The organism is Gemmatimonas phototrophica, assembly GCF_000695095.2.
In the GTDB taxonomy this organism is placed as follows: Bacteria; Gemmatimonadota; Gemmatimonadetes; order Gemmatimonadales; family Gemmatimonadaceae; genus Gemmatimonas; species Gemmatimonas phototrophica.
Map to the genome: position 1 here is coordinate 2,416,219 of NZ_CP011454.1, position 461,373 is coordinate 2,877,591.

Here is a 461,373-nt window from a genome sequence, read left to right on the forward strand (position 1 = left end):
ATCCTCGACCGTGATATCCGTGTCCTCGACGATGTCGTGAAGCAAGCCACAGGCAACCGTGGTGGTGTCCAGCTGGAGGTCCGCCAGAATGCGCGCCACCTCCACACAGTGGGAGACGTACGGTTCCCCCGAGTGGCGGACCTGACCGGCGTGCGCCACATCGGAAAACTTGTAGGCGCGCACGAGCAGATCGTGGTCGAGCCGATCATAGGCGCCATCGGCGCCCGGCCCGAACCCCGGAATCATGTCGTGCAGCGCAATCGTCGTCACAACAGTCCTGCCTCCGCAAAGCTTACGTATCGTCCGCGGCCCACAATCACGTGATCATGCACCGGTATGTCCAGCAATCGCCCCGCAGCCACCAACTGCTCCGTCACCGCCCGATCCTCCGCACTGGGCGTGGGATCACCACTCGGGTGGTTATGAACCAGTATCACTGCCGCTGCTCGTTCGGCAATAGCCTCCCGAAACACCTCGCGTGGATGCACCAGTGAGGAGTTGAGAAGCCCCCGCGTAACCAGCACATCCCGTTCCAGGCGATGCTGCGCATCAAGGATAGCGACATGGAACTCCTCCACCGGCGCATCCTGCAGTCGCGGTGCATAGACCGCGGCAACATCGCGCGGGCTGCGCAGCGGCTGTCCCGCCTCCCGTGCTTCCCCGGCCATCCGCCGCCCAAGCTCAAGTGCCGCCTGTACGGCCGCCGCCCGCGCCTGTCCAACCCCTTGCACCCGCGTCAGCGTCGCCATGGGCATTGAGGCAAGCCGTCCCAGCGACCCACCACTCTGCTCAAAAATCACCTGCGCACAGGCAAGCGCCGACACCCCTCGGTTTCCCGACCCCAGCAGCGTCGCCAGCAGTTCCGCAGTACTCAGCGCTTGCGCACCGAGCATCCGCAGTCGCTCCCTCGGCCTTTCAGCAGATGGAAGCTCTTTGATCTTAAGACGAGGTTGGGTGGACTGGCTAGTCGTGAACGACACCGTGGGCTCCCGTGGCAGAAGAAATCGCGACGCATCGCGAAGGGAACAGCCACTCTACCGTGCTTCGCCGCCCAGCACGGTACCGCGCCAACGCGCATCGGCTCATGACAACGCGGGACGCCACCTGTCTATCTTTGCTGCTATGGCCGCTACCCCTTCCAACCCGCCGCGCGACGCCACCACGCGCGTCACGTTCGACCCAGACACAGACACCGACTGGGCGGCCCTGCGCACGCTGGGGCATCGCATGCTGGATGACCTCATCGATGCCCAGCAGGCGCTACCCCATACGCCCGTCTGGCGCCCTCTCCCACCGGCCAAACGTCCCCTCTTTCAGAAGGACGGGCCGGAGCACGGTGTGGGGGCCGCTGCGGCCTATGAACTATTCCGCACCCACATCCTCCCCTACGGACTCGGCAATTGGCACCCCCGCTTCTTTGGCTGGGTGCAAGGCAATGGGACTCCGCTGGCGATGCTGGCCGATATGCTCGCATCGGGCATGAACCCTCATATGGGCGGGTTCAACCATGCGCCCGCCATGGTGGAGCGACAGGTCATTGCCTGGTTTGCTGAGTGGTTTGGCATGGAGGGAGCGAGCGGATTGTTTGTGACTGGCGGGACCATGGCCAACGTGCACGCGCTTGCTTGTGCACGAGTGACCATCGCCCACCTTCGTGGGCACGACGTGCGCAGTGAGGGCGTGCAGTCCTGGCCAGGTGAGCAGGCGCAAGCGCCACTGGTGTTCTATGGGTCCCGGGAAACCCATGGGTGGGCGCAAAAGGCGGCGGAATGGCTTGGGCTTGGCGTTCGCGCTTTTCGCCAGGTGCCGGTGCGTCCTGACTTCACGATGCAGCATGAGCTGTTGAAGGACATGATTGCGGCCGACCGTGCGGCGGGGCTCATGCCGTTCTGCGTCATTGGCACGGCTGGTACGGTGAACACCGGGGCCACCGACGACCTGAACGCGTTGGCCGATCTGTGTGCCAACGAAGCGCTCTGGTTTCATGTCGACGGCGCATTTGGTGCCCTGGCCGCGCTCTCTCCTCTTGTCCGCGAGCAAGTGGCCGGCATGGAACGGGCCGATTCATTGGCGTTCGATCTCCATAAGTGGGGGTCGATGCCCTTTGAGTGCGCCTGCGTGCTGGTTCGGGACGCCGCCGCTCATCACGCCGCGTTCCACAATAGTGCCAGCTATCTCACGCCGAGCGATCGTGGCCCAACTGCGGGCGGCATGTATTTCAACGAACGCGGCTTGGATCTGACCCGAGGGTTCAAGGCCCTCAAGGTGTGGATGCAGCTGCAGGCAGATGGCGTTGACAAGCTGGGGCGCATCATCGCGCAGAATGTCCACCAAGTGCGTGCGCTGGTCTCACAGATTGATGCGCATCCTGAACTGGAACGGCTGGCGCCTGCTCCACTCAATATCGTCTGCTTCCGGTATCGGCCAATCATTCACGGCAGCGCGTCTCTCTCTTCGGATCGCCTCGATGCACTCAACCGCGAGTTGCTTTCGCGGTTGCAGGAACGGGGGATCGCGATGCCCTCGAGCACGATTGTCGACGGCCAATTCGCCATTCGCGTCGCACATGTGAACCATCGCAGTACCATTGACGACATGACGGCGCTCGTGGGCGACATCGTGGAGTTGGGTCGTGAGGTCCACGGCGCGCAAACCGCTGCGCCGTAAACGATGTGGCCGTTGTCGCCACCCGCACAACGCAACGAGGGGCGACCAATGCTGGTCGCCCCTCGTTCCTTGTATTGCAGATCGGATTAGCGTCCGCCGGGGGGACGCGGCTTCGCGGTGCGACCGCCACCGTCCGATCCGCCGCCCGAGGAGCTTCCCGCGCCACCACCCGTACCGCCGGAGCTGGCCGGTGGCGTATACGTTGCCCCACCAGTGCCAGCGCCTGACCCTGCATACGGGTCTGCCCGGGTATACCCGCCACCGTTCACCGCACGCCCTCGGACCGTGGGAACCCCACCGCCACTTCCGGTGCCTGGGTTCGGGATAATCATCACCGGCCCACCACCGTAAAAGACACCGTTACCCCAACCATTTCCCCAGCCGTTGCCCCACGGTGAAAACTGATTGAAGCCGTAGTTCATTCCCCAATTCCCGCCGTAGGGGCTGTTGAACCCCCATCCCCACGGATCGAACATGCCAAACCGATAGCCGAGCCCCCACGCGCCCATACCGCCAGGGCCGTAACAGAAATCATCCATCAAGGCGCATCGGGATTGCACACCGCGCTGACGCAGACCGTTGCGTGACGCGACGATGTCGGGGCCAAGTCCTGCCCCTTGCGGTGTGACCACTGAGGGGCCGAGTTGGAAGCGCTCCGGATTGGCCAACGCCACCATCACATCAATAACGCGTGACGGGACACCACGATCCGCCAGCCGAATGAGCGTCTTGCCATCGAGGGCAAACTGCTGTCCGAGCTCGGCGAGCCACGCCTCTGCCAAACTCGCCGGCACGTTGGTCGCGACACTGACCACCGCGTCCGTGCTGATCGGTGCTCCCGTAGACAGTCGCAGTGCTCGGGTAGAGCGCAGGGTGCCCGCCGACAAACCGGCGGGCAGAGCGCTATCCCCTTCAAAGCGGAAGCGCGACACGGTGGTCGCCTCGTTCTTGCCAACGGCGAGATGCTGAAACTGCACCCACTGCCCCGCCGGATTCATGGACATCATCCCAGTTTCCACGCGCTTGACGCCGCGGGAACAGGTCAGTTCAGCCCGGAGGATCAATCGGGTGTCATCCGCGGCCCACATGGCGGTTTCGTCGCCCTCACATTCATCGACCTTTCGGGCGTACGTCGAGCCAGGCACCGGTACGGTCATGCGCGACATGAGTGAATCGCGATGGAAGAGCACGATGTCCACCGTGCCTCGCGTTGTACTGCTGGGAACGACACACGCGCGGGTTGGCTGCTTGTCGCCGTCGAGTTCTTCGAGGCCGACGCCTCCGTCCATCGTGCGCCAGCAACCGATCCACGGCTGAAAACGGGGATCGATTCGACTACCACTCTGGGCCGAGGCGGCCGACGCCGGCGCCATCAGTAGGGCCAAGGTGGTGGCTGGCCCGACGATCCATCGGAGTGCGTGTGAGCGAGACATGACGGTTGCTCCGAAAAGGGAACGCACAGCTGTGAGCGACATGAGATTGGGTCTCAGAAACGGAACTGAAAGCCAGTCGTGAGACCGACGCCTGAGATGGCCGTTTTGTCAAAGCCGGTATAGTCGCCTTGCATTGGCGCCTGTGAGTGATCGTACCGCAGTTCCGTATTGAGCGCTACCGCTGGCAGCAGCGACCAGGTGAAGCCGGTGGCGGCGTAACCCAGCGGGGCCCATCCTTTCGCCTCCAGCTTGGCGCGGAAGACGTTGAGATTCACGGACTGGAAGTCGACGAATTCCCCTTCCTGCTGGAACTTGTACCACATGGCGCCACCACCGGCGGCGACATACGGCACCAGCTTTGCCGGCACCCAGGCGAGACGGCCGACGGCGCGTCCTGCGGGCACGATGTTGTAGCGAACCCCAAGGCTGAGTGGTACACGACGGAGCCGGGTTGCCTGCTCGATAGGGAGATCATCCCCACCGATGAAATTGCGGTATTCGGACTCCGCGCGACGCCCAGCCGTGGCCGCGGAGAGCTGCAATTCCACCCGTTGGGTGATTGGCACACCGATATCGGCGCCAACATTGAGCGCCGTATAGTCGTTGGGACTCAGCGTGAGTTCTTTGGCGGCGAACGCAAAGACGCCGTTTGAGGCACTTGGACGGGCGGCGCCGATTCGCAGACTGAGGGAAGCCTTGGGGCGCCCCAGCAGATAGTCTCTACTGGCCGGCTGGGCAGGCATAGAGACCGGGCTTGCTGCCAAAGCGGAGAGGAGCAGTGCCGCTCCTGCCGCGGTGCGTCGAATTGCCATAGCGGAGTCTCCTTCGGGATCCGGGAAGAAGATACCCGCTAACCCGAGCAATGGTCCGGTGCCTGGCGCGGGTCCTACCCTGCCAGTGGTACTGACGACGAGGAGGCACGACTGCGGCCTCTCCCAATTCCGCTCCGCTCGTCCGCGCCAGGCCCGGTGGCCCATGCCAGCGATGCGGAGCGACGGTACGGAGAGGGTGTCATCACGCTGTCAGTTCAATCGGTGGAATGATATGGCGATTGAGCTTGCAGTTGGATGAACGCAGCCCCAAGGGGTTGCGAGCAGTTAGAAAACGCTGTTTGACAATCGAAGATAAGATCGATGGATGTGCGGGGCGGTCTCAATGACCTGCGGCTGATCAGGGCTGCAGCGAGAGATCAACCTGAATTCATTAAGTGATTCCGAGCGATCGCCTTTGGGCGGATCGCGAGGAAGAGCCTATCAAAAGGCTCCAAGAGGTAAAACTATTGGAGAGTTTGATCCTGGCTCAGGACGAACGCTGGCGGCGTGCTTAACACATGCAAGTCACGGGGGCCCGCAAGGGTAACCGGCGAACGGGTGCGTAACACGTGAGCAATCTGCCGTACTCTGGGGGATAGCCGGCCCAACGGCCGGGTAATACCGCATACGCTTGTCGAGTGGCATCGCTTGACAAGGAAACCTCCGGGGGAGTACGAGGAGCTCGCGGCCTATCAGCTAGTTGGTGGGGTAACGGCCTACCAAGGCATTGACGGGTAGCTGGTCTGAGAGGATGGCCAGCCACATTGGGACTGAGATACGGCCCAGACTCCTACGGGAGGCAGCAGTGGGGAATATTGCGCAATGGCCGCAAGGCTGACGCAGCGACGCCGCGTGGGGGATGAAGCATTTCGGTGTGTAAACCCCTGTTGCTCGGGACGAACAAGCCTTTTCGAGGGCTCTGACGGTACCGAGTGAGGAAGCACCGGCTAACTCCGTGCCAGCAGCCGCGGTAATACGGAGGGTGCGAGCGTTGTCCGGAATCACTGGGCGTAAAGGGCGCGTAGGTGGTCTGCTAAGCGTGCGGTGAAAGCCTGGGGCTCAACCCCAGGTCTGCCGTGCGAACTGGTGGACTTGAGCACTGTAGAGGCAGGTGGAATTCCGGGTGTAGCGGTGGAATGCGTAGAGATCCGGAAGAACACCGGTGGCGAAGGCGGCCTGCTGGGCAGTAGCTGACACTGAGGCGCGACAGCGTGGGGAGCAAACAGGATTAGATACCCTGGTAGTCCACGCCGTAAACGATGGGGACTAGGTGCTTGGGGGAGCGACCCCTCGAGTGCCGGCGCTAACGCATTAAGTCCCCCGCCTGGGGAGTACGGCCGCAAGGCTGAAACTCAAAGGAATTGACGGGGGCCCGCACAAGCGGTGGAGCATGTGGTTTAATTCGACGCAACGCGAAGAACCTTACCCAGGCTTGACATGGATGAGAAAGCCTCTGGAAACAGGGGCCCCTCTTCGGAGTTCATTCACAGGTGCTGCATGGCTGTCGTCAGCTCGTGTCGTGAGATGTTGGGTTAAGTCCCGCAACGAGCGCAACCCTTGCCCTTAGTTACCAGCGCGTGATGGCGGGGACTCTAGGGGGACTGCCGGTGCCAAACCGGAGGAAGGTGGGGACGACGTCAAGTCATCATGGTCCTTACGTCTGGGGCTACACACGTGCTACAATGGCTGGTACAGAGGGCTGCGAAGTGGCAACACGGAGCCAATCCCTAAAGCCAGCCTCAGTTCGGATTGTCGTCTGCAACTCGACGGCATGAAGCTGGAATCGCTAGTAATCGTGGATCAGCGACGCCACGGTGAATACGTTCCCGGGCCTTGTACACACCGCCCGTCACGCCATGGAAGCTGTGAGCGCCCGAAGTCGGTGCCGGAACCCGCAAGGGACCAAGCCGCCTAAGGCGAGCGCAGTGACTGGGGCGAAGTCGTAACAAGGTAGCCGTAGGGGAACCTGCGGCTGGATCACCTCCTTTCCGGAGCGACGAGTAGGCCGACCGCGCGAGCGGTGGCAGGCTGAAAGTCCCGGATGATAGTCGTCCGCTCTGCACATCCCGATCTTATTTTTGATTGTTGATTTCCGCCCGGCAACGGGGGGGAATCACGCTATTTGACAACGGACGTGGTAGTGATCGTGGGTACTACTGCATTCTCTGTGGCTACAGGCCAGGGGGGATGCAGCTAGGACGAAGAACCTCAGTGAGACGTAGTAACATGTAGTACCGATTGGCGTCGCAAGACGTCGTCTGTTACACGCTCACTCGTTCAAAATAGCGCGTGCTTTGCTTGAAAGAGGGAAAGAGTCAAGCGAACGAAAGTATGTAGGGGATGCCTGGGCACAGAGAGGCGATGAAGGGCGCGGTAAGCTGCGATAAGCGCGGGGGAGCGGCACACACGCTTTGATCCCGCGATGCCCGAATGGGGAAACCCGGCGTGCCGCGAGGCGCGTCACCACGCAAGTGGAGCGAACCAGGGGAACTGAAACATCTAAGTACCCTGAGGAAGAGAAATCAAACGAGATGCCCTCAGTAGTGGCGAGCGAACGGGGTACAGGCCAAACCGATCTCCTTGTGGGATCGGGGTTGTAGGACCAACGGACGCGGCAGGGAACGGTATTCGAAGTCGCCTGGAACGGCGCGCCAGAGACGGTGATAGCCCGGTAGGAGAAACCTAGTAGTTGTCGTAGTTGAGTTCCTGAGTAACGCCCGACCCGAGTAATCGGGCGTGAACCCGGGGGGACCACCCTCCAAGCCTAAAGACTCCTCTGTGACCGATAGTGGACGAGTACCGTGAGGGACAGGTGAAAAGCACCCCTGTGCGGGGAGTGAAAGAGATCCTGAAACTACATACTTACAAGCGGTAGGAGGCTGGGCGTCGCAAGGCGTCACGGCTGACTGCGTGCCTTTTGCATTATGATCCGGCGAGTTACTCCTCAGATGCGAGGCTAAGGTGCTCAGCACCGGAGCCACAGCGAAAGCGAGTCCTGTCACGAGGGCGCATGAGTATCTGGGGGTACGACCCGAAACCAGGGCGATCTACCCATGAGCAGGGTGAAGCTGAGGTAACACTTAGTGGAGGCCCGAACCGGTGTGGGTTGAAAACCATTCGGATGACTTGTGGGTAGGGGTGAAAGGCCAATCAAGCCTGGAGATAGCTGGTTCTCCCCGAAATCTATTGAGGTAGAGCCTCGAGGCGTATTCGCAGGGGGTAGAGCGACTGGAAGGGCGCGGGGGGTCGTAGACCCTACCAACCCCTACCAAACTCCGAATACCTGACGAACGGACCTCGGGAGGCAGTCGCTGAGCGATAATGTCCAGCGGCGAGAGGGAAAGAACCCAGAACCACAGCTAAGGCCCCGAAGTGGCTGCTGAGTATAGCGAAGGATGTCGTCGTGCAGAGACAACTGGGAGGTTGGCTTAGAAGCAGCCATTCCTTGAAAGAGTGCGTAATAGCTCACCAGTCCAGCGTGATGGCGCCGAGAATGGTCGGGATTAAGCAGCCCGCCGAAGCTTGGTCTTCATACTTTGTATGAGGGGTAGGGGAGCGTTCCCGGTGCGTTGAAGTGGGGGTGGAAACCAACCCATGGAGCGACGGGAAGTGAGGATGCCGGATTAAGTACGCGCAAATGCGGGTGAGAACCCCGCACACCGTAAGCCCAAGGATTCCTGCGCCATGGCAATCAGCGCAGGGTGAGGCGGACCCTAAGGCGAGGCCCCAGAGGCGTAGTCGATGGATAGCCGGTCAAGATTCCGGCCCCATCTTATATCCGTTGAAGCAGTCCGGGACCCTGGAACGAAGCGCGAGCGACTTTGTGGATGGTCGTTCAAGGGCGTAGGCGCAAGCCGAGACCTGAGTACGAGGCAAGGGGGCAACTCCGAGCCAAGTCGTGTGGAGTCAGCAGGCAAGAAAAGCGGACTGGGGAGGGTATGAGATGTCCGTACCGCAAACCGACACAGGTGGGCAAGGCGAGTAGCCTCAGGTGAACGAGTGAAACGTGGTCAAGGAACTCGGCATAATGATCCCGTAACTTCGGAAGAAGGGATGCCTGCTTTGGTAGCCAGCTTCGCGCTGGTCGCTCGAGCAGGCCGCAGAGAATCGGCCCAAGCGACTGTTTAGCAAAAACACAGGTGCGTGCCAAGCCGCGTAAGGCGCCGTATACGCACTGACGCCTGCCCGGTGCCGGAAGGTTAAGGGGAGAGGTTAGGGCGCAAGCCCGAAGCTTTGAGCCGAAGCCCCGGTAAACGGCGGCCGTAACTATAACGGTCCTAAGGTAGCGAAATTCCTTGTCGGGTAAGTTCCGACCTGCACGAATGGCGTAACGACTTGGGCACTGTCTCGACCACGCGCTCGGCGAAATAGCAGTCTCGGTGAGGATTCCGAGTCCCCGCGACAGGACAAAAAGACCCCATGCACCTTTACTGTAGCTTGTCATTGGCGTTTGCATAGGACTGTGTAGCATAGGTGGGAGCCGTTGAGCCGGAGGCGCTAGCTTTCGGGGAGGCATCAGTGAAATACCACCCTGTGCTGTGTGAACGCCTCACCGCGGTCGGCAAACCCGATCCGGGACCGTGGCAGGTGGGCAGTTTGACTGGGGCGGTCGCCTCCGAAAGAGTAACGGAGGCGCGCGAAGGTTGGCTCAGCGCGGTCGGTAATCGCGCTTATAGAGTGTAACGGCAGAAGCCAGCCTGACGGCGAGACCGACGGGTCGAGCCGAGACGAAAGTCGGCCGTAGTGATCCGGTAGCCCGGTGTGGATCGGCTATCGCGCAACGGATAAAAGGTACGCTGGGGATAACAGGCTTATCGCGCCCGAGAGTTCATATCGACGGCGCGGTTTGGCACCTCGATGTCGGCTTGTCACATCCTGGGGCTGGAGAAGGTCCCAAGGGTCCGGCTGTTCGCCGGTTAAAGTGGCACATGAGCTGGGTTCAGAACGTCGTGAGACAGTTCGGTCTGTATCCGTCGTGGGCGTTGGAGAATTGAGGGGAGCGGACTTTAGTACGAGAGGACCGAGTCGGACGATCCGCTCGTGTCCCGGCTGTCACGCCAGTGGCACCGCCGGGTAGCGATGATCGGTGGCGATAACCGCTGAACGCATCTAAGTGGGAAGCGCCCCCCAAGATGAATTCTCCCTGGAGCCTTGAGCTCCCTGAAGGGCCGGAGGAGACGACTCCGTCGATAGGCAGCACGTGGAAGCGTCGCGAGACGTTCCGAGCGCAGCTGTCCTAATCGCCCGTGTGGCTTGACTTACCCCCTTGGGGTTTCCCAAGTGGGGCACAGGAATTCCGCAGAGCACACGCTTGTCATGGATCGGCCTCGCCCGAAAGGCGACCGATCCCCTACGATCACACCACCCCGTTTGTCGAATCCGCGCAACACTTGCGTGCACGATTCGCTGGCGACTAGAGCGTCAGGGCCACACCCGTTCCCATCCCGAACACGGTCGTTAAGCCTGATAGCGCCGATGGTACTCCGGGCGAGAGCTCGCGGGAGAGTAGGCCGTCGCCGGCACCCTTGAGCAGCCCCCGTGGGGAGATCTTCGGATCCCCCCCGGGGGCTGTTTGTTTTTTCCGTTTGACTTACATCTTTTTGGCGTGCCACCGTTTCGGCGGCAGATCCAATTAATAACCTTGTGTTTGCTTGGCGTCAACCCCTCTCGCGATCACTATTTTGATCTTTTTTGAAGATCGAAGGATCGGCGCGCGGGGAGCGCACTCGCACTCGCGAAACCCAGCGAGCGACGGCCTGAATCAGTACCACTCATCAGACCCCCTGCCACAACCGTCTTGCCGGTGCCGGACTCGCTGAGCGAGTGCACAACAACCGCGACGCTGTAGGCGGGTCGGGGATTAAAGCACATTGGGATGGCGATGTCAACAGGGGGTCACAACTTTCCCCGCGATTGTCTCAATCCCAACGCCCCCCGTACCAAACACGGCGGGCCGCTCCTCTGCGAAGCGGCCCGCCGTTTCCTCCCGTGTCTCCGGTCACCTGCCCCCGGAACGAGTGCACATCCTACAAGTGCGCCCCGTGACACTTCTTGAACTTCTTCCCGGACCCGCACGGACAGGCATTGTTGCGCGGCGTCTGTTCCCATCCCGCCGGCAACCCGGCGCCCGCCGCCTCCCCCAGCGAGCGCACGGGGCCCGCACCAACCACCTGGGGGACGCTGTGCGCCACCGTCCGAACCGGCGCGTCGTGCTCGCCCTGGTCGGCGTCAATAATGTCGTCCTCGTCCGCCTCCCCCTGCTCCACCGCCATGAGCTCGTCGAGCGGGATATCCTCGAGGATCCCCAACGCGTTGAACCGCTTCGTGGGGCGCCCCACCTCCTCCCGCATGAACTCCGCCGGCATTGGCGGCGGCTCGAACGCCTCCGTGGGCGACGGCTCAAACACCAGCTGCGCCTTGAGGAACCGCTCGGTGAACGAGTTCGCCACATCGTGCATGAGGTCCACGAACATCGTGTACGCATCCTGCTTGTATTCGACGAGCGGATCTTTCTGGCCCCAGGACCGATAGTGAATGGAGGCGCGCAACTGATCGAGATCGTAGAGGTGATCCTTCCACTTCTCGTCGATCACATTGAGCGTCACCAGCGACAACAGACGATCCGCGAAGCCGTTGCCGGATTCGTCCGTCACCTGATTGAGACTCTCCACCTTGAGCGCGAATGCCGCATGCACGGCCTCCACCGCCAGCGCCTGCGCTTCCTCGAGCGTTGCCGGCGGATGCTCCGCGAACGCCGGGACCTGCAGCATGTAATGCATCAGCAGATCCTGCTGCACGTACTCGAAGTCCCAATCCTCCTGCTTGTCGAACGTGGCCAGCGCCTGCTCCACACGCCGCTGTACGCCGCGCTCAAGCATCTTGATGGCTTCGCCCTTGAGCTCCTCTCCACCCTCCAGCGCAAACGCACGCAGCGAGTAGATAACCTCACGCTGCTGGTTCATGACGTCGTCATACTCCAGCAGCCGCTTGCGCGACTGAAAGTTCTGCAACTCCACGCGCTTCTGTGCCTGCTCGATGGACCGCGTAATGAGCGGGTGCGTCAACACCTCACCGTCCTGCGCTCCCATGCGATCCATCAGTTTGGCAATGCGCTCCGACCCGAAGAGCCGCATCAAATCATCTTCGAGTGACAGGAAGAACTGCGAGGCTCCCGGATCGCCCTGACGTCCGGAGCGTCCGCGCAACTGCCGGTCGATGCGCCGCGATTCATGCCGTTCGGAACCCACAATGTGCAGGCCACCGATTTCGGTGATATCGATCTCCTTGCCATCAGGATCGGTGATGCGGGACGCCTTCGCCTCCCGGACCCCTTCGGACAGTTTGATGTCCGTTCCACGGCCCGCCATGTTGGTGGCGATCATGATGGCGCCTGGGCGTCCCGCCTCCGAGACAATCTCCGCTTCGCGCTGGTGATACTTGGCGTTCAGCACGGCGTGCTTCATGCCAGCGCGTGTCATGAGTCGTGACAGCGTTTCCGACGCCTCCACGCTGGCGGTTCCGACCAGTACCGGGAACCCCAGCTCATGCAAGCGCCGAGTTTCCTCGACGATGGCGTTGTACTTTTCGCGCCGTGTCTTGAAGACCAGATCCTGCCGGTCATCGCGCTGAATGGGACGGTTGGTCGGGATCACCGACACTTCCAGCCCGTAAATGGTGTGGAACTCCGCCTCTTCCGTTTCCGCGGTACCGGTCATGCCGGCCAGCTTCTCGTACATGCGGAAGTAGTTCTGGATGGTGATGGTGGCGAGGGTCTGCGTTTCCCCCTTCACCTGCACCCGTTCCTTGGCTTCCACCGCCTGGTGCAACCCCTCGCTCCAGCGACGTCCCGGCATGGTGCGGCCGGTGAATTCATCCACGATCAACACCTGCCCGTCCTGCACGACGTAGTTGACGTCTTTCTCGTACAAGGCATGCGCCCGCAGCAGCTGATGAATGATGTTCAGTCGCTCGCTCTTGGTGGCGTACTCCCGCTCCACGGTGTTGCGGCGCTCGAGACGCTCCGCGGCAGAGAGGTCCATGTCGCGATCGATCTGCCCGATCAACAGCGCGATATCGGGGAGCACGAAGGTGTCCGGGTGATCGGGCGAGAGCCAATCCAGCCCCTTCTCCGTGAGGTGCACCGTGTGTCCCTTCTCGTCGAGCACGAACAGGAGGTTGTCCTCCATGTCCTTGAAGGACCGCTTGCTCACGGGGAGCTTCTTGTCGGCAATGACATCGAGCTCAACGCGCTGCACCAGCTGCTTCACGCCCGGCTCCTGGAGCACCTTCATGAGCCGCTTGTTCTTCGGGCCACCCATCTGCGCCTTGTAGAACTCGAGCGCCGCAGTATCGGTGTCCTTGGCTTCAAGAGCCCGCTCGCCATCGGCCACGAGCTGATTCACCAGTTCGTTCTGCTTGCGTACCAGGCGCTCGACCGAGGTGTTGAACTCCGCATACTGTCCATCACTCTCGTTGCCCACCGGTCCCGAGATGATGAGCGGCGTCCGGGCTTCGTCAATCAGGACCGAGTCCACCTCGTCCACGAGCGCGAAAATGTGCGGACGCTGCACCCGCTGCTCCAATGACACGACCATGTTGTCGCGCAGGTAATCAAACCCGAATTCGTTGTTGGTCCCGTATGTGATGTCGGCGGCATAGACCGCACGCCGTTCCCACGACCCGGGCTCGGTGTCGTCGAGACAGCCAACGGTCAGCCCCAGCCAGGTGTAGAGGTGCCCCATCCACTGCGAGTCGCGGCGGGCCAGGTAGTTGTTGACCGTGACCAGGTGCGAACCCCGACCAGGGAGGGCATTGAGGTACAGCGGCAGCGTGGCCACCAGCGTCTTGCCTTCACCCGTGGCCATTTCGGCGATGCGGCCCAGGTGCAACTGAATGCCCCCGATGAGCTGCACATCGTACGGGACCATATCCCAGGTGATCTCGTGACCGATGACCGACACCGGCGATCCCTTGAGTCGGCGGCAGGCTTCGCGCACCGTGGCAAACGCTTCGGGAAGCAGTTCGTCCAGCGTTTCGGCGATGGCGGTGCGAAGTTCGGCTTCCACGCCGCCGCGCCCGTCCGCCCCCTGCAATTCGCCATCGATGCGCTCCCGCTCGGCGGCATCGGCGGTGTCGTGCTTGGCCGCCTTGAGCTCCTGGATGCGGGCGTCAATGGGCCCGGTCCGTTCGGCCAGGATACCACGGAACTTCGCGGTCTGCCCCTGGATCTCGGCGTCCGACAACGTGGCCAATCGCGCTTCGATCTGGTGAATCTCATCGAGGATTGGCTGGACACGCTTCCGCTCGCGCTCGTGTCGCGTTCCAAACACCTTACTGATCAAACCCTTCAGCATGCGGACCTCTTTACCAGAAAGACGAGGACACCGTCTCGCGGCGCCCGGACGCCTTCCGGCGTTCAGGTCTCCGCGCGCTCCGGCATCCGGGAATTCTCGAGATACAACCCGGTGGATGCGATATACGACGCCACGGACTCCGACACAAAGCCCCGAATGGAGCGATGGTCCCGTACCCGTGCCCTGATTTCGGTTGACGACACATCCACCCGGCGCGTGGCGAGCCCTTGCGCGCGCACACCGCCGTGAATCTCCGGGTGAGGCGGGACGGCCCCGGCAGTGTCCCGATAGAGTACGACCAGTCGTACCAGACCAAGCAACCGTTCCGGTTCCTTCCAGCGGGAGAACGTGGGAACCACGTCGCTCCCAACCAAGAGGTGAAGTTCGGCGAGCGGCCAACGCTCTCGCACATTCTCCACGGTGTCAACCATGTAAGATAACCCGCCCCGCGTGATTTCCACGGGGTCCACCACCACCTTGGGAACTCCCTCAAAGCAGGCGCGGACCATGGCCAGCCGATGCGCGGCGTCCGTCTGCCCGGCCCCTTTGAGCGGTTGCTGCGCGGCCGGGATCACCAGGAGGAGATCCAGCTGCAGCGCATCAATGGCATCCTGTGCGATGAGTAGATGGCCCACATGCGGCGGGTCAAAGCTGCCGCCAAACAGGCCGATGCGCACGGACGCGGGGTGGTGGATTATCGGGACACGCGAGGCGCCGGTCTGGCATACGCCACCGGCGACGTCACGGCCTCAGGCGGCACCCTGGTAGCGGTCGCCGTATCAGTGGCGGCCACTCCACAGGCCACCTTGACGTCCGCATCTCCAGGATACGCCTTCCACATGGCTGAGCACGTTTCCGCGGCATCTTCCTTCCAGCGGATCTTGGTGTACAGCTCATGGAGGCGGAGCCACGACAGGCGTGCGGCCTTGGTCGTGGGGTACGTCGTGACAATGTCCTTCAGGTAAATGATCGCGCCATCGACCACCGGCCGCACTTTGATATAGTGCACGGCCGTGAGGTAGTCCTTTTGCGCGAACCACTCCTCAAGCTGGGTGATGCGCCGCTTGGCGTCTTCGGTTTCCTTGGCATCGGGATACGACGACAAGAGCGCCCGAAGAATGGAGGCCGCCTTCTGCCCCTGTTCCGGGTCGAGTGACGGCCGCCGCCAGAGCGACTGGTAGGCGCGACCGGTGCCCAGCATAGCCGTGGGCGCCAGCGTGTCGTCGGGGAAGCCATCGGTCACCCGCTCAAACGCCTGGGCGGCCAGCAGGTATTCCTGCTTGCGCTCGTGCGTGAGGGCGAGATAGAAGAAGGCCGGCGCCAAAAGCGGATCACGGGACGACAGATCACTGGTGAGCCGCTCAAATCCGAGTTGCGCGTTATCCCACTTCTTCTGCTGAAACTCGAGCAGCGAGGCTTGGAAGAGCGCCTCGGGGGTCGCGAAGTCGCGTGGCTGGAACCCGCGCCCACACCCTGCCAGTGCTGTCGCGACAGCGAGCAGCACCAGCAAGCGGAATTCAACGCGGTTCGGAAGATGACTCATGCGGCAGTAGGTACCCGGGGAATGCGGCGCAGGTTCGCGACGGCAGGAACGATCAGGAAACAGCGCGCGACGCCGGCCCGGAGGCCAACGGAATGATACGCGCCCGTCCCGCGGCCAGTCCGGCCGTGACGTTCCGCGTATCCACTACGAGGGTAGCGTGATCCACGACCCGCTGGTAGTCCACCGCCTTGTGATCGGTGATGACCACGACCGCGTCAGCCCAGCGCAACATCTCATCGCTGAGCTCCACCCCCTTCCGGACATGCCCGTCCTCGCGGAACTCGTGCACGAACGGATCGTGGAACTCTACGTGGGCTCCACGCTCTTCCAGCAGCCGAATCACGTCGAGGGCCGGGCTTTCCCGCACATCATCAATATCGCGCTTGTAGGCCACGCCAAGGACCAGGAGACGGCTCCCGCGTACGGCCTTCCGCACCTCGTTGAGCGCATCTGCCACCTTCTGGACCACCCACTCCGGCATGTGCGAATTGATCTCGCTGGCGAGGTCGATGAAGCGCGTCTTGTAGTTCAGCGTGCGCATCTTCCAGGCGAGATAGTGGGGGTCGAGCGGAATGCAGTGCCCGCCAATGCCGGGGCCCGGGGTGAACTTCATGAACCCGAAGGGCTTGGTGGCAGCGGCGTCGATGACTTCCCAGACGTTCACCCCCAGTTTGTCACACACAATCGCGATTTCGTTCACCAGCCCGATATTCACGGCCCGGAAGGTGTTTTCCAGCAGCTTCACCAGCTCCGCCGCTTCCGGCGAGCTGACCGGCACCACGGTGTCGATGCAGCTCTGGTATAGCGCCGTGGCCACCTCCACACAGGCCGGCGTAATGCCGCCCACCACCTTGGGAGTGTTCTTGGTGTGGTAGACCGGGTTGCCCGGGTCGACCCGCTCGGGGCTGAACGCCACGAAGATGTCGCGCCCCACCGTGAGCCCCTGGGCTTCCAGGCGGGGCTGCAGCAGTTCCCGCGTGGTGCCCGGGTACGTGGTGCTCTCCAGCACCACGCACAGCCCCGGATGGGCCTGCCGCGCGATCGCGTCCGCCGCGCTCAGCACAAAGGCCATGTCCGGGTCCCGCGTCTTGGAGAGCGGCGTGGGCACCGCAATGGAGATGGCCTCGCACTCCCGCAGCCGATCTTCCTGCGTCGTGGCCACAAACCGCCCCTGCGCCACCGCCGCCTGCACCGTGTCGCCGGCAATATCCTGAATGTGCGACTGCCCGGCCATGAGCAGGTCCACCACCCGCTGACTCACGTCGTAGCCAATGACCGTAAAGCCCGCCTGCACGAATTCCATGGCCAGCGGGAGGCCCACGTAGCCGAGGCCGATCACCCCGATGACGGCGGAGCGATCCGAGATCCGGGTGAGCAGCTGGTCCTTCATGGATACTGTGTCAGTCATTTCAGTGGACTCTTAACGGCCGAAGAAGCCTCGCACAGCAGCGATGACCTCGTCCAGCTGTGCGGTGGTGAGTTCGGGGAACACCGGGAGCGACAGGACTTCCCGCGCCGCGCGCTCGGCTTCCGGACACTGCCCCTCGTTATAGCCGAGATAGGCAAAGCACGGCTGCAGATGCAGCGGTAAGGGATAGTACACGTTGGACCCAATTCCCTGTTCTTTAAGGTGAGCCTGTAGCGCGTCCCGCTGACCCACACGAATGGTGTACTGGTTGTAGATCGAGGTGTTGGCCGGATCGACGAATGGCGTTCCCACTTCGGGGACATCCGCGAAGGCCGCGTCGTAATAGGACGCATTACGGCGACGGGCGGCACTCCACGACTCCAGATGGGGCAGCTTGGCGCGCAGTACGGCGGCCTGCAGGGCATCAAGGCGGCTGTTGTATCCAACGATTTCGTGGTAGTACGTGCGACGGCTTCCATGGGTCCGCAGCTTCATGAGCGCCTCAAAGAGCCCCTCATCCTGCGTGACCATCATGCCGCCGTCGCCATACCCGCCCAGATTCTTCGAGGGGAAGAAGCTGAAGGTGCCAATGGCGGCGGCCTCCCCGGCCATGACCTTCCGCCCATCAACCATTCGGCTGGCCCCGATGGACTGGGCCGCGTCCTCGATAACGGGGAGCCCCTTGGCGGCGGCCTTCACCTGCTCAATGGCCGCCATTTGCCCGAACAAATCGACCGCAATGACCGCCTTCGTCCGGGCCGTGATGGCCGGCGTGACATTGGCGGGCTCGATGTTGTAGGTGCGCGGATCGATATCCACGAACACCGGACGGGCGCCCGCGTTATGAATGGCGCCTCCGGTAGCGAAAAAGGTGAACGGTGTGGTGATCACCTCATCGCCCTGACCGACCCCCAATGCCCGCAAGGCCAGCAGGATGGCGTCCGTACCGTTGGCGCAGCCGATGGCGAACTTGACCTGGGACAGTCCGGCCACGCTGCACTCCAGCTGCCCAACCGGATCGCCCAGGATGAAGGCCTGCTGATCGACGACCGCCATGAGTGCGGCGACGACGTCGTCGCGGATGGTCGCGTGCTGGGCTTTGAGATCGAGAAGTGGTACGGCCATGGGAACCCTGCCAATCAGATGTTCACGCGCAGCGGCAGGGGCACATCGCGCCCTGTCTTCGCTGACTCGTAGATGCCGAGAATGAGCTCGAGCGATTTGCGACCGGCTCGACCGTCCGTATCCGGCGTGGCGCGACCGCGCAGCACCGCCACCACGTTTCGATAGTAGCCTTCGTGTCCGAATCCATACACACTGGGCGGGTTCGTGTTCGACTGTTCGACCAACTTGTCATCGTCGTCGTAGTCGGCGAACTGCCAGTGTTCCACCTTGTTGACCGCCGTGCCCCCGATCTTCACGGTGCCTTTCTCTCCAAGAATCGTGATCGAGCCTTCAAGATTCTTGGGGAAGGTGAGCATCGTGACTTCAATGGTCCCGATGGCGCCCGACCGGAACTTGAGTACCGCCACGCCGGAGTCCTCGGCCTCAATGCGACGGGCCAGCGTTGCGGTTTTGGCCATGACGCTCTCCACGGGGCCCACGAGCCACTGCACGAGGTCGACGTAATGGGAGGCCTGATTCATGAACGCGCCCCCGTCAAACTCCCAGGTGCCACGCCACGGCGCCTGATCGTAATACTCCTGCGGCCGCGTCCAGCGCACCGTGCAGTTGGCCATGTAGATGCGCCCGAACCGCCCGTTATCAATCGCGCGCTTGAGCAGCACGATGGGCGGATTGAGACGGTTCTGCTTGACGACGAAAAGATGCACGTGATGGTCATCGCACGCCTGCACCAGCGCATCGGCGGCGGCCAGCGAAATGGCCATGGGCTTCTCGCTGATGACATGACGTCCCGCCTTCGCCGCCGTGATGCCATGCTGCGGATGCAGCCCACTGGGCGTGGCCACCACAACCGCATCGCTCGGCACATCGGCGAGCATCTTCTCGTAGCTGGTAAACCATGGCACACCGGCCGCGCTGCCCGCCTGCTCCGCCCGCTCGGCCACGATATCGCACACCGAGACCAATTGCAGCTCGGGGATACGCGCGATCGCATCAAAGTGATTCTTGCTGATGCGGCCACAGCCCACCAGCGCCACTCGAATGGGCCGCCCTTCCGGAATGTGCTGTCCTGTCACGCGTTCTCCTCGACACGCGTCACCACGTCGCCACGGCGCTCATAGAGCGCGCCGGACCCGGTGCAGCGCAATTGTTCAGACGAAGTGGAATCCGCAGCAGGCGCCACCACTTCGAGGCGAAAGCCGGCTTCAGACATCCAGCCAATACGTTTCGCGGGGACACCTGCGACCAGCGCGTAATCGGGCACATCACGATTGACGACGGCCCCCGCGGCGATGAACGCGTACCGCCCCACCGTGCTGCCGCAGACGATGGTGGCGTTGGCGCCGATGCTGGCCCCGCGCTTCACGAGCGTACGCCGGTATTCGTTCTTTCGGGAAACCGCACTGCGTGGATTGTAGACGTTGGTAAAGACCATGGACGGGCCGCAGAACACATCGTCTTCCAACTCCACCCCTTCGTACAACGACACATTGTTTTGGATCTTGGCATTGTCGCCAACGGTCACGCCATTCATGACCACCACGTTCTGGCCAAGAGAACAGCGTGCGCCAATGCGGGCCCCACCGTTCACATGGCAGAAATGCCAGATCCGGGAGCCGTCACCAATGACGGCTCCATCGTCCACGTACGCGGATTCGTGGACCAGGGCACCCGCACCAAGCGTAACCCCTGGCCCAACGTGTCCTTCGCCCGCCTGGGCAATCATCCCCGGAATAGCTGCCGCGCTCACGCGACCACGGCCGCCTTGGCGGCCTGCGAAATCCGGAGAAGTTCATGCCACTCCTGTAGCGAACGAACGCCGGGCTCCCGAGTGCGGCGCGCCGCAATGGCCTCGACGGCCGCACTGGCCGCCGTCAGTGTGGTGGTATACGGCACGCGATTGGAGATGGCCGCCTGACGCAGCCGTTCATCATCAACCTGGGCGTGCTTCCCCAATGGCGTATTCACGAGCAACTGAATTTCGCCGTTGAGAATCATGTCCACGCCGTGCGGCCGTCCCTCGTGCACCTTCAGGACGGACGTGACCGGCACGCCGTGCTCCCGGAAAAAGGCCGCAGTGCCACTGGTGGCAAACACACTGAAGCCGAACTCATGGAAGCGGGCCGCCAATTTGGCCGCGGTCGGCTTGTCGCCATCGTTGACCGTGAAGAACACCGCGCCATCGTGTGGCAGCGCATTGTCCGCCGCGATCTGCGACTTGAGAAAGGCCATCCCGAAGTCCTCGTCGATCCCCATGACTTCACCGGTTGACCGCATCTCGGGGCTGAGCACCGGATCAAACTCGCGGAACTTGTTGAAGGGGAAGACGGCTTCCTTCACACTCGTATATGGCGGAATGATCTCTTCCGTAAATCCAATCTCCGCGAGGGTCTCCCCCAGCATCAGCCGCGCCGCGACGGACGGCAAGGAAACACCGATGGCCTTGGATACAAACGGTGCCGTACGTGAGGCGCGCGGATTGACCTCAATGACGTAGACGGTACCGTCCTTGTACGCGTACTGCACATTGATCAGGCCCACCACGCCCAACTTGCGGGCGAAGGCCACCGTATGCGCCTTCATCTGATCGACAGCCGCGGGCGGGATGAGATACGGCGGGAGAATGCACGCCGAGTCGCCGGAGTGAATACCGGCACTTTCGATGTGCTCCATGACGGCACCGATCACGACGTTGGTCCCGTCAGACAGGGCGTCCACGTCGGCTTCGAACGCGTCTTCGAGGAATCGATCCACGAGCACGGGTCGATCTTCCGACACGCGTGCGGCACGCTCGAAGTAGTCGCGTAACGAGGTTTCATCATGCACGATTTCCATGGCGCGACCACCCAACACGTACGAGGGGCGCACCAGTACCGGGAAACCGATGTTCTTGGCGATGGCAACGGCCTCATCGACGCTGGTCGCCGTCCCGTTCGCCGGCTGTTCAATACCCAACTCACGCGCGATGACTTCAAAGCGGCGACGATCCTCGGCCGCATCGATGGCATCTGGCGACGTCCCCAGGATGCGCACACCAGCCGCTTCCAGTGGCCGCGTAAGCTTGAGCGGCGTCTGACCGCCCAACTGCACGATGACCCCCTCCGGATTCTCGCGCTGCACAATCTCCAGTACGTCTTCGAGCGTGAGCGGCTCGAAGTACAACTTGTCGGAGATGTCAAAATCGGTGGAGACGGTTTCAGGGTTCGAGTTGACCATGATGGTCTCATAGCCCTGCGCGCGCAGCGCCAAGACGGCGCGCACACAGCAGTAGTCGAACTCGACACCTTGTCCGATACGATTGGGGCCGGAGCCGAGGATGACCACCTTCTTCTTGCCGGCGGTCTCCGCTTCGCTTTCCTCATCGTAGTTGCCGTAGAGATACGGCGTGCTCGACGGGAACTCGCCGGCGCAGGTATCGATCATCTTGTACGCCGGGCGCACGCCCAAGGCCCACCGCTGCGTTCGCGCTTCGGTTTCGGTCTGGCCACGTAGCGTGGCGAGTTGCCGGTCGGAGAAGCCCATACGCTTCATGCGGCGCATGGCCTCGGCATCGACCTCCGGCTGCGCCTGATACCACGATTCGGCGTCGATGAGTTCCTGCATCTGCGCGAGGAACCACGGATCCACGCCCGAAATTTCATACAGTTCGGCCGTGCTCATGCCAAGCAGCATGGCGCGCTTGAGCTGGAAGATGCGCTCGGGGGTTGGCCGCCGGAGTGCTCCGCGCAGTTCTTCCTTTGAGCCTTCCGTAAGGCGGTCATCAACGAGACGCTCGCCAACCGTCCACCCACTCCGCCCGGTCTCGAGCGCACGCAAAGCCTTCTGGAACGCCTCTTTGAACGTGCGTCCAATGGCCATGGACTCGCCCACAGACTTCATCTGCGTGGTGAGCCCCGGATCGCTGGAGACGAACTTCTCGAAGGCAAACCGTGGGCACTTCACGATGACGTAGTCGAGCACCGGTTCGAAGCTGGCCGGTGTGGTCTTCGTAATGTCGTTGGGGACTTCGTCGAGCGTATACCCAACCGCCAGCTTGGCGCCGATACGCGCGATGGGGAAGCCGGTGGCCTTGGAGGCCAGGGCCGACGACCGTGAGACGCGCGGATTCATCTCGATGACAATGAGTTCGCCATCCCTCGGATTCACGGCGAACTGCACGTTGCACCCGCCGGCGTCCACGCCGATCTCGCGAATGATTGCGACCGCGGCATCGCGCATCACCTGATACTCGCGATCGGTCAGCGTCATGGCCGGCGCGACCGTGATGGAGTCGCCCGTGTGGACACCCATCGGATCGAGATTCTCAATGGAGCAGACGATCACGACGTTGTCCGCGCAATCGCGCATGACCTCGAGTTCGAACTCCTTCCAACCGAGCAGCGACCGTTCGATGAGCACGGAGTGCACCGGAGAAAGATCGAGCCCACGGCGCACCATGGTATCGAATTCCTCACGATTATACGCAATGCCGCCACCGGTGCCGCCGAGCGTGAAGGACGGGCGGATGATGGCGGGAAAGCCCGTATGCTCCACCGCGGCCATGGCTTCATCGATGGACGTGACCGTGGTCCCCGTGGGGCACTTCAGGCCGATCTTCTCCATCGCCTCGGCAAACAACTTCCGATCTTCCGCCACGCGGATGGCGCGAGCGTTGGCGCCGATGAGCTGACAGCCGTACTTGTCGAGCACACCGCTGTCGTAGAGCGCGAGCGCCACGTTAAGCGCGGTTTGCCCACCCATGGTCGGCAGGACCGCGTCAGGACGTTCCTTGGCGATCACCTTTTCGACGAACTCCGCAGTGACCGGCTCCACATAAGTCCGATCGGCGAACTCCGGATCGGTCATGATGGTCGCCGGATTGGAGTTCACCAGGATGACTTCATAGCCTTCCTCGCGCAGGGCCTTGGTGGCCTGCGTCCCGGAATAATCAAACTCGGCAGCCTGCCCGATCACGATCGGCCCGGAGCCGATCACGAGAATCCGGTGCAGGTCAGAACGTCGCGGCATGGATAAGGTCTTCGATGATGTCGTCGAGTGATCGCTGCGCTCGCCACGCGGTGGCGTGCTGCAGCTTTCGCGGATCCCCGATCAAGACGGGGACGTCTACTGGTCGCACCAGCGTTGGATCCTCGGTAGGCACGGCGCGCGATCCTGTGCGGGCCAGCACCTTCTCGAGAATCTGCTGCACCGACCATCCGGTGCCACTGGCCACGTTGTACGCCTCGCCGGGCATACCCCGCTGACAGAGGGAAATATACCCAGCCACGACGTCACTGACATGCAGGAAATCGCGAACGGGCGAACGATTGCCCACCGGCATGGGCGTACCGGCGGGGGCGGTCGCCAATGCCCGCGCCCGCTGCACCAGCGCAGGGAGGAGAAAGCGGGGTGGCTGCCCTGCGCCGCTGTGATTGAAGCTGCGCGCCACAATCACGCGCAGCCCTGAGGCACGCCACGCCTGCAGCGCGAGGACCTCCTGCGCGGCCTTGGTGGCGGCGTAGACGGTTCGCGGGACCTGTATGGCCTGTTCGGCCAACGGCATGACGTGCGAGGCATCGCGCCCGTACTGCTCCGCGCTCCCCACGATCAACACGGTGGGATCACCACCGTGGCGCTCCAGCTCGAAGAGGAGACGCGCCGTGGCAGTCACGTTCACGTCCCAAGCGAGCGCCGGGTTGGCAGCGGCCGTCGGCAGGTGGGAGATGGCGGCAAGATGAATGACGGTATCGGGACGTGCCGTGGCCACTACTCGGGACACGTACGTCTCGTCACGCAGATCCCCCAGCAGCCAGGTCACCCCCTGTGGGACGGCAGGCACCCCAGGGATGGGGGCGGCCGTCACCGGATCGGTGGCCAAGGCGAACAGCGCGGACGCGTTGGCGGTCAGGGCGGGCAGCAGCCACTGACCGACAAAACCAGCCGCACCGGTGACGAGCACGCGCCCCAGCGGGCGCCCGTCTGGCGGTATCACCGCGCCGTGCGATATCGGGCGAGATCCGCCTCCACCATCATCTCCACGAGCTGCCGGAAATTGACCGTGGGCGTCCACCCGAGTTGCTCACGCGCCTTGGATGGGTCCGCGACCAGCAGATCGACCTCCGCCGGGCGGAAGAACTTTTCGTCCTGCACGACGTGATTGCGGTAGTCGAGGCCGACCGCACCGAATGCCAGTTCGCAAAACTCGCGCACGGAGTAGGTCTCACCGGTGCCAATGACATAATCGTCGGGCTCATCTTGCTGCAGCATGCGCCACATGGCATCGACGTAGTCGCCGGCAAACCCCCAATCGCGGCGCGCATCGAGATTCCCGAGACGCAATTCGTGCTGGAGACCGAGCTTGATGCGGGCCACGGCGTCCGAAATCTTGCGGGTGACAAACTCCAGCCCGCGGCGCGGCGACTCATGGTTGAACAGAATACCGCTGGCCGCATAGAGCCCGAAGCTTTCGCGGTAGTTCACGGTAATCCAATGGCCGTACACCTTGGCGACGCCGTAGGGCGAACGCGGATAGAACGGCGTGCTTTCGCGTTGCGGGGTTTCCACGACCTTGCCGAACTGCTCACTGGAACTCGCCTGATAGAACCGCGCTTTGGGCGCGGCCTTACGCAAGGCTTCGAGCATGCGCGTGACGCCAAGGGCGGTGAACTCACCGGTGAGCACGGGCTGGTTCCACGAGGTCTGGACGAAACTCTGGGCCGCCAGATTGTAGATCTCATCTGGCGCGGCGGCCTGCACTACGTCGGTGAGCGAGGTCTGGTCGAGCAGGTCGGCGGAGACCAGTTCCACGCGATCGACGAGATGGGCGATGCGCTCATACGGCGTCGTGGAGGAACGGCGAACGACGCCGACGACCCGATAGCCCTTGGTGAGCAGCAGTTCCGCGAGGTACGAGCCATCCTGGCCGGTAATGCCGGTAACGAGCGCAGTTTTTGTCACAGACGGATCAGATCGGGGTGGAGAGCGAACGTGTCGGTCGTGCGCAGCGCACGGGGTAACCAGGAACTCCGTGAAGTCGCTGATGGATACACAACGCGGGGAGACTCGCTGTTCGGCGAGCTCCCCGCGTGACGTGCTGTAGCAGGATCCTTACGCGACGGCGACCTGGCCGCGCGGCGCACGCTGCACCTTGCCGGCGGCAAGGCAACGCGTGCAGACCTTCACCTTGATGACCTTGCCCGCTTCGAGCGTGCGGACGACCTGAAGGTTGGGCTTCCAGGTACGACGGGTCTTGTTGTTCGCGTGCGAGACGTTGTTGCCGAAGGCAACACCCTTGTCGCAGTGATAGCAGCGATTGCGATTGATAGCCATGGGTGTGTGCCTCAGCCGGTGATGAGTTCGATACGCGCCATTTCAGCGCCGTCACCCTTGCGGTGGCCGGTCTTGAGAATGCGCGTGTACCCACCGGGCCGCGTGGCGAACGCGGGGCCAAGCTCCTGGAAGAGCTTGTCCGCGGCCTCACGCTTGTGCACGTGCTTGCCGGCGAGCCGGCGCGCGTGGAGCGTGCCCGTGCGAGCCTTGGTGATCAGCTTCTCGACGAACGGGCGGAGCTCCTTGGCCTTGGCCTCGGTCGTCTCGATCGCGCCCTGCTCAATGAGCGAGGTCGCGAGGTTGCGGAGCAGCGCCAGACGCTGCTCACTGGTCCGCCGGAGCTGGCGGTTGGCCTTACGATGGCGCATGGGAGTTCAGTCCTCGTCTTCGTCGTCGTCGGGCGCATTTTCGGCAGCGCGGCTGGGCGGGGTGCCCATATCGAGGATACGGACACCGTCCGTGGATTCCTCGTAGCGCATGCCGAAATTGAGCCCTTCCTTCTCGAGCAGCGCGGCGATTTCCTGCAGAGACTTCTTGCCGAAGTTCTTGACCTGAAGGATTTGCGCCTCGGTCTGGCGAACCAGATCGCCGAGCGAGCGGATGTTGGAGTTCTTGAGTGAATTGACGGAGCGAACCGACAATTCGAGGTCGTCGATGGGGGTACGGAACAGCTCAGCGAGACGGATGGCATCCGAGTTGGCACCATCACCGGCCGCACCGGGCTGCGCGGAGGCCGACGACCCAAAGCCCACAAAGTACTGGAAGTGGGTCTGGGCGAGGGCTGCCGCATAGCTCACAGATTCCTCAGGCGACATCGTGCCGTTGGTTTCGACGGTGAGCGTGAGACGGTCGTAGTCGGTGCGCTGACCGACGCGGGTTTCCGCGACGGTGAAGTTGGCCCGACGGACCGGGTTGTAGATGGCATCGATCCGCACGACATCAACCGGGAGGTTCTTGTCGGCCGGATGCTGGTCGCTCTCGACGTAGCCGCGTCCCTTGTTCACGTAGAGTTCGACGGTGAAGTCGCGCTCGTCGGTGATGGTGAAGAGATGATGCGCCGGGTCGATAACGCGCACGCCTCCCGTGGCGATGATGTCTGCCGCGGTGACCGTGCCCGGGCCCGACTTGACGATGCGGAGCACAGCCTGCTCGACTTCGTCAGGGAGGGACAGGGTGAGCGTCTTGAGATTGCCGATGATCTGGTGCACGTCTTCCACGACCCCGCCGATGGTCTGGTGCTCATGCACCACGCCATCAATGCGGAACGCCCACACAGCGGAGCCACGCAGCGACGACAGCAGCAGTCGGCGCATGGCGTTGCCCAGCGTGTGCCCGAAGCCGCGTTCGAGCGGCTGCAGGCGGAATTCGGCCAGATTGGGATTGTCCTCGCGCTTGGTCGCTTCAACCAGCTGCGGACGGACCAGCCCGGAAAGATCGATAGTTGCCATGTGAAGTCTTGAGAAAAGGTCACGCCGGTGTGGTACCGACGACGCGCTGCCTCGCCCCGAACGCGTGGCAGCCCCGTAGAGGGGTTCGGGCCCCGACCAGCTACTGCCTTACTTGGAGTACAGTTCGACGACGAGCTGTTCCTGCGCGGCGAGCGGGATGCTCGTACGCTGCGGCTTCTCGAGCACGCGGCCGCTGAACGACTCCTTGTCGACCGCGATCCACGAGAGCGAGCCGCCCTTGGACGCCTGCTCCATGGCGCTCATGACGAGCACCAACTCGCGCGAGCTCTGCTTGACGCGCACTTCTTCACCCGGCCGCACCTGGTACGACGGGATGTCGAGGAGACGCCCCTTCACTTCAATGTGGCGGTGACGGATGAGCTGACGCGCGGCCTTGCGGCTCGGAGCGAAGCCCATGCGGTACACCACATTGTCGAGACGGGTCTCAAGCGCGGCGAGCAGGTTGTGACCGGTGATACCGGCCTGCGTTGACACACGCTCGAACGTGTTGCGGAACTGCTTCTCGGAGATGCCGTAGATGCGCTTGATCTTCTGCTTCTCGCGCAGCTGCTTGGCGAACTCCGACATCTTCTTGCGACGCGCCGTGGCCTGCCCGTGCTGACCCGGGGCGTACGGACGACGCTCCACGGGGCACTTTTCGGTGAAGCACTTGGTGCCCTTCAGGAAGAGCTTGGCGCCCTCACGACGGCACTGACGGCAGCTGGGACCAGTATAACGGGCCATGGATCAAACCCTCCGGCGCTTGGGGGGACGGCAGCCGTTGTGCGGAATGGGGGTGACGTCACGAATGGACTTCACCTGCAGCCCCGCAGCGGCGAGCGCCTGGATGGCCGACTCGCGGCCAGAGCCCGGACCCTGCACGCGCACATGGACGCGGCGCACTCCGGCGGTGAGCGCTTCGCGCGCGCACTGCTCGGACGCCACGGTGGCGGCGAACGGCGTGGACTTCTTCGACCCCTTGAAGCCCGCCTTGCCGGCCGAGCCCCACGACACCGCGTTGCCATGCATGTCGGTGATCGTGATGGTCGTGTTGTTGAACGTGGCGCTGACGTGGGCGATGCCTTCGGCCTCGACGACGCGCTTGGTTTTCTTTGCGGTAGCCATGGCTTACTTGGTCACCTTCTTCTTGCCCGCGATAGCGCGGCGCGGCCCCTTCTTGGTGCGCGCGTTCGTGTGCGTGCGCTGCCCGCGCACGGGGAGGCCGCGACGGTGGCGCGTGCCACGGTACGAGCCAATGTCCATCAGGCGCTTGATGTTCATCGCGACTTCAGTGCGCAAAGCACCTTCGACGCGGAAATTGCGCTCGATTTCCTGACGGAGCTTGTTGAGATCGACATCGTTCAGGTCGCGAACGCGCTGCGCGCTCGACACACCGGCCGATTCGAGAATCTTCTGGGCGGTCTTGCGACCGATGCCGAAGATGTAGGTCAGGCCGATCTCAATCTTCTTCTCACGCGGGAGATCGACGCCAGCGATACGTGCCATATTCTACGCTTCCCCTCAGCCCTGACGCTGCTTGTGCTTGGGGTTGCGCTTGCAGATGATGCGAGTCACGCCCTGTCGCTTGACGACTTTGCAGTGCTCACAGATCGGCTTTACGCTGCTGCGAACTTTCACGGGTCACCTCGGTGCTTCCGCACCGACGGAGTCTCCCGCACCACTGTTGCCAGTAGCCGGCCGGACTCCCCATGCTGTTCATCGCTCGTGAAGCATCGCGAACGGCATCAGGTTTTCCCGATGCAGCTCTCCGATTCCGCGCATGAGCGAAGCGAATGTGGCCAGCGGATTGGCCGGTGAATTCCCGCCCCATGGGCGCCACAAAATGGCACCCAAAATGGGCAAGACCTGCAGCTTAGCGGACTTAGGCAATCCCCGCAAGTACGCGTGCGGTCTTACCTTAGCGCGGCGTGCACGGCAGCCATCGCCGCCGCCGGGTCGTCCGCCGCCGTCACCGCCCGCCCAAGAATGAGCCACCGGGCACCGGCCGCCGCCGCCGCCGCCGGCGTCATCACGCGGCGCTGATCATGCGCCGCGCCCCCGGGCAGTCGGATTCCGGGAATGAGCAACCCCAGCCGGTCACCGAAGGCCGCGCGCACCGGCGCCGCCTCGTGGCCGGAGCAGACGATCCCTGCCCCGCCCCCCGTGGCCACCAGCCCGGCCAGTCGCAGCACCTCATCCTCCACCGTCACCGACGACCGCCCCCACGCCTCCTCCACGCCGGAGGCATCCATGCTGGTGAGAATGGTCACCCCCAGAATGGCACAGCCGCCGCCGGGCTCCCCGTCGTTGGCCCCATCCACGGCAGCGGCGATCATCTCGCGGCCGCCGCTGGCATGCACCGTCAGCAAGGATGCACCATGGCGGGCCACGCTCCGCGCCGCCCCCCGCACGGTGTTGGGGATATCGTGGAGCTTGAGGTCCACGAAGACCTCCTTGCCCTGATCCCGGAGCCACGCCACGACCGACGGGCCCTCGGCTGCAAAGAGCTCCAACCCGACCTTGTAAAAGGAGCAGCTATCCCCGAGCCGGCGGACCATCGCCTCGGCACCGGCCCGGTCGGACACGTCCAGCGCCACGATGGGGATGACAACAGCGGTCATGAGTGAGGCCATTCGAGGGTTCCAATGATGGAAGTCAGATCGCGGATGCCCTGCCGATCGGCCCACTGCCGCATCTGGCGAACGATCCGTTCCGGGGCACGCGGATCCCGCAGGGCGGCGGTTCCGACCCCAACCAGTGACGCACCGGCCAGCAGATACTGCACGGCGTCGTCTCCCGTGCTGACGCCGCCGAGCCCAATCAAAGGGACCCCCGGCAGCGCCTGACTCACCCGCCAGGTCGCCAGAAGGCCAATGGGGAGCACCGCCGGTCCACTGATCCCGCCACTGCCGAAGCTGATCTTCGGCCGGCGCCGATGCGTATCGATGACCAGCCCTGGCATGGTGTTGACCAGCGTCAACCCAGTGGCTCCATGGTCCACGGCAATACGGGCCGTATCCACAATGCCCGCCCCCAGCGTTGGCGACAGCTTCACAAATATGGGACGCTGCGTTTTGGCCCGAGCCGCCGAGACCAGCGCTGCCAGCGCCTGCTGATCGGCGCCAAACTCCAACCCGCCCGCCTTCACGTTGGGGCAGCTCACATTGAGCTCGAACCCATCGATCCCCCGCTCCCCGTTGATGGCTTCCACGACCGCGGCGAAGTCGTCGATGCTGTTACCCACCACATTCACAAACACCCGGGTCCCAGGGTGATGCGCAGGTAGCCACGGGAGATATGCGGCTTTGACCGCCTCCAATCCGGGATTGGCCAGACCGATGGCATTGATCATCCCGCCGGCGAACTCACTCACTCTGAGCGCCGGGTTCCCTTTTCGAGGGCTGATACTGACGGCCTTGGTGGAAATGCCCCCCACGGCATCCAGATCCACCACATCTTCAATCTCCATCCCGAACCCGGCGGTCCCGGACGCGAGCACAACAGGATTCCGGAACTCAAGGCCGGCCACACGAAGCCCAAGGGGCCGGGCCATTGAAGCACCGGCCGTAACGAGGGGGGGCGTGGGAGCAGCTGCGACAGTCACGGGTGGCATGTCTCGGGACGAGGGAAACGGGGAGCTGCGGGCTGGTGACTAGGGAGCTCGCTGGGCGCTACGCGCCCGCAGCTTGCGTACGCTATCACTCCAGACCCGCACCGCTTCCCCCCAGCGCAATTTCAACAACGTGGGAGCGTTCGCAAAGTCATCAGCCGTTGCCGGATCCTCCCCACGCAGTCGCAGTGCGACCGCCGACGCGGGATACTCCACCCGGATACGTTGCTGCCAGCGTTCGGCGCTGTCAGGCATGAGCGTACTGGCGGCGTACCACGCGTGCGGGGCAAACACGGAGTTCGTGCGCTGCCGCGCAAACTCCGAGAACACGGCTTGCGCCAACCATGCAGAGCGGAGTGAGTCACGTGCCACTTCGCCCGCGAGAAACGCGGAAGCGCCCGTGGGATCATCGCGTCCGAGCAGCAATCGCAACAGCAGGAGGTGCTCATTGATCTGGCGACCAAAACTCGTCGTCCACGAGGCGGAATCCACCCGTGCCAACACCGAGTCGGCGCCGCTCATGGAGCGGGCCTGTCGAAGGTCAAGGTACGCTGTGCGTATCATGACTTCCCGCCGCATCAGCGAATCTTTGCCGGCAAGCGATGCAGATCGGTCCAGATACAGGCGCGCGACCGAGTCCCGTCCCGCTCTGAGCAGCTGGTCGCCGAGGGTGTATTGCAGTCGGCCCCGATTCAGATCACGGACCCGCGCATTGTCGTAGGCCCGCACCACGCGCTCGGCACCGTCCAATCGTTGTGCCAGACCGAAGTCGACGAGGGCCCGCACGACATCGTCGCGAAAGTCGCCGGCGCGCCCGCGAATCACCAGAACGGATTCGGCGCGCACAAAGTCGCGGGCGGCGAGTGCCGCGGCCGCGATTTCCCATGGGAGAAGCCCGGAATCGACGTCGCCGAGATACTGATCCGTTGCCTGCAGGTCGCCTTGCGCCAGAGCGCTACGGGCGGCCCAGAGCCGCGCCTGTCGTCTGGTTTCCCCCGCGGGGAGCGAAGGCAGCAGGGAGTCGAGCAACACGCGCGCGCGGGCAGCGTTCGAGGTACGGAGCTCACAGGCAGCCAGCGCGATGAGCGCCCGCGATTTCTCGTCACCCGATCCGGCTGCCCCGCCGAGAAACGCGGAGAGATACCGACGGCCTGTCTCACAGTCGCCGCTCAAGGCAGCGCCGCGGCCGGCGAGGTAGGTGGACCGAGACGTCCACTTGGAGGACGGATGCCGAACGATCACCGTTTCGGCATGCGCGGCAGACACCTTGAAGTCCTCCCGCGCAGCATCGTCTTCATTGCGTTGCAGCTTGGCATCGCCCCGCTTCGCCGACTTTTCGGCGTTATACACGCCGTTGTAGTACACGCAGCCACTCGCCAACAGCCAGGTCGTCGCCAGGGCTATCAGGCGATGTGCGGCACCGTGTCTCATCCGCCCACCTTCCGGTCGTATTCGTCGAGGTATCGCTCCACAGCATCGGCCAACCGATCCGCGAGCTCGGCCTGACGTTCAGGGCTGGTGATGTAGGCGGCCTCGGCCCGATTGGTCCCGAAACCGATTTCCACCAGCACAGCGGGCATGAACGCGGTAACGAGGACGACCAGGCCAGCCTGCTTCACTCCCCGATTGGGACCTGGATGCACCGTACGCATCCCCGATTGAATGAGCGTTGCGAGCCGCATGGACTCTCGCAGGTGCTCGTTCTGCGCCATATCCCGCATGATGAATCCAAGCGGATCATCGCGACTGACATCGGCATTCGTTTCGAACTTGACGGCTTCGTTTTCCATGGCGGCGACGCGCCGTTCGTCTTCCGTTTTGGCTTCGGCGAGAAAATACGTTTCGAAGCCACGCGCGCCGCCCGGATTCTGCCATCGCGGATTGGCAGCATTGACGTGGATGGACACGAACAGATCGCCCTTGGCGGCGTTCGCGATTGGGCCCCGATCGTACAGTCCGATCAATGTGTCAGTGGTCCGCGTCATGACCACGCGAATGCCGCGCGTTTCGAGGGCACGCTGGAGCTGCTTGGAGACCGCCAGCGTGACGTTCTTTTCGTAAATGCGCGGACCGCCGCCGATGGGGCCGGACATCCCATTGTCACGTCCGCCGTGACCGGCGTCCACAACGACGACACGCTGACGACCGCTGCGCGTGGCGGCCGCGTTTCCCCCCGTCGCTCGGGGCGCGGCGCCGGGAGACGCCGGCTGACGAGCGGGTGCGACGGGCCGTTTGGCCGCAGCCACCGGCGCAAACCGGCGCAACTCCCGCTTCTCCGCATCAAACATGACCCCGGTGCCAATCCGTGGCAGCAGGTCGGCGGCCAACCCCATGGGAACATACAGCTGCGCCGCGCGCCGGAACACGGGCCCACTCAACGGAAGGGTATCGTTGGCCACCACGGCAAACGCGGTGCCGGTTTCGATATCGATGCCAATGCGCCCGACTTCGAGTCGATACCGTCCGCTGCGCGCCCCGTCGCGCACCAACTGCCCGCCGAGCGCCTCGGCCAAGACATCCGCCCGCAGGGCGAGCCCGCCACCGTCAGCGGCCACGACTGGAACTTCCCGCACCCGTTCACCAAGTCGTACCGTGAGCGAAACCGGCTGTGCTACGGCTACCACCTGCAGCATCAGCCCGAGGGCCGCAAACACGGTACTCATCCCTTGCGCAGGACGCGCGCAATCTCCCGCTCCGCGTCCCGTTTCTTGAGGTCTTCACGCTTATCGTGCTGGGCCTTGCCGCGAGCCAACGCGATTCGTGTTTTGACCTTGCCATTCTTGAAATACAGATCAAGCGGCACCAGCGTGAGCCCCTGGCGTTCCACCGATCCGATGAGGCGCCGGATTTCGCGCTTGTGCAGGAGAAGCTTGCGCGTGCGCGTCGCTTCGTGATTGAACAAGTTGCCGTTGGCGTAGGCGCCAATGTGGAGATTGAGCAGAAACACCTCACCGTCTTTCACAAAACCATAGGCATCGGTGAGATTCGCCCGGCCGTCACGGAGCGCTTTCACCTCGGTACCGGTGAGCACAATGCCCGCCTCCCAGGTATCCAGGATCTCATAGTCGTGACGGGCGCGCTTGTTCCGCGCAATCAGTTCGGTCGGTTCTTCGGTGTCCTTGGTGGCCATACGTGTCCGTAACGTAATCGTTCCACCCCTCCGACGAGCGATCCGTGATCACGTTTCTTGCCGATGGCGTTGACTTCCGGGCTACTCCCGATCTATTCTTCTCGCCCTGCCGCTCCTGTGGCCACTGGCCATGGGGTGGATGTTCTGCCGGAGTGGTGGAATTGGTAGACGCGCTGCGTTCAGGGCGCAGTGTCCGCAAGGACGTGCCGGTTCGAGTCCGGCCTTCGGCACCTGTTCACAAAACGGGCAACAGTCGCTTCGGCGCTGTTGCCCGTTTTGTGTTGTGGCCAGTCAGGACCTGAGAGCGCTGGGTCGAACGTCTTCCGGGAGTGAAGCCGCCCCAAAGGCCGTCCGGAGCTGCTCATTGAGCGCGGCCCGGGTTTCCTGCACAAAATCGGTGCCCACCGCCAGTACCTCCGCCGTGGGAGCAGGCATACCCGCCCCTTCGAGCAGTACCTTGGCAAGGCGAGCCGCCGGGGTCGTCTGACTGCCCCTTACCGCGAGCGCTGCGGTGTAGCTCCGCCAGCGCTCCGCCCACAGGCGACCCGTTTCAGCATGCCGGCGGGACTCGGCGGCGACCACCGGCGCCAAGTGGTGCGCCACGTCGGCCGCTGTTTGGTCATCAAGGGCATCACGCTCGGCTACAATGAGTCCAATGGCGCGACGGGCAAAGCCGAGTTCACGCGCCGCAACGTCGGCCGAGCCGCACACTGCGGTCAGCCACGCCAGCGTGGGCGCTTCGGCTTCCCGCACGAGGTGATTGAGATACACCTCAACACGCTGCTTGCGCGCCCTCGACGCCTGCCAGTCTGCCCACAGCCCCATAATACCGGTCAAGGCTGGAGGATGGGTAAGCCGCCCGGAATCTCGGGCGCGGCATACGCAGGGAGCCCCACGCGATCCCGGACCACCGATTCGTCATCAAGCAGATCGCTGAGCTTCACGCCCTCGAGCACTTCATCGATACGCTTCTGCAGGAGCATCCATACCGGTCGGATACTGCAATTCTCCGCTTCGGCGCACCGCCCCGCGTCTACGGGATGCGTGACACAGTGCAGGTCAAAGGTCGTCAGTTCCGATGCCTGAATCACGTCGCGCACCGTGATCTCTTCCGGCGCTCTGGCAAGGGAGTACCCACCGCGCGCTCCCCGCGTGCTGTTGACGATGCCCGCGCGACGCATGCGCAGCAGAATCTGCTCGACATAGTCACCAGGGAGCCGCTCGCGTGCCGCAACATCGCGGCCAGTCACCGGCCCCGTGCCTACCCGTCGAGCAAGGTGCAGGGCGCAAATCAGCCCGTATTCGGCCCATGTTGTAATCCGCATACCCGAGAGTCTAGGTCGGAATCGTGGCCGAGACAAGCCATTCAGGCCCCAGCTCCCCGTTTCCCATGCCGGCGTCGTCTAGACCGACACAGTGCCCCGCTCGCCGGGGGCCCCTCCCCGCTGTGCGGCATTGTGCCGGCCTTCCCGGGAAGCCTGTAGAGGCCGCAGGCAATCCGGTAGCGACACACTTCAGGACGTCCTAGCCTCCAGTCACCGCGCCATGGTGTCCCTCAGGAACACCAATCTCCGTAAGGCGACGCAGATCGAGCACCCGGTCCACCTGATCCAACGGCAGGATGGCCTCGCGCTTGACCAAGTCCCGAATGAGCACGCCCTCGCGAACGCTCCGTTTGGAGAGTTCCGCTGCGGCGGCGTACCCGATTTGTGGCATGAGCGCGGTGGCCAATGCCGCCGAGCGTTCCACCCAATACGCACACATGGCCGGATTGGCCTGAATGCCGGTGATGCACTTCTGGGTGAGCACGTCCATGGCGTTGGTGAGTAACTGCATGGAAAGCAGGACGTTATGCGCAATGACCGGCATCATGACATTGAGCTCCAGTTGTCCGTGTTCAGCGGCCATGGTCACGGTGGTATCGCAGCCGATCACCTGAAAGCAGACCTGATTGACCATTTCCGGAATGGATGGATTGATCTTGCCCGGCATGATGCTGGAGCCCGGCTGCACGGCCGGCAGCGATATTTCGTCGAGGCCGGTGCGCGGGCCGGACACCATCAAGCGCAGATCACTCGCGACCTTCGAGAGATCAATGGCGAGTCCGCGCAAGGCGCCGCTGAAAGCCGCGGCATCTCCCATGCTTTGCATGAGCTGGATACGATCTTCACCCACACGCAGTGTGGGAATACCACTGATCTCCCGCAGATGCTGGACCATGAGTGCGGGATACTGCGGTTCCACCGTGACGCCGGTGCCAACGGCCGACCCACCGATCCCGAGATCATTGAGATAATCGGCGGCCTCGGCCACCCGACGGCGGCAACGCTCCAGTGTCCCGGCATAGGCGGTGAACTCCTGGCCGAGGCGGATGGGCATGGCGTCCTGCAGATGCGTGCGGCCCGCCTTGACGATTCCGTCGAAGGCGCGTCCGCGATCCTGCAGTGCCTCACTCAGCTCTTGTACCGCCCGCAATAGCGCTGGCAGCTGGCGCAGGACCGCCAGGCGGATGTTGGTAGGGATCGTATCGTTCGTGCTTTGCGCCATATTCACATGATCATTGGGATGCACCGGGGCATATTGGCCCCGGGCTGCGCCCAACAATTCATTGGCTCGATTCGCGAGCACCTCGTTCACGTTCATGTTGTGAGAGGTGCCGGCACCGGCCTGATACGGATCGACGACAAACTGATCCCGGTGATGCCCGGCGAGCACTTCGTCGGCTGCGGTGATAATGGCCGTGGCGCGTTGGGCATCAAGGCGACCCGTTGCGCGATGCGTACGCGCCGCTGCCTGCTTGATCCAGACCTGCGCGACAACAAACGGCTCCAGCGGTCGCAACCCGCTGATGGGAAAGTTGTGCAGCGCGCGGACTGTTTGGATGCCATACAGCGCGTCCGCCGGTACCTCGAGCGTCCCCAGCGGATCGCTCTCGAGGCGGGTTTCCAAGACAGGTGACGACGGCATACTCATGTGGACTCTCCCAAATGCCAACGGGCGCGACCCGAAGGTCACGCCCGTTGTTGCATGGTCAGGTGATCACGGAAACACGAAGGTGGTATCGATGGATGACGTGAGATGCAAATTGGCCGCGTTTGTTCCGACCAGATTGGTGCGCCACCTCACGAGCGTCAATGACCGCTTCGGTGGGCCACTCGCCAGGAACTGTGTGAGGAGCCCGCCAGGAATCACCACGGAGCCATCGTCCCGTAGCGCGCAATACACCTGTTCGTTCGCAACGGGGGACGTGGCGGGATTCGCGTACCTGAGCTGCAGGATGATCGCGGCCGTTGGATCGTTGGTGCCATTCCACGTGACGGAGAGATTCGCGCCAGCCGCCGGGATGGTCAGCGGTCCGAGCGCGAGGGGCTCGGCCAGCTTGATGGACCCCGTGATGGCGGGGAAACTGGTGCCCTCACCCGGTATACTGACCTGCGCTACGTCACCTGCGGTGTATAGCAGAGGGGCGTTGTCGGGCGTCGCATAGCGGGCGTCCGTCGCGGAGTAGGGCAACTGCCGGGTTGCACCGGCCACCGTGATCCCAATCGACGTACCGGCCGCACGATCACCCCGCGCGCTCTGCACCGTGGTATCCACCGGGGCGAAAATGCATTGATCACTCTGCTGCGTGATGCTGTTTGGCACCTGCAGACCGATAGACTCGAAGAAGACCACGGTCGTCGCAGCGCTGGCCTGCGTGGCCGAAGTGCCCTTCGCGAGAAAGTTGACCGCACCGTACTTCTGAAGGTTCTGCTCAGTTTCCGTAATGCTTGAGCAGCCTGTCAGCGCGCACGCTGCCAAAGCAAGGGCCGGTAGGGTTCGTTGCGTAGTCATCTTGTCTGTGCGCGAGAGGTAACGGCTGAACGGATGCCGCGTATGGGACCGGGACGTCAGGCCCCGATTGGCCGTGCGGCGCCACGCAGAAAGGGATTGGACGCCAACTCACGCCCGATCGTAGTCATAACACCGTGCCCTGGTAATACCCGAGTCCCCTCTGGAAGGGTGGCCAGGCGCATGAGGGACTGGTGCATGGCTGGCGGGTCGCAGAGTGGCAGATCAGTGCGCCCGATGGACCCTGCAAAGAGGACATCACCTGAAATGCAGAGTTCATGCCCGATAAATGCCACATGACCGGGAGCGTGCCCGGGCACGTGCCATACGGCAAAGGAGTAGGCTCCAAGCGTCAGTGTATTCCCCTCGGCCAGCTGGTGCTGGGCCGGGGGCGGGTTTTCGATCTGAATGCCCCATCGCCCGGCGTTCTCGGCGGCATGCTCGTAAAAGAACTGGTCTGCCGGGTGCATCCAAATGGGTACCGGATTGGCCCGCACGACCCCCGCCAGCCCTCCCACATGATCAAAGTGGCAATGCGTAAGCCAGACACCGGCCAGCCGACACCCAGTCGCGGCGACCGCGGCGAGCAGCGTTTCCGCCTCATCACCGGGATCAACCAGCACCGCCTGCTGCGATTCAGGATCGGAGAGCAGCCAGCAGTTCTCCTCAAGCGGTCCGACGGTCAGTTGCTGCACGCGCAAACCGGACACGTTCAGTCCTGCGCCGTGGCAATGGAGCTTTCACCCGTTTCGAGTACGGGGGCCTCGCCGATGCCGTGATGCGCCAGCCAACGCTCCGCTTCCAGCGCCGCCATGCAGCCGGTGCCCGCCGAGGTGATCGCCTGCCGATAATAGTCATCGATGACGTCGCCTGCGGCAAAGACGCCATCCACGTTCGTGGAGGTCCGCCATGGCGCCACTTTGATGTACCCGAACTCCGACGTGTCCAACTGCCCGCCGAGGAACTTGGTGTTTGGCGTGTGCCCAATGGCCACAAAGAGCCCACCAACTTCCAGCTGACTGACGGCCCCGGTCACGGTGTCTGCGAGGGAGAGGCCGGTGATGAAATCATCACCCAGCACCTCGGTCACCTGCGAGTTCCAAATCACCCGGACCTTGGGATGCTGGAGTACCCGGTTGGCCATGACTTTTGACGCGCGGAAACTGTCGCGGCGATGAATGATGACCACTTCGCTGGCAAACTTGGTGAGATACATCGCTTCTTCCATTGCAGTATCGCCACCGCCCACCACTGCGAGACGCTTGTTACGGAAGAAGGGCATGGCCCCATCACAGACCGCACACGCCGACACGCCGCCGCCCTGCTGCGCCATGCGAATCTCACTCTCGAGACCGATCCACTTGGCCGCCGCTCCCGTCGCTACGATGATCGTGTGTGCGGTGACGGCAGGCGAGTAGTTGGGTGTGATGGTGAACGGGCGTTGCGACAGGTCCACCTGCTTGACGAGTTCGGACACCACCCGCGTTCCGTGATGCACCGCCTGCGCCTTCATCCGTTCCATGAGGTCGGGGCCACTGATGGCCTCGGGGAACCCCGGAAAGTTCTCGATGTCCGTCGTGAGCATGAGCTGGCCACCAGGGAGCTCAGTGCCGACCGGCTCACCCTCGAATACCAGCGGGGAGAGATTGGCACGAGCCGCATAGATGGCCGCCGTCCAGGCCGCCGGGCCGGATCCGATGATGACGACGTTTTCGGAAGTCGAATCAGACATGTTCACGATGGGTGAAAGCAAAATGAAGCAGAGCGTTTCGTTGAAACGAAGACGCCGTGTGTTATGAAAGTTCGAGGACCCCAAGCGCACCATGGCAGTGCGAGACCGTACCAACCAGCACGCGACTCGGTCCGTCACTGCCCCACTGTGCCAACTGCTCATCTGCCCGGGCAATGGCGGCAGCGTCGATCATCCCCACGCCGTAGGTGCGGTGGGTACAATGAAAAATAGCCGTTCCGTGCAGCGTTGGTTCGCGATCCGCCATGCGCCCGATGGCGACCGGCATGCTCCAGTCGCGGGGGCCACGGGTAGCCGGGCACTTGGCGGGCTCGATACAGTTTACCGGACAGGTCCACGTGGCAAAGCTGACGTAGTGCCGGTTGTCCGGTGCCGCACGTTCCCAAGGCGTGGGCGGTACGGATGGGAGGGGCACCACCTCCATGCCACGCCCAGGCCACCGAAGACGCGCACGGGCTATCAACCAATCGAGGCAGAGGTGCGGCATCAGCGGTGACGGTACCATCGCATCGGCCGCAAGTGCCGGTGCCCCTTCAGCGAGCCAGATGGCGAGATACTCGTCCCAGGTGGAGACTACCACCCGGACCGGGGCGCCCGTGTAGTGCTGCTGGTCGAGCTGGGTGGCCACTCGACAGTGCGGATCCCGATCGACCACGACGATGTCCTGGACGGACAACGCCCCACGTTGGGCCGCACGCGTGAGCTGTTGGGTATACCAGCTTCCGTAACAACCTCCGCCAATCACGACGATGCGCCGGAAGGCAAGCGGTAACGCGGTGCCCACGTTAGCGACGGAGATGACGTCCACCATCGACCCGGAGCAAGGTGCCTGTGATGTACGGTGCGTCAACGAGATAGTGCACCGCACCGACCACATCGAGGGGGGTCCCCGTGCGAGCCAATGGCACGTCGCGCAAGAACTTCTCCCGCGCCGCCTCGGTCATGTCTTCGGGGGCGAGCACGAGTCCCGGCGCGATGGCATTGACGCGAATGCGCGGTGCAAGATGTTCGGCCACCGTCCGCACCAACTGATGCACCGCCGCTTTGGTGACCTGATGCGGGATGAGTTGCGGGAACCCGGTTTCATCGGCCAGGTGGTCGGCCATCTGGATGATGCAGCCGCCGTCGTTCAGCGCACGCGCTGCTGCCTGCATCAGAAAGAACGGAGCGCGGAGATTGATGGCTTCGGTGCGAGCCCACTCATCGGGCGTAACAGACTCGAAGTCCCGGAACTCCATGACGGACGCGGAACTGACCACCACATCAAGGGCATCAAAGGCCGCGACGGCCGCTTGCACGATTCGCGCGGGCGCGGAGGAATCCTGCAAGTCTTCCTGCACGACCAGCACCCGCACGCCATGCGCCTGCTCCAGCTCTCTTGCCAGTGTCGCCGCGTCATCGGGCGAGTTTCCGTGATGCAGCACGAGGTGATAGCCGCGTTCCGCAAAACTGCGCGCAATCGCGGCACCGACCCGCCGCGCACTGCCCGTGACGAGTGCCACCCGTCGCAGCATGGGCTACACCACCGCGTCGCGAGCGGCGACTTTTGCATCCTGCCAATCGAGCCAGACCTTGGGCACCAGCTGCCCACCGAGCTTCCGGGGTCCCTCCTGGGTGCCATGCCAGTCCGATCCTCCACTGGGCAGCAACCCGGCTTTCTCCGTGTGCTCCACCAGCCGTTGGACCAGATAGGGCGGATGACTGGGATGCAGCACCTCCACCGCATCCATCCCCATATCGGCGAGGCGGGCAATGCGGGTCGGCGTGGCCGAGTCGCCGGGGTGCGCCCAGACGGCCAGACCGCCAGCCTTATGGACCAGGGCAATCGCATCAGCAACGTCGAACTTGTCCTTGGCCATATAGGCCGGACGCCCCAGCCGATCCACTTGTCAAACGCTTCGCGAAACTCGCGCACCCATCCGCCCGCCAGCATGGCACGTGCGATGTGCGGACGGCCAACCGCGCCGTCGCCCGCTTCCTGCATCACCGCCTGCATGGTGATGGGAATGCTATGGGCATTGAGCGTGGCCACAATGCGCTCGGCGCGCGCGACCCGTTGCAGTCGAAGGTCGGCCAGCGCGTCCCGCATGGCCTCGCGATTGCTGAGATGCAAGCCAAGCAGGTGCAGCTCATCGTCGTCGAAATGCGTACTGAGCTCGACGCCGGGAACGATGCGCACGCCAAGGCGCTGACCCGCCTCGGCGGCTTCATCGAGTCCGTCCACGGTATCGTGATCGGTGATGGCGATGGCAAACAGTTGTGCATCGGCCGCGGCTTGCACCACGGCGGCCGGTGCGAGCGCTCCATCAGAAGCCGTGGAATGCACCTGCAAATCCACGAACGCCGGCGCCGGCGCCGTGGTCTCTTCGATCACGACCGGTAGCCTGCCTCTGGGGAGCGCGCGCCCGGCTGCGACGCGCGGAAGAGGTCGTGCAACTGCGCGTCATCAAGCTGCGCCAGCGATTGCTCCCGCGAGCGGGTTCCCATGGGGGAATAGCGCGTGACCCGCACCTCGCGGGCATCACCCTTGCCTGACACAAAAATCAATCCGAATTCGTCTCCCACGTATTGTGTGAGGAAACCGGATGGGTACACCTGCCAGTCACGTCCATCAATGCTGATGTGTCGTGTGGGCATCTCAACCTCCCTGAACTTCGTGCCAGCAGCTGGCAGACATGTCCTGCCCGTGCACGGCGGCGAGTTCAGTCTCGCTGCCGGCCTCGGTGAACTCTATGAAGCGACCACGCTCAGATGCGTGTTCGAAAACCCAGAAATGCGCGGGCACTGCCGACGCGCGTTGTTTGCGCTGAGGCAGTGCCGCGAAATAGGCCGCGCGTTCCGCGTCGGGGACCTGACGTTCCACAATGGTCAGCGCGCGGGCCATGCTCCTCGCTCCCTCAGAATCCCGTTTCGGGCATGGATTCAAGCGCCTTCTTGAGGTCGGACATAAAACGATCGGCGTCCGCACCGTCCACGACCTTGTGGTCGAAGGACAGCGAGAAATAGGCGCAGGTACGGATGGCGATGGTGTCCTCACCATCCGGTCCGGTAATGACTTTGGGACGCTTCTCAATGGCACCGAGGCACAGAATGGCCGTGGTGCCAACGGGAATGATGGGCGTACCGGTGATGGAGCCAAACGTTCCCGGGTTGGTGATGGTGAACGTGGCGTCCTGGACCTCGGTGGGATTGAGCTTCTTGCTGCGGGCGCGTGCGGCGAGGTCATTCACCGTCCGCGTCAGTCCGGTCAGGGACAACTCATCGGCGCGCTTGACGACGGGAACGATGAGGCCGTTCGGTTCGAGCGCGACGGCAATACCGAGGTTGATCTGCTTGCGATAAATGACGTCAGTACCGGCGACCGCCGCATTAAGCACCGGATGACGCTTGAGCTGCATGGTGACAGCCTGCAGGATGAACGGCAGGTACGTGAGCTTCTGTCCGGACTGTGCCTCGAAATCCTTGCGCATCGCCGTGCGAATGCGGGCCACGCGCGTGAGATCGATTTCGAAGAACGTGGTCACGTGTGCCGCGACCTTGCGGGCGAGACTCATGTGATCCGACGTCAACCGACGGATCTTGTTCATGGGTTCAACGACATCGCCAGCCCATGGAGTGGGGAGCGGCCCGTGCTGCTCCACCCCGGCGGGGGCGTACATGGACGCGCCGGCGACTGACGCCGCGGCACCGCCAGCGGGCCGGGCGGCGAGAAATGCCTCGAGATCCTTGCGTGTCACGCGTCCCGCAATGCCGCTTCCGGAGAGCGCGGAGATCTCCACCCCGTGCTCGGCGGCAATTTTCCGCACGAGCGGCGATGATTTGGAGCGCAGCCGATCTTCGAGGGAGCCCGGGGACGCGGCGGGAATGGCGGTGGCGGGAACAGCGGCGGCGACAGCGGCCACGACAGCGGCACGGGGCACGGCAGCGCTTACTGACGCTGATGCGTCCGCACTCGGTGACGCTGCCGGCTCTGGCGTCGGCGCGGCGGCAGCCGCGGCGGCGTCCGTCTCCAGGCGCGCCACGACGGTGTTTACCGCCACGGTCAGGCCATCACCGACGAGAATCTCCATCAGCACGCCAGCCGACGGCGACGGGATTTCCGCATCCACCTTGTCGGTGGAGATCTCGAAAATGGGCTCATCACGTTTCACACTGTCGCCCACTTTTTTCAACCAGCGCGACACCGTTCCTTCAGCGATGGATTCGCCCATCTGCGGCATGATCACGTCTACACGAGCCACTCGGTCATCCTCGATTCGTGGAAGCTACATCTTCTGCCTGGTCGCGACGCTTGAGGCGCCACAACGCGAGCACCGGCAATGTCAGTGCGCCAAAGGCGGCACCGTAGCCGGCAAACACCCACCATTCACACGCAGGCAGGCCAGGCGCAGGAGTGCAACGATTGAAAAAGCCCATCAGCTTGCCGATGCCCACTCCGGACATCGCCCCGCTCACAGCGCCGATAAAAAACGTAAAGCATCCAACGCCGATATTCCTCCCCACCCGATCCTCAGTGGGGGGCGTCACGGACTTTCCGGGTCCAGCCATGATCAGTAGCCGGCCGTGATGGAATGACGCGGGTCGGCCGCCCGATGCAAGGCGTTGAAGTATTTCTTCACGTTCTTGTCGATACGACTTTCACCCACTTGATCGGTGTGGACCTCAACGAAAGTGTAGTGCCCACCTTCCATTTTCACGGAGAGCTTCACGGTACCAAGCGTTCCGCCGAAGGTACGAGAACGCGCATCGGCGCCCCCGCGTGTCAGGCCGAGGGCGCCGAAGAAACGATCGGCCTGCTCAAGCACCGCGTCGGGCGAGAGCGAACACCGATGAAAATGCCGCATGACAAATGCTCCGTCGGCGCCCGTCAGGGCACCGGCTTGCGAGTGGAGTCCGGGGTCACTGCCGGGGCCTTGGCCGAATCCGAGACGCGGGTGGACGTGGGCGTCTGGATGTTTCCGGGCTCGTCGGCCGAGAGAATATCCTGCGTCCAGTCCTGCGTTTTCTGCAGGATTTGCACGGAGTCGCGGCGAAACTGAATCGCCATGGCCCACATGCCCGCGGTGACAAACATCAGGTTACTGCGATAGGTCCCGAGTTCACCGGTCTCCTCAAGCCCATTGGAGACCGTCTTCATGTCCTTGTTGGTCCCGAATATCCGCCCTTCCCCGCCCTGAATGGGGAGCCCGGTCTTGGTATCGTGCACCAAGACACGCCAGTACACCGGCTCAAGGGCGCGCGTCGGACGGGTCTCGGGAGAGACCCGGATGGTAAAGTCCTCCGTCCGAAGACGGAGTTCACCGAGCGGCGGTCGTCCAGCATCGCAGCCGGCGAGCAACACGCCGACTGCGACCGCTGCGACCGCGCGACTGAACCGACGCGCGTGGGTGAGCATCACTGGTAGTATTCGAGTCCGAGGTGCGTGATCTGCTCTTCACCCATGAGGTGGCGGAGTGTGTTCTTCAGCTTGGTCTGCTGAATGAAAAGATCATGCTCGGGCTGGAGTCCCGCAGCGACCGTAGGCGCCTTGTAATAGAAGCTTAACCATTCCTGAATGCCCTTCATGCCGGCGCGCTGGGCAAAGTCGGAGAACAGCGCCAAGTCGAGCACGAGCGGCGCGGCCAGAATGGAGTCGCGGCAGAGGAAGTTGACCTTGATCTGCATCGGGTAGCCGAGCCACCCCTTGATGTCGATGTTGTCCCACCCTTCCTTGTTGTCGCCGCGCGGTGGGTAATAGTTGATGCGCACCACGTGCGAGAAATCCTTGTACAGCTCGGGGTACTTGTCGGGCTGCAGGATGGTGTGCAGCACGGACAGCTTGGACTCTTCCTTGGTCTTGAACGACGCCGGATCGTCGAGCACTTCGCCGTCCCGATTGCCCAGGATATTGGTGGAGTACCAGCCTTCGAGGCCCAGCATGCGCGCCTTCATGCCCGGGGCGATCACGGTCTTCATCCACGTCTGCCCGGTCTTGAAGTCCTTGCCCGAGATGACCACACCCTTCTTGTTGGCGAGGTCAATGAGGGCCGGGAAATCGGCGGACAGATTGGGGGCACCATTGCAGTACGCCACGCCTTCCATGATGGCGGCATAGGCGTACAGCATGGACGGCGCGATAGAGTCGTCGTTTTCGTCCATGGCCTTTTCAAAGGCCTCGATGGTCTGGTGCTGCGGGCCGGGCTTGATGTAGGTCTCCGTGGATCCGGTCCACACCATGGCGCCGCGCGTGGCCCCGTTGGCCGCCATGAAGTTGCGCATGTCAGCGCGCAGCTGCTCGGCGAGATCGCGCTTGGTCGCCCCCGTCTTGACGTTGGTGGCGCCAGTGATGCGCGTGACGTAGCGGCTTTCGAACACCGCGGGCATGGGCTTGATGCCCTTCAGGAAATCGGCAACCGGCTCGAGATCGTCCTTGGTCAGCACGCCGGCCTTGGTGGCGGCGGTGTAGGCGTCATCCGGAATGGGGTCCCAGGCCCCGAACACGATGTCATTGAGCGCGGCGAGGGGCACGAACTCCTTGATCATCGGGCTGCGGTTGTCCGTGCGCTTGCCAAGCCGAATGGTGGCCATTTGCGTAAGCGAACCAATGGGCACCGACAGACCGCGGCGCACACGCTCGACGCCGGCGATGAAAGTCGTCGCCACGGCGCCGAGGCCCGGCGTAAAGATGGCCAGCTTGCCCGTGGCCGGGGCGATATTCGCGGGCGTCCCGCGGGTCGAGTCGGACACTGCGTTTATTCTCCAGGAGAAGTAGGTGTCGGTGCAGCAGAGGTGATGCGATGCACGTACGCCATGCGCTGAAAAAAGGTGATCCATGCGGTCACCATAAGCAGCGAGACGATACCGGCGAGTACCCACCCATCGAGCGCGAGGCCGAAAAAGGCCTGCGGGGCCGACAGGAGCGTGATCCGCTCGGGGCGTTGCAGCACTCCCACGCGCGCAGAAAAACCGAGCCCTTCCGCGCGAGCGTTCGTATACGAAGTGAGAAAGGCGGCAATGAGCGCCAACGTGGCCACGATGACCATGGCGTCATTGGCATGTACGGGGTGCGTGGCATAAAACACCACCAACCCGCCCAACAGGAACCCGTCGGCCACCCGATCGAGGGTCGAGTCGTAGAAGGCTCCGAACTGCGAGGTCGTGCCGGTCCGGCGGGCCACCGTCCCATCGAGGACATCGAAGAGCGCCGTCAGGCCGAGGAACCAACCGCCAATGCTGATGTGCCCTGTAGCGAAGATAACGCCCGCGGTACACGTGCAGATGGCACCGACGGTGGTGATGGTGTTCGGACGCACACGCTTCGCGACCAGCCAGTCCGCCACGGGGGCAATGACTTTCAGGTATCCGCTAACGATGGCGTTCCAAAGAGCTTTCATCAGGGCAGGTGTGACTGGACCCGGCTCGGTCGACGCTGGTACGGCCGGATGGAGCCGCCCCCAGCCGTAGCCGGGTTCGGAACCAGCCTGCGAAAGCTAGGCCTCAAGGACAGTCAACGGTAGAGATGGAAGCGTCTTGCGTCCTTCTCGAAGGCAACGACGGCCGGCAGCAGGCGATCGAGCACCGCATCGGGGTCGGCGCCACCCACGAGCGCCTCTCGGACCTTGGCCGACCCCATGCGCAGATCGAACCCCGGGAGAGTGAGCTTGAGGGAATCGGCATGAACGCGATGAAGCGCCCACAGGATGGCCGCGCCGAGGCGCGCCGGCTGGACGCGCTCCCGATCGATGACTTCGAGCCGCACCCCAGGAATGGAACGGCCAGCGAATTTATTGTCACCCGGCTTATCCGGAGTGAACCGCTCGGCGCGGAACCTCACACCGGTCAGGGACAGATCCTCCAGCAGCCGGGCCACGGAGTCGGCTTTGAGCCACGGCGCCCCGAAGCGCTGAAACGGCTGCTCGGTTCCCCGCCCAACGGACACATTGCTGGCTTCGAACGGCACCAGCGCGGGATACAGCAGCGCCGTGGTGAGGTTGGGCATGTTGGGCGAGGGGCGGACCCATGGCAGGTCGGTCTCGTCGAACCACATCTGCCGACGCCAGTTGCGCATGGGGATGACCGTGAGCCTGGTCCCCATCTTCAGGTTGGCCTGAAAGAGGCGGGCAAGTTCGCCCATGGTGAGCCCATGCCGCAGTGGCGACGCGTACACGGCAAACCCGTTCATGGTGCCCGTTGCCGTCGGGTAGCTGGGATTGGCCAGCGCCGAATCCAGTATCGCGCCTTCGGTGGCCGCGCCCGAGAGGGGATTCGGGCGATCCAGGACCAGCACGGGGATCCCCCGACGCTCGCCCGCCTGCATGCTGTACAGCACAACGCCAACGTACGTCCAGGTTCTGGTCCCGATGTCCTGGAGGTCCACCACAATCACATCCACGTCCTGCAACAGACTGTCAGCCGGTGCCATAGTTCGCCGCTGGTACAACGAGTGCACCGTGAGCCCGGTTTTTTCATCCCGTTCATCCGAAAGCCCGGGACGATCGGCCGTGCCAGTGGCCCCGTGCTCCGGTGCAAACAGCTTGACCAGTTTGACTCCTGCGCGCTGGGCGCGCGGATCGCTGAACAAGAGATCGACCGTGCGGCGTCCCTTTTCATCGACACCGGTCTGATTGGTCACCAGCGCGACACGCTTGCCTGCCACCAGCTTGATGCTATCGTCCAACAGGACCGTGATTCCGGGGCGCACCTTGCGATCGAAGTTCCGAGGGCGCATACCGGGGAGCGGCTCCATCCCATCGTCCGGGGTGGGACCGCTGTCCGGTGGGCCGCCGCCAGCGCATCCCATGGCGGCCATGGCCAATCCCAACACGATCCAGGTTCGCACCGTTTTCATCGCGTTCACGCGCGTATCTCCGATAAGTTCAGGGCGCGATCCCGCGCCATCCCGCCACTGCCAACACATGACCGCCCCCAATCCCCATACCCGGTCGGATATTCACGCGGTCCCCACGGGGAAGCTACACCCGCACCTGCGGCTCCGTGCGGTCTCCCGCCTGCTATTGGCGACGGTCTTGCTTGGCGCCTGCACACAGTCCACCGCACGCCCCTTGACCCCGCTGTCCCTGGTTTCGGCGGAGGTGCACCGGACTGTGCTGGACAGCGTCCGCCGGGTTGTGGATCAGGCCGTCCATGAGGGAGCATTTCCCGGCGCGTATGCTGTAATCGGCACGCGCGAGGGCATCCTGGCCGAATACGGGGCTGGCCGGCTCGACAGCGCCGACGCCAGCCGGCCCACGGCCCGGACCATCTGGGATCTGGCGTCACTGACCAAGGTGGTAGGGACGACCAGCGCGCTCCTGCAACTTGTGGGCAGCGGCCGCGTGGTGCTCGACACCCCCGTGGTTCGCTATCTCCCCGAGTGGACCGTCCCGGGCGCTCAACGAGTGACGGTACGTCACCTGCTGTCGCACAGCGCCGGACTGCCCGCCTGGCGAGCGCTGTACAAGGAGACGGACACGCCGTCCGAGGCGTGGCGGCAGGTTCTGGCCACGCCGCTCGACACGGTACCGGGAACGCGCTTTCTCTACAGCGATCTCGGATTCATGCTGCTTGGCCGTCTCGTGGAGAGGGTCTCAGGCACGGCACTGGCAGACTTTGACGTCCAGCGCGTTTTTCTGCCAGCGGGCATGATGGAAACGAGATATCTGCCGCCAACCAGCTGGCGGAGCCGCATTGCCCCCACCGAACAAGACCCCTGGCGCCAGCGCAAAGTGCGCGGGGAGGTGCACGACGAGAATGCGGCCCGGGTTGGCGGTGTCTCTGGTCATGCCGGTCTGTTTTCCACGGCCCACGACCTGGCTCGTTTCGCCCGTCTGTATCTCAACGAGGGAACGCTGGACGGCACGACGGTCTTTGATGCCGCCACCGTCCGTTCGTTCATACAGGTGCAGGACACCGCCATTTCTCGGCGCGCACTGGGGTGGGAAACCCCGACCGGGCGCAACTCGGCTGGGCAACGAATGACGCCCATGGCCTTCGGCCACACCGGGTTTACCGGGACGTCGCTCTGGATGGATCCGGGGCAAAACCTGTTCGTGTTGTTGTTGACCAACCGGGTCAATCCCACCCGGCAGAATACCCGGATTGGCACGGTGCGAACCGCGCTCGCGGATGCGGTGGTCGGGGCACTGCCGCGCGTGTCTCCCGGGACGCCATGACCGGCCCCTGCTTCCCCGGCAGCGAGGCCATGGATCTCTTTGAGATTCCACGGGTTTCTTGCAAGGGGAGTATTCCTGTCGCTATTTTTCCAACAGTACGCACTGACACTGTCAGAGGGACCACTCGCGAGGGCGAGCGGACCGTGACAGGGCAGTCCATCGGGCCGGGGTTGCCGACGGCCGTTTCGGAGGACGAGTATGAGCACGATGCAGCAGCCGGACGTCATGGTGATTCTCACGCCTGTCGCCGCCGGCGAAGTGCGCAAGTTCATGGAAGCCGAAGGCGTCACCGCCGAGCAGGGTGGTTTGCGCGTGTCGGTCATGCCCGGTGGATGCAGCGGCTTCAAGTACGGGCTCGTGATCGAGGACAAGTCGGCGGACGACGATTTGACGATCGAGCTCGAGGGGATCAAAGTGTTCGTCGATCCATTCTCAGCGCAGTACCTCAGCGGCACCACGATCGACTACGTTACGTCGATGCAGGGCTCGGGATTCACGTTCAAGAATCCGAACAGCACGGGTGGCTGCGGCTGCGGCAGCTCGTTCTCGGCCTGATCCACCCGACAGCCTGCACCAAGAGCGGCGCAGGCGTCCACCACACTCCCCGATTTTATGTCACAGGCTTCCGGATCCCCGGCGGCCTCTGACGCTGTTCAGGCCCGCGCGCTCGACATGAGCGCCGGGCCTGTGCGCGTTGGAGGATCGCCCTTTGTGCATGCAGGCGTCACCGGGACTGCGCGCGAGCGCATCCCGACCGTCATTATCGATGAACATGGCGCAATGGCGCGGGTGGTTGCCCAGCGCATTGCGACGCTCATGCGGGAGCGGAGCGCGGCGGGCCAGACGCTGGTCCTTGGCCTCGCGACCGGCAGCACCCCGATTGGGGTGTATCGGGAGCTGATTCGCCTGCACCGCGAAGAGGGGCTGAGCTTCAGGCATGTGGTCTCGTTCAATCTCGACGAGTACTACCCCATGCGAGCGGACAGCATCCATTCCTATCATCGGTTCATGTGGGAGAACCTGTTCTCGCACGTGGACATTGATGCCGCGAATGTGAACATCCCCGATGGCTCGTTGGCCCGGGCCGATGTGGATGCTGCGTGCGCCGCCTACGAAGCGAAGATTGTGGCGGCCGGCGGCATCGACTTTCAATTGTTGGGCATTGGCAAGACCGGCCATATCGGATTCAACGAACCGGGTTCCGGTGAGCACAGTCGCACCCGGCTGGTCCACCTGGATTCGATTACGCGTCGCGATGCCGCCGCGGACTTCTTTGGTGAAGAGAATGTACCGCGCGAAGCCCTTACGATGGGTATCGCCACCATCATGGCGGCGCGTGAAGTGGCCATTCTTGCCACCGGTGAACACAAGTCGGGGATCGTCCGGCGCTCGGTGGAAGGCGAGATTGACCGGGCGGTAGCCGCCACGTTTCTCCAGCGCCATCCCAACACCACGTTTTATGTGGATGACGCGGCCGCGGTGGATCTCACGCGGGTTGCGACTCCATGGCTGTTGGACGAAGTGGTGTGGGATGAGCCACTGGCGGTGCGTGCGGTGACCTGGCTGGCGGCAAAACAGAAAAAGGCCATGCTCAAGCTCACGCAAGCGGATTATGCCGAGAACAATCTCACCAGTCTGGTGGCGCGCCATGGTTCACCAGGGGCCGTGAATGGTTTGGTCTTCAACGTGCTGGGCGCCAAAATCCGTGGAAAGAGCAAACTGCCCCGCGGCCTGAAGACCATCTGTTTCTCACCCCACCCCGATGATGACGTGATCTCGATGGGCGGTATTCTCCGGAAGTTCGTGGAGAATGAGAACGACATGACGGTGGCGTACATGACGAGCGGCAACATCGCCGTCTTCGACCACGACGTGCGTCGGTACATGGACTTTCTGTTGCGACTCGACAGCGAGCGCATTGGTGACGGCACCGCCGTACGGCAGTTGGCCGACACGGTGCACGCCTTCCTGCAGCGCAAGCAGGCGGGTGATGTGGACATTCCTGAAGTGCAGGATATGAAGCGCATCATTCGCGAGTCGGAAGCCGTGAGCGGCATTGAGGTCATGGGACTTGGCAAGGAGCATGCCCGGTTCCTGAACCTGCCCTTCTATCAAACCGGGAAGGTTCGCAAGGATCCCATTGGACCGGCTGACGTGGCCATCGTGGCGGAGCTGCTGCGGGAGCTGCAGCCTGACCTGATCTTTGTGGCTGGTGACCTCTCGGATCCCCATGGTACGCACCGCATGTGCAAAGAAGCGATTGATCGGGCTGTGGCAGAGGTGTACACGGGCGCACACGCCGCCAAGCGTCCGGAGATCTGGCTGTACCGCGGGGCGTGGCAGGAGTGGCCGATAACCGAAGCCACTGTGCTGGTGCCCCTCTCGCAGGAAGAGCTGACGCTGAAGATTCAGGCCATCTTCAAACACCAGTCCCAAAAAGACTCGGCCCCTTTCCCGGGACAGGATGAGCGCGAGTTCTGGCAGCGTGTTGAGCAGCGCAACAAGACGACCGCCAAACAACTCGATCAATTGGGCCTGGCGGAGTACTTCGCCATGGAGGCGTATGTCATTGCCTGAGTCCCGTTGCCGGATGGCGGGAGCGATGACATGACCAACGCGTTCACGGGCCTCGACTGGTCGGTGTTGGTTGTATATCTGGTTGGTACCACGCTCCTTGGCATCTGGCTGGGGCGCGACCAGAAGGATGCCCGGGATTATTTCGTTGCCAGTCGGGGCATTCCGTGGTGGGCCATTCTCTTTTCGGTTGTCGCGACTGAAACGAGCGCCCTGACATTCATCTCAATTCCTGGGCTGGCCTACGTCGGCAACCTGTCGTTCTTGCAGGTCGCCGCCGGCTACGTTGTTGGTCGAATTATCATTGCGTATACCTTGCTCCCCCGATACTACCAGGGGGAGCTGGTCACGGCGTACGCGCTGCTCGAAAAGCGCTTTGGCCTGGGCACGCGACGATTTGCCTCTGTGGTTTTCATGGTGACACGTGCTTTTGGTGATTCGGTTCGTGTATTTGCAACCGCCATTCCCGTTGGTCTGATCATAGGTCCGGTTGTGCCAGCGGAATATGTCGGACCGCTCTCCATTCTCATTCTTGGCGCATTCACCGTGCTTTACACCTATCACGGAGGAATGCGAGCCGTCGTCTGGACTGACGTGGTGCAGACCGGGGTGTACCTGATTGGCGGGTTGGCGGCAATCTGGCTGTTGGGCAACGGCGTTGAGGGGGGGTGGAGCGCAATTCTGCTTGGCGCCAACACGCAGGGAAAGTTGCAACTCATCGACACTTATTCCGGGATTGACCGTCCACACACCCTGTGGGCCGGGCTTATTGGCGGAGCATTTCTCAGCATGGCGTCTCATGGGGCTGACCAACTGATTGTCCAGCGACTCATGGCGTCGGGAAGTTTGCGTGACGCGCGCAAATCACTTATTGGCAGTGGCTTCGTCGTTTTGGGACAGTTTGGAATGTTCTTGTTGATCGGCACTGGCCTATTTGCTTACTATCGTGGCGAGACATTCGCTCGTCCGGATGCGATCTTTCCGCGTTTCATTGTGGAGGTCATGCCTTCGGGACTCACCGGCCTGGTTATCGCCGCCATTCTCGCGGCGGCGATGAGCACGGTAAGTGGCGCTCTCAATTCACTGGCCGCTGCCACATTACATGATTTGTACCTCCCCCTGACCGGCAAGAGGGCAGACGATCCGGGACTGCTCAAGATCAGCAAATCGTTTACCCTCATGTGGGCGGCGGTGCTGATTGGCGGAGCCATGATGTACCGCAACGAAGGGACGCCTGTTGTCACCATTGCGCTCTCCATCGCGTCGTTCACGTATGGCGGGCTGTTGGGTGCGTTCTTCCTGGCCATGATGGTACCCCGTGCCATCCAACGGGACGCTCTCACGGGAATGGTCGTAGGCATTGGTACCATGAGCCTGGTGGTATTCGCCAAGGCACTGAGTGGCTGGTTTCCGGTGCTGGCTCCAACGTTGGCTCCCGTGGCAAAAATTGCGTGGCCGTGGTACGTCTTGATCGGCACTTCGCTTACTTTCCTCACGGGTTTGATCAGTTCGTTCACACACGCGACGCCACCTCCCGCGTTGCCTTCACCGTTGGGGACTCGCACATGAGCGCCGGACCTCTCGACCCGACGCCGTTGGTGGTAGGCGTGGATGGCGGCGGAAGCCGTACCCGGGTGTTACTCGCCGATGCCAGCGGCAAAGTGCTGGCGCGGATAGAAGGGCCCGCGAGTGCGCTTCAACCGGGACAGGAATCGCTCGCCGCCGACGTAATCAAGTCACTCATTGGCGAGGCGCTCACCACCGCTGAGCGGACCGAAACCCGCCCCGCCGTATGCGTGGTGGGCGTTGCCGGCGCTGGACAGGAGCGGGCGGCGCAGGCGCTTTGGTCGGCATTGGCGCAGCGGCGAATCGCGGACGATGTTTCCGTGCAGGCCGATGCCACCATTGCCATGGACGATGCCTTCGGGGATTCAGCCGGTGTGCTGCTTATTGCCGGCACCGGCAGTGTGGCGTACTCCAAGGGGCCCGATGGGCGAACCGAGCGGTGTGGTGGTTGGGGGCCCAACATTGGCGACGAAGGGAGTGCGCATTGGCTGGGGCGCCGGGCACTCAGCGTAATCACGGCAGCACACGATGGTCGTGAGCCGGAAACGGCGTTGACCGGTGCCATCCTGACGGCGCTTGAGCTGGAGTCCCTGGATGACATCATCCCGTGGGCCGCGAAGGCCACGCCGAGTGCCTACGCGCTGCTGGCCCCTGTGGTCGCGCAGGTAGCCGCGACCGGTGACTTGCGTGCCAATGCCCTGATTTCCTTCTGCGTTGAAGAGCTGGCGTTGCATGTGCGCACCTTGGCCCGTCGCTGCTTTACCGATGAGCGAGCGGCCATCCCGGTGGCGTTCGCCGGCGGTTTGCTGGCGCGCGGATCGCTCGTGCGCAAGCGCCTGGAACAACGGCTCAAGAGTGCCGTGCCCGGTGCGACCATTCGCAGCGAGGAGGTTGACGCGGCGCGCGGAGCGGTGCGTCGTGCCCGACGTCTGCTGGGTGTTGAGGTGTGAGCGGCAGCTGACACACCGCCTGACATGAAGCATGCAAAAGGCCACCGTGGACACGGCGATCCACGGTGGCCTTTCTCGTACGCCGATCATGAGTGGGCGTGGTGCCAGTCCATCCGCTCATCGCTGGGCGCGACGAATGCCGATCGCATGGCCCATAGCCAGAACAGGCTGGCCGCACAGACCGTAAGGAGCAGACCACCGGCCAACCAATGCGTGGTGGTCAGCAAGGCGATCCCGGCAATCAAGAGGGCTCCCAGTCGCGCCTGTTCGGCCGTGAGCGCCCATCGCCTGGCTTCGAGAGTGCCTCCGACATTGGTGAGCGCGAGCACGATATAGAATGCCCCGGCACTCAATTGTCCAATCGGCAATGTGCCGGCGTTGGAGAGCAGCCATAGCGCTGGGGGAATGCTGAGGACAAAGTGCGTCAGTGCGTAGCGCGTCAACGCTGAAGGGATCGCCGGATCGAAAAGGGCAAATGTCTCACGGGATACTTCCGGTACCACCACGGCACCTCCCTGCTCCACCGGACGCCACCCTGGCGATCCAAACACGTGGTGCCAGCGATCAGACCATGACCGGGCCTGCCATACGCTGCGCGCGATGGCCACATACTGGTGGACCTGCACCCAGAGCGGATTCCAGCTTCGGAGCGGCGTGGTGAGCCCGTACACCGGCTCCTGTCGCTCCTCGGTAAAGGTGCCGAACCAGCGATCCCACACAATAAACACACCAGCGTAGTTGCGATCCTGATACTCCGGGTTCACGCCATGGTGCACCCGATGGTGTGACGGTGTATTCAGGAGCCGTTCACACCATGACGGCAAACGATCGATGGCGCGGGTATGAATCCAGAACTGGTACACCAGGTTGAGGGCATAGCACGCGGCGAACTGCTCCCACGGCATGCCGAGCACGGCGAGCGGGACATAGAAAATCCATGACAACAGCCCCCCCACGGCACTTTGCCGGAGCGCCACGGCAAGGTTGTACTCCTCGCTGCTGTGGTGCACCACATGCCCTGCCCAAAAGACATTGACTTCGTGTGAGACCCGGTGGAACCAGTAATAGGCAAAGTCCACCAGGACGAACGCCACACACCAGCCCATGATGTTGGCAGGATCAATGCCGCCAGTACTGGCGCGCCACGACCCGGCCGGCCACGCGGCCACGGGCAAGAACCGCTGGACACGAGCGTGTTCGGCAATCCAGGCGTATGCTCCGATAAGCAGCACCTTGGTGAACACGCCCGCGATCTGACTGATGGTGCCGGCCGACAAATCACTGATGCTGTCATTCAGGCGGTACAACGACCGACGGCCGAACCGCGCGTAGAGCAGTTCGACCGTGATCAGCAGAAAGAACAGCGGGATCGAGGCCTGGATGATCCCCATGTATCGCCCGTGCTCCGCTTACGCGGGCACCACCACGTCGGCGCCATCCTTTGGTGTTTCAAGGACGCCTTCCCAGCGGGCCATCACGGCCGTCGCCAGACAGTTGCCCAGCAGATTCACCGACGTACGGGCCATGTCCATGATGGCATCAACGCCGAGAATGATGGCGATGCCCTCAAGCGGCAGGCCAAACTGCGCGAGCGCGCCCGACAGGATGACCAACGATGCGCGCGGTACCGCTGCCACGCCTTTCGATGTGAGCATGAGCGTCAGCATCATGAGCAACTGCGTGCCGATGGGCATGTCGATGCCGGCGGCCTGTGCCACGAAGACCGAGGCTATGGCGAGGTACAGCGTGCTACCGTCGAGGTTGAACGAATAGCCCGTAGGCAACACGAACGAGACGATGCGGCGCGGAACGCCGAACTTCTCCATGGCCTGCATGGCCTGGGGGAAGGCGGCCTCCGAGGAGGCCGTGGTAAACGCGATGAGCCACGGTTCCTTGACCAGCGCCCAGAAGCGCTTGAGATCGAGCTTGGCCAGCATCGCGATGGGCAGCAATACCACCACCACGAAAATGATGAGGGACACGTAGAGTGTACCCACAAGCTTGGCCAGGTTGATCATGACATCCAGACCGCTCTTGCCCACCGTTACGCCAATAGCCGCCCCGATCCCGATGGGTGCGTACGTCATGACGATACCGACGAACTTGAACATGATGTCGCTGAGCGACTGCAGCCAATCGAGCATGAACTTCTTGGACGGTCCCTCAACCTTGGCGAGCGCGACCGCAAAGATGATGGCAAAGAACACGATCTGCAGCACTTCATTTTGTGCGGCCGCTTCGAAGAAACTCTGCGGCACCGTGTGCTCCAGTACCGATCCGAACGTGGGTGTCTTCGCCGCCAGGGCCTTGAACTCTTCGCTGTCAGCAGCGGCCGAGATGGATAGTCCCACGCCGGGCTTGACCACGTTGACGGCAATGAGACCGATGGCCAACGCCAGCGTGGTAACGACTTCGAAGTAGATGATGGATCGCAGGGCCAGCTTCCCCACCTTCTTCATGTCGTCGCCGTGGCCGGCGATGCCCACCACGAGGGTACTGAACAGCAGCGGCACGATCAACGACTTGATCATGCGCAGGAAGATGTTGGCGAACGGCTTGAGATTGGGCGCGAAGTCCGGCGCCAGCCAACCCACGAGGATACCCGCGATCATCGAGATGATGATCCAGCCGGTGAAACCAATGCCCAGGAAGCCCTTCTTTCCCGGAGTGGCGGCGGACGTGTCGGCGGAGAGATGAGCCATGAGTCGGTCGAGAGGAATTGCAGTCGGTCAGCGATCCGTGGCGCCGGTACGCAGCACGGAGTTACGGTAGCCGTAGATGAAGTAGACGCCAAGCCCAATTGCCATCCATACGCCGAACGCAATCCAGGCGCTGACGGGCAATCCCTTCATGATGAACACACACGCGCTGGCGCCCATGAGGGTCACCCCCCACACGAACGGCACCCGGAACGGGCGCGGACGATCCGGCTCGCGGATGCGCAGCACCAGCACCCCAATACAGACCACGGAAAAGGCCGCAAGCGTCCCGATATTGGTGAGATCATAGGTGGCCGCATCGTCCGCCAGGAGTGAGCCCAACGCCACCAGCACCCCGGTGATCAGGGTGGTCACCTTGGGGGTGCGTGTTTTGGGATCCAGCTTGGCGGCAAACTTTGGGAGCAGCCCGTCACGCGCCATCGCGTAGAAAATGCGCGGCTGGCCATACTGGAATACGAGCAACACGGCAGACATGGAGACCACGGCACCAGCGGCAACAATCCAGCTGGCCGTGTCCAGTCCGGCCAATGAAAGCGCCTTGGCCAAGGGATCAGAGCTGCGCAACTGCTGGTACGGGACAAGCCCCGTGGCCACGAACCCGACCACGACATAGATCAGCGTACAGATGGCCAATCCCCCCAGAATACCGCGCGGCAAGTTGCGCTGCGGATCCTTGGTTTCTTCGGCGGCCGTCGAGATGGCATCAAAACCGATATACGCAAAGAAGACGATGGCCGCGCCCTGATGAATACCGGTGAATCCGTTGGGGGCGAACGGCTTGTAGTTGGCCGGATCGATGTGCAACGCGCCAACAATCACGAACAAGCCCAGCACAATGAGCTTGATGATGACCATGATGTTGTTGGCACGGGTGCTTTCCTTCACGCCTTGCATGAGCAAGGCCGTGATGGCAGCGACAATACCAAACGCGGGGAGGTTGATGAGCACTGGCATGCCGGCAATGCGCGGTGCCGTATCCAACAACGCGCGTACCGCAGGATCCGCACTGGCCTTTACGTTCCAGTACCCGTGTGTCATCCACCCCGGGAGATCAATGCCAAATCCGCTCAGCAGGGAATTGAAGTACCCGGCCCATCCGATGGCCACCGCCACGTTCCCGACGGCATACTCAAGAATGAGCGCCCAACCGACAATCCAGGCCACGATTTCGCCGAGCGTCGCATACGAATACGCGTAGGCGCTCCCGGCCTGTGGGATCATTGAGGCCAACTCGGCATAGCAGAGTGCCGCCAGTCCACACACGGCGCCGAGCAGCACGAAGGAGAGCACGAGTGCGGGACCGGCGCCGTATCGGACGACCGTGCCGTCGGCGAGCGTTTCTCCCGCAGCGGCCGTACCGAGCGACGAGAAAATGCCGGCGCCGATGACGGCGCCAATTGCGAGCATGACGAGATCGCCTGCGCCGAGGGTGCGGCGCATGCCGTGTTCACCGTCTTCTGCAGTAACGATCGGCTTACGATCGAACAGCCCCATGACGTGTCTGGATGTGGGGGAGGCCGCAGTCCCGGAGGGAGTATGACTGCGAGCACGCTATCGGGGGCAAGCTAGTGCCCCGCACCGATCACAGCGAGTAGGTGATCTCGGTCCGCGCACGCACGGGGACGCCCTGCGCATTGACAGCGGGGCGGAATCGGATGGCAATCAGCGCATCACGCAATTTGCGATTGTAGGACCCGTCTTTCGTGGGGTTGAACTGCAGGTCGAGGACCTTGCCCGTTGAATCGACGTCGAAGACGACCACGATGGTGCCCTTGGCCTTGTTGGGCACGGGCAGAGGGGGGAGAAACAGTTCGGTGGGTGCCGGCGGGTAGACGGTACCAGGCCCACCGCCCGTGCCAGCCCCTACGGAAGTGCCCTTCCCGGTGCCTACCCCGGAGCCTACGCCGCCGCCTGACCCTGGCCCGCTGCCGCCACTCCCATCTGAGCCAGCGCCGCCACCACTTCCGGAGGTGGCGCTCTTCACGTCGGCCGATTGGGTGGCCGTTGTCGGCGTGGGCTGGGGTGTGGGCTGAGGTGTTGGCGGTGGAGGAACCGGCGGAGGCGGAACCACCGGCGGCTTGATCACCGGCGGGTTGATCTGCGGCGTGGTGACAGGAGTCGGTGCCGGAGCCACTCGGACATACTGGAGGCGTTCCTGCTTCATTTGGCCCCCAGTTCCCTGATTGCCCCCACCTCCGCCGCCTGCGGGCCCCAATCCGCCCGCTCCCAGCACCTCCCTCATGAGTTCCGGCGACGTGAACGGAACGATCAGGAGGGCGATGATGGCCACGTGCAGAAAGATGGCCAGCATCAGGCTGGCGGTTCGTTTCTGCTTCGCGACGGGGATACCGATTGGTGGCCGGTACCGGGGACGCTGGGGGGCGTCTGGCGGCGGCAACGGTACGGTGTCGTCTGGGGGAAGAGCGGCCATGCCCGGGGATTGGAGGATGATGAAACGTAATACGGCGGGCGAGCCCTATTGGGTTCGCCCGCCGTATAGAACACCGAAGACCGTGGATGGGTGCCCTACGGGCGCCCGCCGCTTACTTGGGTGCGACGCCGATAACCTTGACGCCGGCACCGCGCGCCTGGTCCATGGCCCAGATCACGTTGGCATAGATCGCCATCGTGTCGCCCTTGATGAAGATGATCTTCTCAGGACGGGGGTCATAGATCGCCTTGAGGCGATTGAACAGGTCGGCCCGCTCCACCGGCTCCTTATTGACCGCGTACTTGTCTTCCGGGAGGATTTCAAGCACGATCTGGTCAGGATTGACCTGTGTGGTTTGCGGCTGCGGATTCGGATCGGGGAGCTGCGTGTCGATGGCCTTGCGGCTCATCGGGATGATCATCATGAAGATGATGAGCAGCACGAGGAGCACGTCGATCATGGGGGTGACGTTGATCTCATTATTGAGACTGCTGCCACCGCCGCCGGTTGACATACCCATTACTGGCTCCCCCCTGGCTTGATGCGATCCGACTCGACGAGCGATTCGGTACCGTTGAGCTGTTCCGTGATGAGTGCCGCGACGCGGACCCCACCCTTGGAGAGCACACCCAGCGCGTCGACGACTTTCAGATACTGAAGGTCCTTGTGGGCCTTCACGTACATGATGTAGTCCTCGCGCTCCTGTCCGTAGATGTCACGGACGGCCGTTTCGAGATCCTCGTTCCGGATCGGCTTCTTGTTCAGGTAATAGCGACCCTGATCGTCGATACCGAGTACCTGGTCACCATCTTCTTCCGGGTGCGGCTTGAGGTTTTGCCCCTCAGGCGGCACCGCCTTGAAGCCCGCGTTGATCTGCGGGATCGTGATCATGAAGATGATGAGCAGTACCAGCATCACGTCGATCATGGGGGTGACGTTCGGTTCGGCCTTTACGCCGCCGCCGCCGCCGAGACTCATGCCCATGGCGTTACTCCGTGATTACGCCGCCGGAGAACGCTCCCGATGGAGCGCTCACCCGCGAATCGTCGTGAAGGGATCGCTTACTGCGAGATCGACGACTGGCCAGCCGTGTTGAACTCGCGCGTGAAGCGCGACCGGCCGAACTCACCCGAGACACCCTTGATGAGGTAGTCGATCATTTCCTTCGACGTGTACGTCATTTCGGCGATGAGGTTGTCGATCTTCGTCTGGAAGAAGTTGAACGACCACACCGCAGGAATGGCGACGCCGATACCGATGGCCGTCGTGATGAGGGCTTCGGCGACACCGGCCGCGATGGCGGAGATACCGCCGGCGCCCGAGCTGGCCATACCCGTGAACGAGTTCACGATACCCATCGTGGTACCCAGCAGACCGACGAACGGCGCAGTGGCGCCGACGGTGGCGAGGATACCCAGACCACGCTTCAGGTCAACGACCGTCATCAGCATTTCGCGCTCAACCGCACGCTCGGCCGAGTTGATGTCAGCCACCGTGACGGAGCCGTCCTGAATGAGCGGACGGATTTCGCTGAGGGCGCCACCGAGCACTCGCGCCACATGCGACTTCTTGTAGCCTTCGGCGAGCTTGATGGCTTCGTTGAGATTGTCTTCTTCGAGGAACTGCGAGAACTCAGGGGCGAACTTGCGCGTCTCGGCCTGCGCCTTCCGCATGGCCCACCACTTCTGAATGAGCACCGTGAACGAGAACGCCGACATGCCGAGCAGCGTAAAGACGATGCCCTTGGCGAACCAGCCCATCGAGTGGTACAGCTCCATCAACGACATGTTCATGAGTCGTATCTCCGCAAAACGTTAGGTAGGGGCTCAGCGATTGAGCGAGAACTGGAACGGCTGCTGGACGAGCTGCTTCACCTTGCGTCCGCCCACTTCTGCGGGGAGGAAGCGCATACGCTGCAACGCGTTCTTTACGGCGGTCGTGAACAGGTCGTTATCGGACTTGAGCGCCTTGAAGGTGCCCATTTCGGCGCGGCCCGTGGTATCCACGACGAACTGCGCGAGCACCTGGCCTTCGATACCGGCCGTCCGAAGCATGTCCGGATACGCCGGACCTTGCGCGCCTGGTGCCATCACGACGGGCTTTTCCACCTGGAAGTCGAAATAGGGCTGGTCGCCTTGCGGGACCGGCGCTTTCCCGCCTTCGACACCCTTGGCGATACCACCGGCAACACCCTTACCCGAGAAGTCGGCCTCGTCTGTGACCTTCTTGGACAAGTCGATTTCGGGAATGACGTTGGGGATTTCGACGGGGGCCGAAAGCACCTGGAAGCCCTTTGGTGGTGGCGGCGCGGCCACCGCGTCTGGCGGTGGGGGCGGCTTTTCCGGCTCGGGCGGTTTGGGCTCGTCCTTCTTGACCTCAACGAAATCGACCTTCTCTTCTTTCGGCTTTTCGTTCACGATGCCGGCGTTCTTCGTCACGACGACGAGCGCGGCAACGATGGCCGTATGGAAGACGATCGAGGCAAAGGACCCACCCAAGCGCTTCTGCTTCTTCGCCTGTGACTCAAGCAGGTTGTTGAACATCTCGCTTGTCCGGGGTGCGGGCTACGATGTCGCATCTCAGGGCGTCCGAGGGCGACTGTGCGATTCTACGCCCCCCGCATGATCCGGCAATGGAAAGAAGATTAGGATCGGATTAATCCGGGGTTAGCATTCCATTCATGTCGATCGCCCCCTCGGAGCTATTGACAACAGACTGATACTCACCAGTCATTCCCGACCCTGGGGCGCCGGCCAACGGCAGGGTCACCGTAAAAGTACTCCCCCGCCCCAGCCGGGACTGGACGTCCAGGGCGCCCCCATGCGCCTGTGCGATCCATTGCGAAATGGCCAGGCCGAGCCCGAAGCCGCCCCGTTCACTGGCCCGTGACCGCACCCGGTCGGCCCGCCAGAACCGCTCGAACACATACGGAAGATCGGCAGCGGCAATGCCAATACCGGTATCGCGCACCGCAAACCGCACGACCTGCTCCTCTCGATGCACGGTGATCTCCACCGTGCCGCCGCGCGGCGTGTACTTGATGGCGTTGGTCACGAGATTGAGAAAGAGCTGCCGCAGGCGGGTGACATCACCCAGCACTTCCGCATTCTCGAAATGCTGCGCTTCAATGATGAGACCGGAATCCTCCCCCAGCAGTCGGGCGGTCTCCACGACCTCCCGCGCCAGCGGGGCCAACTCAATGGGTTCCCGATAGAGATCAAACCGTCCTTCGTCGGCGCGGGCGAGTGTGAGGAGCGAATCCACCAGATCGGCCATGCGGGTGACCTGCTGCAGCGCCTCTTCGAGGGCAATGGCCTGCTCGATTTCACCGGCCGTGGGGTGCATGGCGCGCTCCACGTCGGCCCGCATCACGGCCAACGGTGTCTTGAGCTCGTGGCTGGCATCGGCCGTGAAGCGACGCAGCGCGCCGAATGACGTTTCAATGCGTTCGATGAACGCATTGAGCGTGGCTGACAGGCGGGCCAACTCTTCCCCGGCCGCGCCAATGGCCAGTCGGCGGTGCAGCGAGCGCCCGTCGGTGATCGCTTCCACCTGGTCGATGATGCGGTCAATAGGACGGAAGACGCGTCCGGCGATCCCATACGCAAAGATGACCGAGACGGCCACCAGAAACGGCGAGATCACGACCATTGTCCACGCGATGCCGCGCAGGGTCGCCCCGATTTCGTTGGTGCTCAAGGCGGCATACACGCGATACCGGGCATTGTCACTCAGCGGCACATCACGCGCCGCCAGCAGCACCTTATCGTTGAACAGCACCACACGCTGCATGACATTGCCCGCGCGGGACTTTCGCGCCGCTTCACTGAACAGATCGCGGTCGGATGTGGAGAGCTCGCGGACCAGTGGTGACGCGTAAATGTCGTAGCCGGTGCTGTCCTGTACCAACACATAGCCGTCCAGCAGCGACAGAAACGCGCCCATGCGCTGCCCCACTGAGCGCGCCGCCAACGGGTCTTCCTTGATGAGCATCGGCTCCGTACCGGTGGTCCGTGCCAGGTTGATGGCCTTCACGATGTGTTCGGCCTCACTTTGCACGCGCGCTTCCAGTTCCTGAAACAGGATCTCGCGTCGGACCGCCAGCAACGTGATGGAGAAGATGAACAGCGTCCCGATGGACGCCGCCGTCCAGGCCACCGTCAGCCGCGCGCGGATGGACCGCATGGCCATGAAGACGCTCCTACGCGCGAATCATGTAGCCAACCCCACGCACCGTGGTGATCAGCTTCTTCTCGAACTTGGCGTCGATTTTCTTGCGGAGATGATTAATCACCACGTCGACGATGTTGGTGCCCGGATCAAAATGATATCCCCAGGCATACTCCGTTATGAGCGTGCGGCTCATGACACGCCCCGCATGGCGCATCAGATACTCCAGCACCGCGAATTCCTTGGGCGTGAGTTCAATGAATTCGTCAGACCGGCGAACCTCCCGCGTCCCCTGATCCAGTTCGAGATCGCCAACCCGCAGCTGCGGGCTGGCCATGGCGCGGGGGCGGCGCAGCAAGGCTTCCGCGCGCGCGAGCAACTCCTCGAAGGCAAATGGCTTGGTGACATAGTCGTCGGCCCCGGCCCGCAGTGTTTCCACTTTGGCATCCACCGCATCCTGCGCGGTAAGCACCAGCACCGGGCGCTCAAACCCCTTGGCCCGCAGCGACCGGAGCACATCGAGACCGTTGCGACCGGGAAGACGCATGTCGAGAATGATCAGATCATACGGCTGCGCCGTGGCCAGCCGTTCACCTTCCAGCCCGTTATTGCACAAGTCCGCCTGCCACCGCTGTTCCTCCAGGCCGCGACGGACAAATTCCCCTACGGTGGGATCGTCTTCGATCACCAGAATTTTCATACGCTTCGTCCCGACGGTCGCTTGAATCCGTATTCACGGATCTTGCGATAGAGAGTTTTGGGCGAGATGCCCAACATCTCGGCGGCCCGGCCCTGATGCCAATGACTGCGCTCCAGCACATCGGCAATGTGACGCCGTTCCAGTTCTCCAAGCGACAGCACCTGCGCGGGGGTCGGACGCACCCCGGCCCCCACCTCTGCGCCCAGCGGCAGGTCCGCGGCCTCGACCACTCCGTTGGTCGCCAACAGCGCCGCCCGTTCCATGACGTTCCGCAACTCCCGCACGTTGCCAGGCCAGCGATACTTCTCCAGCGCGCTCAGCGCGTCGTCGGTGAGCCGCAACGAGCGCCCGTAGGCAAACTCGGCCAGAAAGTGCTGCGCCAGCAGGGGAATATCCACGATCCGCTCTCGCAGCGCCGGCAGCGCGATGCGGATGGTATTGATACGATGCAGCAGGTCGTCGCGGAACGTACCCGCTTGCACCATGCGCGACAGGTCTCGCGTGCTGGATGCCACCACCCGCACGTCTACTTCCACTTTCTGCGTGCCCCCGACCCGATAGAAGCTGCCTGATTCCAGCGCCCGCAGCAGTTTCCCCTGCACCTTGAGGTCCAGGTCACCGACGTTGTCCAGATAGAGTGTGCCACCGGCGGCCAACTCAAACAGCCCCATCCGGCGCTGATCGGCCCCGGGAAACGCCCCCTTCTCGACACCGAAGAGCTCCATCTCCATAACCGACTCGGCAATGGCAGCGCAGTTCAGATCGACGAACGGCCCCTCGGCGCGCATCCCGTTGGCGTGCAACAGACGCGCCACGAGGTCCTTGCCCGTCCCCGACTCGCCACCAATGAGGACGGGTGAGGGGCTGGGGGCAATCTTGTCCACCATGCTGAGCACGGCCGTCAGCGGCGCAAAGTGCGTCACGAACTGCGAGTGCGGCGTGGCGCGCTGCAGTCGGGACGCCATATGCATATTGTCCCGCGCCAGCATGCGCTTCTCCCAGGCGCGACGCACCAACGCTTCAATTTCCGCCATGCGATAGGGCTTGGACAGGAAATCGTACGCGCCAAGCTTGAGTGCCGCGATGGCGGTCTCAATGGTCCCGTTACCGGTGATGACAATGATTTCCGGCGGTAACGGTTCTTCACGAATGAGCCGCAGCACTTCCAGCCCGTCCAGCTCGGGCATGACCACATCAAGGAGCGCCACATCAAAGTTCTCGGTGCGCAGCTGTTCGAGCGCGGCCCGACCGTCGCGTACAATGTGAACCGAGAACCCGCGCGCCGTCATAAACTGTTCGAGAATGGTCCCGAGGTGTGTTTCGTCTTCCGCGATGAGCACACGAATCGGCGATCCCTCTTCGATGGCGCGTGAAGACGCCGGCGTGACAGAGGGAGAAATCGTAGAGGAAACCGACGGCAACGTCATGCGCGCTCAGCAGCGGGAGAAACGGAAGGGGCAGCCGGCGAGCCCGTCGCGCGCGCCCCCATAGGAAGCGAGACGCGGAAATTCGCGCCCTGCCCTTCTGATGACACCAGTTCCAGCGCTCCACCGTGATCGGCCACGATTCCGTAGCAAATGGCGAGCCCAAGCCCGGTCCCCTGCCCCGGCGGCTTGGTGGTAAAAAAGGGTTCGAAGACCTTGGCCTGCAACGCGCGCGGGATCCCTGGGCCTTCATCCTCTACCTCGAGGACGGCACGAGCCGCGCCATCCACCTGATCCAACCGGGTTCGGATGACCACCCGCCCCTGCTCCGGGGTGGCGTCGAGGGCGTTCATGGCGAGCGCAATGAGCACTTGCACCAGTTGATCGGCGTCTCCTTCCACCAGCAGCGATGACTTTTCCTCAAGTTCCGTGACCACCTTCACGCGTTTGAAACGGGGATGGTGCTGCAACAGAAACAGACCTTGCTGGACGACCGTGTTGAGATCGAAGTACTCGCGACCTGCGGCTTTGGGGCGCGAAAAATCCAACAGGCCATTGACGATCTTTTTGCACCGCTGCACCTCAAGATCAATAATCCGCAGCAGTTCGGTGGGCGGCGCGGGCGTGCCCATTTCCATTTGCATGGTGATGGACTCGGCACAGGCCGCGATCGTGGCGAGGGGGTTGTTGATTTCGTGCATGACCCCGGCGGCCAACTGCCCGAGCGCGGCGAGCTTTTCCGCCTGTGCCGTGCGATCGAGTGCGGCCTTCCAGTCGGTGATGTCTTCACCGACAGTAATGACATGGGTCACCGCGCCCCCGCCCATGCGCATGGGGATCTTGGAGAGTCGGAAGGTGCGGGTCTCCCCAAAGGCGTTGCTCTCCATTTGAAATTGCTGGAGGCGCCCCGACGCGAAGACTTCGTCAAATTCGCGCTTGAGCAGTGCCGCTGGTTGCCTGTGCAACACCTCAAAGATTGACCGCCCCACCGCGTCGGCGCGCGCGACACCCTGCAGCCCCGTCTCCCGCTTGTGATTCCACGCGTGAATCCGGTAGTGGCGATCAATGACGTACAGCCCCAGGGGCAACGAATCCACAATGCATTCGATGAATGCCCGTTGATCTGCCAACTCACGAACTCGCTCAGTGAGCTCACGCTCCAAGTCGTGCAGGTACGCGTCGCGGTTGACGGCGACAGCGAGCAGATGGGCCGTGCCATTCAACAGTTCGGCCTCGGCCGGCGAGAGTTCGCCGTTGCGGTGCACAACCAACGTGGCCACACCGAGTCCGCCCGCTTCCACGGCCACGAGGTGCGGCGCATAGGCGGGCGCGCTCCCCATGGCTGGTGACCGCCACACCACGGGGGCGAAGTCGGCATTGGGGAATTCCAGCGCCGTACGGTCTGCACCCAACGCCCCAGCCAGAGACTCCAGCACCGCCGGAATTCCGTGGGCGGTGTCGCCATGGGTGGCCATGAGGCCCGCCAACTCAAAAAAGGTCGCCGCCAGGGAATTGGACATCAGGTGGGATACGGCGCGGAGGGGTCGGATCGGGTAAGCGGGCGCCAGGCAGCATCGCGGAACGCCGACTCTCGTTTGGAAGGTAGGCGTCGGCACTGGGTCGGACAAGCTGACCGAACCAATCCCTCAATTACGGGATTGGACCGCAGAGCGAAACAGCCACACTGGCACACCACCTGCCAAGCCGACACGGCAAGCCTGTGCAATCTGACCGTTATGGCGTAACGGGCGCGGCATATGGGCTGCACGGGCAATGTTGTGGCGGCGCCGTCCGTTTACCGGAACGGCACCCGCGATCACGAACTTATCACGTGGGCCGTGGCCCAGGAGTTTTTATGACGTACACGTTCCCGATCGCCGCGTCATTTCCCAATACGAGTCTTCGTCGCGAGATAGATCGCCTCTTCGTTGACACCATCTCGGGGCGTGCGGCGGCCCAGTGGCAGCCGCATGTGACGGCGCGCGAGGATGGTCAGGGGTACACATTTGAGGCCGACCTTCCCGGCGTTGCCCCGGAAAAGGTGGAAGTTCTGGCGGAAGACGGCGTGCTCACGCTCCGTGGCACACGTGTGCTCGGTTCCCTTGCGGCTGGCGAAAAGGCGCTTCTGACGGAGGCTCCTTCCGGCGCATTTCAGCGCCGGTTTGCGCTCCCCAAGCAGGCCGACCTTCAAGCGGTAGAAGCCTCGTACCGCTTTGGGGTCTTGACGGTGCGGGTAGCCAAGGTGGCGCCGGCACAGCCGCGGCGCGTCCCGGTGACTGTGACGCCTGCGGCGGAATACCAATCGGCCGAGTAGTCATCCGAACGGCATTGACGGTCGTATGACAGCGGGGGCACACCTTACCAGTGTGCCCCCGTTTTTTACGCTGTCACAGACCTGATCTCACGAAATATTTCCTCATTCTCGCGTCGAAGACCTGGATGCCGCTCGGCGTGGGCCCAGCGGATGATCCCGGTCTTGTCGATGAGGAAGTAGGCGCGGTTCGCGATTTTGCCATCCGCCCAAAGGACGCCGTACTGCGAGGCAATGGCTTTGGTATTGTCAGACAGCAGGTCGACCTTGAGCGCGTGCTGATCACGAAAGCTCGTCAGCACGTCAGTCGTATCTACTGAAATCGGAAGGACTTCCACATCAGCGCTGACAAATACATCAAAGTCGTCGCTGAAGGCACACATTTCGCTGGTGCACACCTCGGTGAACGCGGCCGGGAAGAACGCCAGCAGCACATGCTTGCGTCCCCGGAAGTCTGACAAGGTGATGTCTGCCCCTGAGGTCGCAGGGGCTATGAAATCCGGAGCCTGTGAACCAACCGGCAGCGGGGCGGATGCGGCAGCAGTCATCGACGTTGGGATAGAGAGAACGATTGACACGATATGTCACAAAACATAGAAACGGAAAAGAGTGTGGACAAAGAGGCCGACATCACGCACCTTGCAGCTGACCTCCTCCAGTCCCCCTACTCCGCCATGCCATATCGTGAGTCGTTGGGAGCGCCCCCGGAGGGCGTGTTGCGCGTCTTGCTGGTAGAGAATGATCCAGACACCGCCCAGCGTTCCGAGGCGGGGCTTCGGTCACGGCTGGGGGGCTACCTGGCGCTGACACACGTGACGAGTTTGGCCCTGGCGATCCGTTCCTTGATGGAGGATCGATTCGATGCCGTCATTCTCGAGTTGGATGTCCACGACGCCTCTGGCATTGCGACCCTGGCCGGCATTCGTGGCGCAGCCCCTTCGGTGGCCACGATTGTGTACACCAATCTCGTCGATGACACCCTCGCCCTGCGCGCCCTTCGGGCCGGCGCCCACGAATGCTTCGACAAGCGGGAGACATCCCCGGAAATGCTGGCGCGGCCGCTCGGCTTTGCGCTGGAGCGCCAACGCCGCATAACCGCGCTTGAAGCGGCGCGGGTAGAGGCCGCCCATCGGGCTACCCATGATCCGCTGACCGGTCTGGCCAATCGTGAGCTGTTTCTGGATCAGCTGGAACGTGCGCTCGCCTTCAGCGCGCGCTATGCCCGCAAGACAGGACTGCTCTTTGTGGATCTCGATGGGTTCAAGTCCATCAACGATACGCGGGGCCATGCGCTGGGCGACACCATGCTGAAGGCCGTCGCCGGCCGACTGTTGCAGAGCGTGCGTCGGTCCGACGCCGTCGCGCGGCTTGGGGGCGACGAGTTTGTCGTCCTGTTGCCGGATGTGACGAGCCGTCGCGACGTGGCCTTCGTCAAGGACACGATTCTCGAGTCTTTACGGGAAGCCATCGATCTGGGCAACGGCCAGCAGCTTTTCATTGAGGCCAGTATTGGCAGCTCCATGGCCCCCTTGGACGGAAGCACTGCCCAGGAACTTTTGGACGCTGCCGACGCCGACATGTACCGCGAGAAGTATCAACGTCGTCGCGACCGTGCGGTGGCCCCCTCGTCCGAGGCGCCCGGCCTGGCGGAGGACTTTGAGCTGCCCAGTACCACAGAATCGGTGTCACACCGGCGCGAGGCACGCCTGCGGGCTGCGAGCACGCAAGGGGAGTTTGAGGTTTTCTACCAGCCGGTCCTGGACGTCGTTGCCGACCGGATAATCGGCGCGGAGGCGTTACTCCGGTGGCGTGATCCCGATCGCGGCATCTTGCTCCCGTCCGGTTTTCTCGGTCTCGCAGAAGACACCGGCTTGATTGTACCTATCGGCGAGCAAGTCCTTCGCGACGCCTGTGAAGCGCTCGTACGGTGGCGCGCCCACGGAGTCGGTACGGACGTGCGCGTCGCCGTCAATCTTTCCGCGGTCCAGCTCCGCGAGCATGGCTTTGAACGGCGAGTGGCCCAGATACTGGCGGAAACGGGGTGCCCACCGGAGGCGCTCACACTGGAGCTCACGGAAAACAGCACCGTGGTAGACGGGGAAATGGCGATGGAGACCCTCCGCGCGCTCAAGGGGCTCGGCGTGCGACTGGTGGTCGACGATTTTGGGGTCGGCCATGCCTCGCTCACCTTCCTGCGAGAAGCACCAGTGGATGGGATCAAGATCGACCGACGATTCGTGTCACAGTTGCTGGTGGATCAACGTGATCAGGCGATCGTGGCCAGCATGGTGCGTCTCGCTCGAGGGCTCGGGCTCGATGTGGTTGCCGAGGGGGTGGAGAGCGGCGAGCAATCGCAACGACTGGCCCGACTTCAGTGCTTTGCACAACAAGGTCGCCACTTCAGCGAAGCCGTCCCATACGCCGCGATGACGGCGCTGCTGCACGAGCGTAATCAAGGACAGGCTCGCACGGATGTGGAATGGGGCCCCCGGCGAGTTGACGTGCGCGGGGCGTAGTGGCGAGTGCGCGGTTGAGTCAACCGAGGAGAACTAGCAGGGCGCGGCAGTAGTCAGCAGTTCGGCCAGCGCGCACAATACCCTGTCACTGGAGAACGGCTTCTCAACGAGGAGTTCGTTGTCGCCAAGTGAACCGGCCAACTGATCGGCGTATCCGGAGACGTATACGACCGGCAGGCGAGGCACGTCCGCATGAATGTGTGCCATGAGTTCACGGCCACCCATTTCCGGCATTCGCACATCGCTGACAACGGCCCGGATCTGTTCCCGATGCCTGCGCCACAGCAGCAGTGCATCGGCCCCATGTCGTGCCTGCAGCACACGGTAGCCGCTGCGCTCGAGTAAACGTAACAGCAGCGAACGTACGGCCGCTTCGTCTTCCACCAGCAAAATGGTGCCACCGGCACAGGAGGCCGTGGGCGAGCGCGCACCGGTTGTGTGCTGTTGGTGCTCGCTCTCCATAACCGGTAAGCGAATGGTCACGGTCGTTCCTCCGGCCGGCGCGCTGGTGATGTGTATGGCGCCTTGCGCCTGCTGCACGATACCGAACACTGTCGCCATCCCAAGTCCGGTACCCTGCCCCTGAGGCTTGGTGGTGAAGAACGGCTCAAAAACGCGGGCCTGTGTGTCAGGATCCATACCGTGTCCGGTGTCGCTGACCACAAGTTGCACATACTGGCCTGGCGAAAGGGTCGCCCATGGTTCAATGGACGACGCTTGCCGAACCGCCGTGACGTGAATGTTGATACTTCCCCCGGTCCCAAGTCGGCCATACCGCGACGTCAAGCAGGCATCGCGCGCATTCACAACGAGGTTCATGATCACCTGTTACAGCTGCCCGGGATCCGCATGCACGATGGCGCCGTCGTCTTGAACGTGCAGATCCACCGCAATTTCCTCACCAATGACTCGGCGGAGCAACTTCTGCGTGCCCTGCACCAACTCCCCTACGCGTACGGGCTGCGGATGGACCACCTGCTTCCGACTGAAGGTCAGTAGCTGACGCACGAGGGTACGCGCACGCTCTGATGCTGCTGCAATCTCGGCAAGGTCCGCGGCGGATGGATGATGCGGCGACAGATCAGCACGCACCAGTTCGAGTGTTCCGGTGATGATGGTGAGCAAGTTGTTGAAATCATGGGCAATTCCCCCCGCCAGCTGCCCAACGGCCTCCATTTTTTGTGCTTGTCGGAGTTGCAGCTCCAATTGTGCACGCGGGGTCACATCCTCCATGGCCCCAAACATGGAGACGGCACGACCATACGCATCCCGTGTGATGTATGCACGGTCCACGACCGCGGCCCAGCTACCATCTGCACGACGGAAGCGGTACGAATCTTCCCATTGTATTGCCCCATCGTTTCCGTTCAGGACGTGTTCGAGACGCAGTACCACCCGCGACCGGTCGTCCGGATGAATCAGCGATTCCCATTCGGCGCCGCCGTGCGCATCCCTCGACGATGGGTACCCGAATACCGTTGAGAATCCCTCTCCCCAGTCGAGAACATTGGTATCCAGGTCCCATTGCCAAATCGCATTGCTTGTGACCCGGGCCGCGAGTGCATAACGCTGCTCGCTTTGCTCGCGCGCCAGTTCCGATCGAATTCGTGCCGAGACATCGCGGAAGAAGATGGCCAGCCCCGCCTCTTCAGTGGGATACGCATCGACTTCGAGATAGTAGTCGTACCCTTCGCCGATATAGTGCTCGGTGAAATGCACCTCCTGCCCAGTATCTCGCGCCGCATGGTATTCACTCCATGCCTTGTTCGTGCGCGACGCAGGAAACGCCTCCCAGTGGGACACGCCAAGCAAGGACTCCCGGGGGCGTCCGGCCAGATCAGTCAACGCCTTATTCACCTCGACGATTCGCCAGGCGTCGTCAAGCAGGATAAAGGCATCTTTGATGCGCGCGAGGATCTTCTCGGCCCGCAGTGATGGGGTATGGTCGCGCATTTGGCATCTCCGGTCTCGTAGTTCGGCACCGCTGCATCATCGTGCCAATTTGCGGGATGTGGCATAGGGGAATCCCCTGCCGACATGCGAGATAGTGACTACAGAGACGCCCTACTTCGTGTGGTTTCTTGCGCCAGTGAATGGATAGACCAATTGCTTTAGGTAACCATCCGGCACCGGACGCCCTGCAATGCCGTAGCCGCGAGGCCATTCTCCCGGTGGCCCGAAGTACGTGCCGAAGAGTCGATCGATCCAAGGAAAATGCACCGCGAAGTTGCGATCAATGGCTTCCCGTTCAATGGCATGGTGCCAGTGGTGAAAGCGCGGGGTGACCACGAGTGCTTCCACCCATCGTGGAAACGCCCAAGACACGTTGGAATGAATGAAGACCGCGTGTACCGACACGAACACCAGATACGCATACAACGGTCCGGTGTCGAAGCCGAGAACAAAGAGTGGCACAAAGGTGAGGCCGCGCGTGAGCACGACGTCCACCACGTGCAGTCGTGACCCAGCCTACCAGTCCATACTGGTCGCCGAATGGTGCACGGCATGGAATCGCCAAAGCCACCGTGCCCTGTGAAAGAGGCGATGCACGGTGTACTCCGTGAGATCGGCGACGAGGGCACAGCCGATAAACTGCACCACCGCCGGTTGAGCGCGAACCGCCGTCTGCAGCGCCGGATGAATAGCCCAGGTGAACAACACGCGCGCGGGCATGAGCGTCAGCAACGTGGACAGCTGCACGAGCAGATGGCTGACGAAAAAATAAATGGCGTCCGTCGTCCACGCGGGCCGAAACACCGATTGCGCGCGTAGCGGCCAGATACGCTCAAGCGGTACGAACAGTACGGCGAGCAGCAGAATATTGAGCAGGAACCAATCCAGACCGAGATAGACGGGCACCTTGGGGACCGCGCCCGCCGCCGGGATGTTGCCGCCACCGGCAAGCCCGGCTGCAAGGGCAAGCGCGATTCCGGTGAGGCCAAGCACCTTACGTCGGCGGAGCAGCGCACTCAGCAGACCGAACAGGAAGCCGAGGCCGATGACGACCTGCAGCAGCGTCCGTACGGCGGGCATGGGCAGGAGCGCGCGTACGTCGGGGCTGGTGAGCATGGCCGGCCAGTAGAAGCAGGCGACCGCCCCCAGCGAAAGAGCACCGAGGAATACAGAAAGCGTTCCGCTCAGCCACCCGGACCCGAAGCGGGTGGAATCATTGTCGTCGAAGAGGCGGGCAACGGCGGCGTCGAGGGACATGACGCGTAAAGGTACGGCTCGGCCGCATCGCTGCGCCATGGACCGCATGGGACGCACGAAGGGCCGCCACGCGTGAGCGGCGGCCCCTCGTTCACAACCGTTCGTGTTTTGAATGGAGCGTATCGGGATCGAACCGATGACCCCCTGCTTGCAAAGCAGGTGCTCTCCCAGCTGAGCTAACGCCCCGATACGTCAAATGTAATAAGACAGCGGGACGGGGGTGAAGGGGGCGCGACGAGGTGAACGCCTCCCTGTGCCGGGGACTCCCCGATAGCCGGAACGTGACGCGTTCCGCATGCTGTGTCATACCTATCTCACGGAGGCGTCATGCGGCTCACGGGCAAGGTGGCGGTCATAACCGGTGCGGCATCGGGCATTGGCCGGGCCACGGTGGAGCTGTTCGTTCGCGAGGGGGCCCTGGTGGTCGCTGGCGATCTCCATTCCGCTCGTCTGACCGAATTGGCGGCACATTGCAATAGCCTGGCACCAATTCTCACTCCGCTCACCGGTGACATTGGCAAGCGATCCGACGCGGAGGCCCTGGTCGATCTGGCGCAGGCGACCCATGGCCGCGTGGACATCCTGGTGAATAACGCCGGCATCATGGATTACATGGCGGGAGTCGGCGAGCTCACCGATGAGGTATGGCAACGTGTTCTGCGGGTGAATCTCGATGGGCCAATGTACACCAGCCGACGGGTGATGCCGCTGATGTTGAACCAGGGTCAGGGTTCGATCATCAACATTGCCAGTATTGCGGGGCTGAGCGGAGGGGCGGCCGGTGCCGCCTATACCAGCTCGAAACATGCGCTGGTGGGTCTCACCAAGAGCACGGCTTGGATGTACGCGCAGCGTGGAGTGCGCTGCAACGTGATCTGCCCGGGTGCGACCCGGACGAACATTGCCGAGAGCATGCCGGCCGACCGCCTCGACCCCGTTGGGGCAGCGCGCGCCGGGCTGTTTGCCACGCTGGTCCCGGCATGGCTGGAATCGACGGATATCGCCGAGCTGGCACTGTTTCTCGCCAGCGACGCCGCACGATTCATTAATGGCGCCGTCATCACCGCTGACGGCGGATGGATGGCCATATGACGCAGCATACACTGGCTGGTTGGTTCGATGAGTTCACCCGTGATGACGTGTCCCGCGTTGGCGGGAAGAATGCGTCACTCGGTGAATTGCGGCAGCATCTGAAGACGCTGGGTGTGAACGTGCCCGACGGATTTGCCCTGACCACGGACGCCTATCGCCAGTTCGTGGCCTACAATGGGATTGAGGCCGTGCTGGCGCGGGAGCTTCCCCATGCCACGACCCGTCTGGCAGAAGTGGGAGAACGCATTCGTGCCGCGTTTGCTGCGGGTACGCTTCCGCCGGCGCTCACCGAAACGCTCACCACGTATTACCGCGACCTCGGCCAGCGCATTGGCCACCGCAATCCGCCGGTGGCGGTGCGGAGCTCCGCGACGGCTGAGGATCTGCCAGACGCGAGCTTCGCCGGCCAGCAGGAATCGTATCTCAACATCACGGGCGAGGCCGAATTACTATCTACGGTCCCGCGATGTTTTGCGTCGTTGTACACCAATCGAGCGATTGCCTATCGGGAACACCACGGCATGGCGCATGCTACCGTGGCCTTATCTGTTGGGATACAACAGATGGTACGCAGTGATGTTGGCGCCGCCGGCGTGGCCTTCACACTCGATACGGAAACGGGGTTTCGATCGCTGGTCATGATCACCGGGGCCTGGGGGCTGGGCGAGAATGTCGTGAAAGGCACCGTGAATCCCGATGAGTGGCGCGTCTTCACCCCACTACTCAACGACGACACCTTACGCCCCATCCTCGATCACAGCATTGGACTGAAGCAGATCAGGATGATACTGGGCGTGGACCAGAAACCGCTGAACATCGAGACGTCGATGAGCGAGCGAGCCCGCCCCTGTTTGAACGATGACGAGGTGTTGCAACTGGCCCGATGGTGTGCGCGAATCGCACAGCATTATGCGCGCCCGATGGATATCGAATGGGCCAAGGATGGTCTCACCGGTACATTGCACATCGTGCAGGCGCGCCCGGAGACCGTGCAATCGCAAGGAGTCGTTTCGGCAATCAGCACGTTTTCGCTGGAAGGTTCGGGAACGGTACTGGTGTCAGGTGTTGCAGTGGGCCAGCGCATCGCGAGCGGCAAGGTCTTTGTACTGGAGAGCATGCGTGACGCTGGCCGCTTCGAGGATGGAGGCATCCTGGTGGCACGCCAGACCGACCCTGATTGGGTTCCGGTCATGAAGCGCGCCGCGGCCATCGTGACGGACACCGGGGGACGGACCAGTCACGCCGCCATTGTGAGCCGCGAGCTGGGCATCGCAGCGATCGTTGGTGCCGGGAATGCCACGTCGGTGCTGGGTGGCCATACGGTGACAGTGAGTTGTGCCGAAGGCCACATTGGTCGCGTGTACGAAGGCGTGCTTCCATTCCGGGAGGAGCACCTGGACTATTCCGGGCTGCCCGCAACGAAAACGGCCATCATGTTGAATGTGGCGGATCCCGCCATGGCCATGCGGTGGTGGCGTCTACCGGTTGGCGGCATCGGCCTTGCCCGGATTGAGTTCGTCATTGAACACATGGCCAAAGCGCACCCCATGGCTCTCTTGCACCCGGAGCGGCTATCGGTCGAGGATCAGTCGGCGATTGCGACGTTGACCGAACTTCATGACACCCCCGCGGAATTCTTCGTGGATCGGCTGTCCAGTGGCGTGGCGATGATTGCGGCATCCCAGTGGCCCGATCCGGTCATCGTGAGATTCAGCGATTTCAAGACCAATGAGTACGCCGGACTTCTTGGTGGACGGGTCTTTGAGCCGCATGAGGAGAACCCCATGATCGGATTCCGCGGCGCATCTCGTTACTACGATGATCGCTATCGCGAAGGGTTCGGTCTGGAATGCCAAGCCATTCGGAGAGTGCGTGAACAGATGGGGCTGCGCAATGTGATCGTGATGATTCCTTTTTGTCGTACGCTCGAGGAAGCCGACAAGGTATTGGCCGAGATGGCGCAGCACGGCCTCGTACGTGGCCATGAAGATTTGCAGGTGTATGTGATGGCAGAAATCCCGAGTAACGTGGTGCTGGCCCGTGAGTTTGGCACCCGGTTCGACGGCTTCAGCATTGGCAGCAACGATCTGACACAACTCACGCTGGGCGTGGATCGGGACAACGCCCTGTTGGCTACGTTGTTTGACGAGCGCAATCCAGCCGTGCTGCGTTTGATTGAACAGCTCATTGCCGATGCCCACGCCGTTGGCTGCAAAGTCGGGATCTGTGGACAGGCACCGAGTGATCACCCCGACTTTGCGGAGTTCCTGGTGCGAGCGGGCATCGATTCCATATCGCTCAATCCGGACAGTGTGGTGCCGGTAGTCCAGCGCGTTGCCACATTGGAACAATTGCGCAGTGCATGAACCACAGATTGGAGCGGCGCCGAAGAGGCGCCGCTCCCTTTCATCAGGCAGATTCGCTGAGGTCAGCGGAGGCCTTGCCTGCAATACGCCCACTCAATCCCTGCAGGAGTGAATCGGGATCTATACCGTATTGCGCACTGGCGGCTTCGAGCAGGCGCATCATGGCGCCGAGTCGCTGCTGCGTGGCATTGGCGGCCCCCTGCCCGTCTCCACCGTCGAGCACGACCAACCGATCGATCTTGATGTCGCTCGCCGCACTCGCCAGGCGATCGATCATGTCGGGGAGCTGCTGCAGATACAGCAACGACAAGCCACGATCGCCGGCGGCCATCATCTGTTCCTGCACCGCCCGCAAGGCCTTTGCCTGTGCTTCACCTTGCGCAATGACCGGTGCCGCCGCCGCTTCGGCTTCGGCTCGCGCGGCTTCGGCGCGCGCGCGCGCCGGCTCCACCTGTTCCACTTGCAGACGGACACGTGTGACCTCAACGCGCGCCTCTTCCACCGCCTTTTCGGCTCGTGCCTGTGCCTCGTCGGCAGCGGCCCGCGCGGTTCGTTCAGCGATCTGCGCCTGTCGATCGAGTTCGGCCTGCTTGACTCGCAGTTCGTTCTGCGCCGCCGCCACCATCATTTGCGACTGGGCACGGGCCACATCGGCTTCCTGCGTGGCGCGCGCCTGTTCGCGCTCCGTTTCCGCTTTGGTGCGCGCTTCGGCAATCTGCGCATCGCGCAGCACTTCGGCGGTGCGAATACGACCGTACGCGCGAAGGTAACCGGCGTCATCGCTGATGTTCTGGATCTTGAGCATGTCGAGCTGCAGGCCAAGCTTCTGCAGATCGCGCGTGACCTCCTTCATCAGTTCCGTCTCGAACTTCACGCGATCTTCGTTGGCTTCTTCCGGTGTGAGCGTGGAAAGCACGCCGCGCAAATTGGCGGCAAGCGTTTCCTGTGCCAGATCGGCCACCTGCTTCTCGCTGCCAAGAATGCGTTCCACGGCGTTATTGAACACCTCTTCCGGCATGGATGCGATTTTGACGTTCGCAACCGCCTGCACATCAATGGGAATGCCTCCGCGCGCGATGGCGTTCCGCACACTGATGGTGAGCGGAATGGTGTTGAGCGTCATCCACTGCGCTTGTTCCAGGATAGGAATGCGAATGGTGCGCCCACCGCGCACCACCCGATATCCCACCGACGTTCCATCAGTGAGCGCCCGCCGGCGACCGGTAATGACCGCCACCATGTTGGGCGGGACGATGATCAGCAGTTGCTTGACGGTCGCGACCAGCAAGAACAGCATGACCACCACAAAGGCGACGCCCCCCAGCGAAAAGAGCGCTGTCCCAAACTGTCCATCGAGCAATTCGTTCATCCTCAGACTCCAGAAGAATTCATGGTCACGGCCAACGGATCAGTTGGCGGTTGGCTCAACCACTGCAATACCGTTCTCGATCCATCCGATACGGCAGGTGGTGAAATACATACTCTCCAACGCTTCAACATTGGGGGCCCGCTTGGCGGGCATTTCCTGGACCTGACCATTGGCCAGAAAACTGATGACACCCAGTCCATTGGTATCGAAGGGCAAGACCAATGTGGCGGGTGCCCCAATGACCAGGACATCGAGTGGCACAGAGTCCGCTTCGGTACGGCGAATGACCACGAACAGTGCGTGCACCCCGAGAAGCGTCAACACGCCGGCAATCGACGCACTCACGGAAGAAACCGTAGCGCTTCGATGCGTGAGCACCCCCAGCAAACCAATCCCCCCAAAGGCAAAACAGGCCCACGTGAGATTGCGCAGCGAGAACACGGCCAAGAGTCCGGCGTCCCCAACAACATGGGAGGAATGATCGGTGTCCGCATCGTGGCCAAGCAGGCCCGCGACGATAAGCGCTCCTCCAAACACCAATGCCGAGACAAACAGCCAGAGCATTCCCGCCCTCCACATGGTTCACGGTTCAGGACACATTCAATTAGGCATCGTGCATTGCCCTGCGCCAGTGAAGCAAGAATGGTGGTCAACGGCGGAGAAAGCGAACGCCCCTGCCTGACAGGCAAGGGCGTTGGTATCGGCTTCAGACGCGTCGGTGCCTGGCCATTCCGAACAGCAGAACCCCACCGGCCACCACCAGTAGCAGAGATGACGGTTCCGGAACTGCGGTGAGTGCGACGTTTCCCTGCACCGCGAGCGTCGCTGGGAAGTCGGGGAAATTTTCCAAGGAAAATTCTCCTTCGATCAGCCGTGGCGAGAAAATCGTTCCGGTAAACATTTGCTCGCCGAATGTATCCAGGATGAACGTGCCTACGGGTGATTCGAAGGAAAACCCGCCATCAAAGCCTTCTGTATAGAAGAGCAGATCACCGACCAGAGTGATCTGCGAACTCCCCTGCACAAAGCGACCACTGAGCCCTTCCAGAAGAAACGCTGCTGGATCCAAAGGGGTGGCGGAAGGTGGCTGCACCAGCAGAAACTCGAATTGCACGGCACCTGCCGAGAACGCTTCGAACGGTGCGATCGACGTGGCGAGGGTGCCAACTCCACTCAGGCGAATCTGTGCCGACGAGCTGCGGAGAGGCAGCAATACGATGGCACACAACAGGGCGAGGGTTGGTCGCAGTCTCATTCATTTCTCCAGTGAATCAGGATGGTCCCGCCGCACAGTACGGCGTGAACAGGCTCCGCATCCGCAAGCATTGTTCCCGCGGCTTGCCGGCGCGCTCTTCCCTTGGCCCACGACGCCCCGCGCACCGTTCATGTTTTCAACCGATCGGCCGACACTTTAAGCATGCTCCGCATTTCCTCGCCCTCCGATCCCAATCAGGATATTCGCCCGGGCGACGCGGTGCGTTTCGACTTTGATGGTGCCGCCGTGGCCGGCACGGTTCGTCGAATTGACGTGCGAGCCCATCCAGACGCGCCTCACGGCCTTCCTTATGTGGTGTCGGTAGTGCAGGCCGATCCGGCCAGCGGCTACCAGGCCGGTCGGGATTACACCGTTCGCGCCGCCTGTCTGGTACTCGAAGGTGACGCGGTACTTCGCCCGCCCCGCCCTCCACGCAGCGCGCCCAGAAGCGTCCAGACCGCAGCGCCGGCCGCCCCCCGCTTTCTCGTGGGCTTCATGCGTGAAGGCGGGCAGTTTCCACAGCAGGGGGCGATCCTGGTGCAGGCCCCGACGCTGGACGAAGCGAACGCCATTGCCACCCGCACGCTGGCGTCGGAACTGGAAGCGGACATTGCCGAGGGACGGGAAGAGGCCGGCGCATCGGTCATGCTGGTCAACGCCGCCGAGGTGGGACCCGTGACGGAGAGCGGTGTCCTCGGTCAGGTGAGTTGGTAAGGCAACGACTTTGGCTCACCAGCACAGCAAAAGGGCGGTCCCGATGGGGACCGCCCTTTTTGTTTACCAACCGTACCGCGCTTACTCGTGCGCCGGAAGCGGTTCCATCGTCTTGGCGTCGACGGGGACCTGCACTTCGTCCTTGCAGGGCGTGGTCATCATGAACACACGCATGACCGGGAAGGCATCCATGAAGCTGAAGTAGCTGAATGCCCAGAGGCCGATGAAGCCGATCGTGGTGCCGATTTCCTGAAGCCCGAAGGGAAGCGAGGTCGCTTCGCCATAGATGCTCGGATAGATCTCGATGTAGCGGTGCAGATACACACCGATGAGGCTGCACACCGCGAAGAGCACGAACGTGGGAAGGTACATCTTGGCCGCCTTCGAGATGAGCCCGAAGAACGGGAGCACGAAACCGAAGATGGGGATGAGCTGGGTCACCGGCTTCCACACCCCAGACAGACGCAGGCGATAGAAGTGGGTTTCTTCCGGCATGTTGCCGTACCAGATCACCAGGTACTGCGAGAAGCTGATGTAGCCGACGAACGCCGTGAAGGCGAAGCCAAGCTTACCAAGGTCCCACAGCTGGTCCATTGTGACGATGTCCTTCGCCTCGAGGTGATTGCGCCACCACATGGTGAGGAGCGACGTGAGCATGACCATGTTGACCCAGCCGGTCATGAACACGATCCAGGCGTACATCGTCTGCTGGAAGTGGAGCGAAATCGTCATGGAATAATCCCATGCCATGAAGCACCACCCAATCACGAAGCTCATGGCAACCGCCACCGCGAGCTTCCCCTGCGCCGAGTGCTGCGTATGCAGTTCACGACGCTCGTCACCAGTCCACGCGGCACGCATCTTGGCGCGCAGGCCAGCCGCCCACTTGGCGCCGTACTCGGGAAGTACGGCCACGTCCATCTTGACCGAGTTCCAGATGAACAAGCCCTGGATGACGGTGATGGCACCAAAGAAGAACAGCCCACGGATGAGGAACCACCCGTTGCTCAGGTACGCTGCCTTCTCCACCGACGGCGCGGCTTCGCGGCCGCGGAATGTGAAGATGGAGTCTCCGCTGAAGAACAGGAGGGCAATGAGAATGACGAACGCGATGGGTACGAAGGCATAGAAGCCTTCGGTGAAGCGGATCATGGGGCGCGACCAGCGCGCCGTGACGATACGCTGCACCGCGGCAAACGCGGTACCGGCGGTGGAGATAACGGCGAAGTACGTCCAGTTGAACTGAACGGCCTGCCAGGCACGGTCGGGATTGGTGAACAACCCCATGACGAAGACGCCTATGCCCACCAACGCGGCAATGAGCGCCGCCGTCTTGATCCCCGCCGGAACGGACTTCGCGGAGAGGCGACGCGCGAACTCTTCACGCGTCGGGTAGTGATAGTGCTGGCTCACTAGTGCTTCTCCTTGGCGGCACCAGGAGCGCCGAGGTGCAACTGGCGCATGGTGTCGTTGTCGTTCTTGCCCTTATAGGTTGCCGAATTGATGTTCGGCGAACCGGGCGTGGGCAGCTGCGTGGGCTTGAGGAATGGCGCCGGGCGCGTGGGGGCCGTCTGCGACGGACCCGGCACGGTGGTGCCGTTCTGACCGGGGTAACCGATAAGCGTGGTGTCAGCGGTCCCCTTCTGGAGTTCGCGAACATAGTTGATCACGTCCCAGCGGTCCTTCTCTTCGATACGATTGTAGTTCGGCATGATGCCACGACCGTTGCGCAGCATGCCGTAGATGTAGCCGTCCGAACGCCCCTTGGCCGACTCGGTGAGCAGGCTCGGGCTGTAGCCGTACGCCGGGTTCACCTTCTTGAGTCCACCATTGCCGTCGCCGGCGAGTCCGTGGCACACGGCGCAGTTGATCTGATAATTCGTCCGGCCATTCGCGACGGACGCTTCAGACGTTGGCGTCGGATTGGGGATGGGCGTAAACGAATCGATCACCTGCGGCAGCGGCTGGTAGCCGATCTGCCACGCCGCCACCACCGTGCCTTGTACCGGCACCGAGAACTGCGGCTGGCCACGCGGCGGAGACAGCGAATCCGCTTCGTTCTGCGACATCGATTCCCACGGCTCAATGCGCGGCTGGTTCTTGAAGTCGGTGAACCAGGAGCATGCCCCGAGCGAAATCGGGAGCACCACGGCCACCGAGGCGCGAAGCGCCCGCGACAGTGCAGAAGGCATCACGTTGGAAGTCTCAGGCTTCACGCCGCACCTCCTCCGCGCCAGCATGACGCAGAAGGTCTTCAGCCGCCGACGCCTTGGTGGCGTCACACGCAATGAAGACACCGAAGTGACCAGCGGAGAATCGGTCGTCGTAGCCAACCGTCGCGGTCAGACGGGGCACGCGCGAGTTGATGAACATACCAGCCACCGTCGAGAGGGCGCCCACGAGCACCATCACTTCGAAGCCGATAATGGTATACGGAATCCAGGACGCGATGGCCTTGCCGCCCGTGACGAGCGGCCAGTAGTTGGATGACCAGATCGCGATCCAGTAGCCGAAGCTGACGCCAAGCAGACCGCCGATGAGCGTGAAGCGACGCACCACGCTGTTCGGACCGGCAATTGCGTCGTCGAGCTCATGGCGAATGGTCGGTGAGAACACCGTGACATCGCCCAGCTTCTTCTTCTTCAGCTCCTCGATGGCCGAGACGGTCGAATCGAGGTGGTGAAAGACGCCAAGTACGCCCTGCATCAGTGATGCCCTCCGCCATGGCCGCTCTTGAAGCGCGGCGTGACGATTTCCTTGAGCTCCATGATGGCCATCACGGGCATCTGCTTCACGAAGAGCAGGAACCACATGAAGAACCAGCCGAACGAGCCGACGAGGAACGACATGTCGATCCAGCTGGGCGTGTAGCTCCCCCACTGCCACGGCTCAAACTCGTGCGACAGCGACGGCACCACGATCACGAAGCGCTCAAACCACATGCCGATGTTGATGAAGATCGACAGGATGAACAGCCACGCCGGGTTACGCCGCAGCTTCTGCGACCAGAGCGACATGGGCAGAGACATGTTGCAGAGCAACATGATCCAGGCCGCCCACCACCACTGACCGAACACGCGGTTGTAGAAGAACTCCTGCTCCGCCCGCACGCTGCTGTACCAGGCGATGAAGAACTCGATCAGGTACGCACACCCCACCACCATGGAGGTGAAGAGCACGACCTTGGCGGTCGCGTCGAGGTGGTTGAGCGTGATGTAGTGCTCGAGCTTGAACCACTTGCGCATGGGGATGGCAATCGTCCACACCATCGCAAAGCCGGAGAAGATGGCACCGGCAACGAAGTACGGCGGGAAGATGGACGCGTGCCAGCCCGGCGTGAGCGCCATGGCGAAGTCGAAGGAAACGACCGAGTGCACGGAGAGCACCAGCGGCGTCGAGAAGGCGGCGAGGAACAGATACGCCTTCGCAAAGTGACGCCATTCCCGATCGCTGTTCCGCCAGCCGAGCGAGAGGATCGAGTAGACCCGCTTGCGGGTGGGGTTCGTTTCCTTGTCGCGGAGCACCGCGAAGTCAGGAATGAGACCGATGAAGAGGAACGTGGTCGAGATGGTGAGGTACGTCGAGATGGCGAAGACGTCCCATACCAGCGGCGACTTGAAGTTCGGCCACAACAGGCGCCAGTTCGGATACGGAATGAGCCAGAAGAACTTCCACGGGCGCCCGATGTGAATGATCGGGAACAGACCGGCCGTCATAACGGCGAACACGGTCATGGCTTCAGCCGCTCGATAAATCGAGGTGCGGAAGCCGGCGCGGAAGAGGTACAGAATGGCCGAGATCAGCGTACCGGCGTGACCGATACCGACCCAGAAAACGAACGTGATGATGTAGTTACCCCACATCACCGGCGGTTCGTAGCCAGCCTGACCGAGGCCCCAGTAGATCTGATAGATCCAGGCTGAGGCGCCGCAGAGCATGGCCACGATGGCCACGGCCAACCCGATAAACCACTTCTTAGTGAACCCGAGCGTCGCGATGATATCGCGATCGACCTGTTCGTAATCACGGACTGCGGGGAGCTGGACGTCGGCCGAAGCTATGTTCGGCCCACGAATGCCCTCTCGCACCGGATGTGCGACGGATGCCATGCGCGCTGTCCTCAGGCCGTCGCCGGGGATGCCGGCGACGGATAGGTGACCTTCTTGAGATAGACCACAGCGGTATACGTGTTCAATTCCTCGAACACGTGATAGGCGCGACGGTCATACGCGAGTTTCGATACGGTCCAGTTCTCGTCGGCCGCGTCACCAAAGACGATGGCGCGCGACGGGCATGCCTGAGCACACGCGGTGGTGAATTCGTCGGCGTTGACCTCGCGGCCTTCCGCCTTCGCCCGGTGTTCGGACTCACGGATGCGCTGCACGCAGAACGTGCACTTCTCCATGACGCCCTTCCCACGAACGGTGACGTCCGGGTTGAGCGACCAGTGCATGGGCTCGGGCCACGCATACTGGCGACGCTCCGGCTCACCATAGCCGAACCAGTTGAAGTAGCGGACCTTGTACGGGCAGTTGTTGCTGCAGTAGCGCGTGCCGACGCAACGGTTGTAGACCTGCACGTTGAGGCCGTCCGGCGAGTGATACGTGGCGTACACGGGGCACACCGGCTCGCACGGCGCATTGCCGCAGTGCTGGCACATCATGGGCACAAACCGCGTATCGAAGTCCGGAGAGAACTCGTTCTCGGTGTTGTTGTTGCCCTCGTAATACCGCTCGAGGCGAATCCAGGCCATTTCGCGGCCCTTGATGATGTTCGCACCCGGACGTTCATCCCAATTGGTGGGGCTGAGCGCGCGGCCCTGATACGGCGCACCCACCGTGGGAATGTTGTTTTCGCTGTAGCAGGCCGTGACGCACGCCGAGCAGCCGGTGCAACGCGCAAGGTCGATGGTCATCGCCCAGCGACGCTTCTCCGCCTTGCTCGAGTGGTTCGGATCGTACATCCCCTTGTCCTTGGACTCGGGGTTGGCGAACTCACCCTGCGCATCCGCCGCGACCGGCGACTTGAGACCGGCCTTGAAGTCCTGCGACGGCAGGCCGGGGATCTCGTGATGATGCTCGGCGTCTTCCTGTTCGGTGCCGAGCAGCACACCGATGGGGAGCGCCTGACCGATACCACGCCCATGCTGACGCGCGGATCCTTCGGTGGTGACTAGCGGAGAATTGTCCGCCGTGACCGTGACCTTGCCCTTGATGTTGCCGAGCGCGAGTCCGCCGGCAGCGTCCCACCCCGTGGAGACGAGGTCATACGCGTTCACACCGATGTTCTGGGCGAAGCGGCCGTAGGCCGTGTGACCGAGACCGAGCGAAATGCCGACGGTATCGGGGCGCACGCCCATGTAGATATAGGCAGGCGCCGTGACCTTGCCAGCGGCCGTCTCGACCGTGAGGTGAGTGCCTTCCTTGATGCCCAGCTTCTTGGCGGTGGAGGGGTGGACTTCCACCCACGACTGCCACGCGATCTTGGACACCGGATCCGGGAGTTCCTGCAGCCACGGCTTGTTCGCGCCGGCGCCATCACCCAGTGTGGGCGACGGGAAGACATGCACGAAGAAGTCGCCGGTGCCGGCGGCCGGTGCCTGCGCGGCAGCCGACAGCGCGCGGCTGCTGGTGGGCACCAGCGGGCTGCTGCTCACCTGCGCCTTAGTCAGCGCGGTCGTGAACGCCGAGCCGCCGCCGGGGAACTTGCTGATGTACCAGGTGCGGTAATCGGCCACGTTGTAGCGGGCCGCGAGCGCTTGATCCTTCTTGGCCATTTCGATCAGCACGTCGGCCGTGGACCGCGTGTCAAACACTGGATCGAGCGTGGGCTGCTGCAGGCCGAGCTGCCCATTGGCGCCGGCCGCATCACCCCAGCTTTCCAGCCAGTGATTATCGGGGAGCACCAGGTCGGCGAGCTGCGCGGTTTCGTCGGGCATCGCCGAGAACGACACCTTGAAACCGACCTTGGCGAACGCCGCCGCGAAACCAGCCGACTTGGGCATGGAGTGCGCCGGGTTGGCGCCGCGCACAAAGGCGAGCGGCACTGAACCGGCATCCATGGCCTTGACCGCGGTGGCCAGATCGGCGTACGACGCGAGACCGTTGTAGCCGGCATGCGCGTTGGCCGGCTTGATCGTTGTACCGACCGCCCCTGCCTTCTTGTTGATCTCCGCGACCATGGTCGCGCACTCAACCGCATCGGCACCGGTGACGCCACAAATCGCCATGACGCCGTTGCCGGCTTCGGCGATCGCCTTGGCGAGCGCTTCGATGGTCGCGACCGAAACACCAGAGGCGTCGGACGCGGCCTGTGCAGTACCCGCGCCGGTGAGCGCGGCGCAGAGCGCCATTTCGCTGCCCGGCTTGGCAGGCACCCACTGGTCGGCGTTGAGGCCGGTGAGGGAGCGGCGGGCGCCGACATAGACCAGTCGCGGCGCATCGGTGAGCTTGGCACGCGCATCAGCCCAGTCGAGCTGCTGCGGTACGCTGTGCCCCCACCCATCGAGGAAATCAGCACCGAAGCTGATGACCAGCTTGGCGGCGCCAAAGTCGAGCTGCGGCCAGGCGGCCCCGTAGGCCTTCTGGTTGGCGGCAATGGTGGCCACCGGCGCGGTGCTATCGACGCTCAGGTGGTTGGGCATGCCGTTCGCCGACAACCACTGGTCGAGGAAGCCCGGGAAGGTGCCTGACTCGTGCTGGTTGATGAACACCACGCTGCCGGCCTGCCCCTTGGACTTCACTTCACCCAGCTTCTGGGCGAGCAGCTCATACGCCTTGTCCCACGTGGTGGGCTTGAGCGCATTGCCCTCGCGCACCATGGGCGAGCGATAGCGGTCGGGGTTGTAGAGGCCCTGCATGGCCGACAAGCCGGTCGCGCAGATCGCGCCACGATTCATCGGATGGTCAGGATTGCCCTCCAGCTTGATCGGACGACCGTCACGGACTTCGGCGAGGACGCCGCAGGCCGCCGCGCATTCGCGGCAGGTGGTCGCGTAATACTGCGACACACCCGGAACAGTGTTGTCGGGAGAGGCGACGTACGGAATGAGCTTGCCCACCTTTTCGGAGGAGCAGCCCACCACCGCCGTCGTGGCGCTCGTGGCGCCCAGGATCTTGAGGAAGTCTCGGCGCTTAACGCCGGTCCCCGCTTCTGTGCTCATCGTTGTCGAGGGTCGATGATCAGTAGTGGCAGACGGCGCAATCGTAGCGCGCCTTCTTGGCGGGCATTGCTTCCAGCTCAGGCGTCACCTTCTGACCGGCAAGGCGAGCACCTTCCGCTGGCTTGTAGCCCTGCACATGACAGTTGATGCACCAGCCCATATTGAGCGAGTTCACCTGCTGTACGGGGACATAGTTCGTGTCCGGCCCCTGCGCGCCCTGGTTCTGGATCTGCCCGTGGCAGGTCTGACAGGTAACGCCGGCATTCACGTGGCGCATATGCGGGAACTGGACATAGTCCGGCACCTTGTGCACGCGATTCCACGGAATGGGCTGACCCTTCTGGTATGCCGCCGCAATTTTCTTGATTTCCGCCGACTGCGGCTTGACCAAGGTGTGGCAGCCCATACAGGTCGCCACCGAGGCATTGCCCGGATCGGGCGCCTTGTTGGCAGCGCTGTGGCAGTACAGGCAGTTCATGCCTGCTTTCTGCACGTGCGGTGCATGGACGAACTTGACGGGTTGCTCAACGAGCTTGCCCTGCGACGACGATGCGCCGCTGTAGGCGGACAACAGCGTGGCCGCCGCGGCAAGCGCGAGGAACCCAGGAATCACCGTCCACTTCTTCTTGACCGTCATCTCGTGTGCCGGTAAGGATTGCCGTAAGGCGTAGGAGGTTGACTGACACGCGACATGCACGACGATGAACCCCTGCCGCAGTGCAGGTCGTGGCCCAAGTCATGCTATCCGAAGACTACCTGGTCCAATGGCGTAGGACCGTTAGGGCCGTTGCCGGGTTGAACCGTGTAAGTCGCTGTCACCCAAATTTTTGCAAGCGCGAAGTATGTTCGGGACCGTATTTGTACGCAAGTGCAAGACGTACCTTCACGTAAGCAAAAAGCGAACAAATGAGTCGGGACTCCCTTGATGCAACCGCTCGCAAGGATAACGGGTAAGTTTCCGTTCGGTTCCCGGTATTTTTTCTTCGTGCATCCGGGCAAAATCGCTCATCCGTAGATCACATTCGTCTCTGGTGTGAATCGCGCTATTGCAGATGCGAGCCGTTTCTCAACTATCCCGAGACGACGGAAATATTCCCTCCGTGGGAAAACTCGGGGGCACCGCTCGGATCCGTGTCGAGCAAATCCACCAGTACCTGCGCCTGCTGGGTTAACCGCAGAGGCCACCATGAGCTCCAGGCCAGCCGATCCGGCCCCACCGTACGCACGAGATGGGCGAAATGGTCCTCCGGAGGACCCCAGACCCAATGCCAGTCATACCAAACGCGGGCCTGTTCGACCGGGGTGAGCCCCCAGTGGATTTCCTCAATCAGGTCACGGCTGGCGCCCGCCACCACCAGACGTGGCTGAGCGCCGGGAAGCCGCGCCAGATGCCGGACATGGGCTGCCGTGAGGTCACCGGCGGAATCCAGCGCATGACGCTGCCGCAGGTCCTCAAACCGAACGGTGAGATGGAGGGCGATACCGGCCTCCCCACAGGCATAAGCGAGTTCGGCCATGGCGCCGTGACCGGCGCCGAGCCCCCAGAGCGTGGGATAGGCGCGTACGGCAGGAGCCCCTTCGTTCACGGCGGTCCGCAACATCTCCTCCCAGCCGGGCCAATCGGGGCGAACCATAGGGGCCGGGTGCAGAACGTCGCGGTACGGTGCCAACGCCGCATACAGCGTGCGGTTGCTGGGGACCGGGTCCCGGTGAAACGCGCCCGGCAGGTGTCCTACCCACGCGCCGGCAAATCCCTCCCGCTCCAGAACGCGAACAAGTATCTCGGGTTCGGGGTGCGGCACATCGCGAAAGGGATAGCCGCCGATCCACGCCGTGACGTCAATACGTCCCCTGCCCTTCTCGGCGTTCATGACCGCACCGCCAGTGCCGCTTCGAAGGTGCCGGCAGGGAAGATGCGGACGGCATTGCGCCAACGCATGTCGGCAATGTCGTCGGGAGAGGCCCCGGTGTAGCTGAGCGCACGCAACTTGGTGAGACCGGTACAGAGGGTGAGATCACAGGCCCACAGCAGGCGACGGGCTCCCACCCACCGCAGCGCTTCGTCGATCATGCCGCGATCAATCCCGCTGCCCGACATATCCATGACAATGTTGGGCACATCACGCACCGCCGGATTGGTGTGCGCCCAATCTCCGCCGCCCCCGATGTGCGCCAGGAGAAAGGTGACGGTAGGATGTCGTACGGCCAACTGCGCCAGTTCCACTCCGTCGGACGCTTCCTGATTGGGCCACTCGCGACGACGGTGCTGCCACACATGCTGCAGTACGGGCACGCCGTAGTGCGCCGCCGCCGCGGCGATATCATCGAGCAGCGCAAAGTCGGTGGTGCGACGGCCAGCGGCCAGTTTGATTCCGACCGCCCCGCGTTGCATGCCGCGCGCAATCTCCGAGAGCGCATGCGCCGTAAAGTTGGGATTGACGGCAACGAACGCCTTTACTCGCGGTGCCTCCTGATCGACCAGATCATACAGGAAATCGTTGGCCCGAGTCTGATCATCCGGAGAGGCAAAGTACGTGGGCGATGTGTGCCCCCAACTGCCCAGAATCGACGCCACGTGGCAGCGAATCCCCATGCGCTCTCCCTGAACCAGGCGCGAGGCATTGTACCGCGCCCAATCAGACCGATTGGTGAAGGGCGTGTGGAAGTGCGCGTGCGGATCGATGAGCGGCTCGGGGCCGCCCAATGCGTGGACGTTGGCCATACGACAGTCTCCAGGTGTCCCGTACGATACGTCAGCCTTCAATCGCCAACGCGACGAGGGCCGGGCATAAGCGATTCCATCACGGCGGGCATGGCCCGGGCAAGTACGTCCAGCGCGTCGTCGTCATGGGCCACCGCACCAAACTGGTAAGCACCGCGCTTGAGCAATACGCCCTCACGTGCAGCCGCGGCAACCAGTGCATCCAGTTGTTCCGGAACATCCGCAGTGAGTCGCCACATCATCGGTGGCCCCTCAACACGGACGCCGACCCACGGGGCCTCGATCAGGGCGGACCCGACGATCTCCTGCATCACGCCGCCGGCCGTCGCCATTCGATCACAGACGTCAACGCGCTCATGCCACGAGAGTACAGCGTTGGCCGCGGCCAGTCCGGTGGCTTCAGCTGCGGCGGTGGAGGAGATCCACGTCTGCATGACCGCATCCATGGCCGAGGCCCGCCCCACCACGGCTGCGAGCGGATACCCATTGGCCATTGCTTTGCCAACGGTCGTCAGATCCGGGGTAATGCCGGTGAGTGCCTGGACGCCACCGGTGCGTACGCGAAACGCCGTTTTCACTTCATCAAAAATGAGCAGCGCCTGCTGTTCGTCGGCCAGACGGCGGGCCGCCTGCAGCCACGGCAGAGGCGCCACGTCGTGCACCAGCGGTTCGATGATGATCGCGGCCGGAGGTGTTCCCTGGCGCACGGCCGCCTCCAGGGCGGGCACATCGCCAAAGGGCACCCATGTCACCGACGATCGGACGGCAGCGGGCACCCCTTCGGCATCGCTGTTCCAGTCGAGCCAGCCGAAGTAGCCACAGGCTACCATGCGCTCGCGACCAGTAAGGGTCCGTGCGATGCGCACAGCGGCCGCCGTTGCCTCAGCGCCCGTGCGAAGAAATCGCACGCGTTCCGCACAGGGAATCACCGAACAGAGCCGTTCCGCGACTTCGACTTCGAGCGTGTGTGGCAGTGAGCTGACCGGCCCCGTCGCTGCGGCGTCTTGCACCGCGCGGGTAATGTCCGGATCGGCGTAGCCAATACCGACCGCCCCGAGCGCCATACCGCAGTCGATGAACTCCCGCCCGTCGGTAGTCCAGATGCGACAACCGTTCGCCCGCTCGAAGTGCGATGGCACGGCGGCGTCGTGCGCGCGGGAGCCATACAGCGCAGCGGGACGCTTACTCCCTGTTGAACTTCCGCCGGGAATGACCGCGCCAGCGCGTGAACGCCAATCGTGGTCCGGCAGCTGTTCGAAGGGGATGCGGCGTGTCATTACACCGAATCGTCGCTCGCGTGCTCGGCGGGCGCAACTGCCAACGCCGCTTCCCCGGTGGTGGCAATCGCGGCGGCTCCGGCCGCGCGACCGGCTTCCGCCGCCTGCGATTCATCGACCCCCTGGGCGACTAACGCGGCGGTCACGCCCAGGCGCACTTCCCGTTCAATGGTGCGCAGGACTTCAATGCTCGCGGTGCGCACCATGAGCATTTCACGCGAATCGGGGTTGGCCCGGAACACCATGGAGCGGAACGCGCGCATGATGAGTTCCTGATTGCGTGTCTTGAAATACGCAATGGCGTGGAGCGCCGCTTCCATATCGGCAAAGGTGCGCTCCATCTGGGCCTTCTGCGGCGCGCCGGCGGCATGGCGGGGGGCCGGAATCTTCTTGGTAACATCTCCGGCCAGCAAATGCATTTCGTACAACCCCAACAGACACGCCTGCGCCACGTTGAGGGAAAAATGCTCGGTGGTGGGAATGGTGCAGATGGCGTGCGAGCGATCGAGCGCTTCGTTGGGGAGCCCGTGATCCTCGCGGCCAAACATGATGGCCACTTTTCCGGTCTGCGCGTGTTCGAGCAGGTCCACCGCGGCCGACCGTGGCGTATGACGCGCCCACCGGGCCGCCTGACGACGCCCGGAGTAGCCCACGACGTACGTGCAGTCCGCCAGTGCTTCGTCGATGGTGTCGCAGTGGCGAATGCGTTGGACGATATCACGGGTATCGTGCGCCACCTGCTCAATACGATTGGGATCGTAGGCGCACGGGCGGATGAGCCGCAGGTCGGAGACCCCCATGTTCTTCATGGAGCGGACGACGCCCCCGATGTTGATGGAGTCCTGCGATTCGTACAGCACGACCGCGACGTTATTGAGGATCGACTCAGACATGGCGCGAAAACTAGTGACCTGCCCCAGTGCCGGGATGGGACCGCGTCACGGCAGACGCAGGGCCACCGGCGCGTGGGGGGCATGCCGGTCTCCCCGCAGGTACGCAAAGCCACCCCCGCCACTGAGCACCAATTGCCCGCGCCGTCGTTCACGGTGTGGTGGGCGTTCGTTGACGGCGAGGTCGAAGCTCAGCGGCCCGGGTGGCAGTGCACGGCGCGGCCAGTACAGGGTGAGGCGCCAGCCCGTGTCGCCGTACTCACACGTGGCGCGCGGCAGCACACCGCCCGGCACCAGCACCGTGGTGCGTACGTCGCCGGTGGGCAGTGGGACACACAGCACCGCCTGATGCCATTGCCCAACCGCCTCGCCAGCAACGCCGAGGTAGCACTGTACCCCATCGGCGTTCACATCGGCTCGCTCGTTATCGAGCGGATTCTCCGGCATGGCGCCGTCCGCTGTCGCCGCCGGCACGATGGGAGCATGTCCGGTCGCCACCTCCACGTGCACCACCAGCTCTTCGGCCGTGGCTCCCAGTCGCAGCTGTGCTTCGGGCCGGTTCTCCCCGCCCCACGGTTCTTCCGTGGCCAGGTAACTCCTCTCCCCAAGTGGCATCATCACGCCCTCCCGCTGCACCGCGTCACCGTGGGCAAGCAGCGGCACCGCGCACGTGTGTTGCGGACGGGTTGTGGCCCGCGGCTCCGCGATCAACAGATCGCTACCCATTGGCAACACGCCCTCCAAATCGATGCTGCTGCGTGACGAGCGGGCGACGAGCCCCACGTGCCAGCCATGCAGGGCCGGCTCGTGTGAGGCCACGGTCCCGTCACTCGTGGTGACGATGGCCACAGGAGACGTCTGCGCGTTGAGGGAGACCTGTGCGGCTCCAACGTCGGTTGCGCCGTGCTCCGACCAGCTCCAGACGCCTACAATGCGCCCCGTCAGCCCTTCCACAGACAGCGCGATTCTTGTCGAGGGCGTACACCCAGGGGCACCGGGGACCACCCCGCGCCACCAGGTTGGTGTCCCGGTGGTGGTGTACCACGCGCGCGCCGCACGGGTGGGCTGTGGATCTCCCGGTCGCCGCCCGGTCACGGTGGCCTCCATGGTCACCACCATGGGGGCCTCTACGGCACGCTCGGTCTGCTGCAGAAATTCAAAGCCATCTTCCAACCCACCTGCCCCGGGCATGTTGGTGGGATGCCAGACAGGAACATTGGTGACGAGACCCGACGCCAGAGGCAGGGTCAGCGTGACGGGGGACGCCGCGGTCCATTCCAGCAGGTCCACGAGATAGCCATCGCAGACAATGAGCGAACGCGTGGCCGATACGCCGGGCGCCAGCTCGGACGCCGTCTTCCGAATCCATCCGGCACCGCCGCGGTCTTCAAAGGCCGTCGTGATGGCAGGGCCTGCGTGTTGCGACGCGCCGTTGATGAGCGGCGCATGATGCGCCAGGGAACTGCGATACCAGTGCAACGTGCGCTCGACGTAACTGCCGGTCCCGGGGTCATCGAGCCACCGATCCTCCCCGGTTTGGAGTGTGAGCGACAACCGATCCGGATGCCCATGGCCACCACCGCTGACGCCTCCCTCAAGGGCGACGTACACCCGCGCCGCGTCGCGCCGAATGACCGCCAGGCCTTGCTGCGGTTGCAACACACTGCCAGGCATCCACCGCGCCTCGGGAGCCGGTTGGGCATTGGCCATCAGCAACGCCCGCCACGAGCAGTCGGCTCTTGTGAGCGCCACGGCATCCCGATTGCGTTCCGCGTCCGCCGTGGACTGCGCGCGACCTGATGCGCCGCTCGGGGCACGTCCGTCGTACAACCGCGTCAGCATTGCTGCCAGCGACGTATTGCCACTCGCGGCATAGCCCAGTTCACACCACTCCGCCCACCGCCACTGACGAACGGACACGGCGTACTGCGAGTCGCGCCGCGACGGCAGCGTTTCGTCGGGAAGCAACCCAGCGAACGGCGTGACGAATCCCTGGTGAAACCGTGCCGCGAGCGCCGCGGGTAACGGGCGCCCACGTGTTGTCAGCCACTGCACGCCGTACCAGAGGCCGCGGTGGGCAAACTGGTGATAGTTCTCCCCCTCATACCACGTCCCATCCTCCAGCAATCCGTTGCTCATCAACCCCAGCAACGAGTGCTCGCCGTCAAGTCGACGGTCAATCAGCCTGTCCTTGCCCAGCAGGGACATGGCCGACAGCAATGCCACCTCATTCCACACCTGCCGGTTGGACCGTCCTTCGTGGTAGCTCGCAATGAGCGCACTGCTGGGCTCAAGCACGAGCTCCCGAACCAGCCCACTGACCGATCGCTCGTCAGCCTGCTCCAGCAGTGCGAGCGCGTGGCAGAGGTTCAAGAGCCAGATGGACTCGAGGTAGGTGCTGAAGAACGGGCGCGTGGGCCCGAGGACGTTGTCCTGATTGGGCCACCGTGCGTATTGCATGGCGAGCGCGCCGAGCGTCTGCACCGCGAGATCGCGATGGGCAGCCGTTCCTCGCAGCAAGTACAACGCCGCCGCGTGGACCGCACGTTCGGCGGTGAAGAGATGCGCCCCCATGGCCCACCACTGATGGTGGGTGTCTCCCGTGTACGCGGTACGGCAACGCCGGCACCAATGCTCGGAGGGCGAATGCGGATCAAACTCAAGGAGTGAACCGTGTTCGGGACACCGCCCGCCCTCCCGTGTGAGACGCGCTTTCCGCTCTGGTATTGGGAGGCCAGTCAACAGCCACGGGGCCAACTCGGCCGCAAGTCCGTCCGCTATGCTGCCCAGGGACGTGCCGGGAGCCGTCTGCGCTCGACGCGATGCCAGCGTGATGGGGAGCAACATCACCGGCGTTCCTCACGCCGAGTCCAGCGAGCGACCGACACCAGTTCTCCGCGCAAATCCATCTCCACCTGTTCGAGTCGCACCGACCGCCCCTGCACGCCGCGCGCGTGGTATAGCCATGCCACCGGCACGTCGCGGGCGAGTACGGCATTCACCCGCGCCCACGCTGCTGCTGCCACCAGCGGACTCGCCGACCGGGCAGCACTCAGGAGCTGATCGAGTTCCGCCGTATGATAGCCGGTATAGTCGAGCGCTCCACCGCGCTGCTTCGAATCAAAGAGCGCACTGAGGTGGCCAAGTGCGAGGTCCCCGGGGATGCCGGTGAGGACGAGATCGAATCCTTTCTCGGCGCTGCGGACGGTGGCCAGAAAGGTGGCCAATTCCATCACGCGTATATCGAGTGCAATGCCACGCGTCGCAAGGTCGGCCTGCAGCAGCTGTTCCACGGCCATGTCACCACTGCCGACGGTCAACAGGGTGAGGCGGAGCGGCTGCCCATTGCGCTGTCGCGTTTGCCCCGGCGCGGGACGGGTCCAGCCTGCGGCGTCCAGCAGATGGTCGGCGTCATTACCGCTATCCCCTCCAGTTGACGGTTGTTGGGGTGGGGAGACCGGCAGCCCTGGGGGAATGGCGTGTTCCGTGGGCGTGGCGAATCCCGCGACGGCGGCAGCCACCAGTTGCTGTCGCTGAATGGACAGGGAGACGGCACGACGCACGCGCACATCGTTGAAGGGGGCGCGGGTGGTGTTGAACGCCAGGATCGTGGAAAAGAGCACCGGCGGTGTCATAAGCCGGAGCGCGGGATCCTTGCGTACGAGCTGCGCCATGGTTGGTGAGACTCCAGCGAGATCGAGTTCGCCGCTCACCAGTCCGGCAAATTTGGTGGCCGATTCGTCCACCACGGCCACCACCAGCTGCTCCAGCGCCGGTGGCCCACCCATGGATGTCGGAAACGTGTGGTTCCGGGCGAAGCGCCACTGGCGCCCGGGAAGCCGGGACACGAACACAAACGGCCCATTGCCCACGGGAGCCGTCGCGAAGGGATGGGCACGCCATCGCGCTCGCGGAACGGTGTCGAGGAGGTGCCGCGGGACGATTGGGAGTTCGGCCAGCACCGTGGGCAATTCGGGCACGGCGGTCTGGAACTTCACGCGCAGGGTGGTCGGGGTGACCACGTAGACAGAGTCGATAGCGGCGACGTCGCCGCGGCGCGGAGAGGCCAGCGAGGAATCGGCGGCGGCGGCCAGGGTGAAGGCGACATCCTCGGCTGTGGTGGGCACGCCATCGTGCCAGCGCAGCGAGGAGTCCAGCGTGAAGGTCGCCACTTGGTGGGACGCGTCCCACGTCCACTCCCGAGCGAAGTAGGGCATGGGATGCAGCAAGCTGTCCAGCTTCACCAAGGTGACGAACAGCGCGTGCCGCTGGACCTGCCGCGAGAGCGGATGAATGGTCACCAGCGGATTACCGGACTCCAGATCGGCCCCGGACGCGACCACGGCCGTGCCGGGCGCACGCGGCGGAGCCCCACAAGCTGCCAGCATGAGCACCGCGGCAATTGCCCAAAGGCACGCCGCACGGGTTGACGTGCGCTTTGCAGGAGGCATCATCCTGCCGTGCGCCGAATTTCGCTGCGCGTCCTTGATGCGCTCCTCCTGCTCTGGCTCGTCACCACGCTCACCTTTGCGCTGCTCCATCTGGCGCCGGGTGATCCGGCGACGCTGCTCATTGCCCCGACGGCCACCGCCGACGAGGCGGCGCAGCTGCGAGCGACGCTGGGGCTCGACGCGTCGCTGCCGGTGCAATATGCGCGGTGGATCGGCGGCCTGCTGCGCGGTGATCTGGGAACAAGCTTGGTACGATCCCTTCCGGTGCGCACCGTCATTGCCGAATCGCTTCCCATTTCCGTGTTTCTGGGCGGCATCTCGCTGCTAATCAGTTTCGTGCTGGGCACGGTGGCGGGTCTGGTGCAGGCGCTGCGTGTGGGACCGCGCGCAGACCGCTGGCTGTCGCTGATCAGTGTGACGGTGTATGCCGCCCCCAGTTTCTGGCTGGCGCTGGCGCTGGTCGCGCTGTTTACAAGCGGGGTTGCCGTGTTGGGGCTCCCTGATGGTGTGCGGTTGCCGGCGTTCGGGATGCAATCACCGTCGTCAGGGGGCACGGCCGATTGGAGCGATCGGTGGCGACATGCGGTGCTTCCGTTACTCGTGCTCAGTATTCCCGGTGCTGCTGGCGTGGCCCGCTACGCCCGTCAGACCCTTCGCACCGCCGCAAGCGCGCCGTACGTCACCAGTGCCTATGCGCGTGGCCTGTCACGGGCCCGCGTGGAGTGGCGCTACATTCTGCGCTCGGCTCTGACACCATTGGTGGTGCTACTGGGGCTGACGCTCCCCGGGGTCATTGCCGGGTCGGTGTTTGTGGAGCAGGTCTTTGCCTGGCCCGGGCTGGGGCGTGCCATGCTGAGTGCCATTGGTGCGCGCGACTATCCGGTGGTGTTGGGGCTCACGCTGGTGTACGCCGGCACGGTGGTGTTGGCGAACCTGCTGGCCGATCTGGCGCTCTGGTGGCTCGACCCACGGCGGCGGCACTGATGCGCGGCTGGCGCTCAATCTTTCGTGGGCCGGCGTTGGTGCTGATTGCCATGGCCCTGGCTGCGGTCATCATTCCCGCGCTGTCCAGCGACGATTCGCGATCCATTGGCGATGTGTTGGCAACGCGTCTGACGCCTCCATTCTCGGCCGACAAAGCCGGCACGTGGCATGTTCTGGGCACCGACGCCTTTGGACGCGACCTGGCCGTGCGCTTGTGGGTTGGCGCGCGGGTGTCCTTGTTCGTGGGCCTCGTCGGGTCAGCGCTGTCGGCGCTGCTGGGCATTGCGCTGGGGGCGCTCGCCGGATGGCAGGGCGGCACCGCGGACCGACTCATCACGGCCGTGAGTGATGCCATGCTGGCCATCCCCCGTCTGGTGTTGCTGCTGGTGATTGCCGCGCTGTGGGGCCCGGGGCTGAGCACCGTGATCATCGTCCTGGGGCTGACCGGCTGGATGTCGGTCATGCGACTGGTCCGTGCTGATGTACAAGGGGTGCGACTGTTGCCCTACGTGGAGGGCGCGTTGGCGCTGGGCATTCCGCCCTGGCGCGTCGTGCGTCGGCACGTGCTGCCGAATGCCCTTGGCAGTGCCCTGGTGGCGACCACCTTGGGCGTTGGCAATGCCATTGTGCTGGAGAGTGGTCTGTCATTTCTGGGGCTGGGGGTGCAGCCCCCCACGGCCAGTTGGGGAAACATGATTGCCGGGGGGCGCGAATGGCTGCTGGTCGCCCCGTGGATTGCCCTGATCCCCGGTGTGGCACTCATTGCCACCGTGGTGTGCGCCACCATGTTGGGCGAACAGCTGGGCGATACAACGGCTTCAGGCGACTCACCGCGCACCGTCGCGATACCGGCTACACCGCGGGACGCACGCGCAGGGTAAGGACTTCTCCCGGTCGTCCTTCAAAGGTGTAGGCGCCAGTGCACTGATGTGCGGCGTCGAGCGGCGTTTCGTCGAGACGGCAACGCGTCACCTCCCACGGTCCGTCGTGAGGCAGGCGAACCGTGCCCCATGCCGAACGTGCCGTGAGGTTGACGACCCGGATGATGATCGCTTGCGGGTCCTGCGAGGAAATGGTGCAGGCCGAGAGCTCGTAAGCTTCTCCCAGTACCTCAGGACCGCTCCAACTGCCCGCCCGTTCCGCGTCGCGCCAGCTTTCGCCTACCAGCGGAAGCAAAACATCATCGCAGACGTCACGCACCCGCGAGAGCGTGTCGTCGCTCAAGGGCCCGTGCAGATACAGTGCAGACCGTGCCTGAAAGTGCCCGACACACTGCGCATCGGGAACGGGCGACGGCCATCCTGCGTGCCCCGGTCGCTCCGGCAACGTGGCTTTCGACAGCTCCCCAATGCCACGCACCAAGGTGAGGGCCAGTTGATGATCCTGCGCCTCCGCCTCGGCGAGGCCATCGGCAACCATGGTCGCCCCGAACATCGGATTGACCTGCATCGCCCACCGGTGCATGGGCATGGTGGTCGGTACAGTTTCCGTCGCGTTGGCAGGCGCCACAATGGCGCGGCGCTGCACCGGACCGAACGCGGCATCCGCCCACACGGCACCATGCTGCACGTCGGTGTGCCACACCAATTGCAGCCGATGATTGGTGCGCCACGAACGACCACGCACGTGGCAGACAACCACCGGCGACATGGCATCGATACAGACATCGGTGACGGCATCAATTCGGCCATCTGCTGCCGCGCGCCGTGTATCTGATGCGGTGCGCCACCACAGCCGGATGGTGGCCCGCAGCGGACCGTCAATCACAACCCGCGCGCGCGTGCAGCGCAGCGTTTCCACCGGTCCGCGCAACGACGGCGTATAGCTGTCTCCCTCGTCGTGCTGAACGTGAAGACTGAGCAGCTGGTGGAGCACGCGATCGTCTACCTGCAGCGACAGCTGGGGAGACGTGTGCTGTTGGCTGAGCGACAGCGACAGCCTCCCGTTGGTCACCCGGATGCCGGTGGACTCACGATGCACCGCAACGGCCGTTGGTGGTGCGGATGTCTGCGCCCAGTCCGCGTTGCTCCATGCCTGCACCCCCATAGCCGGGACGTCGGGCACCCAGAGCAATGTCGTGTGCACCCGTACGAGATCGTTATCGGGGTAGTGCTGCGGAGACTCGCGCCGGACAAAGCCGTCCTTGCTATGGATGGCTTGCGATTGCACCGCCCCCGTTTCGAGTGTCGCGCTCCCCCCGACCGGCATGGGGAAGGCGCCGCTCCCCGGCCCCACCGGGACATCGCCGAGTGTTTCCAGCAGGCGCACAACCGCCACGCCTCCGCGCGGCCGTGGAGCGCGGTTCCGCAGCAGCAGGCGCCGCCAATCGAAGCGTGTTTCTGAGCGGGCGGACACCGCATCGTACCCCACGACCTCCTGCAGCGCGGCTTCCCGCAGCCCCTTTCCCTGCTCTGCGACCAGCTCCTGTTGGCTGTCCATGTGACGCGCCACCGCGTCAATGGAGCAACCGCACAGCGTGTCGTGCGGATGGGTGGCCAACAGATCTTCCCAGGTGCGATGCAGCAGCGCGGGGAGTTGCACCATGGTTAGCCGCGCACCGGGGTCGGCAGAGCTGGCGGTCCGGGGCCCGTGCAGCCGCGCCAGTGCCATCCACGGCTCCACGTCACGCAGCAGTCCACGCTCAAGGAGCGCATTGCGCCGTTTTTGGTGGGCACGGGTAGCCAGCGTTCCCGACAGTGTCCATGTGTATCCGTACGAATCGCGCAGTTCTCCGGCAACGCGGGGAACAGACACGGAACCGGACGCCGCTGCGGCCACAAACGCATCGCGCCACGATACCAATGTGGACGGCTGAATCGTGGCATATCCGGCGGCCGCACGCTGCAGCGCCGTCAGCGCCTGGGGCAACGAGGCTTGCCGCGCGTGATGGTCCGCGCCGTTCAGCAGGAGGGCGATGGGAAGGCCGAGCGGCGAGGTCAGGTTCGGGCGTAGCCGTGCCCAGCGGTCGGTGGCCGCTTCCGGGTCCGTTGGCAGGGCGCTGCCGAATTCGTAGCCGTCGGGGGGAAGATGGTGCGCCAGCACGGTGCTGCCATCACGGGCCTCCCAGAGGAAGGCCCCGGAGTGCGGATGGGCGGCCCCTCCCATGCCCCGCCAGACGATCGCTACCGGGAATCCAAAGCCGGCGGCAATGGTGGGCATGGCGGCCGGATGCCCGAAGCTATCGGGACAATACGCCACCGCAGGGGACGTGGCGCCGAGGCGGCGAAGCACCCGGGCTCCGGCCTCGAGATTGCGCACAATTGCTTCACCCGACGGAATGAGATTGTCGGCGAGCACATACCACGGGCCGGCCTCGAGTGTGCCCTCGCCAAGGGCGGTGCGGATCTCCGGCTCCCGGTTGGGACGGACGGTGAGATAGTCACAAAGGGTGATGGCCTGCCCGTCGAGCAGAAACGGGCCCGAGGGGGCATCGAGCACGGCATCCACCAGCGCCACCAGCCGCTGGCGGAAGCGGGGGGCCACATGGTACCACTCGCGATCCCAGTGGGTATGGGGAACCACATATACCCGCAACGGGGCATCGGGCGCAGGGCGCGGATCGGCAACAGTCACGCGACGGAAGCTCGCGCGCGGTTGACCCCAACGGCAAGCCCATTGAGCTTTCACAGCGAGCCATTGGCCACTGTTGCTGTGTCGCCCGCCGATGTCCGGCGAGCGGCCTCACGATTCCGGGACCCCCGTTTGGAATTCCTTACTCAGCTGTTTGATCAGCTTCGCGACCTTGAAGGGCTTGTAAAGTGGGCCGGCTATGTCGGCCTGACCCTCATCATTTTTGCCGAAACCGGCCTGTTGGTGGGATTCTTTCTTCCGGGCGACTCGTTGCTGGTGACGGCCGGGCTGCTGGCCGCCAATCCGGAGTTCGGCCTGAACGTGTGGTTACTCGGCGTGATTCTCACCATCGCCGCCATTGTCGGGGATACAGTGGGGTACGGGGTGGGCAAGGCGACGGGGCCACGTATCTTCACCCGCGAGGATTCCTTGTTCTTTCACAAGGATCATTTATTGCGTGCGCAGGCGTTCTATGAAAAGCACGGCGGCAAGACGATCATCATCGCGCGGTTCATGCCGATCGTTCGCACCTTTGCGCCGGTGGTAGCCGGCGTTGGGCGCATGGAGTACCGGTCGTTTCTGTCTTTCAATGTCATCGGCGGCGTTCTGTGGATCTGGAGCATGCTGATGACCGGCTGGATCCTGGCCCGCACGGTGCCGGGCGTTGCGAAGCACGTGGAAAAGATCATTCTGCTGGTAGTTTTTCTGTCGATCCTGCCCGGCATCATTGCCTGGTTGCGTGAGCGAAAGAACAAGGCCGCGTCGGCCTGACCGTTCAGTACCCACCACACACACTCGGAGACTTTCCCATGGCCCATACTCTTCCGGCCCTGCCGTACGCCGCAGAGGCGCTCGAGCCCCACATTGATGCGCAGACCATGAATATTCATCATGGCAAGCATCACCAGGCGTACGTCACCAATCTCAACGCGGCCATTGAAAAGGCGCCTGAGATTGCGGCGTGGTCATTGGACGAGCTGTGCAGCAAGATCAATGACGTGCCGGAAGCGGTGCGGACGGCGGTACGCAACAACGGCGGTGGGCACTGGAATCACTCGCTGTTCTGGCAGCTCATGGCACCGAACGCCGGCGGAGAGCCGACGGGTGCGTTGGCCGACGCCATTACCAAGGCCTTTGGCTCGTTTGCCGCGTTCAAGGAGCAGTTCCAGGCCGCCGGCATGGGTCGCTTTGGCAGTGGCTGGGCGTGGCTCATTTCCACCGATGGCGCGCTGTCCATCATGAGCACGCCGAACCAGGACAACCCACTCATGGAAGGCAAGCACGCCCTGCTGGGCGTGGACGTGTGGGAGCACGCCTATTACCTGAAGTACCAGAACCGTCGCGCCGATTATCTCGGGGCGTTCTGGAGCGTGGTGAACTGGGCGGAAGTGTCGAAGCGGTATCAGGGCTGAAGTGTGAACTGAGTACTCAGAACTCGAACTGACGACTGATTACTCGAACTGAGAACTAAAAACTCCCCCTGGCATCTCGAAATGCCCGGGGGAGTTTTCAGTTTTGAGTAGGAGTGTTCAGTCGTCAGTTTGAGTTGTCAGTACTCAGTCAAAATCAAGCGACAGCCGGCTCCTCAGTCTTCCGCCGCGCCGACAGGATGAGCGTGACCGCTGTGTACGCCACGACGATGGCCACCAGCCAACGCAGTGCCGTGAGCGGCAGAGACTTCACGATCAGCGCGGCAACCAGCACGGCCGGCAGCCCGCCAATGATGTTGCCCACCACGGCGCGAGGGTCAACCTTGCCCAGCCGGATGAAGCGATCGCTGGCAAAGGGCATAAGGAAAGCACAGGATCCCATCATGATGGGGAATCCGGCGGCCGGGTTCATGCCGAGCATGCTGACCAGCAGGAGGCAGGGACCATAGAGGCCGATGCCGATGGTCATCAGTACACCGAGCACGAAGTTGCCAAAGAGTGCGATACCCAACTTGACACCAGTCAGGCCAATCGCTTCACCGCCTCCGGGAATCTTGCCCGCGGCTTGCGCAATGGTGAGCAACGCCGCGCCGGCAAGGCAGAGCCCCATTCCCAACTGGATGCGCTGAGTTGGCCACTTGGAGACCAAACCCGCACCGACCCACGAACCGAAGACCGCCGCCACGATCATACCGACCAGTGTGATGGCGTCCACTTCCACGACCTGCGTGTAGATGAACGCCTGGGCCAGCGTGGACATGGTGTGCCCGGCGTTGAGCGTGCCGGGAATGAGCGCGTCCTTCACCCACTTGGTCGCACGATAAATCGTGGTACTGGTCGCGAACGACCCAATGCCAAGCGTGTCAAAGAAATCCGTGACCGTGCCGTGCAGAATCAGGCCGGGGGTTGGCTTGATCGAGCCGAGCTTGGGGAGCCCTCGCACGAGCGAGATCACGTGATACACGGTCACGAGACCGAGGCCGATGAGCAGCAGCAGCTTGGCGTCGAATTGCATCGGGGGCGGCGGGAGGGGCGGTAGGAGAAGCGGACGAAACTACAACGTACCGCCCGGACCATCCGTTGTCCCGCCCGCCGTCACGCTCAGGTCAGCAGCACCGGCAACAGCGTCAGGATGACCGAGAGCGCCCAGGCGATCACCGACACGATCCAGCCCGAGCTGCGCGAGGTCTTGGCAATGACGCTGACGCCGATGGCGGTAATGACGATGTTCCAGGCGGTGAACAGGTCGATGCCGCCAAGGATGGCCAGAACGGCCGAGTTGGCGGTGCGTGCGTCAAGGAACCGGGCGGGTCCAAGTGACGCCGAGAAGGGCGAGGTAATGGTGTCGGGGTTGACCAAAGCCCCCTGAACGGCCATCGAGAGGAATCCGATCACGCGCGGCACACTCGCCAAGGTGGCGATGAACACGGCCCTGCCAAAAGCCAGCGGCGTCCGAACGAGCTTGGCAGCGAGCCACGTAATGATGCCGCCCGCTATTCCGGAAAACACGGCCGTCAATGACCAGCCAATAAGCAGGGTCCAGCTGCTGATGGAACGAATGGTTTCCAGCCCTTCCGTGGGGACCGGCTTGCCCTGCTCCGCCATCTTGATCATCTGCAGATCGTAGTTGGCATCCATGTAGGGCTGGAGCAGCCCCTTGGTGGCCAGCATGACGATGATCAGAAACGCGGTGAGCACCAACATGTACATCCCCACGCCGCGCGTTGCCGAGCGCTGGAAGACGGTCGCCGGAGCCCAGAGGACTTCCAGCGAGTCTTCGAGAACTCCGCCTGACTTGTCGCTTGACGTGGTGATTTCGCTCATCGCGCAGCTTCTCCCTCGAGATAGGTGTACCCCTCGAGCCCCGCCACGTAATCGGCAATGAAGGCGTTCATTTCGTCGCGGGTGAGTCCCTTGGAGGAATTCACCTTGCGGCGGAATGTGGCCAACAGCTGGGACGCGCCGAACTGCACATAGTTCAGCACCTCCGTGACCGTATCACCTTCCACCATATCCGTGATGTCGTAGGCTCCCTGGTCATTCATACGAACGTGCACGGCGTTGGTGTCACCGAACAGGTTGTGCAGGTCGCCCAGGATTTCCTGGTAGGCCCCGGTCAGGAAAATGCCCAGGATGTAGTCCTCCCCATCCCGGAATTCATGCAGCTCGAGACTGGGACGGCCGTTCTTGTCGCCGACGAAGCGATCGATCTTGCCATCGGAGTCACACGTGACGTCCTGCAACGTGCCGCGGCGCGCCGGTTCTTCCGTGAGCCGGTGAATGGGCATGATGGGGAACAACTGATCGATGGCCCAGCTATCGGGCAGCGACTGAAAGAGCGAGAAGTTGCAGAAGTACCGGTCCACCAGCGACGACTCCAACTCGGGCAGGATATCCTCGTAGGTGTCGGCATCGGCCTTGGCAATGCGATACACGGCATTGATGGTCGCCAGCCACAACACTTCGGCCTTGGCCAGACCACGGAGATTGAGCACGCCGGAATTGAAGTACTGGCGAGCACGCTCCTTGTCGAACGAGGCATCGTGAAAGACCTCCAGCACCTTGCGCATCTTGGGCTCGCGCTCGGTGAGGGTGCGCCAATCTTCGTACATCTCGTGCAACAGGGAGTGATCATCGTCGGTCAGCAGCGGGATGGGCTGCTCGGCCTGTGATTCCACGTCAATCACCTTGATCAGCAGCAAGGCATGGTGAGCCGTGAGGGCACGTCCCGACTCGCTGATGATGTGCGGCATGGGCAACTCCGCCTCACGGCACGCCTCCGCGATCGTGTAGATCACGTCGTTGGCGTACTCCTGCAACGTGTAGTTCACACTGGCATTGTTCGTGGAGTTGGTCCCGTCGTAATCGATGCCCAATCCGCCACCAACATCCACGTGCGAGATATCCACGCCGAGTGCGCGCAACTCGAGATAGAAGCGAGCCACTTCCTGCAGTCCCGACTTGATAAACCGAATGTCGGTGATCTGACTGCCGAGATGGAAATGAATGAGCTTGAGCGTATCGAGCTTGCCCGCCTGCTCCAGCCGGTCAATCAGCTTGATCAGTTCGGCAGAGCTGAGCCCGAACTTGCTCTTTTCGCCACCGCTTTGTGCCCAGCGCCCCGCGCCTTCGCTGGCAAGTTTCACGCGAACGCCGCAGGTGGGCTTCACGTCCAGCTCTTCAGCCACCTCCAGCAGGACTTCCAGCTCGCTCACCTGCTCCAGCACGATGAACACCTTGTGTCCCAGCTTCTGCCCCATGAGGGCCAGACGCATGAACTCATGATCCTTGTAGCCGTTGCAGACAATGAGATGCTCGGTGCTCTCGGAAAGGCCAAGCACCGCTTGCAGCTCCGGCTTGGACCCGCACTCCAGTCCCACGCCGTGCGTCTTGCCAAACTGAACGATCTCTTCGACCACGTGCCGCTGCTGATTCACCTTGATGGGATACACGGTGGTGTAGCCCCCGGTGTACTCGAATTCCTTAATCGCGTTGGCGAAGCGCTCGGAGAGCGTTTCGATGCGCGACCGCAGAATATCGGAGAAGCGGAGCAGTACGGGCAGTTGAATGCCCTGCCCTTCGAGATCGGCCGCGAGGTCACGCAGGTCGAGCTGGAGATGCGGACGCTCCGGATCGGGGGTCACGACGACGTGCCCCTTCTCGTTAACGTCGAAATAACCGGCGCCCCACCCTTCTACATTGTAGAGGGCGCGGGCGGCATCGATGGACCACGGCTCGGCAGGTGCCGGCACGGCGACGGGCTGGATACGAGTTGCCATAGGGGCAGAAAGCTAGACGGTTCGGCGCGGTGGGGGGAGCCACCGCGCCGAACCGCCCAAATTGTGACATGCGCGCAGCGGCACCGGGACAACGGCCCGGACCGGGTTACCGGTCGCCGTCGAGGAGCCCGCCGAGGCCGCCCAACACGGAGCCTTCCCCCTTGCGCTGACCGCCGAGGCTGGGCGCGGAGGAGATAATCCGATCGGCCAGCCGTGAGAACGGCAGGGTCTGCAGAATGACGCGCCCGGGGCCGGTCATCTGCACAAAGAACAATCCTTCGCCACCGAACAGTGCCGTCTTGATGCCGGGTACCCGCTGAATGTCGTAGTCCACGGAGGGCTGGAAGGCGACCAGGCAGCCGGTATCCACGCGTAGGATCTCGCCCGGCGCCAGGTCAATGGCGTGCAGCGTGCCGGAGGCATGCAGGAAGGCCAATCCATCGCCCTGCAGTTTTTGCAGAATGAAGCCTTCACCGCCAAAGAAGCCGGCGCCGATTTTCCGGGTAAAGGCGACCGAAATATCGATCCCGCGGGCGGCACAGAGAAAACTGTCTTTCTGCGCCATGACGGTGCCGCCCCAGTCGCGCAGGTTGAGCGGCACGATCTTGCCAGGATACGGTGCAGCAAACCCCACGTCGGCCCGACGTGCTCCGCTGTTGCCGAATAGCGTGACAAAGAACGAATCGCCGGCCAGCACGCGCTTCCCCGCCCCGACCAACTTGTCGAACAGCGAGCCGCTCTTCGAATTGGGATCGAGGGTGGTGGCCATGGTGATGCCTTCGCGCATGAACATCATGGCGCCAGCCTCGGCGAACACGGCTTCGCCGGGATCCAATGTGACAATCACGGCCTGCAGGTCATCTCCAATGATCTGATAGTCGATCTCATCGGCGGCCATCACTTTCCTCCAGGGTTGCCGGCGGGCGCTGCGGCCCGAGCGGGTTGGGTAGACATCTTCACCTGATCACGTCCCTTCTCCAGGAAGGGGATACCACGCACCATCCAAGACGGCGCATCAGCCCCCTGAAGTTTCACGGCAAAGAACTCCTGCATCTTGCGGTCAATGTCCTTCTGATTGGCTCGCTTGGTGGGATTATGCTCGTCCCCGTTGTACACGACCATGTAGGCTTCCTTCTGCAGGCGACGCATCGCGACGTAGAACTCGATGCCCTGATACCAGGGCACCGCACCGTCGTTGTCGTTGGCCATGAAGAGCACCGGCGTGGTCACCCGATCGAGCCGGAACAGCGGCGAGTTCTCAATGAACCGCTCGGGGTATTGCCAGAGTGATCCGCCAATGCGGCTCTGCGTATGTTCGTACTGGAACGTACGCGCGAGACCGCTTTGCCACCGAATCCCACCGTAGGCACTGGTCATGTTCACCACCGTGGCGTTGGGCACGGCGGCGGCAAACATGTTTGTCACGGTGATGAGATAGTTGGTCTGATACCCGCCCCAGGACTGCCCGGTAATGCCCATGCGCTTGGGATCGACAAACCCCTTGGCCACCAGCGACTGCACCCCGGGGATGATGGCCTTGGCGGCGCTGGGGCCCGGCTGGCCGTCGGTGTACACGATGTCCGGCATGAAGACGAGATAGCCAAGCGAGTTGTACACCAGCGGGTTGATGGTATTGCGGCCGCTGGGAGCCTGATAGTTGTGTAGCCCGTCCGTGAGCTTTTCGTAGTAGTACACGATGAGCGGGTACTGCTTGGCCGGATCGAAGTTTTCCGGCTTGTACAGCAGCCCGCGCAGCGGAATGCCGTCGGTATTCAGCCAGGAGACCAACTCCACCGTACCACGCGGATATTCGCCGTCCTGCGGATTGGCGTTGGAGATTTTGGTGGTGCCCGCAATGCTCGCCCCCGTCCACAGATCGGGGAACTCGCGGAAGGTGCTTTGCGTGAGCAGATACTGTTCCGTATCCCTCGCCTTCTGCAGGCCGCCAAAATTGCGGTCGGCCATGACGATGCGTTCGGGGGCCGCGACCACGCCCAGCTTGTCGCGCCAGAAGCCACTGGCCTTGGTGAGCGTATCGACGGCGCGCAGCAGGATCGGCGTTTTGGTGTCGACAAATGGATCGTCGCGATCCAGATCGACGACCCGGAAGGTGACACCCGAGCGCCGACCTTCGCCGTCGGTCACGTTGGCCGGTGCGAGTGTGCCAGTGGGATCCACTTCCCATACGTCAAACCGATCATAGACGAGCACGCGCTTGTCCCCGGCGGTCCAGCCACCGAGCCCGTACGGCGGCGGCACGTCGGGAGAATCAAACTCTTCATCCTGGAACTGCACCGGCAGCTTGTCGGTGAGAACGACCTTTCGTCCGGTGGCGACCGCGTAGGCCACCCACTGCCCCTTCTCGAACCAGGTGACAAAGTTGCCCCCGGGAGAAAGCTGAGCCTGCCCATCCAGTTGCCGAGCCACCAGCGTGCGTGTGCCGGTGAGCGGATCGATGAGATATACGTCAGTCGCGCCTTCGCCCCAGAACTGTGGAATGGCGTATTCGAGACTGTTCAATGCCAACACGCGCTTGCCGTCACTGCTGAGGGTTACGCGCAATGAATCATTGGCGAGGGGTATCCACTTGTTGGCGGCCAGCGTGTAGAGGGCCGTGTACGTCCGGTTGCGATCGCGGTTGGCGTTGACCTTCTGCTGCGGCATGATCTGGGCGTCCTTCCAGTGCCACAGGTCGTACACCGCCTTATCCACCAGCGAATCGGCCGGAATGGAATCCGCCGGCACATTAGCCAGCGAGAAAATCACGCCGGTGCCCTCGCGGGTGAAGCTCACCTGCCCCCGTTCGGCGATGAGCAGCCCATTGGGCGCTTCGCCGGCGGCCACCAGTTTGCGAGTGGCGATGGGCTTCCCCTTGGCCGGTGCAAGGGAGGCGTAATACACGGCAAATCGCGGGCGCGGGGTGCTGTCGTTCACGTCGGAGACGAAGGCCACCTGCTTGCCGGCGCGATCGAAGGTGAAGCCCCGGTACGTGGCCTGACCTGACATGAGCGTGGTCACCGCGCCAGTGGCGAGGCTCCGCACGAAGGCCCCATTGCCGGCACCGTCGCGCGTGGTGACGGTATACCCCAGCCAGGCTTCGTTGTCGTCGAACGCAAAGTTGGTAACGCCGTCAATGCGCGTCTCGGTGCCACTGGCCAGCTCGCGGAGCACGAGCGTGCTGCCGTAATCGCGCCGCGGGCCCGTGGGGGCCGCAGGGACCGCCGCCGGGGCCTGCCCGCCGGCGGCGGCTGGGCGAGCGGCCGCCGTCGTGTCTTCGAGCAGATACGCGAGGTACTTGCCACCATTCCGCGCCAGCCGGTACGAGCGCACGTTGGGTACGCGTGTGACGTTGCCATCGGCCACGTTCACGATGCCCATCCCGTTGCGCGGCTGCGGCGCGCCGCGACGGGAGCGGGCACGCTCTACATCGGCCCGGGGCGGGTAAATCGTGAACGCCACGAACCGAGAATCGGCGCTGAACTGTGCAGGTTGGGCGTTGAACTGCGCCGCCGAATCTGCGGCCGGCTGCAACTGCGGACGCCCGGTGAAGCCGCGGCTGATGTTGGCATACTCCGTGGCCCCGCTCGTGGCCCGAACCACCAACCCGCCTTCGCCAACAACAGGGCCTACCGTGTAAGCCACCCACTTTCCGTCGTTCGAGATGGACGCGCCGGAGATGGTGCGCCACGCATCGTAGGTATCCTGCGTAAGCGGCTTCTTCCCGGCGGGCAAGGCGGGGGGCGTCCAGCGGGAGACCGCCGTGTTGGGATTGGCGGGTGCGGGCTGGGCGCCAACAGGCGAGATGGGGATCAGCGGAAGGCTGATGAACCCCAGCACTCCGACGGCGCGCAGGCTGGCCGCGGGGTGCAGGTATGGCATGCCGGTGAATCGCATCTTTATTTGGGGGCGAGACGGATACTGGGCTGGTCGCCGGGTGCCATCGGCCCCAACTTGCACCGGGGGCATCCCGCAACCCATAGACTAACGGCGCGACCACAGTCGCGTGAGGACTTCGATGAGACGGTTACTCGGCTACTTCGCGCGTGGGTTGGTGCTGCTCGCGCCCCTGGCCGTGACGGTGTGGGTGTGCTGGATTGTCTTTACCAACGTGGACGGCTGGCTGGGGCTCCCGATTCCCGGCGCGGGATTCTTTGCCACGATTGCCCTGATCACCCTCTTCGGGTTCCTCGGATCCAATCTGCTTACGCGATCCGCGGTATCGGCGCTGGAAGCACTGATGACGCGCCTGCCCTTTGTGCGACTGTTGTACGGGTCTACCAAAGACCTGCTCAACGCGTTTGTGGGCGAGAAGCGGCGTTTCGATAAACCCGTGACCGTGGAGATCACCTCCGACGGCGCGGTGCGCCTCATGGGGTTCGTGACGCAGGAAGCGCTGTCGCATCTGGGACTCGATGGACAGGTCGCCGTGTATTGTCCGCACTCGTACAATTTCTCGGGTCAGTTGTACATCGTGCGCACGTCTCAGGTGCATCCCCTGGACGTGGCCAGCGCCGACGCCATGGCGTTTGTGGTCTCGGGCGGCGTGGCCGGACTCGATCGCAATCCCTTGTCCACCGGCGACATCGCCGCCCTTCCTCCCGCGCCATGACGATCCGCCTTTCCGCCCTCACCGCTTCGGCGGCGGCTCTGGCTCTTTCGCTGCTTGCCGGGCCGGCGTCGGCTCAGCCAGCCGCCCGACCGCCAGAAGCGACCCTGCTGCTCGTGCCGGATGCCGTTTTTGACGGGACGACGGACCAGCCCCACAAAGGGTGGGCGGTGCTGGTCACGGGACAGCGCATTACCGCCACCGGTCCACTGGCCACGCTGCAAGTGCCGGCAACGGCGCAGCGCATAGCACTGCCTGGCACGACCCTTTTGCCCGGCTTGAGCGATCTGCACAGCCATGTGCTGCTGCATCCCTACGACGAAACGCCTTGGAATGATCAGGTGCTGCGGGAGTCGCTGGCATTGCGGACCGCCCGCGCCGTGAACCATCTCAGGGCCACACTGGATGCCGGTTTCACCATGCTCCGCGATCTGGGCACGGAGGGCGCCGATTACGCCGATGTAGGGCTGAAGGAAGCCGTCGATCAGGGGATCATTCCCGGACCGCGGCTGTTCGTGACCACCAAGGCGATTGTCGCAACAGGCTCGTACGGCCCCAAGGGGTTTGGCGCGGAAATCGGGGTGCCGCAAGGCGCCGAAGAGGCCGATGGGGTGGAAGGACTTACGCGGGTGGTGCGTGATCAGATCGGCCATGGCGCCGACTGGATCAAGATTTACGCGGACTACCGGTGGGGTCCGCGCGGCGAGGCGCGTCCCACGTTCACGCCGGCCGAGTGGAACGCCATTGTCCAGACGGCCGCCTCCAGCGGACGTCCAGTGGTGGCCCATGCCAGTACCGTGGAAGGAATGACGCGCGCCACCATGGCCGGCGTGGAAGTCATTGAACATGGCGATGCCGCCACCCCTGACGTATTCTCGCTCATGAAGCAGAAAGGTGTGGCCTTTTGTCCAACGCTGGCGGCAACGGAGAGCACCACCCGTTATCGCGGTTGGAAGAAAGGGATAGATCCCGACCCCGCCGGCATCACGCAGAAGAAAAAGATGTTTCGTGATGCACTGGCATCGGGCGTGACCATCTGCAATGGCAGCGATGTGGGCGTGTTTGCGCATGGCACCAACGCGCTCGAACTGGAACTCATGGTGGAGTACGGCATGACGCCGGCCCAGGCGCTCAAGGCCGCCACCAGCGTGAATGCCCGCATCATGCACCGTGAGAATGAGTTGGGGCGCGTTGCCCCGGGGTTGCTGGCGGATCTCGTGGCGGTCCAGGGGGATCCGAGCCAGAGCATTGGCGCGCTGCGCAACGTACGATTCGTGATGAAGGGTGGAGCGATCGTTCGCCGTCCGTAAAATACACAACTGACGGTGTCTGGTTGGCACGGGATCGGGTCGGAGCGCGTTATTCGCCGTGCTCCGACCCGAATCGTTTCCCGACCATCTTGCCGAGCGTATCACGACGCATTCGGCCGACGCGCCCAACGCCCCGCACGGGGCGTATGTGCTGTATTGGATGCGCACCGCCGTGCGGGCCCATGAGAACCCGGCGCTGGATGTGGCGCTGCTGGCGGGGCGGCAGCTGGGGCTGCCGGTGTTCGTGTACCATGCGCTCTCCGAGCGCTATCCGTTCGCGTCGGACCGGCATCACACGTTCATTCTTGAAGGCGCCCGCGATGTCGAAGCGGAATGCGCTCAGCGCGGTATTGGCTACGCGTTTCATCTGGAGCGCCCGGGACATCGCACGCCAGCGCTGAGGCTGTTGAGCGACCGCGCGGCGCTGGTGATAACGGAAACCATGCCGGTTCCACCGTTGGACTGGTTGACGGATGGGCTGGCCGACGGTGCACCGTGCCCGGTGTGGAGTGTTGATACCGCGTGTGTGGTGCCCATGCCTTTGGTGGGCAAGGCACATACGCGCGCGTTCGCTTTCCGCGACGACACAGCGGCCATTCGCGCCGAACGCCTGCGACGCGAGTGGGAAGATGTGACACCGAACGGACCGGCATTTGTTCCGGCCGATCTGCCGTACCCCCCCGTAGCGCTGGCGCAGGCGGACATCCCGTTGCTGGTGGCTGCATGCGACATTGACCACGGTGTGGGGCCGGTGAGCCATACCCGTGGTGGATCAACTGCGGGGTATGCGCGTTGGCAGACATTCAAAGACAGCGGCCGACTGTCGCGCTATGCGGCCCGCCGCAACGATGCCACGGGCGATGGGGTGAGCCGCATGTCCGCCTACCTGCATTACGGCATGGTGTCGCCGCTGCGATTGGCGCGCGAGAGTGCCGCGATGCCTGGGGAGGGGCCGGAGAAGTACCTCGATGAGTTGCTGGTGTGGCGTGAACTGGCCTACGCGTTCTGTTACTGGCATCCGTCGCCCACGACAATTGAGGCCATCCCCGGGTGGGCGCGGGAAACGCTGACCAAACACGAACGCGAACATCGCCCCGAGCTCTCGTGGGAAACGTTGTCGCGTGCGCAAAGTGGCGATGCCTTATGGGATGCCACCCAGATGTCTCTGCTGCGTCATGGCGAGTTGCACAACAACGTGCGCATGACGTGGGGCAAAGCCATTCCGCTGTGGACGGCGAACGCCGAGCAGGCATTGGAGCGGCTGGTGGATCTCAACCATCGCTACGCGCTGGATGGGCGCGATCCGGCGTCGTACGGTGGGTTGCTCTGGTGTCTGGGGCAGTTTGATCGTCCCTTTACACCACCAGTTCGAGTTCTTGGCACCGTTCGTCCGCGCACCACGGCCGACCACGCAAAGCGGATGGATGTGGCACGCTACACCGCGCAGGTCATGGTGCCCTGCAAGCAGTCGGCTCCTTCCGTGCTGGTGATTGGAGCCGGAGTGGCTGGGTTGGCCTGTGCACGCACACTCGCCGATCACGGGCTTGCGGTGTCGGTCCTTGAGAAAGGGCGTGGAGTTGGCGGACGGTTGAGCCACCGACGCGAAGGGGAGTGGCGCTTTGACCACGGGGCGCCGCGTTTTCAGATGGCGGACACGCGCACCACGCCGTTCGTCGATTCGTGGGTACACTACGGCGTGCTGGTGCGCCGTGGCGACGCTCTGACGGGCCGGAGTGGCATGACCGCGTTGCCCAAACACCTCGCATCGGCACTGGCAGTGCACACCGGCAAACAGGTGCAATCGCTGCACCGAGGTGCCGCCGGCTGGACTGCCACTGATCAGAACGGCGAAACGTACATGGCCGATGCCGTGGTGCTCGCCATTCCGGCGCCGCAGGCGACGGCCTTGGCAGGCACCGCCGCCCCTCACAGCGCCGCGCTGGCGGATCTGGCCCGTGTGCGCATGCTGCCGTGTTGGAGCACCATGGTGGTGTTTGATGCGCCGCCGCCAACTCGCATGACTGAACAGCTGGTGCACGGGGCGCTGACCATGCCCAACGATGAACGACTCGCACACTGCTCGCGCGAATCGGAGAAGCCGGGACGCCCTACGGCCGAGGCCTGGGTGGTGCATTCCAGTGCCAATTGGAGCATCGCCAATCTGGAGCGCGACGCCAGCGACATTGCCGCTGAAATTGCGCCGGCACTTCGCGACGCGCTGGGCGTTGCCGGGAGTATTGTGCATGCCACCAGTCATCGCTGGCGCTATGCGCGCGTGTCACACGGGCTGACCACGACTTGCCTGTGGGACTCGGCACTGCAGCTGGGTGCCGCCGGCGATTTTGCGCAGGCCATGCCGCAAGCGGCGAGCGATGTGGAGCGCGCCTGGTTGAGCGGCGTGGCCATGGCCGGACGCATTCTGGGTGGGTAAGCGCACCGCGCCCACCCACCCAGTCCGACCTCCATTCTTTTACCCGTAATGGGCGGAACTACTTTCCGTCGAGCGGTGACTTGAAGTAGGTAGCGTCGGGAGTGCCAAACGTGACGATCTGAATATTGAGCACGACGTCACCCTGCGGTGTTGTCTGGACCACCTTGGTTGCAATGAGCTTGCCTTCGAAGGCCTTGTAGTCGAGAAACGCGGTTTTCTGTTCCCCCATTGGCGTCTTGGCGATAGCTCCAATGCGCAGCCCCGTCGTCGCGTCAAAGAATTCAAACGCCTCCTGACCACTTTTGGTGGTGACCGCTACCTTGTAGCTCTCCGAGCCATTGAAGGCTTCCTTCGCAACCACTTCGGCCTTTACGAAGCGGGACGGATCGAGGAAGCTGGCCCCATCGGCACTCGCCTCCGCCATGTTCTTTTCCTGCTCAGCGGGCAGCCGCTGTGGCCCCTGCCCCTGATCAGCCCACCCCTTCTCCCCATCAAAGCCCTGATCGATCTTGAGCATGCCGAGATCAATGATCATGCGCATCTTGTTTGGTAAGGCGCTGTGGCGCTCGTACGCCCCCGAGATACCGGCGAACGTGATGTCGGCCGTGCCCTTCTCGCTGCGCCCTACGACCGGCTTCCAGGCCGTACGACCGCCAATCGCTGACGCGTACTTGTCGTACACCTGCTGCACCGTGGGCAACTGCGCTTCGGCCTGCACTGCCGCCAACATCACCACTGCGGCCGCAGCCACCTGTGCGAATCGACGCATTCCTGCTCCTGAAGAGGGACCTGAGAGAAGACCTGCTGCCTTCCCCGACAGATACGACGAAGGGCGGTGTCAGGTTTCGACACCGCCCTACCGTCATACCCCGTTGAGAGGGCCCACGTTCACCCCATCACCAGATGCTCAGCGTGGCACCACGCCGACAAAGGGGGCGTCCGCTCCAGCCCGGAGTGCTTCAATGCGCTCCATCGTGAAGTCCACCAGTTCCTTCATGGTGGAGGCATCAAAGACCAGTCGTGCTCCGGCCGCCGCGTACAGCTCGGGGAGCGTACGCGTTCCGCCAAGCGACAAGAACTGCTTGTACATCGCCACCGCATTGCCGGCGTCGTTGACGGCATTGCGGAACACCTGCAAAGCACCCAACTGGGCAATGCCGTATTCGATGTAGTAGAACGGCAATTCGAAAATGTGCAGCTGGCGGTACCAGCGGGACACCCGCTCGCGCTCAAGCCCGGTCCAGTTCACGCCCTGCTCGAAGTCGCCCCGCAACTGCAGCCACTTGGCGTCACGCGCGTCACGGTCAGCGCCAGCCGGATCGGTGTAGATCCACGCCTGAAAGGCATCGACACTGGCAATGTGTACCAAAGCGCCAAGGACGTCTTCGAGATGCTCAAGCCAAGCGACGCGCGCTTCATCCTGCGTGTAGTAGCCGTCCGGCTGCACCAAATACGGCATGGCGAGCAGTTCCATACTCATGGACGCCAGTTCAGCCGCCTCATGCCCGGTTTTACGCATCCAGGTAAACGGCAGCGTGTGCGTGGCAAAGTCATGGAAGCAATGTCCCGCTTCGTGCACCAGCGTGTTCACATCATCGGGAACGCCAACCGCATTCATGAAAATGAACGGACGTCCGCGAAACGACAGATCGGTGCAATAGCCACCGGGTGCCTTACCGGGGCGGCTTTCCAGGTCGAGCAACTTCTCACTGGCCATGAGGGCAAACTGCTGGCCCAGCTCCGCGTCAACACGAGAGAATACCTTGCGCGCCTGATTCACGAAGACATCAACCGTGGCGAACGGCTTCAACGGCTCCTTGGTGTCGAGATCGACACTGACATCCCAGGGGCGCAATTCACTCAGGCCGAGCGATGCCCGTCGGTGTTCCATGAGCTTCGCCACCGCCGGCGTGACCGTCTGGCGGACGGCGTCGTGAAAACGTGCCGTATCGTGCGGGGTATAGTCGAACCGGTGCTTGGCCGCGAAGCAGTACTGCTGATAGTCGTCAAACCCGGCCTCCTTAGCCACGGCGACCCGCAAGGCGTACATGCGATCGAAGCACTCGGCGAGTTCGTCGCGCTTGTCGAGATAGGCCTCGGCGCCCAGACGGAACGCGCGCTCACGCACCTCGCGGTCGGCCGCCTTGAGATACGGCTGCAACTGCGGGATGGTCTTGGCCTCACCATCCCAATCAACGCTGAGCCCACCCACCAGCTTCTGGTAGCCCGCCGAGAGCTCTTCGATGCGCGAGAAACGCTCAACGTTGGCTTCGCGAAAGATCTCGATGTCGGTGCGAAACCGACGGAGGGTGGTCTCGAGATCGTCGCGGGTCCACCCCAACTCGAGCAGGCGGCGTGCCAGACGCACCTGCTGTTCCTCAAGCTTGGGGAAGATGTCCATGGAGAAACGCAGATACGCCTGTTCGTGCGTCTCATCAGCCGTGTTCGCCGTGTAGGCGATCATGGCCAGCGTTCCCGCTTCGCCAATCAGGGTATCGAGGCGCGACCAGGTCGCGAGCCACGGCTCCACACTGGCTGACGACGCCTCGAGCGGCGCGGCAGCCAATGCGTCGTAATACGGCACCACATCGTCCCACGTAGTGTCACGAAACGCCTCCGGAGAGGCGGGGAGTTCGATCATCGACAGGAAGGTGTCAGTCATTCGCCATACGGGATCCAGATGTTCTTGACCTGCACGGCCTTGCGAAGGAATTCCCGCCCTTCACCGACGCGCGGATCAAGCCATTCGCGACCCGTCCATTCGGTCCACGTCCGCTTGAGGTTTGCCGCCGACGCTTTTTCAACCGCCGTGGCTCCAGTATGCGTACCAAAGTACCACACTGCCTCAAGATCATCATGGTCCGCCAAGGTACGGACGAGCGAGTCCCGGGACCCGGTCACAAGATTCACGACACCTGCCGGCACATCGGACGTTTCCAGCACACTGTAAAAATCCGTGGCCGCCAACGGGAAACGTTCCGACGGAATGGCCACGACCCGGTTGCCGGTGGCCATGAGCGGGGCCACCAACGAGACCAACCCCAGCAGCGGGTACGGGTCCGGACACGCCACCCCCACGACCCCCATGGGCTCGTGCATGGCCAGCGCCACACCACGAAGAGGGACGTCATGTACGGCGCCGTCGTGCTTGTCTGCCCAGGCCGCGTAAGTGAACAGCCGCGAGATGGACGCCTCCACCTCGGACTCACCGGCAACAAGTGCATCGCCGGTCATGCTCACAATGCGCGCGGCAAACTCATCGCGCCGGGCAGACAGGTTCTCCGCGAGGTAATACAGAATCTGGGCGCGCTGATGGCCACTGAGCTTTGCCCAACCCGACGCGGCCTGCGCCGCCTCGACGGCATTGCGGATATCCTTGCGATTGCCCTCCCCCACTTCCCCTACCAAGCGGCCACTGAGCGACCGTACGGGGAGCGTATACCCGGAGTCCGGGCGCGCCTGCTTGCCGCCAATGAACAACTTGGGGGTGCGGTCAATCGCCGGGAGAGGCGACGCCTCAGCCTCACCCGAAGCCAGCGGTTCGCCTGAAGCCAGTGCTCCAACAGCAATCGCCGGGAGTGGCGCCGCTTCGTGGGCGCGCGACGGCTTGAGATACTCCCACAGCCCCTCCCGCCCGCCCTCACGTCCGAACCCGGACTCGCGGTAGCCACCAAAGCCCGCGGCCGCGTCAAAGAGATTGGTGCTGTTGATCCAGACCACTCCGCACTTGAGCTTGGGGGCGATATCGAGCGCCAGATTGATATTCTCCGACCACACGCTGGCCGCGAGGCCAAAGGGCGTGTTGTTGGCCAGAGCCACCGCTTCTTCAGGCGTCCGGAACGTCATGCTCACCAACACCGGGCCGAAGATCTCGACCTGGGCGATCGTGGCACTGGGTGCCACGTTGGTGAACAGCGTGGGCGGATGAAACCACCCATCCTGTGGCGCCGACCACGACGGCTGCCAGCAGGTCGCCCCTTCTTCGATGCCCTGCTGACACAGCGCACGGATGCGGTCGAGCTGCACGGGCGCGACAATCGCGCCCATGTCGATGGCCTTATCAAGGGGCGAACCGACGCGCAGCCGTTCCATGCGGTCACGCAGTTTGCTGAAGAGCGCGTCGGCCACGCCCTCTTGTACGAGCAAACGCGAGCCGGCGCAGCACACCTGGCCCTGATTGAACCAGATGGCGTCGACAACGCCCTCGACCACACTATCGAGGTCCGCGTCTTCGAAGACAATGAAGGGACTCTTGCCGCCCAGCTCCAGCGACAGCCCTTTGCCGCTGCCCGCCGTGGCCACGCGAATTGCCCGCCCCACCTCGGTGCTGCCAGTAAAGGCAATCTTGTCGACGCCGGGGTGATTAACGATGGCCGCGCCGGTGCTGCCATCACCCGTGACCAGATTGAATACGCCCTTGGGCAGTCCGATCTCGTGCAACAGCTCCGCAAAGCGAATGGCGGTGAGCGGCGTATACTCGGCCGGCTTGAGTACCACCGTATTCCCCGCGGCCAAGGCCGGCGCCACCTTCCAGGCGAGCATGAGCAACGGGAAGTTCCACGGGATGACCTGCCCCACCACGCCATACGCGTGGTACCCGGGGAACTCACTGTCCAGGAGCTGCGCCCACCCGGCGTGATGGGAGAAATGGCGCGCGACGAGCGGCACGTCGATATCACGCGTTTCGCGCACCGGCTTGCCGTTGTCGAGCGTTTCGAGCACCGCAAAGGCGCGCGCATGTTTCTGCACGCCACGGGCAATGGCGTAAAGCCAGCGGGCGCGCGCGTGATCATCCAGCGCCTGCCAAGCCGGCAGCGCGGCGCGAGCGGCCGCGACGGCGGCATCCACATCGGCGGTGGTCCCCTGCGCGACGTTCGCCAATGACTTGCCGGTTGCCGGCTCAAGCACTTCGAACGTGGTGGTTCCGGCAACCCACTCGCCGTTGATGTAATGACCAAACGTACCGCCGTGCTGCGCAATCCAGTCGCGCACCGGCGCGTCCCCTTCGGGGGCGGGGCCGTAGCTCATGGCATCGAACAAGGCGCGCACCGAGGGTTTCTGCGGAGGAGTAGTCGTCGACATGTGGGCGTCTCCTCAGACCATCGGTTGGCGATGGGCCGCCGCGTAGCGCCCCGTCACGTAGTGTTCGAGCTGTCGTTCGACATCAGTGAGCAAGCCGCTGGCACCAAAACGAAACAGATGCGGGCGTAACCACCGATCACCCAGCTCCTCTTTCATGAGAATGAGCCAATCCACCGCCTGCTTGGCGGTCCGGATTCCACCGGCCGGCTTGAAACCCACCTCGTGTCCGGTGCGCTCGCCGAAATCGCGGATCATGCGCGTCATGACCAACCCCACTGGCAAGGTGGCGTTGGTTGGCTCTTTGCCGGTGCTGGTCTTGATGAAATCGGAACCGGCCATCATGGCCACCATGCTGGCGCGCGCCACGTTGGTCAGCGTGGCCAGTTCCCCTACCCCGAGGATGGTCTTCATGTGCGCGTCACCACAGGCGTCCCGAAACGCCCGTACCTCGTCGTACAACGCCACCCAGTTGCCGGTGAGTACATAAGCGCGCGTGATCACGATATCGATCTCGGTGGCACCAGCCGCGACACTCGCGTGAATCTCCGCCAGACGCTGTTCGAACGGTGAGAGGCCCGCCGGAAAGCCGGTACTGACGGCGGCCACCGGAATCCCGCTGCCCCGCAACGCGTCCACGGCGGTGCTGACGTACTGGTGGTACACACAGACCGCCCCCGTGGTGAGCGCGAGGTCGCGAATGCCGAGGGCGTCCACCAGTTCGGGCTTGAGCGGATGGGCGGCCTTGGCACAGAGGCGCCGCACGTTGCCGGGGGTGTCATCGCCGGAGAGCGTCGTGAGGTCCATACAGCTGATCGCCCGCAGGAGCCATGCTGCCTGCCACTCCTTTTTCACCGTCCGGCGGCCCGGGAGGCTGCCCACGCGCCGTTCGACGGCACTCCGGTTGACCCGAATCCCCCGCACGACCGAGAGATCCAGCGCGGTCCCGGGGTTGCGAACGGGGTGGGTATCGGGAGCCAGCCCTGAGGGCCAGCGAACGGCACCCGGTTGAGCCAGGTCCGACGAACGGGAGGGCCGAGGCCCGTGCAGAGGAGTGACTGTCATGTAAGTTCCAATCTAGGCACGGATCGGGCCACGCGCTCAACTCGCCGTGGGCAGCTGCCGATACCCCCCAACTGGAGAGGAGTACCCTGACCGATCAGCCCATGCGCTCCGTTCGACCCACATACCTGCTTGCCGTCCTTTTTACGGCCATCCCGACGCTTATTGCGTTTCCGGGGTGCACGAAGACCGTGGAAGCCCCTGCGGCGTCCCGGCTGACCATTGTTCAGGGGCACCTGCAACAGGCGGCCGCCGGGACCTTGCTGCCGACGCCGATCGTCCTGCGGGCTTACGGGACGGACGGCGCCCCGATTGCCAACATTCCGGTCAGCTTCAATGTGCTGGCGGGTGGGGGGTCGGTTGATCCGGCCACGGCCAAGAGCGATGCCAACGGCGAGGTCAAGGCGCGCTGGACGCTGGGTCCCGGGTCGCAGGTCCAGACGGTGGTGGGCAGTGCCCCCGGGGTGGAGCCGATTACCCTCAGCGCGCTCGGCGTATTGCCCTCGGACATTGTCATCGCGCAGGGGAACAACCAGAGCGCCAAGATCAACGCGGCCTTGCCGGTACAGTTGGTGCTGCGGGTAACAGGTGGCAACAACGTGCCCATTCCCGGCCAGACGGTGGCGCTGGCGATCACCGCCGGTGGCGGCAGTCTGTCGCCTCAGTCCGCGGTGACGAATGCCCTTGGCGAAGTCACCGTCCGGTGGACGCTCGGCCCGCAGGCTGGCCTGCAGACCGCGACGGCCACTTCAGGGACGGTTGGGTCGATCACGATTACTGCCGTCGGCAACTAGCGCGAATTTCGCGAACCGAACGGCGGGCCCCGGGGTTGGACAAGGGAGTACGTTTAGTCCCTTTTCTCACGTCCGACGCGGTACACGTTGTACACCATGGCTGAAATCGCTCCATCTCCGCAGGCGCCGTTTCACGGCAAAGTGGTTGTCGTGACCGGCGCCAGTGATGGCATTGGGCGTGCGGCGGTGCACCAGTACGCCGAAGGCGGTGCCACCGTGGTCATGGTGGGTCGCAACGAAGCCAAGACCCGTGCCGCCGCCCAGGCCATCATGAGCGCCACCGGCCGACGCGACATTACCTGGCAGATCGCCGACCTCTCACGGCAGAACGATGTCCGTGAGCTGGCAGACCGGCTGCGTGCTGACCATCCCCGGATCCACGTGCTGGCCAACAACGCCGGCGCGATGTTTCTCGAGCGGGAGGAGACCCCGGACGGCCACGAGCATACGTTCGCACTGAACCATCTGAGCTACTTCTCGTTGGCGTTGCTCCTGCTGCCAGCCCTGGTCGCCGCCAGCGTCCCCGGTGCGCCGGCCAGGATCATCAACGTATCCAGCCGGGCGCATGAGAATGCACGACCGGACCTCGACGATTTGCAGCTGACGCGTGGCTTTGGCGGCTGGCGGGCGTACGCGAACTCCAAGCTGTTCAACATCTGGTTCACGAGCGCACTGGCCCGCCGTCTCCCCTCCGACCGCGTGGTAGTGCAGTGCCTGCACCCGGGGGTCGTGAGCACGCGCTTTGCCACGAACAATGGCCGGATGGGGCGCGTTCTGCGTGCCGTCATGGACCTGGTGTCAGTAACGCCTGACGCCGGCGCCGACACCTTGGTGTGGCTCTCCCACGCGCCGGAGGCCCTCGGGCAGAACGGCATGTACTGGGTGAAACGCGCGTTGAAAACGCCGTCCCGAACAGCCCGGAATGAAACGATGGCGGAGTCGCTGTGGCGCCAGACCGGGGTGTTGGCCGGGCTGGATGCGGATCAGCTGCTGGCACTGGCGGTGGGGGACCATGTCGCGCCCTGACATTCCCTGGCGCGACCTCCCCCGCCTCTGGACCATTCTCCGACGTCTGGTGCCGTTGGTGGTGTCGCTGCTGCGCGACCGCAAACGCTGGCTGTGGTGGGGAGCGCCGCGCCCCCGTTCCGCCGCGTTTCATGAGCGACGGGCGCTGCAGTTTGTGCATCAGATTGCCACGCTGGGACCCACCTTCGTGAAGCTGGCGCAGATCTTTGCCAGTCGGGCAGATCTCATTCCCGAACCGTATCTCCATGCGCTTGGCACGCTCACCGATCGCGTGCCGCCGGTGCCCTGGAATGACATAGAGCGAACGCTGCGATCCGCATGGCAGGCCTCGCCCGACGACGTCGTGCAGCGACTGAACCGCGAACCCATTGCGGCCGGTTCACTTGGCCAGGTGCATCGGGCGCAGTATCAGGGACGCGAGGTGGTGGTAAAGGTCCTGCGCCCCGGTGTGGAGGCCGTAGTAGACCGTGACGTACGGCTGTCACGCGCCATTGTTGATGCGGTGTACGCGCGTTGGCCGCACATTCACGTGATGGGATTCCGCGTGGTGCTCGATGAGTTTGACCGTCACGTGCGAGAGGAAATGGATTTCGAACGCGAGGCCATGCAATGCCTGCGCATGCGCGAACGATTTGCCGACGAACCGCGGTTGCGCATCCCGCAGGTGGAGACGGCGCTCACCCGTCGTGAAGTGCTCGTGCTGGAGTTTCTGGAAGGCACGCGTATCGATCGACTGGACGCGCAGATCGCCCAGGGGTTGGTGCGTCCGCAGGTGCTGGCCGAGACGCTGATTGAGACGTACGCCCGCATGATGTTGCGGGACGGTGTCTTTCACGCCGATCCACACCCTGGCAATCTGCTCGTGAACAGCCGCGGTCAGCTGGTGCTCCTCGACTTCGGCATGGTGATCGACGTGCCGGTCGCCACGCGGCGGGCGCTGTTCGAAACCATCATTGCCGCTATTCGACGGGACCCGGCCGGCACGGCCAACGGCTTCTTTGCACTGGGGATGGTCGCGCCGGGAACGGCGCCGGAAACGATGACGGCGCTGGTCGATACGCTGCTGGATATCGCGTATAGCGAGACGGCCACGATTGAGCGCGCCCGCGTGGTGGCGGACCGTGTCATGCGGGAGCTGTTCAACTGGCCCATCATTTTGCCTGGGGAGTTGGTGTACTTCGCACGAACGGCGGCGTTAATCGAAGGCATTGGTGCGCGCTATGATCGCAACTTCAACAGCATTCGGGTGGCCTCGCCGGTCATCCTGCGCATGCGCAATGAGCTGCTGGCGGTATTGCTCGGCGACAATGGCACGCGCGAACCGCTCGTGACGCTTGCGGCGACACTGGGAGCATTGGCCGGCAGTGCGTACACCGTGGTCAAACGTTTCCTGCCGGAGCGACTGGCCGCGCGGGTGTAATGGGCTCGCTCAAGCGCGCCTAGAAGATCCACTCGCGGAACAGATCGAAACCAAACTGCAACCGCGGGAACGCGTCGCCTGCGGGGCGTGTGCAGGGTGCGGATCCGGGATCCACACCCACCTGCCCCCACCAGTTGCGCGCAATGCGATACTCGGCCGCAATGCCGCCCCACAGGCTCGCCCCGCGCTGGGTCGCCTGCCCTGCTCCCCGACAGATGCCGGTGTTGAGGCGCAGGAAGGTACGCTCTCCCACCTGCTTGCCGGCAGTGATACTGAGGTTGTTGATGAGTGACGTACCACTCATGGTGGCGTCCTGCTGACTGCCGCCCGTGCTGACCTGAATGGTATTCACCGGCAACCACCGCTGCAGCGCGCCTTCAACAAACCCGCCGACCGAGGGCAGCAGCACGCCGGTTACGGCTCGCACCGTACTCTGGCTCTGTCCGTCGAGGGCGAATGTTGGTGCTCCGAAAATGAGCAGTGAAATGATTTCACTTTCGGGGGCGCTGGCATACAGCGGATCCGAACTGGACAACGTCAATTCGGGTTTGTCGTAGTTCCCGCCAATGTGCACCCGCACCGGAATTTCCGAACCGCCCGCAACACGTACCACATTGGTGGCACTGATATCGAGCGTGGGGGGAATGGCGCTATTGCCAAAGAAGCGTACCCGTCCGGAGTCCACGCTGAAGCTGCGGTTCACGACGCCCAACTCCAGACGGTACTGCCCGCGATTGGCGAGAATTTCCCCATCCAACGCCAGCAGATCACCATCCATGGTCACACTCAGCGCACCGGTGAGCTTCACCCGCGCTTCCGGCGTTTGCACCCAGACATCGTTGCCCATTTCGACGCGTGCATTGGACACCGTGAGAGAAGACCCCAGGCGAGACAACGACTGCGCCGCACTTTCAGCCACCGGCACCTCGTCGGCGCCCAGCAGCGCGCGGGCGGCGCTGCTGGAGAGATCAAGCGCGGCGCGGGCACCCAGCGGATCCACCACGAGATTGGCGCGCGGCACAACCAGTGTACCGCTGACGACCGGCCGCGATACGGGCCCGTTCACCCGCACGTTGCCGCTCAGATCGAGGTCGGTGCCGTCGCGTTGGCGCGAGACAATGAAATCCCGCGCGGTGAGTTGCAGATCAACGGACGCCGGCGTGTCACCGGAGGCAAAGCGCAGCACGCCCGTCGCCCCCACCGTGTCGCCAACGCCACCGCTGCGCAAGCGGAACGACTGCATGACCAGAGAATCGGCATCGGCGCGGAGCTCAACTTGGCCACCCGTGGGTTCGATGCCAAGTCCGGCCACGCGGGCCCCGGCGTCGGTCAACACCACGGTCCCCTGAGCGGTTGGTCGTTCGAAGGTGCCGCCAATAGCCAGCCGGCCCGTTAGCAAACCATGGAGCCGCGTGACGCCGTCAATGAACAGCGGCAAGGCCGACAATCGCAGCGAGTCAGCAAGCACCTCCCCTTCCACGCCATCAGACAGCATCCGCTTCTTCACGGTGCCAATCGTAAGGTCGATGGGGAGTCGCCCCTCAGCGCGCAGGGTGCCCCCGGTCGTGTCACTGATGGACGCCCTCCCGGTGAGGCGCTTCTCGGCATAGCTACCCGTACTGGCAATCTGCGGGGCCTGCAGTCCCTCAATGCCGACGGAATCGGCGACCACATCCCACGCCATCACGGGCGCCGCGCGCGAACCGGCAAGTGTGGCGTGTCCACTGATGGTACCGGCGACCGGTCGGGTGCCGGCCAGCAGCGCGCTCACCTCGCCAAACGGGAATCGCTCCACACGAAGATCACCACGGACCGGCCCGCGCGACGGCACCTCCGCGCTGACGGCCAGTACACCACCCACCGATGAACGCAGTTCGGAAGGCCGCACCACCAGCCCGGCGCTATCGGTGACCACGGCAATGGGCTGGGCCGACCGCCACGACACGCTGTCGTAGCTCAAGCGCAATGAGTCCACCAGGACCGTGGTCCGACTGCCTTGGGCCGCATACGCCCCCCGCGCCACCAGGTGCGCGTCGTCATCGGTGCTCACATCGAGGACAAGCCGACCGCTGTCGGGGTTGGCATCGGCCACCCGGAAGTTGGCCGACTGAATGCGCACCGCACCAAGACCAGTGATGCCGTCCGCGTTGGCCGCCCCTTCAAAGGCCGGCCGGCGGAACAGGTCAGTCGCGCGCGCCGATCCAAAAACCCGACCCACATGAATGGCGCCAACCTGCACCTCGCGGGCCCCGAGGGCGATGGTCGCATCGGCCTTGGTCAGACTGCCATACAGAAAGCCGGACAGCGACGCGTCACCGCGCAACGTATCGGCCGCCGTGGTGCGCATGGATTCGGCCAGCGCCGAATCAACCGGCTGCATCATGTCGGCAAGGCGCTGCAACTGACCGCGCACGGCTTCGAGAGAGTCCGCACGAATGGAGACCTGCAGCGTGTCAACGGCCATGGTGTCGTGCGCCAGCGCCCCGCGGGCTTCCATGAGCAGCCCTCCCAACCGCCCGAGGGCCGAATCCACAACGAGACGCCTGGCCCCCAGCGCAGCACTGGCCACGAGATCAAAGGCTGGCCGATCGTTGGATTCCTGTTGGGTGATGGCGATCTCGCCGCCCCCTTCAACGGACCTCGCCGACAGCGTGTCTCCGCGTGCCACTGCGGTGCTATCCAATGGCCCGCGACCAAAGAGTCGCACCGTGCCGTTCAGCGACGTGGACGGCATGGATGCCGTGCCGAACCAGGCACGCACGTCGAAGTCGCTGATCTGGCCGGCTGCCGTGCCGCGCCACTCACGCGCCGTGAGTGCGGCCATGCCATCAAGGGAGAGCGATGTGCCAAGGGGGACGCCTGCCGAGTCGAAGGCCAGCGCCTGTCCGGCGGCCATCGGCAGCACGCGGCCGCGCCAGAGCAGACTATCGAGCGCCCCGTCCAGCACCACGGTCCCCGCCAGGCGCGACCGCAGCGCGAGCGTGGTATCCACGCGCGCCAGCGCCGACATGGAAAGCGGATCGAACGTCAACGCCGCACGCACGACGGGTGTCTTTCCCGCATAGCGTACTCGGGCACCGCCGCGGACGGTGGACACATTGCCCACGACATCCGTCCAGGTAAGGCCTATCGCGTTGAGATCCGCGGCCGACAAATCGGCTCGACGGACCGTCAGGCCACCGGTGACCAGGCCGTCCACCGCCGGCATGGTGGGGGCCAGCACACGGGCGGAGCGCAAATCCGCGCGCAGGTCGCGCACGGTGAGATCCCACGCCTCGGGCTCCAGCCCAAAGGCAAAGTTGCCCGTCAGCTTCACACTGGAAATGGCCGTGCCGCCGCCCACACGATCATCTATGAACGTCGCGTCCAGCAGATCCACCTTCATGGCCGTGAGCGGACCACCTTCGGCGGCCAACAGTTGACCACTGAACGCCCCCTGCACCTCCGGGGGAACCGCGTCGTAGCTGAGGCGACGCAGCAGCTCACTGCGCAATGGCGTAAAGGCGAGATTCACCTGGTGCAACAGCAGGTCGGCCGGACGCACGGTCACGGCAATCGCGCCTTGAATGCGCGAGTCTCCACTCTGCACCTTCAGCGACTGCAGCGCGTACTCCGCATCGTAGGGATCATCGAGCGTCCGCATGCGCACGGTGGCGGTGCCGCGCCCTTCGGCCGGCAGCACATCCCAGATCCACGACAGATCCGACAGCGCGGCGTCGGCGGTGACGAGCACGTCGTAGCGTACCGGGCCAGGACGATCCCAAGCCACCATCCCAACCGCCGTGCCTTGCGATGCGGGGAGGATCACCTTGCGCAAATCGAGCTGGAACGAATCGGAGGTCCAGCGGATGGTGCCGCGCGCCTGTCGAATGGGCACCGGCGGATCTGACAATACGCCGTGCAGGGAATCGAGTTGCAGCGACGATGGCCGCTTCTGTCGATCAATCACGATCAGGTTATGCGCCCGAACCGTATTGAGCGTGATACGCCGACGCTCGAAATAGCGTCCATCACTGACGCGCTCAAGATCATGCAGACTGTCGCGCACCGCGGTCACGCTGTCGCGGGCGCTGCCGGTGAACACGGGGTGCGGTGCCCACGGGGCGCGCGTGGTGATCACCCCCGCATCAAGGAGGAGCGAATCGATCCGCACGTCGTCCCCGAACTGCACCGACGTGTGCGGCACACCAACCGTGGTATCTCCGGAAATGATGTACGCAATGTTCCACGGACGCCCGGTCTGCTCCTGCCGAAGGGTCATGAGCACCCCACGAAGCGCCAGGTGACGAATGTGGATAGCGCGACTGAACAGCCCGCGCACATTGAGGGTCCCTACGACACGCTCGGCCGTGACCACGGCCACTCCCGCCGTGTCCACCAACGTGACGTCCTCCGCGATCACGTGCCCCGGACTGATCTCCAGCAGGCGCCCAATGCGCAACGAGCCACGGCCCCCGAAGACGCCATTCACACGGCTGATCAACGCGGAACGGAGCCAGTCGCGACCAGCATCGGTGCGGGTGGCAATGAGATAGCCAAGTCCCATTCCACCAGTCGCGCCGACGAGGATCGCCACCGCCCACCAGAAGCGTCGCTGACGCGGGGACATGGGGGACAGCATCAGAAGGCCTGCCCCAAGCCAAAGTGGAACACCAGGCGCGAGAGAATGCTCTTGGAGGCGGTGGGGGTGAAGCTGGCCGGGCACGAAAACACACTGGAGTAATCACCCGGCACGTCGGCCACCCGTGGGCTCGCGCAGTAAATCCCGGCGCCGTCGTTACTGGCGGGAGCAAAGTACAGCGCCCGACCGGCGCGTTCTCCGTAGGGCCGATAGCCAACATCCACCCGGAACGGGCCAAGCGCGGTCACGAGCCGAAGCCCAAGCCCCGGGGTGTAGCGCACATTGTTCCAGGCGAATCGATCGGAGCGTGTTTCCCAGAGCGTCCCCGCATCGAGAAACGCCGCGAGCTGCACCTGCTCCGCAATGAAGCGGAAGCCGCGGCGCCACTCGAGATTCCCCACCAGCATGGCCGTACCACCACGCGGGACGGCCCGCCCGCCCGCCGTGGGGACGACTTCAAACTCATCGGCATTCGGCACCGCCTGAACGGCTGTCACCACGTAGTCCACCGCACCCAGCAGATTCTGCTGGTATCCGCGCACCGAATTCTGACCGCCCACAAACAGGCGTTCCTGCTGCGGAATGAGTGGCGTGCCATCGACCAGCTCGGCACCGGGGGCAAAGGCGCCGGCCGCCTGAATCCGGGCGCCAACAATGCCCCCGAGAAAACGGGCGAAACCGGCGAATTCCCCGGTGGTGCGCTGGAAGCGTACCGTGGAGACGAGCTCGGAGACCGTTTCTCCGACCCGCACTTCCCCGCGCATGCGCCAGCCACGAGACGGATTGGTGAGGTCGTTGGTGCGGTCATGCGAAACCGATGTGCTGATGATGCCCACCCCGCGTCCGAAGGCCGACAGCACCAGCTCTTCCGGACGGCACAACCCGAAACGGGTGCAGGACACCACAGGGTCCGTGGTGGTCTTGCCGTTTTCGTACTGGAATCCGGCCGTGCCCGCGGTACGCGTGGAGAATTGGCGCGAGACTTCGGCCAGTGCGCCAATGGACGTTTCCCGCAGAAAGGCGTACGGCTCCCCGCGGCGTTCGCTGTACACCGAGACGAGCGGCACCACCGGCAATCCGAACAACCGGGTGTTGGTCAGCGTGGTCCCAACGTAGTAGTTCACCCGCTGACTGAACGGGTCGTCGCGGAGTGCCTGGGAACAGAGTGCGGGGGCAAAGTCGATCGGCGCGCCGAGACCGAGCTTGGACGCGCGCATGGAGAGCTCTACCCGACGGCCGACCCCCAGGAAGCCGCGATCGTTGATGCGTCCTTGCGCACGAATGCAATCCTGCGTGGCCCACCCCAGCCCCACCCGCGCCGCGCGCGTGCGCGCTTCGGCCACGCCGATGCGCAAGTCGATGACGCTGTCGGCGAACGCAGCCGCCGTAACGGTGTCCATGAGGACCAGCCGAAAGGCCTCGGAGCGATAGAGCGCCCGCTGCGCATCCAGCAACGCCGACGCACTGAACCGGTCTCCCGGGTCAATGGCCACCAGGCGGGCGACGTCCGAGGAATCCACGCGTGGGCGACCGACGGTGACGGGTCGCACATCGACATGCACCTGGCCAATGCGCAACGCCGGTCCGGTGGCGAAATCGAGCGTCAGCCGGACGCGGGCGCTGGCACTATCGATCTCAATGTGGCTCTTGGGCATTCCGGCCCGGGCAAATCCGGCATTGCGCAGGCGCGTCACCACCGCCGCCACCGTGGTGTCCACGTGGGTGCGATCGAACCGTTTGCCAACCAGGGCGCGCAGGCTGGTCTCGTAGGGACGGCGACCTTCCGGCAGCAGCGGCAACCCCTTCACCATCACGCTGTCCACCATGGCTTCACGGCCGGGCGTGGTGACAAACCGGACCTTTACGCCATCCTTGCTGCGCGTGATCAGCGGCAACACTGAGGCCTGGAACCACCCCGCCTGACGATGCAGGATGGCAATGCGCAGCGCGTCCCGGCGTACTTCGAGGGTGTCCACGCACGGGGGAGTGCCAATCTTGAAGACGCGGGTGACGAAGCCCGGTTCGTGCGTGACGATGCTGGTGGCCAGCGTCAGGACATCGAAGTTCGGACTGCCGTCGAAACTGACGCCGCGGATCCGCTCATCCGGGTTGCACCGTGTAGTGCGTTGCGCCACCGCTGCCGGCGCGACCACCGTCAGCAACGTGAGCCCCATCACCAAGTGCCACACCGTGCGTACAACACTCACCACGGTGCCGCGTCCTGGAACGGGGCGGCACGACGTATACGCGTCGGCAGACGAAATGAGTGTTGCATGCATGCTTCTCGAATGTAACGCCGCCACTGGGGAATCGGAGGAGCGACGACGGTGAGCCAAGACATCTTCCCCATAGGGTCACGAACAGCGGAAGTGTTCCGGGGAGCGTGAGCGGAGTCATCCGCTGTTCATGACGCTGGCGTAGATTGCGACCGGGAACGGGAAGAAAATGTGGGTTCATCCCGTCTGCTTGCTGGTACGACCGGGCTCTCGCCCTCCTAACACTAGAGGACACCTGTATGCTGTTTCTAAAGGCCATGCTGTCAGCGACGCTGCTGTCGGTCCCCCATGCGGATAGTGTGCCACGAGCCGTGACGGCGGGTCCCGTCATCACTCCCGTGGCCCTCTCGGCGCCCTTTCGCGCCAACGCCGACACCACGCAGCGCCGCCGGAAGGCCGTGACCTACAGCGATGGGTACTACAAGCGGGTGGCGGTCCACAAAGCGCTCAGCTGGGCCATGCTGCCGCTCTTTGCCGCGTCCTACTTTTCCGGCGACCAGTTGCTGGAGAAAGGCGACGGTGCGCCGGACTGGGCGGAAACCGTGCATCCGATTGCGGCTACGAGTACGGCGGTGCTCTTCGGCGCCAACATGGTGACCGGCAGCTGGAATCTGTGGGAGGGGCGTAACGATCCGAATGGCCGGAAGCGGCGCCTTGTCCACAGCCTGCTCTTTTTTGCCGCCAGCGGGGGCTTTGCCTACGCGGGGTCCATTGCCGACGAAGCCGAAGAGAACGGGGACAAGCGGCGGCAGCATCGCAACGTGGCCATTGCATCCATGAGTGCCTCCACGGCCAGTTGGTTGCTCATGCTGGTGGGGAACTAGCCCCTCATGCTCGATACGCTGACCACGCTCTTCCAACCCTGGGCCGACCTGTACTCGGCGAGTAGTTGGCTCCCGACGGTCGTGATTGCCGTGCACGTGCTGACGCTCTTTGGGGGCGGGGGGATTGCCATTGCCGCCGACCGCCGAGTGCTGCGCGCCACCCCGGGGAGCAGCGAAGCGTTTCTGGCCATGGCGGAAGATCTGCACAGCACCCATGGCGTAGTGATCGGATCGCTGGTGGGGATGGTGGTGAGCGGCGTCGCGATGGCCACGGCCGACCTTGGCACCTTTGCCACCTCTCTGGTGTTCTGGGGCAAGATGGCCTGTTTTGCCGCGCTGATTGTAAACGGCATCCTGATGAACCGAACGGAGACCGTGTTGCTCACCAACGCCCGCAACACCATCGAAATGTCTGTGGCGGGGCCTGAAGTCACGGGACCGTGGGCGGCGCTACGCCGGCATACCTGGGTCAGTCTCGTCTTCTGGTTTGCCGTGGTGCTGCTGGGCGTTGTGGTTGCCAACATCTGATTCCCCCGCGAATACCCTTGCGATGAACCACGACTCCTCAGCGTCGCCCTGCGACGGGTGTAGTGCCCGCCGCACATTCCTCCGTCAAGCCGTTACCGCTACCGCAGCACTGGCTGGATTGTCGCTGCTCGGCCCCGTACAGAGCGTTGCGGCGCTCGAGCCACGGAAGGGGCGCGGCGCCGTCAAGTACGCGCTCCCCGCGACCGATGGCGTGTCCATTGACGCCGCCAACGAAGTCATCCTGTGCCGGAACGCGGGAGAGGTGTACGCCTTTGCCCTGTCGTGCCCGCACCAGAATACGGCGCTCAAGGTGATGTCCAAGAATGCGGGCTTTCAGTGCCCGCGCCACAAGTCGAAGTACCTACCCAACGGGACGTTCGTGAGTGGACGTGCGACGAGAAACATGGATCGTCTGCAGATCACACGGGACGGCGCAACCATTACAGTAGATCCCGACATTGCCTTTGAAAGTGACACCGATCCCGCCAAGTGGGGCGCGGCGGTTGTGAAAGTCTAACCCAATCCGGAGCCGTGCATGTCCACCTGTTCGTCGTGTAGCCGTCGGGATTTTCTGGCCGCAGGTTCTCTGGCCGCCGTGGGAGCCTTCCTCGCCGCCTGTGGGGGCGAGAGTGGCACCGCTGCTACCGGCCCGGTGAACTTGAACCTGACGGTGACCCTCGCCAATTTTGCGGCGCTGGGCGCCGTGGGGGGCATCGCGCAGGTCACCACTTCGGGGACCCCGGTGGCCGTGGTGCGCAGCGGCACCAGCAGCTATCGCGCGTTCTCCATGGTATGCCCCCACCAGGGGACGACCATCGGAATTAATGCCACGGGCTTCCGTTGTCCCAATCATGGCGCGACGTTCAATAGCAACGGCGCCTGGACCGGGGGTGAGCGTACCTCCGGCCTGTTTGAGTTCACCGTGACCTCCAACACGACCGCCGGCACCATCACGATCACGAGTTGACCGTCATGCGCTCCATCCGCTTTGTCACCAACGCCGGGGCCGTTTTCCCGGCGTTGTGCGTTTCGCTCCTGGCTGCTGCGCCAGTGGCGCTGACTGCACAGGCCAAGCCACAGTCCAAGGCCTCGCCCCTTGAGGCGACCATGGACAAGCTGGCCACGCACCCCACCGTTGCGGCCGCCTTCAAGTCGATCCAGAGCGACAACGCATGGACGCTCGACCAGCAGGCCTCCATCTGTCAGATCCCGGCCCCGCCGTTCAAGGAACAGGCACGCGCCGCCGAGTATGCCAAGCGGTTCCGCGAGCTTGGCGTGCAGAATGTGCGCATCGACAAGGAAGGGAACGTCATCGGCGAAATTCGCGGCGTCCGCCCAGGCCCGACGTTGCTGCTGGCGGGGCACCTGGACACGGTCTTCCCGGAAGGCACCGATGTGCGGGTCAAGCGCGAGGGGACCAAGATGACCGCGCCGGGCATCGGCGATGATTGCCGCGGGCTGGCCGTCGTGTTGACCGTGGCCCGTCAGGTCATCACGCAAAAGATCCCCTTCAGCGGCAAGCTGATCGTGGTGGGCAACGTGGGTGAGGAAGGCCCCGGCAATCTGCGTGGCACGCGCGCGATCTTCTCCAGCCCCATGCGCGATTCCATCAACATGTACATCTCGATTGATGGTACCGGGTTTGGGGTCACCAACGGCGGTGTGGGCAGCAACCGGTACCGGGTGCACTACAAGGGCCCCGGTGGGCACAGCTACGGGGCGTTTGGCATGCCCAACCCCATGCACGCCATGGGTCGCGCCATCGCCAAGATCGCCGATCTCGAAGCCAGCACCACGCCCAAGGTCACCTTCAACGTGGGCATTGTGACCGGCGGTACGTCAGTGAATTCCATCCCGTTCGAAGCGAGCATGGACGTGGACCTGCGCAGCGAGACGGCCGCGGCACTGGCGGAGATTGATGCGCGCCTGCAGAAGGCGCTGCGGGAAGCGGTGGTCGAGGAGAAGGCGCGCTGGCCCAAGAGCAACGCCGCGCTGTCGCTGGTGATTGACACCATTGGGTTGCGTCCTGCGGGAAGCACGCCGGACAGTGCGTTCATTGTGCGTGCGTCGCTGGCGGCAGCTCGTACTATGAATGTGTACGCCCCACTCACGATCTCCAGCACCGACGCCAACGTGCCGATGAATCTCCGGATTCCGGCGGTGACACTGGATGGCGGTGGCGTTGGCCGCGGCGCGCACTCGCTTGACGAGTCGTACGATGATCGCAACGACGGCTACAAGGGTCCGCAGTGGGTGCTGCTGGTGGTCATGGGACTGCTGGGCGCCAAATAGCGTACTGCGCTAGACGAACAGCTGAGGGAGGTCGTCCACCGCCAACGTCGAGGCGGTGGTCAGACCGGCACGGCGGGCCGCCAATCCCAGGAGTTCTCCGGGACGCGCGCCCGCCGTTCGCATGTCCCGGAGGGCGGTATCGTGCGTGGCCTTACTCAGCTTGCTGCCGTCGGCGTGCAGCAGCAGCGTGTGATGCAGCAAGGACACGGGGGCGGTGCGCCCCAAATGCGCGGCGAGCTGCAGCTGACGCCCCGTACTCGCCAGCAGGTCTTCGCCACGAATGATCACATCAATGGCGTGCGCCATGTCATCCGCGACCACGGAAAACTGGTAGGTCCACTGCGAGTGCCGATCGCGAATCAGCAGGTCACCGCACTGCTGTGCCGGCACCTGAGTCAGGGGACCCAATCGGATATCGTGAAAGGTGACGGGATCCAGCGGTAGACGCAGTCGCCTGGCAAAGGACTCGTTGGGGGGGACCCGCGCCTCGCGGCAGGTGCCGGGATAGCACGGTTCTTCCCCCGGGGCGTGCGGGGCGCGACGCGCAACGTCCTTGCGCGTGCACCGGCAGGGATAGACCAGCCCCCGCGCCTCCAGCGAACGCATCGCCGCATCGTAGCGGTCCAACTGGTTCGACTGTCGGGCCGGATGCTGCGCGGTGTCGCGTGCAAACGACGTCGTGGGAAACAGGTCCGGCGCCAGCCCAAGCCAGTCGAGGTCGTCGAGCAGGGCCTGCTCATATTCGGGGCGACAGCGGGTCTGATCGTGGTCTTCTAGACGCAGTACAACCTGCCCGCCATAGGCGCGCGCAATACCCCACACGTGCATCGCATTGACAAGATGCCCAAGGTGGAGAAATCCGGTGGGGGCCGGCGCAAACCGCGTGCGCCACCCTGCCGAGGGCAACGCACGCGGCAACGCCGCTCGCCAGTCAGCCAGCGTGTGCATGACACACGCTAGCCTCGCGGCGTCGCACCATCAATGCATGGGCATCATGGCGTGACGCGCGCGGGGCTACGGCTTACGGCCTACGACAGCTGTGCCGTGGAAAGTTTGGAGAGCGACGATCCAGCGTCCATCGTCAAGACCGATGACGGAACGTAGCTGCGGACAGGACCGGCGGCCTGAAGGAGTTCGGCAATGGTCGTCTGTTCGAAACGCACGGCCGCATGCCCCACGATGGCGTTCCACCGTGTATGTACGGCACACGGATTGAGCGGGTCGCACGCATGATTCCGCAACAGACAGGCCGGCGTCCGTGCGTGATCATCGAACGGCGCGATGATGCGGGCGAGCGTCAACGTCTCCGGGGGAATGGCCAAGGTGAACCCGCCGGCAGCACCGCGGGCGCTGTGCACGACCCCGGCCTTTGCGAGCGCGTTCAGAGTCTTGGCCAGATAGTTTCTGGGCGCTCCCAATTCGGCGGCTATGGCGTCGGCGGAAAGGGCTTTGGCGCCGTTGTGGCGCGCGAGAAGTAGCACGGCACGCACGGCATGTTCAGCAGTGGCTGAAAGCATGGCTAGTCCGGAAAAGAGAGAAAACAAACCGCATCGTACGCTGAGATTCGCCCTTTTCCCGGAAAAAGAGAGTCGGGGAAGCCATGGTATTCTCCCACCAGCACCTGACAATTCCGTCCGATTTTCCACTACAGCTGTGCTTACGACGACAGGGACTATTTCCAGCTCAGAATATCGGCGTTTTCCCCGTCACCACCGGGTTGACCGTCAGCGCCATAGGAGGCGAGATCAAAGCCAGAGGGGTTGGCCTTCCCCGGGGCCAGGTACACGTAGGGGCGCCCCCACGGATCGTCAGGGATGGCTTTGCGCACGTACGGCTCGCGCCATGTGACGGGTGGGTCGATGGTCGGCTTCTGCCAGAGGGCGTTCAGCCCCTGCGCCGAAGTTGGGTATCGTCCGTTGTCGAGACGATAGGTATCCAGTGCCGTGGCCAGACTTTCCATTTGTGCCTTGGCGGTGGCCACCTTGGCATCGCCAACATTGCGAAAGATGTTGGGGGCCACCAGTGTGGCCAGCAAGGCAATGACCACAATGACGACCAGCACTTCCAACAGCGTAAACCCGCGGCGCGTCACCATCCTGCGCACCACTTACTCGCCCCGGGTACGCAGACTATCGGCTTCGAAAAGACGCGGATCCACCCAGCCACTCACATCAGGTGAGCGCACCTGGCGCCAGCCGGCGCGGTCGGTGCCCAGCATGGCGCGAGACGATGGTTTGATCACCCCGACCACCTGCCCACCGCGGCTTGCATCAGAGCGCACGTTCACCCAGGTGCGCGCCACCGCCGGTGTCCAGGTGATGCTATCCGTCATGCCTTGCAAGCCGCTAGCGGAGGACACCGTGCCGGCCGCGCTGTCGCTGGCCATCACTGCGGACGTCTGAGCGCGCTGCACTTGGGCAAGCGATGGCTCAACTCGACTGACCGCGGGTGTGGCGAAAGATGGCGTGATCTCCACGGGACCACCGACACGCGCCGTTGCGGCGAGATCACGCCAGTGCGGCGCATACTGCCACACACCAGCGGCCGCGGTAATCATCAAGGCAACACCCGCCGCACTGCGCATGGCATTGGCGGAAATCGTCGGCCAGGTGAACACCGACTTCACCTCACCGCACCAGTGACAGGAAGCATCCACGCGATGCATGATGCCGCACGAACGACAGCGCTTGAGTTTGGCGCGCTGTCCGCGTGCATCAAGCAGGTTGAACGGATGCGCACACTTGGGGCACTGCGAGGCAGCGACCAAAGCTTTGGATCCACACTGGGTGCAGCGGAGGTAGGCCATACGGAGAACGGCCAGGATGCCGGAGGTGCGAGTACGGAATGCTGTACAGGAAGGACGGCCTGTACTGTATGACGTAACGATCAGGGATGGGCCCATTTCCCGCTACGTGACAGCGAGCAAACCTTATCAGTACTTTACTTTCCAGTTTCCGGATATGGATGAGTCTGCCTAATTGCGGCCCGTCCGCCGCCCCCTGGCCGGATCTACTCCCGCTGCCAGGCCGTGCGGGCCCGCATCACCTCGGCGGTTCGATCGTCGTCAGCCGCATCGTCCCGTGGGAAGAGGGCGCCACGATCGTGACTGAACAGCGGAAGGGGGGGCCCTGGTAGCTGGCGGCCATAGTGCACCGAACGCCTCACCCACCAGAACAGCCCGCCAACTCCGCCCAGCAGCACCACCAGCGCGAACAGCGCCCCGAGAATCAGTCCGTACGACATGTGCCTACATAGTGGCAACTTCCACGCCGAACGAACGGTGACGAAGGGCACACCGATACCGATTGATTATCACGTGAAAAACAGAGTGGCCCCTGCACCCGCGAGGATGGAGGGGCCACTCTGCCGTTCGACGAACCCTTCAGGCTTCAAACCGTTGCTTACGGATTGCGGTCCGTGCAGCCCTTGAAGTTGGGGTTGTTCTCTTCCGGCTGCGTTACGGGGAGATTCACATCGCCGCCGTAGTTACCGCCCTTGTAGTGAACCCCTTGCGGAAATACCGTGGCCTCCGTGCGTCCGTACTGACGGATAAGGCGGCGCATGTCGCCCAACCGCTGGCCGCGGCTGAAGGTCCAGAACGCCTTTTCACGGAAGTGGGCATTTACACGTCCGGCTTCGGTGCCCGGATCAGTCAGCGCTGCCATGGCCGCCGGCTGGATTTCCCCGAGCTTGGGCGGCGCATTCCGCAGCGTGTTGTGAATCGCCAGGAACTGCGTTGGGTTGTTGTTTCGCAGCGCCACTTCCGCTTCAATCATGCGGGCGTCCACGCCGTTCACCACGTCCACCGCAGTCAACTGCCCCCACATGCCGGTAGTACGAGCGTAGGTCTGACCGTCTTGTCCGTTGATCGATCCCGACGTGGGAATCGTCACGGGCAAACGCGGGTCCCGCGCCGAGGCGAACGGAATGGCATTCGTGACACGGATGTTTCGGGCGTTGCCTTCGACACTATCACCAACGCTATAGCGGCGCGCGCTCAGCCCCTGTCCCCAGAGGGTGTTGGAGCTGGTGGTGAGCGAGAAGGTGTGGACGTACGAAAAATTCGTGGGCACGCCCGTAACCAGTGTACCCGCCGTCGCAAAATCGCCGAGCGCCAGGGCCACACGAGCCCGCACGACACGGATTGACCTGTTCATCAGCACGCTCTGCGCATCCGTGCCATTGGCAAACGTCAAACCCGTATCGAGCGATGCCGCGGCCAGTGCAAAGACCTGCGCCGTGCTCTTCTGGTCGCCGTTCTCCGGTGGATTGGCCAGCGGATTGTTGGGAATGGGAATTCCGTTGCAGAAATCGAGCGCCAGCTGCATCTCGGCAAAGCCGCGCGCGAGATACATCTCGGCCATCAACGCCCGCGAGCTGGGGCTGAACTTCTTGATCGACTCGATGGCTTCGTACGCCCGCGTGCGCGTCCGATACAGGTTGCGCAACATGCCCGTGACGGACGAGTTGATGAGCTGAATCTGGCGCTGATCGGTCTCGTCGTTCTGGATGAAGGTGGAGCTGGTGGACCATTCATCGGCCAGCAACCCACCAAACATCCATGTGCTTTCACCACCACCCGTGATGGTACGGAACGTACCAATGGTGCCGTTCGCCAGGGCGACTGCTCCATCGGCCCGCTCAAGGTCGCCGGGGAAAATGATGTCGGGGTCCGTTACCCCGAGCAATCGGTCGTTCGCTTCCTGACAGGCCGTCAGTGACAGGGCAAGCGCGGCGACCGCGCCTGCCGTACGCCCGAATGAGCGCCGGCCCAAAATGCGAGATGATGTCATGGGTCGGTAGCCTCAGAATCCGATGTTGATACGCGTGATGAAGTAGCTTGGCGGTCCAACAGTCTGGAACTCGCTTGGCGCGTCGGTACCATTGGTGGTGTTGAAGCCCGACTCCGGATCAGTCCCGCGATAGTTGGTCCACAGCCTGAGGTTACGCGCCGTTACGACCAGCGACAGCGAGCGACCGCGCACGAGGCGCTTGGCGAGGCTGTTGGAGAGGGTCCACTGGGCCGACACTTCGCGCAGACGGACAAACGCTCCGCTCTGCAGGAAGCCGTCGAGCGTACGAGCCGGGTGTTCGTTGGCGGCAATGTTGGTGGCCTGATCGACGAATTCGGCGTTCAGGTTGTTGCGCCCCGAGCAGTTGGGTCGCGTGCAGCGAATCCGCTCGGTGTTGTTGTACCACAAACCACCACTGCGCCAATCCACCATGCCCTGCAAGCGCAGCTGCTTGTTGAACAGATCGAAGCCGTTCACCAGCGTGGTCATGTAGCGCGGCGTGGAGTAACCCCGGAAGATGACCGAGTCGCCAACAAACACTTCGTTGCGGGCGGCATCGGCAAAGTACGTGAGCAGCCCGTCGCCGTTCTTGTCTTCCCAGCCGTTGATTGGCTGCGACCAGTAGCCACCGATCGGATATCCGGCCACGGTACGGGTGGGCAAGCCAAGCTGCGCCGGCGTGTCACCCAGCGACACGACCTTGTTGTCGTTGGAGGAGAACGCAATGTTGGCGTCCCATCCGAACTTCTCACGCTGAATGAGCTGTGCGTTCAGTGCCACTTCAATCCCGGCATTCTTTACCGAACCGAGATTGCGCAACTGTGACGCCACCGAGCCAAAGGAGGGCGGAAGCACGGCACTGATGAGCGCGTCTGTCGTGAGCTTGTTGTAGTACGTGAAGTCCAGGTTGATGCGCTGGCTGAACATCTGGGTTTCAAAACCCATTTCATGTTCGGCCGAGCGTTCCGGGCGCAGGTCCGCGTTTCCAAGCGCGCCCTGGGTTACCGTCGGCTGCTCTGCATTGGCGACGCTGGTGATACCGGCGTTGTAGAAGAACAGGGCGTCGTTGGGGCCAGGCTGCACGCCGGACTGGCCGTAGGCGTAGCGCAAGCGGAAGCTGTTCACGAACGCCGGTGCCTTCCACCAGTCTTCCTGGGAGATGAGGTACGACAGCGATGCCTTGGGATAGACGATGCTCTGGAAGTTGGTACCAAAGGCGGAGTTCTGGTCGCTCCGCACGGCGGCCGTGAGGAACAAGCGATCACGCCACGCCAGCGACTGCTCGATGAAAGAACCAAACGTCTTGGTTTCCGTGGTCCCTTCTCCAACACTGGGCTGCGTTCCGGAGCCTACGTTCTGCGAGCCGGGCGCCAATTGGTTGGAACCGGTCGATGCGGAAGAAAAACGGAAGCCGATATACTGCGCCCCCACCGTGGTCTTGTGCTGGAAGCCGAACTTTTCGTAGTTGGCCGTAGCACCCATGTCGACGGTGAAGTTGTTGATGTTCACACGGTTGATGCCGCGCGAGCCCAAACGGGTGATCGCGGTGAGCGGCGGCCCTTCGCCGCGGAAGAGCAGGTTTTCGTCGTTGCGGCCAGTCCAGTCGTTACCGATAGCGGCCCGCGTGGACAGCCACGACGTGGGGCGGTAGTTCGCCTGACCGGACCAGATGAAGCGATTGACAGCCTGCTCGGTCTTTTCCGCCCACATGTAGCCAGGCGTCCAGGCGCGATAGCCGTTGAGCGGCGTGCCCAGCCCGGAAACGTTGCCGTTGTTGCGGGTGCCCGGGCCACCAAACAGGTGAGAGCCCAGACCGGCCGTGGCGTTTGATTCGAGCGAGTAGCGCTGCGCGATGTTGATGAAGTTGGTGGACATGCCCACGTCGAGCTTCGGATTGAGCTGGGCATTCACGTTGGAACGCAGCGACCGACGCAGCATGGTGTTGGGACGCTCCGTCCACGGACGGATCGGGATTCCCGTGGAGTCCATACGCAGGCGCTCAAACTCCGGCAGTTCCAGGACGCCGATTTCGTTTTCGTCTTCGGCCGAGAGGAAGTACCGCACCGCTTCCGTGCCGCCGGACACCTGTGCACCCAACTGGCGCCGGTTGCCGGTGGACACCGGTGTCAGATCTTTTTCGTCGAAAATATTCAGCGAACTCGTGGAGTCGGCGGCGCACAGCCCCTGTCCGACACGCTGCAGGTTACAGAAGGCACGTGACGACACCGTTTCGCCGGGACGCTTGCCCCAGAGAGAGTAGGCATCCGGATAGAAGTTGCGGTCGTAGACCGAACCGCCTTCGCCGTACACCGTCCACCGTGCCGCACCAGCGCGCCCCTTCTTGGTGGTCACGAGGATCACGCCGTTGGCGGCATCGGTACCGTACAGCGTGGCAGCCGACGGTCCCTTCACGATTTCGATATTCTCGATCTCTTCCGGGTTGAGGTCGCCCACGCGGCTTGGGGCGTTACCACCCGTACCACCACCACTACCGGTCGCGGTCGAGAAGCTGGCGTTGTTGCTCGTCATCCGGATGCCGTCGATGATCCAGATCGGCTCGTTGTTCAGGCTGACCGAGTTCATGCCACGGATACGGATACGCGCGCCCGTACCAGTTTGCGTGCCGCTGGTGACAGTCACACCGGGGGCGCGCGAATTGAGGAGGTCGTTCAAATTGCCCAGTGGCGCCGACTCCGTGAGCTTCGCGGCGTCAATATTGGCCGTGGCATTGCCGATTTCCACGCGGCGCTGCTCACCGGTCGCGGTGGTGACGACGGCGGCGAGGTTCACGGCCGCCGTAGCCAGCGCGATGTTCAGCGTGGCCGTCTGCCCGGCAGCGATCGTGATCGGCTTGGACTGCTCGGTGTAACCGACGCGCAAAATGCGCACCGTGTACTGCCCCGGGTTGATGGCGCGCAGCGTGAGGCGGCCTTCGGGGGTGGTTTGACCGGCGATTGTCGTACCCACCAGGAACACGCGAGCGGCTTCGACGGGGCGCTGATTGGCCGCATCGGTCACGGTCACGGTCAGGGTACCGGGCTGCTGCGCACTAGCCGTTGGACCGGCGAGAGCGAGTAGCCCCGCCAGCGCCAGCAGGGGGCGCCACGAGTGGAGCATGAGCGAGTCTCCTCAGGGGTAATGGAACCAGGTTCCGGATCAAACCGGAGTGGAGGCGGGGCATCGGTCCGAACCGATACGACCGTAACCGATGAGTAACGACATCTACAGGTGCGGTTGTTTCCTCCGTCCCGCCTACGCGCAGATTGTCCCTGCCGTTGACGGTAAACTAGGGGAAAAACGACGACCTTCAACGTCCCGTACCGCTCGGGCGTGTACCTTGTGGCTGTCCAACTCCCCTCTGCCCCAGCAGTGTGACAACCGCCAAGGCGCCCGCTCCGTCACTACCGAGTCCCCCCGCGCGGAATCCGGCTCTTCCCACCTCACTGGTGGCGATGGGGGCGGTGGCCGTGATGGCCGTCTATGCCACCGGATACGCCCGGACCAGCGACGCGGCGGCGCAACTCGCCACTCGCAGTAGCGCCCGACGGGTTCCATCGGCTGGCCAACCGGACGGAACACCAGTGCCCGCCATGCGAGCTCAACCATTAGTGGCAGCCTCGGCCGTAGACCAGGGAACCACCTTACCGAATCAAACGGGGAGCGCCGATGGAGTGCCCACCAGCGAGCTGAACGCCGAACGGCTCCAGGCTGCCAGTCCGGTACAACCGGTTCCCGTCGCGACGACCAATGCACCGGCCCTCAACACCGCCACCTCGGCACCAACACCCCCAGCCGCGGCATCCCCTCAAATTTCGGCGCCAGCCGCGCCGGCACCCGTCCCGACACCCACCCCCGCCCCATTGGTGGTATCGTCTCCCGTGCCGCCACCAGCGGTTACGCCGGACAGCGCCGACAGCAGCAAACGCGTCAAATGGCGGGATGGCACCTTTAGCGGCTGGGGGACCTCCCGACATGGCGACGTGGAGGTCACCGTCATCATTGAAGGGGGCAAGATTACCGCTGCCGCCATCAGTCGCTGCCTTACCCGCTACTCCTGTTCGTGGATTGCGCACCTGCAACCGCAGGTAGTCGAACGGCAAAGCCCCGAAGTGGACAACGTCTCCGGTGCCACCGAAAGCGCCAACGCCTTTTACTACGCCGTGCTCGAAGCCTTGAAGCACGCGGCGCCGTGAGCCAGTCGGTGTTGCCGACCTACGAGTTGGTCACCACGGCCATGAGCACGACGGTCTCCGTCCAGATCATCGGCGAACACCCCAAGGCGTCGGCGCTCGCAGCGGAGTCCCTCGGGTGGTTCGCGCTTGTGGAGCAGACATGTACGCGCTTCGACGCACACTCCGAGTTGATGCAGCTCTGTGCGGCGGAACCGGTCCCCACGGTTGTGTCGCCGCTTCTCTTTGAATTGCTGCGGCTCGCCCGCTCGGTGGCCGACGCTAGTCACGGCGCCTTTGACCCCACCGTGGGCGCCCGGGTGCACCAGTTGGGATTTGACCGGCCATGGCGTGGCGGCCCGGCCCTGCCGGCGCCAATCGCCGAGCACGACATTTCGTGGCGTGATGTAGAACTCGAGGAGAGTACGTCGAGCGTGCTCCTGCGACGTCCGCTGCTCCTGGATCTGGGAGCGATAGCAAAAGGCTTTGCGATTGATCTGGCAGCCCGCACGTTGGCGTCGGTGGCTCACGCCTGCATAAACGCGGGCGGAGATTTGTGGTGCCGCGGGCTGAATGCCAAGGGGGAGCCGTGGCGCACAGGCATCGTCCATCCGCGAGACGAAAAAAACCGCCTCGCGACCCTACAAGTACGGGCCAACGAATTCGCCATCTGCACCAGTGGTGACTACGCACGGCGCACAGCCCGTGGCCACCATCTGGTTGACCCGCGGGCGCACGGCGGATCGGCCGCACTGTGCCAGAGCGTTACCGTGGTGGCCCCGCAGGCCGCCATTGCCGATGCGTTGGCTACGGCGGCGTTTGTGCTGGGCCCGCGCGAGGGTGCCAACTTGCTCACGTCGCAGGGAGTAGATGGCTGCCTGGTGGATGCCCATGGGGACGTCCACCTGGTTCACGGGTGGGGCATGTCGGAGTGGGACCTTGCCGCGCGCTGAGTTCTCTGAGGAGTCGTCTCCGTCGCCGAGCCTGTGGCCACGGCACGCGCGGCGCTGGCTGCGGTCGCCCAAGGGGTTGTTCACGTTACTGCTCGGCGCCCTCACCGTTCCCGCCGCAACTCACACCGGATGGGCCCTCGTCATGCCGGGGCTGCTGGCGGCCATCGCCACGGCCATGCTCATGGATGCCCCGGTTATCAGATGGCGAGATGGTACGTGGAGCATTCCCGACGGTGCCATGCTGACGGGCTGGCTGGTGGGAATCATTCTGAGTCCGCACGTGCCGTGGCTCGTGGCTGCGGGATCGGCGGCGCTGGCGATTGCGGCCAAGCACGTGCTGCGCGTTAAGCGCGCGAACGTTCTCAATCCGGCGGCCGCCGGGTTGGTCGCGAGCTACTACCTCTTTGACAGCGGACAGAACTGGTGGGGAGCGCTCCCCGAGCTGTCGCTCCCCTGGGTGCTGCTCCTGTTGGGCACCGCCGGTTTCATGGCGTGGCGCCTCAACAAACTGGTGCTGGTGCTGTCGTTCCTCGGCGTCCACTTCGCGCTTGGCACGATCGCCGCCTATTGGGGGAACCCGGCATTGGTGGCGGAACTGTTTCGCGCGCCCGATGTGCACATGGCGCTCTTCTTTGCCGGCTTCATGGCTACCGATCCACCCACCTCGCCGCCGCGCGCGGCTGATCAGCTGGTCTATGGCATTGTCGCGGCCATCGCGAGCTTTACGCTCTTCATGGCCGTGGGCGCGGTGTATTTCCTGCTTGGCGGACTGTTGGTGGCAAACCTTTGGGAAGGATGGCGCAAATGGAAACGCGTGAACGCTATGCGCACACGATTGCCCTCGACACGCGATGGATGGACAACGACGGCTATGGGCACCTGAACAACGTCGTCTATTACAGCCTGTTTGACACCGCGGTCAATCGCTGGCTGGTAGACCGACAGCTGCTCAACATCACCGAGAGTCCGGCAATCGGGCTCGTCGTGGAAACAGGGTGCCGCTACCTCGCCCCCTTGTCCTTTCCCGACCGCGTGACCGTCGGGTTGCGGGTGGCCCACCTTGGCACGTCGAGCGTGCGCTACGAGCTCGCCATCTTTCGCAACGATGAACGGACAGCCAGCGCTGTTGGGCACTTCGTGCATGTGTACGTTGATCGCAGGTCCCGTCGCCCCACCCCCATTCCCGGCGACATCCGCTCCGCGCTGAGCACTCTGCAACTCACCGCGGAGCATTGAGGCGTCTGGCCTGACGGCCAGGAACCACTGCGCCTACTGCCGCACCGCGTTGGTCGCGAGCGCTTTCGTGAGACGGTACAGGAACTCCTGCCCTTCATAGAAGCTCTTCACGGCCATGCGCTCATCACGGCCGTGTGCACGGGCATCCACCGTGGGATCACTGAACAGCCCGGAGACGCCGAAGGCCGGCACGCCGAGGGCCCGAAAGAAACGAGAGTCGGTGGCACCCGTGCTCATGGTGGGGATGATGGGCATCGCCCCCCACATATCGGCAGTGATGCGCGTGACGTTCTGCATGACTTCCGGCAGTAACGCAGATGCCGGCGTACTTGGGCGCTGCGACCGGATGATGACCTTGACGTTGGTATCGCCAATGGCTTTCTCCAACTCGGCCTTCACCGTCTCCGCCGTTTCCGACGGATAGATGCGGCAGTTCACGTTGGCTTCGGCCAATTGCGGGAGCGCGTTGGTTGCGTGCCCACCTTTGAGCTCGGTCGCCACGCAGGTGGTGCGCAACATCGCATTGTACCGGGGATCCGCCGTGACCACCTTGACCGCACTGGCATTGGCCGGATTCGCAACGAGCGCCAGCATGGCCCTGCCCATGGCCGGTTCCTCAAGCGGGCTCGTTTGCGAGAAGAAGGCCCGCGTGACCTCGTTGAGCTTTACGGTGAAAGAATAGCGCCCCACTTTCGCCAAGGCATCGGCTAATTGGGTGATCGCATTGTCATCGCGCGGCACCGACGAATGTCCGCCCTTGTTGGTGGCTCGCAGCGTGAAATTGGTGGTGATTTTTTCGGCCGCCTGCACACCGTTGAAGAGCGGCTTGCCATTGCGCAGCGTACCGCCGCCACCCTCGTTGATGACCAAGGCGGCGTCAACAAGTGCCCTGTGGTTCTTGACCAGCCAGTCGACGCCGTTCGCCGGACCACTTTCCTCGTCGGCCGTGAGCGCGATGATGATATCGCGATCGGGCACGTACCCTTCCTGCTTCATGCGGAAGACATTGGCGACGAAGATGGACGCCATCGCCTTGTCATCTGCGGTGCCACGTCCGTAGTAGTAGCCGTCGCGCTCGGTGAAGACAAACGGATCGAGGTCCGGCGACCAATCCGCCTTGAGCGCCTCCACCACGTCAACGTGGGCCAACAGGAGCAAGGGTTTGAGCGCGCCAGGGCCGCCCTTGCCACGAATGCGGGCCACCACGTTGTGCTTCTCCGGTCGTGGTCCGCCCACAAAAATGTCGGCCTCGGGAATTCCTGCGGCCTTGAAACGCGCCGCCATCGCCTTTGCCGCCGTGGTGATGTTGCCGGTTTCCACACCGGTATTGATCTCCACCAGTTCCTTGTAGATGTCGCGCGTAAACTGCTGAAACGGGGTCAGTGCCCCCGGCTTGTACACGGCCGACGCCGGCTGGGCTCGGGCAACGGCCGGCGCAGTGACCAACGCGGTGGCTGCCAGAGTCATCGCAACTACGGGAAATACGCGACGCATCACCAACTCCATCGAAGGTAGGAAAGGAAACGTGCAGGTGACTACAAAAAGGAAAGGGGCGGACTCTCGTGAGTGCTGTCGTCGCGAAGGTAGCGCAGTACCAACTCCTCGGCGGCCGGGAGATACGCTTCAACCGGCGGCAGCCCGCCATCAAGCAGAGGGCCCGTGTCCCGCAGAACCGTGGCCATACCGTCCATCAGCACCATGATATCCCGATGTTCGTGCACGCAGGCATCCACGAGCATGGCCAGATATCCGGCAAGTTCTTCTGGAGAGGGGTCGCGCACCGCGCGCCACCCGATGTGCTCGAGGGCTCGCGCAAGTGCGGGCGCAGAGCCACTCCCACCCATGCGGGTGTCCTCGAGATAGCGCTCTCGCAATCTGGTGAACGACAAGGCCGTCATGTGGTGCCCCTGATTACCGCGGCTTCGGCTCGCCCAGCCCGGCCTGCTTGCGCACATAGTCAGCAGCGTCGGCGTGGGTGGCCCACCACACCTTGCTGGCGCCCTTCGCCTGTACATGCGCAATGAACATCTCCAACGCCACGATGCGAGAGCGATGTCCGGAAACGTGCGGGTGCATGGTCAGCACCACCATGCCGCCTTCCTCAAACGCCTTGTCAAATTCATCCATCCACACGCGGGCGACATCACGGGGGTTCATGTACCGCTCGCCGCGCGGATCAAAGAGCGGCGCATCGTCCAGAATCCACTGCACTGGTAGCTCTACCAATCCGGTGGCTTGCCCGCGGTGGAGCAGCTCATACGGCGCGTCGTCAGCCATCAGCGAGCTCTCATACCGGAAGCCCATGTCACGCACGATATCGAGCGTATTCGGGCTGAAGTTCCAGCTGGGGGCGCGATACCCCACCGGTTTACGGCCGGTGAGTGCCGTCAGTTCTTCCACCGCCTTCTTGAGCAGCGCGCGCTCCGCGGAATCTGGCAGCGTGGTGTTCAGTTCATGAATCCAGCCGTGGACGGCGAATTCATGGCGTCCGCTCGCATTGATATCACGCGCCATGGTAGGGGTGAGCGCAAGACTGACACTCGGAATGAAAAACGAGGCCGGCAGGCGGTGACGGTCGAGCAATCGCAAAATGCGTGGCAATCCCACCCGGGCGCCGTACTGCATTTCGGCCAACGACCCCACCGTTGGCTCACCATACCGAACGGCGATGGTTTCGTTGTCCACGTCGAAGGAGAGCAGGACCGCCGCACGGGCCCCACCGGGCCAGCTCTTGGGCTGCAGCGACCGCCCTGCTCGTACTTCATTCACCACGGTCCGCACACTGTCCATCGTCCACTTCCAACCCGGCTTGGCCGACGTTTGGGGGACAGGCTGTGCCTGTGCGCCCAGCGCCGGGGGCGCGAGCAGCGTGAGTGCAGCAGCGAACAGCAGCAACGGGTGACGGTTCATCGCGGGCCCATGCAAAAGGTGAAGAGACATCGTACAATATGCCGATGAACTCCCTTCTCCGTGCCTGGCGGCCCGCGGCCGTCGTTGCCGCGGTCGCCGCCCTTGCCAGCGTCTCGTTGGCCGCGACCAACTCCCGTGGGCCGGTGCCACGCCGCCTGCACTCCCCTGTCGGGACCAGGACTCCCGCCCCACAGCGTGCGACTCTCGCCTTGGTGGGCGGCACGCTCATTGACGGTCATGGCGGGGCCCCCATACCGAACAGCGTGATCCTGGTGGATGGCACGCGCATTGTGGCGGTGGGGCGTGTGGGCACCCTCGCTGTCCCCGCTGGCGCGACGGTCATTTCAACGGAAGGGCAGTATATCCTGCCCGGCCTGTGGGACATGCACGTGCACGTCATGCTCGTGGGCCACGCCAACTATGCCCACTGGGATAGCGTGTCCCCACCGGAATGGGAGCGCAGTATCATTCCGGCCGCCGCGAAACAGAGTGTCATGGCCGGCGTGACAAGTATTCGTGATCTGGGCGGCCCGCTCGAACAGATTCTGGCCGTGCGCAACCGCATCGACCGCGGCGAACTGGTGGGCGCCACGATCTACACATCCGGTCCGTTCCTGCAACACGCACCGTATCCTGGCACCGAGCAGTTTCGCTGGGGCATCAGCGGCGTGGCTGATGCGCGCGCCAAGGTAAAAAAACTGGCCGACGCCGGAGTCAACGTCATCAAGCTCATCGATCAGGACCAGATGACGAAGGACGAAATCCGTGCCGTGGTGGATGAAGCCCACGCCCGGAAGCTCCCCGTGGTGGCCCATGCCCACCGACCGGAAGAAGTGCGACTCGGCCTGGAAATGGGTGTGGACGACTTTGAGCACACCGGCATGCAGGCCGCGCCCATGTATCCGGAAGACGTCATGCGCGCCCTTGCGGAACGCACTGCACAGGGTGCCAAGGGGCCGCTGTGGTGGACACCCACCATCGACGTGCTGACCAACTACACGCGCCGACGCGATGACGATGAGTATCTCGACGACCCGCGGTGGTACCAATACCTCCCCGAGGGCATTGTACGCGACATTCGCGCCTCACTGCGTCGGATGGACACGTTGCAGTACTACCGGCTGGTTCCTGATCGCGGCCCTACGTTGCAAACCAAGTTCCGGCAACTTGCACGCAGCGGCGCTCGACTGCTCATAGGCACCGACGCTGGCGTGCCCGGCAACTTTCATGGCTACGCGACCGCCGAAGAAATGATTACCTGGGTGCGACAGTACCAGATGGACCCTATGGAAACCATTCGCGCGGCGACATTCTGGCCAGCCATGTCGCTGGGATTGCAGGACAAGGTTGGCACGGTGTCCGTGGGCAAGACGGCGGACATCATAACTGTGCGCGAGAATCCGTTGACCACCATGGAAACGCTGCGTCACGTGCAGATGGTCATTAAGCATGGGAAGCGCGTGAAGTGAGCGACTCCGCTGTCGGACGGCCGGTGAACCTGCACAGCTACGAGGCAGCCGCCGCCGAGCACCTGCCGCGTATGGTGTACGACTACTATGCAGGCGGCGCCAACGATGAGATCCTGCTCCGTGAATCGCGCTCCGCATGGGATGACGTCCGCATTCGCTATCGAGTGCTCCGCGATGTCTCTCAACGCGATCTGTCGGTGAACATCTCCGGCCACCAGTTGGACTGGCCGGTTATTGTGGCGCCCATGGCCTTTCAGCAGATGGCCACGCCGGAAGGAGAAGTCGCCACGGCTCGGGCCAGCGCGACCATGGGCAGCGGCATGATTCTCTCCACGTTGTCCAACCGCACCATCGAGGCGGTGCGCGCCGCATCCTACGGACTCCTCTGGTTCCAGCTGTACATCTACCGCGATCGCGGGGTTACGGCGGAGTTGGTCCGTCGCGCCGAGCGGGCCGGGTGTACGGGACTGGTGCTGACGGTGGATACCCCACTGCTCGGGCGACGCGAGCGGGATCTGCTGAACGGCTTCCACGTGCCCGCCGAGTTTGATGCGCCCAATCTGGGCGTGGACATGCGAGGCACCCTGGCAAGTCAACACCAGGCCGCTTCGGCACTGGCCACCTTCATCGCGGACTATTGGGACGCGGGCATCGCCTGGAAGGACCTGGCCTGGCTGCAATCCATCACGTCACTCCCGATCTACGTGAAGGGCATTGTGCGAGGAGATGATGCACTGCTCGCACTGGAGTATGGCGCAGCGGGCGTGATTGTCTCAAACCATGGCGGCCGTCAGCTCGATACGGCGCTGCCCACCGCGCGCGCACTGCCGGAGATCGCACAGGCCATGCAGGGGCGTGGACTGCTGCTGGTTGATGGCGGCATTCGCCGCGGCACGGATGTGCTGAAGGCGCTGGCCATGGGCGCCAACGCCGTGTTGCTGGGGCGCCCGGTGCTGTGGGGCCTCTCGGTAAACGGAGAGGCCGGCGCACAACACGTCATGGAGCTGCTTCGCAGTGAAGTGGACCTGGCGTTCGCCTTGGCGGGGGTACGATCCCCCGCCGAAGCAACGCCCGATCTGATTGCCTAGTTGCCGCCGGGCTTTCCCGACACCTTGAAGGGATCACGAACCGGGTCGGCGGCCGGTGCCAGTTTACGCGACGCTTGTACCATGCGCTCAACTTCCCGCATGAGATTGGCGTTCTCCAGGACCACACCGTCCTTGATGGTGTGCACAATGCCTTTCGTGCGGAACATCGCGCCGGACTTGTCGAGCGCGAGATCGCCGAACGAGTACAGATACTTGAGATTGGCCGCCGGGTTGCCATCGACAATCAGCAGGTCCGCCTTGTAGCCGGGGCGGACCAAGCCGAGGGTGGGTTCACCGAGCGTGCGCGCCGAGTTGTAGGTGGCCGACTTGAGGACTTCCAGCGTTTTCATCCCCGTTTCGCGGCCGAGCTGCAATTCGCGAACGGTGGAGAAGCCTGGCGTCGCCCAGATGTAGTTATCGTCGGTTCCGAAGGCCACGCGCCCACCGCGCTTGTTGAACTCGTAAATCAGGTCTCCCCAGAGACGATAGGCATAGGTCCAGTTGTATTCGTCATCGCTGGTCCAGTCATAGTGGTACGCCCCGTGAAATGCGGGGTTGGGCATGTTCCAGTTCCAGAGCGCCTGGTGGGTGTATTTCTCCGTCCAGGGGAGCGCTGTGGCGCGGATGACGTCGCGGTTGGCTTCATACACGACCCGTGTGGGCAGCATCGTTACGCCACACTTGAGCAGCGAATCCACCACGGCCCCGAGCAGCCGCTCCTTGTTGGCGTAGGTCCACACGCGACCCGCCTCGCGGAAACGCTCGTTCTCGTTGCCGTATTCGTAGTTCCGCGGGAAGTCCTGCGTGTTGTTGTCGAGCGAGGATTCCGCGTACCCATAGTGGTGTTCGATCATGGTGACACCGGCACAGGCCGCGCGTACCGCCTGCGTGACTGCGGTATTGGCCGGCTGCAAATGGAACGACGTAATCATGCCGTTCTCCTTGGCAGCCTTCGCGATGGCCGTCACCAATTCCAGTGACCAGCCCAGCGGATCCATGGAAATGACCCGAATGCCATTGGCACCCATGGCCTTCACGACCTGCGGCGCCAGCGCCGGATTGTCGAGCTGCAGGCGCGTAAAGCTGGTACCTGCCCCGTAGCTCACCAGCGGATACATGCGTGGCGCAATCATCTCGTTGGCGTCGCTGCGTTTGGCCTCGCGCATCCCGTCGGCGTAGCCGCGATCGGCGGCGTTCACCATGGTGGTCACCCCCATGGCGAGCTTCAGATAATAGACATACTCGATTTCCTGCGGCAGCGTGCGAATGTGTGTATGCAGGTCAATCATCCCGGGCATGACATACTTGCCGCCGGCGTCAATGATACGATCCCCGGTCATGCGCGGCCGACCGCCGGCGCGCTCGGCGGTAACCGGATCAAAGGCCACCATCTCGGTGATCATGTTGCCTTCAATGCGGATGTCATAGGGACCCGCCGGCGGCCCGCCATGTCCGGGAATGACCATGGCATTGCGAATGACCAACGACTTGTAGGGCCCTTCGCCAAGGTCGCCGAACTTCTTCGTGACAATGGCGGGGGCACTCGCGGGCGCGGGCGGTGTGGGGCGCTGTGCTGACAGTGTGGTCGCATAGGCGGACGCGACCGCGGTATACGCCATGAGTGACGTGACTAACGTGCGAGGCATGAGGCGCGGCGATTGAGGGGAGAAGGAGATCAGCGGGTTTTGGGTAACGCAAATGCCACCAGTTCACATTCGTTGCCACCACCGGTGGCAATCACCACATACTGCACCCCATCAGCGCCGCGGTAGGTAATGGGGTTGGCGTAGCCGCGCCCGGCGGGAAGCGTATGCTGCCATAACACGCGTCCATCCCTCGTGTCCAAGGCATAGAGCACGTCGCCCCCGCCGGTCGCAAAGAGTACCCCACCACGGGTCACGGTCCCGCCAACGGCTCCCGCGACGCCAAGCGGTGGCAACGGTACGCCTTTCAACAACGGGTGATTGCGAATGCCAGGGGTATCGCCCAACGGGATCTGCCACTTGCGCGCCCCCGTATTCAGATCGATGGCGGTCATGGTGCCATACGGGGGCTTGATCAACGGCAAGACGTCCGGCGGCGTGTGATCGGCCTTGCCGGAGTCGGGATCCGCCGTCACGCCCAGTGTACTTCTGGTGAGATCAACGGTGTACGCAAACCCAATGGTATCGTTGGGAACGCCCTTGCGAATGCGATACAGCGCCGGGTTTTCGGTGGCCTTGACGTACAACGTCTGCGTCTCCGGATCGTACGAGGTACTGCCCCACCCAGCGCCACCAATATTGCCGGGCATGACAATGGTCCCCTGCTCCGATGGCGGTGTGAAGATGGGACCGTGCCGGTACTGCTGAAACAGTTGCAGCGCGAGGCGACGCAGCTCCGGCGTAAAGTCAATCAGGTCGGCTTCGCTGATGGACTGCCGCGAGAATGGCGCGGGAAGTGTGGGCATGGGCTGCGTGGCCGCAGCGCGTTCGCCGGGCACGTCACTGGCCGGCACCGGTCGCTCCACAATGGGCCACAGGGGCTGTCCGGTTTCCCGGTCAAAGACATAGACCCACGCGGTTTTGCTTGGCACGGCCACCACGTCGCGGGACTTCCCCTGCCACCGAATGGTGGCAAGCACCGGCGGTGCCGGAAGATCGTAGTCCCAGAGCCCGTGGTGCACGATCTGGTAGTGCCACACGCGCCGTCCGGTGCGCGCATCAAGGGCCACCACACTTTCGGCGAACAGGTTATCACCCTTCCGGTCACCACCGTACCAGTCATTGGTCGGCGTGGAAACCGGCAGGAACACCAACCCCCGTTTTTCATCGAGGCTCATGGGCGCCCACACATTCGTGTGCCCCATCACCTTGTAGGCGCCGTCCTCCCACGTGTCCACGCCAAACTCGCCGGAGTCGGGAATGGTGTGAAAGGTCCACACGCGACGTCCCGTGCGCACATCAAACGCCTGTACGTCGCCGGGCGGATCGTAGGGATAGCGCAGTCGGTCCCCCACACCATTGCCAACGATGACCACATTGCCATAGACCACCGGTGGCGACGTATTGGTGTAGTGCAGCTGGTTCACCTTTCGACGCAGCGTGGCCGTGAGATCAATCTCCCCGTTCCTCCCAAACGACGGCACCGGTGTACCGGTGGCCGCGTCGAGCGCAATCAGTCGCCAGCGCGCGTTGATGAACACCACGCGCCGCTGTCCGGGGACACTCCATGTAGCCACTCCACGGTGTACAAAACCGGTGCCGTTGGATGGTTGACCGGCACGCCACACTTCGGGGTCATAGCGCCACAGCTCGCGCCCGCTGCGGGCATCCAACGCCGCCACCGCCGCATAGGGCGTAGAGACAAACATGGTGTCGTTGATGACCACCGGTGAATTCTGAAAGAGCCCGGGACGCGCAGACTTCTGCCCTGCCCCCTCCGCAATGCTTCGTTCACCCGTGCGCCAGCGCCACGCGATCTGCAGCTGCGCCACGTTGGTGCGCGAGATATCGCTCAGGGTCGAAAAGCGCATGGCGCCGGCGTCCCCACTGGGGTGTGGCCAATCGACGCCCTGGGCCACGGTTGCCCGCGTCGCCGTAGCACTGAGCAGCACCACCACCGCACCCTTCCACAGCTGTTGCATCAGCGCTCCTTTCGAAGGCGAATGGCCTGGCCACCACCCGGTGCCATGGCAATTCGCAGCACGGTACCTGCCTGCACAAAACCCGACGAAATCGTCACCGGCTGCGGATTGTTCAACCAGTGTGCCCCCGGACCGTCAGCGTAGACCTCGGCCGTATAGCGTGCCCCAGCCGGCAGAAAGTCCAGCGGGACGTCAAAGGCCCGCGCTTCTTCGTCGGTGATGGCCCCAATGAACCAATCGCCGTTCGCGGCTTCACGCGCCACCGTCACATAATCACCAATGCGGCCGTTCAGCACGCGCGTTTGTTCCCAATCCACGGCAACATCACGCACGAACTGCAACGCCGGCTGGTTGGTGTAACTCTCCACGACGTCGGCCAGCATCTGTACCGGTGAATACAGCACCACATACAGCGCCAACTGCTTGGCCAGGGTGGTTCGCACCCGTGGCTGGTCAGGGCGGCGCTCGGCACCGGACGATCCCTTCAACCGCAGGTCGAACACGCCAGGCGTGTAATCCATTGGACCTGCCAGCAGTCGGGTGAAGAACAGGATGGTTTCGTGCTCAGGCGGGTTGCCACCATCGGGCCCCCCGGCGTTGTACTCGCCACCCCGAGCGCCCTCGCGACTGAGCATGTTGGGCCACGTGCGGCGTTCACCCGTATCCATAATGGGCTCATGCGCATTGACCGAGAGACCGTACTTCGCCGCCGTCTCAATCACTTTGCGATGATGGCGCACCATGTATTGCCCGGTGTGGGCGTGTCCTTCGGCGGTACGATCGTTTACATAGCCGGTCTTGACCGATGTAACACCGAGTGACTTGTACAGGGCAAAGGCGCTGTCGAGTTGCCGCTCATAGTTGCCAACGCCCATGGCCGTTTCGTTGTGCATGACGAGCGTCACACCACGTTCCTTGGCATAGCGGGCCACGGCTGTCAGATCATAGTCTGGATACGCCCGGGTAAACGAGAACCCTTTTCCGTAACTGCCAATCCAGTCACCGTTCCACCCTACGTTCCACCCTTCCACGAGTGTGCCGCGCAGGCCGTTGGCGGCGGCAAAATCGATGTAGCGCTTGGCGTTTTCCGTGGTGGCCCCGTGCTTCTGCCCCGATGGCCAGGTGTACATACCGGCGTGCATGCCCCACCAGATCCCATTGTACTTCATGGGTTCAATCCAGCGGGTGTCGGCAACACGACTCGGCTCATTGAGATTGAGTCCGAGGACTGATGGCACCAGATCGGTCGCCGTTGCGGCAATCTGAATGGTGCGCCATGGCGTGACGAATGGGGTGCGCCCACGCACCTTCACGCCATCGGCCCACGGCGACAACGCCGGCCGCAACGTGCGTTCACCGACCCGCGCGAGATCCATGGCCGCATAGTCCACCAAGGCCGCCTCATGGAGGACCACGACCGGCCCACCCTGCATTTCCAAGGTCAGCGGCGTGCGGACGGAATCAAGCATGCTCAACGGCGATGAGGCATACAGAAACTCATACCGATCCATCGCCGGACGGTTCGCTGGAATCCACCACGTCTTCGGATTGTCGGCGAATACGAATTCGCTGAGTTCCTCGCTGATGGCAAACGCACCGAGATTCGGCTGGCACGGCAGTTCATAGCGAAAGGCCACCCCGTCATTGAACGCCCGGAAGATCACCACAAACTCACGGCGCAGTCCGTTCCGTTCACCAACTCTTACGCGCAACTCGCCATGCGCGTCGCGTACGGTTCGCACCTCGCCCCACGGTTGCCGCCAACTGGTATCGCGCTCGGCACGCGCACTATCCAGCAGGCGCAATCCGCGCTGCAAGCGCGGCGCGCCGCGAAACGCAAATCCCAGTGACGACGGTAGCAACACGGCCCGATCCCTGTGGCTGACGGCATATGTCAGTTGGCCGCCATCGAGGGCCACCGTTATGACATTGCGGCCATCGGGGGAGGCCAGGCGCATGGACTGCGCCGGCAGCGGGTGAACCGGGAGCACCGCCAGCAGCGCGGCACACAGAACGGAACCATGAAAATGCATGAATGCAGCGGAGGAGATGCGGTGGCAGTTCGGCGTCCGTCCACAGTGCGGTTCAGCGACGCTCGTAGTAGCATACGGTGGAGTATCCTCGTCCGCTTGCCTTTGCCGAGTCTCCCCCATCATGCCTGTGCAGTACGACGCCGACATTATTGTAGCCGGAGCAGGACTGGCTGGCCTGGTTGCCGCAACGGAGGCGGCAGACGCCGGCAAACGTGTCCTGCTGCTGGATCAGGAAGGGGAGCAAAACCTTGGTGGTCAGGCGTTCTGGTCGCTGGGCGGCCTGTTCTTTATCGATTCGCCGGAACAGCGCCGCCTCGGGATTCGCGATTCTCACGCGCTGGCGACCCGCGACTGGATGACCACCGCCGGCTTCGACCGGTCAGAGGACCACTGGCCACGACAGTGGGCCGCCGCGTATCTCGAGTTTGCGGCAGGGGAGAAGCGTAGCTGGCTGCATGCCCAGGGGATGCGCTGGTTCCCCATTGTCGGATGGGCCGAGCGTGGCGGAGGTGGCGCCGGTGGTTCGGGAAACAGTGTGCCGCGCTTCCACCTTACGTGGGGCACCGGCCCAGGAGTGCTGGCTCCCTTTGAGCGCCGCCTGCGCGTGCATATCGCCAACGGGCGCATCACGGCCCTCTATCGGCATCGAATCACCGGCCTGCAGGTCACCAACGGGATTGTCCACGGCGTGGTCGGCGAGGTGCTTGAACCGACGGTCGTTGAACGGGGGCAGGAGAGCTCGCGCGTGATTGCGAACGCGTTCTCACTCCATGCGCAGGCGGTGGTGATCACGTCGGGCGGCATTGGCGGCAATCACGACCTGGTTCGGCGCTTCTGGCCCGTTGACCGACTGGGGACGCCACCGGCGTTCATGGTCTCCGGAGTCCCGCGTCACGTGGATGGCGCTCTGCAGCAGGTGGTGGCGCAAGCCGGGGCGCAGCTCATCAACCCCGACCGGATGTGGCACTACACGGAAGGACTGCGGAACTGGAATCCCATCTGGCCCAACCATGGGATTCGCATCCTCCCGGGCCCGAGCAGTCTGTGGCTTGCGCCCAATGGCGAACGGTTGCCCTTCCCCAATGTCCCAGGGGTGGACAGTCTCGGCACGCTGCAACACATCACGACCCATGGGTATCCCTACACCTGGTTTCTCCTCAACCGGGCCATCATCAAACGGGAGTTTGCGCTCTCGGGGAGCGAGCAGAATCCAGATCTGACCGGCAAGGATATCGGGCTGGTGCTGAAGCGGCTCGGAAAAGGAGTGCAAGCTCCGGTGCAGGCGTTCATGGAGCACGGGGAAGACTTTGTGGTACGCGACACCCTGCCCGCGCTGGTCGAGGCGATGAATGCGATGCCCGGCGTCCTACCAGTGGACGGTGCCATCGTGGAGCGCGAAGTGCGGGACCGCGATGCCCAACTCACGCAACAGGGCGGGAAAGATCCCCAGCTCGCGCTGATTCACAATGCCCGCCGCTACTTCAGCGAACGCGTCATGCGAATCGCCTCGCCAGCGCCGTTGCTGGCCGCAAGGAACGGTCCGCTCATTGCCGTCAAGTTGAACATCCTGACGAGAAAATCGCTTGGCGGTCTGGCCACCGATCTGCATGCGCGCGTCCTCGGGGCCGGCGATACGCCAATGCCGGGACTCTATGCGGCGGGAGAAGTGGCCGGCTTTGGAGGCGGCGGCGTGCATGGGTACCGCGCCCTGGAAGGGACGTTTCTGGGCGGCTGCCTGTTCAGTGGTCGCACCGCCGGGCGTGCGGCGGCTCGTGACTGCTGACTAGAGCAGCGCGGGGTTGCGTTGCCACACGGAGATGGTCAACGCACTCGCAAATGAAACCCAGACCAAATAGGGGAGCAGGAGCCCGGCCGCAATCGTGTCACGGCGGCGGAAGAGCACGGCCGTGACCGCAATTGCCGCCCAGAGTACCAGCACTTCAACTGTCGCCCACGGACCATCACGCCACACGAAGAAGAGCCAGGTCCACAGCGCGTTCAACGCCAGCTGCACCACATACCACCCCAGCGGCGCACGCGCCGCCCGCAACCCATTGGCGCGCCAGACGCGCCAGGCGGCAACGGCCATGAGCAGGTACAGGACACTCCAGACCGGCCCAAACAACCAGGCCGGCGGCGCCCAAGCGGGTTTATCAAGCAGTGCATAAAACTCTGCCGACGTACGCGAAGCGAACGCCGCACTGAACGCCGCCACCGTGGTGACCAGCAGACACACCGCAAGAGCCAGCCAGCCGACGCGAGGACGTACAAGGGTGTGAGAAGCCATAGCGTAACCTTGCTGTGCATGGAGTGAAGAGGAAGGGCCACCGTCGTGTGGTGCGCAACTATTTGATGTCTCGCACCTGCCGCGTTCATATTCCTACGGTGCGCCTCCTTCTGCAGCTCCTGAGCCGCTGTGCCCGTCGATTCGCTGGCGCGGCGCTGCCCATGTCCATGCTTGTGCCTGCAGCGAACCTGGCGCAGGCGCAGCCCGTGGCCGAAGCAATGGCGCGGGCGCCAGAGTATGTCCGCGAAGTCATTGACCCGGACCTCGGGCTCCCCGACACCTACATTGCCACTGTCGCGCAGACCCCCGATGGCTATCTGTGGCTGGGGACGCGGCGTGGTCTCGTGCGTTTTGATGGGTTGAACACCACGCTATTCGACCCGCGAAATACTCCTGCGTTACCCGCGTCCACCATCAATGCGCTCAGCGTCGACAGGACCGGGGCCCTCTGGATCTCCACCGACCGGGGGCTTGCCGTACGTGAGGGCTCGACCTTCCGACGCATTGCCGCCGACCAAATTCCTGCGGGCACCACCTGGGAGGTGGTGCGCGATCGGCGTGGGCGGGTATGGGTGTCCGGGAGTTTCGGGGTTCGCGTGGGGGATGGGACCCGCTTTACCGCGGTTCCAGGGTTCAACGAACACATTTATTCGCTCATTGAAGACCAGCGTGGACGAATCTGGATGGGAGGCCGAAAGGTGCTCGCGTCCTATGTGGAAGGGGAGACGGAGCCCGTTCGGTGGGCGCCGTCCAATCAGCTTCGCGTGTACGATATGGCGCTGGCCCCGGACGGGTCACTCTGGGTGGGAGTCCGCGAAGGGGCGCAGCAGCTCGACATCAGCGACCCGGCGCGCATCACCCTGAAAACCACGGTCAGTACGGCCAACGCCGGAGCGCTCGCACAAGTCTGGTCGATGACCATCGGCCCGAATGGCGCGCTGTGGCTGGGCACCGATACACGAGGCGTTCTTCGTTGGGACGGTGAGCAACTGCGTCCCGTCGATGCGGGCGAACGTAAAACCATCGATCCCGTCTGGTGGCTCACCCGGGACCTTCGCGGGAACGTGTGGGCCGGAACCGCGGGGGGGCTGGCTCGCTACCGGAGCTCCGCGTTTCGAACGGTAACGGCGGGGCTTTCCGCTACGAGTACATGGTCTGTTCGCGGCGATGTGAATGGCACGCCGTGGGCGTCTACGGAAGACGGGCAGGTCTCGTGGTTCGATGGGGCTCGCTGGCGACCCGTCTTCAGCGGCACCATCAATTTGGCCGCGCCCGTACTGTGGCCAACTCCCGACGGCGCCATGCTGGCCAGCGATTCGGAAGGACGCCTGCTGCGACTTACCAAGTCAGGGGTGACCGACATCAGTGCGCGCGTGGGCTTTCCGGAGGGGACCCTGCTCTCGGTGTTTCAGGACCGCGATGGGGCCATCATTGGCACGACCAGCGTGGGGCTGTTGCGGTCATCCGAAGGACGTGTCGATTCGCTCTATCGTCGCGCGGGATTGGCGGCCCGTGATGAGGCGCGGGTCATCATGCGTGACACGTCCGGACGACTGTTGATTGGCGGACGGGGACTCACCATCATCGATGATGTTGCTGTGCAGCGCATCGGGCACCGTGAAGGCCTCAGCGATACGGCCGTGTTGGCGCTACACAGCACGCCACACGCGTTGTGGATCGCCACCGCCGATTCCGGCCTGTTCGTCATGCGTGGGTCACGCGTGGTATCGCTGTCCCGTGCCAACGTACGCCTGGGCCGCGGCATCAATGGCATCATGGACGATGCGTCTGGTTATCTCTGGCTCACCACCCGCAGTGGGCTCATGCGTGCGGCGGTCGCCGAGCTGTTGCGAGCCAGTGAGGATACCACCCGATCCGTGGCTGTGCGGCAGTTCGATCGCTCCGACGGATTGCCTACGACGGATTTCAACAGTGACTACCAGAACCAGCTGTTCCGCGACAACAGTGGGCGCATCTGGCTCCCCACGTACGCCGGTCCGGTGCTGCTCACCCCCACCGCCGTCGTCGCCGATACTGTACCGCCGCAGGCGCACATTGAATCGGTACAGGTTGATGGAGTCCTGCAGCCTTTGGGTGCAGCGATCCGTCTGTCCGGGCACCCGGATCGTGTCGAGGTCACCTTTTCGGCCACCAATGCGCTGGTGCCAAGGCGCGTGCGTGCCGAGTTCCGCATTCTCGGCGTGGACAGCAGCTGGGTTGATGCCGGGCGACGCCGCACGTTGTCTTTCGGTCCGCTGGCGGGTGGACGCTATCGCGTGGAGATCCGTGTGGCAGGGGAAGATGGCGAGTGGCATCCCCGTGTTGCCTCCATCGACATCGAGGTGCCGCGAACGCTCACCGAACACGGCTGGTTCTTTCCGGCACTGACGGCAGTCGCGGGACTGCTGGTGTTTCTCTTCACCCGCATACGCTTGGCCACGGCGCGTGCTCGCGAGCGTGAGCTTTCAAATCTCGTGGCGGAACGTACTGCCGACCTCGAAGCCTCCCGCGCTGGGCTGGAGGTCAGAGTTGCCGAGCGTACCGAAGCCCTCAGCCGTGAGCTCGCGGAACGCTACAAGCTGGAACAGCGTCTGGAGAGCTCACGGCGGATGGCCAGCCTGGGACGTCTGGCGGGTGGTGTCTCTCACGAAATCAACAACGCGTTGGCCACGGTACTCGGATTTGCGCAACTCGCCCAGATGGCCTCGCGCAACGACGAGCGTGTGCACGCGGATCTCGGCGAAGTGGTCCGAGCCGGACGCCGCGCGGCCAACATCACCCATCAATTGCTGGCCTTCGCCCGTCAGCATCATTCGGCCTTGCTCCCCACGTCCCTCGAGACGGTCGTGCACGACAACCTGCGCAGCTTGCAGCAGTTGTGCGCACCCATTGCCGTAGATGTCACCGCGCAACCGTCGCTCCCGCTGGTGAACGCCGATGTGGGACAGATAGAGCAACTGCTGGTCAATCTCGTCAAGAATGCGCGGGATGCCGGCACACGCGATGGGCACATTCGCGTGAGCCTCACACGTCACACGCTCGACACCGCCAATGCCGTGGGCGATCGTGTGCTGCCGGCCGGCGAGTATGTGGTGTTATCGGTGCGTGATACCGGAACGGGTATTTCCTCGGCCACCCTCGAGCAACTCTTCGAGCCCTTCTTCACCACCAAGGAGGTCAACGAAGGCAGTGGACTCGGCCTCGCCGTCGTGCAAGGCATCGTGGGACGCCACAACGGCGCCATTGCCGTGAGCAGCGTTGAAGGGGAAGGCACCACCTTCAGTGCCTGGTTCCCTGAGCATCGTGGCGACATGCCTCCTGCGATCACCGAAGCGGAGTTGCAGGGCGGCGGTGAAACCATTTTGCTCGCGGAAGACGACGCCAGTATTCGTCGTTTCGCCACGCGCATGCTGACCGATCACGGCTATCGGGTGCTCGACGCCGAAGACGGCGCGGCGGCCATTGCGCTGGTCGGCAAGTCGATCGAAGCCATTGACCTGGTGCTCACCGACGTGTTAATGCCCAATGCCAACGGACTGGAACTCGCCCGACTCCTGCGTGCCGCTCGCCCCGATTTGCCGCTGGTGTTCATGACGGGCTACGCGGGGCTGGACGATCAAGCGCTCGCCGAACTGCGCGCCACTGGCCCAGTGCTGGCCAAGCCGTTTACACAGGAGACGCTGTTGCAGGTCGTCCAGCGCGCGCTGGAGGGACGCCGGTCTCGCGCGGGAATATCCTGACCGGTTGCTCCCTTCTGGTCTTCAGTTGAACTGTGCCTTGAACGCCGTCAGCTCAGCGCGCAATACGGCGACCTCCTGCTCAAGTGCTGTCACGCGCGACGCCAGGGACTCGGCTTGCTCCCCTGTTGCTGGCGATGCGGGAGACGACACCAACGGCTCCCCCACCATTGTCTCACGCGACCCACTAGCCTCTGTCACCTCGCCAGCGAAGAGCTGGGCGTACCGCGCTTCCTTTTGTCCGGCCCGCCGCGGCAGGCGGGTCACTAGCGAGCCCGAATCTCTCGTCAGCAGCTGCTCGAGCAACTGCTCCACATCATCCAGTCCGGTAAAGGCCGCAAGGCGTGCGGTCCGTGTATGAAGCTCGCCCAAGGTTTGTGGGCCACGCAGCATGAGCACCCCCAGCAGCGCCAGTTCACGCGTATCGAGATCGATGGCTTCATCGAGCAAATGCAGGTATTTGGTGACGCGTGAGCCCGCCGGCTGAATGGCGCGCAATAGACTACGCCGACGCAGCGTGACGATGGCGGTTCCCACCGCATCTTCGTCCAACTGCATGACCGGCTCGCGATTGGTCAGCTGATTGCAGGCCGCCACCAGCGCACTGAGCGTCAGCGGGTAGGTGTCCGGTGTCGTGGCCGCCTTTTCGATGAGCGCTCCGAGGACACGGACTTCGACGTGAGAAAGCGGAGGATGCATATAAGTGACCACTCGTCGCGGGTATGCATAGCGGTGCCGGCACTTCGCCGGGCACAAAAAACAAAACCCTCGCGACGACATAAGTCGTTGCGAGGATTTCGCTTACACAGTCGGGACGGCGGGATTCGAACCCGCGACCCCCTGAACCCCATTCAGGTGCGCTACCGGGCTGCGCTACGTCCCGTCGCGGCTGGACTACACCGCGAACAGACTGAAGAACGTAACCCGAAGACCACTCCCTGACTAGCCCCCTCGACAATCCCATGCCGGCCTCCAAAGAGGGATACGCACCGGTTCGTTTGACTTCCGCACCAGGTCTGGCAGCTTTCCCCTATGCCCACCTTCCTGCTCCTCGTGCTCGCCGCCCTCGGGTTCGCCCCCACTGCCATGTCCTCGGCGGTGGCCCCGGTCCGGAAGAGTGTCGCCGTACTCAATTTCGACAACAATACCGGCAAGGCCGATTACGATCACCTTGGCCAGGGGCTGGCGGCCATGATGACCACCGATCTGGCGGCGGTTGATGACATCCAATTACTCGAGCGCCAGCGCCTGGCCGATGTCACCAAGGAAATTGACGCCCAGCGGTCAGGCTATTTCGACTCCACCACTGCCGTCAAAGTAGGGCGCCTTACCGGCGCCGAGTACATCGTGGTCGGCGCGTTGGCCGCTGTTGATCCGCAGCTGCGTATCGATACTCGCATTGTGCGCGTGCAGACCGGCGCCATTGTGAAGAGCGCACGGGTCACCGGCAAACAGGAAGAGTTCTTCGACCTGCAGCAGCGGTTGGTGAAGCAGCTGGTGAAGGACTTGGGCATTGCCCTCACCCCCGAGAGCGAGGCCAAGCTGGACGCGCGGCAAGCCTCCAATCGCATCGACGAACTGGATGCCATGGTGCGGCTGTCGAATGCCATGAGCCTGGCCGACGCCGGCGACTATGGCTCGGCCACCATGAAGATCGCGCCGGTGGTCGCCATGTATCCGAACAGCACCTTCGTGAAAATGACCGCGGACGAGATCAAGCGACGCGCCTCGCGGGCATCAGAGACCAAAGCGAAAACCAAGATCAACGAAGGCGTCAACAAACTGATCAAGAAGAAATGGCCGCCGGCGTAACGCGGAACGCGAAACGCGTAACGCGAAACGCGCCGCACCCCGGGGACGACGCTCTCCATTCAGCGCCGCAGCGTCATTGACAGGGCCTCGTCCACCCGCTTTTTCAGCATGGCCAGTTCCACGGGTTTGAGCATCACGGCGTGGGCGCGCGCCGCTGCAATCCGCTCAGGCGTCAGCCGGTGACTGAATCCCGTGAGAATGAGCACGGGCAAGTCGCCACGCAGCGCATGAACCGCTTCGGCCAGCAGGTCCCCGGTCATCCCCGGCATCGTCTGGTCCGTGATGAGCAGATCAACCGAGGAGGGTTGCTGCTGAATGAAGTGCAGTGCCGCCTCCGGATTATTGAAGACGTGCACCAGATGGCCATAGTGCTGCAGCGCACGCTCCACCACGCTGGCCACTGCCGGCTCGTCATCGACCACCACAATGGTGGTGCCAGCATACGGACTGTCCTCGAGCACGTCGAGCATCTCCCCTCCCTCTTCGCGAGGCTCCAGGATTCCTGCGGGCTCCGGCTCGCTGGCTGACTCGTCGTCGAGCAGCGCCGTGGGGTCGAGATCCTCGTCCCAGAGCCCTTCTATGACCGCTTCCGGAAAGCGAATCTCGAAGGTAGTCCCCTGCCCCTCCTCACTGAAGACGTCGGCACGTCCCTCGTGCGACACCACAATGCCGTGCACCACGGCCATGCCCAGGCCGGTCCCTTCACCGGTAGGCTTGGTGGTGAAGAAGGGCTCGAAGATCCGGGAACGGACGTCCTCCGACATACCCTCTCCGGTATCCCGCACCTGCAACACGACCACCCGCCCACTGGGGTGCGGTTGCCCGTCCGGCACGTCACGCGATGTCAGCGACAAGGTGAGAAGACCATTGGTCTTGCTGCGCATCGCGTATTCGGCATTGGACACCAGATTCAGCAACAGCTGCTGTAATTGGGTGGGATCACCCATCATGAGATGCTGTTCTTCGGCGCCCTCAATGACCAGCTGCACCGTGCGCGGAATCATGCGCCGCAGCAAAGGCAGCAAATCGAGCAACAGGCGCGACAGATTCACATACTCACGCGTGGGTGTGGATCGCCGCGAGAACGTCAGGATCTGCCGCACGATATCGCGCGCACGATCGGAGGCGTCGAGAATGGCCCCCAGATTATCGTCGTTGCTCCGCCCGCGCTTCAGTGCGGTGCGGGCCAATTCGGCATTGCCACGAATGACGCCAAGCAGATTGTTGAAGTCGTGCGCAACGCCGCCGGCCAACGTGCCCAGCGATTCCAGCTTTTGCGCTTCCCGCACCTGTGCCTGAAACCAAGCACGCTCGGCTTCCGCCTTCCGCACTTCCGTCAGATCGCGCACCACCACGTGCTGCAACACACGATCGGCCGCTGGTACCTCCGTGATGGTGAAGTGCACGGGCACGGAAGCGTCACCCTGAGGGATGGCCCATTCCCCCGAGACGCGAACGCCCGGCGCAGTAGCCGCCTCGCCAAACAGGGATTGTACCGTCTTTCCCTCCAGACTCTCCGGAGATGTCGCTCCGAAAAGTCGTGCTGCCACCGCGTTGCCCGCCTGCACTTTGCCGTCTTCCAGCAGCAGGTGCCCATCAAGCGCCTGCTCAAAAATTGCGCGAAAGCGCCGCTCACTGTCACGCGCGCGCCGTTCACTGGCCAACAGTTGCCCGGCACTTTCGCGAATCGTGCGCACGCGCCAGCGATAGGCGATGGTGAGCAGTAACACTCCCCACAGCACATAAATGATGCGGGCGGGCCACGTCTGCCAATTGGGGGTGAGCACGGAGAAGCTGCGCTGTACCGGCCCGTACTCGCGACCGGCCCAATCGTATGCCCATACGGACAACTCGTACTTGCCGGGGGCGAGATCGTGGTAATACCGATTGGGAATATCGAGCCATTCCCCTTCCACCGGATCACTGATCACGTCGGCCGTGGGCGACGGCCACTCGGCCTTGCCGTTGAGCCGCACCCTGAATCGCGTCAGTTCTTCGCGATGAAAGGTGAGCAGCATGGGCTCAATGTGCACATCGTTTTCATCCGGCCCGAGCACATCATCCTGACCGATGGTTCTGCCGCGTGCTTCGGAGGAAATCCGCAACGTCAACCGAGCGGGCGGCAGCATCGAGGCACGCGACAGGTCGACCAGACCGACACCAAACGTCGTGCCCACCCATACGACATTGGCAGCACTGCTGGTGGCCATACTGACCACACCATTGGCTGGCAACCCGTCGGCGTCGGACACCTGGGTCAAGACCCGCCACTTGTCCGGCGTGGGCGCCGCGATATCGAAAACGGCCAAACCAGTAAACGTGGACACCGCGATCCGTCCCTCGCTCAGGCACGCCATATCCGTCACGCCGAGATTGCTCAGCACGCGGGCGAGACTCCCGGGAAGAGGCTGCCATTCGGTGTTCGTCGCGGTACGCCACAGCACCCCATGGTCACTATCCAGGGCGAAAATCCGCGACTGGCCGGCAGAGGTGGTGGTGCAGATCCGTCGGACCGCACCAAGACCGACTCCGGCCATGTTCGCCAGCGGGAACGTCTCCACCCGCACGTCATTGCCGCGCACGACCTGCACGCGTTGCCGACCGCCGAGGTAGACCACAGCGGTCGCCCCCTCGCGGCCGTCGGCCACGGCGGTGAGGGTATCCGCGATGTGAGGCCACCACGCATCCCAGCGTTCACCGCTCCAGCGCCGCACACCCTTCGTGGTGGCGGCAAGGAGTGTATTCTGGCCGTCGGGCAGCGTGACCCGCGCCATCTGGTTTACGCGAGCGCCGTCGAGTCCCTGCTCCAACCGTTCGAACCGCCCCCCACGCAGTCGCATCGGTGTGCCGTCTGCCAGCACCACAACGGCCGAAGCCGCTGCCGCAGCGGCCCCCGTAGCGCCAGGTGCGGCCAACGAGATACGCTGAATCTGGGTAATGAGTCCCTCGCCGACCGCGCGGTCCAGCGGGAACTGTTGTGTCCGACCATCGGCGGCCACATACAACACGCCCCGATCCTGCGTTCCCACCCACAAGTCGTCGCGTCCGTTGGCTCCGCGTTCCGCAAACACCGCCGAGATAAAGGACGCCGCCTGATCGTTGGGAACGTCCAGCGTTCCGGCCACGCCGTGCGAGAGGCGTACAAGATACCCGCTGCGCGAAGACGCATAGACGGCCGTGCCACCACCATGCCCCTGCACGGCCTTGAGCAACGTGATGGTTCCGTGTCGCTCCGAGATACTGGTGGGTAACGGGCGCCAGGACTCATTGCGCCAGCGTTGCACCTCGCCGTTCTTCAGCCCAACCCACAATTCATCGACGTCTCCCATGGTGGCGACCACGGCGAGCCGGTAGACATCGCGAGGCGAGTCGGGAATGCGAGAAAAGCGATCGCTCCCTGCGGCGCGGTCCAGCACAAATACGCCAGCCGAACCCGAGGCAAAGACACGACCACCGCTCGCTCCTGACTGCGGCAGAACAAACTGCACATCCGGCGACGTGAGCCCCTGTGCCGCGCCATACAAGGTCCATTGCCCCGCATGCAGTCGGGCCAGCCCGCCCAGCGAGCTGGCGGCCCACAGCTCCGGTGTGCCGTCAGCGGCAATGCCGGGCGACACCATCATGCCCAGCGGATTCATCGCGGCCGGCAACGACAGCGACACGAATCGCTCGCCGTTGTAATACGAAACGCCGCGTGACGTTCCCGCGATGACGCGCGGCGTTCCATCGATAGCGCGTGACTCGGCAAGACTGAAGACCACATCCCCAGCCAACCCGTCTGCCTGACGAAAAATCTTCCAGGCGCCCCCGCGCGGACGATACGCGAGCCCACGGCGCGTCCCCACCCATCGTCCACCATCCCCCTGCAACAGGAGCGAGCGCACTTGCTGGTTCTCGAACCCCTCGGGAAGGACTTCCCGCCGCCACTGGCCACCAACATAGGAATACACACCGTCGTCGGCGCCCAGCCAAGGCAGTCCGTTCCGGTCGAGTTCCATAGCAAACACCGTGGATGCCCTGAGCCCGGCCGCGGCGTCAATTCGCCGTTCAGCGTAGACCTGCAGTCGCTGCCCGGCGGGGATGACGTCCCACATGGATCGCCGGTCCGTGGCGGGCACTCCCTGCGCGTGGACCACCGACGGGCCACGAGCCAGCAGCGTGGCCGCAACGAGAGCACAACAGATGAACAGCGAGCGCATGGTCACGATGGGCAATGCCAACAACTATGTGAAGTTCCGCGCGGCGTCGCGCACCGCCGGCTGCATGGACGGATAGGTCGGGTGCAGCGCTTGCAGAGTGTCGACGAGCATTTGGGCCACGAGGTAATTGCGGACCGCCTTTTCATCGGACGGCACAACATACCACGGGGCGGACGGCGTGCTGCATTTGCTCAGCACATCCCGGTACGCCTCGGTGTAATCGTCCCACAACGCACGGTCGTCCAGGTCCTCCACACGGAACTTCCAGTTCTTCCGCGGATCATCCAGGCGCGAGAGCAACCGCTCGCGCTGTTCGTCCTGCGAGATGTGCAGAAAACACTTCCGGATGACCACCCCATTGGCGTGCAGCATGGACTCGAAATGATTGATCTGCTCGAAGCGCTCTTTCCAGATCGATTCCGGCGCCAGCTTGCGGACGCGCACCGCCAACACATCTTCATAGTGTGAGCGGTTGAAGACGCCGATCATGCCGCGCGGCGGCACGACCTGATGGACTCGCCAGAGAAAATCATGTCGGAGCTCCAGCGCAGTGGGCGGGCCAAACGCCGCAACACGTACGCCGGTAGGATTGAACGCCCCGTACACGCTCTTGATGACGCCATCTTTCCCCGACGCGTCACGCCCCTGCAGAATGAGCAGGAGGGAGTGACGGCCATCAGCGTGAAAGGCGTCCTGCAGATCAGTCAGCTGCGTCAGCAGCTCACGCGTCAGCGCCTCGAGTTCCTTCTTGTCCGGTGCCCCGTCAACGCGCGCCGCCTTGTTCCCAAGAGGGACCCGCTCGGAGCCCTCCACGGCATGCAGTCGCAACTCATTGTGTGAACCGCCGTTCGCCATCAGCGCTTCCCGGAGTGTGCGGAGCGCCCCTGCATGTCTTCGGCAGGCAGCATGAACACGAGGTCACGATCTGGCGTGGGATCGTTGGGACCGAAAGCCTCGGGCACAAGGGATCGAACTACCTGCACCCCCAGTGCGAACCGCTCCTGATCCTGCACACTGCCGTCCGGATCAGGAAATTCCACGCGACCGTGCACCACCACGCTCTGCCAGGTGAACAACGCGTCGACTTTATCCACTTCAAACGCGACCCAGGGATGGTGTGCGAGAATTTGCACTTTGGTGCCGTGCTGGGTACGCCCCCAGATGTAGCCTTCATGATACACGTAGTGCACGGGTTCAATATCCACCCGGTCACGGAACGTAAAGGCGAGACGCCCAACGTTCTGTGAGGCGAGCAGCGCCTGGCACTCTGGCGTGGTCAGCACGGAAAATGTCGGCATGGACATCATGAGACCTCCCGGGGTTCGAACGGCTCCATGTGAATGAGTACACCGGCTGCCGCAGGTATTCGCTGGCGAATCGCCGACTTTACCCGTCCGGACAGAATATGTGCATCGTGCAACGACATGGTGGGCTCTGCCTGCACGTGGATATCCACGTAGAAGGCCGTGCCGGTCTTGCGGATCTTGAGCTTTTCAATCGCCATGACACCGCTGGTAGCCAGCGCGGCCGACGAGATCTGATCATGGATCAGCGGTGCCGGTGCCCGATCCATAAGATCACTGAATGCGGTACGCAGCAAGAGCGTCCCATTGATGACGATGATGCCGGCGGCGACGAGCGCCGCCCAATCATCGGCGGGCTCCCATCCGGGGCCGCCCAGGATGGCAACGGTCACCCCGATGAACGCCGCCGCCGATGTGATGGCATCGGCACGATGATGCCAGCCATCGGCCGCGACGGCCACACTGCCACTGGCCTCGCTGGCCCGGAGCACGCGCTTGGCCAGCACCTCTTTCACCACGATGACGCCGGCCAGAACCGCGAGGGTCCAGGGGGCTGGCGCATGGTGTGGAGTGCGAATTTCCTGAATGGCTTCAATCGCGATGCCGACCGCCGCCCCGAGCATCAGCACCGCCACCACGGCGCCTGCCAACGCCTCCGCCCGGCCATAGCCAAAGGGATAACGCTCGTCGGGATCCCGACTGGCAATCCGCAGCCCGCTCCAGACCACCAGCGAACCAACCATATCCGTACCGCTTTCAATGGCATCGGCCACCAAAGCGTAGGCATTGCCCAACAATCCAGCCACCAGTTTCACAATGGCCAGCAGGGCGTTGATGGCCAGACCGACCTGCGCGAGCCGTTGCGACGCCTGCGCGTCAACGACCACTGGAGTGGGCAAAGATGTCATCACCGGAAATATGGCCCCTCGCGCCCCCCATCGTGACAGGGAGAACGCGACGAAACCGGGTTAGATTCCCCGATCATGAGCACGCCAGCCAGTGGCCCACCCGCGGCCCCCTCGCATACCCTGTCGCATCGGGCAGAGTATTTCGCGACTCGCCTCGCCGTTGGCGCCCTCAACCTGCTGGGCTGGCGAGGGGCCAGTTGGGTTGGCGCCCGCCTCGCGCGCCTGGCCTACCGCCCGTTTGGAATTCGCGCCGGCGTGGTGGAGCGGCAGATTGCCGCCGCCTTCCCGGACCTCTCGCGGGAGGCCGTGCTGGATCTCGCCGCTCGCTCGTACGAAAGCCTCGGGCGCACGTCCATCGAAACCGCCATTCTTCCCGGCACGTCACGCGAGGCCATTCTGGCGCGCGTGGAACGGGTGGAAGGATGGCACTACGTGGAGGAGGCGCTCGCCAAAGGGCGTGGCATCATTGCGGTAACCGGGCACCTCGGCAACTGGGAGTTTGCCGGCGCTTATGTGGCCGCCCGAGGCGTTCCCATTGATGCCGTGACTCGTGGCGCGGCCAACAAACTCTTCGAGGCATACGTCACGAAGACGCGGGAAGGCATTGGCATGTCGGTGATCCACGACAAGGACGCCGTGCGACGTGCCCCACGCGCACTGCGGGAGAATCACCTCGTCGCTCTGGTGGCCGACCATGATGCGCTGGGGTTGGCCAGTACCTTCGTCCCCTTCTTCGGGCGGCCGGCCAAAACCCCGCGCGGCCCTGCGGTCTTTGCGCTGCGCTTTGATTCGCCCGTGCTCTTCATGACCGGCGTTCGCCAACCCAGCGGGCGGTACGCCTTCATTGTCAAACCCGTGGACGTCGCACTCACCGGCGACCGCGAGGTGGATGTCGAGGCCATCGTGCTGCGGTACACGCAGATGCTCGAAGAGATGGTCCGCGAGTATCCCGATCAGTATTTCTGGCAGCATCGACGGTGGCGCCGACAGCCCCCTGACACCCCTCCGCACCTGCGCGAGCCCTGATGCGTCTCCCGTTTACCGCTCAGACCGATCGCCCGGTACGGTCCTGGCCTGTGCGCATCGCGCGTGCATTGCTGCTGCTTGCCGTTGCCCCTATCCCGCTCATCCTGCTGTTCGCCGTCATCAACCCGCCCGTCACCATGGTGATGCTGGGGCGCGTCGTGCAGCGGGTGGGCGCCGGTGAGCGCCCGTATTGGCCAGCGCACACTCCCATCGCCCGCAGCGACATGACGCCGTCCGTGCGTCGGGCGGTGTTGGCGTCGGAAGATGACCGGTTCTATCTGCACAACGGCATTGATTTTGTGGAACTCAACAATGCCCTCGATCGCCGCAAACGCGGGGGCAAGTTGCGCGGTGCCAGTACGCTCACCCAGCAGGTGGCCAAGAACATCTTCCTCTGGAACGGACGCTCCTTCATCCGCAAAGGCATGGAGGCCTATCTCACGGTCCTGCTGGAAATTTTCCTCACCAAAGAGCGTCTGCTCGACCTGTATCTCAATCTGGCCGAGTGGGGCCCCAATCAGTTTGGCATCGAGGCCGGTGCGCAGCACCATTTCCGCAAGAGCGCCTCGCGCCTGACGCGCGACGAGGCCGCCCGGATGGCCGCCATTCTGCCGTCCCCTCGCAAATGGTCGCCGCGTGGCCCCATTGCCAGTCGTCGCGTCGGCGCCATTCTGGGACGCATGCAATACGCCGCGCCGCGCACCGAAGAAGTGAAGTAGCGCGACGTCAGGTTCCGATCACGAGGCCACCATCCACGGTCAACACGGCCCCGTTGATGAACGCGGCCTGATCGGACACGAGGAAACAATAGGCATTCGCCACATCCTCCGGTGAACCGAGCCGACCGACCGGGGTATGCGCCTGCATCCCCTCGAGTGCGGCCGCGGGCATCTTGGCGGTCATTTCGGTAGCAATGAACCCAGGGGCCACGGCGTTCACGGTAATGCCGCGCTTTCCCAGCTCGCGTGCCCACACCTTGGTCATGCCAATGACGCCGGCTTTGGTCGCCACATAGTTGGTCTGTCCGAAGTTGCCGTTCAGGGCAACCACCGACGAGGCGTTCACGATACGGCCGCCGCCGCGCTGCACCAGATACGGCACCACGGCCTGCGTGCAGTTGAAGACCCCTTTGAGGTTCACGTCAATCACCGCGTCAAAGTCCGCCTCGCTCATGCCACCGCTCGCGGCGCCATCCTTGACCTTGACCAACTGTGCGTCCCTGGTAATGCCGGCGTTGTTGATGAGCACGTCAATCCCGCCACACGCCGCAACGGTCTGCGCGACCGCTGCTTCCACGCTGGCGCGGTTTGTGACATCAGTAGCAATAAACAGGGCCCGATGCCCGGCATCGGTGAGTTCGGCCACAACGCGTGCGCCAGCGTCAGGAACACGGTCCCAGATGACCACGTGAGCTCCGCTGGCGGCCAGACGCCGCGCGGTTGCCACGCCAATTCCGTTTGCGCCGCCCGTCACAATCGCGACGCGTGAGGTAAGTTCGATATGCATGCTGCGAAAACCTATGGACCGACCTGAGGCGTGCAATAGCATGTCTGGTGTTCATCCGATATTGGCAGTATTGGCAGCCCCGCGTCGCGCCACGGCGCACCGCGGCTGTCATGACTCGCGTGACGTCCGTCGCCGCGGCCTGCGCTTGCTGAGGCACATCAGCGCGCTGCTGCTGTTGCTCGGCTGCGGCAGTGACGCCACGGTTGCACCCGCCATTCCGCGCGCGCGCCCCGGCACCTGGACCGCCCCTGTGCTGCCGAGCATGCCACCGTCCGTGGTAGATGCTCCTGTCACGTATGCCATTGAACCGTTGCTCAAGGCTCTGGAGGCGGAGGTGCCTCGCACCTTCGGGAATCTTGAGAAGCGCCTTCCTATCGATGGCCGCAAGTCGGTGGCCTACACCGCGACGCGCACACCTTTTGCCGTGGGTTTTGAAGACGGTCGCCTCACCCTGGCCACCACGCTGTCGTACAAAGCGCGTGGCTACTTCCGCCCCCTGATTGGCCCTACGGTCTCGGCGGGCTGCGGCACCGATGATGCCACCCCTCCTCGCGTTCGACTCGTACTGAGGAGTGACCTGCGGATCGATTCGTCCTGGCAACTGGTGACACGCACGCGTGTGGCTTCCCTGACGCCTGCCACGACCACCGAACGTGACGCCTGCAAGGTGACGTTTCTGCAGCTCGATGTCACCGATCAGGTCGTTCGGTCGGTGCGGCCACTGGTGGAGCGGCAGCTGCCGCGTGTGGATCGCCGGATGGCCCGGGTGGATGTCAGGCGACGGGTGGCACGCTGGTATGCCCAATTGCAGAAGAACTTCCGCATCACCGACAGCTTGTGGCTGCAGCTGATGCCCGGCAGTGTGGCGCTGGGCGATATCACGCTCGATGACAGCCAGCTGGTGGCCAATATTCGACTCCGTGCGACGCCTCGACTGGTGAGTGGCGAGAAGCCGGCGGAACTGCTCCGCCCGCTGCCATCGCTCAACCGTGCCGCGTCCGACGTTGGCGACAGCGTGCACCTCAACATCGAAGGGCTGCTGGATTATCAGGACGCGGGAGCCATCCTAACCAAGAAGCTGGCGGGGCGCCGTGTGCGGCGCATGGGCCGCACCGCAACGGTAGAGCACATCAACTTTACCCCTCTGGGTGACGGGCGGGTGGTGCTGACGGCGACGTTGGGTGGATCGTTACGGGGGAATCTCTATTTGGTAGGCACGCCGCAGCTCGACACGGTGGCGCGCGCCCTGGTGGTGCCCGACCTCGACTTTGACGTGGCGACCAGCGATGCCCTGGTTCGCGGTGTGACGTGGTTCAAACGCGACGATCTGGTGCAGTGGCTGCGGCAAGGGGCACGCTTTCCACTGGATAACATTCTTGAACGCACCCGGCTCAAAGTTGAAGAAGCCCTGAACCGTGACCTCACCGACGGGGTACGACTGTCCGGCGCCGTGCAAACGGGCCGATTGGTTGATGTGCTGGTCCATCCGCGGTGGCTCGTGATTCGCGCCGTGGCGGCAGGTACGCTGGCGCTTGATGTCGATCGCCCAATCAAGCGCAGCCGCGGGGCCACCGTTCGCGCACGCACCGATAGCGTCAATGAACGCCGTTGACCAATCCGCCACGGGTCCATGCGGTATAGCACGACTCGTCCCCTTTGATGCTCCCCTGCGCTCCGTTAATCTCCGCGCCATGCATTCATTCGTTTCTCCCCGAATTGTGACCGCGCTCCGCGCCGCGCTGGCCGGATTCATCGTGCTGGGCACCGCCGCACTGTTCACAGGCAGTGCCATTGCGCCGTGGCCAGTGCTGGCGCAAGCGTCGCCGAACGCGACGTCGGCCGGCACAGGTAAGGCGAAGAAAGCCACCTCCGCCAAGAAAACGTCGTCGGCGAAAGCCAACGGCGCAGCGTCCCAAGACACCGGCACGGTTGTGAAGCGGCCGGTCGGCGCCCTCGGCCCGCAGTCCGGTGATCGGCACCTCGCCTACAAGGGAGCGGGCAGCGATCTCGATTCGCTCTGGCCGCCCAAAATTCCGGCACCGCTTCCCGGCTCCATCCTTCCCGCCAAGCGCGTGATTGCGTTTTACGGGAATCCCCGGTCCACGCGCATGGGCATCCTCGGAGAGTTCGCCCCCGACGAGATGCTGCGAAAGCTCGACCGCGAAGTGGCGGAGTGGAATCGACTGGACCCGCAGCACCCGGTGCAGCCGGCCTTGCATCTGATTGCCGTGGTGGCGGCGGGTGACAAGGGGTTTGACGGCAAATATCGCAACCGCATGGACAGCACCCTCATAGAGCAGGTGTATGGCTGGGCGAAAAGCCGCAACGCCATCATGTTCATCGATGTGCAAGTGGGGTTGAGCACGCTGCAGCAGGAACTGCCGTTGCTGGAGCGATTCCTCAAGCGGCCGGATGTGCATTTGGGCATCGATCCGGAGTTCTCCATGAAGGACGGATCGCGCCCCGGCAAGAAGATCGGCACCTACGATGCCGCCGATGTGAACTACGCGTCGCGCTTTCTCGCGGAGTTGGTGGACAAGTACAAGTTGCCGCCCAAGATGCTCGTCATTCACCGGTTTACGCGCAAAGGCGTGACCAATGCCGACAAGATCCGCCTCGATCCCAAGGTGCAGATTGTCATGCATATGGATGGCTTTGGCGCCCCGTGGCTCAAGCGTGACTCCTTCTACAGCTACATCAAGAAGGAGCCCGTGCAGTTTGCCGGCTGGAAGCAGTTTACCAAGGCCAAGAATGACAAGCCGACCACCCCGCGAGAGGAAATCTTGCGCTTGTGGCCGCAGCCGCTGTACATCCAGATCCAGTAGACTCGGCGCCGACGCGTCGCAGGCCTCCCCCTTTCCCTGGAAGCGACGCATGCTCCGTCGTGAAACCGATTCGAATGTCTCGCGCCGTGATGCGCTGACAACCTTGGGGGCTACGGCCATGGCCGGCGCGCTGCACGGGGTCATCCCTTCATCGACATCGGCCATGTCCGCGCCAATAATCGCCTCCCCTGCCCCGACGGCCGGCCGCCTCCGGCAATCGGTTGCGCGGTGGTGCTTTTCTCGCACGCCCATTGCGGAGCTGTGCACGACGGCCAAGCAGGTGGGACTGGTGGGCATCGATCTGCTGGGGCCGGAGGAGTGGAATGTTCCCAAGCAGTTCGGGCTGGAGTGCACCATGGGGAACAGCTTTGGCACCATTCCGGTGGGCTTCAATAGACCGGCCAATCACGACAAACTCGTGGCCGATGGCGAAGCCTACATTCCGAAGGCGGCAGCAGCCGGTGTGACCAAGGTGGTCGTCTTCAGCGGGAATCGTGACGGCATGAGTGATGGCGAAGGCATTGCCAACTGCATTGCCGGACTCAAGCGACTCATGCCCACCGCACAGCAGCACGGGGTGGTGTTGTGCATGGAAATGCTGAACAGCAAAGTGGACCACAAGGACTATCACGCCGACCACACCGCGTGGGCCGTGGAAGTGGCCAAGGGCGTGAACAGCCCCAGCTTCCGATTGCTGTACGACATCTACCACATGCAGGTCATGGAAGGTGATGTCATGGCGACCATCAAGGCCAACCTGCCATGGATTGCGCACTTCCACACGGCGGGCGTGCCTGGGCGCAACGAAATTGATGGCGCACAGGAGCTCAACTACCGCGGCATTGCCCAGTACATCGCGGGCACGAGCTACACTGGTGTCTTCGCGCATGAGTTCATCCCCACGCGCGACGGTGTGGCGTCGCTGACTGACGCGGTCGCCCTTTGCACCGTGTGATGGAGCGTGCCCGGTGACCGGCCCATGTCGGTAGACGTGCACGAAGTCACGGAGCTAGCGGGATACCAAACCGTATTCCGTCAGCTCATCCAAAAATCCGTGGAAGAACGCCGCGGGAGCATGGACATGGGTTTCGATTTCCATCGCGGCTGGAACGGGGGCTGGCGGTGCCGCGTCACGGCCCCCAGCGGCGCGGCCCTCGACTTTGCCCTCTTGCTGCTGGAGGGCGTGACGCCGGTTGCGGTTCCGGTGCCCATGCCCCAGGGCTGGCGGTCACGCGGCGTGGCCGCCGCCGACGGCCGTCGCCTCACCAGTACCTCCGACGGCGCACTGGAACTGATCAGCACGCCCTGATCTCCGGGAGCTACTGAAAAGACAGTTGACAAAATCCTCGCCCTATCTCATACTACTGAAGAACCCGTACTTAACTCTCAGTAGGCACGACGATGAGCGATCTGCACTTCCCGCCCCGCGAACTCGGGGTCATGTCTGTCCTCTGGAAACTCGGCTCGGCCACCGTGGCCGAAGTGCGCGACCATCTCGACGAAGAGTTGGCGTACACCTCGGTCCTTTCGGCGCTGCAGACGCTCGAGAAAAAGGGATATGTGCGCCCGGAGGCCGAAGGGCGGGCGTACCGCTACTTCCCCACCGTCGCGGCGGAAAACGCCGGACGCAGCGCCATCAGTCGGATCAAGGATTCCATCTTTCAGGGGTCGGCCGATCGCATGTTTGCGCAGCTCGTGTCCGACAAGAAAGTGAGTCGCGCCGAGCTTGAGCGCATGCGTGCCATGCTCCGCGAACGGCTGGAGGACGACGCATGAACGCCGCCACATTCGCGCCGCAGGTAGCCGCCTGGATGACCGTCTCGGTGCTGCTCTCCGCAGTGCTGGCCGTCGCCGCAATCGTAATGCACCGCCTCGCTCGTGGGGCGTTTCCCACGCGTCTGGTGTGGAGCGTTGCGCTGGGCACCACCGTGGTACTGGTGGCCACACAGCCACTGCGACGCGCCGATCCCATAACAGTGCCGGTGGTGACCGCCCGCGACGTCGTGGTGCCATCGCTCACGGTGGAGCCCCGCAACGAGTGGCCCACGGTGAGCGAGCTGGCCACCGGCGCACTTCGCATCGCGCAACAACAGGTCACAACGCTCGCCACGACAACCGCCACCGTCGTGCGAACATGGCCCGTGCCGCGGCAATGGGGACTGCTCCTGCTTTGGCCGCTCACCAGCGTGAGTGTGCTGCTGATTGGCGCGTGGAGCTATCGTCGGCAGCGCCACACGGTACAGGGGGCCACGGTCACTTCCCTGGAAGGATACGCGGTCCATGTGACCCCCAACGTTGGCCCGGCCGTCTTTGGGACGCGGCGCCCCAGTGTGGTGGTCCCGGCGTGGCTGCTGTCCCGCCCGGCCGACGAACAGCGATTGGTGGTCCAGCATGAGCAGGCGCATATCGCCGCGCACGATCCGCTGCTGCTGCTGTCGGGGTGCGTTGCGGTGGCCTTTGTGCCCTGGAACCCGGTGGTGTGGTACCTGCTCTCGCGGTTGCGGCTGGCCATCGAGTTGGACTGCGATGCCCGTGTGCTCGCCGCCGGTGCGTCCACTCGTCGCTACGGCGAATTGCTCATTGATCTTTCCGCGGCCTCGGCGCCGCTCCAGATGTTCACCGGCGCTCCCGCCTTCTCACACCGCGCCACTCATCTTGAACGGAGAATCCGCAACATGACCGATCGCCCTGGCACCCTGCGCACCACCCGTCGTTTCATGGCGGTCGCCCTCACGTCGGGCGCGCTGCTCGCGGCCTGTGGCGCCGAGTTGCCCACGAGTGCGGAACTGGAAGGGATGGACGTGACGGCCGCCCAGCAGCGCGCGGAGAAATTGTCTGCTCCGGCAGCGGTCACGGAGTATGTGATTGATGGCAAGGCGGCAACGGCGGTTGACGCGAAGGCCATTCTCGCCGAACGCATTGCGACCATCAACATCCGCAAGAAGTCGCGCGATGCCAACGTCGTTTCCATAACGACACGCGATGCCTCCGGCAAGTTTGCAGCGACCGAAGTTAATGCCTCCAAGGCGACGGGCACCGTTGAGGTTCCCGTGGAGGGTCTCGTGTTCCGGGCAACAGGAACGGGTCGCGAAGAAGTGCTGATTGGCACCAAGGTGTCTGGCACCGTTGACGGCGTCGAATTCCGAGCCGACTCAGCCGTGCTTCTTCGCGCGGACGGAACGAAAGGCGACACGACGAGCGCGCTTCGCTTGGGCCGTGCCGTCAGCTTGAGCGGTTCCGTTCAGCCCTCTGACGTCCTGATCTTTGTTGACGGCGTGAAGGCGACCGAGGCGGCCATGAAGATGTCCCCCGATCGAATTCAAAGCATCGAAGTGATCAAGGGGGCCGCGGCCGAGAAACTCTATGGCCCCGAAGGAGCCAAGGGCGTGATCCGCATTACCACCAAGAAGTAAGCGCGCTCGACGTCAGAACGAGACGCGCTCGATGTCGGTGCGGGCGAGACCGTCGGTGCCAACGGCCAAGAGCGGCTCGCCCAGCTCCACCGCCAGCGCGTAGGCCAGACAATCGCCGAGCGTCAGCGATGCCACATGCCGCCCGGGCCCATAGGTTCGGGCGGCTTCGCGTGCCCGGTGAGACTGGGTCTCGCTCACGGGAACCACTACGGCATCGAGCTCACGCAGCAGGGCGTCGAGTTCGAGATCGGAGCCCCCCATGCGCTCGGCCAACAGGGCCATGGCGGCTTCAACGACCGTGGCCGAAGAGACCGCCCGCACCGGGCTGCGCATAATGGCGGTGTGCAAGCGTGAGGCATCCGGGCTGTTCTGCCACAGCGCCTGCAGGGCGGAGAGGGTGAGGATCATGGCGTCCCTCCGTTGGCGGCCGACGCTTCGGGAAAGCTGCGGATGCGCTCCTGGATGCGCTCAATGCGGGCCCAGGACCGTTCCACCGATCCCAGCTTACGCAGCTTTTCGCGGGTAAGCCGTTCGCGGACGGCGTGATGGATTGCGTCGGTGATGCTCTCGCCGGTCAGGTCGGCTAACTCACGTACCAGTCGCTCGGCGTCGGCACTTTTGATGTTGATGGCCATGTAAAGAAGTATCGACCGCATTCCACCGTTCCTTAACGGGCCCAATCGTTCCGCTTCCGGCACAAAACCGTCTCCCTGGGACAAACCCCGGTATTTGCGGGCCGAAACGCTTGACTTTTTTCGCGCCAACGCCGATCCTGCGTATCATGACCGCGGCACATTTCTCGTCGGCGCGACTTCTTGGCCTTCTCCCCGTCGGCGTTACGATTCCCGTAACGGCGATTCTTGTAGTACTTAGCACTCGGGAGCTGGGCCGCACCGTCGTCAGCATGTGACGCACACCGCCGCCCCTCCCGAGATCACACGGGAGGCGGTGACCTGGTAAAAAAGCCAAGGCCCCTCCCACGGAGGGGCCTTCTTCGTACCAGGAGCCTTTCTCATGTTCATGCCTTTCGATCGTATGCAGCAGCCGTCTCGTCATTCGCATTACACGCCCATGCCCGATGCGACCGGGACCCCGTTCACCCAGCGTACCACGCCAGACGGCGCCCGTCCCAATACGGCCGACAGCCGGGACTTCCGCGACCAGGCCGACGGTGCACCGTAAGGCGTCCGCCGGCCGGCCCCTCCGCCCTTGGGCGGCTCGTCGTGCGAGTCAGCGCGCAGGCACAGGGTCAATGAGGGAGATACGTGGGCGCTTGTAAGGCTGGTGTTTGGTCCCCCAGTCTACGCCCACGTACTCCACGGACATCTCCGCCCCGTCTACGGTGATCACCAGGAAGTGATACGGATTGTCACGTTGCCGGGTACCGGGACGGACGAGCTGCTTGATCTTCACTCCACGTCCACCTGACGTGGACCGGTACCGCCCCAGATCAGGCTGTCCGGCGTACGTGTAAATGGGCGCGCCACCGCCGCCACTGACAATCTGATCCATGCGCTGCCATTGACCCGACGCGTCGCGGTAGCGCTCAATCCAATGCTCAAACAGATGTTCGTGACCGGTGAGCAAAAGCCCGACGCGATATTGGCGGAAGAGGGGCAGATAGAACTGGCGCACCTGTTCCGTGGGACGCTCCACGATGGGACCGCCGTGGGGACCCGAGGAGAGTGGCGGATGGTGAAAGAACACCACCACATGCGGATACCGCGTACGATCGAGCTGGGCCAGCTGCGACTTCACCCACGCGTACTGTGTACTGTCGCTGGCAATGTTGGAATCGAAGGCGAGCACGAAGGTGTTGCCGTAGCCAAACGCGTAGGTGGGGTAGCCGCTCAATCGTCGGGTGGCATTGTCGGGCGGAATGAGCTGCCCCATGGCGCGCAGATAGTTTTGCAGCCCTTCCTGGCGTCCAGGTGATGACAGGGCCGCGGCCGTGGTGACGTCATGGTTTCCCGGCGCCAGAAAGTACGGAACGCCCCCAATGGTGGTGACGCGGTTGATCAGCCCAATGAAGCTCACGTTCCACTGCGACGCCTCGCGGCCATCGACTACCGCGTCTCCGCTCTGCAACACGAAGCGAATGGCATCAGGGGTGCCTTCGCGCTCGCGAATGGCGCGGAGCATGGCATCCACGACAATGCTGTGCTCTTGCTGCTCGGCCACCCCATCGCGTCGGCCCCGTGTGTCGCCATACGCAATAAAGGAAAAGCGTGTCTGCCCGGCGCTTTGTGCCTCTGGGGGCAGCGGGTGGGTAGGCGCCGCGATCGCGCGGACGGTATCAGAGCGGCAGCAGGCCGGTGCACTCTGCGCGTGTGCTGGTGCCGAGAGTACGGCGAGTAACCCAAGCAGCGCGGCGGGCGCCGAGGCGACGCGAGAGTATAGATGAGCGATCATGTCTCAAGTGGCATCCGACCGCAGAATGCCGCAAGTCGCGGAGGGCACGAGAAACGCCCCACAACGGAGAGGTTGCGGGGCGTTTCTTTATGTCAGAGCGGGCGACCGGACTCGAACCGGCGACGTCCAGCTTGGGAAGCTGGCATTCTACCAACTGAATTACGCCCGCGATGTGAAGGGAAGCTAGCTGGGGGCACCGGCCCTGACAACAGGGACGGCCACCCGTGATCATATCCGGACCCAGGGACGGGGCTTTTCCGGCCGACACATCGTTACCAACCGCCGTGCCGTAACCATGGATAGCCCTCCACCAATGCACCGGACCGCTTGCTTCTACGTCATTTCGACCAGCGCTACGTCATTGTGTCACGGCAAACTACGTCAAGTGTCGCATAGGGCGTGTTCCTGGCTGGTGGCACCATGTCCGCGGGTTCGGACACCAACGCGTTGCGCGTGGGTGACCCGAACTCGCGGACCGTGCGAATGCACGGTCGGCTCCCGCCAACATGGGTTTGCCCCGAGGAAAAACGCTCTATGTTCACCCCCTTGGCCCGCCGTCTGCGCTTCGGCGCCCTGGCTCTGACACTCGCCACGCTGTTGGGTGCCTGCGCCACCGACTCGCCGACCGAACCACGCAACGCGGGCAGAGCTCTGGCTCGTACGAACAGCACCACCGAAGAACCGGGGACTGGCCTGTGGTCCCGTATTGTACGTGGCGAAACCGGTCCAGGTTCATTGTATGAGTTGTATGTCCCGACCAACTGGAACGGCGATGCGGTTGTTATTGCGCATGGCTACAAAGCCCCCACGCTTCCGGTTGCCATTACCGACGAGAGCAACATGTACGCCATGCGCGATTTGCTGGGGGCGCAAGGATTTGCCGTCGCGTATTCGAGCTACTCCATTAACGGCTTCGCGGTGAAGGACGGTGCCCAGCGCACGCATCAGCTGCGTGGGTTGCTGGCGTCGCACCTTGCCGGAGCACCAGCCCGCACGTATCTGCTGGGCTACTCGCTGGGCGGCGGCATTGTAGTATCCCTCGCCGAACAGTACCCCGCGCAATACGCCGGCGCGCTCAGCGTGTGTGGCATGAACGGCGGCTCGCGGGTCCAAACGCAGTACCTCGGCCACGTGCGTGCTCTGGCTGATGTGTTCTTCCCGGGGAAGCTGCCGGGCAACGTGGAAGGCGTACCGTCGGACTTTTCTTTCAACGACCCGGCGCAGATTGGTCCGGTCATTCAGAGCAACCCCGTTGGCCTGTTTGTTATTGCCAGCACGAAGGAAACACCGCTGCCCTGGATCAATACCGGCGGAGACTTCACGAATCCTCAGTCCCTTGAATTCCGCACGCTTGCCGGGTCGCTCTTTGGTGCGCTCTCCTTTCATGCGCGCGGTATCAATGACATTACGGATATTGTGAACAGCCCGAACATCTTCGACAACAGCGGCACCACGTATTCTCCGGGTACGCTCGTCAACCCACAGCTTGCCGGTGCCGTCTCGGCCTACCTCGGATTGGCCAACGCGACAGTGAAGCGCTACACGCTGGCGCCGCAGGCCGAGCAGTATCTGGCGCGGCACTTCACGCCGAGTGGTCGTTTGGATATTCCGCTGCTCACCTTGCATAACCGCTGGGATCCAGCGGTCCCCAATTTCCACAACGACACGCTGGCGGCGCGCATACAGGCCGCCGGTTCAGCGGCGAATCTCAAGCAGGAAGTGTTCGACAACTTCGGACACTGCGCCATTCCGCCTAGCCGCACCATGGCCAGCTTCAGCCGTCTCGTTGAGTGGGCACAAACGCGGTGAACTGCCGGTAACAGCGTTATGGATTATGGGTTAACGGGTGACCGGGTAACGGCAGGAGTCTCGTGCCGCAGTTACTCGGTAACCTGATGACCCATAACTCATGACGCTTTAACAAGCAGTTCCGCCGTTACGTCCAGTCTTTGTTGAGCCGCCTCGATGCCAGGTACAGCAGCGTCGCCGCCACCACGTAGAAGCTTGACCCGTAGTAGATGGCGTAGCGCATGCTCTCGGCGCCGTACGTGGGCGCCAGCAGATCGCTGAGATAGCCAAAGATCCAGAGCCCCACGGCAATACCGAACAGGTTGTTGACCAGCAGAAACAGCGAGCTGGTGGTGCTGCGCATGTTGGCGGGCGCGAGGTGTTGCACGGCGGTCACCACGGGCCCGAGCCACGCCAGGTTGAGGCCGGTCGGGATGAGGAACAGCAGAAAGGCCGCCGCCAGACTCTGCGTATTCATGGCCAGCAGAAAGAGCGGCAGCCCCACCAGGAAGCACACGGCAGGGACCAGTGCGTATGCACTCTTGCTCTTGGCGCCCAGACGATCGGAGAGCGCTCCACCCAGCCAGATACCGGCGACCCCACCAAAGAGCTGGATGAGGCCGTAATACACGGACGTTTGCGCCAACGTGAGATTGAGGCTGCGCATGAAAAACGACGGCAGCCAGAAGGCCACGCCGTAGCCGCATACGCTGGAGCAGGCGGCGCCTACCGCCAGCAACCAGAACGTGCGCTTTGGCAGCACGGTGCGTACGACGTCCATGAATCCCGGGGCCACCGCGGGCGTCGCGGCGGTGGCGCCATCAAAAGCACCACGAACTGGATCATTCACGACCCACTTGAAGAACGGCGCCAGCAACACACCGGCGCCGCCCACCGCAAAAAAGGCAAACCGCCAGTCAACGTAGGCGGCCATGAGCCCACCGAAGAGCGTGCCCAGCGCCGACCCAACGGGGATGCCAAACGAATACGCGGCGAGTGCCCGTGCGCGCTGTTCCTTGGGGAAATAGTCGCTCACCAGCGAGTAGGCCGGGGCAACCCCGCCCGCCTCACCAAAACCCACGCCCACCCGCGCCAGAAAGAGCGACCAGAAGCCCGTGGCTGCCCCACAGGCCATCGTGAAGCCGCTCCAGAGGGTCAGTGCGCCCGTCATGATCCAGGTGCGGCTCATGCGGTCAGCCGCCCACGCAATGGGCACGGCGAGCGTGGAATAGAGCATGGCGAACGCCAGTCCGCCCATGAGGCCGAGCTGGGTATCGGTCAGTCCAAGATCGCGCTTGATGGGCTCCTTGAGGATGCCGAGAATCTGCCGATCGAGGAAGTTGAACGTGTACGCGAGAATGAGCATCGCGAGCACGACATACCGATACCCGCTCTTCTCTTTCATCAGTCCACCCAGTGAGTCACTTCGGCGACGGCACGACGAGGCTTGGCGTCAGGGACTTCGAGCGGCGTGCCCACGCTGAGCACCGCGATGATGCGTTCCCCCTCGGGTACGCCAACCGCTGCCCGCGCCGCAGGATCATCCATGATGGCGCCGCTGCGAATGTACGTCCCAAGCCCGAGCGATACCGCCGTAAGGCAGATGTTCTGCGTGGCCATCATCGTGGACGCGTAGTCTTCCTCGCGAATTTCCAAGTTCTCGTTGAGGACCATGGCCACGATCAGCATGCACGGCTGCGCGCGGTGCTCGTCGCTGGTGGCTTTCCGAATGGACTCGGCGTGCGCTTCATCGGTGGCCTTCTTGGCTTTGCGATTGCCAAGGGCGAGCCCGTAGCCGGCACGCGCCTCAGGGCCCAGAACGTAAAAGCGCCACGGGTTCGTCAGACGGTGATTGGGTACCAGCGTCGCGGCAGACAGCATCTGCTCGAGTTCTTCACGTGTGGGGGGGCGATCGGTGAACTTCCGAACCGAGCGACGGGCGGAGATGGCGTCAGTGAGATTCATATCAGGCAGAAGCGCGAGAGCTACGGGATGACTGGCGGGTGTCGCCAATCGTATGCGGGACAAGATACCTGAGATTGTTCAGCGCGCAGGGGAGACCAGTAGATTGTCGCCATGACGCAGCCGCATCTTCTCGTGGTAGACGCACAGTCGCTGGCGGGCCGGGCCGCCCATGTGGCGGCGGGGGATATCGCCAACGGCGTACGCCTGTGGTGCCAGATGGCCCGCGGGGCAGCGCTTGATGTGGGCGCAACGCACCTGGTCGCCGCCTGGGACCACGAAGGGCCAACGTTCCGCCACGCACTATTCCCCTCGTACAAACATCGTCGTACCGGCTCCATGCGGGCCCGCATTACCCCCATTCGTGAGGGGGTGGAAGCGACCGGGGTCGTGAGCGTGAGTGTGGAACAGTTCGAAGGCGACGACAGCGTCGCGTCATTGATGGCGCGTTTCCAGCCGGAGGCGCGCATTACCCTGCTCTCCAACGATTCCGATCTGCTGCAGTTCGTGTCGGAGGGGGTGGCGGTGGCCACCTATGTCGGGGTGGGCAAAGGGCAGAATGGCGAACGAATCAAACGCTGGACCGCCGCCGACGTGCACACCCGCTTCGGGGTCCTCCCGCCACAGCTGCCGGCCTTCAAGGCCTTGTGCGGTGAAGAGGGTGACGACATTCCGGGGGTGAAGAACATCGGGAAGGGCACGGCAGTGAAGCTCCTGCGACGCTGGCAGAGCCTTGAGAAAGCGCTGGAAGCCAGTGAGTTCGTGAGTCATCGCGACGATACCGCCAAGCTGGCCGGGCAACATGACCATGTCCGGCTCATGTTGCAGCTCACCACCATTCGCACGGATGCCCCGGTGCCAATGCTGCCACTCTCAGACTGCAGCATCAGTACGGTGAGCTGGCCGTCCGGGTCCGCGGCCCGAATGGCGGCGAGTCCGGATGGGAGCGCGACTGGGAGTACGACGGACGGAATCACGCGGATGGCAGCAGGCCCCGGACTGGAAGCCGTGCCGTTCCCTGAAGAGTACTAGCAGCGCCTCCAGGAGTGGCATGTCGCTATCTTCCGCACATCACACACGTGGAGCGACCATGAAGAAGCGCAATGCAACCGCCGTCCCCGACTTTTCGCGCCGAAAGCCCGCCGCAGGCGGCCAGCCGGTAGCGTCTGGCGACAAGACGCGCATGCCGGATCCAAGACAGAAGCAGAGTGCCCCGACAAAGGCCAAGAACGGTGGCCGTCGCGGAACCTAAGGACCACTGAACGCAAAACGGCTCCCACAAGGGGAGCCGTTTTGCTGTGTCAAAGCCATCTGCTCTGAAAAACAGAGCCACAGATCGGGATTGAACCGATGACCGCCCGATTACGAATCGGGTGCTCTACCACTGAGCTACTGTGGCGGTTGATCTCACGGTGAGGTGCCGTGTCCTGCTATCCAACGGTAAACAGTGCCCTCGCACGGACTCGAACCGTGACGCCGTTAAGCACTACCACCTCAAAGTAGCGTGTCTACCAATTCCACCACGAGGGCCTCCAACATCAACCAACAGTAGCGGAAACTCCACCAACAACTGCTTCACATGTTGTTCCGCCGAACAACGGGAGCGACGGGGCTCGAACCCGCGACCTCTCGAGTGACAGTCGAGTGCTCTAACCAAACTGAGCTACGCCCCCAACACCACCTGCACCTGCACCTGCATAGCTCCAACGGGAATCGAACCCGTCTCTCAACCTTGAAAGGGTCGTGTCCTAACCGATAGACGATGGAGCCGTTGAAGCCACTGCCCTGCACCAGCACCCGCATAGCGGTAACGGGATTCGAACCCGTGTTCCAGCCTTGAGAGGGCTGTGTCCTAGTCCCCTAGACGATACCGCCGTCGGCATTTCGCCTTCAGCGAAATGCCGACGGCGGAACGCTACATCTGGTCACGATTGCTGCGCGCAATCACGCCCTTCTTACCGCACCCCGAGTTGGCGTGTCCGAGATCCAGTGACTGAAGACTCGACACCCACCACTCAAAACTGCAGTTGAGACAGGCCCGGAGGGAATCGAACCCCCAACCGCCGGTTTTGGAGACCGGTGCTCTACCAATTGAGCTACGGACCTCCGGAGAGCGGCGACGGAATCGCTGCTCGCCAGTGTGACTCAGGGTGACCGACGGGGATCGAACCCGCAACCCCCGGAACCACAATCCGGTGCTCTGACCAATTGAGCTACGGCCACCATGAACGAATGGGCGCTACGTAAGAAACCGCGTTCGTGACTCCCGACCGCTTGCCACCAAACTGCGTGGAGTTACTCGGGAGACGCCAAGGGTAACCGGTTAGCAGACCGAATTCAAGGGCTGAACCCGGTCTTTTTTCTCAATCCTTGGCGCGATCGAGGTACTCACCGGTGTTCGGATTCACACGCACCCGCGTACCCTGTTCCACAAACTCCGGCACGTTCACCACCACCCCGTTCTCCAGCTTCGCCGGCTTCGACGACGCCGTCTTGGTGGCGCCGCGCACCACCGGAGCGGTATCCACAATCTCGAAGACCATCGAGTTCGGCAGCTGAATGCCGATGGGACGACCGTTGTAATACTCGGCCAGAATCTTCAGCCCCGACTGCATCCAGGGAGCCGAGTCGCCGAGCGATTCCTCGTCGAGCTCGATCTGGTCGTAGTTCTCCGCGTTCATGAAGTGGTACGAATCGCCGCCCTGGTACATGAACTCGAGTTCGTGCGTTTCCATGTCCGCCTTTACGATCGTGTCAGCGGCGCGGAAACGATGCTCGAAGTTCGACCCGGTGCGCAGGTTTTTGAGCTTCGCCTGCACCATGGCGCGCAGGTTGCCCGGCGTATGGTGACGGAACTCAACAACACGGCACGGATCGCCTTCGAAGACGAGGACCATACCCCGGCGGATCTGCGTAGCGGAGAAAGCCATATCGACGACACCTGCAAGCAGGGAAAAATGCGCGGGAATGCGCGACGCCAACTGCGCGAAAAAAGTCAGCCTCGACCCCAGTGATGCGGGTCAAGTCGTACCAATAATCTGGTACAGCCTCGGAACCTAACCGACCTGATCGCTCGCTGGAAGTGACCGCAGGAGCTCGGCTTACGGCCGAGGCAAGGCCCGGAGCGCCGGCTCCAGCGCCCCCCACATCGTTTTGGCTACGACCTTCGACCCCTCCTCGTTGGGATGGATCCCGTCTCCCTGGTTGAGACGGGCCACGCCAGCCACCCGGTCCAGCAGGAAGGGCCAGAGTGGCACCCCCGTCTCTTCGGCGGCCCGCACATACGCCGCGTGAAAGCGGGTGGTGTAGTCGCCCCCCAGGTTCGTGGGGGCCTCCATCTGCACCAGCGCGAGACGGGCGTCAGGCTGGGTACGGCGTACCGTTTCCACCAGCTTCACCAGATTGGCATACGTCGAATCGGGATCCACCCCCCGCAAGCCGTCGTTGGCACCCACCTCCAGCACCACCAGCGCGGCGGGCTGATCCAGCACCCATGCCGCCCGCCGAAGTGCCCCGGCCGACGTTTCGCCGCTCAGCCCCGCATTCACGACCCGCACGGCCAGCCCAACCGAATCAGCCTTCGCCTGGAGCAACGCCGGATAGGCCTGCTCCGGGCTGAGCCCCAGCCCCGCCGTCAGACTCGTGCCCAGCAGGACCACACGCGGCAACCCCGGTGCCGCGCGATTCCCCGCCGGTGGTGTATTCTCCGCCGTGGACGCGTTGGCCAGTGCCTGACGCGTCGATGAATCCCCAGTGGTGGCGGGCACGTTGGTTCCGGAGCGTCCGTTGGTCTCCTCGGAGCCACCACACGCCCCCAAGAACTGCAGGCTCGCCAGCCCAACGGCCGTCGCGGTCAACACGGCGCGCCCTGACCGGACTTTTCCCCTTCTCTTCTGCAATCGCATGCTCGTTGCCCGTGGGTTGACCAAGGAATATCAGAGCGGCACCCAGCCCCTGACAGTGCTGCGTGACGTGTCGTTCGATGTACCGGCCGGCGCCTTCGTCTCCATCGTCGGCCCCTCCGGCAGCGGCAAGACCACCCTGCTCGGGCTGCTCGCCGGGTTGGATACCCCGTCGCGCGGTTCAGTATCCCTGGATGGAATCGACTTCAGCCGCCTCGATGAAGATGCACGGGCGCGCCTGCGAGGAGAGAAAGTTGGGTTCGTCTTCCAGAGCTTTCAATTGATCCCCACGCTGACCGCACAGGAAAATGTGCAGGTGCCCCTCGAATTGGCGGGTGTCGTGGGCGTACGGGAAGCGGCCTCGCGCGCCCGTGACCTGCTCGCCCGCGTCGGACTCGGCGACCGCACGCACCACTTTCCCCAGCAGCTCTCGGGCGGTGAACAGCAGCGCGTCGCCCTCGCCCGCGCCTTCGTGAACGACCCCAAAATCCTCTTTGCCGACGAACCCACGGGCAATCTGGATGGCACCACCGGCGAACGCATCGTGGAACTGCTGCAGCAACTCAACCGGGAACGCGGCTGCACCATCGTGCTGGTCACGCACGATGCCAGCCTCGCGGCACGTACGCAGCGCACCATCCGCCTGCGCGACGGCGTCATCGTGGAAGACATCTACCACGAGCCGTCGGCTGCCAGCGACGCCATTCCGTCGGCGGCCCCCTCCGCATGACCACTCAGGCTCTGCTCCGCCTCGCTTGGCGCGAGAGTCGCACGGCACGTCGTCGGCTCGCGCTGTACATGTCGAGCATTGCGTTCGGAGTGGCCGCGCTGGTGGCCATCGATTCCTTTGCCGGCAACGTGACGCGCTCCATCCGCGAACAGTCGCGCACCCTGCTGGGTGGCGACATGGCGCTCACCGCCCGGGCCACCTTTCCGGCCGTGGTGGACACGCTCGTGGACTCGCTGCGCGCCCAGCAGATTCCGGCCGCGCGCGTGACCACCTTCGCGTCCATGGCGCTGGCGGAACCGTCCGGCGGCACGCGTCTCGTGCAGGTCCGCGCCGTATCACCTGGCTACCCGTTCTACGGCGCCATCGAAACCGAACCGGCCAATGGCTGGTCACGGGTGCACGACGACAGCGTCGTGTTCGTGGATCCGTCGCTGCTCATTGCCCTCGAGGCCAACGTTGGCGACGTCCTCAAGCTTGGCCAGCAGACGTTCCGCATTGGTGGCACCCTGGGCAATGTACCGGGCGACGCCGGCATCACGTCGGTGATTGGGCCACGCGTGTATGTCTCCGACCGCTGGTTGGAGAAGATGGGGCTGCTCAAGTTCGGCAGCCGCGCTGAATACGAGATGGTGTTGCGGCTGCCGCCAAATCAGGCCACGCCTCAGGGCGCGGCTCAGGTAGCCAAGGCGCTGCGCCGTCGCATTGATCCGGTGGAGGCGGCGCGACTGGAAGCGCAAGAAGCCTCCGGCGAGGCCGAGCGCTCCGGCCCGGGCGGCGAAGGCGACGACCCCGAACGCGATACCGTACGCGTGCTGCCGGCGGCGACGACCGACAGCACCAGCCCCGACTCCGCCTCGGGGGCGAAGGCCGCCACCACCGCCGTCGCGCCGCAATCCATAGCCCCTCCACGCACCCGGGTTCGGGTCCGGACGGTCGCCGACACCGAGCGCGACTTCACTGAAGCCGTCGCGCGCCTGGCCGACTTTCTCAGCATCATTGGCCTCATTGCCCTCCTGCTGGGTGGCATCGGCGTGGCCAGTGGCGTCAACGCGTTTGTGTCGGCGAAGATTGATACCGTTGCGGTGCTCCGCTGCCTCGGGGCCACCAGCCGCCAGGTCCTTGCCCTGTACGTGGTGCAAGCCGGGGCCATGGGGCTGGTAGGAGCGACGGCGGGTGCAGCTCTGGGCGTCGCGATCCAGTTCCTTCTGCCTCAGGTCATGGGAGAGTTCCTGCCCGTGGACGTGGCCATCATGCTTGAGCCACGACCGTTGCTGCTGGGGCTCGCCACTGGCGTGTGGGTATCACTCGTGTTTGCGCTGCGGCCGCTGCTCGCGCTGCGACGGGTCTCTCCGTTGCAGGCCATTCGCCGAAACGCCGATCCCGCGGCGCTGCCCAGTGAGTGGAAGGACCCGGCGCGCCTGGTGGTGGATGCACTGTTGATCGGCAGCATCGTTGCGATTGTGATGTCGCGCATTGAGTCGGTGCGCGATGGTCTCGCCATGACGGGAGGCATTGTGGGCGTGGTGGCCATCCTGTGGCTCGCCGCCACGGCGCTCATCGCCGTGGCCCGTCGGACGACCCGTCCGTCCTGGCCGTTCCCGCTGCGCCAGGGCATTTCCAACCTGCACCGCCCGGCCAATCAAACGCGGGCCGTCACCTTGGCGCTGGGCTTCGGTGCGTTCCTGCTCAGCACCGTGTATCTCGTGCAGGCCAATCTGCTGGGGCGCGTGCAGACCACCGCTGATGCCGCGGCCGGCAACCTGCTGCTCTTCGATGTGCAGGACGATCAGGCCGCGCCGCTCGATTCCATGTTGCGCGTGCGCCAGCATCCCATTGTGCAACAGACGCCCATTGTGACGATGCGCATTGAGGCGATCAACGGCGTGTCAGTCACCAAAATGCAGGCCGATACGTCGGTGCGGCGCGCCGGGTGGGTCCTGCGGCGCGAGTACCGGTCCACGTACCGTCAGGAGATGCAGGCGTCGGAGAAGTTGATCACTGGCTCGTGGTTTCCGGATTCGTCGCAGCGTCGTGAAGCGCGGGCGGCCAATCCGGATCTCCCCTACCTGCTCTCACTCGAGACGGGACTGGCCGGCGACATGGGCGTGACGATTGGCGACACCATCGTGTGGAACGTCCAGGGCGTCCCGGTCACAACGGTGCTGGCCAACACGCGCGAAGTGAACTGGGGCCGCTTCGAAGCCAACTTCTTTGCGGTGTTCGAGCCAGCGGCGTTGCGCCGAGCCCCGCAGCAATACGTAATCGTGGCCAACGTGCCGGCGGGACAGCCACTCGCCGCCATGCAACGGGATGTGGTGCGACGGTACCCGAATGTGTCCAGCCTGGATCTCACGCTGGTGAAACAGACGATCGGCGCCATCATCGATCGGGTGACGCTGGCCATCCGCTTCCTTGGGCTCTTCTCGCTTGCCATGGGTGTGCCAGTGCTGTTCAGTGCAGTGGCCGCCACCCGGCGTGCGCGTCTGCGCGAAGGTGTGCTGTTGCGTACATTGGGCGCGTCGCGGGCCCAGGTGGCGCGTGTGCTGCTGGCCGAATACGGGGCCCTCGGAGCGCTCGGCGCCCTCACGGGCATGGTACTCTCCTTTGGCGGCGCGTGGGCCATCACACGCTTCGTATTCGACGACCCGTTCGACCCGGCCGTGGGCCCAACGCTGCTGATCGCGGCCGGCATGCTGCTGCTGACCATGACGATCGGTTTGCTCACCTCGCGCGATGTCTATCGCGAAACGCCCATGATGGCGATTCGGGAACCGGGATAACCCGTCCAACGCGGCCGCTGACGGTTTTCGCGCGTCAGCGGTTGGCGATCAGGCCGTAGGCGAACGGTCTGCCGTCTTTCACGGCGACCCAGACGCGGGCGCCAGTGAGACCCTGCAGCGCTGACGGCAGCGGCACACGTCTGGTACCGCTGCCATCGGTGAGTTTGAGGCCCCCATCGGGGAGGATGGTGCCGTCAAACGCGGGCACGCCGTCGGCGGCGCGCACATAGAAGTCCGAGACGACCACATCCCGCGGCGTGATCCGTACGCCACGCACGACCACCTCACTGCCCACGAGCTTCGACATCCCGGTGGTGGCCATGCCGCTCAGGGCAATGGTGGACTGCGCCGTACGCAACACCACGGCGCGAGCTGGCTCCGTCCCCTGCCAGATCAGCTGTCCGCGTACGGTATCGCCATGCGCGCGATCGGTGCCGGCACCAGCACCGGTCATTTTGGCGGCGAAGGCCCGCGCCATGGAGTCGCCACGCGCCTGGGCACGTTTCGACATGATCGTCCCCGCCGTCAGCGCGCCGGTGGCATCGCGGACATTGGCTCCCGGAGACGCCAACGTACCATCTCCGGCACCCGTAGCGACCCGGCTGCCGCCGCCCAGGGAATCCTTGAGCGCCTGTTCAAACTCCGCCTGCGCCGCGAGTCGCAATGAGTCGAGGACCATGGGCGCCCGGTCGGCCTGGGCGAGCAACGAGTCACCACGGAAGGCCAACGTATCCAACCCCTCAATGTCGCCTTTTACCGTCACCCCGCCGTCGCCGATACTTCCACAGGCAAACAATGCAGGGAGCACCAGGGCTCGCGCCAGGGCGTGGCGGCAGCGGTGCATCGGCTGCCAGACACGAGGACACGGGATGGGGTGGGCCACATTGCACGATTTCATATCCGTGAAGCTACGGTCAGACTTCGTACCGTCAACGCAGAAGTGATGCATATTGCGCGGTACGGAACGGTTCCTGCTCGGCCATTTCACACGCGGCATGGTGCGAACGGCGTTCAACGCTGGCAGACCCAGCTGTGATGCCCCGTGCATTCCCGTTACACTCCCGGCACAAATCGCAACACGAGGGTGACGTCAGCCATCACGGCGCGTCAACCAACGCATGGTAGACTTCTCAACAGATCACACGACGGCGCGCTTCGGGCGCGACACGTGGCAGCACGACAACGACCGCGGGCTCGCCCTGGCGGCAGATGGCGATTGGGCCGAGGCGACTGAAGCCTTTGCGGCCGCCGCCGACAGTCTTGCGCGTGCGCTGCCGTCGGCATCGGGAAGCCATGAGCCGCTGGCCCTCGTCCTGAGCAATCTGGCGCAGGCGAATTTCCGGCTGGGCCGTGTTGAAGAAGCCTTGCAGCATGCACAGCGGGTCTGTGCGCTGCGAGTCGCCCTGGCCGGGGAAGACGCCATGCCGGTGGCGCGGGCCCGTATGGACCTCGCCGTGATGCTGGCCTCGAGCGGGCGTCTGGACGAAGCCAGACTGCTGGTGCAGCGCGCGATCACGGCCATTGAGCATCACGTGGGTGAGGAGGACGCGCGCTTGGCCATCGTCCTGGAGAACGCGGCGCGTATTGCGCTGGCGGCGGGAAATCCGGCCAACGCCGAACCGCTACTGCTGCGACTGCACGCTCTGTTGGATGCGCATGAGTTGTCCACGGAACGGGCCGAGGTGCTGCTGGCGCGCGTCGCGGACGTTCGCGCGCGTCAGGAGGCCGCAGCCTCACGGCACGAAGTAGAGCAGCCTCTGGTCACGGACGACATGTCCGCGGACGCGGCGGTTGTGCAAGTCACAGCCGCCGCGGCAGAGGACGCACAGGTCGTTACGCCCCGCAGCGAAACGCCTGCCCAGGTGAGCGCCTTCGACGATGACACGTCGATGCGGGTGTACGCCCACGCTTCAATCGAAGCGCATGAGGAATGGGAAGACCAGCCGCTCCGCGACGCCGTCGCGGTCACCGATGTGTTGCTGAGAACCACCCCCAGCGGGGTCCCCATCATCCCGGCCGCTCCCGTGGTGGAACCGCCGTCGCTGGATCAGGCCGACGACCTTGTGGATGAGATGCTGGACACGATGGATCTCACCGATGTGCTGCCGGCGCCAACGTTGCGCGACCCCAGTATCGACGAACTGCTGTCGGTTGACGTGATGAACACCCCACTGTCATCGCTGGCGGTCGCCGGTCTTGATCGGACCCTCACGCCGCTCGAACCCTTTGATGCGGTTCCGGCGGCGGAGCTTGACGTTGATCTGCTGGATACGACGCCAGCGGCCGATGCGTTATCCGGATTGTCACTCGACCTCGCCGATTCCGCTCCGGTGGCACAGACGGCAGGCGGGGATACCGATTTCGATCTCGACCTGGCGTTCGACGATGAGGTCGTCCCCGCCGACACGACGGCAACTGCGGTAGAGGCGCCGGCGGCCACTTCGAACGTGAACTACCCCACGCCAGCCACCAACGCCGGCTTGCTGCTCGACTTTGCCGTGGAGCACGGTGTGGTCAACGCGGACGAGGAGCCCATGCTGGTGGGTCCCCCCATTTCGTCTCCAGTACTTGGTGGCCTGCCGGACCAGCCCGCTGTACCGGCCGCTCCCGCGGTAAAGCCAGGGCCGACGCAGATCGTGTCGTCGGGGTCAACGGCTGGTATCGCCCCGTTGTCGGATATTGTGGCCACGGCACCGCCGGCCCCTTCCATGGCGGCACCGTCGCCCGAGCCGGTCCCTACGCCACGCGCCAGCAGCACGGGCGCGGCGCCCCGCCGCACCACGGAGTCGCGTGCCGCGAACGACGCCCAACCCTCTTCAGGGAAGGGCAAGCTGTTCGTGATCATTGGCGGGGTAGTCGCAGTGGCTGGTGGCGCCGCCGCGTTCTTCCTGCTCAAGTAACGGCACTCCTCGCGCGACAGGCATGGTATGCGCCATGCCGCGTGTTGCCGTCAGTTCTTGTGGCGGAAGGTGATGCGCCCGCGGGTCAGATCATACGGCGACACTTCCACGTTGACCCGGTCGCCGGCCAACACGCGGATCCGGTTCCGACGCATATTTCCCGCCAGCGTCGCGAGTATTTCGTGTCCGCTCGGCACCGCCACGCGGAACATGGCATTCGGCAACAACTCGGTCACGGTGCCTTCGAGTTCAATCGCGTCCTGCTTCCCCATGTCGGCGTCGGTCCTCTCCTTGGTTGGGCCGGCCCGGGAGTCGTGCCGGTCTTGACGGAGAAAAAAGATATGAAATTCCGCACCAGAGGCCAGCCGAGGCCTGTCGATGGTCACTGACACCCTGCTGGTGGGCCCCGGATGGCTTGGGGCGGCCGCGGCGCTCAGCCTCGCGGCCGAGGCCAGGGTGCACCACGGACGGGTCTTTTGCCTGTCGCGCACGGCGCGCCCGGCACCTGCGGGGTGCCATGCCGTTGCCGGGGATATCGTGCGCGGCGCCAACGATGACGCCTTGCTGAACGCGCTTCCGGAACGCGTTGCACGATTGGTGGTGTGTGTCGCACCGTCGTCCGCACGGGGCGACAGCTACGCCATCTATCCCGCTGCGGCGCGAGGCGCGGCCGCCTTGGCCGATGCACTTGGTGTCGCCAGTCTGGTGTACATATCGAGCACCGGGATCTATGACCGCCAGGATGGGAGCGAGGTGGACGAGCGCACGATCATTGCGCCGGCCAACGAACGCGTGCAGGCGCTGATGGACGCCGAGCTGGCTGTACTGGCATCGGCCACGGCGTCGCGCGCCGTCACCGTGTTGCGCGCGGCCGGACTCTACGGCCCCGGCCGCGATCCCGGTCCACGATTCGCCAATGGCCTCACCGCCCCTGATACCTGGTGCAATTTTTCGTGGCGCGACGACGTGGTGTCGGCCATGGTGCATACGTTGGCCCTGCCGTCCACCGGAAAAGGGATGGTGTTCAATTGCACCGACAATACGCCAGTACAGGCTGGCCTCATTACACAGGCCCTTACGGGTCGGGCCGCAACGGGTGACACGGCGGCAGCGGGGGCGGCCACCACAACGGGTGCTGTGCGGGCGGGACGCAGCAATCAACGGATCTCAAGCGCCGCGTTGCTGGCCACAGGCTGGGCTCCCTCCATGCCTGACATTTTTGCCGGACTCCAGGCACTCGGCCATGTCCTCCCCGGTCTCGAGGAGCGCGCATGAGCGACACGTCCCAACCTTATGGCCCCAATACGCCCGCCATCCGTCGCTTCCTCGTGCGATTCGCCGGGCTTGGTGCGGGCGACCGACAGGCCGTGGTGACCCGTTATTCGGCCGCAGCGACCACCAGGAGCTACCTCAAGGCCGAAGGCGCCCTGGCCACCGCCATCGAACGCAGTGGGCGCGAACCATTACGCGATGCGCTGAGCGGTCCGCTGCTGCAACTGGTTCGTCGCCCCAATGCACCGGAGCCAACCGAAGCGAACGCGCTGGATGGGCTCGATGAGGTGGCAGAGCCGGCCCTGGCCGCTTTGCTGGCTCTCCTGGTACGCGACCTCCTGGCGTCTACCGAGCTGGAAGCGCTGTACACGGCCTTTCACGAGGTGATCCCGTTGGCCGACCTGACCAGCTGACGGCGGGCACTGGCCGCCGTTGCGGTGCGCTAGAGTACCGTATCTGTCCGCGGCTCGGCCGCGAGCGTGAACCGGGGGATAACGGCCAGAAAACTCGAACCATCATCGCGCACGAAGCGATAGGTGCCCTCCATCCAGCCGTTGGGCGCCTTCAGTACGCAGAATGAGCGGTATTCGTGAATCTGTCCGGGGAGCAGGTGCGGCTGTTCTCCCACCACGCCTTCGCCTTCCACGACGGTGTCGCCCACCGCTTCATCGTGAATGAGCCAGCGGCGTGTCCGCAACTGCGCCGCCTGGTCACCCACATTCTCGATGCGGATGTGGTAGGCAAAGACGAACTGCCCCAGCAGCGGATTGGACCGTTCGCGCAGATACGACGGGCGCACGGTGATGCGGATCCCCGACGTCATGCGGTAATAGAACGAAAGGCGATCGCTCATCAGAACCGTCCAGTGGACGATGAGGTGGAACCCGACACGATCGAAAGCGACACGGGCGAACTCTCTGTACCAACGCGGTTGAGCGCCGACACGGTCACTTTGGTGGCGGCGAGGTCACGGGGAATCGTAAAGCGATCGGTCGCCCCCGGTAGTACCATGGTAACCCATGCCGTGTCGGTGCGCAGCCGTACGAGCCATTGCCACGGGGCGGTTCGTCCCTGGGGCATGAGTCGCAGCTGGAGGGCCCCGTTGGCGCGCTGCACACGCGGGGCCGGCGCGGGGGGCGGTGGGGCCACGAGCCACGGTGAGGCCGGCGGCAAGGCCACCGCCGCATACGGACCGCTCTGCAACGTGTCGTTCATCCCAGCCTGGTTCTTCAGGAACGAGGTCATGCTGAAATGCACGTTGCCGGAGGCCCCTGGTTGCAGTCGCGTGAGGCGAATCTGCTCCAGCAGGTCACTGACCGGAAACGCCGTGGAGCCGCGTCCCCCCGCCAGCGACGTGAAATTTCCCGGCCACAAGTGGCGTTGCATTACGTTTTCACTCGCCCACCAGTCGAGCAGCACGGGATACGCCTGCGCCACCTTGGTGGTAGGCCAGTAGAGCTGCGGCGTGAAGTAGTCCACCCACCCCTCACGCAGCCATTTGCGGGCATCGGCGTACAACTTTTCGTAGGCATCGAAACCGCGGATCTGTTCAGGGTACCCTGGCCGCCAGATCCCGAAGGGGCTGATACCAAAGCGGACCCACGGCTTGGTGGCGTGCACGGTGTCGTGCAACTGACGCACCAGCCTGTTCACATTCTCGCGGCGCCACTCGGCCCGATCGAGTTTTCCGCCGGACTTGCGGTACTTGGCGTAGCTGGTGGCATCGGGAAAGGGCAACGCCCGCCCTCGCCGATCGTTCTCGGGATACGGGTAGAAGTAGTCATCGAGGTGAATGCCATCCACGTCATACCGCTTCACGACATCCACGATGACCTTTACGGTGCGCGCGCGCACCGCAGCCTCACCCGGATCCATCCAGAGGTAGCTACCGTATTTTTTCACCAACGCCGGGTTGGTACGGCGAATGTGTGAAACGGCGGCGGGGGATTTGCCGCGCACAAAGCCGGCCCGATACGGGTTGAACCAGGCGTGCAATTCCATACCGCGGGCATGCGCTTCGGCAATGGCAAAGGCCAGGGGATCCCAGAACGGCTGCGGCCGTTTCCCTTGCGTTCCGGTGAGGAACTCCGACCATGGCTCAAGACTGGACTGATACAGCGCATCACCGGCCGGTCGCACCTGAAAAATCACCGCGTTCAACTTGAGTGCTTCTGCCCGGTCGAAGAGGGCGCGCAACTCGGCCTGCTGGTCCTCCGTGCTCAGTGTACGCTTGGAGGGCCAGTCCATGTTGCCCACCGTGGCCACCCAGACACCGCGAAACTCACGCAGCACCGGCGGCGCATCGACGCTGACGACGGCTTGGGGCACTTCGGCGCGCCGCACGGGGGCCTTGTCGGCGCCGCGCGCAGCCGGCGTGCGACGACGCGCGGCCGTATCCAGACGACCGGCCGCCGAATCGCTGGCCACGCCTACTGCCGGCGCCACTGGCGCGGGTATGGGCACGGCCGGCGAGAGCCCACGGCCACAGGACATGGTGGCCAGTATCACCGCCACGGCGCCGGCTCCATACACACGTCGCATCACGCGCCGATCGTCTCCGACGCCTGTTGCATGGCGGCCAGCACCACACCCGCGCGCCGCGCCGCCTCGGCGATACGAGGACCCTCCTGAATGAACGAGATGCGGAAGAAACCCTCACCACCGGCGCCAAACCCCGACCCCGGCATGGCAATCACCCCCTGCTCTTCACGCAGACGGTCGCAGAAGGCCGCGCTCGACATGCCGTCGGGAAGCGGAATCCAGAGGTACATGGTGGCCTTGGGCGCTTCGCAGGCGAAGCCGTTGGCGCGGAATGCCGCCACCGCCGCATCACGACGTGCGGCAAACACCGCGAGGTTCTGCGGCACGAACTCGGCCCAGCTTTCAATAGCGGCAACACCCGCCGCTTGAATGCCCATGTACTGCCCGGTGTCGGTGAACGATTTCACCTTCGTGAGCGCGCCGGCGATCTCCGGCTTGGCCACCGCCCAGCCGCACCGCCATCCCGTCATGTTGTACGTCTTCGACAGCGAATGAAATTCGATGGCCACGTCACGCGCTCCCTCAATCTCGAAGATGCTCGGCGGCACATAGCCATCGAAGCCCATCTCCGAGTACGCGTTATCGTACACCAGCAGAATGTCACGTTCCCGACAGGTCTGCACGACGCGTTCGAGATACTCGCGCGGCGCAATGGCGGCGGTCGGGTTGTTGGGATAATTGAGATACAGCACGCGCGTCCGTGCCATCACAGCGGCCGGAATCTCGTCGAGTTCCACGAGAAAGTTGGTACGCGGACGCAGTGCATACACGTACGGAGTGGCATCGCTCATGAGCGTCCCCCCCAGATACGCCTGATAGGCCGGATCGGGAATGATCGCCACGTCGCCGGCGCCGAGATAGGCGAATGCCACGTGGGCCAGCCCTTCCTTGCTCCCCAGCAGCGGTACGATCTCGGTAAGCGGATCGACGCGCTGTCCAAACCGTGTGTGCATCCACGCGCTGATGGCTTCACGATACGGCACGTGTCCCAGCCCGAAGCCGTAGCGTTGCATGGCCGGGACTTCGGCGGCCGCCTGCAATGCGGCCACCGCCTTGGGGGGCGGTGGCAGATCGGCATCACCGGCGCCGAGATCGATCACGTCTACGCCGGCGGCAAGCAGTGCCTTCTTGCGCGCCGGAATATGCGCCAGCGGATAGATGGGAAAGGCCGAGAAGCGCGAAGAGAACTTGGGCATGCTCAGGACGTGGGCGGATTGAACTGCGCGTGCTGCGCTTCGATCCAGCTCTGATGATACTTGGGATCTTCGATATCGACGGCGGCCTTCGCCACTTTGAGAGGGCGGAAGCTGTCCATCATGACGGCCAGTTCGTTGGTGTACTTGGCGCCGATTGACGCTTCAGTACGTCCGGGGTGCGGACCGTGCGCGAGCCCATCGGGATGGTGCGTGATGGAGCCGTACTCGATGCCCTTCCGGCTCATGAATTCACTGGAGGCGTAGAAGAGCACCTCATCGGAATCCACGTTGCTGTGATTGTACGGGGCCGGAATGGCCTCGGGATCGAAATCGTACGGTCGCGGACAGAAACTGCAGATCACGAACCCGTCTCCCTGAAACGTCTGGTGCACCGGCGGCGGCTGGTGAATGCGTCCCACGATCGGCTCGAAATCGTGGATGTTGAAGATCCACGGATAGAAGTAGCCGTCCCATCCAATCACATCGAACGGATGGTGATCGAGCACGAGCTCGTTGAGCGCATCGTACTGCTTGACGTAGATGGGGAACTCCCCCTTCTCGTCTCGCGGCGCCGTATGCTGCGGACGGCGGATGTCTCGCTCGGAGAATGGCGCACCTTCCAGCAGCTGTCCGAACTCGTTGCGATAGCGCTTGGGGGTGCGCACGTGCCCGCGGCTCTCCATCACCAACAGCTTGGTTGGTCCCTGTGCCGGATCGAGCCGCCACCGGTGCGTGATGTTGCGGTGAATGACCACGTAGTCACCGGGCTTGTACGGCAGATCGCCGAACACCGATTCCAGTACCCCGTGCCCTTCCACCACGTACACCACTTCGTCCGCCTGCGAGTTGCGGTAGAAGTGCGTATCGGCCACGTCGGGTTCCACGTACAACATGCCGATGTCGCTGTTGAACAGCAGCGGCAGTCGATCGAGCGTCGCCGACCCTCCTTTCTTCACGCGCGACGTGAGGAAGTGCCGATGACGAAGCGACATCTCCTTGTCTTCCACCCAGGCCAGATCGCGGATCTTGCGGGCCGAGAGGTACGTGGTGGGCGGATGCGTGTGGTAGAGCAGCGAGGAGGTGCCCACAAAGCCTTCGTGCCCCATGAGCTCTTCGGCGTACAACCCGCCATCGGGACGACGGAACACGATGTGCCGCTTGCGCGGAATGCTGCCGAGTTGATGATAGATGGGCATGGTCGGCTCAGAGGTTGCCGCGCAGTTCCTGCTCGCGCTCGATACTTTCGAAAAGCGCCTTGAAGTTGCCCTTGCCGAAGCTCGTGGCCCCCTTGCGCTGAATGATTTCGTAGAAGAGTGTGGGGCGATCTTCCACCGGCTTCGTGAAGATCTGCAGCAGGTAGCCGTCAGGATCACGATCCACGAGGATGCCCAGCTTGGCCAACTCTTCGACCGGCTCGTCAATCTGCCCTACGCGCGCCTGCAGCTCGTCGTAGTACGACGTGGGCACGGACAGGAATTCCACGCCGCGGTTCTTCAGGGCGGTTACCGTGGTCAGAATGTCGTCAGTGGCGAGCGCCAGGTGCTGCGCGCCGGGACCACCGTAGAAGTCGAGGTACTCTTCAATCTGCGACTTCTTCTTCCCCGAGGCGGGCTCGTTGATGGGGAACTTGATCTTGTCGTTCCCATTGGCCATGACCTTCGACATGAGCGACGAGTACTCGGTGCTGATATCCGAATCGTCGAAGGTGATGAGATTGCGGAAGCCGAGCACGTTGGCGTAGTAGGCCACCCAATGGTTCATGCGGCCCAGCTCTACGTTCCCCACGCAATGATCCACGTATTTGAGCCCCACGTCGGCGGGCTGATAGTGCGAGGTCACGGGCTTGAAGCCTGGCAGAAAGAGTCCGCGATAGTTACGGCGCTCAACCAGCGAATGTATGGTGTCACCGTAGGTGCCAATGGCGGCAAGGACCACCTCGCCATCGGCATCCTGCACCACCTGCGGTTCCTGAATGCCAATGGCCCCGCGTGCGATGGCGGTGTCGTAGGCCAACCGGGCGTCATCCACCCACAACGCATAATCCTTGACGCCGTCGCCATGCCGGTGCACGTGCGCGGCAATGGGCGAGTCGGACGAGAGCGCGGTGGTGAGCACCAGGCGAATCTTCCCCTGCTGCAGGAGATAGCTGGCGCGGTCGCGCACACCGGTTTCGGGGCCACGATACGCCACCAACGCATAGCCGAACGCGGCGCGATAGTAGTGGCTCGCCTGCTTGGCATTCCCGACGTAGAACTCCACGTAGTCGGTGCCATTGATGGGAAAAGCGTCCTGTTCGACGCCCGCTTCTGGAACGGTCAACGTAGCCATGGGCATACCTGTGTGATGACATGAAAAGGACGGCTGTCATGGACAGCCGAAGACGCACGTCGCAGGATGGTCCTGCGGCGCGGAAACCCTTTCAGCTCAGATATGCGAACGCGGGAGCGCGCCGATCCACGCGCGCTGCCGTTGGTCCTCCGAAGGCGGGGTGAGGAACATGCCCTAAACCTAGCAGGTCGACCGTCGGCGCGCCGACCGGCCGCTGGCTCGGGGCACACCCGTCCCCACGGGGCGCCGGACCCGCTAGTGGCGCAACGCCGGAATATCGCGATAGAGCTCCAGCGCGGCGGGATTCGCCAGCGCCTCCACGTTCCGCACCGGTCGACCGTGGATAACCTCCCGAACAGCAATTTCTGTGATCTTGCCGCTGATGGTGCGGGGAATATCCGCCACCGCCACGATCACCTTCGGCACGTGATGCGGACTGGTGTGCTCCCGGATGCGCGTACGGATGCGCTTTTCAAGGGCTTCCGTCAGCATGACGTGCTCTCGCAGTCGCACGAACAGCACCACCCGCGAATCGGTACCGGCCGCTATGCCAATGGTCTGCTCCACGGCCAGCGACTCCACCACTTCGGGAATCTGCTCCACCTGGCGATAGATCTCCGCCGTCCCGATGCGGACCCCACCTGGATTCAACGTGGTGTCACTCCGTCCGTGGATAACGAGGCCATCGTGGGCCGTCAGTTCGGCCCAGTCGCCATGACGCCATACGCCCGGCGTGTGCTCAAAGTAGGCCGCCCGATAGAGGGCGCCGTCGGGGTCGTTCCAGAATGCCACCGGCATGCTGGGAAACGGGCGGGTGCAGACCAACTCTCCAGGAACCCCCTGCACCGGCTGCCCCCGCTCGTCGTGCACCTCCACCGCCATGCCCAACCCTCGCATCTGCAACTCCCCGCGGTACACGGGCCCGGTGGGATCGCCCAGCGCAAAACAACTCACGATATCGGTCCCGCCGCTTATGCTGGAGAGCCGCACCCGCGGGCCAATGGCGTGCGCCACAAAATCATAGCTGTGGGCCGCGAGCGGACTGCCCGTGGAGAGGATCGCACGGAGCGCCGACAGGTTGGCCACGTCGCGCGGCACGACGCCTTCTTTTTCGCACATCGCCAGATACTTGGCGCTGGTTCCGAACACCGTGACGTGCTCGCCCTCGGCCATGCGCCACAGGATGGTTGGATCGGGGGCCAGGGGCGCCCCGTCGTACAACACGACCGTGGCGCCGAGGGCGAGCCCTGAAACCAGCCAGTTCCACATCATCCAGCCGCAGGTGGTGAAGTAGAACAGCACGTCGTTGGCCTGCACATCGGTGTGCAGCGCCAATTCCTTCCAGTGCTGCAACAGGGTGCCACCGGCGCCGTGCACCATGCACTTGGGGAGCCCCGTGGTGCCGCTGGAATACAGGATGTACAACGGATGATCAAAGGGGAGACGCACGAACTCCGGTTCAGTCCGATGAACGTGCGACGCCAACACGAGATCGAACCGCTGGGCGAGCGGAAGATCGGCGAGCTCGATGTCCGGACTCACATAGGGCACCACCCAAACGGCCCGCAGGCTTGGCAAGGCGGCAACGATCTCGCGCAGGCGGGGCATGCAGTCCATGCGCTTGCCCGCGTACCAGTACGCATCGGCGGCGACCAGAACCGTCGGCGCGATCTGCCCGAATCGATCGAGGACACCCTTGGTGCCAAAGTCGGGGGAACAGCTGGACCAGGTCGCGCCCAACGAGGCCGTCGCGAGCATGACGATGACGGCCTCAGGGAGGTTGGGCAGCCACCCAGCGACCCGATCCCCCACTCCGACCCCCTGCGAGGCCAGAGCGGCCGCACATTGCGCGACTCGGGCCGCCAGATCGCGGTACGTCAGTCGCTGCTGAGCACCATGCTCGTTCCACGCGACCAGGGCGAGCGCGTCGTCACGGCGACGTAGCAGATGCTCGGCAAAATTGAGGCGCGTTCCGGTGAACCACCGCGGGCCCTCCCAGCCAGACGATGTGCGGTGGGGCGGACGCATGGAGTGGCCGTCGTGCAGCACGGATTCCCACGGCGAGTCGGGCGCACCCGGTCCATCGGCCTGGATACCAGCGGCGCGCCACACTGCTTCCCAGAAGGCGCCGGGATGCTCCACCGACCAACGCTGCAGGGCGTGTGCATCCGTGACCGTGGCAGGTACCGTCCCTTGTGCCAGTAATGTGGTGCGAAACGCCGTCATCCGGGCCACGGCGATGTCCGCATCGGTTGGCTCCCAAATGGGAGACCCCATCGCCCCGTCACTCGCCATGCTTTACATCCTCACGCGCCAGCAGGACGGCATGACAGGTCGGGCCATGCGATTCGCAGTACCAGCCGTGACGATCATGAAAGACCAGATGCGGGGCATCGTTGGGACGCAGCCGAACGCGCACCAGATGTTCAACACCAGTGCGTGGTCCAACTACGGCCTTGGCATCCAGCACATCCACCACCGGCTTGACCGGAAACAGATCCAGCTGGGTCGGCGCAATCACCGACAGGTCATCGGAGGCCAACTGCTTCCGTGAGCCTTTGGCAGCGCGACGTGGTGCAGTCATGGGAGGGGGAGCAAACGCGGTGACGGACGCATCCCCCAATCCTCGCTAGGGTGCGCGTCCGGCGCCAGCGCCTCGGGCCCCTGGCAACGGCTCGGAACCCGTCGCGGTGGCTCCGCCGGACACACCTATCGACTCCACCTGCCAGTGCAGTTCCCACTCACAAAAGGCGTCGCCTTCAATGGCACACCGCACGTGGCGCACATGCGCGTGGCCGCCGCCGGCGAGGGTGATAGCCTGCCGCAATCCCCCGACCTGCCGGCGACAGAACAGGGTGGTCACGGGATCGAAGCCCACCAGCCGGAGCACCACTCGTCCAGGAGCATTCTCCACCACCTGCATGTCCCCGGGTTGATAATAGAGCCGGAACAACGAGATACTCTGCGTCAGGAACTCCAGCGGACTGGGCTTCCGTAGAATGCCCCCATACAGTTGCACGCCATATGACCCGATAGACGCGGCACCCGCCTGTTCTGCCCAGTGCAACGCCTCTGGGGCATGGAGCAGAACCACGTGGTTGGCGGTCTCCCAGACGCGTACCACCAGTGCATAGGGGAGCTCGTCGGTCGACCCGAGCGCTGCAACGACAGTGCGGTCATGCGGCTCGAGTGCGTGCAGGACCTCGGTGGACACGGGTTCGCCGAACGTGTCCGCAATGAAGGCGAGCGTGCTCTGTACCGTGGAGCCTTTGGCGCGTGGCCCGGTGATTGGCATCAACTCCGCTCCCGAACGGCCGCGAGGGCCATCGTCAACACCAGTTGCCGGTCGATCTTCCCGGACCCCAGCCGAGGAAGCGCCTCGGTGAAGACCAGATGGCGCGGCACCTTGTATCCCGCCAATCGGCGTCTTGCCTCACGAAGCAGGACGCTCTCGCCGAGTGCGGGGTCGCGCCGTACGACCACGGCACAGCCCACCTCGCCCCACTTGGCATCCGGCACACCCACGACGGTGGCTTCCAATACGCCTGGACAATCCAGCAGAGCGGTTTCCACCTCACCGGGAAAGACATTCTCTCCGCCGGAGATGAACATTTCCTTGCGACGTCCGCAGATGCGGTACACCCCGTCAGCGTCCACACTGGCCAGGTCACCGGTGCGCAGCCATCCGTCGCTGGTCAGGACCTCAGCGGTTCGGTCCGGGGCGTTGAAATACCCGGAGAACATTTGCGGACCGCGCAGCTGCAATTCCCCTACCTCGCCAGCGCCAGTGGGCTCCCCGGCATCGGTGTGCAGACGCATGGACAGAAACGGCATGGGCCAGCCAACCGTGCCGTCTTTCGCCATGGCGGTGGCGTCGCTGGTCGCGAAGCAATTGGGCCCGCACTCTGTGAGTCCGTACCCTTCCCGGAACCGATAGCCGGCGGCGCGCACTGCGTCTTTGGTACGCTGCGGACAGGGGGCACCGCCGGAGATGAACGTGCGTAACGCCGGAAGCGGACGCCCCCAATTGGCCGCCTGTCGCAACATGTCCAGTTGGGTGGGGACGCCAAAGGACATGGTCAGTCGATGCCGCGCCATGACCTCGAGATGCTCTTCGGCATCGAACGCGCCCATGAGGACGACCGTACCGCCACGAAACAGCAGCGGCGTGGTGAACACATGCCAGCCGCCGGTGTGAAAGAACGGCGTTGCTGCGGGCGCCACATCTTCCGACCCCAGAGCCCATCCCGTGGAGGTACCCAACGCATTCCAGAGCAATTGCCGATGCGGGAGCATGACTCCTTTCGGCGCGCCAGTGCTCCCCGAGGTATAGAGCAGCATCGTGGTATCCTCATGCGTCCGCACGGGACTTGGGGGAGCGGTGCTCTGACGCGCCGCCATCAACAACACCGCCGCCTCTCGATCGAGGTCCACCCAGGGCGCCGCACATCGGGCCTCTCCCGCCAGCGATTCATACGCGGCTTCGCCCAGAACCACAGTCGGCATGGCGTTCGCCAGCACCCGTGTCAACTCGGCGGGAGACAACCGCCAGTTCAATGGGACCAGGATGGCGCCACGACGGATGCAGGCGAAAAACACCGGGAGGAACTCGTAGCGATTCTGCGCCAGTATCCCCACCCGGTCCCCGGGCTGCACCCCCAGCCGCTCCAGCACCACATGCCACGTATCGGCATCGGCATCGAGTTGCGCGTAGGAGATCGACGCGGCCGTCGCGGAATCAACGACAGCCGTTCGGGTGCCATCAACCCGGGCCCACCAGGCCACCGGGTCGAACAGCTCAGGCAACTGGGGAAAAGGCATCACGCGAATCGTAGCAGGGAAAGGGGTCGCGGTGGGATCTCAGCGGCGCGACGCCGTGAGAAACGCTCGCAGCCGAGCAACGAGATCGGGTCCACGCGGATCGGTGAATGATCCCGAGGCATCACCTCGTGGAAACGCATGCGCCAGGCCCTCTACTCTCAGCAGGGCAACCATGGTCTGTCCGCTGGCATTACGCCACTGCGTTTCCCGTACCTCCACGCCATTCATCGTGACCGCAGGGAGTTCGGTCACCACGAGTGCCGGCGCCCCCTGCCTCGCCGCCAATGCATCGTGCAATTGTACGTACTGCCGCGCCGTTTCATCGGCGTTTCGTACGCTCACGACCGGATCCGCCACGCCATGCACCACCACCACGGGCACCGCCTGCGCGTGGGATCCCATGGCCGTCAACCACGCGGCGCCACCAGGGAGCGCGTCACCTGCCCCTTGCTGCATAACCGCCAGCGCGCGCCCGACGTTCGGCGCCGCTTGCCACGCCACCCCCGCCACTGTCATGACAGAGGCAAACTGCTCCGGATAGGCGCCGAACAACAGATTGGCCATCGCCCCGCCGGCGGAAATCCCGACCAGATGCACCTGACCGCTCTGGCCCCCGTAGCTCCTGCGTACCTCCTCAATGAGCGCCGACAGAAGTGCGGGCTCGCCACGACCGCGCTGCTGGTGGGCCGCGTCAAACCAGTTCCAGCACTTGCGCGGGTTGGCGCTCTCCGGCTGCTCCGGATAGAGCACCAGCGCCCCCCCCTGTTCGGCCACCGCATCGAACCCGCTCCCGCGCGCAATATCTGCCGCGTCCTGGAGACAGCCGTGCAACATCACCACCAGTGGCCGTGGTGTACTGGCCGGCGCAGTGGGTAAGACCAGACGCCACGCTCGGCTCCCGTGAGGACCGGTGTGGCGGCCGGTGATCACCTGTGCAGGCGCCTCAGGTGTCGGAGCAACAGCTGCCATTTCGGTCATGTGTGTTTGACCCGCCTTCTGAAAGTGCGCCACGGTGGACGTGTCGAACGAAACACGCGGTGCGGGAGCCGCAACGGCCCCCGCACCGAATGTCACCCCAATCATGAGTGCCCGCCGCACGGTTAGCGGTCGTACCGGATGCCGAAGAACGCCATGCTGCCGATGGACGGCATGTTGAGCAACTCAATGTGCCGGCGACCAAGTCCGCAGCCCCAGCCACGCTGGTATGTCGCCGGCAGCGCCGCGTTAAGGAACAACGGCGGCGTGGTGGTGCCGCTGGTGCAGGCGAATGCATTCTGCACCGACAGATTCATCGTCGTGTGGCTATTGAGCTTGCGGCCCACGTTGAAATCGAAGGCCACGAAGCCCGGAATGCGACCGTTGTGCACGCCGGACAGGAACTGATAGTCCTTCACGAAGCGGAGCACAAACCCACCGAAGGCATCCCACTTGAGGTCGCGCGCATCCATGCCGGTCGTGAACTTGGCCTGCGGGCTGTTCAGCGCGGTGGCTTCCAGCGGATCACCGGGACGCTGAATGATGGAATCGAGCTTCAACACGCTCGCCGTGCCGGTCCAGTTTACCTTGTTGTTCACCACGTACCGCCAGCCGGCGTCGATACCCGACAGGGTGGCTTCGCCGAGGTTGTAATACGTGAGCGCAATTTGCTCCCCTCCGGCCGCGTTCGTGTACTTGGTATTCGTGGCCGTGTTGAAAGCGAACGTGGCGTTCGCGCCGGCGAACGGATTGGCGACCACCACCAGCGGGCTGAGGAACGACTTGTAGCGCGCGACATAGCCGGCGACGTCGATGTACAGTCGATCCTTGAGGACCGCCTTATACCCGAGTTCAAACGTATTGTTCACCTCGGGGACGACGGGGGCCAGCGTCCGCAGTGTGGTACCAGCCGCATTCTTGACGGTGATGCCATCACGATTGCCGAATACCCCAAGACCAGGTGCGAAGTCCCGGAAGAAGAAGCTGGTTTGCAGTGTGGTGGGCGACTTGAACGCCCGATTGAACGTCAGGCGGAACGTGCTGTTCTCCGTGGGCGACACCAACAGCGCGGCCTTGGGGCTGAACTGCGGATCATAAAACTCCGGATCGTCGTAGCGTGCCCCGAACACCAGTTTGGTCTGTTCGTTGATCGGCGTCTCGGTCTGGGCGTAGGCCCCCAGCTGCGTCATCAGAATGTCTTCACCGGTAACGGCATCAGACAGCCAGACCCGCTTCGAACTCACCTCATCGCGACGGTACTGGACGCCGGAGACCACCCGAGTATTGAAGAGCGCGGGGAACGTGCGGTTGTACTGCACTTCGGCGGCACTCATGCGACCATCGGCCGGGAAGCCGGAGAGCGACTTGACCGAATCGTCGCTCAGTGACGCAAAGCGGGGCGCCTGACGGTTTTGCGAGTAGCCGTTCAGCGCAAACGTCTGCCCGGACAACGAACGGGTGGCATACGCCTGGGCGAACCAGTGATCACTGGTGAAACGCACCTGCTGATTCCAGTAGCCCCAGTTGCGGAGCTGATTCCGGCCGGCGCTGGTCACACCAATACCGTTACTGTTGCTGGCGCCACCCTGATACTCCAGGCGGGCCCCGTTGTCGAAATAGTACACCAGCGCCGCACCGCCGCGCGTATAGCCGGTGCTCCAGTCGGCGCCCTGCTCGCGGGAGAGCGGACCACCGGCGACCGCCGCGGCATACGTGTTCTGATTCTGCCAATCCTGGGCAAAGATCCGCTCGCCCGTGACCTTGAATCCAATCTTGTTCCACACGTTGGCGTAGCGGAACTGAAAGCTGGAGAAGCTGACCTGTCCGGGCTTGCGGTTATTGAAGTCCCCCACGTTCATGGTGTTGCTTCCGGCCGCCGTTTCCAGCGTCAGCCCCTTGAACTGCTTGGGATCCTTGCTGAGCAGCGTCACGACGCCGTTGGAGGCATCGGGGCCGTACAACGCGGCACCCGGTCCCACCAGCACTTCAACGCCGGCAATGTCCACCTTCGGAATCGTGGTAAAGACGCCCACCGGCAACCCGTTTTCCGGCAACACGGCGATACGGTTGTCTTCCATCTGCAGCATGCGGTTGTTGAACGCGCTGTTGAAACCGCGCGCGTTGATACCCGCCGCGGCAATGCCTGTCTGGAAGAAATCCACGCCCTTCACTTCCTTCAGCGCGGCCGTGAACGAATTGCCCACGGTATAGGTCAATTGGTCCGCGTTGATGCGGGTCACGGTGGCAGGCGCTTCGGTGATTTTTTCAACTCGACGCGAGGCGGACACCACGTACCCACCGAGTTGCAGCGCCGACGCCTGCAAGGTGATATCGAGGCGGGTGTCCGCCTCACCGGCGATGGCAACGTTTTCGAACGTGCGAGCGACGGCTCCGATACGTTGGACCCGTATGGTATACGAACCCACGGGGACGCCAAGCACACGGTACTTGCCGTCCAGTCCGGTGGTTGCCCCGAAGCGAGTGCCCACAACGGTCACCTGCGTGCCCGGCAAGGGCGCCTTGGTACTATCGGTGACCAACCCAGACAAACTCCCTGACTGCGCCGCAGCCGCGGACGGGATCACCGCGAGAGCCAGGGCCATGATAACGGCGCGCCCGGACGCGAGCCGGCGAATGAAGCACTGCATGAATTCTCCTCCAGGAGGGAACTGCGTGTAGAGGAGCACGGAGACGATATCCGACTCCGCGCGGGTGGAACGTCAAAGAAAAAGGCGGACACGAGCTATGATCAGAAACGACATCAACCACAGAGCGGCAGACGAGAGCAGGCGTGAGACGCCGCAGCGGCGTCAGTGGCGCACCTCCTGAGCCGTGACATCGGTTGCAGGGCCGTACAGCGCCTCGAAGTGCGCCGCATAGCGGAGGTCGGCGGCGGCGCGGATCACCTTGAAGGTGGGCGTCAGCAAGCCGTTGTCCGATGAGAACTCGTCGGCGACCACGGCAAACCGTTGTACCCGATCCGGACGCGCCAACGAGCTGTTCACATCGGCGACCGCTCCGCCCAACAGCTCCAGGACACGGTCGTCCCGCAGCAACTCCACCCACGGCAGGTCAATGCCCTGCGCCGCAGCCCACGCTTCCAGCGCGTCGCGACGCGGTGCCACCAACGCCGTGAGATACTTGCGGCCTTCCCCGTGGCAGACGGCGTGGGCAATAAAGGGGGATGCGGTCAGCGCCGCTTCGATGGGTACCGGGGGTACCTTTCGGCCGGTGGAGAGCGCAATGAGTTCCTTGGCACGTCCGGTGATGCGCAGCGAGCCATCGGGAAGCAGCTCCGCCAGATCCCCGGTGTGCAGCCAGTGTCCGTCCTCACTGAACGCCGCGCGCGTCTCCGCAGGACGGTTCCAATAGCCATCAAAGCTCAGCGCGCTGCGACGGACCAGCAGTTCACCGCGATCATCGATGCGCACCGTGGTGCCGGGCATGGGTGGCCCGACCGTATCAAAACGCGGCGAGTCGGGCCGGTTCATGGCGATGCACAGATGCTCCGTTTGGCCGTACGCGCCCAAAATGGGCAAGCCCAGTTGCTGCAACGTTTCGGCGATCGCCACGGGCAGCGCGGCGCCACCGGACGTCGCCAACCGTACACGGTGCCCCACCCGCGCCGTGATGGCCGCGCGCGGATCGCGCCCTTCACGGCGGGCAACGTCTGCGGCTTCGTACAGGCGTTCAAAAATGCGAGGAAGGGCACCGAGAAGCGTGGGCTCGAAGTGCGCGGCGACCGGGAAGAGATCCGTTGGATCTTCGATGAGCGCTGACGACATCCCCACCAGCAGGCGCGTACACATGCCGAAAACCCGTTCAGCCGCATGGGAATACGGCAAAAAGCTCAGGGTACGGTCGCTGTCACCGAGTTGGAGCACTGCCGCAATGGACGCCGCTGACGCCGCGAGATAGCGATGTGAAATGCATGCACCCTTGGGTTCACCGGTGGAGCCGGAGGTGTAGATCAGCGCCGCGAGCGTGTCGGCGACGATGGCTTCGCGTCGGGCATCGAGCGCGCGCCCCAGCGCACGGTCCTGCATCAGCAGGGCAACGCCCTCATCGGCAAAAACGTGCAAAGGCGTGACCGCCAATGGCAGGCCGACATCCGCGGTATCGTGCGTGTCGAGCACCACACCCGGTAGCGGCGTGGACACCGATGCCGTGGCAGACGCCAGACGCACGGCTTCGTGTCGCTGATCGGTAAACAGCCACCGGGCGCCGCTGTCGCGCAGGACGTGATCCACCTGCCCAGGGGTACTGGACGGGTAGATGCCAACACCCACCGCCCCGATGGATTGGATGGCAAGGTCCAGGGTGGGCCAGATGGGCCGGTTGCCGGCAAAGACGGCAATGCGGTCTCCCACCTGCACCCCCGCGTGCACAAGCCGCGCCCCTATGGCGCGCACCCGCGCACTCATCCCGCCCCACGTGATGCGCTCCGCCGGCGTGTGATGGCCGCGCGGATACACCGCAAACATGAGTGCGTCCGGCATAGCTTCCGCCCGGACAAAGAACCGATGAATGAGTGGAGAATCCACCACCAGACTCACGAGGTCACCTCCTCACCGCGCATGCCAGCGCATGGCCAACGACCCCATGGCCAATCCGGCGCCGGAGCCGGTGAACATCAGGAGTTCCCCATCACGCACGCGACCGGTTCGCACCGCATCATCCAGCGCCATGGGGAGACAGGCCGAGCCGGTGTACCCCCACTTGTGCATGATCGTGTGCGCCCGCTCCATGGGCTGCGAGAGTCCTTGCATGACCGTTTCGATTGTGGAGCGGTTCACCTGCGTCCAGAACCAGCGATCCACATCGTCCGGCGTGTAGCCGATGCGGCCGAGCACGGACTGCACGATGCGAGGCCACCCCTCCTCGTTGATCGAGGCGGGATACTTCTGTACGAAGCGCAACTTGTTCTGCAATCCGGCGTCAAGCACCGATTGGGAGATGGGGGTGCGTGTCCCTCCTGCGAAGACACCCATGCCATGGCAGTACCGGCCATCGGCAAAGAGCTCGGACGCGAGAATTCCGTCGGTGTCGCGAGCCTCCACGACGACGGCGCCGGCACCATCCGCGAAGATCGTGACCGTCTTCTTGTCGTGCTGGTCGAGATACTTCGACATGGCATACGCCCCCACCACCAGGATGCGCTGATAACGGGAATCGCTGCGAATGTATTTCCACGCGACATCGAGGGCGGTGACAAATCCGGCGCACCCGGCGTTGAGATCGAACGTGCCGGCCCGGGTGAGCTCGAGACGGCCGTGCAGCACCGATGCCGTGGCGGGCGAGATGAACTCCGGGGTGTCGGTGGCGACGATCAGCAGGTCAATGGCATCGGGCGCCACTCCGGCGGCTTCCATGGCCAATCGGGCCGCATCCTCCGCGAGGTCGGCGGTGCTTTCGTCCCCCATGCACCAATGGCGCTCCTCGATACCGAGGGTGCCGCGGACAAACGGGTCGATGTCCTCCCCGAGCATCGTGGACAGCTCGGCGTTGGTAACGATGCGGGAGGGGACGGCACTGCCGGTGCCCGTAATTACGGCCCCGCGCACGGGCATGACGGAGGGTCCGTTCATGCGCTCCTCGACGGCACGCGCCCCGACGACGCCCGCGCCACCAATCGCACCGGGAGCGGACGTGCGGTGGGCACCCGATGGGTGGAACGCTCAATGAGTTGCAGCAGCAACCGGGCCGCCCGAGCCCCAAGCTCGCGTGCCGGGATGGAGATCGTGGTCAGTTCAGGTGTCACGTAGCGAGCCAGTTCAATGTCGTCGCACCCCACGACCGACAGATCGCGGGGCAGTTCAAGGCCCGCGGTGAAGCACTGCTTCACCGCTCCAATGGCCATCAGGTCGTTTGCACAAAACGTCGCCGTCGGACGTGCGGTGCTTGCCAGCAGCGCGCGCATGGCATCGCGCCCCCCGCTGACGGTGGCGGGTGCCCGGCGCCAGCGATCACTCTCCAGCGACACCCCGGCTTCCCGGAGCGTGCGGACGAAACCGCGCTCGCGCATACGGAAGGCGTGCACGTCGGTCGCCGGCCCTATGAAGGCAATGTCCCGGTGACCGAGTTCGAGCAGATGGCGGGCGGCAAGCTCCCCCGCCGCCAGAGCGTCGGTGGCGATCCCGGGCCACTGATCACTGGGCTCATCGATCAACACGACGTTCACCCCGGCGAGCGCCTGCTGCGAAAGCGCCGCCGCTCCCACGGCGTCCAGCAGCACCCCATCAATCTGCCGCGCGAGCAGCACCTCGAGATGCTTCTGCGCATCCCGTACGCTGTGATCGCAAAGCAACACCGCATAGCCGGCGTCGGCCGCCACGCGTTCAGCGCCAGTCACGACATCAGCCACGAAGGGATTGCGAATGTCGGGGACGATGATGCCGAGGGCGTAGGAGCGACGTTGCGAGAGGGAGCGCGCCACCACATTGGGGCGGTAGCCCAGATCGGTCGCCGCGTCGAGCACGCGCTGACGAGTACCAACCGCCACCCGGGCACGGGGATGGTTGGACAGGACCAACGAGGCGGTGGGCTGGGAGACACCAGCGCGGGCGGCGACGTCGTGGATAGTGACGCGGCGCCCAGGAGGGAGGGGGCACACGCGAGGAATATCGGGGTGCCAATACGCATTGGCAAGGGTATCCTGATCGGCGCCCGTTCCCCTACCTTCCATGTATGCTGGCCACCAAGACCACCAAGGAATGGCTCACCGCTGCTGCCCCCCCGGCGCGACGTCAGCGGTCGCTGTGGGTGCGGGTGCTGGTCGCCCTCACCTCCACCACGGCACTGGTCGCGACCGCCGCGCTGGTGGCCGCAGCGGCCATTGTGCCGCCGGTTGGTGCCCGACGGACGGCGCGGGAGGCCGCGCTTCGCGAGGTGCAGTCCGCCATGGGAGACGGCGAACAGGTTGTCGCCGAGGCCTTTGCCTCACAGCGCCGATGGACCGATATGTGGCGCGAGTCCTTTGGGGTGGTGGTGGCCACCGATCGTCGGCTGCTGTATGTGGGGGCGCCGCCCACGCCGCTCCTGCGCCCGCGTGACGATGGCCCGCTCGAACTGCTCGTGGAGAGCTATCCCTACGACGCCGCATTTACTCTGGAACCCCGCACCATTTTTCGGGGGCTGGGGCGCGGGCTGGTGCTGCGAACGCCAGCCGCCCAGGTGAACTTCATTCTGGACGATGCGGCGTGGGCGAGCGCCCAACGGGTAGCGCAGGCCAGCGCGGCCGCCCGCGGGGTCGCCACCCGGCAACAGCAGGAACTTGAGCGCACCATTCAGACGGCACCGCGCCGTGCGGAGGAGTTCGTGCCGCATGTTGTACGTCGCGGCGAAACGCTCACCGGCCTCGCCCGCCGGTTTCGCACCACCACGGATGTGCTGCGTCAGCTCAACCGCCTGGGCAGTGACGACATTCAGGTGGGACAGCGATTGCGCGTGCCCAAAGTGGTGATCGCGGATACGGGGCAAGTACCGCCACCGTAAGGCCGTTCCCGACGCGTCCAAGTGGGAAGCGGCGGGGTCGCGCCACGGATTGCACGGATCAGGCGGAAATGCACGGATTCACAGCACCAATTGCTGCTGTTGAATCCGTCCAATCCATACCCTCCGAACAATCCGCGGCGCGGCTCGGCCGCCGCCCGGTACGCCAGTCGGTGGTGTTACTGCCCCAACACGATGGCAAACACGAGCGGCGCTACGATGCTGGCGTCCGACTCGATGATGAACTTGGGCGTATCGATGGCCAGTTTGCCCCACGTGATCTTTTCGTTCGGCACGGCGCCGGAGTACGACCCGTACGACGTGGTGGAGTCGCTGATCTGACAGAAGTAACCCCAAAGTGGCACTTCCGTACGCCCAAGATCCTGGTGCAGCATGGGCACCACGCAAATGGGGAAGTCGCCCGCGATACCACCGCCGATCTGGAAGAAGCCGATCGTGGAGGTCTTGGTCATCTCGGTGTAGAGCTCGGCGAGATACATCATGTACTCAATGCCGCTCCTGACCGTATGGACATTTTTGATGTCCCCTTCCATGCAGTGACCGGCAAAGATGTTGCCGTTCGTGCTGTCTTCCCACCCCGGCACGATGATCGGGATGTTCTTTTCTGCCGCGGCCACCATCCAGGAGTCCTTCGGATCGATCTGGTAGAACTCCTTGAGCTTCCCGCTACGCAGAATGCGGTACATGAACTCGTGCGGGAAATACCGCTCACCTGCCTGATCGGCCGCCTGCCACTCTTCCAGCACTGCTTTTTCAATGCGCCGGATGGCTTCAGCCTCCGGAATGCACGTATCGGTGACGCGATTGAAATGCTGATCAAGCAGCTTCTGCTCGTCTTCCGGCGTCAGGTCACGATAATTCGGCACCCGCGCGTAGTGGTCGTGCGCGACGAGGTTGTAAATGTCTTCCTCGAGATTCGCCCCCGTGCACGTAATGGCGTGCACCTTGTCCTGACGGATCATCTCGGCCAGCGAGATACCCAGCTCCGCGGTGCTCATGGCGCCGGCGAGGGTCACCATCATTTTGCCACCCTTGTCGAGGTGGCTGACATACGCGTCGGCCGCATCAATAAGCGCCGCGGCGTTGAAGTGACGATAGTTGTGACGAAGAAACGCCGTTACGGGCGCCGAAGTAGACTGAGCCATGGAGAGGTCGGTGTCAGACGGTCAGGACACGCCGGGCACCCGAATGGGATCTCGCCCGCATGCACCGGAAATCTAATCGTCCCGATTCGGTGTGCGTCTCAATGCGGTAAAGACCGCGGCCCCGCCAAGCAGGGCGGCAATGCCGGCGGCACCATTCACGACCGCCACCAGCGCACCCGCCACGAGCAGGATGGCAGGTAGCGCCGCTCCCCCTCTGCTGGACGCCGCGCGGTCGGGGCGTTCTCCCCGCCAGGCGTCGGCCGCGCGCGCGCCGCCCCAACCGAGGCCATTGGTTTCCCCGCCAACGTACAGGCCAGGCACGGGGGTTGATGTTGACCGCGAACGGCTGTGCCCTTCCGACGCGCGGGACGCATCGTCCACACGCTGCGACCGTTCGAAGGCACGACTGGCCGCGTTCTCGGTCAGCAGTGACAGGCCGAGGCGCACCGGCAGCAATGGCCCGGCCTCGCGCTCATCGCTCATAACCATTGGGTAGTCACCCGAAACCACCGTCGCACGTTCCGTCTCGGGCGCCGGCGCCCGCGAGTCGTGCGCGGCACCACGGACCAATACATTCAGCAGGCGGCGCACAGAGGGGGTGACGCTGGCGCCCGAGCGCCGGAGCAACCGTTCAGCCTCGTCCACCATGGGCGCACCAGTACGGTCCGCGGGCCAACGGCCTTGCCCCGCGGACTGAACGGCCCCCTGCACCGGCGCGTGACCGCGCAGGAGTGGCACCAGCTTTTCCATCAGCGTGGTGAGCGACGAAGGAGCGGCGTGATCCTGGCGCACCACGATGAGCAACGCCGAGAGAATTTGCCGGGCAGCATGCGCTTCTTCCGGCATACAGGCGCTGGCCAACGCGCCTCCCGACGAACAGCCCCGCAACATCGTGCGTGCGGCGACCACCAGCTGATCCTCACGCAGCGTCGCGAGGCGACTGCCCAGCCGGGCGAGGGCGCCGGTGAGCATATCGTGCGGCTCGCCGGTAGCGCTGCCCTGTACGGGGTCGGCTTCGCCGGGAAACGAGGCGTCCTCGAGGAGTGCCGCGTCCCCCAGGAGGTCCTCAGGTGGCTGGCCGGGGGGGGTGACGCGGGGCGCCAGATCGTCCACGGGCAGTCGCGCCGCGCCCCGGGTACGATCGGCCCGTGCGGCCCGGATCTCGTGACGCGCCCACGAGAGCGCCGGATGGGCCGGCGCTTGCTGAGCGAGACGCGAAAGAATGTCCGCCGCATCGTTAGTGTGGCCCTGTCGTGCCATCAGGACAGCCTGCTGCGCCATGAGGACCGGGTCATTGGGAGCGTTCGCCAGCGCCGGGGTTAGCGCGGAGCGCGCGCCCGAGAGATCGCCGACCATCGCCCGGGCCACGGATTGCATCAACCGCAGGGCGAGAGATGCGGGCTGCGCTTGCAGCCCTTCGGTGGCCACGCGGTCACCCTCAGCCGGGTGCCCCATGATCGTGAGCGCGCCCGAGCGCAGATACCACCCCTCTTCACTATGTCGAGCCCCTGACCAGACCGCATCCAGGGCCACCAGTGCCTCGCCGGGCAATTGTCTCAGCAGCTGGCCGCGGGCCGACTCAAGTCCCATTTCCATGGCCACAGGTGCGACCATATCCCGGGTTTCCACGAGGTCGGCAGCAAAGAGCAGATCGGCCAGGGCAACGCCGCTGCGACTGAGCGGTGAACCACCTGGGGGCAACGGGCGGGCGCCGGATTTCTCCACCGGCACCAGCGCACGCGACGGCGCCACCGGCCGCAACGGAGCGGCCGGTGGTAACGGGGCACCGCCAGCGGCACCACCAAGCCCAGTCACGTCAGGGGGCATGCGATGAGGTATCGACTGCTGAGGGCCGGCGGATAAACAGCGACGCCGTGGCCCCTCGCCGCACTATACCAGGGCCTCGACCAGCGCTTCCTCGTCGTCCACCCGGACGTAGCTGCCCATTTCGTCAAACCAGCGATACGCACTGCCCGCGGCATCGAGTGCCAGTGACCGGCGGGTGGCACTGTGCTCATAGACGCGCAGTTCGCCCACACCAGCCGGTCCGGCCACAAACCCAATGAACCAGAAGGCCGCCGTCGCTTCGACCGCCGCAATGCCGAACACGGAGGCCAGCGCTCGTTGGAGAGGGTACCAGTCCGGGGGACGGTACGGCGGGAAAATATCGTCTGACATGGGCATCGTGATTTCCCGCTGGACGCCAGCCACACGGCCAGCGTCACGAACCGTCACAGCCGTGGACCACTTTGATATCAGACTCCGCCCCGCCGGCCCATGTGGCGGTCAGCGCGAGGCTCGGGTGTGTTGTCGCATGAAATCCACTGCCAATGTGAGCGACTCTCTGGCCTCCGGCAGAACGGCGGCGAAAAACTGCCAGACGTGTGGCACGCGGGCCCACATCCGCAGCGACACCGGAACCCCCGCCGCCGCCGCCCGCTGGGCGACCCGCACGCCATCATCACGCAGCACCTCGTCGGTGCTCGCATGCACCAGCAGTGGGGGAAGCCCACGAAAATCTCCGTACACCGGAGACACGTACGGCAACGACGGATCGGCCGTCCCCACGTAGAGCTTCGCCGCCCGACGGATCGTGTCACCGGTGAACATGGAGCAGCGAGCACTGTTCTCCTCGAGCGACGCGCCGGTGCCCGTCATGTCCGTCCACGGACAGAACGTCACGAGCGCCGCCGGCGGTGGCCATCCTTCATCCCGGATGGCCAGGGCCAGAGCGAGCGCGAGTCCGCCGCCTGCCGAATCCCCCGCCAGCACCAGTCGCGTGGGATCAATACCCTGCACATCGAGCAGGTGTCGATACGCCGCCTTGACGTCGTCGAGCGCGGCGGGGAACGGGTGCTCCGGGGCCAGCCGATACGTTGGCACCCACGCCTGTCCCTTGGTGCGTCGCACCAGCGAGCCGACCAACGAACGGTGGGTTTCGGGCGAACAGGCGATGAAGCCCCCGCCATGCAGGTACAGCAACGTGGGGGCGTCACTCGCCCGTGTTGGCCAGCACACATACTCCCCGCCGGGCCAGCCCTGCCCTGCCTCCTGCCGACCGAATGTGGCGCCGGTGGACTGCGCCATGAGACGCCGCGGCCCACGTGGCCGACCCATGTTCGCGCGCACCCACAGCGGATCGATGGGCTGGGTCGCATGCGGGCGCATACGCGCCGCCACCAGCAGGTGCACCAGATGGGCCTGCCAGGTGGCGGCGCCAATAGCGGGTGTAGGGGAAAGCGGGATAGCGGATTCCATGGGCCAGACTAACACTGGTGAAAACGGGAGCACGAGGTGTGCAGGAGAAAACCCTTGACCGAGCCGACACGCACCCCTGCCGACTCGTCACCCACTCTCCGGAGATACACATGATACTCGTCACCGGCGCCATGGGTCGCATCGGGACCGCTGCCATTGCGGCGCTGCACGCGCGTGGACTTCCCTCACGCGCTTTGGTGCCGTCGCGCCAGCGGGTCCCCTGGCTTGCCGACTTCCACACCGAACTCGTGGAGGGTGAGGCGGAGCATCCCCTCGTACTCGAACAGGCCCTCGACGGCGTCCACGCGGTCATTCTCATTGCGCGGCCTTCGGCAACCGAGGTGGACGCGCAACGGCGCATCGTTGACGCCTGCACCGCCCGGGGAATTGCGCGCATTGTGAAGCTGTCCGTGGCGGGAGCGAGCGAACACGCCGCGGCGGACGCCGCCCAGTGGCATTGGCGCGCCGAGCAGTACCTGCTGCAGGAGGCCGGTGAACCCTGTATCGCGCGTATTGGACGCATCATGCAGGATCTGCTGCTGCAGGAACCGCTGCTCCTCGCGCACCATATGCTGGTCGGCTGCCAGGGGGACGGTCTCGCCGCCGACGTGGACGCCCGCGACGTGGGAGCCGTCCTCGCCGGACTGGCCGCCACCGACGCGCCACCGCAGTCCCCCGTGCTGGTCACCGGCCCCGAGGCGTTCAGCCGGCGGCGCGCGGCGACACTGCTTGGCACCGCCTTGGGGTTCCCGATTCGCTACGTCCCCTGTACGCCAGGGGACCTGACCCAGCTGTTGCTGGGGAGCGGCATCTGCCAGTGGCAGGTTGATGATCTGGTGCGGTATGAGTCTGCCGCTGCCCTGGGAGACTGGCATACCGTGACGGATGCGGTGTCCCACTGGACCGGACACCCGGCCCGCACGTTTGCCGCCTTCGCCAACGAAATGGCTGCGTCGCTGCAGTATTCGCACGGGCTGCCACAGGGGGCTGGTGAGGTACGCGACCAACTCCCCGTGGCGGTACCCCCTTGATCAGACGCCGACCTGCTTCTCCACCCGATCGCGATAGTGACGGCTCAGCCGGAGACGCGTACCATCCTCGAGGATGACCACGTAATCGCCGGAAAACCATTGCTGCATCTCACGCACGCGATTGAGATTCACGATGGTCGAGCGATGGATGCGGGCAAACAACCGCGGATCAAGCGTCTCTTCGAGATGCGAGATACGTTCCCGGATCGTGTGCGCCGTTTTGCCCACGTGCAGCCGCACATAATTGCGATCGGCCTCAATCCAGTCGATCTCCGTGGTTTTCACGAAGAACATGCGGCCATCCTGCTTGACCAGAATACGGCTTGCGTAACGGCCATTCGCGGCGTTGGCACCTCCCGCACTATTCGCCGTCCCGTTCGCGGCCCCTCCAACAACGCCCAACATGGCCGCCGCGTCGCCCGCCGCCGCAGCGCCGCTCCCATCGGCCAACCGCCGAACCGTTTCCAGTAGCTCCCCCAGACGCTCGGCGGCTACCGCATTGGCGCGCTGCTTCCGTGCTTTGTCAAAGGCCGACCGGAAGCGATCTCCGTCAACGGGCTTGAGCACATAATCCACCGCATGCACATCGAACGCGCGCTGTGCATGCTCGTCGTACGCCGTGATGAACAGCACCATCGGCACCGGGCCGCTGTCGATCTCGCGCAAGACCCCGAAGCCATCCAGACCGGGCATCTGCACATCGAGGCACACCAGGTCCGGCTGCAGTTCGCGAATCATCGCAACCGCTTCATGGCCAGACTCGGCTTCGCCCACCACTTCAACATCCGCCTCATTCTGCAACAACCGCCGGACACGCTGACGGGCCAATGCCTCGTCATCCACGATCAGGACTCGCACGCTCACCATCTCCCCTCCCGTTGACGATTCGAAACCCATCGACCATTCACATCGGGAGGTACGATGTGACGATGCGGCTTCGACGACCATGGCCTCCCTCGACCAGCCCTGTCACGAACTGGAAGAGAGATGAGCCTGTGCAACCCGTGTGTTTCCGTGCATCATGGCAGACAGGGAACACGGCACATACGCCGAAACATGACGTATAGTTGCACCGGAACCCTTCAACGGTTGCACCAAGTACCAGTTGAGGGAAGTGCAGCCAAACGGCTGCACCTCGCTGTTTTCCGTGGTTGATACATCATTCGCACAGCAAGGTTCCGCCCGAGACGGGCCCCTGGCTGCGCCCTTACGCGTCTTGTCTCACCTATGGCCGTCTCGTCACACCCACTGACCATTGCCGACGAAGGACTGGGGCTACGCCAGCTGACCCGCTGGCTTTTCGCCCTGGTCTGGATTGTCCCCGCCGTCCTGGCGGCGCTGCAGATGAGCCTTGTGGGAGATGCCTCTGGCACCCACTACGGGCTCGGGACGGCGCTGGTGTGGCAGGGATCGGCCTGGATGCTGTGGGGGCTCTGGTCCCAATTGATTCTGACGCTGGTGGATCGGGTCAAACTGGATACAGCGAGGATTCTCCCGTGGCTGTCACTGCACGCCGGCCTCACGGTGGTCCTGAGCGCGGCCAACGTGCTGGCGATTGCCTGGCTCGACCACGTGTTCGGCGCCGTGGGACAGGTCACCAGTTATGCCTTTGCGCTGCGGGTGGTGTTGGTCAATCACCTCGACATTCAGGTCGTGCTGTATTGGGCCGTGCTGGGCGCCGCGTATATGGTGGAGTTCGTGCGCCGCTATCGGGAGCGCGACCGGGCGGCCACTGAACTCGAGCAAAAGTTGGCTCGGACGCAGTTGGAGGCGCTACGCATGCAGCTCAACCCGCACTTCCTGTTCAACGCGCTCAATTCCGTGGCTGAGCTCATGGAGATGGATGTGCAGGAAGCGCAACGCACGCTGATTCGCGTGAGTGACCTGTTGCGCCTGTCGCTGCGCAGTGCGGGGCAATCGCTCATTCCGGTGTGGCAGGAAATCGAACTGGTGGAGCTGTACCTGCAGATTGCCCGCGTGCGTTATGGCGCGGGGCTTGATGCGGATATTGAGGTGGATCCCAATGCGGTGGATCTGATGGTGCCCAGTTTCCTGCTGCAGCCCATTGTGGAGAACGCGCTCAAGCATGGCCTCGCGCCTGGGCACGCCGACCAGTCCATTCTGGTCAAGCTGCAGCGCGTGGGGAGCAGTCTCGAGATTGTGGTGGAAGACAACGGCAAGGGGTTGCACGGTCTCCTGACGACAAGCGGGCGGTTTCTCGCGGCGGCCCCCAGCGTGGATGGGCTGGGCATCGGGCTGACCAATACACGCTCACGGCTCGCCATGCTGTACGGCGATCGCTACGCCTTCCGCATGAGTAATCTTCCCACGGGCGGCTGCCGGGTGGATATCAAGTTGCCTATTGAGTGACACCGATACCGCCGGTGCGGTGTATGGGCAACCGTATCCGTTCGAGGCGTTCGCCGCAGTCTCCCATCACCGACTCCCATGTCTGAATCCATTGCTCCGCGCTCCCTGGCTGCCGCCCTCATTCTCGCGCTGGGCGTGGCCGGTGGCGGGTGGCTGGCCGGCGCTGGCTTTGCCCGGATGCGTACCGCCGATCGAACGGTGTCGGTGAAAGGGGTGTCCGAGCGGGAGGCCAAGGCGGACCTCGCCATCTGGCCGTTGCGGCTCGTGGCGACCGACGACGATCTGGGCCGGGCAAATGCGGCGCTCGAGCGAAACGTGCAGCAGGTACGGGCTTTCCTGCGCGACAACGGACTGGACTCGACGGCCGCGGAAATCACGGTGCAGGAGTTTCGTGTTGAGGATGCGCGTACGATGGGCGGTTACAGCAACACGGCCCGCTATATCATTCGCCAAACGCTGGTGGTGCGGTCGGCCAATGTGAATCAGGTGCAGGTTGCCAGCCAGCGCGTGCCCGAACTGGTGCGCAATGGCGTGGTGTTGTCATCCGGGCAGGAGTACGGCGGTGGTGGCCCCACTTTCGTCTTCACCAAACTCAACGACCTCAAACCCGCCATGATTGCCGAGGCCACGGCACGGGCGCGTGAAGGGGCAGAGCAGTTTGCCAAGGACGCGCGCAGTGCGTTGTCGGGGATTCGCACCGCCAGCCAGGGGGTCTTCGAGATACTCCCGCGCGATCAGGCCGCCGGCATCAGCGAAGAAAGCCAGGTCATCAAGCGGGTGCGCGTGGTGACCACCGTGGTGTACGGCCTGAACGACTGAGTGCCCAGCGCTCAGACAAACGCGGAGTGGCCGGTAATCGCCCGCCCCACAATCATGGTGTTGATCTCGTTGGACCCTTCGTAGCTATAGATCGCTTCGGCATCGGCGAAGAGTCGGGCCACATGGTATTCCAGCAGAATCCCGTTGCCGCCCATCGACTCGCGCGCCAACGCCACGGTCTCGCGACACCGGGCGGCACAGAACTGCTTGGCCAACGCCGACAATTCATCGCGAGGCCCCAGTCGGTCCTGCAGCTCCGACGCGCGGAGCGCGAGCCCGATCATGGCCGTGATGTTGCCCAGCATTTTGACCAGCATGTTCTGCACCAGCTGATAACTGCCAATGGGGCGCCCGAACTGCGTACGTTCACTGGCGTAGCGGAGCGCGTATTCGTACGCCCCCATGGCACACCCTACGCCCTGCCATGCGGTACCGCACCGGGCCATCACCAGCACCCGCTGGGTATCCGCAAAGCTGCGCGCCTGCTGCAGTCGGTCTCGCTCGGCGACGCGCACATTGTTTAGCGTAATGAGCCCGTTGTGCACTGTGCGCTGGGCAATCTTCCCGGTCATCAGCTCCGCGGAGTAGCCGTCCAGCGAAGTCCGCACGATGAACCCCTTCACCGACTGGTCGGCTTCATCGCGCGCCCACACCACGACAATGTCGCACCAGGTGGAATTGCCAATCCACTTCTTCTGTCCGTTGAGCACCCAATGATCACCATCCCGCCGGCAGGTGGTCGTAAGCCCCTTCGCCACGCCCGATCCCACATCGGGCTCGGTCAGTCCAAAGGCCCCCACCATGTCCCAGCGGCGCAACGGCGGGAGCCACTCCGCCTGCTGTTCCTCCGATCCGCAGAGCGCAATGGCCCCCATGCAGAGGCCGGCGTGCACCCCAAAGAACGTGGCCAGCGAGGGATCAACGCGCGCAAACTCCATGCTGAGCAGTCCATCGGATATCGTGGCCGTGGCTGCCCGCTCGGGCGTGTATTTCCCACGGAGCAGATCCAGCGCCTTCATGCGCTCTACCAAATACTCGCGTGGAAAGTCGGCCCTCTCCCAGAAACCATTCGCCTGCGGCTCCCACTCCTCGCTCATGAACTGCCGCAATTTCAGCCGCTCGGTGTTGATGTCATCCGGAACGGTGGCAAACCAGTCGTAAAAGTCGCTCGTGGTAATTGGCGCGCGCGAACGGGGAGGCTGGGCAGACATGGCAGCGGGGGCAAAGGGCAGGAAACGGCACGTGGGCAGCATTATACTCTTTGGTGTCGTCCTGCACTCAACGCCGCAGGCCGGGGACTCGCTCCCATCATTTTCTCTTCCCTGCACTGCCCCCGTGTCCCTCGCCCGCCATCTCGCCAAACTGGGATACGGTACCCGCAAAGAAGCGGAGCGTCTGCTACAGGCGCGCCGTCTCACCAGTGCCGACGGCACGGTCTTGCGCGACGGCGACCGTTTTGTGCACGAGGAGGTGCGCCTGGACGGGACGCCGCTGGATCCCCCCCCGAACAGCGTGGTGCTGCTCAACAAGCCGGTGGGGTATGTGTGCTCCACCAGCGACCGACCGCCCCTGGTGTACGACCTGCTTCCCTCACGCTTTCTGCAGCGCACGCCGGTGATGGCCACGGTGGGGCGCCTCGATGCCGATACGTCCGGCCTGCTGCTACTGACGGACGACGGCGCGCTCAATCACCGACTCACCTCGCCACGGTCACACGTGCCCAAAACGTATGTGGCCACGTTGGCGGAGCGGTTGCGCGGCGACGAGGCCGCCCGCTTTGCCAGCGGCACCATGCGGCTGCAGGGCGAGGAGACGCCACTGCTCCCCGCCCAACTGGAGGTCCTTGGTGAGCGGGAGGCCGCGCTCACCATTCGCGAGGGACGCTACCACCAGGTGCGGCGCATGTTTGCCGCCACCGGCAACCACGTGGTCGCGTTGCGACGCACGTCGTTGGGGTCACTCCTCCTGGGCGCGCTCGCCGAGGGGAGCTGGCGGGTGTTGGACGGCGTGGAACGGGAGGCGCTGGTTGGCGCCGCCCGCGCCGCGAAATCAGGGCCGGGCCTCACCGCCGAGACGTAGCGAGCGACGTGCGGCGCCCGTATCCGACTCGGCGAGCAACCGCCGGATCGCCGGACGCAGCGACAGGGGAGCCACCGGCCCCATGACCGTGTGCCGCACCACGCCGTCCCGATCGAGCAGATAGCTGGTGGGATAGCCACGCACCCCGCCAAAGGCCGCAATCACGTCGTCACCCACGATGGCCACCGGGTACGTGATGCCACGCTCCGCCAGAAAGGCGTCTACCTTCGCCGCTGGGCCGCGATCGACCGACAACCCGAGCAGCACCATCCCCTCGGCCTCGTAGGCCGTCGCAAGCTGCTGCAGCGCCGGCATTTCGGCACGACATGGCGGGCACCATGTCGCCCAGACGTTCACCAGCACCACGCGTCCGCGGAGACTATCGGCGGTAAGAGTGTGACCGGTACGGGTCTGCACGGCGTAGACCGGACGCCGGGCGGCGCGCTCCCGCACCCCAATGAGCGCTTCCACGTGAGGCCAGCAGCGAGGGGCCGCCCACACCAGCACGACCGCCGTCAGCAGGTTGGGTAGCGTAGCCCACGACGGCCACCACGATGGCCACCAGGAGGCTCGCGGCCGCTCCTCCCGAGGTGACCCGCCATCAGCCATGGCGCACCGCCCCGATCACCTTGAAACGACGCCCGTCGTGGGCGGTGCGGACTTCGCCAAAGCACTCCGCAATCAGCGTCTCGTACGGCAACGTGCGGTTGGCCACCAGATACAACCGCCCTCCGGGCACGAGGCGCGCGTAGGCCTGTTCGATGAACGCCCGCGGGATGGCCAGATCAGTGCCTTTCCCGAGATGAAACGGAGGGTTGCTGATTACGACATCAAACCGGGCATCGCCCGCGGCGCTGGTGACATCGCTGGCCTGTACCTCCACGTTACGGCACCCCGCCTGCAGGGCTGTGCGCCGCGCACACCGAACGGCGTCGGCGTCCGCATCGAGCAGCAACACCCGGCCGGTGTGTGACTGGAGTGCGGCGACCACCCCAAGGACACCGGAGCCGCAGCCCAGATCGAGGACCGACTCACCGGGGGCAATACGCATGATGCCACCCAGAATATCCGAGGCTTCATCCACGTGTTCCCACGAGAACACGCCGGGACGGGTATACATGGTGAACGTGGTTTCGGCCAACGCCACGGGGACTTCATGGAACCGCTCGGTGTCCAGCCATGGCGACGAGATACTGGGCGCATCTACCGGTGCCTCGGCCAGCTTGGTGGCCATGACCATGCGACAGCTACTGTGCTGCGCCTCAAGCCGGGCATGTCCGAACACTTGCTGCATCAGCTTCGCCGCCGGTTTGGCCCCTTCATCGTTGGCGCCGGCCAGCAGACACACTCCGCCCACCGCCAGCGCGCGAAACGCCTCGGCCACCTGTTGCTGCACACCGTGCTTGTCGGTGGCAATACGAATCGTGGCGAGCGCGCACGACCCGGCGGGAACCACATCGTTGGCCAACACGGCATGCGCCGCATGAAACGTCCGCGGCGTGGGCCCTTTGGCGCCAGCCTCCAGCGAGCGCTGCGTTGCCTGCGCATTGGCGGCGTACCGATCAAATGCAAAGGGTTCGAATCCCTTGGCCATGGCCACAGCGGGGACGAGTCCGTTTCCACTGGCCAGGTGCAACGACGTGGCACCGGGCACCGGTGCCGGCATCCCCGCCACCCAGGAGGCAAGCATCAGCGCGGGCGCATCCACCGTGCCGTGCGCCATGACGCCGGGCTTGGACGCCACGAGCACGCTCATGTTGTCCATGTGTGCCGGACCAATCTGCCACGTTTCGTATGCGGTACTGCCCACGTTCAGTGCTCCCCTGGCTCGTTCGAACTGTGCGTTGCGCTCGCTGCAAGGTACTCAGTCGGGGTGCGGTGGAGTGAATGGCTCCCCGCCCCAACGAGCGCCCTCTCGGTGCGGACGCCCGCTACTCCCGCACCCACACGACCGCGGTGCGGGCCGGAACCCGCAGCAGGCCGGTGCTCGGCGTCCACACCGACGCCCGTGCCCGCGTATCGGTGGCCCCGGACGCGCGATGAACAGGATGCAATTGCAGCGGTTGTCCCTGCAGGAACGGCACCGGAATCTCGTGATCAATGACGTCCACGTTGACCGCGTACAGCACGTCGGCGAAGCCCGCGTTCGCCAACCCTCGGCCATCAAGGTGTCCCACCACCACCGTGGGCTCCTGTGATGCGCCGACATTGGCAAAGCGGAGCCGACGCATCACGGCATCGGCGCTCGGCAGGCGAAACAGCGGCGTACTGGCCCGAATGCGCAGCAGATCCTTGAAGGCCTCACGCGTCCACTGCACCTGAGACGGCGTTGGCACCAGACCAGTGTTGGCCAGGCGCGGCTGCATCACGGGCCAACTGGCGGCGTTGTCACGACGCGGTGGCAGCCCACGCGAAAAGCCGTGCGTCAGGCCGGAGGGATCGTAGACATTGAACCAGTCCCCGGAGTCGAAGCTGTTGCGGTCGAGACTCTTGCTGCGCAGCAACTCCTGACCGGCGTGCACATAGGCGATGCCCTGACTGAACAGCGCCAACGCCGAGGCCAAGTGCTGCACGCGCGCACGATCTTCGCCACTCGTGTTCGCGGGCAGCTTGAGGATGTTGATGTCGAAGAGCGTCAGGTTGTCGTGGTTCTCCACGTAGTTCACCACCTCGCCGGGCGAGGTGACATAGCCGGCGGGCTGTGAGCCCCCGTAGCGAATCTCCGACAGAGGTCCGGTGGAGCCATCAGCGCGGAGGAATGCAAACGACCGCAGGGAACCGGCCAACCCCACACGAACCAGGTCGGCCGCGGTAGCCAGCGCCGCTCGGTCAGCCCCCGGCGTACTCGCAATGGCGCGCGCCTCGTTGGGGGCATACCCCAACCCGTTCACAAAGCCCTGGTGACGCACCTGGTCGGCACCATCGTCCATAGGGCTGCCACCACGAATGGCATCGCGGGCGCGGTCGCTGAAGGTGGCAATGCCGCTCCCATTGAGCGAGAGTTGCGAGGCCTGCACGAAGCGGCGCCCATCGGCCACTTCCCCGAAATTCCACCCTTCGCCAATGAGTGGCACGACCCGACCGGCAGCAGCATTGACCGCACGCTGCAGCGCTTCCATTGCGGCGCGCGGCTGATGTCCCATGAGATCGAAACGGAACGAACTGATGCCGTAATGCCTGACCCACGTGACCGCCGACTCGATCATGAGCTTCGCCATCATGCGGTGCTCAGTGGCCGTATTGGCGCAACAGGTGGAGGTCTCCACTCGGCCAGTGGCATCGAGGCGATGGTAGTAGCCGGGCACGATGCGATCGAGCACCGACGAGGCATGTTGCCCCGATGCGCTGGTGTGGTTGTATACCACGTCCATTCCCACGCGCAGTCCACTGCCATTGAGTGCTTGCACCATGCGCCGGAACTCCCGAATACGCGCGGCAAAGTCACTCGCGTTGGTCGCGTAGCTCCCTTCGGGCACCGTGTAGTGCAGCGGATCGTAGCCCCAGTTGAAGCAGTCACCGGCCGCGGCGTCCATCGCCGTCGTCTGCTGGGTCTCACCGTCGGGAGAGCCACGAATCTCCGGCGTGCGACAGCCGAGTTCCGGAATGGTGGCGATATCAAACACCGGGAGCAGATGCACGTCGGTCAGCCCGGCGTTGGCCAGCGACCGCAGATGCTGCATGCCAACGGAGGCCGTGTCGGTGAAGGCCAGATACCGCCCCCGATGCGCGGCCGGGACCGTGCTGTCCTGGACGGAGAAGTCGCGCACGTGCAGCTCGTAGATCACCTGATCCGTGGCGTTCGTGAGCGGCGGCGCGCGCCGCTGCCCCCATCCGTCCGGCACAAGCGTTGGATGCTGGAGATTCACGACCACCGACCGGGCGGAGTTGGCGGTCAGCGCCAGCGAATAGGGGTCGGTAACCCGGTTGCGGACCATGCCCACCCCGGGGACGTACACGTCTACCAGATACGTGTACTCAACGCCGTGACGTACCCCGGCGACGGGCGCCTGCCAGACGCCGCTGCCGGCGTTGGCAGTGAGGGGCAGTACCCGTGCCTTGTTGGCGGTGTAGAGGCACACACTCACCTGCTGGGCGGTGGGAGCCCACAGAGCAAAGGTGGTGGCGGTGGCCGTGGTCGCTGCGCCCAAAGTGCGGGGCTGTGCCAGCGGCCCGTGCAGCGCATCCAGCGCCAGTGCCCGCTGCGTGCCGGTCACCTCCACAAGCCGGCCCATGGCGTCTTCGCGCGCCAGCACCAGCTGTCCGGTGGCGCGGAAAGGGCGTCGTCGAGATGACGGAATGCGCAGGGTGACCCCGGCCCCCACATGCCGCACCTGTGCGGCTGTCGCCGTGGCCAGGGGGCCGACGTATGGCTCAAGGTGCACCGTGTCGGTTGCCCCGCCCACCGGCCCGCCCGTGGTGAGGCGCAGCGATCCGGTGGGGTTGCCATACACGACGTACCGTTCTCCGGCGGTCGGAGTGGGGGCACCCGGCCAGCGGACAGTGCGGGCGTCGAGCCAGATCCCGCGGGCGTCCAGTGGCGCGGCGAGGAGTTCCCGGTGCAGTACCGTGGCCGCATCGGCCTGGGTGCACGATTGGACTGCGACGGTGTCGGAGGCTGTTGGCGCCACGGCGGCCTGAAGGCGAGGTGGCGCCAAGAGGGACAGCAGGCCGACGGTGGCGGCCGGGCGGAGGAAGGCGAAAGACGCAAGCATCCTACACGCTGACCCGTTAGGCGGGCGGGCGCCAGCGGTCGCCGCCCATTGCAACCGCGGGTCCTGGAAACAACCATGCCCCCGCCACGGAAACCGTGACGGGGGCATGTGAAGTGGGCCTGCGAGGAGTTGAACCTCGGACCTCACGCTTATCAGGCGTGCGCTCTAACCACCTGAGCTACAGGCCCGGTGCCAGGCTACACGAACTGTGCAACCGATCCACCAGAGCCGCATAATGTATCCCGTAATGCGGCCTACGTAAAGGGATCCCGGCCATTTCGTGCGATCTGCCGGAAACCACAACGGGCGACCCACCGGGTCGCCCGTCTGAGGTTCACAGCGCCCGTTGCTCACGCGTCGGGATCGTCCTCGTCTCCGTAGCCGAGCCCTTCGTCGTAGTCGAAGTCCTCGTCGTCATCATCATCTTCGTCGTCATCGTCGTCGTCGAGGTCATCCTCGTCATCGTCGAGGTCGTCGAGGTCATCATCGTCGTCGTCATCGAGATCATCATCATCGTCGAAGTCGTCGTCGTCGTCCTCCTCGTCCTCGTCGAGATCATCCTCGTCGAAGCCTTCGTCATCGAAATCTTCGTCGTCGGCCAACATGAATACCGAGGACTGCACCTTCTCTTCGAGCGCGTCCAGCGACGACGACCCGAACAGCTCCAACATGAGACGATTCTCCTGCGAGTGTGAAGAAAATGGACTGCGTTGCCCGTTGTGCGTCAGTATCGGCAGGACACCGCCAGTACGCAAGCCGGGAGCTTGCACGTCCGATCAAATTTACGCGTTACACGCCCAGCCGTTCGCGCTTGACTTCGCGGCTCACCTTTTTGCGGTCGCTGACCGACAGCATCCGCTTCCGGAGCCGGATGCTCTGCGGGGTGATCTCGATGAGCTCGTCGTCTTCGATATACTCGAGCGCAATTTCGAGCGTGATCTGCCGGGGCGGTTCCAGCGTAATGGCCTCGTCCGCGCCCTTGGAGCGCATGTTGGAGAGCTTCTTTTCCTTGCAGGGATTTACATCCATGTCGCCGGGCCGTGAGTTCTCACCGATGATCATGCCCTCGTACACGGCATCACCAGGGGTCGAGAAGAGCGTGGAGCGTTCCTGCAGCGAAAAGAGGGCAAACGCGATGATCGTGCCGTTTTCCATGGAGACCAGCACGCCACGCGACCGTCCGGTGAGCGGACCCGCCCACGGCCCGTACTCCAGGAACCGATGGTGCATGATGCCGGTGCCGCGGGTATCCGTGAGGAATTCCGAACGGTAGCCGAACAAGCCACGGGCCGGCACCCGGTACAGCAGGCGGACGAGCCCCTGCCCCGGGTTCTTCATTTCGATCATCTCGGCCTTGCGGGGGCCGAGCTTTTCGATGACGACGCCGAGATAATCTTCGGGCACGTCGATGGAGAGCTCTTCAAACGGCTCGAGCCGCTGGCCGTTCTCATCGGTACGCATGATGACGCGCGGCCGTGACACCTGGAACTCGAAGCCTTCTCGGCGCATCGTTTCCATGAGAATGGAAAGGTGCAGTTCACCACGCCCACTGACGCTCCAAGCGTCGGTGGTGTCGCTGTCTTCCACGCGCAGCGCCACATTGCGCTCGAGCTCCTTGTACAGGCGCTCACGCAGCTGACGCGACGTCACGAACTTCCCTTCCTTGCCGGCGAAGGGCGAGTTGTTCACCACGAAGTCCACGCTGATCGTGGGTTCTTCCACGCTGATCCCTTCCAGCGCGTCCGGCGTGCCGGGATCGGTGAGCGTGGTGCCGATGTCCACGTTCTCGAAGCCGGCCAGCAGGACAATTTCACCCGCCGAGGCTTCCTGGATTTCAATGCGCTCCAGCCCTTCGTAGCCGTAGAGCTTGGTCACGCGGCCACGGACCGGCGCCACGCTCGCGTCGGGGGTGACGAGCGAGATGCTGTCGCCCATGTGCACCGTGCCACGCTCGATGCGCCCGATGGCCATACGACCGAGGTAGGCCGAATAGTCGATCGTGGAAACGAGCATTTGGAAGGGGCCGTTCGCATCCGTTGGCGGGGGCGGCACGGTCTTCACGATGGTCTCGTACAGCGGCACGAAGTCCACCGCTTCGACGTCGAGGTCAAGCGTGGAGATGCCGTTCTTGGCCGAGCAATACACGACCGGCGAGTCGAGCTGTTCTTCGGTGGCTTCCAGTTCGATGAACAGCGACAGCACTTCGTCGTGCACGCGCAGCGGATCGGCGCCAGGGCGGTCGATCTTGTTGATGACGATGATGGGAGTGCGGCCGAGTTCGAGCGCCTTGCGCAGCACGAAGCGCGTCTGCGGCATGGGGCCGTCAAACGCGTCCACGACCAGCAACACGCCGTCCACCATGCGCAGAATGCGCTCCACTTCCCCGCCGAAGTCGGCGTGGCCCGGGGTGTCCACGATGTTGATCTTCGTGTCCTTCCACCGGATGGAAGTGTTCTTGGCCAGAATGGTGATTCCACGCTCTTTTTCGAGCGGATTGGAATCCATCACGCGTTCTTCTACGACCTGATTTTCGCGGAAGGCTCCAGCCTGGCGGAGCATTTTGTCGACGAGGGTGGTCTTCCCGTGGTCGACGTGCGCGATGATGGCGACGTTACGAATTTCCATAGCCTTAGAAGCTAGCAGAGTGAGGGTTCCGTATTCAACGGGGTGGGCCGCGATTCGGTGCCCTCTGCTCTGCTTGCACCGTCATAATCCGGGGCGTACTGTCTTATTACACCCTTCTGGAGGGATCCACCGATGCACAACCAGAAGCAGGGCTCGTCCGGAACCGGCCGGGACGCGGAGGGCGGAAATGCCGCTCAGGGCGCCGGCGGGTACCCCCTGGGACGAGGGTACGGCCACGATTACATGCGGGGCGGTGAGGTGTTCGGCGGGTATGGCTACAGCGACCGCCCGGAGTACGAAAAGACGCGAGGGGAGCAGAAAGACAGCAGTTGAGGCGATCCGGAGGGCCGACGCATCGCGTCGGCCCTTTTCTATCGCAACCGCCGCTGCACCATGGCCACCGCGGTCTGCATGGCAACCACCAGGCTTTCGGCGCTCGCGACCCCCTGGCCGGCAATATCCAGCGCCGTCCCGTGGTCGGGGGACGTGCGCACGAACGGCAGCCCCAGCGTGATGTTCACAGCGCTGCCAAAGCTGGCCACCTTGATGGCGGTCATGCCCACGTCGTGATAAGGGGCAATGACGGCGTCAAACTCGCCGCGCATGGCGCGCACGAAGACGGTGTCGGCCGGGAACGGCCCGGCCATACCACACGCCCGGGCCACCGGCCCCAGCAGCTCGTCATCCTCATGGCCAAACCGGCCGCCGTCGCCGGCGTGGGGGTTGAGCGCACAGAGCGCGATCCGCGGACTGGGCACCCCCAGATCGTCGCGCAGGCCGGCGTAGGTGGTGTCGTACGCCTGTCGTAGCACCTGCGCCGTGACCGCAGCCGGCACGTCACGCAGGGCAATGTGGGTGGTGGCCAGTACGACCCGTAACCGGTCGCTGGCCAGCATCATGGCGGTGGGCACACCCGCCAGGTGCGCCAGCATTTCGGTATGGCCGGGGAAATCATATCCCCCCGCCTGCAGCGCGTGCTTATCGAGCGGGGCGGTCACCATGCCCTGCACCGCCCCCCGCAGCGCCATTTGCGCCGCACATTCCACGGCCTGCCCGGCAAACCGTCCCGCTGCCTGTTCATCGCGCACAGGGTCACCGGTTGGCTGCCACGCCCCAAGATCCTCCTGCACGGCAATGCCGGTACCTCGCGGACCCACTACCAGCCACAAAGCGCCCAGTGCCCCGATACGCGGGTCACTGAGCGCCTTGCCGACAATCTCCGGCCCAATGCCCCGCGGGTCACCCAGCGTGAGCGCCAGCCGGATCACCGATCGCTGCCCGACTGCTTTGCGGGGTCGTAACGCACACTCACGTAGGTCTTCTTCTTCAGGTTGTCGATCAGGCGGCGCATCTTGCGCTCTTCCGACAGCTGCTCGCGAATGCGCTCGCGCGCCTCGCCGAGCGTCCACTCGCCGGCCTCGTCGAGAAAGGTGACCTGGGCAATCACAAACTTGGACACGCCCGCCGACGGATCGGGGAGCGGGAACGGATCCACCACCTGATTGAGCGTGGCGCCTTCCAGCGCATTCCGATACGGCTCGGGCAGCTCGCTGCGCGGATACTCCGGAATGGTCTTGTCTTCCCCGCTCGCGTCGTCGTGGAACTTCACGCTGAGCGAGTCGAAGCTCCCACCCGCGCGCCACGCAGCCGCCACGCTGTCGGCCAGAATCCTGGCCCGACGTTCATCGGCCGTATCGACCATAGGGCGGATGAGGATGTGGCGCGCCTTGACCTCGGCCGGTTGCACCCGGTCCACCCGAATGATGTGGAAGCCGAACGCCGTCTCCACGATGGGGCTGATGATCCCGGGGTTGAGCGAGAACATCATACGGTCGAACTCCGGCACCATTCTACCACGCCGGTTCCACCCCAAATCGCCGCCCAACTCGCGCGTGCCGTCCATGGACTCGCGCTTGGCGATGAGCTCGAAGTCTTCGGGACGCTTGAGGAGCTCCGCGTACAACGAGTCGATCTTGTTTCGCGCGCGCTTCTTGGAATCTTCGCTGGGCTTGGTGGCCACCACGATCTGACGCAGCCCTACCCGGGCTTCCTTGGGACCAACACGCGCCTTGAACACATCAAACGCTTCGGCAATTTCGGCCTCGCCCACATTGACCGACGTCACCTTGCCATCGCGCTGCAGCTTCTGCATGACGCCCTGCTGGAGCTTGGTGCGCTTTACCTGGTCGCCCTGCAGCTTGCGCCACTCTTCCAGCGATCCCATGCCCGCTTCCTTGAGCGCCGCCTTGAATTCGGCATCGCTCTTGAACTGCTGGCGGATCTTCTTTTCCTGGCTGTCCACCGCATCGGCAATCTCGGCGTCCTGCACTTCGACCTTCTCGTCCTTCGCCTTCTGCACCAGCAGTTCGGCGTCGATCATCTGTTCGAGAATCTCTTGCTCCAGCCGCGCCAGATCCTTGGCCGACTCCACCTTGGCCCCGCTGGCCCGCGCCTGGTTCACCGCGGTCATGACTTCGGACACCAGAATGACCTGGTCGCCCACCACCGCGGCAATGCCGTCGAGTGGGAGCCCCTTGATCGTGTCCTGGACCGCAGCCGTGGTAGCAGGCGCGGGCGTGGTAGCGGCCTGCGCGTGAACGAACGAAGGCGCCGCGAGGAACGCGGCGCCGGTCATGAGAAAGCGAGAGACGGATCGAGGCATCATCCGGGTAAGTACCCGAGGAGGAGAACAGGGTTGCACGGCGGGGCACGCCGTCCCGGAATGACACGCCCCGGCCGATGGTCGGCCGGGGCGTGGGTCACACACCGTACAGTAGCTTACTTCTGGGTCGTGTCAGGGGCCGGAGCCGGTGCGGGCGCGCCCGGCGCTGCCGGGTTGCCGCCCTGCTTGGCCTTCAGCGAATCCGACGTGGCGCGCACCGTCTTGGCCTTCTCGATCACCTTGTCGAGACCGGCTTCGTTGATGCCGAACGTGTACTTCTTCTGCACCGCGCGGGCCACCGGGTACGGCACGTCCACGAACGGCACTTCGTTCTTCACGAGCTTGGCGAAGAACTCTTCCACCTTGGCGCCGGCGATCTTCTCCTTGTCCCCACCCGCCGCCTTCGCGCTGTCGGCGAGCTTGCCCGGCTCAATGCCCAGCGACGTCCAGGTCTGCGTGACGGCGTTCTTGAAGTTCAGGAACAGGTTGGACATCTCAGCCGTGTCCACCGTGGCCTTGGCGCTGTCCGCCTGACGGAGCACGAGTTCGTTGCGCACGATCTGCTTGACGAACTTGTCCACCAGCGTGTCCGGCGCCTGCACCAGCTGCGGGCGAATCTGCGACGACGGCGGATAGGCCGCCAGCCACTCCGCGAAGCGCGACGCGGAGAGCTTGCCACCCTTGTAGGTCGCGATGGCGTCGTTGTCCTTCATGTAGCCAAGCGGGTTCTTCGCAATGGCCTTGGCCTTCACCGTCGCGTTGCTTTCAATCTTGACGGCGTTGTCCGTCTCGAGCTTGGCGAGGTACGTGCTTTCGGCAATCGCCACGTTCCGCTGCTTGGCGATCGGGGCGAACTTCTCCGCCACTTCGGCAAACGGCGTGCGGTAGATGATATGGAAGCCGAATGACGTCTGACACACCGTCTGGCCGATTTCACCAATGGTGATGGCCGCGACGCACTTTTCGAACTCCGGCACCATCATGCCCTTGCCGAACAGGCCGAGGTCACCGCCGCGCTCCTTGGCGCCCGGCTCATCGGAACGGGCCGTGAGCGATACGAAGTTGGCCGTGGTGGCCTGCTTCAGAATGCCTTCGGCCTTGGCCTTGGCCGCGGCGATCTGCTCGGGCGTGGCGCCCTGGTCGGTCTTGATGAGGATGTGGCGCGCCGCGTAGGCCTCGCCGGTCTTGTAGCGCTCTTCGTCGCTGCCGGGCGACTGCGCATCCCACCCCTTGGACACGTTGTCGTAGAACTTCTTGACGCGGATGTTGTCGAGGTTCGACCACAGCGCGTCCTGCATGACCTTGGGATCGGTGAGCGAGTCGCCCTTGGCGGCGGCCATGCCCACGAGCTGGTAGTTCACCCACAACTCGGCGATCGAGCGCGCCACGTCCTTCTCGAGCGGGGCCTGGGAGGTGCCCAGGATTTCCGCGAGACGCGTGGTGGAGAGCTGCTGATTGCCGGCCGTCGCCGCCACGTCGGGGTTGGACGCCGCGCCACAGGCTACGGCAAACGCAACGGCGGAAAGCACGGACAAACGATACGATTTCATCAGGTCAGACTCCGAAAGCGGAGTTGAGGGTGAGTTGTCTGGACTGAGACCCGGCAGAGGCCGGATCCGTTGCCATCGAGGGAAACTGTCAGGGAACGAGAGCCTTGAGAGCGCGGATCAGTCCCTCGAGCATCTCCGCGCCGCCCAAACGGGTGAGTTTGAGGGCGAGGGGCTGCGCACGGCGAACATCCACCTGGAATTGTACCCCGTGGAATGCCGCCGAGAGCCCCTTGAGTCGCGGAACTGCATCAGCCCTGAAAGTAACACGGGCCTCCGAGGCGCGCACAAGCACCCCCTCCACCCCGAGGGAGGCGCCAATGACCCGCAGGAGGGCACTGCCAAAGAGGGCGTCGGCCGGTGCCGGGAGGGCACCGAAGCGGTCACGCACCTCTCCCTTGAGTGACTCTATGGCCGCCGGGTCGCGCAACGCCGTGAGACGGCGGTACACATCCAGCTTGGCCTCCTGGGAGGCGATATAGTCGTCTGGGAGGTACGACGGGAAGTCCAGCGTGACATCGGCCGGAATCCACGACTTCTGCCCACCGTCGTCGGAGAGCTGCCGCACGGTTTCGTCGAGCAGCCGCAGATAGAGGTCGAACCCCACCGAATGCACAAAGCCGGACTGCTCGGGGCCCAGCAGATTGCCGGCGCCGCGCAGTTCGAGGTCCTTCAGGGCCACCCGGTAGCCGGCCCCCAGTTCCGTATGGTGCTCCAGCACCGCCAGGCGGCGCTCGGCGTCTTCGTCCACCCGGTCGGGGACCAGCAGATAGCAGTAGGCCCGTCGGTGTGAGCGACCCACCCGGCCCCGCAACTGATACAGCTGCGCCAATCCCAGGTGGTCGGCCCGGTTCACGAACATGGTGTTCGCGTTGGGCACATCCAGCCCGCTTTCCACAATCAGGGTAGAGACGAGGATGTCCACCTCCCCCTCCACGAACTGCCGCATGATCTTCTCGAGCTCCCGCTCCTTCATCTGCCCGTGGCCCACGGCCACCCGGGCCCGGGGCACCACCCGCCGCAGATGATCGGCAATGGCCTCAATGGTCTCAATGCGGTTGTGCACGAAGAACACCTGCCCACCACGATCGAGCTCGCGGGAGATCGCCTCTTCAATGAGCGCGTCGTCAAACGGCTCCACAAAGGTGAGCACCGGCGAGCGGTCGCGCGGTGCCGTTTGCATGAGCGTCAAGTCGCGCAGCCCGGCCAGCGACTGGTGTAGCGTACGCGGAATGGGCGTGGCCGTGAGCGTGAGCACGTCGGTGGAGAGCTTGAGCTGCTTGAGCCGCTCCTTGTGCTTCACGCCAAAGCGGTGCTCTTCGTCCACGACAATCAGTCCCAGCTCGGCGAACTCCACATCAGGGCTGAGCAACCGATGCGTGCCAATGATGATGTCGACCTGTTTCTTCTTGAGCTTCTCGACAATGACCGCTTGTTCCTTGGCGGTCTGAAAGCGACTCATCACTTCCACCACCACCGGGAAGTCGGCCAGCCGGTCACCAAAGCTGCGCGCGTGCTGTTCGGCCAAGATGGTGGTAGGCACCAGCACGGCCACCTGTCGCCCGCCCTGCACCGCCTTGAAGGCGGCGCGGATGGCAATTTCCGTTTTGCCGTAGCCTACGTCGCCCACGAGCAAACGATCCATGGGGCGTTCGCCCTCGAGGTCGCGCTTTACATCCTCGGTAGCTTTGCGCTGGTCGGGGGTGTCTTCAAACAGGAAGCTGCTTTCAAGCTGCCGCTGCCAGGCGCCGTCGGCGCCGTGTGAGGGACGCGTGGTCACCTTGCGACGCGCGTACAGCTGCAGCAGCTCCTGCGTCATTTCCAGAATGGCCATGCGCGTCTTTTCGCGCTGCGCCTTCCACTTGTTGCCCCCCAGCTTGTGCAACCGCGGCGCCGGCGCGTCTTCCGACACGTCGTTGGCACTGCGGTAGCGTTCAATCTGGTCAATGCGGTACAGCGGCACGTTCAGGCGGTCACCACCCTCGTACTCAATGACCGCGCTTTCAATGGTGCTTTCGCGAACAAAGATCTTTTCAATGCCGCGATAAATACCAATGCCGTGCTCAAGGTGCACCACATAGTCGCCGGGCTTGAGCGCGCCCAGTGACTCCAGCGACGCCCCGGTGCTGTAGCGGCGCGTACGACGCAGGCGGCGGTCACGACGGAAGATTTCGTGATCGGTAAGGACACGCACCACGTTGGGTACAATGAACCCACCGCCCAGCACGCCAATGGCCAGCGACGCGGCCAAGGGGCCGTCTTCACCCAGCAGCTCTTCCAGACGTTCGGCCTGCCCCGCGTTGTCACACAGAATGACCGTGTGCAATCCGTCGCGCTGCAAGCGACGCAGCACCCTCAGGTCACGCGAGATGGTTTCCGGATTGCGCACCGGGAACGCGACATCGGGCTCGGGGCCCGTTGGCGCGAGATCGGCCGCGTTGCTGCTCGCGGCTTTCTGCGGCGGCGGATTGAAACGCAGCGTGCCAAAGCGGGCCAGCGTGCTGGCCATAACCGGCGGCTCCACAAACAGCCGGTCGCGATGCGTGTACTCTTCGCCGCGGCGCAGCGCCAGCTCAATGTGGTGCTTGGCCTCGTCCCACGTGCGCACCAACTCCGGCAGCACACTGCTGCCAGCGGGCATCACCACCAGCGAGTCCGACGGCCACAGCTCGGGGAGCGTGACGCGTTCGTCGGTGTCTTCGGCGGCCTGCACCCGGCCATCCACCGGGAGCACCAGCGCTAGCTCAGCGTCGCGCGTGCTACGCTGCGTGTTCAGATCAAAGTGGCGCAACTCGACAATGTCATCGCCCCAGAACTCGAGGCGCACGGGTTCGGCCATACCGAACGAGTAGATGTCGAAGATGCCGCCGCGCACACTGAACTGCGCCACGTCTTCCACCATGGGCACGCGCTCAAAGCCGATGCTTTCGAGGTGCGTGGCCAGGTCTTCCGGTCGACGCACATCACCCTTGCGGAGCTCCAGCCGAGCCCCGCTGAGGGCCGCGGGAAGTGCGGTGCGTTCCAGCACGGCACGGGCGGTGGTGAGCAGAATGCGCACGCCGCTGCGGCCCAGCTTTTCCAGCGTTTCCACCCGTTCTCCGGCCACCTCGGCGTGGGGCTCCACTTCGCCAAACCCTTCCCGCGGCGGGTACAGCGCGACGGGCACATCGTCCACCAGCGACTGCAAGTCGGCCAGCCAGCGCTCGGCGTCGCCCACCTGGTCGGTAATGACCACCACCAGTCGCTGCGGCAGGGCGCGCGCAAGGGCGGCCACCAGTACCGCATCAGACGAACCGGCAAGGCCACCAACACGAAGAGACCCACCCGGACCGGGGAGGGTCTTGAGCACACGATCGAAGGCGGACAGCCCGGCGATCGCGTCCAGCAGACGTGGAAGTCCCATCTACAACCTGATACCTGAAAAAAAGCTGAACGGCTGAGCCACCATTTCTGCTCCCTGCACCCTGCTCCCTGCAACCTGCGCCACTACCGCCCGCTGATGTACGCCTCGGCCAGCAGTGCGAGTAATGCCAGTGCAAGGAAGGGTATCAGCAACGCCTGTCCGGCGGCACGGGAGAACACCGCCTCCTTCCACCCGGCTGATGACGCGGTGGCCGACACGTCGCGACCGGACACCAGCCCCGCCAGCAGGGCCGGCGCGTTGGCGGTATCGGCCCCCAGCCCCGCGGCGTCAGACTCCGACGGCTCGCCGTTCACCACCAGCGCCCCAATGCGGGCGGCCTGCCGCCGCAAGAAGTAGACACCGGCCTGTCCCGGCACGGTGAGCCGGTCGCCGGAGACGGAGAGCAATGAACCATCGGGTCGCTCGAGGGCAGTGACATCGCGCATGCCGGTCACCACCTGCCCCGGCGTGACCTCCAGCAGACGCCCGTCATCACCCAACCGCCGGGCCAGCGCCTCCAGCACCCACGGAACGAACGAGGCATCGAGCGGCAAGTCGGTGGCCTCCGGCTCAATGGGCGACCCCATGAGCACATACCCGTCGCCGGCCACCACCCAGGGCGCACCGCCGGCGGTGGCAATGGTATCGGGCGTTGATGGCTGCCCACGCTCCTGCTCCCCCGGTGAGTACACCAGCGGATAACGCAACCGCACAGGGGTGCCGTCAAAGGCACGGGCCGACGGCGTGGTGGTGTCGGGAGCGCCGCCGCGGGCCGGCACGCGCGCCAGCACCTGCGACCGGGCTATGGCCCCAAAGCGCCACGGGATACCCAGCCGTTCGAGCTGACGGTTGGCTTCTCCCAACGCAATGGGATCGCGCGGGGCCGACAGCAGCACCGGCAGGCGCAACCCGGCCGCCTCAGCGCTGCTTACTGTCACCACGCGAGGATCCCCTTCACGACCGCGGGCCAGACGACCTTCGTCAACGAGGGTGCCTAGCGCAGCACCAAGAAAGGCCCCGCCCTCCCCGCGCACACTGACTGTTGGTGGAGGCGCCACCCGCACGGCAAACCAGCGGGTATCGTCGGCGCGCAACGCATCGGCGTCGAGCTCTACACTGCCACGCACCCATCCGGTGCTGGCACTCGCCAGTCGCGAAGTCACCCGAGACGGCGCTTCCAGCGTGGCCGGCGGCACCACCCCTCGCGCGACCGTGCGACCATCCAGCGACAGGCGCCAAGCCGCCGAGTCGGACGAGGTAATGGCCAATGTCACGGCACCGCCCGGCGTCCAGCGCACGGGGTCGGGGGTGGCCTGTACCACGGCACGATTGCGAGCGAGGGCCACGCTGTGACGGAGCAGCAGCACCGGCACATCGGCGGCGTTTACCACCGAGTCGCCGCGAAAGGTGCTGCGCTGTCCGTCGCTGACCATGGCCACCACGGGGGTACGCGGGGTGCCGCTACGGGCCAAGCCCACGGCGCGGCGGGTCGCGGCGGCCAAGTCGCCACGACCTCCCAATGGCGTGAGGGCGTCCAGTCCGGCCAGCAACGCCGAGGGGGCGCCTCCAATGACGCGACCATCAGCGGTGACAATCCAGGCGCGATCGTCGCTGGTAAGGTCGCTCACCAACTTGCGGGCATCGGCGCGCAGACTGTCGAACAGCACGCGCCCGTCCTGCACCACGCCGGCACTGAGCGAGTTGTCGAGCACGATGGCCACGGCAATGGGCGCGTGCCCTACGCCCACCAGCCGGGCAATGGGGCGCGCGGCGGCGAGCGCAATGGCAATGACGGCGAGCAGGCGCAGCAGCAGCAACAGCCGGTTGCGCAGCTTGAGATCCTTGCTGTGCTCCTGCTCCATGCGCTCGAGATAGCGCACCGCGGGAAAGTCCACCACGCGGCCCACCCGTCGGCGCAGTAGGTGCACGAGGAGCGGCACGCCGGCCAGGACGGCGAGGGCGAGGAAGGCGGGGGCTAGAAACGCCATGTCAACTCAGAAGGGATCAACTCACACCATCGCGCCGCGCCCATTCACGCCTACCAGATGGCGCAACGGACGGCCGAATGGTTCATCGGTATAGGCCAGTGCGTAGCGGGCGCCGGCGCGTCCCAATGCGGCCCGCCAGTCGTCGAGCGCTTCGGTAACAGTCGTGCGATAGGTGGCCCGCACATCGCCCGGGCTGGCCGGCACCTGCGCGCCCGATTCGGGGTCGCGATACAGCGCTTCCCCGCCCTCCGGGAAATCGCGTTCGGCGGGGTCCATGATGTGCAGCACCAGCACCTCGTGTCCGCGGGCGCGCAGGGTGCGAGCGGCGTCGGCGGTGGGGGTAGGGTCGGTGAGCAGGTCGCTGAGCAGCACCACAAAGCCCGGGCGGCGCACGAGCTTACCGGCGGCCATGAGGGCGTCGGCCACATTGGACTCGCTCCCGCCGCCCGGCTCGCTGAAGGCGGCCATGAGCCGCCGCCACTGGGTGCGCTGCGAACGTGGCGGCACCACATCGCGCAGCGAGGCATCGAAGCGCACGAGGCCTACGGCATCGCGCTGACGGAGGAGCAAGAGCGCCATGGCGCTGGCCAGCCGTTCGGCGTAGGCCAGCTTCGTGAGACGGGTCGGGTCGCCGGTCCACTGCATGGAGGCGCTCACGTCGAGCACCAGCATGGCGCGGGCGTTGGTCTCTTCTTCGAACTGCTTGACTACCCAGCGGTCGGCACGACCGGCAATGCGCCAGTCCAGGTAGCGCAGGTCGTCCCCGGGCATGTACGGCCGGTGCTCGGCGAACTCCACGCTGAAGCCCTTGCGGGGGGAGCGGTGGAGCCCCGTGATGAACCCGTCTACGACCCACCGGGCCACGAGCTCAAGCTGCCCAAGGGCAGCCAGGACGGCGGGGTCGAGTTGGTCGGCGCGGGGTTGGCTCATGTGGGAAGAGTACGCGGGGAGCGGGGTTTTCGCTTAGGGGGAGCATTGGAAGTGGAGGGTCCCACGCCGGAAACCAAACTGACCACTGCAAACTTCAACTGAAAACTGACGACTCGAACTGGAAACTCAGGACTCTTGGCCGTGTTCGGGACACCGGGCTCACGCTGAGCGGGTATCCGGGCCGGGAAGTTTTGAGTTTTCAGTTGGAGTTTTCAGTGGTCAGTTGGAGTTTTCAGTCTTCAGTGTAAGCTGGCCACAGCCAGTGCCCCCGCCCCCCGCCCCCTGCTATCTTTATAGGTTATCCGGGATTTCCTGCCCGGACCGGTTCCTTCAGCAAGGCAATCCGTTGGATCTCAGTCACATCCGCAACTTCTGCATCGTCGCGCACATCGATCACGGCAAGTCCACGCTCGCGGACCGCTTGATCGAAAAAACCGGCACCCTGCAGAAGCGTGAAATGAAGTCGCAGGTGCTCGACACGCTCGATCTTGAGCGGGAACGCGGCATCACGATCAAGCTGAACGCCGTGCGCATGAGCTACACGGCGGGCGACGGGCAGAGCTACGAGCTCAACCTCATCGACACCCCGGGTCACGTGGACTTCACGTACGAGGTGTCGCGGTCGCTGGCCGCCTGTGAGGGTGCCATTCTGGTGGTGGACGCGTCACAGGGCATTCAGGCCCAGACGCTCTCCAATCTGTTTCTGGCCATGGACGCCGGGCTCGAAATCATCCCGGTGCTCAACAAGATCGACCTGCCGGGCGCGGAGCCGGAACGCCGCCGCCAGGAAGTGGTGGACCTCATTGGCTGCATGCCGGAAGACGTGCTTTGCGTGAGCGGCAAGGAAGGCACCGGCGTACCGGAGCTGCTGGAAGAAATCGTGAAGCGTGTGCCGCACCCCAAGGGCGACCTCAAGGGCCCCTTGCGCGCGCTCATTTTCGATTCGTACTACGACAAGTACCGTGGTGCCATTCCCAGCATCCGCGTGGTGGACGGCGAGCTTCGCAAGGGGATGAAGATCACCTTCGGCGTGTCGGACAACATCTACGAAGTGGCCGAAGTTGGGTATTTGCAACTTCGTCAGGTGCCCACGGACGCCCTGCGCGCCGGTGAAGTGGGTTACGTGCTGGCCGCCGTACGCTCGGTGCGCGAAACGCGCGCCGGCGACACGATTTTTGACCAGGACAACCGCGCGCCCGAAGCGCTGCCCGGCTACCAGGAAGTCAAGTCGTTCGTGTTCGCGGGCATCTATCCCACCGACACCACGCAGTACGAAACGCTGCGCGACGCGCTAGAGAAGATGAAGCTCAACGACGCCTCGCTGCAGTACGAACCGGAAACGTCCACGGCGCTCGGCTTCGGCTTCCGCTGCGGCTTTTTGGGACTGCTGCACATGGAAATCGTGCAGGAGCGTCTGGAGCGTGAGTACGATCTCGACCTCGTCACCACGGTGCCGAGCGTGGAGTATCACGTGGAGAAGACCGACGGCACCGAGATGCTGGTGGAGAACCCGGCGCTCATGCCGCCATCGGTACTCATTCAGAAGGTTGAAGAGCCGTACGTTCGCGCGCGCATCATGTGCCCCACCGACTACATCGGGCCCATCATGACGCTCGGCATGGAGCGGCGTGGCATTTACAAGAACTTGCGCTACCTCGACACGGTACGCGTGGAGCTCGACTGGGAATTCCCCCTCGGCGAAATCATTCTCGACTTCTTCGACAAGATGAAGACGGTGAGCCGCGGGTATGCCTCGCTCGACTACGAAATGCTGGAGTACCGCCCCAGCGATCTCGTGCGCCTCGACATGCTCATCAACGGCGACGCGATCGACGCGTTCTCCGTGATCGTGCACAAGGACAAGGCCTACGAGTGGGGTCGCAAGGTGGCGGAGAAGCTCAAGGAGCTCATTCCGCGGCAGCTGTTCGAAGTGGCCATTCAGGCCACCATCGGGCAGAAGGTCATTGCGCGTGAAACCGTGAAGCCGCTCCGAAAGGACGTGCTGGCCAAGTGCTACGGCGGCGACATTTCGCGGAAGCGCAAGCTGCTCGAGAAGCAGAAGGAAGGAAAGAAGCGCATGAAGCAGGTGGGCAGCGTGGAGATTCCGCAGGAAGCGTTCTTGGCGGTACTGCAGGTCGATTGATCAGTGCCTGTCTCTGCGGTACTACAAACATCTTTCCTGGGTGACATGGTCCTCACCACCCCGCTCCTTGAGCGGTTGGCTGGTGAGGGCCTTGTGCATGTAGTGGCCACGCCGGCCAATGCGGCCGTGCTCGCCAATCACCCGGCGGTGGCGAGTGTCATTGTGTTCGACAAGCGAGGCGCCGATCGCGGGTGGAGGGGGTTGCGGCGCGTTGCCGAGCGGCTACGAAGCGTAGGAGCGCAGCGCGCCTATCTCGCGCAGGGCTCAAATCGTACGGCGGCGCTGGCCTGGCTGGCGCGCATCCCGGAGCGCATTGGCTTCGAGACCAGTGGTGGCAAGCTGTTTACCACACGCCGGGTGCCTTACAACCGCACGCAGCACCATGCCGCCCGTCTGTGGCAACTGGCCAATCCCCTGGGGCACGATGGCACGCTCCCGGAGCCACTCCGGCCTTCTTTGTATCCCGGCGCGTCCGATACGGCGGCGGTTGAGGCCCTCCTGCGTGCATATCAGGTGGCCCCTGGCACCTCCTTGCTGGCACTCGCCCCCGGGAGCGTATGGGCCACCAAACGTTGGCCCAGCTTTGCGGCGCTGGCCACCGCGCTGGTGCAGCGCATTGACGGCGCCAGTCACGGCACGGCCGAACGGGTGGTGGTGCTGGGAGCTGCCGGCGACGCCCCATTGGCGGCCGAGATTGCCCGTGCGGTTTACGAGGTTGGCGGACCACCGGTGATCGACGCCACCGGCAAGCTGTCGCTGCTCGGGTCGGCAGCCCTGTTATCCCGCTGTCGGGTGCTCATCACGAATGACTCGGCCCCGCTGCACTTGGCCAGTGCCATGAATACCCCTACCGTGGCGCTCTTTGGCCCGACCGTCCCCGGTATGGGCTTCGGGCCACTGGCCGAGCAGCAGGTGGTTCTTGGCCGCAAGGAGCTCTCCTGCCGCCCCTGTCATGCCCATGGGCCCCAACAGTGTCCGCTGGGGCACTGGAAGTGTATGCGTGACCTCGCTCCCCAGGATGTGGCCCACGCCGTGCTCGAGTTGGCGCATTCGGGAGGCTAGTAACGCATCGCCACCCGCAGCCGCTGCCACCACTGTTCATCGAATTTGCTGATGGCCAGCGGATTGCCGCCGGAGACATCGGCCTCCTGCCCGTGTCGCACGACGACCACGTCGAGACTGGGAATGACGTAGATCTTCTTGTCGCCCTTGCCGAGTGCCGCGACCAGATCGCGCGGGGCGCTGGGGATAAGGGGCGCACTGACGGTCGGCAACAGGTAAGGCCCCGGCATTCGATATGTCGCGCCGCTGTTGAGCCACCACAGATAGCCGTAGCCCGCATTGTCAGGAGTGGACGACTGCCACGACCGCGTGAACCAACTGGTGTCGGTTACCACCGGGGTGCCGCTCCAGCGGCCGCGGGACATGGCCAGCAGCCCGAAGCGGGCCATATCGCGCGCCGTCGCACTGAGAATGAATCCAGGTTCGCCGGTATCAAACGACAGCCGCCAGGTGCTGGTCATGCCAATGGCATTGAATAGCAGCGCCCGGGAAACAGCATTGATGTCCTGTCCAGATGCCCGCTGGGCCACCTGAAACAGCTGGTAGTAGGCCGGGTTGTTGTAGTAAAAGCGAGTTCCCGGCGCCACCACCTGCTGCAGGGAATCATTGAGCCCCGACGCCATGGACAGCAGATCCCGCACCCGGATACGCGCCTCGGTGGCCGGACTGCGCGACCATCCAGCCCCGATCCACTGCGACGCCGGATCGTCGAGTGAGAGGCGCCCGCTGGCGCTCAGCTGACCGATCACGGTGGACAGTACACTCTTACCGGCCGACGCAATGATGGAATCGGTGCTGATGGTCCACCCGCCCCAGTATCGCTCGGCCACAATTCGGCCCCGCCACAGGATGATCACGGCGGTGCTTTTTTGCGTCCCCGCCCAGTCGAGCGCACTCCGCAAGGCGGTGGAATCCCAGCCAACGGAGGCGGGGGCGATGGTTTCCCACGCGCCGGTTGCCGGCGGGTAGTGCACCGCGAGCGTGCGCGGGTCGGGGGCCTGAGACGGCGGCGTGGGCGCGGAGCCCGCGTCGCCGCAGGCCACCAGGGGCAGCAGCAGGGCCATGCGCAGGAGGCGGGGGTATCCAGTCATATCCCCATGGACGACCAAACCGGGGGTGGCGTTAGGGCGTTGCGCGTTATCTTGTGGCCATGGCTTCCACCACGCCCTCCCCCGATTCGCAGTTCATCATTGGTGTCGACCTTGGCGGCACCAACATCGTCGTCTCCGCCATGTCGCTCGACGGCTCACGCCTGTTTGGCTCGCAGTCGGAGCCAACGCTGGCCATTGAGGGGGCCGATGCGGTGATTGCCCGCATGGCCCGCATGGTGAACACCACGGTTGGCATCACCATGAAGGAGGCCGGCGTCCCCAAGAGCGCGTTTCTGGGCGTGGGGATTGGAGCCCCGGGCACGGTAGACCGAGAGACTGGTCGCGTGCTGGCCGCGCCCAACCTCAAGTGGTACGACTTTCCGCTGGTGGAGCGGATGGCCGAGCTGACGGGTTTGCCGGTCAAGATCGATAACGATGCCAACTGCGCGACGTACGGCGAGTGGTGGCTGGGTGCGGCGCGGGGTGGTCGCAACGTCATTGGCGTCACGATCGGCACGGGCGTGGGTGGCGGCATCATCATCGATCGCCAGGTCTATCATGGCTCCAGCGATGCCGCGGGTGAGATCGGGCATATCACGATTGATCTCAACGGGCGTCGCTGCGGATGTGGAAACTATGGCTGCCTCGAGGCCTATGCTTCCGGCAGTGCCATCGCCGAGCGGGCGCGCGAAGCGCTGCTCAACGATGAGTCATCGGTGCTGCCGTCGCTGGTGAACGGCGATCACTCCAAGATCACCGCGGCCGTGGTGTACAGCGCGGCGGGTCAGGGCGATGCACTGGCCCTCGAAATCGTGCGTGAAACGGCGCGCTATCTCGGGGCGGGGCTGGCCAACCTGTTGAATGTGTTCAACCCCGACGTCGTGGTGGTTGCCGGCGGGGTGACGCAAGCCGGCGAAGCGCTCTTTGGTCCACTGCGCACCGAAGTGCGACGCCGCGCCTTCAAGAGCGTGTCGGACGCCTGCCGCATTGTGCCCGGCACGTTGCCCGGCACGGCGGGCGTGGTCGGCGCCGTGGCATCATTCATTTCACAAACCACTGGGCATCCCCCCGCGTGACCACGACGGCTTCGCACACGCCGACCACCAAACGCGTCGGCGTGATTGGCTCCTTTGTGTGGGATGTGCTGCACGGCCGTGATGGACGCAGCGTCCCGATTGAAGAGTGGGGCGGCATTACCTATTCGCTCTCGGCGCTCGATGCGGCGCTCCCCGACGACTGGGAGATTGTACCGTTGGCCATGGTTGGTCAGGATCTTGTGGAACGTGCGCAGTGGTATTGCCGCGGACTGCGCCGCATGGCGCCGGATGCCGCACTCATTGGCGTACCGTATCCCAACAACCGCGTGGAGCTGCGCTACCTCGATGATGAGCGACGTACCGAGCATCTCACGGGCGGTGTGCCTGCGTGGACGTGGCTGGGACTCAAGCCGGTGCTGGACGCCGCACGTCTCGACGCGCTGTACATCAACCTGCTGAGTGGGTGGGAGCTCGACCTCGAAACGGCGCAGCTCATTCGCGCCCACTTTCAGGGTCCCATTTACTGCGATCTGCATATGCTGGTCATGGCGGTCCAGGCCGACGGGCTGCGCACACCGCGGCCCCTGCCCAACGTGGCAGAGTGGTGTGCCTGCTTCGACGTCATGCAGGTGAACGAAGATGAGATGCGCCTGATGGCGCCCGACTCCATGGCGCTGGCCGCAACGGCCATGGCGGCCGGGGTGTCGGTGTTGGGCGTCACGTTGGGCAAGCGGGGCGCCGCGTACTTTGCCGCGCCCGGGATCGAATCGTTGCACGACTTGCCTCCTCGCAGAGGTCACAACGTTGCTCTATCCACATCACCTCGTGGCGGCGCCGGCGCGCTCGGTGCGCTGCGCACCGCGCTCGTTCCTGGCGTGCCGCCGCGCGTTGACGGACCGGGAGATCCCACCGGTTGTGGCGATGTGTGGGGCGCCACCCATTTCTCCCGGCTCCTTGCTGGTGATAAGTTGACTGATGCCATCGCGGCAGCCAATCGTGCTGCATCGCGAAACGTCGAACATCGTGGGGCCGCTGGCCTCTCGAATCATCTCCGCGGAGAGCTCAGCACCACGTGACGACTGTCATCAGCGTGCCGCCATCGCTCGACGAACACACGTTCGAGCAGGTGATTGAGCAACTGGCGGCCACGCCGGAAGGATCCAAGATCCTGCTCGATGCTCGGCATGCCCGCTGGGCCTCGCCCTACGGTCTCACCGCGCTGCTCTGTGTGCCGCAGGCGCGTACGGAGCGCATTGCCTTTGCCGTGCCCGAAAATCCGGATACGGTTTCGTACTGGTCGCGCACCGGGTTCTTTCGGCATGCCGCCGACCTGTACGAACTGCACGGCGCCGTGCCGCGTGCACGTGAGGCTCACGAAAGCGACGTGCTCCTGGAAATCACCCCCATTACCAAGAGCGATGATGTGCACGGCGTGGTGGGGCGCATTCAGCAGAAGGCCGCCGACATTCTGCACGGGCAGCTCAATCTCGACACCGCGGTGACCGGCGCGTTCGGCATGACGCTCAGCGAAGCCTGTCAGAACATCGTGGAGCACGCGGGACTTGGCGGATGGGTGGCGGTGCAGACGTACAAGTACACCCGGCGATTGGGCCGCCGTGTCGTGGTCATTTCGGTGTGTGACGCCGGCGTGGGCTTTCGCAAATCACTGGAAAGCTCGCCGGGACATCGGCGCAGTGACCGCTGGGACGATGCCATGGCGCTGGAAGATGCCGTCCTGCGTGCCGCCTCGCGCTTTCGCCATGGCGATGCAGGACGCGGCCAGGGGTTGGCCGGCATTCGTCGATTTGTGGGGCGTTGGCACGGCAAGCTCACGGTACGCAGCGGCACGGCGCGCCTTGGCATCATTCCCGAATGGGACGAGGATGTACCCATGACGGAGGGGCTCCCGTTTTTCCCCGGCGCGCAGATGCAGATCATCATCCCTGAGCGGGTCGGGGAAGCGCCCGCACGCTCGGCAGGCGGTGGGGCCGCCTCCCGGGGCCGGAGCCGCCTGTGATGCACATTGATGTGGGACTCGTGCTGCGCGGCACCGTGTGCGATCTGTATTCCAATCTCGTCACCCGCCCCACCGGGGCGGCGGTACGTACGGCCATCGAACAGCAGTTCGGAGAGATTGGCGCCCCGGCCGTTACCACGATCGACTTTTCGCAGGTCAACCTGCTCGATTTTTCCTGCGCCGACGAAATCGTGGCCAAACTGCTGTTGCGGTTCACCAGCGACGACGGTCCACCGGGGTTTCTCACTTTCCGGGGCATTCACGAGGGGCACATCGACCCGATCGAAACCGTCCTTGAGCGACACGCGCTGGCGCTGGTCTCCTGGCACGAAGGCGAAGCCGAGCTCTTTGGCTGCGTCGAGGACGACGAGCGTGACCACTGGCTGGTGGTGCGTGATCGCGGACCGGTGCAGGTCGAAACGGTCGCGCGCACGCTCAACGTGACAGAGGAGTTCGCCATGGCCCAGCTTGAGCGGCTGACCCGGCGGCGTCTGGTAATGCGCCGAGATGAGGGGTATACCGTACCGGGAGTGGTTCAGGGCGGGCCCGGATCGCTACCGACCAACGGATCGGGGGTACAGTGAGCAAGGACGACGACACTCTGGGAGGTCCCGCGGGCGGCACCCGCAAGCTGGGACTGTTCAGCGGCTTTGCCCCGCCCGTACAGGTGGTGGGGTTCATCGCCACCCGGAAGGGCGACCCGGACCGGGGGCCCCTCATCCGCATGCGTCCGGACGATGCCCTGGTCCGCCTCGTGACCGCGGGCGAACTGGTGCGTGTGGTATCGGAGCGTCGCTCGGAGTTGGCCGTGCTCGAAATGGACGAATCCCTCCCACGGGGTGGCGTGGTCCTCCGTGACGTGGTCGGGGCGTCGCCCTCTGAGCTGGTGCGCGTGCTCCGGGTGGACAATATCTCGCGCCCTCGTCCCTGATCCCTCACCCTCACCTCTTTCGCGTGCCCCATCTGCTGCATCGCCGGCTGGCCGACCTTGAAGGCGCCGAGTCGGCGCTCGTTCTGGCCAGTGGTCGTGCCGCCGTCGCGTGCACGGCGCTGGCGTTGTTGCGTCCGGGGGACCACCTGCTCTCCAGCATGTGGCTGCGGCCGGAAACGCGACATTTCTTCGCGCAAGAACTGCCGGCTCTTGGTGTGGAGGTCTCCTACGTCGATCCGCGGGAAACCCGTGGCTGGCGACGGGGATTGTCGCGCACGACACGGGCTCTTTTTGTCGAATCGCCGGTGCTGGAGTCGGGACGACTGCTTGACCTGCGCCCGCCGCGTACGCTCACCCAGGAACTGGGGCTCGCGCTCATTGTTGACGCCACCGCCGCGTCGCCTGTGAACTTCACCCCGATCGCCCATGGCGTGGACATCGTGCTGCACGATGCCACGCTGTTCCTCGATGGACACGGGCAGGGTGAAGCCGGCGTCGTGGCCGGTACCGAGGGACTAGTGGAAGAGGTGCGCCTCAAGATGGAAACGTGGGGGGCCCTGCCCCACCCGCTGGCGCGCGTCCAGCTCGACAACGGTCTCGCCACGCTCGAAGTGCGTGTCCAGCGGCAGAACAGCACGGCGCAGCAGCTTGCCGAGTGGGCCGAGGGGTACCCCGACGTCAGCGCGGTATTGTATGCCGGTCTCGCCTCACACCCTGACCGGTCGGCGTTCGAAGAATGGTTCAAGGGCGCGGGTGCCACGGTGCATCTGCGCCTGCGCGAGCAGCTCCACGCCGACATTGCGCCGGATGTTCCTCAGATTGCCGCGCACGCCTCGGCGTTGCTCGCCGGCGCGCCCGGTGCCCGCAACGTGATCACGCACATCGCCCCGGGGGGTGACGCGGGGTGGCTCCGTGTACACGTGGGGCTCGAGTCGGTGGATACCATTATTGCGGCCCTCGTGTCGGCGATCTCCGCGCCCTCTCCGTTCTCCAGTTAGCCGATGTCCGGGATTCTTCGCGTAGCGAACGTGTCGAAGGAATACCCACGTTCGGGTATGGCACTGCGTGATGTGTCCTTCGAAATGCAGAAGGGCGAATTCGTCTTTTTGGTAGGACACTCCGGTGCGGGCAAGAGCACCTTGCTCAAATTGCTCACCATGGCCGAACGCCCGACCACCGGCGAAGTACGCGTGTCCGGCTACTCGAGCTTTTCCATCAAGCCACGGGAAGTACCGCACCTTCGTCGTCGATTGGGAATTGTCTTTCAGGACTTTCGCCTACTCCCCGATCGCACGGCCGAACAGAACGTGGCCTTTGCATTGGAAGTCACGGGCACCCCCAACGCGCAGATCGGCCCCAAGGTGGCCCGGCTGCTGACGCAGGTGGGACTCGCCTCCCGGGCCACGGCCTATCCGCACGAACTCTCCGGTGGCGAACAGCAGCGGGTGGCCATCGCCCGCGCGCTCGCCAACGATCCGTTTCTGCTGCTCGCCGACGAACCGACGGGCAATCTGGATGATCGAGCCACGCACGCCATTTACCTGTTGCTGCGTGAGATCAACGCCCGGGGCACGTCGGTCCTCATGGCCACCCACGACGTTGCGATTTTGCAACGCGCGCAGCAGCGATGCATTGAGCTCGATCACGGACAGCTGGTCTTTGATGGCAACGATATGACCGCGCTGGTGGCCAGCATGCGCGGGCGGCGTCCGTGAGGCTCGCATGAGGCTTGCTTTGCGTGAAGTGGCGCTGGCGTTTCGCCGTGCTCCGTTACTGGCCGTACTTGGTGTCGTGACGATCGGCTTTTCACTCTTTGCCTTTGGGCTGTTCGGGTTGGTGGCGCTCAACATCCGGACGGCGTTGCGTGAGGTGGAGGATCGCGTGGAAATCCGTGCGTTTCTGGTGGAGGGGGCCAAAGATGCGCAGATCGATGAATTGATGCAGCGCATGCAGAAGAACCCGGCAGTGGCCGAGGTGGGGTTCGTCTCACCCGATTCGGCCCTCATGCGCGCCAGGGCCGAATTGGAGGAGTTCCGCGATGTCATGGACGGCGCGTTCCTCCCCGGGTCGGTTGAACTGCGGCTCAAGGAAGGATTGCGCGATCCAGCCACGGTGGCCGAACTATCTCGACGGCTGCAGACGTATCCGGTGGTGGAAGAAGTCCGTTATGGGCGCGAGTGGGTGGAGAAGCTGTACAAGATCAGAAACATTGCCGCGCTAGCCGGCACCGTACTGGGCGGGGTGTTTGCAATGGTCGCGGTGATCATCATCGGCAGTACCATTCGCATGGCCATTCTCGCGCGAACGCGCGAGATCGAAATCATGCGACTGGTCGGGGCCACCAACTGGTTTGTGCGTTTCCCCTATCTGCTGGACGGTCTGCTCAAAGGATTGCTCGGAGGTGTGCTGGCCGTCGCCATGTCGTGGGGCACGACCAACATTCTGGCGCGCTCGCTCATGCAAACCGAGTTCTTCAGCCAGGATCAGATTCTGCTGGGCATTCTGGCGGGTGGCCTGCTGGGCCTGCTGGGAAGCTGGTTTTCGGTGGGCCGTCATTTGCGCCAGGTCTGGCGCGACTGACACGGGGTCTCGACATGCGAGTGTGGTTCGGTGCGGCGCGCGTGGGCGCCTGTCTGCTGGTGGGCGCGTGGACCGCAATGGTCCTCCCCACCGCCAGGCTCGCGGCGCAGCAGCCACCGCAGAGCGCCGAGCAACGGTTGCGTCAGCAGCAGGACGAACTGGACAAGTTGCGGCGCGAGCGCTCCGATCTAGAAGCGCGCATGAACGAACTCCAGCGAAGTGCGCGGTCCCTGACTGACGAAGTGAACAATCTGGAAGCGCAGCGCCTCACCACCCGCCGGTTGGTGGTGGCGCTCGATCAGCAGCTCGAGACAATCAACGAAGAAGTCGTAAAGGCCGGGTCGGGGCTTGTGCGCGCCGAAGGGGAGTTGGTGAACAAGCGCGGGGCGCTGCAGCGCCGCATGGTGGAGATCTACAAGCGCGGCAGTCTCTACGATGTGGAAGCCATGCTGTCGGCGCAGTCGTTTGCCGGGCTGGTGGCACGCTACAAGTATCTGCACGAGCTTGCGCTCAACGATCGCAAGCTGGTGCAGCGCGTGGAAGGGTTGCGCGACCAGATCATTACGCAACGCATGTTGCTGGTGCGGCTCCAGGATGAAGTAAGCCGGAATCGCCAGGAAAAAGACCGCGAAGCGCGCCGCCTCGCCGAACTGGAATCCCGCCGCCAGCGGAACCTCACCGCCGTACAGCTTTCGGCGCAGCGGACTCGCGAGCGCATGCAGCAACTGGCGCGAGACGAATCGCGCATCTCCAACGCCATCGCCACCTTGGAGACCGCGCGGCGACGCGCCGAACTGGCTCCCAACGCGCGACCGGCCGCAGCCTCCACCATTCGGACGTCAGATCTCGGCAAACTGGACTGGCCGGTGGACGGCGCCATTCTGTATCGGTTTGGGCGCGTGGTGAATCCCAACAACACCACCACGCGATGGAACGGCATTGGCATTGGCGCCGCGGTTGGGACGGTGGTGAAGAGCATTTCCGCCGGCGAAGTGGTCCTGGCCGACAACGTGGGCACCTATGGTCCCACCGTCATTGTGCAACACGGTGGCGGTGACTACTCCGTGTACGGATCGCTGCAGCGCATTGATGTGCGCCGCGGGCAACAAGTGAGCAAGGCACAGGTCATTGGCACGGTGGGCGATACCGATCCGGAGTTGCCGCCCCACCTGCACTTCGAGATCCGCCCCAAGGGAAGAGCGATTGATCCGCTGGAGTATCTGCGGGCCAAGCGCTGACCTGCGGACACCACGCACGGACGTTGCTGAATTGGGCGTCCCGCGGAATCGGACGTCCCGCTGAGCGCGTGCAGGCATTAGCGTATACCGCATGCCTGCCAAGAAAACTGCCCCCGCATCAGCCGCCGCAAAGCCCAGCACCCGCAAGCCGGCGTCACCCAAAGCCCCTGCGTTGAACGCCCCCATAACCGTGGATGCGGGCGACTGGACCCGCGATGTGGCCCCGGTTGGGGCACACGTATCCATTGCCGGCGGCACGTGGGAAGCGGCCGCCCGCGCGCGGGAGATCAGTGCCACAGGCGCACAAATCTTTACCAAACAGGCGAACCGGTGGCAGGAACGAGAGGTGGATGCCGACGAGGCGGCCCGCTTCTCGGCAGCCATGGCGGAAACCACGGTGCGCTGGACGTGCGCCCACGATTCCTACCTCATCAATCTGGCGTCCCCGGATGCGGACCTGCGGGCGCGCAGCATTGAGAGTTTTCGCGCCGAGCTGCGGCGCTGTCATGCGCTGGGACTGAATGCGTTGGTGTCGCACCCCGGCAATTTCATGGACGACCGGGCCAGTGGCATTGCCCGCAACGCCGATGGCATTGTGCAGGCCCTCGAGGCGGAGACGGGTCCCACGCGGTTGCTCATGGAGCTTACTGCAGGACAGGGCACGGTGCTGGGATCGACATTTGAGGAAATGGCCGATCTCCTGTCGCGCATACCGGCGCCGTTGCGCGCGCGGGTTGGCGTGTGCCTCGACACGGCCCACATCTGGGCGGCCGGGTACGACGTGGTGAGCGACTACGACGGCGTGTGGCAGCGCTTTGGCGATGTGTTGGGCTTTGAGACCCTCGGCTGCCTGCACCTCAATGATTCCAAGGCCAAGCTCGGCTCACATCTCGACCGCCACGAACTCATTGGCGAAGGCACCATTGGTGGCGAAGCGTTCCGTCGCATCATGACGGATGGACGACTGGCTCACGTGCCGCGCATTATTGAAACGCCAAAGGGTGATACCCCAGCGGAGGCCGATGGCCGCATGTTGCGCACACTGCGGGAGTACGCGGCGGGCTGACGTAGTGAATGGCAGCATTCTGGCGGCGTGGCACGACGACAACGGCCGGTGGGGACCACTGCCAGCTGGGGCAACTGCCGGCCGGGACAACCGCAAGCCGGGACAACCGCAAGCCGGGACAACCGCATGACCTACAGCATGACAATAGCATGACAACCGCGGAACGGCGGGGGGGGTACGCGTAGTTGCCCGCAGTTACCCGCTCCCACGCAGGTGTCATGCAGTTGTCATGCAGGAGGTCATGCAGTTGTCATCCCCAGCTGTTGCCGTTCCCCGGCCGTTCCCCGGAAGGTCCCGCCGTCAGTACAACAGCTTGTAGACCAGCGACACGTTGCGCCCCGGGTTGAACGCAAAGCGTTTGATGCGACTGGTGGCTTCACGGTACTGGGCATCGGTGGCGTTATCCACCCGGAACGTGACGGAGTGCACCTGCCTGCCACGTACGGTAAACAACCACGTGGCGTTGAGGTCGAGCAATGTGTAGGAAGCGGTGGCGACATCGAGTTCGTCGCCAGTGACACGCTCCTGGGCAAAGACCCGCCGCACGTCGCCGCCACCCGAAATCCGCCCGTTGTCGTAGCGGAGCGACGCGCCCACGCGACCAGCGGGAATGAACGGGAGTACCTCGTTGGTGCCGCGCACGCCGGCCCGGACATAATCGCCCATCAGCCCGCCTACAAATCGGTGAACGAGTTTGGTTTCCACCTGCCCTTCGACACCCGTCATGATGGCATCACGTCCCATGAAAGTGACCGTCGGTATGAACGCTCCATCGACCAGCGTTGGAATGGCCAGTGCCTGCGGCGCGATGTAACCGTCAATCAGATTCCGGTACGCACCAAGCTGGGCGAATGTGCGCGATGTTTGTGCACGGACCCCGACTTCCATCCCGGTGCTCTTCTCCACTCCCAGCGACGGGTTGCCGATGTCGTAGGTGCCGGCGGCCGCATGAAACCCATCAGCGTACAACTCCTCAACAGCGGGCGCGCGAAACCCTCGGGACGCGTTGGCCGTGAGCGACACCCCGTCAGCCACCGGCACACTCAACCCCAGCGATGCCGCCATGTTGTTGAACGTGCGGTTGCGCGTTTCGCCAAACCGATCCGCCTGGTCGCCCGGCTTGGTATGAATGCTGAAGCGATCGTAGCGTGCGCCAAGTTGAACGCGAGGAGAATGCTCTTCGGTATCGCCGGGCCCCAACAGGACTTCCTGATAGGCGAATACCGCCACGTTCTCGTTGTCGGCGGCGGGAGTGAAGGCTTCCTCGCCCACAGGCGCATATTGCCGGAACAGCCCCTGCACGCCCACAGCACCAGTGGCGCGTCCCCACTGCGTGCGCGCCGTGATGTTGGTGGTTTGCGTGTTCAATCGGAACCGTGTGCCCACAGCGCCATCTTCTTCGATTTCTGAGTGGGCGTAGCGCTGCAGCGTCTGATCAATACGCACTGAGGGAACAGCAACGAGCCCCGTCGTCACCGTGGACTGCAGTGCCACCGAGCGCCGCACGCCGTCCAGGCGTACCGCTTCTTCACCCGGTGCGTGGGGCAAACCATAGGCGAAATCCATCTGGCGATACACTACGCCCACCGAGGCACGCGGACCAACGTAACCGGTGCCCAGCACCGCCTGCTGCGTGTTGCCGCTGGTATTGGGCTGCACCGCGCCGCCGCCAACCCGCATGTTCGCAAAGTCGCGTACCCCGCCACGAGCGGTGACGGCCAGGCGCGCGGCGAGCGGAATGGTCACCCCCACATTGAGCACCCCGCCTGGCGTGACACTCTCCCCTTGTCCCATGGCGTAGCCGGTGAGGCGCGAAGGGATCGTGGTAGGGATATCCTGGGAGATGACATTCACCACGCCCCCCAAGGCGTTGTTGCCGTACAACAGGGAGGCCGGTCCTCGAATGACCTCGATGCGCTCCGCCGTGCTGGGATCGACAGCGTTCAGGTGATCGGCAGCAGACGAGGAGAGGTCACCAGCGCGATCGCCGTCCTGCAACACCAGCACGCGCTCGCCGGTGAGCCCTCGAATGACCGGTGTGGCCGCCATGGGGCCATTGAACCGCGACGACATGCCGGGCTCCCGCGAAAGCGTCTGTCCAATGCTGGTGCTCAGCGCCCGTTGCAGTTCCTTCCCCGACAGCTGGACGGTGGCTTGCGTGACATTGAGGGGGTCGGTCCCCGTGGGCGTGGCCGTGACGTTCACGCTGGAGAGCCGCACCGTGGCTACCCGCATCACCACCGTCAGGCGCACATCAGCCCCGGTGGCGGGCACGGTCACCACCTGATGTGCGCTGGAGTGGCCGATCCGGACAAAGTCCAGGTGATAGGTGCCAGCCGGCAGTCCCACGAACTCAAAGCGTCCGCGCTCGTCGGTAAGGGCCGCGCGGTTCACCCCGCTCGCCACCACCTGCACGTTGGCTAACGGAGCACCCGTGGTATCCGTGACCACGCCTCCCACCACAACATCAACGGCCGGGAAGAGGGCGAGCGATGGCTCCAGGGAACGATTCGCCCCCGCACGCGTGGCTGCCTCCCCAGGAGCAGATGCAGTGAGCACGGCGCCCAGCGACAGCGCCAAAGACAGTCGGAGTTTCATGGCATCGACTCATGGTGAGCAGGACGGGCGGCGCCCGTCGCGCGAGCAAAGGCAAGGACCGCATATTCCCCGGAGGTGCATCTTGTACCCCACCCGGCAACGGCCACGCCCCCTACGCTGCACTTACGCAATGCAACCCGGATCCCGTTGGCTCGAGCCGCGCGCGCGTTGGTCTCTCCGAACACTACTCGTTCTTGGACTGGCGGGCGTGCTCTCGTGTGATACGCCCACAACCGCCCCGAGTACCTTTGCCTATGACCCCACGGGGCTGACGGGCGGGCAGCTGTACCGATGGGACACGGGTCGGCAGGTGAACGTCTATGTGGTGCCGGGGAGCTCCGGCTCCGCGCAGATCATCGAGGCCGTGGATGTGGCCATGCCACGATGGAACGCCGTACCGAGAGGGGAAACCGTCAGGTTGCAGCGCACCACCGTGGCAGCGCAGGCGAACGTGGTGGTGTACGACAATACATCGCCTCTGCCGGTCGTGACCCCCGATGACTGCCCCTTCAGCACCTTCAGCGCCTTGGGGTACACCTACTTCTGCGCCCGCTCGGGCCGGGCGGTCCCCCTCCCCTTCGTTGGGGGCGGCGGTTCGGCCACGGTGGTAATCCGCCTCGACCTTTCGCGCACCACGGCCACCAGCCCGCTCAGCGCGGTGGTCATGCACGAACTCGGACACGCCATTGGCATCGGCGGCCATAGTCAAAGTGACACCGATGTGATGTTTGCGCTGCCCCGCACGTCCACAGTCAGTGGCCGGGATGCGCAGACGTTGCGCTACCTGCTCGCACAAGCCGCCAACGTGCTCCTCTGACGTGGTGCTTGAGCAGACGGCCTTGGCTCGCCATCTTGTTCCCTCAGCGCATTTCCCTCTGAAAAGCGCTGTCTTCGTTTCTGAAACATATACGTGACGCCTGCGTCGCGTTTTCATTTTGTTGCCGAACGCTTACCGAGAGGGTCGCACCATGGCGACACAGGTCACCCCGTCAGCTCCCGCCCGGGAGAGTGCTGACGGTCTCGCCCCGCAGGGTATCGTGCCCAAGGGCAAGGTTCATTGGAATTACGTCGCGCCGGAGCTGATGGAATCGGCAATCCGTCGCAACGAAGGCCGACTTGCCGATATGGGCCCGTTCGTAGCCGTCACGTCACCGCACACCGGACGTTCTCCCAACGACAAGTTCGTGGTGAAGGAGCCCGCCAGCGAAGCCGACGTGGATTGGGGCAAGGTGAACCAGCCTATTTCGGCAGAGCACTGGGCCACCCTCAAGGCCGATGTGCAGCAGTACCTCAACGGTCTCGATGAACTGTTCGTGCAGGACCTGTATTGCGGCGCCGACCCGGCGACAAGGTTGAGCGTGCGCTACGTGCTGCCCAATGCGTGGCACGCGTCGTTTGTCCGCAACATGTTCATTCGCCCGGACATTGCCGAACTCGCCGCCTTCGCGCCCAACTTCACGGTGTATCACGCGCCGGAAATGCAGGCCGATCCGGCACGCCACGGCACACGGACGGGCACGTTCATTGTGCTAAACCTCGAAGAACGCGCCATCCTCATTGGCGGTACGCGCTACGCCGGTGAACTCAAGAAGGCGATGTTCACCGTCATGAACTACCTGCTTCCCAAGCAGGGTGTGCTCTCGATGCACTGCTCGGCCAACATCGGCCCTGCGGGCGATACGGCGCTGTTCTTCGGCCTCTCCGGCACCGGCAAGACCACGCTGTCCGCCGACCCCGAGCGCAATCTCATTGGCGATGATGAGCACGGCTGGTCGCCCGAAGGCACCTTCAACTTTGAGGGTGGCTGCTACGCCAAGGCGATCAATTTGTCGGCGGAAGGAGAACCCGACATCTACGCGACCACGCAGATGTTCGGCACCATCCTCGAGAACGTGGTGCTCAACGAGCCGTCGCGCACGGTGGACTTTGCCAACCAGAGCATCACCGAGAACACGCGCGCGTCGTACCCGTTGCATTACATCAAGAACCACGTGCCGAGCGGGCGTGGTGGACACCCCAAGAATGTGGTGTTCCTGACGGCCGATGCTTTTGGTGTGTTGCCCCCCATTGCTCGGCTCACGCCTGAGCAGGCGATGTACTATTTCCTGTCTGGCTACACGGCCAAGGTGGCCGGTACCGAACGTGGCGTAACGGAACCGCAGGCCACCTTCTCGGCCTGTTTCGGCGCGGTGTTTCTCGTGTGGCACCCCACCAAGTACGCCGAAATGCTGGGTGAACTGCTCAAGGAACATGGGTCGCAGGTGTGGTTGGTAAACACCGGCTGGAGCGGTGGAGCGTACGGCGTGGGTCGCCGCATGAAGCTCTCGTACACGCGGGCCATGGTGCGTGCCGCGCTCGATGGCGCCCTCGAAGGCACCGAGTTCACCACCGATCCCGTGTTCGGCTTACATCTGCCCAAGTGGGTACCGGATGTTCCGGGTGAGGTACTCGACCCCCGTGGTACCTGGGCCGATGCCAGCGAATACGATGCGCAGGCGCGCAAACTGGCCGGCATGTTCCAGGAGAACATCAAGAAGTTCGGCAGTGCGGTGTCGCCCGCCATTCTTGCGGCTGGCCCGAAAGGCTGATCAACCGACTGGACGACAAACAGAAGGGCCCCGGTGCACATGCACCGGGGCCCTTCTGTTATCCACCGGAGTCGGCAGCTTACTTGAGCTTGACCGTCTCCAGGAACATCTGGCGCCCTTCACGAGCGGACAGGAAGATCAGCCCGTCTGGTCCAAAGCCCACCACCTGCCGGCCAGCGGGAAGCTTCACGCGCTCCAGCAACTTGCCGTCAGGCGAGATGACGTCGTACACCAGCGGCGGCTGATTGGACATCGCCGCCATCATGGCCATGGCGGCTGCCGGTGGGGCCTGACGCGTGCTATCGCGCGGCGCCCCCGGCGCGGTCCTCGGGGTTCCGCCTGGTGCACCAACGCCAGGGGGCGGCCCTCCCATGCCACCACGACCGCCCATAAACGACTGCGCCAACTGCGCCGACAGATTGGATGTCGTGGGGACCACCCAGAGATTGCCCTTCTGATCGGCAATGCTCGAGCCCTGGCGAACCGGCGGATAATAGTCGGGCAGCTTTTCTGCGCCGATGGGCTCGAAGGACATGCGGAATCCGCCGCCACCGCCTGCGTTCTGCCCCATGCGCTCCGAGGCGATCTTGGCCATGGTCGCCAGCGAATCGACCAGCTTGGTCTTTTCTTCGTCGGAGATGCGCTTCCAGTCAAACGGCAGCTTGTCGGACGCCACGTGCGACCCATCGGGACGATAGTAGTCCACGTGATAGTCTAGGACGCGCATGATGGCGACCGTGCCATCGCTGAGCAGTGCCCAATCGTCGGCCTGCGGGAGCGGGTTGATCTTCACCGTCAGCCGCGTGGAGCCATCTTCGCCCCGCGTCATGGACGACTCGTTCTTGGGCACCTTCACAAAGGCCACGGTATCCGCCTTGCGCGTGTCGAAGTCCACCCGCACGATGGGCACGGAGTCCGGCTGGCTGGCCGGATTGAAGCCGCGGCCACCGGGGCCGCCAAACGGCTGGCCACCGGGTGCACCAGCCGCGGCCCCCCCAACGTCACCGCCACGATTGGCCTGATTCTGTGTATTTGGCTGGCGATTGTTGTTGCCGCCCTGCCCGCCACGATCACCACGGCCGCCGCGATCGTTGCCACCACCAAACATCATGCCCATGGCACCACCGCCCCCAGGTCCACCCGCGCCCCCCCCCTGGCGATAGTAGAGCCGTCCCTTGGCGTCAAACGCGTGCGACCCGAGGTTCGCGCCGGTCAGCGTATTGATGTCGTTGGGACGTGGCGAGGCCATGACCCGCACGCTTTTTCCGTTGCGGTCAATCACCACCAGGGACAGCGTGGACGCGTCCACCACAATCGTGGAATCGCCGATATAGGGGAGCAACCCGATCGGGCGCTGCCCATACGGCATGAGCGCTCCAGGCGCCGTGTCGGCGACCACCATCACGTTCTTGAGCGACGCGTCGAACTTGAGCAGTTGACGACGCTGCACATCGTTCACAAATACGGACCCGTCACTCAAGGTGCGGACCATGTTGGCGCTGGTGAGCGGCTGCGTTGCGCGAGCAATGACCGGCGTGACATCGCGTACTGGGACCTGCGCCGCAGACGCCACCGGCGGCGCATTCTGCGCCACCGCCGTTGCCGCCGTGAGGAAAACACCCGCCGCGCTCCAGAGCGCCGTGCGAGAAACGTTTGACATGGGAATACCCATTGAGGTGTACTTCGAAAAGATCTTCATGGTGTTCACCGGCCTCGACCACCGCCCATACCGCCACCCATGAAGCGGTTGCCACCGGCGGTACCCGAGCGGATACCCTGCAAATTGCGCTTGTCCATGAACGGCACGAGCGTCTCAGGAAGAATGCGGAACTGTTCCGGCGTGAGCAGATTCTTGATACCCGGCGCCACCTTGATCAGCACATCCACACTGGCTTCACGCGCATTCAGATAGCGCTTGTAGGCATCGTCGTGATTGTACTTGTCGGGCAGGTCGGCCAGGAAACGCGCCACCGGCGTCCAGATGCTGTCGCTCTTGAGCACGTATAAGCGGTTGAGCGTGGCGAGGCTGTCTGCCTGCTTGCGCGTGAGCTTGAGCGTATCGGCCTGCTGCAGGATCTGCTGCATGGGGTTGATGATCCCCACATTGGCCGTCTGGCGGAGCTGCTGCAGGCTGGGCTTGTTGCCGGGGCGGCTGCGGCCACGATCGAGCTGCTGCATGAGCTGCTGCTGTTCACGCGTCGGCGACAGATCGTAGTTCATCTGCAGCGTGAACGTGACCGGCGCCGACCGCTGCGTCGTCTGGCTTGGACGCGTGCTGCCGAAGCGCTCATTCACCTCGTACTTGTAGCTGCTCGTCGTGGGGTCGAAGCCGCGCACGAACAACAGCGCGCCGTTACTCTGCGGATTCACGAACGACCCCCACCCCTTGAGCCCCGACTCCCCGTTGAGGATGCGGTCGATGCCGTTGAGTGGGTTCTGCACTTGGAACGACAGATTGACGCGCTGCGGCAATCCGAGCTTGAGCGAGTTGAACGACAGGTTCAGGTTGCCCGACATGCCCCACGGCCCCTGACAGGAATTCCGCCCGGCGAATTGCCCGAGCTGGCTGCGCAGACACGCCGTGGCTTCACGCGTACCATTGGCAAGGAAGTTTTCGAGCCCCGCCTTGAGCGCCGGATCATTGACCGAAGCGGGATTGAAGATGAATGCGCGATCGTTGCCGTAGCTGTCGCCGTTGATGTCCTGGTTGACCGTGGGCGTGTAATAGATGCCCGAGCGGAAATTGCCGAACCAGGAAATGCGCACCGCATCCCACGCATTGTAGCTGAGCGAGTACTGAATCTGGTGGCGTGAGAAGTTTGAGCCACGCGACCACTCAATGCCGTCTGGCGAACCAACGGTGCTGTTGAAGCCGAGGAACTGTTCGCGCACGTCCGCGAGCACGTACGAAAGACTCCAGCTCCACTTGGTGTTGAACGTGAATGGACGCAGCGACACCGTGGCCTGCTTGCTTTCCGACTCAAGCTCCGAGGTTTGTGCGGTGACGCGGCCATACTGGGGGAACAGGCGCGCGTCGCGCCACGCCACCTGGCCGGTGGCACCCACAATTGCCGACGGTGCCACGTACACCGGACGTCCCGCTTCATTGCTCAGCGCAAAGCGCTCCACATTGGGGAAGTTGATGTCGATGCCGCCCTGCTGACGCTGATTGCGCGAGTAGGTCGCGTCCACGGAAAAGTTGAAGCGGTTCTTGAGCACCGGCCCTTGCCATCCGAGGTTACTGCGCAGCGAACGCTGCGCGTAATAGTCGGGGAGAAAGAGCGTCACGTTGGGCGAGCTGTTGGAGAACACCGAGCCCGTGGTGCCGTCAGCGCAGGTGCGCGGGATGCTGTTCAGATCGGCGGCAAACGAGGTCCAGTCCGGCACCGGCGTGGCGGAGCCGACGCAGGTGAGCTGCTGCAGCCCACTCGCCAGACCGGTGTTGTCAATGGCGTTGGAGATGAGCTGCGTGCCCGGAGTGTTCTGGAAGAGCCCAATGCCGCCGCGAATGACTGCACGCGGGGCACGCACCATGCCGGGGAGCAACGTCATCTGATCGGCCTGGCCAACCGTCCAGGAGAAGCCGAGTCGCGGACTCACGTAGATGCGGTTGGGGACCTCGGCGTTGTCATAGCCAAAGCGGGCGAGCACATCAGGATTGGTCTGCGGCCCCATGTTGAAATGGTTGCCGTCTACACGCACGCCGTATTGCACCTGCAAGTCGTTCGTGGGGCGCCACGCATCCCCCAGCGACATGGCCGCAACGTACTGACTGCCAACACGCGTACGGGGCGACAGCAGGCGCGTGTACGAGGCCGGCCGGTTGGCTTCGAGATCTGCCAGCGTGTTGTAGCTGAACGAACCGAACTCGTTGAAGTTGAACAGCGAGCTGAATTCGTCGCGGCGCACTTCGGTGGTGAGCTTCACACGGTGGCGATTATCGGCCGAGAACCACGACATGGTGTTGTTGCCCGCCAGCGTGCTGTTCGCATTGGCGTTGTTGAGCGCCGTACTGCCACCGAACTGCAGGTTGCTCACCGAGGCCGAGCCGTCGCCGAACTGCGAGTTCACCCGCACGTTGCCCGACGGCAGGAAATAGAACGGCTCACCGTCGCTGCGGTTGGTGCTGTAGCCGACCGTAGTTTCACTGAAGATCCCCTTCCAGCCGAGCAGGCCGCTGTGACGCGCCTGCGCTGAACCGCCCCAGTTGGTGCGGGTACCGTCGCGCGAAGGAGTGATCAGACTCGTGCCACCGCCACCAAAACCGCCGAAGCCACCAAACCCACCACCGCCACCAACAGGCGACGTCTGGTTGTAATTCGCCGACAAGGTGATCGCGTACGTGCTGCCGCGCGACGAGTTCTGCGGAACCCAGTCGAAGCTGTTGAGCGTATTGAGACTCGTACGGATCCGGCGCGGGTCGTATCCGCCCACCGTAATGGGCACCTCGTCCGCTCCGAGAATGTCCAGCAGGCGCGCGACCGAATCGGGCGAGACACCGGCCGCGGCGAAGCCGTTCGGGTCGCTGCTGAGCAGCGTCTGCAGATCCTGCAAACGACGGTCGAACTGGAACGACGTGTTGTAGAACAGCTGGTCAGGCTTGATCGGGCCAGCCGCTGATCCGCCAAGGGACATGTTCGTGTACTGCTGTCCCGTCGCGGTGCCGATGCGATCAAGCCACTGCAGCTGCGGTGAGACGAAGTTGCCACTGAGGCGGCGCGACACGAAGTTCGATCCCGAGCGGGTGCGTACTTGCAACTGCCCACCGGAGAAACCACCGCGCGAGACATCGTACGGCGACGTACTCAGTGACGACATCACATTGGCATCACGCGGCAACTGCGCATCACCGAAGTTGAGGCCGTTGAGCTGCGTATTGTTCTGGTCGCCACCCAAGCCGAACACCGAGAAGGCATCGGCGGCACCATCGGCGCCGAGCAGCAGCTGCACCCCGGGAATCGCCGACGCCATGGCGGCGAGGTCGCCCATCTGCTCGGCGTTGAGAAACCCCGCCGTCTCATCGTTCACGCTCTTTTCTGTGCCGCTCACATCGGAGACCGTGTCGCTTCGCGACACCGCCGCACGCTCCGTGATCTGCATGGCGTCCAGCGTGATCGTCGCCGGTGCCATCCGGGCGTCGGCAATCAGGATTTCCTGATCGGCGGTGCGCTTCACCTGATAGCGGCGTGGCGCGAGGCCGATGCCGGAGAAGGTGACCCAGTAGTCGCCCTCGCCACCTGGAAAGGAAATGGTGTACCGGCCATTGGCCGCGGTCCGGGCGGTACGGCTCACGTTCCCGCTGAGCGTGGTAGCCGTGACCAGCACGTTTGGAATGGGTAGCGTGTCGGTGCCGAGCACACGACCGCGGATGATATCGACTTGCTGCGCCATGGCGGACGTGGCGCTGGCTGCCAGGGCCAGGCAGAACGTCAGCGCGCACGAAAGCCGTCGGAGAATGGGCGATGTAATGGTCACGACGATTAGACGAGTGATTTCTGGCGTTCGTTAAGAAACCCGCCAGGTGTGCGATTCGGACGCCCGGTACAAGGGCATCAGACCACATGTGGCATTAATGCGGCGCTCCGCATTTTCGTTGTGTGGGCAACAATTCTCAGTTCCGACATGGGACCGAGGGCGTGTTCCCGAGGACCAAAGACCGCGCGGACAGGCCGAGCGAAAACCGCCGGTATCCCGCTGACAACCCGCTGACACGACTTCTGCATATCTTTGCCACCATGGAAATTCTGCGCGATCCGCTCTGGAACAACATCCGCCTCGATCCGCTGGCGCTGGCGCTGCTCGAAACCCCCGTCATGCAGCGGCTGCGCTATGTCCGCCAATTGGGGCTGGCGTTTCTGGTGTATCCTGGCGCCACCCACTCGCGGTTCGAGCATGCGCTGGGGGCCTGGCATCTTGCCGGCATGGCGCTGCGCCTGCTCGATGAGCGGGGCGCGTTACAGGACATTCCGGTGCGCGATCAGCAGATTGTGCGCGCCGCCGCTTTGCTGCACGACGTGGGGCATTACCCCTTTTCTCATGCGCTGGAGGAGATTGGCGTCACCGACCACGAAGAGGTCGCCCGCCCCCTGATCACGGCGGGGGTCATTGGTGCCTGCCTGCGAACACACCTCGGCGAAAGCGCCCCCGAGGAGGTCTTTGCCCTCATCACCGGGCGCAGCACCCACGCCCTGCAAGGGCTGATCTCCGGGTCCATTGATCTCGACAAGATCGAGTACCTGAAGCGCGACGCCACCATGTGTGGTGTGCCTTACGGCGAGATCGATGTGGACCGGCTGCTCAACTCACTGGTGCTGGTCACCCTTCCTGGGGAACGACCGGCCATTGGGGTGCACGAGAAGGGGCTCTCGGCGTTGGAGTCGCTGCTCTTTGCGAAGTACCAGATGTACCGCAATGTTTACTGGCACCATGCGGTACGCAGTGCCACAGCCATGTACAAGCGACTCGTGGCCGTGGCCATTGATACGGGGGCGGTGGCAGGTGACACCGTCGCCCGCTTTACCGACGAAGGGTTGCTCGTGCATCTCGACACGCCGTCGCTGGTTCCGGAAGCCCGCACCCTGCTGGATGCCATTCGCGTGCGGCGCCTCCACAAGCGCGCCTACGAATGTCCCGCGGCGACCCTCGGCGACGACGTGGGTGAATGGATCGCCAGCGACTACGTGCTTACGCGCCGGGTGGAAGATGCCTTCGCCAAGGAACTGGGGCTGGCGTCGGGCGCAGTGCTGCTGGACTACCCGGCCAAAACGCAGATGCTCGGGGTGGACATCGCCATGCAACGTCGTGACGGCCGGGCCGTGCATTTGACGGCCGAAGGGTGGGAGGGCGCCCTCAACCTCCCCCGCCTCAGCGACGAGCTGTATCGCAGCGCGCGCCGGCTGCGTGTGCTTACAGCCAACCGGGCACCGGTGCCCGCCGAGCAAGTGCTCAGTGTCCTGCGTATGGAGGCCAGCGAAGTGCGGGCGCGCCTTGATCAAGGCGAGCGGCTGCTCGGCTGACACCAGAAGCGCCGGTCCGCCATCGGGCCGGCGCCTCCACGCGTCTTAGCGCGCGGTGCCCCGGTCGCAGTGGGTCTTGCCGGCTTTCGCCGCTTCCAGCATCTCGACGGTCTCGAGGGCAATCGACTCGCCCTTGTCCCTGGCGTAAAACGCCCGGATTCCGGCGTGCACGGAGTCGAGCGACACCTTGCTGCGTTCCGGCGCGGCCCATTCGCGCAGTGGGCGAGGCTGCTCAACGATGCATCCCCGCTCATTCCCGGCCTCATCAAGCAGAACGAACGTGGGCGTGGCGATCCGCCCATCCAGCGACCGGTGGCTGTCCTGCACGGCGCGTCCGGCCGTTGGCAGCACAATGCGCAAATCAATACCGGCCAGCGCCGCCACCCGCGCCACATACGGCACGGTGTTCATGGAGTCGCCGCAGGCATCAATGGCCACCACGAGAATTCGCCAGGCGCCGCCTTGTACGGCGGTTTTGGCTCGGGTGACCACCGCATCGGCCACCTGTGCACTATCTGCGAGCTTCACCCACCCTTCGCGACGCGCCTTGGCGGCGGCCACAAAGTCGGGGAATCGCTGGCCACTGGCATGCAGGGCGCTCAGACCGCTGTCCGCGGCGGGCCGGCTCTTGGCGCGCCCCGCTACGGCCGCACCGATCTCGCAGGGCAGGACTGTCGTAAACCCGTACGATGACCACCCCAGAGTGCGCGGCGCGGCGTAGGCAGCCTCTGGAAGGGCGCCGAGACCCAACAATGCCAGCGTGGAGAGAACACCGAGGCGCAAGGTCATGACGGAGCTCCTGGGGGGGATGGAGTTACGCTGGCGGAAGCCGCCTGTGTCCGGCCGCGGGCATCGGCGAGTTTGCGACCGATCCCGCGGTAAAAGGCGGCGTCGAGGGGCTTGTTCTCGTCCTCGAGGGACAGCGCACAGCGCTCGAGGGCATACAGCAGGTTGCCGAGGTACAGCTCGGCAAGCCCGCCAACCGACTCGTCAGCCAAGGACAGCCGGCATTTCGCCGGTGGCAACGCCAGTGACCTTGATGACCTGCACCACGATCGCCGTGATGTTGTCGAGACCCCCGCGACGGTTGGCCTCTGTGATCATGGCGTCCACCATACGCCCGGGCGTCTGCTTGGACTCAAGGATCTTCTTGAGCTGAGGATCCTCCACCATGCCCGTGAGCCCATCGGAGGCCACCAGATACAGGTCGCCAACCTGCAGCTCGCCCGTCAGCACGTCCGCTTCGACGGCCGCGTTGGCCCCGACACAGCGGGTGATGACGTTGCTGTAGGGGTGATAACGGGCCTGCTCGGGGGTCAGGAAGCCGGCGTCCACCTGCTCCTGCACATACGAGTGGTCTTTGGTGATCTGGCGAAACGCCCCATCGCGCAGCAGGTACACGCGGGAATCACCGATGTGACCGATGATGTACCGTCCCTGCCCCATCATGATGCAGGACGCCGTGGTGCCCATGCCCTGCTTATCGGCTTCCTGGATGGTGCGTTCGTAGATGGCGCGGTTCGCGGCCTTGAGAGCATCCGCCATGCGCGTGCCAGCATCACTGCCGGTGAGGTCACGCACATCGGTGAGGTCCCGGGCGACAATCTGGACCGCCATTTCACTGGCAACTTCGCCAGCGGCGTGTCCCCCCATGCCGTCGGCTACGATAAAGAGCCCTCGCTCTTGATCGGCGTCCGCATAGAGACTGTCTTCATTGCCTGCCCGAATTCGACCGACATCGGTACCGGCGGCGACAGATAGCTGCACGTGGGTGGGGTGTTCGTCCGGGGAAAACGCAGGGAACGCGGGAGTGTACTACGGAGTAGGAGCGAAGCTACCCGACAGCTGCATCGGTTGGCAAGCGTGTATCCACGGCTGAATGAAACTCGCGCTCGCCGTCTCCCCCCGCCTGTAACCGAAAAAGCCGTTCGTACGTGCCTCCGGCGCCCAGTAACTGCTGGTGGGTGCCCCGCTCGACGACCTCTCCGTGGTGGAGCACCAGGATTTCGTCGGCGTGCACGATGGTGCTCAGGCGGTGGGCAATGGCGATGGTCGTCCGCCCGCCCATGAGGGCCGCCACCCCCTGCTGAATCTCTGCTTCAATGTGGGAATCCACCGCACTGGTGGCCTCATCGAGAATGAGCAGCGAGGGATCAGCCGCAATAGCACGGGCGAAAGCGAGCAATTGACGCTCCCCGACGCTTACGCCGCCGCCGCGCTCCCCGAGCTCATGATGCCAGCCGCCCGGCAAGCGATCGATCACCCGTTCGGCGCCCACCCGTGCGGCCGCCAAACGCAACGCCTCATCGCTCAGCGTCGTGGAGAGCCGGATATTGGCCCCCACATCCCCGGCAAAGAGGAAAATGTCCTGCTGCACATACCCCACCACCGATCGCAGCACATCGACCGGAATCGTCCGGATGTCTTCGCCATTGACCAGAATGCGCCCCCGCTGCGGCTCGTAGAAACGCAGCAGCAGGTTCACGATCGTGCTCTTCCCGGCTCCGGTATGACCCACAAGCGCCAGAAATTGCCCCGGGGACACGCTGAAGCTCACCCCCTTCAGCACCCACCGTGGCTCCGCTGGCGGATGTGGCAGCGGCTGAGCGTCGGATTGTGATGAAGATTTCACCAAAGCATCCCGACCACCGTCCTCCGTCACCCCTCCGTCAGCGCCGTAGGCAAACCAGACCGACTCAAAAGTGACCGTGACCCCGGCCCGCCGAAGCCGCTCCACCTGATGCTCCCGATCGGGGCTCGACTCAAGCCCAGGAGCTGGCGCGAGATCCAGGAGCCCAAAGATGCGTTCCGACGCGGCCATGGCCGCCTGCAGGATGTTGTACTTCTCCGACAGGTCCTGCAGGGGCTGAAAGAACCGACGGACCAGCTGCAGAAACGCCGCCACCGTCCCCACCGTGAGGGCTCCCCCGGCCACCTCATACCCGGCCGTGACCAGCAGGCTGGCCAGCGCGAGCGTGGTGAGGAATTCGATCACGGGGAAATAGAGTGCATACACCGTGATCGACTTGAGCTGCGCGTCGAGGTGCGCGGTGTTGAGTCCGCCAAAGCGACGGACTTCCGAGAGCTCCCGGCCGAATAGCTGGATGAGCCGAATGCCGGCCAGACGCTCCCCCAGATAGGCATTGAGCTGCGCCACGCGAGTCCGGATGTCACGGTACGAACTGCGCACGTACCGCTGAAAAAGCCGCGAGGCCAACAGCACGAAGGGGATGACAGCGAACGCTGCCAGTGCGAGGCGCCAATCCACCACCAGCATGACCACCCCAATGGCCACGAGAGTGAACAGGTCACCAAGACCGGACACCACCCCAGAGGTGAAGAGCTCGTTCAGCGCCTCGACATCGCTGGTGACGCGGGTGACCAGCCGCCCAACGGGCGTGCGATCGAAATAGGCAACGGGCAACTGCTGCAGACGCGCAAACAACTCGGCGCGCAAGTCCCGCATGACTCGCTGCCCGAGCAGCGCGGTGAGGAGCGTTTCGCCGTAGGCGGCACCGAATTGCGCCACGAGCATCCCGGCAAACGCCAGCGCCACCTGCCCCACCAGCGCGGGGTTCCTGGCTGGCAGCGCCACGTCAATGACCCAGCGGGTAAGCAGGGGGCCGGCCAGCTGCATACCGGCGGCCAGCGCAATGCAGACGAGCGCGGCCACCACCACCCACGCATATGGACGCACGTACGACAGCAGCCGACGGACCAGTCGGGCGTCATACGCCTTGCTCAGCGCGTCGTCATCGGGAGGAGCGGAACGGACAGCAGCAGCCATGGACTGGGCAATCTACACGCGTGCCGGAATCTGTTTGGGGCTCCCGATAGTTTTCTGTGAATGAAGGACACGATTCGCATCCTGGGCGCCCGCCAGCACAACCTGAAGGGCTTTGATCTCGACTTGCCTCGCCGAGCCATCACCGTCATCACGGGGGTGTCCGGCTCGGGCAAATCGTCACTGGCCTTCGATACGCTGTACGCCGAGGGACAACGGCGGTACGTGGAGTCGCTGTCGGCCTATGCCCGGCAGTTTTTGGAGCGTATGGAGAAGCCGGCCGTCGACTCCATCGAAGGGATGTCTCCGGCGGTGGCCATCGAGCAGAAGAATCCCACCCGGACCTCGCGCTCCACGGTGGGAACGGCGACGGAGATTTATGACTATCTGCGGCTGCTCTGGGCGCGGGTCGGTCGGACGTATTGCCGGATCTGCAACCGGGAACTGCGACCGGACACCGTGCAGTCGGTCACCGATGTAGTGATGTCCCTGCCCGAGGGGACGCGGTTCATGGTGGCCTGCCCACTCATTCGGTCCAGTGCGGTGACGCACGCGGTCATCGCCGAGAATCTGCGCGCCCGGGGGTTCGTGCGCGTTGCCGTGGGGAACACGGTGTACCATCTCGATGATGTCACGGAAGACGCTCTGAATCTGTCGTCGGCCGATGCCGTGTCCGTGGTGGTGGATCGGCTGCGGGTAGACGCGGCCAGTCGCGGCCGTATTGCCGACGCCGTGCAGACGGCATTTACCGAAGGGGACGGTGATGTCACGCTGCTCTTTCCCGAACCGGTGGTGCCGCCAGCGGGACAGGGGGCAGCCGCGGAGGGTGAGGCCGTGCCGCGCCTGTCATTTACGGAACGGTTTGAATGTCCGAACGACGGAACGCGGGCCCCGATGCCCACGCCGCAGCTGTTTTCGTTCAACAATCCCCGCGGCGCCTGCGTGACGTGCAACGGCTTTGGGGCCACGCTGGATTATGACGAATCACTGATCGTTCCCAACCCCGACCGTTCGGTGCGGGACGGCGCGATCGATCCGTGGACGGCGCCGCGCTACGAAAAGCAGCGTCGCCTGGTGGTGGATCAGGCCCGCGCGCTGGGGGTGTCTCCCGACGTTCCGTGGAAATCGTTGCCGGCCAAGGCGCGCAAGGAATTGCTGCACGGCAAGACCCGCCAATACACCGGGATCTATCCGTTCCTGCAGGCCCTCGAAGAGAAGCGATACAAGCAGTACATCCGCATCTTTCTGCGCAAATATCAGAGCGCCCAGCCCTGCGCGTCCTGTGGCGGCAGCAAACTGCAGCCCGACGCCCTGCAGGTGCGCATTGTCGGGCGCACCATCGCCGAGGTGTCGCAGATGCCGGTGCGCGATCTGCGAACGTGGCTGGACGAGTTGGCACTTGCGGGCGGCGAGGCACAGATCGCGGAGACCGTGTTGCGGGAAGCGCGGGCGCGGGTGCGCTTTCTGGCCGATGTGGGGCTCACGTACCTCACCCTCGATCGCGCCACGCGCACCCTCAGTGGCGGTGAGGCCCAGCGGATTACGCTCTCCAATGCACTGGGGGCGGCGCTGGTGGATGCCACCTACGTGTTGGACGAACCCAGCATCGGACTGCACCCACGGGACCTGGACCGGTTGCTGTCGCTGCTCACGCGCCTGCGGGACCTCGGCAATACCGTGATCATGGTGGAGCACGATCTCGAAGCCATGCGCATTGCCGACTTCATGGTGGAGATGGGGCCGGCCGCGGGCGAACAGGGGGGCCAGGTGGTCTTTGCCGGTCCTATGGCCAATGTCGCGCAGAGCCCGCTGACCGGTCAGTATCTCACCGGTGCACGGCGCATCGACGTCCCGGTCACACGGCGCACATTGGGGCCACGCTGGCTGGAGTTGCGGGGGGCGACCGCGCACAATGTGCACAACGTGGACCTGCGCGTGCCGTTGGGCGCCATGACGGTCGTGACCGGTGTCTCCGGCTCCGGCAAGAGTACGCTGGTGCACGATGTGCTCTTTCATGCGATCGAGTCACGCCTGCACGGCGAGCACTCCGCCAAGGAACACCTCGGCGAAACCGTGGGCACCTTTTCCACACTCAGCGGCGACGAGCACCTTGATGATGTCGTGCTGGTGGACCAGAGCCCCATTGGCAAATCCCCGCGCTCCAATCCGGTGACGTACGTGAAAGCGTACGATGAGATCCGCCGTCTGTTCAGCGAACTGCCGCTGTCTCGAACACGTGGCTATGGCCCCGGCCACTTTTCGTTCAATGTGGCGGGCGGGCGGTGCGAGCACTGCGAAGGCGCGGGCGCACTGGAGGTGGAGATGGTGTTCATGGCTGACGTCTTCGTGCCCTGCGATGCCTGCGGCGGCAAGCGGTTCAAACCCGACGTCCTCGAGGTCCGGCTGAAAGGGCGGAACATCGCCGACGTGCTGGAACTCACAGTCGATCAGGCCATCAAGTTCTTTCCGCGCGAAGACAAACTGGCGCAGGCACTATGGCACGTGCAGCAGGTGGGGTTGGGGTATCTCCGCCTGGGACAGCCGGCCACTACGCTCTCGGGCGGCGAGGCACAGCGGCTGAAGATCGCCCGCGAATTGGCCCTCACCGCCCGTGGTGGCGCCCGAAAGCTGTATGTGCTTGATGAACCCACCACCGGGCTCCACCTGGAGGACATCCGCAAGTTGGCCCAGGTGTTTGACCGGTTGCTCGACCAAGGCCACACGCTGCTGCTCATTGAGCACAACCTCGACGTGATCAAGCTGGCCGACTGGATTGTGGACATGGGCCCGGATGGCGGCGACGGCGGCGGCACCGTGGTCGCGATGGGGCGCCCGGAAACCCTTATGGAGAACGCGGCCTCCCACACCGGGCGGTGGCTCAAGACGGTGTTACCGAACATCTAGGGCCCGCTTGACTCCCGCCCCCTTCCCGGTGATTATATGAGGCTCTGGCGCGGTCCAATGGGCCGTTTGCTGGAGGTTGCTGGTGTTGCATTCCCGGGTAGCTCAGGTGGTAGAGCAGGTGACTGTTAATCACCCTGTCGGGGGTTCGAGTCCCTCCCCGGGAGCTGGACGTTTTCGCTTCAGAACAATTGATGTTGGCGTTACGCCACGCGCCCGGACGTCACTGTCCGGGCGCGTTGTGCATGGAGACCACGAGGCGGCGGCCCCACAGCGTTACACCCGTGGCAACATGTGCTACGAATGCCCCAAATGAAGTGAATTTCATGTTGAGTTGACGCAACACCATGCGTCGTGACAGTGGATACCAGCACCGGACTGCCCCGTGATGGTTCTCACTCCTTTCGTGTAGTCGTGCGACTCACGCATGGAGGTCGGGAACCACCCGCTCCGCTCGGTTCGCGGCAGTTCAGCCCCCTTACTACCCCGTTGTCATGACGACCCCACTCCGGCGCCTGCGCGTTGGCTACACGATGATCGAGCTCCTGCTGGTGGTGGGGACGCTGGCCATCGTCTTCGCCCTGGCCGCGCCTCGCATGACCACCATTCGCGAAAGCTCCACGCTGCGCGCCGGTCACCAACAGCTGGCCTCGGCCTTTGCGGCCGCGCGGGCGGCGGCGCTGCAGAAGGGCAAGACCTCGACGCTCACCCTCAGTGGGAACGTGGCCACGGTGACCGTGTTGAGCGGCCTCGCCGGGACCTCGGTCACGGTGTTCGGTCCCATCCGGCTGTACCAGTCACTGGGAATCGCGCTCGAGCCGTTGGAGGATGCCCCCACCGTCGTCAATTACAACGGCCGCGGCATGATGACCAACGTGATGGTCGAGGACGAAGAAGTATTTCGGTACCGACTGCGCTACGGCACAAAACTCGACACGCTGTGCATCAGCACGGCCGGTCTCATCCTCTCGAAAAGCTGCACCCTGTGAGGATCATTATGCGGACATCTTCACGCCGTTCTCCTGCGCGACCGGCCCTGCCCCGGTCGCGTGACGGCATTACGCTCGTCGAAATTCTGTTCGCCGTCATCATGCTGGCGGTGGCGGTCGGCGGCCTCCTGGGCAGCTCCGCGTCGGTGGCTCGCCAGATGGGTGGAGGCAGCACCCAGATGGTCGCCGCCAGTCTCGCGCAGGCCCGGCTCGATAGCCTCACCAGTCTTTCCTGTGCCCAGCTGGCCGCCGGTGCGGCGTATGGGAGCACCAATCAGCGCGGCGTGCAGGAATCCTGGACCGTCACGGACGGGCGCAACATCAAAACCATTGACGTGCGGATTGCGGTGCCGCGTCGTGTCAATCAGCTCCGCTACCAGATGGTGATTCCATGCCGAGACTGACCCGCACGCGCCGCGGCTTTTCCATCGCCGAACTGCTCATTACGCTGGGCATCCTCGGAGTGATCGGGGTCATCGTGTCCCGCCTCATGATTGGTCAGCAGCGCTTTTACCAGCGCACCAACGAGCAGATGGAAATGCGCCGGGAGCTCCGTTCCGCCATGAGCCTCATCCCCGCCGATTTGCGTTCCATTTCGTCCTCGGGCGGGGACCTCACGGACTTCGACAACAGCTCCATCCAGTTCCGGGCCGTCATTGGCGCCTCGATGATCTGCAACAAGGCGAGCAGCACGCAAATGGATATTCCGCCTATCAACATGGCGCGCAATACCCTCACCAGCTGGTACACGCAGCCGGTGGCTGGTGATACGCTGTGGGTCTTCAACGACTCGCTGTCGCGCGGTGCCGAAGATGACGAATGGAAGGGGTTGCGCATTACGTCGGTGGCGCAGTCAACTACGCTCTGTCCGCTATCACCGTATCTCGATGCCGCGTTGGATGCAGGCAAGCCGCGCTTCCGCATTACGGTGAACGCGTCCATGGGAGACTCGGTGAAAGCGGGATCGGCCATTCGCTTCACTCGCAGCACACGCTATTTCCTGGATGACGAGACCAGTGGCTCGTGGTACTTGCATCGGTCGGAATATCTGGACGGCAACTGGACCGATGCGGTGGCCGTCAGCGGACCGTACGCCGCCCCGGCTGGCAGCGCCGGCGGAATGCGCTTCGCTTACTATGACAGCCTCGGGGCGGCGGTGACCTCGGTGGCCAACAGCCGTCGCGTCTCCCGCATCGACTTGTTGTTGCGTGCCAAAGGCCAGAACAGCTCCGGATCCGTTGGTGGGGCCTCCGTGCAGAATACCGACTCACTCGCCTTCCGTATCGCCTTGAGGAACCGGCAATGATCATCCATCCCCAGCAAGACTCGAGCGATACCACAACGTCCGTCGCTGTCGATGACGACGCGCCACCACGTGGCCGGTTGGTTCGGGCTCGTCGCGGCGTCGCGCTCATTCTGACGCTCGTGGTAGTGGTGGTGCTCGCCATTCTCTCCACCGGCGCCGTCATCAGCTCCATGCAGGAATTCCGTGGAGGGCGCAATGCCCTGGTGGAACAGCGGGCCTTTGCGGTCGCCGAGTTTGGACTCAACTCGGAAATTTCCAACTGGGATCGTGGCCGTAATTTGCCACCCCCGCGTGGCATGGCCATTGGCGCCATCGACTCGGCCAACGTTTTCGTCGCACAGGGCGATACGGCCAAGGTGTTCATTCAGCGGCTGACCGACAATACGTTCTGGGTACGGTCCGTTGGGCGCGCCAGCATTGGCAACGCCCAGCTCGAATCGCAGCGCATGACCAACATGGTGGTGCGCATCGCGTACCCGACGATCAATCCGGGCGGTGCCATTGTGACGGCCGGCGATGTGCGCGTATCGGGAAATGCCACAGTGACCGGGACCAATACCGACCCGACAAACTGGACACAGTGCTCATCAATTGTTGGACGCGATACGTTTGCCATCACCTATGCGCCCGGCAAGACCGTACAGACCGGTGGCTCGTCGGCCATCATCGGCGGAACTCATGCTGACCCGGCGGCTGGTGATTCCAACACGTACGTCCGCTACGGCACGGAATCGTGGAATTCGCTGGTGGCCGCGGCGGATATTTCCCTGCCAGGTGGGTCGTATGGCCCTGGACCGGTGGGAACCAGTACCACGTGCGACTTGTCGGGCACGCTCAATTGGGGAGAGCCACTCCGCGGGGGCACCGGGCACGTGAAAGGCTGCGAAGACTACTTCCCCATCATCTACTTCAGTGGCACGGCCACACTCTCCAAGGGACGGGGGCAGGGTATTCTGCTGGTCAACGGCGACATACGAACCGTGGGCAATTTCCAGTGGTACGGTCTGATTATTGCCCGCGACGATATCGTGAAGGGCGCCGGTACGTTCGACCTCTGGGGCAGCGCCATGAGCCGCAACGCAAACGTACAAGACGACAACAGCATCGTGGGCACCTCGAAATTCCAGTGGTCCAAGTGCGCGGTGGAGTCTGCTTTGCGCGGCTCAGCCATTCTGACCCGCACCAAGGAACGGAGCTGGGCGCAGCTGTACTGAGTCCGCGTTCCTTACCAGCAGTGCCATAGCGTGGGCATGGAGGGCATACTTCGGTGTGCCAGACTCCATGCCCACGTCGCTTCGCATCATCCAAGGGGCCAACCGTACGTTGGGCGGCATTGCCCCGCGCGTGGTTGCGCGCCTCAATCAACGCCTGTTCTCCACGCCACGGCGTTTCGCTCCCAAAGACTGGGAACTGGATTTCGAGGCGTTGGGCACGCGCGAACGACTGCCCAACGGCGCCTCCATCCTGATGGCGGGTGCGGGGGCACGAACGGTCGCCCTCATTCACGGATGGGAGGGGCGGGCAACCCAGTTTGCGCACTTCGCACCGGCCCTGCTGAGCGCTGGATTCCGGGTCATCGGCGTGGATGGTCCCGGCCACGGTCACTCGCGTGGGTCTCAGTCCGACCCGTACCTGTTCGCCGAAACGCTGCACGAAGTCGCTGAGCGACACGGCCCGCTCTACGGCCTCGTGGGACACTCCATGGGTGGCGGCAGTATCGGCATTGCCCTGTCGGCCGGTCTATCGACCCAGCGGGCCGTGCTGATTGCGAGCCCGGCCTCGCTGCACGACGCGCTGCATCGTTTCGCCAATGCCATGCACATGCCGGCGTCGGCCACCCACCACTTTGTCGAGACCTTGCGGTCGCAGGTCGTGCAGCGTGGGCATTCCACGGTGGATGTGTTGGAGCTCGTTGCCACTCTCCCGACACCTGCGCTCGTGATTCACGCGCGGGATGATCGTGAAGTGCCGTTTGCCGATGGTGAGCGTATCGCGCGGGCCTGGCACCAGGCCACGCTGCTGGAGGTGGAGGGTGTGGGACACCGGCGAATCATGCGATCGCCCGAGGTCATTGCCGCCACGGTGCAGTTCCTGACGAACTGATGTAGCGTCAGTCGCGAGCCGTACGCACGGTCACGGGATCGCCCACGCGCAGGATGCCGGGGTGTGCGTGTGTGGCATTCACCCCAAACACCACGCCGTCGGCCGTACGGCGGTACTCACCGAAGGCACGCAGCGGTTGTGTCCCTCGTTCGAGCGTGTCCGGATCCACCGTCGTCAGGACGCACCGTGTGCACAGCGATCCCATCCCCAGGATCACCTCGCCCACCTGCACCTCCCGCCACGTATCCTCAGCGTGCGCGGCGAGCCCCTGCAGCCAGACGTTCGCGCGAAAGCGCCTGGCATCGAGCGGTGTGAGATGTCCCTGCTCCATCAGGTGCGCATTGAGTGCATCCACGCTGGGAAGCCCCAAGACCAACAGGGGGGCGCCATCGCTGAAGGCCACGCGCCGTGCTTCGTACGGAAGCGGGCCGGCAAACTTTGGCTGCAGAGGGCGTGCGGCGGCATCATCAAGGTGCACCAGGCGGCAGGACCGGCCAATGACATCACTGCACCAGTCTGCGGCATCGTCACCGGCATCGAGCGCGGTGACGGCATCGTCCCACACGTGCACCACACGGGCCAGTGCATCGGCACCAGGTACCACCGCGGTAAGGGTCGCGTGGCGCGGTGCATCCAGATGCAGGGCGCCGTCCCGGTTGGCGGTGGCGAATCGGGGGGTGATGTGCAGCAGTGCGTGGCACTCCCGCGCGGTGATGGCGCGTCCTTCGCCATCGACCAGAAGCCAACGCCGGTCGCCAGCCGCGCCGCGATCATCCAACAGCAACTCCTGCACCGAGATGCCAGCTGCAGACTTGAGCGGATAGACCGTAAGCGCCGCCACCCGGGCGACGGCGTGCCTTCTCTCGCTGATCATGTGGTTCGGTCTCCTGAGCGTGAGCGCTGACGGTGCCAGTAGAGATAGACCGGGGCGCCCAACACCAGCAGCCCGGCGCCGCGGGCGGCATTGCCCGGGTTGGACTGCACCGACCCCACCAACACATACACCGCCGCGGCCATGAAGACGAGAATCCCCACCGGATGCAGGCGTGCGCGTACCGTTCCTTCACGGTCACGGGCGCGCAGAACAAATAGCGCCGCGGCGGTGGAGCCAAAGAAGATCCAGTCGGCGAACACTACGTAATCGAGCAGCTGTCCGTACGTGCCCGACAACAGGAGCAGCAGCGCCACGACTCCCTGCGCCACCAGCGCGTCCACCGGTGTTTGCCAGCGCGGATGCAGTCGCGCCATGCGCGTAAAGAACAACCCATCTGCGGCCATGGCCTGATACACGCGGGCCGACATGAGAATCACCATCCCCAGAAAGCCCACGGTGGACGTGACAATGCCCAGTGTGATGAACGTGCGCCCGGTGGCGCCGAGATAGACAAACATGGTGTCGGCGGCGGGTGCCCGACTGGCGGCCAGCCCTTCCAGCCCCAACGCACGCAAATACGCCACGTTCACCAGCAGGTACGTGGCCGCGACTATCAGCACCCCGTAAATGAGGGCACGAGGGAGCGTGCGCTGCGGGTCCACCAGCTCCTCGGCCACCGCGTTGGTTTGCTGCCACCCGCCGAACGAAAAGAGCACGGGCACCAGGGCGCCACCCATGGCCACTACCATCTGCGTAAGCGATGACGGAGCGACCAGAGGAGAGGCCTGCTCGGCGAGGGGAACCGCATTCCGAGGCGTGAGCGCCAGTGCCGCAAAGACCAACAAGGCAATGGCCGCCAGCTTGAGCAGCGTGAGCACATTGCCCGTGGTGGCACCAATACGCACCCCGAGAATGTTGAGCACGGTGAGCACCACAATGAAGCCAATCGCGATGGGGCGCCCCGCTGCAGGGCTCAGGTGGAGCAGCTCGGCCAGATAGTTGGCACCGGTCATGGCAACGGCGGCCATGGCACCGGTCGCCATGATCAGGAACAGGGCCCACCCGTACAGGAACGCCGGAAAAGTCCCGAACGCATCACGCAAGTAGATGTAGGTGCCACCCGCCTTTGGCCGGCGCGCCCCCAGTTCGGCATACACAAAGCCACCCAGAATGGCCACCACCGCCCCCAGCCCCCACGCCGCTAGGGTGAGGGGGGCCGTACCCACGCGCTGAGCGACGACTGCCGGAGACAGGAAGATGCCTGATCCGATGATTCCCCCCACCACCAGCATGGTGCCGGAGAAGGTGCCAAGCCTGGCGGCGTATTTCACCTGAAGCATGGGGCCAAACTGCCCCGTATACATTTCTAGCGCTACCCGTTGATTCCCTTCATTTCGCAACCATGATCACTTCGTCCCTGCGCCGTGCATGCCTGATGGCCGCCCTGACGGGGCCTCTGGTGTCTCTCGGCGCCCAGAAAAGCCCGTCCATTCCGCATGAGAAGTACACCCTCTCCAATGGGCTCGAAATCATTCTGCACGTGGATCGTTCGGTCCCCATTGTGGCGGTGGAAAACTTTTACAAGGTCGGCTCGGGCGACGAAAAGGTGGGGCGTACCGGTTTTGCCCATCTCTTTGAACACGTGATGTTCATGGGATCGGAGAACGTGCCGGTAGGCAAGTTCGATGAATGGCTGGAAGCAGCCGGAGCAAGCAACAACGGATCCACCAACTTCGATCGCACCAATTACTACGAGACCGGGCCCTCCAATGCCCTGCCCCTCATGCTGTGGCTTGATGCCGACCGCATGGGTTGGCTGCTCCCCACCATGGATCAGGCCAAGCTTGACCTGCAACGCGATGTCGTGAAAAACGAACGGCGTCAGGGCGTGGACAACGCCCCGTACGGGAAAGCGGACGAAACCATTTTGCCCGTGCTCTTTCCCAAGGGGCATCCGTACTCCTGGGACGTCATCGGCTCCATGGACGACCTGAGTGCGGCGGCGGTTGACGACGTGAAGGGGTTCTTTCGGCAGTACTACGCCCCCAATAACGCCACGATCACCATAGCCGGGGACTTCAATCCCGATTCGGCCAAGGCGTGGGTGCAGAAGTATTTCGGCCACATTCCACGCAGCGCGGCTCCCATTACCCGGCCCGTGCCCCCCGCCATCACCCTGCGCAAGGACTCCGTGCTGGTGGTAGAGGACCGCGTGCAATTGCCGCGGGTGTATTACACGTGGCATGGCGTACAGTCATTCTCGCCCGATGACGCGGCCCTTGATGCACTCACGGACATCGTGGCCGGCGGCAAGAGTTCGCGCTTGTACCGTACGCTGGTCTACGAGAAGCAGCTGGCGCAGGATGTGCGCATGAACAATCAATCGCAGAAGCTCGATGGCATGATCCAATTGGTCGTCACGGCCAAGCCCGGCGTGCTGCCCAGCGACATTGACGCCGAGATCAGTCGCACTTTGTCAGACATCATTGCGAATGGTGTTACCGAACGTGAACTCACCCGCGTGAAGAACGGCATGCGCGCGAGTATGCTGGATGGGCTCTCGAGCGTGGCCAGCAAGGCGTTTCGCCTCAGCTACTACAACTACTTCACCGGAAAGCCCGATTATCTGGCGCAGGATCTGGCGCGGTACGAAGCACTCACGCCGGCGGCCGTGCAACGCGCGGCCCGTACGCACCTCGCGGGGACCCCACGGGTGGTGCTCACCATCGTCCCGGAAGGCAAATCGTCGCTGGCACTCACACCATCGACTCTCGGAGGGATCAAGTAATGCGCGTATACACTCACTCGCTGCTGGCGGCGGTGATCACCCCGGCCGTGCTTCTGGCACAACCCGCGACGCCGAAGGCCGCGAGCAGCACGCCCCCCAAACTGGTGGCGCCCACGCCGCTCAAACTCCCCACCATGGTGGAGCGGCGGCTCCCCAACGGGTTGCGTCTGGTCATTGTCGAGCAGCGTGAATTGCCGGTGGTGGATGCGCAGCTCGTATTCAATGTCGGCAGCATTGCCGATCCGGGTGGTAAGGAAGGATTGGCGACCGCCACGATGAACATGCTCGATGAAGGCGCCGGCGATCGGGATGCGCTGGCATTGGCGGAGCAGATTGGCTTCCTGGCCATTCGCTTGAACACCGGCGCCTCGCTCGAACAGAGCTCCGTGGTGTTGCACACGACGCGCAACACACTCGACAGCGCCTTCGCCCTGATGGCCGATGTCGTGCGGCGGCCGACCTTTCCCGAAAAGGAATTCGTACGGATTCGCAATGAACGTGTGACGGCCCTGTTGCAGGAGCAGGACCGCGGGCCGGCCATGGCCGACCGCGCCTTTGCCGCGATTCTGTATGGTGAAGCACACCCGTACGGGCGCAGCCCATCCGGTGTGCGCGAGTCAGTGGAATCCATCACGCGCGCAGATATTGAAACGTTCTGGCGCACCTGGTACCGCCCCAACAACGCCACGCTGGTGCTGGTGGGTGACCTCACCGTAGCCGAGGCCGTAACGCTGGCCACTCGCACCTTTGGATCGTGGGAACGCGCGCCGGTTCCGACAACACCATTGCTGCGTGCGATGGCCAAATCGACTACCGCGATTCACATCATCGACAAACCCAAAGCCGCACAATCGAGCTTTCGCATTGGTGGTATTGGCGTGGCCCGCAGCAGCCCGGACTACTACGCCATCATGGTGATGAACACGGCGCTCGGGGGGTCCTTCACTTCCCGTTTGAACAACACGCTGCGCGAAGTGAAGGGCTACACGTATGGCGCAGGGTCTGCATTTTCCATGCGGCGCGACGCCGGTCCCTTCACCGCCCGGGCCGAAGTGGTTTCTGCCAAGACCGACTCGGCGCTCATTGAGTTCATGAAGGAACTCAAGAACATTCGCCAGCCGCTGCCTGCGGCGGAGTTGGCGAAAGTGAAACGGTACCTGCAGTTGGGATACGCCGATGGGTTTGAGAGCACCGGTGATATTGCGGCGCAGATCTCCAACCTCGTGCCGTACAATCTCCCACTCACCACGCTGGGCGCCTTCAACGCCGGAATCAGCAAGGTGACGGCCGCCGATGTGCAGCGTGTCGCAACCAGATACGTCGATCCGGCCAAACTCACCATCGTGATTGCCGGTGACCGCTCCAGTATTGAACCGGCACTCAAGGCCACCAAGATCGCGCCCGTGGATGTCCGTGACATGCGCGGCCGTCCCATCATCGTTCCGTAACCCCGATGTCCGTTCTCATGCCATCAACTTCGCGCCGGTGGTTCGCCGTTGCACTCTCCACCGGTTTGCTGGTGAGTGCCTGTCGCACTGCCGCTGTGGCGCCGACGCCGGCGGCCACGCCCAACGCCCGCGGTGCCAACTCCGCACCCATGCTGGTCACCACGAAATGGGTGACGGAGCACGCCAGCGATCGTGATCTCGTTATCCTGCACGTGGGGACCAAGGCCCAGTACGACAGTGGCCATGTGGCCGGCAGCCGTCATGTATCGCTGGAAGACATTGCGATCCCCATGCAGCCCGGCGCCCTGTCGTTGCAGATGGCCAGCACCGAGCAACTCACCGCGTGGGCCGTGCGTAACGGCATTGGTGATCAGACGCGCGTGATTGTGGTGCCGCACGATTTCAATCTGCAGAGCGCCACGCGGGTGTTCTTTACGTTGTCGTATCTCGGTGCCGGTGATCGCGTGTCGCTCATGGATGGGGGCTACCAGGCATGGAAGAATGAATCGCGCGCGGTAAGCACCGCCGTGCCGGCGGCTGCGGCCGCCAGCACATTTACGCCACGTGTCCGCCCGGAGCTCATTGCGCAGGTTGGTCAGGTGGAAACTGCCACGCAGGACCAATCCCGGTTCATTGTCGATGCGCGTCTGACGCGCTTCTACAACGGCGATGGCGGTGGCTATCCGCGCCCGGGGCACATTCCCGGCGCGGTGAACATTCCGTTGTCCAACGTGAGCGTGAACGGATTCCTGCGCCCCTACACCGAGCTGGAGGCCTTGTTTGATGCCCAGCGGGTGGACAAGAGCAAGCCGGTCATCACGTACTGTCACATTGGTCAGCAGGCCACGCTGCTGTGGTTTGTGGCCACGTTGATTGGTCGCGACGCGCGCATGTACGACGGCTCGTTTCAGGAATGGAGTGGCAGTACGCGTCCCATCGTGGGACCGCCGGGCAAGTAGGACCAACGCACGGGCCGCCGTGCGGCATTAACAGAGGGTCAGCCTATCGCGTCCAACGGATATGCTGACCCTTTTGCTTTCCCTGACGCTGGTGCAGCCAAGCCAGACCGCCCTGCAACGCGCCGATGCCTATGTGGCGCAAACCGATGGTCAGGCCATGCTGGTGATGCATCAAGGCCGCGTGATTCACGAGCAGTACCGCGCGGGAGGTGGCGTGGATCGCCGTCAGATGCTGGCCAGCGGCAGCAAGAGTTTTGTGGGTGTAGCCACCATCGCAGCGGTCGAGGACGGTCTCGTCCGTCTGGACGCCCCGGTGGCGCACTACCTCCCCGCGTGGAGCAGCGATGCGCGGAAATCCCGGGTGACGGTGCGTCAGCTGCTGTCGCTGGAAAGCGGCGTGGAGACTGGCAACCCCGGCACGGGCTGCGGGGGGCGCGGAGCCACCTGGAATGACGCCGTGAACGCCGGAACGTTTGCCGATCCAGGTACCACGTTTCGCTACGGCCCCTTCCCGTTCATTACCATGGGCGCGGTGCTGGAGCGAGTGCAAAGGAACTCCTTCGAGCAATACCTCACCCAGCGGGTGCTCGCTCCCCTTGGCGTAACGGTGCAGTGGCGCGCCAAGTGTGGCGACGGCAACCCCCAATTGGCAGGCGGTGCCGCCATGACAGCTCGCGACTGGGCCACCTTTGGGGACATGATCCGGTTGGGTGGCGTGCACAAGGGACGGCGCATTCTCCAGGAATCGCTGGTGCGGGAGCTGTTCCGTCCCTCGGGGAGCAACGCTGCGTACGGCCTGTCGTGGTGGCTGGTGGGTGCGACCCTGTTGGCCCAACCGGCCGCCGGGCTGGAAGCGGGCACCGGGGCCGGTCGTCAGCGTGGCGGTATTCTGGGCGGCCGTCGCTCCAGAGGGGGCCGGGCCCGCTCGGGCGGCCGCCCGGATGCCACCGCCCGCGGCGGGACGGCCGCTCTCCCCAGTTGGATGCCCGCCGATCTCGTGATGGCTGCCGGGGCCGGCAAGCAGCGGCTCTATGTCATCCCGTCGCTGGAATTGGTGGTGGTCCGGATGGGCCCCCTGATTGGTGGGCGCCGTTTCGAGGATGTGGCCTTTCTGCAGGCCTTGCTCGGCTCCTGACGCCGCCAGTGTAAAAGCCCTTCCGGGTGAGGGTACCTTTCCCGCGTCCCCTCATCCCGGAGTCCCTGTGACCCCTGCTGCTCCCACGCCTTTGGTTGGCGTGGTCATGGGCAGTGCGAGCGACTTTGAGACGCTTGCACCGGCCTGCGACATTCTCGCCGAACTTGGTATTCCGTACGAAGCGCGCGTCGTTTCCGCGCACCGTACGCCGGATTGGCTCTTTGAGTATGCCGAGCAGGCCCACCCGCGCGGACTGCGGGCCATTATCGCCGGAGCCGGAGGCGCCGCGCACTTGCCGGGCATGCTCGCCGCCAAGACCCTGGTGCCCGTGCTCGGCGTGCCCGTGGTTGCCACCCCGCTCAATGGCATGGATGCCCTGCTGAGCATTGTGCAGATGCCGGCCGGAGTGCCGGTGGCCACCTTTGCCGTGGGCAAACCCGGTGCAGCCAACGCGGCGCTGTACGCCGCCCAGTTGCTGGCGGCCCACGATCCGGCCCTCCATCAGGCACTGCTCGCCCGGCGCACGGCCAAGGCGGCAGAAGCACTGGCCAGGCCGCTCAACGCCCCCAACGCCATTCCCCCGGTCTCGACGTGACGACGACAACAACACCGTCGCCCATTCTTCCCGGCGCGACGATTGGATTTTTGGGAGGGGGCCAGCTGGGCCGCATGACCGCGTTCGCGGCGCGTTCCATGGGCTATGACATCCATGTGCTCGATCCCGAGGCGGCCTGCGCCACGCGCCCCATCGCCTCGCGCACCATCACGGCGCCATTCAACGATGTCAACGCGGCCATCGAACTGGCGTCACAGTGCGATGTGGTGACGCTGGAAATTGAGCAGATCCATCCGAGTGTGCTCGATGCCGTGGCGGCCCGCACCGCGCTGCGTCCGGGGCGCGATCCGGTGTACATCATCCAGGATCGCATTCGCCAGAAACAGTGGCTCAAGTCGCACGGCTTCCCCCTCGGGCGGTTTGTGGCCGCCCAGCAAGCCAGCGACATTGCCGACATGGTGCGCGAGTGTGGCGCCAGTATCGCCAAGAGCACACACGGTGGCTACGACGGGCGCGGACAGGTGCGTCTCTCCGACCCCGAGCAGGCCATGGATGCGTGGACGGCACTCGGATCGCGGGAATGTCTCGTGGAGCAGAAGGTCAGCATTCATTACGAGCTGTCCGTGCTGGTGGCCCGCTCTCCCAGCGGGGCCACGGCCGTGTATCCGCCATCGCGCAACCATCATACCAGCGGCGTGCTGACGTGGGCGGTGGTGCCGGCCGTGATCAGCGACGAGATGGCGCAGCGCGCGCAAACGCTCGCCCGTACCGTGGCGGAGCGTATTGGCATTGTGGGACTGCTGGCGGTGGAGTGTTTCGTGACCACCGATGGCGAGTTACTGGTGAACGAACTCGCGCCCCGGCCGCACAACACCTATCACCACAGTGAACGCGGAGTGGCCACGAGCCAGTTTGAACAGCTCGTGCGGGCCATCTGCGATTTGCCGTTGGGTGCCACCGACGTCTTTGCGCCGTCGGCGATCGCCAATCTGCTCGGCGACGTGTGGCTGCAGGACAGCGCGCCTGATGTCACGCACGCGCTCAACGTGACCGGCTCCCGGTTGCACTTGTACGGCAAGGCCGGCGCCCGGGCCGGTCGCAAGATGGGGCATCTCTCGGCCGTTGGCGACAGTGCCCAGGATGCCCTTGGGCGGGTGCTCGAAAGCTACCGGCGCTTATCCCCGGGAACGATCTCCAGCTTCGACGTGCACGAACCTGTGCTGGCCCACATCACCTCCTGACCGCCAGCGGTCTCCACTGTCCCTTACACGCTTTCCATGTTTCCGCGCGACTTCTACGAAATTCTGCACATCATTGGCATCGCGATGCTCTTCCTCGCGATTGGCGGCGTCGCCACTCATGCTGCCAACGGGGGCAACAAGGCCACGAGTCAAACCCGTGGACTGATGGGTACGGTGCATGGCCTCGGCGCACTGCTCATTCTGGTTGGAGGTTTCGGCATGCTGGCGCGCATCGGCTTTGCGCACGGTACCAACTTCCCGGGGTGGCTGTGGGTGAAGATTGTGGTGTGGCTGGTGTTGAGTGCCATCGTCCTGCTCCCCTACCGCAAGCCGGCGCTGGCCAAGCCATTCATCTTTCTGTTGCCACTGCTGGCCGGTGTGGCCGTGTACATGGCGCTGTACAAGCCCTTCTGACCCGGTGACTCCGTCGTGAACGTTCTGGTGCTCAACGTCGGTTCGGCGACGCTCAAATTTCAGGTGGTGGTCACGGACAATGATCGCATCATGCACGATCAGGACGTGAAGCTGTTGCGCGGCCAGATTGAGCGCATTGGCGGCGAGTCAGTGATCACCCTGCGCGGCAACGATGGGAGCACCCGTAAGCGTACGGCGCCCCTGCGAGACATGCGCAGCGCGGTGGATTGGCTGGTGGGATACATCACCGATCCGGAGAGTGGCACCGGCTTGACGGCCCGCGGCGACATTCACGCGGTAGGACATCGGGTGGTGCACGGCGGTGAGCAGTTTCGCGCCAGCGTGCTGGTGGACGAGTCCGTCCTGCAGGGCATTGAAGACAACGTGGAACTCGCGCCGCTGCACAACCCGCACAACTTGCGCGGCATCGAGGCCACCCGGAAAGCGTTGGGGAGTGGCGTGCCGCAGGTGGCGGTGTTCGATACGGCCTTTCACCACACGCTGCCGGAACACGCGTATCTCTACGCCATTCCGTATCCGCTGTATCGTCGCCACAAGATCCGCCGCTACGGATTTCACGGCACGTCACACCGGTCCATTGCGTACCGCTTTCGCAAGATTACCGATCGCGAGCGGAGCGACGTGCGCATTGTCACGTTGCACCTTGGCAACGGCTGCTCCGCTTGCGCCATTCGTGGCGGCGTGTCGATTGACACCAGCATGGGCTTCACGCCGCTGGAAGGGCTGGTCATGGGTACACGCTCCGGTGACATCGATGCGGCACTGCTCGACTACATCGCCGCCAAGGAAGGGCTCTCGCTCTCGCAGGTGGAGGCCATGCTCAACAGTCAGTCGGGATTGCTCGGGATCTCGGGACTGACGAACGACATGCGCGATCTGCTGGCTGAAGCGAACGAACTGCAGGATCGGCGCGCGCGGTTGGCCATTGAGATCTTCTGCTATCGGGCGCGGAAGTACGTGGGGGCATACCTCGCCGCGTTGGGAGGCGCTGATGCCGTGGTGTTTGCCGGTGGCGTGGGAGAGAACAGCGCACAGATTCGCGCCCGCATTTGCGATGGACTTGAGTGGGCCGGACTGCGCGTTGACGCGGCGGCCAACGAGTCGCTCGTTGGTGGACGTGAAGGGCGGTTCTCCGCGGAGGGCTCAAGCATGGAAGCCTGGGTCGTACCGACCGATGAGGAGCTGCTGATTGCCCGCGACACGTTTCGGGTGGTGAGCGGCGCACCGCTGCCCAGCTGAGCCGTTTCAGACGTGTAGCATGAAGTGGGGACGACGCGGGCCTTGATTTCCGCTTCCGCCCTGCCGATACTGGAGTGTGCGCGGCGGTTTCCCCGATTTGACGGGCCGCGTACTCAGCGCCAGTGGCGCTGACTATCCGTCTAAGTCGCGGTCCTGACGGCCCTCGACGATATAATCGGCGAGGGCCGTCAGCTTTTTGCGGCCCTTGGTGTGTGAAACCGCCGCGCGCAGACAACTGAAGATCCGCACCATCCCGGTGCCGTGGTGATTTGCCGCCGATTGCCGCCACGCAAAACAAGGAGCTAAACAGCGAGTGCGCCCGGCGGCCCTCCGTCCGGGCGCTTCGTGTTGTCTGGCGGCACTCACCCAGTCTGGAGAGTGCCTCGATGTCCCGTGATTCTGTCGTCCGTCCGCTGTCTGCCGACACCATTGCCCTGCACGCCGGGCAAGAGAGCCCGGACAGCGCGACGGGCGCCCGCGCGGTGCCGATATACGCCACCAGTTCGTTCGTGTTCGAGAGTCCCGAACACGCCGCCGATCTCTTCGGCCTCAAGGCATTTGGCAACATCTATACCCGCATCATGAACCCCACCACCGACGTCTTCGAGAAGCGCATTGCCGCGCTCGAAGGCGGAGTGGCGGCGGTGGGTGTGGCCAGTGGCCAGGCGGCGCAGACGCTGGCGATTCTCAATCTCGCCGAGGCCGGCGACAACATCGTGGCCTCACAATCACTGTACGGTGGCACGGTGTCTCTGTTCTCCCACACCCTGCCCCGTCTCGGCATTCGGACGCGGTTCGTGAACATTCACGACCACAAGGCTGTCGCAGCCGCCATTGATGAGAACACGCGGGCGCTCTATGTGGAGACGGTAGGCAACCCGGCACTTGATGTGCCCGATCTCAAGGCACTTTCCACGCTGGCACACCAGTTCAATCTGCCGCTCGTTGTGGACAATACGTTTGCGCCGGTGCTGGTGAAGCCCATCGAGCACGGGGCAGATATCGTTCTGCACAGTGCCACGAAGTGGATTGGTGGTCATGGTACGAGCATTGGCGGCGTCATTGTCGACAGTGGACGTTTCGACTGGGGCGGCACTGCACGTTTCCGCAAGTTCTATAGTGACCCGGAGCCGGCCTATCACGGCCTGCGCTTCGCCGAAGCGTTTGGCAACATCGGTGGTGCCAACATTGCGTATGCCATACGCCTGCGCGTGCTGTTGCTGCGCGACATCGGGGCCGCGCTCTCGCCCTTCAACTCCTTCCTGTTCCTGCAAGGATTGGAAACGCTGCCGCTGCGCATTCGCCAGCATAGCGCCAACGCGCTGCAGGTCGCGCAGTATCTTGAGGCCCATCCGTCGGTGGCGTGGGTGAAGTATCCGGGGCTGGCGTCGCATGTCACGCACGCCAACGCGGCCAAACTTCTGTCAGGTGGATTTGGCGGAGTGCTTACCTTCGGCGTGCGCGGCGGCGAGGCGGCGGCGCGGCGTTTCATTAAGGAAACCAAGCTGTTCTCGCTGCTCGCCAACGTGGGCGATGCGAAGAGTCTCGTCATTCATCCGTGGACCACCACGCATGAACAGCTCAGTGAATCCGAGCGGGAGGCGGCGGGCGTTACGCCGGACCTGATCCGCCTGTCCATTGGGCTCGAAGCGGCAGACGACCTCATTGCCGATCTCGATCGTGCGCTCGCTGCCGCTGTGGCGGCCGACGTGACGCGCACGACGGGCGCCGGCCCACAGCGCAACGAGTCGGCCGCATGAGCACGCTTCCTCCCACGTTGCTGACCCCGCGAGGGGCCGCGTCGCGGGTCGTGCAACGGACGCCGGTGGCGGCCCAGTCCCGCGCACCACAGCCCTCCACCCCATCGTGGCCCGTTCGCGACGAAACGATCACGTTTCGTGACGTGGTTCTGGAATCAGGCGAGCAGGTTGAGAAGGTGGACGTACACTATCGCCTGGAAGGCGCGATCAACGCGGCGCGCGACAATGTGGTGCTGGTGGTGCACGCCCTCACCGGTACGGTGCACGCCAGTGCGTGGTGGAAGGGAGTGATTGGCGAAGGGGCCCCCCTCGATCCGTCACGGCACGCCATCCTCTGTGCCAATCTTCTCGGCGGCTGCGACGGGACGACAGGCCCCAGCCACAGCGACCCGGACGCCTTACCCCCCATAAGCACGCGTGATCAGGCCGCGATCCTGGCGCGGTTGCTTGATGGGTTGGGGGTTGTATCGCCGCTGCTCGTGTGTGGCGGATCGCTGGGGGGCATGGTCACGCTGGAGTTCGCGGCCAGTTTTCCCGAGCGTCTTCGGGGTGCGGTCTGTCTGGCCGCTCCCGCCGTTCAGACGGCGCAAGGTTTGGCCTGGAACGTCATCATGCGTCGCGCCATCGCCCTGGGCGGCGAGCGCGACGGGCTGGCGCTCGCCCGCATGGTGGGCATGTTGAGCTATCGCACGCCCGATGGACTGGAACGACGCTTCGGCCGATCGCAGAGCAGTACCGGTGGCTTCCAGGTAAATGAGTGGCTCGATGCGCACGGCGAAAAGCTGGTGCAGCGCTTTGATGCGACGAGCTACGGCGCGCTCATCGACGCCATGGATGTTCACGATGTGGGACGCGGGCGTGGCGGCGTATCGGCGGCCCTTGCCTCTGTGGCCGACCGACTCATAGGCGTGGGCATTCCGGGTGATCTCCTGTACCCCGACAGCGCCGTGCGCGAGTGGACCCAGGCGGCCAACGCCACGTTTGTGGAGTTGCCGTCCATCCATGGTCACGATGGCTTCCTGCTGGAGGTGGATCGCGTAGCGCGCATCATCGCCGGCGCCATTACTGAAGCATCACAACGTGAGGCACCGGCGGTACGGAAGGCGCGCGCGGGCACCGCACCGGCAACAATTCCTGTGCGTGAAGCCCTCCCGCAGGTGCATCGCGCCCGCGTGGCCGCGGTACGCTCTGCGGTGAAGCCGCTCCGGATCGCGCTGGCCGGCTGTGGTCACGTAGGCGGGAGTCTGCTCGATCTGTTTGGTGAGCGCGCCGCCAATTCCCCCAATGCTCCTCCCATTCGCGTGGAACGCGTGCTCGTGCGTGATGCGTCGCGCCCTCGCCCTGCACTGGCGCAGGCCATTGCCCGCGGTATTGCCCGGAACGACGCGGTGATCACCGACCCCACCGAATTGCTCGATGATGACATCGACGTGCTGGTGGAAGCGATTGGCGGTACCACCACGGCTCGCACACTCGTGGAAACCGCATTGCGCCGTGGCATTCGGGTGGTGACCGCCAACAAGGCGCTGCTGGGCGAGCGCGGGGCCGCGCTGCAAGCGCTGGCGCGCACCACCGGTGTGCGTCTCGATTTCGAGGGCGCCGTGTGCGGTGCCATTCCCATTGTGCGCTGCGTACGCACCGGGGCGGCCGGCGTTGGTATCTCCAAAGTGAGCGGCATCCTCAACGGCACAAGCAATTTCGTGCTGGAGAAAGTAGCGGAGGGACACTCCCTGGCCGACGCCATCGCCTCGGCACAGCGACTCGGCTACGCCGAAGCCGATCCCACGCGCGATCTCAACGGGCAAGATGCCGAAGACAAACTTCGCATTCTGGCCTGGCTGGCCTTTGGGGTGGAACCGGCCTCACTCAAGGTGATTCGACGAGGCATTGATGCACAAACGGCGGCCTGGGCAGCCCAAGTGGCCGCCGAGGGCGATCGGGTGAAGCTCATTGCGAGCGTCGGGCGCGAAGGCGACGAACTCGTCGCGCGCATTCTTCCCACACGGGTCACCGGTGACGACGCCTGGGCGCATGTTTCGGGCCCCTTCAACCGCGTGGTGATTGACAGCGAGTCGGCCGGCTCATTGGTGTTTCAGGGACCAGGAGCTGGAGGACTGGCTACGGCGGGAGCAGTGCTCGCGGACATACTGCAGTGAACTACAGTGAACTGCAGTAACCGCGTTATGATGACCGCGTTATGGGTTACCGGGTTATCCCGTAACCGCGGGTACCCGCAGTAACCCGCGGTTATTCGGTAACCCGGTAACTCATAACGCGGTCATCATGACGCCGTTACCGCAGTTTCTGCGGTTGGATGCCTCTTGCTCTCAGAAACAACCGAACGGAGTCGACCGGTAACGGCTTTACGGTCGCTGTGCGGTTCGATACCGGGGTGGCCATGAGCAGGGCGTTGTACAGCGCTTCTTCGGTGGCCTCCGTGACGGCCTGAAAAAGCGCCGACATGGCCTCGTTGCCCAGTTCGTCGTTGGTGGACACGGTAGCGTCGGGATTGCGGCGCACCCGCGGGTTGGTGGAGAACGCCAGCACGTAGTCGCCCGACCCGTTGGATGCGCTGGACCCAGTGCGCGCCAGTCCCATAATGGCGCGGGCGCCAAGGCGCTCAAGGTTGCGGGCCAGCAGCGGCGCGTCGGTAGCAATCACAATCATGCAGGAGCCGTCGCCACGTTCGGCACCGGCATCACCCGGCGCACGACGCGGGCTGGTGACCGGCGCCACGTCGCGCTGAAAGGCGTAGCGCCCCAGCAGCTGCCCGATGGGCACCCCGGCCATTTGCAGCACCCCGCCGTAATTGCCTTGCACCAGAACGCCCACGGTGTAGCCACCTAGTGACGCCGGAAGGACTCGGGACGACGTCCCCATGCCGCCCTTCCAACCAAACATGATGGTGCCGTGCCCTGCCCCCACGCTCCCTTCGGCCACGGCGCCGCTGTCCGCACGGGCGAGTGCATCCCGTACGGCGCTCCCAATTCCCACGCGCGACCGCGTGGTGTTCAGCCCTCCGTCGTTGGTTTCTCCCACGACCGGGTTGATGGAGCGCACATTGCCGTTCTCCGGCTTGGCCAGCATCCACTGCGCCAGCGCATCGCCGGCCGGCCAAATGCACAACGTGCAGGTGAGCAGAATAGGCGTTTCGAGCTCCCCCAACTCTCGCAGTTGCGTGACCCCGAGCAGTTTGCCGAAGCCGTTCCCCACGTGCAGGGCCGCGGGAACTCGATCGCGGTACAGATCCCCCCCGTGCGGCAGGATGGCGGTCACCCCGGTCCGCAGCGAATCCCCTTCGCTCACGGTCGCGTGTCCCACCCGAACACCGGCCACATCGGTAATGGCGTTGTGCGTTCCCGGGGTAAACACCCCCGGCGCCAATCCAAGGGCCCGGGCCCGAACCTGTGCCCCCAGCAGTGAGGGCAGCATCAACGCAACCGCGAGCACGGCGGGTGTACGCATGATTGGGCGGAGTGGTGAGGTGAACGGCAGCGAACGCGCAGACTCCTCATCTTATATTACGTCATGGCTCTGCGCCCCCTCTTCGGACATCTCCCCATCCGCCAGCGACTGGCTGCGGCGGCGAGCGACGGTCGCCTGCCGGCCAGTCTCCTGCTGCAAGGACGACGCGGCGTAGGCAAGCAGCGGCTTGGCCTGTGGCTGGGGCAATATCTCATGTGCGAGCGCGCCACCCGTGACCGGTTACCGGCGCCCTGTGGAGAATGCCAGCAGTGCCGCTATGCCGAACGAGGCATGCACCCCGACCTGCATTGGTTCTTCCCGCGCCCACGCCTCAAGGACAGCGACCCATCCACCGACGACGTAAAGGCCGACCTGGGCGAAGCAATTGCCGAGCGCATGGAGGCCGAAGGTCTTTGGGGCCCGTCAGTGGGAACGGACGGTCTGTACACCAGTGTCGTGCGCGCGCTCGTGAACATGGCAGCCATTCGTCCGGCCATGGCCACGCGGGCCGTCTTTGTGGTCGGGGACGCCGAGCGCATGGTGTCGCAGGAAGGCTCGGATCAGGCCGCGAACGCCTTTCTCAAGTTGCTCGAGGAACCGCCACCGGGGACGACGCTCATTCTCACGTCCAGCGAACCCGGCGCGCTGTTGCCCACTATCAAGTCCCGGGTGGTCTCGGTTCGTGTGCCGGCGCTGACCCGGGCCGACATGGAGGCGTTTCTCGCGGATCCGGTAGTGGAGCGCAAACTTTCGCGCCTGCCGCGCGAGGAGGTGCTCGCCCGGGCCAATGGTGCCCCGGGTGATCTGTTTGCCGGCGACAGCCTGAGTGCAGCCTTCGCCAACGCACGCGTCTTGCTCGAAGCGGCACTGGCGCCTGGCACCCCCGATGGCACCACCACGCGCGTGAAGGCGGCGGCCAAGCAAGGCGTGTCCGGTGCACGAGGCGCATTTAGTGATACGCTTGATGCGCTGACGCATCTCTTGCACGCGCGCACCGTGCAACTGGTGCAAGCCGGTCGTGAAAGCGACGCACGACGCATGGCGAGTGTGCTTCCGCAGGTTGAGGTGGCCAAAAGCAAAGCGCAGAACAATGTGAGTCCCAATCTCCTCACTGCAGCGTTGCTGCAGTCCATGCATCACACGCTGCATCCGTAAGCCATGACCACACCTCAGTCGTCCGCATCTCCCGAGGCCGATGGAACGGTGTCCCCGGTGGGACGCGAGTTCTCGCACCTCGACCGGGCGGGGAATTTTCAGATGGTGGATGTGGGTGACAAGCCGATTTCGGTTCGAACGGCGGTTGCCTCCGGTGAGATTTCCATGCAGCTGGATACGTTTAACCTCATACGTGACAACGGTTTAAAAAAAGGCGATGTTATTCCGGTGGCACGACTGGCCGGAATTCAGGCAGCCAAGCGCACCGCTGAGCTCGTTCCGCTGTGCCACTCCCTTCAGTTGTCCGGGGTAGAAGTCCGGGTTAGCCTTGAGGAGTCCCTTCCGGGTTGCCGGGTTGAGGGATTCGTCAGGACCACTGCCCAGACTGGGGTGGAAATGGAAGCGTTGACCGCCGTGTCCGTGGCTCTGCTCACGATTTACGACATGGCCAAGGCGGTTGACCGGACCATGGTGATCTCTCAGATCGTGCTGCGCGAAAAGCGCGGCGGCACGAAAGGAGACTTCATCAGTAGTCCGTAAGTGACCTGCTGAGCGAGAGGTGTCATGCACGACTCTGTACATAGCAGTACCAGGCACGACGCAGTGGCTCGTCGCCGGCGGATGCATCGTCGGCACACCAAGCGCCGCTTGGCAAAGGCATTCATTGTATCGCTGTCAGTGTTCCTGCTGGCCGTGCTGTTTCGCCCGGGGATCCCATCCCGCGTGACCACGCCGGTCAACAGCACGGCCGTCGGGGGCGTGTCGGCCAGCCAGTCTGCTGGCAAGTTCACGCTCAAGCAGCCCGCCGCCTTGTCGGCGCAGCCGATATGGCGTCCTGCGGGCGAGGTGCTCAAGCGCGGCAAGACCAGTTCATCGCCCATCCTCGGGTTCTCGTCTGACACGCGCACCCAGGAGCGACACGAGTCGCTGAACCGCTGGCACCGCATCTATACATACAGCAGCAAGTACCGGATCAAACCGGAGCTGTCTCGCCGTATCTACGATGCCGCCACCGTCGCGGGGCTCGAACCGGAGCTGGCTTTCCGGTTGGTCCGCGTCGAAAGCGTCTTCGATCCACAGGCGGTCAGCCCGGTTGGCGCCCTCGGCCTCACGCAGCTCATGCTCGGCACGGCGCGCCAGTTCGAGCCCAACGTGACCCGCGAAGAGCTGCTCACGCCAGACGTGAACCTGCGCATCGGGTTCCGCTACCTGCGAGGCCTGATCCGTGAGTACAAGGGCGATCTCAAGCTCGCCCTGCTGGTCTACAACCGCGGCCCTACTGCGGTTGGCCGTGCACTGGCCATGGGACAAAGCCCGGCAAATGGCTACGAAAGCATTGTGACCAAGGGGTATCGCGGCCGAGGCACGTTGGACTAGGTAACTATTTTCTTTGCTTTGACTTGGGAGAGGCGACCTGCTTTGATTTCGAGGTCGCCTTCTTCTTTGTCACCGGGGGCTTTTTCACAGACTTTTTCACAGAAGATTTTCGTGAGGTCGCCTTCCCCTTCGTCACGCTTTTAGGCTTTACAGACGCCGTTGTGGATTTCTTTACCTGCAGCGTTTGCCCGGCGAGGATGCGGCTGCCGCGCATGCCGTTGAGCGCCTTGAGACTCTTCTCGGTCATGCCATAGCGGCGCGCAATTCCCCCCAGCGTTTCGCCCCGTCGGACCACGTGCACGCCACGAGCACTCAGGCTGCTGCTCCCGGCGGTCCCACCAAACTTCTCCAACGACGGGTCAGGAATGTCCCGGGCGTAGGCTAGGGCCAGCTCCTGCGGGATGCGCAGTGACTGCCCCGCCACCAGTCGGCCCTTGCGCGTGGTCTTCCACGACGGGTTGAACCACCGCAGCTGCTTGAGCGACACCCCGTGCGTTTTGGCAAACGTGGTCGGGGTGACACTTTCCGACACCTTGGCCGTGCGGTATCCCCGCACCTGCTTCGCTCCCAGGGTATCCAGTGCCGAACGGGTACGCTCGCCGCTTCCCACCGGCACGCGAACCCAGATGGACGCATCCGGCGGCGCCATGCCCCGCAGCAGCGCAGGATTCAGGTCGCGCAGTTCCGTGCTGGTAATGCTCCCTGCCGCGGCCACGGCAAAGAGACTGGTTCCCGGTACCACCTGCACCGAGTCATACGTGTACGCGGGCAGCGAATCGATCCGCAGTCCGTAGCGGGCCGGCATCTTGGCCACGAGCGCGGCGGCAATCAGCTGCGGCACGTAATTCTTGGTCTCTGCCCGCAGGTAGTCCTGCTCCGCGAGCGCAAAGAACCGGTCTTCGCCCTCTGCCCCCTCCAACTCGTCAGCAAACCGGGTGAGCCCTCGCGAGACCCGCCCCGGGCCGCCGTTGTACGCCGCAGCGGCCAGGTACAGCGAACCAAATTGCCGCTGCAAGAACCCCAGAAACCGGATGGCCCCATCGGTGGAGCGCGCCGGATCACGCCGCTCATCCATCCACCAGTCCACTCGCATGCCCACATCCCGGGCCGTGCTGCTCATGAACTGCCACATCCCCACGGCCGCCGCCCGTGAATAGGCGTGCGGATCATAGCCGCTTTCGATCAGGGCCAGATACGTCAGATCTTCCGGCATGCCGCTGGCCCGCAGCTTGGCGCGAATCATGGGTTCGTAGCGCGTCCCGCGGGACAACCGCGAGGCAAAGCGCTCCTTGGCCTTCGCGCTGAACAGATCGACGTAATGCTCCACCCGGTCGTGTGTTTCGTAGGCGCGCACGTCGATGTCCCACACAGGCGTCTCATTGAGCGAATCCGCGACGGCGATAGCCGTGGAGTCCCCAAAGACGGCCAGGGCGGTGCTCACCACCTCCTCGCGCGTCGCGGGGTCCGCGTCCGCGACGGGAGGAATAACCGGTGCCACCACCGGCGCGTGCACAGGCGCTGGCTGGGGCGGTGAGACTCGGGAAGGCGCGGGACGGAGGCCACGACACGCTGGCAGCAACACCAGCATTGCCAGGAGGGAACGGTGCGCCCAGCGGTGGGGACGAACCAGTCGCGGCAACGGTCCTGCGCGCAAAAAAGCGTCGGCAGGATTCACGCGAACAACCTATGCGGAAGGAAGTCGATGTGACACCGGGCGGCGGCTGACGTTCCCGGCCCGACCCATCACAATTGCCGGAGATCGGCCGTCAGCCGGAGATCGGCAGCGGGCCAAGGATTGGCGCTACGAACCGGTTCACCGCGTGCAGGGTGGCCCGGACGGTGGCCAGGACATCGTTTTCTTCGTCAACGGCAACCCCAAGCACCTTGGAGGACTCGTCGCCGCAGTGCACCATGACCGCCACCAGCATCACGCTGGTATCGAACGCGCGCGACGGTTTCACACCGATCAGATCAAACCGCAAGGCATCCTGTGTTGCGGTGGTCAGCGCATCCAGCGTGGCGCGAGCGGCCAACCGCAGATCCCCACCCGGGCAGGTCGTGCCCTCCTGCTCACACACCAGCGGCGTGGTAAACCACGGCCCTTCAAACTCCACGGACACACGAGAGCGCGCCGCTGACCGCCGCTCAATCTGGCAACGCACAAGGCGCAACCGCGAGCGTTCGGCCAGAGGCTCTGGCGCGTCGTTATTGGTGGAGGAACCGGAGAAATCCGGAAGCAGCATGTGGAGGGCCGAGGTAAGTCGCACCGCGTTCAAACGAGCGACGAATTTGGGGGCATTCTGTCACCCAGGCATGTGCCCTTTGTCACACCAGTGCAACATTCGGGCTTAGCCCGGGGCCACTACCCCGGTTTCCAATGCAAAGCGCGTCAGCCCGGCCACCGAATGGATCTGCAGTTTGCGCATCAGGCTTTCCCGGTGCGCCTCCACCGTGCGACGGCTGATGCCCAGTTCCGCCGCGATAGCCTTGTTCGTGAGCCCGCGCGCCACGCCGCCCAGCACATCGCGCTCACGGGGGGTGAGCTGTTCGAGTTGCGCGACCGGAGTACTCTCCCCCACCGCGTCGGCGGTGGACAGGCGACGCACCACCGCCGGGCTGAAAAACGTCCCGCCGGCGTAGACAGCGCGGATGGCTGCCCGCAGCTCTTCCCCGGCCGAGTCCTTGAGCAAATACCCGTGCGTGCCGATGCGCATTCCTTCCCGCACATACTCGCCCTGATCGTGCATGCTGAGGAGCAACACGCGGGTTGCCGGGAGCAATTCCCGCAACCGCGCCGCGGCCTTGAGCCCGGTCTCTTCGGGCATGGTGATGTCGAGCACGACAACGTCGGGGACATGCTGCAGTGCCAGCTCCACGGCAATCCGCCCGTTGGACGCTTCCGCCACCACCTCAATCAACGGGTCGGCGTCCAGCACGTAGCGCAGCCCCTCGCGCACCAAGGCGTGGTCGTCGGCAATCAGCACACGAATGCGGCTGGAATCGGGAGCGGTCATGCGGTTCCTGAGGGAGTAAGGCCGGCCACCATCGGCGCGCCTTCGGAGAGCGGAACGGAAATCTGGACTTCAGCACCGGGATCGCGGTTGGCGATCTGCAATCTGCCTCCGGCCGCCAGCAACCGCTCACGCATGCCTGTGATACCCATTCGATGATCAGTATCCTTGAGGCGCCCGCCCCGCTGGGTGGGAAAACCGCGCCCGTTGTCGGAGACGGTCAGCGTCACCTGCGAGGGGGCCACGATTACCGTGACATCCACCTGCGTGGCCGAGGAATGCCGGACCACATTGGACAGGCTTTCCTGTAATCCGCGAAAGATGGCGAGATCCGCATCGCCCGAGAGCACGGGGAGCGAAGGCGGCGCGGTAAACGTGGCGCGCACGCCGCTGCGCTCGGTGAAATCGGTCACCAGGGAGTGCAGCGCGGGGCGAAGCCCGAGATCATCAAGCAGTGTGGGGCGCAGGTCACTGGTGACCTGCCGAATGCTGGCAATTCCGGTGTCCACCAGCCCAAGCAGGCGATCGAGTCGCGGCGCGGTCCCCTCGGCCAGCGATCCTCGCAGCGCTTCCAGCTGCATCTTGACCGCCGAGAAGACCTGGGCCGTTTCGTCATGCAACTCACGGGATAACCGTCGCCGCTCTTCCTCGTGCTGGCGCAGCATTCGGGCCGAGAGCTGTTCGAGAGCCCGCGTACGATTGGCCAGCTGCCGATCGAGCGACCACTGATCCAGCGCGGCGCCAACCTGTTGCCCGAGGGCCAGCAGAAAGTCGTCGTCCAAGGCGGTAAACGGGTTCCGGATGTCTCCCGCCATGATGAGCGCGCCCACGAGCTGGGCGCCGGCGCCCACCGGGAGTGCGGCGACAAATGGCTGCTCGCCGGAGGCGGATACGACCTGAGGACGCCGGGTCACCCGCATCCGCGTGAGCGCGTCGCGTACGGCCGGCTGCAAGGGTTCGCCGACCCATGGTTCGCACACGCCGGCGCCGCGCAGAATACGCCCGCGCAATTCCGTGGGCACAGCGCCGGCGCCGCCACTGACGCTGTGCCGCGCCGCTTCCAGCACACGGTCCAGTGCATCCACCGGCGACTCATCGTCGGGCCACTCGTGTCCATCACGCACGGGCTCAAAGAGGTACATGGCGGTGCCGCGAACCCCGGGCAAGGCGAGGGGGCGCGAGAGGAGCACATCGAACGGCTGCGTTTCGCTGGTGCGGCGCTGCAGATCACCAGACAGCGCCGACAGCGCACGCACGCCACGCCCCAGATCGTCGAGGATGAGCAGGACCAGCCCGGCTGCCACCAGGAGCTCAAAGCAGATGTCGAGGTAGTAGCCCCACGGGTTCCAGGCGCCTTGCGCACGAAGCCACGGATAATCGAGGTGGTGCAGTCCCCAGAGCGCGAAGGAAATGGCCAGCAGGCGCGCGCCCGGCGATCCGGTAATGCGGTGGTGTCGCCAGAACACCCAGCCGGTCCATGCCGTCGCACCACTCAGGAATAACACCGCCGGCAGTGCCGCCCACAGAAAATGGTCGAGCTGGTAGATGGCGATGTACGACCACAGCAACGGAAAAAGCGCAAGCCCGAGATAGGCCGGTCGTGCACGCGGTTGACGCAAAAAAACCAGCGCGGCCCACAGCAGGGCGAGCGCCGTCCAGCCGGTGGTGACCTGATGCCAGTAGAGCCACACCCGCTGCCCGCTGAGCAGAAAGCTCAGGATGCACAACAGCCGCGCCACATACACGCCCCACGCCACGGCAAACCAGCCAAACCATGGACGGCGATAGCGGGCGTACAGGTTGGCGCACAGCACGGCGACGCCGGTGGTAATGGCGCCCTGCAGCAGCGTGGCCGCGAGTTCCGTGGCCACTACGGGCGGTGCCTGTACCGGCACGTCCACCTGCAGCAGCGCCAGTAACGCCGACACGACGGAGCTCACCCGTCCACCGGTGGCGCCGTCATGCCCGGCTGCGAAACGTGATAGATCGTGCGCGACGGGAAGGCGAAGCTGGAGCCCTTGTCGCGGACAATGCGGACAAACTGCAGCAGCATCTCGTGACGGATGCGCAGGAACTCATTCCAGTCCGTTGTCTTGAACCAGCTCACCACGTTCAGGCGAATGGCCGAATCGGTAAAGGCCACGACGTGCACTCGCACGGCATCGGGCCACACCAGCGGATGCGCACGCAGCGCCGCCTCCAGGGCATCACGAATTTCTTCCAGCTGTTCAGGGGTGGTGGCGTAGGTAATGTCGATGTCGGTGCGCAGCAAAATGCGATCGCGCTCTCCAAACGTTTCGATGCGCTCGTCGGCCAGCCGGCCGTTGGGGACACGCACCACGGTGCGATCAATGGTCCGGAAGCTCGTACTGCGCAGCCCGATGCGCTGCACCTCCCCTTCCGTGGTACCAGCGCGCACCCAGTCGCCCACCCGAAACGCTTTGTCCGCCGCCAGACTCACGCTGCCAAAGAGATGCTCCACCGTTTTCTGCGCGGCGAGCGCCACCGCAATGCCGCCAATGCCCAGACCGGCCAGCAGAGTGCCAACGGGATAGCCGAACTGCGCGAGCGCCACCAGCATGGCAATGATGGCCAGCGTAACGCGCAGAAAGTTGCCCATGAGCGGCACCAGCGTGCGCGCCTGTGCCGCCTGCCCGGTTTCCCACGCGGCGTTCTGCAGATTCGTCTGCACAATGCGGATGATGCGCAGGATGCCCCAGAACAGCGCAATCAGCCATAACCCGCGGGTGGCCGAACTGAGAAACCCGTCAACCCGGGGGTTGAGCTCCAGCAGCGCCAGCAACGGCGTCGCCGCCAGCGCCGCCGACCAGAGCCGGAAGGGTCCCCGCAGATTCTCCAGCAGGACGTCGTCCCATTCGTTCACGGTGCGTCGGGCGATCCGGCCCAACAGGGAGCGCAACAACGCTCCCAGCAACCACGCGAGCAACACCAAGACCGGCACCGCAATGCCCAGTCCAATCCATTGCCACCAGTACACGTTGAAGGGCCCTTCCCGCATCAGCGTATTGGGCAGCCGTTCACGAAGCCATGGCGACCCCAACGCCTCGAACCACGCATCCACACGCCCGACCGTGGCCTGCGAAAAGACCCAGCGCACGGGCGGACCGTTCACCCGCACCAGCCGCACCGGCTCTTCGTGGCCATCGCCACTCATGACAACGGCCATGCGATCGCCGGCGGCATCGCCATCCAGCGTATCGCCACTGGTCAGGGGGGACAGGTCGCGCACATCGAGGGCGAGCCGCTGATCGATGACCGACTTGAGCCGACGCGCCAATACGGGCGCACGCTCCCGTTCAGCGGCGGGCACGTTGAGGTAGTCGGCGGCGCCAGCCCAATCACCGGCGTCGGCCAACTTGAGAAAGTCCTGCACGGCCGCCCGCGGCGATGCCGACGAGACCGCGGTGGGCGCGGTATCCGGCGCCGACTTTCCGCCCAGGCCAAACTGGGCATGAACACGGGGGGCATACAGGAGGAGCACGGCCAGCGCCGCCGCCCCCTGCCTCAGGCACAAAGTACGCAGGCGAAACATGTTGGAAGATAATCGGCAACCGGCCACGCGATGGATTCTCATGCATATTCCGGCTCTCACCCTTTCTCCCGGGCGTCCATGCCTCGTTTCCGCACTGCTCTCGCCGTCCCGCTCGTGTTGTTTGCGGCGGCGTGCCAATCCGCCGACCGTACGGCAGATGGCGATACCACCGGCCTGAATACCGACCCGGTCCCGGCCGAAGCGCTGGCGGCCATCGATACCGCCACGCTCATGCAGCACGTGCGCGTGCTGGCCGCCGACAGCCTCCTCGGACGGCAGCCTGGCACCGTGGGCGAGGAACGGACCGCGGCGTATCTCGAAGGGCAATTCAAGGCGTTGGGGCTGGCGCCGGGCAACCCCGACGGCAGCTATGTACAGAAAGTGCCGCTCGTGGGGATCACTGTGACCAACGCCCCCACACTTACCTTTGCCAAGGACGGCGTCACCCGTTCGCTCGCCTGGCGCAACGACTATGTGGCCTGGACCAAGCATGTCGCCCCCTCCGCGTCACTGGATACATCAGAACTGGTGTTCGTGGGCTACGGCACCGAAGCGCCCGAATTCCAGTGGGATGACTTCAAAGGCATGGACCTGAGCGGCAAAACGCTGGTCATGCTGGTCAACGATCCGCCGTTGGCCGATACCTCGCGCTTCGGCGGCGCGCGCATGACCTATTATGGCCGCTGGACATACAAGTACGAACAGGGCATGAAGCACAAGGCGGCCGGTGTGCTGCTGATCCACGAGACCGGTCCGGCGGGCTATCCGTTTACTGTGGTGCAGGGCAAGACCGCGGAGCAGTTCGATCTGGTGGCACCGGACAAGAACTTGTCGCGCGCCGCCGTGGAAGGGTGGATTACCACGGAGCAGGCCAAGGCGCTGTTCACCATGGCGGGACAGAATTTCGACGCCCTCAAGGCCAAGGCCATGACGCCGGAGTTCGAACCGGTACAACTCGGTGTCACCGCCAGTGTCACCCTCAAAAACGCGTTGCGTGAAGTGGACTCGCGCAACTTGGTCGCGAAGATCGACGGGAGTGATCCCGCGCTGCGCGATGAGTACGTCGTGTACACCGCGCATTGGGATCACTTTGGCATTGGGGAGAAGGTCAAAGGCGACTCCATCTACAACGGCGCTGCCGACAATGCCACCGGCACGGCCGGGCTGCTGACGCTGGCCAAGGCCTACATGGCCATGCCGACGCGCCCCAAACGCTCGGTGCTCTTTCTGGCCGTGACGGCCGAAGAACAGGGGCTGTTGGGCGCGGCCTACTACGCCATGGTACCACTGTACCCACTCAAGAAGACCGTCGCGAACATCAACATGGATATGCTGAGCCTCTGGGGCCCAACGAGCGACCTCACGGTCATCGGACTCGGCAATTCTGAACTTGATGATTACGCGCAGGCGATTGCCGCGCAGCAGAAGCGCACACTGCGCCCCGATGCCGAGCCGGAAAAGGGGTTCTATTATCGGTCCGATCATTTCAACTTCGCCAAGCAGGGAGTCCCGGCGTTCTATGCGGAACCGGGTATTGACGTGATTGGCAAACCGGCCGGCTATGGGCGCAGCAAGCGGGATGAATACACCGCCAACGACTATCACGCCCCGCAGGATGAGATCAAGCCGGACTGGGATCTCACCGGCGCCGTGCAGGATCTGCAGCTCTTCCTGTCGTTGGGCTATCGCGTGGGGAACGCGTCACGCTTTCCCGAGTGGCGGGTGGGGAATGAATTCCGGGCGGCGCGGGACGCCATGCTGAAGCCCTGACGCGCCCCCGAGCGTGTTGGTCAGCTCGCAAGAAACAAACGCGGGCCTCCTCGATATTGAGGAGGCCCGCGTTGTGTATACCGATGCAGTGACCGGGGTGGGGATCGAACCCACGACCTACGGATTAAAAGTCCGCTGCTCTACCGACTGAGCTACCCGGTCATCCAGCGGCGGTGCCGCCAGAACAACACAGGAAGAATCATCGGTTTGCAGGGCACGGTCAACTGCAGATCGGCCATTTATTGCAGCATGTGGCTTAGTGGCTGGCCGTCATGGCGGCGACCGTGGCCGAACCGGCACCAGCCGGTGTTTCCACCACGAACGTCACGCGACGATTGAGCTCTGCCCCTTCCGCGCCAGCCTGGGCGTTGGGTCGGACCAGCCGCGTCTTGCCGTAGCCCACCGTGCGCAGCTGCGCACCATCGATTCCCTTGGACACCAGATAATCCCGCACCGCATTTGCCCGTTCGCGGGACAGCCGCAGGTTGTACGCCTGGCTGCCGGCCGGGTCGGCGAAGCCTTCGATAGTGATCGTCGCGCCCTTGTAATGAGCGTTGGCCACCTGGGCAAACTTCTCGAGCGCCGCCTGATCCTGCTGACGAACAGCGGCATCATCGAAGCCGAAATGGACCGGCATCGCGAACTTCACCTGATCTTCCATGGCCGTGATCCGGGCACCGAATTCGTTGCGGAGTGTGCCAAGGTCGTTGCGGAGCGCGTTCAAGTCGGTGCGCAGGCCATTCACGTCCGTGCGCAGCGCGGCATCGCCGCCTTCACGCGCCGTCCGCTCCGACTCGAGCGCCACCCGCTGCTCGTCCAATCCCTTCCGAACGAATCCTTTGGTGGCACACGCGCTCAGCGTGGTGGCTGTCAGCGCCGCAAGCGCGACATACTGAAACTTTCGCATGGGTGTCTTCCTCACGTTCATGGTGATGTCGAAATCATCCTGTGACGGGTTCGGCACACCGAGAGGTGCGAACCACACAAGAAACATCACCAGAACCACCCCCGCCGCGCCGTGACTGATATCACGAGTGAGAATCACCTCGTGACCGGCAACACACGATCGAGGTTACCCGTTCTTCACGGCTGAGCCTTGGCCAGCCATTCACCGCCGTCCACCACGAAGATGCCACCGGTAATCCAGTCACCCGCCGGTGACGCGAGAAACGCCACCATGTTCGCCACATCGCGTGGCGATCCCCACCGTCCCAACGGAATACCTTTGCGGGCGTACTCGGCCATTCTTTCTTCGGCCGCTGCAAACAGATCGGGCACACCGCTGTCTGCAGGAGGCGTGAAGGCCTTGCGCACCCCCTCGGTAGGAATGGGGCCCGGCGCAATGGCATTCACACGAATACGCTGCGGGGCCCACTCCACGGCGAGCGTTTTGGTGAGGGCATCCACCCCCGCCTTGGCGGCGGTGGCATGCGCCATGAGTGGCCATCCGCGGTAGTGCAGCGTCATGCTCGTGCTAACGATTCGTCCACCGCCCTGTTTGGCCATGATGGGATACACCGCCTGCGAGCAATAGAACGTGCCGTAGAGATCGATCTCCACGACGGCCTTCCAGGCATTGGGCGAGAGCGTCGCACTCGGGGCGTAGAAGTTTCCGGCGGCGTTGTTCACCAGCAGATCAATGCGGCCGTGTGTCTCCGCGACGTCGGTGATCACCTGCTTCACCCGCTCGGGATCGCGCACATCGAGTTGCACGACACTGGCCTTGTATCCGCGCGCCGTGATGCTCGCCAGCGCCGCCTCGAGATGCTCGGGCTTTCGACTGGCAATCACCACATGCGCGCCAAGCTCGGCCAGCAACTCCGAGATTCCAAGCCCAATGCCTGTCCCGCCACCAGTCACCAGGGCGACCTGTCCATCAAGCAACCCGGGGCGAAAGACCTGCGCGTGCGCCGGCGTGGTGGTGCTGTCAGTCATGAGAGGAGTCCGGTGAAATGGCGTCGAGTGCCAATGAAACCTGCGTATCGAGACAAAAGCTCTGACGATGATGCGGCGTGAGGCCGTATTCCGCGAGCGCCTGCCGATGAAAGGCTGTGCCGTAGCCGCTGTTCCGCTCCCACGCGAAATGCGGATAGCGCAGGGCCAGCGATGTCATCAGGCGGTCGCGCGTGACTTTGGCAATGATGCTGGCGCAGGCGATGGCGTAGCACTTGGCGTCGCCCTTCACCACGGCCGTGTGGTCCACCCCGAGGGTGCGCAACGGCTTGCCGTCCACGAGCACGTGGTCTGGTGCAGCGCCGAGGCGTGTCGGAATACGCTGCAGCGCCCGTCGCATCGCCAGCACGGTGGCGTGGTAGATGTTGATGCGATCCACCTCGCGGGCGCTGGCCGCGCCGAGGGCAATGACGAGCGCCTGTTCCCGAATGCGGGCGGCGAGCACCACGCGCGTGGCGTGGTCGAGCTGCTTGGAATCATTGACGCCGGCAATGGCCCGACGATCGTGCGGCATGATCACCGCACATGCGACAACGGGGCCCGCTAAGGGGCCCCGTCCCACTTCATCAACACCGGCCAGCAGAGGACCATGCTGCTCTCGCAGCGTGCGCTCGATGGGGCTCCAGCGAGCCACAGCAGGCGACTCTGACCAGCGCGCCCGCGCTTACTTCGCGGGGCGGATGACCTTGCGTTCCTTGATGCGGGCGGCCTTGCCCGTCACGTTGCGCAGGTAGTACAGCTTGGCACGGCGTACCACGCCACGACGGACCACAACGATTTCGGCCAGCATCGGGCTGTGCACCGGGAAGATGCGCTCCACACCAACGCCGTTGGAAATCTTGCGCACCGTGAACGTTTCGCTCACACCAGCGCCACGACGGGCGATGCAAATGCCTTCGAACGCCTGCACGCGCTCCTTGTCGCCTTCCTTCACGCGCACATTCACACGCACGGTGTCACCGGCGCGGAACGGAGCGACTTCCTTCATCCACTCTTTCTGGGTTTCGATAAACGGATGCATCGTTCGGAACTCCGGGGCCGCAAAACTGGCCCGGTTCAAGGTGCTGCGGATCCGGCGCCCCACCGCGCCAGTACTGCGGGCGCGAACCGGGAAATTGCCGGTGCGAGAGGCCATGACGCGGACACGAAAGCGAAGTCTTTCGGCCGGAATCGACGTGGCATCGCCGCCAGACCGACGCCGCGAGACCGTTGCCGGCCCGCGCGGAGGTGCTGGGACTGTTGCTGGGTGGAACAGGGTGTATCAGCTGTCCCCGAATCGGGGAGAGCTTTGGAACATAGCCAGACCGGCCCGGGGATGGTAGGGGCCGGTCATGGTTCAGGAATGGCCACCGTCGCCGGTTCGCTCAGCCCATGTGCGTGATAGACTCCTGACATGAACATGCCGCAATATCCCATTTCCCGGAAAGCCCCTCAGGCCGACAGCTACCATGGGGTCACCGTCGCCGACCCCTACCGTTGGCTGGAAGACGACCGCTCCGACGAGACGGCGGCCTGGGTTGAGGCCCAGAATCGGGTCACGTTCGACTACCTGCACCAGCTCCCCTACCGGGAGGCTCTGCAGGCCCGAATGACCGCCCTCGTGAACTACCCCCGGCAATCGCCCCCCGAACAGAAGGGCCCCTGGCTGCTCTTTGCCCGTAATGATGGGCTGCAAAACCAGGCGGTGTACTTCCTGCAGCACGGGGAACAGGGTGAGCCGGTGGTGCTCCTCGACCCCAATGCCCTGTCCGAAGACGGGACCACCCGGGTGGCCGGGCTGACCTTCGACCGGCTGGGGCGCTACATCGCCTATATGGTGAGCCATGCGGGCTCCGATTGGCAGCAGATCCGGGTGCTGGATCTGGCCACCCGCGAGACCCTCCCCGACGTGGTGGATTGGGTGAAGGTGTCCGCCATCGCCTGGCATGGGAACGGCTTCTACTACAGCCGCTACCCGGAGCCTGGCGCCGACGAGGGCGCCTATTCCGCCCGCAACGACGACCATCAGGTGTTTTTCCACGCCCTCGGCACGCCGCAGTCGGCAGACCGTCTGGTGTACCACGACCCGGAGAATCTCCAGCGCTTCCACATTGTGGGCACGACGGAAGACGAGCGGTTTGCCGTGCTGTCCATCAGTGATCGTGGCAAAGGGAAGGACGGTAACGCGCTGCTGGTGAAGGATCTCACCCGCACGGACAGTGAGTTTGTGCCGGTGTGGACGGAGTTTGATGACCAGTTCACCGTGCTGGAGAACGATGGGGATGCGCTGCTGGTGCTGACCAACCGCCTGGCGCCGAACCAGAGAGTGGTGCGCATTGACCCATCTCACTTCGGCGAGGAACACTGGACCACCATCATCGCGGAACGGGAAGAACCACTGGAGGGGGTGAGCACTGCCGGTGGCCGACTCTTTGCGCAGTATCTCAAGGACGTCACCTCGCGAGTTTTTGTGCACCGCTACGATGGCACCCTGGAACGGGAGGTCGCGCTCCCGGGCCTGGGGACCAGTGTGGGCTTTGCAGGGGATCACGATACACGCGACGTCTTCTATACCTTCACGTCGTTCACGGCCCCGGCGACGGTCTACCGGTATCAGCTGTCGTCGGGCGACAGCACCGTGTATCGCGAGGTGGCACTGCCGTTCGATCCGTCGCAGTTCGAGACGCGTCAGGTATTTGCCACGAGCAAGGATGGTACGCAGATCCCGGCATTCATTGTGGCGAAGAAGGGACTGGTGCTCGACGGCAACAACCCCACCCTGCTCTACGGGTACGGCGGGTTCAATGTCTCGCTGCCGCCGTCATTCAGTGCGCTACGCGTGGCGTTCCTTGAGCAGGGGGGCGTGTACGTACAGGCCAACCTGCGGGGCGGTGGCGAGTATGGGGAAGCCTGGCACCAGGCAGGGATGAAGGAGAAGAAGCAGAACGTCTTTGACGATGCCATTGCGGTGGCCGAGTGGCTGTTTGCGCATGGGTACACGCGCAGCGACAAGCTGGCCATTCAGGGCGGCTCCAACGGCGGCCTGCTGGTGGGCGCGCTCATGACGCAGCGCCCGGAATTGGCGCGGGTGGCACTGCCGGCCGTGGGCGTCATGGACATGCTGCGCTTTCACACCTTCACGATTGGCTGGAACTGGATAGCCGACTACGGCTCCAGTGACGACGCAGAGGCGTTCCAGTACCTCTATGCGTATTCCCCGCTGCATAACCTGCGCGATGGTGTGGCATACCCGGCTACGCTCATCACCACGGCCGACCATGATGATCGCGTGGTCCCCGCGCACTCCTTCAAGTTTGCGGCGCGGCTGCAGGAAGCACACGCGGGTGATACGCCAGTGCTCATTCGTATTGAGACCAAGTCCGGGCACGGCAGTTCATCACTCACCAAACAGATCGAAGAGATGGCCGACGTGTACAGCTTCGTCTTTGCCAACCTCGGGGTCGTGCCGGTGTTTGGGGGGTAGTGCGGTGCGCAGGGGCTGATTGAACTGCCGGGAATGACAACAGCAAGACTTACTGCATGACAAATGCATGACGACGGCGGAGGAACACGAGGCCCGTCATGCTGTTGTCAAGCTATAGCTCATGCTGTTGTCCTGGAGGGAAGTTTTTGCCTCTCCGCCGAATAGTTCTCAACGCGCCGAACCTCACCACCCGGCCCAAAGTTGAGCAGCAACCCCACCGGACAGCGCGCCACCACCAAATAGTGCAGCAGTTGGTCGCGATGAATCTGCAAGAGCCGCGACACCTGCTTGGCCTCTATGACCACGACGTCATTCACAATCACGTCAGCTCGGTAGTGGCCGACGTCAACCCCTCGGTGCTTCACCACGAAGGGGACTTCCTGCGCCACCTGCAGGCCGGCGTGGCGTAGCTCAACCACGAGGGCGCGGTGATACACCCGCTCCAGCAAGTTGGCGGGCAAGGTATCGCGTACGAGATAGAACGCCGCGATGATCTGTTCGGTGAGTTCCTGATGCGGATACCGCACAAATGCCTCCGGGGGTGAACGGCCAAAATTAGGCCAGTCACCCCCGGATCACGTTACCGCCACAACGCCCGCGAACTCATTTCACCGGGAACGGCCTCGGCGCCGGCAGCTGCTCCGCGAACTTCCACGGCGCAGCGCCGCCGCGTTCAAGCGGTACCTTCGCCAGACGCGCCCGGACCATGGCAATGGGCATTGGGCCACCCTGATAGAGCGCATCATGGAACTCGCGGTCCTTCATCTTGCCGCTGGCCACCAACTCCTTGTACAGCGACCGCAGCTGCAAGCCGCCCAGCATATAGGCCGCCTGATAGATGGGCGAATATGATCCGTTGAACGAACGCCGCACCTCAGCCTCGGAGTTGGCGCGCTCGAACGGCACCTTGTCCACCAGATATTCAATGCACTGCTCCGGCGTCATCTTGCCCAGATGAAAGCTGAGCGAAAAGACAATGCGCGCACTGCGATGCATGCGCCACGCCAATGCACCAAGGCGGTCTTCGGGACGCACATGAAAGTCGTGGTCCCACAGAAACATCTCCCAGTACAACGCCATCCCTTCATTCCAAAACGGCGTGTTGAACAGACGACGGTGCGTGTTGTAGCGCGCCGTCATGAACCCCTGCAGATGATGTCCGGGGTTGAGCTCGTGGAACACCGTGGCGCGGGAGAAGTGCGGGTTGTTCCCCCGCATGCTCATCATCTTTTCTTCGTCGGTCATCTCGTTGGTGGGATACGACACCAGAATATTCTCACCACCAAGAAAGAACGGACTCACCCGCTGACGCTCCGGCGACAGCATCTCCATGCGCCAGTCTTCGCGCGCCAACGCCGGAATGGTGACCCAGTCCTGCTTTCCGAAGAACGCCTCGGCTTCATTGGCGAGATCACGAATGAGATCCGGCTGCTTGCCCGGCTCCACATACATGTTCTTCACCTTCTCCATGGCCGCCTTCCAGTCGTCTCCAAAGCCCAACTGGCGCGCCGCCTTTTTGGCCTCCGCTTCGCTGAAGGCGTACTCACGCTCGGCAATCGCCACCAACTCATCGGCCGTATACGGAATCATGGCGTGGCGCAAATCCATGGCCAGCCCTTCGGCGCCAATAGGATCGCCAATAATCGGCTCGTTGGCCGACGCGGCGTTGCGTGGGGCCTGCGCCGCGGCACCGCCCGGGCCTCTACCGCCACCGGGACCGCCAGTGGCAGCCACCGAAGGCGCGGCGGCTGCGACCTGAATACCCACAATGCGCTGACGAATGGTCTGCGTGTAGCGTCGCATGGCCTCGTCCAGCGTCTGGTACGGGGTGGCCGCCCACCAAGTGAACACGGGGTCGTAGCCGCTGTAAAAGCGATACCACTGCGACACCACATTGCGAATCTGATCGAGCTGATCAGCCGTTCGGTTACCCACGGTACGCGACACCTTGGGCGCCGATGCGCGCGCACGACTGCTGTCGCCCCCCGCTCTCGCCGCACCACCCGGCGCCGGCTCCAGCAGGGCGCGCAGACTGTCAATCTGTTTGGTGACCTCGGAGAGCGTGCGCGCCGCCTGCTGCCCATTGATGCTGTTGAGCTCACGACGTGCCTCGTGCAACGCCAGCAGCCGGTCACCGAAGGGCATGAGGGGCGCCATCTCCTGCATCTGCTTGTCCTCGCGCTCCATGAGCTCGAGCTGATAGCGCAGGTGGTTGTCGAGCAGTACGTAGTCGGCTTTGCCTTCCTGCGACAATTTCCCGAAGTCGAGCCCCGTGAGCCGTTCCCGCCACGCCGAGAAGAAGGCACGCATGCGCGTGCGCTGCGACTTGGAATCGGGGGCGTCATACCGACGCTGCAGCGCTGACTGATCGGCCGCAAAGCGCGTGATCACCTCAGCCAGCTCACTGGTGGTGGTGCCCATGAACTGCGACAACGCCGGAACGCTGGCCTTGGGATCGGCCGGAAAGATCTGCTTCGTTGTCGGCGGTACACCGGGACCCTGGGCCAGTGCAACGCACGGCGCCAACAGGCCGCTGACGAGAAACGCCGAAGCGAAACGACGAGGGTGCACGACACGCTCCACGGGACAAGGGGCTGTTTACTGTCTGATCACGACTCCCGTCGTGATGTCATCGCCCCAAGTTGGCTCGCCGCGCGACTTTTGGCATCACCCCGCGCCGGATTCCGCGGCAAGCGTTTCCAGGACTTCCCAGCGCTCCATGAGCACCGTGAGGTCGTTGTCCATGGTCGCCAGCTCGCCCTGCAGCGCCACCACCCGCGCCCCATCGCGCAGGACGGCGGGATCGCTCAACTGCGAGAAGACCCCGTTGCGCGCCTCTTCCAGTGCGGCAATCCGGTCGGGGAGGGCGGCCAGCTCGCTCGTCTCCTTGTACGACAGCTTTCGTTTTTTGGCCTTTGTGGGCGCAGCCTCCGACGACGGCGTCGGTCGACTGGACTTGACCGGCGCAACCTCCGGCAGCACGACCGGACGCTGCCGCACCCAATCGGTGTACCCACCGGCGTACTCGCGCACCACGCCCCGCCCTTCAAACACCAACGTACTGGTCACCACGGCATCAATGAACGCGCGGTCGTGGGAGACCAACAGCAGCGTGCCATGAAAGTCGAGTAACAGCTGCTCCAGCACGTCCAGCGTCTCCATATCGAGATCGTTGGTGGGCTCGTCGAGCACCAGCACATTGAACGACCGCGTGAACAGTCGCGCCAGCAGGAGGCGGTTCCGCTCGCCACCACTGAGCGCCCGCACCGGTGTGCGCGCCCGATCCTGAGTGAACAGAAAGTCCTGCAGATAGCCGTTCACATGCCGACGCTGACCACCCACCTGCACCCACTCGGTGCCATCACCAATGGACTCAAAGACGCTCTGGTCGGGGTTCAGCTGTTCCCGCAACTGATCGAAGTACGCGACTTCCAGGTTGGTGCCGTGCCGCACCGTGCCGGCCTGCGGCACCAGTTCGCCAAGGAGCAGCTTGAGCAGGGTGGTTTTGCCGGACCCGTTGGGGCCCACCAATCCGACCCGGTCGCCACGCATGATGGTGGCGCTGAAGTCCTGCACGATGGGGCGATCGCCATGGGCAAACGTGAGCCCTTGGGCTTCCAGCACGAGACGGCCGGAGCGTTCGGCTTCCTGAACCTGCGCACGGGTGGTCCCGAGGCGGTCACGCCGCCCTGCCCGCTCCACGCGCATGGCTTCGAGCGACCGCACCCGCCCTTCGTTGCGGGTACGACGCGCCTGAATGCCGGTCCGAATCCACACCTCTTCCTGCGCCAGCCGACGATCAAAGTCTTCCCACTCCTTCGCCTCGGCGTGCAGCATGGCGTCCTTCCGCTCGAGGTACGTGTCGTAGTCCGTCCCGAAGTCGGCCAAGCGGCCTCGATCGAGTTCCACAATACGCGTGGCCACCCGACGCAAGAAGGCGCGATCGTGCGTGACGAAGATGAGCGAGATCCCCTGCGTGATGAGATACTCTTCCATCCACTCAATCGCGTCGATGTCGAGGTGATTGGTGGGCTCGTCAAGCAGCAGGACATCGGGGGCATTTACCAATGCGCGGGCCAACAGCGCCTGACGCGTGCGCCCTCCCGATGCCTGCTTAATGCGCGCTTCGGGATCGAGCGCCAGATGCTGCAGTACCGTTTCCACCCGCAGATGCAATTGCCACGCATTGGCGGCATCAATCTGCCGATGCAACCGGTCGAGCTCCTGCAGCGCTTTCTCGGAATGATCGGTGGCCACCAACACCGATGCGGCATGATAGCGCGCCAACAGTTCGCCGTTGGCCCCAAGCCCGGCCGCCACGATATCGAACATGGTACCCTGCAGGGTGCGCGGCACGTCTTGTTCGAGGCGTGCCACCGACACGCCCCCCTGCCGTACCACGATGCCGCTGTCTGGTGTGAGCGTGCCATCGAGCACTTGCATGAGCGTGCTCTTGCCAGCGCCGTTGCGTCCCAGAATGCAAACGCGCTCTCCGCGCTCAATGGCAAAGTTCGCGCCGTTGAGTACCGGTGGCCCGCCAAACGCCACCGTGATGTCCTGCAGCGAGACCAGTGCCATCAGCGGGCACCACTCCGTGCACGCGAACGCGCAGGACGCACGGTGGTCACCGTACTTTCGCGACCGTTGCGATCGACCGCCGTCACGAGCACACGCTCTGCGGCTGACGCGGTCGCGTCTCCAATGACGAGCGTGCTGTACGACGCCGGCAACACCCAGCTGCGCCACACGCCGTCGCGAAGTACCCGCACCGTGGTCCAGCGTGCGCGCGCCCCCGGCGTGATATGCACGATCTCTTCGTTCGACGCCGCATTCCGGTGTCGCGTTGCAACCGGTGCCGCAGGTGCGGTTTTGCCAAGCCACGGCGACGCCGGCACCAGCGCCGGTTCGGTATACAACTCCGCCACCAGCTTGTCGGCCAGCAGGGCTGCCTGCTGCGGTGCTGGTGGCTGTGTCAACACGCCCACGCTCACCGGTGACCGCGCGCCCTGAGCGGGCATGAGTGAGCGCATGCTGAAAAAGATGTCGCCGGTGGCCCCCTGCCCGCGGGCCGTGGTGGCTCGTGTGGCGCGGATCTGATTGTTCAGTTCATCGAGCGGCCACTCAGCCCCACCGCCGCCGGCGCGGCTGGAGTTATGCCCCGGCCACATATGGCGCCCCTTCACATTCTCTCCTATCCACCAGTCGAGCAGCACCGGATAGCTTTGCGCGGGGCGCGCGATGGGCCAATACAGCTGCGGCGTGAAGTAATCCACCCACCCTTCGCGCAACCACTTTCGTGAGTCACCGGCCAGCTTTTCGTACGAGTCAAAGCCCTGCACACTGGCCGGGTAGCCCGGGCGCCAGATACCGAACGGACTGATGCCCACCTTCACCCACGGCTTGAGCGCCTTGGTGCGGCGGTACACCTGCTCCACGTAGCGATCCACATTGTCGCGACGCCAGTCGGAGAGGCCCAACATGCCCCCACGCGCCCGGTAGCGGGCATACGACCCGCTATCGGGGAATGGCACCTCGACCTTGTTGCTGTCCGTCTCCGGATAGGGGTAGAAGTAGTCATCCACGTGAATGCCATCCACGTCGTACCGGGCCACCACGTCGAGCGCCACCTTCACGGAATGCGCCAGCACCCCGGGCTCCCCCGGATCCATCCACAGATACTTGCCATACGACTTCACCCACTGCGGGTGGGTCTTGACCATGTGCGTACGCGCGTTGCTTCCCGTCATGCTGGGGTGGCGGGCCCGATACGGATTGAACCACGCGTGCAATTCCAGACCACGCGCATGCGCTTCCCGGACGGCAAAGGCCAGCGGATCGTAATACGGCTCCGGCGCGCGTCCCTCCACGCCGGTGAGGTACGACGACCACGGCTCCAGCTTGGAGGCATATAACGCGTCGCCGGCTGGTCGCACCTGCAGCAGCACCGCGTTCAGCCGGAGCTCCCGCGCGCGGTCCAGCAGCGCCAGCAACTCCGCCTGCTGTTGCCACGACGTCAGTCCGGGCTTGGAGGGCCAGTCGATGTTGGCCACACTGGCCACCCAGGCGCCGCGAAATTCGCGTGGAATGGTGGGCGGTTCGTTCGTCGCTGGGCTCAGCTGCGCATTGGCCGGTGCGGCGCTCAACAGCACCCCAAGGGTGAGAGCCGCGAGACGGCGCCCCGGCCAGGAAGCCGTCGGGCGAAACGCAATTCGAGAGAAAAGACTCATGCGCTAAGGATAGCCACGGAATCGTACGGTGTCCCCCGTGACATTCCCGCCGTGGCGAGCGAACATTGCCTCATGAGCCTTCCCCTCCCAGAGTATGACGCGCTCGATGGCCTGGCGCTGGCCGATCTCGTCCACCGGCGGGAGTTGACCGCCACCGAAATCACGGAAGCGGCGCTGGCCCGGGTGGCGACCCGGAATCCGGCGCTCAATGCCGTGGTAAGGCCACTCGACAGCCTGGCGCGACAGATGGCCACCCGCATTCCCGACGGCGCGCCATTCGCCGGCGTGCCCATGCTGATCAAGGACCTGATGGCCACGATTGCCGGGGTACCAACCAGCAACGGCACGCGCCCGCTGCAGCAGGTCACCCCGGCGCACGACAGCGAACTGGTGGCCCGGTATCGTCGGGGGGGCGCGGTATTTGTGGGCAAGTCCAACACCCCGGAGTTGGGGATTACCCCCTTCACCGAAAGTGAGGCGCTGGGGCCGGCGCGAAATCCGTGGAACGTGGCGTACACCCCGGGTGGCTCCAGCGGGGGCAGTGGTGCTGCGGTAGCCGCCCGCATGGTGCCCATTGGACACGGCGGCGACGGCGGTGGCTCCATTCGTATTCCGGCCTCGTGCTGCGGCGTCTTTGGCCTCAAGCCCACTCGCGGCCGTGTGCCCACCGGCCCCGACTTCGGTGATTCATGGCGGGGGTTTGTGCAGGAGCACGTGATCACACGCAGCGTCCGTGATTCGGCTGCCATGCTTGATGTAACCGCCGGTGAAGACGCCGGCACCCCGGTGGCCTGCCCGGCTCAGGAGCGCCCCTATCTCGACGAGGTCACCCGCGAGCCGGGCGCGTTGCGCATTGGCATCAGCACGGCCCCGTTCTTTGGCAGCAGTGTGCACCAGGATTGTGTGGACGCGCTCGAAGACACCGCGCGCTTACTCGAGTCGTTGGGCCATCACGTGGAACGCGCAGAGCCCGTGGTGGACGGCGCACGTCTCGCCAAGGCGTTCCTCACCGTCGTGGCGGCCGAGTGTCGCGCGGATATTGAGTGGATGGGCGAACAGTTGCGGCGCGCCCCGCGCGCTGACGACGTGGAAGTGGCCACGTGGGCGTTGGGACTGGTGGGAGCGTCGTACAGTGCCAGTGAGTACGCCACGAGTGCGCGACTGTTGCAGATGGCTGGCCGGACCTGTGGCGCCTTCTTCACACGCTACGATCTGCTTGTGACTCCCACGCTCGGCACCCCACCAATCCGGATTGGGGAGCTGCAACCCACCGGTGCCGAACACGCCGCGTTAGCGATGTTTGGGCGCATGAAGCTAGGCGGTGTGCTCAAGCTGGCCGGACTGCTGGACGAAACGGCCAGGAAAGTCTTCGGCTTTATTCCGTTCACACCGTTGTTCAACGTGACCGGTCAGCCGGCCATGTCGGTGCCGTTGCATTGGAACAGCGCCGGTCTGCCCATTGGCACACAGTTCGTGGGCCGCTTTGGAGATGAAGCCACGCTGTTTCGGATAGCCGGACAATTGGAACGGGCGAGACCGTGGGCACAGCGTGTGCCTCCCGGTCTCGCCTAGTCCCGTCCTCGCCGTTACTTCGCGCCGCTCACCCGCTTGGCATTCACCAGGCGGGCCACGCCACTCAACGTGGTCTGCGCGGCGTTCAGCCCAAGCCGGAAATCCGCGTCGGTAAACGTGGAGAAGAGATCGGTGGGCTGATGCCAATGCGGGTCCCACCCGCTCCCCACTTGCGTGCCCCGCTCATTCTCGCGCAACGAAACGGCAGCGATCAAATCCTGAAACGGACCGGAATCGGTGTTGGTCATATGCGGACCCACCTGCGCCGGATAGTCGGTGGCATACTTGGCGTTGGAGCCATGAAGGAACCACGCCAACTCCGCCGACTGCTTCGCCATCTTCGAGTTCGACTGAAACTCAATATTCACATCGGCTTCGGGGCGCTGATTTTTGGGAATGGTGCCATCGGGGTTGGGCATGCCATGATCGAACATCATCATGTCGTGCTGGATCATCCCCAGCCACTTGGGCTCCGGATATTTCCCCGACCCCTTGGGCTCCTCGATGCCCTGCAGCTTGGCGCGCTGATCAACATAGGCCCGCGCACCATTGAGGCCGGTTTCTTCGTTGTTCCACAGCACGAAGCGAATGGAGCGCTCGGTCTGCACCGACGGATCGCTGAAAATGCGCGCGAGTTCCATCACGATAGCCGATCCTGATGCGTCGTCGTTGGCGGCCTCGCCCCAGCCAATGCCGTCCATGTGGCCACCAATGATGTACATCTCGTCGGGACGCGTGGTCCCCACCTTGGTGCAGTACACTTCCTGACGCAGACCAGGGGTACTGGGCTCTGCATTCAGCGCGCGCAGTCGGGCGTCGGGCTGACGGAGGGAATCGTTGTTCACCCCCGTGCGAGTACGCACGCCCCGGGGCCGTCCACCGCCAGAGGCCACCGGCGGCCCCTGCGGCCGAGCACCTTGCTGTCCCGCCCCGCCCGGCCCGCCCGCCGGACGCGGCGCCGGTGGTGGCGGGTTGAACTCATAAGTGATGCGCTCGGTATTGGTGCAGCCGTAGCTCCTGAGCTGCGCCTCAATCCAGTCCACCGCGTCACGGTTGCGCTTGGTACCCTGGCGCCGGTCCCCAAAGGCCGTGAGCCCCTTGATGGTGGCCTTGTAACGCTCGAGGTCGAGCTGCGACACCATCACTGCCACCGGGTCGGTGGAGTCCACGGCCAACCGCGGCGTGGGGAGCACATTCGACTGTGCCTGCGCCGACTGCGCGGCCGACGTGATGAGAGCCAGCAGGATGGCCGGTGCAAGGCCGGCAGGGGTCGTTCGACGCATGAAGCACGGGGCTGGAGGGCAATGACGCGGAACGCGGTCCATCGGGTATTCAAACCAAGCTGACGTATCAAACCGTCGAAGCGTTGATCTCTCCGAAACCTGCGTCAAAAACCGACGTCCTGTCAGGGGACCGCTTCTACGTGAGGAAATGCCCATGTCCCGCTTCTCCCGGTATCCCAACGCTCGCGCCGTGTCGATGGCCGCCCTCGTTGGGGCATTGCTCCCGTCCTGTCTGACGGCACAATCCGACCGTCGCACCCTCGCCGGCGACTCGGTGGCACTGTTCAACGTGGCCGGTAGCGTGCGCATTGAACGTGGCAGCGGTCGCGATGTCACCGTTGACATCACACGCCGTGGCCGCGATGCCGACCGCCTCCGCATTGAGACCGGTACCGTGCGCGGAATCCCCACACTGCGCATCATCTACCCCGGCGAAGACATTGTGTACCGCGGTGGCGCGTCGCGCGGACGCTGGTCGCAGACAGAAATACGGGACGATGGCACCTGGGGTGGGCGTTGGTCCGGCGGTCGGCGCGTCAAGGTGAAATCGTCCGGCGATGGTCTTGAGGCGTGGGCCGACATTCGTGTCATGGTCCCGACCGGCCACGCGCTGGAGGCGCATCTGCTCGTGGGCGATATGACCGCCATCAATGTTGATGCCAACTTGGTGCTCGACGTGAGCGCGGCCGCCGTAATGGTAGACCGCACCGATGGCAGTCTCTCGGTGGATGCCGGGTCTGGTGGCGTCACGTTGCGCGATGTGCGGAGTACGCGCCTCACCGTGGACAACGGCAGCGGTGGCGTGAACATGCGGGACGTACGCGGCGATCGCTGTACCTTCGACCTTGGCTCGGGAGCGGTGGACGGCACGAATGTTTCCTGCCAGAGCATGACGGTGGATGTAGGATCGGGGGGTGTTCGACTCACCGAAGCGTCAGCGCGCACGGTTAAGGTTGATGCCGGCAGTGGTGGCGTGTCCCTCGACCTGCGTACGGCGCCGAGCTCGGTAGAGGTAGACGCCGGCTCCGGCCCCGTGACACTCTCGCTGCCGTCATCCATCGGGGCGACGCTGGACATCGACACCGGGAGCGGCGGCATCAGCACGGACTTCCCCATTCGTACCGATCGGGTAGAACGCAACCGCCTGCGCGGGACCATTGGGAACGGCAACGCACAGATCCGCGTGGAAACCGGGTCTGGCGCCGTGCGGATTCGGCGTGGGGCCAACTGAGCATGGTGCGGCCTCCGGGCAGGGGAAACTGCCGGGAATGACAACAGCATGAGCTACCGCAAGACAACCGCATGACGGCGCGGGGTTACTCCGCAGTTCTCATGCTTTTGTCATGCGGTAGGTCATGCTGTTGTCCCGGCTCGCAGTTGCCGTCTCGCTCGTCCGCCACTAATTCCACTGCATGGCCAATGCAAATGCCACCCCACACTGGTGGCAGGATGTCCGTGATGCCCTAAAGGGCACGCAGCACGACTACACCACCGGTTCCATTGGACGGGCAATCTTTCTGCTCGCCATTCCCATGGTGCTGGAGATGTTCATGGAGAGTCTGTTCGCACTCTCGGACGTCTTCTTTGTGGCGAGACTTGGCGCGGCCGCGGTCGCCACGGTGGGGCTCACCGAGTCCATGATGATCGTGGTGTACACGCTGGCCATGGGGCTTGCCATTGCCGGCACTGCTCTCGTGGCGCGCCGTGTGGGCGAGAAGGATACCGACGGCGCCGCCCGAGCCGCCGTGCAGGCACTCTGGCTGGGGGCCACCGCTTCCGTTGTTCTCGGCGTGCTCGGGGCCTGGTTTGCCCCCGAGCTGCTGCAGCTCATGGGGGCGGCCCCCGATGTCCTGGCCACCGGCACCACCTTCACGCGCGTCATGCTTGGTGGCAGCGGCAGTGCCTTCCTGCTGTTCGTCATCAACGCCACCTTTCGCGGCGCCGGTGACGCCGCCGTGTCCATGCGCGTACTCTGGCTGGCCAACGCCATCAATATCGTGCTCGGCCCACTTCTCATCTTCGGCGTTGGACCGTTTCCCGAGATGGGTGTAACCGGCGCCGCCGTGGCCACCACCATTGGACGCACCACCGGCTGTACGCTGGCGCTCTGGAAGCTCACCAACGGCAGTGGACGGCTGCGTGTGCGGGCACATCACCTGACGGTTGAACTCGACACCATTGGGCGTCTGCTGCAACTCAGCGTGAACGCGACCTTTCAAGTACTGGTAGGCAGCCTGTCGTGGATGGTGCTCATTCGTCTCATGGCCGGCTTTGGCAGCGCGGCCATGGCCGGGTATACCATTGCCGTCCGCATGGTCATGTTTGCGCTGTTACCCGCCTGGGGGCTTGGCAACGCCGCCGCCACCATGGTGGGGCAGGCCCTCGGTGCCCGCGACCCGGCGCGCGCCGAACAGGCGGTATGGCAGGCCGCCCGCTACAACGTGGCGTTTCTGGGATTGGTGGGGGTGGTATTCCTGACCGCCACGCCGTGGATCATTGGGGCCTTCACTACGGAACCCGCCGTGCGCGATGTGGCGGTAAATGGCTTGCGGCTCATGGCCTGGGGCTTTCCGTTGTACGCATTCGGCATGGTCTTAACACAAGCGTTCAACGGGGCCGGCGACACCCGCACGCCTACGCGGATCAACATCGGAGTCTTCTGGTTGTTCGAACTTCCACTCGCCTGGGTGTTGGCCAAGCATTCGTCGCTTGGCCCGAGCGCCATCTTCGTGTCCGTGATGGTGTCGTACTCCGCCCTCGCCGCCGTGAGTGCCCTGCTCTTTCGGCGTGGGCACTGGAAGCTGCAACAGCTCTAGCGCTCCCGGTCAGGGCGTTTTGAGCAGCTGACTCAGCGCGCCCTGATACCCAAACTCCCACGTGCTGCCGTAGCGGATATCGGCAATGCGCCACGTGGTTTGCGGCTTCACCAGCACGAGCGTATCGCTCCACATCACCGCGGGTTTCTGATCGGTGTTGGTGAAGGCCACGAGGACCAGTGCCGTGTCACCACGCATGGTCGTGGATTTCGCACTATACGTAGAGTGCCCTTCAAACAGACTGCTGAACGGGTTGCCGTCGGCCAACGGCGGCTTCTCAGTGGGCGCCGTCTTTGTGGCCGAGTCGCGCCGAGCGTAGGCGGCGCTCAGTTGGGTCGCCAGCGCCGGCACCAGATACGGCTCAATCGCCATGAGGGCGCGCGGTTCCGGCAGGTCGCGGACCCCGCTGATTTCAAGCGTGACGTAGAACTGCATGGCCACATCGGCGGGCGTGGAATCCTCCGCTTTGGCACAGGCTGCCAGTAGCAAGGCGGTGCTCGCCGCTATTGCTGTGACGGCAACGCGGACACTACGCGGACGACGCATCATACCGTGAGTGGTCGGGAGGAGGATGGCGTGGCGGTCTCCGCCTCTCGCGCACGGCCGCCCAGCCAGGCCCAGACCATGACCAGCAGCAGCGACACCACATGATACCACGCCGGGTACGTCGTCCAGGTCGCGACCGTGCCGGCAATGTTGAAGGCGAGCCCCAACCCGCCCAAAGCCATCGCGTGGCGCATGGGGTGGGCCGGCGCCATCCGCGCCGCCAGATACGATCCCAGCGTAGCATACAGTCCCACGTACGCGACGGTGAGCACCAGGATGGTGACGCTGGAGGTGCTGCCGTCCGCGTTGAACAGCGAGGGTAGCGCCTTCTGAAGCGCCACATCGGTCCCAATGCTCATGAGCGCAATGAGGATGAAGCCGGTAAAGACGGCGAAAAAGCTGCGATACATGACCTGATGGGAAGTAAACGTCAGGGGGGAGTGTCCTGAAGCTGCGGCCGAAGTCACCCGGCAGCAACCGTGGTGCGTCGCCGAAGTTCACCACGAAGGAGCCACAGGGTGAATCCTGCCTGCAGGGTCATTGTGACGACCGATAACACCCACACATGACGCAGTCGGAAACCTGGACGTTGAGCGAGCATGAGCGCAGGCGCGGCAAAAGTGACGAGCCGCGAGGCGCTGCTGATGAGCGACGGCACCGTGTTCCCCAGCGCCTGGAACATGCCACTACACGTGAAGATCAACCCCGACGCCACGAAGTTCCACGAGATGGTGCGCAGAAAGTCGGTAGACACCAGCAACACCGACGCTTCGTCGGTAAAGCCTTGCACAAACAGCTCCGGACGCCACTGACACATGAGCGTCAGCAGCGCCATGAGTGCGCTGCCCATGATGGCTGCCCACCGAAATGTGTCACGCACCCGCTGGAGTTGCCCCGCCCCCATATTCTGCCCGGCCAACGGGGCGGCACTGAACGCAATGGCCATGGCGGGCAGGAAGATGCTCTGCATGACGCGCGATCCAATCCCGTACCCCGCCTGTGCCGCCGCCCCGAAATCACGAATGACGAAGTAGATGACGGCGGTGAACAGAAACATGAGCGCAAACTCGGCGCCGGGCGGCACGCCAATGCGCAGCATGCGCGCCAGCACATCCCACCGCGCCGTAAGCAGTTCGCGCTTGAAGCCTACGTAGTGCTCAAGTCGGAGGAAGTAGATGAACATCAGCACCACCGCAATCCCGATGGCAATGGAGCTCGCCAGCCCGGCGCCTGCCGCCCCGAGCGGTCGTCCGGTGCCCCAGCCCGCAATGAGCACCGGAGCCAGCACAATGTTGAGGACCACGGTGACGATCTGCACCAGCATGGTGGGCTTCACGATGCCGGTACCACGCAACGCCGATCCCATGGACACGAGGGCAAACTGCAACCCAAGCCCCGGCAGGTACCACTTCAGATAAGAGAGCCCGGCCGCCTGCGTCGCGGGATCAGCGCCGACGGCGCGCATATATGGACCGGCCAGCGCAAACCCGCCCAGCAGCGTGATGAACGCGCAGACGAACGCCCAGACCACGCTCTGGTTGAACACCAGATTGGCGTCGTCGCGATCCTGTCGCCCCACGGCGTTGGCAATGAGCGGCATGGTACCCACGCCAAGCACCTGTGTCAGCGCCATGACGATGAATTGCACGTTGCCGGCCGAGCTCACCCCGGCGACGGCCGCGTCGCCGAGTCTGGTCACAAACCAGAGATCCACCAGGTAATACATCGTCTGGAAAATCATCCCGAAAGCCATCGGGAGAGCCAGTCGGATCAGGTGTCGGGGTATGGAGCCCGTGGTCAGGTCGCGCATCCCCAAGCCTGTGGCGGCGCCACGCCGAACGCAACGTCCGCTTGCGCGCAGGTGACCAGGCGATCTCCGGCGGGTCCCAGAGGCGGGTTGCCACCCGCCTCGTCGCCCTGCTGATTACTGGGCTATGATCACCACCCAGCCTGTGCCAACGCTCAAGACCACTCTGGCTCTCGCCCTCCTCTTTACCGTTCCTCTGGCGGCCTGCTCCAAGCGCGCCGACGAGGCACCCATCATTGGTATTGTCACGAAAACGGAGACCAACCCGTTCTTTGTGAAAATGCAAGAAGGGGCAGAACAGGCCGCTGCGGCCAACGGCGTCACGCTGCTCACCGGCGGTGGCCGTTCAGACGGGGACAATGCTGGTCAGGTGGCGGCCATTGAAAACCAGATTGCCGCCGGTGCGAAGGTGATTCTCATTTCGCCCAGCGATGCCAAAGCGATCGTGCCCACCATTACCCGTGTACGGGAAGGCGGGGTGCTGGTGATTGCGCTCGATAGCCCCACCGACCCCATGGAGGCCACCGACGGGTTCTTCGGCACGGACAATTATCGCGCCGGTGAACTGATTGGTGCCTACGCCAAGGCCCGCCTCGGCGAGAAAGTGCCCAAGGTGGTCACCATCGATCTCATTCCTGGCCATCCCACTGGCGCGCAACGCCATAACGGGTTCCTCAAGGGTATGGGTCTCGCCACCAACGAGCGCACCAGCAATGAAAACGCGTCGCCATCCGAAGTGGTGTGCATGGGCAACAGCATAGGCGACCAGGCCAAGGCCCAAACGGTCATGGAGAACTGCCTGCAGAGTGACCCCACGGTGAATGTGGTCTACGCCATCAACGAGCCGAGCGCTGCCGGGGCCTACAACGCGTTGCGCAAAGCCGGGCGTGACAAGGATGTCTTGCTGGTCACCGTGGACGGTGGCTGCCGCGGGGTGGCCGATGTGGCCGAGGGGCACTTTGCCGCTACGGCCCAGCAGTATCCGTTGCGGATGGCAGAACTGGGCGTTCAGGCCGCGATGGAGTTCTTCAAGAGCGGCAGGAAGCCCTCCGGCTTTGTAGACACCGGCGTCGCACTGGTGGCCGGAGAGCCGGTGGCTGGTGTGAAGAGTCTGAGCGCCGGCGAGGCGGCCTCGCGCTGTTGGGGCACGAAGTGAAGGCTCGGCATCTCGCCACATTCGGACCGCTCATTGCTCTGCTCGTGGCGTGTGCGTTTTTCGCCTCGCAGTCCGCACGCTTCCTCACTCCTGACAATTTCTCGCTCATTGCGCAGCAAGTCATGGTGGTGGGTGTGTTGGCCATTGGCCAAACCCTCATCATTCTCACGGCGGGCATCGATCTGTCGTGCGGCATGCTCATGGCACTGGGCAGCGTGCTCATGACAACCATGGCCACTCGCCACGGCGTGTCCCCCGTGTCAGCCATTGTCCTGGGTTTGGGTGCCACCACATTGGCGGGCATCGTCAACGGCCTCCTCGTCACGCGCATCAAGCTTCCGCCGTTCATCGTGACGCTCGGCACCATGAACATTGCCTTCGCGCTTACCCAAATCCTGTCGCGATCGCAAAGTGTTACCGAGGTCCCACCGCTACTGACGGCACTGGGCAACACCGTGCAGGTGGGCGGTACGCGCATTGCGTTTGGTTCGCTTGCCATGGTGCTGCTGTATGGCGCCGCGTGGTGGCTGCTGCGTGAAACCGCCGGAGGGCGACACATCTACGCTGTTGGCAACAATCGCGAGGCGGCGCGGCTGTCGGGCATCAATACCGAACGCGTCCTGCTCTCGGTGTATGCCATGGCGGGTTTGCTGTATGGCGTCGCGTCGCTGCTCGCGGTGGCACGCACCGGCGTGGGAGACCCGCAGGCGGGTCAAACGGAAAACCTCGATACCGTTACCGCAGTGGTGCTGGGTGGTACCAGTCTGTTCGGCGGACGCGGCGTGATCCTTGGCTCACTTATTGGCGCGCTGATTGTTGGCGTGTTTCGTAACGGTCTCACGCTCATGGGCGTGCCGTCGGTGTACCAGATTCTGGTCACTGGCGTGCTGGTTATCCTGGCGGTGGCCACCGACCAATGGTCGCGAAGGGCTTCATGAGCGTCCCCCGCGATGCAGCCACCGTATTGCAAGCCCGCGGCCTGACCAAGCAGTATGGACAGGTGGTGGCGCTGGATCAGGCCGACTTTGATGTGCGAGCGGGAGAAATTCTCGCTGTCATTGGTGACAACGGGGCGGGCAAATCCTCGCTCATCAAGGCGCTCTCCGGCGCCATGCGCCCCGACGCGGGCGAGATACGACTGGATGGTACGCCGGTCGTGTTTGCGTCGCCGTCCGACGCGCGGCGCGCCGGTATTGAAACGGTATATCAGGATCTCGCCCTGGCGCCAGCCATGAGCATTGCCGAAAACCTGTTCCTCGGCCGTGAGCTGCGACGCGGCGGGGCGTTGGGGTCAGTCTTTCGTTGGCTGGACCGCCCCCGCATGCAACGTGAGGCGGCCGACGCGCTGCAGGCGTTGGGGGTCAATGTGCGTTCCATCACCCAGACGGTGGAGACGCTCTCCGGCGGGCAACGTCAGGGTATTGCCGTGGCCCGGAGTGCGGCCTTTGCGCGACATGTGGTCATTCTCGACGAGCCTACGGCAGCCCTGGGTGTGCGCGAGAGTGGCATGGTACTGGATCTCATTCAGCGGGTGCGTGACCGTGGGCTGTCGGTGGTGCTCATCAGTCACAACATGCCGCATGTGTTTCAGCTGGCCGACCGGATCCACATTCAGCGACTGGGGCGGCGCGCGGCACTGGTTGACACGAAGGACATTTCCATGGCCGAAGCCGTGGCCATCATGACGGGCGGCACGGCCTGATTGCCAGCAGCGCGGCGGGCTCACATGTTCAGGGAGCTGTTCCCTCCCGTTCACTCCCGCCCAATGCCCGCCATGCGCCGACTGCTTCTTTTCGCCGCGTTCACGACAGCCCCTTCACTTCTGGTGGCGCAGTCATCGCCCACCATGCCTGCGGTCAACGACCGACCCAACCCCTACCGCACCGTTGAGGGGTGGGCCAAGCTGCCGGAGGGGCGCACCTGGGGCTCCACCAGTGCGGTGGCGATTGACAAGGATGGCAAAAGCATCTGGGTAGCCGAACGGTGCGGGGTGAACAACTGCGCCAACTCCACGCTCCCTTCGGTTCTCAAGTTCGACCAGAATGGCAAACTGACCGCGTCCTTTGGCAGCGGCATGATTCTGTCGCCGCACGGCATTCACGTGGACAAGGACGGCAACGTGTGGGTTGTCGATTGTGCATGCACGCTGGGCGCCGCGCAGGTGCCGGCCGGCAAGGGGCACCAGATCCACAAGTTCAGCCCCACGGGTGCGCTGCTGATGTCACTCGGTGCTCCCGGTGGCGGACGAGACACGTCGTTCTTCTGGCAACCCAACGCGGTGATCACCGCCAGCAATGGTGACATCTACGTGGCGGAAGGTCACTCGTCGCGAGCCGGCGCCAACGCGCGGGTGCTGGCGTTCGATAAGAACGGCAAACTTCGCAAGAGCTGGGGCAGCTTTGGCAAAGGCGAGGGACAGCTCGATCAACCGCACACGCTGGCCATCGACTCCAAAGGGCGGCTCTTCATTGGGGACCGTGGCAACGACCGCATCCTGATTGTTGATAAGGATTTCAAGATCCTCGACACCTGGTATCAGTTCAGCCGTCCCAGTGGCATGTGGATTGACAAGAACGATGTGCTCTACGTTGCCGACAGTGAATCGGGCTCAGTAAACCCGCCACATGGTGCCTGGACGCGCGGCATTCGCATTGGCAGTGCGCGCACTGGTGAGGTGACGGCCTTCATTCCCGACCCCGACATCAAGCCGCCCAGCACAAGCAGCGCTGAGGGCGTGGCGGTGGATGCGGCTGGGAACATTTACGGGGCCGAAGTTGGGCAGAAGGCACTGAAGCGGTACGAGAAAAAGCAATAGCTCCGAATTGAAACGATCAGTTCCGGGTTTTGAGTTAGCGTTGTGGGAATTGGGTGAGAGACCCATTACTCCAAACTCCAACTCAGAACCCGGAACTGATCAGTTTACTGGTGCTTATTGCCCGCGCGTTCCTTGCAGCTACTTCCGCGGCAACTTCAGCGCCACGAGGCTCGTGTTTTCTTCCGCGCCGGTGGCGAACACGATGTACTGCTGCCCCTTGTGCAGGAACGTCATGGGCATCGCCGTGGTCTTGGCGGGAATCTGCAGCGCGCCAATCTGCTTTCCGGTCTTCTTGTCGAGCGCGAACAGCTTGGGCGGCTCACCGGGCAATCCGCCGCTGCGGCCGGTGCCATAAATCACCAGCGTTTTCGTGGTCATGGCTTGTGCCTGTCCGCGACCGCCCAGCGGCGGTAGCGTAACGCCTGCAAAGAGCGGATCGCGGCTCGTCTGCTTGATGAAGCCCGCGTTGGGCATCCACCAGGCCTTGTCGCCGGTCATGAGATTGTAGGCGGTAATGCCACCGAACTCTTTGGGCTTCGCAATGGAGATGCCGCCAATGTTGGAGCCGCTGGCGCGTCCGGCAAAGCCGACATTCTCGGGCGGCTTGTAGCCCGGCGGTGCCGGCAGTGCACCAATCAACCCGCAGTTGTTGGCCGGTGAGCTGTAGGCAAACTCCGAGCACGGATCGTTCTGCAACGCTGTGGTGCTGAGCCCCGTGATGGACGCGACATAGATCATGCCCGTCTCCGGATCGATGGTGGCACCACCATCAATGTTCACACCACCACTCGCGCCCGGTGCATACCATGCGCACGTGAACCCGGTCGCATCCTTCCCGTCACGCGCAGCCGGCGGAATGTAGTATGGCCCCATGCGGCACTTCTTGGCCAGCGCGAGCGCCGAATCACGAATGGCCGGCGTGTAGTCAATGAGATCGGCTTCCACCAATCCCTGCTGCGAATACGGCGCGGGCTTGGTGGGAATGGGTTGCGTGGGCGCCGAGACTTCACCCGGAATGCCGCTCTTGAGCACCGGCGTTTCCGGCATCGGCCAGATGGGCTGCCCCGTGATGCGATCAAACACGTAGAGCCACCCCTGCTTGGTGGGCTGCGCAACAATCTTGCGCGGCTTCCCGTCAATGGTGACGTCCATGAGGTTTGGCGCCATGGGCGTGTCGTAATCCCAGATATCGTGGTGCACCATCTGGAAGTGCCACTTGCGGAGACCGGTCTTTACATCGAGCGCAACCAGGCTGTTGCCGAACAGATTGTCACCCGGGCGATGGCCACCGTATTCGTCCATGAGCGGCATGCCCACCGGGATGTACACGAGTCCCGCGGCTTCGTCGGCGGCGTACGGCGCCCATGCATCGGTCTTGCCTACCCCCTTGGTGCCCTGCTTCGATCCGTTCTTCCAGGTGTCCGCACCAAACTCTCCCGGCTGCGGTACCAGGTTGAACTTCCATAGCAGACGGCCCGTAGGAATATCAAAGGCGCGAATGATGCCAATGGGATTGGAGGCACGAATGGGGTAGTAGCCATGAATAGACGAGTTGCCCACGATGAGCACATTCCCCACCACCATGGGGGGCGAACTCGCCGCAATCTGCCCCAGAATGCCCACTGTGCCATCGGCACCAATCTTCTTGACGTCGTCCCACGTTTCGCCGGGCTTAGCCTGACGGTACGGCGCGGCGTCGGAGATGATGAGCGGACCCGAATCATCCACGGCCAACTTCACCATGGGGTAGCCGAGTCCTTCCATGAGGTCGACGACGCCCCCCTTGCCGAACAGCGGATCGGGGCGACCAGTCTTGGCATCGAGCGATACCAGGTGGTAACCGGGCGTGGTCACCAGCACGCGTTCCTTGCCGCCCGAATTCCAGTACGCCAAGCCGCGTCCAGCAAACTGCCGCGGCGCCTTCTGCCAGCGAATGCCTTCTTCAAGGCGATACATCCACAACGTCTCGCCCGTCTCCGGATCGAGCGCCGTGACGACACGGCGCGTGGTGGCTACGGTGAACAGTCGTCCGTTGGCGTACAGCGGCGTGGCGCGGAAATACTCGTCTTTACCAAAGGCGCCGCCCTTCCACTCCCACGCCACCTTGAGCGAGTCGAAGTTGGACGCGTTGATCTGGTCGAGTGGCGAATAGCGGGTGCTCCACTGGTCGGCACCCCAGTGGCGCCATTCACCAAAAGCGTTGCCGCGCACCAGCGGCGAGGCGGCCTTCGTGGCCATCTGAGCGGGCAATACGTTCGTGGTGCCCGCCAGCGCCATGGCGGCGCCCAACGCAAAGGATGAGAAGGCGGTGCGAGAATGGAAACTACGTCCGATCATGGGTTCTCCGTACGTGCATCAAGGCGTGAGTCGTGCACCCTACCGAACTGCCTGCTGCGAACAAGGCCCTGCGATGGCACGCCCACGGCGCGCCCCTTCGTGGAATCCACCTTCACCGCCTTGAGCCACGACGGCTCGGCGTTCAACTCGGTCTGCCCGGCGGGCATGCCGTTGAGTTTGAGGATGTATGCCGTCACCCACACATACTCGTCTTCGGTGAGCGTGCCCGGTGCGACCTTGGGCATGGCCTGACTGAGATAGTCGTACAAATCGTACAACGGCCGCCCGTACCATTTGAGCTGAAAGGCGACGCCCTGGTGCGACGCCGTGGTATGACAGCCCAGGCAGTTGCTGTTGAAGACTTCGCGCCCTTTGGTAGCCTGCTCGGCCGTATACACGCCGGCCATGGTGGTCCGTATCTGGGCCTGCGCCTTCAGCGGCGCAACCGTGTACAGCGCACCGCTCAGCATCATGCACGCGAGCAGTCCAACCGGCATGGGCCGACGAGTCAGACGCGCCACAAGGCCGTTCAGTCCCCACGCAACACCAACGAGCACAAGCACCCCCATAAGCCCGCGAAGAACCGCAATGGCAAATGTGGCATCCATGGCCGGCATGGCGAATGGCAGTTCGCGCAGCACGGCATAGCGATTACCGGTCCAATGCCACGCTTCGTGCGCAACAAAGGCCGAGGCGACCACAATGGCGGCGCGTTCAGGGACCCGCGTGAAGAGGGCGTTGAACAAAGGGATCATGACGAGGAGCAAAGTAACTTGCGCCAATTCCACACCGACATTGAACGCGAGTAACGAGGTGAGCAAATGTCCGCCGGCAAACTGCAACGTATCGCGCAATGCGGCGGAGAATCCAAAACCGTGCACCAGTCCAAAGATGAACGCCACGAGCCATCGTTTCTCGAGGCGGGGGCCCAGCAGATTGCTCACGGCCATCAGGACAATGGACGCGGCAATAATGACTTCGACCAGCGCCGGGAACCACGCCCCGTCAGGCGTCGCCCCCAGCGCGGACGCGACCAGCGTGATGGAGTGCGCCACCGTAAACGATGTGACAATACCCACCAGCGGCCGGAGTTGCCGGAACGGCAGCACCAGACAGAGCAGGAACAGCACATGATCCAAGCCGCTCAGCATGTGCCACACCCCTTCCTTCACAAACTGGCCGGCGGCATGCCACCACCGCGGATCAACCCGCACCTCACCGGGATTGCCGTCGAAGCTGTACTGTCGCTCCGAGCCATCGGCATTTACCAGCGTCAGCACGGTGGTGGTACGTACCCCCAGATTCGCCCAGGCAGGCACCATCACCAGGTCACGCACGGGCTGGGTCGTGAGCACTTCAAGCAGCACTTCCAGCTTGAGCTGGCCGTGGGCAATGTCGGACACGTCCGACAGGGGCGCGCCAACAAGGGCAGCCAGCGCCGACTGATAGCCGTCAAACGACCGGTCTGACGGCAACGCCGCGCGAACGGCCACGACCTGCGGCGCAGTGAGGACCGTGCGTCCATCGCGCAGCGAGATGGCATCCGCCACCCACAGCTGCGCCGCATCGCGCAAGTACGGCAACGCACGCGAAAGCTCCAGTGCGTCGTTGGCCCGTACGGGAAAATCCACATCACGCACGGCGTCCATGGGGATCTGCACGAGCAAACGGATCCGGTCGGCGGTGGGCGCCACATAGGCCCGTACGCCAACATGCCGTGGGATTTCGTGGGCCAGCGCATCGCGCGCCGGTAGCAGGAGTGCCACCAGCGCCGCGATCGCCAACAGAAAGCGACCGAGACGCAAGAATTCTCTGGACAGGGGAGACGAGGCGGGTACCTTCAGGCACGTGGTCTCGACGTGAGGCCACGTCGGCGCGACCGTCTCCCTCCAACGGCGCGCCACTGCTCGAAATTACTACCACGGCGCAGGATGCACACGGGTCCCGCGCTACCTCCCTGCCCCCTTCGGAGCACGCGATGCCGAAGTTCCGTCCGGCGACCCGGTGGTCGCTGCTGGTCCTTGCTCTGGCCGCCCTTGGGGCGGCCCAGGCCACGTTACAGGCCGACGCCCGTCAAACAGTACAGGCCCCGAAGTTCGAGGTCGATCCACTGTGGCCCAAGCCTCTGCCGAACCACTGGATTCTTGGCTCGGTCATTGGCGTGGGCATCGACAGTCGCGACCATGTGTTCATCATTCATCGCGGCGACTCCACGCTCAACCAGCGGACGGAAGCCGGCGCGAACGCCACGCCACCCATTGCCGAATGCTGCCGGTCAGCCCCGCCCATCCTGGAGTTTGATCCGGACGGCAACTTGGTGAAAGCATGGGGTGGCCCCGGCGCCGGGTACGACTGGCCCTCGTCCAATCACGGCGTAGCCATCGACGACAACGACAACGTGTGGATTGGCGGCAACGGCGCCATGGACTCACAGATTCTCAAGTTCTCGCACGACGGCAAGTTCATCGCGCAGTACGGCGCTCCCAAGCAGGCCGCCAACAGCAACGACACGTCCCACTTTGGCCGGGTGGCCAAGATCACCTTTGATGCCAAGGCCGGCGAGGCCTACGTAGCTGACGGCTACGGCAACAAGCGCGTGGCCGTCATTGATGCCAGCACCGGGAGCATCAAGCGCTACTGGGGGGCCTACGGCAACAAGCCGGATGACGCCCGGATGCCTCCGTACGATGCGTCGGCGCCACTGGCCCAGCAGTTCCGGAATCCGGTGCACTGCGCCGAACCCACCAGCGACGGCCTGGTGTATGTGTGTGACCGTCCGAACGACCGCATCCAGGTCTTTCAGAAGGACGGCAAGTTCGTGAAGGAAGTGCGCGTGGCCAAGGAAACGCGCGGCGACGGCTCGGTGTGGGACATTGCCTTCTCGCGCGACCCGCAGCAGAAGTACCTGTACCTGGCTGACGGCAAGAACGAGCGCGTGTACGTCATGGATCGCCAGTCGCTGGAAATTCTCACGTGGTTTGGCGACGGCGGTCGGCAACCCGGCCAGTTCTTTGCCGTGCACAGCATTGCCAGCGACTCCAAGGGCAACGTGTACACCACGGAGACGTACGAGGGCAAGCGCGTGCAGAAGTTCCGCTACAAAGGCATTGGCACGGTGCCGCGAGGCAACCAGGGCGTGGTGTGGCCCACCGGCAAGTAATCACCCGGTCTGAAACAGAAGCGGGCGGGCGCGAAACATCGCGTCCGCCCGCTTTTTTGCGGCGAATGAGCGGCTGCTCCGTGAGCTCAGGGAATGACGCCCTGACATTCGATTTCCACCTTGGCGTTCGGCACGACGAGAGCGGCCACGACAACCGTGGAACGCGCCGGCGGATTGCTGGGGAAGAACTTGGTATAGGCCGAATTCATTCCCTGGAAGTCCTTCACGTCGGTCAGAAACACGGTGCACTTGGTGGCCGCCGCGGCGAGCGTGGTTCCAGCCGCCTTGAACACCTTTTCGGTGTTCTCAAGCGAACGCGTGGTCTGGCCGGCGATCGTGGTGTCTGTGGGGCTGGTGCCCAACTGGCCGGAGGCCCACAGCATGTTGCCCACCCGGATACCGGGGGTCAGGGTCGCACTGATGCGCTGCCCCTCACCAACAACGGGCTGACGCCCGCCAGCCGCTTGCGCGGAGAGCGGCGCCGCTGCGAGGATTGAACAAGCCATTGCAACGACCGCCATCTTGGTGGTCGTCAGGGTGGAAAGGCGCAAAGACCGCATCGGATTGCCTCCGGGACGTGCGAAGTGGTTGGGGACATTCAGGGAGAGACGGCCAATATGCCGATGTTCGACTTCGTCTGCACAGGGTGCCAGCACGCTTTTGAATCGCTGGTGCGTGGTAGCTCCGTACCCGCCTGCCCGGCCTGCGGTAGCACCGCGCTGGAAAAGCAGATGGCGCTGCCCGCCATCAAGACCTCCGGCACCCAGGCCAAGGCGCTGCAGGCGGCCAAACGCCGGGATAAAGCGCAAGGCGCCGAGCGTATGCACGCCCAGCGCCAGTACGAACTGAACCACGACGACTGAATCCGGTCAGCAGCTGCGGCACTTGTTGGAGTTCTTCGACCCCAACTTCACCAGCAGCTCCACAGTCTCGAGGAATGGCGTAATGCGCTGCACCGGGCCGTTCGCCATATCGGCGGTGGTCTGCCCACGACGACTGACGGCCTTGATGTCGGTGCCCTTCCCCACGAGATACTGAATGAGCTCGTTGTCTCCGCGCGCCGCGGCGTGATGCAACGGGTTGTACCCGTTGTGGTCGCGGGCGTTCGGGTCGGCCTTGAGCTCTTCAATGAGGTACTTCACCGCAGGGAGCCAGGCGTCAGGCGCATGGCGGTGCGAGTTGGCGGCAAAGCCCTCGCCGTATCCCACTCCAGAGGCGGCGTGAATGGGGTATACCCCGGGGCCTCCGTCGGGAATGGGCGGCAGCCCTGACGGATCGGCACCACCGGCCGCTCCTTCTTCCGGCGCGTCATCGCCCGGCAACCGGCCCAACGGCTTGATGGTGGGCACGGTAGGGTCGGCCTTGTACTGCACCAGCAACTTCATGGCCGGCACATCCAGCCCGTACGCCGCACGCCAGAAAGGTGTGGCGCCCACGGTGTTCACGCCCAGCAGGTCGAAATTGTACGACATGAACCAGAGATGCTTCTTGAGCCGCACGTTGGGATCGGCGCCGGCCTTGAGCATCATCTCCATCAATTCGATGTGCGAGATACGCTGCTGCATCTGCGCCGTCGGCTGCGGGTACAGCGACTTGGGCGCCCACTGCGTGTTGATCACCGCGTAGAGCGGTGTGGCGCCAGCATCGCTGGCCAGCTTCACGTCAGCACCCTTGTCCACCAGCAGCTTGGCCAAGTCAAAGCGACCATTCACCGCCGCCATGAGCAGCGGCGACGTGTGATCGCCTTCGCTCACGTGATTGATGTTGGCACCAGCAGCCAGCAGGCGTTCCACGGCATCCACGTGCCCTTCACGCACGGCAAACAGCAGCGGCGTGAGGCCACCCTTGTTGCCAATGAGCTCACCGTACGACGGGCCACGCTGCTGGAATCCGGTTTGCGGACGCGCTGAATCACCCGTGGCGCGGGGAGCGCCGGCGGCAGCGCCCGTGGGTGCGGCGGGGCGGGCGGGGGCCGCCGCCGAAACAGCGGCCGGTACGGCAGCCACAGGAGCCGCCGCTGGACGAACTGGTACCACCGGAGCAGGTGCCCCCGCTCCGGGCGAAGACGCGGTAATGGGCAGGTTTGGCGTCACCGTGCTGGGCGCCAATGGCGACTCGGCGCTCTTGAGCGCCGCCACCCGACGGCTACGCGCGACGAGTACGGTGCGGATCTCGCGTTCCTGCTTCGGAATATCGTCGATCTTTGAGGCCGCTTCGAGACCAGCCCCCGCCTTGATCAAAGCATCGAGTGCTGCCACGCGGTTATACGCCGCCGCCCACATCAGTGGCGTTTGCCCCCAGGCCGTTTCACGGACGTCCACCGGGACGCCCTTGCCCAACAGCACCTGTACCGTTTCGGCATTGCCGTTCCCCGCGGCAAAATGCAGTGCCGTTGCGCCGCCCGTGCTGGTGACGGCCAGCCCGCTCGCACCGTGCTCGAGCAAGAGCTTGACCAGCGCGGCTCGCCCTTCACGCGCCGCGAGATGCAGCGGTGTGTAATTGCCATTGCGCGTCACGGCATCCACGCGGGCGCCGGCATATACCAGCACCTTTGCCGACGTGAGATCGCCCCGCTGTGATGCCCAGTGCAACGCCGACATACCATCGGGTTGCGACGCGTTCACATCGGCGCCTTGTTTGATCAACACGCGCACCTTGGCCGTATCCCCGCGCATCACCGCGTCGGCCAACGGCGCCTCCGTGGGATTGGAGCGCGCAGCAGTGAGCAGCAACGCGGCCGAGCACATCGCCACGCCCGCCAGCAGGCGCCAGCGCCCCCCCGTTCGAACGTTACGCATGAGCGCTCAGGTTGAGGGTCCCGTTGCTGTCGCCGAAGGTGGTCATGTCATCCAATCCCAGCGTGTGCATCATGCTGAGCATCGCGTTCGCCATGGGCGTGCCATCCGGCGCCTTGATGTGCACGTTGCCCGCCAAACGGTTCTCGGCCTTGCCCAGCACAATGAGCGGGCAGCGGCGGTGGTTGTGCAGGTTGGAGTCACCCATGGGCGAACCATAGATGATCATCGTCTTGTCCAGCATGTTGCTGTCCCCTTCCTGAATGCTCTTCAGCTTGTCCAGGAAGTACGGCAGCATGGAGACGTGATACTTGTTGATCATGTGGAAGTCGCGCACGCCGCGTTCGGTGCCGCCGTGGTGCGACGCCGGATGGAACGGCTTGTCCGTGCCGCTCTCCGGGTACGTCCGGCTCGATCCGTCGCGACCCATCTTGAACGAGAAGACGCGCGTGATGTCGGCGGCGAACGCCAGCGCCTGAATGTCGAACATGAGCTTCACATGCTCGGCAAACGAATCGGGCACACCGGCCGGCGCCTCGGGCATCTCGCGCACTTCACCGCTCATGTTACGCGCTTCCACCCGCTGAATACGACGCTCCACTTCACGGATGTCCGTGAGGTAGCGATCGAGGCGTACCTTGTCCTCGGGGCCAAGCATCGACTTCATGGTGGACATTTCGCCCGACACGAAGTCCAGAATGCTGCGCCGCGTCCGACGACGTTCGGCGCGCTCGGCGCTGGTGCCGCCCACGCCGAACAGCTTCTCGAAGGCCACGCGCGGGTCACGGATAACCGGCAACGGCTCCGACGGCGACGCCCAGCTGATGGAGTCGGTGTACACGCAGGCATAGCCGTACGCGCAGCCGCCGGCCTGGTCCACGTTCTCAATGCACAGCTGCATGGACGGAATGGGCGTCTCCTGCCCGAACCGCCGCGCGTACATCTGATCGAGTGACGTTCCCACCTTCACATCCGAGCCTTCCGTCTGCTTGGGATGCATGTGCGTCAGGAACGTGGCGCTCGACCGGAAATGGTCACCGCCAATTTCGTTGGGCGACGTGGGCTCGGCCTCACGCACATCGGTGTTGCTGATGATCGTGAGGTAGTTGCGATACTGTTCCAGCGAGGTGAGCGCCGTGGGCGAGAGATCAAACTGATTTCCCGTGGCCGCGGGCGACCACATGTTCATCTTGGCGCCCCACTCGTTACAGCCAGCGGCGCCGTGCACCATTTCAATGGCCACCAGGCGCGGGGCCAGCTTGGCCGCCCCAAAGGCGCCACGTCCCGTGGGAATCATGGCGTCGAGGTACGGCAGGGCAATCGTTGCGCTCATTCCCTGAAGGAAGTGACGGCGCGGCATGGCCTTTCCGGTCAAGAAATACATCGGTCGGTCTCCGGGTCGTGAAGTATCAGGGAATCAGCGGCTCCGGCCGGCGGCCGGAACAGAAGTGGAAGGCGAAGCAGTGGACGGAGCAGCCTGAGCGATCACTTTGCGCATACGGAACGCATCGCTCTTGACCACGCCGACAATGAAGTCGTTGAGCTTGTAGTTGCCGGGGCGCGCGGCCGCTTCAATGCGGCGCACCGTGGGCGCATCATACCACTCCACACGACGGCCGAGTGCATAGGCCATGAGGTTCTGCGTGAAGGAGCGCATGAGCGGCACGGGCCGCTTCAGCATGGCCTGCTGCAGTTCGGCCGGGCTGGTGATCTTGGTGCCATCGTAATAGTCGCCGCGCGTGTCGAGCGGCGCGCCATTCTCGCGAATGCGCCAACGCCCCATGACGTCGAAGTTGTCGAGCGCGAGGCCAATGGGATCGATGAACTGATGGCACGACTTGCAGGTGGCGTTGGCGCGGTGAATCTCCATGCGCTCGCGCGTGGTCAGCAGCCGGCCTTCCTTGGCGCCCTCGGTCTTTTCGAGATCCGGGACATTGGGCGGCGGCGGCGGTGGCGGTGAGCCCATGAGCACTTCCATCACCCACTTGCCACGCAACACCGGCGACGTGCGATTCGCGACGGAGGTGAGCGTGAGCATGCTGCCGTGTCCGAAGATGCCACTGCGCGGCGAACCGGCCGGATAATTCACCCGACGGAACTGCGTGCCCACCACACCGGGAATGTCGTAGTGGTTGGCCAACGCCTCGTTCACGTAGGTGTAGTTCGCCGTGAACAGATCGAGCATGCTGCGATTTTCCCGCACCAGGTTATAGAAGAACAGTTCCGTTTCCCGGCGCATATCAATGGCCAGCTGCTCGCGGAAATCGGGGAACTGGTTGGCATCGGGATGCACCAATTCGATATCCTGCAAGCGCAACCACTGCGACGCGAAGCGGGTGGCCAGTGCCTCGCTGCGCGGGTCGGCCAGCATGCGCTTGGTCTGCTGCACGAGCACCGTGGTATCGTTCAACCGGCCGTTGCGCCCAAGCGCCACCAGCTGCGAATCGGGCGGTGCCCCCCACAGGAAGAACGACAGGCGCGACGCGAGATCGACGCCGCTCACCGCCACGCGCCCCTTGGCCGCCGTGGGGATTTCTTCAATGCGGAAGATGAAGTGCGGGCTGGACAGCAGCGCCTCTAGCGCCGTACGAATACCCAGCTCAAACCCGCCTTCCTTGGCCCCTTCATCGTAGAACGCCAGCAATCCCTTGAGATCGTTGGCCTGCATGGGACGCCGATAGGCCTGCGCTCCAATGCGATTGAGAATGCGCTCGGCGCATGGACGGGCCTCGGCCGCCGACATGGGACGGCAGCTGAAGATGCGACGGCGGCTGGGCGTATCGGAAACACCGGTGGGGTTGTACGGCCCCGTCACGGCGAAGTTCTGAATGTGCGCCTGCACCGTGATTCCTGCCTGCGCACCGATCTGCGTGTCGGCAATGCTGTGGCCAAGCGGCGTGATGTTGTCGTTGACCGGGCCTTCAAACGTGCGCAGGAAGGTGGCCGTGATGCGCTGCGGACCGGCACGAATGGGAATGGGCTTGGTCTTGATTTCCATGCCCTGCGGATCGGACTGCGACATGCCGCGATCCACTTCGAGAATCGCCGCCCGCTCACCGTTCACCGACACTTCGATTTTTTCGTCGAAGGGCGCGGTGCTCGCAAACAGCTGTCCCGTGGGAATGGCGTGCAGCGTGACCGTGAACACGTACTCGCCATCGGCGGGGAACGTGTGCGTCACCGACGACCCACCGCGCGTCCCCATGGGGGCGCCTTCCACCTGATCCAGCTGCGAGGCAAGACGGGCAATCTTGTACGTGCTGGTGGACACGCTGGCCTTGGGATCACCCACCGCAAGCCGGCTGATTTCGCTGGCCGCGTCGAGGTACGAATCGAGCAGCGTGGCCGAGGGCATCTGCACGTCGGCAATGTTGTCGAAGTTGGCGCTCTTGGTGTCGAGCGGCAGCCACGATTCCGACTTGATGTCGAGCGAGAGCACGTCCCTGATGGCGCGTTCGTACTCGGCCCGATTGAGACGCTGGAACGTGCGGACGCCGGGGTTCGGGTCAGCGGCATACCGCGCATCCATGGTGCGCTCCAGCGTTTCGAGCAACACCTGCAGCGTGTCTCCGCCTGGCTTGGCACGCCCCGGCGGCGGCATCATGCCGGTACGGAGCTTGTTGATCATCTTCTCTGCCACTTCGGGTGCGACCTGCCCAATGGTGGCGAGATTGAACTGCTGCAGCGACAGGTTGCCCTGCTTGCGTTGGTCGCTGTGGCAGCCGGCACACGTTTTCTTCACCACGTCACCCAATGCGGCCGACGTCATGGTGGTCGTGGCCGGCTTGATGACCGGGTGCCCGGCACGGCGGCTGGCACGAGTGGTGGAGGCGCGCAATGGATCAGTGGCGTCATCCACGAAAGAGAGATCGTATGTCTTGTCATACGAAGCCGGCGTCGTTGCCGTGAGCGCGCGCTCAGCGGTTGGCGACACGTTCACGGGTGAACGTTCGGCCGACGCGATCGCAAGCAAGGCGAGACAACCAGTACCAGCAGCTACCAACGACTTCATCCCCGGGCCTCCAGGCGCAGTCGGGTGTGGTCGGGTGGGGTACGCAGGAAGGGTCGCGTCCCCGGAACAGCGTGATGTAGAATTACGTGTAAGATCGTTGAAGCGTTCGGTTTACGGAACACCTAACCGGTCACCGTGCTACCACGGAGGCCGGTTCAGCGCTTCCGTCCGGCTGGCCGTTGCCCACTGTACAGACGATCGACCCCGCCCCGGGCATCCCCGCTCCGACCATGCGGTGCACCTCCTTTCCCGCCTCCCCACCCCACCTCGGAGGATTCTGTGAGATCCAGCTGGATGAAGTATGCCACGGCTGCCCTGGCCCTTGGCGTGTTCCCCTCGGCGCCGGCATACGCGCAGCAACGGCTCAACCCTGTCATTGATCTGGTCGCCGCCGGGAAGCCGGTTTTTGGTCTGTACGCCCCCGCCAACCGGCGCGCGCGGCCCGGCCAACCGGCCATCCCGGCGGACTCTCTCAAGAGCATGGCGCAGCTGGCTGGCGAGGCGCTCGCCTACAAGAAGCTCGATTACGTCTTCGAAGGCACGATGGAGTACAACTTCGACCAGTCGTTCCCGCCGTTCGCGGAGTTCGCCAAGGCGATGGACGCCGGCGGCGCGCTGACGAAGGGCAAAGGCGGTCGCTTTACCCATCCGTTGTTCGTGAAGACCGGGGAAATCGCCCCCGACCCTGACCTGGCCACTGCCCGCATTGGCAAGCAGCTCAACGAAGGCGTGAGCGGGATTGTGTTTGTGGACGTGCTCAACGCCGCGGAGCTCAAGCAAGGCATCGCGGCATTGCGCTTCAAGTCCAAGGGCGGTACCCGCTCCGACGACGTGGGCAGCGCGCCGGCACGATGGGGGATGAGCGAAAAGGAGTACAAGGAGCGCGCCGACCTGTGGCCGCTGAACCCCAAGGGCGAACTGCTCACCTTCACCATTGTGGAGAGCAAGGAAGGGTTGTCGCACATCCGGGAAATTGCCGCGGTGCCGGGCGTTGGTGTGCTCTTCCCCGGTGCAGGTACGCTTCGCGGTGTGTTTTCCACGACAGACGCGAGTGGTCAGCGCAAGTTTGACGAAGCGGCTTGGGAAGCGGCCATTCAGTCGGTGTTGGCGGCCTGCAAGGAATTCAAGGTGCCCTGTGGCTATCCGGCGGGTGCACCGGACATTGAGAAGCGCATGAAGGAAGGGTTCAGCGTGTTCGTGATTGGCTGGGGTGAGCAGGGCTTCAAGGCCGTAGACCTCGGTCGCGCGGCGAGCGGGCGCTAAGGCTCGGCGACTCGGCCCAACCGCAACCCCCGGCGCGTCGCGCCACTTCGGGGTGGCCGTGCGCCTAGGCTCGCAGGGCTCGCCGGCGTTATCCCCTCAGACGCGCGGTGCGCCGGGTGTTCCGGCCGGGCCTGGCACGGCTGGTTGACGCGGGAGTCGACGGCCGATCCTTCTCGCATGCCACGCATGAACAACGCGCAAACACAAAGGGCCGCCGGACAGATGTCCGGCGGCCCTTTGTGCACCCAATCGAAACGGTTACGGGTTGCGGTCGATGCAGCCGCCGAATTCCGGGTTATTCCGCTCAGCCGCCGGAATGGCGTAGTTCACGTCCGAGCCATAGCTCCCAGACAACGGGGCGCGCATGGTACCCGACGGGAACACTGAATTGGCAGTGCGGCCATACTGACGAACGAGACGACGCAAGTCTCCAAGGCGATGGCCAGTGAGCCACATCCACATGCCACGCTCTTCGAAGAGCAGATTCACTGCAGCTTCCTGCGTTGCCGGCACCGTCGCGATTGGTGCCATGGCGGGGGTGATACCGGTGGCACGAAGTTCGTTCAGACCCGTGAGCAATGCCTGACGGTCAGCGGCCGACCCTCCACGAAGACGAGCCTCCAACTCGATCAGCCGTGCTTCGATACCATCGGCCAGATTCACCGCACCGGCACGACCATACTTCAACTGGTCAGGCAAGTTGCGGTGCGCCGAGTTGAAGCCCGAGCGCGTCGTAGTACGCCAAGGGACACGCGGATCCATCGGCGTGCGAAGGAACTGCACCTGCGCTTCGGCTTCGATGTACATCGAGTACCGCGGTGCCGTAACCGACAGCGCGTTCCAGATACCGTTTTCCTGTCGTCCAGTAGCCTGCGAATGGAACGTCTGGTACCTGTACGACGTCGGCACGCCCTGTACCGCCGTCGCCGCAGCGGCAAACTGGTTGAGATTCAGCAGCGCACGTGCCTTGCCAATCTGGGCAAGAGGCCGAACCCGCGCATCAGTGCCAGCCAGCGCCAGCGCCGAGTCGAAACTGGCCACGGCGATTGTGAGCATCTGCGACGTGGTCAGCGGCGTTCCGAAACTGGTCTCGCTGGAGAAGGGAACACCGGAGCAAAAGAGCTCCGCGAAGTAATTCTCCGAGTAGCCACGGATCGCATACATCTCGGCGATGTTCACCGGCGTGGTTGGCGCGAATTCCTGAAGAATCGGAATGACACGCGTCGCTCCCGCTCTCACCCGGTGCAGATTGCGAAATGTGTTTTCAACCGACGCCAGCTGCTCGTTGGTCGTGCGCTGATTCGGGAACAAACGATCGTCGAACGTATCGGTCGAGTAGATCTCATCGGCCATGTTGCCACTGAGCACGACCAAACCGTCCTGTGTTCCGGAGAAAACCACGGCGAAGTCCTGCAATACGCCGAGGCGAACAGGGTTGGCACCAGCCGGACTGGCATAATCGCCAATATTGAGAACGTCCGGGTCGGTGATGTCGAGCGCCGAGCTCATATTGCAGCCCATCACGCCGATGGCCGCCACAGTCATCGGCAACAGCGCCCGGCGACGGATTTTCTGGTTGGAAACTGTCATCGTCGGGGATCAGTAGTTGAGGTTCAGACGAACGGTCCACTGGCGCATTGGCGGCGTCGAGAAGAACTCTTCGTTACCGCGCGTGTCCGAGTTGCTCTGCGTCGTCTCCGGATCGAGCCCGGTGAAGGGCGTCCACACAGCCAGATTTCGACCGGTCATGATCAGGTTCATGCGCTGAGCGCGCATGCTCTTCGCCCATCCCTGCGGCAACTGGTACGACACCGCGATTTCACGCAGGCGAGTGAACGAGCCATCTTCGAACATCCCGGTAAAGATACCGTTCGGCGTTGCGGCGATATTCGCGGCCTGAAGTTCCAGTGGTGCCGTCGGATCCATACGACCACGGCAGGAGTTACCCCCCTGGCACTGGTGACGCAGCGTGTTGTTGAACTTGAGCATCCCCCACTTGCGGTCGATCTGCGCCGACACGCGCAGCTTCCGCTCGAACAGTTCCAACGTGGGCGAAATCACAAACTCACGCGTCGGGAAGGACGGCCCCTGGAACGTGGCACTGTCGCTGAACGTGATTTCGTTCGTCCCGAGGATGCCATCGCCGTTGGCGTCGTTGTAGGTGTACGTCCTCCCCCACATGCCGTACAACGGATATCCCGGCTGCTGACGCATCGTGATGCGCGATCCGGCACCGGTCAGAATCGGTGCGACCCCTTCGCCGAGCGTCAGGAGCTCGTTCCGGTTCGTCGATCCGTTGATGAACAGTTCGGCATACACGTTCTTGCGATCGATGAGCTTCTGCGTGAACTCGAGTTCGAAACCGGAGTTCTTCACGTCACCGATGTTCTCGAAGCGAGCCTGAATGCCGGCCACAGAGGGAGCAATGTTGCGTTGCACAAGGGCATCGCGGGTTTGCTTGCTGTAGTACGTCACCACCACATTCGTCCGCCCACTGAACATCGTGGCGTCGAATCCGGATTCAACTTCAGCCCCGAATTCCGGCTTGAGATTGCTGTTGCCCAAGGCGGAAAGCGTCACAGAGGGAGCATCAACACCTCCCGTCAGTGTGGCCGGGAACGGGGTGAAGAAGCGCAAGGCGTCCGTGGGGCCCGGCAGCTGCCCCGAGGCGCCATACGTCGAACGCAAGCGCAGCGACTGCAGCCAATTGAACTTCGGGAAGAAGCTTTCGTCCGATACCAGCCACGACGCGCCAACCTTGGGGTAGTACACGCCTCGCGACTCGGAGCCGAAAGCGCTGGCCGCGTCGCGACGCATCGCCAACGTAAGGAAGAAGCGGTCCCGGACGGACAGTTGTTCTTCGATGTAATAGCCAAGCGTGCGCGAGAAGTCGAACGACTGCGACGAGTTCCGAATGGCGGCCGCGGTGGTAGTCGTAGCGCCCGGCGGGAGATTTTCGCCGGTACCGCCCGTCTGTTCAAAATCGTTGCGAATGAACTGCATGCCAACCGAGGTCTTCGTCCCCAGCCAATCGAAGATCTGCTTGGTCGCCGTACCGCCAAGGTCAACCGTTCCCTGCGCGATGCTTGTGCGGAACGATGACACTTGACCATTGCGTCCTGGGAACTGGAAAATACCCTGGTCGAACCGATTGATCCCGATATCGTCTCGCAGCGAGTAGTCGTAGCCGACCGTCGCGCGCAGATTCAACCATTCGGCAGCGTCCCACCGCGCCGTCGCCGAGTTGATGAAGCGATTGAGTTCCTGCGTAGTGGTCCGCGAGAAAACGTCACCAAACGGGAAGCTGAACATGCCGGGGAGCGGCACGCCTCTCGAGTCCTTCTTGGTCGGATCCCATGCGCCACCCATGGCCTGCACCATGAGGCCGTTCGCGTTGTCGTTGTTCTGTACGCGACGCACGTTGCTGTTCACATAGCCACTGGACAGCTGAATGGTGGCTCGCGGCGCAATCTGTGCGTTGAGATTCATACGCAAATTGTTGCGGTCCAACCCCTGCGGGCGCACCTGAGACGTTGGCAGAGAGGATACCCCGCGCTCGGTCTTCAGGCGATCCTGTTCGCCCGTCGGCATTTCATAGATGCCGTTTTCACGTTCGATTTCGCCCGACACAAAGTACTGCACACGATCGGAACCGCCCGACACCTGCATGCCGTACTGGCCGCGGTTACCGGTCTTGATCGGGCTGAGATCCGGATCATTCAGAATGTTGCCGCTGATCACGCTGTCCTGGACGCAGGTGCCGTTGGCGACCAGCGTCAGATCACAGCGCATGTTGGTGTTGTTGGACAGGCGACGGCCCCACGCATAATACAGCAGGGGATAGTCACCACGCCGGGGATCCTGCGTCAGACCGTTTTCCGAGTAGACGTTCCACGCGGTACGTCCGGACTTGCCGCGCTTGGTCGTGATGTTGATCACGCCCGCCGCCGCCTCCGTGCCATACAACGTGGCCGCCGACGGTCCCTTCACCACTTCGATGCTCTCGATCTCTTCCGGATTGATGTCGTCCAGCCGGGACGGCGACTGCCCGCCCACACCAAGCGCCGCGCTTCCACTGTTGGCCGCCACACGAACGCCGTCGATGATCACGACAGGTTCGTTTGAGAGAGAAATCGAGGACTGACCACGGATACGAATACGTGAACCGACACCGGGCTCACCGGTGGAGACCACGTTTACGCCGGCGGCACGTCCCTGGAGGACCTGGCTCAAATTGGAGACGGGGAGTTCCGCGATCTTTTCGGCCACGTTTACCGTGGCGGTGGCATTCGCCAGTTCGACCTTCCGCTGCTGGCCGGTTACCGTGGTGACGACGGCCGACAGAGAAAAGGCCGCCTGCGTCAGAGCAACGTCCTGCGTGACGGGGGCAGCCCCGCCAACGGTCACGTTGACACGCTTGGCTTCGTAACCAATGCGGCTGATTTCAAGAACGATGGCACCAGAGGTGGGTACCCGCAGGGTATACCGACCATTTTCTGCCGTCAGCGAACCATTCTGCGTGCCCTGCACGAGCACGCGGGCCTGCTGGATGGGCTGCCCCGTGGCCGCATCCGTGACACGGCCAGTGACTGTGCCACCGGCGCCTTGCGCGGAAAGCACGGAGGGGCTCGCAAGTCCCACGGCCGCCACGACCGCAAGAAGAGATGATGCCAGACGGCGCATCAGTGGCGCGCGAAACGAGGTGGCGTGTGGTGGCGAGCAGCCTCGCTCGCCGCGGGCGGACGCAGCGGGTACGAACAAATGCATCTTGTGACTCCCCATATCAGGATCACCTGCCGGTCACTCGATGTTGTGACCGGCTATGACAATGACCACAACAGGCTCCCGCACCGAAGCGCTGCGGAACCTTGGTCTTGCCACATGTGTACACGGATGCCAAGACGACAACCGATAAGCGCTGTTTCGGGTTCGCGCAGCGGATGATCGCGCGCGAGATGGCGGGAACTGTCTGGGGACTGCTAGTGAACGCGTTCCAACATCCACCAGCGGCGTTTCGGAAACGACGGGATGGCCCCACACGTGTATGGCGCCGGAACAGCACCGCCGTACCTGCGTGATAATGGAGGAACGCGCAGACGCTACGACCAGCGTTCGATACTGTCAATACTTTTTCAGGGATCCCCCCGCAAAATGCCGGGGTTTTCCTGAAGAAAACTGCCCTTTGGAAAATGCCCAACAAAAAATCGGCCCCGCGCGTATGCCCGGGGCCGCATTCTTATCTCCGCCAAAATCGCCGGAACCTTCAGGGCGTCGGCGGTGCGGGCGGAAGAATCAGCTTCACAGTGGCGAGTGCCACCGAATCGGCCGTGAACGGCGCGGCACCCGGCGTCAGGCCGTTCAGTTTGAAGATGTAGGCCATCGCGGCAGCGTAATCCTCCCGGGGCAGTGATCCAGGATTGCCGTCCGGCATGGTGGTGCGAATCTGCTCAAACAGCGCAAACACCGGCTGGCCCGCCCACTTCGTGCGGAAATCCGCGCCGGTGACGTCCTTGGTTTCGTGACACTCAGAACAGGTATTGGTCCACACCGTCGCCCCGGCCGTTGCCTGGGAGTCGCTGTAAACCGGCACCGTATCCTGTCCGTCTCTGACGGCAGCGCCGGGAGCGAGTGGCTGCTGGGCCGTCATACGGCCGGCAGAAAAGACGCTCGTGGCGATGACGCCGAGCAGAAAGACCGCAGGAATGGGAGATGGACGTCGCATGGCAGATGAACGTGCGAGGAAAGCATTTCGCTGGCAAGCCTCCCCCCCACCGCAAAATGCGCAGCGGATGTGCATTGCGAGGGACGTGGATGACCAGCATTTTCGGCTGATGGACGCTTCTCATACCCCAGATGTTCCCGAACGCCCCGCCTCACCCGGCGACAGTTCTGATATAGAAAGCCCTGTTCTCCGCCGTGATTTCCTGCGCATCGCAGGGGCCACCGCCGGCGCCTTGCTTGCGACCGGCTGTGCACCGCCGGTCGCCTTTTCCGCAGCCCCGGCGCGTGGCGTGGAAAAAGGGCGCGGGACCGCCGCGAGCAGCACCCATGTCGTGGTGATCGGCGCCGGAGCCTGGGGTGGGTGGACAGCGTACCATCTGCGCAGTCGTGGCATCAAGGTCACACTCATTGACCAATACGGCCCTGGCAACTCCCGCTCCACCAGTGGCGACGAGACGCGTGGCATTCGCTCGTCGTACGGAGACCGGGCCTCAGGCGTTCTCTGGACCCCATGGGCGCGCACCGCTATTGACCGCTGGAAGCTGTTCGAGGAGGAATGGGCACGCCCCTTCCGCACCTCGTTCTTCCACGAAACGGGTGATGTGATCATGCGCGTCACCCGGGAGCCATTCATTACCAAAACCGTGGAGCTCTGGACGGCAAACAACGTCCGCCACGAGGTCCTCTCCGGTGAGGAAGCCCGCAAGCGCTGGCCAGTCATCAAGGCCGACGACATCACCGTCGCCATCACCGAGCCCGACGCCGGCGTGGTGCGCTGCCGCGCCGCCACTCAGGCAGTGGCCGCCATTGCCCAGAAAATGGGAGCGGAACTGGTCATTGGCCGTGTCCGTCCCGGCCCCATCGTAAACGGGACCATGGACGGGGTGGTGCTCGACAACGGCACCGTGATTCGCGGCGATGCCTACGTCTTTGCCTGTGGTCCGTGGCTGCGCAAGCTCTTTCCTTACATGGAGAACCGGGCACGTATCCCCATTGGTCACGCGCTCTATTTCGGAGTGCCGCAGGGGGACTCCCGCTTCCAGTTTCCCAATCTCCCCAGCTTCAACTTTCCCGGGGTCACCGGGTGGCCCATGCTGCCGGTGGACAGCCGCGGGTTCCGCGTGCGCGGGGCCATTGCCGCCGCACCGCCCGCAACTGGTACCAGGGCACCAGCCCCCTCATCGTCGCCCGTTGCCCCCGACCCCACCCTGCAGGATCCTGATCTCAGCTCCCGCTGGACCAATCAGGACCGCGTGGACGGAGCCCGCCGCTTTCTCGCCGCCCGCTTCCCCATTCTCGCCAACGCCCCACTCCTGGAAACGCGCGCCTGCCACTACGAGTCGAGCGTCAACCAGAATTTCATCGTCGATCATATTCCCGGCGCCTCCAACGCGTGGATCGCCGGCCTTGGTCAGGCCGAAGGCTTCAAGTTCGGCCCCGTTATTGGCGACTATATCGCCCAGCGCGTGGCTGGCATTGAGGGAGACCCAGTGCTCAAGAAAGCCTTCGCGCTTCCCACCGAGCAATACGAGCGCCCCCCCGGCTGATGCGACGCCCTCTCCTTATCGCCTTCGCCATCCTGTTCCTGGCCTACGAACAGTGGTCGTTCTATATGTGGCTGCAGCAGCACGGGACCGTGTCGGCCGGGCTCTCGCACGCCTGGATGACGCTCCGCCTGGACCCCATGGTCTTCATGGCCTGGAACGACATGGGCATCTTCACCGCCCTCGTGCTCATCTGGCTGTGGCGTGATCTCCGCCAGACCGGTCGCTCCTTTCTCTGGTGGCCCGCCACGCTGCTGCTTGGCTGCCCTCCCCTGCTCATCTACCTGAGCGCCGACCGTACTCAGGCCTCAACGCACCCGTAGTTCTCATGCGCTGGTCATGCAGTAGGTCATGCGGTTGTCCCGGAAAGCTGTTGTAGCCACAGGCCGTTCGTCGCTCAGAACCGCACCGTCTCCCCGTGCCGAAGCACGCGAAACCGTTCCGGCGCAATCCGCCGCTGGTCGAGTGCCGCCGCCAGATCTTTCGGCGGCTGATCCAGCGGTTCGTCCGTGAGCGCAAACGTGCCCCAGTGCACACCAATCGCCTGCGCCGCGCCAACATCCAGCATCACCTGAACGGCTTCGTCGGGGTTCACATGCTGCGGCGCCATGAACCACCGGGGTTCATAAGCGCCAATCGCAATGGCCGCCGCATCAAAGGGCCCGTGCCGCTCCCCAATAGTGCGCGGCGCCGAGGAGTACCCCAGATCGCCGGAGAACCAGAAGCGGAACCGGGGGTGCACAATGGCGTAACTGCCCCAAAGGGACCGATTACGATCGAAGCCGGTGCGATTGGACCAATGCTGGACCGGCTCGAAGTGCACCGCAACACCGAAGTCGGACAGCACCGTGTGCCCGTGCCAGTCGAGCGCCTCAATGTGCGGCAGCACACCACGCACCCGCGGCAAGTTGCGCGCGAACCAGAGTTCGGTTCCACGCGGCACGATGTACCGCGGCGCGCCGCCCGCCTGCCGCGCCACCGCACGCATGGACGGGCGGTCCAGATGATCGTAGTGGTTGTGCGTGAGGAGCACCGCGTCGATGGTCGGTAACTCCTCAATCCCCAACCCCGGCGGCTGATGTCGCCGCGGGCCGATATAGCGGAACGGAGATGCCGTTCGACTGAACACCGGATCAAAGAGCACATTGGCGCCCCCCACCTGCAACAGCGCCGACGAGTGCCCTATCCACGTAAAGGCCGGGTGTTCTCGGTTCGCGTGCACGAACTCAAGGTCAGGCACAACACCATGCAGCGGCGCCTGCGGTGGCCGCGGCAACCGCTGACGGGCCCGTGCCCACATCCATCGCAGCACATCCTGGCCGCGAGTCTCAATCCCGTGCTCAGGCCGAGGCATCCCGCTGCTTCTTCTGGGCGCGAGCGCGGAACGGCAAGAGGAACAAGTAGATGCCGGTGATCCACAGTCCGAGCACGATGACCGCGGAGGGGAGGAAAATCCACAGTTTGGCAGCATCGTGGAACCACGAACCGTCGTGGATCTGCTCGATCAGATCGGAGCGGCGATACGCCGAGTGCACCACGGCGCCGGTGGCCAAGTCCACCTGCACTTCCCAGTGATTCACGGCAGCCACCTTCACGATGCCCTTCCCCGGCCGCACATCAAGACGGTCGATATCGTCCCACGTCCTGATCCCGGTTTCCGGCACCGAACGCGCGGCGTCGAAGACCTGCTGCATGCTCACGGTAGGCACCGTGTGCTCGGTTCGCATTTCCGCCGGCTGCACCCAGGTGAGCTGCTTCTTGAGCTGCAAAAGCAGTCCGCTGCCCAGCACAACCAGAAATGGGAGCGCCGTGGCAATGGCGCCCCACCGATGCAGTTTGCGGTTCCAGATACGCGGGTTCGGCATAGTGACAAAATACACCAGAGGGCGAGATGGGTTGAACCGATGGCACGAAGGCATCCGAGGCACCAAAGGCATCCGAGGTTACACATGGATGCCTTGGATGCCTCGGATGTCTTGGATGCCTTCGTGCGATCAGTTCAGCAGAATCGCAGCACGGGCGGAAACCCGGTCACTTCCCGCGACGCCCCCACACCGGCGCGGTCGGTTCCGTGTTCAACCGGTCGTTCTTCCAGGTGCTGAGCAGCCGTAGCGCTTCCTGCGTCGCCCGTTCCAGCTGGGGATCTCGGCCACCAATCACCTCTTTCGGGAAGTTCTCCACGTCGATGTCCGGCGCCACGCCTTCATTCTCTACCGCGAACTTGTTGTCGCGTGAGAAGAAGCCGAAGCGCGGCGCAATCATGGACCCGCCATCCACAAACGGCGGGGTATCGGTGGTGGCCACCAACCCGCCCCACGTGCGTGCCCCCACCAGCGGCCCCAACTTGCGACGCTTGAACATGTACGGCATGAGGTCTCCACCCGATCCGGCCATTTCGTTGATGATCATGACCTTGGGCCCCCAAATGCCATTGGCCGGGCTGGTGAACGGATAGCGAGCGCCCACCGGGTTGTTGAAGTAGCCGTCGTAGTCGCGCCCCAACAGGTCCACGATGTAGTCGGCCGCCGACCCACCGCCATTGAACCGCTCATCTACCACCACACCCTGACGGTCCTGCTGTGCGAAGTAGTAGCGATTGAAGCTCGTGTAGCCTGGCTGCCCCGTGTTCGGCAGGTAGACATACGCCAGCTTGCCGTTGGACACGCTGTCCACATACCGACGGTTCGCTTCCACCCACGCCCGCGTACGCAATCCCTGCTCGTTGGCCACCGGCAGCACCGTAATGGTCCGGGCGCCCTGCATATCCGGGCGGCTGTTCACCGTGAGCACCGTTTGCCGATTGGCCGTGCCATCAAGCAGGCGGTAAATGTTGTCCGGTGCACGCAGCTCCACGCCGTTGATCGCCAGGATATAGTCCCCGCGCGCCACATTGACCCCCGGTGTGACCAGCGGCGCCCGCAACTCGGGGTTCCAGCTCTCCGCATCGTAAATGCGGGCCAGCCGATAGCGACCGCCTTCAATGGTAAAGTCGGCACCCAGCAATCCACCGCTGCCATTGGGCACCTCGGGGTAGTCGCCGCCCCGCACATACGAATGCCCAATGGCCGTCTCCGCTCCCATGTTGTCCAGGAGGTAGTTGAGATCCGCCCGGTGATTCACGTGCGCCAGCAACGGCTCGTACATCTTCTTCACCGCCGCCCAATCGGTACCGTGCAGATTCTTCACATAGAAGTTGTTGCGCTGATTGCGCCACCCTTCGTTGAAGATCTGCTTGAACTCCTCGCGGGGGTCGATGTACGCGCGCAGCGTCACGTTGAGCCGTCCGCTCCCGGCGGCCGGAATGGCCTTGTCCGCATCCACCAGGAACAGGCCACCAGCAGCCCCACCAGCACGGTAGAGCAACTTCTTGCCGTCGGCACTCACGGTATACTGTGCCGCTCCCATCACGAACGGCTGCGCCCGTCGGGTGCTTAGCTGGAACCGGTGCAGCGTATTGCTCCCGCCGCCACCGCCCTGACCGCCGGTGGTGCCCATCGCCGGTGTGGGCTCAAGAAAGAACACCGTGCCGGCAGGACCGGCGCGCAGCTCGCCATAGTCACGCTCCACGAGCCCCTGCACCGCCACGATCCGCTGCTGAATGCCGTCAAAGTCAATGCGCACCGGCCGCGGTGCCGAGGGCATGGCATCTCCACCGCGGCCACTGTCCGGACGAACACGCGGCGCTGCCGCCGCGGCCGGTGCGGCACTATCCCGTGCCGCAGCTGAACGGGCGGCTTCTTCATCACTCTCCGGGAGCAACGGCGACGGCTCGCTCTTTGACAGAATGGCCATGTACAACGCGCGCGTCTCCGGGCGGTCGTACTTGGTCATATCCAGCAACGAGGAATTGAGCGCGAAGTTCGTGCTGGCAAAGAACCACAGATACTTGCCACTCCCATCCCACGCCGGACTGGTTGCGTCGGCCAGGCCGTCCGTGACCTGCTTCACCACGCCGGCATCCACGTCGTACACAAAGATGGCGCGGAAGAGCGACTTGAGCCGCTTGGGGTAGGCGAGATAGCGCGAGTCCGGGCTCCAGACGGGGACGATCGATCGATCCATCATGAAATACGGATCGGAGTCTGCCACCTTCGCGCGCCCGCTCAGGACATCCACCAGCCAGACGCGGAAATGGGAATCCTGAAACGCAATGGTGCGTCCGTTCGGCGACCAGCTGGGGAAGTACGGTCGGCTGGGCTCCGGCAGCGCAATGGTGCGCTTGGCGCCCAGACCCTCCTGTGGAGCAATGATCAGCTGATACTCACCCGATTCATCACTGAAGTAGGCCACGCTGCGTCCATCGGGAGACCACACGGGCGCAATCTCAGCGGCGCCGCTGCTGCGGGTGAGATTCCGCACATCTCCCTTCTCAGCCGGGATCGTGAAGACTTCACCGCGCGCGTCCATCACCGCACGCTTGCCGGTGGCCGACAGCGACATGCTCGCGCCACGATTCGCCACGTCCTTCCACGCTGGCATCATCCACGGGAAATCCCCCACCGCCGAGATGGGGACGATTTTTGATGTACCCGCACGCGCATCGAGTTCATGCACATAGCCGGCCTGCTCAAAGACGACGGTGTTGCCGGCCGCGTCGAGCGCCTTCACATCAAAGTCTTTGAAGCGTGTCACCTGGGCCAACCGCTTGGCCGCGAGATCATACGACCAGACATTGGCCACACCGTCACGATCGGAAATGAAGTACACCGCATTCCCCACCCACACCGGATCCGTCTCCTTGCTCCCCGCAAATGGCGTGGTATCAAGCGCAAACGTCTTCAGATCCAGAATCCAAATGGGCTTGTTCTGCCCACCGCGATAGTTTCGGCGTTCTTCATCCCATGAACTCGGCATCCGGTACGCCACCTTATTGCCGTCAGCCGAGAGCTTCCCCTGATACGCGCGTGGCATGGGCATGGGATTCTCCACCCCGCCCTCCACCGGTACTGTCCAGAAACGGGGTGCGCCACTGGGGGCCCACGTGGCACGCGGAGAAGCAAAGACCACCGATTTGCCATCAGGGGCCCACCCCTGCACCACGTCGCTGGATGGGTGCCACGTCAGTCGTTTCGGCTGCCCCCCTTCAACGGGCACCACATACACATCGGTATTCCCGGCATACTCGGCGCTGAACGCGACCAGCTTGCCATCGGGAGACAACTTGGGGTTCTGCGTTTGCCCCTGGAAGCTGGTGAGGCGTCGCGCGTTTCCGCCGGCACGTTCCACCACCCACACGTTGTTGGCGTAGGCAAAGGCGATGTGCTGGGCGCTCACACTGGGTGTGCGCAACAGGCGGGTAGGAGACTGCGCCCCGAGAACGGGCGTGACCAACGCCAGGACAAGCCCGGCGGTGTAGAGGCACCGGACTTGGTGCGACGGCAGGGGAGAGGCCTTCATAAACGACTCGGCGAGGGCGTGAACGATCGAGGCCATGCCGAATCACGGCAAAAGCTGGCCCGAGCCTACGTTACGATGTGATCGCGTCACCCAACAGAGTCCGGACGCCGCTTTCCCTCGGTCCCTGGCCTGCGTAAACCCGTTACACGCCTAGTACGACCAGAGAATCCCGTCGCGGGCAGCGGCCATTGTTGCATTCAACACCGTCTGCGCACGGTCGATCACCATTCCCTGCGCGTCCCGGCGAATCCGCTCGAGCCGGACGCGAACACCATATTGTGCCCCGGGAACGAGGCCATTCAGCCCCACCTGTCGTGCGGGCCATCCCCACTGGTTGCCGGCAATATTTCGACCGTCGGCATCCAGTGGGACCACAGTGTTCGCCACCATGGTGCCACCACCTTGCGCCTGATCCTTCAGGCGGACCTCGAATCGCACCTGCGCGTTGGCGCCAGCCCACGCAACGGATGCAGTTGGCAAGGACAGCACGACGATCGCTCCCGTGTCTTGCGCGACGCGAGTTTCGGTCCACTCGCGACGGTGCAGCCGGTCATCGCGCAGCATGTCGGCGCTTACGACGTGCAATGACGGTTCCTCGATACGCGGCGCACGAAGATCGTCAAAACCACCGAGCTGCGCCCGCACACGCATGGCCAGATCGTCGTGGAGCGCGGTGACATTACTCATGGCCACCCCCACAGCATTGGTGGCGCTCAGAGCCCCATGAGTGCCCCCCAGCGGGCGCATGCGATTGGCAACGGAAACCATACCGAGTCCAACGCGAAAGCCATCACTGAGTGAGACCAGAATGGGCGCCGGATTTCTGGTCGCGTCCCGATGCCCGTGCACGATGCGCACCACGGCGATGGGATACTCGGCATCGGCGGTATATCGGGTCCACGCCTCGGCAGAGGCAAAGCCCTGCGCGTCCATGGCCCCATCGCGTTGCATGCGAGCCACCCGACTGGCGAGCGCCAAAGGATCACCGCGCAGTGGCGCATACCGATACCGCTCAACATTTCCGCGCCGATGCCAAAGCACATGTGCGAGGGCGGTGCGGTCTGCACCAAGACTATCCACTCCGGCGCGTTGTACCACATACAAGGAATCGGCGCGTCGCGAGGTAACGATGTCGACGCCTTTCACCGACGCCAGCAGCTGCGCCACCCGTTCCACGGAGTCCGGATGGCTGAAGACTCCGAAGCCGGTCGTGACACCGTCGACGCTGAACGCGACGTGATTTGGCGAGGCAATGGCGGGCGAAGCGATGAAGCCCTGGGCCGCAAGTTCCTCCACGATGGGAATGAAGGCTGCCTCCCACGCCCGATTGTGCCCGTGATCCGACAGGAGCACGATCTCCAGCGTCTTCCCGGTACGGCGTTGATACTCCTGCTGCAACGCGGTGAGCCGACCGTCGAGATGATCGAGATACTGCGCCACGTTGCCGCGGGTGTGCTGCAAGGCATCAGGACCAACGTTGTACAGGTACGCGGTCTGTCGTCCTCTCGTGGAGAGAATGTACTTGACGTCGTCGTCCACCTCGCGGCGTGCTACGGGCCAGGAGATGAGGTACGCTCCCAAGTGATGAAACTTGGTGTCGAAGGCATAATCCATGCGCTCTTCGTATTCGATGGGACGAATTGCGGAGAGCGCGTCGCCCAGCACGGCGTTATGTCGCGTACTGAAAAACACGCGTTGGTATCCGGCGGGAGGATACACCCCGAAAACGGCGTGCCACGCAATGTCGCTGATGGACGGGAAGGTGGAGACCAGTCGGGCCGGCTCCTTGAAGGCGGCAAACCGTCCGCGCGCGCGGGCAGCCATCAGGTCCCGGTAGTCCAGACCGTCCAGCGCCAGCACCACGCGCCGGGGCAGCTCCGTAGGGGGAACCGTACGGCGGAGTGGGGTACAGGCAGTGGTCAGGAGCACCAGCACCGGTACCAGCGACATCCTGAGCTTGCTCCATATGTCTGCGGGACGCATGATTCATCGTAGCGGTCGCCGTGTTCCGCACAAGTCCGTCCACGCCAGCATTATTGGCGCCCCTTTGCGATTCAGCCCTTTCATGTCACGACCAGTCGCGGTGTTCCGTGCGACACTCGCTGCCGCGCTGCTGTTGGCCACCGCGCTGTCCGCGCAGACGCCGGTGCAAGCCACCGGCACGGTGAAGGGGGTGGTCAAGAGCTCGCTCGGGCTCCCCATTGGTGGCGCACAGATGCGCCTGGTCATTCCGATGGGCGGCAACACGCCGGTGGTTGAGTCCGACGACAACGGCACGTTCACCGCCACCAAGGTCCCGGTAGGCTCCGTGTGGCTCGTGGCCCGTCGCATTGGTTACCGTCCGGATTCGGTGCAGGTCACCGTGATCGCCGACCAGGCAATCGAAGCTTCCGTGCAGCTGGAGCGCATTGCGGTGGAGCTCTCCACCGTGCGTGTGCTCGGGCGCCGCGATGTCGTGGGGCATCTGGCCGGGTTTTACCAGCGGATGGGCTACGGCAACGGACGCTTTTTCACGGCGTCCGATCTCGAACGCCGCAACGCGGTGCACATGACCGATGTCTTTCGCATGATTCCCGGACTGCGCATTGAAACGCGGGGATTCCAGAACTCCGTACGCATGCGTGGCAGTCGCTGTGCGCCGTTGGTGTGGCTGGACGGGCAACCGTTGTACGCCGGCGAGATTGACCTTGATGCATTCGACCCCAAGAGCTTTGACGGCATTGAGATTTACAGTGGTGCCGCGAGTGTCCCGGTGGAGTTTCAGGGCAATCAGCGCATGAGCAGCGCCTGTGGCACCATCGTTCTGTGGTCGAAGCGCGGCGAGCTCCGCGAACGCAAGCGCAAAAAGGATGAACCTACGCCAGCGACTCGCATTGCCGAGATGCTGGAGACTGGAAAGGCCTTTGTGGTGACCGACGTGGATGCGGTCGCGCGCCCCGATTCGTTCAACCTCATTCGCCCCATTTACCCCGACTCCCTGTTCGAAGCCCAGGCCCCGGGACGTGTACTCGCCGAGTTCGTGGTGTCACCAAGCGGCGAGGCCATCATGGACACGTTCAGCGCTGTCACCACCACCAATCGGCTGTTTGTGGAACCAGTGCGCCGCGCCGTGCGCGAGCAGCGGTTCACCCCTGCCATGAAGCAGGGAAAGATGGTGCAGCAGGTCATGCAGTTACCCTTTGAGTTCGTCCCTGACTCCACCGCCCGTCGTCGAAACTAAGTCAACCATGTCATTCCATCCCCTACGAACTGCGGCCATCGCGATGACCGTTGTTACCGCCATCCTCGTCGCGACGCCTCTTCCGGCGCAAAAGGCGATGGCGCGCAAGGAGATTGGGCGTACGTCGGTGGGCACGCCGACACCGGTTTTCCTGGAACCACGAACCGTTTCGCGCGAAGGCACCGTAATCACCGCGGCTATTCGGGTCGCGCTGGTGCCGCCACTCAAGCACCCCAAGGGCGAACTGAAATCATCGCGGACCGTTGGCATGTACAACTGTGCCACCAAGACGGTCGCGACCAAGGAGAGCTGGTATTACCTGAACGATGCCGGCACATCCGAAGGCATGCACCGGCAGGTCAAGATTCCGGGGTTCGGGCCAGTGGGGAAAGGCTCGGTGGCAGAGGTCGCGCTCACCTACCTCTGCGCCAACACGAAGTAGGCCGCTCTTGGCGGCCTATCGAAGACGCGCCGCCAGCACCACACCGCCAATGACGGCGGCCGCGCCAAGCATGCCCAACGGCGACAAGTGTTCGTTCCAAAGCAAGAACGCCGCGACAACCGCCAGTACCGGCTCCAGCGTCGCGATCGTCGAGGCGCGCGACGGACCAATGAGCTTGATGCCGTTGGCGTTGCACAGATAGGCGCCATACGTGGCCACTGTGGCCAGAAAGGCAATGGCCCCCCAGGCTCGCCAGGTGAGCATGTGCCAGGAGACAAACGGGAGCAGCACCACGGCGCCCGTGGCCAGGGCCCACACCATGACACGTGCGGGCGCATTGTGCGCAAACAGATTACGCCCCAAGAGAAAGTAGAGCGCGTACGCCACGCCCGACCCGAGTCCCCACAGCACCGCCGCCGGCGTGGCCGTGATGTGTGCCCCACCCGTCGCGGGAAAGAGTGCCACCAGAATGACACCGGCAAGTGTCAGGAGCAGGGCCCCTGCCTCTCGGGCCGATACGCGTTCGCGCAGGACAAAGTGCGCCCCCAACGCCACCCAGACGGGGGCCGAATACAAGAGGATGGCGGCCAGCGCCGCCCCACCCCGCTGCACACTTTCGAAGTAGGACACGTACAGCCCGGCGACGGCCACGACGCCAAGTCCCATGGCCCACGGCCGGTCGGGCGCGCGCAAGGCGTGTGCACGGGTAACGCTCGCGTGCGTGTAGAACAACAAGGCCGCGATGGTCGCCCGCCAGAACGCCACGGTGAGTGGCGGCACACCTTCGGCGAACGCAATGCGCGCCACCGGCCCCAACAGGGCCCATTGGAGCGCCGCCAGGACAATCAGCGACGCTCCACGTTCTTTCCTCATTGGTCACACATGCGCGTATGTCCGGACCGGCCGTGGCCGGTCAGGCCATCTTCGCCTGCAACCGTCGATCAATCGCGTCGAGGAAATCTTCCGTGTGCAGATACGGAGTCGTGCGATCAATGAGGATGGCCAGGTCCTTGGTCATCTCACCCGCTTCCACGGCTTCGATGCACACCTGTTCCAGCGTGTCGGCGAACGCCACGAGTTCGGGGGTCCCGTCCAGCTTGCCACGGTGGGCCAGCCCGCGCGTCCAGGCAAAGATGCTCGCAATCGGATTGGTGGACGTCTTGTTCCCCTTCTGGTGCTCACGGTAGTGACGCGTCACCGTCCCGTGCGCCGCCTCCGCTTCCATCGTCTTGCCGTCGGGCGTCATCAGTACCGACGTCATGAGCCCAAGTGAGCCGAAGCCCTGCGCCACGATGTCCGACTGCACGTCGCCGTCGTAGTTCTTGCAGGCCCACACGTAGCCACCTTCCCACTTGAGCGCCGACGCCACCATGTCGTCAATGAGACGGTGCTCATACGTGAGTCCCTTCGCCTCGAAGTCGGCCTTGAACTCGTTGTTGTAGACCTCCTCGAACAGATCCTTGAACTGGCCGTCGTACGCCTTGAGGATCGTGTTCTTGGTGCTGAGGTACACCGGGTAGTTGCGCTGCAGGCCGTACGTCAGACTCGACCGCGCAAAGTCGCGAATGGAGTCATTGAAGTTGTACATGCCCATGGCCACGCCGCCGTCCTGGCCGAACTTGGCGACCTCGAACTGCATCGGCTCACTGCCATCGGCCGGCGTGTACGTCATGGTGACCGTGCCCGGGCCCGGCACCTTGAAGTCGGTGGCCTTGTACTGATCGCCGTGCGCGTGACGCCCCACCACAATGGGCTTGGTCCACCCCGGCACCAGCCGCGGAATGTTCGAAATGATGATCGGTTCGCGGAAGATCACGCCGCCCAGAATGTTGCGGATGGTCCCGTTGGGGCTCTTCCACATCTTCTTGAGGTTGAACTCCTTCACACGCGCCTCATCGGGCGTGATCGTCGCGCACTTCACCGCCACGCCGTACTTCTTGGTGGCTTCGGCGGAATCAATGGTGACCTGGTCGTTCGTGGCGTCGCGATGCTCAATGCCGAGGTCGTAGTAGTCGAGCTGCACGTCGACGTACGGCAGGATCAGCTTGTCCTTGATGAACTGCCAGATGATGCGGGTCATCTCGTCGCCGTCCATCTCGACGACGGGGTTCACAGCTTTGATCTTGGCCATCGTGGGGAGTGCCGGGTGATTCGGGGTGGTGGACTGCCGGCCGCCCCAGTCGGGGCGGCGGGGAACTGAATCCGTGCAAGATGGGTCCCGAACTGCACGGGGACCAGTGCGCCCGTGGACTGCCGGGCGGGGGCGATGGGTACCAAACACAGCGCGCCGCTCCGGCAAACCGGAACGGCGCGCTGCGCATCAGCAGGTAACCCGTTAGGGCACGGGTGTTTCCGGCGTCAGAACCCGGCGACGTTGAGACGGCCGCCGGTGACCACCTTTCCGGCAAGGGACGGGGTCGACGCAGCGCTGCTCATAATGGCGGTCTTGATCTGCGCCGCCGAAGCGCCGGGGTTGAGGCTCGCGTAGAGCGCCGCGGCACCACTCACATGCGGCGTGGCCATGGACGTGCCATTGTAGCTCGCGTAGCCACTGGTGACCGGCCCATTCTTTCTCGTCTGCCGCGGAACCGTGCTCCAAATGGCGCTTCCCGGCGCACCGATGTCCACCGTAGTGGCTCCATATTGCGAAAACGAGCTCAGCGCACCGGTGCTGGTGATGGACGCCACCGCAATAATGTTGGAGCTGGTGTACCCCGACGGATACGAGGCCGTGGCATCGTTGTTGGTGCCGCTGTTACCGGCGGCAGCAATAAACAGGATGCCGGCCGTGTTCGCGCGATCGATGGCGTCCTTCAGCGCCTGCGAGAACCCGCCGCCGCCCCAGGAGTTATTGGTCGCGACAATGTTCAGGCCCTTGCCCTTCAAATTGGTGAAATAATCCACCGCCTTGATGGCATTGGCCGTCGTACCGCCCCGACTGCCGAGAAACTTGGCACTCAGCATCTTCACGTTCCACACCACACCAGCCACACCTTTTCCATTGCCACCAACGGCGCCAATGGTGCCAGCCACGTGCGTACCGTGGTCGTCGGCCACGCCATCGAAGACGGTGTTGTTGTTGCCGGCGAAGTCCCAGCCATAGACATCATCGACCAAGCCATTGCCGTCGTTGTCTATACCGTCGCCTTCCACTTCACCCGGATTCACACCGGCGTTGGGTGCCAAGTCTTCGTGCGTGTACATGTAGCCTTCATCGATGATGCCGATGTACACGCTATTGCTACCGGTCTTCCCCGCCGCCCATGCTGTGGCCGCTCCGGTACCATACAGATTGGCCGGACTGGTTGACGCGCCGTACATCCCCCACAACGACCCATTCGTGAAGTACGTGTCGTTCGACGTCGCCTGATGCTGATAAATCCAGTTGGGCTCCGCAAACTCCACATCGGGATCGGCTTGCAGCGCCGCAATCGCACGAGAAAGGTCGCCGTTCACTTTGATGCGGGTGACACCCACCCGACGTCCGCGTGAGCGCATGGCCCCGGTGAGAATTTCTTCCGACACCTGCCCGCCCACCCGGCCCAGCGCCCGACCACGGCCCGTGGCCGTGATGCCTTCCTTGAACTGCACCAGCAACTCACCGGCCACGAACTCCGGTGGCCCCGCCTGAACGGCCGCCATGGCATCGGCGGCACTCATGAAGGCGGCTTCACTTTCTGGGGCGGTCAAACTTTGCTCGGGAGAGCAGGCGGCGGCAAAGGCCAGCGAAGCGGCAGCGGTCAGGCGGGAGAGACGTTGAGCGGTGGGGCGCACGGTCACAGGTGACTCCGGTAGAGGCGGGACACAACGCATCAGCGGGGGATTACCCGCACGGTTGCTGTGCTACAATGTGAACGCGTCACCATGTCGTCAAGTCACACTGGTGGCCTACGTGAGGCTCAGGGGCCAAGCCCGCCGCGGCCCACGACCGGCTACGTACCCACAGCCTCCGGGTGCGTCATCGCCAACACCCGTCGAAGTTCATCGCGCACCAACGGACTGCCACTCTGCCGCAGGTACTCGACCAGCACCGGAGAGGCACAGCGAAAGCCGCCATCCTGCTCCATGGCCAGCCCAAGTTCCACCAGACGTTGCCCCAATACGCCAGCCCGCAACCTTGAGATTCCGTGGAGGTGCGACAGCCGGTCAAGCGAAACCGCCGGGCGCGCACGCCATTCAGCCAACGGCACGGGGTGCCCCTGCTCCATATCGAGCGCCAATGATAACAGCACGGTGCGCGCCACATCGTCCAGCGACTCTACATGCTGCTGTGCCCGCGCCGCCAACGGCGCAATACATGGCGCGGCCAATGAATGCGTCTGCCACTCGGTCGATATCGCCCCCCAGCGTTGCTGCATCAGTTGCAACGACGCCTGCACATACCCCGGCACGCCGTGCGACCCGTGATGGATACACTCGGCAACCGCGCGCCACCCCGAGGGCACACGAGAGAGTTCCACCAGCATGCGCTCAACGCCTTCGATCGACAACGGCGCCAGTTCCACTCGTCGACTCGATCGCGCAAAATCGGCCCACGCAGGGTTGTTGCGCTCTTGCCCAAGGTCATCCGCCCCGGTGAGTAGCCAAAGGATTGGCGCCTCAGTGGTCCGCATCGCCACTGCCTGCAATACGTTGGCGCTTTCGCGGTCATACCACATGGCGTCATCGAGCGCCACCACCGCCACGGTGTCTTCACAGATCGCGAAGAGTGCCTGCGCGAGTGCCTCCTGCAGTCGAATGGAGAACGTGGCATCTGAGGGTGGTAGTGCCATGGCGCTTCGCCGCAAAGCCGGGAATCGCTCCTCCAACGCCGGCACGAGCGTCCGCAACGTCTGCAGGTGTGTTTCGTGCACGCCGCCCAGAGCGGCGAGGTCCACCATCTGTTGAATCAGCGCTGCGGCGGCACCATACGGCATCACCGGGGCATGGGGTGGCGATGCCGCCGCTATCACGGTCGCGCCACGCATCGCGCACATGGCCGCGACATCCTGAAGTAAGCGCGTGCGCCCTGCCCCGAGTCGCCCTTCGAGTGTCACGCCACTTGCACGGCCACTCTGTGTCACGTCATCAAACGCCGCACCGAGGGTCGTCCACGGCACATCCCGTTCACAGAGACTGGCCAACAGCGAACGGGGAGGGTCAACCTGTACCTTGGCCGTCCCGGCGGCTGGCACGGCAACGGCGCCGTGGACGGGAGTGACCCAACGCACCGCGCGCAGACGCTGCATGGCGTTCCGAATACGATCACCTTCTGTGTCGGTTGCCCTTCCCTCCTCCGCCAAACGTCGAAGGGCCTGGTCGCCAAGCGTGTGGACACGCGCGTCGTCATGCAGCAGTACCGCGGCGTCAATGGCCTGGCAGGCCGCGTCCACCGACTCCGGCACGATGTCCAGCCAGCGCTCGGCAGCCGCCAGCGCGGACGCATAGTCGCGACGGGCCGTGGCCTCTTGCACGGCGCGCGCCAACGACGCCTGTGCCAACCGCACCAGACGCGCCCTGGTACGGTCCCCCCAGTGCAGAAACTCCGGGGCATCCTCGGCGGTCACGTCCTCCAGGAATCGGTGCACATCCGTTTCACACGCCTCTCGCGGTTGCCTCTCGTGGAGGGCAAGGAACTGCAGCACGTCGCAGCGGCAGGCAGAGGCGAACGGCTCACGCTGCAACGACACCATCGTGCGATCGGACCGCAGCGCCTCCCCACACACGTCTCGCAGCTTGCTGAGCGCCTGCCGCAAAGACATTGCCGCGTGCGCCTCATCGCTGTCGGCCCAGAGCAGCGTGGCAAGGTGCGCCCGCGAATGTGGACCGGGTTCAACGGCCAGGTAGGCCAGCAGGGCGGCGGCTTTCCGCGGTAACGGCACCCGCTGACGTTCGCCATCCCGCAGCGAAAGTCCGCCACACAATTGCAGGGAAAGCCCCGTGCGGGCATCAGCCAGCGGCATGCATTACGCCATTTGCGCAGGAGAGTCGAGCCCATCCGGTGAACGCCCTAATGTCCTTCCCGTACGGCCGAAGGGCCAGTGAGGACCCTTTCACGGAAGCCCCGGGGGCTTTCACGATGCTTTCACACCCCTCCCGTAAGCTCTCCCCAGGTCCGCGGCGAACGCCGTCCCTCCCCACCCTGTTCTGGAGAACGACCATGAGCACCGAATCGAAGAAGGACAAGAACTTCCTCCGCATCGAACTCACGCCGGCCCAGCAGGAACAGGTCATGAACGAGACCGGCAAGGCGGCCGACGCCATTGAATTGACCACGTCCGAGCTGGAAGAGCGCGTGGCGCCGCGCCGCATGATCGACGCCTGATTCTCTGTCACCCGCGTTCTCACCCTCCTTTCAGAGGCAACTCCAATGAGCACCGAATCCAGCAAGGACAAGCGCGTCGTCAGCATCGAGTTGACCCCCACGCAGCAGGAACAGGTCTTCAAGGAAATTGGCAAGTCGGCCGACAGCATTGAAATGTCGCCGGCCGAGCTGGAAGAGCGGATCGCACCGCGGCGCTTCCAGCCCTGAAAGCAGCAAGACATTGGGCTAGGTAACAGGCCGGCGAGCTATCGCCGGCCTGTCGTCTTTTATGGTGACAATCCGATCTCCTGTTGGAAGGAATAGCCCCAATGGTCTTTCCTGTCGCCGGCATGAGCCGAAAGAGGGACGCGTGCGGCCTTCCCTCGTGCAGGCAATCGACATCCACCCAGAGCGGAGAATGACCATGAGCACGCCCAGCGAGAAGGAAAAGTCGGTCCCCATCGAACTGACCCCGGAGCAGGAGGAGCAGGTCATGAGCAGCACGGGCAAGGCGCCAGAAGCCATTGAGCTGTCGAGCACCGAGCTTGAAGAGCGAATCGCCCCGCGTATCCGCCTGCGCCCGTAACGCTTTCTTCATGTTGTTCACGCGCCGCCCGGGCTATCGTCGGGGCGGCGCGTGAACATATTGGCGCGTATGCTCTGCTTCATTTGTCCCCCGCCTCATCCATGACGAGCAGCGCCCGCCCAACCGCCTACGACGACGTCCACGACGCCACCCTGGCATTCCTCGGCGCACGTGAACCGGTTGCCCTGTGGCAGGCACTCCTCGGACACGCGATCGCGGCACTGGACGGCTACGGCGGGTCATTCTGGACGCCCCATGCCGGTGGGCTCCGCCGCATCATGGTGGGCGGCGTGGACGAATTGGCCCGGGAAGTTGAGCAGCTGGAGGGAGATGATCTCCCCAGACTCTCCGAGCAGTCAACCGATTCCTATATCGTGGCGCGCGAGATCCGCGGGCCTGACAAGCGGTTGATTGGCGTCTTGCGGGTGTGTCGCCCGCGCGAGGATGGAGCCCCCGACGAGGCCGCGCTCGATACGCTCAAAGCGATGTTGACCGTGGCCGCGAATGTGGCCGGTCAGCTGCTCCGCGAACAGGACCTTCAGGCCAAGGCCCGCGATTTCACCTTGGTTGCCGAACTCAGCCGTGAAGTAACGGCCACACTCGACCTCGATCGGGTGTTGCGTGTTGTAGTCAATCTCGCGGCGCGGGCTGTCACCTTCGACCGGGGTGCGCTCGCACTGTACGAAGATGGTACGTGCGACATTCGTGCGGTCTCCGGCGCCGACAAGGTGGACCCGGAGGATCCCAAGCTGCGCGACCTCGCTGAACGCGCCGCGTGGGCCGCTGGCCGGGGTGAAGGGCTCTACGTTTCCGACCGCGACGATCCGGGGTCAGACGCCGAACGCGTCTTCCTCCAATTCTTCTCGGCGGATCTCGAAGCGGACGATACCCGCAGCGGGCTCTATCTCCCGTTGCGTGATGAAGAAGGAATTGTGGGCGTGCTGGTCCTGGAAGCGCAGCGGGCGGAATTCGCCACCGATCATCAACGCGACGTGGCCGAAATTCTCGCCAATCAGGCCACGGTGGCCATCCGTAATGCGCGCCTGTACTCGCAGGTCCCGCTGGTCGATATGCTGGGGGCTATTGGCGAGCGCCGGAAAGCATTCAAGGCCATCCCGAAGCGCACCAAGCGTCTGGCCGCTGCGGCGGCGGTGCTCGGGCTCCTGATGTTGACGCTTGTGCAGTGGCCGCTGCGTGTTGACGGCCACGACGCCGTGCTGCTGCCGGCAGAACGCACCATCGTGCGCGCCATGCTTGACGGGCAGATTGAACAGGTCCTCGTTCGCAGCGGGCAGCAGGTCGCGCAAGGCGAGCCGCTCTTCCGATTACGGAGTCTCGATCGCGCCGGTGCCCGTGACGCCGTGCTGGCCGATGTTGAGGCAGCAGAGCGTGAGGCCGCACTGGCTGCGAGCCTCGGCGATGCCGTCAACGAGCGACTGGCCAGGCTCCGCGCGCAGTCGGCGCGTCAACGGGCTGAGCAACTTACCGCCGAGGTACGTGCCACGGTCATTCGAGCCCCGACCGCCGGTGTTGTGCTCACGGAGCGACTCGATGAACTGCTCGAGACCCGCGCGCTCGCCGGGGCGCCGTTGCTGACGCTCGGTCGCGTGGATTCGCTCGAGGTCACCTTTACGGTGCCGCAGCGCGAAGTGACTCGATTGGCCGCAGAGCAGCGCATCCGCCTCCGCACCGAGGCGGTCCCGCAGCGAACGTTTGAAGGGCGAGTCATTAGCATCGCGCCGTTGCCCACCTTGCTGGCCGATACCGTCACGGCGGCGTCGGCCACGTTTCCGGTGCGTGCCCTGGTGGCCAATGATGATGCCCTGCTGCGCCCTGGCATGACGCCGTACGTTCGCGTCCTCACCGATCGCGCGTCACTCGCGGAACGCTTGCTGCGCCGCCCGTGGCGGGCCGCGCGTCTCCTCTTCTGGAAGCTCACGGCATGACCCGCGTCAATCTTCCACCGGCAACAGCACTGCTCATCGCACTGCTCACCGGCACCGCCTGTTCGGGCACGCCAGACGCCAAGGCCGCCCAACAACGCGCATCGGGAACGAGCACGACCGGCCGCTTTGCTGCGGTAGAGTCCACCACAGTCAGCGAACCACTACGCCTGCCGTCACAGCTGTATGTGGAGCGAGACGCCGTGTTGTCCACACGTACCGATGGCGTACTGCGTGCGCTCACGGTGAATCTGGGCGCCAGTGTTCGCGCCGGACAGATAATGGGCAGCGTAGATGACGAGGCGCAGCGATTGGCGCAGGCGCGGGCGACCGTGGCGCTGGACCGGGCCACCAAACTCGCCTGGCGCGCCCGCGAGATGCGCACGAGCCAGAATATCCCCGAATCGGAAGCTGAGGACGCAGAGTTCGCCCTGCGCGAAGCCGACGTTGCCAAGCGTGAAGCCGACCTGGCACTGGAGCGCACGGCCATCAAAGCGCCTTTCGATGGCGTGGTGAGTGCGCGCTACGTACAGCCCGGGCGTCTGTTGGCCGCCAATGATACCGTACTCCGTATTACTGCACGCGGCCCCTATCTCGCGCGCGTGCGAATCCCGGAGCACGATGCCGATGGCCTGAAGTTGGGGCGTGTGCTGGGGGTCCAGGTGGGTGAGCAGACTCGGGGTCGCGGACGTGTGGTACGCATCGCCCCCGACATCGACGCGGCCAGTGGCACGCGCGAAGTGATTGTCGAAGTGGACGCGCGCGGCACCGCGCTCATGTCCGGGCGCGCGGTGGTCGTGGAGTTGCCGCGGGCCTCTCGCCCAGTGCTCACCGTTCCCGCCGCGGCCATCAGTGCGGATGGGTATGTCGTCGTACAGCAGGACGGACGCGCCGTGATGCGACCGATTGTTGCCGGAAACCGGTTTGATGATCGGGTAGAGGTCCGCGCCGGCCTCGTAGCCGGGGAGCGCGTGCGCCTCCCATGAGTACCGTTCGACGCCCCTCGCTGGTCAACGGCGTGCGCGTGGTCGAGCAGCGCTTTCAAGGAGAACCCGGGTTCGTGGTGAAGAGTCCGTCCACCGGCAAGTACCTGCGCTTCAAGCCGGTGGAAGCACGTGTCATGGAGCTCTTCAACGGCGAACGGACCGTGCATCAGGTGGCGGCGCAAATGACGGCGGAAGGCACCAGTATCGGGGCTTCCACCATTGACGCGTTTGCCACGAGACTGGCCACACTGGGCATTGTGGATCGCACGCTCGTGGAGAAAACGTCGGCCCAACTCGAACGGTTGCGTGAGGAGCGCAAGGAACGCCGAAGAAAGCCGCTTTTCCGCGGCGAATTTCTGCGGATGCGTTTTCCCATGGGTGATCCGGATCGTCTGCTCACGCGCACCATGCCACTGGTACGCTGGTGCTTCACCCCGGCCTTCGTGTGGGGGTCCGTGGCGGTATTCGCCTTTTATGCGTTACTGCTCACAGCCCGCTGGCAAGAGCTCACCACGTCGTTCAGCGCCCTGACCAACCCGGCCAATTGGAGTGTGGCCACGGCACTGATGTTCTGGGGTGCATTCATTGGTGTGGGCATTGTGCATGAATTGGGACACGCCTACGCGTGCAAAGGATTCCGCGGGGAAGTGAACGAAATGGGGTTCATGATCATGTACTTCCAGCCCGCCTTCTATTGTAACGTGAACGATGCCTGGACGTTTACGAAGCTCAGTGACCGGTTGTGGGTCACCGCCGCGGGCGCGTGGGTGGAACTGTTGCTGGGCGCTGCCGCTGCCGCGGTGTGGGCCGTTTCGGCGCCCGGCACGGTCATCTCCCAACTATCCCTCATGGTGACGTTGCTTGCCGGTGGACTGGCGCTACTCAGCAACGCCAATCCCCTGCTGCCGTACGATGGCTACTTCGCGCTGAGCGATTGGCTGGAAATTCCCAATCTTCGCCAGCGCGCGCTGGGCTACTTCAACTGGTTCTTCGCCACCACGATCCTCCGTCGCGAAGCCGAGGAGCCCGCCGTCACCGAACGAGAGCGCCGGATCTTTCTCTGGTACGGCGCGCTGGCGTCGCTGTATATCGCCATGGTCTACACCATTGCGCTGCGCTTCGTCGTTCGCTGGTCCTACCGGACGTTTGGTATCACCGTGGCAACCGCGCTGGTGGTGGTTCTCATGACATGGCAGCGCCATCGGTTGTTGGCCGCATGGACGGCTGTGCGCGCCGCCTGGCACGACTTCGCACGCCAGACGCTGCGCAGCCGCTTCGCGCTCATTCCCGCCCCGCTTCGGGGATGGCGGGGCGGGGCGTTGGGCACGGCGCTGCTCATGCTGTTGCCATGGCCGCGCAATGTTGACGGCGAATGGAACGCGCGACCGCTGGGCTATCGCGTCGTGACTGCCCAGACAGACGGTGTGATTACCGACGTACGCGTACGCGGCGGTGATATGGTGGTGGCCGGCGCCCCCATGCTGCAGCTACTCAACCGCCAGACGGAACGCTCGCTCACACAAGCGACGTTCGATCGGGATTCGCTGCAGTTACAGGAGCAAGCCTCAGTGGCCGCACGCGCCGGCGACATCGCCACGCTGCAAGCGCGGTCACAAGCCGCCAGCGTACGTGCCGCCAACAGCCGGGCGGTTCAACGGCAATTGATCGTTCGCGCCACAACCACGGGCACGGTACTCACGGAACAGCCAGCGTTGCTGATAGGCAAGCCGGTGACTGCCGGCACCCCCCTGCTTCACCTCGGCCGCAGCGATTCACTGGAAGTCCGGGTGCACTTTCGTGGTGCAGGTGCCGCTGCACTGCAACCTGGTCAACGCATCCGCCTGTATCTGGACGCGGATGCCGCGAGGCCCATCACCTCAACGGTGTCGCGGGTGAGCCTTGTTGGCACGCCCGAACATCCGGGGGCAACGGAAGCGCTTGTACACCTTCCGGCCTCAGGCGCCTGGCGCGCAGGCACGAATGGCCCCGCCAGGGTGCGCTTGCAAATGGGGACGATTGGTAGCGCGATGCTCTGGGCCATACGCAGCCGCCTGCGCCCCGACTTTCTGTTGTAGCGGCCGTCGAATCAGAGGGCGTCGCGGCTGCTGTCGACCGTTTCTTCAAACACCCCGACGTTGCGATTCTTCGCCACGTTATCCGCAGTGAAGTACCGGCCGTTCATGGCGATGTATACGCCCGGCGGCAACGTCTGCACGAAACTGAGAGCGCTGCCCAGGTTGAACAGCCCGTCAGAACTGCCAAAGGCATACGGCACCATGGCGCCGGTCAGCACAATCGTCTTGTCTGGCAGCTCCGCGGCCAGCACCCGGGCCGTGTCCACCATGGTATCGGTCCCGTGCGTGATCACGATCTGAGACTCGGTCGCCGCTTGGCACGCCTGCACGATCTGCAACCGGTGCGCCTCTTTCATTTCGAGGCTGTCGATCATCATCAGAACGTCCACGGACACATCAATCATGCAGCGCCCTCGACGCAGCATTTCCGGGAGATGTGTGGCGTCGAAGTGCAGCGTGCCGGTGAGTTCGTCGTACTCCTTGTCGAACGTGCCACCTGTCACGAAAACCCGTACGCTCATGAGGCCTCCCCGGTCGTGCCGCTCTCGCGACGCGCGGCGGCCTCGGCCCGCGCCTTGGCCCGCGCCTTGGCGGCCTTTTCACGGGCCTTCTTTTCTGCCTTCTGCGTGGCGATCCGTTCCGCGGCAGCAATCACCGCCTCGCGTTCAGCAACCTGCGCTTCGCGTACCGCCCACTCCGCGCGATCGCGGGCTTCCGCGTCCCGGGTGCGCTGCAGACTCTCGGACTCGCGCCAGGCCGAAACCTTGGCATGGTCACCGCTCATGAGCACGTCGGGCACCGTATGCCCGCGATACTCTGCCGGCCGCGTATAGCTGGGCGCGCTGATCCCGCGATCAAAGAACGAATCGGTGCGCGCACTCTCCAGATCGCTCATGGCCCCCGGCAACAGCCGAACCGTGGCGTCCACGATGGCCAGCGCGGCCGGCTCACCCCCACTCAGCACAAAATCGCCGAGCGACAACTCCTCGGTGGCCAAATGGGTGGCGACGCGCTCGTCGATATCCTTGTAGTGGCCACAGAGCAGCGTGAGTTCGGTGCCTGCGGCAAAGCGCATGGCATCGGCGTGCGCAAAGCGCCGCCCGCGCGGGGAGAGCAGCACGATGGGCGATGTGGCACCCACCGACTCCACGGCCTCGAAAAACGGGCCGGGCTTCATCACCATCCCTGGTCCACCACCGAACGGATAGTCATCGACGGTGCGATGGCGATCGTACGTGAATGCCCGCAGGTCCACGAGATTGTACGTCACCCCCCCGGCCGCGGCGGCCTTGGCCGGAATACTCAGCGACAGGGGCCCCGCAAAAAACTCGGGGAAGATGGTGACGATGTTGATGCGCAGCATGCGCGTCCGGGTAAGATCGAAAGGGCGACGATCAGTCAAACAGGCCGTCGAGCGGCGCAAAGACGATCGTGCGGGTCGTATCGTCTACAGAGAGCACGAGTTCGTCCGTCCAGGGGACCAGTGGCCGCCCCGTCGGGGTCTCCACCTCCAGAATGTACCCCTGTGGCGCGTCGTACACGTCGCGCACGTGCCCCACGAGCCCCTGCCCCTCCACTTCCACACGCATGCCGATGAGATCGCCAATGTAGATCTCGTCGTCATCCGCTTCCGGCAACACACTGGGGTCCGCGAGGAGGTACCGGCCGCGCCAGCCGTCGGCGATATCGCGGTCGGTGAGTTCGCGGACGCGGACCAGCCACTCCTTGTTCATGGGGCGACCGTCTTCGACGTGCAGCGGTTGGGCCTCGCCACCGGCAACAAGGTTCCCTTCGCGGTCGCCGGGATAAAGCAGTGCGCCGGACGCGAAAACCGCGTCCGGCGCATCGGTCAGCGACTCGACGGCCCAGGCGCCGCGCACACCATGCGCGCGACGTACCCGGCCGACGACGATGAACTCGGCCAGCTTAGGCCTCGCCGGTGGGCATGGCCACGGCGGCTGCCTGCAGCTTGCTGGCAAGACGCGCCTCATGACGGGCCTTGAGCACACCCGCGCGACGGAGCAGCGAACGGACCGTGTCCGTGGGCTGGGCGCCGACATTGAGCCAATAGTTCACGCGCTCAACCTGCAGGTTGATGGCGTTCTCGCCACCACGCGGCTGGTACTGCCCGAGGATCTCGATAAAACGGCCGTCACGCGGCGCCTGCGAATCGGCAACCACGATACGGTACATGGGGGTCTTTTTACGGCCTTCACGGCGCAGGCGGATCTTTACGGCCATTGGAGTCTCTTGAGCAGGTGGTTCAGCGCTGGCGTGGCGTTCCGGCTACCGCGCCTTCCGGGCTCATCGCATAACCGGCGTTTCCGGCCTGCACCCAGGCGCCCCGATTGGGGCAGCCTTGGAAGATAACCACAGCAGGGGTTGGGATTCAAGCCGCCCTGTATCGCAGCGCCTCCCCACCACCAGGCGTACAATAAGCAGACCATCCGTACGTGGACCTCTGCCCAGCCCCATGCCCGTCGCCTACCGCTCGAACCGCCTCTTTGCTGCCGCGCTGGCCACGGCGACCCTGCTTGTGCCCGCGCTGGGGGCCCAGCCCGCGCCCAAGCCCGCCAGCGCCGTTGAAAGCGCCAATGGCATGGTGGTCTCCGCCAGCACCATTGCCAGCCAGGTAGGCCGGGACGTGCTGGCCAATGGTGGCAATGCCGTGGACGCCGCCATTGCCACCGGATTCGCCCTGGCCGTGACATACCCAACGGCGGGCAATATTGGCGGCGGCGGGTTCATGGTGATCCGCTTTCCCGACGGCCGGGCGACCACCATTGATTTCCGGGAGCGGGCGCCCGTAGCGGCCACTCCTTCCATGTTCACCGACAGCACCGGCAATTACTCGGCTCGCCTTCACCACGGGTCGCACAAGGCGGTGGGGGTGCCGGGCACCGTTGCCGGTTTCGACCTCGCACACCAGAAGTACGGCAAGGTGACCTGGGCCAAACTGGTGGATCCCGCAGCCCGCATGGCCGATACCGGATTCATGGTCCCTGTTGGACTCGCCGCCTCGCTGGGCAGCCCACGGTTACAGGAACGCCTCGCGGCGTATCCCGCCACCATGGCGGCGTACTATCGGGCCGGCAAACCGTACGCCGCCGGTGAGCGCATGGTGCTGTCAGACCTTGGCAACACCCTGAGCCGCATTCGCGACCTGCGCCGGGACGGGTTTTACAAAGGCACCACGGCGCATCTCATCACGGCCGAAATGCGGAAAAACGGGGGGCTCATAACGGAGCAGGATCTCCTCGCGTACGAAGCAAAGGAACGCGCGCCGGTTCGGGGTATTTTCAAGGGCTACGACGTCATCACCATGCCTCCGCCAAGCAGCGGCGGCGTGGCCATGATTGAGATGCTCAACATCCTGGAAGGACTCGACCTGAAGGGAGCCGGCCACAATTCTCCGCAATACGTGCACTGGCTGGCCGAGAGCATGCGCCGCGCCTTCCGCGACCGAGCCATTCACCTGGGCGATCCGGATTTCACGAAGCCGCCCGTTGACCGGCTCACCAGCAAGGCCTACGGCACACGGCTCCGCAGCACCATCGACGCCAACAAGGCGTCGCCGTCGTCCCCTGCCGATGTGACCCAGGGCTACGAAAGCGACGAAACCACGCACTACTCCGTGGTGGACAAAGATGGGCTGGCCGTCTCGGTGACCTACACCCTCGAAGCCGGTTACGGACTTGGTGCGGTGGTGGAAGGGGCCGGTTTCCTGTTGAACAACGAGATGGGAGACTTCAACGGCAAACCCGGACTGACGGACAGCACGGGTCTCATTGGCACCGCCCCCAATGTGGCGTCTCCCGGTAAGCGGATGCTCTCCAGCATGTCGCCGACCATTGTGGCCAAAGACGGCAAGCTCGTGGCGGTCGTGGGGAGCCCCGGTGGGCGCACCATCATCAATACCGTGTTGCAGGTGGTGCTCAATCTGATCGCGTTCGACATGCCGGCCCAACTGGCCGTGAACGCACCGCGCCTGCACCATCAGTGGCTCCCCAATGCCATTACGGTGGAGCGCGAGGGATTTGACGCCGCCACCCTCGACGCCCTGCGCGCCAAGGGCCATGTGGTGCGAATAGGCTCCCAGCAGGGCACGGCCCATTCCATCGTGATCGATGCGCGCACTGGCAAGAAACTGGGCGCTGCCGACCCCCGCGATCGTGATGCCGGGGCCATTGGGCACTGAACGTCCGTACCGGAAAAGCACAAAGGGCACGGGGATCTTTCCCGTGCCCTTTGTCATGCATCACACTCGCAGTGCGAGTGCGCCACTTACTTGGCGGTAAACGCCGCGGTGGCCTTGTACGTGTCCCACATCACCACGATCTCGCCGCCCTTCCCGGCCGGCTTGACCTGAATTTCCATCTTTTCCACGACCGCGTTGTTGCTCGTAACCGTCATGGGAATGCGCAGCAGGTCCTGCTTGGCGTCATAGGCAGTGCCCCACTGCTTGGTCTGCTTGTTCACGATCAGTTCCCACTTGCCGTTCTCTTCGAGCTTCGTGAACAGCGTGTAGGTGCCGGCCGGAACGACCTTGCCACCAAAGTCGAGTGTCTTGCTTGTGGTGAAATGCGTGGCCTCGTTGGCACCCGTGCGCCACACCATGCCCCACTTCATGTCGCCAAGGCCGTTGAACAGCACGCGGCCGCGCTTGGACGGGCGGCCGTAGTTCACGTTGATCTCAGCGCCGGCAATCGTGGCCTTGACCGAGTCACGCGGCGAGGCCGGCGCCTTCTGGCCACCGCCCATTTGCATATTACCCATGGCGCCCTGTGCAGCGGCCGATACGGAGAACACCGAAACAGCAGCAAGCGCAGCGGCGCCGCGAACCAGCGAGCGGGAGATCGTCATATCTGAGGTCTTGGGTCTGGAAGGAAACAGGACGGGCGGCGTCTGTTGGACGCCGCCCGAATTCTAGCACCACTGGCAAGCCGGAAGTTCCCGGCGCCCCTGCAGTCACCGGGCTCGCCGCCTACTCCACCTTCCGGCGCGCCTGCGACAAAAATGCCGGTTCCAGCTCCAGCAGGTTGGCCAGCTTGCGGATCAGATACGCCTCCTGATCATCAAAATCCCCATCCGCCAACACGACCTGCCACATCAGTTCGGCGAGGACGATCCGCTGCGCGACGTCGTACTCCTTGACCACCTGGCGGGTGAAGACAAAGTGGTCCACCGCATCGCGGTTGGCGGCAGCGGCTTCGGCGAGCAGTACCTGCGCACCGGCCGCATCCACGCCGAAATGCCGTTGCAGAATGTCCACGATGCGGCGCTGTTCCGCATCCGAGAAGTTGCCGTCGGCACAGGCCAGCTCCACCAGGAGGGCACAGGCGGCAATACGCACATCATGAGGATGTACCCGCGAATGCGCCCCCGGAGTCCCGGGGACGCTGTCGCTGACCAACCGCCGTAACGTATCGAACATGTGTAAGGGTATGTGGTGTTACATGCGGCGCTGCGGCCCGATGGCCCGATCCAGCTTGGCCTTCACCGCTTCCAGTTCCTGTCGCAACACAGTGTACCGCTCCAGAGCATCCTGACCAACCTTCTGGTCAGCCCGGGCGGTCATGCCTGCTAGATAGGTAATGTGTGCCTGCAGCCCCGGCTTGCCGTACCGGATGGGCTGCGTGTTCACCACCTCACTCACTTCCTTCACCTGACGGGCCGTATCCGCTGCCGCACCAGTGGCGCCCTTGTACTTCTGCTCCGCCGTGCGCACGCGGGCCAGCAACGCGTTCACGTCGGCCACCATGTCGCGCATCTTCACGTTGTGTGCGAACTGCGCCTGCAGATCGGCTTCCGTGGTGCCATCGGCGGCGAGACGCGGGTCAATACGCACCCGCAGCGGTACACTCTGGGTCTGCCCCGCCACGGTAATGCGGGCCGTGTATTGTCCCGGAGGCGCGCCCAGTCCGTTCTGGTGCTGCACGTTCCACACGAACCGGTTCATCCCGACGTTCTTCGTGACCAGGTTGAGCGTTGGGCCCGACGCCATGGCCGCGACACCGCCACGGCCCGCCATCATAGACTCATCCGGATCGTCATCAGCTCCGCGACGGCGCGGCGGCTGTACCGGGACCACGCCACTCTTGAAACTGTTGACCGTCTTCCCGGCCGCATCGAGAATCTCAATGCGCACCGTGTCCGCCGGGGCACTGGACAGATAGTAATCCACGGTGGGGCCGAGGTACGACTGCCCAACATTGGTCCGGTACCCGTCTCGCGGACGGAATACGGTGAGCGCAGCGCTCGCCGTGGTGGGGCCGATCTGCTGCAGCGGCGCAATGTTGTCCAGAATCCAGGCGGCACGTCCCTGCGTGGCAATGACCAGATCGCCCTTGTGTACCCGGATGTCGTTGATGGGAATGATGGGCATGTTCAGGTTGAACGGCTGCCAGTGCCCACCATTATCGAACGACACGTACAAGCCGAATTCCGTGCCGGCATACAACAGCCCTTCCCGCACCGGATCTTCGCGAACGACACGCACCGGTACATCGGCGGCAATGCCATTCGTCCCGTCGGTCAGCAGCTTCCACGTCTTGCCGTAATCGTTGGTGAGATAGATGTACGGCTTGTAGTCACCCAGCAGGTAGCGGTAGGTGGCGTAGTACGCCGAACCCTTGCGATGCGGCGAGGCATCAATCCACGCCACGCGGCCACCATCACCCAGCCCCTTGGGCGTGATGCGCGTCCACGTCTTCCCATCGTCGCGCGTCACCGAGAAGGGGCCGTCATTCGAGCCCGTCCAGATCACGCCCTTTTCGAGCGACGACTCGGTAATGGCGTACAGCGTGCTGTAGAACTCTTCACCCGTCACGTCGCGCGTGATGGGCTGGCCGCTGCCGCCCTGGCAGCACTTGGGGAAGGCGGTCAGGTCGGGCGAAATCTTTTCCCACGACGCGCCGTTGTTGCGCGTGCGGTGCAGGTACTGCGACCCGTAGTACAGCACCTTGGGGTCATGCGGCGACGTCGCCATGGGCGTGGTGCGCTGCATGCGGAAAATGAGATCGCCGCCATCGTTGCCATACAGCGACTGCGCGCCAATCCAGTAATTCTTGGTCACGCCCGCCTTCATGTTCATAACGGCATACTGCCCCTTGCAGTTGCCATGCACGATGTTCTCGTCGCTCGGATGCGGAATGATCGGGCCCGTTTCACACCCCGGTCCCACCCGCACCGATGCCATGTTGAACACGTTGTTCAGACTCGGCACGATGTACGTGCTGTTGTCCTGCTGCGCCATGTACAGGTTGTACGGGAACGCATTGTCGAGCCACACCCCGTAGAACTCGGCCGTGGGCTGAATGTCCTGCGAGCTCCACGTCTTGCCGCCGTCAAACGACACGTTGGCGCCGCCGTCGTTCGACTGCACCATCGTGTTCGAATTGTTCGGATTGATCCAGATATCGTGATTGTCACCGTGCGGCGTACGGAACGGCGTGACCGTCTTGCCACCATCGGTGCTCTTGTAGAACGTTTCCGCACCCGCGAACACCACGTCGGCGTTGTTCGGGTCGGTGCCCAGCGAGGTGTAGTAGAACGGACGGGTAATGAGCCCCGGCGTGCTGTTCACCATCTGCCAGCTGGCGCCGGCGTCGTCGCTGCGATACAAGCCGCCCCCCGGCAGCGCTTCCACCAGCGCATACAAGCGGTTGGGGTTGGCAGCGGTCACGCCGATGTTGCCCTTGCCGATGAGTTCATTCGGCAGGCCATTACCGCGCAGGTTCTGCCAGGTCTCGCCGCCGTCGGTGCTCTTGTAGAAGCCCCCTTCGCGCGATCCGGAAATGATCGACCACGGCTTGCGCTCAATGCGGTTCATCCAGGCAAAGACCACATTGGGGTTGCCCGGCTGGAGCTCCACGTCCATGGCGCCCGTGCTGTCGCTCACGTACAGCGTCTTCTTCCAGGTCTTGCCACCGTCGGTGGTCTTGAAAACGCCGCGGTCGTTGTTGGGCTTGAAGATGTCGCCATAGGCGGCCACCCACACGATGTCCGGATTGGTGGGGTGAATACGCACCGCGCCGATCTGGCCGGCGTTGTAGAGCCCGCGGAATTCCCAGCTCTTGCCCGCATCGCCGGAGCGGTAGATGCCACGACCGGTGGAGACATTGGAGCGGACACCGTCCGACCCGGTGCCCAGCCAGATCACATTGGGATCGCTGTCGGCCACGGCCACGGAGCCCATGGATCCAACCGGGACCTTATGGTCCGTGATGGGTTCCCAGCTTTCCCCGCCGTTGGTGGTGCGCCACAGGCCACCGCTCGCCACGCCCATGTAGAACGTCTTGGGCTGTGACGGGACGCCGGTCACCGTCGTGACTCGACCGCCCCTGGAGTGACCAACCAAGCGATACGACAGCCCCTGGAACTGGGCAGGATCAACCGACGCCATGAAGGGCGCCTTGGGGGCCGCCGCAGGGCGGGCAGCGCGAGCGGCGGTTCGGGGGGCCTGCGCCACCGCAATTGCGGGAGCAAGGCCAATCAGAACGAGAGATGCCGAAACGGTACGGCGCATGCGTCAGGGAGGGTTAAAGGTGCAGCCGAGGTGCGAGGCTTCTTGTAAGCATACGTACGTGCGGCCTTCGTGTTGAGCTTTCCGACGATAGAAAGGCGCTGCGGCCAGATGGTCACACCGGCGGCTAGCGGGCGATGGCCCCCGCCTCGATGCCCTTGGCCAGGTCGAAAACCTGCCCCACCGCGCCCACCACACAGGTGGACCGGTCGAGCCCGAGCGTCCTGCGAAAGCGGTACACCACCTCCACGCCGGTACAGTGCGCGCCAATGAGCTGCCGCACGCCGGCCGCTTTGAGTCGTTGCTCTGTCCAGGCGAGGGTCTGCTCGGAGGCGTTGAACAAATGGATACCACCGATGAGCGCATGCACGTTCGCGGGACGCACACTCTCCCGCGCGTGATCGATGATGTTCACCACGCCGGCGTGACCACACCCCGTCAGCACCACCAGCCCCTGTTCCGTATCGAAGATCATCGACATGTCCTCGGGGACATTGTCTTCCAGCATGTCCGTTCCAACCTTCACCAATGCGGGGCGCGCCTGCGGATTGGACGAGCCCCAGTTGCGTTCGTTGTGCCGCCGCGGGACCGGACCGGTAAGCCATACCCCTGGATACAATTCGGTGGGCTTGGCGTGCACCGTGAAATGCCCGCCCGTTTCCTCGTAGCGCGGGCGAAAACGATTCATGGGATTGAGATCGTTGCTGTTGCCACTGCGTAGTCGCGGGGCGAAAATTCCCTCCCCCACATGTGCTGTCCCCAGGGCATCGGCGCGCTTGGACACGAGCTCCTTGCGGAGGGGGAGCAGACCAATCGTGTGATCGCCGTGATTGTGACTCAACACGACATCGGGCACGGTATCGAGGGCCACGTTCAGCTCACGCGCGTTGCGCGCCACCACGTCGTCGTGGGCGCCCGTGTCAAACAGCATGCGACGACCGTCCACCTCCACCAGCGCGGCAAATCCCCATTCGCCAATGCCGGCGTCGGCAAGCATGGTGGAGAGTATCGTGATACGCAGCTGACTCACCTTGCGGCGCGTCGTGGTGAACGGTGCGGCGGCACTCTGCAGCAACGACGGCATCACCGGCAACGACAAACCGGCGAGCGTCAGGTGGCGGATAAGTTCGCGACGTGATGTCATGTGATGTGGTTTGGAGAATCGTTCAGAGCTGTCGGCCGAGCTACTGGGCGCGCAGGACCCGCCCCGGACTGGCGAGATGCTGACCATCGCGCACGGCCACCTCGCCGTTCACGATCACGGCACTAATCCCTTCCGGATACTGAAAGGGGTTCGCAAAGGTCGCCGTGTCCGCCACGGTCGCCGGATTCAACACCACCACGTCGCCAGCCATGCCCACCGCGAGTCGCCCCCGGTCGCGCAGGTGTACCCGATCAGCCGGACGTGCGGTCATCTTGTGGATCGCATCGGCAAAACTGAGCGCCTTGCGTTCGCGCACATATCTCGCCAACACGCGCGGCATCGACCCCGCGCCGCGCGGATGCGGACTGCCACGCCGGGTCGGACCATCAACAGCAAAGGCGCCACCGTCAGAACAGACCATCGCGAAATCGTGCGCCAGCAACCGATCCAGATTGTCCTCGCTCATGGCGAACCCGAGCATACCCACTTCCAGCCGATTGCGTCGCAACAGCCCTACGGCTGCGACATAGGGATCCTCTCCGCGCGCCCCCGCCCACGCTCCCAAGCGCTTGCCTTCAGCGTCGCGGTCCACAGGGTTCTCGACCCGTGCGATTTGCACGTTGTCCCAACCGCCAATCACGTCAACCTTCGCTAACGACTCGGTGCGAATGCGCGCAGCCGTGGCCGGATTGTCGAGCCGCGCGAGAAACGCCTCGGCACCGCCGTCGCGGGCCCAGACCGGAAATAAATTGGTCAGGCCAGTGGAGTAGGCAATCCACGGATACACATCGAACCAGGCGTCGATGCCCGCGGCCCGTGCGTCCCGCAACCGGGCCAGAGACGCGTCGATCTTGGGCCAGTTGCGCGTGCCCTGCTGCTTGAGGTGTGAGACCTGCAACGGGCAGCGTGCGCCGCGGGACACCGCAATGGATTCATCGATCGCTTCCAGCAGCTGATCGTCTTCGTTGCGCATGTGCGTGGCGTACGGCAGCCCACGTGACGACAGCGGACGGCACAAGGCAATGAGCTCCTCCAGCGGCGCAAACGCCCCGGGTGTGTATTCCAACCCCGTTGACGCGCCGCAAGCGCCTTCGGACAGCGCCCGCTCGACCAGCGCCGTCATCCGCGTCAACTCCGCAGCGGTCGCCTTGCGGTCCGCTTCACCAATGACCTTTGCCCGCACACTACCCAGCCCGATCATCGCCGCCACATTGATCGCGGGTTTCACACCGTTCAGCTGACGCTCCCAGTCGGCAAAGGAATCGCCGATCGCCCCGCTGAAGGAGGAGCTTCCATCCGCACCCGCGACAATGGTCGTGATGCCCTGACGGATCACCGATTCCGCGCGCGGATCCTCACGCAACGATCCATCACCGTGCGAATGGATGTCCACGAACCCGGGCGTCACCGCCAGCCCACGCGCGTCGATCTCTACGGTCCCGCGGGCGGCAAGCCGAGCACCCAATTCGCTGATGCGGCCGCCGCGAATTGCCACGTCCATTTCCCGGCCAGCGCCACCCAACCCATCAAACACGGTGCCGCCGCGCACCACCAGATCATGGGCCTGACGACCTGGCGCATGCACAAACGGCCCCATGGCTCCAAGCACCGGAATGGCGCCGAGGACGGTCGTACCCTGCTTCACAAACTCGCGACGACTGTGTGGGCTGCTCATGACTCGCTCCCCTATCGCTTGGCACCGGGGCCGAGCACCACCCGTCCCGGGGTCGCACCGGTGTGCTCACCATTGCGCAGCACCGGCACACCATTCACAAACACGTCGCGGACTCCGGTGGCGTATTGGTGTGGCTGCTCGAACGTGGCGTTATCGCGAACGGTCGCGGGATCAAAGATCACGACATCACCATACGCGCCGGGCGTCAGTGTTCCGCGGCGCGTCAGGCGCAAATTGGTGGCCGGCAAGCTGGTCATGCGTCGCACAGCTTCCTGCAGGGTGATCACCTTGTCCTCCCGCACATACTTGCCGAGGACGCGGGCGAAGGTGCCGTAGGCGCGCGGGTGCGTATTGCTCTTGAGAAAATTCCCTTCGGGCGCCATGGATCCGGCATCCGATCCCACGCTGACCCAGGGCTTCTTCAACTGCGCGGCAATGTTGTCTTCGGTAATGATGAAATAGATCGTCCCCACCCGCGTCCCATCTTTGATCACCAGATCCATGGCCGTTTCTTCCGGACTGGTGCCGCGCAGCTTCGCGACCGCGGCCAGCGTCTTTCCGGTGTACTGTTTCAGTGAATCGGCCTTGAACCCCGACAGCACCACCCGATCCGGTGAACCTGACGCCAGCAGGAGACTCTCCCACTTGTCGGTCGGGGTCCGCATTTCCTCGGCGACCTTCCGCCGAATGGCGGGGTCCTGGAGTCGCCGCGCCCACGCGGCATACCCGCCTTCCTGCACCCAAGGCGGCATCGCGGCATCGAGACCGGTGGCGCCGGCGGTGTAGGGATAGATATCGGCAGTGATCTGCAGCCCCTGCGCGCGGACGCTGTCAATGCGGTTGAGCACCCGCGCCATCTTGGGCCAGTTGGCCTCGCCGGCAGCCTTGAGATGATAGATCTCGGCGCGAGCCCCACTTTCACGGGCAATGGTGATGAGCTCTTCGACGGCCTCCTCGAGCCGCGCCCCCTCGCTACGCATGTGTGAGATGTACATGCCGCCGTAGGGCGCTGCGGCCTTCATGAGCGCCACCAACTCATCCGTCTTGGCATAAAAGGCAGGCGCATAGATGAGCGACGACCCCACGCCCAACGCCCCCTCCTCCATGGCCTGGCGGACTTCCTGCTGCATCGCCTCGAGCTCAACGGGGGTGGGGGCACGATCATCCCAGCCCACATGATTGATCCGCACCGTGGTGGCCCCGACGAACGACGCAATGTTCGTACTGATCCCCTTCTTCACGAGCGAATCCTGGTAACCGCGCAGCGTCCGCCAGGTGATCGGGAATTTGATATCCCCCTGTTCGGCCAGCATGTCTGCCCGCAGCGTGTCCGACAGCGGCCCCATGGAGGTGCCCTCCCCCATGACCTCGAGGGTCACGCCTTGCCGGATATCCCCCTGGCTGCGCCCGTCCTCAATGAGGGTCTCGGTGGCCCAGCTGAGCATGTTGATGAATCCGGGGGACACCGCCATTCCCGTGGCATCCACCTCCAGCGTTCCCTTCCCGGTCACCTCTCCTACCGCAACAATGGAATCGCCCCGTAGCGCCACGTCGGCCGCGACCGGGGAGTTGCCCGACCCGTCGTACACCGTACCGCCGCGGATCACCACATCGTACGCCGGGGGCGAACTGCAGCCCACGGCCAAGGCTAGAGAACAAGCCACGGAGTGAAGGACAGAACGCGCAAGCCGAGGCCTGAACGAACGCCGAAAAAGCCGAGGAAAAGGACGGCCGATCATGTCGCGGCAGTTGGGAGTGAGGCATGGACCGCAGAACCCAGCACTTCCCAAACTTGGCACGTATGCGTCCCGTGCGTTAGGCTCTCTCGTACCTCCCTCGTGTTGCGCAGCTTCCTTTCGCAGCGCCTCCCCACGCCCCGCGCATGACCACTCCTCTCCCGGCGACTCCCGCGCGTACCGCGCCCCCTCAGTTGTTTACCCATTGGCGGGACGACCTCCCCGCCTCATTGGTTGTGTTTCTGGTGGCGCTGCCGCTGTGTCTTGGCATAGCGCTCGCGTCGGGCGCCCCGCTGTTGTCGGGGGTCATTGCCGGCGTGGTCGGCGGTCTGGTGGTGGGCGCCGTGTCTGGTTCCGCCCTCATGGTGAGTGGTCCGGCCGCCGGTCTGACCGCCATCGTGCTGGCTGGCATCACGCAAGTGGGGGGCTTCCAGCGGTTTCTTCCGGCAGTCATTCTCGGCGGCGCCATTCAAGTCGCGCTGAGTGTGGCCAAGGCTGGCGTGATCGGCTACTACTTTCCGTCGGCGGTTATCAAAGGCATGCTGGCGGCAATCGGCCTGACGCTCATCCTCAAGCAGATCCCGCACGCCGTAGGCTACGACGACGACTATGAAGGCGACTTCGCCTTCATCAGTCCGTCTGGTGAGAACACCTTTGATGCCATCGGCCACGCCCTCGGTCAGGTGCAGCCCGGCGCAATTGCCGTCGCCCTCTTGGGTGTGGCCCTCATGGTCCTCTGGCCGAAGACGCCGTTCGCTCGTATCAAGCTGTTTCCAGCCCCGCTCGCGGCCGTTGCGGTCGGGGTAGGGCTGAATGAGTTGCTGTTGGCGCTCGAACCATCCTTCGCGATTCGCGGCACCCATCTCGTCTCGCTCCCCACGACGGGCTTCAGCGGCATTGCCTCACAGCTCACCCGTCCCGATTGGAGTGCGCTGGCCGACCAGCAAGTGTGGATGTTGGCCGCCACCTTGGGTATCGTGGCCAGCCTTGAGTCGCTGCTCAGTCTTGAGGCCACCAACAAGCTCGACCCCGAAAAGCGCGATGCGCCCGCCAACCGGGAACTGCTGGCGCAGGGGCTTGGCAACATGATCTCGGGTTTCTTTGGCGGACTGCCAGTCACCGGTGTCATTGTCCGCAGTTCCGCCAATGTGGATGCGGGTGCCAGGACACGACTTTCGGCGCTCGCGCACGGCGTGCTGCTGGTCCTCGCCGTTGTGGTGATTGCTCCGGTACTCAACCGTATTCCGCTGGCCGCATTGGCCGCCGTGTTGCTGGTCACCGGCTTCAAGCTCACCGCACCCGCCCTCTGGAAGAGCGCGTGGCGTCTGGGAACGGCTCACTTCGTGCCCTTCGCCGTTACCATTGTGGCAATTCTGTTTACCGACCTGCTCAAAGGCATCGCGGTCGGTCTGGTTGTTGGCCTTGGCTACATCCTCGCTGAACACATGCGCCGCCCCGTGCTGACCAAGGTCAGCCCGCCCGGTGCCGTGCTGACGCGATATTTGTTGCCGGACCAGCTCACGTTCCTCAGCAAAGCGAGCCTGATGAACGTACTCGACGCGTTGCCCGAAGGGACGCGTGTGGAGATTGATGGACGCAAGACATCACGCTTCGACTACGATGCGCTGGAGGCGCTGATCGGGTTCCGTGAGACAGCGCGCACCAAGAACATCGACTACCGGCTCGTGGGGATTCCCGAGACCGACCTCACGCCTGCGCACTAACCGGAGCCGCCATGGAAAACTTCCGCAAGATCATTCAGCACAATCATGAGTGGGCCGCCGCCATGAAGGCCGCTGACCCGGACTTCTTCGAGAAGCGAGCCGGCAAACAGGAGCCCCAATTCCTGTACATTGGCTGCTCCGACAGTCGGGTACCTGCAGACGCCGTAACCGGAACAGAACCGGGCGAACTGTTCGTGCACCGCAACATCGCGAATGTCGTGCTGCCCAGTGATCTGAACGTCATGTGCGTGCTGCAGTACGCCGTCGAAGTGCTCGATGTGAAGCACGTGATTGTCACCGGCCACTACAACTGCGGCGGCGTCAAGGCGGCGATGGGGACCGCCAGCTATGGATTGGTGGACCTGTGGCTACAACCCATCCGCAACGTGGTGCGCTGGAACAAGCCCGAACTGGACCAGATTCAGGACGAACAGTCGCGATTTGACCGCGTGGTTGAGCTCAACGTACTGGAGCAACTGTACCATCTTTCGGAAACGCCCATCATCCAGAACGCCTGGGCCAAAGGGCGCCGGCCGCTGTTGCATGGTTTGGTGTACGACATTCACGAAGGGCTGCTGCGCGAGATTGCCACGGGCGTGGATTCTCAGGAGGCGGCTGATGGTCTCGCGCAGCGACGGCAATCCGGGGTACCGGCAGGGCCGCCTCCCATTATGGGACGCATTGGAGGGCCTGTCCTTGTGGGCGACGAACTCGCCGATCAGATAGCCAAGCGCGTCATGGATCGCATGGCCGCAGGCGCGAAGGACGCCTCCAAGAAGTAGCTTACACCAATGGCCAAGATTCTTTCTCCTTTCAAGTCGCTCCCGTTGGAGCGCCGTCAGTGGCTCGTGCTCGAGGCACTGGCGAAGCATAAGGGCGCGAAAGCGCTGTACGCCCAGCGTATTGCTGCCAAGGGCGGCGGCTTCCGCGCTGCGACTCTCGTCACCTGGCCGGCGGATAAGGTCGGAAAGGAAGCGCTCCGACTAGGGGCCCTTACGCCGCAGGATGAACTGGAACTGCTGCAACTGCTCTACGTCGATCTGGAGCCCCAGTATCAGATCACGTTCCTCGATGCCATGGGTATCGGGCACGAGAACGGGGTGCTGCCGGAAGATCTCGAGGTGCCGTACGCCAGCGCCGAGGCGGTACAACAGGGAGCCGCGGCCGTTCTGACGTCGCATGGTGACCAGGGTCGTCATTACCTGCGCACCCTGGTGGTATACAATCTTCCCGCGTGGCCTGGCCTCGACACCATCGTGCCGGCCGAAGGCTGACCAATAAAGACTGAATGCAACAACGCGCGGGTCGGCTCTGCCGATCCGCGCGTTGTGATTATCGCATGCCGAACATGCCGCCGCCGCCAAAGGGAATGCGAGGCATCCCCCCACCCTTCCCGCCGGCCCCACCGCCCATCTTCTTCATCATCTTCTGCATTTCGCGGAACTGATCAAGCAGGCGGTTCACTTCGTTCACCGGTCGGCCACATCCCTTCGCAATACGTGCCCGACGCGATCCATTGATGATGTCGGGCTTCTTGCGCTCCTGCGGCGTCATGGAGAGCACAATGGCCTCAATGTGCTTCATGCGTTTCGGATCCATCTTCACATCCTTCAGCATCTTCGGGTTCACACCCGGCAGCAGCTTGAGGAGGTTTTCGAAGGGGCCGAGCTTCTGCATCTGACGCATGGCCGACAGGAAGTCTTCGAGGTCCATGCCATCCTTGCGGACCTTCTTTTCGAGCTTCTTGGCTTCCGTCTCGTCAAAGGCTTCCTGCGCCTTCTCCACGAGGGACACAATGTCACCCATCTGGAGAATACGCCCCGCCATGCGCTCCGGATGGAACTCCTCCAGCGCATCGGGCTTTTCGCCAACGCCGATGTACTTGATGGGCTTCTTGAGCACCCCGTAAATCGAGAGCGCCGCACCACCACGCGCGTCACCATCGAGCTTCGTGAGAATGACGCCGGTAATGTCGAGCGCCTCGTTGAAGCCCTGCGCAATCTTGACGGCTTCCTGACCCGTCATGCCGTCGGCCACGAACAGAATTTCGTCGGGCTTGATGGCCGCCTTGAGACGCGTCAGCTCGTCCATCATGTCGGCGTCGATCTGCAAACGACCGGCCGTGTCCACAATTACAACGCGGTCGCGATTGCGCACGCCTTGCTCGATACCGGCCTTGGCGATCTTCACCACGTCCTGCGTGGTGCGATCAGCGTAGACCGGCACATCGAGGGCCTTGCCCAGCGTTTCCAGCTGATCAATGGCGGCTGGACGATACACGTCGGCCGCGACCAACCGGGTACTCTTGGCCTCGAGCTTGAGCCGCCGCGCCAACTTGCCCGCAGTCGTCGTCTTACCGGAACCTTGCAAGCCCACCATCATGATGATCGTCGGCGGGACCGAGCTCATCTTGAGCCCTTCACGCCGCTCGCCAAGCATCGCCGTCAGCTCGTCATGGACAATCTTGACGAGCTGCTGTGCCGGCTGGATGGACTTGAGCTGCAGGACGCCCACCGCCTGCTTCTCCACCCGTTCCAGGAACTCACGGGTGAGGGCAAAGTTGACGTCGGCTTCGAGCAGGACGCGCCGAACCTCGCGCATCCCCTCCTTGATGTCGTTCTCGGTCAGAACGCCGCGACCGCGCAGCTTCGCGAAGACGTTACCGAGTTTGTCTGTGAGCTCGTCGAACATAGGGAGGAAAGGTAATCGATTGGCGGGGCCGCCACGGGTCGGCGGGCACTTTTCGTGACCCTGAACACCGGTTTTTTTCCCGGGGGGTGACGCTGAGGGCCACCCATGACGCAACTTGCGTCGGAATCACGCGTTGCTCCGGTTTCCGGTCCCCGTAGATTGCCGGGTACAGGATCACGCTGTCACACTCATTGCCAGCCACGTGTCGCCTCAGAATCCGCGTTTTCCCGCCATCCCGATGCCCCGCGGCCAGCGGAAGGAAGAAATCCTCCGCGCGGAGCTCCCCCCAACGCTGCCCCTCATGGCGCTGCGTTCCACGATCGTGTACCCCCTGGGGACCATCGCGGTGCAAATGGGGGCGCCTGAAAACCTCGCGCTGCTCCGGGCCCACGAGGAATCAGGGCTCGTGGTGGCGCTGGTCGTCGCCTCCGGCGACGGGGACGACGCCATCGACCCCCATCGGTTCATTGGGCGGGTCGGCGTGGCCGCCCGCGTGCACGAACGCATCAATCTGCCCGGCGAGACGGTCCAGATCACCCTGCAGGGGCTGCGACGCATCACCATCGACGCCGTCGATCAGGTGGAGCCGTTTGCCATTGCCCAGATCCAGGGCGCCCGCGAAACCCCGCCGGATGCAGCCGAACTGGATGAACTGGTGGCCCGCACCGTCACCGCCGCGGAAACGCTGGCGGAGCTGGTAGACCGCATTCCCAATGAGGTGCCGCAGATCCTCAAAATGAACGTCTCCGACCCGGGACGTTTTGCCGACCTCGCGGCCACCAATATGAACCTGCGCATCGCCGACAAGGAAGAGGTGCTTCAACGCCTCGACATCGGCCAGCGCATCCGCTTCATCCTCTCGCGCCTTGAGCGTGAAGTGGCGCGCGCGCGCGTCATGGACGACGTCAAGAAGCAGACCGAAATCAAGATTGAACAACACCAGCGCGAGTTCTACCTCAGACAGCAGCTGCGGGCCATTCAATCGGAATTGGGCGAGGCCGACCCCAACGAAAAGGAGTCGGTCGATCTGCTGCGGCGCATTGAGGAAGCGCGCCTGCCGGAAAAAGTCGCCAGCGAAGCGCGCCGCGAAACCGAGCGTCTCCGCATGCTCTCGCCGGCCTCCAGCGAGTATCAGGTGCTCCGCACCTACCTCGACTGGGTGCTGGCCCTGCCCTGGCACAAGCGCAGCGGCGACGACGCCGAAATCGTCCTCGCGAAAGTCGAAGCCGCGCTCGAAGAACGGCACTACGGTCTCGACGAAGCCAAGGAGCGTATCGTGGAGTACCTCGCCGTGCGCAAGCTGCGCGGCGGTGACCCCACCGGCCCCATTCTCTGCCTCGTCGGTCCGCCGGGCACCGGCAAGACCTCGCTCGGCGAGGCGATCGCCAAGAGCATTGGGCGAGAGTTCTATCGCATCTCCGTGGGCGGGGTGCGTGACGAAGCGGAAATCCGCGGACACCGCCGCACGTACGTCGGTGCCATGCCGGGGATGCTCATTCAGGCGCTGCGTCGGGTGGAAGTGCGCGACCCGGTCATCATGATCGATGAGATCGACAAGATGTCGAGCGGCGGCCCCTCAGGAGATCCCACTGCGGCCATGCTGGAAGTGCTCGATCCGTCGCAGAACACGACCTTCGTCGATCACTACCTCAACCTGCCGTTCGATCTGTCGAGCTGTTTGTTCATTTGCACGGCGAACAACCTGTTTGATATCCCGGGCCCGTTGCGTGACCGCATGGAGGTCATTCGCATCGCCGGCTATACCATCGAAGAAAAGGTGGAGATCGCGCAGCGCTACCTCATTCCGCGCCTGCTCGACGACCACGGCCTCACCGATCAAGACCTGCATATTTCGGAGCAGGTGCTGGGGTTCATTACCAGCCGGTACTCGCGCGAAGCCGGGCTTCGCACCTTCGAGCGCTCCATTGCCACCCTCATGCGCAAACGCGCCCGCGCGAAAGCCGACGGCGACGAAAGCACGTGGGAAATCGGCGTGACACGTGCCGAGGATCTGCTGGGTCCGCCGCGCTTCTCTCAGGAGGAGGCGGAAAAAGAACCTGAGATCGGCGCGGTAACCGGGCTGGCCTGGACCAGCACCGGCGGTGAACTCATGACCATCGAAGCCCTGCGTATGCCGGGCGTCGGCAAGCTGACGGTCACGGGGCAGTTGGGTGACGTCATGCGCGAGTCCACGGAGGCGGCCTATTCCTTCGTTCGATCGCGCGCCGCCTCGCTGAGCATTGCCGACAGCGAATTCCGCGAATGCGACATGCATTTGCACTTCCCCGCCGGCGCCATTCCCAAGGATGGTCCATCGGCCGGCATTGCCGTGACCCTCGCCCTGGCGAGTGCGTTGTCACGCCGCCCCGTACGCCGCGATCTCGCCCTGACCGGCGAAGTCACGTTGCGCGGCAAGGTCCTGGAGATTGGCGGGGTGAAGGAAAAGGTGCTCGCTGCCTATCGGGCGGGGCTGCGCGAAGTCATTCTGCCCAAGGGCAATGAGAAGGACGTCCGCGACGTGCCGCAGGAGGTTCGCGACAAGATGGCCTTCACTTTCGCCAGCACCATGGACGAAGTGCTGCACCTCGCCCTGCTGCCGCTGCCGGAGAAACACCCGGCGGACAAAGCCGAGGTACGCACCACACCATCGGGTAGGAAAAGCCGCGCCGTCTCCGCCGACTTGCGCTGAACAGCCCCCCGTTCGGCCGGGGGGCGGCCTACAGCAATAACCCCGCGCTGTAGAGCAGCAGCCCGACCAATCCGCCCACCAGCGTCCCGTTAATGCGGATGAACTGCAGATCGCGACCGATCTGCAGTTCGATTTTCCGGGAGGTGGCGTTCGCATCCCAGGCGCCAACCGTTGTGGCAATCAGCTTGGCCACTTCTTCGCGCGCTTGTTCCACCGAGTAGGTCACCAGTTCCACCACCCAGCCGTTGGCCTTGTCCGCCAATGACGGGTCAGCCAGTACCTTCTGGCCCAACCCCGCAAGCCACCGCTCCAGCTGATCGGGTTCCGCTTCCGTTTCGGTAGCCAGCTTCTCGGCGTATCCGGCCAGACGGGACTTCACGTCGCCCCACACTTCGCGCGAGAACTCCGCCACGCCCGGGTGATTCAGGACGTCCAGCTTGATCTGCTCGGCGCGCGCTATGGTTTCCGGATTCTCCCGCAGGTTGGCGACGAACTTGTCCACCGCATCGTCGTAGCGCTTGCGCAGCGGATGTTCAGGATCGGCGGCCACGGCGACCAGTGTGGCTTCCACCCCGCTTACAATCTTGTCACCCAGACGGTTCTCCACCGCACCTGGCACCCACCACGGACTCTCCTTCTTGATCCGCTCCCGGATCATTTCTTCGTTCTCATCGAGAAATCGCGCGGCAAGGCGCAGGGCATCGTCCAGCAGCGCCTGATGACGCCCGTCGGCCGTGAGCAGTTCAAAGGTCTTGGCCGCCAACGGTGCGGCCTGCATTTGACGCAGCCGCGACACAATGCCGCGATCCACCAGTTCCTGCACATCTTCGTCGCGCATGACGCCAACGGCACCAGACAGGCCATGGGCCGCTGCCCGGGCCACACGCCGACTGTTCTCCGGCTGCGCGAGCCATTGGGCCGCCCGCTCGCCCAGCTTCATGTTGGTGAGCTTGCTTGCCACGACATCGCGGGTCAGGAAATTGCGCTGTACAAAATTGCCCAGCGCGGTGCCAATGCGATCCTTCCGCGACGGCACAATGGCCGTATGCGGAATGGGAATGCCCAGTGGATGGCGGAACAGGGCGGTCACCGCAAACCAGTCGGCAATTCCGCCCACCATGGCGGCCTCGGCGAAGGCCCGCAGATAGCCAAGGCCCGGGTAACGAGACTCATAGATGCGCGCGACCAGAAACACGATGGCCACCACGACCAGCATGAGCGTGGCAATGCGCTTCATCTGCACCAGCCGTACCCGACGCATTTCATCGTCGGGGGTGATGCGCAACGCCGCCGGCAACGATTCGTCAGCCGACGGCATGGGTACGGGAGAATGATTCGTCATGAACGCGTCATGAGCGACAACGCCTCAGCGCCTCAACGCCCCGTTGCGGGAACGTTCAGCGTGATGCGCGCCACATCGATGGGAGCAGCCTGACCTGCCGGAAGATCCATGTAGATCACTACGGGCTTTCCGTCCAGCTGTTCCAGACTCAAGGTCACCAATCGAGCGGCACGCTTTGGCGTGGCCGGGGCTTCAATGCGACGGGTGGTGCTCCCCGGCGCCACGTTGGGCTTACCCAGTTCATATCGCCGCCGCGCGGCGTCGGCCATGATGTCCAGAAAATCCGCCGCGTCCACGGCCGAATCCCACACCGACGCCCATACCAGCGCGTTGCCCTGTGGCGTGTTCATCACGGCGAGCCGGTCGCCGTCCACACCGGTGGCGGCCCGTCTGGCCAGTTCCTCGTTCTTGATGTGCTGCACCAGCGCCAACCGCGTCTCAAATTCCCCGAAGGTATTGGAGTACAGGACGGTACCGGTACGTGGGGCCGGGAAAGTCACGGCAACCGGGAGATCACGGTTCGCTGCCGTACCCGAGAAGTACGCCGAATCGTTGAGGAGCTGCTTGGTGGAGACCGGCAGGTCACTCAGCAACTCCTTCTCCGGTCGCACGTTGATGAACCGCCGCACAAAATCGGCGCCGCCAAGGTACGGGAACAGCAATCCCTCGCGCACAGCTCGCGGAGCCGAAGCAAACACGGGCATTCCCACCGACCCGTCGCGAATCATGTCGCGAATGCGATCCCAGCCGCCGGGCATCTTGAGCATGGGCCCCGCGTTGGGGTCGATCCGCATCTGCATGAACACGGCCTGCCCTTCCAGTACCGACTGGGCCGCGACCTGACGGTCCCCATCGTCCACGAGCCCCTGAATCGAATCGATCTTCACATACTGGTCCTGCAACGCATGCACCAGTTCGTGGGAGACCGTCTGCTTGAGCAGCATATCCGGGGCGCCATCCACGACGTAGAGCACCTTCGTCGTCGGGTCGTAATACCCAACGATCTGCTCCTCAAGCAGCTTTTGCAGCAAGACGGCCAGCTGCATGGTGTCGGGCACCATGCCAAGCAGCTTATAGACGGCTTCCTGACCGGCAATCTGCAGCTTGCCGCGCTCGCTCTCCAACTGCTTGCGGACAAAAACGGCGACCTCGTCGCGGCTACGCTTCTCCACCTTGGGCGGCGACTTGAACGGCAGCCCCATCTCGGCTTCGATCTTGGGCACATACTCCGCCACCAGATCGGCATAGGGACCATCGCCAGCGTTGGCGGGTTTGTCGCCGCAGGCGCTGAACAACACGCCACTCAAGATCAGCAGTGCCGCCGCAGCATTGGGCCGCGGCGAACGAAACGATATCGGCATGGGCAGACGACTCAGGCGGAGAACGCGCGCTCGACGTACCAGGTGATCAGCGCATCACCCCAAAGCAAGGTGAGCAACGCAGCGGGCGCAAGGAACACGCCAAAGGGGACATCCGGGAAGGCAAACGGCTCCCCGCGCTTGCTGGTACGGATCTTCACAATGGGGCCCACGATCAGCAGGAAGGTGACGGCCCCGACAAAGGCGCCAACCACAATCGTGAGCAGGGAGCGCTCGGCCCCGATCGCCGCCCCCACCACAGCCATCAGGGTGGTATCGCCAAACCCCATGGCCTCACGCTTGATGATGACTTCGGCCAGCCAGCCAATGATCGTAATGGCGCCGGCGCCCACACAGGCCCCCAGAATGGCCGGCCACGGCGAGACGAAGTGCGACTTTTCGTCAATGAAGAAGTTCATGATGGCAAAGAGCAGCATCATGATGAGCCCCGAAACGGTGAAACCGTCCGGAATCAGATAGTGCTTGTAGTCGGTAACGGCGATCCCGAACAGCAAGGTGGCAAAGGCCGATACCCGAACGGCCTCGAAGCTGAACCCCAGGAAGTAGAAGGCCGCAACCCACATGAGCCCAACCAGCAGCTCGACCGCCGGGTATTGCATGGAAATGGGCAGGGCGCACCCCGCACACTTTCCGCGCAACAGCAGCCAACTGAGAATGGGAATGTTTTCGTACGACTTGATGGGCCGCTCGCAGCGCGGGCACCGCGACCGGGGCTTCACCACGCTCAATTCAAGCGGCCACCGGGAGATGCAGACGTTCAGGAAGGAGCCTATGGAGGCACCCACGACAAACACCGGGAGCAGCACCAGCAGGAGATCCGACCATGCCAGATGGCCGATCAGTCCCGAGGTCATGGCCCCGGTATACTCGACAGAGTCGAGGGCGGTCGTGTCGAATGGCAGCGGTGCTTGCATGCCGTCAGGACGACTGAGACGATGATGACGCCACGCGCAGGGCGTAGAGCAGAATGCCGGTAGCCACCGCTACGTTGAGCGATTCCACCTCGGGGGCCATCGGGATATGCACCGTGCGGGTAACGGCAGCGGCCACGTGAGGCGAGAGCCCCGCCCCCTCGTTGCTCACCACCATCCCCAACCGTTCTGGGCAGTCGGCGCTGCTGACCGACGGCAGCGGGACTCCAGCCAGGTCGGCCGCCCAGAGCTCCACCCCGGCGGTTTCGACAAAGCGCCCGAAGTCCTCCCACGACATCATCACCACCGGGTGATGGAAGAGGGCCCCCATGCTGCCGCGCACCACTTTGGCATTCCAGACATCCACGGTGCCGGGCAGCGCCACGGTCGCAGTGACCCCCATAGCCGCCGCGGTCCGGATCACCGTCCCCACGTTGCCGGGGTCCTGCAGGGCATCCAGCACGAGATAGCGGGCGGGCCCGCTCGGCGGTGCAAGCCGCCGCTCGGGAATGGCTGCCACGGCAAGCACCCCCTGCGGCGTCTCGGTGTCGGCGGCGCTGGCCAACTCGGCCTCGGAGACCTCGACCAAGGGCACCTCCCTGGCCTCAGCCATCGCCAGCAGGGCCCGCCCCCGGTCATCCTCCCGCAAACTGGCCGTGACCAGCAGACCGGCCACCTCAAGCGGCGAAGCCAGCAGCATCTCCACCGTGCGCAGTCCTTCCGCCACGAACCGGTATTGGCGTTCCCGCGCCTTCCGGCGCTGCAGGTCGCGGGCAAGTGTCAGTAGCTTCACGGCAGTGGAGTCACTCGCGGGAATCGCGGGTACAAGATGGTCGGGACAGGAAACCGCGCGGCCGCGCCAGCACCGGGGCGACGCTCGCATGAACGATAGCGGAGGGAATATGGCGCGAATCAGTGGGCAACACAGCATGGTGAAGCGACTGGCACGGCTCAGTGTCGCCGGTCTTGTGGCCGCCTGCGTTCCCGGCACGGCCGAGGAAGTGCAGATGGGCAACCAGTATGCGCAGCAGATCGAGCAGCAGTTGCCCATGGTGCGCGACCCGGAGGTGGTGCGCTACATCAACGTGCTGGGCGATTCCATTGCCCGCGTGGTAGACGACCGCAGCCTCACGTGGCGCTTCAATGTGGTGGATCAGGATGAGATCAACGCGTTCGCGGTGCCGGGAGGACACATTTATGTGAACCGCGGCCTCATTGAGCGCACCACCAACATGTCCGAACTGGCGGGGGTGCTGGGACACGAGATTGCCCATGTCACGCAGCGCCACAGCATGAAGCAGATGGCTGCCGCGCAGCGCGCCAACGCCGGTCTGAGCATTGGCTGCATTCTGGCTCCATCGTTCTGCCAGGGATTGGCCGGTACGGGTGTCTCAGCGGTAGCCCAGCTCGGGTTCGCCAAATTCAGCCGCGACGACGAATCGGAGTCCGACAAGTTCGGCGTGCTCTATGTGTCGCGGGCCGGAATCGACCCGCGCGGCATGCCGAGCATGTTTCGCATTCTCCTGCGGGAGCGGGAGCGCAATCCGGGGTCCGTGGAGGCGTGGTTCGCCTCGCATCCGGTTGAGGAAAGCCGCATTCGCATTACCGAGCAGGAGATCGCCAAGATCGACCCGGTGGTCCTGCGCTCTCTGACGCGTGATTCCCGCAGCTTCCAGACGTTCAAGACGCGCCTGGCGAGCTTACCGCGCAGCCAGCAACGGGCGCGGTAAGCACCGGTACGCGACTCACACCCGTCGCACAAACTCCGTAATGAGTCCTTCAAAACGGGAAGCCACCGCCTTGCCGGCGTCCATGACTTCCTGATGACTCAGCTTGTCGTGTGAAAGGCCGGCAGCTTTGTTGGTAATGCACGACACGGCCACCGCCCGCATTCCAATCGCCCGCGCCATGATGACCTCCGGTACGGTGGACATGCCCACGGCATCTGCGCCCAGACGTTCCAGCATGCGCACCTCGGCGGGCGTTTCGTAGGTTGGCCCAAGCAAGCCGCAGTACACCCCTTCGTGCAGGGGGACATTGACTGCCGTTGCCGCGTCTCGCATGAGCGCGCGCAGCGCGGGATCGTACGGGTCACTCATGTCGGGAAACCGCTCGTCGCCGCTCTCCGTGGGGCCGACGAGCGGATTGCGGAACATGAGATTCATGTGGTCCGCGATCAGCATGAGATCACCGGCAGTGAAGGTCCGGCGCACCCCGCCCGCCGCATTGGACGCGATGTACACCGGGGCGCCGAGGGCGTGCAGCACCCGGACCGGGAAGGCCGCGAGCCCTGCGGCGTGTCCTTCGTACATGTGAAACCGACCAGCCAGCAGCACGACCGGGCGACTGGCGAGAGTTCCCACCATGAGTTGTCCGGCGTGCCCGGCAACCGTTGCCGTGGGGAAACCGGGGACATGGGAGAACGGGATGCGCACCGGCTGCTCAAGCCGATCGGCAAGGCCGCCCAGCCCGGAACCCAGCACGATCCCAGCAACGGGCGTCTGCCACGCGGTACCCACGCGCTGTCGGATGTACGCGGCGGCGGCGGCCGCCGCCGACCCACCGACCGCAGAGCCACTCATACCGCAGCCTCGGCGCCGAGATACATGGGCGGAACGGCGGTGGCCAGTTGAGCAATCTCCCGGGCGGCCCGTTCCCGAAGTGCCACCCGTGCGGTATAGGGGAGAAATGCCGCATCGAAGGCGTTCAGCGACACCCGGGCCAACGTGGAGAAATCCCACCCCAGATACTGCGCACAGGCGCTGTACTCTTCCGTCAATGTGACGCCACTCATCATGGTGTTATCCGTGTTGATGGTCACCACAGCACCCAATGCCAGATAGCGCTGCATCGGGTGCTCCGCAAAGGACGGCACAGCATGCGTCTGGACATTGCTGGTGGGACACACTTCCAGCGGAATACGACGGTCCACGACATAGGCTTCCAGCGCCGCATCTTCCTGCAAGCGGGTCCCGTGTCCAAGGCGGTTGGCACCGCAACGGTGGAGGGCCTCATGAATGGAGCCCGCCCCATCGCCCTCCCCGGCATGCACCGTCACCGCGAGGTTGTTGTTCCGCGCGTACTCAAAGGCGGCAGCATGTTCATGCGCGGGATTACCCAACTCACCACCTGCGAGGTCAAACGCCACCACGCCACGCTGCTGGTAGGCCACGGCCAATTCGGCCATTTCCATGCTGTGCGGCCACGGAAGACTGCGCAGCGCACACACAATGCAGCGGGCCACCGTTCCGGTTTCCTTCTCCCCGCGCATGAGGCCGTGCAGCACGGCGTTCATCACGTCGTCGCCGGAAAGCCCCTCGCGCATGTTGAGCGACGGGCAAAAGCGTACCTCGAGATATCGCACGCCATCAAGTGCAGCGTCCAACACGAGTTCGTGCGCAATACGCTCCAGTTCTTCGGCCGTTTGCATCACGGCCAGCGTGATCTCAAAGCGCGCCAGATACTCCTCGAGGTTATGCGCATCGTCCACCCGCATCCATCGGGCCAGCGCGGCGGCATCGTGATGCGGGAGCGTAATGCCCCGGGCTTCCGACAGAGCCAGCAAAGTGCCAGGCCGCAGCGAGCCGTCGAGATGGCAATGCAACTCGGCCTTGGGCAACGCTTGCAAGACACTGATGAACGCCGGATTCAACACCCGCCCCTCCCCCTCGGTGGACAGGCTCATGCGGAGGCATCCTCCAATCGCTCACGCGCGGTAACCACACGAAAAATGGCGCCGCCGCTCACGGGCGTATCGGCGGCCGTCGGCAAACCGCGGCTGTCGGTGAGGCGTAATCGACCCGCTTCAATGCCATCGGCATCCTCGGGAAACAGCGCACGCACCGCCGCCAGAGCGGTGGATCCGGCGGGGACACTGACCCCGCGCTCATTCACGAACACGCGTATATCGGCGTGGCTCATCACAAACTCCCTGGAGGAATGCTGCGAATGCGAACGGTGTCGTCGCCACGCACCGGTTGCGGCTGTCGCCGGAGAAACGCCGCGACGGCATCGATATCCTTGACCGTCAGAAACTCGGTGGCCACGGCACCCGCAAGCTGTTCGCGGAAGTCGTTTTCCACCATGAAATCGTTCATGGCCACGGTGTACATGCGCGCAGGGTCAATAGCCCGGCCGGCAGCATCCGACGCGCTGACAATCCGCGCCCCCTGCGGACGCGCGGCATCATACACTACCACCATCCCACTCACATGGGCGTCAGGTCGCCCGCGCTCCAACACCGATTCGAGAATCTGCAAGAGCGTGGTGCCGCGCACACGCACACGCGTGACCATGTTTGCAAATGGCGCGACGTAATGCACACCGCCGTACGTCAGTGGCCCGGCCGCCAGCTCGGCGCGAATGCCGCCGTTGTTCCACATGCCAATATCCGCTCCTGCCGCCGAGCGCATGGCGTCAGCAAGCAAATTGCCCACCGCGTTTTGCGCACCGCTTCGTCGCATGGGGGCCGCCAGGGTCGCCACCGGTTGCGACAGGCGCGATGCGACACTCGCTACCGCAGCCTGCACAATGGAATCCATTTGCACGTGGGCACCGGCCACGACAGTGCCGGATACCGGTACGATGGTGGCGACGGCCGTTCCGCCGCCCAGCGGAACGTCCACCACGATGATGCCGCGCCCACTGGAGGTCGGCTCCACCACCGGCATGCCGTCAAACTCCAGCGTCATGTTCACGTGCGCATGTCCCATGACGTACACATCCGGCCGGTCGGCGCCGAGCGCCGCCACACGCTTCCCCACATCAATCCCTGATCCGGTGCACACCGTTGGCCGATCGCGATCGCAGCGTCCCCCGTCATGAATAACCGCAATGACGACCTGCGCCCCGCTGGCCCGCAATGCCTTCACCCGCTCCGCGAACACCGGCACCGGGTCAAGAAATGTGAGGGCCCCTACCTTGCGGCGACTCGCCGTTTCCGTGGTGTGGGTTCCTGCGGCACCAACAATACCGATGCGCACGCCATGACGATCAACGATAGTGTCGCTGCGCAACCACTCCGGACGACGACCGTCAGGGCCACGTACATTGGCGCCCAGTACCGCGTGCCGTAAACCGCGCAGGCGCGCGCGCAGCGTGTCCTGTCCAAAGTCAAACTCATGGTTGCCCAGGGCACCGGCGGTTACGTCAAGTCGGTTGACGACATCCACGGTTGGGCGGCCATCGTTCCAATCGGAGGCCGGCGTGCCGGTGAACAGATCGCCGGCGTCAATCACCACATGTTCGCAGGCCGGGGAGACACAGTCCGCCTGCGCGCGTCGAATGGCGGCCGACAACGCCACCGCGCCGCCGACTGGTTGGTTTCCCTGATCAAACTGGGGACGCAGAGCGGCGTGAAAGTCGCTCATGGCAATAACACGAACCGTGCGCTGACCAGCCTTCGGAGCCGGCGCGGCGCCCATTGTCGCCGTAGTGCCGGCCGGCCTCCCGCCTCCAGGCTCGGCCGAACGCCCGCGGGTCTGCTCGGCGAACGCTTGCGCACGCGCCGTCGCGGGCTCCAGCGTCCAATTGCGTTGCGCGTACTGCGCCGGGTTGAGCGCTCCCGCCTTCCGCACCTCGTCAATGATCAACTGACGGATGTCGAGATCGCGGTTGTACACCACCGGCGCGCCGGCGAGCATAGCAAAGCCTCCGCCTCCACCCTGACGATAGTTGTTGACCGCCATCGTGAAACTGTCCGTCGGCTGAACGTCGCGCCCCTTGACCGACAGGCGAGTGATGCGTGCGCCCGCGGCTTGCCGCAGGTCAATGGTGTACTCGGCGCCACTCACCACATCGAAGTTGAAGCCCGGTACCGAGGGATCAATAATCCCGTTGGGTGCCACGCCATCGTTGCCCACGGTGCGATAGTAGCGCGCCGAGTGCTCAAGGAACGCCCGAAGCTGCGTGCCGGAAATGCGTACCGCCCGCAGGGTGTTGTCGTACGGATACAGCCGTGACAGCTCGGCCTGGGTGACCGCGCCGATGTCCAGACCAGCGTCCAGCGAAAAGGCGGCGGTCGCTGACAGATCGGCCCCGCTTGTTCGGCGCATCACTTCGTTCACCAGATCGGTAATGGGCATGTCCGCCACGCGGGCACTGTCCCCGGGCCACGCCACTGTCGTGCGCCCAACCGGTGCATTCACCCAGGCAACCGTGGCCTCGTGCGTGCCACGGGAGGCCGCCAAGACTTCGGGGTGCTCCCGGTGTCCGGCCACGCGCACCGACCGCCCCTTGTGCTCCACCACCACCCAGCGACGTTTCCGGCGTTCCAGCGTGAGGGTGCCCAGTGCCACCGACCCCGCCCAGTTCCGGGGCTGCATGACGAGCGCACCGTTGATGGTGCTGTCCACCAGTTCGCGATGGGAATGGCCGTAGACCACAGCATCAATCCCGTCAATTTCGCGCGGAATACGCCCCGCCACGTTCTCCGACGGCAGACCGGTGCCGACGGTGTCGTAGCTCGCCGGCTCGGACAGCCCGGAGTGCAGCAGGACGATCACGACGTCGGCGTTGCGACGACGAGCCTCCTGCACTCGCTGGCGAACGGCGGGAACAATATCGGTGACCGTGAGTCCGGCCGCCTTGAGATTTTCGCGGTCCCACACCATGGCCCCCGGTGTGGTCCCTCCCACAATCGCCACCCGGAGGCCACGACGGGTCACCATCGTCAGTGGTGCGACAAAGGGCCGCCCCTTCGCATCGACAACGTTCGCGGCCACGAACGGGAATCCGGCCTGGAAGATGGCCTTCTGGAGTAACGGCACGCCATAATTGAACTCGTGGTTCCCCAGAACAGCGGCGTCGTACCGCATCACATTCATGGCCGCGATGACCGGATGCACCGGAGTGGGCCGTACCCGGGCCGCGACGTAGAGGAGCGGATTGCCCTGGAGAATGTCCCCGCCCTCTACCAACACCACCCCATCCGGGTTGGCACGGCGCGCCGAGTCCACAATGGTGGCGGCGGCAGCCAGCGAATGGGCGGGATCGGCGGTACCGGTGAAATAGTCCCAGCCCCGGAGGCGCCCATGTACGTCTGTCGTAGCCGCGATCGTGAGCTCGACCCGGCGCGGCTGGGCGGAGGCCGGGCGAACGAGGGGGGCGGCGACGCTGGTCAGCACGCCAAGGGGGAGCAGCGCCGCGCCGAACCGGCACGACCGCAGCTTCGAAGACAGATACGAATGACGTCCCATCCGGGAATGCTAGTCGCTGCCGGGAAGGGTGTGGAGTGCCAGCGTCAGTCCTCATGCTCTCCTTGCCTGTCCCACCATACATCCGCGAAGTTCCGGCGGTACCGTCCAAACGGCCCGATCGCCGATACCCATTCGTTACACCGCCGTAACAGATCGGAAACGACGGCGGATCAGCTTCATCACATCATCTCGTGGTCGAACCGGAACAACCGCTCATGAAACCGCTCATCATCGGCATCGCGGGCGGAACCGGCTCGGGAAAGTCTACCGTCGCTCGCAAGGTAGCCGAAGCGCTTCCCGACGCCTCTGTGGCATTCCTCGAGATGGACGCGTATTACCGGGATTTCCGGCACCTCACGCTACAACAGTTGCATCACGTCAATTGGGATCATCCTGATGCCTTCGATGTGGAGTTGCTGAGCGCGCATCTGGAGGGGCTCAACCGCGGGGAAGCGGTGGACATGCCGGTGTACGAGTTCGCCACGCATTCCCGCAGCACCCGCACACGACGCATTGCTCCGGCCGACGTTGTGGTCATTGACGGCATTCTGCTGCTCTCTGATCCGAACGTGCGGGCCCAATGCGATGTGAAGGTGTTCGTGGACGCTGACCCGGATATTCGTCTCATTCGCCGCATCCGTCGTGACACCGCAGTCCGTGGCCGTACACTGGAGTCGGTACTCGATCAGTACCTGACCACCGTGCAGCCCATGCATCTGCAGTTCGTCGAACCGAGCAAGCGCTACGCCGACGTCATTGTGCCACGGGGAGGCAGTAACACGGTCGCGATCGAAATGATCGTGGCCAAAATTCAGCGTCGTCTGCAGGCGCGCGCGTCGTTGCGTGCGCAGCAGCCCGACGCCGTACCGGCCGACGCCGGAACCCTGTGACCACGGTATGATTTCCCCTGCCCCGACCACCACCGATCGCATTCTCGTTGTTGACGACGAGCCCGAGATCGTTGCGCTGGTGGCCTATCACCTGGCGAAGTCTGGATATCGGGTATCCACGGCCTCCTCGGGGCAGGACGCACTCGAACTGGCCCGTCGCGAGCGACCGGCGCTCGTGGTCCTCGACCTGATGCTGCCGGGGATGTCTGGCTTTGACGTACTGGAGCAGCTCCGTCTCGACGAATCCACCCGCGACATCGCCGTCATCATGCTCACCGCGCGCCGCGAAGAGCCCGACCGCATTCGCGGATTGTCGCTGGGCGCCGATGACTACCTCACCAAGCCCTTTTCGCCGGCCGAACTGGTGCTCCGCGTGGCGGCCATTCTCCGCCGCACGGGTTCTCCGGTGCCAGCGGGCGCCGATGCGCTGGTCATTGGTCCACTGCACATCGACCGGGCGGCCATGTCCGTGAATGTGGGGGGACAGGCGGTCGACCTCACGCCAACGGAATTCAAACTGCTGCTCACACTCGCCGAACGCCGGGGACGCGTGCAGGGGCGCGGGCATCTGCTGGAAACTGTCTGGGAAGCGGCCCCGGACATTCAGACGCGCACCGTGGACATGCACGTGCAGCGGTTGCGGACAAAGCTGGGGACGGCGGGCGACCTCATCGAGACCGTTCGCGGCTTCGGGTATCGGCTGCGCTCCACGGCACCGCGCGGTTACTGAGCCGTGCGGCTCACGCAGCGCCTGCTGCTGCAGAGTGCCGTCATTGCCACCTTGCTGGTGGTCATCATTCTTGGCGCCGTGGAATGGCGCGTACGCCACCGGCTCGACCTCGCCAGCGCCACGCAGGCCACCAGCAGTGCCCCATTAGCAGAAGATGCTGCGAATGCCGCCCTGCTGGCGGCCATTCGGCATGATGTGGCGCTCGCCAGCGGGTTCGCGCTGGTCGTGGCCTTGTTGCTGGCTCGCTCGCTGGCCAAACAGGTCACCCGCCCCATGGAAGAGTTACGCGACATGGCGCGCGATCTCGCCGGTGGTGATCTCACCGCCCGTCCGCCGCGCTCCATCAGCGGTGGCGAGGTGGGCCAGCTGGCCGAGAGCCTGCGGCAGGTTGGGGAGCAGATGGAAACGCGACTCTGGGAGATGCAGTCCGAAGAAGCCCTGCTGGTGGCGCTGACAGAGTCGTTGAACGAAGGCATCGTGGCCGTTGACGCACGCAAGCGCGTCGTGCGGATCAACGAAACCGGACGCCAGCTGCTCAACCTTCGGCAGTCCCTCCCGTTTGCCGCCAGTGATTTGCCGCAGGAGGTGCAGCTGCAGGAAGCCCTGCAACTGGTGCTCTCCGGGGCGCCCCCCATCTTCCGCGAAATTCACCTCGATGGGCATACCGTGGCGCTGACGGTGCGCGCCTTGAGTGGCGGCGGCGCCGTGCTGGCCATGTACGATCTGACGCAGGTCCGCCGGCTCGAAACGGTGCGCAGTGACTTTGTGGCCAACGTGTCCCACGAGTTGCGCACTCCGCTCACGATCATCGGTGGGTTCGTGGAAACCCTGCAGGACGATGACGTACCGCCCGAGTTGCGGCGGCAATTCCTCGGCATGACGGAAGCGAATGTGCAGCGTATGCAGCGCATCGTGGATGATCTGCTGGACCTGTCGCGGATTGAATCCGGCGGCTGGCGCCCCGCCCCTACGCTGTTGGATTTGCCGGATGTGGCGTTAGAGGTCTTTGCCCCCCTGGAGTTGCGGGCCAGTCAGAAGGGGGTCGCTTTACGTATCGAATTGGCACCGGATGCCACCCAGATCCTGTGCGATCCCACCGCGGCAGGGCAGATCCTGTCGAATCTGGCGGAGAATGCGCTGCGCCACACCACGACCGGTGCCGTCGCCATTTATACGGAACGGGACGGCAACGGCGTGTGGATGGGCGTGCGCGACACCGGATCGGGCATTCCGCCTGAACACCTTCCCCGAATTTTCGAGCGCTTTTACCGGGCCGACCCGGGGCGCTCTCGGGAAGCTGGGGGCACCGGGCTGGGGCTGTCCATCGTCCGCCACCTCGCCGAAGCCCATGGCGGGAAGGTGAAGGCGGAAAGCACCGTAGGGGTGGGGACGACCATCGCGGTGTGGCTACCCGTACAAAAGGCTGCCGGGGCATCGGCATGAGCCACCGCGTTCCGGCCTAGCCTCGCCACGCCGCTGCCGGAGCCGGTCGACGGGATTCGCCGGTTCCGTACTCTCTAGCTGGACTCCGACTGCCGACGCGGACGGCGCCCGGCAAAGGCCTCGGCTATGAGCCGTGGCAGCATGACTCCGGCCGGTCCCTCAATGGGGAGGATGCTCGGCCCCTGCCGCTGCCCTTCCATGGTCGGGTTCACCACAATGACCGTGGCCCCATGCGTGGCCGAAATCCAGGGCAAGGAGGCCGCCGGCTCCACGATATTGGAGGTGCCGACAGACAGAAAGACGTCGCAGGCCACAGCCGCATTTCGTGCCGCCTCGAACGGCGTCATGGGCAAGGGTTCCCCGAACCAGACCACATCGGGGCGCAGCAATGCCCCGCAACTGGGACAGGGTGGGACCTCCCCGTGCAGTTCGTCGGACGGCAGGACACTTCCCGCGCACCCGGCGCTGCAGCGGGCGTGCACCAGTGACCCATGCAACCGCACGACATCCCGGCTCCCTGCCCGCTCGTGCAGGTCGTCCACGTTCTGGGTGACCAGCGTGCAGTGCGCCACCCGGCTGGCCAGGGTGACCAAGGCATGATGGGCCGGATTGGGTTGCGCCGCGCGTACCATGGCCCGACGAGCCGCATACCATTGCCAGACGCGCTGGGGGTGGGTGGCAAAGGCCTCGGGGGTGGCCAGTTCCTGAGGCGAGAACTGGGCCCACATGCCCGTCTGCGCCTCACGGAAGGTCGGAATGCCGCTCTCGGCGGAGACACCGGCCCCCGTAAGCACGCACACATGTTCCGCCGACCGGAGCGCCTTGGCGGCCACGGTCAGCGCTTCGGCGCGGGTTTGCGGGTCGGTGGGGGGCGGGGACGCGACGCGTCGCCGCTGCAGGGTAGGATCTGATGGCACCATACTGGCGCGACAATACAACATCGTCACGAATCGCACCAGATAGGCGGCAGGGTCCGCCAGCCAATGAGGTCAAAATCGATGTGACGGGGACGGGGCGAAGGTCGTGACATGTTCGTTGCAAAACCGTAGGGGTTTCGAAACCTGGGTCACGGAGCTTCCACTGCATCCGGAAGGCACCCTCTGCCATCCGTGAGCTGTGTCCTCTTATCTCCGAACTCTCATGCGGATTTCTGTCAACGAGCTTTTCCGTGCCGCGCGTCGTGTGATGCTGGCGACCACGGTGGCCGTCGTCCCCGCTCTCTTTTCCCAGACGGTGTCGGCGCAAGCGGCTCCGCTGGCTACCGGCAAGATCACCGGGCGCATCCTTGACGGCGCCTCCGGACAGCCCATCGCGGCCGCCCAGATTCAGGTCGTCGGCACCACGCTCGGCGCGCAGTCCGGCGTCGATGGCCGCTACACCATTCTGCGCGTCCCGGCCGGGACGGTCACCCTGACCGTACGGCGTATTGGGTACGGCCCCAAGTCCATTACCGGCATCGTGCTCGAAGCCAGCGGCGCCGTGGAGCAGGACATCTCGCTCAAGAGCGCCGAGTTGCAGCTGGCCGCGATCAGCGTGACGGCAAACAAGGAGAAGGGATCGGTCAACGATGCCCTCAACGCCCAGCGCAACGCCACCAACGTGGTGAATGCGATCACGGCCGAACAGATCGCCCGTAGTCCGGACGGCGATGCGGCGCAGGCGGCGCAGCGTGTCAGTGGTGTGACGGTCCAGGATGGGAAATACCTGCAGGTGCGCGGCTTGTCGGAGCGCTACACCACGGCGTCGCTCAACGGCGCCCGTATTCCGAGCCCTGAGCCGGAGCGCAAGGTCGTACCGCTCGACCTGTTCCCGGCCAGTCTCATTCAGGACGTCACGACCGCCAAGACGTTCACCCCGGACATGCCCGGTGACTTTGCCGGCGCCAACGTAAACATCCGCACCCGTGAGTTCCCGGCGCGCCGACAGGTGAACTACTCCACCAGCTTTGGTTTTGGTGATCGCGTACTCGGCAACGCGCTGCCCTTCGCCCCGCGGGCGGGCGGCGAGCTTTTCGGCAATGCGGCCAGTAACCGCCAGATCCCTCAGGCCATTTCGGGCGCCAATTTTCTCGGGTCGGTCACCCAGCAGCAGTACAACCAGATGGCGCGCCAGCAGCGCAACGTCTGGTCGCCGTCCGTTCGCAACGGCGGCGCCAATGGTTCCTTCGGTATGTCCACCGGAGGGAACACCATCCTTGGCAAGCGTGTCGGCTACGTGTTGAGCGGCAACTACGGCTACTCGGAAGAAGTGCGTGCCGATGAGCGCTATGCCGTTGGCAACCAGGGCGCCAACAACACCGTCGTACCACTCACCGAACTCCGTGGCCAGACGGGCCGTAGCAGCGCCCAGTGGGGCGGTATTGCCAACTTGTCCACCATGGTGGGCAAGAATTCGCGCCTCGCCATCAACAGCACCATGACTCGCAGTGCGGACAACGAAGCGCGCACCGATCGTGGCTTTGACGAAAACCTGAACGACAGCATTCAGCGCACCACGCTGCGCTATGTGGAGCGTGGCGTTGCGACTGTTACGGGCCTCGGCGAGCACCAGCTCAGCGACCGCAACAAGACGGCCTGGTCCGTTTCCTACGGCAACACGGTGCGCCGTGAACCCGACCGCTCCGACGTCGTGTATGCCCGCACGCCGGAAGGTCCGTACCAGATCCTCGCGTCGCTCGACGGTGCGCGTCGTCTGTACTTCGACCTCCAGGAAGACAACCTCACTGGTCAGGTCGACCACACGTTCAACCTTGGCAGCGTATCCAGCCAGAATACGCTCAAGGTGGGTGCCTACTATCGCTCCACGGAACGCACGTCCGACGCTCCGATCTTCGCGTTCATCACGCGGGCCAACCAAAGTGTGGTGCAGCAGTCGCCTGACGTGATCTTTGGTGAAGCGCAGGCCTGTGAGACCTGCACCTCGATCAACGTGCAGCCCATCGGGCAGGCCGGCTCGTACAGCGCGAGCGATCGCACGGGCGCTGGCTACCTGATGACCGACATTGGCCTCACCGACCGCATTCGCATCATTGCCGGCGCGCGTGTCGAGCAGGCTCGCATCACGGTGGCGGCCTCTACGCAGGGTGGCTTTACCACGACGTCTGAACTGGACAACACCGACGTGTTGCCGTCACTGCTGGTGAATTCGAAGCTCACTGAATCACAGAACCTGCGCTTTGGTATCACCCGCACGCTGGCGCGTCCGGAATACCGTGAGCTGGCGCCCGTCACCTTCCGCGATGTGCTGGGCGGTGTGAGCGTCACCGGTAATTCCGATCTCGTGCGGTCGCTGATCGACAACGTGGACCTGCGGTGGGAAATGTTCCCCAACCCGGGAGAAGTGTTGAGCGTGGGCGTGTTTGCCAAACGCTTCGATCGGCCCATCGAGCGCCTCGAACAGGCAACCTCCGGCGCCTATCAGGCCCGCTTCCAGAATGCCATCAGCGCCACCAACCTGGGTGTGGAACTCGAGGCGCGGAAGCAGCTGGGCTTCCTCGGTCGGTGGGCGGAGGCCTTTACCGGCTTCTCCAACCTCACCCTCATGCAGTCGTCGGTGGATCTCGACACGCTTGGTGGGCTGACCGTGACCGACCAAACGCGCCGCCTGGTGGGGCAAGCCCCGTATGTGGTTAACGCCGGGCTCACGTACTCCAACCTCAGCGGCAGTACCAACGCGACCCTTTTGTACAACGTGGTAGGCGAGCGCATCACCGCCGCCGGCGTGGTACCGCTGCCGAACATCGTTGAGAAGCCTCGCCAGTTGGTGGACCTGTCGCTGCGCTTCCCCGTACGCGGCAACCTGTCGGCCCGCCTCGACGCCCGCAATCTGCTCGATGCCCGCTACCGCTTTATGCAAGGGAACCTCGAGCGTGAGGGCTGGAACGCCGGCCGCACGCTCTCGATGGGGCTGAGCTGGAGACAGTAAGGACGTTACACCGCAACATATTTTCGTGACGTTGGTGACATGGCCTGGCCTCGGTGACACAACCGTGACCGGGCCATAACACATTCACCACATAGAAACGCCTTTTTCTTATGGACAGGTGCTGCACGACGCAGTGCCCGCCTCCCCCTAGACTCCAGGCTCCCGATGACGAAGTTCGCGCGCATTCGCGCACTCGCGCTGGCGTCGTTCGCCACGATGGCCCTTTCGGCTTGCGGTGGTGATGACGACCCCATTACACCGCCGACGGTGACCAATGGCTCCTTGGCCATCACCGTGTCCGGCCTTCCCACCGGCACCAACGCCGCGGTGACCGTTACCGGCCCCAACAGCTTTTCGCAGACGGCCACCGGTACCACGACCCTCAGCGTGGTTCCCGGCAGCTACACCGTGGCCGCCGCTCAGGTCACCAGCAACAACGTCCGCTACAACGCGACCATCACGGGTTCGCCCGCCACCGTCGCCTCCAGCCAGACGGCCACGGTGACGGTTGCCTATGCGGTGACGGCAAACCCGACCGTTGTGCTCTCCGGGTCGATCCCCGCCAATCGTACGCTCACGCCCGATACGAACTATGTCCTGCGTGGGTTTGTGTATGTGAACCAGGGCGCCACGCTCACCATCAACGCCGGCACGCGCATTGTCGGTGATACCACCGCACTCGGCTCGGCGCTGTTCGTCCTTCGTGGCGCGCGCATTGTGGCCAACGGTACCGCCGCCGCCCCGATTGTGTTCACGTCGCAGCGTTCGGCCGGCAACCGCGCGCCCGGCGACTGGGGCGGTCTGGTCATTGTGGGCAACGCTCGCGCCAACCGGACCGGCAACGTGATCGTGGAAGGCTCCAACGGTTCCGTGTTGGGGGCCAACCCGGCCGGTGTCATCTACACCGGCGGCACGGTCGACAATGACAACAGCGGGACGCTGCGCTATGTACGCGTGGAGTTTGCCGGCTACGCCACGTTGACCGACGCGGAGCTTAACTCGTTCACGTTCGGCGCGGTGGGCAGTGGCACGACGTTCGAGTACCTGCAGTCTCTGGCTGGCCTCGACGACAGCTTTGAGTGGTTCGGTGGTACGGTGAACGGCAAGTATCTCGTATCGTACGAAGCGGGCGACGACCACTTTGACGGTTCGGAGGGCTACCGTGGCCTCAACCAGTTCTTGATCGCCATGCAGAGCACGTACCTCACGCCGCGTCCCGGCACCGGAGCCGTGTCCACGGATCCGCAGGGACTCGAGATCGACGGGTGCAGCGGCGGCGGATGTGTTGCCCCGAGTGGTGCCAACGCGCAGAGCGCTGGTCGCGACGAAGGCCTGTACAACATGAACGTCTTTGCGAACTTCACGCTGGTTGGTGTTCCCACGGGCGGCGCCACGGTGCCCTCCAGTGGTGGTGTTGGCGCGGTCCTGCGTCGCGGAACGGGTGGCTACTACTTGAACGGTGTTGTGGCGCGTTGGCAGCGTGGCGCCATCTCGCTGCGCGACTCGACCTCCAACAACCGTTTCCAGGCCGACTCCCTCATCGTGCGCAATCTGTACTTCGCCGAGAACGGCGGGACGGATGGCGGCTTTGATGGTACGTCCAACTTCGGTCAGGCGGCAGCATTCACGGCCAAGAATTCGAACATCGTCGTTGGCACCGGCGTGACGGCAACCAGCCTGTTCACGGCGCTCCCCACGACGCCGACCAACGCCGCCAGCCTCGACTGGTCGCCTGCCGCTGGCTCGCCAATCGCCACGGGTGGGTTGAATGCGTTCACCGCGGATCCGCGCATCGCGGCCCGCGTCGGTACGTTCATCACGCCGACCGCCTACCGCGGCGCCGCCGCCCCTGGCGGCACGAAGTGGTGGGAAGGCTGGACCAACTACGCGCGGAACTGACCATCGCCGCCAACGCGGAGTAGCTTTTCCGTTCCGCGCCAGTAGCTGGTGAATTAGACGGCCAGGGTCGCGACTGCGACCCTGGCCGTTTCACTTCTCCCCTGTGTTTTCATGCGACACTTTCTTGCCGCGGTACCTCTCCTGCTTGTCGGCGCCTGCTCAGATACGGCGCCACGAACGGCTGCCGATTCTCAGGCCGCACATGTTGCCGAAGTGGCAGCCGCTGGCGGAACGGTCGATAGCATCTTCCCCATTGCGGAGCAGCTACGGCGTTTCCGCGACGGTCTCCCTTCGGTAGACACCTTGCGGAACGCGGCGACGTCGCGTGATGCGCTGATACGGCAGTTTCTGCGAGCCGTGAGCGCCAGCGATACGCTGACGCTGAATCAACTGGTCCTCGACCGCTCAGAGTTCGCTTATCTGTATTACCCTCATGCAGCCATCAGTCAGCCGCCGTACGAGGCGCCACCACAGTTGCTCTGGGGGCAGATTCTGATGTCCACCAACGACGGATTACCCCGTGTGCTCGCCCGGGCTGCCGGTCAATCTCTGGACCTGTCGCGGGTCACGTGTGCCGATTCGATCGCCACCGAAGGCCCAAACCGCCTGCATGAGAAGTGCGCACTTACGCTTCGCATTGGGAAGGGGTCGGCCATTGAGACCCGGTGGTTTGGCACCATCGTTGAACGGGACGGGCGGTTCAAATTTCTTGGCTACGCGAACCCTCTATGACGCAGCCACGTAAGGGAGGGTGGCGATTCAAACACGTCGCAGCAGCAATCGCGTGCATTGTCATTGGCAGTGCATGTGACCGCACGAACGACGTGCGATTTGCGAAGCCGGATAGCGCCATGGCCGCCCTGCCCGACTCGCAGCGTGTACAACTCAGCGGAACCGGGGCCACGCTGCCGTTCCCGCTTTATGCCCAGTGGTTCAACGCCTACGGGGAGATGGCACCGGTACGTATCAATTACCGCTCCGAAGGATCGGCCAAAGGGCTCGAAGCCCTGCTGACCAGCCAAGCGGACTTCGGGGCGACTGATGTGCCGGTCCCCGACAGTTTGTTGCCGCGTTCCCAGCAAGCCATTGTCCACGTGCCCATGGCCGTCGTGGCAGTTGCCGTGACGTACAATGTGCCCGGGTTGAACCGACCGCTGCGCCTTACGGCAAACGCCATTGCCGGCATTTTCCTTGGCCGCATTTCCCAATGGGATGATCCGCAACTGGTTGCACTCAACCCTGCGGAAACACTACCAGCGCTCCCCATCACGGTCATTCGCCGTTCGGATGGCACGGGGACGTCGTACATCTTCCGTCGCTACCTCGAAACGGCGAGCTCGGTGTGGCGCAATACGCCAATGACGGACCGGGAACCGGCCGGGCAGCGCCTACGGGACGGCAGTGAAGCCGTGGCGTCGGAGGTCAAGGTCACCGAAGGTGCCATCGGCTACCTTGAGGTGGTGTATGCGCGACAGAATCGCCTCCCGGCCGCCCATGTGCAGAACCGCTCGGGGGAGTTTGTCGCAGCGATGCCCTTTGAAATCGCCTCGGCGGCGGTGAGTACGCTGGAGTCGCTCGAACCGCTGGATGACGAAGAAGCCAACGGGTTTCGGGTTTCCCTTTTGGATGCCCCCGGTCCACAAAGCTATCCCTTGGCCTCCTTTACCTGGTGGCTGCTCCGACCGAGTACGATGTCCGAGACATCTCGATTGGAGCTCTCCCGGTTTCTGCACTGGGCGTTGGAGGATGCAACCAATCTGACCTCAACGATGGGGTATGTCCCTCTCCCCTCCACCGTGGCCGGTCGTGTGCTCGACCGCACCGACAAAGCGTTAGGGTGCGCACCTTGCGCACAGCGGCGTCTTTCCGGTACGGTTCGCTGACGCCTCGGGAATGCCCCGTGCGGCGCCCGGACGCCTCTTGGGCGCCGGATCCCCGGTTGCTGGTCCGTTCATGACACTGCCCACCTCGCATCAGGCCGATCTCCGCATCGCGGCCATCGACATCGGCTCCAACAGTGTTCGGCAAATCATTGCCGACGTGTCGTCGGCGGGTGCCATCCGGGTGGTGGATGAGATGAAGGCCATGCCGCGGTTGGGCGACGGCCTCGAAAGCACGGGGGCGCTGTCGCAGATCGCGGTCGATTCCGCCGTCGCCGCGGTGCAGCGTATGGTCATGCTGGCGCGACAGTTGGCTGCTGCCCGCATCGAGATTGTGGCGACCAGCGCAGTGCGTGACGCCAGTAATGCGGCGGTCTTTACGGCACAGGTCCTGGCGGCCACCGGGCACCCGGTACGGGTGCTCAGTGGAGAAGAAGAAGCCCTGCTCTGCTATCGCAGCGCCCTTGCACATTTTGAGCTCGGCGCTGGTCGTACCGTGGTCATGGACATCGGCGGCGGGTCACTCGAGTTGGTGCTGGCCAAGGACGGTCTCATTGAGCGCGTCGCCTCGCTGCCGTTTGGTGCGGTGCGGCTCACCGAAAAATTTCTGACCCCTGCCGTTCGCCCGCGTCGAGTGCGCGCCCTTCGTGAGCATGTACGCGAAGGACTCAAGAAGGCGGTTCCGGTCAAGGATTGGCGTGGCGCGCAGGTGATTGGCTCTGGTGGCACTTTTACCAACCTCGCCGGCATCGTGCTCTCCCGGCAGCGTGTCTCGGTGCGTTCTCCCCATGGCACGCGCGTCACCCGGGCGGAGCTGGAACATGTGCTGGAGTGGTTGCAGCGCATGGAGTCGTACGAACGGCAGCAGGTGCCCGGTCTCAACCCCGCCCGGGCCGATATCATTGTGGCCGGGCTTGCCGTGGCGGCTGAAGTCCTTTCGCGCTTCGACCCCCGGGATCTGCTCACCTCGGCCTACGGAATTCGCGAAGGGCTGCTGCTGGAAGCAGCCAAGGTCACGCCCACGGTGGCCGACCCGGGCGTGGCACGCGAACGCTCCGTACGGGAGTTTGCCGAACGTTGTCATTACGAAGAGCCCCATGCACGACAGGTCATGGCATTGTCGCTGCAACTCTTCGATGCCGTGGCATCACGCCTCGACCTGACGGCCGCCGATCGACGGATCCTGGCGGATGCCGCGCTGCTGCACGATGTGGGATATCACATCAACTACGAGAAGCACCACAAACACTCGTTTCACCTGATCTCCCACGCGGATCTGCTGGGCATGTCCCCATCGGAGCAGATCATGATCGCGCACATTGCCCGCTATCATCGCGGCGCGGCGCCAAAGCTGAAGCACGAAGGCTTCGGTCACCTGGACAAACCGACGCGCGAACGCATTGTGAAGCTGTCGGCCATTCTGCGCTTTGCCGACGGCATGGACCGCGGACATGTAAGTGCCGTGGGCACCATGGCGGTGAAATGGGCGGGAGACGCCCTGCGGGTCACGGTGCATGAGTCCGAGGGAGCCACCAACGTGCGCCTCGAATGCTGGGGCGCCAGTCGCAAACGGAGCCTGCTGGAACAGGTGCTCGACCGGCCGGTGGTGGTCATGTTGCAGGACGGCACGGAAATCAGCGCCGACGAAGAAGGCGACAGCGAGTAGCTCGCCGCCGCCTTCGTTGTCATGGGTTGGCGCCCTTCTTCTTTCGCTTGGGAGGGCGACCGGCCTCGGTGCCCCACGGTTCCCGCATGAGGATCTGGTGCGTGGCGCGAATCGGGACGCCAGTGGCTGGCTTCTGCCGACGGTACTGACCGTCCGGACCAAGCTCCCACGCCTGACGGTTGTCTTCGAGACAGGTTGCCAGCACCGCATCCAATCCCCTGTGGAGTGCGGGATCTTCGATCGGGGTCATGACTTCGACGCGTCGATCAAAGTTGCGGGGCATCCAGTCGGCGGAGCCAATGTAGTACTCGGGATTCCCGGCATTGGCGAAGTAGGAGAGTCGGGAGTGCTCAAGGAAGCGACCAATGATGCTGACGACACGGATATTGTCGCTGATCCCCTTGAGTCCCGGCACCAGACAGCAGATGCCGCGCACAATGAGATCCACCGCGACTCCCGCCTGTGAAGCCCGGTAGAGCGCGGTGATGATTTCGGGGTCCACCAGGGCATTCATCTTGGCAATGATGCGACCACCACGGCCGCCCTGCGCATGGGCCGTCTCCCGATCGATGAGCTCCATGAGACGCGCCCGCAGACCGACCGGGGCCACTGCGATGCGTCGATAGAACTTCTGGCGGGAAACGCCGGTCAGGGAGTTGAACAGATCCGACAGATCGGCCCCCAACTCCTTCTGACAGCTGAACAATCCCACGTCGGTGTAGAGCCGTGCGGTCTTGCTGTTGTAGTTGCCCGTGCCAATGTGCACATACCGTCGAATGCCATCGGCGTCCCGTCGCACCACCAGCACCGTCTTGGCGTGGGTCTTGAGTCCTGGCAACCCGTATGCCACGTGAATGCCGAAGCTTTCCATGGTGCGGGCGAAGGTAATGTTGTTCGCCTCGTCGAATCGCGCCTGCAACTCAATCAGTACCGCGACCTGCTTGCCGGCCTCCGCGGCGTCGGTGAGTGCCCGCACAATGGCCGTATCGCCTGACGTGCGATACAACGTCAGCTTGATCGCCAGCACCTGCGGGTCGTTCGCCGCCGCTTCGAGAAAGGCTTCCACGGACCCGGCGAACGATTCATACGGGTGATGCACCAGCACATCCCGTTCCCGTATCGCGTCAAAGATGTTGCGGACATCCTTGAAGGCCGACGGCACATGGGGGGTGTGCGCCGGGTCGCGCAGCTCCGGCAGATCAAGCATGGCGATCTGCATCAGATCGCCCATTTCGAGCAGATCATCGATATCGTGCACGTCCTGCGGCCCCAACGGCGCCACGAGTTGTGTTTCGCTTTCGCTCAACTCTTCAAGCAGCAGGCGACGAATGCCTTCGGGCATGTCCTTCTGCACCTCGAGGCGTACCACTTCACCGAATCGACGTTGAAATACCTGCTGTTCAATGGTCTCCAGCAGATCTTCCGGCTGGTCCATCTGTCCAAGATCAAGATCGGAATACCGCGTGATCCGGAAGGTGTACCAGCGGCGCACGTCCATGCCGGGAAACAGCGCCCCAAGATGGGCCCCAATCACGTCTTCCAGCGGCACATAGCAGTGTCCACGCCCGATGGGAACCCAGCGCGGGAGCGACCGCGGTACCTTGACGCGCGCGAAGTGATCCTTCCCCGTCACCGGATCCTTGATATCGACGGCCAGCGACAGCGAGAGATTGGAGATGTACGGGAACGGATGGCCCGGATCGACGGCGAGCGGCGTCAGCACCGGGAACACCTGCGACTCGAAGAACTCGTGAATGAGGACCCGCTCGGAGTCGGTCAACGACGCCATGGTCACCAGTCGGATCTCATGGCGCGCGAGCGACGGAAACAGGTCCTGCTTGAGACACTCCCGCCGACGCTGAATGAGCTCCCGCACGCGCGTGCGAATGGCCTCCAGCTGTTCAATGGGCGCCAGCGGATCGGGCGCGTACTGGGCGGAACCGGCGTGCACCTTCCGGCGCAGCCCGGCCACCCGCACCATGTAAAACTCATCGAGATTCGTGCTGAAAATCGACATGAACTTCAGCCGTTCCAGCAGCGGCACGCGTTCGTCGAGCGCTTCCTCGAGTACACGGGCATTGAAATCGAGCCACGAGAGTTCGCGATTCAGATAGGGCAGCGACAACGAGGTCACTGAAGACATGCTCTGGCCGTTCAGCCGGCGCACACGCCGGCTGAACGTCTCCTGATCAGAGGGGATTGAAGGCCGCGAGCAACCAGTACGACAACGCCGCCATGGCCGCACTGGCGGGAATGGTGATCACCCACGCCCATACGATCCGACTTGCCAGCCCCCATCGCACGGCTGACAGGCGGTTCGTGGCCCCCACCCCGACAATGGCGCCAGTGATGGTGTGCGTCGTCGAAACGGGAATGCCAAACCGCGAGGCCACGAGGATGACGAACGCTCCGCCGGTTTCGGCGCAGAAACCGCCCACCGGACGAAGTTTGGTGATACGCGTCCCCATGGTGTGCACGATGCGCCATCCACCAAACAGCGTCCCCATGGAAATGCAGGTGTACGCACTCAATTCCACCCACACTGGAATCTTGTCGAGCGAGGTCACGTAGAAATGCGACAGGATCCCCGTCTGGCTGGCAAACGCCGCCTGGGTTGCCACCAGCAGACCCACAATGATGCCCATGGTCTTCTGTGCATCATTGCCGCCATGGGCCAAGGACAACAAGGCGGAGCTGGTGAGCTGTAGGACCCGGAATGCTTTTTCAGCCTTCGCGTTGGCCACATTCCGAAACAGGTTGAACACGATGATCATGAGCAGAAAGCCCATGAGCGCGCCCAACGCGGGGGACAGGACGATGGCTGACAGCGTTTCGATCCACTTCTTGCCCCAGAGCAGGGCGACGAAGCCGGCTTTGGCCACCGCGGCACCCGCATACCCCCCAATCAGCGCGTGCGACGAGCTGGACGGGATGCCGAACCACCAGGTGATCAGGTTCCAGATGATCGCGCCCAGCAGTCCGCCCAAGATGACATTGGCGTCCACGACGTTCAGATCTATGAACCCAGAGGCCACCGACTTGGCAACGGCCGTCCCGACAAAGAAGAGTGCGGAAAAATTGAAGACAGCGGCCCAGATGACGGCCGCCAGCGGACTGAGGACCCGCGTACCAACAATCGTCGCGATTGAGTTGGCGGAGTCGTGAAAACCGTTGATGAAGTCGAACGCCAGTGCGACGACGACGATGAAGATGACGAAAGAGACCACAGGGCAGTCGGCTGATCAGCTGTTCTTGAGCGCGATGCTTTCGAGCGTGTTCGACACGTCTTCGCACTCATCGATCGCTTCTTCCAGCGCGTCAAAGATCTCCTTCCACTTCAACACTTCAATCGCCGGCTCGTCCTTCTCGAACAGGGCCCCGACCGCCTGGGCATACAGCACATCGCCTTCTTCTTCCAGCATCTTGACCGCGCGGCCGTGCTCCATCATGCGCTGACGCTTGGAGATGTTGCCCACGGCCTGCAGAATCTCCTTGCCGGCACGCACCAGCACGTCCGCCATCTGCACACCACCATCTCGCGGCGCCGTGACACGGAACATGACCACGCGGCGCGACGCCCCATTGATCAGGTCGATCACGTTGTCCAATCGCTTGGCCAACATGTGAATGTCTTCGCGATCGAGCGGTGTAACGAAGCTGGTATCAATCCGCTGATTGATCAGGTGGACGATGGCATCACCATCCGTTTCCACCTTCTTGATCTGCACCGAAATCTGGGCCGCATTGGCCGGATTTTCGAACAGCGTACGCAGCAACGTGGCGGCTTCGCTGATGTGCACCGCGAGTCCGCGGAAGTGATCGAAGAACGTTTCGTCTTTGGAAAAAAGCTTCACGGCAGCGAGTGGGCTTGAGGAATGCCAAATCAGGTGCTCGCGGGAATGATACCACGCGCGGGGATCCGCGCCGTCAGCCTCATCCGGGGGGACCACGAGCCCTGTAACGAAAACGTCACCACGGGGTCTTCGCCATCCGCACAAGGAAACGTTTGGGGGATGTTACACGCGCGAGACAATGCCAAGACGTATTTGCCGACCGGGCGATAGTTCAGGACCAAACCACTTTCGCGTCAGAAACGACCCGACGGCGGCGGACCAGTTCCGGGTTCTCAAACAGCCGGGCCAGCAGCGCGCCTGCCACAAACCCGCCCACGTGAGCCCAAACGGCCACCCCGCCCGAAATCTCACGGCGGAGGGGGGAAAGATCTGGCAGACCGGAAACGACTTGGCTCCCAAACCAAAGGATCAGCACCAGCCACGCCGGGAACTGCAGAAAGAAAAATGGGGGAATGAAGGTGCGCACCCGCACCTTCGGGTACAGCACCAGATACGCCCCCATGATCCCCGAAATGGCCCCCGATGCCCCTACGGTCGGCACCGGTGATCCAGGGTCCACGGCCAGATGCGCCAGCGCCGCCGCCACCCCGGTAAGCAGGTAGAACGCCACGAAGCGCACCCGCCCCATACTGTCCTCCACGTTGTTGCCGAACACCCAGAGGTACAGGGAATTGCCAATGATGTGCCCCCAGCTGCCGTGCAGGAACATCGACAGGATCGGGGTCAGCCAATTGATCCGGTGATCGTCCACCACACAGGCCAGGGGCTGCCCATCCACGACCCCCAACGGCACCCCCAACCCCAGGGGAGCCCGCCCACTGACTTCACCGGGGACAAACCCCAGATCACACACGCTGATGGCCAGCGGCAGCGGCGTCCCCCCGCCCTGCACCCAGAACCACACTGCCCACGTGGCTACCAACACCACGATGGTCATCACGGGAGTCCGAAGCGTGGGATTGTCGTCCGAAATGGGAAACACGGCAGCACCCTCAGGTCAAAATGGCAGACTGCCGGAGAGACAGCCCTCATTCACTGGATTTGCCCACGAAATACGCCCATCCGGCAGGGGAATGACGGCCCGGCGCTTGCCTCTAACGGAGCAGAAGCATCAGTGGGTGCCGGCGCCTCCGCCTGCCCTACGCCAACATCTGGTACTCCAACGAGATCCCCATGGCTGAAAAAGTTATCGGCATCGACCTCGGCACCACCAACTCTGTGGTGTCGGTGCTGGAAGGTGGCGATCCGGTCGTGATTCCCAACGCCGAAGGCGGGCGCACCACGCCGTCCGTGGTCGGCTTTACGAAGGACGGCGAGCGCCTGGTTGGCCAGATCGCCAAGCGGCAGGCCGTCACGAACCCGCAGAACACCATCTTCTCCATCAAGCGCTTCATGGGCCGCCGCGTCGCGGAAGCCCAGAGCGAGCAGTCGCGCGTCCCCTACAAGATCGTCGCCGGCCCGAACGATGTGGCGGCCGTGGAAGTGGGTGGCAAGCGCTACACGCCTCCCGAAATCTCGGCCATGATCCTGCAGAAGATGAAGCAGACGGCCGAAGACTACCTCGGACACAGCGTCACCAAGGCCGTTATCACCGTCCCGGCCTACTTCAACGACGCCCAGCGCCAGGCCACCAAGGACGCCGGCAAGATCGCCGGTCTCGAAGTGCTGCGCATCGTCAACGAACCCACGGCGGCGGCCCTCGCCTACGGCCTCGACAAGAACAAGAAGACCGACGAAAAGGTCGCCGTCTTCGACTTGGGCGGCGGGACCTACGACATCTCCGTCCTCGAACTGTACGACGTGGACGGCACGCGCCAGTTCGAAGTGAAGTCCACCAACGGTGATACCCACCTCGGCGGTGACGACTTCGACCAGCGCGTCATGGACTGGCTCGTGGCCGAGTTCAAGCGCGACCAGGGCATCGACCTGTCCAAGGACCCGATGGCACTGCAGCGCCTCAAGGAAGCCGGTGAAAAGGCCAAGATGGAGCTGTCGAGCGCGAGCACGACGGACATCAACCTGCCCTTCATCACCGCCGACGCGTCGGGCCCCAAGCACCTCAACTACACGCTCTCGCGCGCCAAGTTTGAGCAGCTCGTGGACGACCTCATTCAGCGCACGCTCGAGCCCATGAAGAAGGCGCTCGACGATGCCGGCATGAAGCCCAGCGAAATCGACGAGATCATTCTGGTCGGTGGCTCCACGCGCATTCCCAAGATCCAAGAAGTCGTCAAGAACTTCTTCGGCAAGGAGCCCAACAAGGGCGTCAATCCGGACGAAGTGGTCGCCGTGGGCGCCGCCATTCAGGGCGCGGTCCTCACCGGTGAACAGAAGGACGTGCTGCTGCTCGACGTCACCCCGCTCTCGCTCGGCATTGAAACGCTGGGCGGCGTGATGACGGTGCTCATCCCGCGCAACACGACCATCCCCACCAAGAAGGCGGAAACCTTCTCCACCGCCGACGACAACCAGACGACGGTCGAGATCCACGTACTGCAGGGCGAGCGCGATCTGGCGGTGTATAACCGCACGATTGGCAAGTTCCAGCTCACGGGTATCCCGCCCGCTCCGCGCGGCATGCCGCAGGTGGAAGTCACCTTCGACATCGACGCCAACGGCATTCTGCACGTGACCGCGCGCGACAAGGCGAGCGGCAAGGAACAGAAGATCCGTATCGAAGCCTCCAGCGGCTTGTCGGACAACGAGATCGACCGCATGGTCAAGGACGCGGAAAAGAACTCGGCCGAAGACAAGAAACGCCGCGAGGAAATCGACACCCGCAACCGCCTCGACTCGCAGACCTACGAAGTCGAAAAGAACGTCAAGGAATGGGGTGACAAGGTGGCGGCTCCCCTCAAGGAGCGCATCGATGCGGCCATCGAACGGGCCCGTAAGGCTTTGCGCGGCGACGACTTGAACGAGATCCGGGCCGCTCAGGAAGAACTGAGCAAGGCCTACAGCGAGGCCGGTCAGGCGTTCTATCAGCAGCAGGCGTCGTCGGAAGGCGCGCCCGCCGCCGAGGGAGCCGCCCCGCAGGGTGACGCGGGGGCCCAGGCCAAGCAGGACGACGTGGTCGAGGCCGATTACGAGATCGTGGACGACAAGAAGTAACGCGCATCTGGCGTTGCGCCGAGCCCCGCCGGAAACTACCGGCGGGGCTTCGGTGTCTTACTGAGGACGTTTTGAACAGATAGGTCCCGTACCATCAACACCAATCGAGCCATGGCTGCACGATTCTCACGATTCCGCTTCGCTACTGCCGCCGTTGTCAGCTTCGCTGGCGGCGTGTTCTTCGCGTCCGGGATGGACTGGACGAAAATCAGTTGGGCCCAGAGCACCTCGGGGAACCGCCCGGTGGTCTCGGCCCGTGGTCCCATGAGCCCCGAGGGGACCGGGAGCTTTGCCGATATCGCCGAGCGGGTCACCCCCGGCGTCGTGGCCGTCAACACCACCCGCACCGTGCGCCCGCGTGGCAACCCGCGTGGCCGCGATCCGCAGGGCATGGAGGAGTTCCTCGAGCAGTTCGGGGGCCCTCAGCAGCGTCAGCAGCGTCAGCAGCGCGGTGAAGGCTCAGGCTTCATCATGAGCACTGACGGCTACATCGTGACCAACAATCACGTGGTGGCCGATGCCGACCAAGTCTCCATTACGCTCAGCGACGGGCGTCAGTTCAAAGCCAAGGTCGTGGGCACCGACTCCACCACCGACGTGGCCGTCGTGAAGATCGATGCCAAGGGGCTCCCCACGCTCACGATCGGCAACGACGAAACCACGCGCATTGGCGAGTGGGTGCTGGCCGTTGGCAACCCGCTCGGTCTGGATTTCACCGTGACGGCGGGCATCATCTCTGCCAAGGGGCGTGGTTCGGAAATCAATCTGCCCAACGCCGGCAACTTCACCATTTCCGACTTCATCCAGACCGACGCCGCCATCAATCCCGGCAACTCGGGTGGGCCGCTCATCAACATGCGCGGCGAAGTCATTGGGCTGAACAGCGCCATCGCCAGCCAAACCGGCTTCTACTCCGGATACGGCTTTGCCATTCCCATAACGCTCGTCAAGAACGTTACCGACGATCTGATCAAGGAAGGCCGCGTACGGCTTCCCGTGATGGGCGTGTCCGTTACCCGCATTGAGCCGGAAGATGCCGGCATCAATGGCCTTGCACGGGTGGCTGGCGTGAAGGTGGCTGGCTTTAACCCGCCCGATGGCGGCCCCGCCAAGGCGGCCGGTATTGAAGTAGGCGACGTCATCATCACGGTAGACGGCAAGCCCGTCGATCGCGTGAGCTCGCTGCAGCGTATCGTGCGGATGCGAAAGGTGGGCGAACGCATCCCGGTGGAGGTCATGCGCTTTGGCACCAAGAAGCGCTTTGAAGTACGTCTGGTGGAAGCCGAAAACATCATGCGCCTCGCCAACAACACGGAAACACCGGGGGCAGCGGCCAACCCGTCGGCCGGCAAACTGGGACTTACCGTGGAGGCCCTGCCGGCCGACATCGCGACGCGTTTGCGCACGAATGGACGTGGCGTACGCGTGGCCGAGGTCTCGGAAGATGGTCCGGCCCGCGACAAGATTGCCGCCGGCAGCGACGTGGTGTTGGCGGTGCTCTACCCCAAGCCGCAGCGCGACGTGCGCAGCGTGGCAGACCTGCAGGCCGCCATTGCCGCTCTCAAAGACGGTGACTACGTGAGCCTGCTGGTACAGTCGATGGACCCTCGCCTGGGCCAGCGCGTGGTGAATCTGCGCATCGGCGGCTGAGCAGGAATCGCCCTCGGCGCAGTTGGCCAGAGCGGCTTGCGAAAGCGGGTGGGATGATCTCTCGATCGTCCCACCCGCTTTGCAATGCGGTGTCTCAGGTGTGTGTACTGATGCCGGTCAGCGGCTGAACAAATAGAGCGAGACTCCAGCCTGCACGCGCGTGCCGGTGGACCGGAACGATTCGCGCGTCGCGTTCGACAGCTCACTCGCACGGGTCAGATTTCCGAACGTCCAGAGCGCTGTACCATTCAGCGCGATCTGTGGCGTGAGAAAGAGATGCACACCAGCACCACCGGTGGGTGCAATCCCTTCAAACTCCGTGCGTCCCGTCACGGCGCGCCCGGTGGCGCCAGCAGTGGCGAAAATACGCAGCGGCGAAGCGGGCCCGGGGAACAGATGCCAGCGCAGCAGCGCGTCATACTGCGAGAGCTTTACCTCGGCATCGCTGTCCGCACCCGTCAGCACACTGCGGTCGAAGTTGACGAGCACCGACCACCGGTCGCTCAGCCCAATACCCGCGTGCAGCCCGAATCCATTGCCAAACTCAAGATCCTCAGCGGCCGACTTTACACTCACCGAGGCGCCGGCGTATTGAAGTCCGAGAAAAACTCCCTTGGTGGAGCCAGCCTGGGCGTGGCCACTGGTGGCGGCGGCACACATCGCCATCAACGATGCCAAGGCGTGAGTGCGAAAGCGATGAATCATGGAACCTCCCGGTACGAATGGCCGACCATCAGTCGGTGTTGATGAAACGATAGATCACTCGAATAAGCCGATAGGCGTCCGGCATGGATTCGCGGGTGAACTCCACGGTGGTAGGGTTCACCAAACGGATTTCGCGAAACGCTGACGCCACTTCGGGAATCGTGGGATCACGCATTTCCATGCGTACCACGTAGCGAGCCAGTCGTTCCGGTGGCGCCTTGCGTGCAGCCGCCACGGTGGCCTTTGCCACTTCCTGGATCTCTTTCCGCGTGTCCGCCAGCGGCCGCAATTCCACGGCGCGCGAGTTGATGGCCCGCTTCACGGTCACGCCACGCACCTGCGGGGTGGTTTCCTTCTGTTCCGCCACGGCGACATCGTCTCCGGTGATCATGATCACCGGAACACCGAACCATCGTGCCAGAAAGGCGTTCATCCCGCCTTCACCAACCGACTGGCCATTGATCTGCAGATCGCGCAGCACGCCCGATCCCGTATGGGCAAACACCCCCCGAGGGGAACCAGCCTTCGCGTGATAGCCTACGAAGATGATGGCGTCGAACGTGGAGTCGAGCCCCTCCATCATGCCATGTCGCTTGAAGCTGTGGCTGATGAGATGCGCCCGCTGATCAAGATCTTCCGGCAGGATGTTGCGCTGACTGCCGTGTGAGTCATTCACGACGACCTGCATTGCGCCTCCTTCAAAGGCGCCGCGAATGGCCGCGTTGGCGTCTTCTACCATCAGCTTGCGGGCGCGTCCGTATTCAGCACCGGCAGCCGACGTCTGATTGTCGCTGTTCACTCCGCTGATGCCTTCCATATCGACGGAGATGTACACTTTGCGGGCCTGGGCGCGGGCGGGCGTGGAGAGCCCCACGATGGCAACAACTGCGAGCCACACTGGCGAGAATCGCATGATTTCTGGCGTGAAGGGGGATGTATTGAACTGCCGTTAGCGGCAGCCGGGCATTCGGAATGCCCCGATGCGGGTGGAATAGGACGTGGCGCCGGCGCGCAGATAGTCGCCGACATACCAGATGGTGCAATCATCCACCGGATCAACGGCGGTCTGGGTATAGTCTTCCCAGCGCAGCGTTGTCGTTTGCGGCGCGGCTCCGTTCACCAACGAGGTTTCACGAAGACCCAGCGTTCCCGGGTGCTGCTGCGGGGTACGGCCGGCAAAGCGCTGCCCCGGATAGGTGTGCTGGTCGCCCACGGAGTACCCCAGGCCAATGTTGCCAAACCGGTCCATGGCGGCGCTGGGCAACCAGCGATAGAGACTGTCGGGTGCATACGTCCCCTGCTGGTGCACCGTAACATCCCCTGCCGACGACACGCGCAATTCATACCAGCGCACGCCGCCGGTTCCCTGCGCGGTATTGATGGAATGCACGGCGACCATCGCGTCGTGGGTACCCATGCGCCGATACACCAGCCGCGGCATGAGTTTGTCACCCTGCGAGTCCAACCGCCGCTCGGTGCCGGGCTGCGGAACGCAGTTGGTGAGTTGCCCACCGCACAGGTATCGATAGGGGGCCACGGGAATGGATTGCGGGCCACGCAGGGTGGTCTTGCTGGTATCGCGCCAATTCACCGAAAAACGCCACAGCTGCAACTCGGCACTTTCCACCACGCCACGCAGCTGTGTCCCACCGGCGGCAAGAATCAGATGCGGCGAGCCCGGTGCGGGCACCCGACGACCATCCAGATCGGCCGTATTGAGAAAGTTCACGCCGGGGATAATGCGGCACAGTTCGCGCGCAGCGAGCCCTCGCAGCATGCGTCGGCGTTCGGCCACACAGAGATGCTTCTCCACCACTTCGTCGCCGGTGCTGGTGGGCACATAGTAGCCATCGGGCCATACTGCGGGGCGCGGATAGTCGGGGAACAGCGGCCGGGTGAACTCATACCGGTGCCACGCTCCCAGCGGGTTACTGGTGGCACTCACGGCGTAGCACATGGCATAGTCGCCTTTCACGGTATCCGGGCTGCCGCGAGGCGGCAGCGGGCGAACGGCGGAGTCGGTGACTGCTGGGGGAATAACCAGCCGCGCCGTGCGCGGGCCGGGGGCGCCGGTTCGAGCGGCCACCCGGCGGAAGATGGGGAGCACCAACAGCCAGCGATCTGCCAACTGATCGTAGCGCACCACGGCGTCGCCGCTCAGCACCTCTTCGCAAGCCCCCCCGAACCCCTTGAACACCGCGTTGGTAGGGAGCGGGCCATATACCGGTGTGCCATCCTTTCGGAAGATGGCCCACTGACTGTTGACCGTCTGCACAATATGGGTGCGGCCAACGGCCAGCGAGTTGTCACTCGGATTGCGAAGCGCAACGGCGCCATGCGGCCCCACGAAGCCAGCCCCCAGGCCGTCAAAGGAACGTACCAGACGCACCCCGGCCTCGGCGCCCATGCGCCGCTGCTCCACCGAGTCCCCGCCAGCGGGGATGCCGGTGATCACGGTGCCCGGTGGGGGGGCCTGCGCCCTAATGGGCCGTGCTTGCATCGCAAACATGGTAATGGCTACGGCCCACACCACTGGCAGCCACGTACGTCGGATACGCTGGAGGAAGTCAGGCATGGGCTACGTTACCACCGCCCCCCGCACGCTGCTACCTTCGGAGCTATGACTGCACCGCTCCAACTTACCCGCGACGAGATGCACGCTCTCGGCGCGCGCGCCCTCGGCATGGTGATCCACCATTTCGAGACCAATCGCGACAACCCCACCGCCACCACGCTCACCCGCGACGAGGCGGTGTCCCGGCTGCACACGCCGCTCCCGGAAGCGCCAACGCCCGTGTCGGAGCTCATGGACATCCTGGCGCAGGATGTCTTTCCCAATGCGTTCCACGCGGACCACCCGCGTTTCTATGCGTTCGTGCCCAGCCCCACCAACTTCGTGAGTGTGGTTGGCGATTTCCTCATGAGCGGGCACAACATCTTCGCGGGGCATTGGCTCGCGTCTTCCGCGGCCTCGCAGATTGAGCTCACGGTGCTGGAGTGGTTGCGTGACGCCTGCGGCTTGCCGGCGACTGGTGGTGGCATTCTGGTAAGCGGTGGCTCCATGGCCAATCTGTCCGCCATCGTGGCCGCGCGTGAAGCACGCTTGGGTGGCCATGACATGCAGGCGGTGGTGTACTGCTCCGACCAGACGCATTCGTCCATGTTCAAGGGGCTGCGTATCCTCGGCTTCGGCAAGCAGCAACGTCGCGCCGTGGCCACCGACGACCAGTATCGCTTGTCCGTGCCGGCGCTTGCCGCTGCCATCGCACAAGACCGCGCCAATGGCATGAAACCCTTTTGTGTGGTGGCCAACGCCGGCACGACCAACACGGGCGCCATCGATCCGCTGCACGAACTGGCCGACCTGTGCGAGCGTGAGGGACTGTGGCTGCATGTGGACGGCGCCTACGGTGCGGCCGCCGTGCTCACACCGCGCGGCAAGGCGCTGATGGCGGGGTTGGAGCGGGCAGACTCCATTACCCTCGACCCGCACAAGTGGCTCTTTCAACCGTATGAACTGGGGTGCCTGCTGGTACGTGATGCGGCCACGCTGCGGCACGCATTCCGGGTGGAGGAGGACGACCACGCCGATTACCTGGCTGATGTGTCGCGGCACATTCAGCAGGACGTGAACTTTTATGAGCGTGGCGTACAGCTCACGCGCGGCTTCAAGGCGCTCAAGCTGTGGCTCTCGTTACGCACCTTTGGCGCCGCAGAATTCCGTCGCGGCATAGACGTAGGCTTCGCTATGGCCGAGGAGGCCGAACGGGTGCTGCGTGAAGATGCCCGCTGGGAGATCGTCACGCCGGCGGCCATGGGCATCGTCACGTTCCGCTGGTCGCCCGCGGGGCTCGGTGCTGCCGAGGCAGATGCCGTGATTGCCCGCACGGCCGACGCCATGCGGGCCGACGGTTATGCGCTGGTGATGTCCACCATGCTCAAGGGGCGACCGGCGTTCCGGTTGTGTCCCATTCACCCGGCCACGACCGCCGAAGAGATCCGGGAAACAATCGTTCGACTGACCCGGTTTGCCGAGGAATCGACCACAGGGTGAGACCCTGTTAAATTGGGAGAGCAGTACGCGGACGTGGCGAAATTGGTAGACGCACCAGCCTTAGGAGCTGGCGGGGCAACCCATGCCGGTTCGAGTCCGGCCGTTCGCATAGTGGCACCGAGTGGCATAGGGGAATCCAACTTGGCTTCAGAAGGCTTTGGCTTGCCGACCTTGCCTTCTTCGGCAACCGGTACTTCGCCGGATGTCGTCAAATCGGTCGTCGGTGAATTACCCCCGTTTCCGGTGAGAGCGCGACCATGCGCCCTCACCGTTCGCGCTATCTGGGGATCAAACTTTGTATAGATGTCCGCCGTCATCGCTGTTGATGCGTGCCCCAGCCACTCGCTGATTTGCCAGAGCGGATACCCCTCAAAAAGCGCCCTTACAGCGTAACTGTGGCGGGTATCGCGCAGCCAGTAATTGGAGAATCCAGCAGCAATCACGGCCCGCTTCCAACCTCGGGTCATCATGTCTGCCGAGACTCCCACAACCAACAGATCATCGGGCTTCTTGTTCTGGATTGCGCTGCGTAATTGCGGCACAGCCCACGGCTCAATTCTCACACCGCGACGATTGCGATACTCGGTTTTGGTTCCAGAAATGTTGATCCGATGTTCAATCTCCTTAGCGGCATTGGGGACTTCTCCGAGTGGTAGAAGTTGAACGTCGGAAACTCTGAGTTTGAGTACGCTAGACCTATCAGCACCAGTTGCCGCACAGATCGTAAGGGCAAGCTTAAGCTGGCCCGTTACGTGCGAGAGAATTTTTTGATCATCCTCAATGGTTTTCCACTGTTGCCGTTTGTTTGCCTTGGCGGGACGACGGACCTTCGCCTTGTCTGCTACCGGACTAGCAGGAAGTGCGCCCATGGCAACTGCGTAGTTGCAGAAGCTAGCGACGCTGTAGAGATAGTGGCGTCGTGTACCTTCGCTTCTCGCAAGCGAATTAAGGCGATTGCGAATCGCCCCAGCCGTGATCTCAGCGACCGACTCTAGCCCTTGCAGCATCCACTTTACGTGATGCTGCTGCTGATCCCACGACTTTGGCGCCCTAACTTTAGCGTCAGCCGTCCAACCTTCCCAAAGAGATTTGATTGAAACCGACGTAAGCTTGTCCCGCAATACATCCAACTGCTTCGCCGCGTAGGAATCCCAGAGTTCGCCAATTGTTATCCGATTAGAAGCAACTGCATCCAAGAGCGCGAAATCACGCTTGTCAGCTAACGCATCAAGCATTCTTTCGATTTGCTTAGCGAAAGCCCTATCAGTTGAGCCGGTAGAACGCTGAACACGGCCAGTAGAAGTGCGTACATAGACGCTATACGTCTTCCCTCGCTTGAATGCCATTACGCCGCCCCCCCGATGCGATGGGTGAGATGCGCGCGCGCCCACGCCGCCACCTGCTTCGGATCATAAAGACGCTTCCTATTTATTCGCACGGTTGGACACGAACTCTTCCTCAGCCATGACTCGCTCGTCTTGAGGCGATCCGCCGCCTCCTCAAGTGTCCACAAGGTGAACGACATACAATCGTCTGCCGTCATTGTTTCAATGCCTTTCTTCATAAACAACCTTTCTCCCTATTCTGCTCTCCGATGCTGAAGAGATTTGTTTTGTGCGGGCTGATTTCACGTCCATGGAACGTGTGGGCGTTCCCGCTCTTACGCCGCATTGATTGGCCAAACACTCGACAGTTCGAGTGAAGGCTTCAGTTCACCTTCTCGTTGAAATCAACGAGAAAACTTGCGCAGGCGACCACTCACCTCCTCGCCGTGCCGGAATGTTCAAAGCATTGAGGATCCTAGACGCACCTGCATATGACCCTGACTCTTCGAATGCTTTTTGTACTGTCGGCAGAATGAGCGACCGCCACTCTTTTGACCGCTTTGTCCGAGACTGCGCACTTGCAGTACGCCCCAGACTACGAATTTCTTCGGTCATCGGCTTTGGCGATCCGAGCTTGCGCCCCATCGCCTTCGCAGCCGCCAGCGCGGCCTTAGTTCTCGTAGAGATCATTTTTGCCTCCTCTTGGGCTACGACTGCCAGAATCCCTACGACCATTTCGGTCATATGCGGATTGTCAGCGGCAACGAAGCGAACCCCCGACTCCTGAAGGTTCATGAGGAAGACGGCACTACGCGACAGCCTATCGAGCTTCGCGACGACCAGCGTAGCGCCGTGAATCCGACAGGCGTCTATCGCCCGCTTTAGCTCGGGCCGAGACTCTTTTCGTCCGCTCTCGACCTCAACGAACTCGGCCACAAGCGTCCAATCGCCACCATTCAGGTAGCTGGCGACCGCAGAACGCTGCGCCTCCAAACCAAGCCCAGACTGCCCCTGACGGGCGGTGCTCACTCGCAAGTAGCTAACAAATTTCCCAGATGCCATTACACACCCTCCATTATTTTTGTTGTTACCACCGTTTCTACAAACGTAATGCCGAACACAACCAAAAACAAGGGGGGCGAGGGGGGGGCTTACTGAGAACACGATGAGCTACCCGTTCAACTAGGCCAGAACGTTCTGACGCCGAATTAGAAAGCCGCCAAGAACGACGGATTCTAGGCCGAATTAGACGAATTCCGAATTTTCCTGGAAATTCCCTGATATCTATGTAGGTCGCACTTGAGATAGACCCTCATCTACTTCAAGCGACACAGAAATCTGAGGTCCAATAAGGCGTTGATAACGAACCAGTCACTCCTACGAGTGGATACCGGCGATGAACCCGAAGGGACCAAAAGGCACAGGGGTTTCGGACACCGTTACTCCCCACCGCAGACGGCTAAGAGAATCTGACGGTAAATAACGGGATGGGAACGACTCACAGGATTTTGGCGCATTTACCTGACCGTACACAAATGCGAGGTGGTTCTGGATGGGACAATATCCGGATAGCGATACCGAGGGCGATACTCCACCGTTGGACTTCCCAGCTTGCTGGGGGTTGATGCTGCGCAAGCAGTCTGTCGAATGAGTTGTTGTAGGACCGCTGCACAATGTCGATTGCCGAACTCAATGTGCATTACCGTGGTCTTCGAAATGATTCTCTGATGTAACGTGTCGAGGCTATTATTTATTCGAACCAAACGCCTCCACTGTCATCAACCGTCCTAGCCCTCGGTGTATCCATGAGCGGACCTAGTGACGCGCACGACTCATATATACAGAGATCGAGGAGTCGACGAATGCAATACCAAATCGATTACACACTTCGCGTAGCACTCGAAAACGAGTACCGCTCTCTCTTCACGTGGTTCATTCAAGAGATCAGAGCTGACGGTGAACCGGCCAGCGATAAACTCATCCCATGGTTTCACAATCATTTTTTTGACCTTCAGGATGTTCGGTACCTAGTCTCTACTGAGAAAGACTACCCTAACCCGTTCAATGACCACGATGCCGATTCGGCGGTCGACGACACAGCGGAGACCAGAAATGCAACATTCAATCGAAGAATCTTTGCTAAACTGGTGCCGACAGGGGGCATGACGTACTCGATGCTCGGGACTGAACGAGCATTGAAAGAGCTCAGTTTGACCATCCAGCCAATCGCGTGCTCAACGGATAGAGTGGAGCAGATCCGGATAGCGGGCGGTGTGGGCCACACCTATGAAATCGACTTTCAAGATTCTGTCCAGCCAGATTGGCTGGGCGTCGATATCACGGTTGCAGACGACACGTTCGACGCCCTTGTGGAGCAGGTACTCGGCGGAAGGCACAATGGGTCTCTGCGACTGAGTGGAGCTGATGGTTTCTACTCTGAGTGGTCGCCAAGCATTTCGACCAACCGAGTAAAAATACTGAATCAGAAGGGCGATGCGTCTTGGATGGAGCCTGATCAGAGACTGATTTTCGAAGACACTTTCACATCGTCAGAGATTGAGCCACCACGTCTCGGTCGAGTAGACCGGTATTCGCTGGAGTTCGTAACAGCGCCAGTTGAGGCCGCAAAGCCGGATCTTTCGCAAGCTCCAGTTACCATGGAGGCAGCCTCAAAAGAATCTGGTCAGTTGGACATCGTCGGACACCACGCCATTGTGCAGAGCCAGCGATATGCCTTTTGGACCACGGTTGGCGTGTGGCTCTTGGTAGCGTTCAGTCTTTTTCGGACGTGTTAGGCTCTGAGATGACCATTAAAATTCCCGCACCCTTTAGCTCTTTCGTCTCCGAATGGGAATATGAGCAGGAGCCGTCCCACCCCATTTACGCTACACTCGGAATAGTCGTATTTGAGTATGGACAGCTCGACCTGACGATTAGCCAAGTGCTCATGAGGCTGATGGATCAGGAAAACGACACAGGGGAAACAGTAGTTTCGGCACTTAGCTTTGATAAGAAGATCGAGCTGATCCATGCTCTTGCGAAGCTACCCCAAGAGCAAGAACCCACATTCAAAGCACTTTTGGGGTACGCTACATTCTGCAACACAAGACGGAACACTTTCCTCCATTCCAGTTATCACAAGCGGAAAGAATCTGAAGGATTTGTTCGCAGAAAGGTGTCAGCAAGAAGAAAGCTCAAGAGGGATATCGAGTTGGTTGATAGCGCAGAATTGCGACGGTATGCTGCGTTCATGTATGAAACGTCCGCCGCTCTACAACAGATGTTTTATCTTGATGTCGTAGAAGTAGAGGATGAGATGGGAAAGTAGAAGCTCGACTCAAAGTCAGCTTAGCCCATGATCAGAACACCTGATGACTGACTATCGCTTCACAATGAGCAACCAAGGCCCCGTGGAGACGAGTTAGTGAAATGACCCATTAACAGACTTCATCCCCATAGGATTATTTGGGTGCCGCCACCTGAAGGTGATTTTCGCCATTTCACGGAAATACGTTGTTTTCAGTTACGTGAAACATCCAAACGCTTCTTTGAATCAAGCGCGGTTTTACCGAGACAATTCGCAATTGTTCTCTCTGGCTTGGCTAGCGACCCATCGGTAACGCCGGAAGTTGGTCGGATTCAGGCTGCCGAGGAAGTTTCTGGCATGTCGTCGAAACGGTCGTACTCCAAAGGCATTTCCCTGCCTCCAGAGCCCGCTCAGTGCCTCTAGGGCTCTCTCGCCAATATCGCTAGGTCTTGCTGAATCAGCCTTAGGAGCTGGCGGGGCAACCCATCCCGGTTCGAGTCCGGGCGTTCGCATGGTCGGGAATGCTGTATCGCAGGTAATGCATGGACCACACCCAGTGCTCGCCCCGACGCGCGGCGCAGCGCACATTTGGAGGGAACGTATTCGTCCCCTCCCCCGCCCCGATGATCCGTCCTCTCTGCTTCCTGGTGGTCCTCGCGGCCACCACGCCCACGCTCCTGGCGCAGAACGCGCAGCCCGCGGCGCCGTCCACCGATAGCATCTTCAAGCCACTCAAGTGGCGCTCCATCGGCCCATTCCGTGGCGGTCGCTCAAATACCTCCACAGGCGTCGTCAGTAACCCGCGCACCTATTACATGGGAACAACGGGTGGCGGCGTCTGGAAGACCGACAACATGGGGATCAGCTGGCGGAACATTTCTGACGGCTTCTTCACGACCGGTACCATCGGGGCCATTGCGGTGGCCCAGAGCGACCCGAATGTGGTGTATGTCGGCACGGGTGAACACGCCATTCGCGGCGTGATGAGTCACTCGGGTGACGGCGTCTATCGCTCCACCGATGCCGGCAAGACGTGGAAGAAGATTGGTCTCACGGACACGCGACACATCTCGCGCATTGTGGTGCACCCCAACAATCCCGACGTGGTCTTCGTGGCCGCGCAGGGGACGCTCTACGGGCCGTCCGCTGAACGCGGCATCTTCAAGTCCACCGACGGCGGGGTGACCTGGAAAAAGGTGCTGTTCGTTGACCAGCGCACGGGCGCCGCCGAACTGTCCATGGATGCGACCAACCCGCGCATTATGTACGCGGCCATGTGGGAGCACGGACGGCTCCCCTGGCAGGTCATCAGTGGGGGCCCCGGGAGTGGACTCTACAAGTCCACTGATGCCGGCGAGACCTGGGTGAAAATGAGCGACGGACTCCCGGACAAGATGGGAAAAATGGCCATCGCGGTCAACCCGTCCAACCCGGAAAAGGTCTACGCCCTCATCGAAAGCGAATCAGAGGGGAATGACCGTGGCCTGTATGTCTCCAACAATGCCGGCAAGAGCTGGAGCAAGGTGAGCAGCGAGCCACAGCTGGTCCAACGTGCGTGGTACTACATCGAGCTCTTTGTGGACCCGAAGAACGAGAACCGGATCTACGTGCTCAGTGCTCCCGCGCTGCGTTCGGACGATGGAGGCAAGACGTGGAGCGAGCTCTCCGGCGTACACGGCGATTATCACGACATGTGGATCAACCCCACTGCGCCTGACAACTTCATCATCTCCGATGATGGTGGCGCGGTCATCACCTTCGACGGCGGCAAGAGCTTCAGTTCGCAGACCGGGCAACCCACGGGACAGTTCTACCGCATCAGCGTGGACAACCAGTTCCCGTATCGTATCTACGCCGGGCAGCAGGACAATTCGTCTGTGGCAATCGCCAGTCGTGAGCTGGCCAGTGGCGGAATCACTACCGACAGTTGGCGGCCTTCGGCCGGTGGTGAGAGTGCGTTCCTCGCCTTTGATCCCACCAACCCCCGCTATGTCCTGGGCGGCAGCTATCAGGGCACCATCGAAGTGTTGGATACACGGGCATCAGCTTCAACCAAAATCATGGCGGCCCCCATCCAGTACCTCGGTCGCGATGCGAAGGACATGAAGTACCGATACAACTGGAACGCCCCGATCATCTGGAGCAAACACGAACCGAACGTCTACTATCACGGCGCTCAGCTGCTCCTGAAAACGTCCGACCTCGGACAGTCCTGGGAAGCCGTCTCGCCCGACCTGACGCGCAATGAAAAGGAGAAGCAGGGCAAGCCCGGTGTGCCGTACACCAACGAAGCGGTCGGTGCCGAGAACTACGGGACCCTGGCCTACATCACCGAGTCGCCACACGAGCGCGGCGTGATCTGGACGGGGAGTGATGACGGTCTCGTGCATCTCACGCGCGACGGCGGCAAGACCTGGAAGAACGTCACCCCCAAGGGGCTCGCCGAGTGTCTCATCAACACCATTGAGGTGTCGCCGTTCAACAAGGGCACGGCGTACATCGCGACCACGCGATACAAGTTCAACGATCACGCCCCCGGACTCTACAAAACGACGGACTACGGAGCCACGTGGACGAAGATCGACCGCGGCATTCCTGCCGGCGCCTTTACGCGGGTGGTACGCGAAGATGAAGGGCGACGCGACCTGCTGTTTGCCGGTACGGAACTGGGGCTCTACGTCTCGTGGAATGGTGGCCTGGACTGGGCGCCCTTCCAGCTCAACCTCCCCGTCACGCCCATCACCGATCTCAAGGTGCATCAGGGCAATCTGATCGCGGCCACTTCGGGGCGTGCCTTCTGGATCCTCGACGATCTCGCCGTGCTACGCCAGTACAAGAAGGAGGCGACGGCGCTGCACGCGTATCAGCCGGCGCCCGCCTATCTGGTGAACGGTGGGAGCGCCTTGAATTCGTCGGACGCGGACGTCACCGGCACCGACACGTTCACCGGTGTGAACCCCGCCAATGGTGTGGTCTTCTACTATCAGCTGCCCGAGATCAAGAAATCCGATGTGGTGACCCTCGACATCGCCGACGCTTCGGGTCGCCTCATTCGTTCCTTCAGCTCGGTGAAGGACACGACCTTCACCAAGTGGGACGGCGGGCCGCCGGGAGAGCCTACGTTGTCCACCACAACGGGTCTCAATCGATTCGTGTGGGACATGCGGAACGCGACCATGCCGGGCGTGCCAGGGGTGTACATCGAAGCGAGCTACCGAGGGCACAAAGTGCTGCCGGGGCGATACCGTCTGACGCTGAAGTTGGGTGATCGCACGGTAACCGCCGAGGCCGAAGTGCGCGACAATCCGTTGCACACCACCGATGCCGCGACCCTCGCCGAGTACGACGCCTTCATGACGCGGGTGGAAGGCGAAGTATCGCGCATGCATGGCGCGGTCAACGAACTGCATGAAGCGCAGGAGCAGCTGTCGGCAATTGTGGCCGGGCTCCCGGCTGGCGCGCAATACGACGAGGTCCGTCGTGATGGCGCGACGCTGCTGGAGAAGCTCAAAGCGTGGGATAGCGACATGGTGTCGCGAAAGTCTCGCGCCTACGACGACGTGGAGAACTTCGCGCAGAAGTTCTCGGCGAACTGGCTGTTCATGGTGAACGCCACAGAGAGCGACCTCCCGCGGGTGAACAAGCCGTCGCGGGAACGGCTGACCGAACTGGAACCGGAGTGGGCGCAGCTCAGGGCGCGCGCGGACACCCTGCTGAACCAGGATATTCAGGCACTCAACCGCAAGCTGTTCGATCGTGGGATTGGCGCCATCCGAAAGCGGAAGGCCAGCGGCCCGATTGGCTGACCGTGTCAGGACGCCCATGAATTCCGGCTACGCCCGCACCCTCGTGGACTATCACGACTGGGCGCGTGACCGCATGCTCGAGGCGGTTCTCGCGCTCGGTGACGATGAGGATAACTGCGCCTTGGGGAGTTCATTTCCGTCGGTGCGCGACACCTTGCGGCACACGTTCGGAGCTGAGGTGGTGTGGCTCTGCCGTTGGCAGGGAGAGTCGCTCACTTGGTGAACCACGCCTCCATACCACGCCTCGCCGCTTCCCTGTTGGTTATGGCTGCCGCCATCGCGTCGACGTCTGTCCCGCTGGCCGCACAGTCATTCGACGTGGTGCTCAAGGGCGGAACGATCATTGATGGCACCGGTGCGCCGGCGCAGCGGTTGGATGTGGCCCTTCAGAACGGGCGCATCGTAGCGGTGGCGCCCAGCATCAGGTCGACGGGTGTACCAGTGGTCGATGCCACCGGACTGGTGGTCGCGCCGGGGTTCATTGACCCCCACGCCCACATCAGTACCATCGCGCAGCAGCCGGACGCGGAGAACTTTCTGCGTCAGGGGATCACGACCATTTTCAATTCGCTGCACAGCCTCGACCAGCCATACCCGTTGGGGGCCTTTCTCGATACGCTGCGTGTGGCCCCCAACACCATGTGGACCGCGGGGCACACCTGGGCTCGCAAGCGCGTCATGGGCACGCAGAACCGCGCGGCAACAGCAGCGGAGCTCGACAGCATGCGGGGGCTCGTAGCGCGCGCTATGGATGACGGGGCGTTCGGCCTGGGGACCGGGCTGGAGTACATCCCGGCCATCTATGCGCCCCCCGAGGAGATTGTGGCGCTGGCGCAGACTGCTCGGCGGCGTGGGTCGCTCTACGTGACGCACCTGCGCGACGAAGGGGCGGCCCTTGAGTATGCACTGGCCGAGGCCATGGATGTTGGCCGGCGCAGCGGGCAGCCGGTGCATGTGAGTCATCTCAAAAGCACCGGCAAGGCCAACTGGGGAAAGAGTACGGCGGTACTCGCCGGCTTTGATACCCTTAACGCGCGCGGGATGCGCGTCTCCTTTGACGTGTATCCGTACGCGGCTTACAGCACGTATTCCGATGTGCTGTTCCCCGGCTGGGTGCTCGCTGACAATCAGGACTCGGTCACCGCTCGGCTGGGCAACCCACGGTTGATGGAGCGCATCCGCCGGGAGATGCGCTCCATTTTTGAGGCCCAGACCGGTGGCACGGCGGCGAGTGTTCGTTTTCGGACGTTGCCGTCCGCGCCGCAGTTTGTGGGAAAGACGCTGGCTGACTACCTGGCGGCCAAGGGTTTGCCGTTATCTCTCGACGCCGCAATAGATGCCCTGATTGCCATGCAGCGTGCGGGCGGGTTTACCGCCACGGTGGAGGCGATGAGTGAACAGGACATCGAGGCCTTTTTGCGTCACGACGTGGCCATGGTCTCTACCGATGGCGATCTGGTCACGCCGGGCAAGGGATTTCCGCACCCCCGCAGCTATGGGGCGTTTCCCCGGGTCCTTGCGCACTACGTTGGTCAGCGTCGCCTCATGCCCCTCGAGGCCGCCATTGCCAAAATGACCTCGGTGCCGGCCCGCACGCTCGGCCTGACCGATCGCGGTGTCATTCGACCAGGGGCGATCGCAGACCTGGTGCTGTTCACCCCCGCCACCTTTGCGGACAAAGCCACGTTTACCGATCCGCATCACTATGCGGAGGGAGTGGTTCATCTGTTCATCAACGGACAGGCCGTGATACGCGACGGGCAACTCACGGGAGCGCGCCCGGGGCGCCCCATACGACGGGCGCCCTGAGCCGACCAGCCGATGTTGTGCGCGACAGCACACCGTCGGCCGCTCGGCAGCTTCTCGTCACGGCATGGGAGAGAGCAGCAGATTGGTCATTCGCCCGCCAGGCCCGATGCTGACGTTCACCTGTACCGAGCCCGTGGTGTAGCGCGCCCGATACACGAACGTACGATCGTCTCCCTCCTGCCCGGTCGCCAACAGCTCCAGCGCCTGCAGCGCCCCCATGGGCTCCAGAAGGCGTGCGTAGACCGTCCGCATGCGCGGCACCAGTGTGGTGCGCACGAACTCAAAATCTCCGAGCTCCAGTGCGCCACGGGCGATTTTGGCCAGCACCGTGGTGAGATACGCCGTCACATTCGGCGAGGCATCGGGCAGCGGCACCGTTGGCAGCGGCGCCTTGATCAGGGAAGAATCCACCGCACCAGCCAAACGTGCGGTAATGACCGGCGGGAGGTTGGTGTTGGAGTTCGTAAGCACAACGATGGCCACATCGCTTCCTTCGTAGCGGGACAATTGCGTGCGGAATCCCTGCCACGACCCCCCGTGCTGCAACACACGCTGTCCGTTGAGCGATTCCACGAACCAGCCAAAACCGTACCCCTGGCGGTTCCCGCTGGTGAGGCGGACCGGCGAGAGCATCTGCTCCCAACTGGCGGCGGAGAGCACGCGATGGTTGCGTACCACGGCGTTCCAGGCGATGAGGTCGCGCAAGCTTATGAGCAGTGAACCATCAGCCGTGGTGTTCAACGACGGGGAAATCCATTCCTGATGGGCGAAGCTTCCGTTGACCACGCGGTATCCCGAGGCGCGATGCGCCACGATTTCCGCTTCCGTGTTGATGCGCACCGAAGACATACCTGCCGGGTCAAAGATGCGCGTACGCAGGAATTCCCAGTAGGGACGCCCGGTGACGGTGCTCATGACAATACCCAGCAGCACGTAGCCGGTGTTGGAGTAGTTCCACCGGCTGCCCGGGGGAAACTCCGGCGTCAGTGCAAAGGCCATGCTGGCCAGCTGCGCTTCAGTGACATCGCGCCGGTAGTCGAGTGACTCGCTGGTGTAATCCGGAATGCCGCCGGTATGCGACAGGAGATGCCGGATTTTTATGCCCTGCCACGAGGCGGGCGCGGCAGGCAGATATGTTCGCACCGATGAGTCGAGCGCCACGCGCCCGTCCTCTACCAGCGCCATGATCCCCGCCGCTGTGAACATCTTGCCTAGCGACCCGGAGAGAAACATCGTTTCACTCGTCACAGGCTTCTGCTGCTCGATGTTGGCGAGACCATACCCCTTGGCCATCAGTACGCGGTCACCGCGCACGATGGCGACCGCCATCCCCGGGATGCGCTGACGCTCCGTCTCCTCCCGCGCGATGGCGTCAATGGCCGCTTCGTTGAACGTCGCACCGCCGGCGGTGGGGACATCGGCGTGCCACCACGGTGTGGGCAACGGGGTCTTGACCGGAGCCACCTGATCGAGGGATTCCGCGTCGTAGAGCACGCCGCCTTTCATCACCGAGCGTACCGACACCGAATTGCGAATGTCGGCCAATGGATCACGATCAAGAACCACGAGGTCCGCAAGCTTGCCCACCTCGAGACTCCCAATGTCCGCATCAAGCCCAATGGCCTTCGCGCTGTTGAGCGTGGCCACGCGCAGCACCTCGTGGGGGGTCATCCCGCCCTGCGCCAACAGTCGCATTTCCCAGTGGACCTGAAGCCCCTGCATTTCTCCGTGGCCCCCAAGTGCCACTTGCCCGCCCGCCTTGAGAATGGCGGTCGCACCGGCCGACGTTTCCCGGTCGTTGTAGTCTTCGCTGGCAAAGGCCAGCATGCGGGTGGCCGTGCGCTGATACAACTCACTGCGCGGAAAGAAGCGCGCGAGCCGCGGTTCGTCGAAGGGCCGTTCCTGTGCCAGCAGGCGATAGATGGGGAGCGCGGCCCCAAACGACACGATGAGCGTGGGCGTGTAGTGCATGCCGCTCCGAGCAATCAGCTGCACCACATCGTCATGCAACGGCGCGTTGGGGAACGCATGCTCATTCCCGAAGAAGCCATCGAGCGCGTGCGTAAGATCCATTTTGGTGTCGGCCCCGCCCTCGGTGGTCGGCAGTAGCCCCAGCTCCCGACTGGCCTGCACCACCCACTGTCGCTGCTGCCGGTTGCCCACCATGTAGCTCTTGATCAGGTGGGTGCCGTACTCATCCCGGTAGCGCTTCAAGGTGAGCCGTACGTCATCGAGCGAACGGAAGTCCGTCTCGGCAAAGACGCCGGGCCCCGTTGAAAAAACTCGCGGACTGGCCAGCCCCTGCGCCTCAATGAGATCGGCATAGGCAAAAATGTCGGCGCTCGTTTGCGGATCACGCACTGTGGTCACGCCATAGGCCAGATTGGCGTACATCGACGGCGCCTCCGGCTCCAGCAGTTCGCGCCGGTACTGCCAATGGGCGTGAATATCCACAATGCCAGGCATGATGGTCTTGCCACTCACATCGTAGATGCGCGCGGCGGCCGGTATGGCGACCTGTCCACGCGCGCCAATTGCCGCGATACGACTGTTGATCACCACGAGATCCGCGTTCGGCAGAATCTCATCCCCCTTCATGGTGATAACGCGTGCTCCCCGCAAAACCGTGGTGCCCCGCACGGTACGGCGAGGCACTGACACATGCAACGACCGCGAGGTGGCAGCGGTGGTGGCTCGTACATTTCGCTGGTGCAGCGTGGCACCGGTTACCCACGCCACGGTATTCCCCTGTCCGCTCCACGCCACCGCCGTTGCCGTTGGCCCCGATTCATCGCGCGCCGACGCGATGTTGATGACCACGGCCTCGGCACTGCTCCGTGGCGGAAGCGGTGCAGACCAGACTCGGTCACCCGCGAGGAACGCGACCGACTGTCCATCGGGGCTGATTCGCATATCGGCGAGCAATGGCGACCCGGCGGGCCCGGCGAGTCCACCCACGCGCGCGTGCGCCTGCCTGTCCTTTCCACCTGTCGTATACGACACCAGACCGGCGGGACCACTGAACCAGAGGCGGGACGTATCAGAGGAGAAATGCGGGTGACGCATGCCCGCAGCGCGCATGATGGGCTGCGCCGCGCCGCCATTGGCACTCACACGCATGACCATGGCGTCTGTAGGTACCGGCAGTGGCTGTACCCGTGCCGTACTGAGCGGCGCCCGCAACGCATACAGCGCGCTCCCGTCCGGGCTCCAGACGGGGTCAATCCAATACGCGCTGTCGGTGGTCAGGCGCATCGGGGCACCTCCGCGTACGCGTACCTTGTACAGCGCTCCGCCAGCTGGCCCCCACGTTACATACGCCAGCCATTGCCCATCGGGGGACCACGCGGGCATGAACGCTCGTGATGGCCCCGTGGGCAGCGCACGCGGTGCCGCAGTACCCGTCGGAGCGACATACAGCGTGCCGAACATTGAATACGCCACCTGACCATTTGCAGCGATGGCAGGCTGTTGGGCAAAACGCCCACGTACCGAGTCTTCAGATATGCGCCGCGTTGCGCGCAGCGTTTCGGGCAACTCGGCCCGCACCGCTGCCCGAAACGACACAAGACGGTCGGCGCCCGTGGCCACATCAAGGCGATGAATGTGCCCACCGAAGGCCATTACCACGGCGCTGTCGTCAGGAGTAAACGCGTACCCCGGCATGACGTCGCGAGAGGCGCGCGACTCCAGTTCATTCCGGTCCAGTGGCCACACCAGCCAACGTTCCGTCTCGGCCGCAAGGTCGCGCAGGCGCAAACCGGTTTTGCCGCGACTTTGTGCCGCATACGCGAGCCACCGCCCATTGTGCGACAGCACCGGTGACATGGCCGTGGGCTCCTGCAGCACCAGTGGTTCATCAATGCCACTGGCCAGATCACGCCGCATGATCGTGCTGGACGCGCCGAGCCGACTGCCGTACGGGCGCGGCGTGACGGCGGTGTAGTAGAGGAACCGCCCGTCGCGGGACGCATGGGCCGCATAGGGGCCGGGGCCAGGCGACGACACGAGCGGCGCTGGTGGGCCATTGGCGTTCGCAATGACCTTGGCCCCACCACCGGTTTCGAGATCATAGCGCCACACATCGGCCGATCTTCCCTCGAGCACCGTGACAAAGATCGAACGCCCATCCGCACTCCAGGCTGGAGACAGCATCAACGCGCGCGGCACCGAACTGACGGCGCGGGCCCCTGACCCATCGGCCGAGGCAACCCACACGTTGTCACTGCCCGAGGCATCGCTGATGAACGCCAGCAGTCGTCCATCGGGGGAGAAGCGTGGCTGGGATTGAAAGGCACTGCCCGAAAGGATGGCGCGAGCCTCACCTCCAGCCATGGGGAGCGCATAGAGATCTCCGAGCAATTCGAAGACCAGCTGACGACCATCAGGCGCCACATCAAGCGACATCCAAGTGCCTTCGGTCGTGGTGAAGGCAACGGTACGCTGCGCCTGCAATGGCACGGCCATCAGGGTCATGGCCATCAGGGCGACGAGACGAGCGATCATTCCGAGCGCACGCATCAGCGGGACATCTCCCGGCCGGCAAATCGATCCAAGCGGAACAGGCCGATATCGTGCGGCGTATGATGGTGCGCAATCAGATCCGCACAAATTTCACCGACGACAGAGCAGAACTTGAACCCATGCCCCGAACAGGGCGAAACGAGCAGGATGTGCGGCTCCCCCGGCGCCCGGTCAATGATGAAGTGTTCGTCGGGCGTATTGGTGAACAGGCACGTCGTACTGCGGCGCATCGCTCCGTTGGCGTCCGGGAAGTACCGTGCGACCGCTCGGCGCAGCGTGACTTCATCGGCTGACGTGACATCACGCGCCATCGTATCGGGGTGCACCCGTTCGGCATGGTGGTGATAGCAGCCGATCTTGAAACCGGGCACGTCATACTCGGGGAACCCGTAATAGCGTCCTTCCTCGGCATCGAGCACAAACACCGGAAAGCGGTCTGGGGCAAAGTGTGCGGGCTGCGCGATGTCGAACCATCCCAGAACCTGACGTTCGGGGGAGAGTACCGGGGCAAGCACGGGCGCGAGGTCGGCCATCCATGGACCAGCAGAAAGAATGAGTTGGCCGGCGCTGTACCGCCCTTGGTCTGTATGCACCGTGACGCCGGTGCTGTCGGTCTCGATGGCGAGCACCTTCTCCTGATAGCGAATGGTGGCACCCGCCTCGACCGCTCGCGCGGTATGCGCAGCAATGCATCGCTCGGGCGTGAGAAAACCCGCGTCGGGCTGGTAGACCGCAAGGGTATTCTCTGCCGGCACCCACCCTGGAAACCGTGCGGCAAGGGCGCGCGCATCAAGCAGCTCGTGAGGGAGCTCATGTTCCCGGCAGCTTCGGAGCGAGCCCTCAAACACCTCACTGCCAGCCCAACCAACGTCGAGCCCGCCCGTCACATGCAACAGCGGCTCACCGAGCCCCTGCTGAAGATCGCGCCACAGAGCAAATGCCCGACGTAACAAGGGCACGTACGACGGGTGTTCGAAATAGGCCAGACGGATGATGCGGGTGAGTCCATGGGAAGAGCCCCAGGTATGACCGGGCTCGAACTGCTCCAGTACCAGCACCCGGAGTCCACGTGCAGACAGATGATAAGCGGCGGCGCTCCCCATCCCTCCTGCGCCGACGATGATCACATCAAGGGGGCCGGACATCAGCGGGACACTCGCGACCGAAAGGTGACCGGACGGCTCAGGGAGCTCTGGGAATTCCAGCGCACTGGCCCTCGGAACTGCCCTAGGATACCGCCCGGCATCGTCCTTGGCAGCGTCGGGCTGGACCTTCGGGGCTGGATTCCGCGCCCAACTCCAAAAAAACTGCGAGATACGGGCATTCCCTTCTTGCCCTTGGGCGGTCCCGAATACAACCTAGCGATTGCCAGCAAATCCCTCCCCAGGAGCACCGCATCATGGCAGCGACCAACGTCTCCGACCCGCAATACTACCACCGGGTCGTGGATTGCCAGTGGGCATGTCCGGCCCATACCAACGTCCCCGGGTACATCCGCCTGATCGCCCAGGGCAAGTACACCGAGAGCTACCTTCTCAATCGCGAGTCCAACGTCTTCCCGGGGATCCTGGGACGCGTCTGCGACCGCCCGTGTGAGCCGGCCTGCCGCCGTGGCCGCGTGGAGGAGAAGCCTGTCGCCATCTGCCGCCTCAAGCGCGTGGCGGCCGACCACCGCGACGACATTACGGCGTTGCTCCCCAAGGCGCCGGAGACCAAGAACGGCAAGCGGGTGGCCCTCATCGGTGCCGGTCCGGCCTCGCTGACGGTCGCCAATGACCTGCTGCTCGCCGGCTACGACGTCACCATCATCGAAAAAAACGCACAGCCCGGTGGGTTGATGCGCATCAACATTCCGTCGTTCCGCCTCCCGGCGCAGGTCCTCGATGAGGAATGCGCGTATGTGATCGACCTCGGCGCCAACATGCAGTATGGCACCCAGGTGACGTCGCTCAAGGGACTGCTGGACGAGGGATACGACGCGGTCTTCGTGGGGACCGGCGCTCCCAAGGGCAAAGAGCTCGACATTCCCGGTCGCTGGGATGCCCCGGAACAGGTCTTCATCGGCATCGACTTCCTCGCCAATGTGCACTTCAAGCACATCGAGAAGATGGAGCCGCGCGTCATCATCATTGGCGTGGGCAACACCGCCATGGACTGCTGTCGGACCTCCAAGCGACTGGGCGCCACTGACGTCAAGGTGATTGCCCGCCGCGGACGCAAATTCTTCAAGGCGTCGCCATGGGAACTGGAAGACGCCGAAGAAGAGCAGGTCGAGATCATTGAGAACCACGCGCCGAAGCGCATGGTGGTGGAAAACGGCAAGCTGGTCGGCATGGAGTTTGAGGTCCTGCAGTGGACCGAAGACGCCAACGGCAAGCAGTCCAGCACGGTGCTGAGCACCGTCATCATTCCCTGCGATCAGGTCATTCTCGCCATCGGGCAGGACAACGCCTTTGAGTACATCGAGCGTGACATTGGTGTGGAGTTCGATAAGAAGGGCATGCCGGTCGTGGACAAGACCACGCATCAGAGCACGCATCCCAAGGTCTTTTTTGGGGGTGATGCGGCGTGGGGCCCGGAGAACATCATCTGGGCGGTCGCACATGGCCACGCCGCTGCCATTTCCATCGACCTCGCCTGCCAGCAGCGCGATGTGGTGACCGACCGTCCGCCCCAGGGCATGACGCTGGTCAGCGCCAAGATGGGGATGCACTCGTGGGCGTACGACAACGATTACGAGAGCGCCAAACGCGCCAAGATGCAGCATGAAGAGCTCACCAAGCGCTTCAAGGATCTTGATACCGAAGTGGAGCTGGGGTTCACGGCAGAACAGGTAGCCACCGAAGTGGGGCGTTGTCTCAACTGCGACATCCAGACGCACTTCACCGCATCAAGCTGCATCGAGTGTGATGCCTGCGTGGATATCTGCCCCACCAACTGCCTCACGATTACCACGAACGGCACGCCCATCGACGAACTGCGCACACGCCTGTCCGCGCCGGCGCTGAATCTGTCGCAGGACATCTATGTGTCGGACGCGCTGCCGCAGACCAAGCGCATCATGGTGAAAGACGAAGACGTCTGCCTGCATTGTGGCCTCTGTGCCGAACGCTGCCCCACCGCGGCGTGGGACATGCGCCTCTTTGACCTCAAGAAGCCAATGGCGGGCATGCTCGCCGGGGTGGCCAGCATATGAGCAGCATCAACGATTTTTCCTTCAAGATCGGCACCGTAAACGGCACTGGCTCGGCCAGTGCCAACGGATTACTCATGCAGGCCATTTTCCGCATGGGCATTCCTGTCACGGGCAAGAATATCTTCCCGTCCAACATTCAGGGACTGCCCACGTGGTACGAGATCCGCGTCAGCAAGGATGGCTACACCGCCCGTCCGAGCGAAGTGGACCTGGTCGTGGCGCTCAATCCGGCGACCTACGCCAAGGATGTGGCCACGGTACGTCCCGGCGGTTTTCTGGTGTACGACTCCTCGTGGCCGCTTGAGCCCGACCTCGTGCGCGAAGGCATCACCATCCTTGGCATCCCGTTTGGCCGGTTGTGTGTTGAGAACTTTCAGGGCGACCGCGATCGCACGCTCCTGCGGAACATCGTGTATGCCGGAGCGCTCGCCGCACTGCTCAGCATCGACATGGAAGTCGTTGGCGCCATGCTCGCCGAGAAGTATGGCAAGAAGCCCAAGCTGCTCGATTCGAACCACAAGGCCATCAAGCTCGGATACGACTACGCCAAGGCCAACTTTGCCTGCCCCCTGCCCTTCCATCTCGAGAAGATGGATGCCACCGGTGACTCCATCCTGATTGACGGCAATACGGCGTGTGCGTTGGGCGCGGTGTATGCTGGGGCCACGGTTGGCGCGTGGTATCCCATTACCCCTGCGACAGCGCTCATGGAGCAGTTCAAGGCGTTCTGCGAGCGGTATCGCATCGACAAGGAAACGGGCGAGCACAACTACGCCATTCTGCAGGCCGAAGACGAGCTGGCCGCGGCCGGTATCGTCATCGGCGCTGGCTGGGCGGGGGCACGGTCGTTCACCAACACCTCAGGCCCCGGCATCTCGCTCATGCAGGAGTTCATCGGGCTGGCGTATTACACCGACATCCCGGCGGTCTTCTTCGATGTGCAGCGCTGCGGACCGGCCACCGGTATGCCAACCCGTACCCAGCAGGCCGACCTCATGTCGTTGGCGTATGCGTCGCACGGAGACACCAAGCATATCGTGCTCTTTCCGGCCAATCCCGGCGAAGCCTTCGAGATGGCCGTGCAGTCGTTCGACCTGGCCGAGCGCTTTCAGACGCCGGTCTTCGTGGCAACCGATCTCGATATCGGCATGAATGACTGGATGGTGAAGCGCTTCAGCTGGGACGACAGCTACCGTCCTGACCGCGGCAAGGTGCTCGATGCGGCGGCGCTCGAAAAGATCCAGAAATTCTCGCGGTATCTGGATGTGGATGGCGACGGTATTGCCGCGCGTACGCTCCCGGGCGTCGGCGGCAAAGGCGCGTACTTCGTGCGTGGCTCCGGCCACGACAAGCATGCCGCCTACACCGAAGATTCCGACGCGTATCAGGAACTGGTGGATCGCCTGAAGCGGAAATTCGAACATGCCGCAACGGCCGTTCCTGCGCCGGTCTTCACGCGGCAGGCGGGCGCAGACATCGGGCTGGTGACCATTGGCGGCTGCGATGCGGCCGTCCGCGAGGCCGCCGATCTGCTGCGGGCCAAGGGCATCGTGGTCGACATCATGCGCGTCCGCGGTTTCCCTTTCGGCGCCGACGTCAAAGCGTTCTTTGATCAGCATGACACGAACTTCGTGATCGAGCAGAACCGGGATGCACAACTTCGTGCCTTGCTGGCCATTGAACTGGGGATCCCGCGCGACGCCATGGTCGCCATCCTCGATTACGCCGGCATGCCACTCACGGCCAAAGTGGTCGTAGACGCGGTATCCGCACATGTCACCCGCCACGCTCAGGTATCCGCATGACCTCCATTGCCAAACCGCCCGTCCGGCATCCGAGCTCACGCACCAACGGGCTTGGGCTCACCATTCGTGACTATGAAGGCGCGATGTCCACGCTCTGTGCCGGGTGTGGCCATGACTCGGTGACGGCCGCCATCGTGCAGGCCGGGTGGGAGCTCGACCTCGAGCCGCACCGCGTGGGGAAAATGAGCGGCATTGGCTGCTCGTCGAAGACCACTGCGTATTTCATGAAGCAGTCGCACGGTTTCAACTCCGTGCACGGCCGTATGCCGTCGGTCACGTCAGGAGCCGCCGCCGCCAATCGGGCGCTCACCTACATTGGTGTGTCGGGAGACGGAGACTCGCTCTCCATCGGGTTGGGACAGCTCTCCCACGCCATCCGGCGCAACGTGAATATGCTGTACATGCTGGAGAACAACGGCGTCTACGGACTGACCAAGGGACAGTTCTCGGCGTCGGCCGATATCGGGTCGATGTCCAAGAAGGGCGAAGCCAACGAGCAGTCCCCCATTGATCCGGTGCTGCTGGCGCTGACGCTGGGCGCCACCTTTGTCGCCCGGTCATTCTCGGGCGACAAGAAACAGCTGGTGCCGATCATCAAGGCCGGCCTGTCACACAAGGGTTTTGCCATCATCGATGTCATTTCCCCCTGCGTGAGCTTCAACGACCACGAAGGCTCCACCAAGAGCTATGCGTTCACGCGCGAGCACGAAGTGGAAGCGGTTCATGCCGACTTCGTACCGCTACAGCGCGAAATCACGGTGGCCGAGACCGACGAGGAGGTCCGCACGGTGGTCATGCATGATGGTGCGTCGGTCCGGTTGCGGGCAACCGCCGGCGACTACGATCCAACGAACCGGGAATCGGCATACTCGCATGTGCGGGCCTGCCAGGCTCGTGGTGAAATTGCCACCGGATTGCTGTTCGTCGACGAAAACGGCAAGGAGATGCACGACTATCTCCGCACGCCGGCCAGCCCGCTGGTGGATGTGCCGTACGAAAAGCTGTGCCCCGGATCGTCGGCGCTCGACAAACTCATGGAGCGCTTCCGGTAGTACGACGCGCAACCGGCCCCGCCCGGAGAACGCATGTCCCGTAGTCCAGCGGAACCCGCCGAGCAGGAGCTTGAGGCTCTCAAGGCCCTGCTCGCGGGCACGCCAACCGACGCCGAGCATCTGCTTCCCCTGTTGCAGCAGGTGCAGGCGCGGTTCGGATTCGTTTCCCAACCGGCCATTCGGCTCATCGCGCACGCATTCAATCTCTCGCGTGCCGAGGTGTATGGCGTGGTCACATTCTACCACGACCTGCGGGAGGAACCCGTCGGGGATGTGGTGGTCCAGATATGCATGGCGGAAGCGTGTCAGGCGGTCGGATGCCGACAGCTCGCGGCCCATGCCACCAGCGCGTTGGGGGTGAGCATGGGACAATCCACCCCCGACGGGCGCGTACATCTCGAAGCGGCGTATTGCTTCGGCAACTGTGCGCTCGGTCCGTCGGTGCGCATTGGGGATGACATTCATGGCCGCGTGTCTCCCCCCCGTTTCGATGCCCTGCTCCGAGCGGCACGCCAGGAACGGACACTGTGAACGCGCCCACAAGGATCTTCGTCCCGGGCGACACCAGTGCCTGCTCCGTTCGTGCCAATGAAGTGGCCTCGGCAATCGCGGCCCACTGCGCACTCCAGGATATCCCCGTCACCGTAGTACGAACCGGCTCACGGGGCGCCGCATGGCTGGAGCCCCTCATTGAAGTCGATGCACCGAATGGGCGATATGGCTTTGCCAATGTGCAGCCGGAGGATATTCCCGGTCTCTTCGCCGGCGGGGTACCCTCGCCAGATCATGAGCGGTGCATTGGCATCGTGGCGGATCATCCCTGGTTTGCGCAGCAGCACCGGCTCACGTTCCGCCGCGCGGGGATCATCGATCCACTCTCGCTCTCCGACTACCGCGCGCTTGGTGGGCTGGTGGGCCTTACCCGCGCGCTGTCCTTGAGCCGAGAGCTCATCGTGCACGATGTCACCAGCTCTGGCTTGCGTGGCCGAGGCGGAGCGGCATTTCCCGCTGGCATCAAATGGAATACCGTGCGGCAGGCTCCGGGCGCCACCAAGTACGTAGTCTGCAACGCCGACGAAGGCGACTCCGGTACTTTTGCGGATCGACTGCTCATTGAGTCCGATCCCTTTCAACTCATTGAAGGGATGATCATTGCCGGGCTCGCGGTAGGGGCCAGCCGTGGGATTGTCTATCTCCGCTCGGAGTACCCGCTGGCTATTCGCACGTTCGAACGTGCGCTGGACGTGGCGTACGAGGCGGGACTGCTGGGGCCCTCCGTACTGGACAGTGCGCATCATTTCGACATCGCGCTGCGTACCGGTGCCGGTGCGTACATCTGCGGAGAGGAAACGGCGCTCCTGGAAAGTCTGGAGGGGAAGCGGGGAGTGGTTCGGGCCAAGCCGCCCCTCCCTGCCCTGTCCGGACTCTTTGGCTGTCCCACCGTCATCAACAACGTGCTCACCCTGGCGGCGGTCAGCGATGTAGTGGCCATGACCGGACGCGAGTATGCGGCGCTCGGCCACGGGCGCTCCACAGGCACCATGCCGTTTCAACTTGGCGGCAACGTTGCCCGTGGTGGACTGGTGGAATTCCCCTTTGGGGTGTCGCTTCGCACCCTCCTCGACGATGTGGGCGGCGGGACCCTGAGCGGCCGCCCCATGCACGCCGTACAGGTGGGCGGACCGCTCGGTGCGTATCTCCCGCGCACGCAATGGGACACGCCCCTCACCTATGAGCACCTCGCCGAACTCGGCGCCATGCTCGGTCACGGGGGGATCGTCGTCTTCGATGACACTGTCGATATGGCTGAACAGGCGCAGTTCGCCATGGAGTTTTGTGCACACGAGTCCTGCGGCAAATGCACGCCGTGTCGTATTGGATCGACCCGCGGGGTGGAGGTCATTACACGGCTTCGACGCGGGGAATCGCCACGAGCGCAGTGGGAGTTGCTGGAGGAACTCTGTGAAACCATGGAGCTGGGGTCACTCTGTGCCATGGGGGGACTGACACCGATGCCGGTACGCAGTGTGATGAAGCACTTCCCGTCCGCATTGCTCTCCTCGCCATCACGCACGTCTACCGGGGCTGAAGGATGATCGACCGACCAGCAGACCGTCATGCGCCAGATGCCAGTCTGGTGCACCTGACTATCGACGGAATCGAGGTGGCTGTCGCACCGGGCACGTCAGTCATGCAGGCGGCCCGAACCGTCGGTGTGAAGATCGCCACGCTCTGTGCCACCGATTCGCTCAAAGCCTTTGGCTCCTGTCGCTTGTGCGTGGTGGATATTGCCGGTCGCCGAGGCCTTCCGGCCTCGTGTACGACACCGGTGGAACCTGGGATGACGGTGCGCACCCAGACCCCGCAGGTGGCGCGGGTGCGGCGCAATGTCATGGAGCTCTACATCTCCGACCATCCCCTCGACTGCCTCACCTGCGCGGCAAATGGCGACTGCGAGTTGCAGGATATGGCCGGCGCCGTCGGACTGCGGGAAGTGCGATACGGCTACGACGGCAGCAATCATCTCACGGCCAGCAAAGACGAGAGCAACCCGTATTTCACCTTCGATCCGGCCAAGTGCATTGTCTGCTCGCGCTGTGTTCGTGCCTGCGACGAAATTCAGGGGACTTTCGCGCTGAGCATCACCGACCGGGGCTTTGCGTCGAAGGTCAGTGCCGGCATGGACGAAGGCTTTCTGGCGTCGGAATGCGTGTCCTGCGGCGCCTGCGTGCAGGCCTGTCCCACGGCAACCCTCATTGAAAAAACGGTCATCGATGCGGGCCAGCCAGATCGCACGGTGCAAACGACTTGTGCCTATTGCGGCGTGGGCTGTTCGTTTGAGGCGCAGCTGAAGGGCAATGACGTGGTGCGCATGGTGCCGGACAGCACCGGCGGAGCCAACGAGGGGCACTCGTGCGTGAAAGGGCGCTTTGCCTGGGGGTATGCAACGCATAGCGACCGTGTGCTCTCACCCATGATTCGCGAGCACATTTCCGATGCGTGGCGGGAAGTGAGCTGGGATGAAGCCATTGAGTTCGCCGCCAGTCGGTTCAGCTCCATCCAGCGCCGACATGGCCGGGACGCCATTGGGGGTGTTTCATCGTCGCGATGCACGAACGAAGAAGTGTATGTGGTGCAGAAGATGATCCGCGCGGCGTTTCAGAACAACAACATCGATACCTGTGCCCGCGTCTGTCATTCCCCAACGGGGTATGGTCTCAAGCAAACCTTTGGCACGGCCGCTGGCACTCAGGACTTCAAGTCGGTTGAACACGCCGACGTCATCATGGTCATCGGTGCCAATCCCACCGATGCGCATCCCGTCTTTGGTGCCCGCATGAAGCGACGCCTCCGGCAGGGGGCGAAACTCATCGTGCTTGATCCCCGGCGTATCGACCTGGTCCGATCGCCGCATGTGTCGGCCGCATATCACCTGCAGCTTCGTCCCGGCACGAACGTGGCAGTCATCAATGCGCTGGCGCATGTCATCGTGACCGAGCAGCTGGTGAACGAGGCCTTCGTGAGTGATCGCTGCGATGCGCGCTCCTTTGCCCAGTGGAAGGCATTCATTGCGGAACCGGCACAGTCACCGGAAGCCACCGAGGTCTTTACCGGTGTCCCCGCGCAGCAGGTCCGCGACGCAGCGCGGCTGTATGCAACCGGTGGAAACGCCGCCATCTACTATGGCCTTGGCGTTACCGAGCACAGTCAGGGGAGCACGATGGTGCTGGGTATTGCCAATCTCGCCATGGTGGCCGGTCAGATTGGTCGGGAAGGCACTGGGGTGAATCCACTGCGCGGACAGAACAACGTGCAGGGATCCTGCGACATGGGCTCGTTCCCGCACGAGTTGCCTGGATACCGGCACATTTCCGACGACACCACCCGCGCACAGTTCGAACAGGCCTGGAATGTGCCCCTGGACCCGGAACCGGGGATGCGAATCCCCAACATGCTGGCCTCGGCCATTACCGGACAGTTTCGTGGCATGTTCATTCAAGGGGAGGATCTCGCGCAGTCCGATCCCAACACCCTCCATGTCACCGCTGCGTTGAGCGCCATGGAATGTGTCGTGGTGCAGGACCTCTTTCTGAATGAGACCGCCAAGTATGCCCACATCTTTCTTCCGGGCACGGCCTTTCTTGAGAAGGATGGGACCTTCACTAACGCCGAACGTCGCATCAATCGGGTTCGCCCGGCCATGCCTCCACGTACCGGATTACCAGAGTGGGAAGCGGTCTGTCGACTGGCCACTGCCATGGGCTACCCCATGCACTATTCCAGTGCGTCACAGATCATGGACGAGATCGCGTCGCTCACGCCGACATTCGCCGGCGTCTCGTTCGAGCATCTGGATCGTGTGGGAAGTGTCCAGTGGCCCTGCACCGAGCAACGTCCTGCGGGAACGCGCATCATGCACGAGCAGGAGTTTGTCCGCGGTCGCGGGCGGTTTCTCATTACCCAGTATGTCCCCACCGACGAGCGTTCGACGCGAAAGTTTCCGCTCTTGCTGACCACCGGACGCATTCTGTCTCAGTACAACGTCGGTACGGAAACGCGTCGCACCGCCAATACGGTGTGGCATCCGGAGGATGTTCTGGAGATTCACGCGCATGATGCCGAGGTCCGCGGGATTGCCGATGGTGACGTGGTCCTGCTCTCCAGCCGAAAGGGGACCATCACGTTGCACGCGCATGTCAGCGACAAGCTTCCCGAAGGCGTGGTATACACCACCTTTCATCATCCGGAAGCGGCGGCAAACGTGGTAACTACCGAATATTCCGATTGGGCAACCAATTGCCCGGAGTACAAAGTCACGGCTGTCGAGGTCCGCCCCTTTGACTGAGGCTTTGCGGTCGGAGGAGCGGGGGGCAGTCGTGGTCCCCATTCAGGCGGCGTCACCGGATGGGCGGGTGAATGGTGACCACTGGAACGTGGCAGTGGAAGTACCGGTGCAAATCAGCATCAACAACGCACCGTTTACCGTGTTGCTGGCGTCCCCCATCCAGCTCGAGGATCTGGCCCGGGGTGTGCTCCTCACGGAACAGATCATCGACGATGCCGACTGCATCACATCGGTGGACGTCTCCGGGTTCCTGCAGGAGTACACGGTGAACGTCTCGGTACCGCAGGAGGCCATACGCCCCGAGCGAGTGGGTGCCCGTTCCATGCTTGGCAACAGTGGCTGCGGCCTGTGTGGCCTGGAAACGTTGGCGCAGTTGCAGCACAGACACGCCAGTGGTGACCGCACCTGCGTACCGGTTACGGATGAGGCAATCCGTGCTGCCATGATTGCGCTGTCGTCCAATCAGCCGCTCAACGCCGTCACGCATTCCGTTCACGCCGCCGCGTGGTGCCACCGTGATGGTACCGTACATGTGGTTCGCGAGGATGTTGGACGGCACAACGCATTGGACAAGATCATCGGGGCGTTGGCCGCGGAAGATATGTTGCGCGAACCGGGCTTCCTGGTACTCACCAGTCGTTGCAGCTATGAACTGGTATACAAGGCGATGACCGCGAATACCCAGCTGCTGGCGACGATAGGAGCGCCCACCTCCATGGCGCTGCAGTGGGCCGATACGCTGAACCTCCCGCTGGCGGCATTATGGCCACAGCGCAATGCGCCTCCGGCGGTGGTCCGCTTCCCCTCCTCCACTTCAACTTCCACCGACCATGCAGGGTGATGACCTTGTTCGGATGGCCAACCAGATCGCCGTCTTTTTCTCGGTGTACCCGGAGGCTGACGCGATTGAAGGGGTGCACGAACATCTGGTGAAGTTCTGGCCACCCGCCATGCGCAAGGATTTGCTGGTCGTGGCGGGCGGGCTCATGCCAACCGAAGTCCCGCTGCATCCGCTCGTGCTCAAGGCGGCGGAACTCCTGCGGCCGGTCGGACACGACTGACATGCCGTCATGATTCTCCCCCACGACATCACGGCGCTCATCCTGTGCGGCGGGGAGGCGCGACGGCTGGGTGGCGTGCAGAAGGCCTTACTGGATCTGCATGGTCAACCACTGGTGTCCTGGCTGCTGGTCGCATTGGCCAGCCATGTTGGGGGCATAGTCATCAGTGCGAATGACGATCTGCAGCACTACGCGGCCCTCGGCTATCCGGTCGTGACTGATGTACGTCCCGGACTCGGCCCACTCGGTGGCCTTCAGTCGGCGTTGACGCAGGTATCAACGCCGTGGGTGTTTGTCTGTCCCGGGGACATGCCCTACATGGACGGCCGAGTTCTTGATCGCCTGCGTGAACAGGTAGGGACTTCAGGAGCGGCGTATCCGTTTGACGGAAGCCGGGAACAGTATTTGTGTGCGCTGGTCAGAGCCGACGGTCTTGAAAAACTCACGGACTACTTGGCCACTGGCCGGCGCTCCGCCTACGGATTTCTTGAAGCGATTGGCGCCGTACAAGTGAACATGCCGGAGCTGCGCGAGTGTTTCGTCAACGTCAACGACCCGGAAACACTCGACAGCTTGCGACTCGGCAAGAAACCAACAGTCACCGGGACAACGGCATGACCCGAAGCATGGCAACCGCATGACAAAGGCGGCTGGTCCATGCACGTTCGATGCGCCTGGAGATCTCCCCCAAGGTCAGTTCAGAAACGACGGATACACCGGCTCGTACATCGCCGCGGCCACGGCATCGTCCATGCTCTCTGGCTTGGGCGCCCTCGCCAGTCCGCGATTGTAGGCAATCCACGCGACTTCCGTGGCAATTGCCCGCGAGACGTCGCGAATACGGGACAGGCTTGGAAAAATGCGCCCCATGGCGAGGTCATCTTCGGTGACCATATTGGCCAACGTGCGCGCCGCGGCCGCAAACATCTCATCCGTCACGCGGGATGCGTCGGCCACGATGACACCGAGGCCAACCCCAGGGAAGATGTAGGCATTGTTTCCCTGCCCCGGCACGTGCGTGCGCCCCTTGTGAGTGACCGGGGCAAAGGGACTGCCACTGGCAAAGATGGCCCGGCCGTCGGTGCTCGCGTAGGCCTCGCGGGCCGTACACTCCGCCTTGGACGTGGGGTTGGACAGCGCCATGACAATCGGGCGGGCATTGTGACGCGCCATTGCGGCCAGCACCGGCGCCGTGAACGTCCCTGGTGTGCCCGATACCCCGATAATGGCGTGTGGCTTGAGTGATTCCACCGCCTCCAGCAACGTGGCCATCGGGGGGTGATCGTGCGCATACGGCTGCTTGTGCGACGCCAGGTCGGTCCGGGATTTGACCACCAACCCCTTGGAATCCACAAACCAGCAGCGGGCCCGGGCTTCCTCAAGCGGCACGCCTTCTTCCACCATCGCGGATACCACGAGATCGCCAATGCCGATCCCGGCTTCACCGGCGCCAAGAAACAACAGGCGCATATCCTTGAATGCCGTACCGGAGATACGCGCGGCCGAGTACAAGCCAGCCAGCGTTACCGAGGCAGTGCCTTGAATATCGTCGTTGAAGGTACAGATGCGATCTCGCCACTTCTCGAGCAGCGTGAAGGCATTGTGGTTCCCGAAGTCTTCGAATTGCAGGCAAACCTGCGGGAAGCGTTCCTGGAGGGCCTCCACGAACTCATCGAGCAGCGCGTCGTATGCGGGCCCACGGAGCCGCGGCTGACGCAGCCCCATGTACGACGAACTCTCGCGCAACTGCGTATTGTCCGTGCCCACATCAATGGTGATAGGCAGACACTGCCGTGGGTCAACGCCGGCACATGCGGTATACAGGGTGAGCTTCCCGATGGGAATGCCCATGCCATTGGCACCGAGATCGCCAAGCCCGAGAATCCGTTCACCATCCGTGACCACGATCATGCGGACATCGTTGTGCGGCCAGTTGGCCAATACGTCACGCACGCGTCCGGCATCGTCCGCCGTGACGAACAGCCCGCGGCTGCGGCGGAATATCCGCCCGAACTCCTGGCACGCCTGCCCAACCGTGGGCGTGTAGAGAATGGGCATCATCTCCTCGAGATGATCCATGACCAGACGATAGAACAACGTCACGTTCCGGTCGTGCAGTCCCACCAGATACGAGTACTGATCGAGCGGCGTCGGACGCGAACGCACGCCCGGCAGAATGCGCTCCAGCTGCTCGTCCTGCGTCATCACCCGCGGTGGCAGCAAGCCACGCAGCCCCAGTGCCGTTCGTTCGGCCTCGGTAAAGGCAGTGCCTTTGTTGAGTTCGGGATCGTTGAGCAGCGCAGCGCCGCGCTTGGTGAGCGGAGGAACAGTCACGGGATGCCCCGGGGACAGTGAAAGAAGGGTGGCCGCATTCGCTCCGCCGCGAGGCGGAGAGAGCGGTCAGATACGAGCCAGCACCCAGCCGGGCGCGATCGTCAGGACGGCGGTGGCCAGAAGGCATATCACACCGCCAACGCGGGCCAAGGCCATGCCGGGCGAGGTGTGTGCCGTGACCGTGCTGTTGTTCATGAACATCCGCTGTACCACGCGGAGATAGAAGTAGAGCCCCAGGAAGCTGCCCACGAGACCCAACACGGCATACGTGTTGTAACCAGCCGCCATGACGTTCCGGAAGATCAGGAACTTGGCGGTGAAACCAGGGAATGGAGGCAATCCGGCGAGCGACAACATCGCAATCGCGATCAGCGATGCCGCAAACGGATCCCGATGGAAGAGCCCATCCAACGTCTCCATC

At 63.7% G+C, this 461,373-nt stretch carries 365 protein-coding genes, 15 tRNA genes, 3 rRNA genes, 3 pseudogenes and 1 riboswitch (2 of these 387 cut by a window edge); of the genes and pseudogenes, 149 read left to right on the plus strand and 237 right to left on the minus strand.

The window, feature by feature from the left end; genetic code table 11:
* A protein-coding gene (locus GEMMAAP_RS10260; RefSeq protein ID WP_053334459.1) for a RelA/SpoT family protein crosses the window boundary here: on the minus strand, positions 1-270 show its 5' end (the start). Its footprint begins 1,908 nt before the window's first position; the window shows 270 of its 2,178 coding nt (coding positions 1-270); the start codon lies at positions 268-270; its stop codon lies off the left edge, out of view.
* Entirely contained in the window at positions 267-980 is a 714-nt protein-coding gene (gene radC, locus GEMMAAP_RS10265) for a RadC family protein (protein ID WP_075071484.1), read from the minus strand. Before radC ends, GEMMAAP_RS10260 begins: the two co-directional genes overlap by 4 nt.
* A gap of 142 nt (positions 981-1,122) precedes the next feature.
* Here radC and GEMMAAP_RS10270 point away from each other — a divergent pair, with 142 nt between their 5' ends.
* The gene (locus GEMMAAP_RS10270; protein ID WP_043581624.1) at positions 1,123-2,667 is read left to right on the plus strand and encodes a pyridoxal phosphate-dependent decarboxylase family protein; all 1,545 of its coding nucleotides are present in this window, start codon (positions 1,123-1,125) and stop codon (positions 2,665-2,667) included.
* Between the two features lie 86 nt (positions 2,668-2,753).
* Here GEMMAAP_RS10270 and GEMMAAP_RS10275 read toward each other — a convergent pair whose 3' ends face one another.
* Positions 2,754-4,100, minus strand: a complete 1,347-nt coding sequence (locus GEMMAAP_RS10275; RefSeq protein WP_145979088.1) for a hypothetical protein — start codon at positions 4,098-4,100, stop codon at positions 2,754-2,756.
* Positions 4,101-4,153: 53 nt separating this feature from the next.
* A complete protein-coding gene (locus tag GEMMAAP_RS10280; protein WP_145979089.1) occupies positions 4,154-4,912 on the minus strand; it encodes a hypothetical protein in 759 nt (252 codons plus the stop codon).
* Between the two features lie 464 nt (positions 4,913-5,376).
* Here GEMMAAP_RS10280 and GEMMAAP_RS10285 point away from each other — a divergent pair.
* From GEMMAAP_RS10285 to rrf, 3 genes are all read left to right on the plus strand, one after another.
* A 16S ribosomal RNA gene (locus GEMMAAP_RS10285) occupies positions 5,377-6,900 on the plus strand.
* 325 nt (positions 6,901-7,225) lie between these two features.
* Positions 7,226-10,173 (plus strand): 23S ribosomal RNA (locus GEMMAAP_RS10290).
* A 144-nt stretch (positions 10,174-10,317) separates the two neighbouring features.
* Positions 10,318-10,434: ribosomal RNA gene (rrf, locus tag GEMMAAP_RS10295) — 5S ribosomal RNA — on the plus strand.
* The 16S, 23S and 5S rRNA genes sit together here, the layout of an rRNA operon.
* A 504-nt stretch (positions 10,435-10,938) precedes the next feature.
* Here rrf and secA read toward each other — a convergent pair.
* The 22 genes from secA to smpB all read right to left on the minus strand — a co-directional run bounded on the left by secA (position 10,939) and on the right by smpB (position 33,837).
* The gene (gene secA / locus GEMMAAP_RS10300) at positions 10,939-14,265 is read right to left on the minus strand and encodes a preprotein translocase subunit SecA (protein ID WP_026849832.1); all 3,327 of its coding nucleotides are present in this window, start codon (positions 14,263-14,265) and stop codon (positions 10,939-10,941) included.
* A 62-nt stretch (positions 14,266-14,327) separates the two neighbouring features.
* On the minus strand, positions 14,328-14,942 hold the full coding sequence (nadD, locus tag GEMMAAP_RS10305) for a nicotinate (nicotinamide) nucleotide adenylyltransferase (protein ID WP_053334185.1): 615 nt from the start codon (positions 14,940-14,942) through the stop codon (positions 14,328-14,330).
* Between the two features lie 17 nt (positions 14,943-14,959).
* Complete coding sequence (locus GEMMAAP_RS10310; RefSeq protein WP_026849831.1) at positions 14,960-15,808, minus strand: outer membrane protein assembly factor BamD; 849 nt, start codon at positions 15,806-15,808, stop codon at positions 14,960-14,962.
* A gap of 52 nt (positions 15,809-15,860) precedes the next feature.
* Positions 15,861-17,216 (minus strand): nucleotide sugar dehydrogenase, encoded by a 1,356-nt coding sequence (locus tag GEMMAAP_RS10315; protein WP_026849830.1) that lies wholly within the window; start codon positions 17,214-17,216, stop codon positions 15,861-15,863.
* Positions 17,217-17,228: 12 nt separating this feature from the next.
* Complete coding sequence (locus GEMMAAP_RS10320; RefSeq protein ID WP_026849829.1) at positions 17,229-18,341, minus strand: DegT/DnrJ/EryC1/StrS family aminotransferase; 1,113 nt, start codon at positions 18,339-18,341, stop codon at positions 17,229-17,231.
* Positions 18,342-18,355: 14 nt separating this feature from the next.
* Positions 18,356-19,417, minus strand: coding sequence for a Gfo/Idh/MocA family protein (locus GEMMAAP_RS10325; RefSeq protein WP_026849828.1), 1,062 nt, complete (start codon positions 19,415-19,417; stop codon positions 18,356-18,358).
* Positions 19,414-20,067 (minus strand): DapH/DapD/GlmU-related protein, encoded by a 654-nt coding sequence (locus GEMMAAP_RS10330; RefSeq protein ID WP_082821225.1) that lies wholly within the window; start codon positions 20,065-20,067, stop codon positions 19,414-19,416. The genes GEMMAAP_RS10325 and GEMMAAP_RS10330 overlap by 4 nt, the downstream gene beginning before the upstream one ends.
* A gap of 20 nt (positions 20,068-20,087) precedes the next feature.
* Positions 20,088-23,348, minus strand: coding sequence for a carbamoyl-phosphate synthase large subunit (gene carB, locus GEMMAAP_RS10335; protein ID WP_026849826.1), 3,261 nt, complete (start codon positions 23,346-23,348; stop codon positions 20,088-20,090).
* Positions 23,332-24,312: a GDP-mannose 4,6-dehydratase gene (locus GEMMAAP_RS10340; RefSeq protein ID WP_053334184.1), complete on the minus strand. Its 981-nt coding sequence runs from the start codon at positions 24,310-24,312 to the stop codon at positions 23,332-23,334. The genes carB and GEMMAAP_RS10340 overlap by 17 nt, the downstream gene beginning before the upstream one ends.
* Complete coding sequence (gene gmd / locus GEMMAAP_RS10345; protein WP_026849825.1) at positions 24,309-25,277, minus strand: GDP-mannose 4,6-dehydratase; 969 nt, start codon at positions 25,275-25,277, stop codon at positions 24,309-24,311. Before gmd ends, GEMMAAP_RS10340 begins: the two co-directional genes overlap by 4 nt.
* Before the next feature lie 150 nt (positions 25,278-25,427).
* Positions 25,428-25,649 (minus strand): 50S ribosomal protein L28, encoded by a 222-nt coding sequence (rpmB, locus tag GEMMAAP_RS10350; protein WP_026849824.1) that lies wholly within the window; start codon positions 25,647-25,649, stop codon positions 25,428-25,430.
* A gap of 11 nt (positions 25,650-25,660) precedes the next feature.
* Complete coding sequence (rplQ, locus tag GEMMAAP_RS10355) at positions 25,661-26,017, minus strand: 50S ribosomal protein L17 (RefSeq protein WP_026849823.1); 357 nt, start codon at positions 26,015-26,017, stop codon at positions 25,661-25,663.
* Positions 26,018-26,023: 6 nt separating this feature from the next.
* Complete coding sequence (locus GEMMAAP_RS10360) at positions 26,024-27,097, minus strand: DNA-directed RNA polymerase subunit alpha (protein ID WP_053334183.1); 1,074 nt, start codon at positions 27,095-27,097, stop codon at positions 26,024-26,026.
* Positions 27,098-27,205: 108 nt separating this feature from the next.
* On the minus strand, positions 27,206-27,841 hold the full coding sequence (gene rpsD, locus GEMMAAP_RS10365) for a 30S ribosomal protein S4 (protein WP_026849822.1): 636 nt from the start codon (positions 27,839-27,841) through the stop codon (positions 27,206-27,208).
* Between the two features lie 3 nt (positions 27,842-27,844).
* Positions 27,845-28,222, minus strand: coding sequence for a 30S ribosomal protein S11 (gene rpsK / locus GEMMAAP_RS10370; RefSeq protein WP_026849821.1), 378 nt, complete (start codon positions 28,220-28,222; stop codon positions 27,845-27,847).
* Positions 28,223-28,225: 3 nt separating this feature from the next.
* Positions 28,226-28,603, minus strand: a complete 378-nt coding sequence (gene rpsM, locus GEMMAAP_RS10375) for a 30S ribosomal protein S13 (protein ID WP_026849820.1) — start codon at positions 28,601-28,603, stop codon at positions 28,226-28,228.
* 15 nt (positions 28,604-28,618) lie between these two features.
* The gene (gene rpmJ, locus GEMMAAP_RS10380; protein ID WP_012683466.1) at positions 28,619-28,735 is read right to left on the minus strand and encodes a 50S ribosomal protein L36; all 117 of its coding nucleotides are present in this window, start codon (positions 28,733-28,735) and stop codon (positions 28,619-28,621) included.
* A 275-nt stretch (positions 28,736-29,010) separates the two neighbouring features.
* The gene (pyrF, locus tag GEMMAAP_RS10385) at positions 29,011-29,718 is read right to left on the minus strand and encodes an orotidine-5'-phosphate decarboxylase (protein WP_043580991.1); all 708 of its coding nucleotides are present in this window, start codon (positions 29,716-29,718) and stop codon (positions 29,011-29,013) included.
* On the minus strand, positions 29,715-30,650 hold the full coding sequence (locus GEMMAAP_RS10390; protein ID WP_026849818.1) for a dihydroorotate dehydrogenase: 936 nt from the start codon (positions 30,648-30,650) through the stop codon (positions 29,715-29,717). The genes pyrF and GEMMAAP_RS10390 overlap by 4 nt, the downstream gene beginning before the upstream one ends.
* 99 nt (positions 30,651-30,749) lie before the next feature.
* Positions 30,750-32,138 (minus strand): hypothetical protein, encoded by a 1,389-nt coding sequence (locus tag GEMMAAP_RS10395; RefSeq protein ID WP_026849817.1) that lies wholly within the window; start codon positions 32,136-32,138, stop codon positions 30,750-30,752.
* Entirely contained in the window at positions 32,135-33,370 is a 1,236-nt protein-coding gene (locus tag GEMMAAP_RS10400) for an N-acetylmuramoyl-L-alanine amidase family protein (RefSeq protein WP_053334182.1), read from the minus strand. Before GEMMAAP_RS10400 ends, GEMMAAP_RS10395 begins: the two co-directional genes overlap by 4 nt.
* Positions 33,367-33,837 carry an SsrA-binding protein SmpB gene (smpB, locus tag GEMMAAP_RS10405; RefSeq protein WP_026849816.1) on the minus strand — a complete coding sequence of 157 codons (471 nt, stop codon included), beginning with the start codon at positions 33,835-33,837 and terminating at the stop codon, positions 33,367-33,369. The genes GEMMAAP_RS10400 and smpB overlap by 4 nt, the downstream gene beginning before the upstream one ends.
* A gap of 146 nt (positions 33,838-33,983) precedes the next feature.
* On the opposite strand from smpB, the gene GEMMAAP_RS10410 reads away from it, so the two are divergent.
* Positions 33,984-34,067, plus strand: a tRNA-Leu gene (locus GEMMAAP_RS10410).
* 61 nt (positions 34,068-34,128) lie between these two features.
* Here the strand turns inward: GEMMAAP_RS10410 and GEMMAAP_RS10415 are convergent.
* The 18 genes and pseudogenes from GEMMAAP_RS10415 to GEMMAAP_RS10505 form a co-directional block, all read right to left on the minus strand.
* On the minus strand, positions 34,129-34,674 hold the full coding sequence (locus GEMMAAP_RS10415) for a hypothetical protein (protein WP_145979090.1): 546 nt from the start codon (positions 34,672-34,674) through the stop codon (positions 34,129-34,131).
* Positions 34,671-35,162, minus strand: coding sequence for an RrF2 family transcriptional regulator (locus GEMMAAP_RS10420; RefSeq protein ID WP_075071485.1), 492 nt, complete (start codon positions 35,160-35,162; stop codon positions 34,671-34,673). Before GEMMAAP_RS10420 ends, GEMMAAP_RS10415 begins: the two co-directional genes overlap by 4 nt.
* Before the next feature lie 199 nt (positions 35,163-35,361).
* Positions 35,362-36,810, minus strand: a complete 1,449-nt coding sequence (locus GEMMAAP_RS10425) for an aspartate ammonia-lyase (RefSeq protein WP_238588116.1) — start codon at positions 36,808-36,810, stop codon at positions 35,362-35,364.
* A 66-nt stretch (positions 36,811-36,876) separates the two neighbouring features.
* A complete protein-coding gene (locus tag GEMMAAP_RS10430; protein ID WP_145979091.1) occupies positions 36,877-37,671 on the minus strand; it encodes a hypothetical protein in 795 nt (264 codons plus the stop codon).
* 56 nt (positions 37,672-37,727) lie between these two features.
* On the minus strand, positions 37,728-38,378 hold the full coding sequence (locus tag GEMMAAP_RS10435) for an MBL fold metallo-hydrolase (RefSeq protein ID WP_238588117.1): 651 nt from the start codon (positions 38,376-38,378) through the stop codon (positions 37,728-37,730).
* A gap of 2 nt (positions 38,379-38,380) precedes the next feature.
* Positions 38,381-39,400, minus strand: a complete 1,020-nt coding sequence (trxB, locus tag GEMMAAP_RS10440; RefSeq protein WP_026849811.1) for a thioredoxin-disulfide reductase — start codon at positions 39,398-39,400, stop codon at positions 38,381-38,383.
* Between the two features lie 61 nt (positions 39,401-39,461).
* Positions 39,462-40,229 (minus strand): hypothetical protein, encoded by a 768-nt coding sequence (locus tag GEMMAAP_RS10445; protein WP_158514810.1) that lies wholly within the window; start codon positions 40,227-40,229, stop codon positions 39,462-39,464.
* A complete protein-coding gene (locus GEMMAAP_RS10450) occupies positions 40,204-40,932 on the minus strand; it encodes an SDR family oxidoreductase (protein WP_026849809.1) in 729 nt (242 codons plus the stop codon). The genes GEMMAAP_RS10445 and GEMMAAP_RS10450 overlap by 26 nt, the downstream gene beginning before the upstream one ends.
* Before the next feature lie 3 nt (positions 40,933-40,935).
* On the minus strand, positions 40,936-41,304 hold the full coding sequence (locus GEMMAAP_RS10455; RefSeq protein ID WP_075071486.1) for a PHP domain-containing protein: 369 nt from the start codon (positions 41,302-41,304) through the stop codon (positions 40,936-40,938).
* A 290-nt stretch (positions 41,305-41,594) separates the two neighbouring features.
* Positions 41,595-41,792 (minus strand): annotated as a pseudogene (locus GEMMAAP_RS21230) (PHP domain-containing protein); the annotation flags it as partial.
* On the minus strand, positions 41,789-42,055 hold the full coding sequence (locus GEMMAAP_RS10465) for a hypothetical protein (protein WP_026849808.1): 267 nt from the start codon (positions 42,053-42,055) through the stop codon (positions 41,789-41,791). The pseudogene GEMMAAP_RS21230 and the gene GEMMAAP_RS10465, both read right to left, overlap by 4 nt.
* Position 42,056: 1 nt before the next feature.
* Positions 42,057-42,302, minus strand: coding sequence for a hypothetical protein (locus GEMMAAP_RS10470; protein ID WP_026849807.1), 246 nt, complete (start codon positions 42,300-42,302; stop codon positions 42,057-42,059).
* Positions 42,303-42,315: 13 nt separating this feature from the next.
* Positions 42,316-43,659: a dihydrolipoamide acetyltransferase family protein gene (locus GEMMAAP_RS10475; RefSeq protein ID WP_202969112.1), complete on the minus strand. Its 1,344-nt coding sequence runs from the start codon at positions 43,657-43,659 to the stop codon at positions 42,316-42,318.
* A gap of 309 nt (positions 43,660-43,968) precedes the next feature.
* A complete protein-coding gene (locus tag GEMMAAP_RS10485; RefSeq protein ID WP_026849805.1) occupies positions 43,969-44,262 on the minus strand; it encodes a hypothetical protein in 294 nt (97 codons plus the stop codon).
* Between the two features lie 23 nt (positions 44,263-44,285).
* On the minus strand, positions 44,286-44,816 hold the full coding sequence (locus tag GEMMAAP_RS10490) for a hypothetical protein (protein WP_145979093.1): 531 nt from the start codon (positions 44,814-44,816) through the stop codon (positions 44,286-44,288).
* Positions 44,813-46,144 carry an inositol-3-phosphate synthase gene (locus tag GEMMAAP_RS10495; protein WP_026849803.1) on the minus strand — a complete coding sequence of 444 codons (1,332 nt, stop codon included), beginning with the start codon at positions 46,142-46,144 and terminating at the stop codon, positions 44,813-44,815. Before GEMMAAP_RS10495 ends, GEMMAAP_RS10490 begins: the two co-directional genes overlap by 4 nt.
* 5 nt (positions 46,145-46,149) lie before the next feature.
* On the minus strand, positions 46,150-46,791 hold the full coding sequence (locus tag GEMMAAP_RS10500) for a CDP-alcohol phosphatidyltransferase family protein (protein ID WP_053334178.1): 642 nt from the start codon (positions 46,789-46,791) through the stop codon (positions 46,150-46,152).
* Positions 46,792-46,904: 113 nt separating this feature from the next.
* On the minus strand, positions 46,905-48,245 hold the full coding sequence (locus GEMMAAP_RS10505; RefSeq protein ID WP_053334177.1) for an exo-beta-N-acetylmuramidase NamZ family protein: 1,341 nt from the start codon (positions 48,243-48,245) through the stop codon (positions 46,905-46,907).
* A 67-nt stretch (positions 48,246-48,312) separates the two neighbouring features.
* Between GEMMAAP_RS10505 and GEMMAAP_RS10510 the strand changes: the two genes are divergently transcribed.
* From GEMMAAP_RS10510 to GEMMAAP_RS10530, 5 genes are all read left to right on the plus strand, one after another.
* Positions 48,313-49,569 (plus strand): serine hydrolase domain-containing protein, encoded by a 1,257-nt coding sequence (locus tag GEMMAAP_RS10510; protein WP_158514812.1) that lies wholly within the window; start codon positions 48,313-48,315, stop codon positions 49,567-49,569.
* 198 nt (positions 49,570-49,767) lie between these two features.
* Positions 49,768-50,124 (plus strand): HesB/IscA family protein, encoded by a 357-nt coding sequence (locus tag GEMMAAP_RS10515; RefSeq protein WP_238588119.1) that lies wholly within the window; start codon positions 49,768-49,770, stop codon positions 50,122-50,124.
* Between the two features lie 57 nt (positions 50,125-50,181).
* Positions 50,182-52,146, plus strand: coding sequence for a glucosamine-6-phosphate deaminase (gene nagB / locus GEMMAAP_RS10520; RefSeq protein WP_026849800.1), 1,965 nt, complete (start codon positions 50,182-50,184; stop codon positions 52,144-52,146).
* Positions 52,147-52,176: 30 nt separating this feature from the next.
* Positions 52,177-53,712, plus strand: coding sequence for a sodium:solute symporter (locus tag GEMMAAP_RS10525; protein WP_026849799.1), 1,536 nt, complete (start codon positions 52,177-52,179; stop codon positions 53,710-53,712).
* Positions 53,709-54,659 (plus strand): N-acetylglucosamine kinase, encoded by a 951-nt coding sequence (locus GEMMAAP_RS10530; protein ID WP_026849798.1) that lies wholly within the window; start codon positions 53,709-53,711, stop codon positions 54,657-54,659. Before GEMMAAP_RS10525 ends, GEMMAAP_RS10530 begins: the two co-directional genes overlap by 4 nt.
* 86 nt (positions 54,660-54,745) lie before the next feature.
* Here GEMMAAP_RS10530 and GEMMAAP_RS10535 read toward each other — a convergent pair whose 3' ends face one another.
* From GEMMAAP_RS10535 to GEMMAAP_RS10590, 12 genes are all read right to left on the minus strand, one after another.
* Positions 54,746-56,050, minus strand: a complete 1,305-nt coding sequence (locus tag GEMMAAP_RS10535; RefSeq protein WP_026849797.1) for a sterol desaturase family protein — start codon at positions 56,048-56,050, stop codon at positions 54,746-54,748.
* 18 nt (positions 56,051-56,068) lie between these two features.
* A complete protein-coding gene (locus GEMMAAP_RS10540; RefSeq protein WP_053334175.1) occupies positions 56,069-57,361 on the minus strand; it encodes a dicarboxylate/amino acid:cation symporter in 1,293 nt (430 codons plus the stop codon).
* Between the two features lie 27 nt (positions 57,362-57,388).
* Positions 57,389-58,873, minus strand: coding sequence for an APC family permease (locus GEMMAAP_RS10545; RefSeq protein ID WP_026849796.1), 1,485 nt, complete (start codon positions 58,871-58,873; stop codon positions 57,389-57,391).
* An 88-nt stretch (positions 58,874-58,961) separates the two neighbouring features.
* Positions 58,962-59,810: a hypothetical protein gene (locus GEMMAAP_RS10550; RefSeq protein ID WP_145979094.1), complete on the minus strand. Its 849-nt coding sequence runs from the start codon at positions 59,808-59,810 to the stop codon at positions 58,962-58,964.
* A 112-nt stretch (positions 59,811-59,922) separates the two neighbouring features.
* The gene (locus GEMMAAP_RS10555; RefSeq protein WP_158514813.1) at positions 59,923-60,324 is read right to left on the minus strand and encodes an ExbD/TolR family protein; all 402 of its coding nucleotides are present in this window, start codon (positions 60,322-60,324) and stop codon (positions 59,923-59,925) included.
* Between the two features lie 5 nt (positions 60,325-60,329).
* Positions 60,330-60,794: an ExbD/TolR family protein gene (locus tag GEMMAAP_RS10560; protein ID WP_026849793.1), complete on the minus strand. Its 465-nt coding sequence runs from the start codon at positions 60,792-60,794 to the stop codon at positions 60,330-60,332.
* Positions 60,795-60,871: 77 nt separating this feature from the next.
* Positions 60,872-61,603: a MotA/TolQ/ExbB proton channel family protein gene (locus tag GEMMAAP_RS10565; RefSeq protein WP_053334174.1), complete on the minus strand. Its 732-nt coding sequence runs from the start codon at positions 61,601-61,603 to the stop codon at positions 60,872-60,874.
* 33 nt (positions 61,604-61,636) lie between these two features.
* A complete protein-coding gene (locus GEMMAAP_RS10570; RefSeq protein ID WP_026849792.1) occupies positions 61,637-62,353 on the minus strand; it encodes a TonB family protein in 717 nt (238 codons plus the stop codon).
* A 112-nt stretch (positions 62,354-62,465) separates the two neighbouring features.
* Positions 62,466-64,001: a sensor histidine kinase gene (locus tag GEMMAAP_RS10575; RefSeq protein WP_053334173.1), complete on the minus strand. Its 1,536-nt coding sequence runs from the start codon at positions 63,999-64,001 to the stop codon at positions 62,466-62,468.
* A 10-nt stretch (positions 64,002-64,011) separates the two neighbouring features.
* A complete protein-coding gene (locus GEMMAAP_RS10580; protein ID WP_026849791.1) occupies positions 64,012-64,680 on the minus strand; it encodes a response regulator in 669 nt (222 codons plus the stop codon).
* A complete protein-coding gene (locus GEMMAAP_RS10585; RefSeq protein ID WP_053334172.1) occupies positions 64,677-66,107 on the minus strand; it encodes a sigma-54-dependent transcriptional regulator in 1,431 nt (476 codons plus the stop codon). Before GEMMAAP_RS10585 ends, GEMMAAP_RS10580 begins: the two co-directional genes overlap by 4 nt.
* Positions 66,104-67,624, minus strand: coding sequence for a sensor histidine kinase (locus GEMMAAP_RS10590; RefSeq protein ID WP_053334171.1), 1,521 nt, complete (start codon positions 67,622-67,624; stop codon positions 66,104-66,106). The genes GEMMAAP_RS10585 and GEMMAAP_RS10590 overlap by 4 nt, the downstream gene beginning before the upstream one ends.
* Positions 67,625-67,959: 335 nt before the next feature.
* On the opposite strand from GEMMAAP_RS10590, the gene GEMMAAP_RS10595 reads away from it, so the two are divergent.
* Positions 67,960-68,418: an Hsp20/alpha crystallin family protein gene (locus GEMMAAP_RS10595; RefSeq protein WP_053334170.1), complete on the plus strand. Its 459-nt coding sequence runs from the start codon at positions 67,960-67,962 to the stop codon at positions 68,416-68,418.
* A gap of 65 nt (positions 68,419-68,483) precedes the next feature.
* Here the strand turns inward: GEMMAAP_RS10595 and GEMMAAP_RS10600 are convergent, their stop codons facing one another.
* The gene (locus GEMMAAP_RS10600) at positions 68,484-68,993 is read right to left on the minus strand and encodes a redoxin domain-containing protein (RefSeq protein WP_158514814.1); all 510 of its coding nucleotides are present in this window, start codon (positions 68,991-68,993) and stop codon (positions 68,484-68,486) included.
* Between the two features lie 3 nt (positions 68,994-68,996).
* On the opposite strand from GEMMAAP_RS10600, the gene GEMMAAP_RS10605 reads away from it, so the two are divergent.
* On the plus strand, positions 68,997-70,931 hold the full coding sequence (locus GEMMAAP_RS10605; protein WP_053334168.1) for a putative bifunctional diguanylate cyclase/phosphodiesterase: 1,935 nt from the start codon (positions 68,997-68,999) through the stop codon (positions 70,929-70,931).
* A gap of 33 nt (positions 70,932-70,964) precedes the next feature.
* On the opposite strand, the gene GEMMAAP_RS10610 is transcribed toward GEMMAAP_RS10605, so the two are convergent.
* The 4 genes and pseudogenes from GEMMAAP_RS10610 to GEMMAAP_RS10625 form a co-directional block, all read right to left on the minus strand.
* A complete protein-coding gene (locus tag GEMMAAP_RS10610; RefSeq protein WP_075071488.1) occupies positions 70,965-71,750 on the minus strand; it encodes an ATP-binding protein in 786 nt (261 codons plus the stop codon).
* Between the two features lie 9 nt (positions 71,751-71,759).
* Positions 71,760-72,884: a hybrid sensor histidine kinase/response regulator gene (locus tag GEMMAAP_RS10615; RefSeq protein WP_026849787.1), complete on the minus strand. Its 1,125-nt coding sequence runs from the start codon at positions 72,882-72,884 to the stop codon at positions 71,760-71,762.
* Positions 72,885-72,995: 111 nt separating this feature from the next.
* Positions 72,996-74,189 (minus strand): annotated as a pseudogene (locus tag GEMMAAP_RS21105) (sterol desaturase family protein).
* Positions 74,190-74,254: 65 nt separating this feature from the next.
* Positions 74,255-74,327: transfer RNA gene (locus GEMMAAP_RS10625), tRNA-Ala, on the minus strand.
* 141 nt (positions 74,328-74,468) lie between these two features.
* Here GEMMAAP_RS10625 and GEMMAAP_RS10630 point away from each other — a divergent pair.
* Positions 74,469-75,233: an SDR family NAD(P)-dependent oxidoreductase gene (locus GEMMAAP_RS10630; protein WP_026849786.1), complete on the plus strand. Its 765-nt coding sequence runs from the start codon at positions 74,469-74,471 to the stop codon at positions 75,231-75,233.
* Positions 75,230-77,599: a phosphoenolpyruvate synthase gene (ppsA, locus tag GEMMAAP_RS10635; protein ID WP_202969113.1), complete on the plus strand. Its 2,370-nt coding sequence runs from the start codon at positions 75,230-75,232 to the stop codon at positions 77,597-77,599. Before GEMMAAP_RS10630 ends, ppsA begins: the two co-directional genes overlap by 4 nt.
* A gap of 43 nt (positions 77,600-77,642) precedes the next feature.
* Here ppsA and GEMMAAP_RS10640 read toward each other — a convergent pair whose 3' ends face one another.
* From GEMMAAP_RS10640 to GEMMAAP_RS10650, 3 genes are all read right to left on the minus strand, one after another.
* Positions 77,643-78,968, minus strand: coding sequence for a flotillin family protein (locus tag GEMMAAP_RS10640; RefSeq protein WP_053334164.1), 1,326 nt, complete (start codon positions 78,966-78,968; stop codon positions 77,643-77,645).
* A 39-nt stretch (positions 78,969-79,007) separates the two neighbouring features.
* Entirely contained in the window at positions 79,008-79,532 is a 525-nt protein-coding gene (locus GEMMAAP_RS10645; protein ID WP_026849784.1) for a hypothetical protein, read from the minus strand.
* 142 nt (positions 79,533-79,674) lie between these two features.
* On the minus strand, positions 79,675-80,061 hold the full coding sequence (locus tag GEMMAAP_RS10650; RefSeq protein WP_158514815.1) for a PEP-CTERM sorting domain-containing protein: 387 nt from the start codon (positions 80,059-80,061) through the stop codon (positions 79,675-79,677).
* 324 nt (positions 80,062-80,385) lie between these two features.
* Between GEMMAAP_RS10650 and GEMMAAP_RS10655 the strand changes: the two genes are divergently transcribed.
* The gene (locus tag GEMMAAP_RS10655) at positions 80,386-80,937 is read left to right on the plus strand and encodes a hypothetical protein (RefSeq protein WP_026849782.1); all 552 of its coding nucleotides are present in this window, start codon (positions 80,386-80,388) and stop codon (positions 80,935-80,937) included.
* An 81-nt stretch (positions 80,938-81,018) separates the two neighbouring features.
* On the opposite strand, the gene GEMMAAP_RS10660 is transcribed toward GEMMAAP_RS10655, so the two are convergent.
* From GEMMAAP_RS10660 to GEMMAAP_RS10710, 12 genes are all read right to left on the minus strand, one after another.
* On the minus strand, positions 81,019-82,350 hold the full coding sequence (locus tag GEMMAAP_RS10660) for a hypothetical protein (RefSeq protein WP_026849781.1): 1,332 nt from the start codon (positions 82,348-82,350) through the stop codon (positions 81,019-81,021).
* Positions 82,350-83,129 carry a c-type cytochrome gene (locus GEMMAAP_RS10665; RefSeq protein WP_053334163.1) on the minus strand — a complete coding sequence of 260 codons (780 nt, stop codon included), beginning with the start codon at positions 83,127-83,129 and terminating at the stop codon, positions 82,350-82,352. The genes GEMMAAP_RS10660 and GEMMAAP_RS10665 overlap by 1 nt, the downstream gene beginning before the upstream one ends.
* A 13-nt stretch (positions 83,130-83,142) precedes the next feature.
* Entirely contained in the window at positions 83,143-83,643 is a 501-nt protein-coding gene (locus GEMMAAP_RS20005) for a DUF3341 domain-containing protein (protein ID WP_026849780.1), read from the minus strand.
* The gene (gene nrfD / locus GEMMAAP_RS10670) at positions 83,643-85,046 is read right to left on the minus strand and encodes an NrfD/PsrC family molybdoenzyme membrane anchor subunit (RefSeq protein WP_026849779.1); all 1,404 of its coding nucleotides are present in this window, start codon (positions 85,044-85,046) and stop codon (positions 83,643-83,645) included. The genes GEMMAAP_RS20005 and nrfD overlap by 1 nt, the downstream gene beginning before the upstream one ends.
* Before the next feature lie 11 nt (positions 85,047-85,057).
* Entirely contained in the window at positions 85,058-88,099 is a 3,042-nt protein-coding gene (locus GEMMAAP_RS10675; protein WP_026849778.1) for a molybdopterin-dependent oxidoreductase, read from the minus strand.
* Positions 88,100-88,118: 19 nt separating this feature from the next.
* Positions 88,119-88,736: a cytochrome c3 family protein gene (locus tag GEMMAAP_RS10680; RefSeq protein WP_053334162.1), complete on the minus strand. Its 618-nt coding sequence runs from the start codon at positions 88,734-88,736 to the stop codon at positions 88,119-88,121.
* Positions 88,737-89,169: 433 nt separating this feature from the next.
* Positions 89,170-89,970, minus strand: coding sequence for an amidohydrolase family protein (locus GEMMAAP_RS10685; RefSeq protein WP_026849777.1), 801 nt, complete (start codon positions 89,968-89,970; stop codon positions 89,170-89,172).
* Positions 89,967-90,821 carry an amidohydrolase family protein gene (locus GEMMAAP_RS10690; RefSeq protein WP_026849776.1) on the minus strand — a complete coding sequence of 285 codons (855 nt, stop codon included), beginning with the start codon at positions 90,819-90,821 and terminating at the stop codon, positions 89,967-89,969. The genes GEMMAAP_RS10685 and GEMMAAP_RS10690 overlap by 4 nt, the downstream gene beginning before the upstream one ends.
* Positions 90,822-90,859: 38 nt before the next feature.
* Entirely contained in the window at positions 90,860-92,098 is a 1,239-nt protein-coding gene (locus GEMMAAP_RS10695) for an aminotransferase class III-fold pyridoxal phosphate-dependent enzyme (RefSeq protein ID WP_053334161.1), read from the minus strand.
* Positions 92,098-92,991, minus strand: coding sequence for an RNA methyltransferase (locus GEMMAAP_RS10700; RefSeq protein WP_026849775.1), 894 nt, complete (start codon positions 92,989-92,991; stop codon positions 92,098-92,100). The genes GEMMAAP_RS10695 and GEMMAAP_RS10700 overlap by 1 nt, the downstream gene beginning before the upstream one ends.
* A 45-nt stretch (positions 92,992-93,036) precedes the next feature.
* A complete protein-coding gene (locus GEMMAAP_RS10705) occupies positions 93,037-95,562 on the minus strand; it encodes a heparinase II/III domain-containing protein (RefSeq protein ID WP_026849774.1) in 2,526 nt (841 codons plus the stop codon).
* Between the two features lie 272 nt (positions 95,563-95,834).
* Positions 95,835-97,442, minus strand: a complete 1,608-nt coding sequence (locus GEMMAAP_RS10710) for a peptide ABC transporter substrate-binding protein (RefSeq protein WP_158514817.1) — start codon at positions 97,440-97,442, stop codon at positions 95,835-95,837.
* Between the two features lie 6 nt (positions 97,443-97,448).
* Between GEMMAAP_RS10710 and GEMMAAP_RS10715 the strand changes: the two genes are divergently transcribed.
* Both GEMMAAP_RS10715 and GEMMAAP_RS10720 read left to right on the plus strand, forming a co-directional pair.
* Positions 97,449-98,423 carry an ABC transporter permease gene (locus tag GEMMAAP_RS10715; RefSeq protein ID WP_026849772.1) on the plus strand — a complete coding sequence of 325 codons (975 nt, stop codon included), beginning with the start codon at positions 97,449-97,451 and terminating at the stop codon, positions 98,421-98,423.
* Positions 98,396-99,304, plus strand: coding sequence for an ABC transporter permease (locus GEMMAAP_RS10720; RefSeq protein WP_053334160.1), 909 nt, complete (start codon positions 98,396-98,398; stop codon positions 99,302-99,304). Before GEMMAAP_RS10715 ends, GEMMAAP_RS10720 begins: the two co-directional genes overlap by 28 nt.
* Here the strand turns inward: GEMMAAP_RS10720 and GEMMAAP_RS10725 are convergent.
* The gene (locus GEMMAAP_RS10725; RefSeq protein WP_043580724.1) at positions 99,276-101,996 is read right to left on the minus strand and encodes a glycoside hydrolase family 38 N-terminal domain-containing protein; all 2,721 of its coding nucleotides are present in this window, start codon (positions 101,994-101,996) and stop codon (positions 99,276-99,278) included. The genes GEMMAAP_RS10720 and GEMMAAP_RS10725 overlap by 29 nt on opposite strands.
* A 129-nt stretch (positions 101,997-102,125) precedes the next feature.
* On the opposite strand from GEMMAAP_RS10725, the gene GEMMAAP_RS10730 reads away from it, so the two are divergent.
* Both GEMMAAP_RS10730 and GEMMAAP_RS10735 read left to right on the plus strand, forming a co-directional pair.
* Positions 102,126-102,764 carry a VTT domain-containing protein gene (locus GEMMAAP_RS10730; RefSeq protein WP_043580722.1) on the plus strand — a complete coding sequence of 213 codons (639 nt, stop codon included), beginning with the start codon at positions 102,126-102,128 and terminating at the stop codon, positions 102,762-102,764.
* Between the two features lie 38 nt (positions 102,765-102,802).
* Positions 102,803-103,405 (plus strand): superoxide dismutase, encoded by a 603-nt coding sequence (locus GEMMAAP_RS10735; protein WP_026849770.1) that lies wholly within the window; start codon positions 102,803-102,805, stop codon positions 103,403-103,405.
* 154 nt (positions 103,406-103,559) lie between these two features.
* Here the strand turns inward: GEMMAAP_RS10735 and GEMMAAP_RS10740 are convergent, their stop codons facing one another.
* From GEMMAAP_RS10740 to GEMMAAP_RS10760, 5 genes are all read right to left on the minus strand, one after another.
* Positions 103,560-104,438 (minus strand): sulfite exporter TauE/SafE family protein, encoded by an 879-nt coding sequence (locus GEMMAAP_RS10740; RefSeq protein WP_026849769.1) that lies wholly within the window; start codon positions 104,436-104,438, stop codon positions 103,560-103,562.
* 86 nt (positions 104,439-104,524) lie between these two features.
* Positions 104,525-105,247 carry a YIP1 family protein gene (locus GEMMAAP_RS10745; RefSeq protein ID WP_026849768.1) on the minus strand — a complete coding sequence of 241 codons (723 nt, stop codon included), beginning with the start codon at positions 105,245-105,247 and terminating at the stop codon, positions 104,525-104,527.
* Complete coding sequence (speA, locus tag GEMMAAP_RS10750; protein ID WP_053334159.1) at positions 105,244-107,202, minus strand: biosynthetic arginine decarboxylase; 1,959 nt, start codon at positions 107,200-107,202, stop codon at positions 105,244-105,246. Before speA ends, GEMMAAP_RS10745 begins: the two co-directional genes overlap by 4 nt.
* 106 nt (positions 107,203-107,308) lie before the next feature.
* Positions 107,309-108,100: a TIGR00266 family protein gene (locus GEMMAAP_RS10755; RefSeq protein ID WP_026849766.1), complete on the minus strand. Its 792-nt coding sequence runs from the start codon at positions 108,098-108,100 to the stop codon at positions 107,309-107,311.
* Positions 108,100-111,081, minus strand: coding sequence for an alpha/beta hydrolase family protein (locus GEMMAAP_RS10760; protein ID WP_158514818.1), 2,982 nt, complete (start codon positions 111,079-111,081; stop codon positions 108,100-108,102). Before GEMMAAP_RS10760 ends, GEMMAAP_RS10755 begins: the two co-directional genes overlap by 1 nt.
* Before the next feature lie 136 nt (positions 111,082-111,217).
* Between GEMMAAP_RS10760 and GEMMAAP_RS10765 the strand changes: the two genes are divergently transcribed.
* Genes GEMMAAP_RS10765 through GEMMAAP_RS10775 form a run of 3 tightly spaced genes read left to right on the plus strand, consistent with a single transcriptional unit; the run spans position 111,218 to position 115,549 of the window.
* A complete protein-coding gene (locus tag GEMMAAP_RS10765) occupies positions 111,218-111,811 on the plus strand; it encodes a DUF502 domain-containing protein (RefSeq protein ID WP_043580720.1) in 594 nt (197 codons plus the stop codon).
* Positions 111,808-113,118: a metal-dependent hydrolase family protein gene (locus tag GEMMAAP_RS10770; protein WP_053334158.1), complete on the plus strand. Its 1,311-nt coding sequence runs from the start codon at positions 111,808-111,810 to the stop codon at positions 113,116-113,118. Before GEMMAAP_RS10765 ends, GEMMAAP_RS10770 begins: the two co-directional genes overlap by 4 nt.
* A 58-nt stretch (positions 113,119-113,176) precedes the next feature.
* Positions 113,177-115,549, plus strand: coding sequence for an FAD-dependent oxidoreductase (locus GEMMAAP_RS10775; RefSeq protein WP_053334157.1), 2,373 nt, complete (start codon positions 113,177-113,179; stop codon positions 115,547-115,549).
* A 58-nt stretch (positions 115,550-115,607) separates the two neighbouring features.
* On the opposite strand, the gene GEMMAAP_RS10780 is transcribed toward GEMMAAP_RS10775, so the two are convergent.
* The 4 genes from GEMMAAP_RS10780 to deoC all read right to left on the minus strand — a co-directional run bounded on the left by GEMMAAP_RS10780 (position 115,608) and on the right by deoC (position 121,693).
* Entirely contained in the window at positions 115,608-116,318 is a 711-nt protein-coding gene (locus GEMMAAP_RS10780) for a hypothetical protein (RefSeq protein ID WP_026849762.1), read from the minus strand.
* Positions 116,319-116,456: 138 nt separating this feature from the next.
* Positions 116,457-118,211 (minus strand): M3 family oligoendopeptidase, encoded by a 1,755-nt coding sequence (locus GEMMAAP_RS10785; RefSeq protein WP_053334156.1) that lies wholly within the window; start codon positions 118,209-118,211, stop codon positions 116,457-116,459.
* On the minus strand, positions 118,208-120,631 hold the full coding sequence (locus tag GEMMAAP_RS10790; protein ID WP_202969114.1) for an aldehyde dehydrogenase family protein: 2,424 nt from the start codon (positions 120,629-120,631) through the stop codon (positions 118,208-118,210). Before GEMMAAP_RS10790 ends, GEMMAAP_RS10785 begins: the two co-directional genes overlap by 4 nt.
* A 12-nt stretch (positions 120,632-120,643) precedes the next feature.
* A complete protein-coding gene (gene deoC / locus GEMMAAP_RS10795) occupies positions 120,644-121,693 on the minus strand; it encodes a deoxyribose-phosphate aldolase (protein WP_082821234.1) in 1,050 nt (349 codons plus the stop codon).
* Between the two features lie 101 nt (positions 121,694-121,794).
* Here deoC and GEMMAAP_RS10800 point away from each other — a divergent pair, with 101 nt between their 5' ends.
* The 3 genes from GEMMAAP_RS10800 (at position 121,795) to GEMMAAP_RS10810 (ending at position 124,930) form a co-directional block, all read left to right on the plus strand.
* The gene (locus GEMMAAP_RS10800) at positions 121,795-122,484 is read left to right on the plus strand and encodes an Ig-like domain-containing protein (RefSeq protein WP_043580719.1); all 690 of its coding nucleotides are present in this window, start codon (positions 121,795-121,797) and stop codon (positions 122,482-122,484) included.
* A 96-nt stretch (positions 122,485-122,580) separates the two neighbouring features.
* Complete coding sequence (locus tag GEMMAAP_RS10805; protein ID WP_053334155.1) at positions 122,581-123,510, plus strand: SDR family NAD(P)-dependent oxidoreductase; 930 nt, start codon at positions 122,581-122,583, stop codon at positions 123,508-123,510.
* Positions 123,497-124,930: an ABC1 kinase family protein gene (locus tag GEMMAAP_RS10810; protein WP_026849757.1), complete on the plus strand. Its 1,434-nt coding sequence runs from the start codon at positions 123,497-123,499 to the stop codon at positions 124,928-124,930. The genes GEMMAAP_RS10805 and GEMMAAP_RS10810 overlap by 14 nt, the downstream gene beginning before the upstream one ends.
* A gap of 19 nt (positions 124,931-124,949) precedes the next feature.
* On the opposite strand, the gene GEMMAAP_RS10815 is transcribed toward GEMMAAP_RS10810, so the two are convergent.
* Together GEMMAAP_RS10815 and GEMMAAP_RS10820 are read right to left on the minus strand one after the other, a co-directional pair.
* Positions 124,950-129,539, minus strand: a complete 4,590-nt coding sequence (locus tag GEMMAAP_RS10815; protein ID WP_158514819.1) for a translocation/assembly module TamB domain-containing protein — start codon at positions 129,537-129,539, stop codon at positions 124,950-124,952.
* An 11-nt stretch (positions 129,540-129,550) separates the two neighbouring features.
* A complete protein-coding gene (locus GEMMAAP_RS10820; protein WP_026849755.1) occupies positions 129,551-131,830 on the minus strand; it encodes an autotransporter assembly complex protein TamA in 2,280 nt (759 codons plus the stop codon).
* A gap of 236 nt (positions 131,831-132,066) precedes the next feature.
* Here GEMMAAP_RS10820 and GEMMAAP_RS10825 point away from each other — a divergent pair, with 236 nt between their 5' ends.
* The 5 genes from GEMMAAP_RS10825 to GEMMAAP_RS10845 are packed head-to-tail and all read left to right on the plus strand — an operon-like array spanning position 132,067 to position 135,471.
* Positions 132,067-132,651 (plus strand): hypothetical protein, encoded by a 585-nt coding sequence (locus tag GEMMAAP_RS10825; RefSeq protein ID WP_043580717.1) that lies wholly within the window; start codon positions 132,067-132,069, stop codon positions 132,649-132,651.
* A 6-nt stretch (positions 132,652-132,657) separates the two neighbouring features.
* Positions 132,658-133,179 carry a hypothetical protein gene (locus tag GEMMAAP_RS10830; RefSeq protein WP_026849753.1) on the plus strand — a complete coding sequence of 174 codons (522 nt, stop codon included), beginning with the start codon at positions 132,658-132,660 and terminating at the stop codon, positions 133,177-133,179.
* Between the two features lie 22 nt (positions 133,180-133,201).
* Entirely contained in the window at positions 133,202-133,696 is a 495-nt protein-coding gene (locus tag GEMMAAP_RS10835) for a QcrA and Rieske domain-containing protein (RefSeq protein ID WP_082821236.1), read from the plus strand.
* Positions 133,697-133,714: 18 nt separating this feature from the next.
* Entirely contained in the window at positions 133,715-134,146 is a 432-nt protein-coding gene (locus tag GEMMAAP_RS10840; RefSeq protein WP_082821237.1) for a QcrA and Rieske domain-containing protein, read from the plus strand.
* A gap of 5 nt (positions 134,147-134,151) precedes the next feature.
* Entirely contained in the window at positions 134,152-135,471 is a 1,320-nt protein-coding gene (locus GEMMAAP_RS10845) for a M20/M25/M40 family metallo-hydrolase (protein ID WP_053334153.1), read from the plus strand.
* A 9-nt stretch (positions 135,472-135,480) separates the two neighbouring features.
* Here the strand turns inward: GEMMAAP_RS10845 and GEMMAAP_RS10850 are convergent, their stop codons facing one another.
* The 7 genes from GEMMAAP_RS10850 to GEMMAAP_RS10880 all read right to left on the minus strand — a co-directional run bounded on the left by GEMMAAP_RS10850 (position 135,481) and on the right by GEMMAAP_RS10880 (position 143,381).
* Positions 135,481-136,419 (minus strand): glutamate--tRNA ligase family protein, encoded by a 939-nt coding sequence (locus GEMMAAP_RS10850; protein WP_053334152.1) that lies wholly within the window; start codon positions 136,417-136,419, stop codon positions 135,481-135,483.
* Positions 136,420-136,499: 80 nt separating this feature from the next.
* Positions 136,500-136,988, minus strand: coding sequence for an RrF2 family transcriptional regulator (locus tag GEMMAAP_RS10855; protein WP_026849751.1), 489 nt, complete (start codon positions 136,986-136,988; stop codon positions 136,500-136,502).
* 155 nt (positions 136,989-137,143) lie between these two features.
* A complete protein-coding gene (gspG, locus tag GEMMAAP_RS10860; protein ID WP_026849750.1) occupies positions 137,144-137,578 on the minus strand; it encodes a type II secretion system major pseudopilin GspG in 435 nt (144 codons plus the stop codon).
* Positions 137,579-138,277, minus strand: coding sequence for an SH3 domain-containing protein (locus GEMMAAP_RS10865; protein WP_026849749.1), 699 nt, complete (start codon positions 138,275-138,277; stop codon positions 137,579-137,581). It lies immediately after the preceding gene.
* A gap of 203 nt (positions 138,278-138,480) precedes the next feature.
* Positions 138,481-138,714 (minus strand): hypothetical protein, encoded by a 234-nt coding sequence (locus tag GEMMAAP_RS10870; RefSeq protein WP_026849748.1) that lies wholly within the window; start codon positions 138,712-138,714, stop codon positions 138,481-138,483.
* Positions 138,715-138,872: 158 nt separating this feature from the next.
* A complete protein-coding gene (locus tag GEMMAAP_RS10875; RefSeq protein WP_026849747.1) occupies positions 138,873-140,264 on the minus strand; it encodes a hypothetical protein in 1,392 nt (463 codons plus the stop codon).
* 12 nt (positions 140,265-140,276) lie between these two features.
* On the minus strand, positions 140,277-143,381 hold the full coding sequence (locus GEMMAAP_RS10880; protein WP_026849746.1) for a SusC/RagA family TonB-linked outer membrane protein: 3,105 nt from the start codon (positions 143,379-143,381) through the stop codon (positions 140,277-140,279).
* Positions 143,382-144,142: 761 nt separating this feature from the next.
* Between GEMMAAP_RS10880 and GEMMAAP_RS20560 the strand changes: the two genes are divergently transcribed.
* Genes GEMMAAP_RS20560 through GEMMAAP_RS10900 form a run of 4 tightly spaced genes read left to right on the plus strand, consistent with a single transcriptional unit; the run spans position 144,143 to position 146,622 of the window.
* Positions 144,143-144,457, plus strand: a complete 315-nt coding sequence (locus tag GEMMAAP_RS20560; RefSeq protein ID WP_158514820.1) for an FMN-binding protein — start codon at positions 144,143-144,145, stop codon at positions 144,455-144,457.
* Positions 144,454-145,386 carry an FAD:protein FMN transferase gene (locus tag GEMMAAP_RS10890; RefSeq protein WP_053334150.1) on the plus strand — a complete coding sequence of 311 codons (933 nt, stop codon included), beginning with the start codon at positions 144,454-144,456 and terminating at the stop codon, positions 145,384-145,386. The genes GEMMAAP_RS20560 and GEMMAAP_RS10890 overlap by 4 nt, the downstream gene beginning before the upstream one ends.
* Positions 145,373-146,269, plus strand: coding sequence for an RnfABCDGE type electron transport complex subunit D (locus GEMMAAP_RS10895; protein ID WP_053334149.1), 897 nt, complete (start codon positions 145,373-145,375; stop codon positions 146,267-146,269). The genes GEMMAAP_RS10890 and GEMMAAP_RS10895 overlap by 14 nt, the downstream gene beginning before the upstream one ends.
* Positions 146,182-146,622 carry an acyl-CoA thioesterase gene (locus tag GEMMAAP_RS10900; protein WP_026849745.1) on the plus strand — a complete coding sequence of 147 codons (441 nt, stop codon included), beginning with the start codon at positions 146,182-146,184 and terminating at the stop codon, positions 146,620-146,622. Before GEMMAAP_RS10895 ends, GEMMAAP_RS10900 begins: the two co-directional genes overlap by 88 nt.
* 33 nt (positions 146,623-146,655) lie before the next feature.
* Here GEMMAAP_RS10900 and GEMMAAP_RS10905 read toward each other — a convergent pair whose 3' ends face one another.
* The 3 genes from GEMMAAP_RS10905 to GEMMAAP_RS10915 all read right to left on the minus strand — a co-directional run bounded on the left by GEMMAAP_RS10905 (position 146,656) and on the right by GEMMAAP_RS10915 (position 149,562).
* On the minus strand, positions 146,656-148,089 hold the full coding sequence (locus tag GEMMAAP_RS10905; protein WP_145979099.1) for a M20/M25/M40 family metallo-hydrolase: 1,434 nt from the start codon (positions 148,087-148,089) through the stop codon (positions 146,656-146,658).
* 68 nt (positions 148,090-148,157) lie between these two features.
* Positions 148,158-148,520 (minus strand): hypothetical protein, encoded by a 363-nt coding sequence (locus GEMMAAP_RS10910; protein ID WP_026849743.1) that lies wholly within the window; start codon positions 148,518-148,520, stop codon positions 148,158-148,160.
* A gap of 13 nt (positions 148,521-148,533) precedes the next feature.
* Positions 148,534-149,562 carry a polysaccharide deacetylase family protein gene (locus GEMMAAP_RS10915; protein WP_202969115.1) on the minus strand — a complete coding sequence of 343 codons (1,029 nt, stop codon included), beginning with the start codon at positions 149,560-149,562 and terminating at the stop codon, positions 148,534-148,536.
* A gap of 14 nt (positions 149,563-149,576) precedes the next feature.
* Between GEMMAAP_RS10915 and GEMMAAP_RS10920 the strand changes: the two genes are divergently transcribed.
* A complete protein-coding gene (locus GEMMAAP_RS10920; protein ID WP_082821241.1) occupies positions 149,577-151,001 on the plus strand; it encodes an amidohydrolase family protein in 1,425 nt (474 codons plus the stop codon).
* Complete coding sequence (locus GEMMAAP_RS10925) at positions 150,998-152,089, plus strand: alpha-hydroxy acid oxidase (protein ID WP_026849740.1); 1,092 nt, start codon at positions 150,998-151,000, stop codon at positions 152,087-152,089. The genes GEMMAAP_RS10920 and GEMMAAP_RS10925 overlap by 4 nt, the downstream gene beginning before the upstream one ends.
* Here GEMMAAP_RS10925 and GEMMAAP_RS10930 read toward each other — a convergent pair.
* The 3 genes from GEMMAAP_RS10930 to GEMMAAP_RS10940 are packed head-to-tail and all read right to left on the minus strand — an operon-like array spanning position 152,086 to position 157,747.
* Positions 152,086-153,735, minus strand: a complete 1,650-nt coding sequence (locus GEMMAAP_RS10930; RefSeq protein WP_202969116.1) for an amidohydrolase family protein — start codon at positions 153,733-153,735, stop codon at positions 152,086-152,088. The genes GEMMAAP_RS10925 and GEMMAAP_RS10930 overlap by 4 nt on opposite strands.
* A gap of 29 nt (positions 153,736-153,764) precedes the next feature.
* Entirely contained in the window at positions 153,765-155,714 is a 1,950-nt protein-coding gene (locus GEMMAAP_RS10935; RefSeq protein WP_053334148.1) for a pyrroloquinoline quinone-dependent dehydrogenase, read from the minus strand.
* On the minus strand, positions 155,714-157,747 hold the full coding sequence (locus tag GEMMAAP_RS10940; protein WP_026849739.1) for a glycoside hydrolase family 97 protein: 2,034 nt from the start codon (positions 157,745-157,747) through the stop codon (positions 155,714-155,716). Before GEMMAAP_RS10940 ends, GEMMAAP_RS10935 begins: the two co-directional genes overlap by 1 nt.
* A 121-nt stretch (positions 157,748-157,868) precedes the next feature.
* Here GEMMAAP_RS10940 and GEMMAAP_RS10945 point away from each other — a divergent pair, with 121 nt between their 5' ends.
* Positions 157,869-159,530: an FAD-binding dehydrogenase gene (locus tag GEMMAAP_RS10945; protein WP_043580716.1), complete on the plus strand. Its 1,662-nt coding sequence runs from the start codon at positions 157,869-157,871 to the stop codon at positions 159,528-159,530.
* On the opposite strand, the gene GEMMAAP_RS10950 is transcribed toward GEMMAAP_RS10945, so the two are convergent.
* The gene (locus tag GEMMAAP_RS10950; RefSeq protein ID WP_026849737.1) at positions 159,531-160,034 is read right to left on the minus strand and encodes a TspO/MBR family protein; all 504 of its coding nucleotides are present in this window, start codon (positions 160,032-160,034) and stop codon (positions 159,531-159,533) included.
* A 98-nt stretch (positions 160,035-160,132) separates the two neighbouring features.
* Here GEMMAAP_RS10950 and GEMMAAP_RS10955 point away from each other — a divergent pair, with 98 nt between their 5' ends.
* Positions 160,133-163,774, plus strand: coding sequence for a hybrid sensor histidine kinase/response regulator (locus GEMMAAP_RS10955; RefSeq protein ID WP_026849736.1), 3,642 nt, complete (start codon positions 160,133-160,135; stop codon positions 163,772-163,774).
* 21 nt (positions 163,775-163,795) lie between these two features.
* Here GEMMAAP_RS10955 and GEMMAAP_RS10960 read toward each other — a convergent pair whose 3' ends face one another.
* Entirely contained in the window at positions 163,796-164,470 is a 675-nt protein-coding gene (locus GEMMAAP_RS10960) for a YceH family protein (protein ID WP_026849735.1), read from the minus strand.
* Positions 164,471-164,580: 110 nt separating this feature from the next.
* Positions 164,581-164,654 (minus strand) — tRNA-Pro (locus tag GEMMAAP_RS10965).
* 149 nt (positions 164,655-164,803) lie between these two features.
* Here GEMMAAP_RS10965 and GEMMAAP_RS10970 point away from each other — a divergent pair.
* On the plus strand, positions 164,804-165,583 hold the full coding sequence (locus tag GEMMAAP_RS10970; RefSeq protein WP_053334147.1) for a CsgG/HfaB family protein: 780 nt from the start codon (positions 164,804-164,806) through the stop codon (positions 165,581-165,583).
* 59 nt (positions 165,584-165,642) lie between these two features.
* Here the strand turns inward: GEMMAAP_RS10970 and GEMMAAP_RS10975 are convergent, their stop codons facing one another.
* From GEMMAAP_RS10975 to GEMMAAP_RS10990, 4 genes are read right to left on the minus strand one after another with little or no spacing between them, the layout of a single operon-like run.
* The gene (locus tag GEMMAAP_RS10975; protein ID WP_238588230.1) at positions 165,643-169,782 is read right to left on the minus strand and encodes an ATP-binding protein; all 4,140 of its coding nucleotides are present in this window, start codon (positions 169,780-169,782) and stop codon (positions 165,643-165,645) included.
* 24 nt (positions 169,783-169,806) lie between these two features.
* Positions 169,807-170,610 (minus strand): PPK2 family polyphosphate kinase, encoded by an 804-nt coding sequence (locus tag GEMMAAP_RS10980; protein ID WP_238588122.1) that lies wholly within the window; start codon positions 170,608-170,610, stop codon positions 169,807-169,809.
* Positions 170,611-170,636: 26 nt separating this feature from the next.
* On the minus strand, positions 170,637-171,080 hold the full coding sequence (locus GEMMAAP_RS10985) for a pyridoxamine 5'-phosphate oxidase family protein (RefSeq protein ID WP_158514821.1): 444 nt from the start codon (positions 171,078-171,080) through the stop codon (positions 170,637-170,639).
* Positions 171,081-171,085: 5 nt separating this feature from the next.
* Positions 171,086-171,994: a cation diffusion facilitator family transporter gene (locus GEMMAAP_RS10990; protein WP_053334144.1), complete on the minus strand. Its 909-nt coding sequence runs from the start codon at positions 171,992-171,994 to the stop codon at positions 171,086-171,088.
* A 75-nt stretch (positions 171,995-172,069) separates the two neighbouring features.
* Here GEMMAAP_RS10990 and GEMMAAP_RS10995 point away from each other — a divergent pair, with 75 nt between their 5' ends.
* Together GEMMAAP_RS10995 and mtgA are read left to right on the plus strand one after the other, a co-directional pair.
* Positions 172,070-173,020, plus strand: coding sequence for a lysophospholipid acyltransferase family protein (locus tag GEMMAAP_RS10995; protein ID WP_026849732.1), 951 nt, complete (start codon positions 172,070-172,072; stop codon positions 173,018-173,020).
* Positions 173,021-173,070: 50 nt separating this feature from the next.
* Positions 173,071-173,739 (plus strand): monofunctional biosynthetic peptidoglycan transglycosylase, encoded by a 669-nt coding sequence (mtgA, locus tag GEMMAAP_RS11000; protein WP_158514822.1) that lies wholly within the window; start codon positions 173,071-173,073, stop codon positions 173,737-173,739.
* Positions 173,740-173,746: 7 nt separating this feature from the next.
* Here the strand turns inward: mtgA and GEMMAAP_RS11005 are convergent, their stop codons facing one another.
* Positions 173,747-174,526, minus strand: a complete 780-nt coding sequence (locus GEMMAAP_RS11005; RefSeq protein WP_026849731.1) for a beta-ketoacyl-ACP reductase — start codon at positions 174,524-174,526, stop codon at positions 173,747-173,749.
* A gap of 40 nt (positions 174,527-174,566) precedes the next feature.
* Between GEMMAAP_RS11005 and GEMMAAP_RS11010 the strand changes: the two genes are divergently transcribed.
* The 6 genes from GEMMAAP_RS11010 to GEMMAAP_RS11035 all read left to right on the plus strand — a co-directional run bounded on the left by GEMMAAP_RS11010 (position 174,567) and on the right by GEMMAAP_RS11035 (position 180,764).
* Complete coding sequence (locus tag GEMMAAP_RS11010; protein ID WP_158514823.1) at positions 174,567-176,138, plus strand: DUF4403 family protein; 1,572 nt, start codon at positions 174,567-174,569, stop codon at positions 176,136-176,138.
* A 79-nt stretch (positions 176,139-176,217) separates the two neighbouring features.
* Positions 176,218-177,351 carry a hypothetical protein gene (locus tag GEMMAAP_RS11015; RefSeq protein WP_202969117.1) on the plus strand — a complete coding sequence of 378 codons (1,134 nt, stop codon included), beginning with the start codon at positions 176,218-176,220 and terminating at the stop codon, positions 177,349-177,351.
* A gap of 49 nt (positions 177,352-177,400) precedes the next feature.
* On the plus strand, positions 177,401-178,306 hold the full coding sequence (locus GEMMAAP_RS11020; RefSeq protein ID WP_026849728.1) for a hydroxypyruvate isomerase family protein: 906 nt from the start codon (positions 177,401-177,403) through the stop codon (positions 178,304-178,306).
* Positions 178,307-178,312: 6 nt separating this feature from the next.
* Positions 178,313-178,660 carry a hypothetical protein gene (locus GEMMAAP_RS11025; RefSeq protein ID WP_158514824.1) on the plus strand — a complete coding sequence of 116 codons (348 nt, stop codon included), beginning with the start codon at positions 178,313-178,315 and terminating at the stop codon, positions 178,658-178,660.
* A 92-nt stretch (positions 178,661-178,752) separates the two neighbouring features.
* The gene (locus tag GEMMAAP_RS11030; protein ID WP_026849726.1) at positions 178,753-179,127 is read left to right on the plus strand and encodes a BlaI/MecI/CopY family transcriptional regulator; all 375 of its coding nucleotides are present in this window, start codon (positions 178,753-178,755) and stop codon (positions 179,125-179,127) included.
* Entirely contained in the window at positions 179,124-180,764 is a 1,641-nt protein-coding gene (locus GEMMAAP_RS11035) for a M56 family metallopeptidase (RefSeq protein WP_026849725.1), read from the plus strand. The genes GEMMAAP_RS11030 and GEMMAAP_RS11035 overlap by 4 nt, the downstream gene beginning before the upstream one ends.
* A 12-nt stretch (positions 180,765-180,776) precedes the next feature.
* On the opposite strand, the gene GEMMAAP_RS11040 is transcribed toward GEMMAAP_RS11035, so the two are convergent.
* Together GEMMAAP_RS11040 and GEMMAAP_RS11045 are read right to left on the minus strand one after the other, a co-directional pair.
* Positions 180,777-181,172: a type II toxin-antitoxin system VapC family toxin gene (locus tag GEMMAAP_RS11040; RefSeq protein WP_026849724.1), complete on the minus strand. Its 396-nt coding sequence runs from the start codon at positions 181,170-181,172 to the stop codon at positions 180,777-180,779.
* Entirely contained in the window at positions 181,169-181,399 is a 231-nt protein-coding gene (locus tag GEMMAAP_RS11045; protein WP_043580712.1) for a type II toxin-antitoxin system VapB family antitoxin, read from the minus strand. Before GEMMAAP_RS11045 ends, GEMMAAP_RS11040 begins: the two co-directional genes overlap by 4 nt.
* Before the next feature lie 379 nt (positions 181,400-181,778).
* Here GEMMAAP_RS11045 and GEMMAAP_RS20565 point away from each other — a divergent pair, with 379 nt between their 5' ends.
* Positions 181,779-181,946: a hypothetical protein gene (locus GEMMAAP_RS20565; RefSeq protein ID WP_158514826.1), complete on the plus strand. Its 168-nt coding sequence runs from the start codon at positions 181,779-181,781 to the stop codon at positions 181,944-181,946.
* A 48-nt stretch (positions 181,947-181,994) separates the two neighbouring features.
* Here GEMMAAP_RS20565 and GEMMAAP_RS11050 read toward each other — a convergent pair whose 3' ends face one another.
* Both GEMMAAP_RS11050 and GEMMAAP_RS11055 read right to left on the minus strand, forming a co-directional pair.
* Positions 181,995-183,176 (minus strand): metallophosphoesterase family protein, encoded by a 1,182-nt coding sequence (locus tag GEMMAAP_RS11050; RefSeq protein WP_082821247.1) that lies wholly within the window; start codon positions 183,174-183,176, stop codon positions 181,995-181,997.
* A 96-nt stretch (positions 183,177-183,272) separates the two neighbouring features.
* Positions 183,273-183,345 (minus strand) — tRNA-Gly (locus tag GEMMAAP_RS11055).
* 365 nt (positions 183,346-183,710) lie between these two features.
* Between GEMMAAP_RS11055 and GEMMAAP_RS11060 the strand changes: the two genes are divergently transcribed.
* Entirely contained in the window at positions 183,711-184,985 is a 1,275-nt protein-coding gene (locus tag GEMMAAP_RS11060; RefSeq protein ID WP_026849722.1) for an alpha/beta hydrolase family protein, read from the plus strand.
* Positions 184,986-185,112: 127 nt separating this feature from the next.
* On the opposite strand, the gene GEMMAAP_RS11065 is transcribed toward GEMMAAP_RS11060, so the two are convergent.
* Together GEMMAAP_RS11065 and GEMMAAP_RS11070 are read right to left on the minus strand one after the other, a co-directional pair.
* Positions 185,113-186,369 carry a spinster family MFS transporter gene (locus tag GEMMAAP_RS11065; protein WP_053334142.1) on the minus strand — a complete coding sequence of 419 codons (1,257 nt, stop codon included), beginning with the start codon at positions 186,367-186,369 and terminating at the stop codon, positions 185,113-185,115.
* The gene (locus GEMMAAP_RS11070; protein ID WP_026849720.1) at positions 186,369-186,929 is read right to left on the minus strand and encodes a nitroreductase family protein; all 561 of its coding nucleotides are present in this window, start codon (positions 186,927-186,929) and stop codon (positions 186,369-186,371) included. Before GEMMAAP_RS11070 ends, GEMMAAP_RS11065 begins: the two co-directional genes overlap by 1 nt.
* A gap of 111 nt (positions 186,930-187,040) precedes the next feature.
* On the opposite strand from GEMMAAP_RS11070, the gene GEMMAAP_RS11075 reads away from it, so the two are divergent.
* Positions 187,041-187,958: a 5'-3' exonuclease gene (locus tag GEMMAAP_RS11075; RefSeq protein ID WP_026849719.1), complete on the plus strand. Its 918-nt coding sequence runs from the start codon at positions 187,041-187,043 to the stop codon at positions 187,956-187,958.
* 295 nt (positions 187,959-188,253) lie between these two features.
* Here the strand turns inward: GEMMAAP_RS11075 and GEMMAAP_RS11080 are convergent.
* From GEMMAAP_RS11080 to GEMMAAP_RS11120, 9 genes are all read right to left on the minus strand, one after another.
* A tRNA-Thr gene (locus GEMMAAP_RS11080) sits at positions 188,254-188,325 on the minus strand.
* Positions 188,326-188,374: 49 nt separating this feature from the next.
* Positions 188,375-188,456: transfer RNA gene (locus tag GEMMAAP_RS11085), tRNA-Leu, on the minus strand.
* A gap of 68 nt (positions 188,457-188,524) precedes the next feature.
* Positions 188,525-188,599: transfer RNA gene (locus GEMMAAP_RS11090), tRNA-Asp, on the minus strand.
* A gap of 25 nt (positions 188,600-188,624) precedes the next feature.
* Positions 188,625-188,696, minus strand: a tRNA-Glu gene (locus GEMMAAP_RS11095).
* Positions 188,697-188,728: 32 nt separating this feature from the next.
* A tRNA-Glu gene (locus tag GEMMAAP_RS11100) sits at positions 188,729-188,801 on the minus strand.
* Positions 188,802-188,959: 158 nt separating this feature from the next.
* Positions 188,960-189,032 (minus strand) — tRNA-Trp (locus GEMMAAP_RS11105).
* 43 nt (positions 189,033-189,075) lie between these two features.
* Positions 189,076-189,149, minus strand: a tRNA-His gene (locus GEMMAAP_RS11110).
* A gap of 140 nt (positions 189,150-189,289) precedes the next feature.
* Positions 189,290-189,856 carry an elongation factor P gene (gene efp / locus GEMMAAP_RS11115; RefSeq protein WP_026849718.1) on the minus strand — a complete coding sequence of 189 codons (567 nt, stop codon included), beginning with the start codon at positions 189,854-189,856 and terminating at the stop codon, positions 189,290-189,292.
* A gap of 171 nt (positions 189,857-190,027) precedes the next feature.
* Positions 190,028-190,786, minus strand: a complete 759-nt coding sequence (locus GEMMAAP_RS11120; RefSeq protein WP_053334141.1) for an arylesterase — start codon at positions 190,784-190,786, stop codon at positions 190,028-190,030.
* 43 nt (positions 190,787-190,829) lie between these two features.
* Between GEMMAAP_RS11120 and GEMMAAP_RS11125 the strand changes: the two genes are divergently transcribed.
* On the plus strand, positions 190,830-191,558 hold the full coding sequence (locus GEMMAAP_RS11125) for an ABC transporter ATP-binding protein (RefSeq protein WP_026849717.1): 729 nt from the start codon (positions 190,830-190,832) through the stop codon (positions 191,556-191,558).
* Positions 191,555-194,338 (plus strand): ABC transporter permease, encoded by a 2,784-nt coding sequence (locus GEMMAAP_RS11130; protein ID WP_026849716.1) that lies wholly within the window; start codon positions 191,555-191,557, stop codon positions 194,336-194,338. The genes GEMMAAP_RS11125 and GEMMAAP_RS11130 overlap by 4 nt, the downstream gene beginning before the upstream one ends.
* A 34-nt stretch (positions 194,339-194,372) precedes the next feature.
* Here GEMMAAP_RS11130 and GEMMAAP_RS11135 read toward each other — a convergent pair whose 3' ends face one another.
* The gene (locus GEMMAAP_RS11135; protein WP_158514827.1) at positions 194,373-195,236 is read right to left on the minus strand and encodes a hypothetical protein; all 864 of its coding nucleotides are present in this window, start codon (positions 195,234-195,236) and stop codon (positions 194,373-194,375) included.
* Positions 195,237-195,456: 220 nt separating this feature from the next.
* On the opposite strand from GEMMAAP_RS11135, the gene GEMMAAP_RS11140 reads away from it, so the two are divergent.
* The gene (locus GEMMAAP_RS11140) at positions 195,457-197,238 is read left to right on the plus strand and encodes a tetratricopeptide repeat protein (RefSeq protein WP_026849714.1); all 1,782 of its coding nucleotides are present in this window, start codon (positions 195,457-195,459) and stop codon (positions 197,236-197,238) included.
* Positions 197,239-197,288: 50 nt separating this feature from the next.
* On the opposite strand, the gene infA is transcribed toward GEMMAAP_RS11140, so the two are convergent.
* Entirely contained in the window at positions 197,289-197,510 is a 222-nt protein-coding gene (gene infA, locus GEMMAAP_RS11145; RefSeq protein ID WP_026849713.1) for a translation initiation factor IF-1, read from the minus strand.
* 106 nt (positions 197,511-197,616) lie between these two features.
* Here infA and GEMMAAP_RS11150 point away from each other — a divergent pair, with 106 nt between their 5' ends.
* Both GEMMAAP_RS11150 and GEMMAAP_RS11155 read left to right on the plus strand, forming a co-directional pair.
* Complete coding sequence (locus GEMMAAP_RS11150) at positions 197,617-198,513, plus strand: Rossmann-fold NAD(P)-binding domain-containing protein (RefSeq protein WP_026849712.1); 897 nt, start codon at positions 197,617-197,619, stop codon at positions 198,511-198,513.
* Positions 198,510-198,923: a hypothetical protein gene (locus GEMMAAP_RS11155; protein ID WP_026849711.1), complete on the plus strand. Its 414-nt coding sequence runs from the start codon at positions 198,510-198,512 to the stop codon at positions 198,921-198,923. Before GEMMAAP_RS11150 ends, GEMMAAP_RS11155 begins: the two co-directional genes overlap by 4 nt.
* Positions 198,924-198,952: 29 nt before the next feature.
* Here the strand turns inward: GEMMAAP_RS11155 and apaG are convergent, their stop codons facing one another.
* From apaG to GEMMAAP_RS11225, 14 genes are all read right to left on the minus strand, one after another.
* The gene (gene apaG, locus GEMMAAP_RS11160) at positions 198,953-199,363 is read right to left on the minus strand and encodes a Co2+/Mg2+ efflux protein ApaG (protein WP_053334140.1); all 411 of its coding nucleotides are present in this window, start codon (positions 199,361-199,363) and stop codon (positions 198,953-198,955) included.
* Positions 199,363-201,051, minus strand: a complete 1,689-nt coding sequence (locus GEMMAAP_RS11165; RefSeq protein ID WP_238588231.1) for a glycoside hydrolase family 10-like protein — start codon at positions 201,049-201,051, stop codon at positions 199,363-199,365. The genes apaG and GEMMAAP_RS11165 overlap by 1 nt, the downstream gene beginning before the upstream one ends.
* Positions 201,051-202,247 (minus strand): aminotransferase class I/II-fold pyridoxal phosphate-dependent enzyme, encoded by a 1,197-nt coding sequence (locus GEMMAAP_RS11170; protein ID WP_053334139.1) that lies wholly within the window; start codon positions 202,245-202,247, stop codon positions 201,051-201,053. The genes GEMMAAP_RS11165 and GEMMAAP_RS11170 overlap by 1 nt, the downstream gene beginning before the upstream one ends.
* A 2-nt stretch (positions 202,248-202,249) precedes the next feature.
* Positions 202,250-203,443, minus strand: a complete 1,194-nt coding sequence (locus GEMMAAP_RS11175) for a homogentisate 1,2-dioxygenase (RefSeq protein WP_026849708.1) — start codon at positions 203,441-203,443, stop codon at positions 202,250-202,252.
* Between the two features lie 7 nt (positions 203,444-203,450).
* Positions 203,451-204,575, minus strand: a complete 1,125-nt coding sequence (gene hppD / locus GEMMAAP_RS11180; protein WP_053334198.1) for a 4-hydroxyphenylpyruvate dioxygenase — start codon at positions 204,573-204,575, stop codon at positions 203,451-203,453.
* Positions 204,576-204,830: 255 nt separating this feature from the next.
* The gene (locus GEMMAAP_RS11185) at positions 204,831-206,870 is read right to left on the minus strand and encodes an acetoacetate--CoA ligase (RefSeq protein WP_169804578.1); all 2,040 of its coding nucleotides are present in this window, start codon (positions 206,868-206,870) and stop codon (positions 204,831-204,833) included.
* The gene (locus GEMMAAP_RS11190) at positions 206,860-207,159 is read right to left on the minus strand and encodes a hypothetical protein (protein WP_026849705.1); all 300 of its coding nucleotides are present in this window, start codon (positions 207,157-207,159) and stop codon (positions 206,860-206,862) included. The genes GEMMAAP_RS11185 and GEMMAAP_RS11190 overlap by 11 nt, the downstream gene beginning before the upstream one ends.
* Positions 207,160-207,204: 45 nt before the next feature.
* Positions 207,205-207,870 (minus strand): hypothetical protein, encoded by a 666-nt coding sequence (locus GEMMAAP_RS11195; RefSeq protein WP_026849704.1) that lies wholly within the window; start codon positions 207,868-207,870, stop codon positions 207,205-207,207.
* Positions 207,870-209,396, minus strand: coding sequence for a class I adenylate-forming enzyme family protein (locus GEMMAAP_RS11200; protein WP_053334138.1), 1,527 nt, complete (start codon positions 209,394-209,396; stop codon positions 207,870-207,872). The genes GEMMAAP_RS11195 and GEMMAAP_RS11200 overlap by 1 nt, the downstream gene beginning before the upstream one ends.
* 39 nt (positions 209,397-209,435) lie before the next feature.
* Complete coding sequence (locus GEMMAAP_RS11205; RefSeq protein ID WP_158514828.1) at positions 209,436-210,365, minus strand: extracellular catalytic domain type 1 short-chain-length polyhydroxyalkanoate depolymerase; 930 nt, start codon at positions 210,363-210,365, stop codon at positions 209,436-209,438.
* A gap of 131 nt (positions 210,366-210,496) precedes the next feature.
* The gene (locus tag GEMMAAP_RS11210; RefSeq protein WP_158514829.1) at positions 210,497-212,974 is read right to left on the minus strand and encodes a TonB-dependent receptor; all 2,478 of its coding nucleotides are present in this window, start codon (positions 212,972-212,974) and stop codon (positions 210,497-210,499) included.
* Between the two features lie 207 nt (positions 212,975-213,181).
* Positions 213,182-214,915 (minus strand): AMP-dependent synthetase/ligase, encoded by a 1,734-nt coding sequence (locus tag GEMMAAP_RS11215; protein ID WP_158514830.1) that lies wholly within the window; start codon positions 214,913-214,915, stop codon positions 213,182-213,184.
* A gap of 24 nt (positions 214,916-214,939) precedes the next feature.
* Positions 214,940-215,959, minus strand: coding sequence for a 3-oxoacyl-ACP synthase III family protein (locus tag GEMMAAP_RS11220; RefSeq protein WP_202969118.1), 1,020 nt, complete (start codon positions 215,957-215,959; stop codon positions 214,940-214,942).
* A complete protein-coding gene (locus tag GEMMAAP_RS11225; RefSeq protein WP_026849699.1) occupies positions 215,956-216,984 on the minus strand; it encodes a LacI family DNA-binding transcriptional regulator in 1,029 nt (342 codons plus the stop codon). Before GEMMAAP_RS11225 ends, GEMMAAP_RS11220 begins: the two co-directional genes overlap by 4 nt.
* 74 nt (positions 216,985-217,058) lie before the next feature.
* Here GEMMAAP_RS11225 and GEMMAAP_RS11230 point away from each other — a divergent pair, with 74 nt between their 5' ends.
* Positions 217,059-217,865, plus strand: coding sequence for a LysM peptidoglycan-binding domain-containing protein (locus GEMMAAP_RS11230; protein WP_026849698.1), 807 nt, complete (start codon positions 217,059-217,061; stop codon positions 217,863-217,865).
* A gap of 176 nt (positions 217,866-218,041) precedes the next feature.
* Here the strand turns inward: GEMMAAP_RS11230 and GEMMAAP_RS11235 are convergent, their stop codons facing one another.
* The 4 genes from GEMMAAP_RS11235 to GEMMAAP_RS11250 form a co-directional block, all read right to left on the minus strand.
* Complete coding sequence (locus GEMMAAP_RS11235) at positions 218,042-219,028, minus strand: deoxyhypusine synthase family protein (RefSeq protein ID WP_026849697.1); 987 nt, start codon at positions 219,026-219,028, stop codon at positions 218,042-218,044.
* Positions 219,029-219,100: 72 nt separating this feature from the next.
* A complete protein-coding gene (locus GEMMAAP_RS11240) occupies positions 219,101-220,855 on the minus strand; it encodes a tetratricopeptide repeat protein (RefSeq protein ID WP_145979102.1) in 1,755 nt (584 codons plus the stop codon).
* 63 nt (positions 220,856-220,918) lie between these two features.
* On the minus strand, positions 220,919-221,206 hold the full coding sequence (locus tag GEMMAAP_RS11245; RefSeq protein ID WP_145979103.1) for a hypothetical protein: 288 nt from the start codon (positions 221,204-221,206) through the stop codon (positions 220,919-220,921).
* 108 nt (positions 221,207-221,314) lie between these two features.
* On the minus strand, positions 221,315-222,286 hold the full coding sequence (locus GEMMAAP_RS11250) for an alpha/beta hydrolase (protein WP_053334136.1): 972 nt from the start codon (positions 222,284-222,286) through the stop codon (positions 221,315-221,317).
* Between the two features lie 110 nt (positions 222,287-222,396).
* Here GEMMAAP_RS11250 and GEMMAAP_RS11255 point away from each other — a divergent pair, with 110 nt between their 5' ends.
* Positions 222,397-223,317, plus strand: coding sequence for an NAD(P)H-binding protein (locus tag GEMMAAP_RS11255; protein ID WP_026849694.1), 921 nt, complete (start codon positions 222,397-222,399; stop codon positions 223,315-223,317).
* On the opposite strand, the gene GEMMAAP_RS11260 is transcribed toward GEMMAAP_RS11255, so the two are convergent.
* Positions 223,318-224,175, minus strand: a complete 858-nt coding sequence (locus GEMMAAP_RS11260; RefSeq protein ID WP_158514831.1) for a LytR/AlgR family response regulator transcription factor — start codon at positions 224,173-224,175, stop codon at positions 223,318-223,320. It lies immediately after the preceding gene.
* 369 nt (positions 224,176-224,544) lie between these two features.
* On the opposite strand from GEMMAAP_RS11260, the gene GEMMAAP_RS11265 reads away from it, so the two are divergent.
* Both GEMMAAP_RS11265 and GEMMAAP_RS11270 read left to right on the plus strand, forming a co-directional pair.
* Entirely contained in the window at positions 224,545-225,687 is a 1,143-nt protein-coding gene (locus GEMMAAP_RS11265) for a sensor histidine kinase (protein ID WP_053334135.1), read from the plus strand.
* A gap of 78 nt (positions 225,688-225,765) precedes the next feature.
* Positions 225,766-226,506 (plus strand): SIMPL domain-containing protein, encoded by a 741-nt coding sequence (locus GEMMAAP_RS11270; protein WP_026849692.1) that lies wholly within the window; start codon positions 225,766-225,768, stop codon positions 226,504-226,506.
* Between the two features lie 11 nt (positions 226,507-226,517).
* On the opposite strand, the gene GEMMAAP_RS11275 is transcribed toward GEMMAAP_RS11270, so the two are convergent.
* Entirely contained in the window at positions 226,518-227,759 is a 1,242-nt protein-coding gene (locus tag GEMMAAP_RS11275) for an acyl-CoA dehydrogenase family protein (protein WP_082821251.1), read from the minus strand.
* A gap of 82 nt (positions 227,760-227,841) precedes the next feature.
* On the opposite strand from GEMMAAP_RS11275, the gene GEMMAAP_RS11280 reads away from it, so the two are divergent.
* Entirely contained in the window at positions 227,842-228,585 is a 744-nt protein-coding gene (locus GEMMAAP_RS11280) for a pseudouridine synthase (RefSeq protein ID WP_026849691.1), read from the plus strand.
* On the opposite strand, the gene GEMMAAP_RS11285 is transcribed toward GEMMAAP_RS11280, so the two are convergent.
* From GEMMAAP_RS11285 to GEMMAAP_RS11345, 13 genes and pseudogenes are all read right to left on the minus strand, one after another.
* The gene (locus GEMMAAP_RS11285) at positions 228,556-229,194 is read right to left on the minus strand and encodes a TlpA family protein disulfide reductase (protein WP_075071494.1); all 639 of its coding nucleotides are present in this window, start codon (positions 229,192-229,194) and stop codon (positions 228,556-228,558) included. The two genes, GEMMAAP_RS11280 and GEMMAAP_RS11285, sit on opposite strands and share 30 nt — an antisense overlap.
* The gene (locus GEMMAAP_RS11290; RefSeq protein WP_053334132.1) at positions 229,187-230,395 is read right to left on the minus strand and encodes a class I SAM-dependent methyltransferase; all 1,209 of its coding nucleotides are present in this window, start codon (positions 230,393-230,395) and stop codon (positions 229,187-229,189) included. The genes GEMMAAP_RS11285 and GEMMAAP_RS11290 overlap by 8 nt, the downstream gene beginning before the upstream one ends.
* 121 nt (positions 230,396-230,516) lie before the next feature.
* Entirely contained in the window at positions 230,517-233,297 is a 2,781-nt protein-coding gene (locus tag GEMMAAP_RS11295) for an alpha-1,6-glucosidase domain-containing protein (protein ID WP_082821252.1), read from the minus strand.
* 114 nt (positions 233,298-233,411) lie between these two features.
* Positions 233,412-233,485: transfer RNA gene (locus GEMMAAP_RS11300), tRNA-Ile, on the minus strand.
* A 162-nt stretch (positions 233,486-233,647) separates the two neighbouring features.
* The gene (locus GEMMAAP_RS20720) at positions 233,648-233,968 is read right to left on the minus strand and encodes a hypothetical protein (RefSeq protein ID WP_053334131.1); all 321 of its coding nucleotides are present in this window, start codon (positions 233,966-233,968) and stop codon (positions 233,648-233,650) included.
* Between the two features lie 118 nt (positions 233,969-234,086).
* A complete protein-coding gene (gene typA / locus GEMMAAP_RS11310; RefSeq protein WP_026849688.1) occupies positions 234,087-235,922 on the minus strand; it encodes a translational GTPase TypA in 1,836 nt (611 codons plus the stop codon).
* A 371-nt stretch (positions 235,923-236,293) separates the two neighbouring features.
* On the minus strand, positions 236,294-237,190 hold the full coding sequence (gene pdxA, locus GEMMAAP_RS11320) for a 4-hydroxythreonine-4-phosphate dehydrogenase PdxA (protein WP_053334130.1): 897 nt from the start codon (positions 237,188-237,190) through the stop codon (positions 236,294-236,296).
* Positions 237,187-238,587: a peptidylprolyl isomerase gene (locus GEMMAAP_RS11325; RefSeq protein WP_082821253.1), complete on the minus strand. Its 1,401-nt coding sequence runs from the start codon at positions 238,585-238,587 to the stop codon at positions 237,187-237,189. The genes pdxA and GEMMAAP_RS11325 overlap by 4 nt, the downstream gene beginning before the upstream one ends.
* Before the next feature lie 113 nt (positions 238,588-238,700).
* Positions 238,701-240,134 (minus strand): peptidylprolyl isomerase, encoded by a 1,434-nt coding sequence (locus GEMMAAP_RS11330; RefSeq protein WP_026849684.1) that lies wholly within the window; start codon positions 240,132-240,134, stop codon positions 238,701-238,703.
* A gap of 88 nt (positions 240,135-240,222) precedes the next feature.
* Complete coding sequence (gene mfd / locus GEMMAAP_RS11335) at positions 240,223-242,520, minus strand: transcription-repair coupling factor (RefSeq protein WP_425482931.1); 2,298 nt, start codon at positions 242,518-242,520, stop codon at positions 240,223-240,225.
* Between the two features lie 345 nt (positions 242,521-242,865).
* Positions 242,866-243,534, minus strand: a pseudogene (locus GEMMAAP_RS21235) (hypothetical protein); the annotation flags it as partial.
* A gap of 83 nt (positions 243,535-243,617) precedes the next feature.
* Complete coding sequence (locus GEMMAAP_RS11340; protein WP_043580706.1) at positions 243,618-245,522, minus strand: BatA domain-containing protein; 1,905 nt, start codon at positions 245,520-245,522, stop codon at positions 243,618-243,620.
* 21 nt (positions 245,523-245,543) lie between these two features.
* Positions 245,544-246,452, minus strand: coding sequence for a DUF58 domain-containing protein (locus tag GEMMAAP_RS11345; RefSeq protein ID WP_053334128.1), 909 nt, complete (start codon positions 246,450-246,452; stop codon positions 245,544-245,546).
* Positions 246,453-246,798: 346 nt separating this feature from the next.
* On the opposite strand from GEMMAAP_RS11345, the gene lepA reads away from it, so the two are divergent.
* Together lepA and waaF are read left to right on the plus strand one after the other, a co-directional pair.
* Positions 246,799-248,595, plus strand: coding sequence for a translation elongation factor 4 (lepA, locus tag GEMMAAP_RS11350; RefSeq protein WP_026849683.1), 1,797 nt, complete (start codon positions 246,799-246,801; stop codon positions 248,593-248,595).
* A 3-nt stretch (positions 248,596-248,598) separates the two neighbouring features.
* A complete protein-coding gene (gene waaF, locus GEMMAAP_RS11355) occupies positions 248,599-249,657 on the plus strand; it encodes a lipopolysaccharide heptosyltransferase II (RefSeq protein WP_075071495.1) in 1,059 nt (352 codons plus the stop codon).
* On the opposite strand, the gene GEMMAAP_RS11360 is transcribed toward waaF, so the two are convergent.
* On the minus strand, positions 249,654-250,748 hold the full coding sequence (locus tag GEMMAAP_RS11360) for a serine hydrolase domain-containing protein (protein ID WP_075071496.1): 1,095 nt from the start codon (positions 250,746-250,748) through the stop codon (positions 249,654-249,656). The two genes, waaF and GEMMAAP_RS11360, sit on opposite strands and share 4 nt — an antisense overlap.
* Positions 250,749-250,807: 59 nt before the next feature.
* Here GEMMAAP_RS11360 and GEMMAAP_RS11365 point away from each other — a divergent pair, with 59 nt between their 5' ends.
* The 10 genes from GEMMAAP_RS11365 to GEMMAAP_RS11410 all read left to right on the plus strand — a co-directional run bounded on the left by GEMMAAP_RS11365 (position 250,808) and on the right by GEMMAAP_RS11410 (position 259,617).
* On the plus strand, positions 250,808-251,824 hold the full coding sequence (locus GEMMAAP_RS11365) for an ROK family protein (protein ID WP_043580897.1): 1,017 nt from the start codon (positions 250,808-250,810) through the stop codon (positions 251,822-251,824).
* A complete protein-coding gene (locus tag GEMMAAP_RS11370) occupies positions 251,821-252,861 on the plus strand; it encodes a PfkB family carbohydrate kinase (RefSeq protein WP_026849681.1) in 1,041 nt (346 codons plus the stop codon). The genes GEMMAAP_RS11365 and GEMMAAP_RS11370 overlap by 4 nt, the downstream gene beginning before the upstream one ends.
* Positions 252,858-253,802 (plus strand): ATP-binding protein, encoded by a 945-nt coding sequence (locus GEMMAAP_RS11375; RefSeq protein ID WP_026849680.1) that lies wholly within the window; start codon positions 252,858-252,860, stop codon positions 253,800-253,802. Before GEMMAAP_RS11370 ends, GEMMAAP_RS11375 begins: the two co-directional genes overlap by 4 nt.
* Entirely contained in the window at positions 253,799-254,386 is a 588-nt protein-coding gene (locus GEMMAAP_RS11380; RefSeq protein WP_145979105.1) for a hypothetical protein, read from the plus strand. The genes GEMMAAP_RS11375 and GEMMAAP_RS11380 overlap by 4 nt, the downstream gene beginning before the upstream one ends.
* Positions 254,383-254,733, plus strand: coding sequence for a hypothetical protein (locus tag GEMMAAP_RS11385; RefSeq protein WP_026849678.1), 351 nt, complete (start codon positions 254,383-254,385; stop codon positions 254,731-254,733). Before GEMMAAP_RS11380 ends, GEMMAAP_RS11385 begins: the two co-directional genes overlap by 4 nt.
* 23 nt (positions 254,734-254,756) lie before the next feature.
* On the plus strand, positions 254,757-255,731 hold the full coding sequence (locus tag GEMMAAP_RS11390; RefSeq protein WP_026849677.1) for a PLP-dependent transferase: 975 nt from the start codon (positions 254,757-254,759) through the stop codon (positions 255,729-255,731).
* Between the two features lie 12 nt (positions 255,732-255,743).
* The gene (gene ftsE, locus GEMMAAP_RS11395) at positions 255,744-256,448 is read left to right on the plus strand and encodes a cell division ATP-binding protein FtsE (protein ID WP_026849676.1); all 705 of its coding nucleotides are present in this window, start codon (positions 255,744-255,746) and stop codon (positions 256,446-256,448) included.
* 7 nt (positions 256,449-256,455) lie between these two features.
* Entirely contained in the window at positions 256,456-257,313 is an 858-nt protein-coding gene (locus tag GEMMAAP_RS11400) for a cell division protein FtsX (protein WP_082821255.1), read from the plus strand.
* A gap of 14 nt (positions 257,314-257,327) precedes the next feature.
* Positions 257,328-258,551: a murein hydrolase activator EnvC family protein gene (locus tag GEMMAAP_RS11405; protein WP_026849674.1), complete on the plus strand. Its 1,224-nt coding sequence runs from the start codon at positions 257,328-257,330 to the stop codon at positions 258,549-258,551.
* Positions 258,552-258,642: 91 nt separating this feature from the next.
* On the plus strand, positions 258,643-259,617 hold the full coding sequence (locus tag GEMMAAP_RS11410) for a deoxyribonuclease IV (protein WP_082821256.1): 975 nt from the start codon (positions 258,643-258,645) through the stop codon (positions 259,615-259,617).
* A gap of 300 nt (positions 259,618-259,917) precedes the next feature.
* On the opposite strand, the gene GEMMAAP_RS11415 is transcribed toward GEMMAAP_RS11410, so the two are convergent.
* Entirely contained in the window at positions 259,918-262,215 is a 2,298-nt protein-coding gene (locus GEMMAAP_RS11415) for a TonB-dependent receptor (protein WP_026849672.1), read from the minus strand.
* A 208-nt stretch (positions 262,216-262,423) separates the two neighbouring features.
* Here GEMMAAP_RS11415 and GEMMAAP_RS11420 point away from each other — a divergent pair, with 208 nt between their 5' ends.
* Both GEMMAAP_RS11420 and pckA read left to right on the plus strand, forming a co-directional pair.
* Positions 262,424-263,032 (plus strand): zinc metalloprotease, encoded by a 609-nt coding sequence (locus GEMMAAP_RS11420; protein ID WP_026849671.1) that lies wholly within the window; start codon positions 262,424-262,426, stop codon positions 263,030-263,032.
* Between the two features lie 151 nt (positions 263,033-263,183).
* Entirely contained in the window at positions 263,184-264,803 is a 1,620-nt protein-coding gene (gene pckA / locus GEMMAAP_RS11425) for a phosphoenolpyruvate carboxykinase (ATP) (RefSeq protein WP_053334124.1), read from the plus strand.
* A 79-nt stretch (positions 264,804-264,882) separates the two neighbouring features.
* On the opposite strand, the gene GEMMAAP_RS20775 is transcribed toward pckA, so the two are convergent.
* Positions 264,883-266,463, minus strand: a complete 1,581-nt coding sequence (locus GEMMAAP_RS20775) for an SMP-30/gluconolactonase/LRE family protein (RefSeq protein WP_145979106.1) — start codon at positions 266,461-266,463, stop codon at positions 264,883-264,885.
* A 44-nt stretch (positions 266,464-266,507) separates the two neighbouring features.
* Positions 266,508-270,278, minus strand: a complete 3,771-nt coding sequence (locus tag GEMMAAP_RS11435) for a TonB-dependent receptor (protein WP_026849668.1) — start codon at positions 270,276-270,278, stop codon at positions 266,508-266,510.
* 260 nt (positions 270,279-270,538) lie between these two features.
* Between GEMMAAP_RS11435 and GEMMAAP_RS11440 the strand changes: the two genes are divergently transcribed.
* The gene (locus GEMMAAP_RS11440) at positions 270,539-271,819 is read left to right on the plus strand and encodes an HD domain-containing protein (RefSeq protein ID WP_053334123.1); all 1,281 of its coding nucleotides are present in this window, start codon (positions 270,539-270,541) and stop codon (positions 271,817-271,819) included.
* Between the two features lie 45 nt (positions 271,820-271,864).
* Here the strand turns inward: GEMMAAP_RS11440 and GEMMAAP_RS11445 are convergent, their stop codons facing one another.
* The 4 genes from GEMMAAP_RS11445 to GEMMAAP_RS11460 form a co-directional block, all read right to left on the minus strand.
* A complete protein-coding gene (locus GEMMAAP_RS11445; protein ID WP_053334122.1) occupies positions 271,865-272,608 on the minus strand; it encodes a thioredoxin family protein in 744 nt (247 codons plus the stop codon).
* A complete protein-coding gene (locus tag GEMMAAP_RS11450; protein WP_026849666.1) occupies positions 272,605-272,817 on the minus strand; it encodes a hypothetical protein in 213 nt (70 codons plus the stop codon). Before GEMMAAP_RS11450 ends, GEMMAAP_RS11445 begins: the two co-directional genes overlap by 4 nt.
* Positions 272,810-273,586 carry a Stp1/IreP family PP2C-type Ser/Thr phosphatase gene (locus GEMMAAP_RS11455; protein WP_053334121.1) on the minus strand — a complete coding sequence of 259 codons (777 nt, stop codon included), beginning with the start codon at positions 273,584-273,586 and terminating at the stop codon, positions 272,810-272,812. Before GEMMAAP_RS11455 ends, GEMMAAP_RS11450 begins: the two co-directional genes overlap by 8 nt.
* A gap of 67 nt (positions 273,587-273,653) precedes the next feature.
* Positions 273,654-275,606 (minus strand): ABC transporter ATP-binding protein, encoded by a 1,953-nt coding sequence (locus GEMMAAP_RS11460; protein ID WP_053334120.1) that lies wholly within the window; start codon positions 275,604-275,606, stop codon positions 273,654-273,656.
* Positions 275,607-275,666: 60 nt separating this feature from the next.
* Between GEMMAAP_RS11460 and uvrA the strand changes: the two genes are divergently transcribed.
* The 7 genes from uvrA (at position 275,667) to GEMMAAP_RS11495 (ending at position 282,902) form a co-directional block, all read left to right on the plus strand.
* Positions 275,667-278,507, plus strand: coding sequence for an excinuclease ABC subunit UvrA (gene uvrA, locus GEMMAAP_RS11465; protein ID WP_026849665.1), 2,841 nt, complete (start codon positions 275,667-275,669; stop codon positions 278,505-278,507).
* Between the two features lie 91 nt (positions 278,508-278,598).
* Positions 278,599-278,671 (plus strand) — tRNA-Asn (locus tag GEMMAAP_RS11470).
* Between the two features lie 327 nt (positions 278,672-278,998).
* Complete coding sequence (locus GEMMAAP_RS11475; RefSeq protein WP_026849664.1) at positions 278,999-279,493, plus strand: pilus assembly FimT family protein; 495 nt, start codon at positions 278,999-279,001, stop codon at positions 279,491-279,493.
* Positions 279,494-279,501: 8 nt separating this feature from the next.
* Positions 279,502-279,897 (plus strand): type IV pilus modification PilV family protein, encoded by a 396-nt coding sequence (locus tag GEMMAAP_RS11480; RefSeq protein ID WP_026849663.1) that lies wholly within the window; start codon positions 279,502-279,504, stop codon positions 279,895-279,897.
* Positions 279,885-280,799: a PulJ/GspJ family protein gene (locus GEMMAAP_RS11485; RefSeq protein ID WP_043580702.1), complete on the plus strand. Its 915-nt coding sequence runs from the start codon at positions 279,885-279,887 to the stop codon at positions 280,797-280,799. The genes GEMMAAP_RS11480 and GEMMAAP_RS11485 overlap by 13 nt, the downstream gene beginning before the upstream one ends.
* Positions 280,796-282,013, plus strand: a complete 1,218-nt coding sequence (locus GEMMAAP_RS11490; protein WP_026849662.1) for a hypothetical protein — start codon at positions 280,796-280,798, stop codon at positions 282,011-282,013. Before GEMMAAP_RS11485 ends, GEMMAAP_RS11490 begins: the two co-directional genes overlap by 4 nt.
* 67 nt (positions 282,014-282,080) lie before the next feature.
* Entirely contained in the window at positions 282,081-282,902 is an 822-nt protein-coding gene (locus GEMMAAP_RS11495; protein ID WP_043580700.1) for an alpha/beta fold hydrolase, read from the plus strand.
* Between the two features lie 7 nt (positions 282,903-282,909).
* On the opposite strand, the gene GEMMAAP_RS11500 is transcribed toward GEMMAAP_RS11495, so the two are convergent.
* Positions 282,910-283,776, minus strand: a complete 867-nt coding sequence (locus GEMMAAP_RS11500) for an MOSC domain-containing protein (RefSeq protein ID WP_026849660.1) — start codon at positions 283,774-283,776, stop codon at positions 282,910-282,912.
* The gene (locus tag GEMMAAP_RS11505; protein WP_026849659.1) at positions 283,773-285,116 is read right to left on the minus strand and encodes an APC family permease; all 1,344 of its coding nucleotides are present in this window, start codon (positions 285,114-285,116) and stop codon (positions 283,773-283,775) included. The genes GEMMAAP_RS11500 and GEMMAAP_RS11505 overlap by 4 nt, the downstream gene beginning before the upstream one ends.
* Positions 285,117-285,178: 62 nt before the next feature.
* On the opposite strand from GEMMAAP_RS11505, the gene GEMMAAP_RS11510 reads away from it, so the two are divergent.
* From GEMMAAP_RS11510 to GEMMAAP_RS11555, 10 genes are all read left to right on the plus strand, one after another.
* A complete protein-coding gene (locus tag GEMMAAP_RS11510; RefSeq protein WP_053334117.1) occupies positions 285,179-286,564 on the plus strand; it encodes a M16 family metallopeptidase in 1,386 nt (461 codons plus the stop codon).
* Entirely contained in the window at positions 286,564-288,012 is a 1,449-nt protein-coding gene (locus GEMMAAP_RS11515) for a M16 family metallopeptidase (protein WP_026849658.1), read from the plus strand. The genes GEMMAAP_RS11510 and GEMMAAP_RS11515 overlap by 1 nt, the downstream gene beginning before the upstream one ends.
* A gap of 17 nt (positions 288,013-288,029) precedes the next feature.
* Positions 288,030-288,971 carry a sulfurtransferase gene (locus tag GEMMAAP_RS11520; RefSeq protein WP_158514832.1) on the plus strand — a complete coding sequence of 314 codons (942 nt, stop codon included), beginning with the start codon at positions 288,030-288,032 and terminating at the stop codon, positions 288,969-288,971.
* Positions 288,972-289,032: 61 nt separating this feature from the next.
* Positions 289,033-290,106 (plus strand): serine hydrolase domain-containing protein, encoded by a 1,074-nt coding sequence (locus tag GEMMAAP_RS11525; protein WP_026849656.1) that lies wholly within the window; start codon positions 289,033-289,035, stop codon positions 290,104-290,106.
* Positions 290,107-290,212: 106 nt separating this feature from the next.
* The gene (purE, locus tag GEMMAAP_RS11530; RefSeq protein WP_053334196.1) at positions 290,213-290,701 is read left to right on the plus strand and encodes a 5-(carboxyamino)imidazole ribonucleotide mutase; all 489 of its coding nucleotides are present in this window, start codon (positions 290,213-290,215) and stop codon (positions 290,699-290,701) included.
* Positions 290,698-291,903 carry a 5-(carboxyamino)imidazole ribonucleotide synthase gene (gene purK, locus GEMMAAP_RS11535; RefSeq protein WP_026849654.1) on the plus strand — a complete coding sequence of 402 codons (1,206 nt, stop codon included), beginning with the start codon at positions 290,698-290,700 and terminating at the stop codon, positions 291,901-291,903. Before purE ends, purK begins: the two co-directional genes overlap by 4 nt.
* A 36-nt stretch (positions 291,904-291,939) precedes the next feature.
* Positions 291,940-292,317 carry a hypothetical protein gene (locus tag GEMMAAP_RS11540; protein WP_026849653.1) on the plus strand — a complete coding sequence of 126 codons (378 nt, stop codon included), beginning with the start codon at positions 291,940-291,942 and terminating at the stop codon, positions 292,315-292,317.
* A 15-nt stretch (positions 292,318-292,332) separates the two neighbouring features.
* On the plus strand, positions 292,333-293,577 hold the full coding sequence (locus GEMMAAP_RS11545; RefSeq protein ID WP_026849652.1) for an acetate/propionate family kinase: 1,245 nt from the start codon (positions 292,333-292,335) through the stop codon (positions 293,575-293,577).
* Between the two features lie 251 nt (positions 293,578-293,828).
* Positions 293,829-293,904, plus strand: a riboswitch (SAM riboswitch).
* 59 nt (positions 293,905-293,963) lie between these two features.
* A complete protein-coding gene (locus GEMMAAP_RS11550; RefSeq protein WP_043580698.1) occupies positions 293,964-295,337 on the plus strand; it encodes an O-acetylhomoserine aminocarboxypropyltransferase/cysteine synthase family protein in 1,374 nt (457 codons plus the stop codon).
* The gene (locus tag GEMMAAP_RS11555; protein ID WP_053334116.1) at positions 295,334-297,493 is read left to right on the plus strand and encodes a homoserine dehydrogenase; all 2,160 of its coding nucleotides are present in this window, start codon (positions 295,334-295,336) and stop codon (positions 297,491-297,493) included. The genes GEMMAAP_RS11550 and GEMMAAP_RS11555 overlap by 4 nt, the downstream gene beginning before the upstream one ends.
* A 136-nt stretch (positions 297,494-297,629) precedes the next feature.
* Here GEMMAAP_RS11555 and GEMMAAP_RS11560 read toward each other — a convergent pair whose 3' ends face one another.
* A complete protein-coding gene (locus GEMMAAP_RS11560; protein WP_026849650.1) occupies positions 297,630-298,802 on the minus strand; it encodes a P1 family peptidase in 1,173 nt (390 codons plus the stop codon).
* 63 nt (positions 298,803-298,865) lie between these two features.
* Here GEMMAAP_RS11560 and GEMMAAP_RS11565 point away from each other — a divergent pair, with 63 nt between their 5' ends.
* The 3 genes from GEMMAAP_RS11565 (at position 298,866) to GEMMAAP_RS11575 (ending at position 301,334) form a co-directional block, all read left to right on the plus strand.
* Positions 298,866-299,957 (plus strand): hypothetical protein, encoded by a 1,092-nt coding sequence (locus GEMMAAP_RS11565; protein ID WP_026849649.1) that lies wholly within the window; start codon positions 298,866-298,868, stop codon positions 299,955-299,957.
* A gap of 48 nt (positions 299,958-300,005) precedes the next feature.
* A complete protein-coding gene (gene moaC / locus GEMMAAP_RS11570) occupies positions 300,006-300,497 on the plus strand; it encodes a cyclic pyranopterin monophosphate synthase MoaC (protein WP_026849648.1) in 492 nt (163 codons plus the stop codon).
* 81 nt (positions 300,498-300,578) lie between these two features.
* Positions 300,579-301,334: a transglycosylase SLT domain-containing protein gene (locus GEMMAAP_RS11575; RefSeq protein WP_053334115.1), complete on the plus strand. Its 756-nt coding sequence runs from the start codon at positions 300,579-300,581 to the stop codon at positions 301,332-301,334.
* Between the two features lie 4 nt (positions 301,335-301,338).
* Here the strand turns inward: GEMMAAP_RS11575 and GEMMAAP_RS11580 are convergent, their stop codons facing one another.
* From GEMMAAP_RS11580 to GEMMAAP_RS11600, 5 genes are all read right to left on the minus strand, one after another.
* Positions 301,339-302,847, minus strand: coding sequence for a lytic transglycosylase domain-containing protein (locus tag GEMMAAP_RS11580; RefSeq protein ID WP_026849647.1), 1,509 nt, complete (start codon positions 302,845-302,847; stop codon positions 301,339-301,341).
* Positions 302,848-303,100: 253 nt separating this feature from the next.
* Positions 303,101-303,577 carry a hypothetical protein gene (locus GEMMAAP_RS11585; protein WP_026849646.1) on the minus strand — a complete coding sequence of 159 codons (477 nt, stop codon included), beginning with the start codon at positions 303,575-303,577 and terminating at the stop codon, positions 303,101-303,103.
* A gap of 105 nt (positions 303,578-303,682) precedes the next feature.
* Positions 303,683-304,348 carry a response regulator gene (locus GEMMAAP_RS11590; RefSeq protein WP_026849645.1) on the minus strand — a complete coding sequence of 222 codons (666 nt, stop codon included), beginning with the start codon at positions 304,346-304,348 and terminating at the stop codon, positions 303,683-303,685.
* Positions 304,345-306,285, minus strand: coding sequence for a GAF domain-containing sensor histidine kinase (locus GEMMAAP_RS11595; protein WP_026849644.1), 1,941 nt, complete (start codon positions 306,283-306,285; stop codon positions 304,345-304,347). The genes GEMMAAP_RS11590 and GEMMAAP_RS11595 overlap by 4 nt, the downstream gene beginning before the upstream one ends.
* Positions 306,282-307,898 carry a mechanosensitive ion channel family protein gene (locus GEMMAAP_RS11600; RefSeq protein ID WP_053334114.1) on the minus strand — a complete coding sequence of 539 codons (1,617 nt, stop codon included), beginning with the start codon at positions 307,896-307,898 and terminating at the stop codon, positions 306,282-306,284. Before GEMMAAP_RS11600 ends, GEMMAAP_RS11595 begins: the two co-directional genes overlap by 4 nt.
* A gap of 78 nt (positions 307,899-307,976) precedes the next feature.
* On the opposite strand from GEMMAAP_RS11600, the gene GEMMAAP_RS11605 reads away from it, so the two are divergent.
* Entirely contained in the window at positions 307,977-309,668 is a 1,692-nt protein-coding gene (locus tag GEMMAAP_RS11605; protein WP_043580694.1) for a M28 family metallopeptidase, read from the plus strand.
* 89 nt (positions 309,669-309,757) lie between these two features.
* Here the strand turns inward: GEMMAAP_RS11605 and GEMMAAP_RS11610 are convergent.
* From GEMMAAP_RS11610 to rplS, 5 genes are all read right to left on the minus strand, one after another.
* A tRNA-Lys gene (locus GEMMAAP_RS11610) sits at positions 309,758-309,830 on the minus strand.
* Between the two features lie 94 nt (positions 309,831-309,924).
* Positions 309,925-310,713 carry an OmpA family protein gene (locus GEMMAAP_RS11615; RefSeq protein WP_053334113.1) on the minus strand — a complete coding sequence of 263 codons (789 nt, stop codon included), beginning with the start codon at positions 310,711-310,713 and terminating at the stop codon, positions 309,925-309,927.
* Between the two features lie 38 nt (positions 310,714-310,751).
* Positions 310,752-311,603 (minus strand): SDR family oxidoreductase, encoded by an 852-nt coding sequence (locus GEMMAAP_RS11620; RefSeq protein WP_043580691.1) that lies wholly within the window; start codon positions 311,601-311,603, stop codon positions 310,752-310,754.
* Positions 311,596-312,255: a ribonuclease HII gene (locus GEMMAAP_RS11625; RefSeq protein ID WP_043580689.1), complete on the minus strand. Its 660-nt coding sequence runs from the start codon at positions 312,253-312,255 to the stop codon at positions 311,596-311,598. The genes GEMMAAP_RS11620 and GEMMAAP_RS11625 overlap by 8 nt, the downstream gene beginning before the upstream one ends.
* Before the next feature lie 30 nt (positions 312,256-312,285).
* Positions 312,286-312,642 carry a 50S ribosomal protein L19 gene (gene rplS, locus GEMMAAP_RS11630; protein ID WP_026849642.1) on the minus strand — a complete coding sequence of 119 codons (357 nt, stop codon included), beginning with the start codon at positions 312,640-312,642 and terminating at the stop codon, positions 312,286-312,288.
* 372 nt (positions 312,643-313,014) lie between these two features.
* On the opposite strand from rplS, the gene GEMMAAP_RS11635 reads away from it, so the two are divergent.
* Positions 313,015-315,084, plus strand: coding sequence for a prolyl oligopeptidase family serine peptidase (locus tag GEMMAAP_RS11635; RefSeq protein ID WP_026849641.1), 2,070 nt, complete (start codon positions 313,015-313,017; stop codon positions 315,082-315,084).
* Between the two features lie 119 nt (positions 315,085-315,203).
* Here the strand turns inward: GEMMAAP_RS11635 and GEMMAAP_RS11640 are convergent, their stop codons facing one another.
* The 4 genes from GEMMAAP_RS11640 to GEMMAAP_RS11655 all read right to left on the minus strand — a co-directional run bounded on the left by GEMMAAP_RS11640 (position 315,204) and on the right by GEMMAAP_RS11655 (position 321,311).
* Positions 315,204-315,611, minus strand: a complete 408-nt coding sequence (locus GEMMAAP_RS11640; protein ID WP_026849640.1) for a GxxExxY protein — start codon at positions 315,609-315,611, stop codon at positions 315,204-315,206.
* Positions 315,612-315,687: 76 nt separating this feature from the next.
* Positions 315,688-317,655 (minus strand): DUF885 family protein, encoded by a 1,968-nt coding sequence (locus tag GEMMAAP_RS11645; protein ID WP_202969120.1) that lies wholly within the window; start codon positions 317,653-317,655, stop codon positions 315,688-315,690.
* A 96-nt stretch (positions 317,656-317,751) separates the two neighbouring features.
* A complete protein-coding gene (locus GEMMAAP_RS11650; protein WP_026849639.1) occupies positions 317,752-319,662 on the minus strand; it encodes an ATP-binding cassette domain-containing protein in 1,911 nt (636 codons plus the stop codon).
* Entirely contained in the window at positions 319,662-321,311 is a 1,650-nt protein-coding gene (locus tag GEMMAAP_RS11655) for a glycoside hydrolase family 10-like protein (protein ID WP_082821261.1), read from the minus strand. The genes GEMMAAP_RS11650 and GEMMAAP_RS11655 overlap by 1 nt, the downstream gene beginning before the upstream one ends.
* A 72-nt stretch (positions 321,312-321,383) precedes the next feature.
* Here GEMMAAP_RS11655 and GEMMAAP_RS11660 point away from each other — a divergent pair, with 72 nt between their 5' ends.
* Entirely contained in the window at positions 321,384-322,883 is a 1,500-nt protein-coding gene (locus tag GEMMAAP_RS11660) for an amidase (protein WP_026849638.1), read from the plus strand.
* A gap of 14 nt (positions 322,884-322,897) precedes the next feature.
* Here the strand turns inward: GEMMAAP_RS11660 and GEMMAAP_RS11665 are convergent, their stop codons facing one another.
* On the minus strand, positions 322,898-324,166 hold the full coding sequence (locus GEMMAAP_RS11665) for a M20/M25/M40 family metallo-hydrolase (RefSeq protein ID WP_026849637.1): 1,269 nt from the start codon (positions 324,164-324,166) through the stop codon (positions 322,898-322,900).
* Positions 324,167-324,320: 154 nt separating this feature from the next.
* On the opposite strand from GEMMAAP_RS11665, the gene GEMMAAP_RS11670 reads away from it, so the two are divergent.
* Both GEMMAAP_RS11670 and GEMMAAP_RS11675 read left to right on the plus strand, forming a co-directional pair.
* Positions 324,321-325,397, plus strand: a complete 1,077-nt coding sequence (locus GEMMAAP_RS11670) for a DUF4097 family beta strand repeat-containing protein (protein ID WP_158514833.1) — start codon at positions 324,321-324,323, stop codon at positions 325,395-325,397.
* Between the two features lie 181 nt (positions 325,398-325,578).
* Positions 325,579-326,982, plus strand: coding sequence for an MATE family efflux transporter (locus GEMMAAP_RS11675; RefSeq protein ID WP_026849635.1), 1,404 nt, complete (start codon positions 325,579-325,581; stop codon positions 326,980-326,982).
* Positions 326,983-326,991: 9 nt separating this feature from the next.
* On the opposite strand, the gene GEMMAAP_RS11680 is transcribed toward GEMMAAP_RS11675, so the two are convergent.
* The 3 genes from GEMMAAP_RS11680 to GEMMAAP_RS11690 are packed head-to-tail and all read right to left on the minus strand — an operon-like array spanning position 326,992 to position 329,338.
* Entirely contained in the window at positions 326,992-327,531 is a 540-nt protein-coding gene (locus tag GEMMAAP_RS11680) for a YqhG/Tai3 family protein (RefSeq protein WP_145979108.1), read from the minus strand.
* The gene (locus tag GEMMAAP_RS11685) at positions 327,528-327,938 is read right to left on the minus strand and encodes a hypothetical protein (RefSeq protein WP_026849633.1); all 411 of its coding nucleotides are present in this window, start codon (positions 327,936-327,938) and stop codon (positions 327,528-327,530) included. Before GEMMAAP_RS11685 ends, GEMMAAP_RS11680 begins: the two co-directional genes overlap by 4 nt.
* Positions 327,939-327,991: 53 nt before the next feature.
* Positions 327,992-329,338 carry an MATE family efflux transporter gene (locus GEMMAAP_RS11690; protein ID WP_043580687.1) on the minus strand — a complete coding sequence of 449 codons (1,347 nt, stop codon included), beginning with the start codon at positions 329,336-329,338 and terminating at the stop codon, positions 327,992-327,994.
* Positions 329,339-329,462: 124 nt separating this feature from the next.
* On the opposite strand from GEMMAAP_RS11690, the gene GEMMAAP_RS11695 reads away from it, so the two are divergent.
* From GEMMAAP_RS11695 to GEMMAAP_RS11710, 4 genes are all read left to right on the plus strand, one after another.
* Positions 329,463-330,491 carry a sugar ABC transporter substrate-binding protein gene (locus tag GEMMAAP_RS11695; RefSeq protein ID WP_043580685.1) on the plus strand — a complete coding sequence of 343 codons (1,029 nt, stop codon included), beginning with the start codon at positions 329,463-329,465 and terminating at the stop codon, positions 330,489-330,491.
* Complete coding sequence (locus GEMMAAP_RS11700; protein WP_026849631.1) at positions 330,488-331,429, plus strand: ABC transporter permease; 942 nt, start codon at positions 330,488-330,490, stop codon at positions 331,427-331,429. Before GEMMAAP_RS11695 ends, GEMMAAP_RS11700 begins: the two co-directional genes overlap by 4 nt.
* On the plus strand, positions 331,426-332,193 hold the full coding sequence (locus GEMMAAP_RS11705) for an ATP-binding cassette domain-containing protein (RefSeq protein WP_026849630.1): 768 nt from the start codon (positions 331,426-331,428) through the stop codon (positions 332,191-332,193). Before GEMMAAP_RS11700 ends, GEMMAAP_RS11705 begins: the two co-directional genes overlap by 4 nt.
* Positions 332,194-332,265: 72 nt before the next feature.
* On the plus strand, positions 332,266-333,306 hold the full coding sequence (locus tag GEMMAAP_RS11710; protein ID WP_075071654.1) for a peptidyl-alpha-hydroxyglycine alpha-amidating lyase family protein: 1,041 nt from the start codon (positions 332,266-332,268) through the stop codon (positions 333,304-333,306).
* A gap of 138 nt (positions 333,307-333,444) precedes the next feature.
* On the opposite strand, the gene GEMMAAP_RS11715 is transcribed toward GEMMAAP_RS11710, so the two are convergent.
* Positions 333,445-335,643 carry an outer membrane protein assembly factor BamB family protein gene (locus tag GEMMAAP_RS11715; protein WP_053334109.1) on the minus strand — a complete coding sequence of 733 codons (2,199 nt, stop codon included), beginning with the start codon at positions 335,641-335,643 and terminating at the stop codon, positions 333,445-333,447.
* Positions 335,640-337,448 carry a HupE/UreJ family protein gene (locus GEMMAAP_RS11720; protein WP_053334108.1) on the minus strand — a complete coding sequence of 603 codons (1,809 nt, stop codon included), beginning with the start codon at positions 337,446-337,448 and terminating at the stop codon, positions 335,640-335,642. Before GEMMAAP_RS11720 ends, GEMMAAP_RS11715 begins: the two co-directional genes overlap by 4 nt.
* Before the next feature lie 173 nt (positions 337,449-337,621).
* On the opposite strand from GEMMAAP_RS11720, the gene GEMMAAP_RS11725 reads away from it, so the two are divergent.
* The gene (locus GEMMAAP_RS11725; RefSeq protein WP_026849628.1) at positions 337,622-338,803 is read left to right on the plus strand and encodes an NHL repeat-containing protein; all 1,182 of its coding nucleotides are present in this window, start codon (positions 337,622-337,624) and stop codon (positions 338,801-338,803) included.
* An 86-nt stretch (positions 338,804-338,889) separates the two neighbouring features.
* On the opposite strand, the gene GEMMAAP_RS11730 is transcribed toward GEMMAAP_RS11725, so the two are convergent.
* A complete protein-coding gene (locus tag GEMMAAP_RS11730; RefSeq protein ID WP_053334107.1) occupies positions 338,890-339,309 on the minus strand; it encodes a RidA family protein in 420 nt (139 codons plus the stop codon).
* Positions 339,310-339,420: 111 nt separating this feature from the next.
* Here GEMMAAP_RS11730 and GEMMAAP_RS11735 point away from each other — a divergent pair, with 111 nt between their 5' ends.
* Entirely contained in the window at positions 339,421-339,666 is a 246-nt protein-coding gene (locus GEMMAAP_RS11735; RefSeq protein WP_026849627.1) for an FmdB family zinc ribbon protein, read from the plus strand.
* Positions 339,667-339,672: 6 nt separating this feature from the next.
* On the opposite strand, the gene GEMMAAP_RS11740 is transcribed toward GEMMAAP_RS11735, so the two are convergent.
* The 3 genes from GEMMAAP_RS11740 to GEMMAAP_RS11750 form a co-directional block, all read right to left on the minus strand.
* Entirely contained in the window at positions 339,673-341,601 is a 1,929-nt protein-coding gene (locus tag GEMMAAP_RS11740; protein ID WP_043580683.1) for an ankyrin repeat domain-containing protein, read from the minus strand.
* Positions 341,594-342,931 carry a DUF1552 domain-containing protein gene (locus GEMMAAP_RS11745; protein ID WP_238588125.1) on the minus strand — a complete coding sequence of 446 codons (1,338 nt, stop codon included), beginning with the start codon at positions 342,929-342,931 and terminating at the stop codon, positions 341,594-341,596. Before GEMMAAP_RS11745 ends, GEMMAAP_RS11740 begins: the two co-directional genes overlap by 8 nt.
* 84 nt (positions 342,932-343,015) lie before the next feature.
* Positions 343,016-345,538: a DUF1592 domain-containing protein gene (locus tag GEMMAAP_RS11750; protein WP_238588126.1), complete on the minus strand. Its 2,523-nt coding sequence runs from the start codon at positions 345,536-345,538 to the stop codon at positions 343,016-343,018.
* 366 nt (positions 345,539-345,904) lie between these two features.
* On the opposite strand from GEMMAAP_RS11750, the gene GEMMAAP_RS11755 reads away from it, so the two are divergent.
* Positions 345,905-346,873, plus strand: coding sequence for an HpcH/HpaI aldolase family protein (locus GEMMAAP_RS11755; RefSeq protein ID WP_026849624.1), 969 nt, complete (start codon positions 345,905-345,907; stop codon positions 346,871-346,873).
* 258 nt (positions 346,874-347,131) lie between these two features.
* Here the strand turns inward: GEMMAAP_RS11755 and GEMMAAP_RS11760 are convergent, their stop codons facing one another.
* The 3 genes from GEMMAAP_RS11760 to GEMMAAP_RS11770 form a co-directional block, all read right to left on the minus strand.
* Positions 347,132-348,463, minus strand: a complete 1,332-nt coding sequence (locus GEMMAAP_RS11760; protein ID WP_145979110.1) for a RagB/SusD family nutrient uptake outer membrane protein — start codon at positions 348,461-348,463, stop codon at positions 347,132-347,134.
* A 9-nt stretch (positions 348,464-348,472) separates the two neighbouring features.
* The gene (locus tag GEMMAAP_RS11765; protein WP_158514834.1) at positions 348,473-351,640 is read right to left on the minus strand and encodes a SusC/RagA family TonB-linked outer membrane protein; all 3,168 of its coding nucleotides are present in this window, start codon (positions 351,638-351,640) and stop codon (positions 348,473-348,475) included.
* 496 nt (positions 351,641-352,136) lie between these two features.
* Positions 352,137-352,595 carry a c-type cytochrome gene (locus tag GEMMAAP_RS11770; protein ID WP_026849621.1) on the minus strand — a complete coding sequence of 153 codons (459 nt, stop codon included), beginning with the start codon at positions 352,593-352,595 and terminating at the stop codon, positions 352,137-352,139.
* Between the two features lie 109 nt (positions 352,596-352,704).
* Here GEMMAAP_RS11770 and GEMMAAP_RS11775 point away from each other — a divergent pair, with 109 nt between their 5' ends.
* Positions 352,705-354,141 (plus strand): NAD(P)/FAD-dependent oxidoreductase, encoded by a 1,437-nt coding sequence (locus GEMMAAP_RS11775; protein ID WP_158514835.1) that lies wholly within the window; start codon positions 352,705-352,707, stop codon positions 354,139-354,141.
* Entirely contained in the window at positions 354,141-354,461 is a 321-nt protein-coding gene (locus tag GEMMAAP_RS11780; RefSeq protein ID WP_026849619.1) for a DUF2834 domain-containing protein, read from the plus strand. Before GEMMAAP_RS11775 ends, GEMMAAP_RS11780 begins: the two co-directional genes overlap by 1 nt.
* 74 nt (positions 354,462-354,535) lie before the next feature.
* Here the strand turns inward: GEMMAAP_RS11780 and GEMMAAP_RS11785 are convergent, their stop codons facing one another.
* From GEMMAAP_RS11785 to GEMMAAP_RS11800, 4 genes are all read right to left on the minus strand, one after another.
* The gene (locus GEMMAAP_RS11785) at positions 354,536-355,360 is read right to left on the minus strand and encodes an MBL fold metallo-hydrolase (protein WP_158514836.1); all 825 of its coding nucleotides are present in this window, start codon (positions 355,358-355,360) and stop codon (positions 354,536-354,538) included.
* Positions 355,361-355,478: 118 nt separating this feature from the next.
* Entirely contained in the window at positions 355,479-356,003 is a 525-nt protein-coding gene (locus GEMMAAP_RS11790) for a PepSY domain-containing protein (RefSeq protein ID WP_026849618.1), read from the minus strand.
* 166 nt (positions 356,004-356,169) lie between these two features.
* Positions 356,170-359,571 carry a S41 family peptidase gene (locus tag GEMMAAP_RS11795; protein WP_238588127.1) on the minus strand — a complete coding sequence of 1,134 codons (3,402 nt, stop codon included), beginning with the start codon at positions 359,569-359,571 and terminating at the stop codon, positions 356,170-356,172.
* Between the two features lie 114 nt (positions 359,572-359,685).
* The gene (locus tag GEMMAAP_RS11800) at positions 359,686-361,518 is read right to left on the minus strand and encodes a hypothetical protein (protein ID WP_158514837.1); all 1,833 of its coding nucleotides are present in this window, start codon (positions 361,516-361,518) and stop codon (positions 359,686-359,688) included.
* A gap of 82 nt (positions 361,519-361,600) precedes the next feature.
* Here GEMMAAP_RS11800 and GEMMAAP_RS11805 point away from each other — a divergent pair, with 82 nt between their 5' ends.
* Entirely contained in the window at positions 361,601-362,755 is a 1,155-nt protein-coding gene (locus tag GEMMAAP_RS11805; protein WP_026849615.1) for a carboxypeptidase regulatory-like domain-containing protein, read from the plus strand.
* A 7-nt stretch (positions 362,756-362,762) separates the two neighbouring features.
* Positions 362,763-363,197: a surface-adhesin E family protein gene (locus tag GEMMAAP_RS11810; protein ID WP_145979111.1), complete on the plus strand. Its 435-nt coding sequence runs from the start codon at positions 362,763-362,765 to the stop codon at positions 363,195-363,197.
* Between the two features lie 15 nt (positions 363,198-363,212).
* On the opposite strand, the gene GEMMAAP_RS11815 is transcribed toward GEMMAAP_RS11810, so the two are convergent.
* The 4 genes from GEMMAAP_RS11815 to GEMMAAP_RS11830 all read right to left on the minus strand — a co-directional run bounded on the left by GEMMAAP_RS11815 (position 363,213) and on the right by GEMMAAP_RS11830 (position 369,139).
* Positions 363,213-364,070 carry a DMT family transporter gene (locus tag GEMMAAP_RS11815; RefSeq protein ID WP_026849613.1) on the minus strand — a complete coding sequence of 286 codons (858 nt, stop codon included), beginning with the start codon at positions 364,068-364,070 and terminating at the stop codon, positions 363,213-363,215.
* A 40-nt stretch (positions 364,071-364,110) separates the two neighbouring features.
* Positions 364,111-365,328, minus strand: coding sequence for an NADP-dependent isocitrate dehydrogenase (locus GEMMAAP_RS11820; RefSeq protein WP_026849612.1), 1,218 nt, complete (start codon positions 365,326-365,328; stop codon positions 364,111-364,113).
* 227 nt (positions 365,329-365,555) lie between these two features.
* Positions 365,556-366,971 (minus strand): S8 family peptidase, encoded by a 1,416-nt coding sequence (locus tag GEMMAAP_RS11825; RefSeq protein ID WP_043580852.1) that lies wholly within the window; start codon positions 366,969-366,971, stop codon positions 365,556-365,558.
* A gap of 158 nt (positions 366,972-367,129) precedes the next feature.
* The gene (locus GEMMAAP_RS11830; RefSeq protein WP_026849610.1) at positions 367,130-369,139 is read right to left on the minus strand and encodes an AAA family ATPase; all 2,010 of its coding nucleotides are present in this window, start codon (positions 369,137-369,139) and stop codon (positions 367,130-367,132) included.
* A 197-nt stretch (positions 369,140-369,336) separates the two neighbouring features.
* Between GEMMAAP_RS11830 and GEMMAAP_RS20570 the strand changes: the two genes are divergently transcribed.
* The 6 genes from GEMMAAP_RS20570 (at position 369,337) to GEMMAAP_RS11850 (ending at position 375,070) form a co-directional block, all read left to right on the plus strand.
* The gene (locus GEMMAAP_RS20570) at positions 369,337-369,501 is read left to right on the plus strand and encodes a hypothetical protein (RefSeq protein WP_158514838.1); all 165 of its coding nucleotides are present in this window, start codon (positions 369,337-369,339) and stop codon (positions 369,499-369,501) included.
* Positions 369,502-369,546: 45 nt separating this feature from the next.
* Complete coding sequence (locus tag GEMMAAP_RS20575) at positions 369,547-369,708, plus strand: hypothetical protein (protein ID WP_158514839.1); 162 nt, start codon at positions 369,547-369,549, stop codon at positions 369,706-369,708.
* 196 nt (positions 369,709-369,904) lie between these two features.
* A complete protein-coding gene (locus tag GEMMAAP_RS20580) occupies positions 369,905-370,066 on the plus strand; it encodes a hypothetical protein (RefSeq protein ID WP_158514840.1) in 162 nt (53 codons plus the stop codon).
* Between the two features lie 101 nt (positions 370,067-370,167).
* Positions 370,168-372,012 carry a GAF domain-containing protein gene (locus tag GEMMAAP_RS11840; protein ID WP_026849608.1) on the plus strand — a complete coding sequence of 615 codons (1,845 nt, stop codon included), beginning with the start codon at positions 370,168-370,170 and terminating at the stop codon, positions 372,010-372,012.
* Positions 372,009-372,995 (plus strand): efflux RND transporter periplasmic adaptor subunit, encoded by a 987-nt coding sequence (locus tag GEMMAAP_RS11845; RefSeq protein WP_026849607.1) that lies wholly within the window; start codon positions 372,009-372,011, stop codon positions 372,993-372,995. The genes GEMMAAP_RS11840 and GEMMAAP_RS11845 overlap by 4 nt, the downstream gene beginning before the upstream one ends.
* Positions 372,992-375,070: an efflux RND transporter periplasmic adaptor subunit gene (locus tag GEMMAAP_RS11850; RefSeq protein ID WP_026849606.1), complete on the plus strand. Its 2,079-nt coding sequence runs from the start codon at positions 372,992-372,994 to the stop codon at positions 375,068-375,070. The genes GEMMAAP_RS11845 and GEMMAAP_RS11850 overlap by 4 nt, the downstream gene beginning before the upstream one ends.
* 11 nt (positions 375,071-375,081) lie before the next feature.
* On the opposite strand, the gene GEMMAAP_RS11855 is transcribed toward GEMMAAP_RS11850, so the two are convergent.
* Genes GEMMAAP_RS11855 through rpsP form a run of 4 tightly spaced genes read right to left on the minus strand, consistent with a single transcriptional unit; the run spans position 375,082 to position 377,311 of the window.
* Positions 375,082-375,591, minus strand: a complete 510-nt coding sequence (locus GEMMAAP_RS11855; RefSeq protein ID WP_026849605.1) for an asparaginase domain-containing protein — start codon at positions 375,589-375,591, stop codon at positions 375,082-375,084.
* Positions 375,588-376,472, minus strand: a complete 885-nt coding sequence (trmD, locus tag GEMMAAP_RS11860; RefSeq protein ID WP_202969122.1) for a tRNA (guanosine(37)-N1)-methyltransferase TrmD — start codon at positions 376,470-376,472, stop codon at positions 375,588-375,590. The genes GEMMAAP_RS11855 and trmD overlap by 4 nt, the downstream gene beginning before the upstream one ends.
* On the minus strand, positions 376,465-377,061 hold the full coding sequence (gene rimM, locus GEMMAAP_RS11865) for a ribosome maturation factor RimM (RefSeq protein ID WP_082821266.1): 597 nt from the start codon (positions 377,059-377,061) through the stop codon (positions 376,465-376,467). The genes trmD and rimM overlap by 8 nt, the downstream gene beginning before the upstream one ends.
* Positions 376,997-377,311, minus strand: coding sequence for a 30S ribosomal protein S16 (rpsP, locus tag GEMMAAP_RS11870; protein WP_026849603.1), 315 nt, complete (start codon positions 377,309-377,311; stop codon positions 376,997-376,999). Before rpsP ends, rimM begins: the two co-directional genes overlap by 65 nt.
* 232 nt (positions 377,312-377,543) lie before the next feature.
* Between rpsP and ggt the strand changes: the two genes are divergently transcribed.
* Positions 377,544-379,268, plus strand: a complete 1,725-nt coding sequence (ggt, locus tag GEMMAAP_RS11875; protein WP_053334101.1) for a gamma-glutamyltransferase — start codon at positions 377,544-377,546, stop codon at positions 379,266-379,268.
* Positions 379,269-379,354: 86 nt separating this feature from the next.
* Here the strand turns inward: ggt and GEMMAAP_RS11880 are convergent, their stop codons facing one another.
* From GEMMAAP_RS11880 to GEMMAAP_RS11905, 6 genes are all read right to left on the minus strand, one after another.
* Positions 379,355-379,933, minus strand: a complete 579-nt coding sequence (locus tag GEMMAAP_RS11880) for a DUF2911 domain-containing protein (protein WP_053334100.1) — start codon at positions 379,931-379,933, stop codon at positions 379,355-379,357.
* 121 nt (positions 379,934-380,054) lie between these two features.
* Positions 380,055-380,504 carry a tellurite resistance TerB family protein gene (locus tag GEMMAAP_RS11885; RefSeq protein WP_053334099.1) on the minus strand — a complete coding sequence of 150 codons (450 nt, stop codon included), beginning with the start codon at positions 380,502-380,504 and terminating at the stop codon, positions 380,055-380,057.
* An 18-nt stretch (positions 380,505-380,522) separates the two neighbouring features.
* Positions 380,523-383,597: a VPS10 domain-containing protein gene (locus GEMMAAP_RS11890; protein ID WP_082821267.1), complete on the minus strand. Its 3,075-nt coding sequence runs from the start codon at positions 383,595-383,597 to the stop codon at positions 380,523-380,525.
* Between the two features lie 124 nt (positions 383,598-383,721).
* Entirely contained in the window at positions 383,722-384,738 is a 1,017-nt protein-coding gene (locus tag GEMMAAP_RS11895; RefSeq protein ID WP_158514841.1) for an MBL fold metallo-hydrolase, read from the minus strand.
* Between the two features lie 40 nt (positions 384,739-384,778).
* Positions 384,779-386,413: an N-acyl-D-amino-acid deacylase family protein gene (locus GEMMAAP_RS11900; protein WP_053334097.1), complete on the minus strand. Its 1,635-nt coding sequence runs from the start codon at positions 386,411-386,413 to the stop codon at positions 384,779-384,781.
* Between the two features lie 11 nt (positions 386,414-386,424).
* A complete protein-coding gene (locus tag GEMMAAP_RS11905) occupies positions 386,425-388,152 on the minus strand; it encodes an N-acyl-D-amino-acid deacylase family protein (protein ID WP_082821268.1) in 1,728 nt (575 codons plus the stop codon).
* A gap of 143 nt (positions 388,153-388,295) precedes the next feature.
* Between GEMMAAP_RS11905 and GEMMAAP_RS11910 the strand changes: the two genes are divergently transcribed.
* Genes GEMMAAP_RS11910 through GEMMAAP_RS11920 form a run of 3 tightly spaced genes read left to right on the plus strand, consistent with a single transcriptional unit; the run spans position 388,296 to position 391,147 of the window.
* Positions 388,296-389,873, plus strand: coding sequence for a SulP family inorganic anion transporter (locus GEMMAAP_RS11910; protein ID WP_082821269.1), 1,578 nt, complete (start codon positions 388,296-388,298; stop codon positions 389,871-389,873).
* Positions 389,874-389,884: 11 nt separating this feature from the next.
* Positions 389,885-390,655 carry a carbonic anhydrase gene (locus tag GEMMAAP_RS11915; RefSeq protein ID WP_026849597.1) on the plus strand — a complete coding sequence of 257 codons (771 nt, stop codon included), beginning with the start codon at positions 389,885-389,887 and terminating at the stop codon, positions 390,653-390,655.
* 9 nt (positions 390,656-390,664) lie between these two features.
* A complete protein-coding gene (locus tag GEMMAAP_RS11920; RefSeq protein ID WP_026849596.1) occupies positions 390,665-391,147 on the plus strand; it encodes a hypothetical protein in 483 nt (160 codons plus the stop codon).
* Between the two features lie 58 nt (positions 391,148-391,205).
* Here the strand turns inward: GEMMAAP_RS11920 and ffh are convergent, their stop codons facing one another.
* Positions 391,206-392,564, minus strand: coding sequence for a signal recognition particle protein (ffh, locus tag GEMMAAP_RS11925; protein ID WP_026849595.1), 1,359 nt, complete (start codon positions 392,562-392,564; stop codon positions 391,206-391,208).
* 202 nt (positions 392,565-392,766) lie between these two features.
* Between ffh and lon the strand changes: the two genes are divergently transcribed.
* The gene (lon, locus tag GEMMAAP_RS11930) at positions 392,767-395,253 is read left to right on the plus strand and encodes an endopeptidase La (RefSeq protein ID WP_158514842.1); all 2,487 of its coding nucleotides are present in this window, start codon (positions 392,767-392,769) and stop codon (positions 395,251-395,253) included.
* 28 nt (positions 395,254-395,281) lie between these two features.
* On the opposite strand, the gene GEMMAAP_RS11935 is transcribed toward lon, so the two are convergent.
* Genes GEMMAAP_RS11935 through GEMMAAP_RS20310 form a run of 4 tightly spaced genes read right to left on the minus strand, consistent with a single transcriptional unit; the run spans position 395,282 to position 399,678 of the window.
* A complete protein-coding gene (locus GEMMAAP_RS11935; protein ID WP_082821270.1) occupies positions 395,282-396,595 on the minus strand; it encodes a DUF445 domain-containing protein in 1,314 nt (437 codons plus the stop codon).
* 32 nt (positions 396,596-396,627) lie between these two features.
* Positions 396,628-397,956: a hypothetical protein gene (locus GEMMAAP_RS11940; protein WP_026849593.1), complete on the minus strand. Its 1,329-nt coding sequence runs from the start codon at positions 397,954-397,956 to the stop codon at positions 396,628-396,630.
* Between the two features lie 11 nt (positions 397,957-397,967).
* Positions 397,968-398,888: a prepilin peptidase gene (locus tag GEMMAAP_RS11945; RefSeq protein WP_026849592.1), complete on the minus strand. Its 921-nt coding sequence runs from the start codon at positions 398,886-398,888 to the stop codon at positions 397,968-397,970.
* A 4-nt stretch (positions 398,889-398,892) separates the two neighbouring features.
* Positions 398,893-399,678 (minus strand): TrmH family RNA methyltransferase, encoded by a 786-nt coding sequence (locus tag GEMMAAP_RS20310; RefSeq protein ID WP_026849591.1) that lies wholly within the window; start codon positions 399,676-399,678, stop codon positions 398,893-398,895.
* A gap of 88 nt (positions 399,679-399,766) precedes the next feature.
* On the opposite strand from GEMMAAP_RS20310, the gene GEMMAAP_RS11955 reads away from it, so the two are divergent.
* Positions 399,767-400,615 (plus strand): M48 family metallopeptidase, encoded by an 849-nt coding sequence (locus tag GEMMAAP_RS11955; protein ID WP_082821271.1) that lies wholly within the window; start codon positions 399,767-399,769, stop codon positions 400,613-400,615.
* A 15-nt stretch (positions 400,616-400,630) separates the two neighbouring features.
* Here the strand turns inward: GEMMAAP_RS11955 and GEMMAAP_RS11960 are convergent, their stop codons facing one another.
* From GEMMAAP_RS11960 to GEMMAAP_RS11975, 4 genes are read right to left on the minus strand one after another with little or no spacing between them, the layout of a single operon-like run.
* Positions 400,631-401,467: a purine-nucleoside phosphorylase gene (locus tag GEMMAAP_RS11960; protein ID WP_026849589.1), complete on the minus strand. Its 837-nt coding sequence runs from the start codon at positions 401,465-401,467 to the stop codon at positions 400,631-400,633.
* Positions 401,464-402,570: an adenosine deaminase gene (gene add, locus GEMMAAP_RS11965; protein ID WP_053334094.1), complete on the minus strand. Its 1,107-nt coding sequence runs from the start codon at positions 402,568-402,570 to the stop codon at positions 401,464-401,466. The genes GEMMAAP_RS11960 and add overlap by 4 nt, the downstream gene beginning before the upstream one ends.
* On the minus strand, positions 402,567-402,806 hold the full coding sequence (locus GEMMAAP_RS11970; RefSeq protein WP_026849588.1) for a hypothetical protein: 240 nt from the start codon (positions 402,804-402,806) through the stop codon (positions 402,567-402,569). Before GEMMAAP_RS11970 ends, add begins: the two co-directional genes overlap by 4 nt.
* Positions 402,806-406,081: a 5'-nucleotidase C-terminal domain-containing protein gene (locus tag GEMMAAP_RS11975; RefSeq protein ID WP_053334093.1), complete on the minus strand. Its 3,276-nt coding sequence runs from the start codon at positions 406,079-406,081 to the stop codon at positions 402,806-402,808. The genes GEMMAAP_RS11970 and GEMMAAP_RS11975 overlap by 1 nt, the downstream gene beginning before the upstream one ends.
* Before the next feature lie 215 nt (positions 406,082-406,296).
* Here GEMMAAP_RS11975 and udk point away from each other — a divergent pair, with 215 nt between their 5' ends.
* Genes udk through GEMMAAP_RS11990 form a run of 3 tightly spaced genes read left to right on the plus strand, consistent with a single transcriptional unit; the run spans position 406,297 to position 409,144 of the window.
* Positions 406,297-406,971 carry a uridine kinase gene (gene udk / locus GEMMAAP_RS11980; protein ID WP_026849587.1) on the plus strand — a complete coding sequence of 225 codons (675 nt, stop codon included), beginning with the start codon at positions 406,297-406,299 and terminating at the stop codon, positions 406,969-406,971.
* 7 nt (positions 406,972-406,978) lie between these two features.
* On the plus strand, positions 406,979-407,701 hold the full coding sequence (locus GEMMAAP_RS11985) for a response regulator (RefSeq protein ID WP_043580676.1): 723 nt from the start codon (positions 406,979-406,981) through the stop codon (positions 407,699-407,701).
* A 3-nt stretch (positions 407,702-407,704) separates the two neighbouring features.
* Positions 407,705-409,144, plus strand: coding sequence for a sensor histidine kinase (locus GEMMAAP_RS11990; RefSeq protein WP_026849585.1), 1,440 nt, complete (start codon positions 407,705-407,707; stop codon positions 409,142-409,144).
* Between the two features lie 74 nt (positions 409,145-409,218).
* On the opposite strand, the gene GEMMAAP_RS11995 is transcribed toward GEMMAAP_RS11990, so the two are convergent.
* Positions 409,219-409,983 (minus strand): SIR2 family NAD-dependent protein deacylase, encoded by a 765-nt coding sequence (locus GEMMAAP_RS11995; RefSeq protein WP_053334193.1) that lies wholly within the window; start codon positions 409,981-409,983, stop codon positions 409,219-409,221.
* Positions 409,984-410,284: 301 nt separating this feature from the next.
* Between GEMMAAP_RS11995 and GEMMAAP_RS12000 the strand changes: the two genes are divergently transcribed.
* From GEMMAAP_RS12000 to GEMMAAP_RS12020, 5 genes are all read left to right on the plus strand, one after another.
* Positions 410,285-413,068: a TonB-dependent receptor gene (locus tag GEMMAAP_RS12000; protein WP_026849583.1), complete on the plus strand. Its 2,784-nt coding sequence runs from the start codon at positions 410,285-410,287 to the stop codon at positions 413,066-413,068.
* A 165-nt stretch (positions 413,069-413,233) separates the two neighbouring features.
* Positions 413,234-414,967: a hypothetical protein gene (locus tag GEMMAAP_RS12005; RefSeq protein WP_053334092.1), complete on the plus strand. Its 1,734-nt coding sequence runs from the start codon at positions 413,234-413,236 to the stop codon at positions 414,965-414,967.
* A 111-nt stretch (positions 414,968-415,078) separates the two neighbouring features.
* Positions 415,079-415,699 (plus strand): hypothetical protein, encoded by a 621-nt coding sequence (locus GEMMAAP_RS12010; protein WP_026849582.1) that lies wholly within the window; start codon positions 415,079-415,081, stop codon positions 415,697-415,699.
* Positions 415,696-416,850 (plus strand): phosphate ABC transporter substrate-binding protein PstS, encoded by a 1,155-nt coding sequence (gene pstS / locus GEMMAAP_RS12015; protein WP_053334091.1) that lies wholly within the window; start codon positions 415,696-415,698, stop codon positions 416,848-416,850. The genes GEMMAAP_RS12010 and pstS overlap by 4 nt, the downstream gene beginning before the upstream one ends.
* Positions 416,851-416,920: 70 nt before the next feature.
* Positions 416,921-418,513: a Ppx/GppA phosphatase family protein gene (locus GEMMAAP_RS12020; RefSeq protein WP_026849581.1), complete on the plus strand. Its 1,593-nt coding sequence runs from the start codon at positions 416,921-416,923 to the stop codon at positions 418,511-418,513.
* A 19-nt stretch (positions 418,514-418,532) separates the two neighbouring features.
* Here the strand turns inward: GEMMAAP_RS12020 and ppk1 are convergent, their stop codons facing one another.
* The 4 genes from ppk1 to GEMMAAP_RS12040 all read right to left on the minus strand — a co-directional run bounded on the left by ppk1 (position 418,533) and on the right by GEMMAAP_RS12040 (position 423,349).
* On the minus strand, positions 418,533-420,656 hold the full coding sequence (gene ppk1 / locus GEMMAAP_RS12025) for a polyphosphate kinase 1 (protein WP_043580826.1): 2,124 nt from the start codon (positions 420,654-420,656) through the stop codon (positions 418,533-418,535).
* Positions 420,657-420,702: 46 nt separating this feature from the next.
* Entirely contained in the window at positions 420,703-421,740 is a 1,038-nt protein-coding gene (locus GEMMAAP_RS12030; RefSeq protein ID WP_026849580.1) for an inorganic phosphate transporter, read from the minus strand.
* A 15-nt stretch (positions 421,741-421,755) separates the two neighbouring features.
* On the minus strand, positions 421,756-422,367 hold the full coding sequence (locus GEMMAAP_RS12035) for a DUF47 domain-containing protein (protein ID WP_026849579.1): 612 nt from the start codon (positions 422,365-422,367) through the stop codon (positions 421,756-421,758).
* Positions 422,368-422,578: 211 nt separating this feature from the next.
* Positions 422,579-423,349 (minus strand): rhomboid family intramembrane serine protease, encoded by a 771-nt coding sequence (locus GEMMAAP_RS12040; RefSeq protein WP_026849578.1) that lies wholly within the window; start codon positions 423,347-423,349, stop codon positions 422,579-422,581.
* Positions 423,350-423,540: 191 nt separating this feature from the next.
* Between GEMMAAP_RS12040 and dnaK the strand changes: the two genes are divergently transcribed.
* Together dnaK and GEMMAAP_RS12050 are read left to right on the plus strand one after the other, a co-directional pair.
* On the plus strand, positions 423,541-425,478 hold the full coding sequence (gene dnaK / locus GEMMAAP_RS12045; protein ID WP_026849577.1) for a molecular chaperone DnaK: 1,938 nt from the start codon (positions 423,541-423,543) through the stop codon (positions 425,476-425,478).
* 111 nt (positions 425,479-425,589) lie between these two features.
* Positions 425,590-427,128 (plus strand): Do family serine endopeptidase, encoded by a 1,539-nt coding sequence (locus GEMMAAP_RS12050; RefSeq protein WP_053334089.1) that lies wholly within the window; start codon positions 425,590-425,592, stop codon positions 427,126-427,128.
* A gap of 117 nt (positions 427,129-427,245) precedes the next feature.
* On the opposite strand, the gene GEMMAAP_RS12055 is transcribed toward GEMMAAP_RS12050, so the two are convergent.
* The 3 genes from GEMMAAP_RS12055 to GEMMAAP_RS20585 are packed head-to-tail and all read right to left on the minus strand — an operon-like array spanning position 427,246 to position 430,408.
* Entirely contained in the window at positions 427,246-427,833 is a 588-nt protein-coding gene (locus GEMMAAP_RS12055) for an outer membrane beta-barrel protein (protein ID WP_026849576.1), read from the minus strand.
* Between the two features lie 28 nt (positions 427,834-427,861).
* Positions 427,862-428,746 carry a M55 family metallopeptidase gene (locus GEMMAAP_RS12060; RefSeq protein ID WP_082821274.1) on the minus strand — a complete coding sequence of 295 codons (885 nt, stop codon included), beginning with the start codon at positions 428,744-428,746 and terminating at the stop codon, positions 427,862-427,864.
* Positions 428,747-428,782: 36 nt separating this feature from the next.
* Positions 428,783-430,408 carry a hypothetical protein gene (locus GEMMAAP_RS20585; protein WP_158514843.1) on the minus strand — a complete coding sequence of 542 codons (1,626 nt, stop codon included), beginning with the start codon at positions 430,406-430,408 and terminating at the stop codon, positions 428,783-428,785.
* Between the two features lie 45 nt (positions 430,409-430,453).
* Between GEMMAAP_RS20585 and GEMMAAP_RS20590 the strand changes: the two genes are divergently transcribed.
* Both GEMMAAP_RS20590 and GEMMAAP_RS12075 read left to right on the plus strand, forming a co-directional pair.
* Positions 430,454-431,887, plus strand: coding sequence for a pyridoxal phosphate-dependent decarboxylase family protein (locus GEMMAAP_RS20590; RefSeq protein WP_026849573.1), 1,434 nt, complete (start codon positions 430,454-430,456; stop codon positions 431,885-431,887).
* 27 nt (positions 431,888-431,914) lie between these two features.
* A tRNA-Leu gene (locus GEMMAAP_RS12075) sits at positions 431,915-431,996 on the plus strand.
* 1,603 nt (positions 431,997-433,599) lie between these two features.
* Here the strand turns inward: GEMMAAP_RS12075 and GEMMAAP_RS12090 are convergent.
* Positions 433,600-434,241: a recombinase family protein gene (locus GEMMAAP_RS12090; protein ID WP_202969124.1), complete on the minus strand. Its 642-nt coding sequence runs from the start codon at positions 434,239-434,241 to the stop codon at positions 433,600-433,602.
* An 833-nt stretch (positions 434,242-435,074) separates the two neighbouring features.
* Here GEMMAAP_RS12090 and GEMMAAP_RS12095 point away from each other — a divergent pair.
* From GEMMAAP_RS12095 to GEMMAAP_RS12115, 5 genes are all read left to right on the plus strand, one after another.
* Complete coding sequence (locus tag GEMMAAP_RS12095; protein WP_026849571.1) at positions 435,075-436,007, plus strand: hypothetical protein; 933 nt, start codon at positions 435,075-435,077, stop codon at positions 436,005-436,007.
* An 8-nt stretch (positions 436,008-436,015) separates the two neighbouring features.
* Entirely contained in the window at positions 436,016-436,540 is a 525-nt protein-coding gene (locus GEMMAAP_RS12100; RefSeq protein WP_026849570.1) for a hypothetical protein, read from the plus strand.
* Positions 436,541-437,142: 602 nt separating this feature from the next.
* Positions 437,143-440,325 (plus strand): WD40/YVTN/BNR-like repeat-containing protein, encoded by a 3,183-nt coding sequence (locus tag GEMMAAP_RS12105; protein WP_026849569.1) that lies wholly within the window; start codon positions 437,143-437,145, stop codon positions 440,323-440,325.
* Between the two features lie 16 nt (positions 440,326-440,341).
* On the plus strand, positions 440,342-440,548 hold the full coding sequence (locus GEMMAAP_RS12110) for a DinB family protein (protein ID WP_053334087.1): 207 nt from the start codon (positions 440,342-440,344) through the stop codon (positions 440,546-440,548).
* Between the two features lie 41 nt (positions 440,549-440,589).
* Positions 440,590-442,134, plus strand: coding sequence for an N-acyl-D-amino-acid deacylase family protein (locus tag GEMMAAP_RS12115; protein ID WP_043580669.1), 1,545 nt, complete (start codon positions 440,590-440,592; stop codon positions 442,132-442,134).
* Between the two features lie 57 nt (positions 442,135-442,191).
* On the opposite strand, the gene GEMMAAP_RS12120 is transcribed toward GEMMAAP_RS12115, so the two are convergent.
* Together GEMMAAP_RS12120 and solA are read right to left on the minus strand one after the other, a co-directional pair.
* Positions 442,192-446,640 (minus strand): serine hydrolase, encoded by a 4,449-nt coding sequence (locus tag GEMMAAP_RS12120; protein WP_158514844.1) that lies wholly within the window; start codon positions 446,638-446,640, stop codon positions 442,192-442,194.
* A 14-nt stretch (positions 446,641-446,654) separates the two neighbouring features.
* Positions 446,655-447,803, minus strand: a complete 1,149-nt coding sequence (solA, locus tag GEMMAAP_RS12125) for an N-methyl-L-tryptophan oxidase (protein WP_026849567.1) — start codon at positions 447,801-447,803, stop codon at positions 446,655-446,657.
* Between the two features lie 254 nt (positions 447,804-448,057).
* Between solA and GEMMAAP_RS12130 the strand changes: the two genes are divergently transcribed.
* Genes GEMMAAP_RS12130 through mobA form a run of 9 tightly spaced genes read left to right on the plus strand, consistent with a single transcriptional unit; the run spans position 448,058 to position 459,236 of the window.
* A complete protein-coding gene (locus tag GEMMAAP_RS12130; RefSeq protein ID WP_026849566.1) occupies positions 448,058-449,854 on the plus strand; it encodes an FAD-dependent oxidoreductase in 1,797 nt (598 codons plus the stop codon).
* Entirely contained in the window at positions 449,851-451,659 is a 1,809-nt protein-coding gene (locus GEMMAAP_RS12135; protein ID WP_026849565.1) for a 2-oxoacid:acceptor oxidoreductase subunit alpha, read from the plus strand. The genes GEMMAAP_RS12130 and GEMMAAP_RS12135 overlap by 4 nt, the downstream gene beginning before the upstream one ends.
* A complete protein-coding gene (locus tag GEMMAAP_RS12140) occupies positions 451,656-452,711 on the plus strand; it encodes a 2-oxoacid:ferredoxin oxidoreductase subunit beta (RefSeq protein WP_026849564.1) in 1,056 nt (351 codons plus the stop codon). Before GEMMAAP_RS12135 ends, GEMMAAP_RS12140 begins: the two co-directional genes overlap by 4 nt.
* Positions 452,712-452,744: 33 nt before the next feature.
* Positions 452,745-453,242: an NADH-quinone oxidoreductase subunit NuoE family protein gene (locus GEMMAAP_RS12145; protein ID WP_043580667.1), complete on the plus strand. Its 498-nt coding sequence runs from the start codon at positions 452,745-452,747 to the stop codon at positions 453,240-453,242.
* Positions 453,239-454,807, plus strand: coding sequence for a formate dehydrogenase beta subunit (locus GEMMAAP_RS12150; RefSeq protein WP_026849563.1), 1,569 nt, complete (start codon positions 453,239-453,241; stop codon positions 454,805-454,807). The genes GEMMAAP_RS12145 and GEMMAAP_RS12150 overlap by 4 nt, the downstream gene beginning before the upstream one ends.
* Positions 454,804-457,557, plus strand: coding sequence for a formate dehydrogenase subunit alpha (gene fdhF, locus GEMMAAP_RS12155; RefSeq protein ID WP_026849562.1), 2,754 nt, complete (start codon positions 454,804-454,806; stop codon positions 457,555-457,557). Before GEMMAAP_RS12150 ends, fdhF begins: the two co-directional genes overlap by 4 nt.
* The gene (locus GEMMAAP_RS12160) at positions 457,550-458,398 is read left to right on the plus strand and encodes a formate dehydrogenase accessory sulfurtransferase FdhD (RefSeq protein ID WP_158514845.1); all 849 of its coding nucleotides are present in this window, start codon (positions 457,550-457,552) and stop codon (positions 458,396-458,398) included. Before fdhF ends, GEMMAAP_RS12160 begins: the two co-directional genes overlap by 8 nt.
* A 13-nt stretch (positions 458,399-458,411) precedes the next feature.
* A complete protein-coding gene (locus tag GEMMAAP_RS12165; protein ID WP_202969125.1) occupies positions 458,412-458,618 on the plus strand; it encodes a formate dehydrogenase subunit delta in 207 nt (68 codons plus the stop codon).
* A 9-nt stretch (positions 458,619-458,627) separates the two neighbouring features.
* Positions 458,628-459,236 carry a molybdenum cofactor guanylyltransferase gene (mobA, locus tag GEMMAAP_RS12170; protein ID WP_053334084.1) on the plus strand — a complete coding sequence of 203 codons (609 nt, stop codon included), beginning with the start codon at positions 458,628-458,630 and terminating at the stop codon, positions 459,234-459,236.
* A gap of 75 nt (positions 459,237-459,311) precedes the next feature.
* On the opposite strand, the gene GEMMAAP_RS12175 is transcribed toward mobA, so the two are convergent.
* Both GEMMAAP_RS12175 and GEMMAAP_RS12180 read right to left on the minus strand, forming a co-directional pair.
* The gene (locus tag GEMMAAP_RS12175; RefSeq protein WP_075071505.1) at positions 459,312-460,952 is read right to left on the minus strand and encodes an NAD-dependent malic enzyme; all 1,641 of its coding nucleotides are present in this window, start codon (positions 460,950-460,952) and stop codon (positions 459,312-459,314) included.
* Between the two features lie 66 nt (positions 460,953-461,018).
* A protein-coding gene (locus GEMMAAP_RS12180; RefSeq protein ID WP_238588128.1) for an NADH-quinone oxidoreductase subunit N crosses the window boundary here: on the minus strand, positions 461,019-461,373 show its final stretch. The gene runs 1,019 nt beyond the window's last position; 355 of the gene's 1,374 nt are visible here — the last part of the coding sequence; its start codon lies off the right edge, out of view — the gene reads right to left on this strand; it ends in the stop codon at positions 461,019-461,021.

Coding starts and splice junctions, on each gene's coding strand:
- GEMMAAP_RS12110 (WP_053334087.1), top strand. CDS start 440,342: ATGAATTCCGGCTACGCCCGCACCCTCGTGGACTATCACGACTGGGCG.
- GEMMAAP_RS10800 (WP_043580719.1), top strand. CDS start 121,795: ATGCGCTCCGTTCGACCCACATACCTGCTTGCCGTCCTTTTTACGGCC.
- GEMMAAP_RS12055 (WP_026849576.1), bottom strand. CDS start 427,833: ATGATTCATCGCTTTCGCACTCACGCCTTGGCATCGTTGATGGCGATG.
- GEMMAAP_RS11680 (WP_145979108.1), bottom strand. CDS start 327,531: ATGATGCGTCGTCCGCGTAGTGTCCGCGTTGCCGTCACAGCAATAGCG.
- ffh (WP_026849595.1), bottom strand. CDS start 392,564: ATGTTCGACGAGCTCACAGACAAACTCGGTAACGTCTTCGCGAAGCTG.
- GEMMAAP_RS11060 (WP_026849722.1), top strand. CDS start 183,711: ATGTTCACCCCCTTGGCCCGCCGTCTGCGCTTCGGCGCCCTGGCTCTG.
- GEMMAAP_RS10680 (WP_053334162.1), bottom strand. CDS start 88,736: ATGACGGTCAAGAAGAAGTGGACGGTGATTCCTGGGTTCCTCGCGCTT.
- GEMMAAP_RS11020 (WP_026849728.1), top strand. CDS start 177,401: ATGCTCCGTCGTGAAACCGATTCGAATGTCTCGCGCCGTGATGCGCTG.
- GEMMAAP_RS11245 (WP_145979103.1), bottom strand. CDS start 221,206: ATGTCAGACGATATTTTCCCGCCGTACCGTCCCCCGGACTGGTACCCT.
- GEMMAAP_RS11880 (WP_053334100.1), bottom strand. CDS start 379,933: ATGACGATCTCCCGCTCGCTGGTTCGCGGCGCCGCTGCGCTTGCTGCT.
- GEMMAAP_RS11970 (WP_026849588.1), bottom strand. CDS start 402,806: ATGAGCCACGCCGATATACGCGTGTTCGTGAATGAGCGCGGGGTCAGT.
- GEMMAAP_RS11900 (WP_053334097.1), bottom strand. CDS start 386,413: ATGAGCAGCCCACACAGTCGTCGCGAGTTTGTGAAGCAGGGTACGACC.
- uvrA (WP_026849665.1), top strand. CDS start 275,667: ATGAAGGACACGATTCGCATCCTGGGCGCCCGCCAGCACAACCTGAAG.
- GEMMAAP_RS10770 (WP_053334158.1), top strand. CDS start 111,808: ATGACGATCCGCCTTTCCGCCCTCACCGCTTCGGCGGCGGCTCTGGCT.
- GEMMAAP_RS20570 (WP_158514838.1), top strand. CDS start 369,337: ATGAGCACCGAATCGAAGAAGGACAAGAACTTCCTCCGCATCGAACTC.
- GEMMAAP_RS11135 (WP_158514827.1), bottom strand. CDS start 195,236: ATGAAATCGTGCAATGTGGCCCACCCCATCCCGTGTCCTCGTGTCTGG.
- GEMMAAP_RS11185 (WP_169804578.1), bottom strand. CDS start 206,870: ATGGCGAGTGACGGGGCGATGGGGTCTCCCATTTGGGAGCCAACCGAT.
- GEMMAAP_RS11525 (WP_026849656.1), top strand. CDS start 289,033: ATGCTGACCCTTTTGCTTTCCCTGACGCTGGTGCAGCCAAGCCAGACC.
- GEMMAAP_RS11400 (WP_082821255.1), top strand. CDS start 256,456: ATGAGGCTTGCTTTGCGTGAAGTGGCGCTGGCGTTTCGCCGTGCTCCG.
- GEMMAAP_RS10765 (WP_043580720.1), top strand. CDS start 111,218: ATGAGACGGTTACTCGGCTACTTCGCGCGTGGGTTGGTGCTGCTCGCG.
- GEMMAAP_RS11755 (WP_026849624.1), top strand. CDS start 345,905: ATGAAGTATGCCACGGCTGCCCTGGCCCTTGGCGTGTTCCCCTCGGCG.
- GEMMAAP_RS12130 (WP_026849566.1), top strand. CDS start 448,058: ATGGCAGCGACCAACGTCTCCGACCCGCAATACTACCACCGGGTCGTG.
- GEMMAAP_RS11715 (WP_053334109.1), bottom strand. CDS start 335,643: ATGATCGGACGTAGTTTCCATTCTCGCACCGCCTTCTCATCCTTTGCG.
- nrfD (WP_026849779.1), bottom strand. CDS start 85,046: ATGGCATCCGTCGCACATCCGGTGCGAGAGGGCATTCGTGGGCCGAAC.
- GEMMAAP_RS11935 (WP_082821270.1), bottom strand. CDS start 396,595: ATGACGAATCATTCTCCCGTACCCATGCCGTCGGCTGACGAATCGTTG.
- GEMMAAP_RS12140 (WP_026849564.1), top strand. CDS start 451,656: ATGACCTCCATTGCCAAACCGCCCGTCCGGCATCCGAGCTCACGCACC.
- pyrF (WP_043580991.1), bottom strand. CDS start 29,718: ATGACCGCTGTTGTCATCCCCATCGTGGCGCTGGACGTGTCCGACCGG.
- deoC (WP_082821234.1), bottom strand. CDS start 121,693: ATGACAGTCACTCCTCTGCACGGGCCTCGGCCCTCCCGTTCGTCGGAC.
- GEMMAAP_RS11735 (WP_026849627.1), top strand. CDS start 339,421: ATGCCGATGTTCGACTTCGTCTGCACAGGGTGCCAGCACGCTTTTGAA.
- smpB (WP_026849816.1), bottom strand. CDS start 33,837: ATGGCCACCAAGGACACCGAAGAACCGACCGAACTGATTGCGCGGAAC.
- GEMMAAP_RS11040 (WP_026849724.1), bottom strand. CDS start 181,172: ATGATCCTCACCCTCTCCGCCCTGCAGGCGCTGTGGCAGAACAGCCCG.
- GEMMAAP_RS11050 (WP_082821247.1), bottom strand. CDS start 183,176: ATGATCGCTCATCTATACTCTCGCGTCGCCTCGGCGCCCGCCGCGCTG.
- GEMMAAP_RS11495 (WP_043580700.1), top strand. CDS start 282,081: ATGCCCACGTCGCTTCGCATCATCCAAGGGGCCAACCGTACGTTGGGC.
- GEMMAAP_RS10820 (WP_026849755.1), bottom strand. CDS start 131,830: ATGCATGCAACACTCATTTCGTCTGCCGACGCGTATACGTCGTGCCGC.
- GEMMAAP_RS20585 (WP_158514843.1), bottom strand. CDS start 430,408: ATGCCTGACTTCCTCCAGCGTATCCGACGTACGTGGCTGCCAGTGGTG.
- GEMMAAP_RS11130 (WP_026849716.1), top strand. CDS start 191,555: ATGACCACTCAGGCTCTGCTCCGCCTCGCTTGGCGCGAGAGTCGCACG.
- GEMMAAP_RS10700 (WP_026849775.1), bottom strand. CDS start 92,991: ATGTCTGAGTCGATCCTCAATAACGTCGCGGTCGTGCTGTACGAATCG.
- GEMMAAP_RS10640 (WP_053334164.1), bottom strand. CDS start 78,968: ATGAACGAATTGCTCGATGGACAGTTTGGGACAGCGCTCTTTTCGCTG.
- GEMMAAP_RS11670 (WP_158514833.1), top strand. CDS start 324,321: ATGTCCCGCTTCTCCCGGTATCCCAACGCTCGCGCCGTGTCGATGGCC.
- speA (WP_053334159.1), bottom strand. CDS start 107,202: ATGGCAACTCGTATCCAGCCCGTCGCCGTGCCGGCACCTGCCGAGCCG.
- GEMMAAP_RS12010 (WP_026849582.1), top strand. CDS start 415,079: ATGCGACACTTTCTTGCCGCGGTACCTCTCCTGCTTGTCGGCGCCTGC.
- GEMMAAP_RS10540 (WP_053334175.1), bottom strand. CDS start 57,361: ATGGCTCATCTCTCCGCCGACACGTCCGCCGCCACTCCGGGAAAGAAG.
- GEMMAAP_RS10320 (WP_026849829.1), bottom strand. CDS start 18,341: ATGGCCGTACCACTTCTCGATCTCAAAGCCCAGCACGCGACCATCCGC.
- GEMMAAP_RS10470 (WP_026849807.1), bottom strand. CDS start 42,302: ATGGCCCGCGCGCTGACCATTGTGGAACGTCAGGTCCCCGACGCGGAA.
- GEMMAAP_RS11550 (WP_043580698.1), top strand. CDS start 293,964: ATGTCCCGTGATTCTGTCGTCCGTCCGCTGTCTGCCGACACCATTGCC.
- GEMMAAP_RS10280 (WP_145979089.1), bottom strand. CDS start 4,912: ATGGCAATTCGACGCACCGCGGCAGGAGCGGCACTGCTCCTCTCCGCT.
- GEMMAAP_RS10445 (WP_158514810.1), bottom strand. CDS start 40,229: ATGGTGGACGTCATCTCCGTCGCTAACGTGGGCACCGCGTTACCGCTT.
- GEMMAAP_RS10900 (WP_026849745.1), top strand. CDS start 146,182: ATGGCGCAAATGGAAACGCGTGAACGCTATGCGCACACGATTGCCCTC.
- GEMMAAP_RS10865 (WP_026849749.1), bottom strand. CDS start 138,277: ATGGCCTACCTCCGCTGCACCCAGTGTGGATCCAAAGCTTTGGTCGCT.
- GEMMAAP_RS10570 (WP_026849792.1), bottom strand. CDS start 62,353: ATGTTCAACAACCTGCTTGAGTCACAGGCGAAGAAGCAGAAGCGCTTG.
- GEMMAAP_RS11265 (WP_053334135.1), top strand. CDS start 224,545: ATGGCCGTCTCGTCACACCCACTGACCATTGCCGACGAAGGACTGGGG.
- GEMMAAP_RS11960 (WP_026849589.1), bottom strand. CDS start 401,467: ATGAGTGGCTCTGCGGTCGGTGGGTCGGCGGCGGCCGCCGCCGCCGCG.
- pstS (WP_053334091.1), top strand. CDS start 415,696: ATGACGCAGCCACGTAAGGGAGGGTGGCGATTCAAACACGTCGCAGCA.
- GEMMAAP_RS10500 (WP_053334178.1), bottom strand. CDS start 46,791: ATGAAAGCTCTTTGGAACGCCATCGTTAGCGGATACCTGAAAGTCATT.
- GEMMAAP_RS10995 (WP_026849732.1), top strand. CDS start 172,070: ATGAGCACGCCAGCCAGTGGCCCACCCGCGGCCCCCTCGCATACCCTG.
- GEMMAAP_RS11820 (WP_026849612.1), bottom strand. CDS start 365,328: ATGGCCAAGATCAAAGCTGTGAACCCCGTCGTCGAGATGGACGGCGAC.
- GEMMAAP_RS11285 (WP_075071494.1), bottom strand. CDS start 229,194: ATGGCTGATGGCGGGTCACCTCGGGAGGAGCGGCCGCGAGCCTCCTGG.
- GEMMAAP_RS10935 (WP_053334148.1), bottom strand. CDS start 155,714: ATGCAACAGCTGTGGAAGGGTGCGGTGGTGGTGCTGCTCAGTGCTACG.
- rplS (WP_026849642.1), bottom strand. CDS start 312,642: ATGCATCCGTTTATCGAAACCCAGAAAGAGTGGATGAAGGAAGTCGCT.
- GEMMAAP_RS10360 (WP_053334183.1), bottom strand. CDS start 27,097: ATGGCAACTATCGATCTTTCCGGGCTGGTCCGTCCGCAGCTGGTTGAA.
- GEMMAAP_RS11855 (WP_026849605.1), bottom strand. CDS start 375,591: ATGAGCGTACGGGTTTTCGTGACAGGTGGCACGTTCGACAAGGAGTAC.
- rpsP (WP_026849603.1), bottom strand. CDS start 377,311: ATGGCCGTAAAGATCCGCCTGCGCCGTGAAGGCCGTAAAAAGACCCCC.
- GEMMAAP_RS11975 (WP_053334093.1), bottom strand. CDS start 406,081: ATGGGACGTCATTCGTATCTGTCTTCGAAGCTGCGGTCGTGCCGGTTC.
- GEMMAAP_RS12060 (WP_082821274.1), bottom strand. CDS start 428,746: ATGCGATTCTCGCCAGTGTGGCTCGCAGTTGTTGCCATCGTGGGGCTC.
- GEMMAAP_RS11800 (WP_158514837.1), bottom strand. CDS start 361,518: ATGCGTCCCGCAGACATATGGAGCAAGCTCAGGATGTCGCTGGTACCG.
- GEMMAAP_RS11475 (WP_026849664.1), top strand. CDS start 278,999: ATGACGACCCCACTCCGGCGCCTGCGCGTTGGCTACACGATGATCGAG.
- pckA (WP_053334124.1), top strand. CDS start 263,184: ATGGCGACACAGGTCACCCCGTCAGCTCCCGCCCGGGAGAGTGCTGAC.
- ggt (WP_053334101.1), top strand. CDS start 377,544: ATGCCCGTCGCCTACCGCTCGAACCGCCTCTTTGCTGCCGCGCTGGCC.
- GEMMAAP_RS11675 (WP_026849635.1), top strand. CDS start 325,579: ATGGCCAATGCAAATGCCACCCCACACTGGTGGCAGGATGTCCGTGAT.
- GEMMAAP_RS10465 (WP_026849808.1), bottom strand. CDS start 42,055: ATGCCCACACGACACATCAGCATTGATGGACGTGACTGGCAGGTGTAC.
- GEMMAAP_RS11790 (WP_026849618.1), bottom strand. CDS start 356,003: ATGCCGAACCCGCGTATCTGGAACCGCAAACTGCATCGGTGGGGCGCC.
- GEMMAAP_RS11070 (WP_026849720.1), bottom strand. CDS start 186,929: ATGAATCTCACTGACGCCATCTCCGCCCGTCGCTCGGTTCGGAAGTTC.
- GEMMAAP_RS11940 (WP_026849593.1), bottom strand. CDS start 397,956: ATGCCGATATCGTTTCGTTCGCCGCGGCCCAATGCTGCGGCGGCACTG.
- GEMMAAP_RS10450 (WP_026849809.1), bottom strand. CDS start 40,932: ATGCTGCGACGGGTGGCACTCGTCACGGGCAGTGCGCGGCGGGTCGGT.
- GEMMAAP_RS11895 (WP_158514841.1), bottom strand. CDS start 384,738: ATGACATCACGTCGCGAACTTATCCGCCACCTGACGCTCGCCGGTTTG.
- GEMMAAP_RS11655 (WP_082821261.1), bottom strand. CDS start 321,311: ATGAGTCTTTTCTCTCGAATTGCGTTTCGCCCGACGGCTTCCTGGCCG.
- GEMMAAP_RS11250 (WP_053334136.1), bottom strand. CDS start 222,286: ATGGAATCCGCTATCCCGCTTTCCCCTACACCCGCTATTGGCGCCGCC.
- GEMMAAP_RS20575 (WP_158514839.1), top strand. CDS start 369,547: ATGAGCACCGAATCCAGCAAGGACAAGCGCGTCGTCAGCATCGAGTTG.
- GEMMAAP_RS11240 (WP_145979102.1), bottom strand. CDS start 220,855: ATGCCCCCTGACGTGACTGGGCTTGGTGGTGCCGCTGGCGGTGCCCCG.
- GEMMAAP_RS11405 (WP_026849674.1), top strand. CDS start 257,328: ATGCGAGTGTGGTTCGGTGCGGCGCGCGTGGGCGCCTGTCTGCTGGTG.
- GEMMAAP_RS10275 (WP_145979088.1), bottom strand. CDS start 4,100: ATGTCTCGCTCACACGCACTCCGATGGATCGTCGGGCCAGCCACCACC.
- GEMMAAP_RS11205 (WP_158514828.1), bottom strand. CDS start 210,365: ATGGCAGCTGTTGCTCCGACACCTGAGGCGCCTGCACAGGTGATCACC.
- GEMMAAP_RS10705 (WP_026849774.1), bottom strand. CDS start 95,562: ATGGGGGCGCATCTCTTCACCGCCGAACGTGCGGTCCACGCGGCGGCG.
- GEMMAAP_RS10880 (WP_026849746.1), bottom strand. CDS start 143,381: ATGCTCCACTCGTGGCGCCCCCTGCTGGCGCTGGCGGGGCTACTCGCT.
- GEMMAAP_RS20720 (WP_053334131.1), bottom strand. CDS start 233,968: ATGTTGGAGCTGTTCGGGTCGTCGTCGCTGGACGCGCTCGAAGAGAAG.
- GEMMAAP_RS10990 (WP_053334144.1), bottom strand. CDS start 171,994: ATGACATCTTTGCCCACTCCAGTGGTCGTTGACGCGCAGGCGTCGCAA.
- GEMMAAP_RS11600 (WP_053334114.1), bottom strand. CDS start 307,898: ATGTTTCGCCTGCGTACTTTGTGCCTGAGGCAGGGGGCGGCGGCGCTG.
- GEMMAAP_RS12020 (WP_026849581.1), top strand. CDS start 416,921: ATGACACTGCCCACCTCGCATCAGGCCGATCTCCGCATCGCGGCCATC.
- GEMMAAP_RS11330 (WP_026849684.1), bottom strand. CDS start 240,134: ATGAAATCGTATCGTTTGTCCGTGCTTTCCGCCGTTGCGTTTGCCGTA.
- GEMMAAP_RS11845 (WP_026849607.1), top strand. CDS start 372,009: ATGACCCGCGTCAATCTTCCACCGGCAACAGCACTGCTCATCGCACTG.
- GEMMAAP_RS11175 (WP_026849708.1), bottom strand. CDS start 203,443: ATGCCCATCTATCATCAACTCGGCAGCATTCCGCGCAAGCGGCACATC.
- GEMMAAP_RS12145 (WP_043580667.1), top strand. CDS start 452,745: ATGTCCCGTAGTCCAGCGGAACCCGCCGAGCAGGAGCTTGAGGCTCTC.
- GEMMAAP_RS11955 (WP_082821271.1), top strand. CDS start 399,767: ATGAACGATAGCGGAGGGAATATGGCGCGAATCAGTGGGCAACACAGC.
- GEMMAAP_RS11555 (WP_053334116.1), top strand. CDS start 295,334: ATGAGCACGCTTCCTCCCACGTTGCTGACCCCGCGAGGGGCCGCGTCG.
- GEMMAAP_RS11230 (WP_026849698.1), top strand. CDS start 217,059: ATGCTGGCCACCAAGACCACCAAGGAATGGCTCACCGCTGCTGCCCCC.
- GEMMAAP_RS11795 (WP_238588127.1), bottom strand. CDS start 359,571: ATGGCCTCGATCGTTCACGCCCTCGCCGAGTCGTTTATGAAGGCCTCT.
- GEMMAAP_RS10785 (WP_053334156.1), bottom strand. CDS start 118,211: ATGACTGACACCTTCCTGTCGATGATCGAACTCCCCGCCTCTCCGGAG.
- rpsM (WP_026849820.1), bottom strand. CDS start 28,603: ATGGCACGTATCGCTGGCGTCGATCTCCCGCGTGAGAAGAAGATTGAG.
- GEMMAAP_RS11505 (WP_026849659.1), bottom strand. CDS start 285,116: ATGCTTCAGGTGAAATACGCCGCCAGGCTTGGCACCTTCTCCGGCACC.
- typA (WP_026849688.1), bottom strand. CDS start 235,922: ATGGAAATTCGTAACGTCGCCATCATCGCGCACGTCGACCACGGGAAG.
- GEMMAAP_RS11540 (WP_026849653.1), top strand. CDS start 291,940: ATGTTTCCGCGCGACTTCTACGAAATTCTGCACATCATTGGCATCGCG.
- GEMMAAP_RS10580 (WP_026849791.1), bottom strand. CDS start 64,680: ATGAAAATTCTGGTGATCGAAGACGATCCCACCGTAGGGGAATTTGTC.
- GEMMAAP_RS11295 (WP_082821252.1), bottom strand. CDS start 233,297: ATGCTTGCGTCTTTCGCCTTCCTCCGCCCGGCCGCCACCGTCGGCCTG.
- GEMMAAP_RS11340 (WP_043580706.1), bottom strand. CDS start 245,522: ATGGCGTTTCTAGCCCCCGCCTTCCTCGCCCTCGCCGTCCTGGCCGGC.
- GEMMAAP_RS11665 (WP_026849637.1), bottom strand. CDS start 324,166: ATGCGTCGAACGACCCCTGCCGGCCTTGCACCGGCCATCCTGCTGGCT.
- GEMMAAP_RS11325 (WP_082821253.1), bottom strand. CDS start 238,587: ATGATGCCTCGATCCGTCTCTCGCTTTCTCATGACCGGCGCCGCGTTC.
- GEMMAAP_RS10835 (WP_082821236.1), top strand. CDS start 133,202: ATGAACCACGACTCCTCAGCGTCGCCCTGCGACGGGTGTAGTGCCCGC.
- GEMMAAP_RS10745 (WP_026849768.1), bottom strand. CDS start 105,247: ATGAGCGAAATCACCACGTCAAGCGACAAGTCAGGCGGAGTTCTCGAA.
- GEMMAAP_RS11915 (WP_026849597.1), top strand. CDS start 389,885: ATGGAAAACTTCCGCAAGATCATTCAGCACAATCATGAGTGGGCCGCC.
- rpmB (WP_026849824.1), bottom strand. CDS start 25,649: ATGGCTATCAATCGCAATCGCTGCTATCACTGCGACAAGGGTGTTGCC.
- GEMMAAP_RS10510 (WP_158514812.1), top strand. CDS start 48,313: ATGACCGCCCCCAATCCCCATACCCGGTCGGATATTCACGCGGTCCCC.
- GEMMAAP_RS10530 (WP_026849798.1), top strand. CDS start 53,709: ATGAGCGCCGGACCTCTCGACCCGACGCCGTTGGTGGTAGGCGTGGAT.
- GEMMAAP_RS11515 (WP_026849658.1), top strand. CDS start 286,564: ATGCGCGTATACACTCACTCGCTGCTGGCGGCGGTGATCACCCCGGCC.
- GEMMAAP_RS10310 (WP_026849831.1), bottom strand. CDS start 15,808: ATGAGTCATCTTCCGAACCGCGTTGAATTCCGCTTGCTGGTGCTGCTC.
- GEMMAAP_RS11730 (WP_053334107.1), bottom strand. CDS start 339,309: ATGGCTTGTTCAATCCTCGCAGCGGCGCCGCTCTCCGCGCAAGCGGCT.
- GEMMAAP_RS11485 (WP_043580702.1), top strand. CDS start 279,885: ATGCCGAGACTGACCCGCACGCGCCGCGGCTTTTCCATCGCCGAACTG.
- GEMMAAP_RS10960 (WP_026849735.1), bottom strand. CDS start 164,470: ATGCATCCTCCGCTTTCTCACGTCGAAGTCCGTGTCCTCGGAGCGCTC.
- GEMMAAP_RS10735 (WP_026849770.1), top strand. CDS start 102,803: ATGGCCCATACTCTTCCGGCCCTGCCGTACGCCGCAGAGGCGCTCGAG.
- GEMMAAP_RS11815 (WP_026849613.1), bottom strand. CDS start 364,070: ATGAGGAAAGAACGTGGAGCGTCGCTGATTGTCCTGGCGGCGCTCCAA.
- GEMMAAP_RS10425 (WP_238588116.1), bottom strand. CDS start 36,810: ATGAGTATGCCGTCGTCACCTGTCTTGGAAACCCGCCTCGAGAGCGAT.
- GEMMAAP_RS10850 (WP_053334152.1), bottom strand. CDS start 136,419: ATGCACACGCTGGCTGACTGGCGAGCGGCGTTGCCGCGTGCGTTGCCC.
- GEMMAAP_RS11440 (WP_053334123.1), top strand. CDS start 270,539: ATGGAAATTCTGCGCGATCCGCTCTGGAACAACATCCGCCTCGATCCG.
- GEMMAAP_RS11745 (WP_238588125.1), bottom strand. CDS start 342,931: ATGAGCGCAACGATTGCCCTGCCGTACCTCGACGCCATGATTCCCACG.
- GEMMAAP_RS11030 (WP_026849726.1), top strand. CDS start 178,753: ATGAGCGATCTGCACTTCCCGCCCCGCGAACTCGGGGTCATGTCTGTC.
- GEMMAAP_RS11725 (WP_026849628.1), top strand. CDS start 337,622: ATGCCGAAGTTCCGTCCGGCGACCCGGTGGTCGCTGCTGGTCCTTGCT.
- GEMMAAP_RS11510 (WP_053334117.1), top strand. CDS start 285,179: ATGATCACTTCGTCCCTGCGCCGTGCATGCCTGATGGCCGCCCTGACG.
- GEMMAAP_RS11035 (WP_026849725.1), top strand. CDS start 179,124: ATGAACGCCGCCACATTCGCGCCGCAGGTAGCCGCCTGGATGACCGTC.
- GEMMAAP_RS11705 (WP_026849630.1), top strand. CDS start 331,426: ATGAGCGTCCCCCGCGATGCAGCCACCGTATTGCAAGCCCGCGGCCTG.
- fdhF (WP_026849562.1), top strand. CDS start 454,804: ATGATCGACCGACCAGCAGACCGTCATGCGCCAGATGCCAGTCTGGTG.
- GEMMAAP_RS10970 (WP_053334147.1), top strand. CDS start 164,804: ATGCCCACCTTCCTGCTCCTCGTGCTCGCCGCCCTCGGGTTCGCCCCC.
- GEMMAAP_RS12000 (WP_026849583.1), top strand. CDS start 410,285: ATGCGGATTTCTGTCAACGAGCTTTTCCGTGCCGCGCGTCGTGTGATG.
- GEMMAAP_RS20580 (WP_158514840.1), top strand. CDS start 369,905: ATGAGCACGCCCAGCGAGAAGGAAAAGTCGGTCCCCATCGAACTGACC.
- GEMMAAP_RS11740 (WP_043580683.1), bottom strand. CDS start 341,601: ATGCGTAACGTTCGAACGGGGGGGCGCTGGCGCCTGCTGGCGGGCGTG.
- solA (WP_026849567.1), bottom strand. CDS start 447,803: ATGTCCGGCCCCCTTGATGTGATCATCGTCGGCGCAGGAGGGATGGGG.
- GEMMAAP_RS12115 (WP_043580669.1), top strand. CDS start 440,590: ATGGCTGCCGCCATCGCGTCGACGTCTGTCCCGCTGGCCGCACAGTCA.
- GEMMAAP_RS11365 (WP_043580897.1), top strand. CDS start 250,808: ATGGCTTCCACCACGCCCTCCCCCGATTCGCAGTTCATCATTGGTGTC.
- GEMMAAP_RS11015 (WP_202969117.1), top strand. CDS start 176,218: ATGCATTCATTCGTTTCTCCCCGAATTGTGACCGCGCTCCGCGCCGCG.
- GEMMAAP_RS10840 (WP_082821237.1), top strand. CDS start 133,715: ATGTCCACCTGTTCGTCGTGTAGCCGTCGGGATTTTCTGGCCGCAGGT.
- GEMMAAP_RS10790 (WP_202969114.1), bottom strand. CDS start 120,631: ATGTCGACGACTACTCCTCCGCAGAAACCCTCGGTGCGCGCCTTGTTC.
- GEMMAAP_RS10675 (WP_026849778.1), bottom strand. CDS start 88,099: ATGAGCACAGAAGCGGGGACCGGCGTTAAGCGCCGAGACTTCCTCAAG.
- GEMMAAP_RS11905 (WP_082821268.1), bottom strand. CDS start 388,152: ATGATCGGCCGTCCTTTTCCTCGGCTTTTTCGGCGTTCGTTCAGGCCT.
- GEMMAAP_RS11620 (WP_043580691.1), bottom strand. CDS start 311,603: ATGACTGACAGCACCACCACGCCGGCGCACGCGCAGGTCTTTCGCCCC.
- GEMMAAP_RS10810 (WP_026849757.1), top strand. CDS start 123,497: ATGTCGCGCCCTGACATTCCCTGGCGCGACCTCCCCCGCCTCTGGACC.
- GEMMAAP_RS12095 (WP_026849571.1), top strand. CDS start 435,075: ATGCAATACCAAATCGATTACACACTTCGCGTAGCACTCGAAAACGAG.
- GEMMAAP_RS11165 (WP_238588231.1), bottom strand. CDS start 201,051: ATGCGACGTGTGTATGGAGCCGGCGCCGTGGCGGTGATACTGGCCACC.
- rpsD (WP_026849822.1), bottom strand. CDS start 27,841: ATGGCCCGTTATACTGGTCCCAGCTGCCGTCAGTGCCGTCGTGAGGGC.
- GEMMAAP_RS11695 (WP_043580685.1), top strand. CDS start 329,463: ATGATCACCACCCAGCCTGTGCCAACGCTCAAGACCACTCTGGCTCTC.
- GEMMAAP_RS11650 (WP_026849639.1), bottom strand. CDS start 319,662: ATGGCACTGGTCTCGCTGCAGGACATCACGGTGGCGTTTGGCGGGCCA.
- GEMMAAP_RS11780 (WP_026849619.1), top strand. CDS start 354,141: ATGCGACGCCCTCTCCTTATCGCCTTCGCCATCCTGTTCCTGGCCTAC.
- GEMMAAP_RS10390 (WP_026849818.1), bottom strand. CDS start 30,650: ATGGCCCGGCCCCTTGGGCTTCGTGTGGCCGGCCTTGAGTTCCGGAAT.
- GEMMAAP_RS10615 (WP_026849787.1), bottom strand. CDS start 72,884: ATGCGCGACCATACCCCATCACTGCGGGCCGAGAAGATCCTCGCGCGC.
- GEMMAAP_RS10395 (WP_026849817.1), bottom strand. CDS start 32,138: ATGAGACACGGTGCCGCACATCGCCTGATAGCCCTGGCGACGACCTGG.
- GEMMAAP_RS11560 (WP_026849650.1), bottom strand. CDS start 298,802: ATGCGTACACCCGCCGTGCTCGCGGTTGCGTTGATGCTGCCCTCACTG.
- GEMMAAP_RS11760 (WP_145979110.1), bottom strand. CDS start 348,463: ATGACAGTTTCCAACCAGAAAATCCGTCGCCGGGCGCTGTTGCCGATG.
- GEMMAAP_RS10330 (WP_082821225.1), bottom strand. CDS start 20,067: ATGATTGCCCAGGCGGGCGAAGGACACGTTGGGCCAGGGGTTACGCTT.
- GEMMAAP_RS11140 (WP_026849714.1), top strand. CDS start 195,457: ATGGTAGACTTCTCAACAGATCACACGACGGCGCGCTTCGGGCGCGAC.
- GEMMAAP_RS12135 (WP_026849565.1), top strand. CDS start 449,851: ATGAGCAGCATCAACGATTTTTCCTTCAAGATCGGCACCGTAAACGGC.
- nagB (WP_026849800.1), top strand. CDS start 50,182: ATGTCACAGGCTTCCGGATCCCCGGCGGCCTCTGACGCTGTTCAGGCC.
- GEMMAAP_RS11685 (WP_026849633.1), bottom strand. CDS start 327,938: ATGTATCGCAGCTTTTTCGCCGTCTTTACCGGCTTCATCCTCATTGCG.
- GEMMAAP_RS20590 (WP_026849573.1), top strand. CDS start 430,454: ATGACTGCACCGCTCCAACTTACCCGCGACGAGATGCACGCTCTCGGC.
- GEMMAAP_RS11945 (WP_026849592.1), bottom strand. CDS start 398,888: ATGCAAGCACCGCTGCCATTCGACACGACCGCCCTCGACTCTGTCGAG.
- GEMMAAP_RS11840 (WP_026849608.1), top strand. CDS start 370,168: ATGACGAGCAGCGCCCGCCCAACCGCCTACGACGACGTCCACGACGCC.
- GEMMAAP_RS10655 (WP_026849782.1), top strand. CDS start 80,386: ATGCTCCGCATTTCCTCGCCCTCCGATCCCAATCAGGATATTCGCCCG.
- GEMMAAP_RS10875 (WP_026849747.1), bottom strand. CDS start 140,264: ATGACATCATCTCGCATTTTGGGCCGGCGCTCATTCGGGCGTACGGCA.
- hppD (WP_053334198.1), bottom strand. CDS start 204,575: ATGGCTACGTTGACCGTTCCAGAAGCGGGCGTCGAACAGGACGCTTTT.
- GEMMAAP_RS10910 (WP_026849743.1), bottom strand. CDS start 148,520: ATGACGGCCTTGTCGTTCACCAGATTGCGAGAGCGCTATCTCGAGGAC.
- GEMMAAP_RS20775 (WP_145979106.1), bottom strand. CDS start 266,463: ATGTCAAACGTTTCTCGCACGGCGCTCTGGAGCGCGGCGGGTGTTTTC.
- GEMMAAP_RS10950 (WP_026849737.1), bottom strand. CDS start 160,034: ATGGCTTCTCACACCCTTGTACGTCCTCGCGTCGGCTGGCTGGCTCTT.
- GEMMAAP_RS10690 (WP_026849776.1), bottom strand. CDS start 90,821: ATGGCCAACGTCCACGCATTGGGCGGCCCCGAGCCGCTCATCGATCCG.
- GEMMAAP_RS10565 (WP_053334174.1), bottom strand. CDS start 61,603: ATGAACATGTCGTTGATGGAGCTGTACCACTCGATGGGCTGGTTCGCC.
- GEMMAAP_RS10645 (WP_026849784.1), bottom strand. CDS start 79,532: ATGCTCTGGCTGTTTGTCTCGGCATTGGTGTTTGGAGGAGCGCTTATC.
- GEMMAAP_RS11805 (WP_026849615.1), top strand. CDS start 361,601: ATGTCACGACCAGTCGCGGTGTTCCGTGCGACACTCGCTGCCGCGCTG.
- GEMMAAP_RS11775 (WP_158514835.1), top strand. CDS start 352,705: ATGGACGCTTCTCATACCCCAGATGTTCCCGAACGCCCCGCCTCACCC.
- GEMMAAP_RS10985 (WP_158514821.1), bottom strand. CDS start 171,080: ATGCCGACATTTTCCGTGCTGACCACGCCAGAGTGCCAGGCGCTGCTC.
- GEMMAAP_RS10755 (WP_026849766.1), bottom strand. CDS start 108,100: ATGGCCGCCGATGAGATCGACTATCAGATCATTGGAGATGACCTGCAG.
- GEMMAAP_RS11765 (WP_158514834.1), bottom strand. CDS start 351,640: ATGCATTTGTTCGTACCCGCTGCGTCCGCCCGCGGCGAGCGAGGCTGC.
- GEMMAAP_RS10610 (WP_075071488.1), bottom strand. CDS start 71,750: ATGAACCTCGTTGTGAATGCGCGCGATGCCTGCTTGACGTCGCGGTAT.
- GEMMAAP_RS10665 (WP_053334163.1), bottom strand. CDS start 83,129: ATGCCTTCTGCACTGTCGCGGGCGCTTCGCGCCTCGGTGGCCGTGGTG.
- GEMMAAP_RS10695 (WP_053334161.1), bottom strand. CDS start 92,098: ATGACACGCCGCATCCCCTTCGAACAGCTGCCGGACCACGATTGGCGT.
- GEMMAAP_RS11220 (WP_202969118.1), bottom strand. CDS start 215,959: ATGAACGGACCCTCCGTCATGCCCGTGCGCGGGGCCGTAATTACGGGC.
- GEMMAAP_RS12165 (WP_202969125.1), top strand. CDS start 458,412: ATGGCCAACCAGATCGCCGTCTTTTTCTCGGTGTACCCGGAGGCTGAC.
- GEMMAAP_RS11850 (WP_026849606.1), top strand. CDS start 372,992: ATGAGTACCGTTCGACGCCCCTCGCTGGTCAACGGCGTGCGCGTGGTC.
- GEMMAAP_RS12120 (WP_158514844.1), bottom strand. CDS start 446,640: ATGATCGCTCGTCTCGTCGCCCTGATGGCCATGACCCTGATGGCCGTG.
- GEMMAAP_RS10430 (WP_145979091.1), bottom strand. CDS start 37,671: ATGACTACGCAACGAACCCTACCGGCCCTTGCTTTGGCAGCGTGCGCG.
- GEMMAAP_RS10590 (WP_053334171.1), bottom strand. CDS start 67,624: ATGTCCAATTCCCTGGCGGCGACCTTTTTTGAGTTGGCGGGCCTCATG.
- GEMMAAP_RS11565 (WP_026849649.1), top strand. CDS start 298,866: ATGGCTCTGCGCCCCCTCTTCGGACATCTCCCCATCCGCCAGCGACTG.
- GEMMAAP_RS10555 (WP_158514813.1), bottom strand. CDS start 60,324: ATGTCAACCGGCGGCGGTGGCAGCAGTCTCAATAATGAGATCAACGTC.
- GEMMAAP_RS11210 (WP_158514829.1), bottom strand. CDS start 212,974: ATGGCCCTGGCTCTCGCGGTGATCCCGTCCGCGGCTGCGGCGCAGTCA.
- add (WP_053334094.1), bottom strand. CDS start 402,570: ATGAGCCTGTCCACCGAGGGGGAGGGGCGGGTGTTGAATCCGGCGTTC.
- GEMMAAP_RS11445 (WP_053334122.1), bottom strand. CDS start 272,608: ATGACCTTGCGCCTCGGTGTTCTCTCCACGCTGGCATTGTTGGGTCTC.
- GEMMAAP_RS10845 (WP_053334153.1), top strand. CDS start 134,152: ATGCGCTCCATCCGCTTTGTCACCAACGCCGGGGCCGTTTTCCCGGCG.
- GEMMAAP_RS10940 (WP_026849739.1), bottom strand. CDS start 157,747: ATGCATTTTCATGGTTCCGTTCTGTGTGCCGCGCTGCTGGCGGTGCTC.
- GEMMAAP_RS10905 (WP_145979099.1), bottom strand. CDS start 148,089: ATGACTCTGGCAGCCACCGCGTTGGTCACTGCGCCGGCCGTTGCCCGA.
- GEMMAAP_RS11125 (WP_026849717.1), top strand. CDS start 190,830: ATGCTCGTTGCCCGTGGGTTGACCAAGGAATATCAGAGCGGCACCCAG.
- GEMMAAP_RS10525 (WP_026849799.1), top strand. CDS start 52,177: ATGACCAACGCGTTCACGGGCCTCGACTGGTCGGTGTTGGTTGTATAT.
- ppk1 (WP_043580826.1), bottom strand. CDS start 420,656: ATGTCTTCAGTGACCTCGTTGTCGCTGCCCTATCTGAATCGCGAACTC.
- GEMMAAP_RS11410 (WP_082821256.1), top strand. CDS start 258,643: ATGCCTGCCAAGAAAACTGCCCCCGCATCAGCCGCCGCAAAGCCCAGC.
- GEMMAAP_RS10585 (WP_053334172.1), bottom strand. CDS start 66,107: ATGACGTTGCCGTCGGTTTCCTCTACGATTTCTCCCTCTGTCACGCCG.
- GEMMAAP_RS12050 (WP_053334089.1), top strand. CDS start 425,590: ATGGCTGCACGATTCTCACGATTCCGCTTCGCTACTGCCGCCGTTGTC.
- GEMMAAP_RS11200 (WP_053334138.1), bottom strand. CDS start 209,396: ATGCCTTTTCCCCAGTTGCCTGAGCTGTTCGACCCGGTGGCCTGGTGG.
- GEMMAAP_RS10595 (WP_053334170.1), top strand. CDS start 67,960: ATGACGTACACGTTCCCGATCGCCGCGTCATTTCCCAATACGAGTCTT.
- udk (WP_026849587.1), top strand. CDS start 406,297: ATGAAACCGCTCATCATCGGCATCGCGGGCGGAACCGGCTCGGGAAAG.
- GEMMAAP_RS11065 (WP_053334142.1), bottom strand. CDS start 186,369: ATGAAAGAGAAGAGCGGGTATCGGTATGTCGTGCTCGCGATGCTCATT.
- GEMMAAP_RS10920 (WP_082821241.1), top strand. CDS start 149,577: ATGAACTCCCTTCTCCGTGCCTGGCGGCCCGCGGCCGTCGTTGCCGCG.
- GEMMAAP_RS10915 (WP_202969115.1), bottom strand. CDS start 149,562: ATGTCTCTTCACCTTTTGCATGGGCCCGCGATGAACCGTCACCCGTTG.
- GEMMAAP_RS10815 (WP_158514819.1), bottom strand. CDS start 129,539: ATGTCCCCGCGTCAGCGACGCTTCTGGTGGGCGGTGGCGATCCTCGTC.
- GEMMAAP_RS20005 (WP_026849780.1), bottom strand. CDS start 83,643: ATGCAGGGCGTACTTGGCGTCTTTCACCACCTCGATTCGACCGTCTCG.
- GEMMAAP_RS10485 (WP_026849805.1), bottom strand. CDS start 44,262: ATGCGGCATTTTCATCGGTGTTCGCTCTCGCCCGACGCGGTGCTTGAG.
- GEMMAAP_RS11770 (WP_026849621.1), bottom strand. CDS start 352,595: ATGCGACGTCCATCTCCCATTCCTGCGGTCTTTCTGCTCGGCGTCATC.
- GEMMAAP_RS11010 (WP_158514823.1), top strand. CDS start 174,567: ATGTCTGGTGTTCATCCGATATTGGCAGTATTGGCAGCCCCGCGTCGC.
- GEMMAAP_RS10550 (WP_145979094.1), bottom strand. CDS start 59,810: ATGGCCGCTCTTCCCCCAGACGACACCGTACCGTTGCCGCCGCCAGAC.
- GEMMAAP_RS11045 (WP_043580712.1), bottom strand. CDS start 181,399: ATGGCCATCAACATCAAAAGTGCCGACGCCGAGCGACTGGTACGTGAG.
- GEMMAAP_RS11275 (WP_082821251.1), bottom strand. CDS start 227,759: ATGCTGCCCACGTGCCGTTTCCTGCCCTTTGCCCCCGCTGCCATGTCT.
- rpsK (WP_026849821.1), bottom strand. CDS start 28,222: ATGGCTACCGCAAAGAAAACCAAGCGCGTCGTCGAGGCCGAAGGCATC.
- GEMMAAP_RS11585 (WP_026849646.1), bottom strand. CDS start 303,577: ATGCTGCTTCCGGATTTCTCCGGTTCCTCCACCAATAACGACGCGCCA.
- GEMMAAP_RS11270 (WP_026849692.1), top strand. CDS start 225,766: ATGTCTGAATCCATTGCTCCGCGCTCCCTGGCTGCCGCCCTCATTCTC.
- GEMMAAP_RS10975 (WP_238588230.1), bottom strand. CDS start 169,782: ATGCGCTCGCTGTTCATCTGTTGTGCTCTCGTTGCGGCCACGCTGCTG.
- GEMMAAP_RS11920 (WP_026849596.1), top strand. CDS start 390,665: ATGGCCAAGATTCTTTCTCCTTTCAAGTCGCTCCCGTTGGAGCGCCGT.
- GEMMAAP_RS11710 (WP_075071654.1), top strand. CDS start 332,266: ATGCGCCGACTGCTTCTTTTCGCCGCGTTCACGACAGCCCCTTCACTT.
- apaG (WP_053334140.1), bottom strand. CDS start 199,363: ATGAGCGATCGCCTTTCGTTCTATTACCGCATGACGTCGGGGATCCGC.
- infA (WP_026849713.1), bottom strand. CDS start 197,510: ATGGGGAAGCAGGACGCGATTGAACTCGAAGGCACCGTGACCGAGTTG.
- GEMMAAP_RS12005 (WP_053334092.1), top strand. CDS start 413,234: ATGACGAAGTTCGCGCGCATTCGCGCACTCGCGCTGGCGTCGTTCGCC.
- GEMMAAP_RS11810 (WP_145979111.1), top strand. CDS start 362,763: ATGTCATTCCATCCCCTACGAACTGCGGCCATCGCGATGACCGTTGTT.
- GEMMAAP_RS11885 (WP_053334099.1), bottom strand. CDS start 380,504: ATGTTCGATACGTTACGGCGGTTGGTCAGCGACAGCGTCCCCGGGACT.
- GEMMAAP_RS10400 (WP_053334182.1), bottom strand. CDS start 33,370: ATGAGTACCGTGTTTGCGGCCCTCGGGCTGATGCTGCAGGTGGTAGCC.
- ppsA (WP_202969113.1), top strand. CDS start 75,230: ATGACGCAGCATACACTGGCTGGTTGGTTCGATGAGTTCACCCGTGAT.
- GEMMAAP_RS10535 (WP_026849797.1), bottom strand. CDS start 56,050: ATGGGGATCATCCAGGCCTCGATCCCGCTGTTCTTTCTGCTGATCACG.
- GEMMAAP_RS11345 (WP_053334128.1), bottom strand. CDS start 246,452: ATGAGCCAACCCCGCGCCGACCAACTCGACCCCGCCGTCCTGGCTGCC.
- GEMMAAP_RS11170 (WP_053334139.1), bottom strand. CDS start 202,247: ATGCCCAAGTTCTCTTCGCGCTTCTCGGCCTTTCCCATCTATCCGCTG.
- GEMMAAP_RS11690 (WP_043580687.1), bottom strand. CDS start 329,338: ATGCGCGACCTGACCACGGGCTCCATACCCCGACACCTGATCCGACTG.
- GEMMAAP_RS10945 (WP_043580716.1), top strand. CDS start 157,869: ATGCCTGTGCAGTACGACGCCGACATTATTGTAGCCGGAGCAGGACTG.
- GEMMAAP_RS11005 (WP_026849731.1), bottom strand. CDS start 174,526: ATGCATATCGAACTTACCTCACGCGTCGCGATTGTGACGGGCGGCGCA.
- GEMMAAP_RS10420 (WP_075071485.1), bottom strand. CDS start 35,162: ATGCGGATTACAACATGGGCCGAATACGGGCTGATTTGCGCCCTGCAC.
- GEMMAAP_RS10760 (WP_158514818.1), bottom strand. CDS start 111,081: ATGCCATACCTGCACCCCGCGGCCAGCCTGCGCGCCGTCGGAGTGCTG.
- secA (WP_026849832.1), bottom strand. CDS start 14,265: ATGCTGAAGGGTTTGATCAGTAAGGTGTTTGGAACGCGACACGAGCGC.
- GEMMAAP_RS10560 (WP_026849793.1), bottom strand. CDS start 60,794: ATGGGCATGAGTCTCGGCGGCGGCGGCGGCGTAAAGGCCGAACCGAAC.
- GEMMAAP_RS11360 (WP_075071496.1), bottom strand. CDS start 250,748: ATGACTGGATACCCCCGCCTCCTGCGCATGGCCCTGCTGCTGCCCCTG.
- GEMMAAP_RS10740 (WP_026849769.1), bottom strand. CDS start 104,438: ATGCAATTCGACGCCAAGCTGCTGCTGCTCATCGGCCTCGGTCTCGTG.
- GEMMAAP_RS11985 (WP_043580676.1), top strand. CDS start 406,979: ATGATTTCCCCTGCCCCGACCACCACCGATCGCATTCTCGTTGTTGAC.
- GEMMAAP_RS11480 (WP_026849663.1), top strand. CDS start 279,502: ATGCGGACATCTTCACGCCGTTCTCCTGCGCGACCGGCCCTGCCCCGG.
- GEMMAAP_RS10270 (WP_043581624.1), top strand. CDS start 1,123: ATGGCCGCTACCCCTTCCAACCCGCCGCGCGACGCCACCACGCGCGTC.
- GEMMAAP_RS11460 (WP_053334120.1), bottom strand. CDS start 275,606: ATGGCTGCTGCTGTCCGTTCCGCTCCTCCCGATGACGACGCGCTGAGC.
- GEMMAAP_RS10930 (WP_202969116.1), bottom strand. CDS start 153,735: ATGCCTCGCACGTTAGTCACGTCACTCATGGCGTATACCGCGGTCGCG.
- GEMMAAP_RS11635 (WP_026849641.1), top strand. CDS start 313,015: ATGAACATGCCGCAATATCCCATTTCCCGGAAAGCCCCTCAGGCCGAC.
- trxB (WP_026849811.1), bottom strand. CDS start 39,400: ATGTCTGATTCGACTTCCGAAAACGTCGTCATCATCGGATCCGGCCCG.
- GEMMAAP_RS10685 (WP_026849777.1), bottom strand. CDS start 89,970: ATGAACGCCGAGAAGGGCAGGGGACGTATTGACGTCACGGCGTGGATC.
- GEMMAAP_RS10545 (WP_026849796.1), bottom strand. CDS start 58,873: ATGGGGCTGTTCGATCGTAAGCCGATCGTTACTGCAGAAGACGGTGAA.
- GEMMAAP_RS10710 (WP_158514817.1), bottom strand. CDS start 97,442: ATGATGCCTCCTGCAAAGCGCACGTCAACCCGTGCGGCGTGCCTTTGG.
- GEMMAAP_RS10315 (WP_026849830.1), bottom strand. CDS start 17,216: ATGACTGACACAGTATCCATGAAGGACCAGCTGCTCACCCGGATCTCG.
- GEMMAAP_RS10870 (WP_026849748.1), bottom strand. CDS start 138,714: ATGTCGTACGGACTGATTCTCGGGGCGCTGTTCGCGCTGGTGGTGCTG.
- GEMMAAP_RS11415 (WP_026849672.1), bottom strand. CDS start 262,215: ATGAAACTCCGACTGTCTTTGGCGCTGTCGCTGGGCGCCGTGCTCACT.
- GEMMAAP_RS10575 (WP_053334173.1), bottom strand. CDS start 64,001: ATGGCCATGCGGTCCATCCGCGCGCGGCTGACGGTGGCCTGGACGGCG.
- efp (WP_026849718.1), bottom strand. CDS start 189,856: ATGGCTTTCTCCGCTACGCAGATCCGCCGGGGTATGGTCCTCGTCTTC.
- GEMMAAP_RS10515 (WP_238588119.1), top strand. CDS start 49,768: ATGAGCACGATGCAGCAGCCGGACGTCATGGTGATTCTCACGCCTGTC.
- GEMMAAP_RS11605 (WP_043580694.1), top strand. CDS start 307,977: ATGCCTCGTTTCCGCACTGCTCTCGCCGTCCCGCTCGTGTTGTTTGCG.
- GEMMAAP_RS12100 (WP_026849570.1), top strand. CDS start 436,016: ATGACCATTAAAATTCCCGCACCCTTTAGCTCTTTCGTCTCCGAATGG.
- GEMMAAP_RS11890 (WP_082821267.1), bottom strand. CDS start 383,597: ATGCGCCGTACCGTTTCGGCATCTCTCGTTCTGATTGGCCTTGCTCCC.
- GEMMAAP_RS10805 (WP_053334155.1), top strand. CDS start 122,581: ATGGCTGAAATCGCTCCATCTCCGCAGGCGCCGTTTCACGGCAAAGTG.
- GEMMAAP_RS10780 (WP_026849762.1), bottom strand. CDS start 116,318: ATGCGTCGATTCGCACAGGTGGCTGCGGCCGCAGTGGTGATGTTGGCG.
- GEMMAAP_RS11235 (WP_026849697.1), bottom strand. CDS start 219,028: ATGGCTCAGTCTACTTCGGCGCCCGTAACGGCGTTTCTTCGTCACAAC.
- rplQ (WP_026849823.1), bottom strand. CDS start 26,017: ATGCGCCATCGTAAGGCCAACCGCCAGCTCCGGCGGACCAGTGAGCAG.
- GEMMAAP_RS11520 (WP_158514832.1), top strand. CDS start 288,030: ATGCCATCAACTTCGCGCCGGTGGTTCGCCGTTGCACTCTCCACCGGT.
- carB (WP_026849826.1), bottom strand. CDS start 23,348: ATGCCGCGACGTTCTGACCTGCACCGGATTCTCGTGATCGGCTCCGGG.
- GEMMAAP_RS10630 (WP_026849786.1), top strand. CDS start 74,469: ATGCGGCTCACGGGCAAGGTGGCGGTCATAACCGGTGCGGCATCGGGC.
- GEMMAAP_RS11155 (WP_026849711.1), top strand. CDS start 198,510: ATGAGCGACACGTCCCAACCTTATGGCCCCAATACGCCCGCCATCCGT.
- GEMMAAP_RS10605 (WP_053334168.1), top strand. CDS start 68,997: ATGTCACAAAACATAGAAACGGAAAAGAGTGTGGACAAAGAGGCCGAC.
- GEMMAAP_RS11500 (WP_026849660.1), bottom strand. CDS start 283,776: ATGATCAGCGAGAGAAGGCACGCCGTCGCCCGGGTGGCGGCGCTTACG.
- GEMMAAP_RS11255 (WP_026849694.1), top strand. CDS start 222,397: ATGATACTCGTCACCGGCGCCATGGGTCGCATCGGGACCGCTGCCATT.
- rimM (WP_082821266.1), bottom strand. CDS start 377,061: ATGAGGCGCGTCTTGCCAGCAAGCTGCAGGCAGCCGCCGTGGCCATGC.
- GEMMAAP_RS11490 (WP_026849662.1), top strand. CDS start 280,796: ATGATCATCCATCCCCAGCAAGACTCGAGCGATACCACAACGTCCGTC.
- GEMMAAP_RS10855 (WP_026849751.1), bottom strand. CDS start 136,988: ATGCTTTCAGCCACTGCTGAACATGCCGTGCGTGCCGTGCTACTTCTC.
- GEMMAAP_RS10830 (WP_026849753.1), top strand. CDS start 132,658: ATGCTCGATACGCTGACCACGCTCTTCCAACCCTGGGCCGACCTGTAC.
- GEMMAAP_RS11575 (WP_053334115.1), top strand. CDS start 300,579: ATGCATCGTCGGCACACCAAGCGCCGCTTGGCAAAGGCATTCATTGTA.
- GEMMAAP_RS10505 (WP_053334177.1), bottom strand. CDS start 48,245: ATGAAAACGGTGCGAACCTGGATCGTGTTGGGATTGGCCATGGCCGCC.
- GEMMAAP_RS11150 (WP_026849712.1), top strand. CDS start 197,617: ATGGTCACTGACACCCTGCTGGTGGGCCCCGGATGGCTTGGGGCGGCC.
- mobA (WP_053334084.1), top strand. CDS start 458,628: ATGATTCTCCCCCACGACATCACGGCGCTCATCCTGTGCGGCGGGGAG.
- GEMMAAP_RS11590 (WP_026849645.1), bottom strand. CDS start 304,348: ATGACCGCTCCCGATTCCAGCCGCATTCGTGTGCTGATTGCCGACGAC.
- GEMMAAP_RS11190 (WP_026849705.1), bottom strand. CDS start 207,159: ATGACTGCACCACGTCGCGCTGCCAAAGGCTCACGGAAGCAGTTGGCC.
- purE (WP_053334196.1), top strand. CDS start 290,213: ATGGGCAGTGCGAGCGACTTTGAGACGCTTGCACCGGCCTGCGACATT.
- GEMMAAP_RS11660 (WP_026849638.1), top strand. CDS start 321,384: ATGAGCCTTCCCCTCCCAGAGTATGACGCGCTCGATGGCCTGGCGCTG.
- GEMMAAP_RS11830 (WP_026849610.1), bottom strand. CDS start 369,139: ATGCCGCTGGCTGATGCCCGCACGGGGCTTTCCCTGCAATTGTGTGGC.
- GEMMAAP_RS11195 (WP_026849704.1), bottom strand. CDS start 207,870: ATGCCAATCACCGGGCCACGCGCCAAAGGCTCCACGGTACAGAGCACG.
- GEMMAAP_RS10825 (WP_043580717.1), top strand. CDS start 132,067: ATGCTGTTTCTAAAGGCCATGCTGTCAGCGACGCTGCTGTCGGTCCCC.
- GEMMAAP_RS12105 (WP_026849569.1), top strand. CDS start 437,143: ATGATCCGTCCTCTCTGCTTCCTGGTGGTCCTCGCGGCCACCACGCCC.
- GEMMAAP_RS20565 (WP_158514826.1), top strand. CDS start 181,779: ATGTTCATGCCTTTCGATCGTATGCAGCAGCCGTCTCGTCATTCGCAT.
- dnaK (WP_026849577.1), top strand. CDS start 423,541: ATGGCTGAAAAAGTTATCGGCATCGACCTCGGCACCACCAACTCTGTG.
- GEMMAAP_RS11075 (WP_026849719.1), top strand. CDS start 187,041: ATGACGCAGCCGCATCTTCTCGTGGTAGACGCACAGTCGCTGGCGGGC.
- GEMMAAP_RS11910 (WP_082821269.1), top strand. CDS start 388,296: ATGACCACTCCTCTCCCGGCGACTCCCGCGCGTACCGCGCCCCCTCAG.